This window comes from Pseudomonas sp. OIL-1 (genome assembly GCF_010669185.1).
Classification (GTDB): Bacteria; Pseudomonadota; Gammaproteobacteria; order Pseudomonadales; family Pseudomonadaceae; genus Halopseudomonas; species Halopseudomonas profundi.
The window spans coordinates 3501811-3963183 of record NZ_CP048629.1 but is presented as its reverse complement, the minus strand read 5'-3'; the positions used below and the strand labels follow the sequence as shown (position 1 = coordinate 3963183).

Sequence of the window (461373 nt, the reverse complement as noted above, 5' to 3'; positions counted from 1 at the left end):
GGTTGGGAGCTGGGCTGGCAAACACGCACAGGACATAACTTATTGATTTATAAGGTTTATACGAACTTGGCACGCAGTCTGCTTTGTTAACAGTACAACAAAAATAAAAATCGCAAACATACTAATAAAAACAAGATTCAGCTCCACACATAAAAAGAACAAAACGTGCGAGTGCAGCAAACTGATTTTTTTGGAGAATGGGGAGATTTCTTCCTGCGCGTCCAAAGCAATCCGCTTGCTTTAAGCAACCCGGGATGGGTTTCACGGGGTGGCAATGCCGCCCAGCCCAAAAGAACAAGAAACAGCTCGAGAACAACAAGAACAACCAAAGGGGAGCGAAAGCTCCCCTTTGAGCTTTCTGCAGTCGGAAAAATCCCTTCTCTGTCCACCGGTGCTGTATTGGCCGATCTGAATAGCTCTTCGAGTATCCGTCAACTAGCGCCAACAACGCAGCGAAACGTTCATCTGACCCCGGTTTTAATCAGCTAACTTTACTCGGCTATAGCTATGAAGAGGACGCGGTGGTTCTGTATCTCCTCGTCCTCGGGGCGCATGAGAATTTCTACCGCGACGTGAGAAGAGGTGGTTAACGGATGCTCGTGTTCATCTGGTTTATTCTCATCTGGCTCAGAGGTCCGCATTTATTCCTGATGAACCACTCCGAAACGTTCATCTGACCCCAATTTCTCCCACAATTTTTCCACGGAGAAGCGTTCATCTGCCTTAGTTTTGCGGGATTGCTGTACTGGCAAGGAAGTAGTAACGTAGCTACATATACTAGGGCGAGCGAGGTTAGGGCATGACTACTATTACCACGGTATCAAGCCGGGAGTTCAACCAGGCGGCCAGCGAAATAAAACGGGCCGCAAATAATGGCCCGGTCTTTATCACTGATCGTGGCCGACCGGCGCATGTACTGTTAAGTATTGAGCTGTGGCAGCGTTTGACCGCAAGCCACACAAAAATAGCCGATTTGCTGGCGATGCCTGGGATTGATGACGCGGAGCTGGAAATTTCGCGTTCGCGTGAATCGGCACGACCTGCGGACTTTTCCTGATGTTTCTGCTCGATACCAATGTCATCTCGGAGCTGAGAAAAGTGAGATCAGGTCGAGCCGATACTAACGTGGCACAGTGGGCCGACAGTGTGGATGCCGTGGATTTGTATGTATCTGCAATCACGGTACAGGAACTGGAAATGGGTATCCTGTTGGCCGAGCGCCGTGATCCTCCGCAAGGCGCTATTTTTCGGACCTGGTTCGACAGCCACGTTTTGCCTGCTTTTGCGGGGCGCATCCTGCCGGTGGACACAGCGGTGGCGCAACGTTGCGCTGCGCTTCATGTCCCCGATCCGCAGCCGGCGATGGATAGCCTTATCGCGGCTACCGCTCTGGTGCATGGTATGACGCTGGTAACGCGAAACGTCGCGGACTTTCAGTCATCTGGCGTGGCGCTGCTGAATCCTTGGGAGCCCTGCTAAAGCACCGCTCGGCAGGTAGGACCTGAATTTTTAGAGCACATGCTCGGTTGGCGGCAGAAACATTCATCTGACCCCAATTTTCCCGCTGACTTTACTCGGCTATAGCTATGAAGAGGGCGCGGTGGTTTTGTATCTCCTCGCCCTCGGGGCGCTTGAGAATTTCTACCGCGACGTGAAAGAGGTGGTTAACGCGGGCTCGTGTGCATCTGGTTTATTCTCATCTGGCCCGGACGTCCACATTTACTCCTGATGGACCATTCCGAAACGTTCATCTGACCCCAATTTCTCGTAAAGCTTTCCCCGTCCTGCCCGATAACCTCCATGTTGGCGGCAGCTGCTTTCTGGCCTGTCAACCCGGCCAAGAACGTTTTTCTGAAAAAGATTAAAGCTCCTGGCCAGTACGCCGATAAAGGGATTGAACGCGAACATTATGGGTGTCTGGGCGAGTCCTGACCCATGAGTCGCTAGCTCAGACAAACATTGATTTGGTCAAACGGAGATTTACCCATGGCCCTTACAGTAAACACTAACGTAGCTTCACTGAACGCCCAGCGTAACCTGGGTACTTCTTCCAGCAACCTGCAGACTTCCCTTGAGCGTCTGTCGTCTGGTTCGCAGATCAACAGCGCCAAGGACGACGCCGCCGGCCTGCAGATATCCAACCGCCTGACCAGCCAGATCAATGGTCTGGGTGTGGCAGTCAAGAACGCCAACGATGGTATCTCTCTGGCTCAGACCGCTGAAGGCGCCCTGCAGGAATCAACCAACATCCTGCAGCGTATGCGTGACCTGGCTCTGCAGTCGGCCAACGGCGGTAATGGCGACTCCGAGCGGAAAGCTTTGAACGATGAAGTGGTTCAGCTGAAGAATGAATTGGATCGTATTTCGACCCAAACCAAGTTTGGTAGCAAGTCGCTGTTCGACGGAAGTTTCGCCGAAAATATTCAGGTTGGCGCCGAAGCCAATCAAACGATCAGCGTTAAAATCGACAGCTTTCGGACCACGGAGCTGGGTACCAAAGCAAGCCGTGAAGCTACAGCGGCCTCCGTTGTAGCGGCTGGCGCTCCCACAACCTTGACAATCGGTGGCCAAACCCCGGGCACAGCGTCAGTGGTGCGAGGTACCGACAACACCGTTACTGCCGCAGCCGGCACTCTTCAAATTGGGACGCTCGGCGTTACATTGGCTGGCGGCGAAGACGCTGCGGCGGTGGTTCAGAAGATCAACACCGCAGCGCAAGCGGCTGGCGGTGCGGCTGGGGCGATCGAAGCATCCGTTGGCACGGGCGTCGATGCTGGTAAGGTGATTTTGACTGAGAAAGCAATCGACGGAGAATTCTCTGGAGATGCGATCGTCATTACCGATGATGCCATATCTCAGTCGGTGTTCGGTGCCGATACTGGACCAGCTTTGGCAGTCGAAAGCTCGACAGGGAATGGGCCAGGTGCCGCCACTAACAACACGTTCAGCATTGCTTTGACTGGGCAGGACGCTAGTGGGAATCCGCTCGACGTGACCGCGCAGCCGATTACTATCGAGGCTGGTACGTACACGACCGTCGAATCGCTGGCTGATAACATCAACCAACAGATTGCCAAAAACGGGCAATTGAAAGGAGAGGTCCGAGCTACCGTTAACGAAGGTAAGCTAGAACTCGTAACCACTGATAAAGGGTCAACTTCAAGCGTAACATTGACTACTGTCGCTGCAGACACCCTCGCCAACCTGGGATTCACCGGCACGCTGACCGACACCGGGACCGCAAAGGGCGCGACCACTATCGACGCTTCGGTTGAGAAGATCGATATCTCGAGCGTCAAAGGCGCACAAGATGCCATCGCTACTATCGACGCAGCGTTGGCCGAAGTAGACACCACTCGCGCTTCCCTGGGCGCTGTACAGAACCGCTTCGAATCGACGATCAGCAACCTGCAGAACGTATCCGAGAACGCGTCCGCTGCCCGCAGCCGCATAATGGACACTGACTACGCTGCCGAATCTGCCAACATGACCAAGAACCAGATCATGCAGCAGGCCGGTACTGCGATGCTGTCCCAGGCGAACCAGCTGCCGCAGGCTGTACTTAGCCTGCTGGGCTAAGGTAGCAGGCGGTAACGACGCGGGGAGAAGGGTGACCTTCTCTCCGCTTTTTTCTATGCGAGGTGAGTACCATGGATATGGGCACTTTAAAACCGTTGGAAATCAACCGTAGCAGCATCAGTGCTGCGCCGGTCGAAGCGGGCCTCAATAGCCGTACGCACAATCGATCGATGGAAACGGCGCAGCTCAAATCGGCGATGCTGCCGGTAGGGACGCAATCTCCAACTGCCGTTGAGCAATCCGCTGAAATTGATCGCAATGCGCTGGATTCAGCCGTGATCGATATTCAGGATTTCACCCAGTCGGTCAGTCGTGATATCGAGTTCCAGCTCGATGATTCCACTGGCCAGGTCGTCATCAATGTGACCGAGCGCTCAAGTGGCACCGTAATTCGTCAGATCCCTTCTGAAGAAGCGTTGCGCCTGGCTGAGAATATTTCCGAAATCCGCAGCCTGCTGTTCAAGGCGGAAGCCTGATTTGCAAGCCGGTTCAGCTGGCACGTAACTTGCCTTATGACCGGTAACGCTGTTCGGGTTCAATATCCGTCAAAATTTTGGTCGGAAGGATATCAACATGGCTATTACAGGAATCGGTTCGGGCATGGACATTCAGGGCATGGTGAATGCTCTGGTGAATGCCGAGGCTGCACCGAAAAGCGCGCAGCTTAATCGTCTGGAAAAGGCGACCACCGCCAAATTTTCCGGACTCGGGCAATTCCGTAGCGCCATTTCTGATTTCCAATCCGTCGTGAAGGATCTCAACAGTGCTTCGCTGTTCGAGAAACGAACTGCTACTTCCGGCAAAACCGATGTGTTCAGTGTGAAAGCTGACAGCAAGGCGGTTGCTGGAAACTATAGCGTGCAGGTGTTCACTCTGGCGCAAAGCAGTAAGGTGGCGCTGCAGGGTTTTGATGATCCAGCCGCATCCCTTGGTGCTGGCGAGCTGAGCATCAGCTTCGGTGGCGACGAACCGCTGACGATTGATCTTGCTGATGAAGCCAGCAGCCTTACGGACATTCGCGACGCCATCAACAAGGCGGGCAAGGACCAGGGGCTGAGCGCGACTATTGTCAACGACCCGAACGGTGAGAGCGGGGCGCGACTGGTGCTGAGCTCCACCAAAGCCGGTGACGGAAATGATATTTCGGTTTCGGTCGCTACAGGTGGGGCCGAGTTGCAGAAACTCGCTTTTACACCGCCTCCTCAGCCTGCGCCTGGAGCAGAGCCGCCGGCGGCGGACCCCAAGGCCGCCAAGGTTATCACCTACGCTCAGGATGCCCGGTTTGCTATCGATGGCATCAACATGAGCAGCGCCACCAATACCATTACAGAAGCAATCGACGGGGTAACCCTGACGCTGCAGTCTGCGCAGTCAAAGGAAGATCTTGAGAAAGCCAACACTATCAGCCTGACCGTTGGCGAAGATCGCGCAGGCGTGAAGTCATCTTTGAAAAAGTTCGTTGATGGTTATAACAAACTGATGAGTACGGTTGGCTCCCTGACCAAAGTGACTGCGGTCGGTGGCGATGGCGGCACGCCCCTTACGGGTGCGCTGGTAGGCGATGCCTCGGTGCGCTCGTTCATGTCAAGCATTCGGGGCGATTTGGGTAACCCGGCTGGCACCAGCGAGGTGAAGATTCTCGCTGATCTGGGCATCTCCACCCAGCGAGACGGCACCTTGAAGATTGATGACGCCCGACTGGATAAAGCGCTTGATGAAAACTTCAGTCAGTTGAGTGGCTTCTTCACTGGTGAGACGGGCTTGATGGCGCGGCTCGAAAATACAGTGAAACCCTACACCCAGACGGGTGGGATTCTCGAGAGCCGCACCAAGGGCTTACAAAACACACTTAGTAGCGTGGACGATCAGCGTGAATCGCTAACTCGCCGTATCGGTAAGCTCGAAGCACGCCTGCTGAGCCAGTTCAACAAAATGGATTCGCTGCTTGGGCAGATGAACCAGACCAGCAGCTTCCTGGTGGGAGCGCTCTCCAACCTGCCCGGTGTTGTGAAAAAGGATAACTAAGTGACCAGCCCCATCGACACCTACAAGCAAGTCAACATCGCCCAGGAAGTCTCCCAATACCGCGCCGTGCAGCTATTGCTCAACGGCGCCATCGAGCGGATCAAGCTCGCCCGCCATGCCCAGGCGACGGGTAATCCTGAGCGCCGCGGCACGGCGGTAAGCAGCACTATCAGCATCATCGGTGCGTTGCAGGGGGCGCTGGACAAGGATCTGGGTGGCGAAATAGCCGAGAACCTGGATTCCCTATACGACTACATGACCCGCAAGCTGGCTGGCGTGGCGCTGAATGATACGCCCCGATCGCTGGATGAAGTGCAGGGGTTGCTGGAGGAGATCAAGGAAGGTTGGGACTGGATTGAGCCAAAGTAGGGCTTTGTGTGCTGCTGAAATGACGAACCCCGGTTTATAGACCGGGGTTTGTTGTTTCTGAACGGCAGTTTTTTGTTTGGTGATTTTGGCCGCGTTCGGACGCGCCGACGGAGTTTGAGGTGATTTGCAAGCTTGGCGTAGCGCGGGCGCACTACACCCCCAGGGGTGGTTTCCTGCGGCGAGTTGTACCGGTGGGCTGATTGTCGATGGGGGCAGGTTAACGCCGATGTGCCGGAGGGAAGCTGGGTTTGCCTGGGGTTGTAGAGCGCCTGCTCTACGACAGGGTTTTGTCGGGCGGATGGATTGTTGGCGTAGCGCATGCGCACTACATACCCAGGAGCGACGTCCCGTTGGGTTTAATGAACATTCAAATTACTCTTCAAGTTTTCCCCGTTCTGCCGATATATCAAGCATGTGCAATACACTCCAGGATATTTCGTGATGAACGCTTACTCAGCCATGAAGCAGTACCAGACCGTTAACGTGAACGCCCAGGTGACTGAGGCCGACCCGCATCGTTTGATACAGATGCTGTTCGAGGGCGGGCTGCAGCGGATTGCTCAGGCGAAGGGTGCTATGCAGTATGGCAACGTTGCATTGAAGGGTGAGCTGATCGGTAAGTCGATCGGTATCGTCAGCGGACTGCGGGAGTCGCTTGATACCAAAAAAGGCGGTGAGATGGCGGCTAACCTGGATAATCTCTATGCTTTCATGATCCAGCGCTTGAGCCAGGCCAACCTGAAGAATGATCCGGCCGTGCTCGATGAAGTAGCTAATCTGTTGCGCGAAATCAAAGAAGGCTGGGACACCATCCAGGCCTGAGGAGACGGACATGGCTGTTGCAGTCAAGCAATTGGAAGAGGCACACGTGGCGTTGATCGCCGCGGTGCAGGGTGGTGACTGGGAGCAGGTCGGCGAACTGGACGCGCTGTGCCGGCTGCTGGTCGGTCAGGCAATGGAGCAGCCGGACCGCAACGAGCAAGCCCTGGCCGAGGTGTTAACCTCTCTCTCCGAAACCTATAAGGAAGTCATCGCGCTATGTCAGGCGGTGCAGGGCAAACTGGCCGACGAACTGCACGGCCTACAACGTAGCAAGCAGAGCGCCAAGGTCTATCAGATGTTCAGCTGAAATGCCCGCTGTAGAGCTGATGCAGGCAGTTTGCCGGCATAGCAGTTTTGGTGCGCCAAGTATTTGACTCCCATCACAAATATGTCTATCTTTGACTCATCTTACAAAGGCATGGCATTGCGCCATCACGCCAATGGTCGGCTGCCTGTGAACAGGACTCGTGCATTCCCTTATGTTGCCAAATAATCACATTTTGTTGATCGAAGACTGCCCAGAAAGCCGGCGTGACCTGCAGGTCATTCTCGAGTTTCTAGGCGAAGACGCGGTTATCACCTGTTCGGAGACGTGGCAGGCGGATGTTGAGGCAGTGCTCGACAGCCCGGCTGCGGCGCGCTGTGTCATTCTCGGCCGCTGCGATCATCCGCAAGGCGCGCAGGGATTGCTGACCCAGCTCGATAAGTGGGATGCGAATCTACCGATCATTCTGTTCGATGGGCACCAGTCCACGCCATGGCCTGAGCATTTGCGTCAACGTCTGCTTGCCGTATTGGCTCCCCCCGTTGAGCTACAACCAATTGCTGGATTCGCTGCACCGCGCGCAGGTGTATCGCGAGGTAGTGGACACTCGTAACAAACGTGGCAGCCAGAGAGAACCCAACCTGTTCCGCAGCCTGGTCGGTACCAGCCGCAGCATTCAGTCTGTGCGACTGATGATGCAGCAGGTGGCAAACACTGAGGCAACCGTACTTATTCTGGGTGAGTCAGGGACGGGCAAGGAAGTCGTTGCGCGCAACCTGCATTACCATTCTTCCCGCCGCGAAGCGCCTTTTGTGCCGGTCAACTGCGGCGCGATTCCGGCAGAGCTGCTGGAAAGCGAGCTGTTCGGGCATGAGAAGGGCGCCTTTACGGGTGCGATTACCACGCGCGCTGGGCGGTTCGAGTTAGCGCAGGGCGGCACGCTGTTCCTCGATGAAATCGGCGATATGCCGCTGCCGATGCAGGTCAAGCTGCTGCGTGTGCTGCAGGAACGCACCTTCGAGCGCGTAGGCAGCAACAAGGTGCAGACGGCTGATGTGCGCGTCATTGCCGCCACGCACAAGAACCTGGAAGACATGATCGAGCAGGGCACTTTCCGGGAAGATCTGTTCTACCGCCTTAATGTGTTCCCCATCGAAATGCCGGCGATGCGTGAGCGGGTTGAGGATCTGCCGTTGTTGCTAAACGAGCTGATCACGCGCCTGGAACGCGAAAAGCGCGGTTCGATTCGCTTCAGCACCTCGGCCATTCTGTCGCTCTGTCAGCACGACTGGCCGGGTAACGTTCGTGAGCTCGCAAACCTGGTCGAGCGCATGGCGATCATGCATCCCCATGGCGTCATCGGTGTGAACGAATTGCCGCGTAAATTCCGTTACGTCGAAGATGATCACGGCGATCTGCGCAGCCAGCATGAAGAGAGCGAAGATGACGAGCGCGGTGAAGCCTTCAACGGATTGGTCGGATTGGATAGTCCCGCCTTCCTGCCGCCCGAAGGGCTGGACCTCAAGGAATACCTTGGTGGTCTGGAGCAGACTCTGATCCAGCAGGCGCTGGATGAATGCTCCGGTGTGGTAGCGCGTGCCGCCGAGCGCTTGCGTATTCGCCGTACCACGCTGGTTGAGAAGATGCGCAAATACGGCCTGAACCGCGGCGCTGAAGTCGTTGAAGAATGACAGAAGGCTGACGCTGCTTTGCGTAATTCCATATAGGTCATTGATTTATAAGGGTTTGATTTTAATGGCATAGGCCTTGCTATATTCCCTGTTGAAGAGCGTTTTCGTCATCAGGGGATTTTCATGGCCGTACCTGCTCAGCATTTGCCTCAAGACAATGGATTGCCCGCCGGCAGCGCAGAGGCTGAAACGCGGGATGCTGCCTCTCTTGAGCAGGCTTACCAGCAGTTCAGTAATCTTTCTGGTCAGCTTTCTGAATCCTATGCGCTGCTTGAACAGCAGGTCGCAACGCTGAAATCCCAGTTAGCCGAAGTCAGCCAGCAGCGCACCCGCGAGTTGGCTGAAAAAGCGCGCCTGGCCGGTCGGCTGCAAAATCTGCTCGATCTGTTGCCCGGCGGGGTAGTAGTGCTTGATGGGCGTGGCGTTGTGCGTGAAGTGAATCCCGCTGCGCGCGAGCTGCTGGGAGAACCCATCGAAGGCATGCTCTGGCGCGACCTCATTCGCGAACGTTTTGCGCCGCGTGAGGATGATTACCACGAAGTGTCGCTGCGCAGCGGCCGTCGCGTCTCCATGGCGACGCGTTCACTGATGGGTGAACCGGGCCAGCTGATCCTGATTACCGATCTCACCGAAACCCGGGCATTGCAGACCCAGCTGGCGCGGCATGAACGGCTGTCGGCTCTGGGCCGCATGGTCGCCTCGCTGGCCCATCAGATCCGTACACCGCTTTCTGCGGCGCTCCTATATGCCAGTCACCTCACCGATCCTGCGCTCGCGGACACCCATCGCCTGCGCTTCAGCGAGCGCCTGAAAGGCCGGCTGGAAAGCATTGAGCACCAGGTGCGCGACATGCTGTTGTTCGCCAAGGGTGACCTGCCGCTGGATGACCGGCTCAGTGTGAATGAATTGTTCGCAGCGTTACGCCAGCAGGCCGAGCCGCTTGTTGAGCAGGGCGGTGCGGTGTGCCGGTGGGATAACCGTTGCCCCGACTATCTGCAGCTGCGCTGTAACCGCGAAACGCTGGTCGGTGCGGTAATCAATCTCATCGAAAACGCCATACAGGCCGGTTCGCCCGCCGTGCGGCTGAAGGTGTGTGCGCGTCTGATCGAGGGTCAGCTGAGCCTCAGCGTGGTGGACGCCGGCGCAGGCATGACTGAAGCCCAGCTGGCTCGCATCGGAGAGCCCTTTCATACCACGCGCGAGCAGGGCACCGGACTCGGTGTTTCGGTGGTCAAGTCGGTGGCTAAAGCGCATGGCGGTGCGTTCTATATGCGCAGCAAGGCCGGTTGGGGTACCTGCGCCGAGATACTGCTGCCCTTTGCCCGGGAAATGCAGGGCGTTGCGCTGCTTGAGGAGCACATCTGATGCCGACGCGGATATTGCTGGTCGAAGACGACCGCGGCCTGCGTGAGGCGCTGGCCGATACGCTGCTGCTGGGCGGCTATGAATATTTTGAAGCGGAGAATGCCGAAACTGCATTGAAGCTGCTGGAGCGCGAAACCGTTTCGATGGTGGTCAGTGACGTGAACATGCCGGGCATGGATGGACACGATCTGCTGCGTATTCTGAATCAGCGGTATCCGCAACTGCCGGTTCTGCTCATGACCGCTTACGGCACCGTGCAGCAGGCGGTAACCGCCATGCGCGACGGCGCCGTGGATTATCTGGTCAAACCCTTTGAGCCCAAGGCGCTGCTGGATCTGATTGCCCAGCACAGCCAGGGCCGTTTGCAGCCGCTGGATGACAACGGGCCGGTGGCGGTTGAACCTGTCAGTCAGCAATTGCTGCGGCTGGCCGCGCGGGTAGCCGCCAGCGATTCCACCGTGCTGATTTCCGGTGAGTCCGGAACCGGCAAGGAAGTGCTTGCTCGTTATATTCACCAGCACTCACCCCGTGCCGACCAGCCCTTCATTGCAATCAACTGCGCAGCGATTCCCGAGAATATGCTTGAGGCGACGCTGTTCGGCCATGAGAAAGGCTCCTTCACAGGCGCCATTGCCGCTGCGCCGGGCAAGTTCGAGCAGGCCAATGGCGGTAGCCTGTTGCTCGACGAGATCTCGGAAATGCCCCTGGCCCTGCAGGCCAAGCTGTTGCGGGTATTGCAGGAGCGCGAGGTTGAGCGAGTCGGCGGGCGCAAGCTGATCAAGCTGGATATCCGCGTCGTCGCTACGACCAACCGCGACATGCTCGCTGAGGTGGCAGCAGGGCGTTTCCGGGAGGATCTGTACTATCGGCTCGGCGTGTTCCCGCTGCAGTGGGAGCCGCTACGCAACCGCCCCGGCGATATCTTGCCGATAGCCGAGCGGTTGCTTAACAAGCACATGCGCAAGATGAACCAGTCCCGCGTGCAGTTTGCCGATGATGCGCGCCAGGCATTGCGACAACATCCCTGGCCGGGGAACGTGCGCGAGCTGGATAACGCCGTGCAGCGTGCAATGATCCTGCAGCAGGGCGGTGTGATTCGGGCCCAGGATTTGTGTCTGGGCATGCTGCCGGGTGCGGCGATTCCCGCTCAAGCGCCTGTGCAGACTCCGGTTGTGCCGGCCTCGCCCGCAACCGCTGCGCCCCCTGTCGCGGGTGATCTTGAGTCGGGTGTGAAGGAACATGAGTATCAGATGATTCTGGATGTGCTGCGTGCGGAACGGGGCCGCCGGAAGGAAGCCGCCGAGCGCCTTGGTATCAGTCCACGGACCTTGCGGTACAAGCTGGCGAAAATGCGGGATGCGGGGTTTGTGGTTGAGGGCGGTGGGGTTTAGTTGAGCTGGTGTTGGTTTGGCTGATGGATGTTGCGTCCAGATCTGGTTTTTTTGTTGCTGTGAGTTACATCGCCGCGAGTCGCGCCTTGTATGGTTTTCCTACAGGTCCAAAACCAAAATGGACCTGTCAGGGTGGAGGGGCAAACGCGCCTTCCGGCCTTTCGGCACGGACTGTGGGAGATTCAGCCCCACCCTCACCACAACGCCAATAGAGAATCCATCGGCAGAGCGTCGCCCGCTTTGACCGACGATATGTTGCAAGCCAGCGTCTGGTGAGCCCTGACAAGTCAAAGATTACTTTAGCTTGGAGGACGTACCATGGCAAAGGCAGTCGAACCCGTTCTGACCGGTGTCGATGTCAGCAAAGCTGAGCTCGTGATAGCTCGCAGCGATTCGTCCGGGGTGGAGACCATTAGCAACGCCGTGGGCCCGACTAGACGGTGGCTGAAGTCTTTGCCACCTGGATCGAAGATTGCCCTGGAGGCGACCGGTATCTATCACCGCCAGCTTGCCAGGTTGGCGCACGAAGCAGGCTTTGAGCTCTATCTGCTGGACGGATACAAGCTCAACCATTACCGCAGTGGCGTCGGCACCCGGGCAAAGACTGATGCGTCAGATGCCAAGCTCATTCTCCGCTATCTCACCAAGGAAATGGACAGCCTTAAACCGTGGATACCTGCACATGATGCCTTCTATCGCGTCCAAGGGCTGATGCGCCGCCGGGCGTCGCTGGTTCATACCAGAGTAGCCCTGAGTCAAAGTCTGCAGGACATACCGGAGTTGAAACAGGCCGCCAAACAGCTAGATGCGCATATTCGCCGAGTAGAGCTGCTAATCGTTCAGCGATTAAAACAAGCTATGGCAGATGTCGGCTGGTGGCTCGTTGCCAAGCGCTGCAAGGCCATCGAAGGCATCGGCGACCTGACGGCCATGGCGCTGGCCAACACCTTCCATCGCGGCCCCTTCAAAACCAGTGACGCCTTCATTGCGTTCCTGGGCATGGATGTCAGAGTCAGAGACTCGGGCAAACAAATAGGTCGACGCAAGCTCACCAAGAAAGGCGATCCTGAGCTGCGCCGACTGCTCTACAACGCCGCGATGGCAGCGCGAAAAACACAGGCCTGGAAAAGCCTCTATGAAACCTATATTGCACAAGGACTCAAGCCGACCCAGGCGTTGGTCAAGCTGGCCAGGAAACTGGCCCGCATCGCTTTTGCCTTGATGCAGAACCAAACCACCTATCAACCAAAAACAGCCTGAAAGGGGTTGTGGTGAACCATAGAATCTCCCACAGTTGAGGTAGGTGGATCAGTTGAGAAGCGGGGTTACGTATAGGCCCCCATGTCAATCCAAAGCACCAATTTGCAATCGGCACGGCCCCAATTTGTAGGAGGCGCGACCCGCGGCGATTGGGACTGGCAGCCAGGCACCTGGCCAGAACCTGACTCGGAGCCAGGCAGCACCCCGATGCGAATAGTTTCTCCCGGCTTCGTAGCTCAATACAAATATTCTGGTGGCAGGCGTGATCGGTTCGCCACATTCGCGGCGATCAGGACTCTCAGCCAGCACTAAGCTAATGCCTAACTCAAAGCCATACAGCATCCCAATGCGGATAATCTCCCACAGATTCCACCAGTCCAGCACGAAGCGGATTGGCAATGATGTATCTGGCCATGGCCTTGAGGTTTTCTTCACTCCTGACAGCACGATCATGAAACCCATCCTGCCAGACACGCCTGCCAAGCTGAGCGGAGGTCAGGCGTTTGATTCGTTGCACTGCCTTTGAAAGGCTTTCGCCTTGCAATTGCATGAGCCAGTGGAAGTGGTCTGGCATGACTACATATGCCCTGGTTTGCGCCTGATTCCTTAGAGAGGCCTCACGGAGGATGTTGATAAGCACCCTGGCGGACTGGAGGTCCTTGAACAGAGGTTGGCGATCAAGGGTGACTGCGGTGATGAGGTAGAACTGGCCGGGCTCGGATCGTCGGCCTTTGCGTAGGGATTGGGAGTGGGGGATGGGTTTCATGGTCGTAGCGGGTCAAGGGTGGGGTCTTATTGAAGCAGGGGATGGCTTTGGTAGCAGGGTGTTTTGGCTCGGATTTGTGATGTGATATTGAGCCGTGTTGCTGTGGTTGTGAAAGTCGTGAAGAGGTTCGGCTTTTTTAGGGCTGCAGATTTGATCGCCGCGGGTCGCGCCTCCTACAAATCAGCCTTGGCGCGCCTGCTGCCTCTGTATACAGACATGCTTCTCGCACGCGACAACGCGACGCTGGCGACACCCGTCACCATCTGGCACCAATATTGCTTCATTAGTCTCAAAGCGGAAAGCGCCGTCAAAATTCTTACGGCATGGAGATTGAGATGACCCAGGGTGTCGAGATGAATCGTCTGATGTTGCAGATGCGCAGCATGCAGCTGGAAGCGATGGGCAAGCCCCAGGCGCCGCAGCAGGTCGAGAAGAATGTCGACACCCCGGCCTTTGACGACATGCTGAAGATGGCATTCAACAAGGTTAGCGAGCTCCAGAAGACCACCGGCGATTTGCAGAGCGGCTATGAGCGCGGCGTGCCGGGCATTGATTTGACCGAGGTGATGATCGCTTCGCAGAAATCCAGCGTCGCGTTTCAGGCGATGACGCAGGTGCGCAACAAGATGATCAGCGCCTACGAAGACATCATGAAGATGCCTATCTAACTCCATTCCTGTCACCGCCTGCCTTGATTGACCGAGGAAAGTTTTCATGGACGCAACGCCTAATACACCCGCCACGCGCAACGCTCCGGAGCCTGCTCCCGAACGTAAGCCACTGTTGGGTATGGCTTTTCTGGACAGTCTGGCGCAGCTCCCGATGCTCCGGCAGTTTGGCCTGCTGGTCGGTCTGGCGGCGAGTGTGGCGGTCGGTTTCGCGGTGGTGTTGTGGTCCCAGGAGCCGGATTATCGTCCGCTGTACGGCAGCATGGACAACTATGATTCGGCCCAGGTGCTTGAGGTGCTGCAGCAAAGCCGCATCGATTACAAGGTCGAGCCCAACAGCGGCGCCTTGCTGGTACGCAGTGAGGATCATGCCGACGCGCGTATGCGTCTGGCCAGCTCCGGTGTGACACCGGTCGACCGTAATCTCGGCTTCGAAATCATGGACCGCGAGCAGGGCCTGGGCTCAAGCCAGTTCATGGAGACCACCCGCTATCGCCGTGGCCTTGAGGGCGAGATGGCGCGGACCATTTCCAGTCTGTACAACGTCAAGGCGGCGCGGGTGCATATCGCCATGCCGCGTTCCACGGTATTTGTGCGCGACGACCGCAAACCCAGCGCGTCAGTACTGCTCGAAATGTATTCAGGCCGCAGCCTTGAGCCGGCCCAGGTCATGGCCATCGTCAATCTGGTCGCGACCAGTATCCCCGAGCTGAGCAAGGACCAGGTCACGGTCGTCGACCAGAACGGTAATCTGCTGTCGGACCAGGCCGAGCTTAACGAGTTGACCATGGCTGGCCGCCAGTTCGATCACGCGCGGCGGCTGGAAGATACCTACACCCGCCGTGTACACAATATTCTGCAGCCGGTGCTGGGCGATGGTCGCTATAAGGCCGAGGTGTCAGCGGACGTCGACTTCAGCGCGGTGGAATCCACCTCTGAGAGCTTCAATCCGGAAGCGTCCATACGCAGCGAACAGATTCTTAATGAGCAGCGCGCCAGCGGCGCTTCCGGCCCACAGGGTATTCCCGGTGCACTGAGTAACCAGCCGCCCGGCGCGGTATCTGTGCCCGAGCAGGTGTTTGATCCGGAAACCGGTGAGCCGATCATTGCCGCGCCGCCAAAGGATATTCGCGAGCAATCGACGCGCAACTATGAACTCGACCGCCAGATCAGCTACACCCGTCAGCAGCAGGGCAGGTTGCGCCGGCTTTCCGTCGCGGTGGTGGTGGATGACACCCTGCAGGTGGATCCACAGACGGGCGAGTCTGTGCGTGTTCCGCTTGCCGAGGCAGAAATCCAGCAGCTGACCCGTCTGGTCAAGGATGCCGTGGGCTTTGATGAGGCGCGTGGCGACAGTGTCAGCGTGATCAACAGCCGGTTCGTGCCGCTGGGTGCGCCGGAGGCCGTCGCCGAGCCGCCATTCTGGACCGAGCCCTGGGTGTGGGACATGGCCAAACAGTTCCTCGGCATTCTGTTTGTACTGATTCTGGTGTTCGGTGTGTTGCGACCGGTGCTCAAGAACCTGACTGCCAACAACCGCAACCCGGCTACTGACGATAATTACCCCGCGACGCTAGACGAGCTGGGCGGCATGGATGATGATCTGCGCGATGACCGGGTCAGCCTGACGGGTTCAAGCTCACCGGCACCGGCCTTGTTGCCCCCGCCGGGTGCCGGTTATGAACAGCAGCTGAATGCAATCAAGGGCCTGCTGGCGGAAGACCCCGGCCGCGTGGCTCAGGTAGTCAAAGAGTGGATTAACGACGATGAGTGATGATGCCAAGCGCCCACAAAAACTGACCAAGCTCGACAAGGCGGCCATATTCCTGCTGAGTCTGGGCGAATCCGACGCGGCGGCGATACTCAAGCATATGGGGCCCAAGGAGGTGCAGCGCGTCGGCACCGCCATGGCAGGCCTGCGCACGGTACAGCGCGAGCAGGTTCAGCAGGTGATGGGCGACTTCATTAGCGTGGTCGGCGAGCAGACCGGGCTTGGCGTTGGCGCGGATAATTACATTCGTACCATGCTCACCCAGGCGTTGGGCGAAGATAAAGCCAATAATCTGGTCGACCGGATCCTGCTTGGCGGCAGCACTTCGGGCCTGGATAGTTTGAAATGGATGGAGCCGCGTGCCGTGGCGGATGTCATCCGCTACGAGCATCCGCAGATCCAGGCCATTGTGGTGGCCTATCTTGATCCCGATATGGCAGCTGAAGTGATTGGCTACTTCGACCATAAGGTCCGCCTGGATGTGTTGCTGCGGGTCGCCTCATTGAACACCGTGCAGCCTTCAGCCCTGAAAGAGCTGAACGAGATTCTGGAAAAGCAATTTGCCGGCAACTCGAACACCATCCGCGCCAACATGGGTGGCGTGAAGCGCACGGCAGATATCATGAACTTCCTCGAAACCACCACTGAATCGCAGTTGATCGATGCGATCCGCGATATCGACCAGGACCTCTCGACCAAGATCGAAGACCTGATGTTTGTCTTCGACAACCTCGCGGATGTCGACGACCGCGGTATCCAGACCTTGCTTCGCGAAGTCTCGTCGGAAATTCTCATCGTGGCACTCAAGGGCGCCGACGAAGCGATCAAGGACAAGATCCTGCGCAACATGTCCAAGCGTGCTTCGGAGCTGCTGATGGACGATCTGGAAGCCAAAGGGCCGGTCCGCATCAGTGAGGTTGAAGCGGCGCAGAAGGAAATACTGACCATCGCCCGGCGCATGGCCGATGCCGGCGAGATCGTGCTGGGCACCAAGGGCGGCGAGGAAATGATTTGACGCCGGCGCGTGGCGGCCTGACTGTGCTCCGGGTTGGCGACAGTTACTTGTGCAGAGGCTTGGAATGAAAAGCAAACAAGACAGCGATCTGATTCGGGGCAGCAAGCCGGAGGCGTTCAGCCTGTGGAACTTGCCGAGCTTTGATGAAGAGCCGGACCAGGTGTCGCTGGAGCCTGAGGAACCGGAGGAGCCCGAGCTGGATGAGCCGGCGTTGACGGTTGAGCCCGAGGAAGAGGTTGAACACGCTAAGCCTTTTACCGTTGAAGAGCTCGAGCAGATCCGCGAAGAGGCCTACAACGAGGGCTTCTCGACCGGCGAGAAAGATGGCTTTCATTCCGGCCAGCTCAAGGCGCAGCAGGAAGCGCGCAGCAAAACTGATGCGAGATTGCTCGAGCTGGAAGCGCTGATGGCTCAACTGATGGAGCCGATGAAGGATCAGGACGAGCAGATCGAGGACATGCTCCTGAGCCTGGTAGAAACCATGGTTCGGCAGGTGATCCAGCGTGAGCTCAAGACCGATTCCAGCCAGATTCTTCAGGTGCTGCGCGGTGCGCTCAAGGCATTGCCGATGGGCGCGGGCAATATCCGCATCTACCTCAATCCCGCCGATTTCGATGCGGTCAAGGCGCTGCGCGAGCGTCACGAGGAAAGCTGGCGCCTGCTAGAAGATGACGTGTTGCTGCCCGGTGGCTGCCGGATCGAAACGGAGCACAGCCAGGTCGACGCCTCGCTGGAAACCCGCCTGAAGCTCATCGTGGAACAGCTCTTCGATGCGCGACTGGAGCAGCGCGCGCACCCGCCCGAAGCTGATCTGCAGATTCCTGTCGCGCTGGACGGAAGCAAGCCGGATGTCTGAACGCATCAGTTTTGCCCGCCGTCTGGGCCGTTATCAACCGCTGCTGAAACTGTCGTCCGAGCCCGTCGTTGAGGGTCGGTTGATCCGCATGGTCGGCCTGACGCTGGAAGCCGAAGGCTGCAAGGCGCCGGTCGGAGGGCGCTGCATGGTCATCAGCGAAACGCCTGAGGGCAGTTCGCAGATCGAGGCCGAGGTGATGGGCTTTTCGGGCAGCAAAATCTATCTGATGCCGGTCGATAACATGCAGGGCCTTCAACCGGGCGCGCGCGTGGTGCCGTCCGCGGGTGGCGGCAAACTGCCAATGGGCTTTGGCATGCTCGGTCGCGTAGTGGACGGCATAGGTCGGCCGCTGGATGGCAAGGGCATGTTCAAGGCGGACGATTGGGTCGACCTGAATGGTCCGGTCATCAATCCGCTGAAGCGGCATCCCATTGAAAACACCCTCGACGTGGGTATCCGTTCGATCAACAGTTTATTGACGGTCGGCCGTGGCCAGCGCCTTGGCCTGTTCGCCGGTAGCGGCGTGGGCAAAAGTATGTTGCTGGGCATGATGACGCGCTTCACTGACGCCGATATCACCATTGTCGGGCTGGTCGGCGAGCGGGGTCGGGAGGTCAAGGAATTCATCGAACAGATCCTCGGGGAGGGGGGCATGGCGCGTTCGGTGGTGGTCGCCTCGCCGGCGGATGACGCGCCCCTGATGCGCCTGCGCGCCGCGATGTACTGCACGCGCATTGCCGAATATTTTCGCGATCAGGGCAAGAACGTATTGCTGCTGATGGACTCTCTGACCCGCTTTGCCCAGGCCCAGCGTGAGATTGCCCTGGCCATCGGCGAGCCGCCCGCCACCAAGGGGTATCCGCCGTCCGTTTTCGCCAAGCTGCCGCAGCTGGTGGAGCGCGCCGGTAATGCCGAAGAAGGGGGCGGGTCGATTACCGCGTTTTACACGGTGTTATCCGAAGGCGATGACCAGCAGGATCCGATTGCCGATGCCTCGCGCGCGATCCTCGACGGGCATATTGTGTTGTCGCGCCGTCTCGCCGAAGAAGGCCACTACCCGGCGATTGATATAGAGGCTTCGATCAGCCGGGCAATGCCGCAGATCGTGAGCCGCGATTACCTGCAGCGCGCTCAGCTGTTCAAGCAGATGTATGCACGCTATCAACAGAGCCGCGATCTGATCAGTGTGGGCGCCTATTCCGCCGGTTCCGATCCCCTGACTGATACGGCCATCGCCAGGATGCCTCAGATGCAGGGGTTTCTGCGCCAGGCGCTGCATGAAAGCGTTAGCCTCCCGGATAGCCAGGCCGGACTCGAGAAACTGGTGAGCCATGAGTGACAGCCGGGTACGTCGGTTGGCACCGGTGTTGGATATGGCGCTGGAAGATGAACGCAAGGCAGCGAAACAGCTGGGCGATGCCCAGAAACAGCTCGATGCCGCCAGCACGCGCCTGCAGGATCTGGAGTTTTACTGCAGCGAATACGAAAAAGGCTGGACGCAGCGCGGCGAACAGGGTGTAGGCCGCGACTGGCTGTTGAATTATCAGCGCTTCATGGCCCAGATGCAGACGGCTATTGACCAGCAAAAGAACACTGTGAGCTGGCACGCCAGGGCGCTGGATAAATCCCGGGAGCAGTGGCGACAGCGTTACCAACGACTGGAAGCCATGCGTAAATTGATCGAACGCTATCAGCTGGAAGCCCGCGCCAAGGCCGACAAGCAAGAGCAAAAGCTGCTGGATGAACTGTCCCAGCGAGCAATCGGCATGCGCCGCGACGTTAGCTGATACCAGGCTCTGTTGCTAAGCTTGTTGTTACCTGTAAATAGCGAGGAGCTCAGCATGGCGATTCAGGCGAGCCATTCCACCGATGGTCAGGTGTTAACGATTCGTGTCAGCGGGCGCTTCGATTTCAGCGTCCATCAGCAATTTCGCGAGTCCTACGAGCGTAGCGGGCTCACGCCTCAGCGGTACGTGGTTGATCTGCAGGACACCGATTACATTGATAGCTCCGCGTTGGGCATGCTGTTGTTGCTGCGTGATCATGCCGGCGGCGACGAGGCGCTCATCCAGATTGTCCATTGCAACCCCGACGTGCGGAAAGTCTTCAGTATTTCCAACTTCGAACAACTCTTCAGCATCGAGTAACCCGTGTCGCTATCTCTCCAGCCCCGGCAGTCCGCCGAACTGACGGTACTGGTGGCCGACGACAATCCCGCTGACCGCATGATTCTGGGTCGTCTGGTGAGCCGGCTGGGACACAAGGTGATCAGCGTGGAAAATGGTCTGCTGGCGGTCGAGCAATTCTCGGCGCAGCACCCTGATCTGGTCTTGCTCGATGCGTTGATGCCGGTCATGGATGGTTTTGACGCAGCGCGGCGTATCAAGGAACTGGCCGGCGAAGATCTGGTGCCGATTATCTTCCTGACCAGCCTGAGTGAATCCGATGCGCTGGTGAAATGCCTCCAGGCCGGCGGCGATGATTTCCTCTCCAAACCCTATAACCCGGTGGTACTGCAGGCCAAGATCGATGCCTTCGGCCGCATGCATGAAATGCACAATACCTTGCGCGCGCAGCGCGACCTGATCACCAGCCAGCACCAGCGGCTGATCCGGGACCAGGAACTGGCGAAAACGGTATTTGACCGCGTTGCACATGCAGGCTGTCTTTCAGCGAGCAATCTGCGCTATCTGCAATCGGCCTTTGCCATGTTCAACGGTGACATTCTGCTGGCGGCCTATAAGCCCTCCGGCGGCATGCACATTCTGCTGGGGGATTTTACCGGCCATGGTCTGTCGGCAGCCATCGGCGCGATGCCGCTTGCTGAAGTGTTCTATGCGATGAGTGCACGGGGGTTCAACCTGCGTGACATCATCGTCGAGCTGAACGGCAAGCTGGCGCAGATTCTACCGGTGGGCATTTTCTGTTGCGCGGTGCTGATCGAGGTCAATCCTGCCAAAGGACTGGTGGAGATCTGGAACGGCGGCCTGCCGGAGGTCCTCATTATTGGTCATCAGGCCGAGCTGCTGCATCGGATCCCCTCTACGCATCTGCCGCTGGGTGTCGCCAAAGCCGAGCGTTTCAACCCCAATCCGGTCGTGCTGGCCATGCAGCCGGGTGATCGTTTGCTGTGCTGGACTGACGGCGTGATAGAGAGCCGCAACCAGCAGGGCGAGCCTTTCGGCGAGCAACGCGTGCTGCGTTTGCTTGGGAATTATCCGGGCAGGCCGCAGCTGTTCTTCGACGGGTTGCTGCAAGCAATCGAAGCCTTTCACGGCGCCCCGCAGGACGACATCAGCCTGCTGGAGCTGGTAATGCAAGAGGCCGCTCAGCAGCGCCCAACGCGCACGGGCACCGCTGGCCAGGCGCAGTCCGCCCAGGATTGGCAGCTGGCCTATACCTTCCGCGCCGCCTCGGTACGGCATTATAATCCGTTGCCTTTCTTGCTTGAGGCGCTGATGGATATCCCGGGCCTGCGCCCGCATATCGGCAGCATTTTTGTCATCCTCAGCGAGCTGTACAGTAACGCGCTGGAGCACGGACTGTTGAGCCTCGATTCAAAGCTGAAGCGCGACTCTGAAGGGTTTGCCCAATACTATGCCCAGCGCAGCCAGCAGCTCTCGGCCCTGCGCGATGGCTGGATTCAGGTGGTGCTTGATCATTCACCCACCGAGCGAGGCGGTGTACTGCGCATCGAAGTAAGTGATAGTGGCGAAGGTTTCGCGCCGGTGATGACATTCCCTAATAATGAGTATGCCGGAAGAGGGCTCGCATTGGTTGCCGCGCTGGCCGACGAGATCAAATACAATGCGCAGGGCAACCGGGCCAGAGCTGTTTTTAGTTGGGTTACCGGACCTTAGGGGCAGTTGACCCTTTCCAAACCATTATCAAGGATCGACCATCCATGCTGGAGAGTCCGCTGGATCTGGACCCATCCGTTCAGGCATCACTCAGAGAGTTGATGCTGGATGAGTATGACGTACTGCTGGAAACCTTCATCAGCGACACCGAGATGCGCCTCGGGCTTTTGCGTAGTCATCTGCTGACGGAAAACTGGCAGGCCTACCGCCAGACTGCGCACAGTTTACGCGGCAGCTGCGGAAATATCGGCGCCCCCGCTTTGCATGAGGCGGCGGAAGAGGCGGAGCACGCAGGCGCTGCACAGGACCGGCAGGCCGCAATCGCTGCCTTCGAGCGTCTCGTGTATTTGTTTGAGCGGGTCAAGCCGCAACTTTTGCTGATTATCCCCAAATAAACTTCCTGTTATCTCCATCTGGCCCGTTGTTTGCTTGTAACAGGCAACAGAGCAATTGCTCGCACGCCATGGAGATCATCAATGTCAGTTAGCCAAGCCCAGCTGGCGTTATCCACACCCGAAGTCCGCACTGCCGGCAACAGCCGCGGAGCTTCGTCATCCGGCACGGGCGACACAGAGCAAGTGGATTTCGCCAACCTGCTGGCCGAGCAGCAGCCAGAACGTCTGAATGCCATGCTGAAACGCCTCGAGCAGAGCGGGCTGACGGCAATCGAGGACCTGGCGCTTGCCGGGGATGGCAAATCGTTGCCGGACTCCGTTCAGGAGTGGCTCGGTCAGTTGGCTGATCTTGGCGAGACGCAGGAGGATTTGTCATCGGCGGGACCGGCGGAAATATCTGACGAATCCTTGACGGAAATATCCGAGCGCTGGATGAAGTGGCTGAACGAATCCCGCGGAGCCTTGACGCCTTCCGAATCAAAGCAGCTGGTCGACAGCAAGGCGTCCCTGGCTTCTCTTGCAACAAAATCCGAGACCCCGATGACTGCGACGCAGATGGAAGCACTGCGTCAGCCCACCGAGGCGTCGATGCCCATGCAGCGCAACGCTTTGATGTCGCCATCTGCCGAACAGGTGGCCTTCGCCGGGAAGCTCGCGGAGCAGATTGATGCCAAGGCGCTGGGTAACGACACCTTGGCTGCCGACTCTGAGAGCGAGGACGGGCTCAGTCCGTCGGCGGTCGCGGCGCAGTCGAGCGCGTCCCAGGCTGCGCTTACCGCTCGACCAGTAAACGCAGCAGCACAGGCGCTCGGCGTGCCCTTCGGTCAGCAGACCTGGAGCGAGGCTGCCGTGGAAAAAGTCATGTGGATGTCCAGCCAGAATCTGCGCAGCGTCGAGATCATGCTGGACCCGGCCGAACTGGGACCGCTGGAGATCCATATCCAGAACCGCGGTCAGGAGCACCAGGTCCAGTTTGTCAGTCAGAACCCGTCGGTGCGTGAAGCGCTCGAAGCGCAGATGTTCCGGTTGCGGGAAATGTTCAGTCAACAGGGGATGGACCAGGTCAACGTCTCGGTGTCGGACGGCTCGGCGGGCCAGCAATCCGGTCGCGAAGCACAGGCTGGCGCGTCAGGCCAGGGCTCCCGGCAAGGGCAGGGCGGGAATGCAGAGTTGATCGGCCAGTCTGATTCGCTGCTGACCACGGCTGAAGCGGCCCGGGTCTCGGCGGAGCGTCTGGTTGACTACTACGCCTGATGTAGCTGTGTAAGCCGGCGTCGAGCCCGAGCGCGGCTCGTGCCGCTCAACATTCCCAAAAACTACCATTGGCTTGAGACGCAACCTGGGGCTGTAGCGCGCCCGCGCTACGGCAAGCTCCCCGCAGCCACTGACCTGGCAATCCCACACAAAACCCCACCCGCGATCCCGAACACCGCCCGAGCCGCTAGACACCCCCAGTAAAACGGACTGATCGGTATCGCCCTGGGGCTGTAGCGCGCCCGCGCTACGGCAAGCTATCAGCGGACACCAACTCGCAAACCCACCCGGCGCTGAATCGAACGCGACCGGGGCCGCTCTCCCTGCTGGCCAGTGACAATCAAAGACATTGCCTCCGCTTGGCTTTATCCTATGCTCCTTGCAGACGAGGCGCGCCGCGCCCCGTCGTCAGCCTTTGCGGGACTGAATCGCCCCGGCGTCGCCCCTGATTGGCATGCTCAATGCAAGCAGTATCCGAAACAGTTGATTTCACGCATTAGTGACGGAATATTGGCATGGCCCGACAACAGCCCGAACCCGCCCAGCCGGCGACGCCTGATAGCCCATCGGCAAGCCGTAAGAAACTTTTTCTCCTCATTGGCGCAGGCCTGTTCGCCTTGTTGTTGTCTATCGGCGCGGCAGCCTTCTTCCTGTTTGCCGGGGAAGACGAAGCGATGGTCGAGACGCCCGTGGTAGAGGCCGGTAAGCCCATGGCCATCTACCAGTCCCTGGATCCTGCGTTCGTCGTCAATTATGCGCACAAGGGCCGGCAGCGCTATATGCAGGTCAATGTGGTGCTGATGGGGCGCGATCCTCAGCTGATGACTCAATTGGGCTCCCATCTGCCGTTGATCCGCAACGATCTGGTCATGCTGTTCAGCAGTGAAGAATTTGACGCGTTATTCAGCCCTGAGGGCAAAGAAGCCCTGCGCGAGCGGGCCTCGCTTGCGGTCAAGGCGCTGATGGAAAAAGAACTCGGCAACCCGGTCATCGAGTCCGCGTTGTTCACCAATATCGTTCTGCAATAGGAAACACCATGGCCGTCCAGGATCTGCTGTCACAAGACGAAATCGACGCGCTGTTACACGGCGTCGATGACGGCGCGATTGATATGGAGGAGGATGCCGAGCCCGGCTCGGTCAAAAGCTACGATCTGACCAGCCAGGACCGCATTGTGCGCGGTCGCATGCCGACACTGGAAATGATCAACGAGCGTTTTGCGCGCTATACCCGCATCAGCATGTTCAATCTGCTGCGCCGTTCGGCAGATGTGGCGGTGGGCGGCGTGCAGGTGATGAAGTTCGGCGAGTACGTGCATTCGCTCTATGTGCCGACCAGTCTGAACCTGGTAAAGATGAAGCCGCTGCGTGGCACCGCGCTTTTTATTCTCGACGCGCGCCTGGTATTCAAGCTGGTGGACAACTTCTTCGGCGGTGACGGTCGTCACGCCAAGATCGAGGGCCGCGAGTTCACCCCGACTGAACTGCGCGTGGTGCGCATGGTGTTGGATCAGGCCTTCGCCGACATGAAGGAAGCCTGGCAAGCGGTTCAGGACGTCACCTTCGAGTATGTCAATTCCGAGGTCAATCCGGCGCTGGCCAATATCGTCAGCCCCAGCGAGGTGGTCGTTGTTTCGACCTTCCATATCGAGCTGGATGGCGGTGGCGGCGATCTGCACGTTACCTTCCCGTATTCGATGATCGAGCCGTTGCGCGAAGTGCTGGACTCCGGCGTGCAGTCCGATGTGGACGAGCATGACGAGCGCTGGGTGCGTGCGCTGCGTGAAGAGATTACCTGCGCCAAGGTGCCGCTGAGCGCGACGGTGGTTCGGCGTGAGCTCAAGCTGAAGGACCTGTTGAGCATGCAGGCCGGCGACGTGATCCCGGTGGAATTGCCGGATTACATGGTGCTGTGCGCCAACGGGGTTCCCACCTTCAAAGCCAAGCTGGGTTCCGTGAAGGGCAACCTGGGCTTGCAGATTCTTGGTCCGATCGCCCGGCCACGATAACCGAACGAATACGTAACGCTAATCTAGAGGAACGGCACGATGTCTGATGACAGAAACTCCAGCGAAATCAGTCCTGAAGAGCAGGCGCTGGCGGATGAGTGGGCTGCCGCGATGGAGGAGGCCGGCGATTCCAGTCAGGCTGATATCGATGCCATGCTTGCTGACAATAGCGGTTCCAAAGCCATGGCCATGGAAGAGTTTCCCAAGCCGGCCAAAATGTCTGATGATTTTTTCCAGGGTGCTGATGGCCCGAACCTGGATGTCATTCTGGATATCCCGGTAACCATCTCCATGGAGGTCGGTAATACCGAGATCACCATTCGCAATCTGCTGCAGCTCAATCAGGGCTCGGTGGTTGAGCTTGACCGCCTGGCTGGCGAGCCGCTGGACGTGAAGGTCAACGGCACACTGATCGCCCACGGTGAAGTGGTGGTGGTGAACGAGAAGTTCGGTATCCGCCTGACCGACGTGATCAGCCCATCCGAACGCATCAAGAAGCTGCGCTGATATGCGAGCAATTCTGGTCGTATTACTGGCTGCTCTGCCGGCGGGCTTGTTCGCCGCGGAGCCCGTCGCAGCCGCAACCACCAGTGCCGCGCAGACCTCGCTGACCGGGCAGCTTGCCCAGCTCGGGCTGGGTCTGGTGCTGGTGGTGGGGCTGATTTTCCTCATGGGCTATCTGATGCGCCGCGTTGGTCCGCTAGCGGCCCAGGGTGGCCAACACATCCGGATCGTCAGCAATCTGCCGCTGGGACCCCGTGATCGTCTGATTCTGGTCGATGTCGGCGGCAAACAGATGCTGCTGGGCGCATCCCCCGGGCGCATCAGCACGCTGCATGTGTTCGAAGAGCCCGTTGCGGAGATTCCGGCGGAAGGCGACGACGGCGATTTTGCGCGCAAGCTGCAAGCGCTGCTCAAGCGGGAGAATCGCCCGTGATGCGCTGGTTGTTGCTGGTTCTGGTGTTGCTTGCCCCGGCTGCGCTGGCACAGACCGCCGCTGATCCGCTGAGCCTGCCGGCGGTCACCCTGAGCACCGATGCCGATGGAGAGCAGACCTACTCGGTGAGTCTGCAGATCCTGCTGCTGATGAGCGCGCTGACGTTCATTCCGGCGTTCGTCATGATGATGACCAGCTTCACCCGCATCATCATCGTGTTCTCGATTTTGCGCCAGGCACTGGGTCTGCAGCAGACGCCGTCGAGCCAGATTCTTATCGGCCTGGCGCTGTTTCTGACGATTTTCATCATGGCGCCGATATTCGAGCGGATCAACGAAACCGCGCTGCAACCCTATCTGGCCGAAGAGCTGGCGCCACAGCAGGCGCTGGAGCAGGCAAGCATTCCGCTGCGCGAGTTCATGCTGGCGCAAACCCGGGAAACCGACCTCGAGCTGTTCGTGCGGTTGGCGCGGCGTACCGATATCGCGACACCGGAGGACGTCCCGTTCCACATCATGGTGCCGGCCTTTGTGACCTCCGAACTGAAGACCGCATTCCAGATCGGTTTCATGATCTTCATTCCCTTCCTGATCATTGATCTGGTGGTCGCCAGCGTGCTGATGGCGATGGGTATGATGATGCTGTCACCGCTGATCATTTCGTTGCCGTTCAAGATCATGCTGTTCGTGCTGGTGGACGGTTGGGCGCTGATTATCGGTACCCTCGCCGCCAGTTTCGCCGTAACTTAGGGTCTGTTGCCGTTTCATCGCGGCCGCGACGGAGGCCCGTTTAGTGCAGAACAAGGCGCGAGGAGTGTAATTTGGTTGTTCCAAATGAGCGACGAGTAACGCAGTGCTGCGCTAAACGGGCCCTGTCCCTTCGGGTGGGGCCGCCTAGGTTGCGCGTCAAATGACGCCATGCGGCGTTGCAGGACTTGGCAAGGGAACAACCATTACCTGCCTCCCGCGCCTTGCGGAACGCCGCCCGGCCTGGCGTCATTTGACACAGCAACGCGGCTCGCGATGAAACGGCAACAGACCCTAACCCAGGAAAAAACATGACACCAGAAGTAGCGGTAGATCTGTTTCGCCAGGCCCTGTGGCTGACCACTGTCATGGTCGCGGTCATCGTATTGCCGAGCCTTATGGTCGGTCTTGTTGTAGCGATGTTTCAGGCGGCAACCCAGATCAACGAGCAGACACTGAGCTTCCTGCCGCGTCTGCTGTTTACCTTTATCACCCTGATCGTGCTCGGCCCCTGGCTGGTCACGCAGGTGATCGACTTTACCGACAACCTCTACCGGGCGATTCCCGGACTGATCGGCTGAATGTTCGAGTTCGCAGCAGCCGAGGTCAGCCGCTGGGTTGCCAGTTACATGTGGGTGCTCTTTCGGGTGGCCAGTGTGCTGATGACCATGCCGGTGTTCGGCACGCAAATGCTGCCGGTACGCATCCGCCTGTACCTCGCGTTGATGATTGCCATGCTGATTACGCCCCAGATTCCGCCAGTGCCGGCAATCGAGGCGTTCTCATTGGCGACCTGGGTGATCATCGGCGAGCAGATCCTGATTGGTGCGGCGATGGGCTTCATGCTGCAGCTGCTGTTCCAGATTCACGTGCTGGCGGGCCAGATCGTCGCGATGCAGATGGGTCTGGGCTTCGCCTCGATGAACGATCCGACCATGGGCATTTCTGTGGCGGTGGTGGCGCAGGTTTTTACCATGCTGGTGACCTTGTTGTTCCTGTCGATGGACGGTCATCTGGTGGTGATCGAGGTATTGGCAGAAAGCTTCACCACCTTGCCAATTGGCGAGGGCTTGCTGGCCACAGATTTCCATACCCTGGTCTTGCGGTTTAGCTGGGTGATGGCCGCTGCGCTGTTGATCGGGCTGCCTGCGATTACCGCGCTGCTGATCGTCAATCTGTCGTTCGGCGTAATGATGCGCGCCGCACCCCAGCTGAATATCTTCTCCATCGGTTTTCCACTGACCCTCGTGTTTGGCCTGTTCATTCTCTGGGTGGTGCTGGGCGATGTCGGTGCCCAATACCATTCCCTGGCGACCGAAACCCTGGAGTGGTTGCGTGAAATGGTGCGGGTGCGCTGATGGCAGAGCAACCGGACAGCGGTCAGGAAAAAACCGAAGAGCCCACGGAGAAACGCCTCAAGGAGTCCCGTGATAAAGGCCAGATCGCTCGCTCAAAGGAGCTGAATACGCTTGCTGTCGTAATGGTCTCGGCAGTCGGGCTGCTCATGGTCGGCCCGGCGATGGTCGGCAAGCTGATGAACCTGATGGTATTCAACTTCAGCCTGGACCGCGAAGTGCTGTACTCAACCGATACCATGGCGCTGCACCTGCTGGCGTCGGTGGAGCAGGGGTTCAGTGTGCTCGGCCCGTTGTTTTTCATGGTGCTGGTTGCCGCGCTGGTAGGGCCGCTGCTGCTGGGCGGCTGGCTGTTCAGTGCCAAGTCCCTCGCGCCCAAATTCGAACGAATGAACCCGCTTGCCGGCCTGAAACGGATGTTTTCAGCCAAGGCGCTGGTTGAACTGCTCAAGGCGCTGGCCAAATTCCTGGTGGTTCTCGCCGTGGCGCTACTGGTGCTCCACATGCGTCAGGACGACCTGCTTTCCCTTTCCCGTGAGCCTTTACCAGACGCGATTGCCCACAGCGCCTGGGTACTGGGGAGCTCATTGCTGATTCTTGCATGCTCGCTGATTCTGATCGCTACTGTGGATGTGCCTTTTCAGCTATGGGACAACAAGAAAAAGTTGAAGATGACCAAGCAGGAAGTCCGCGACGAATACAAGGATTCCGAAGGCAAGCCTGAAGTAAAATCGCGGATTCGCCAGCTGCAACGCGAAATGGCCCAGCGTCGGATGATGGAAGAGGTGCCCAATGCCGACGTGGTCATCACCAACCCGACGCATTACGCCGTTGCACTGAAGTACGACCCGGTCAATTCCGGCGCGCCTGTCGTGGTCGCCAAGGGCGGCGACCTGATGGCGCAAAAGATCCGGGAAATAGCCGGCGAGCATGACGTGGTCATTCTCGAGGCGCCGCCGCTGGCGCGTGCCGTGTACTACAGCACCGAACTCAATCAGCAGATTCCGGCCGGTCTTTACCTGGCCGTGGCACAGGTATTGGCCTACGTGTTCCAGCTGCGTCAGTATCGTGCCGGAGAAGGCAAGCGCCCTGGGCCTGTGCCGGATGTGCCTATTCCGGATGATTTGCGGCGGGATGAGTAAAAGCAAAAGCAAATAGCGAAACGCAAATCCCCCCTAGCCCCCCTTTTTCAAAGAGGGGAACTGGTTCTGCGCTGTTGGTTGTGTCGGTGCGAGTCTGGTGACCATGACTGCGCCGCAACTCAAGAGCACACGTCAGACGCTTACACAAGCAGTGACTCGGACGATCCCCCCTTTGACAAAAGGGGTTAGGGGAGTGATTTCATTACTGCCCCGTAGATCAGATGCCGATTTTCCCGCCGCCAACTCGAAGCTCTATGGCGACAGCTCACTCCGACATATAGCTCAGCCAAGCAACCGCACCAGGCCGAGTCCAGCCACCAAGCTGGCGGAATGGCACGGAACGATCCCCCCTTTGACAAAAGGGGTTAGGGGGGTGATTTCGAGATTACTGCCCCGCAGATCAGATACCGATTTTTCCGCCGCCAACTCGAAGCTCTATGGCGACAGCTCACTCCGGCATAGCTCAGCCAAGCAACCGCACCAGGCCGAGTCCAGCCACCAAGCTGGCGGAATGGCACGGAACCATTCCCCTTTGGCAACGGGGGCTAGGGGGATTCGATTTCGAGATTGCTGACCCGCAGATCAAATATTGAATTTTCCCTCCGCCAACTCAAATCTACATAACGAAGCGAGCCGACAGGGCCGTGCTGACCGTGCGATGACATGGATGTCATCGACGAGTTTACAGGGACGTACTTGCAGCGTGTCAGCGCGGCCATGTCGGTTCGCGATGGCTAACTCCGGGACATCAGCCTCCGTCTATCGCTGCTTGCAGGGCAGCGATGTAACTCGTGCCGGACTCATCCCAGCAACCGCTGCCTGGCCTCAAGATAATCACGCCTGAGCCCGGCAATCACCTCCGCCGTAGAGGTCACCTCGCCAATCCCGCCAACGCCCTGACCGGCGCCCCAGATATCCCGCCACGCCTTGCTCTTGTCACTACCGAATGACATCGCGCTCTTGTCGGCTTCCGGCAGATTGTCGGGATCCAGCCCGGCCCGGGCGATGCTGCCGCGCAGATAGTTGCCGTGCACACCGGTAAACAGGCTGGAATAGATGACGTCGGTGGCGGAGCTGTCGACGATCATCTCTTTATAGGCTTCGTCGGCGTTGGCTTCATGGGTGGCGATGAAGCGGGTGCCCATGTAGGCGAAATCTGCTCCCATGGCTTCGGCAGCCAGGATCTGCTTGCCCTGGGTGATGGAACCAGACAGCGCAATCGGGCCGTCGTAGAACTTTCGAATCTCGGAAACCAGCGCGAAGGGGCTGAGCGTGCCTGCGTGGCCGCCAGCACCGGCGCAGACCAGGATCAGTCCGTCGACGCCGGCTTCGATCGCCTTCTCGGCGTGGCGTACGCTGATGACATCATGGAATACCTTGCCGCCATAACTGTGCGCCACTTTTACTGCATCATGCGGGGCGCGCAGGCTGGTGATCATGATGGGAACTTCAAATCGGGCACATACCTCCAGGTCGTGCTCAAGCCGGTCGTTGGAATGATGCACGATCTGGTTTACCGCGAAGGGCGCGACCTTCTTGTCAGGGTTGGCCGCCTTGTATTCGGCGAGTTCCGTGGTCAGCTGCTCAAGCCATTGTTCCAGTACCTCGGCCGGGCGCGCATTCAGCGCGGGAAAAGAGCCGACAATGCCGTTCTTGCACTGCTCGGCCACCAGGCGCGGGTTAGAGATGATGAACATGGGGGATGCAATGACGGGTATCTCGAGCTGTGCCTTGAGTTCCTCAGCGAACGACATCGTGCCTTCCTCGGTTTGATCAACAGGGCATTCAGTCTAATCGCAACAGACTCGGTGCGACCAGCGACGGGGGCGGGTATCAGGCTGTGCAATGTTCGGCCATCAGCGGTCAGGGCACTGCAACGCGGCGCGCGGTCGCTTTGAAAAGTCTCGGCGTTGTACACTTACGCCCATTCAAGTCATCGCTTACAAGTAGAACCACCTCCAATGCAAAAGACTCGCGTACTTACCGGCATTACCACGACCGGCACACCGCACCTCGGCAACTATGTCGGCGCCATCAAGCCAGCTATTGCAGCCAGCCAGGACCCCAGCGTTCAGTCCTATTACTTTCTCGCCGACCTGCACGCGTTGATCAAATGCCAGGACCCCAGGCGAATTCAGGAATCACGATTGGAAATCGCCGCGACCTGGCTCGCGCTGGGGCTGGATACAGACAACGCGGTGTTCTATCGGCAGTCGGATATTCCGGAGATCACCGAGCTGACCTGGATGTTGTCGTGCGTATGCGCCAAGGGGCTGATGAATCGCGCACACGCGTACAAGGCGTCGGTCGCCGACAACGAGGCTGCCGGTCAGGCCGACCCTGATAAAGGCGTGACCATGGGGTTGTTCAGCTACCCGGTGCTGATGGCGGCGGACATTCTCATGTTCAACGCCAACAAGGTGCCGGTCGGTCGGGACCAGATCCAGCATATTGAGATGGCCCGCGATATTGGCGGACGCTTTAATCATCTGTTCAAGGGCCAGTATTTCACCATGCCCGAAGCGGTTGTGGACCAGGGTGTGGAAGTGCTGCGCGGTCTGGATGGTCGCAAGATGTCCAAGAGCTATGACAACACCATCCCGCTGTTCACTCCGGAAAAGAAGCTGCTCAAGCTGGTGCGCAAGATCAAGACCAATTCGCTGGAGCCGGGCGAGCCGAAGGATCCGGACACCTGTACCTTGTTTCAGATCTATTCTGCCTTCGCTACAGCCGAAGAGACCCAGGCCATGCGCGCGCGTTACCTCGAGGGGATCGGCTGGGGCGAGGCGAAGGACGCGCTGTTCGAATACCTGAACCAGTATCTGCGCGAGCCACGCGAGCGTTATCAGGCGCTGCTTGAAGACCCGGCGTATATTGAGAGCGTCCTGCAGAAAGGGGCCGAGCGCGCCCGCGACGAAGCGGGTTCGTTGATGGCCAGGGTGCGACAGGCGTCAGGGCTGGGTTCCTTCATATAAGCATCGCGCGCTGTCCGGTACGGGATAGCAGTGAATGCAGAGCCAGAAATTCAATAAGAATAAACTCTGGAGACAGTAAGCATGAGCAAGCCGATAGTCACCGCCATTACAGGCCTTCTGGCAGCGTTGATCGTTGCGGCAGCGCTGGTGCTGATGGCCATGAGTCTCAAGAGTGGTCTGTTGCAGTTTGGTGGCGCGGACCGTGTGGTAAGCGTCAAGGGCCTGGCTGAACGTAACGTCGAGGCTGACCTGGCGCTGTGGCCGGTCAGTTTTTCGGTCGCGGATGACAGCCTCGACAGCCTGCAGGGCAAGATCGAGGAGCAGCAGGATCTGGTGCGCTCGTTCCTGCTGCTGCGCGGGTTCGTAGAGGACGATATCCAGCTGTCCATGCCGAAGATTACCGATCAGCACGCGAACACCTATGGCAACACGCTGCCGCCGGAACGCTATCGCGCCGAGGTGACGGTGCTGGTGCGCACCCGGGATATCGAAAGCGTGCAGAGCGGTATGCAGACGGTCGGCGAGCTGGTCAAATCCGGCGTTGCGCTGACGCAGAATTATGATAGCCAGCCGCGCTTTCTGTTTACCCGGCTGGAACTCATCAAAGCTGACATGATTGCTGATGCCACCCGTGACGCCCGTGCAGCCGCCGACCAGTTCGCCCGCGATGCCGAGGCTGAAGTCGGCAGCATACGCCGCGCGTCGCAGGGCTATTTTTCGATTGAGGATGTCGATCCTTACACGCCGCAGGTCAAGCGCGTCAGGGTCGTGACAAGCATCGATTACAGCCTGCGCTGACAGACCGCCGTGCAGGTACTGGACCTGCCGGATTCACTTTTCGGGGAACCTTTATGACGTTGTTGCCCTGGGCACACCAAACAAGTGCCGGGTTCACACTGCGCGGCTGGCATACCGCGCCCAGTGACAAACCCTTGCTGCAGTTCCTTCATGGTAACGGCTTCTGCGGCCGCACTTACGAGCCTTTTCTGGAACATCTTTCCGCGCATTTCGATCTGTGGTTGTGCGACCTGCAAGGGCAGGGCGACAGCGATCACGGTGGCGCTTTCCTCGGCTGGAATCGCAATGCGGAGCTGGCTCTCGAAGCCTTAATTGCAGGCAGAGGACAATTCGGCGAGGTGCCGTTATACGCCAGCGGCCATAGCTTCGGCGGGGTGCTTACCAGTCTGATGCTGGCTCGCCACCCGGGTTTGTTTGAGAAAGCCGTGCTGCTCGATCCCGTATTGTTTCCTCAGGCGCAATTGCTGATGCGTACGGCGCTGGGCTTGATCGGCCAGCGCGGCAATGCGTTATCGAAAAAAACCCGCACCCGACGCGATCAGTGGCCTGACCGCGAAACTGCATACAAAGCCCTGCACAATCGCGGCATGTTTCGTGGGTGGGAGGAGAGCGCCTTTACTGCGCATATCGAGCACGGGCTGCAACAAGCTGAAAACGGCAGCGTAACGCTGAAGTGTCAGCCCAGCCGTGAAGCGGAGGTGTTCGAGAGCTGGCCAAGCCGGCTGTGGTCCGGGCTACGCAAAATACAAACGCCCACGTTGTTGATGCACGGTGATGCGACCTATCCCTTTGTGAAACAGTCAGCTCAGCGGCTGGCGCGGACCAATCCCTGCGTTACTGAGCGCGAATTGCCGGGTGGGCATTGTTTTATGTTGGAGGATTCGAAGCGGGCGGCGGGAGAGGTGGTGAGGTTTCTCGCTGCAGCTGTTTGATGGCGGTTGTTGCATATCGGATGGGGCCGGGCTCGATCACGGGCTTTGATGTCGCTGCAGGAATTGGCGTAGCGCAGGCGCGCTACACCCCCAGGATGCAGGCGCCGCTGGGGTTTTTCTGGGGTTGGTGAGCGCCTGCTCGCCGACAGGGTGGACCGCGTTCGGACTCGCCGGCGGGGTTGGTTTCGGAGAGCGGTGTTATCGCACGGCTTTGGCGTAGCGCTGGCGCGCTACACCCCCAGGATGGCGCAGCGGGGGGGGGGGGGCTGGGGTTGGTGAGCGCCTGCTCGCCGACAGCGTGGACCGCGTTCGGACTCGCCGGCGGGGTTGGTTCGGAGGGCGGTGTTATCGCACGGCTTTGGCGTAGCGCAGGCGCGCTACACCCCCGGGATGGCGCAGCGGGGGGATTCCTGGGGTTGGCGTGCGCCTGCGCGCCGACGGGGTGGACCGCGCACGGACTCGCCGGCGGGGTTGGTTTCGGAGGGCGATGTTATCGCACGGCTTTGGCGTAGCGCAGGCGCACTGCACCCCCAGGATGCAGGCGCCGCTGGGGTTTTTCTGGGGTTGGCGTGCGCCTGCGCGCCGACGGGGTTTGGTGCCGCGGCCTCTGGCATAGCGCAGGGCGTTACAATTTCAGCTTGAATGGCAGACATAGAAAAGCCCGGCATATGCCGGGCTTTTTTGCGGATCGTATCAGGCAGCGACTATAACGTCCCCGTGATTCTCCGGCTCGATCAGCGCCTTGTGCAGCGCGTCGACTGCAGCGTCGTAATCATCTTCATTGATGACGCACTGCATCTCGACCTGGCGAATCGACTGGTGAATCGCCTGGATGCTGATGCCGGCACTAGCCAATGCGGCGACGGTCTTGGCGAGTATGCCCTTGACCTTGAGATCCGAGCCGATCGCCGAGACGATGGCGATATTGTGCACCCGTACTTCAGCCATGGGATAACGCTCCTCGATCAGCCGTGAGGCACGGTTGATGAGCTTGCGCGAGCCCGATGCGTAGTAGGTGATGCTGTTGGCGTCAGAGTCCTTGTTGACGACATAGAGCTTCAGCTGCTTGAGCAGCTTGGTGATCTCGATATCGTAGGCCACATCGCCGAGCATCTCCTGGTCGAAGACCTCGAGGCCGAATACATCCTTGCGGCCGGCGATGATCTCGACGCAGGGCTTCTCACTGCAATAGTCCTGGCTGATCAGTGTGCCGCCGTGATCCGGCTCGAAGGCATTCTTGATGCGCAACTGGATGCCGGCACGACGCAGCGTGCGTGCTGCCTTGGGATGGATGGCTTCCATACCCAGGTTGGACAACTGATCGGCCACGTCGTAATTGGTGCGGCCAATGGTCACGACCTTGTCGACGCCAACCAGATTCGGATCAGCGCTGGAGAGGTGATATTCCTTGTGGATGATGGCCTCGTGCGCACCCGTGGTCGCGGCGATCTGAGCGAAAGTGATTTCGCTGTAGCCACGGTCAAAGGTGTTCATCAGTCCTTCGGAGCAATGGGTATAACCGGTCGCGACAACCAGTTCCTTGTTCAGGTCGATGCCGGCGAAGCTGTCCTTGATCATCTGCTGGAACTGCTTCGGCTCGCTCTGGTTCCAGCCGGTAAGGTCGACCAGACGGGCGTTCACACCGCGCTTTTTCAGCGCAAGCACGGTATTGAACGCGCTGTGTGCTTCGCCCAATGCGGCGAGCATTTCGCGCACCTTCATCAGATGCTCGGTCAGCTGGAAGTGACCATAGGTGCACAGCTGCTGCAGGCTGACCATGCAATCCCGAACGTCGCTGATGCGGCCTTCGATAAAGCGGTCAGCGGCCTGACGCTCATACTCGCTGGAGAACAGGTCGGCATTTTTCTGCTTCATGTTGCTCAGCACAGCGTCCAGCGCGTCCAGCCAGGCATCCTCATTCTGCGCATCGGCAAAACGCTCGTAGACGCCCGGCTCACCGGTTTTCTTGTGCTCAAGCAGCATGTTTGTCATGCCTGAATAGGCGGAGACGACAAATACCCGGTGGTAAAGCTCGGCTTTTTCACGGTCGCCAATGAAAATGGTGTTCAGTACTTCATCAAAGCGGCTCATTGAAGTGCCGCCGATTTTTTCTACTGTATGCATAATCCTGGTTTCTTTTCTTGGTGAATGTCGTCTCTACCCATCGGGGAGAGGCGAGGGCTCCTGCCCTCAGTCATACTGCTGCGGAGCTATCTGCAGCGGCTCGACTTGTCCGCGTTCAGCTACAAAGTCCGGTCGCGGTGGCACCTTGCCAAAAGGTTCAACCGGCAGGTTGTCTACATGGTTGTAAACAAAGAACAGGTTGCTGCGCGGGCTGGGCGTGATGTTGCTATTGGACCCATGCAAGGTGTTGCAGTCGAACAGTACAACCGAGCCGGCCGGCCCGGTGGCCATATCTACGCCCTTGCTCTGAAACAGTTCCTGGAGGCTGCCTTCGTCCGGTACGCCCAGTTCCTGTTTGCGCAGTGATCTCTGATAGTGATTTTCCGGCGTCTTGCCTACACAACTGATGTATTGCTTGTGCGAGCCGGGAATCAGCATCAACGGTCCGTTGAACGGATGGTTATCGGTCAGCAGGATCGAGAAGCTGACTGTACGCATCCGCGGCAAGCCGTCTTCGACGTGCCATGTTTCAAAATCGGAGTGCCAGAAAAACTCCTTGCCCTTGAATCCCGGTTTGAGATTCAGTCGCGACTGGTGAACATAGATGTCACCGCCGAGTATGAAGCGGGCAATACCAGCAATCCGCTCGTCCTGCGCTACCCGGGAAAACAACGGATTGCTCCGGTGGATCGCGAACAGCGAGCGCAGTGCGCCGCTGTCCGGTTCCTGTATGGCTGCAGGCGAATCAAGGACTTCCTGTGTCTGACTGATCCGGTACAGCTCCCGCTTGAATACTTCAACTTCACGGGCGCTGAATACTTCCGGTAATACCAAATAACCATCGCGCTCAAAGCTGGCCATCTGTTCGGCACTGATCGGCGCATTGTGTAGGTCGCGCCGGTAGAGTACCGGGTCTAGCCGTTCGTGCCAGCTGGGTTGATCGTGCTCACGTGATGGATACAAATCAGCGAACATTGGTCCTCCTATTCGATTTTTAAGGGGCGTTTTCCTCTATGTCGGCCGGGTAAACGCCGTTCTCGTCATGTACTTCCTTGCCACTTAGCGGCGGGTTGAACACGCAGGCCATTTTCATGTCCTCGGTGCCGCCTCGTAGCATGTGCTCATCGTGCTGGTCCAGGATGTAAAGCGTACCTGGCTCGATGGGGTAGACCTTGCCATCGGACAAAGTTTCAATCTCGCCGTTTCCGCTCATGCAGTACACCGACTCAAGATGGTTCTGATACCAGATATGAGTCTCGGTGTTGGCATAGATGGTGGTGATGTTGAAAGAGAAACCCATCTTGTCTTCCTTGAGAATCATCCGGGTGCTGTCCCAGGTCTCGGTGACGACCTTGCGCTCGGAATTCTCACAATCTTTCAGCTGACGTACGATCATTCGGTGTTTCCTCAGGATGCTTGAGTTTCAACTTGTTCGCTGAATACGGTAGCGAATGCCGCATCCAGAATAGTCATGGCCTTGTCGATCTGCTCTTCGGTGATGACCAGCGGGCACAGGCACTTGACGACCTGGCTATGATTACCACTGGTTTCGATCACCAGACCGTGCTCAAAGGCTTCACGGCATACCGCTGCAGCGGTTTCACCGTCGGGGCAGCTGATGCCGAGCATCATGCCGCGACCCTTGACGAACAGTGAGTCGGGGCCATGCTTGCGCACGATCTTCTGCATGCGCTCCTTGATGATCTTGCCCTTGGCCTGAACGCTCTTGGCAAATTCATCGGTGGTCCAGAAATGCTCGAAGGCAGCGGCAGCAGTGACGAAGGCGTGGTTGTTGCCGCGGAACGTGCCGTTGTGCTCGCCCGGCTCCCACTGGTCCAGCTCACGACGCATGACGACTACTGCGAAGGGCAGGCCGTAACCGCTGAGTGACTTGGACAGCGTAATAATGTCCGGCTTGATACCCATCTCTTCAAAGCTGAAGAAGGTACCGGTGCGGCCGCAACCCGCCTGGATGTCATCAACGATCAGCAGCATTTCGTGTTTGCGGCACAGCTTCTCGAGCTTGCGCATCCACTCGGCGGAAGCAGCGTTCAGACCGCCTTCGCCCTGGACGACTTCGACTATCACTGCAGCAGGCTTGTCGACGCCGCTGCTCGGGTCGCTCAACAGCTTGTCCATCATGGAAACGGTGTTGACCTTGTCGCCAAAATAGTTGGCATACGGCATGCGGCTGACATCGGTCAGCGGTACGCCGGCGGCGCCCCGGTGGTGACCATTACCAGTGGCAGCCAGGGCACCGATGGTGCAGCCATGGAAACCATTGGTGAAGCTGATGACGTTTTTGCGGCCAGTGACCTTGCGCGCCAGTTTCAGGGCGGCTTCAACCGAGTTGGAACCGGTAGGGCCGCTGAACTGCACAACGAAATCGCCCATGCCGCGCGGCTCAAGGATGACGCGGTGGAAGGTTTCGAGGAAACGTTCCTTGGCTTCGGTATACATATCCAGACCGTGGGTCAGGCCGTCAGCTTCCAGATATTCGATGAGTGCTTTCTTCAATACGGGGTTGTTGTGCCCGTAATTGAGGGTACCTGCGCCGGCGAGGAAGTCGATGTAGGCCTTGCCGTCACGGGTGAAGAGCTCTGCGCCCCGTGCCTGATTGAATACGACGGGGAATGAACGGCAGTAGCTGCGGATTCCGGACTCATGTTTTTCGAACTGTTCGAAGTTTTTCATGTTGGCTCCTGGAGCTTTTTAGGCAATTTGAAAGTTGAACGGGCCGGCGCGATAAAGCACTTCGTCATCATGCAGGCCATTGAAATGGGTGGCGCGGCTGAAGACCACGCGGGTGCTGTATTCGACGCCGAGCTGTCTGAACGCCTTCTTGAAGAGTGCTTCCGAGGCGTCGTTGCCAGGCGAGATGGTGGTTTCCAGCCAGTGCACGCCTTCGGGGGCGACGCGTTCGATCAAGCCCATCAGCATTTTCAGTGCAAGGCCCTGTCCCCGTGTGCTGCTGTCTACAGCGACCTGCCAGATAAACAGGGTGTCGGGGCGGGACGGGGGGCGATAACCGGAGATGAAACCGACCAGCTCTCCCTGTGCATTCTCGGCGGCGATGGACGTGTCGGCGAAATCGCTGCACTGGAGGAGGTTGCAATAGACAGAGTTAGTGTCCAGTGGCTTGCAACGTTCTACTAGGCTGTTAACTGCAAAACCGTCCGTATCGTCCGGGCGGCGAAGCGTAAAGGGTGTCGGGGTCAAAGGCTTGCCTTTATTTACGATTGAATTCTTTTTCTATAAAAACACATCGAAAAATTTATCTCAACCCAACATTCGCGCCACTTACAGGCCTGATACATCGAATTTGAATATTTATAGCTGTTAAATATTTATGTCATCCGACTGTGCTTGAAACGGCTGCGTCCGAGTAAATTAGCGGTGTTTAGAGCGATAAGGGGTGAGCCGGTTCCCCGGGTTCAGACCGTTGGCCCAAGCGCGGGATGTGGAGGTGGAAAAAAGATTGGTCAGGAGATCTGGGGGCTGTTCTAGCGGCGCAGCTATGACGCATTTGCTTTATCCTATGCGCAGATTTCCCAACTTGTAGAGGTATGCTCGATGGTTTCACAGCGGCGTTCACGTAAAGAAGATGCATCGGCCTGGACGGTGGGCGATAGCCGGAGCGTCTACGGAATACGTCACTGGGGTGCGGGCTACTTCAACGCCAACGAGCAGGGGCATGTTGAAGTCATGCCGCGCGGGCCCGAGGGCCATTCGATTGATCTGCATGAACTGGTAGCGCAGCTGCGCGACAGCGGGCTGGATCTGCCCTTGTTGATCCGTTTCCCGGATATCCTGCAAGACCGTGTGCGCCAGCTGACCGGCGCATTTGATCGGCACATCGCCGAGTTGGAGTACAGCAGCAGCTATACCGCGTTGTATCCGATCAAGGTGAATCAGCAGGAGGCGGTAGTTGAAAACATTATCGCCACTGAAAATGTGTCCATTGGTCTGGAAGCCGGATCCAAGCCTGAGCTGATGGCAGTCCTGGCCCTGGCACCCAAGGGCGGCACCATCGTCTGTAATGGCTACAAGGATCGTGAGTTCATCAATCTGGCACTGATCGGCCAGAAGCTCGGACACAATGTGTTCATCGTGATCGAGAAAGAGTCCGAGGTGCGTCTGGTCATAGAAGAGGCCGAGGCGCTGGGCGTGATCCCGCAGGTGGGTCTGCGGGTGCGCTTGTCGTCCCTGGCATCCAGCAAGTGGGCCGATACCGGTGGCGAAAAGTCGAAGTTCGGCTTGTCTGCGGCGCAGCTGTTACGTGTGGTGGACCGGTTCCGTGAGGCCGGTCTGCAGGATGGCGTGCGTTTGCTGCATTTCCATATGGGCTCGCAAATCGCCAACCTTGCTGATTACCAGCATGGTTTCCGCGAAGCGATACGCTACTTTGGCGAGCTGCGCGCACTGGGTCTGCCGGTCGACCATATCGATGTGGGCGGCGGTCTGGGCGTGGACTACGACGGTACCCATTCGCGCAACGCCAGCTCGATCAACTATGACGTCGGCGAGTACGCGCATACCGTGGTATCGATGCTCAAGGATTTCTGCGATGAGCAGGGCCTGCCGCATCCGCATATCTTTTCCGAAAGCGGACGCGCTATGAGCGCGCACCATGCGGTCCTGGTGGTGCAGGTCACCGATGTGGAGCGGCACAACGATACCGTCCCGCCAATCGAGAACCCGGAGGAGCTGCCCCAGGTGATCCGCAACCTGGTCGGCTTGCTCGGGCAGAATGACATTGAAATGGTCACCGAAACCTACTGGCGCGCCACCCATTACATCGCTGATGTGGCGGCGCAATATGCCGAAGGCCGCATCGGGCTGGCCCAGAAAGCGCTCGCCGAACAGTGTTACTACGCGCTGTGCACGCGCCTGCATACCCTGCTCAAGGCGCGCCAGCGCTCGCATCGCCAGGTGCTGGACGAGCTCAACGACAAGATGTCAGACAAGTACATCTGCAATTTCTCGGTATTCCAGAGCCTGCCGGACACCTGGGCAATCGATCAGGTACTGCCGATCATGCCACTCAACCGGCTGGAGGAAGAGCCCCTGCGGCGGGCGGTGCTGCAGGATCTCACCTGTGACTCCGACGGCAAGATCCGCCACTACGTGGACGAGCAGAGCATCGAAAACAGCCTGCCGGTGCATGATCTGCGTGAGGGTGAGGATTACCTGCTGGGCATTTTCATGGTCGGTGCGTACCAGGAAATCCTCGGCGACATGCACAACCTGTTCGGGGATACCGATTCGGTGAACGTCTATCTGCGCCCTGACGGCAAGGTGGTGCACGGCGGGATCGAAACCCATGACACTATCGAAGACATGCTCAAATACGTGCATTTCGAGCCTGACGAGCTGGTCACCAAATACCGGGACAAGGTGTCAGGAGCACGCCTGAGCGCTGTCGAGCGGGCCCGCTTTATCGATGCGCTGCGGCTGGGGCTGACCCGCTCGTCTTACCTGACTGCTGAATAGCCGGCTGAAACCCGTCAATGCCGGCATCTGCCAGGCGCTCGACGAGGCCTGCGTTATGTAGATGGGCTGTGAATTCGACGAGCTGGCGGGCGCGGGTCGGACCGATTCCGCGCTGCGCTTGCCACTCGGTCGAGCTCATGCGCTGCAGGGCGTTCCAATTGTCAGGAAGCTGGGCGCTGCCACTGGCAGGTAGCGATAACGCCCTCAGCCATGTGCTGAAGCGACGCTGTCGGGCCGGCGCAAGCTTGGCTGCTATCTTTGCGTCACACGCTTGTGCCGTCGCCTCAGGCAGTGCCAGCCAGTCAAGCAATCCGGATACGGCGCCTGTGTCGATCAGACATTCCCAGGTGCCGGGTCCGACTCCTTGCAAATCCAGCCCGTTTTCACCCCCAAGCCAGCTCAGCCGGGCCAGAAACTGGCCGCGGCAGCCTTCACTGGCGTGCCAGCAACTCAGTGCGTGGTAGTCGGCCTGAGGTGGCGCGGCAAGTGCGGTAGGTTGGGAGGCTTTGGTTATCAGATGCTCTACCTGCGGAATCGTCTGGCCGGCCAGGCGTATGGAGATCAGGTCGCCGGGGCCAATGTCCAGTTCTCGCCAGCGTTGCAGCGAGCCGGCACTGACCCGGCGAATGATGCGGTCGTCAAGCGGTGTGGGCTCCAGCTCCAGCACCGGCGTGATGCGCCCTGTGCGGCCAATTCGAAACTCGACATCGATAACCTGCGCCAGGGCACGCTGCGGCGGATACTTCCACGCAGCAGCCCAGCCGGGTGGTTCGGCTTGCCAGCTGGATGGTTCGGGCCGTGCATTCTGGCGCAGCACTACGCCGTCGGTTGCGAAGGGCAGGGGCTGATTGAACCAACGCTGCCGCCATTCGATGGCCTGTGCGGCTGACTCAATCGGATGACTATATTCGGCGGTATCCAGTCCTGCGGAGGTCATTATCCGCAGCCGCTCGGACATGGCTTCAGGCCCGTCCGGCCAGTCCCAGACAAACAGACCGATGCCGGCACGCTGAGCCTCGTCGAGCTGCTTGCGCTGGAGTAATCCGGCTACCGTACTGCGGGCGTTCACACCGCCGTTGCGCGATTGAACATGGTCTTCGAGTCGCCAGTAGAGTTCGCCCTGCAGCACCAGATGCTGTCGTTGCGGCCAGTGCGCTGGAACGGCCGGCAGCGAGCGCACGGCGTCTGTCCAGTCCTGGCCCTGCCAACCGTCGCCGCGGCTGATTGCCTGACTCAGTTGGCCGTCCCGATATACCAGTGTAACGGCTACACCATCGACTTTGGGTTGGACCCACAGGCTGCTGCGCGGCGCGACCCACAGCTTCAGTTGTTCCTCATCGGCGAGTTTGGCCAGCCCCGTCTGGGCTACCGGATGTGCGACCTTGCCGGCGCGCAGGCGATAGGTCTGGGTCGTTGGAGTGTGAGGAAAGCAGTTTTGCCAGCGCGCCAGTCGATCGAGTGCCTGATCGTAGAGCTCATCGGCAATCAGCGAGACCCCGCGCTCACGATAGGCCTGATCCCAGACGTGAATCTGGCGGCCCAGTTGCTGGATTTCCGCGGCAGCGCGGGGTGCAGCCCAGTCAGGGCAATCTGCGGCGATAGCGGAACGGACGACGAGTGCGCAGGCGCACAGCGTGAACAGAAATCGGGACATGACGCAGCATCCTTGCTGTTGATCGCCATAGTCTAGCAATGCGCCAATAGCCTGTTTGTGGCCTGGCTGGCATTGCGTTCACGCCGTGGCGGGCTTGTTTCCTGCGATCATGCGCATGATGCCTTTGAGCAGCAAACCGTAGAGCGGCACGAACAGCACCAGGCTGACGAGCAGCTTGATCACGTAGTCCACGGTGGCGATTTCCAGCCAGTGTTCAGCCATGAAGGCGTTGCTGCTCTGCCAGAAAGCGACCGAGAAGAACGCATAGGTGTCCAGCAAGTTGCCGAATACTGTAGACAGGCTCGGCGCGACCCACCATTGCGGCAAGCGACGCAGCCTGTCGAAGACCTGGATATCCAGGAACTGGCCCAGGACGTAGGCAACGAAGCTGGCGAGCGAGATGCGCAGCACGAATTCATTGAACTCGGTCAGAGATCCCAGGCCGCGGAAAGCACCCTCCTGGAACAGCACCGATACCACGTAGGAAGCCACCAGCGCTGGAAGCATGACGCGGGAGATGACCTGACGCGCCGGCGTCTTGCCGAGTAAGCGAACGGTCAAATCAGTCGCCAGGAAAATGAACGGGAAGCTGAATGCACCCCAGGTGGTTTGCCAGCCGAAAATACTCATCGGCAACTGCACCAGATAGTTACTGGCGATGATGATGAGAATGTGGAACGCGATAAGAATGGCGAGAACGCCGCGACGACGCGGCAACGACAGGTTGTGCATGCAGAGACCTTTTTAGTTGATGGGGTTAGGGAACCCATGCTGCCGGGATTGGCAGCGGCGCGTACTTTACAGCCTGGACGCGCCGCTGGCCAGCCCGCGCAGCGGCATTGCAGCTGCCGTCAGGCGGAAAAATACTTCTGCAGGAAGCTGAGCAACAGTTGGTTTACCGGTTCGGGTTTCTCCGCCTGGATCCAGTGACCGCAGTCGGGAACGACATGTTGCTCCACCTTCGGCACAACGGACGGCATTCGCTTGATGGTGTGCGCTTCGAGCTGCCCGACCTGATCGCGGTCGCCGATGAGGAACAGCGTGGGTTGATCCACCGTCTTGCCTGCCAGATGTTCGGTGCGTTCCCAGCTGGGTTCGAAGTTGCGATACCAGTTGAGTGGGCCGTGGAATCCGCTGCGCTGGTAACTGTCCAGATAGACCGCGAAAGCGTCCGGCGGGCACCAGGCTGGCGGCTCACCCGGATCCTGCAGGCCTTCGAGCCAGCCGGAGCCGGCCGGCTTGTTCTGTATCAGCCCTTCACCAGGTGCTGTGGTGTTGCTGGACAGACCGTGCATGACCAGGCGCAGCGTGCGGGCAATATCCGCCTCCAGCTCCCGTTCAGCCGGCCCGATTTCCTGAAAGTAGACGATGTAATGGAAGCGGTCCGCGAAAAGTTCACGCATCTTGTGAATGGCCGGCATTCTGGGTCGGCCAGCGAAGGGCACCGACATACAGCACAGCGCCTGGATCCGTGTGGGTTCAAGCAGCGCGAGATGCCAGGCCACCAGGGCGCCCCAGTCGTGCCCGACCATGGCTACCTTATCCTGCCCAAGTAGATCCATCGCAGCCTGGATGTCACCGCACAGGGTGATGATGTCATATTGCTCCGGTGCGTCGGGGGCGCTGCTGCGACCATATCCGCGCATCTCCGGCGCATGAACGCGGTAACCCTCTGCAGCCAACATGTCGATCTGATGCCGCCAGGAATACCAGCACTCAGGGAAACCATGCAGCAGCCACACCGGCTGGCCGTCCGCCGGCCCGGCGATATGGACACTGAGTTCAATGCCGTTAACCTCGAGGATACGTTGTTCGATGTTGGCCATGCCTGCTCCGTTCGGTAATCACCAATCTGTGGCAAGTACTATGGCAAAGCCTGGGATTGGGTGCTGCTGTCATTCACCAGATGATGATCGGCGCATCAGTTATCGCTGAATGGCTCAGACCTTGGCAATGACGTAGGCGAGATTGGCCAGGCTGACGCACAACGCGAGCAGGCTGATGCCCATCGCCATGCGATCACGGCGAAGCCTGGCGGCATCGTCGGCTGTCGCGGGTGTTGGATGCTGGCGGGGCGAATCAGTGTCGCGGGCGGGCAGGGAGGGTGCGGCAGCAGGCTCGTTCATCGTGGGGTCTGCCAGTCCCTGCATCAGCTCCAATACGCGCTCGACAAGAAAGTGATCAAAGCGATAGGGATCGAATTGCTCGAATCCATGCTCGGTCAGCAGGGCTTGCATGTAATTATCATCGGGTACGAATTTCATCGGCCATTCGGGAAAAGCCAGACGGTCAACGGGCTCGCTGACCAGAAGCTTGAGATCCCGATGGCGACGGTCTTTCAGTAATCTGCGGTACAGCTTGTGAACCTTGCGCCGCTCGCCTTCGATGCACTGGATGAAACACCCGTCACGGCAATACAGCATCCCCACCACGCCGTCGCGCAGGTTGGCGGCGCGTGACGTCCGCAGAATCTCTGCAACATGGCCGTCGAGCGCGATCGCGTCTGCGGCGACGCTGCCAGACCCGTCTTTTTCAGGCCTGACCGCGTCAGAGCTGGCCGTGAAGGTGGCACGGCTGACATAGACGATGCGGGCGAGGTCGTTCATAGCTAACCTGGTGCGATTTCAGAACCAGTAGCTTAGGCCGTTAGCGGGGAGAATTGGACCTCGCATGTATTTCAAGAGACGTCAGCGGCGCTGCGCGCTCTTCAATCTGCGGCCAGATGAAACTGACCACCCTCGGGTTCCAGTGGTGCCAGTACCTGCTCGCAATAGCGAAGCTCAGCCGAAAGTGCGGGGATGTCGGCACCGGGCAATTCACGCGGTCGATTGCGTTGCAGGTGTCCAGTCAGAGCTTCGATGCTGGTCATGCCCGCTGTGACGGGGCTCCAGCTCATGTCTTCGAGACCGTAAGGGAGTCCGGTGAGCGGATCGGGCTCGACGCGTGCCGGGGCCTGGCCATCGAGCAGCTCAGCCGCCTCGCGGAATTCCAGCGCGGTGACGTCGACGAACTGGCTGAGCGGGATCACTCCAAGGCTTTTGCACAGAGCATCCAGACGCGTCAGTTGGGCACAGACCTGCGTCAGTTCCTGCTCGTGGAGCTGGAACTGGCTATCGTTCAGCGTCGCCAGGCGCAGGGTGGTTGCCACTATTGCTCCTCCGGAAAATCAAGGCGCGTAGCTTACCGCTCCCTCCGACCAACCGCCACCCAGCGCGCGGTACAGATCTACGGTTGCCTGCAGCCAGCCAGAGCGCTGTTGGACCAGATTGTCCTGGCTCTGGTACCAGGTGCGCTGTGTGTCCAGCAAGGTTTGCAGCGTGATGGCCCCGGCGCGGTAGCGCGTTTCGGCCAGATTGAACGCCAGCTCGGCCTCATCGTTTGCCTGTTGCAGGTAGCTGTGGCGGATGCGTGCCTGCTGAACCGCGCCCAGAGCGGTATCCACGTCGCCCAGCGCGGAGAGCAAGGTGCGCCGGTAATCGATCAGCAGTTCTTCCTGCCGCGCTTCGCTCAGATCGACCTGCGCGCGCAAACGTCCGCCCTGAAAAATCGGCTGGGTAAGTCCGGCGGCCAGGCTCCAGGCGCTTGCCGGGTTGCTCAGCAGGCCGGATAGCGCCAGGCTCTGCGCGCCAAACTGGCCGGTTAACTGGATGCCCGGCAGCAGGGCGGCCCGCGCGGCGGTCAGATCCGCGTTGGCAGCGACCAGACGCGCTTCGCTGGCGCGGATGTCGGGACGTCTGGTCAACAATTCAATGGGCAAACCTGCGCCAATTTCTGGCGGTTCAATCTGTTCCAGAGAGCCGGGCGTCGGCAATGCTGCGTTCGGGCTGGCTCCGAGCAGCAGAGCGAGGCTGTTACTCAGTTGCAGGCCGGACTGTTCCAGACCCGGTAGTGAGGCCTGAAGCTGGGCGACCAGCGTACGCTGCTGGCTGACTTCCAGGCTGTCCGCTGCGCCATAGCGATACCGTGCCTCGACCAGTTCCAATACATGTTCTGCGATGTCCAGGCTGTCACGCGCCAGCATCAGACGACGTTGATTTTCCAGCAACTGAAACCAGGTGCTGGCTACGCTGGCGTCGATACTCAACGCGAGGGTGTCCCTGTCAAAACGGCTGGCCTGCAGACTGGCCTGGGCGGAGTCGACCAGGGCGCGGTTGCGTCCCCAAAAGTCGATTTCATAGCTGGCATTCAGCGTGGCGCTATACAAGTCGCGGCCGGTGTCGCCATTCTCGTCGCTGCGCAGGGTGTCGCTGCGGTTGGCTGAGAGCCCGGCGCCCAGCTGTGGAAGCAGGGCGGCGCCGCTCTGGCGCAGTTGTGCATCGGCCTGTAACAAGCGGCTGGCAGCGCTGGCAAGATCCAGATTGCCGGCACGGGCACGTTGCATCAGTTGTTCAAGTGGCGCGGACTCGTAACGCTGCCACCAGTCATCAGCCGGCCAGGTGCTGTGGGAGGGGGCGCTGTTCCATCCCGACGGAACCGAGACCTCGGCTTCCGGGATCGGCGTGTTGAGACTGCAGCCGGCGAGCGCCGCCGACAGAATAATCGGAGCGAAAAATCTAGTCTGCACTGAGGGCCACCACTGGATCGAGATGCGCGGCTTTGTGCGCGGGCATGTAACCGAAAATCAGGCCGGTGGCGAAGGCGCAGGCGAAGGCCAGTACCACCGGGCCGGTGGTGAACTGTATGGCCGTTCCCAGCGCCTGCAGCCCTGCGGCGAAAGCCAGCCCGCCGATCACACCCAGCGCGCCACCGATCGCCGATACCACCAGCGCCTCGACGATAAACTGCTGCAGGATGTGCCGCGTGCGCGCACCGGTGGCCATGCGGATGCCGATCTCCCGGGTGCGCTCGGTAACGTTCACCAGCATGATATTCATCACCCCGATACCGCCCACCAACAGCGATACCGCAGCAATAGAGCCGAGCAGGATGGTGAAGGTATTCTGCGTTTCGGCGACGTTCTCCAGCAACGACGCCATGTTGCGGATCTGGAAATCCTCTACTTCGCCGTGGGCCTGCAAAATGACCTGGCGGGCCGCTTCCTGGGTCAGTTCGGCCTGGGCCAGATCATCCATCATGATGGTGATCGAATTGAGGTGGCGCTGGCCGATCAGCCTCAGGCTGCCGGTATTCAGCGGTACGAAAACCACATCATCCTGATCCGCGCCCCACGGCGCGGCGCCACGTTCTGCCATTACACCAATGACCTGGAACGGCACGTTGTTGATCAGGATGTATTCGCCGATGGGATCGCCGTCGGCGCCGAACAGGTTGGTTACGACGGTCTTGCCGAGCACGGCGACGGCGGCGTAACGCTGGTTGTCTTCTTCGTTGATGAACACGCCGCTGCTCACGCCCCAATCCCGCGCCATGGGCAGATCCGGACTGGTGGCGGTTATCTGCGTCTGATAGTCATTGTTGCCCGCGCGCACCGTGGCGCGGCCATTCATTTCAGGCACCGCGACCACAACGTTATCCAGCTGCGCTGTCAGTTCAGCATCGGCAGGCATCAGCGTGCTGGTCTGACCGTCCGCCGAGCGGCGAGTGTTGGGCGCGCCGGGGCGCACCAGCAGCAGATTGGTTCCCATTGAGCTGATGCGATCGAGCACTTCCTGGCGCGCGCCGTTACCGACGGCCAGCATCACCACGACCGAAGCTACGCCAATGACGATCCCCAGCAAGGTCAGCACAGTACGAAACAGGTTGGCCTGCAATGCACGCAACGCCATGCGCACCGCCTCGCCAGTATCGGCCAGCGCAGCGCGGCGGGTGGTATCGACGTCATCGTCAGTTGCAACAGACTCGGCTGTCCCGCTCGGTGATTGCCCGGTATCAGCCTTGCCGCTGTCGCTCAGGATATGGCCGTCGCGAATCTCTATGAGCCGGTCGGCATGGCTGGCTACTTCGCGGTCGTGGGTGATCACGATCACCGTCTTGCCGCGTTCATGCAGCTGTTTGAGCAGCGCCAGTACGTCCTTGCCACTCTGGCTATCCAGCGCGCCGGTGGGCTCGTCAGCCAGGATGACCCGAGCGTCGTTCATCAGGGCGCGGGCAATCGACACCCGTTGTTGCTGCCCGCCTGAAAGCTGATTGGGTCGGTTGCCGAGGCGCTCGCCCAAACCCAGTTCGGCCAGCAGCTGTTCGGCGCGGGCATGGCGCACGTCGCGCGGCATGCCGGCATAGATCGCTGGCACCTCCACGTTCTCGGTCGCCGTGGCCGAGGCAATCAGGTGATAGCTCTGAAATATGAAACCGAAGGTCTTACGCCGCAGGCTGGCCAGCGCGTCGCGATCAAGCTGTGCAATGTCTTCGCCGGCGAACAGGTAGCGTCCGCTGGTGGGTTTGTCGAGGCAACCCAGCAAATGCATCAGCGTGGACTTGCCGGAACCCGACGCGCCCATGATGGCGACAAACTCGCCTTCTTCGATATCCAGCGAAACGCCGTGCAACACGGTGGTCGCCAACTCGCCGTTGCGGTAGGTTCTGGTCAGCTGTTCCAGGCGAATCAAGGGGTCGGTCATCAGCGGAACCGTCCGCCACGTGGCTGACTGGTTTCAGGCACGGGCTGCAGGCCGCCGGTAACGACCTCATCGCCTACTGCCAGCCCATCCAGCACCTGCGCCATGACGCGGTTGCGAATGCCCACACGGATATTGCGCGGCTGCGGTCGGCCCTGTGCGTCAACGACCTTCACCTCATAGGGTCGCCCGGGTGCGCCTGGGTTGCCCGTGTCGGAGCTGGTTTGCCGCAGCGCAGAGACCGGCAGGGTCAACACATCCTCGGCCGAGGCGCGTACGAAATACACCTGCGCACTCATCTGCGGCAGCAACTCGCGGTCGGGGTTGGGTACGTCGAACAGGGCGTTGAACAGCACCACGTTATTGATTACTTCAGGGGTTGGCAGGATTTGCCGTAGCGTGCCTTCCCAGCGCCGGTCTGGCTGGCCCAGTGTTGAAAAATACGCATGCATACCGACTTCAAGCTTGCTGATGTCCGCTTCGGATACCTGGGTACGCACGGTCATGGTATCCAGGTCGGCAATCTGGACCACGATCGGGGCGGTCTGGTTGGCGTTGAGCGTTTGCCCCTGATTGGCCAGCTGCTGAACCACGGTGCCTGCCATAGGTGCATAGATGCGCGTGTAATTGAGGTCGGCCTGATCACCCTTGAGTGCGGACTCGGTCTGGCGTATCTGCGCCTTGATCGCCTCAATTTGAGCGCTTGCCGATCGCAACTCGGCTTCGGCGACTTCCAGTGATTCCTTGCTGGTGGCGTCAACTTTCATCAAGTTGCGCTGGCGCTCGGCCTGCAGTCGGGCGAGGGTTTGCTGCGATTCCCGGTCCGCCAGTTGTGCGCGCAGGTTGGCCAGCTGCGCTTCGCTGGCTTCCACTCGGGCGAGATATACCGTCGGGTCGATTTCGGCGAGTAGCTGACCTTCCTCGACCTGGTCGCCAAGCTCCACGTGCAATTCCAGTAGCTGGCCGGACACCTGGGTGCCGACATCAACATAATTGAGCGGCTCGAGGGTGCCCAAGGCAGTGATGCTGTCTTCGATATTTCCGCGGCCAACTGTTGTGCTGGTGAACTCAGGGGTACGGTTATCCGGTGCGAACCAGAAAAACCAGGCGAGGGCGGCGGCTATCAACAGGGCGACGATGATCATCCATGGTTGGCGGCTCGAACGGCGAGTGGGGCCAGCTTTCATGCGAAGGGTTCCGGGGTTGGGCAGATGCTGCAGAGTGTACAGAGGCGTTCGTCAAGCAGAACGCCGGCAAGGTAAAGACTTTGTAAAGCCGGCAACAGGCTCTGGTCACTCCAGCCAGCGGTAGAGGGTACGCCGCGTGATGCCGAGTATGTCGGCAGCCTTGCGTTTATTGCCCTGGGTGGCGTTGAGCACCTGATGAATATATTGGCGCTGCACGGTCTCCAGGTCTGGTAAGCCTTCTGCATTGTCTGATGAAGGCATCGGTGCGGCGGCGAGCTCGGCGCTGGCGGTGCTTTGTGGCGACTGTGGTTGCTCACGGATGCGCTGCGGCAGATGCCGGGGTTCGATCAGCGGGCTGTCACAGAAGGTCGCGGCGCGCTCGACGGCGTTCTGCAGTTCCCGAACATTGCCGGGAAAGCTGTAGCGCGTGAGTATCGCCAGGGATTCATCGCTGAATCCCTGAATGCTGCGCTGTTGGCGCGCATTGAAGCGCGCCAGGAAGTACTCGGCCAGTTGCTGGATGTCATCGCCCCGCGCGCGCAACGGAGGAATCTGTATGCCGAAGGTTTCCAGCCGGTAAAACAGGTCCTCACGAAAGCTGCCGTCAGCGACCAGATCAGTCAGATTGCGATTCGTCGCGCCGATCACCCGCACATCCAGCTGAATCTCATGGTCGCTGCCAACCGGTCGGACGCGGCCGTCCTGCAATGCACGAAGCAGTTTGGCCTGTAATGCCAACGGCATTTCGCCCAGCTCGTCGAGCAGCAGGGTGCCGCCCTCGGCCTGCTGGAACAGCCCGGCGCGCTGGCTTTTGGCACCAGTAAAGGCACCGGCAGCGTGGCCGAAGAATTCGCTTTCCATCAGTTCGGCGGGAATGCCACCACAGTTGACCACCATATACGGCTTGCCCTTGCGCGGGCTGAGCTCATGCAAGGCACGCGCGACCAGCTCCTTGCCGGTGCCGCTCTCACCCTGAATCAGCACCGGGCCATCGGCGCTGGCGATCTGGCGAATCTGGTGGAACAGCTGCTGCATGGCCGGGCTCTGGCCGATGATGCCGTTGAGCTGCTCCACGGCCATGAGCGAGCGATAGCGGTGCAGCTCGCTGCGCAGGCGGCGGTTCTCCAGCAACCGTGAAACACTGAGCAGAAAGTGGTCCATCTCCAGTGGTTTGGTGAGGAAGTCATCCGCCCCGGCCTTCAGTGACTCAACCGCCTGCTGGACCGAGCCGAAGGCGGTGATGATCAGCACCGTGGGCCTGGGGGTCAGTTCGCTGATCGCGGGTAAAAGGCTCAGACCATCGGCACCGGGTAACCGGAGGTCGCTGATCAGCATGTCGGGGACTTGTTCGCGCAGGACGAGCAGGCCACTTTCCGCGTCGGCGCAGGCAGTGACGGCGTAACCCTCGGCTTCCAGTTCTTCCTGCAACAGCTCGCGCAGCCCGCCGTCGTCTTCAACCAGCAGAATGTGTTCGTTATGCGTCATGGATTATGTCCTCTGCGGAGCGCTGAGTGAGCGGCAGCTGCAGAATGGCTACGCAGCCTCCGTTCTGGCCCGGCTCAAGCGATAGCGCGCCGTCGTGTTCGTCTGCGACGGACTGCACAATTGCCAGTCCGAGTCCGGTCCCTTCGCCTGGCGACTTGGTGGTGAAGAAGGGCTCCAGCAGTTTGTCGGTGGGATGATCCGGAAGGCCTGCACCATCGTCCGCGATGCGGATGTCGAGCCGGGCGCCATCGGTTACCAGCGCTATGTCGATATTGTTCCGGGCTGCCTGTAGCGCATTACGTAACAGATTAAGCAGCGCTAACTCCAGCCGACCCGCATCCCCGGTGAGCTCCGGCAGCATGGACGGCATATCAATCCTGAGCCGCTTGCCGGCCGCTTCGATCTCCGGCGCGATGGCTTCAATGACCGTCTGCAGCAGGATCTGTGGTGAAAGCGGGCGGGGTTGCGGGGCGGTGGGACGGCAATAATCCAGCAACTGTTTTACCGTGCGCGTGAGGCGGGCAACCTGGGTGCGGATGGCCGACAGTTGCCGTCGCTGCTGGTCGTCCAGTGCTGCGGAGCGTTCCAGTCGACGCGCGCGGCCATCAATCACACTGAGCGGCGCGCCGAGTTCATGGGCGATACCACGCGCCATACTGCCGATGGCGGCCATTTTCTCGTTGTCCTTCAGTCGCGCAAGCAGTGCGGTTTCTGCCTGACGATGGCTTTCCACCTCGCGGTTGGCCTGCTCGATACTGTCAAGCATCTGGTTGAGACCTTCGGCCAGCGCCGCCACTTCCTTGGGGCCCTCAAGCGCGACCCGATGGGAATGGTCACCGCCGGCCACACGTTGCATATGTTCCAGCAATTTATCCACGTAGCGGCCTACGCCGCCATAGTGACCGAGCAGGACGGCCATCAGAATGGTCAGGCTGAGCAATCCCCATATGGCCCAGGCAATCACGGTGATCTGTTGCAACGCCTGATGGAAATCACTGGCCAGACGGGTGATCTGAATCAGCCCCTGGATCTGGCCGGCGCTGTCGAACAGTGGCAAAAAGTGTGAAAAAAGATTGCGACCGGCGACCCGGCTATAGCCTTCCTGGCCTTCGCCCGTCGCCACGATCTCGGTCGGAATGGTGGTGCCGCTGAGATCGCTCTCGGTGATGCCAGCCGAGGCAAGCCGTACGCCGTTAACGTCGAACACCGAGGCGCCATATACCTCCCCGAGAACGAATACCGAACCCAGCGCCAGCTCGATTGCCTGTTGGTCGCCCTCGCTGAGCGCACCGCCCACCGGAATACTGATTGCGCGGCCGATCAGCTCCAGATCGTTCTTCAGTCGCCGTTCCTGGAACTGGTTGGCCTGTTCCAGCCCGATCCGGATGCCCAGCGCTGTGAGAAGCATCAACGGCAGCACCACGAACAGCAGCAAGGTCTGCTGCAGACCGCTGATGCGGGTCCAGGCGCGCTTCAGGCGCGCCCGGCTTGTACGAGTTGGGTAAGTTTTGCTCATGTATATATTCTATACACAAAGCGTGCCCTGGGAAGCTGGAAACTCAGGTGAGTCGGCAATTCGATGGCACTTCTAAGCGTTATCGGTATCACATTGTTAAGGCGCGTCGTGAGACGCGCTTCATGCTTTCCATCACACAATGAAGGAGATCAATGCATGAACACGATAAAAAGCCTCACCACTGCGGTCGCGTTTGCCACTTTGGGCTTTGCCGCTCCGACCGTTCTGGCTGATGACGATGGCTCATATAACCAGCACGGCGCGCCCACTACACAAGGCACCTCTTCGGGGTCGGCTGCGGGCAGTGCAACGGGCACGACAGGTTCAGGTACAACGGGGACGGGCACAACAGGAACCGGGACGACTGGCACGGGTACATCGAATATGCCTGCCACGCCCGCTACTCCTGCCACCCCGGGGGACGAGACCACTCCGCATCGCGGCGTCAATGGCGCTCAGGAAAGCACCCCTCACCGTGGCCTGAACGGCTCTCCCAGCACGAATCCCGGCGAGGGTAGAACCAATATGGGCGGCGCAAGCGGTACCGCCGAAGGCAGCACAGGGGGTTCGACCGACGGTACTACAGGCGGCGGGACCACCGGCGGAGCGACGGGCTCCGGCACAGGCATGGGTGGCGGCACAGGTAGCGGCACGGGTGGTACTGCTCAGTAGGTCGCTTCCCCAGACCGGCCAAGCACCTGAAAGCTTTAACCTGTCCCTGGCCTTTCGTTCCGCTTGATTGCGGTGCGATTAATGAACCCACGGGACTTGGAAACATATTTTCAGCCGTACTGGTCCAGCGCCTGGTCGTTATTCAGGCTGCAGATCACGGACTGCACGGACTCATATAGTCGAGTCGCAAGTGAGGCCAGCAAGGCTGACAACCCAGGAGAGACAAGAATGAATGCACTCAAACAACTCACCACGGCAGTCGCTTTCGCGTCACTAAGCTTTGTTGGCACCGCAGCGTTGGCCCAGAGCCCGGCTGCACAGGGCACCGATCCGGGTCCTGACACCAATCTCGGCACCGAAGGGCATAGCATGACCGGTAAGGGCGCGACCGGCGATACCGGTCAGGCGACCGGACAAGGCAATACCATGCAGCACGGTGCAACCGGCCGTGAGGCCGAAGGTGGCCATGGCATGGATTACGAGAGAACAGAAAAGCGCGTTGAGGGCGAAGAAAAAAGCTCAGGTAGTAGTGACGATGACAAGTCACGCGATAACAGCAGCTCCGCTGGTCAGGGCAGCACTGGTAGCAACGCCGATAACAGCAATCGCAACTCGGATACCCTGGGCGCGCCTGGCCATAGCGCGAAGGACCAGGGCGGCATGTCGGATCCTGCAGGCACTGCTGATCGCCCCGGTGTTACCGGTGCGCCAAACGAGATCGAACGCAGCCAGCGGGACATCGACGACAGTAACTGATCTGGCTTGCGGACCGGAAAAGCCGGTCACAAGACAAAGGGGCCGTAAGGTCCCTTTTTTGGTTGCGCGGTGTCTAATGAAGCTGGAGCCTTGATCGCGCATCTATATACGCCTGAAGCACCAAGACCATTCGAAAACGCAAATCGATCCCCTTGGAAGGGAGGCGAGGGGGGACTGCTCGTTTCAATCCGCTCGGCCGGACTGAAGCCAATCGCCCGCCGGCTATCAGGACTCCGCAAGACGCCGTGAACCCATCCCTGTTTTTAACACTTGCTCCACCCTGACAGCCGGCGGGCTTGGTCGGGCATCGGTGTGGCGAAGAGATTAAACCGCTCCGGCTTTGACTCTCCGGCAACTCGGCCCTTATACGCAGCGAGACGACAGGGTTGAGCCGACCGTGCGATGACAGGGATGTCATCGACGAGCTTACAGGGATGTACTTGCAGCGTGTCGGCGCGGCCCTGCCGGCTCGCGGCAGCTGACTGCGGAACACCACCAGAGTAAGTGTGTATTGTTTGATCTGTCGTTGGATCACGTGAATGTCGCTGCCGATATGGTCGGAGCAGATCGCCCGTCGTCTGTCAGGATTACGCAAGACGCCGTGAACCCATCCATGGGGGCTTGGTGAAAACATCCCTGTTTTCAACACTTGCTCCACCCCGACAGTCGGCGGGCTTGAACGGGTGTCCAGGTGAGGCGGAGATTGAAAAAGGTGTTTGGGTTTTGCTATCACGCAGCTCTCGTGTTCATACGCAGCCCTGCCGCCTCTCGGCAGCTGACCTCGGATACGAGCCAAAAGGGCCCCTTGGTACGATTGCACCCGGCGGCAATTGTCAGTCTGGTCATCTACGCCGTTGTATTCATTCTGAACGGATCTATATTACCCATGTGTAATAAATATACGTTTATAGTTGGTTTCATGGGCTTTCCGGGCCGCGTCGTTCGGCACCTGGTTTATATAAATATCTATATAAAACATATGGTTAAGTTTATATTGTCTGTCCTGGCACGTTAGTTGTAACAACACAGATAACTAACCAACCAGGAGATTCATATATGAATACATTGAAAACACTTACCGCAGCTGTCGCTCTTGCCGCTCTCGGCGCTACTGCTCCGGCAGCATTTGCCCAAGCCACTGGCGGCACGCCTCAGGGCGCCACCCAGGGTGCTCAGCAAGGCGCTCAGCAAGGCGCGCCTGCAGGCCAGATGGGCGGTGCACAAACAGAGATTTCCGAGGAAGATCTGCAGAAGTTTGCAGAAGCTGATTCCGCTGTTGGCGAAATCCGTGATGATTTCTCCCAGCGCTTGAGCCAGGCAGAAAACCAGGAAGAAGCCCAGTCGCTGCAAATGGAAGCTCAGGAAAAGATGGTTGAAGCTGTCCAGAGCGAAGGATTGGAAATTCCGAAGTACAACGAGATCGCCACTCGCATGCAGAGCGATCCCGAGCTGCAGCAGCGCGTTCAGAGCATGAACTGATCGTTGCACGGTAGTATCAAAAAGGGGCCCTCGCGGCCCCTTTTTTGTGTCTGGAATTGGGGTGGCGTCGAGATGAACAGGACCGCTGCGGTCGATACCCGGGCGAGTCTGGTAAAGGTCCGGCGGGCAATCCTGGCTGTTGATGGGGTATCCTTGTCTGCATCGATGTTTTGTTCGATTCACCGCTGAACTGGAGTAACACCATGATCAAATCACGCGCAGCCGTGGCGTTCGCCGCAGGCAAGCCTCTGGAAATTGTTGAAGTCGACGTCGCACCGCCAAAGGCAGGCGAAGTATTGGTCCGTATTGTTGCCAGCGGAGTGTGCCACACGGATGCGTTTACCTTGTCGGGTGATGACCCGGAGGGCGTGTTTCCGGCGATTCTTGGCCATGAAGGCGGCGGTATCGTTGAAGCGGTGGGCGAAGGGGTGACTTCGCTGGAGGTCGGCGACCATGTGATTCCGCTGTATACGGCCGAGTGTCGCGAGTGCAAGTTCTGCCGCTCGGGCAAGACCAACCTCTGTTCCGCCGTCCGTACGACCCAGGGCAAGGGCTTGATGCCAGACGGTACATCGCGCTTCTCCTACAAGGGCGAGCCGATCTATCACTACATGGGCACCTCGACCTTTTCCGAGTACACGGTATTGCCGGAAATCTCCCTGGCCAAGATCCCCAAGGAAGCACCGCTGGAAAAGGTCTGTTTGCTGGGTTGCGGTGTCACGACCGGCATTGGTGCGGTATTGAATACGGCCAAGGTAGAAGAGGGCGCCACGGTGGCCATCTTCGGTCTGGGCGGCATCGGTCTGGCTGCCATTATTGGCGCCGCGATGGCCAAGGCGAGCCGTATCATTGCTATCGATATCAACCCGTCAAAGTTTGATATCGCCCGTGAACTGGGTGCGACTGATTTCGTCAATCCGAAGGATCATGACAAGCCCATCCAGGAAGTCATCGTCGATATGACCGATGGCGGCGTGGATTACTCCTTCGAATGTGTGGGTAATGTGCAGCTGATGCGCGCGGCACTGGAATGTGCGCATAAAGGCTGGGGCGAATCGGTAATCATCGGTGTAGCCGGTGCGGGGCAGGAGATCAGCACGCGTCCCTTCCAGTTGGTCACCGGGCGGGTCTGGCGTGGCAGTGCCTTTGGCGGCGTAAAAGGGCGGACCGAGCTACCGTCCTACGTAGAGAAGGCGCAAAAGGGCGAGATTCCGCTGGATACCTTTATCACCCACACCATGCCACTCGAAGATATAAACAAGGCATTCGACCTGATGCACGAGGGCAAGAGCATCCGCACGGTCATCAATTTCTGACACCGTAAGGTTTATGGCTTTCTGCTGCGGCTCGTTTCAACCGGGCCGCTATTTTTCCAGGCACAGCTCCCCTCAACCGGATTGGATGATTATGCACACTTCACTTGAGCAGATTTCGGCCACCAAATGCTTTGGCGGCTGGCACAAACGCTACCGGCACCGGTCCAGGGTGCTTGATTGCGATATGGTTTTCGCGGTCTTCCTGCCGCCGCAGGCCGAACAGGACGCATCGTTGCCGGTGCTGTACTGGCTCTCCGGATTGACCTGTACCGATGAGAATTTCATGCAGAAAGCGGGAGCATTGAAGCTCGCCGCCGAGCTGGGGCTGGTGATCGTCGCTCCGGATACCAGTCCGCGTGGCGAGGGCGTTGTGGACGATCCCGACGGCGCCTACGATTTCGGGCTCGGCGCTGGCTTTTATATCAACGCCACCCAGCAGCCCTGGGCGGCCCATTATCGGATGTACGACTATGTAACCGCCGAACTGCCTGCGTTGGTCGAGGCCAATCTGCCGGTTTCAGAGCGGCGCAGCATCAGTGGTCATTCCATGGGCGGGCATGGTGCATTGATATGTGCGTTAAAGAACCCGGGGCGTTATCAGTCGGTCTCGGCCTTTGCGCCGATCGTCAATCCGGTTGATTGTCCGTGGGGGCAGAAAGCCTTCGGTGGCTATTTGGGCAATGATCGCGCGCAGTGGGGGCAGTGGGATACCTGCGAGCTGATTGCTGGTGCACAGGAGCGACTGCCACTACTGATTGATCAGGGCGAAGCAGACAACTTTCTGGACGAGCAATTAAAGCCCCAGGCCTTGGAAGCAGCGGCTGCTGCAGCGGGCCATCCCCTGACGCTGCGACGTCAACCAGGCTATGACCATAGCTATTACTTCATCGCCAGCTTTATTGATGATCACCTGCGTCATCACGCGGCTGCACTGCAAGGCTGAGTTCTGACAGGTGACCCTGCGTCGGGTCGTGCCTTCTAGGCTAAGCCCTCAGGCTGTAAGATCAGCACCTCGATTATTCAGCCGAGAGGTCTGGCATGCGCATTGGTCATGGTTACGACGTTCACCGTTTCGGTGAGGGCAACTTCATCACGCTCGGAGGCGTGCGAATCCCTCACTCGCAGGGACTGCTGGCGCATTCCGACGGGGATGTGGTGTTGCATGCGTTGATGGATGCGCTGCTCGGCGCTGCGGCGCTCGGCGATATCGGTCGGCATTTTCCCGACACTGACCCGCAATACAAGGGTGCGGACAGTCGCAAGCTGCTGCGTCATACCCTGGATCTGATCGGTATAAAAGGCTGGAAGGTGGGCAATATCGACGCCACCATCATCGCCCAGGCACCAAAGATGTCGCCGCATATCGAGGCCATGCGTCAAGCGATTGCCACTGACCTGGCGATCGATCCTGACCAGGTCAATATCAAGGCCACCACAACCGAACGACTCGGTTTTGTCGGGCGCGAGGAAGGTATAGCGGTGCACGCGGTCGCGCTGCTGGTCACCTTGTGAGTGCGTCTGAAGGCGAGCTGCTCGGGCCGCTAACCTGGGGTGGGCCGTTCGGTAGTGCGGTATTGAAAGCCACGCCAGAAGATTTTCGCGTTACCGAAATACTGGACCTGGAGCTGGAAGGGGCCGGCGAGCATCTCTGGTTGTTGATCGAGAAGCGCAACCTGAATACCGAGGAGGTCGCACGGCTATTGGCCCGGGCTGCAGGGTTGAAGCTTAAGGACGTAAGCTACGCGGGACTCAAGGACCGCAAGGCCATCAGCCGGCAGTGGTTCAGTATGCAGTTGCCGGGGCAGGCCGATCCTGATTTCTCAGCGCTGTGGAATGACGACCTTATCTGTATCGAAAGCCGTCGCCATCGCCGCAAGCTGCAACGCGGAGCGCACCGGGCCAATCATTTTGCTATTCGTCTGACAGGGCTACAGGCCGACAGCCGTTTGCTGGATGATTGCCTGCGGAAAATTGCCGAGCGCGGTGTGCCCAATTATTTCGGGCCTCAGCGATTCGGGCGTGATGGCAGTAATCTGTTCGATGCGCGTCGCTGGGCCGAGCGCGGCGGATTACCACCTGCACGCGGAACGCGTTCACGCCTGCTATCGACTGCGCGCAGCCTGCTATTCAATCGCGTGCTTGCACGCCGTGTCACTGACGAAACCTGGGATCGTGTTTTGCCAGGCGATTGTCTGGCATTCACCGATAGCCGTAGTCAGTTTCCGGCAAGCAGACTGGAAGATAATGACCCGCGTCTTGCTGCGCTGGATGTGCATCCTACTGGTCCGTTATGGGGTAAGGGTGAGCCAGCGGTTGAAGGCGCGATATTGGATATGGAAAAAGCGGAGGTCGAGGGTGAGCCGCAGTTGGCAACCTGGTTGATTTCTGCCGATCTTGAGCAATCCAGGCGTATTCTGCGTCTCCCTTTGAAGGCGTTGACGTGGCATTATCCGTCACCGGATTGTCTGGAACTTGAATTCACCCTGCCGACCGGCTGTTTCGCGACCGCGGTAATCCGCGAGCTGGTACGACTGGCCGAAGAGCCGGGCGGCGGACTGGAAAGCGAAACCTGATGCGTATTCTGATTGCCAATGACGATGGCGTGCTGGCACCGGGTCTGACAGCCTTGTACGAAGCGTTGAATGATTATGCCGATTGCGTGGTGGTGGCCCCCCACGAAGACCGCAGCGGGGCCAGCAGTTCGCTGAGCCTGGACAAACCGTTGCGCCCCTTCACCCTCGATAATGGCTTTGTTGGTCTCAACGGAACGCCTACTGATTGTGTGCATCTGGGGATCAATGCGCTATATCAGGGGACGGTCGATATGGTCGTCGCGGGTATCAATCTGGGGGCCAATCTGGGCGATGATGTCCTCTATTCGGGCACCGTGGCTGCGGCGCTGGAAGGGCGCTTCCTGCCGCATACAGCCATGGCGTTTTCGTTGGTGGGTCGCCAGCCGGATAACCTTCCGGCAGCCGCGACCATCGCCAGGCGCATGGTCGAGGCCCACGACAAGCTGGAGTTGCCGCCGCGAACGGTACTCAGCGTGAACATTCCGAATTTGCCGCTTGAGCAGATCAAAGGCATTCGCCTGACCCGGCTGGGTCATCGTTCGCGGGCCGCTACACCGGTCAGATGGGTCGATCCGCGAGGCAAGGAAGGTTACTGGATATCGGTCGCCGGCGATGCCGAGGATGGTGGCGAGGGCACCGATTTCCACGCAGTCATGCAGGGGTATGTATCGGTTACACCCCTGCGCGTCGATAAAACCCACTACGAGGTGTTTGATCACCTTGGGCAGTGGCTGGAGAATCTTGGTTAATGGCAGCGCGCGAAGACATCTACAAACATGGAATTGGCATGACCTCCCAACGCACCCGGGAACGTCTGCTGGAACGGTTATTCGAGGAAGGGATCCAGAACCTGCAGGTGCTCGAGGCGATACGTCGCACGCCCCGGCACCTGTTCGTTGATGAAGCTCTGTCGCACCGAGCTTATGAAGATACTGCGCTGCCCATTGGGCACAACCAGACATTGTCGCAGCCCTACATAGTCGCGCGCATGACTGAGCTGTTGCTGGGTGGCGGACCGCTGGACAAGGTGCTGGAAGTGGGTACCGGCTCGGGTTACCAGACCGCCATTCTGGCTCAGGTTGTGGAACGGATTTTCAGTGTCGAACGCATCATGCCGCTGCAGGAACGCGCCAAGGCGGTACTGCGCGAAATCAACATCCGGAATGTTGTGTTTCGCCATGCCGACGGCAATTGGGGCTGGCCCCAGTACGGCCCCTATGATGCGATTCTGGTGACCGCAGCACCGGCGGAAGTCCCCACCGAGTTGCTCAGTCAGCTGGCTGACGGAGGCCGCATGGTCATTCCGGTCGGCGAAAAGGAACAGCATCTGACCCTGGTTATCCGTGAAGGGGAACAGTTCATCAGACATCAGGTCGAACCGGTACGTTTTGTACCGCTATTGGCAGGAGCTATCACTTCTTGAAGGCATTACCCCTGGGGCTTGTGCAGTACCTATCGGTTTTTTTCAAGGGCATGGCAATGGGTGCCGCGGATGTGGTGCCAGGCGTTTCCGGCGGAACCATCGCCTTTATTACCGGCATCTACGATCGACTCGTCGGCGCGATTGCTGCGTGCAGTCCGACCAAGCTTGGCTGGCTGCTGAAAGGGCGGGTAAGAGAGACCTGGCAATCGGTGGATGGTGGCTTTCTGGTAACGCTGCTTGCGGGAGTACTCACCAGTATCCTCAGCCTGGCAAAGCTGATCAGCTTTTTGCTTGAAGCCTATCCTGTTCATCTGTGGTCGTTCTTCTTCGGCTTGATACTTGTCTCGGTGCTCGTCATCGGTCGCCAGATCCCTCGCTGGAATACTGCCACGTTGTCCGCTGCGCTGGTCGGTGCCGCATTTGCTTACCTGATAACCGTCGCTGTACCACTGCAATTGCCGGTGACCTTGCCCATGGTGTTTATCGCAGCTTCCATTGCGATCTGCGCGATGATACTGCCAGGCATATCCGGAAGTTTCATTCTGTTGCTGCTGGGCCTGTATGCTCCGGTGCTGGATGCGGTGCGGTCGATGGATCTGGTCTTCATCGCCGTGTTCGGATGTGGCTGTCTCGCCGGTTTGCTCAGTTTTTCCAGGCTGTTGCAGTGGCTTCTGAACAACCTGCGTCATGTTACGCTGGCGTTCCTGACCGGGTTGATGGTTGGCTCGCTGAACAAGGTCTGGCCATGGAAGGAAACACTCAGCTGGCGTGAAAACAGCGGCGGCGAGTTGGAGCCTTTACTGCAGAGCAATATCACTCCGGCGCATTATCAGGCGCTGACCGGGGAGCCTTCATACTGGCTGGTAGCGTTGGCGTTAATGCTCCTTGGCATGCTATTAGTGTCGGCACTCGAGTGGTGGGGAGGGCGAACCTGAGCCAGTCGCTTCACCCGTTATTATTTTCACGACTTCTGAGCATGGGGCGAAGTGTGTTCGACAGGCATCTGGTACTAACCAATTTCAAGCGGGCTTTCCTGATACTGGCTGTCAGCCTGCTCACCGCCTGCGCAGGGCCTGCCGGTATGGTGCCTATCGACGATCGTAGTCGCGGCGGTCAGCGTGCCGAGCCAGCGCCGGCGTCCGGGCTGCATACCGTCAGCCGTGGTGAAACTCTCTATCAGATTGCCTTCCGGTACGGCAAGGACTGGAAGTCAGTCGCTGCTGCCAATGGTCTGCGCCAGCCCTTCACTATCTATCCGGGTCAGCGTTTGCGCGTCGGGCCTTCTCAGTCATACGCAGCATCACCCACCAAGCCTCGCACCACCGAAACCATTGGTTTGCGCACCACCGTGCGACCGGCTGGCACCGTAGCCTCCAAGCCAAGCCCGACTCCGCCTGCAACAGCGCCGCGCGCCATTCCTCGCACGGCGCCGCCGGCTGTCACCTCCAGACCCAGTACCCCGGCGGCAAAACCGACCCCCAGCGCCAAGCCCGCTACCCCGGCTCCGGTAGCCAAGGTGCCGGCCAATGTCGATGGCTGGAATTGGCCCTCTGAGGGACCGTTGATCTCACGATTCCAGTCAAACGGGAGTTTGAATAAAGGAATTGATATCGCCGGTGAAATGGGACAGCCTGTCAAAGCAGCCGCTCATGGGGCTGTGGTGTATGCCGGGCGTGGACTGATCGGGTACGGCGACATGATTATCATCAAGCATGATCAGACCTACCTGAGCGCTTATGCCCACAACAGTCGGTTGCTGGTGAAAGAAGGCGATCAGGTCAAGGCCGGGCAGACTATCGCAGAAATGGGCAACAGCGGCACCGACAGGGTCAAGCTGCATTTCGAGATACGACGTCAAGGCAAGCCGGTGGACCCTTTGAGCTATTTGCCCAAGCGTTAGGGAGGTCCGGCTGTAATGTGTTTGTCATGGAGGGTGAGCATTCTGCAAAACAATGGTGCGTGACCGGAACAAGCGGGGGCTTGGCCGGTCAATTACAGTGAGAGATGGGACGGGCGGCCTTGAAGCCATTTTCCATCTATCCGGACGTACTTTGATTGATATGGGGCAGAGAAAATGGCAGTGAATAATAATGAGCCCGTACAAACCCTGACTGACGAACTCGCTCTGCTTGAGCGGGAACCGAAGGACGTGGAGGAGCTCAACATGGACACACCAGCCGAGTTGAACCCGGCAGAACTGAACAGAGCTTCCTCTCCGCGCACGCACCGTCGCGAAAACTCCTTTGAATTCACCAAACAGCTTGATGCCACCCAGCTGTATCTCAACGAGATTGGCTTCTCGCCCCTCCTGACTCCTGAAGAAGAAGTCCATTTTGCGCGCCTGGCGCAGAAAGGCGACGCAGCGGGCCGGAAACGCATGATCGAAAGCAATCTGCGTCTGGTGGTGAAGATTGCCCGTCGCTACGTCAATCGCGGCCTGAGCCTGCTGGATCTGATTGAAGAGGGCAATCTGGGGCTGATACGGGCTGTCGAGAAGTTTGATCCGGAGCGCGGCTTCCGTTTTTCGACCTACGCGACCTGGTGGATCCGCCAGACGATTGAGCGCGCCATCATGAACCAGACGCGGACCATCCGCTTGCCGATTCATGTGGTCAAGGAGCTCAACATCTATCTGCGCGCCGCGCGTGAGCTGACGCAGAAGCTTGATCACGAGCCCTCCCCTGAAGAAATCGCCAATCTGCTCGACAAGCCGGTTGCTGATGTAAAGCGCATGCTCGGGTTGAATGAGCGGGTCGCCTCGGTGGATATGTCACTCGGGCCGGATTCGGACAAAACACTGCTCGATACACTGACCGATGAACAGGCGACCGACCCCTGCGAACTCCTGCAAGGGGACGATCTGAACGCCAGTATCGACCATTGGCTTGGCGAGCTGAGCGAGAAGCAGCGCGAGGTCGTGGCCCGGCGCTTTGGTTTGCGTGGTCACGAGAGCAGCACGCTGGAGGAGGTTGGTCGTGAAATTGGCCTTACCCGCGAGCGGGTGCGCCAGATCCAGGTCGAAGCGCTCAAGCGACTACGCGATATTCTCGAGCAGCACGGTCTGACCGGCGAATCGCTGTTTCAGTAGCTTCTGCTTGAGAAGTCCAAGCCCCGCCCGGTTGGTTCCGCGCGGGGCTTTTTAGTGTTGGCTCTGGGGTTATTTGCCGCGACGTCTTCCGCAGGCCGCCCAAGGTTTTGTGCTGTCTGTGTTGGCTAGCCTGGCGGCCAGCGTCGTGCCGAGGGCGACACTCCTACGGGGTTGGTGCTGCTGACCGGGCTTTTGGGGGAGGGGCGATCTCGTGGCGACGGCTTCCGCAGGTCGCCCAAGGTTTTGTGCTTCCTGTATTGGCTGGCCTGGCGGTCAGCGTCGTGCCGAGGGCGACACTTATATGGACCCGTCCCGTGTTGCAAGCCACATGACATTCGAGAATGAGATTGCACGCTTATATCCGGCCTTGTAGATCGGGGTGTACTGCCCCTGGCCATTATGAGATGTGCATTCACTGTCCTTAATCTCCTACTCGGCTTCCAAGAGCCAGGCGTCGCCTAAGGTTTCAGTGAATCGATCTTATCTGTCGTGTCGTAATGGTCTGCGCAACCTCGGACGAGTAGTAACTCTGTTAACTATCTGCCGCTGTCAGTCTCTCAGGCTTCCAGGCCTCGCATTGGCTGGTAGGGCTGGCCTGTTTTCATGATTGCCCAGACGATACGAGCCAGCTTGTTCGCCAGGGCCACCACAATCTTGTTCACATGTTTGCCTTCCATGCTTTTGCTTTTAACCCAGCGGCCTAGTCGCGAATCATTGTCCGGCTGACTAAGCACCCGGTACGCCGCGCGAGCGCCATGTACCAACTGTTTGCGCACATGCTTGTTCCCTTGCTTGGAAATGCCCAGCATTTTTTCTACACCGCCCGTAGCATGCTGGCGGGGAGTCAGTCCCAAATAGGCGCTGAAATGTCTACTCGACTTGAAGTGCTCGGCGTCACCAGCATGGCTATAAAGCAGCGTCGAATTAATCGGCCCTATACCGGGCAAGCTCTGTATCGCCTCGCAGACTGCACTTTCCTTAGCAATCAGTTTCAACTCACGGTCGTAATCTGCAATCCGTCGCTCGCGCTCCAGCCATTGCTCGCGCAGATCATGGATCAAGTGCCGAGCGCGTACACTCAGTGTTTGTTCAGCATCCTCAAGTATCAACGGCACCGTCTCACGCAGACTCTTGTGCCCTTGGGCAATGGTGATACCCATTTCCAGTAGCAAGCCGCGCAGCTCGTTGCCGATCGCCGTCTTCTCCTTGACCAGACGTTCACGTACCCGGTGCAAGGCCTGGATATCCAGTTGTTCAACTGACTTTACTGCGACCGAAGGCATACTAGGTCGGGCAGCAGCTTCGGCAATCGCCTGAGCATCACGCTGGTCATTCTTGTGCACCTGCACGAAGGGCTTAACGTAGCGCGGGTGAATGATCTTCACCTCATGCCCCAGCGCCTTGATTTGCCGAGCCCAGTAATGCGCTCCACCGCAGGCTTCCATGGCGACCAGACAGGCTGGCTGAGTGGCTAGGAAAGGCAGCAATTGGTCACGCTTGAGCTGCTTGCCGAGTACCTTATGCCCCCGGCTATCGTTGCCGTGAAGCTGAAATACCTGTTTGGCTAGATCGATGCCAATAATGCTAATCTTGCTCATGGATGGACCCTCCTGCTGTGATGCCGACCCCGTGATTGTGGACAAACTCAATCATGGCACAAGGTGGGACGGGTCCATCTCATTTCCTACGGGGTTGGTGCTGCTGGCCGGGCTTTTGTGGTAGGGGCGATGGGGACGCCGAACCGTCGCCGCGATGGCTTCCGCAGGCCGCTCCGATATTTTGTGATAACACCGATTTCCCGGGAAGGTCGATCACCAGCTCGACCATAAGCGCTCACCGACAGGCACATTGACCGAATAAAGCCGCAGTTTATGGAGGGTCGAGTTCCATCTCGACCAATACCACCGCCGACCAGTAAATCTATCAAGTCCGCCACCGGTGTTGTTCTGTGGTAGCCCGGCGTCAGACCGATTTGGGCGCCAACTTCTGCATGGCGGGGCCATGAATTACTTCGCCATTCTTGCCGAAAACCGAGCCGTGACAAGGACAATCCCAGGTTCGGTCAGCGTTATTCCAGGTCACTGTACAGCCCATGTGGGTGCAGGTAGCAGACAGGCCATGCAGGGTGCCGCTGTCGTCACGCCACACAGCAATTTTTTCCTCGCCCCGGGTAATCACGCCGCCTTGGCCAGGCCCAATCGAGTCGAGCTCCTCGACCTGTGACTGGCTATCCGTGCTCTGGTTGTAGTCATCGGGCTTGGGACGGGCCGGGTCGAAGAGCGTGCCCCAGGGCCAGCTACCGGTGGTGATCTGCCGGGCAATACCTAATCCTGCGGCGGTGCCATTGCTGATACCCCAGGCGTTGAAACCGGTTGCGATATACAAGCCGGGGGCTTTCTCCGGGTCTGCTTCGCCGACATAGGCCAGGCGATCCGGGGTGTCGTAGTCTTCATTGCACCAGCGCCATACCGCCTCACCCACGGGCAGCTGATTACGAGCCCAGTCTTCAAGCTCGGAAAAGCGCTGCGCCACGTCGCTATCCTGCCCAGTGTTGAAACGCGGTCCGAGCACCACGACAAGCGGCCCTTCGGCGTCCTGGCCCATGCGAATCGAATGAGTAGGTTCTTCAGTGGCAATGAACATACCCTCAATCGGGGAGGTACCGTCTTTTGGTCGAAAAGCCATGGCGACGTGGCAGCGGGGCTGGGTCGGTGACACCAGATCGACAGGCGTCTCCACGGGCATGTGGGTGGCGATAATCACCTGATCCGCAGTCACTGAACCGCCCTCGAAGCCGATCTGCCAGCGCCCGTCGTGATCGAAACTGGTGGCGCGGGTATGTTCGTGAATACGTCCGCCGCGCTCCTGTACCGCAGCAGCCAGGCCAATGAGATAACGGGCCGGATTGAACTGCGCCTGCCCAGGAAACTCCAGCGCTGCGCTGGTCGCGAAGGGCAGGGGTGCTTCATCTATCACCCGTGCATCAAAGCCCAGGCTGCGCGCGGCATCGGCCTCTCGTTCAATGGCGGGCCGGCCTGCCTCGTCGCAGCTGTAGGCGTAGGCTGAACGTGTTTCGTAATCGCAATCGATACCCAGATCGGTGATCCAGGTTCCGATGCGCTCCATCGCCTCGCGATTGGCATCTGCATAGGCCTGAGCCAGATCCTCGCCAAAAGTGTCGATCAGGTGGCGGTAGATCAGGGCGTGCTGCGCAGTGATCTTGGCCGTGGAGCGTCCGGTCACCTGATGGCCAACTTGCCGCGCCTCCATTACCACGACGGACTTTCCCGCTTCGCACAGCGTCATTGCTGCGGTCAGGCCAACAATGCCGGCGCCGACAATCACTACATCACAATCGGTGCTAGCGGTAAGTTGTGGGAAGTCCCCGGTAGGGGCATCAGCGATCCAGCAGCAACCGGCTGCTCCAGAGAGCTTGGCCATGGACGTCTCCTCAGATGTGTCATGCGTTCTGTTTGTGGTTCTAGTTGTAGAGTGGGCTTTTCCGGGTGGGTTCCAGCCGCATCAGAAGGCAAGACGGTCGGCAGCGGTCGTTAAACGATGAGCCAAATCGATGGGTCTGTCCGTTCGTCTCACTCGTCGGATTAGCCAAAGCCGCTGGGAGTTAATGCCCCGAGTTTCCTGTCACAACCAGGAAGGCGGCGGCGAAACGAGCGGCCGGTATCGGCATGGTCAGTCAACGCTCAGTCAAGGCTGCGGGCAACCGGAGACGAATCTGATGAAGCTTTATTACTATGAACATTGTCCATTCAGCGCCCGGGTGCGGATGCTGTTGAACCTCAAACATATCCAGGCTGAACAGCGGGTGCTGCCAGCCGATGATGAGCAAACGATTACCCAGTTAATTGGCAAGCATCAGATTCCGGTGCTGGTTCGAGATGATGAGGTCCCCATGGCCGACAGCGTGGGGATCGTTAGATATCTCGACTATCTTGACGACAAGCCGATCGTCAGTGAGCCGGACACACAGGCGCTGCATGAGTGGTTAGAGTCGTTTGTGCCGAACATGCAATATCTTGGCTACCCGCGCTGGACCCGGATTGGCCTCGCTGAATTCGCCACGCCTGAGGCTTATGAACATTTTCGTCAGAAAAAGACCCACACCATCGGTGATTTTTCCGAGGCGGTAGCCAATACCCGGGCAAAGGCTGCCGAGATAGAGGAGCAACTCGGCGAATTGCCTGGCCTGGTGAACCTTGATCAGCCTGACACCTGTCCAGTCAGTTGGGACGATTTCACGCTGTTTCCGATGTTGCGTAGCTTGAGCGTGGTCAAGGCCGTCAACTGGCCGCAGGAGGTGAGAGGCTATGCCGATGCGATGGCAAAGCGTACGGAGCTGGACATGTTTTTCAGCAGATCTCTCTGATAGCGATATGACGGTCGCCGGCTGGCGATGCGCGCGCCGCGCTCAGCTATGCAAGCCCGCTGGGGAAGCCAGTGGCCTGGTATTGTAGCGGTGTAGCCAATCCGCCACGGCACAGGCCGGGAGTGGACGGCTGTAATAGTATCCCTGGCCCTCATTGCAGCCCTGGTTGACCACATATATCTGTTGTTCCAGCGTTTCGACGCCTTCGGCAATGACTTGCATATTGAGGCTGCGACCCAGCTGAATGATGGCACGGACGATGGTGGCGTCGTCTTCGTTAAGCAATACGTCCTGCACGAAGCTTTTGTCGATCTTGATCTTGTCCAGCGGCAGCCCGCGTAGATAGCTGAGTGATGAATACCCGGTGCCGAAGTCATCGATAGCGATCAGCACGCCGGCTTTCTTCAGATTATTCAGATGGCCTGCCGCAGCGGCAATATCGTCCATCAGGCCCGTTTCAGTAACTTCCAGTTCCAGACTCAGCGGCGGCAGCTCATAGCGTTGCATCAGATCGGCAACCTTGCCGGCCAGCTCGCTATGATGCAGTTGCACGGTCGAAAGGTTTACCGCCATTCGCAAATCAGTGAAGCCTGCAAGGTGCCATTCGTGCAGCTGCTGGCAGGCCTGCTCGAGCACCCATTCGCCAATAGCGTTGATCGAACCGTTTTGCTCAGCCAGAGGTATGAACAGGTCTGGCGGCACAAGGCCCCGATCGGGATGCTGCCAGCGCAGCAAGGCCTCAACACCCACCGCTCGACGGTGGTCGAAACTGACCTGGGGCTGATAGACAAGATGAAACTCCTGCCGTTCAAGCGCGCCGCGCAGATCCTTCTCCAGCTCACGGCGCACGCGCATTTCGGCGTCGAGGCTGGCGATATAGAACTGGTAACGGCTACGTGAGCGGGCCTTGGCGAGCATCATGGTCTGCTCGGCCTTTTGCAATATCGTCTCGGCATCGGCACCATCATCCGGGAAGAGGGAAATGCCGATCGTTGCCCGGAGGCGGACAGTATGGTTACCGAGCACGAACGGTCGGCTGAGATCGTCGAGGATAGTTTGCGCCAGCTCGGCTGCTTCATAGGGTTCGCTGATACCGGTCTGCACCATTGCAAACTGGTCGCCGCCGAGTCTGGCGAGGCTACCCAGCCGGCTACTGTTGGCACGAAGCCGGTCGGCTACCGCCACCAGAAGCGTATCCCCGGATTGATAGGTAAATTGCTCGTTGATTTCCTTGAAGTCATCCAGCCCGCAGCACAGGACCGCAACACCTTTTTGCAGGCGTCCGGCATCGGCCAGCATTCTGGTGAGCTGATCCTGCAGCATGCTGCGGTTGGGCAGGCCGGTCAGGTTGTCGTGATTGGCCATGTGTAGCAGGTTGGCTTCTGCTTCCTGCCGTTGGTTGCTGTTGCGCTCTATGGACTCAAGCAATTGATTGGCTTTGTTTATCCAGAGTCCGAGTTCATTCTTTTCATGGCCGGGGAGCACAGGGATCAGCATCCGCCCGGGCTGATCGGGATTGATATGGGAAATATTGCGGAGAATGCGTGACAGGGGGCGGGTCAGCAAAATGTGATACAGCAGATACAGGACTAACGCCATGGTCAGCGCGCGCAGTATTCCCGAGATAAAGACAATCAGCGAACGTTGCAGGAAGTCCTGTCCATACGGGGCGGTGTCCAGGGTCAACCGCAGTTCGCCGTAATATTCCTGCGCAGGCTGGCGCCCCCTGAGTTCGATCACATATTGCCGGTCAGTGCCCAGCAGCCGGTCTGTAAGTCCCCGGTAGGGCAGGTCGGCGAGGGGTTCTTCGCGAGTGGCCAGAAAATCTTCTCTGGGATCGCCAATCGATACAAAGCGCACGGCCTTATGCTCGAAGAGGCCTTCGACGACCTGGGACGCCATAGCACGATCGAAGCTGTACACCGCCTGCGTCGCGGGGTCACGCGACATGGCGAGAATCTGTTCAGCGGTATGGTCGATGAAGCGGCGTTCGAGTCGCAGGTCATGAACAATCTGAGCGCCGCTCAGAAGGATCCCTACGATAAGCGCCCACAACAGGACTTGCTGAAATAGCTTGACGGAGAGGCTGTTTCGTCGCTCCAGTTTCACTGTTTTCATCCATGATTGACTACGGGCGAAGCGTATCAGCCTGAGACAGTCGCGACTGGCTGGGCTGGTCAGGACTCAAGTATTGGCAATTGAATGGCTGGTGTCAAAGTAAAGTCATATTACGATGTCATAAAACCGACGAACCCCGCCAGAAGCGGGGTTCGTTCAGTGCTAAACCGAAATCAGCCAGCGAAGTTCTTCGCGACAAAATCCCAGTTCACGATGTTCCAGAACGCTTCGACAAATTTCGGACGGGCGTTACGGTAATCGATGTAGTAGGCGTGTTCCCAGACGTCGCATGTCAGCAACGGCGTAGCGCCTTCTGTCATGGGGTTGTTGGCGTTACTGGTGCTTACGATCGCCAGCGAACCATCGGCTTTCTTCACCAGCCAGCCCCAGCCGGAACCGAAAGTGGTGACCGATGCCTTGCTGAATTCTTCCTTGAACTTGTCGAAGGAACCGAACGCCTTGTTGATGGCTTCGGCCAGTTCGCCGGTAGGCTCGCCGCCGCCGTTCGGGCTCAAGCAGTTCCAGAAGAAGGTGTGGTTCCAGACCTGGGCAGCGTTGTTGAAGATGCCGCCGCTGGACGTCTTGATGATGGTTTCCAGGTCCTTGCCTTCAAACTCTGTGCCCGGAACCAGGTTGTTCAGGTTGGTTACGTAGGTGTTGTGGTGCTTGTCGTGGTGAAATTCCAGGGTCTCGGCCGACATGTGCGGCTCGAGAGCGTTCTTTTCGTAGGGTAGCGGTGGTAATTCAAAAGCCATGGTTTCTCTCCATCTTCAGGTTCAGGTTCGGAACGGAATCTTTCGATACAGCAGGCTGCTGGACAGATCTGCAGTCTGCTTCGAGCACCTCTTTTTAAACTGGGCGCTGCCCGTCATGTCAATCGGCAAGGCAAGATCATAGCAGTTGGGGCCTGGCCTATCTACGTAACAAGCGTGTGGTTATAGCACGCCTATGGCGCTGAGCTGGCAAGTGACCAGGCGACGGCCAACATCATGGCGGCCACGCCTGCGTCGATAAAGCGCCAGGTCGCTGGGCGGGATAGTACCGGTGCCAACCGTGCCGCACCGAGAGCCAGGCCACTGAACCACAGCACAGAGGCACTGACCGCGCCCAGTACAAACAGTTCGGGTATGCTTTGCTGAGCACCAATAGAGCCGATCAACACCAGCGTATCGATATAGACATGCGGATTGAGCAAAGTTACCGCCAACGTTGCCACCACGACGGCGCGGCGCGAGCGCGGTGCCTGCTCGGCCGCATCCAGCGTCTGCACGCTGCAGGCACGTTTGAGGGCGAGCAGCGCATAACAGACCAGGAACAGAACCCCGCCCCAGCGGGTGAGCTCCAGCAGTAAAAGGTGGCGATCCAGCAGCGAGGCGAGGCCGAAGGTTCCTGCCGTGATCAGTAGCGCATCACACAGCATGCATACCAGTGCAGCGCCGAGATGGTGCTCGCGGCGCAGCGCCTGGCCCAGTACGAACGCGTTTTGCGCGCCAATCGCCATGATCAGGCCTGCGGCAGTGAAGAGCCCATTGATGAAATTGCTCAGATAAAACATCGGATATCAGTCTGCACGGGTGTGAAGCTGACAGCGTGCGTAATCGCAGGGTATAAGTGAAACAGATATTCCTCATAGCCCATAAGGAAAACTGATGCTCGACTACAAGCTGCTCATCGCGCTGGCCGCGGTTGTCGAATGCGGGGGCTTTGAACGTGCAGCGCACGCACTCGGGCTATCGCAGTCGGCGGTGTCACAGCGGATCAAATTGCTGGAGGCGCGGGCTGGCGCGCCGGTGTTGCAGCGGGCGACGCCGCCCCGACCGACGTCAGCGGGCCAGCGCCTGCTCAACCATGTGCAGCAGGTACGCTTGCTTGAACGTGATCTGCAGGAGGATCTTCCTATCGCCGGAACAGACGAATCGCCTGCGCGGTTACGCATTGCGCTGAACGCCGATAGCCTGGCCACATGGTGGTCAGCGGCGGTTGCCGAACTGTGCGCAAGCGAAAGGTTACTGCTCGATCTGTTAGTCGACGATCAGGATGTTGGATTGCGGCGCATGCGTGCCGGTGAGGTGGCAGGTTGCCTGTGCGCATCGGCTGAACCCGTAGCAGGGGCTCGCTCTGTATTGTTGGGGCATATGCGCTATCTGGCGGTAGCCTGTCCTGGCTTTATCAGCCGGCATTTTTCTCGGGGGCTGGATGCTGAATCAGTAGCGACAGCGCCGGCGATTGTGTTCGGTCAGGATGACCAGTTGCAGCACCGGTTTGTCAGCGAGCAAGGGTTGGCGGGGGAGTTTCCCTATCACCTATGCCCCTCTTCGGAGGGCTTTGTAAGAATGCTCGTTTCGGGCCTTGGCTGGGGCATGGTGCCCGCACTGCAGATCAGCCAGGAGCTGGACGATGGTGTGTTGCGGGAGCTGGCGCCAGGGGAGGCAGTAGACGTGCCCTTGTACTGGCATCATTGGCGCCACGGTGGGCGCCTGCTGGAATCACTGACCAACCAGCTGGTGCGCGAGGCCCCCCGCTGGCTGGCGGCAGTTGACCCTAGCTGATTTCGATCGTGCCAGAACCCGGCAGCTGTTCTACACAGCGCTCGCCCAGCAGCCGCGCAGGCGTGTAGTAGCCGGGGATAATGTCTTTGCCAGCGAGCATATGACGCACTGCGAGCAATGTTCCATGTACTGTCACCTCATAGCCGTTGGCAGTCCGGACGCGCGCCACCACCTTTTTCCCCGCAGGGTTTTGCGCCTCGCCCCAGACGTATGTCGGCGCATCACGGCGCTGGTCAGAGTCCGGCCCACTTATTCGCCTGCCGGCCAGATACTTGAGCAAGGCTTGTACCGGAGGCAGCGCCAGCAGCGGCCGTAGCCAGTCGAGCCGGCGAAGACGCAGGGCGGCACTAGGAGCCATGGGGACGAAGATTTCAATGTTATCGATGCCAGTGGTGAACCAGGCCGTTGCCACGTCGCCCCAGGGAATGGTTACCGCATACTTGGTGCCGTTACCGAAATCTATTTCCCGGCTCTGGTAAACCAGCGGGACCGTTCGTATCTCATCATCAATCCGTACCTTGCCGCCATGCTTGAGCCCTTCGACTGACGTTTTGGCGGTGCCGGGGGAGAATCCGCTGCGTGAGTCAAACCCCAATGCCAGGCGATCGGCATCAGGCAGCGCTTCCTTGAGGCAGGCAGCAAGGCAATCGGTGGGAATCACATCAAACCCGACACCAGGGCACAATACGATGCCGGCAGCCTGGGCTTCGGCATTGCGTGCATGCGCCGCGACGAAAACATCGATCTCGCCAGTGATGTCCAGGTAGTGTGTCTGGCTGGCCAGACAGGCCTCGATCATGGGGCGACTGGTTGCAGAAAACGGGCCTGCGCAGTGGGCGACTACGGCTATATCTCTGAGCGCTTCCTGAGCAGCTGCACTATCGTCCAGTCTGAATATGCGATGCTTGAGCCCCAGCTCAGTGGCAAGCGTTTCAATCTCTCGGCGTTTGCGTCCGGCGAGTATCGGTTGCAGGCCCTGTTGTACAGCCTCCCTGGCTAGCAGGCGTCCGGCATAGCCATTGGCACCATAAATCATCCACTGATGCATCGCTGACCCTCTTGAAGTATTTGCGTCAGAGTACTGCCTGGCCGGCCGGGCCACCAGCGCCAGGACGAGATCGCAAAGAAGTCAGACCCTGGGGCGCCTTGTCCCGCACCAGACGGACTTCCGTCGCGGCCTTGATGAAACGGCAACAGACCCTAGTCATGCACTGGCGGAGCACGCACAATACGCAGGATCTATTGCATGGGCATGACGATGCGCTTCGGTTACGAGGATCGAGATGAGAAAACAAGATATGCCTGATGATTTCACGGACGATCAGTCCGATGAGCTATCAGGTATTCGCGCGACCGAGGATGAGCGTGCATACATTTCCCCATCCCGGCATGACGATATGCCCGAGGCAGGCGTACGGGCGCCGGTACGCCCTGAGCCAGCCCAGCGTGGGACCGGTGGGCTATGGGCTCTGTGCGCCGCGTTGGCGTTGTCGCTTATCGGTTTCGGATACTGGAGCCATCAGCAACAGACGCGTTTGCAGCAACAACTGGTGGCCACGCAGAACAGCTTTGCGCGTATCAGCGAAGATGCAGCCGGACAGATCGAGGACATTACCGGCAAGGTCACCGCGACCGAGTCCAGCCTGAGTGAGCTGGACGCGCTGGATCGACGAATCGATCAATTATCCGAAGTGGTGGGAAGCCAGGGCCAATTGCTGGAGCAGGTAGAGCAGGGCGGGACCACGCTCAAGGAGCACGGCTCAAAGCAGCAGCAACGCCTTGACGAGGTAATCAATCAGACCGCAGCCTTGACTGGCCGTCTGGATGCCTACGATGAGAATGCCAGCGCGCTGGCCGGTCAGTTGAGCTTGCTCAATGCTCAGGTCATGGCACTGAGCGAAGGATTGGAACAGCTCGCTCCGCTTGAAGCGCAACTTGATCAGCAGGCGCAGCAGCTTGCCACGCAGCAACGGACGCTGGCCACATTGAACGAGCAGGTATCGACGCTGGATGTGGATGCTGAAATCGCGGCATTGCGCAGGCAGCTGGAAGAGCGCATGTCGTTGGTGGCCGAAGAGATCCAGTCGATCGATAGCTTCCGATTGCAGACCAATCGCGCGCTGACCCGTCTGCAGACTCAGCTGCGAGCGATGAACGAGAGTGCCGGACAGCCCTGATGAATTTTCTGGCGCACCTGTTCCTCGGCCCGCAACAGCCACAGCTGGCGCTGGGCAGTCTGCTTGGCGACTTCGTCAAAGGCCCACTGGTTTCGATGCAGCTGCCTGAACAGGTAAAACAGGGCGTCTGGTTGCATCGGCGTATCGATAGTTTCACCGATGCGCACCCGATGGTGATCCGGAGCAAACAACGTGTCAGCGCAACGCGGCGGCGCTTTGCCGGGATCATGGTCGACATGTTCTATGATCATCTGCTCGCTGCGCACTGGCATCGCTACAGCGATCGCTCCATAGAACATTTCACCCAGGACATGTATGCCGTGCTGCTCGCTCAGCGCGCGGCGATTCCTCAGTCGGCCTGGCCAATCATCCAGCGCATGGCGCAGCAGGATTGGCTGACCAGCTATGCCGAGCTGGCCAGCCTGCATCAGGCGGTGAACAACATCTCCCGGCGATTCACCCGAGCAACAACCTTGCCCGGCGGCGTAGCCGAGCTGGAAGCCGAATACAGCGCTTTCGAGGAAGATTTCCTCTCGTTCATGCCAGAAGTCATCGAATTTGCCCGCGCGGAGGCGACATTCCTTGGTAGCTCCCGTTGATTCAGATCAGCACGCTCTTTCCCGCTTTGCTCTATAACGAATGCCGCCGCCACGGTGACACCTGAGGATTCTCCGTGTGCAGCGCGTATTCAACTGGAGAAAGGGAATGCTATGGCCAGAGTGTTGTTCGACAATGGACCCCATAAGGTTTTGTGCTTCGATCAATTGGTGACAGGGGATGGCGTGCAGTCCAACCAGTTTCTGATTATTGATCACGACCAGCATGCGCTGCTCGACCCCGGTGGCGATCTGACCTATATGCCGCTGGCCCTGGCCGTGAGCGAGCACATCGCCATTGCCGATCTGACCTATGTCTTCGCCTCCCATCAGGACCCAGACATCATCGCCTCGTTGGACAAGTGGTTCCTGCATACCGGTTGCAAGGTTGTCTGCTCAAAACTGTGGGCGCGTTTTCTGCCACATCTCTCTGCTGCCTATCTGAGCAAGAGCCAGGGAATGAGCACTACCGAACGGATGATTGCGGTGCCTGATCGGGGGCAGACCATCCCGCTCGGCAAAACCGGGATCAAGGCATTGCCGGCGCACTTCCTGCACTCGGTGGGCAACCTGCAGTTCTTTGATCCGGTCAGCAGGATTGTAATGACCCAGCGGAATTTGCACACTCAAGCCGCTAATTGTTGGTAAATCGTACTGGGTGTTTTCATCCCCAGTGCCTGATGAGGGCGCTGCTCGTTGTAGTACTTGAACCACGCCCTCAAGGTTTGCCTGGCTTCATCCAGTGTCTGGAAGTTATGAAGCCAGAGACACTGCTCTTTCACAGTTCGGATCAGTCGCTCAACCATCCCGTTCTGCTGCGGGGTGTGGGGACGGATGAACTCCTGTTTCAGACCGTATTGGTACACCGTCCGAGTGTAATGCCGAGAGGTAAATACCAGGCCGTTGTCACTACGCAGCGTGATCGGATCCTGAGCCCTGCCCAGCGTGCCGTACCGGGTAATGAGCGCCTCCTCCAGTGCTGCTTCAGCTGCCTTGGCGTTGCCGCTGGGGCTCAACCGCCAGCCAAGTGCCTCTCGGGTATGGCAGTCCATAACGATGGTCAGGGCGCACCAGCGGTGAACCGGACCACACCAGACACGTGCAATGTCTGTTGCCCAGCGCTCATTCGGGCGCGAGGCCACCGAAGGTAATGCCTGCACCCGGGGGCGGGCTCCACTGCGGCGCTTGCGCACCTGCCAGCCCTTGATCTGGAACAGGCGCTGGATGGTGTTCTTGTTCTCACCCAACAGCCAGGCAACGGTACGGTAGCCAGCATACGGCAGATCGTTGATCACCCGCTTTACCCGCGCCGCCAAGTGCTCATTGACCCTGGGTTTGGCTTTGGTAGGCCGATAGTAATAACTGCGGCGGGACACACCGGCCCAGCGGCAGGCCTGCACCACCGTCACGACATAGCCTTGGGTAGCCATCTCGGCCATGACCTGATCGATCAATCGTCGGTCGAGTCGAGATGGCGCTGCAACTTTTTTCGGAACTTGAGCTCCAGCATGGCCTCGCCATAGGCTTCCCGGAGTTCGCGCAGCTGGGTTTCATACTGCTCGGCGATATCCTTGGGATTGGCCTTAAGGGCGTTTTCCATCCCGGCTTCGGCATCGTCCATCCACTTCTCGACCTCCTGCTGGGTGAGATCGTAGTGGCGCGCAGCCTCGGGCACTGTAGTCTGCCCTCGGTAGATCTGCTTGATCAGCTCCGCTTTGCGTTTGGCTGTCCAGCGCTTGATGTCGGGTTCTTGCGTCATGCTTCACTCCAATTTCTGAAGCGACTTTAGCATGTGCAGGTTTTCACTGGGTCATTACAGGATACTCTTCTCTGGCGACATGGGCGCTTCTATGCTGGATGACGCCGAGCCGGTGAGCGACTTCCTCGCGCATGTGTCGAGTATGGAAGGCTTCCATCGACGTTATATGGCTGGCAACAAGGCGTGCCGTTTGTGGGCCAACATGATCCGCTCGCTACAGCCTGAAATGATCGTTCCGCAGCACGGCCGACCCTTTGTCGGACCTGCTATGATCAAGGCGTTTCTTGATTGGATCAGCCAGCTGCAATGCGGTCTGGATCTGCTCGATCAGGAGGACTATCGCATTCCGTAACGGCCAAGGGAGCACCATGCCCGCACCGATTTACCCATGGAGGCAAAATAACCAGTTCGAGTTGCTGATAGATGGCGAGGTGTTTTTTCCACGCATCATTGAAGCTATGCAGCTCGCTCGCCACGCCATTGATATCGAGCTGTATCTGGTCAGTTCCGGTGAAAGTAGCAGCCGCGTTACCGAGACTCTGATCGATGCAGTAGCGCGCGGCGTTAAAGTGCGTTGTCTGCTCGATGGTCTGGGCAGCCATGGCATGCATGACGAGGACCGTGAACGGTTGCTGGCCGGTGGTGTTGCGCTGCGCTTCTATAACCCGATCAGTCTGTTCGGCGGCAAGGGCAACTTTCACCGCGATCATCGCAAGCTGCTGATTATCGATGAGCAGCAGCTATTCATCGGGGGCACCGGATTTACCGATGAATTCTGTCAGCCTGGCGAAAAGGGCTACTCCCAATGGCATGAGCAGATGTTGATAGTGCGAGGCCCGGTGGTTGCCGATTGCCTCGATCTGTTCGAGCGTCAATGGACCGCGTCAGCCAAGCGGTTAAGACTGTTGCCGCCACGCCGTCAGCGGGTATCGGTGCCCCCATCGCCAGCATCGGGTGATGGCTATGCCAGACTGTCCTACACCGATTCGCAGGAACATCGCGAGACGGTTCAGGCGTTATTCGCGACCATTTCCCGTTCGCGCAGGCTTGTCTGGCTGGCTACGCCTTATTTTCTTCCGAGTTGGCGAGTCCGTCGGGCGCTGATGCGAGCAGCGCGGCGGGGAGTTGACGTACGCTTGTTATTGGGTGGCGGTATGCACGATCATCCTGCGATCCGTTATGCTGGGCAGCGGTTTTACCAGAAGCTACTCAAATCCGGCATTCGCATCTACGAATATCAACCGCGGTTTCTGCATCTTAAAACCGTGCTGGTGGATGACTGGGCCAGCCTCGGCTCATGTAATTTTGATCACTGGACGCTGCACTGGAATCTGGAGGCTAACCTGAATCTGGTCGATTCAGGGCTGAACCGCGCGATCACTCAAAGCTTCGAGACGGATTTTGCCATGAGCCGGGAATGGACGCGGGAGGAATGGCGCGATCTGCCGCGGTTGCACAGGATGAAGATCTTTCTCTGGGGATCGATCAACCGCGCGATCATGCTCTGGTTCAGCATCAAAGGTTGAGCAAGGCAGCCCGTCGTAGCGGGCTGCAGGGGATGCCAGACTAGGCGACCGGGTAGGTCGGCTTGCGCTTCTCGAGAAAGGCCGACAAGGCTTCCCGGGCTTCGGGCCCCTGGAGCAGGCTGGCGAAATGCTCGCCTTCCTTGTCCATGATTTCACAGGCAGTTTCCCTGATACCCTGCTTGAGCAGCTGTTTCGTCAGGCGCACTGATCCTGGCGGCAAATCGGCGATGCGCAGTGCGGCGGTGCGGGCTGCGTCCAGTACATCAGCACCGGTGCCAAACGCATAGTTAGCCAATCCCATATCAGCAGCACGCTGGCCAGTGATCGCCTGCCCGAGCAATAGCATTTCCGCAGCGCGCAGGTGCCCGATCAGGCGGGGAAGGAGAAAGCTCGAGGCCGCTTCAGGACAGAGCCCCAGATTAACGAAGGGCATCGTCAGCATCGCGTCGTCAGCAACGTATACCATATCGCAATGCAGCAGCATGGTCGTGCCAATGCCGACGGCGGGGCCGTTCACCGCAGCGATCAGGGGTTTATCCGCATTGCAGATGGTCTTGAGAAAGTCATATACCGGGCTGCCTTTGCCTCCCGGTGCTACGTTCACAAAGTCGCTGATGTCATTGCCACTGGTGAAGCATTCTTCGCTGCCCTGAATGATCACGGCGCGCAAGCTGCTGTCATCCTGTGCCTCGCGAATGGCCTCGGCCATACCGGCGTACATTTCACGACTGAGTGCGTTCTTTTTTTCGGGGCGGTTCATGGTGATGGTCAGTACCGCATCACTATGGTCGATGAGCAGCTGGTCAGTCACGTTGGCTCCTTGGCGTGTTATTGAGGGCGACTGTGAAAGGCTTCATCGAGCACTTGGCGCCCGGGCAAACCGGCAAAAAACAGCGGTTTACGTAGCTGCTCGACAAAACCTGGGTCGCCGCAGATTAGCGCCATGGTCCTGCGCGAGGCAATACGCAGCTGCCTGATGTCGTCGGCCATGGTGGCTCGACGCTGGAGTCTGATGGTCAATAAGGGGTGCCGGTCGGCAAGTTCTTCAAGGCGTTTGGCGATATAACAGTCGCCTGTTGACCAGTGCCATAATTCGATTGGCGCTGCATGTCCCCGCTCCAGAGCATGCCGCAGAATCGCCTGAAGCGGTGCCAGCCCGGTGCCTGCAGCCAACAACAGAAGCGGTCGATCCTGCCAGTCTGCATCGTATTGCAATGTGCCCGTCGCGGCGCCGAGGAACAGCCTGTCGTCAACCTTGAGGTCCGCTGCGGCGCGGCTGAATGTACCCGATGCATGCAGGCGGATATGAAACTCCAGCCAGGGTTCGCCCGGCAGGCTGGCAATCGAATAGGGTCGGCCGAGCTGAGAATTGAGCCACAGGGCAAGATGTTGCCCCGGCAGAAACCGCAAAGGTCGTTCAGGTGCGATGCGGAGAATCAGGACGTTATCAACATGCATGACGGAGACGACGTCGGCGCCAAGATCATCGCATGTCGGATCGTGCAACCGCAGGTCCATATCCTGCACAACCGGACACTGGCAGCTAAGCAGCCATCCAGCCTCGCGTTGTTCTGCTGTGAGCGTATGGCACGCTTCAGCTGGCGCCTGACCTGGTTGGGCCTGAACCAGACAGGTATGGCAATACCCGCCGCGGCATGACCAGGGAACGGTCTGGCCTTCGGCAAGCAGCTTGTCGAGCAGGTTTTCGCCATGCCCGGCATGCAGGGTCAGGTTGCCCAGCCTTAGTTCAGGCATGAGCCGGGTCGAAGACTTCGCACCGGTTGCGGCCGGTATTTTTGGCGTGGTACAGCGCCTGGTCTGCCTCGCTTATACAGGCATCCAGCTCATCGCCGGGGTGTATCAGGGTCAAACCGGCCGATAGCGTGCAGAAGGTACCTTCGGGCAAGCAGGGGAACTCGGTTCGGGAAAAGGCATTACGGATGCGGTCCAGACAGTGCTGCAAACTGACCATGTCGCTGTTATTCAGAAGCAGAACGAACTCCTCGCCACCGAATCGGGCAACCAGATCACCACCACGCAGGTTCTCCGCAGCTACCCGGGCAAATCCCAGGAGCACTTCATCGCCAGCAGCATGGCCATAGTTGTCGTTGATGCGCTTGAAATGATCCAGGTCCACCAAAGCAATCCCCAGCGTTTTGCCGGGTCCCAGCAACTGGATGCGTCGGCGGGACTCGTCGATGAAATGGCGCCGGTTGGCCAGGCCGGTCAGGCTGTCAGTGGCGGCCAGGTCTTGAAGTTGACCCATCATTCCCTTCAGAGTTTCCTGATGGAGCCTTAGTGTACTGTGGCGATGTTGCAACTGCTCTTTGAGCTTACGAACGTATCCTGCGAATACACAAAGCCAGCCAAGGAAGCATGCGAGCGCCGCCCACTCGATCAACTGGAGTGTCAGATCGCGTTCGGATAGATGGAAATGGAATTCCACTCCAATCACTGCAGCGTAGCAACAGAGGGCGAAAATGGAATGCAGAAGATAGGCGCGTGGGCTCAGTTGGAAGATGCCGAATATCAGGCCCATCGGGTATAGCATGAGCATGCTGCCGCGCAAGTCGCCGAGAAAGATCATCAAGTAAGTCACCAGCACCGTGCCAGTGACTATCTGGATACCCGCCAGGCTCGGGTCCTTAAAGTGCTTGTTGAAACCGCTTCTTAGAAGGAACAAAAAGCAGGCCTGAATAGCAATGGCGACCACGAAATGGCTGACGAATGTCACGCTGTTACCGGTGTACTCACCGGAAAGCCAGGCGACGACAACCAGTACGTAAGCGATGAGATAGTTGGTCTGCGCCAGATAGAAGCGCTGTAGACGCAGCGCTTGGGCTTTGGCTTCTCTGTCTGCGGAATCCGTTCCGGTCACGGCAAGCCTGTCCTTTTTTATGTGATGGCCTATTGGCGCCAATTTAGCGCTCCAGGTTGGCTTTGCATAGCCTTTTGTCTCATTCCCGGGGCAACCATTACAAGACCTCTGCCGCGGGTGCGCTGCTCAGGTATACTGCGTGCCTCTTTTCAGGCAAGGGCCTTTCGCCCCCGCCGCCGCTTTGTCCGAGAATCTGGCAGTCCTGCCCTCTCCGTAGGTCAGCGCCGAGCCAGCAGCCAATAGAGGAGCCTGTCCGAGCATGGCCGTAATCAAGCAAGATGATCTGATTCAAAGCGTGGCTGACGCGCTGCAATATATCTCCTACTACCACCCCGTGGATTTCATCCAGGCCGTGCATGAGGCCTACTTGCGGGAGGAGTCCCCGGCCGCGCGTGATGCCATGGCCCAGATCCTGATCAACTCCCGTATGTGCGCCACAGGCCATCGTCCGATCTGTCAGGACACCGGCATCGTCACGGTCTTCGTCAAGATCGGCATGAATGTACGTTGGGACGGTGCCACCATGAGCCTCGATGACATGATCAACGAGGGCGTGCGTCAGGCCTACAATCTGCCCGAGAACGTGCTGCGTGCATCGATTCTGGCTGATCCCGCCGGCAAGCGCACCAACACCCGGGATAACACACCTGCGGTGATCCATTACCAGATGGTGCCCGGCGACACAGTTGAGTTCCACGTTGCGGCCAAGGGCGGCGGCTCGGAAAACAAGTCGAAGATGGTCATGCTCAACCCGTCCGATTCGATCGTCGACTGGGTAGTTAAAACCGTACCCACCATGGGCGCAGGCTGGTGTCCGCCGGGCATGCTCGGGATCGGTATTGGCGGTACCGCAGAAAAGGCTGCGGTGATGGCCAAGGAATCCCTGATGGATCCCATCGATATCCATGAGCTACGCGCACGCGGACCGCAGAATCGGGTCGAGGAGCTGCGCCTGGAGATCATGGACAAGGTCAACGCACTGGGCATTGGTGCACAGGGCCTCGGCGGTCTGACCACGGTTCTCGATATCAAGATCATGGATTATCCGACCCACGCAGCCAGCCTGCCGGTGTGTATGATTCCGAACTGTGCAGCGACCCGTCACGCACACTTTGTGCTGGATGGCAGCGGTGCGGCCGAGCTGACTCCGCCTCCGATGGATGCGTATCCGGACATCACCTGGGAAGTCGGCACCGGCGTGCGCCGGGTCAATCTGGATACCCTGACGCCGGAAGACGTGCTGACCTGGAAAACCGGCGAGACTGTGCTGCTGTCCGGCAAGATGCTTACCGGCCGCGATGCTGCTCACAAACGTATGGTCGAGATGCTCAATAACGGTGAACAGCTGCCGGTCGATCTGAAAGGGCGCTTCATCTATTACGTCGGACCGGTGGATCCTGTGCGTGAAGAAGTCGTCGGACCGGCCGGCCCGACTACCGCTACACGCATGGACAAGTTCACCCGTCAGATCCTGGAGCAGACTGGTTTGCTGGGCATGATCGGTAAATCCGAGCGTGGTCCGATTGCGATCGAGGCTATCAAGGATCACAAGGCGGTGTATCTGATGGCGGTCGGCGGCGCGGCTTACCTGGTTGCCCAGGCGATCAAAAAAGCTGAAGTCCTGGCTTTCCCGGAAATGGGTATGGAGGCGATCTACGAGTTCGAAGTCAAGGACATGCCGGTGACAGTAGCAGTCGATACCAACGGTGAGTCAGTACACATCACCGGTCCGGCGATCTGGCAGAAGAAGATCGCTGACAGCCTGGCGGTAGAGATCTAAGTCCCGGTTTGTTTGCTGTACTGAAAGCCCCGAGCGCGCCAGCGTCTCGGGGTTTTTTGTTTGGCTTGCTTGTCAGGGCATTAGCGGCCGGGTTATCAGAAACGCGCGGCTCGCAGCAGCCATGTACTCAAATACGCACAGATCAGACGCAGCACAAATCCATCCCCCTCTTTGAAAAAGGGAGGCTAGGGGGGATTTGTTTTTTGTTTCCAACTAGCGGAGCAAGGAATGATTCCCCCGGCGGGGATTTGCCGGAGCAGCGCCCGCCAGCTATCAGGCTTGCGCAAGACGCCGTGAACCCGTCCCTGGGGGCTTGACGAAAACATCCCTGTTTTCGACACTTGCGCCGCCCTGATAGCCGGCGGGCTCGGTCGAGCATCGGCGTGATGCGGAGTGCAAACCTGTTTTGGGGTGTGCTTTCAGGTAACACAAATCTTCATGCGAAGCGGGGCGACAGGGTTGAGCCGACCGTGCGATGACAGGGATGTCATCGACGAGCTTACAGGGACGTACTTGCAGCGTGTCGGCGCAGCGCTGCCGCCTCGCGACAGCTGACTCCGGAAGCCAGCCCAACGAACTGCTTGAGATGGTTTTGCGAGCGAGTGGTTGCTACGGTCGACATGACCGGAGCCGGTCGCCCACCGGCTATCAGGCTTGCGCAAGACGCCGTGAACCCATCCCTGGGGGCTTGACGAAAACATCCCTGTTTTCGACACTTGCGCCAGCCTGACAGCCGGCGGGCTTGATCGCGCATCGGTGTGATGCAGAGATTAAAACCGGGGCCGGCGTATCCTATCAGGCAACTCCAATATTTATGCGAAGCGAGGCGACAGGGCTGAGCCGACCGTGCGATGACATGGATGTCATCGACGAGCTTACAGGGACGTACTTGCAGCGTGTCGGCGCAGCCCTGTCGGCTCGCGGCAGCTGATCCCAATCGCATCCCAATGGACGCTTGGTCAGATCACAGGGTTCTGATTGCGTCCAACTGACTTAATTATGGAACCAGCCAAATCGTGGCGTAGCGCAGGCGCGCTACACCCCCAGGCTGGGTTGGCTCGGGCATTCAGGCCCGCTGCGTTATACCAATGACTCTCCAACATGCAGTAGCTTCAACGAATTGGTGCCGCCCTTCGAGTTATAGACGTCGCCTTTGGTCAGTATCACCCAGTCGCCCTGTTGGACATGCCCGAGGGACAGTAGCTTGTCGACGGCGGCCTGGTTTACTTCCCGTGAGTCCATGGATAGCGGGTTGAATTCGATGCTCTGCACGCCGCGGAACATGGCGACCTTGCCCAGCGTTTGGGCGTTAGGCGACAGCGCGAAGATCGGCAGATGCGAGCGGATACGCGACATGATCAGTGGTGTGTGGCCACTCTCGGTCAGGCTGATGATGGCGGTGACGCCAGGGAAGTGGTTGCCCGCATACATCGCAGCCAGCGCAATGGTCTCGTCACAGCGTTCGAAGCTCTGGTGCAGGCGGTGACTGGATGACTGGCTGGTGGGGTGCTTTTCGGCGCCGACGCATACCCTTGCCATAGCCTGAACGGCTTCGATCGGAAAGCTGCCGGCAGCGGACTCGGCGGAGAGCATCACGGCGTCGGTGTAGTCGAGGGCAGCGTTGGCTACGTCGGACACCTCTGCACGTGTCGGCAGCGGGCTGCTGATCATCGATTCCATCATCTGGGTCGCAGTGATCACCACCTTGTTCTGGCGGCGGGCGCGACTGATGATGGTTTTCTGAATGCCGACCAGTTCGGCATCGCCGATTTCTACACCCAGATCGCCGCGTGCAACCATCACGCCGTCACTGGCTTCGATCAAGCCATCCAATGCTGCTTCATCGGCTACCGCTTCGGCGCGCTCGATCTTGGCGATCAGCCAGGCAGAAGAGCCTGCCTCCTTCAGCAGGCGGCGCGCCAGATGCATATCGGCGGCGTCGCGTGGGAAGGATACCGCCACGTATTCCATTTCCAGTTCGGACGCGATGAGGATGTCGTTGCGGTCCTTGTCGGTCAGGGCTGCAGCCGATAAACCGCCCCCGCGTCGATTGATACCCTTGTGGTTGGAGAGCGGGCCGCCAGCGGTGACTGTACAGCGGACCTCGTCTGTCGTTACCTGGTCCACATGCAATACCACGCGACCATCATCCAGCAGTAGCTCATCGCCTGTGCGACAGTCTTCAACCAGCTGTGGGTAGTCAATGCCGACGACCTCGGACGTACCATCGTCCAGTGGATGCGAGGTGCTCAGGCGGAATTTATCGCCTATGGCGAGGTGGATCTTGCCATCGACGAAGCGCGCGATGCGGATTTTCGGGCCCTGCAGGTCGCCCATCAGCGCAACGTGCAGGCCTTTCTGGGCAGCCATCTCCCGTACCAGACGCGCTCGCTGGCGATGCTCATCTGCAGTGCCGTGGGAGAAGTTCATGCGTGCGACATTCATTCCCGCGTCAATTAACGCAGCGATGCACTCAGCTGTGCTACTGGCAGGACCCAGGGTTGCGACGATCTTGGTACGGCGAATACTCATGTTTGGTTTCCTATGAAGATATGGAGGCGCTTTATGGGCCGTTACCCGACAGGCAGTGTTGTAATCGGATTTGAGGAGTAAAGCATCATGATGTGGCATTCATGCGTTTCACCCCGGATGAATTATCACTGGCCCGCTGCCCGGAGGCTTACAATGGCGGTAAATTGGCGAACTAATCGAAGCTATAGTCTAGTCAGTGTGCGCGGTCCAGAGCGTTATAGAGCGCTATGATACTAAAGAAGCGCACTGCGAAGGGGAGGGCAGATGCACCCACGTGTTATCGAAGTGACCGAGCGCCTGCGCGAACGCAGCCGGCAATCGCGCCAGGGCTATCTGCAGCAGATGGCTGATGCAGCCGCATTGCCGCGCGGCCGGCGGCACCTGTCGTGTGGCAATCTGGCCCATGGTATGGCTGCCTGTTCCTCTTCCGACAAGGACCGGTTGCGGATGATGGACGAGGTCAATGTTGGCATCGTTACCGCCTATAACGACATGCTGTCGGCGCACCAGCCCTATGAGACCTATCCGTCATTGTTGCGTGAGGCATTGCGCGCCTTTGGTGCGACCGGTCAGGTTGCCGGCGGTGTGCCGGCGATGTGTGATGGCGTTACCCAGGGCGAGCCCGGGATGGAGCTGTCGCTGCACAGCCGGGATGTGATTGCCATGGCGACGACCGTCGCGCTGTCACACAACATGTTCGACGGCGGCTTGTGTCTGGGCATCTGCGACAAGATCGTTCCTGGTCTATTGATGGGGGCGCTGCGCTTTGGGCATTTGCCGATTCTGTTCGTTCCGGCCGGCCCTATGCCCTCCGGGCTGCCCAACAAGGAAAAGGCCGCGGTGCGTCAGCGCTACGCCGAAGGGCTGATCGGCCGGGAAGAGCTGCTGGAAGCCGAAACGCAGTCTTACCATTCGCCGGGCACCTGTACCTTTTACGGCACTGCCAATACCAATCAGATGTTGCTGGAAGCGATGGGGCTGCAATTGCCTGGCGCCTCCTTTGTTAATCCGGGCACGCCTTTGCGCGACGCGCTCACTGTGTATGCAGCAGAACAGGCCGCGCGCCTGGCGCGCAGCGGGGAAGGGGCGCTGGCTTCCATTGTTGACGAACGTGCGTTGATCAATGCTGTGGTGATGCTGCTGGCCACAGGCGGATCAACCAACCTGACCTTGCATCTGGTTGCGATCGGTCAGGCGGCGGGGCTCAAGCTTAATTGGGACGATATGGCCAGCTTGTCCGAAGTGGTGCCCGGGCTGGCAAAGATCTACCCGAATGGCCAGGCTGATATCAACCATTTCCAGGCTGCCGGTGGCACGGCTTTCCTGTTCAGCCAGCTGATCGGCGCGGGACTATTGCACACCGATGTGCAGACCGTGGCGGGACCGGGACTCGAACGTTATACCCAGGAGCCTGCGCTGCTCGACGGCAAACTGACCTGGCGGGCCGGACCAGCCGATAGTCTGGACCAGAGTATTCTGCGTGGCTGGCGCGAGCCGTTTTCCAGGGATGGAGGCCTGCGGTTGGTACAAGGGAGGCTTGGTCGCGGTGTTATCAAGGTCTCTGCGGTCGCCGAGGAGCATTGGTATGTGAGTGCGCCCTGTCGCATCTTCGAAAGCCAGGAAGCTTTTGTCGCCGCTTTTCAGGCCAATGAGCTCGAGCACGACCTTGTCGCTGTGTTGCGTTTTCAGGGTCCGGCGGCGAATGGTATGCCCGAGCTGCACAAGCTCACGCCCTATCTGGGCGTATTGCAGGATCGGGGCTTCAAGGTGGCGTTGGTGACTGACGGCCGCATGTCTGGTGCGTCGGGCAAGGTCCCCGCGGTTATTCATGTGTGTCCCGAAGCGCGCGACGGTGGCCCATTGGCTCTATTGCGCGACGGAGATCAGGTCACCCTTGACGCAGGCGCGGGCACGCTGGACGTTGTAGTAGATGAGGCTGTCTGGGCCGGCCGCCAACCCGTTAGTCAGGCCGAGCCGATTCGCCGCGGCTGGGGGCGGGAAATGTTTGCATTCATGCGCCATGCTGTCAGTTCGGCGGAGGAGGGCGGCAGCAGTTTCACCGCAAGCCTGCGTGAAGCGGACGAGGAGAGGAGTCTATGACACTGCAACAATTGGCACCGCAACGTGGCCTGGGTCTGGATGAAGCGCAGTCGATCGACGAGCATGCAGAGCGCTTGGCGACGCGTATCGCCACAGCTTTAAGCGAGGCAATCGAGCGCAACGGGCGGGCGGTGCTGGCATTATCCGGCGGGCGAAGCCCTGAACCGGTGCTGGCTTGCCTCAACCGGATGGAACTGGACTGGCAAAAAGTCATCATAACGCTCGCCGATGAGCGCTGGGTTCCGCAAGACCACCCGGACAGCAATGGCGGGATGGTTTGCCGCTGTCTGAAAGACGCAATGCAGTTGGCGCGCTGGGAGCCGATGTATCGCGGGCAAAGTCCGGAACAGGACGCCGCTGAGTTCGACACGCTCCTGCAGTCACTGTTGCCGCTTGATGTATTGGTTCTGGGTATGGGCACTGACGGACATACCGCCTCGCTGTTTCCCGGCATCGATGGCCTGGAGACGAGCGTGTCCGAGGAGGCTCCGGTATTCTGTCGCGCCATACCGGGCAACGAGGAGCGTCTGCCGCGGATTACCATGACGGGCAAGGCGTTGAACCAGGCAACGATTCGCCTGCTTCAAATCAACGGACCGCAGAAGCGTCAAGCACTGACCGAAGCCTTTTCCGCATCCCCCGCGGAGCGACCGATTGCGGCGTTTCTAGAACCGCCTATGGACATTTATTACAGCCCCGAGGGCTGACAGGACATTTATGAGCCTTGCCGAGAATACTCGCGAAGTGGATCGCCTATTTGCCTCCGTGCGAGTGTTGCCTGTATTGAGCATCCGCAGGGAAGTTGACATTCTCCCGCTCGCTGACGCCTTGCTGGCGGGGGGGATCACCACGCTGGAAATCACCCTGCGTACTGCGCATGGGTTAGCTGCCATTGCGATTCTGCAACGTGAGCGGCCTGAATTGTGTGTAGGGGCAGGGACAGTGCTGGATGGCCGGCAGTTTCAGTCCGCTCTGGATGCTGGCGCGAGGTTCATCGTTACACCGGGCTGTACTGATGAGTTACTGACACTGGGGCTCGACAGTCCGGTTCCTCTGCTGCCAGGCATAGCCACTGCGTCAGAGTTGATGATGGGTTATCGGCTTGGCTATCGGCGCTTCAAGCTGTTTCCGGCTGAGGTGTGTGGGGGGGGCGCTGCCTTGCGGTCGTTTTCCGGCCCATTCCCCGGCGTGCGGTTTTGCCCCACAGGTGGCATCACTCAGGCAAAAGTTGCCGACTATATCGATCTGGATAATGTCATGGCGGTGGGCGGCAGCTGGATGGCGCCTCGTGAAGCCGTCGAGGCGGGCGACTGGTCGACTATCAGCGAGCTCAGCCGCCAGTCGCTCGTGGGTTAAGCGTGCCTGCCGCCTTTTTGCGGCAGCGATACAATCAGCAGGTGATCAGGACGCAGGTTTGCTGGGATCGACAAACTCGTCAGGTTTAACTACCAGCACATCACAGGGCACCTCATCGAGCAGGCGTTCGGCGGTGTGTCCGATCAAGGCAGCATCCAGACGCGAGCGTGATACCGCGCCCATCACCAGCAGATTGATTGTCTGCTTTTCGATGAACTCGGGAATCGCTTCCTCCGGATACCCTTGCAGCAATTGCCTATGTGTCGCCGGGATGCTGGCTGTATCCGCGAGCTTGCTGAACGCAGCCTGATGCCGTTCCCGGACCTCGCCGGCATAGGCGTCATAGTCGCCGATGATGCTCGCATCGAATACCAGAGTGCGGGGCAGAGGATTGAAGCAGTGGGCGATATACATCTGCGCGCGCATCGCTTTGGCCAGACTGTCCGAATTGGCGATCAACTTGTAGTCCAGGGCGGCGGGCTTATCTGCTTCATGCAATGGATCGACGCTGGCGCAAATCGAGCCGATCAACGTGTCGGCCTGTTTGACCAGCCACAAGGGCGCCTCGCAGTGGCGGATCAGTTGCCAGTCGGTATTGGTCAGCAGGAGCTTCTTGATCGGGTTGTGGTGGTGGGTGGTCTTGATGACCAGATCCGCATCGGATTGCTGGACCGCCTGCAGGATGTTGCGATCAAGCCGCTTGCCCCATACTGCGCGGGTGTCCACGCGGGACGTTTTTTCACGTAGCGGCTTGGCGAGCTTGTCGAGAAACACCTCGTGTTGCTTGAGTAACGAGGCGCGCGCCTTTTCCAGCCCTGGCGTGGCAAACAGCAGGCCGCCGTCCAGTGCCGAGTTGTAGTCACAGAGGAACAGCGTAAAGGTGGCGTCGGGATAAAAACCCGCCAGCTGTTCGGCGCGGCGCAGAGAAGGCTGGTCTGATTCGCTGGTCGGATCAATCACCACCAGCACATTACGGAATTCCATCAATATTGCCTCCTGATTCGGGGAAGTGTGATTGAGTGTAAGACAAGATGGGGCTTTTGGAAGTGACCTGCATCAAGATGGGCGGTCGGTCGTTGAGCTACTAAAAATAATAGAATGCACCCGACCATCGCTTCCTTAATGCTTGGCCAGCGCGAACTGCTGCATTATTCTCGAACATTCAGGATGTTAGCGGACCAGGACGGACCACATGCTTAGATGGGTAATAATGGTTTTACTGGCTTGGCTGCCACTGCCAGGGATGGCCGAGATATACCGATGGGTTGATGCCGAAGGGCGTGTACAGTTCGGCGAGCGGCCAGCGGCGAATGCCGAGCTCCTGGATATTCGACCGCAGGTAATCGAGCGAGATGAGCAGGTCCTGCAGAGAGAAAAAAATATCCAGAAAATCATCGATGTACGCGCCGAGGAACGTGAAGTTGAAACGGCCCGTTCCGTGGCGCGGCGTAAACAAGCTAAGGCACAATGTGATGGCATGCGTCGCCATCTGGCCAAGTTTGAAGGTCGAAGACTCTGGTATGAAGAAGATGCTGATGGCAAAAAGGTGGAGGTCCACCCGAGTCGCATCAAGGCACGCAAACACGAACTCGAAACCCTGTTACAGGAGCGCTGTTAATGCCGTCTCTGCCTCTGTCCGGCAGCATGGGTACGCCCGGATTTATTGAGCAGCGTCACATCGCCCGCCATCAGCTGGCAGCGTATCTTTGCGTCTACAACGCCCGCACGGACAAGCCGATGGGGCAGATCGGCAACGTTTCAGGTAATGGACTGATGCTGATCAGCGTATTGCCGGTGATGGTCGACGAGATATACGAGATGCGTTTGAAGCTTCCAGCCGGTGAGGGTGGTCTGGACATCATCGACTTCAAGGCGTTGAGCCATTGGTGTCGATCGGATGTGTCTCCTGGCTATTTCGATACGGGTTTCAGTATTGTATCGAGCTCGCATTCCATCAGCGAACTTGCCCATCTTCTGGAGCGATTCTTCACCTTTTGATAGTGCGCTGATGCCTGCCCACTCCGCTTCGGTTAACCTGCATTATTTGAGCGGCGGGAAGTGACATGGGCAAGAGCATCTTCTGGTACGATTTCGAATCGACAGGTATTGATCCACGCAGGGATCGGCCATTGCAAGTTGCGGGTATTCGCACCGACGAGAACCTTGAGGAAATTGGCGAACCCCTCTGTATCGATTGTCGGCTGTCAGACGATACGCTCCCCCATCCGATGGCCTGCCTGGTAACCGGTATCGGCCCCGCGCGCGCTACAGCCGGGCTCGCGGAAGCTGAATTCATCGAGCAATTGCATCGCCAGATGGCCGAGCCGGGTACTTGTACCGCTGGTTACAACAGTCTGCGGTTCGATGACGAGATGACGCGCTTTACGCTGTATCGCAATTTCTACGATCCCTATGCGCGGGAATGGCAGGGCGGTAACAGTCGCTGGGACCTGCTTGATGCACTGCGCACAGCTCAGGCGCTACGGCCCGAGGGAATTGTATGGCCCGAGCAGGATGGCCTTCCCAGTCTGCGACTCGAACTGCTGACCCGAGCCAACGGCATTGACCACGGCCAGGCGCATGATGCACTGGCGGACGTGCGCGCTACTATCGCCATGGCGCGCTTGCTCCGGCAAGCCCAGCCACGTTTATACCAGTACCTCTATGATTTGCGTAGCAAACATAAAGTTTGCGAATTAATCGACTTGCAACGTGTGCGCCCGCTCGTGCATGTATCGGGACGCTTCGGTCGGGAGCGTAGCGGGTTGGCAGTCGTCCTGCCCCTTGCCTGGCACCCGGTCAATCGCAATGCGTTGATTGTGTATGACCTGGCGGCTGACCCCGATCTGCTGATTGATCTGGACGCAGAAACGCTCCGTGAATTGATGTATACCCGCACAGCCGATCTGACTGAAGGCCAGCAGCGACCAGGCCTGAAGTTGGTGCATATCAATAAATGCCCGGTATTGGCTGATATCAAAGTACTTCGCGAAGAAGATATCCAACGCCTGTCACTGAATATGACAGAGTTTCGTTATCGCGCAGAGACTTTGGCAGCGTGGCGGGCAGACGGTCAGAAGAAGTTACACAGCCTGTTTAACGATCAAGGAAGGATCGATAATGCTGGCCATGATGACTGCGAATTGCAGTTATACGGCGGCTTTATGAGTGACGCCGACCGGGCTCAGCTGGACATGATCCGCCAGGCGGGTGGAGAACAACTTGACGCTGCGCTATGGCCGTTGGGGGATCAACGGCTGGTAGATATGCTGCCGCGTTACCGTGCGCGGAATTTTCCGCAAAGTCTGAGCGAGGCTGCTCACAAGGACTGGTCTGGATTCTGTAAGGGTCGGCTTGAAGGCATTATCCCCGGGGCCTCAATAACACTGCCCGAGTTTTTGCGTACCATCGATGAGCTGCTCCCTACCCAGACGGGAACACAAAAGGCTCTGCTACTGGCCTGGCAAGAGTACGCTAAAGCCTTGGGCGCGCGGCTGCGGGTCAGTACGGTGTAATATCGATTCGACGTCGATGTTCAGTATCAAGCGGAAATAAAAAACCCGCCGGGAGTGGCGGGTTTTGCGGACGCCTGGCTATTAGCCGAGGATAGTCATCCAGGATTCAACAGTGTCTGAGCCGTACTGTTCTTTCCAGGCTTTCAACGTCTTGTGATTGCCGCCCTTTGTCTCGATGGTTTCACCGTTGTGCGGGTTTTTGTACTGCTTAACTTTGCGAGCGCGCTTGACGGGCGCCGAGGACCTTGCGTTTTTGGTTTGAGCTGAGCCCTTGTTATCAGGATCGAGAAGGGCGACTACTTGCTTGGGCGTCTTGCCGTGCTGATCCATCAATGCACGAAGTTTTTCTTCGAATTCGAGTTCTTTCTTCAGTTTGTCGTCGTTGGACAGTGACTGCAGGCGCTCGGAAAGTTCACGGATGGTCTCTTCGAGCTGGCGATATTCTTGAAGCATGGACATAAGTTGTACCTTATAACGGTAGAAGATGTATTCGACCCCGAAATAGTAAGTTAAGAACTCTGGCCATACAACAACTTGATGATCGCAATATGTAAATAATCACGTTTCTTTTTGCCGTCTGTCTCTGATCCGGCTGCAATCGGAGAACGCAGCGGGTAGAATGCCCCACTTTAGCCGCTGCTTCTGCCAGCAGTATTGGAGATCAATGAATGCGTACTTTTCGTCTGGTTATAGCCTGTCCTGATCGTGTGGGTATAGTCGCCAAAGTCAGTAATGTCCTGGCGACTTATAATGGCTGGATAACAGAAGCCAACCACCATTCGGATAATCTCTCCAATTGGTTCTTCATGCGTCACGAAATACGGGCCGATTCGCTACCTTTTGATGTCGATGGCCTGCGTACCGTGTTTGCGCCAATTGCTGCCGAGTATTCAATGGACTGGCGGGTGAGTGACTCTGCGCAGCGCAAAAAGGTCGTGCTGATGGCGAGCAGGCAATCGCACTGCCTGTTCGATCTGTTGCACCGCTGGCACAGTGGCGAACTCGATTGCGATATAACCAGCGTTATTTCCAATCACGATGATCTGCGCAGTATGGTCGAATGGCATGGCATACCCTTTCATCATGTTCCGGTAAAACCGGATCATAAAGCCGAAGCGTTTGCCGAAGTGACGCGTTTGATCGACGAGCAGCAGGCTGATTGTATTGTGTTGGCGCGCTACATGCAGATATTGCCGCCTGAGCTATGTAGCCGGTACGCCAACAAGGTCATCAACATACACCACAGTTTTCTGCCTTCATTTGTCGGTGCCCGGCCCTATCACCAGGCTGCCCAGCGGGGCGTCAAGCTGATCGGGGCGACATGTCATTATGTTACCGAGGAGCTCGATGCGGGTCCGATCATCGAGCAGGATGTGGTGCGAATCAGTCATCGCTTGAATGCCGAAGACATGGTTCGTCTCGGGAAAGACGTCGAAAAGATGGTACTTTCGCGAGGTTTGCGCTATCACTTGGAGGACCGGGTTCTGGTCCATGATAATAAGACCGTCGTTTTCAACTAAGGTGTGTCTTTGTATGGTCCAGCCCACCGTCAGTGAAGGAAGATGCCGTGCTCAAAATAGTCAAAGTCCGCGACTATATGTCCACCGACCTGATCTGTCTTTCGCCTCATACAGATCTGGCCAAGGCAATCAATATATTGCTGTCGAACAGGATTTCAGGTGCACCGGTAGTTGATGGATCAAGGCGCCTGGTCGGTATGTTGTCGGAGGCGGATTGCCTGAAAGGAATTTTCACCGGCAGTTATTTTGAAGAAGAGAGCGGGACTGTGGAATCGGTGATGTCGCAGGCCGACACCATCGACGCCGACGAAGACATCGTCAAGGCTGCCGAATACTTCATCAGGCAGGGCAGGCGTCGGCTACCGGTATTGGAAGATGGCGTTCTGGTAGGGCAGATCAGCCGGCGCGATATTTTGCGGGCAGTCCAGCACTTCAATGACCACGGCTCGCCAAAATGAGCGAACCTGTAGCGCAGCATGACAACGAGGACGATCCTGGCCCCCTTGCGCGCGGCGCAGCGTCCTTGCCGCCCGTGATCGGGGAAGGCTGTCTGGCGCGTTTCGATCCGGAGAGTCTGAACGAGGAGTCAGGAACTGACTTCTCCGCAGCCGTTTCATTGCGCTGCGAACCAATCGAGCCGCTGGATCCTGTCTGACCCGATAACCGGGCGTTATTGGCAAAAGCTCAGCAGGCAGGGTCTCCCTTGCCTGGTTAGCCGGTCGTATCTCCTTTCTTGACGCCAACCGTTCGTCAGTGAACGCCAAATGTTTCCTCCTCGTTGCCGATAGCCCAAGTATCTGGCACCACCCATAGTGCGCAGTCCCGCCTTCTGCCAAAGCGCAGTTGAATTGTTCACTACTCAGGCGTACCCATACATGAATTTGAGAAACTTGCCCATCGCTGCCAGGCTCGCCGGCGCGTTTGGGGCCATTGCGGTGATTGTCCTGCTGCTCGGATTGCTCGGCATGAAAAGCATGGACGATATGCGTAAAGAGGCATCGGAGGTGGAGCATGTCTGGATGCCGGGTCTGCAGCAGCTCGGCGCTTTCAGCCAGGATTTTCTGCGCTTCCGGGTATTTACTCTGCGGATACTGCTGGCTGAGGACCGGGCGGAGCTTCAGCAGCTGCACAGCGAGATGGATCAGCTTGGAACGAGCCTCAGGGAGTCTGAGCAGGCCTATGCAGCGTTGATCACCGAGCCAGCGTTACAGCAGGCATTCGACGATTATCTGGCGCAGCGCCGAGTCTACATGCGCCAGCACGAACAGACGATGAAACTCATAGCGCAGGGGCAGAAAGATCAGGCAATCCAAATGGTTCGCGACAGCCTCAACGATCTGGCTAGCTTGGCAACGAAGGAGCTGATTGATCTGGAGCAACTGCTTCTCCAGGGTGCAGGGAAGGCGGCCGAGGCATCCCTGGAAACCTACGAACAAAGCTTCCGTCAGGTCATGATCTTCATAGCCGCTGCTGCTGCGTTGACCCTGTTGCTGGCATGGTTGACCGCGCGCAGTATCGTCTCGCCTATTCGTCAGGCGGTGCAAATCAGCGAAGTCATCGCCACCGGTAACCTGACCCATAATTTCAAGGTTGAAGGCAAGGACGAGCCGGCACGATTGCTGATGGCACTATCTGCGATGCAGTCGCAGCTGCGCGATACCATCCGGGGTATTGCCAACTCGTCGACCCAGTTGGCTTCTGCGGCTGAAGAGCTGAATGCCGTAACCGAGGACTCCACTCGCGGTCTGCAGCGGCAAAACGATGAGATCCAGCAGGCAGCTACCGCTGTCAATGAGATGAGCGCCGCCGTGGATGAGGTCGCAGGTAATGCTGTTTCGACTTCGGAGCAGTCCCAGGCAACCGCGACCGTCGCCTCGGAAGGGCAGCAGCAGGTGATATACACTGTCACCAGCATCGACAAACTCTCCGGTTCCATTCGGACCACCTCCAAGGAAGTGCAGGAGCTGGCCGAAAAGGCGCAGAACATCAGCCGTGTGCTGGAGGTGATTCGCGCCGTGGCGGAACAGACCAACCTTCTGGCGTTGAATGCTGCCATCGAGGCCGCGCGCGCAGGTGAACATGGGCGTGGGTTTGCCGTGGTGGCTGATGAGGTGCGGGCTCTGGCGCACCGCACGCAACAGTCCACGGCGGAGATCGAAGATATGATAGGCACTATTCAGCAGGGCACTGAACGTGCGGTTGAAGCGATGCAGATCAGCAATACCATGGCTACCAATACCTTGGGCCAGGCAGAATCAGCTGGCGAGGCGCTTAATCGAATCACCGCCGCCATCAACGAAATCAACGAGCGCAACCTGGTGATTGCCAGCGCAGCGGAGGAGCAGGCGCAAGTGGCGCGTGAGGTGGATCGTAACCTGGAGAATATCCGCGACCTTTCAACACAATCAGCCGCGGGTGCCGAACAGACCAGCTGTTCCAGTCGGGAGCTTTCCCGCCTGGCCGTGGAGCTGAATGATCTGGTAACGCGTTTTACCATCTAGCTTCGGGCTCGTTTCGTACCCAGCCGTTGCCTTCTTTGATCGCAACGGCTTTTTTTTTGAACTCGCGCAGCTATTTACCCCTCTATTGCACTCAGTACTCAAACGAGCGTTTTATTCACCGTAACTCGAGCGGAGCACGAATGCCCCCACCGACTGGATCATGTTTTTCCTGTCTGTTCTGGCTGACCCTGTCAGTACCTTTACTTGGAGCCGTTTCTGGCTGTGCGGGGGAAGAAGAGCCCGCTCCGGAGCCGCCGCGCATTGCACTGGTGGAGCGCCTGCAAGCGGCGGAGCCCTTGCCGGAAGCCCTGCGTTTTCCCGGTGTGGTGGAGAGCGTTACCACGACTCAGATCGCGTTTCAGGTGCCTGGCCGAATTGAACAGATACTGGTTGACGAGGGCGCCCGGGTAACCCGGGGTCAGCCGTTGGCGAAGCTGGATGCTACGGATTACGAGCTGCAATTGCGCGAGGCCGAAGCGCAACACCGGCAACTACAGGCGGACCTGACGCGCAAGCGCAGCCTGCTCGCCGAAGGTATTTTGTCCCCTGCGGCGATCGAGCCGCTGGAGGCCGAACTGATCTCGGCCCAGGTTGCACGTGACAGCGCGCTGCGAAATATCGCCCACAGCACACTCAACGCGCCCTTTGACGGTGTGGTCGCCGAACGCATGGCGGAGCCGGATATGGTCGTGAGTAATGGCACGCCGATCCTGCAGATTCAGGATAATCAGTATGTGGAGGTGGGTGTCGATCTGCCCGAGCGGGCGGCGCTCAGCCTTCCCCTGGGGCCTGATCTGCAGGCGCAGGGCCAGCTGGTGATCGCTGACGTGAGTCTGCCCCTGAAATACAAGGAACACAGCACCCAGCCACGCGAGGGGGCCCGTACCTACCGGCTGACCCTGCGCGGGGCGCCCCCCGAAGATTTCAACTTGCTGCCTGGCATGGCCATGCGCGTGGCCATAGAGTTACCGGCGCCCATTGCCGATGTCACTTCCAGCGGCTTCCGCATACCCTTGTCCGCCTTGCAGACGACGCCTGAAAACGAGCATTTCGTGTGGCTGGCGGTCGACGGCCAGACGGTGCGCAAAGATCTGACCTTGCAGCGTATCGATGGCAGTCATGCGCTGGTGGCCGGTGACTTCGAAGCGGGTAGCCAGATAATAGTCGCCGGGGGCAGCAAGCTGTTCGAAGGTCAGACGATCAAAGCGCAGCAGCGGGATTGAACTGATGGATTTTGCCCGTTACGCCATTTTCAAACCTGTGAATACCTGGTTGCTGCTACTGATTTTGCTGGTCGGTGGGACCATCGCTTTCTTCGAAATCGGTCGCCTGGAAGATCCTGAATTCACCATCAAGCAGGCCATCGTCAATGTGCAGTATCCCGGCGCCACGGCGCTGGAAGTCGAGCAGGAAGTCACCGAACCGCTGGAAAGCGCGATCCAGCAGATGACCCAGATAAAGGAAATTCGCTCGCGCTCGATGGCGAACCAGGCAGAGATTCGCGTCGATATTGAGGACCGCTTTACCGGTGATGCCCTGCAGCAGGTCTGGAACGAGTTGCGCAACAAGATCAACGATGCCCAGGGCGACCTGCCACCGGACGCCCAGCCGCCAGTGGTAAATGATGATTTCGGTGATGTGTATGGAATCTTCTATGCGCTGACCGGCGAAGGCATGACGCTGAAGGAGCTTCACGAGCTGGCCAAGGAGCTGCGGCGAAAGTTGGTTAGCGCAGAGGGTGTCGGCAAGGTCGAGATATCAGGCGTTCAGGAGGAACGGATACTGGTCGAGGTCGATCAGGCGCGTCTGGCTGCCCTGCGGCTGTCGCCGGAGGAGATCATGGCGGCCCTGAGCGATGCCGATGCGGTGGTCGACGCGGGTGGCGTGCACAGCGGCGAGCTGTTTGTGCGTATTCGCCCGACCGGCGCCTTCGATTCCGTCGAGACATTGCGCGCGATACCGGTCGGGCAGGGCACGCAGAGCCTGCCCCTGGGATCGGTCGCCGAGGTTCGCCGCGATTACCAGGATCGCCCCACACAGATCATTCGTCACAATGGGCAGCCTGCGCTGACGCTGGGCGTCAGCGGGGTTTCGGGGAGCAATATCGTCGAGGTAGGCGAATCCGTCGAAAGCGCACTAGCGGATGTGAGGCATTTGATGCCGCTGGGCGCCGAGCTTCATCCACTCTACGAGCAGCACCAGATAGTCAATGAGTCGGTCAATAGCTTCGCGCTGAACGTGTTCATGTCCGTTGCCATCGTCGTGGCGGTGTTGTGTATCGCGATGGGACTGCGCGCCGGGGCGATCATCGGCATTGTGTTGTTTTTGACAGTGCTGGGTACGCTGCTGCTGATGTGGCTGGCGGGTATCGAGCTGGAGCGGATCTCCCTGGGCGCGCTGATCATCGCCATGGGTATGCTGGTCGACAACGCCGTGGTGGTCTGTGACGGAATGCTGATCCAGCAGCGCCGTGGCTTGAGCATTCTCGAAGCGGCGCAGAAAACGCTGCGGCAAACTCAGTGGTCGCTGCTCGGGGCCACCATTATCGGAATTCTGGCCTTTGCCGGCATCGGTCTGTCGCAGGACGTGACCGGTGAGTTTCTGTTCTCGCTGTTCTTTGTCATCGCCGTGTCGTTGCTGTTGAGCTGGCTGCTGGCATTGCTGGCGGTACCGCTGTTTGGTCATTATCTGCTTGAGAGCAAGGCGGCCCGGGCGGGCAAGGACGAGCAGCAGGGCGAACAGAACACTGACGAACCCTATTCGGGCCCGGTCTATGAGCGCTTTCGCAAGATTGTTGGCCGCGTGCTGTTGCACCCCTGGATCACCGTAAGCGTGCTGGTAGTGCTCACGGTGGCCAGTGTGCTGGGCTTCAGCCGGGTGGAGCAGAGTTTCTTTCCGGCATCCAGTACACCGTTATTCTACGTCAATATCTTCCTGCCGCAGGGCACGCATATTCAGGATACCAGCCGCCACGCTGAGGATGTTTCCGGTTATCTTGCGCAGCGTGACGGGGTTACGGACGTGTCGACCTATGTCGGCGCTGGCGCCTCGCGCTTCATGCTGACCTACATGCCAGAGCAGCCCAATCCGTCATTCATGCATTTTCTGGTGCGCACCGAAGATGCGGAGCTGATCGATGGCCTGGTTCGGGAGATAAACCAGGAATTGCCGACCCGCTATCCGGATGCTGACGTGCATGCGGCGCGCTTTCTGTTTGGCCCCAATGCCGAGGCCAAGCTCGAGGCGCGCATCAGCGGCCCGGACATCAGCGTGTTGCGAGCATTGTCTGCCGAGGGGCAACGGCGCCTGCAGCAAGAGGGACATGTATTCAATATTCGGGATGACTGGCGCGCGCCAGTGGTGGTGTTGCAGCCGCAACTGGCGCTGGATCGCCTGGCCGATGCGGGGCTCACTCAGCAGGCCGTTGCGCGGTCCCTGGCCGCTGCCAGTGAAGGTGCTCAGGTCGGTGTTTTCCGCGAAAGGGATGAGCTGATTCCGATCCTGCTGCGTGCTACCGAAGAGGACCAGGTCAGTGCTGACGACCTGTTGCAGCGCTTGATCTGGAGTCCGGCGATCAACACCTACGTGCCGCTGGCGCAGGTTGCCGACGGCGTCACGGTGAACAGTCTGGATACCGTGATCCGCCGCTTCGACAGAGAGCGCACCATCGCCATACGTGCCGAGCCCCGCGATGGGGAAAACACCAACGCAGCCCATAGCCGCATCCGACCGCTCATCGAGTCCATGGAGCTGCCGCTGAATTATTCCATGGAGTGGGGCGGCGATTATGAACAGTCCTCCGATTCCCAGGAGGCCCTGGCCAGTACACTGGCCTTGCCCTACCTGGCAATGATGCTGGTAACGGTGGTGTTGTTCGCCAGGGTGCGTCAGCCGCTGATGATCTGGCTGGTGGTGCCGATGGCGATCTGTGGCGTGACCTTCGGCTTGCTGATTACTGGCCGACCCTTCGATTTCATGGCCTTGCTCGGGCTGCTCAGCTTGACCGGTATGCTGATCAAGAATGCTGTGGTGCTGGTCGATGAGATCGACCGCCAGGTGCGGCAAGAGATACCACGCCTCACGGCGATTATCGAGGCATCGGCTTCGCGTCTGCGCCCGGTCACCATGGCGGCGGGTACCACCGTCGCGGGCATGGTGCCGCTGCTGTTCGATCCCTTCTTCACCAACATGGCAGTGACCATCATGGGTGGGCTCGCCTTTGCGACCCTGCTTATCCTGTTGGCCGTGCCGTGTCTGTACTTGCTGTTCATGCGAGTCAGGCAGGAGGAGGTGCAATGACCGGCGCTCCGTTCAAGTGCTCCCTTGCCCTGTTCGCGGTAATGCTCGGCGGCTGTTCCAGCGTGCCGGAGCACCCCGCGCCGCAGGTGCCTGACAGCTGGTTCGGTACGTCCCAGGCGCAGCCGGCCGATGCCCAGACACTGGCGCTGTGGTGGCAGGCATTCGATGATCCGATGTTGACGGACCTGGTGCACCGGGCGATGCAGCAGAGCCATGACGTGCGCCTCGCCATGTTGCGCGTCAACGGCGCGCGCAGCCAATTGAGGTTGTCCCGGGCGGAGCTGTTCCCCAGTATTGATCTGCCTGGATCGGCCAGCCGTCAATGGGTTGGTAACGAACAGGAGTCGGACAGCCCGCTGGCGGAGTACGGCCTGGACGACACCATTCGCTTCGATATGTGGGAGCTGGCGGTGGAGGCCAGTTGGGAGGTTGATCTGTTCGGTGCCACCCGCGCCCGCACCGAGGGCGCGCGGCAGATGGTGCGTTCGGCGCAGGCCGAGGCCATCGCAGCGCGCATTGCCGTCGCATCGAACGCTGCGCAGGGTTATGTCCAGATCCGCGCACTGCAAGCGCAGCAAGGGCTGCTGCGTGAAGGTATAGAAGTGGCACAGGAACTTGAACGCATCGCTGGACTGCTGTTCGAGGCAGGGGAGGTCAACCGCCTGGACGTGGAAAGCGCCGCCGCCGAACGTGCCGCCTTGCAGGCCGACCTGGGTGAGCTGGACATCAACCTGGCCGAAGCATTGCTGGCGCTGGATACGTTGCTGGCTGAGCCGCCCGGTTCCACCGGGCGTGAGCTGGATACCGTAGCCGTCACGGCCGTTCCGCTGGCCGGCGATGCCATTGCGCCGGGCCAGCCGGTGGACCTGTTACGCCGCCGGCCTGACATCGTGGCTGCCGCGGCGCAACTGGATAGCGCTGCGCTGCAGTCGCTGGCCGCCCGCCGTGATCTGTTTCCCACCCTGACGTTGCAGGCCGCGATGGGCCGTTCCGGTCTGGCGCTGAATAATGATTTTTCATCGGCGTCGAATTTTGCCCGCCTCGGCGCAATGTTCGGCCTGCCGCTGTTGGATTTTGGTCGCCGTGGCGCGGCTATTGACCTGGCGGACATCGAGGGCGAGACAGCCTATGTCGGCTTTGAACAGGCACTGACGCAAGCCCTGGAAGATGTAGAACGTAGTCTGGCGGCGATTGAGGGCCAAGAGCGCCGGCACGCCGCGCTGGAACGTGCCCGTGATCATTCTGAGCGTGCCTATCAGCTGGCACGCACCAGCTATCGCCTTGGTGAGGCCAATCTCTTTGAGGTGCTGGAGGCCCAGCGGGGCGCGCTGCAAGCCAGGCAACAGTATCTGCACGGGCGTACCGCACTGGCGACCGCGCAGGTTGCATTGTTTGTCGCGCTGGGTGGCGGCTGGGAGTCTGGAGAGGAGGACATAGCTCAGCACTGAGCATCAACCAAAAAAAACCGCGCCTGGAAGGGCGCGGCTTTTACTGCACGAGCTGTTTCTATCAGGCAGTTTCTGCCTCGGCATGGGCCTTGGCTGCCTGGACCGCAGCCGGAGCCGGGGTGCGGATCAGGTGGTCGAATGCACCCAGTGCGGCGGTGGAGCCTGCACCCATGGCGATGATGATCTGCTTGAAGGGGACAGTAGTGACGTCCCCTGCAGCAAACACACCCGGCATGGAGGTAGCGCCGCGGGCATCGATCTCGATCTCGCCGTGCTTGCTCAGCTTCAGGTCGCTGCCCTTGAGCCATTCAGTGTTCGGTACCAGACCGATCTGTACGAAGATGCCGGCTACATCGACCTGCTTGCTTTCGCCAGTGGCACGATCGGTATAGTTCAGGCCGACCACTTTCTTGTCGTCGCCACGTACTTGCGTGGTCTGGGCGTTCATGATGATGTCGACGTTGTTCATCGAGCGTGCCTTGCGCTGCAATACCTCGTCTGCACGCAGAGTGTCGCCGAATTCCAGCACGGTGACGTGCTCGACGATGCCCGCCAGATCGATGGCTGCCTCGATGCCAGAGTTACCGCCACCAATGACCGCGACGCGCTTGCCTTTGAACAGCGGGCCGTCACAGTGCGGGCAGTACGCTACGCCCTTGCCACGGTATTCCTGCTCGCCAGGTACGTTCATTTCTCTCCAGCGTGCACCCGTTGCCAGGATGACTGAACGGCTGGACAGTGTCGCGCCGCTTTCCAGGGTCAGCTCTACCAGCTCGCCACTGCTCAGTTTGGCAGCTTTCTGCTCGGTCATTACATCGACCTCATAGTCCTTGACGTGCTGCTCAAGGCTGGCAACCAGCTTGGGACCTTCGGTGTAGGGAACCGAAATAAAGTTCTCGATCCCGACGGTGTCCATCACCTGACCGCCGAAACGTTCTGCCACCAGACCGGTGCGGATGCCTTTACGTGCTGCATAAATGGCTGCAGCAGCACCAGCCGGGCCACCGCCGACGATCAATACGTCGTAGGGCGCTTTTTCATTCAGCTCGGCGGCCTTGCGATGCGCAGCGCCGCTATCAACCTTGTTGACGATTTCCGCGAGGGTCATGCGGCCCTGGCCAAAGTGTTGACCGTTCAGGTAGACCGAAGGAACAGCCATGACCTGACGTTCCTCGACTTCGTCCTGGAACAACGCGCCGTCGATCATCACGTGGGTGATGTTCGGGTTCAGCGTCGCCATCAGGTTCAGTGCCTGTACCACGTCAGGGCAGTTCTGGCATGACAGCGAGATGTAGGTCTCGAAGTGGAACTCGCCTTCAAGGTTGCGTACCTGCTCAAGCAGAGCAGGATCGGCCTTGGAGGGATGGCCGCCGGCCTGCAGCAGCGCGAGAACCAGCGAGGTGAATTCGTGGCCCATCGGGATGCCTGCGAAGCGTACGCGAGGCTCTTGTCCAGCCGGGGCAATGGCCATGCTCGGGGAACGCTTGTCGCTGACTTCAGCCATGCTGATCTTGCTGGAGAGCGCGGCGATTTCAGTCGCGAGCTCCTTCAATTCTTTAGCCTTGGGGCTGTCATTGACGGACACGCTGACTTCTATCGGGTTAACGATATTCTGCAGATACGTGTCCAATTGCTGCTTCAGATTCGCGTCCAACATATGCGTGTCCTTTGTCAAATTGGGGAATTCGGGGCGTAAAAAACCCGGCCCGCCAACCGGATGCGTGGTGCATCGCGGCGGGCCGGGTGCTTGGCAGTACTTAGATCTTACCTACCAGGTCCAGCGAAGGAGCCAGAGTAGCGCCGCCTTCTTCCCACTTGGCAGGGCAGACTTCGCCCGGGTGGGCAGCAACGTACTGGGCAGCCTTGACCTTGCGCAGCAGGTCAGCAGCGTTACGGCCGATGCCTTCTGCAGTGACTTCAACGGCCTGAATGATGCCTTCAGGATCGACGATGAAGGTACCGCGGTCAGCCAGACCCATGTCTTCGCGCATGTTGTCGAAGTTACGGGTGATGGTGCCGGTCGGGTCACCGATCATGGTGTACTGGATCTTGCCGATGGTTTCGGAGCTGTCGTGCCATGCCTTGTGAGTGAAGTGGGTGTCTGTCGAAACAGAGTAGATCTCAACGCCCATCTTCTGGAACTCGTCGTAATAGTCGGCAACGTCGCCCAGCTCGGTCGGGCAAACGAAGGTGAAGTCAGCGGGATAGAAGAAGAATACAGCCCACTTGCCCTTCAGGTTCTCTTCGGTTACTTCGATGAATTCGCCCTGCTTGAATGCCTGGGCCTTGAACGGTTTGATTTGCGTATTGATAACGGACATCGTGTAACTCCTTGATGAGTCGGGTTGGTTAGAAGACATGGCTAATCTTAGGGGCTAGTCCCGGTTGCTTGAAATTGATTTCGCCTAACCAGCGGATAGCTTTTGCCTATGTGAAACGCCATGTTGATAAACCGGCTAATGATGGCCGCTTTGCCGCCAGGAAATCAATCCCTTCCGGTAAAGCGCCCGCTGAGCCTGGTCGAAGCATAGGGCATATGGGTGTCAGATGCGTGACGCAGCCGGAGGTTCCTGCTCCGCCAGTTGCCACGCGATAATCCGGACAAGGAGGGTGTGTGCCCGGGCTCATTTGGTTAAAGTGATGACTCCCGTTTGCGCTAAAGGACAACAGATGCTTTCCCACCTTGATGCCCAAGGGCAGGCCAATATGGTTGACGTCACTGCCAAGAGTATTACCGCCCGGGAGGCGGTAGCCGAAAGTCTGGTTCGCATGCGTGCCGAAACGTTGCAGTTGATTCAGTCGGGGGGACACCCGAAGGGCGATGTCTTCGCCGTAGCGCGGATTGCCGGCATTCAGGCGGCAAAGCGTACCCACGAGCTTATCCCCTTGTGTCACCCCTTGTTATTGACGGGCATCAAGGTCGAGCTCATTGCCGAGGAGCCGGATGCAGTGCGTATCCGCGCCCGTTGCAAACTGGCCGGGCAAACCGGTGTGGAAATGGAAGCGCTGACCGCCGCCAGCATTGCGGCCCTGACTCTGTATGACATGTGCAAGGCGGTTGACCGTGGAATGGTCATCGAATCCACCCGCTTGCTGGAAAAGCTTGGTGGCAAGAGCGGGCACTATCAGGTTGGAGATTAATAGTGATCACCGTACAGTTTTTTGCGCGTTATCGAGAAACGCTGGGCACTGATCAGGAGCAGCTACCCTGGGACGACGGGTTGGATAGCCTTGAAGCACTGCGTACCCGATTGGTGGCGCGCGGGGAGGGCTGGAGTGTGCTGGCCGAGCGGCGGCTTATGTGCGCGCGTAATCAGGACATGTGCGACCTGCAGGAGCCGCTCCGTGATGGCGACGAGGTGGCGTTTTTTCCTCCCGTGACCGGAGGTTGATGTGACGATTCAGGTCCAGACCGGGACGTTCGACCCGGGCCAGATGCTCAACGCGCTTCACGGTCGGCACGCAGGCGTAGGTGCAAGTGTCGCTTTCGTTGGCTACGTGAGGGATTTCAATGACGGCGAGGAGGTGGCGGGTATGCTGCTCGAGCATTATCCCGGCATGACCGAAAAAGCGCTGCAGAAAATAGCCGACGAGGCCTCCCGTCGCTGGCCCCTGATTCGTCTGGATATTTTGCACCGCGTTGGCCGCCTTGAGCCCGGCGAGCCAATCGTGTTCGTCGGGGTTACCTCGGCGCACCGTGACGCGGCTTTCGAGGCAAGCCACTATGTCATCGACTACCTCAAGACCCGGGCCCCGTTCTGGAAGAAAGAGGACACCGGTGCAGGCCCGCGCTGGGTCGAAGCCCGCGACAGTGACAACGCGGCTCTGGACAAGTGGAGCGCAGCACAGTGAGGCTGTGGAACAAGCCCGAAGCCGGGGCATCCAAGAGTTATCCGATCACACTTAACGAGCCGGGCAGTCCGGGAGTGGCTGACTGCTTGAGCGGGGAATCAATCTATGGCTGATACACAGATGCAGGACGGGTTGGGCCGGCATATTGAATACCTACGGATGTCGGTCACTGATCGCTGCGATTTCCGCTGTGTGTACTGCATGGCCGAAGACATGACCTTCCTGCCCCGCCAGCAGATACTGACCCTCGAAGAACAGCTTCGACTGGCGCGTCTGTTTGTAAGTCAGGGCGTACGCAAGATTCGTCTTACTGGCGGTGAGCCGCTGGTGCGCAAGGGTGTGCTCTGGTTGTGTGAAGAGATCGCAGCGCTACCAGGGCTCAAAGAGCTGGTGATGACCACCAATGGCTCGCAGTTGGTCAGCATGGCCGAGCCGCTAGCCAGAGCCGGCGTCAAGCGGCTGAATATCAGCCTCGATAGCCTGGATGAAGAGAAGTTTCACGCCATCACCCGTACCGGCCATTTGCACCGGGTGCTGGACGGCATCGAGGCGGCGCGCGCAGCCGGTTTCGAGCGTCTGAAGCTGAACACGGTGGTGATGAAGGGCCGCAACGCCGACGAGGTTCCGGCTCTGGTGGAATACGCATTGGATCGCGGTATGGATATCACCTTCATCGAGGAGATGCCGCTGGGCGATGTGGGGCGGTCACGTGGCGAAGCCTTTTGCGCCAGTGATGAAGTTCGGGGAATGATCGAACAGCGTCACCGTTTGATTGACAGTGCGGAAACCAGCGGCGGACCGGCGCGTTATGCGCGAGTCGAAGGTTTCCCTGACAGTCGCATAGGTTTCATATCGCCGCATTCGAACAACTTCTGCGCCACCTGCAACCGCGTGCGCATGACCGCTGAAGGCCGGTTATTGCTATGTCTCGGGCATGAGGACTCGATTGATCTGCGGGCACTGGTGCGTCGTTACCCCGAAGCGGACGAACCGGTACTGCGAGCTGTCAGCAATGCCCTCAAACACAAGCCTGAGAAGCATGAGTTTGATGTGAATGAAGTCCAGTTGGTGCGTTTCATGAACGCGACGGGGGGCTAGAAATCCGGCGAGTACGGCAGTAGCGCAGGCACTGCATGTGACTTGATAGCGCGTTAACAGTGGGCCGGTCCCTCGGCCCGTTGTTGTATTACGCCATCCTCTTTGCTTACCAGTTCTTGTACTCGGTCTCGTAGCCTGGGCCACAGAATTCACAGCTTGGATCGACAAACATGCTGCGGCGCTCGGTCTCGCCGGCCAGGTGCCAGCGCAGCCAGGCCACAATCAGCGGCAAGCCGTCCCGCGCTGCACTGGTGTGGCTGGAATCGTCGATTACGGTGAACCACACAGGAACCCGGGTGGCCTGGTAATCTCTTTCACAGTTTGGCGTAGCAAGCGTGTCATCCTCACCACAGATATACGCCGCAGGCTTGCGCAGGTTGCTTGAACCACGGCCGTCGAACGAGCCACCCGCAACGTGAATGGTGGTTGTCAGACGTGGATCGTCACCGATGGCGAACGTGCCCACCGAACCGCGCGAGTGGCCACCGGCAGCAATCCGGCCAGTATCGAGCATTTCATAATAATCACTGCGTGAGCTTTCGTTCTGTTCGATCAACCAGTCCATCGCATCGGTCATCTCGTCGCCCGAACTGCTGGAGACCTCGGAATACACAACAAAACCGTGGGATGCGATACGGCGCAGGTGGTCCTCATAGCTGCTTGGCGTGGAGCCGGCTCCGGGTCCCCAGATGAAGATCGGATGCTGCACGCCGTTCTCGCCAAGCGTAGCCGGACGCGCTACCCAGCCCTGACGTGAAGGACCGGTATTCTTGTCGATGGTGACGCGATACGGGCCGTCAGTCTCTACGCTGGACACAGGCGGTAGCGGGGTGCCGGTCGATGGTGGTGGGTCAGTCGGATCCGTTGGATCAGTTGGTGGGTTGGTCGGCGGGTTGAAAGCAGCGGCATGCAAAGGCAACAAACCAATGCACAGGCCCATCATCAGGGCTCTCTTCATTGTGATTCGTACGGACATTGATGTCCTCCTTATTAGATAAAAGCAATCGGGATGGCCTCGCCTCCAAGGCTGCAGCGGTAGCCTGAACTGTGTCACCTGGCATCCGCGGGGTTCTCGGCGGCTCGAAGAACCAATATCACCAATGTTTCTGGCAGTAGCCTGAGAAGGTGACTTTGCAACTATAGGTGTATCAGAGTGGGATATTGGTGGATTTTGTATATTTGTGGAACGAGTCAATATATTGCTCGTTACTGAGGCAGATTGCGTCACAATAGGGCGTTTGCGAGTGAACTTGCGCGATCGCCAATGTCGCACGGCGCACGCCTGTACCGAGGTGCCGCGATCAAGTGATATGGCCCCCGGAAATAGGCGATCCAGCCGCCGCCGCAGCAGCTCAGTCCAGTAGCGAAACAGCCTTTATCAGTGCGTAGATCAGGGTTCCTGGCGTCAGCCCGAGCTCCTGACAGGACCAGCCGCTTATCTCGGACAGCAGCAGTTGCCCGTCAGGGAGACGACCTTCGACAACAACCCGGCCGTCACAGGGAGGGCGGATGGTCTGAATGCGCATAGGCAGGTGGTTGAGAATGCTAATGCGTGTTGGTGGGTCCAGCGCCAGGCTGACATCGCGGGCGCGAATGCGCAGTCTGGCAAGGGGCGCTGGGCCCCCGGTGGCAGGCAATCGCAGCGTTAGCGATCCGCTCTGGAAACACGCCAAACCGGTACTGTCGGTTGAACGGAGTTCACCATGCAGGACGGTAGCCGGGCCCTCGTCATTAAACAGGGGTGAGTCAGGCCGGGCGAGCGCCTGTTCGAGGGTTTCGACGGCGTCGATCTTTCCGTCCCGCATGAACGCCACATGATCGGCCAGGCGCTCGATCTCACCGGCCGCATGGCTTACATACACAACCGGTACATCGAAGTTGCCCGCCAATTGCTCGATATAAGGCAGGATGTCACGTTTGCTGGGCGCGTCGAGTGCGGATAAGGGCTCGTCCAGCAGCAGTAGTTGCGGACTGCTCAGCAAGGCCCGTCCAAGCGCAATGCGCTGGCGCTCGCCGCCGGACAACTGGTCTATGTTGCGCTGCAGTAGCGGCTCCAGCCCCAGTTGCGCAATGGCTTTATCCGGTTCCAGCCGGCGCAGGTGTTGTGGCGTGCGCTGATAGCCGTAAAGCAGATTATCGCGTACGCCGAGATGCGGCAGTAATGACGCTTCCTGAAATACCAAGCCGATGCGCCGGCGCTCCAGCGGAACGAACTTCCGACCGCTTTGCCAGACGTCATCTCCAAAGCGAACCTGTGCATCGGCACTGCGCTCAATCCCGGCGATAATCCGCAGCAGGCTGGTCTTGCCGCAGCCTGAGCGACCGAATACAGCCGTTACCCCCTGGGTCGGCAGAGCCGTGTCTATGTCCAGGGCGAAACCTGGATGCTGCAATCGGGCACTCACCTTCAACGTCATGGTTGCACCACCGGGGAGCGCCGGCCATTCGCCAGATACACCACAAAAAGCACGGCAAAAGCGGCGCCAATCAGCAACAGGGATAGTCGGTGCGCGGCGGCGTAATTCATGGCTTCGGCGTGGGCGAAAATCGTCGTCGACAGCACGTGAGTTTCCCCCGGAATACTGCCGCCAATCATGAGGATGACGCCGAACTCACCCAGGGTGTGGGCAAATGTCAGTGTCGCGGCGATCACAAAACCGCTTCGAGCGAGCGGTAGCGTTATGCTGAAAAAGCGATCCATTGGACCTGCCCCCAGTGAGGCTGCCACCTCCAGAGGGCGCCGACCGGCCTGACGAAATGCCTGCTGCAATGGTTGAACAGTGAACGGCAGAGAATAGATAACCGAGCCGATCAGTATGCCGCTAAAGGTAAATGCCAGATGGTCGAAACCCAGTTGTTGCAGCGTGCCGCCAACCCATCCCTGCGGCCCAAGCGTCAATAGCAGGTAGAAGCCCAGCACCGTGGGAGGCAGCACCAGCGGTAAAGCCACCAGGGCCTGAACCACAGAACGTAGGCGGCTGTTCCCCGCCGCCAGCCATAACGCGATCGGCGTGCCAATACCCAGCAGGATCAGCGTAGTAAACAGGCAAAGCCGCAGGGTCACGCCTATGGCGGTCCAGTCTTCAGGGCTGAGTGTCAGCATGGTAGCCAGCGTGAGGAATATTCATCGACTCATGATAGCCGCTCGGCTTAGGGCGCGGGTAGATCAAGACTTTCAGGCGGAGCGGCAAAGCCGTATTTCTGCAGGATCAGCTGCGCTTCAGGGGCGAGGATGAACTGTGCCAGCCGATGCGCACTGCGGTTGTCGCGCGCGCGACGCGTCACCACCATCGCTTGTAGCAATAGGGAATGCAGGCTGTCGTCGATCAGCCGGTAATGCCCTTGACGCTGCATGTCCGGATGCAAGGCGAGGGAGAGGGCGATGATCGCTGCGTCCGCAGCGCCGGATTCTGCCATTTGCGCGGTACCGGAAATGTTCTCACCGTAAACCAGGGTCGGTTCCACCGTGGCCCACACTCCGCTTGCCAGCAGGGCTTCCTGGGCTCTCGCCCCATACGGGGCATGCGAGGGTCGTGCAATCGCCAAACGTTTGGGGCGTGTAACTGCCAGCTCCCCAAGGCCTGCTTCGGCCAGTTGGCGATCGCGGCTCCACAACACGATCCGGCCAATGGCATAGGGTTGCGGCGGCTCTGCAGTGAAGCCGTCCTGGTGCAATGCCACGGCATACTCGGCATCGGCTGACATGTACAGATCAAAAGGGGCGCCCTGGCGGATCTGGGTGGCGAAGCGACCCGAGGAGCCGTAAATCACCCGCACGTTTTCCTGCGGATGCTGCGCGTCCCATTCGTGGATGATCTCTTCCAGAGCGAAACGCAGGTCCGAAGCGGCTGCGAGGGTAAGGGGGCCTCCGGCGGTCACGACAAGTGGGCAGCTCAGGCTCCAGATCAGCGCAATGCAGGCAAGCAAGCGTGAGAGCCTCATTCAGCCTGCCCGAGCACAAGAAGGGCTGACAATAATTCTGCAAGGTAAACCAGCTTCAAACGCATCAGATTCCTTTTCCGGTAGCCCTTCTGGCAAGGCAGTGTACTGAAATAATGCCAGAGCCTGGGGGCCGGGACGAACCGGGCCCTGCGCGATGCCCCGGACCATTCCCCGGAACGCGCGATTGAACCTCAAATTCGATACCGGTTTGCGGTATCCTGACGCTTTGCCCGTTGACGGACCTGCCATGACCTACCTCGCGATCAAGACGTTGCATCTGCTCGCTGCCGCCACATTCATCGGTAGCCTGTTCTTCCAGATATTCGTTCTATGGCCCGCCAGTAGACAACTTCCTGCGCAAAGCCTCAGTGAACTGGACCAGTCTGTGCGTCGGCGGTTCATGCTGGTGATCCATCTGGTAGCACTGGTGCTGTACGGGGCAGGGTTCGGGCTGTTGACTAATTACTGGAAGCATTTGCAAACACCGTTCTCCAGCAATTTCTCGATGCTGCTCAGTCTGAAGCTGATTCTCGCCACCTCGATCATTGTGCATTACCTGGCGTTGGCAGCGACCCGCCGCCGTGCGCCGGTCGGCCCGGTGGGCATGCGCTGGATCAATATCAGCCTGCTGTTGCACGCCGCGCTGATAGTCGTATGTGCCAAGGCGATGTTCATGCTCTGACCAGCGGTACGGGGAAAGTTGGGCTGTGTTGATATGCGTCAACATGACGCCCCGAGCCAGCGTTTAACCTGCGCGACATCAGTATTCGTAGCCGGAGAACGCCATGTTCAACCCCATTCGCTGGGACGCGGAGCTCATTCGCCGTTATGACAAGGCAGGCCCGCGCTATACCTCATACCCCACAGCGCTGCAATTTCACCAAGACATGTCACCACTGGTGCTGGAGTATGCTCTGGCTGCGAGCAAGGCAGCCGGCCGGGACCTTTCTCTGTACCTGCACGTGCCGTTCTGTGCGAACAGCTGTTACTACTGCGCCTGCAACAAGGTCATCACCAAGGATCGCAGTCGTTCCCAGCCCTACTTGCGGGCGCTCTATCGTGAAATTGAATTGGTCAGCCAGTCTATCGGCCGGCATCAGATGGTCGAGCAGCTACATCTCGGCGGGGGAACGCCAACCTTTTTCAGCCATGCTGAAATGCGCGGACTGATGGCCAAGCTCCGCGCGCACTTTTCCCTGCATGAAGACGATATCGGCGACTACAGCATCGAAATCGATCCGCGTGAAGCGGACTGGTCGACTATCGGCATGCTGCGTGAGTTGGGTTTCAACCGGCTCAGCCTGGGCGTTCAGGATCTCGACCCGCAGGTACAGCGTGCCGTCAACAGGCTGCAAAGTATTGAGCAAACCCAGGCTGTGATGGATGCGGGGCGAACCCTGGCCTACCGGTCGATCAATATTGACTTGATCTACGGCTTGCCAAAACAGACCCCGGACAGCTTCGCCAGAACCCTCGAGACCATTATCGAACTCAGGCCGGATCGGTTGTCGGTTTTCAGTTACGCCCATCTGCCTGATCGTTTTGCTCCCCAGCGGCACATCAATGAAGCAGACCTGCCGTCAGCCGAAGCCCGGCTGGCGATGCTCGAGGGCTGCGTGCATCAGCTCACCAGCGCCGGCTATCGGTACATTGGCATGGATCACTTCGCCCTGCCGGATGACAGTCTCACCAACGCGCAGGAAACCGGGCTGCTGCAGCGAAACTTCCAGGGATATACCACCCACGGCCGTTGTGATCTGATTGGCATGGGCGCGTCGGCAATCAGCCAGATCGGTGACCTGTATAGCCAGAACGACAACGACGTCCGGGGCTATCAGGACAGCCTTGAAAACGGCCAGCTTGCTACGCATCGTGGGCTGGTCTGCAATGCAGATGACCGGCTGCGCCGCGCCGTGATTTCCCAGCTTATCTGCCATTTTGAACTCGAATTCGCCGATATCGAGCAGCGTTTCGAGATCGTGTTTCGTGAGTACTTCGCCGATTGCTGGCCGGTGCTTGAGCAGATGCACCGGGATCGACTGCTGAGTCTGGAGGAGGGCAGTCTGACCGTGATGCCTGCAGGAAGACTGCTGGTACGCTCGATCTGCATGGTCTTTGACGCTTATCAGGCGTCGGGTGAGACGACCAGATATTCGCGGGTTATTTAAGCCTCAGACACAACGATCGTTCCTGACGGCAAAGGTAAGTTATTACCGATGGCGCCAGCTCGGTTTCCGCTTTTCGACGAACGCCTGCATGCCTTCCTTCTGGTCTTCACTGGCGAAGCTGGCATGGATCAACCGGCGTTCGAACTGAATGCCTTCGGCCAGTGTGGTCTCGAAGGCCCGATTCACCGCCTCCTTGTTGAGCATGGCCGCCATCCCGGAACTGGCGCTGATTGCAGACGCGGCGCTTAACGCTTCCTCAAGTAGCTTGTCGGTCGGCACGATGCGGCTGACCAGTCCACTGCGCTCGGCTTCCTGGGCGTCCATGGTGCGCCCGGTCAGGCACATGTCCATGGCCTTTGCCTTGCCCACTGCCCGGGCCAGTCGCTGCGTCCCGCCGGCGCCCGGCAGTGTGCCGACCTTGACCTCAGGTTGTCCGAAACGGGCATTGTCGGCAGCGATAATGAAATCGCACATCATCGCCAGTTCACATCCTCCACCCAGTGCCAGCCCTGCAACGGCAGCGATGACCGGTTTGCGGCAATGGGCAGCCTGTTCCCAATTGGCGGTTACGAAGTTGCTCAGGTAGGCATCGGAAAACGACATGCTGCGGATTTCCGATATGTCCGCACCCGCGGCGAAGGCTTTTTCACTCCCGGTGATGACCATTGCGCGGATGTCCGCATTCTGCTCGAAGGCACGTAAAGCGTCTCCCAGCTCATCCATCAAGGCGTTATTCAGCGCGTTGTATACGGCGGGGCGATGCAGCCGAATCAGGCCGATCGCATCGTGGGTTTCCACCAGAATGTTGCTGTAACTCATCTGTTTTCCTTCTTGTTTGAGTGAACAGGCACGCCCTAACCGAGCGGTGACGGGCTTGACAGCTCAGAGTTTAGGCGCGAAAAAATATAAAGACAACATGTTGACATATAGCGCGACCAGTCTTAATGTTTTGAACAACAGGCAGCACGTATTGAGTGCCAGGACCTGCACATAAAAGAACCGCCACTCTCTCGGGAGATAGTGATGAAAATAACAACAGATGGCTTTACTGAACGTCGTGCCGGAATGATCCGTAGTGGTGCGTGGAATGACATGATCATTACTGACTATCTTGACGAAATCGTCGCCCAGACACCTGGCGCAGTGGCCGTGGTCGGCTATCGAGTCGCCAGCGATGAGCGCAGGGAGCTCACCTACGGTCAGCTTGATAGCATTGTCACCCGCATGGCCGCAGGCCTGGCGGCGCTCGGTGTAGGGAAGGGTGAAGTGGTGTCCTGTCAGTTGCCTAACTGGTGGGAAATGATTGCTTTGAACCTGGCCTGTGTGCGCATCGGTGCGGTGCTCAATCCTCTAATGCCGATTTTCCGCGAACGCGAGCTGCGCTTCATGCTGGCCCACGCCGAAACGCGCGTACTGGTCGTGCCGCAATCTTTCCGTAACTTTAACTATGCGGAAATGGCCGCCAATATTCGTGCCGACCTGCCAAACCTCAAACAGGTTCTGGTGATTGACGGCCAGGGTGAAGACAGTTTCGAGAAGGTGCTGCTGGAGCGCGCCTGGGAAGAGGAGGCCGACACCGCGGCGCTCTTCGCCGAGCGCAAGCCGTCGGCAGACGATGTCATCCAGCTTCTGTTTACCTCCGGCACTACCGGTGAGCCCAAGGGCGTTCTGCATACCTCCAATACCCTGTTCAGCAATGTGCGGCCCTATGCCGAGCGCCTGCATCTGAATGCTGATGATGTGGTCATGATGTCCTCGCCAATGGCGCACCAGACAGGCTTTCTGTATGGCGTGCTGATGCCTGTCTATTTGAAAGCGCGCGTGGTGCTGCAGGATATCTGGGATGCGAAAGCTTTTGGCCGCATCGCATCGGCCGAGAAGCCCACCTTTACCATGGCCTCCACGCCGTTCCTGGCCGACCTGATCGACACCGCTCCGACGGCTACCGGCAATCTCGATTCCCTGCGCATCTTCGTTTCCGCCGGAGCGCCCATTCCCGGCGCACTGGTCGAGCGTGCCGCTGGCGTGCTGCCTGCCAGGATCATTTCCGCCTGGGGCATGACCGAGAACGGTGCCGTGACTATGACCCGTCCGGAGGATGACGCCTCGCGTTGGAGCACTACCGATGGCGTGGCGTTGCCTTTCACGGAGGTCAAGATTGAAAACGACCAGCACGAGCAGATGGGCGCAGGGCAGGAAGGCAATCTCCTGGTCCGCGGCGCAAGCCTGTTTGTGGGTTACCTCAAGCGGCCAGAGCTGTACAGCGTGGACGACGAGGGTTGGTTCGCCACCGGGGATCTGGCGACCATCGATGCGGATGGATACATCCGTATCACCGGCCGCACCAAGGACGTGATCATCCGCGGTGGCGAGAACATTCCGGTGGTCGAGATCGAGAACCTGCTTTACAAGCACCCCGGCATTTCCGCGGTCGCCCTGGTGGGCTGTCCGGATTCGCGCCTTGGCGAGCGGATGTGCGCCTACGTGACCCTGCATAACGGATATACCGACCTCACGCTCGACGAAGTGGCTGCCTTCCTTTCCAAGCAGGGCGTATCACGCAATTACCTGCCGGAGTATCTGGAGGTGCTGCAGGAATTGCCCCGCACGCCATCGGGAAAAATCCAGAAATTCAAGCTGCGCGAGCTGGCGCAGAACGTTCAAATCGCACCGGCCAAACGGGCCTGAGCGCTCAATCCAAGCTGCAGAGAGGTTTGCTATGAAAGGTCTTAATGGGAAAACGGTCATCATCACCGGCGGCGGTGGCGGAATCGGTCGCGCAGTCTGTGCTCGCTTTGGCGAGGAAGGGTGCAATGTCGCAGTGCTTGATCGCGACCAGGCAGCGGCCCAGGCCACTGTAGATCTGATTATTGAGAACGGTGGCAAGGCCAAGGCCTACGCAGCGGATATCACCGATTACGCAGCGATCGAAACCACCGTCGCGGCAATCGAAGCGGACTTCGGCGTGCCGACAGTGCTGGTCAATAACGCTGGTTTTGATCGCTTCATGCCGTTCCTCAAGACCGAGCCGCAGATGTGGGAGCAGCTCATCGCCATCAACCTGACCGGTGCGCTGAATATGCACCACGTGGTGCTGCCGAAAATGCTCGAGGCGGGCGGCGGCAAGGTCGTCAATATTGCGTCCGACGCAGCGCGCGTCGGCTCCTCCGGTGAAGCAGTTTACGCCGCATGCAAGGCGGGTCTGGTGGGTCTGAGCAAGACCCTGGCGCGCGAGCTGGCCACCAAGAACGTCACCGTGAACGTGGTGTGCCCCGGCCCGACGGACACCGCGTTACTCAAGGGCGTCGCGGACACTGCGAACAACCCCGAGAAGCTGCTCGAAGCATTCAAGAACGCTGTGCCGATGCGTCGCCTCGGTCAGCCAGAAGACTTCCCCGGCATCATTGCTTTGCTGTCCAGCGACGATGCGAATTTCATTACAGGCCAGGTGATCAGTGTGTCCGGCGGCCTGACCATGGCCGGCTAACAGGAGAAAAACAACATGAACTACGAAGATATCCTCTACGAAGAAAAAGACGGCGTCGCGACCATCACGCTCAACCGCCCGGAGCGCTACAACGCTTTCCGCGGCCAGACCTGCATGGAGCTGCTGGATGCTTTCAATCGCGCTGGCTGGGACAAGAGCATCGGTGTCATCGTGCTCACCGGTGCCGGTGACAAGGCTTTCTGTACCGGTGGTGATCAGGGCGCGCACGACGGTCAGTACGACGGTCGTGGCATCATCGGTTTACCGGTGGAAGAGCTGCAGACACTGATCCGCCAGGTGCCCAAGCCGGTCATCGCCCGCGTTAACGGCTTCGCGATCGGCGGCGGCCATGTGCTGCACGTGGTATGCGATCTGACCATCGCCTCGGATAACGCCATCTTCGGTCAGGCGGGTCCCAAGGTCGGTTCGGTGGATCCGGGCTTCGGTACCGCCTATCTGTCCCGCGTGATTGGCGAAAAACGCGCCCGGGAGATCTGGTACCTGTGCCGCAAGTACACCGCGCAGCAGGCAATGGAATGGGGCCTGGTCAACGCGGTTGTGCCCCAGTCCGAGCTCGATGCCGAAGTGCAGAAGTGGTGCGACGAGATTCTCGAGAAGAGCCCAACAGCACTGTCCATCGCCAAGCGCTCGTTCAATGCCGATAGCGAGAACATCGCCGGTATAGGTGCCCTGGGTATGCAGGCGCTGAGTCTGTACTACGACACTGACGAGTCGAAGGAAGGCGGCAAAGCGTTCCTCGAAAAGCGCAAGCCTGACTTCCGCAAATTCTATAAATAACAGCGTGATGCCGGTGGTTCGCCGCCGGCAAACATTAGAGTCTGTTGACCTTTCTCCGCGTTTCGCTGTGAAAGGTCAACAGAGTCTGGCAGCCGGGTTTGGAGATACGATATGAACTTTGCATTCAGTGACGAACAGAACGCCATCCGCGAAAGTGTTGCGCGCTTCAGCGCCGACGTGCTCGCCCCAGGGTATCGCCGGCGGGACAAGGAAGGCCGGATCGAGCGCGAAACCATCCAGCAGATGGGCGAGATGGGTTTTCTGGGTGGTGAGTTGTCATCGGAATTCGGCGGCAGCGATCTGGACTGCATGACCAGCGGTGTCATCATCGAAGAGATTTCCAAGGGTGATTTCAACGTCGGCTACATCCCGCTGCTAGCGTCACTTAATGGCCAGATCATCGCCAGCCACGCTGCGCCGGAGCTGGCGCGTGAGTGGTTGGCTGAGATTACCGCAGGCCGCAAGGTGGTCTGCATTGCGCTGACCGAACCGCATGGCGGATCTGACGCTGCCAACCTTCGGCTCAAGGCCGAACGGCGCGGTGATGCCTTTGTACTCAACGGTGAAAAGACCTCCATTTCCATGGCTGATCAGGCTGACGTAGCGGTTGTCTTTGCCCGTACCGGCACCGTCGAGCAGCGCGCCAATGGTATCAGCGCCTTCCTGGTGCCGATGAATCTGCCGGGTATTACCACGACGCGGTTCGAGGACGCCGGGCAGCGCGCTATTGGCCGCGGTTCGATCTTCTTTGATAATGTCGAAGTGCCGGCGGCGAATATGCTCGGCGATGAAGGCAAAGGCTTCAAGCAGGTGATGCAGGGCTTCGATTACAGCCGCGCCCTGATCGGCCTGCAGTGTCTGGCCCTGGCCCAGGTATCGCTGGACGAAACCTGGCAATGGCTGACCCAGCGTCAGGCCTTTGGTCAGCCATTGGCAGGTTTCCAGGGATTGACTCATCCGCTGGCCGAATACCAGACGTTCGTGCATGCTGCCCGATTGCAGTGTTTTAATGCGTTGTGGCTGAAAGACAGCGGGCTGCCGCACAGCACCGAAGCGGCAATGAACAAGTGGTGGGGGCCAAAGTTATCCTTTGACGTGATCAATCAGTGCCTGCTGGCGCACGGTCATACCGGTTACGGTGAAGACCTGCCCTTCGGTCAGCGACTGCGCGACGTACAGGGCTTGCAGATCGGCGATGGCACGGCACAGATCATGAAGAACATCATCGCCCGCGAAACATTGAAAAAATGAAGCTCCGCTATTGCGGTATGCGGAGCTGGCCGAATTGACCGGATACCGGAGCAACGGAACCTATGCAACACGATGAACGAGACGGAATAGCGAATAGGCTGTTTTTCCGCCTGTTCCAGACGGGGAACACGCTGCAGCGTCAGGTTCAGAATGAAATGGGCATCAGTACCGTGCAATGGGCGGTGCTCGGAGCGCTCTCACGGCAGGGATACGAAGAAGGTATTTCATTCAACAAGTTGACAGAATATCTCGTCGTCAGCCGGCAGAGCCTGGACGGGGTGCTCAAGCGCATGGAGCGCGACAAGCACGTATTGCGCATACCGCATCCGGATGATGGGCGGGCCCGGCTGGTAGTAATGACCGAGCACGGGCGTCTGTACTGGGAACAGCTACAGGAACGAATCTACGAGTTTTATGCGCAGGGCCTGAAAAGCCTGCCTTTCGACGATTCCGTGAGTCTTTTGCATTACCTGAATCGGGTTCAGACAGACCTGTCGGAAGTCTCCCTTGAAAGCGCCCGGCCAGAGGTCGAACAGCTGATAAAGGAATAGTGACTGTGCGGCTGTGATTGCACTAAAGCATTGAAAGAATTCCCTTCTGACCGGCCTTTCTTGCCGGTCTTTTTTTGCCTTTAATTAAATTAAGGTAATGATGTTGACATTAATCAATGCCCGTCATAATCTGGATTTGCGTTCCGGGTCAGCTTGTATCGCGGCGCTCGGTTCCTGATTTCAGGGCTCGGGTAATGACGTTGGCAGATTTGTTGCCAGTGCATGCGAGTCGACTTTCTACGGCCATATCCCCTGGGCGTAGTGCTCGGTTGAATAAAAACAACTATCACCCAGCAGAGAGTTAATCAGAAATGAGCGACCTCATACTCGAGACCAAGGGTCTCACCAAAATATTCAGTGGCTTCACCGCCGTGGACCATGTCGACCTCCAGGTGGAGAAGGGCCACATCCATGCGTTGATCGGCCCTAATGGTGCCGGCAAGACCACCTTCTTCAACTTGCTGACCAAGTTCCTGGTCCCGACCTCCGGCACCATTCTGTATGAGGGTCGCGAGATCACCTCGCTCAAGTCCAATCAGATCGCGCGTCAGGGTCTGGTGCGTTCCTTCCAGATCTCGGCTGTATTCGGCCATATGACTGTGCTGGAAAATGTGCGTGTTGCGTTGCAGCGGGTCGAAGGCAATTCCTTTCACTTCTGGGTGCCGGAAAATCGTCTGGACAAGCTGAACGATCGGGCCATGGCCTTACTGGAAGAAGTGGGGTTGAAAAGCTACGCCACGACGCTGGCCGTTGAGTTGCCCTATGGCCGTAAACGCGCCCTTGAGCTGGCCACGACCCTGGCGCTTGAGCCAACGGTGATGCTGCTCGATGAGCCGACTCAGGGCATGGGCGCCGAGGACGTGGATGCAGTGGTTGAGCTGATACGGCGTGCGGCGGTGGGCCGGACCATCCTCATGGTCGAGCATAACCTCAGCGTCGTGAGCCGCCTGTGTGACCGCCTGACCGTACTGGCTCGTGGCGCTGTGTTGGCCGAAGGCGATTACGACACCGTTTCGGCTAATCCGCTGGTTCGCGAAGCCTATATGGGCAAAGAAACCGAGGAGGAGCCCGCATGAGTCGTCCTGAAGCACAACTGCTGATCAACAATCTGCACGCCTTCTACGGCGAGTCGCACATCCTGCACGGTATCAATCTGGAGGTGAATCGCGGCGAACTGGTAACACTGCTCGGGCGCAACGGATCAGGCCGCAGCACGACACTGAAAGCCATTATGAATATGGTCGATCGGCGTACCGGCTCGATCATGATCGATGGACGCGAAACCCTGAATGTCGCAGCGCATCGGATTGCCCGTCTGGGCGTCGGATTTTGCCCAGAGGAGCGGGGCATCTTCGCCAGTCTGTCGGTAGAGGAAAATCTCTTGTTGCCGCCCACTGTGGCGAGCGGCGGTATGTCATTGGATGAGCTCTTCGAGATGTTCCCCAACCTGTATGAAAGGCGCAAGAGCCAGGGTACGCGCCTGTCCGGCGGTGAGCAGCAGATGCTGGCCATGGCTCGCATTCTACGAACCGGCGCCAAGCTGCTGTTGCTGGACGAGATTACCGAAGGTCTGGCGCCAGTGATTGTCGAGCGTCTAGGCGAGGTACTGCTGGAGCTCAAGCGCCGCGGCATGACCATCGTCCTGGTTGAACAGAACTTCCGCTTTGCTGCGCCCCTGGCTGATCGACATTACCTGATAGAGCACGGCCAGGTAATCGATAACTTCAGCGCAGCCGAGCTTGCAGGAAAACGAGATCAACTGAACGCCATGCTCGGCGTTTAAACCGCACCATCCATGTATAAAAACAATAGCTCCCCATGTTGGAGCAATGGAGAATCACATGTCAGCAACTCAATCCCTCCGGGCTTCCCGTCTGGCCAAAGCGATCGCCATCGGTCTGTTTGCTGGACTGGCTGCGACCTCTGCCCAGGCCAATGTCAGCGATAACGAAGTACGCATTGGTTATCTGGACGACCTGAGCGGTCCCTACAGCGATCTCGCCGGCCCGGGCGGCTATGAAGCGATTCGCATGGCGGTCGAGGACTTCGACAACAAGGTAGGCGACAAGAAGATCGTGTTGTTTCAGGCCGATCACAAGAACAACGCGGATCTGGGTGCCAACACGGCCCGGGAATGGATCGATCGGCGCGGGGTGGATTTGATTGCCGGTCTGAATGCGTCCCCCGTCGCGATCGCGGTAAGCCGGTTGGTTGAAGAGAAAAACCGTTTCGCCATCGTCTCCACTGCAGCGGCGGCCAGCCTGACCAACGAATACTGCACACCCAACCATATCCACTACGTATACGACACTTACTCAGTATCGAACGGTGCGGCCAAGGCGATTGTCGCCAATGGTGGCAAGACCTGGTACCTGTTGAGTGCCGACTACGCCTTCGGCCATGCCATGGAAGAGCAGGTGTCCAAGGCCGTCGCGGAGAATGGCGGGCAGGTTCTGGGTAAGGCACGGCATCCATTCCCCACCAGCGATTTCTCATCCTACGTACTCCAGGCTCAGGCCTCGGGCGCGCAGATCGTGGGTCTGGCCAGTGCCGGCTCCGACCTGGTTAATGCCATTTCTACCGCTCAGCAGTTCGGTCTGATGGACGCCGGTCAGACCATGGCCAGCCTTATGGTGTTCATCACTGATATCAAGTCGATCGGCCTGGAAACCGCACAGGGCACGCAGTTTGTGTCCGGCTGGTACTGGGACATGAACGATGACTCGCGTGCCTGGGCAAAGCGCTACCACGAACGCACCGGAAATATGCCGACCATGGTGCAGGCCGGTATGTACTCCAGTACCACGCAATACCTCAAGGCAGTGGAAGCCACCGGATCGGATGATCCCAAGGCGGTTCGTGAGCACATGATCAAGACCCCCATCAACGACATGTTTGCCAAGGACGGGCGTGTGCGCGAAGACGGCCGCATGGTGCACGACATGTATCTGATGCAGGTAAAAGCGCCTGGCGATTCGACGTCCGAATGGGATTTGTTCGAGACCAAAAGCGTGATTCCAGGCGACGAAGCCTTCCTGCCGCTCTCCGAGAGCAAATGCAAGCTCGTCAATAACTGAACTGCCGGGCCGGGCCTTGAGCCCGGCTTCCCGAGGGGAGACGACTGATAATGACAACAATACTCGGTGTGCCTTTGGTTGCGTTGTTTGGCCAGCTGCTGCTAGGCCTGATCAATGGCGCTTTTTACGCGCTGTTGAGTCTGGGCCTGGCGGTTATCTTTGGCCTGTTACGCATCATCAACTTTGCGCACGGCGCTCAGTACATGCTCGGTGCATTCGGCGCCCTGCTGTTTCTGCAATACCTGAACATCGACTACTGGGTGGCGCTGGCTCTGGTGCCACTGACGGTTGGTGCCATCGGTATCCTCATCGAGCGCTTTCTGCTACGCCGTATCGCCCACCTTGATCACCTCTACGGACTCTTGCTGACCTTCGGGCTGGCGATGATCATCGAGGGCAGCTTCGTCAACTTCTTCGGGGTGTCCGGCGCCAATTATCCAATTCCCGCTGCGCTGCAGGGTGGGTTCAAACTGGACTTCATGTTCCTGCCGACCTATCGCGCCTGGGTGCTGGTGGCGGGTCTGGGCATGTGTCTGTTCACCTGGTTCATGATCGAGAAGACGCGTCTCGGGGCCTATCTGCGCGCCGGCACGGAGAAGCCACAGTTGATGCAGGCATTCGGCGTCAACATGCCGCTGCTCACGACGCTTACTTATGGCTTCGGCGTAGCCCTGGCCGGTTTTGCCGGAGTGCTCGCGGCGCCTATCTATTCAGTCTCTCCGGGCATGGGCTCGAATCTGCTGATCGTGGTGTTCGCCGTCGTGGTCATTGGCGGGATGGGCTCGATCATGGGCGCCATTCTCACCGGTCTGGCGATGGGGGTGATCGAGGGGCTGACCAAGGTGTTCTGGCCGGAGTCGGCCAGTACGGTGATCTTTTTCGTGATGGTTCTGGTTCTGCTGGTCCGTCCCAACGGCTTGTTCGGCAAAGAGGCATAAACCATGAACGCAAAGACACTCGACCTCAACCTTACCGAACAGCGCCAGGTGCGTCAGCGTCGCCGGGTCGGCTATCTCTATCTGGCTCTGATCGCGATCGGGCTGGTTGCACCCTGGGTCGCCTATCCGGTGTTTCTGATGAAGCTGCTGTGCTTCGGCTTGTTTGCTTGCTCCTTCAACCTGCTGCTCGGCTATACCGGTCTGCTTTCTTTTGGTCATGCCGCCTTTCTGGCCATGGGCGGGTATTGCACGGGCTATCTGATGAGTGAGCATTCAGGAATCGGTCCAGAGCTGGCCATCTTGGCAGGAACACTGGCGGCGGCGGCAGTGGGTGCGGTGTTCGGCGCTATCGCCATCCGGCGGCAGGGCATCTATTTCGCGATGATTACCCTGGCGCTGTCGCAGATGCTGTACTTCCTGTTCCTCAAATCGCCCTTTACCGGCGGTGAGGACGGTTTGCATGGCATCAGTCGCGGCAAGCTGCTGGGCGTGATTGATCTGTCTGACAACCTCGCCATGTACTACTTCGTGCTGGCGATCACAGTGGCGGGCTTCGCACTGGTACTCAGAGTCGTGCATTCGCCTTTTGGGCAGATCCTCAAGGCGATACGTGAGAACGAGCCGCGCGCCACCTCACTTGGTTACGACGTGAATCGCTACAAGTGGTTGGCCTTTGTTATCTCCTCAGCCATCGCAGGTCTGGCCGGCTCGACCAAGGCCATTGTGTTCCAGCTTGCGACGCTGACGGACGCCCACTGGCATATGTCCGGTGAGGTCGTGCTTATGACCCTATTGGGCGGGGTCGGCACGCTGCTCGGTCCCTTCGCTGGTGCCGGGATCGTGGTGTCGCTGCAGCACGTCCTGTCGCAATCGCCGCTGGGTACATGGGGCGCGCCGATTCTCGGCTGCATCTTCGTGATCTGCGTGCTGTGTTTCCGTTCAGGAGTCGTGGGCTGGCTGAAGCTGTTGGTAACAAGGAACTTCCGCTAATGAATATTCAAACAAGATTCCCGGAGATCGAGATGAAGACTTCTGCTGTCTGGACGCCCACTGCTGACATGATCCAGAAAACCCGGCTGCACCAGTGGATGCAGGCAGAGGGCGAGACGGATTACGAACGCTTTCTCGAGCGCTCCACGAATGACCCCAAATGGTTTGCCCAGGCGCTGGAGCAACGTCTCGGCATCGTATGGGATAAGCCCTACGACACGGCGTTGAACGATGCCGGCGGTATCAAACACCCTGAGTGGTATGCCGGCGGACGACTGAATATTTTGCGTAGCACACTGGAGCGCTGGGCAGATGACCCTCAACAGGCTGGCTGCCAGGCGCTGATCTGGGAAGGCGAAGACGGCGAGGTTCGCGAGATCAGCTACGGCGAATTGGCCCAACAGGTTAACAACGTTGCCCAGGGTTTGAGTGAGCTGGGCGTGAAGACCGGCGACCGTGTAGCCGTATATATGCCGATGCTGGTGGAGACAGTCGTTGCACTGCTCGCGATCATCAAGCTGGGTGCAATCTTTACCCCGGCGTTCTCCGGTTACGGCGCCGAAGCGCTGGCGGCGCGGATCAATGCCAGCGGCGCCAAGGCGCTTATCACTGCTGATGGCTTCCTGCGCCGTGGCAAGGTTATTCGCATGAAGGAGGAAGCCGACCGGGCGGCGGATCTGTGTCCGGGACTGGAACAAATGGTGGTGGTACGCCGACTGGGTCGTGAGGTGCAGTGGAACCCGCGGGATGTCGATTTCGCCAGCGTGCAGGCATGCGACGGTAGCCAGTGTCAGACCGCGGTGGTCGATAGCCAGTCGCCGATGATGATCATCTACACCTCCGGCACCACCGGCAAACCCAAGGGCGCGGTCCATACGCACGCCGGTTTCCCGCTCAAGGCAGCGCTGGATGTCGGCCTGTGCATGGATGTCGGACAGAACGACCGGCTGTTCTGGATCTCGGATATGGGTTGGCTGACCGGCCCGGTGGTGGTGTTCGGCGGTCTGATCAATGGCGCCTGCGCCGTACTGTATGAAGGCTCGCCGGATTACCCGCAGGCAGACCGCGTTTGGCAGATCGGAGCGCGCCATCAGGCCACGCATATCGGCGTGTCGCCAACACTGGTTCGCTCACTGATGCAGCACGGCGATGCGGTTGCACAAAATCATGATTTAAGCGCACTGAAAGCCTTCGCTTCGACCGGCGAGCCCTGGAACCCCGAGCCCTGGATGTGGTTGTTCGATGTGGTAGGCCAGGGTCGCTATCCGATCATCAACTATGCCGGCGGCACAGAAATCGGCGGCGGTATCCTCAGCAACGTGTTGCTCAAACCTATCTCCCCGATCACATTCAACAGTCGCATGCCGGGCATGGCCGCGGAAATCCGCGACACCGAAGGGAACCCGGTGGAGCAGGTGCTCGGCGAGCTGGCTCTGGCTAAGCCCTGGATCGGCATGACACGCAGCTTCTGGCAGGAACCCGAGCGTTACGAGAACTCCTATTTCGACCGCTTCCCTGATACCTGGGTACACGGCGACTGGGCCATTCGGGATGAGGAGGGTTTCTGGACCATCACCGGCCGTTCCGACGACACCCTCAATGTAGCCGGCAAGCGCATCGGCCCGGCGGAGATGGAGTCCATTCTGGTCAGCCATCCGCAGGTGCTGGAGGCAGGTGCTATTGGCGTGCCGGATGAAATCAAAGGCGAGGCGCCGGTGTGTTTTGTGGTGCTGCACCCGGGCACGCAGCAATCTCCGGATCTGGAAGCTGAGCTCTTCGAGCTGCTCGGCAGCCGGCTTGGCAAGGCCATGCGCCCCAAACGTCTGCATTACGTCAGTGAATTACCGAAAACCAAAAACGGCAAGGTTATGCGCCGGGTCATTCGTTCGGCTTACCTGGGGCTTGAGGCCGGCGATCTGTCGTCGATGGATAATCCCAGCGCACTGTCTGATATCCGCGCCTGCAAAAAATCGGCGGCCTGAGGAATTCGACCATGACCAAGACTAATCGCACGGTAGTGGTGACAGGCGCGGCGCAGGGTATCGGTCTCGCCATCGCGCGGGCGTTTGCCGCGCAGGGCGCCTATGTCGCGCTCTGTGATATCAATCTCGAAGCGGCGCAGCGGGCCGCCAGCGAGCTGCCTAACGCTGGAGCCTTTGCCGTCGACGTGACCAGCGAGGAGCAGATTACGGCCTTTTATCAGCAACTACTGTCGGAGCGTCCGGCCGTGGACGTGCTGGTCAACAATGCCGGTCTGCAGCACATCTCGCCGGTGCAGGATTTCCCGCTGGAGAAGTGGGATTTGCTGCTGGGTGTGATGCTTACCGGCCCGTTTCTGATGTGCAAGCATGCGCTGCCCGGCATGCTGGCGCAGCAGAGCGGTCGCATCATCAATATCTCCTCGGTCCATGGCAAGTTGGCGTCGCCTTATAAAAGCGCCTATATCGCTGCCAAGCATGGCCTGATCGGCCTGACGCGAACCCTTACCCTGGAAACCGCCAATCAGGGTATTACCGTCAACGCCATCCTGCCCGGTGCAGTGCGTACCACTCTGGTCGAGCGGCAGCTGCCGCAGCTGGCTGCCCAGGATGGCATCACCGAAGATGAGGCGCTGCAAAGGCATATTCTCGCGCGGCAGCCGTTGAAGCGTCTGCTTGAGCCCAGCGAAATAGCGGACTGCGCCGTGTTTCTGGCCTCTAGCGCTGCAGCCGGGATCACCGGCGAATCGCTCAGCGTTTCCGGTGGCTGGTAGTCATGGCGGATCTGCAGCGGCTGAGGGACTACCGGTTTCCTGAGCTGAGCTGGTCCTTTTCCGTGGAGCGGGCCGAACAGTTGGCGCAGGCCCTTGGTGCATCTGCGTCCAGCGACGGTCTGCCTCCAACCCTGGCGTTCAGTGCTGAGTTGGATCATGGGCTGGTTGATCAGTTGTTTGCGCTGACAGGCCTGCAGGCCCATCAGCTGCTGCACGGTGAACAGCATTTTATGTATCGCCGACCGCTCCAGCCGGGAGTGCTTTACACCACCACATCGACCCTCAGCGAGGTAATCGAGAAACCGCGCTTTGATTTGCTGCATAAGCACACCGCTCTGTACGAGCCGGACGGTGCGCTGGTGTGCGAGATGCGCAGTATTTATGTCGCCATTGAACAGCCCGTTGCTCGGGGTGCCGCTGTGGTTGCCGATGACGCCGCCGAGTTGCCGCCGATAGTCACGACAGTGAGCCGCCAGCAGATTCAGGCGTTTGCCGATGCTTCGGGGGACCATAACGCCGTGCATCTGGATCCGGTGGTTGCGAGGCGAGCGGGGCATGTGGATGTATTTGCCCAGGGCATGTTGGGCATGGGCCTCATAGGCAGCCAGTTACCCGCTGGCGAGCTCAGAAAGTTCGGCGCGCGATTCGTGTCGCCGATCCCCCTCGGTGACAGGCTGCGGATTGAGCAGCGTGGCCGTCCCGGCGAATGGTGGCTGCTGGGCAGCCAGGGACAAGTCCGGATAAGGGCGCGTGCCGAGATAGGTTGAGAAGTCTCTGGAATACCACAAGAGTGAGGAGTCGTCAGTGCATATTGAAACAGCGATACGAACCCGCAAGTCAGTCCGCCGGTTTACCCAGCGGCCGGTCGCCAGGGAGACTGTTGAGCGCATTCTGGAGTTGGCTGCCTGCGCACCCAGCGGCAACAATATCCAGCCATGGCAGGTGCATGCGGTTGCCGGGGCGGAAAAGATGGCACTGAGCAATGACATCATGGCCGCCGCTCAGGATCCGGATGCAGGAATGGACCCGGAGTATGCTTATTACCCGGACCAATGGTTTGAGCCTTATCTGGGCCGGAGGCGTGCGTCGGGTTTCGGCTTGTACGAGAAGCTGGGGATTGATCGCCAGGACTTCGATGCACGAAAGCAGCAGGAGCTTCGCAACTATTCATTCTTCGACGCGCCAGTTGGCATCTTTGTCAGCCTGGACAGGCGATTGAACACGGGCAGCTACATGGATCTGGGTATGTTTGTGCAAAACCTAATGTTAGCTGCCCGCGGCGAGGGGCTGCATACCTGTCCGCAGGCTGCGTTTGCCTGGTATCACCCAATAGTAAGGCAGCATTTGCCGCTAGCTGATGAACATCTCCTCGTTTGTGGCATATCGCTCGGCTACGAGGATGAGACCGCCCCCGAGAACTCCCTGCGAACGCTTCGCGCACCGGTGGAATCCTTCAGTTCGTTTCATGGCTTTGAATCGCAGAGCCAGGCAACGAACGTTAGCACCAACCGGACAACTTCTGTGTCCAGCTAGTTTGCCTGAGGCGCGGGCGACTGCGCCGTTGACGAGTTTGTCTGGACCGCTCCGTGCAATGGCTGCGTGAGACCGGTCGGCCGACTGTTGCCGGTTCAAACGCTCAAGCTGCTCAGCGAGCAACAATAACTGCTAAATATATATGTAATGATCTTGATATTAAATAAGGCTGGATCTGACGTTTAGCTGTTTTGCGAGAGATAAAAAATATAGGTTATGGCTTTATTTTCAGCGCGTTAATCTGGATCGTTCTGTCATTCCTTGATGTGTTTCTACAATAATAAGAGGTAAACATCATGTCATTACTGTCGTGCTTTAAGCGCACCGCTTTTGTCGTTGTGCCCGTTACATCAGCGCTGCTTTCGACTGGCGCCCATGCTGAATTCATCGAAGACAGCACGCTGAAATTGCAACTCAGAAATTTTTATATGAACCGTGATTTCAGAGATAACCCGAGCGGCCAGAGCAAGGCTGAAGATTGGGGGCAGGGCTTCATGCTGCGCCTGAATTCAGGGTTTACCGAGGGTACCGTGGGGTTTGGTGTCGATGCGCTCGGCCTGGCCGGGTTCAAGCTTGATTCAGGGGATGGAAGCAGTGGTACTGGCGCCTTGCAGCGGAACTCAGCCGGTCAGCCGTCCGACAACTTCAGCGCGCTGGGCTTGACCGCCAAGGCGCGGGTTTCTAAATCGCTGGTTACGCTGGGTACCCATGAGCCGCTGTTGCCGATTGCCTACCGCAATGACACCCGCTTATTGCCGCAGACCTTTGAGGGTGCACAGCTGGCGTTCAACGAGATTGATGACCTGAGTCTGCTCGCGGGTCAATTCCGCAGCACCCGCCTGCGTGATTCCTCCAGCCGCGACGATATGGTGATGTTTGCCGACGGCTCAAGCGGTGGCGTGGCGAGCGACCGCTTCAACTATACCGGGGCAACCTGGCAAGCAAGCCCGACGCTCACCGGCACCTGGTTCTACGCCAAGATGGAGGACAATTACAGCCAGCACTACGCCAACATCCTGCATGATTGGAAGCTGACCGACTCCCTCACATTGCGCTCGGATATTCGTTACTTCGACAGCCGTGACCAGGGCAACACAAATGTCGATAACCAGAACCTGGCGGGTATGTTTACTCTGATTCACGGCGGACATGCGCTTGGTCTGGCCTGGCAGGAACAGGATGGTGACACCGGTATGCCTTTCATTTCCGGGGGCACTGATCCCTGGGCATTGAACACTCTGACCTACCATCACTTCCTACGGGCCGAGGAGGATTCCTGGCAGGTGCGCTACAGCTATGATTTTGCAGCCGCGGGCATTCCTGGTCTCAAGTTGATGGCGCGTTATGTGCGGGGCGACAACTTTGAAATCGGTGGGGTGGATGCGAAGGAATGGGAGCGCGACGTGGATATTGGCTACACCGTACAGAGCGGGAGCCTGAAGGGTGTCAGCCTGCTGTGGCGCAATGTGGCATATCGCGGCAGCCATACGACCGATATCGACGAAAACCGGGTGATTCTCGGGTATACCTTCAATATCTGGTAGGTAGAGGTTAGCGGGCTGGCCTATCGGCCAGCGTCGTGCCGAGGTCGACACTTATATGGACCCGTCCCGTGTTGCAAGCCACATGACATTCGAGAATGAGATTGCACGCTTATATCCGGCCTTGTAGATCGGGGTGTACTGCCCCTGGCCATTATGAGATGTGCATTCACTGTCCTTAATCTCCTACTCGGCTTCCAAGAGCCAGGCGTCGCCTAAGGTTTCAGTGAATCGATCTTATCTGTCGTGTCGTAATGGTCTGCGCAACCTCGGACGAGTAGTAACTCTGTTAACTATCTGCCGCTGTCAGTCTCTCAGGCTTCCAGGCCTCGCATTGGCTGGTAGGGCTGGCCTGTTTTCATGATTGCCCAGACGATACGAGCCAGCTTGTTCGCCAGGGCCACCACAATCTTGTTCACATGTTTGCCTTCCATGCTTTTGCTTTTAACCCAGCGGCCTAGTCGCGAATCATTGTCCGGCTGACTAAGCACCCGGTACGCCGCGCGAGCGCCATGTACCAACTGTTTGCGCACATGCTTGTTCCCTTGCTTGGAAATGCCCAGCATTTTTTCTACACCGCCCGTAGCATGCTGGCGGGGAGTCAGTCCCAAATAGGCGCTGAAATGTCTACTCGACTTGAAGTGCTCGGCGTCACCAGCATGGCTATAAAGCAGCGTCGAATTAATCGGCCCTATACCGGGCAAGCTCTGTATCGCCTCGCAGACTGCACTTTCCTTAGCAATCAGTTTCAACTCACGGTCGTAATCTGCAATCCGTCGCTCGCGCTCCAGCCATTGCTCGCGCAGATCATGGATCAAGTGCCGAGCGCGTACACTCAGTGTTTGTTCAGCATCCTCAAGTATCAACGGCACCGTCTCACGCAGACTCTTGTGCCCTTGGGCAATGGTGATACCCATTTCCAGTAGCAAGCCGCGCAGCTCGTTGCCGATCGCCGTCTTCTCCTTGACCAGACGTTCACGTACCCGGTGCAAGGCCTGGATATCCAGTTGTTCAACTGACTTTACTGCGACCGAAGGCATACTAGGTCGGGCAGCAGCTTCGGCAATCGCCTGAGCATCACGCTGGTCATTCTTGTGCACCTGCACGAAGGGCTTAACGTAGCGCGGGTGAATGATCTTCACCTCATGCCCCAGCGCCTTGATTTGCCGAGCCCAGTAATGCGCTCCACCGCAGGCTTCCATGGCGACCAGACAGGCTGGCTGAGTGGCTAGGAAAGGCAGCAATTGGTCACGCTTGAGCTGCTTGCCGAGTACCTTATGCCCCCGGCTATCGTTGCCGTGAAGCTGAAATACCTGTTTGGCTAGATCGATGCCAATAATGCTAATCTTGCTCATGGATGGACCCTCCTGCTGTGATGCCGACCCCGTGATTGTGGACAAACTCAATCATGGCACAAGGTGGGACGGGTCCATCTCATTTCCTACGGGAATGTGCGGTACGCTGTTCTCCGTGGTATTGGCGAAGCAGGATAATCGTGGCACTAATGTTCGCTTGGTGGGCGTCATACCCCCAGTCTTTTTCGCAACCGTGAGAAATTCCCCCGGTCCATTCCCAGCTCCCGCGCAGCCCGCGCCTGATTGTTATCGTAACGTTCCAATGCGTCTCTGATCAGCTCGGTCTGAAACTGGTCGGTTGCCTGGCGCAGCGTCATGCCTGGCTCTGCGATGGCGGTTGCGCCAGGCATTGCCTGCGGTGATTGAGAGCCTGCAGAGGTGCGTGGGGCGCTCAGGTCCAGCAAATCTGCAGTAATGCTCAACAAGCGCCGGGCGCCGTCCTGTCCAGCCTGGACCTTGAGAACAGCCCGGCTGATCAGATGCTCGAGTTCGCGTACGTTGCCTGGCCAGGTGTAGGCGAGTAGCGCATCCCGCGCCGACGGGTCTAGCCTGAGACCCCGCAGCCCGATGCGTCGCCTGTTCTGTTCCAGAAAGTGCCCGGCAAGCAGCAGTACGTCCTTGTGCCTGCCGCGCAAGCTCGGCACCTCGATCGGGTAGACGCTGAGCCGGTGGTACAGATCGGCGCGAAAACGTCCCTCAGCAACTTCTCTATGCAGATCCCGATTGGTGGCGGCGATGATCCGTACGTCCGCCTGCAAATGGCTGTCGCTACCGACTCGCTGGATCTCTCCGCTCTGCAGGGCGCGCAACAGTTTGGGTTGCACTGTAAGCGGCATCTCGCCGATCTCATCCAGGAACAGCGTGCCGCCATGCGCAAGCTCGAACTTGCCCACCCGACTCTGCACTGCACCCGAAAACGCGCCCTTGGTGTGCCCAAACAGTTCGCTCTCGACCAGGTTCTCCGGCAGTGCAGCGCAGTTTACGTAGATCAGTGGCGCGTTCGCGCGTGTAGAACGTGCATGCAGGCGCCGGGCGACCAGCTCCTTGCCGACGCCGGTTTCGCCGGTAATCAGCACGGCCAGGTCCGATTGGGCGACCATCTCGATTTCCTGCTCCAGCTGCTGCATCGCCTTGCTGCGGCCAATCAGCTCCTGCGGACCATGCTCGGAAACCAGTGCCTGGGTCATCAGTAGATGGTGCTCGGCGCGACTCTCCAGCTGACCGGTGAGCTCCGCAACATGGATCACGACTTCGGCCAGTCGCGCTAGGAAACGCAGCTCGTCGGGCTCTACCTGGTCAAAGGCGTCAGGGCTCAATGCATCCAGTGTGAGCACACCCCAGGGCGTATGGTTCAAGCACAGCGAGACACCCAGGCAATCGTGTACGTGAAGATCGCCCGTCACCTCGCTTAGCAATCCGTCATAGGGATCGGGTAGCGGCGAGTCCGAGAGAAATCTGACCGGTTCATGGCTGAGTAGGATCCTCGCCAGGCGCGGATGAGAGTCCACTACAAAATGCCGGCCAAGGGTGTCTGTGCTTAGGCCGTCGACCGCCAGAGGAATAAGCTCGGTGCCTCGCAACTGCAATAACGCTGCGGCGTTGCAGGGCAGCGTCTGCCGAATCGCTTGAAGCAATCGCTGAAACCGCTGCACGGGCGGGTGATCCTGGGCCAGCTCGACGATAATCCGGAGCAGGGGATCAGACACTGTTGTGGTCATAAAAACTCGACATGTTGTTTATTTAACATCAACCCTTAGTTGTCGTTTGGACAGCGTAACCCGCCAGGCGTGCAATTCCGCACCCCTATCGTGTGGCACGCTAACTGCAGCTTGCCTTTCTCTGATAAAGGGAGCCTTGAGCGGCTTGGCGCCTTGCGTGCGAGATCCCGCGTCATCTCGCCCCGCGCATGAGCCTTCAGGTTCCTACCTATATTCAAGCCAAGAGAGAAACCATGCTGTCACAACAAAGCAAAGATATTATCGTCGCAACCTTGCCCGCCGTGCAGGAGCACGCAACGACCATTACCTCGGTTTTCTACCCGCTCATGTTCGAGCGCTACCCGTCGGTAAAGGATTATTTCAATGAAGCGCACCAGCGTCAGGGCACTCAGGCCCAGGCTCTAGCCAACGCCGTGATTGCCTATGCAGCCAACCTCGATCGGCTGGAAGCGCTGGGCGACGCCGTATCGTTGATCGTGCAAAAGCATGTCTCGCTGAACATCCAGCCGGAACATTACCCGATTGTCGGTGAATGCCTGTTGGCGGCTATCAAGGAAGTACTGGGCGACGCCGCCACCGACGAGGTGCTGGGCGCATGGGGTGAAGCCTATGGCCAACTGGCGGACATTTTCATCGGTGCCGAAGAGCAGCGCTACCAGCAGAACGAAGAGAAAGCAGGTGGATGGCGTGGCGAGCGAAGCTTCAGAGTCGAGCGCAGGGAAAAGGAGAGCGACGTGATCACCTCCTTCTATCTGGTGCCTGCCGACGGCGGCGCGCTGATGGACTTTATCCCCGGTCAGTTCACCTGCGTGGTAGTGGACATCGACGGACGAAGCAGGCGCCGCAATTACTCCCTGTCAGACCGTCCCGGTGTCGGCCATTATCGGATCAGCGTCAAGCGCGAGGCCGACGGCCACGTATCGAAGTATTTGCATGAGCAGGTACAGGTCGGCGACGAGATCAGGCTGACTGCGCCGAGCGGCGACTTTGTACTCAATCAGCAAAAGCGACCATTGGTGTTGCTGACGGGTGGGGTGGGCATCACGCCGGCAATCAGCATGCTGCAGCCTGCGCTTGAAAGTGGTCGGGACGTGCATTTCCTGCATGGCGCGATGAACAGTCGCCACCACGCGTTTCGCGAGCATGTGAACGCGCTAGCTGAGCAGCACGACAACCTCAGCATTCGTTACGTCTACAGTGATCCGTTGCCCGAGGACGAGGCGCATGGCACTGGCTTCTTCGATCGCGACAAGCTTCGCGAAATGTTGCCAGGCGGCCCGGACGTTGACGTTTATTTCCTCGGTCCCAAGCCCTTTATGCAGAACTGTCGCAAGCTGCTGAACGAATTGGGCGTTCCTGAAGCGAACCAGCGTTACGAGTTCTTCGGTCCGCTGGAAGAGTTACCCGCCTGAAGGCCGGGGCTGAACGCAGGCCTCGGTTGATGTCTGGCCCGGTCATGTTGTCATGACCGGGCCAGACATACCTCAAGGATTATTCGATGGGTTGCTTGACTTCCACCACCAGCAACCGATACCCGCCGCAATAGCTGGGGATGGATAGCACCTGACCTGGTTCGGCACAGAGTAGAACCGAGCCGATCGGCGAAAATATCGATATGCGGTTCTCCCGTGCCTCGCTTTCGCCATGCCCGGTCAGCTTTATCTCCAGAAAGCTGTCATTCTCCATATCCAGCAGTTTCAGCTCACTGCCGATCCGCGCTTTGCGTGCCAGGCCGCGTAGCCCGTCATGGTCCAGCTGGTCGAGCTTGCCGACGACCATGGCCAGCTCTTTCGGGCCGATCATCGACCAGCGAATGTTGTGGTCAAACGATGCCTGGGATGATTCGGAGGCGTACTTATGCAACGTCATATGAACTCCTGGACGCAACAATATCGCGGCTGAACAGGCCGCATTCAAACATGAGGATTAGCGCCGGGTACGGCTGAACCGCCCCGGCTTAGACCAGGAAGGTGAAGGGTGCTTTGAAAATGGCGTGATAACCGTTTCGCATTGGAACTCCATGGTGCAGATGGCGCAGGACGCAACCATAAGCCATTGCGGAATAAAAGCAACCACGGCCCGGCGGACGGTGTAAAAGGAGAGTGCGCGCTGCAGCTCTCGAACCCAGCGAGCCGTGCGTTGCTATTGATCCTGCCCTACGCTGGCTTGTACGGGTCCGTCAGCCGGTTCTGTAAACACGCTTTCAAACAAGGGAATCAGACGACTCCCACCCCGCTCATTCAGATGATCATCGTCATAATAAAGTGGCAAGCCGTCTTCATCGCCATAACAGGCGAGCTCATCGCAGAGAAAGGGTGTGGGATCAAGGACATGGGCGCCACATTCCTTGACTGCCAGATCCAGAGTATCCAACGCATACTGATGCCTTTGCAGATAATCCTGTGTCGTGATGCTTACTCGCATGGGCTTGCCTAGCTGAGCGGCTCTGCCCATTGTTTTTGGCACGTCCAATATCAGTTCCGGGGTGGGACCGAGAATAAACACCTTCCTGGTCTTGCTGAACTCACATACTGTCTGGACGAAGCTCTCTTTCATTTCGTCTCTATAGGTTTCATCCCGGGCGACTCGAAGTTCTGATACGTATTTATTCGGCGGTTGTATAGCGGTGCCAGCCACTTCGTTCTGGCCCAGTAGCAGTCCCGAAAGCCTGTTTACGATGATCAGCGGGATGTGCGGCTCAATATTGGCGTTCAGCAATAGCGCCTGCTCGATAAACGGCCCGCAGGGAAAGTCGGGATCGTTAGCCTTCTTTATTCCCCGTATCGTCTGGCAGGTGTTGAGCGTCCAGTCCAGTACGTGCAATTGCTCGGAGGGCAGGGCCTTCTCGACCGAGCGAACGACGGAAGCGGCATGGCTATCGCCGATGACAATTGCTCCCAGCGTCTCTCCTCCGTAGGTGCAGCCGGGGACGTTCCGTCCGTCTACGGCATGACACTCTTCCATGCGCGGATTCCTGTTCTGGGCTTCGGCGAATATGCCCTCGACCTCGGCGGATAGACGACCGGGTACGCCGTTCTGCAGATAAATACCGACGCCCGGCGCGGCTGCGAGCACCGTCACGCATGCCAGTACGCTCATGGTTACCGGCATGGGCATCTTCAACCTTGACCGGGTGGGACCTTCCACGAACCTGAATGACAGCCAGCCGCACAGGAGCGTGAGGATAAGGCTGCAGATGATAGCGGTGGTATCGCCCTGCAAGCCGAGATAAACGAGCGCGACAGCCAGGGGCCAATGCCACAGATACAGTGAATAGGACCAGTCTCCTATCCTCTGAATCAATGCGTGGCCGGATAACAACGCCTTCTGTCTTGCTGCGACCAACACCATCGCGGTACCGAGTACAGGTACCAGTGCTTTCCAACCTGGCCAGACTGTCGTCGAATCGAAAGCCGCAATCGACAGCGCGATGAGCGCGAAGCCCGCGCCGTATAGCCATTGACGGGATCGTTCGGCGAGCGTCAGCCGGTCTGCCAGCAGAAATACCAGTCCTCCAGCCAGCATTTCCCAGGCACGGGTGTGGAGCAGGTAAAAGGCAGCGCCTGGACTGGATCTCGAAATGAAGACGGATAGTGCCAACGAAATGACAAAGACCGCGAATGCCGCGAGGGTGGCTGCCTTCCTGCCCGGAGCAAGCTTCCAGACCAGCATAAGGATGAGCGGCAATACCAGGTAGAACTGCCATTCAACCGACAGTGACCAGGTATGCAGTAGCCATTTTTCATGCGAGGCCGTATCGAAATACCCTGCTTCCGCCCAGAATTTGAAGTTGGATAGAAACCCAAGCGCGGAGGTTGAATGGACGCCGAGGGATCTGTATTCAATGGTTGGCAGAAAAAACCAGCCGATAGCGAGGAGCGTCAGACAGAGAACCAGCAAAGCCGGGATGATCCTGACGCCTCTGGCCAGATAAAAACCGATCAATGAAAAGGCGTAACTGCCCTCTGAGCGCGGTTTCTCCAGTCCCCGGATGATGATTCCGGTCATCAGAAAGCCCGAAATCACGAAGAAGATATCAACCCCCACGAAGCCGCCCGCAAATCCCGGTACGTGGAAGTGGAACAGGATGACCGAGACGACCGCCCATGCGCGCAGACCGTTGATGTCATCCCTGAATGTTTTGGTCGGCGTCATGTGTAGCCCCGGTTCCCTGATGTAGGAAGGGATGCTACCTGAGGGATTTCTCGGCAACTGAGAACTGGTTCCGCAAAATCGCTTGAAGGGACGCGTGGGAAGGGCGTTAATGCGTGGCGGCTTGCTGGGCTATATCACCTTGCTGCCTAAGAGCGCCGGCGCAGCATCAATAGCGGCAATCCCACCAGCAACACCAGCAACCCCACCAGCGCACCGGGACCGGCATACAGCGTGCTGGACCACAGTAGCCCCAGGCAGGTCGCAGCAAACAGCAAGGGCAGCACCGGATAGAGCGGCACCTTGAAGGGTCGAACCCGGTCTGGATCACGTCGGCGCAGGCTAATCACGGACAGCGCCGTCATGAGCATAAACAGCCAGAACACCGGGGCGGTATAAGCCACCATGGTGCTGATGCCATCCTTGCTCAGCGCGCCAAAAACGATCAGACCCAGGGTGATCAAGCCCTGCAACATAAGCGCCCGGACGGGCGTGGAGCCCTTGTCATTCCAGGCCCCAAGTACCGACAGGCCAGGTACGTCTCCCCCCAGGGCATAGTAGACGCGCGCACCCGTCATGATACTGGCGTTGATGGTACTCAGGGCCGCCAGGCAGACCATCACGCTAAGCAAGGCAGCCGCCATGGGGCCGGCGATGATGCGCATCAGTTCTGCGCCTACCGCCTCGACGCCACGCAGTTCCTCCAACCCGAAAATGTTCAGATAGGCCAGGTTCGCCAACACATAGACCAGGCTCACCACCGCCACGCCGATCAACAACACACGACGCACATTGCGCTGCGGATCGCGCAGTTCACCGGAAAGATAAGCCGCTTCGTTCCAACCACCGTAGGTCAGCAGCACGAATACCATGCCCATACCCAAGGCGCCGGCGAGATTGCCAACCTGGGGTCCCGATGCCGCGGTCTCAGCGGGTTCAACCAACCCCGCATCGCCAAGCGCTGGCTCGACCATCAGCAGTCCGGCACCGATCACAGCTGCCAACACCGCTACGGTCAGACTGGTGAAAAGGAACTGCAAACGCTTGGACTCACGGGTACCGTGCATATTCAGCGCAGTGAGGGCTACGACTGCGAGGGCTGCATGCCACGCGGCACCCCAATCTCCGAGTGGAAGGAGCTGCTGGGCATATTCGCCAAATATGAATGCCACAGCAGCGATGGAACCGGTCTGAATCACGGTGCCACGCGCCCACGCGAACATCAGCCCAACCCCGGAGCCCCAGGCGCGCTGCAGATAATGGTATTCGCCACCGGCATGTGGGTAGGCCGAACCGAGTTCCGCATAACAGAGCGCGCCCACCAGCATGATCAGGCCACCGAATACCCACATGCCCATGTAAAGCGCAGGGCTGGCTGCCTGCTGCGCCACCAGCGGTGGGAAACCAAAAATGCCGATGCCGATGACCACGCCGACCAGAACCGCCACGCCATCCAGAACGGAAAGGGTGCTGCGGGGTACGCCCAACGCTATATCCGATGTGTCCTCAGAGGCGCTCGGCATGCCAGGTCTCTGCGTCGGATCCATCTGCTGGCACGATGCGGTCTCCTTCCACCTTGCCCACGTACTCATGACGATCTATGAAAAAGCGAATCTCATCACCCTTGAGCGACGCATCGGTAATGGCGATATCACTCCCGTCCGGATCTACACTGGCATGCAGTTGCTGATAGTTCTGTTGCAGCATAAGCGTTGCCTGCTCACCGCCAGCCGTCGTCAGCTGCCAGCGGCCACCTACCTGCGCCGGCACAATCCACAGGTAGACGCTGGCGCCATTCACCGTTTCGAACTCATCAGGATCCCAGGGGCCCATGTCAAAAGCATGGGAAACGATCCGGGTTCCCGGCGCCATGGTCTCGAGGATAACCGGCCGTAGCCGGGCATTCACGGTACTGAGCAGATACATGCTCAGCACCGTCGCATCTGATAGATCCTTGTCGAACAGGTCGCCTTGCTCAAAGGTGGTGCGGTCGGCAACGCCCTCTCGCTCAGCGTGGGCGCGTGCTTCGGCCACCCTCTCGGGGTCCAGATCGATACCCCGGGCGTTTTGCACTCCAAAATCACGGACAGCTGCGATCACGATACGACCATCGCCCGAGCCCAGATCAATCAGATGATCGTCGGGTTGAACATCGGCCATTTCCAGCATGCGATGAACGACGTCAGGCGGCGTGGGAACATAAGGCACATCCAGTCGCGGTGCAGCAGTCAGGCTACTGGCAGAAAACAACAGGGAAAGTACCAAGATGATGCTGGCGAGACGGCCGCGCTTGGCGCGTGGGGTTTGAGCAGAGGGAATCATGAAGATCTCCAACAGTCAGGTGGCTGGCAGGATCCGTTCGATACCGCAAACACGAGAACATGCGCGCCGCAGTATCGAAATGAGCCGAAGTGAGCCGCAGAAAAGCACGCCCATCTCTACAGGCGCCTACGCATCCCCGCTGACTTTTCGATACCCCACGCCTTGCTCAGTTCCCCCGGGTTATATCCCGGATGGTTTCAGGTGCTTTGTATAGTGAAACTGTCTTGCGGAGTGCTATACACGAGGCCATACAAGAAGCTCTCGGTTGAGCCTGACGCGGGCAAGCTCGAACAGCGAAACAGCCTGAAAGGTACCGCCTGGATGGGTTGGCGAACGTATCGGGACACTGCTGGGGAGGGAGTGGAGCGGGTGAAGGGAATCGAACCCTCGTCGTAAGCTTGGGAAGCTTCTGCTCTACCATTGAGCTACACCCGCGTGCTGCGCATTCTAAGCAGTTGTGCGGGTGTGGGCAAACACCTTCGGAAGTTATTTTTGCCCCGAGCTGCTGCCGTTTCTCAATCGGTTCGTTTGATCTGACTGATGATGAATCGGCTCTGGGGAATTGCAGGCATGCGGGACATGTCGATGGACAGATCCTGAGGCACGACCTCATAGCTCATACCCTTTGTCAGAAGTCTGGTTGCGGACTTCATGAGTTCCACAGTCATCCATTCCCCGGCGCAGCGATGCCCGGGAAAAAACTCGCCGCCCCCCTGGGGTAGAAAGTTGTAAGGGCTCTGATTCCACTGCTCGAAGCGTTCAGGCTGGAAACGGGTGGGTTGGTCCCAGATGCGCGGATCATGATTGGTGCCGTAAATATCCAGAACGACCCAGCTACCTTTGCTGAAGTGCTCGCCGCGCCAGTCGAAAGCCTCCGTGGCGTTGCCAGCGATCAACGGAAAGAACGGGTAGAACCGCCGCACTTCCTGGACGAAGGGCTCCAGCCAGCGAGCTTCATCCTGCAGCAGCTTATCGCGGTAATCAGGATGGCGATGCAAAGCCAGCGCTATAAACGTCACGAAGCGTGCGACCGCTAATGTTGGACGGAGCAGATTCAGCAACTCGATGGCGGCAGTCTTTGTGCTCAGCAACTCGCCATTGGGCTCCCGATGCCGGGCAAGGATTTCGATGGGTCGCTCAGGCCCCGTGGAGGAGGGCACTGCGCGCACCTGATCGACCAGATCACGCGCCCAGTGTTCGGTGCGCGCGCGTAGGGCCAGGCCCTTCCAGTTGCGTGGACCAACCGCCCCGGCTCCTGCAATCATTGCTGAGAGTTCGCGCGTTCGGTCGCGAACCTCAGCATCTTGCAGGGCTATGCCCGCCCACTCACAGACTGTCCGGCAGAGCAATTCTTCGACCTCATGATGCAGCGTGATGCCGGGTTGCTGCTCCCATACTGACAAGCGATCGCGCCAGTTCCGTTCGAAAATCGACACAATTTCACCGAGGCTATCCGGGCCCATCAATGACATGAACATTTTCTTGCGATGCTCATGGGCTGCGCCGTCCAAGGTCATCACGCTGCCGACGTCCTGCAGCGACATCAGCGTCATAGGCGGCATGGACATCTTGCGCGTGAAGCGCCCAGGCTCGTAGAACATGCGGGCTGCGTCTTCGCCCATGACGCAGGTGACTGGTCGGAGCATGATGCGCGTGCGGAAGGCATCGGTGTTGTAGTGGGCGCAGCGCCTTGAGATAAACCGGTAACCGTCCTTCAGCAGCGCCAGAGAAACGTCAAAGGTGTCGTCGCGTGGAATGGATTGCATCAGATACCCCTGTCAGCGCTGTCGATAGGGATATGGATAGGGCGCCGACCGGAAAGTTCGGCACCGATACCTTACCTGGTTGAGGCTATTTTCATCAGGCGCTGGTAGCTGTCGCGTCGCAGCGTCTGGTCATATATTGCGCTGGCAACGATGAACTCGTCTACCTGTGTGCGCTCCAGCAGTTCGTCAAGCTGCTGACCTACGGTGGCTTCGTCACCGACCAGGGTGCCAGCGAGCGTAGCGAGCACGCTGTGTTTTTCATGGGGTTGCCAGAGCGCTTCCATATCCTCTACCGGTGGCGGCAACGGGCCGGGGCGACCACGAATCAGATTCAGAAAGGATTGCTGATGAGAGGTCGAAAGCATCTGCGCCTGCTCTTTGCTGGACGCAACATAGGCATTGATGCCCAGCATCAGGTGCGGCTTGTCCAGGGTTTCTGACGGCTCGAAGTGCTCGTGGTAGGTGCGGAACGCGGCGTACATGTAATCCGGTGAGAATTGTCCGGCGAAGGCAAAGGGTAATCCCAGCTGTGCTGCCAGCTGCGCGCTGAAGGTGCTGGAACCCAGTAGCCAGATCGGAACCTTGAGTCCCGCGCCCGGCACTGCGCGCAGGCGTTGGCCGGGCTCGGGTTCGGCGAACAGATGGCGTAGCTGGTCCAGCATTTCGGGAAAGTCGCTGCCGTCACCACGACCGCGTCGCAGCGCCTGGGCTGCTACCTGGTCGCTGCCCGGCGCGCGTCCCAGTCCGAGATCGATCCTGCCGGGGTAGAGTGACTCAAGGGTGCCAAACTGTTCGGCAATCTGCAGCGGAGCGTGATTGGGCAGCATGATGCCGCCGGATCCAATGCGTATACGTTCGGTGCCTGCTGCCAGATAGCCCATGACCACCGATGTCGCAGCACTGGCGATTCCGGTCATGTTGTGGTGTTCGGCAACCCAGAAACGGTTGTAGCCTTGCTGTTCTGCGTGTCTGGCCAGCGCCAGGCTGTTATGAAGCGCCTGCCTGGGGCCGGCGCCTTCAGGAACAGGGCACAGATCCAGGATCGACAACGGCACGACGGGGGAAGGCATAGACTACTCCGGCATCTCAGTGGCGCCCAGCATAGGACTGCCGGACGCTGCTATCAATGCTTGGATCCTTGTGCGGCCGAAGCTAGACCAGCTCCACCTCGGTGATCAATACGCCGGCGGGCATCCCGATATAGGCGCCCTGTGCATAGTCGATTCCCAGCGCCTGGACCTGCTCCAGAACCTCGGGGCTGTGTACGTATTCCGCCACAGTATGGACCCCCATTTCCCTTGCCGATTGAACGATCCCTCGAGTGAGGGTAAGGGCGTCTTCGCTGTCGTCGAGACGGCTGATCAGGCTGCCGTCGATCTTGATCAGATCGATATTCAGCCGCAGCAGGTGCTCGAAGTTGGAGTAACCGGTGCCAAAATCATCGATCGCGATGCGCGCACCCATGGCTTTTACCTTGTCGATGAATTCGCGTACCTGGCTGTAGTTCTCGATGCCCTGGGATTCCAGAATCTCGAAGATGACCCGGTTAGCCAGTTCGTTGCCATCCAGTTGCTCGAGGATGAAGGAGGTGAGTTCGGCATCGAGCAGATCTTCGCAGCACAGATTGACCGAGAAGTCGTACCGGCTGTTGGCAAAGCGCTGGAAGCATTGTTCAACCATTGCACGCGTGATGAATCGGTACAGACGAATCTTCTTGGCGATCGGCAGGAATTGTTCAGGGCTGACTGGGTGCCCGTTGAGGTCGATCATGCGGGCGAGACACTCGAATTTCTCGATACGCCCGGTGCGAACATCAAGGATCGGCTGGAAGAACGGGACGATGCGACCCTCGTCCAGAGCGTTCTTGAGGCGGTTGGCCCAGATCAGATTCTGTTCATATCCTTCGCGTACCCGGTTAGCTGGATCATAAACGAAGTGGCTGACGCGGCTCAGTCGGGCCAGTTTGAGTGCCATGCTCGCGGACGGTAGCAATTGTTCGCCGTTCAGTCGCGAGTTGTCAGGCTGTACCGTACTGGCGGCGCCAATAGTGGCGTTCAGCGGAATATCATGGCCCTGCCAGGTAATATCCATCAGGGTGATAAACTTGGCGACCTCTTCCAGGCGTGGCGGCAGAGAGGCCGGGGCATGGTGCCCTGGAATCACGATCGCCATTTCATCGCCTGGCATGCTGTACAGATGGCAATTGCGCCATGCTGCCCGACTGGTCATGAAGCGCCGCAGGGCTTCAGCCAGCTTGATGATCACATGGTCGCCGCATTCATGCCCATAGAAGTCGTTGACCTGCTTGAAGGCATCAAGATTGAGTAGCAGCAGAGCAGCCGAATCGGTCTTGCGCAGGTCCTCCAGCAATTTTTCCCGATTCGGCATCCTGGTCAGCGAATCGGTATAGAGGTTGCTCAACTGGCGCAGCGTGCCTGCGATGATATAGAGCACCAGCCCAGCGAGTATCAGGAAAATGATGCCGATGATCGCGGCTATACGCAGGTTGCGCTCGCGCATTGGCGTCATGGCGGCATCGATCTCTGCTTTGGGCACGCCAATACCGAACACCATCCCGGCTACGGTTTCCGAGAAAAACAGGGCGTACTGTTCATCGTTGACCGTCAGCGCCATACGCTGCATAGGGGAGGCTATCAATGGGCTGGAAAGGATATCCGGCGGCTGGATCTTGTTGGTCTGTTTGTGCAGTTCGCTGCGTGAAATCGCATCCATCAACCGTTGTGCGCGCCGTACATCATCAGCGCGGGCCAGGCTGGACAGGTTGCGATTGTCAGAGTCGATCAGGAAGGAGAAGGTGCCCGGGGTTACCTCGACGCGGCTGACCATGCGGATGATCTCATCTGCTCTCCAATCCGTGGACGCCAGGCCAATCACCTGTTGCTGTTCGTTGCGGATGGGCGTGCTGAGGCTGACGACAACCTTGTCGGTGCTGGAATGGTAATAGGCAGGGCTCCAGTAGAAACGCGTCCCCAAGTCCCATATGCGCCCGCTGGGCGGTTCAATCCGGGCATACCAGTCGCGTTCGGCGTAGTTGACGTCGTCGCTGACCACTTCAAGCTGATTTCCGATTTTAAAACCGTAAACGGCGAAGGGTCCCGGTTGGTAAGCGTCAGGATCAAACCAGATTCCACCACCGCTTACGCCTTCTACATCGCTCAGCGTCTGCACCAGCGCTTCCTCCAGCTCCTGCTTGTTATGCCGGCCAGTCAGTAACTGCTGTCTTTCGAAAAGCTGCCCCATGCGCGCCAGTTCGCGTGTGTTCTGCTCCATCAGCCGATGATGAGCATTGATGCGATCCAGGTTGGCATGGAAGGTATCGGCGATCTGGCGTTGGCGCAGCTCTGACATGGTCTTCTGGGCAAAATCCAGGTTGAGACTGGACATGAGCCACATGCCGATGATGAAAAGTCCGACCAGTAGCGAAAGTACTACCATGATCGACCGCTTGACCGGAGTCATTCCTTCGACTCTCACGAACGTCTGCCTCGCATGTCCGATTGGACGCGTTGTTGTCCTAGCTGGCGTTGTTCCGGAGTCAGGGAACTGGCGATCCGCTCAAGGTGGGAGCGAGCGCGGGTTTCGCCATTGAGCAGGGCCTTGCTGAGCCAGACGTACGCCTCAAGCGCTTCCTGACTGTCAGGCGTGCCCTGGGCGTAACTCAAGCCGAGATTGTATTGTGCCTCTGCAGATTGTTGGGCAGCCGCTCGCTTGAGCCACTCCCTCGATTTGCTGGTATTGGGTTGTGCTCCAGAGATGTACTGTTCTGCCAGGGCCAACTGGGCTGGCAGATGATCCTGTGCCGCGGCCTGCTCCAAGTGCTGCAGTGCCCTGGCTGGATCAGGCTCCGTTCCCTTGCCTTGCAGGTAGGCCTGGCCGGCACGGAAGCGTGCCTCGGCCAGCCCCTGCTGGGCGGCCTGTTCGACCAGCTCAAGTGCACGTGCCTCGTCGCGCACTGTGCCTTCACCCTTGGTATACAGATCGGCGAGGAGCAGCTGGCCAGGACCATAGCCCTGTTCTGCGGACAGTTTTGACCAGTGGATGGCGGCATCGGCTTCGTTGCTGACCCGTGCCAGCGAGGCAATATGATGCTGCGACTTGGCATCGCCGGCACGCGCTGCGGACAGGCAAGCGCCGTGGGCTTCCTGGTAGTTGCGGATGGCGAACAGCAGGTAGCAGTTGTTGGCGTGCTTGCGGCTGTCCTGGTCGAGCGTTTTTGTTTTGGTATCAGGGCCTGGTGTCGGCGCGGAGTCTGAAGCGGAAGCCGTGGTGCTGGCTGGTGCTGGCTTGGGCTGAGCGGCAGCCGCAACCTGCGACCGGGATGCAGTGGGTTCAGCTGTGGCCTTGCGTTCCGTTGCTGGTGTGGCGGGTGGCGACGCCTCGGCACGCGCTACGGTTTCAGATGTGGCTGCCGGGGCAGTACGTGTTTCGGCAATGGGCGCGGGCTCCGCGGCAGATTTGTCGGATGTTCCGGCGGCCGGCTGGGTGGCTTTGCTGACCTGAATGCCAGCCTCCTTGACTGGCGGCTTCGCTGGCGCTCGAGTGGCCGAACCGGCCCTGGCGTCAGGCTGTTTCGTTTCTGGCTGTGGATCCGTGACACTGGATATCGCCGAAACGAGACCGACCATGAACGGCGGGAAGGGGCTATAGGATTGCGCCGGGCTGTACCTGGCCAGGGCTTTGTCGACGCGCCGTTCGAAATCATTGACCTGGGCGTAGCAGGAATGACTGTAGTTGTCTTTCAGCTGGGCCAGGTTTTCGGCTGTGGGAGCCATATCGGCATAGCGTTCACCGACCGCGTCACAACGCTCGTCTCGCTCACGGGCGACGCGCTGACGGTGCGGAATGTATCGAAGATCGATGGGACGTTCCGCCAGATAATCGGTAAGCGGATCGATCCTTGGCTGAGCCAGCAGCTTGTCTACTTCCCCGGTACGAGCCTCTTCCGAGGCGTTCATCCCGTCAATGAAGTCCGTCAGGTTCTGTTTCTGTTCTGCAATAACTTCGGCCGGCTTGGACAATGGCGTCTGTTGCCCGGGCGTGGTTGCACAGCCTGCAACGCTCAGCGTTACGCAGGCCAATAGGGTTTTTGGTATTAAGCGCATCTACCTTCTCTGTTCCAGTCGGCGTATGCCGTTTTGGTCGCTACCTTGCCGAGAATGTGATTTTGATGTCATGAGCCAACATTATCACTGCTAGGACGCGGTTTTAGTCGGTTGGTTCATATTCCGTAATGTCGACGCGGTTCTCAACTGGAACGCTTCTTGCGTAAGGGTCTGCCACACACTCTTTCAGCGTCAATTAATTGTTCAGGAAGCGTCAACGCATGGCAGTGGATCGTTCCCAAATGATGAGCAACATGCGAACCGGCCTGGCTGGCTTGCGCCACGGCAGCCTCGGCGTGCCGATTCTGTTGCTGGTCATGCTCGGCATGATGATGCTGCCCGTGCCGCCGTTCCTTCTGGACGTGTTTTTCACCTTTAACATCGCGCTGTCCCTGGTGGTGCTGCTGGTGTGCGCCTACGCGCTGCGGCCGCTGGATTTTGCGGTGTTTCCTACGATTTTGCTGGTGTCGACGCTGTTGCGCCTGGCGTTGAATGTGGCGTCCACCCGTGTGGTGCTGCTTTATGGACATGAGGGCGGCGACGCTGCGGGCAAGGTAATCCAGGCGTTCGGGGAAGTAGTGATCGGCGGCAACTACGTAGTCGGTCTGGTGGTGTTCGCCATCCTGATGATTATCAACTTCGTGGTTGTCACCAAAGGCGCCGGGCGTATCTCCGAAGTAAGTGCCCGCTTTACCCTGGATGCCATGCCAGGCAAGCAGATGGCTATCGATGCCGACCTGAACGCCGGGATCATCGATCAGGAGCAGGCCAAGCTGCGTCGCAGTGAAGTGGCCCAGGAGGCTGATTTTTACGGCTCCATGGACGGTGCCAGCAAGTTCGTACGAGGCGATGCGGTCGCCGGCTTGATGATCCTGTTCATCAACGTGATCGGCGGGTTGGCGATCGGCATGGCTCAGCACGGTCTTTCCTTCGGTGACGCTGGTCGCATCTACGTGCTGCTGACTATCGGTGACGGTCTGGTGGCGCAGATTCCGTCGCTGCTGCTGTCCACTGCTGCAGCGATCATGGTTACCCGGGTCTCCACTTCAGAAGACATGGGCGCCCAGGTGCAGCGTCAAATGTTCGCCTCGCCCAAGGCGCTCGGCATCGCTGCGGCGATCCTGGTTCTGATGGGCCTGATCCCGGGCATGCCGCATGTGTCCTTTCTCGGCCTTGGCGCCCTGGCCGCCGCCGGTGCCTACTGGATTGCACAGAAACAGAAAGCCAAGCTTGAAGAGGCTGCCGAGACAGAACGCAAGGAATCCCAGGTGCCGGCGGTACAGCGGCCAGAGACCCGCGAACTCGGCTGGGAAGACGTGACACCGGTGGATATGGTCGGTCTGGAAGTGGGTTACCGGCTTATCCCGTTGGTTGACCGTAACCAGGGCGGACAGCTGCTCGCACGCATCAAGGGCGTACGCAAAAAGCTCTCCCAGGACCTCGGTTTTCTCATGCCATCGGTACACATTCGCGACAACCTGGATCTCGCGCCGAACGCCTACCGCGTGACGCTGATGGGCGTTGGTGTCGCGGAGGCCGAGGTGTATCCGGACAAGGAACTGGCTATCAATCCGGGTCAGGTATTTGGCGAGATCAAAGGGATAGCGGGCAAGGACCCGGCGTTTGGTCTGGAGGCTGTCTGGATCGAAGTGATGCAACGCGATCAGGCCCAGTCGCTGGGTTACACAGTGGTTGACGCCAGTACAGTTGTCGCCACGCACCTTAACCAGATCCTGCATAAGCATGCCCACGAAATGATCGGGCATGAAGAAGTCCAGCAGCTGTTGCAGGTGCTGGCCAAGGCTTCACCGAAGCTGGCGGAAGAGCTGGTGCCCGGAATGATCTCGCTGTCTGGTCTGCTCAAGGTGCTGCAGGGTTTGCTGGAAGAACAGGTGCCGGTACGCGACATCCGCACCATTGCCGAAGCCATCGCCAACCAGTCTGGCCGGAGTCAAGATACTGGCGCCTTGATTGGGGCAGTGCGCGTCGCATTGTCCCGCTCCATCGTGCAAAGCATTGTAGGGCTTGACTCGGAGCTGCCTGTGATCACGCTGGAACCCAGGTTGGAACAGATATTGCTACAGAGTGTTCAGAAGGCCGGACAAGGCGCAGAAGATGGCGTCATGCTCGAGCCGGGCATGGCCGAGAAGCTGCAGCGGTCACTGGCAGATGCGGTACAGCGGCAGGAGGTCCAGGGTAAGCCAGCCATCGTACTGGTAGCCGGACCGATCCGCGGGATGATGGCCAAGTTTGTTCGTTATGCGGCGCCCGCGGCCAATGTACTGTCCTACCAGGAAATACCGGACAGCAAGCAGGTCACCATCGTTGCGACGGTGGGCCAACAATGAATAGTCAGTACCAGGACAGGTGAGGTCAGCCATGAAAGTCAAACGTTTCTTTGCCGCTGATATGCGTCAGGCGATGAAGTTGGTCCGCGACGAAATGGGCGCGGACGCCTCCATTATCGCCAACCGCCGGGTCGCTGGGGGCGTGGAGCTGACAGCGGCGCTGGACTATGAAGCGCCTCGCGTGACCCCACCCACACCTGGGCTTGATCAGGAGCTGAAGAAAACCCAGGAGCGCATCGTCAAGGCGCGCGCTCAGCTGGGCGAAGGCGGGCAGCCGGCAGACGGGCCGCAGGTCAACCGCCAGTTGTTCGGCGAAACCATGCGCCAGGCCGTCGAGCAGGGCTCGCCCGTTGCTCAGCAATTGCTGGCACGGCTACAGAACGAGCACGCTACAGAAACCAGACCTGAAACCCGCGCCGCAGCTCCGCAACCGGATACTGCGGATACCGGTATCGGTGCAATGCGCGCCGAACTCGCAGGGCTGCGTGAAATGCTCGAGACCCAGCTGGGCAACATGGCCTGGGGCCAGATCAACCAACAGCGACCGCATCAGGCCAGTCTTTGGCGCCGGCTGACTCAGTTGGGTCTGCCGGCAGAGCTGAGCAAACAATTGATGGCTAAGGTGGCAGACGTGACAGATATCCGTCAGGCCTGGCGCATGCTGCTGGCGCACCTGGCACACAGTATTCCGGTTATCCGTGACGAACTTGTCGAACAGAACGGCGTAATCGCGTTGGTTGGCCCAACCGGAGCCGGCAAGACCACCAGCCTCGGCAAACTGGCAGCACGCTACGTGCTCAAGCATGGCAGTCAGCATGTTGCGCTGGTCACCATGGACACCTTCCGGATTGGCGCCCACGAACAGTTGCGCACGCTTGGACGTATCCTCAATGTGCCGGTGCGGGTGGTCGATGAACAGAACAGCCTGAGCGATGTGCTCAAGGAGTTTTCTGGCAAACGCATGGTGTTAGTCGATACAGCTGGCATGCAGGGCCAGGATCCGCAGCTGCGTAGTCAGCTGAGTGAACTGGCGGCGCAGGGGCAACGGGTTCGTACGTTGTTGGTGCTGGCCGCCACAAGTCAGTACCAGGTGCTGAAGTCTGCCTATCATCATTACAAATCCTGCGGACTGTCCGGTTGTATTCTGACCAAGATCGACGAGGCAGCCACGCTGGGCGAGTCACTGGGTCTGGCTATGGAACAAGCTTTGCCGGTAGCCTATATGGCAGATGGCCAGCGTATTCCGGATGATATTTGCCAGGCGGTAGGCCACAAGCTGGTCAGTCGTGCGGTGAGCATGGCCAGTAATGCTGGCGAAGCGCCTGCCGATGAGGCAATGGGCAATGTCTTTGCAGGTATACTGCACGCAGGTTGAAGAGGCGGGGATCAGCTGCATTTCGCCTCAAAGGTGCGATCCAGCAAGCGAACCGCAAGAGCGTGCTGTCGACGAATGCACTGCAGCATGGGCGGCGCGGTTTTTACAGATTTGCGAGGGTCTGTTGCCGTTTCATCGCGGCCGCGACGGAGGCCCGTTTGGTGCAGAACAAGGCGCGAGGAATGAAGTTTGTTCAACACATCCATGTGTTTCACCCCTTCAGGGCTTACGCGCAAAAGCGCTCCAGGCGTTTTTGTGGTTGTTCCAAATGAGTGACGAGTAACGCAGTGCTGCGGCAAACGGGTCCCGTCCCTTCGGGTGGGGCCGCCTAGGTTGCGCGTCAAATGACGCCATGCGGCGTTGCGGGACTTGGCAAGGGAACAACCATTACCTGCGTCCCGCGCCTTGCGGATCGCCGCCCGGCCTTGCGCCATTTGACAAGCAACGCGGCTCGCGATGAAACGGCAACAGACCCTAAAACGAATTCTTATTACAAGGTAATCCACACAGATGGGCAGCAATCATCCGGTTCAGGTTATCGCGGTCACCGGCGGCAAGGGCGGGATCGGCAAAACCAACGTATCCGTCAACCTCAGCATGGCGCTGGCGGCGTTGGGGCGTCGGGTCGTACTGCTCGACGCCGACCTTGGCCTCGCCAACGTGGACGTGCTGTTGGGTATCAAGCCCAAGGCTACGCTCGCGGACGTGCTTGATGGCAAATGCGACTTGCGAGACGTGCTGATCGACGGCCCCGGTGGCATCCGCATTGTCCCCGCTGCCTCGGGTGCAGCGCGTATGGTCAACCTGAACCAGCAGCAGCACGCCGGCCTTATCCAGGCGTTCAGCGACATTGGCGACAATATCGATGTGTTGATTGTCGACACCGCCGCCGGGATAGGCGACTCGGTCGTGAGCTTCGTGCGTGCTGCCCAGGAAGTTCTTGTCGTGGTATGCGACGAACCTACCTCGATCACCGACGCCTACGCCTTGATCAAGTTGCTCAATCGCGATCACGGCATGACCCGCTTCCGCGTGCTGGCTAACATGGTCAATACGCCGCAGGAAGGCCGCACCGTTTTTGCCAAACTGACCAAGGTCACGGACCGTTTCCTGGATGTGGCGCTGCAATACGTCGGCGCGGTGCCCTACGACGAATCGGTGCGCAAAGCGGTGCAGAAACAGCGCGCGGTTTTTGACGCCTTTCCGCGTAGCAAGGCCTCGCTGGCCATTCGCGGCATTGCGCAGAAAATTGATTCCTGGCCGCTGCCGGTCAATCCTCGGGGCCATCTCGAATTCTTTGTTGAGCGCCTGGTCCAGCATTCGGGGGCAGAGTCATGATCGCGTCCGCCAGTGGAGCCTATATGTACAACCGTACCCAACTTGCAGCGGGTCAGCAGGATCTGTTGGTCGAGCAGTTTGCTCCCCTGGTCAAGCGCATTGCCTATCACCTGCTCGGGCGCTTGCCGTCCAGCGTCCAGGTGGAAGATCTGATGCAGGCCGGCATGATCGGTCTGCTCGAGGCCTCGCGCAAATTCGATCATTCCAAGGGTGCCAGCTTTGAAACCTACGCCGGTATCCGCATTCGTGGTGCCATGCTGGATGAGGTTCGCAAGGGCGACTGGGCGCCTCGGTCGGTCCACCGCAATACGCGTATGGTCAGTGATGCCATTCGCGCGGTGGAAGCCAGGCTTGGTCGCGACGCTAAAGATCAGGAGGTTGCGGCCGAACTAGAGATGAGCCTTGAGGATTACTACGCGATTCTGGGCGACACGGCCGGCAGCAAACTGTTCAGCTTCGAGGATCTGCTCGAGTCCGGCGCGGCGGCGGATGTCCACGCTGAAGGTGAACCTCAGGGCGAGCTGCTGGATGAGCGGTTTCGTGGCGCGCTGGTCGAGGCCATCGAAGGCCTTCCTGAGCGTGAGCGACTGGTGCTTTCCCTGTATTACGACGAAGAGCTGAACCTCAAGGAGATCGGCGCGGTGCTGGGTGTGAGCGAGTCGAGGGTGAGCCAGCTGCACACGCAGTGCGCAGCCCGGCTGCGGGCACGTCTGGTTGCCTGGAAGAACGAATATTGATAGTCGGATCTCTGGTCCGGCTATATAGCGACGGTGCCTGAGTTGCCCGCTGGCTGAGCAGCTTCGGTACACTGCGCGCGTTTTACTTGCTGAGTCATTCTGGCTCGGAGACATGAATTTAGCAGAGTGCGAACCTGCACTTTTATCTGGTTTGTACGGAGGTCTACTTGGACAAGAATATGAAAATTCTGATCGTCGACGATTTCTCGACGATGAGGCGCATCATCAAGAACCTACTGCGTGACCTCGGGTTCACCAATACCGCGGAGGCCGACGATGGCAACACCGCGTTGCCGATGTTGCAGAGCGGTAATTTCGACTTTCTGGTCACTGACTGGAATATGCCGGGTATGAGTGGAATTGATCTGCTCAGAGCTGTCCGGGCCGACGACCGTCTGAAGCATCTTCCGGTGTTGATGGTCACTGCTGAAGCCAAGCGCGATCAGATTATCGAGGCCGCGCAAGCAGGCGTGAGTGGCTACGTGGTGAAGCCTTTCACCGCCCAGGCGCTCAAAGAAAAAATCGAAAAGATTTTCGAACGCGTCCAGCCGAAATAATCAACCGGGGTATCAGAAGATGGCTTTAAGCAAGGATCCCGGCCAGGCGACTGCTCAGCAATTTGAACATTCCCTCAAGGAGCATGCTCTGCAGCTCGTTGATCACCTTGAGAGTGGTAACTTCAGCGAAGCAGTACTGGTGGTGCACTCAATCAATCAGGCCCGTGACCGCGGGCTCTACCACGAGGTCGGGCAGCTTACCCGGGCGTTACACAACGCTATCGTGAATTTCCAGATCGATACATCCCACGCGCTCGGCGATGGCGGCGAAGCCTCGAAGATTTCCGACGCCTCGGACCGTCTTGATTATGTCGTGCAGCTCACCGACAAGGCCGCCAATCGCACCATGGACCTGGTGGAAAGCAGTACGCCCTTCGTTGCCGAAATCGGTGAAGAAGCTGCCGCGCTGCGCCTCGAATGGGCGCGTCTGCAGCGCAGGGAAATGGCTGCCGATGAGTTCCGTGACCTGTCCCGACGCATTGGAGAATTTCTGACCAAGACCGAGCAGTCCGCGACAACAGTTTCGACACATCTGAACGACATCATGATCGCTCAGGATTATCAGGACCTGACTGGTCAGGTCATCAAGCGTGTGACCACGCTGGTTCACGATGTCGAGGAAAGTCTGGTGAGTCTGGTGCGCATGGCAGGGCAGGTCGATCGCCTTGCTGGCATCGAGCATGGCGACGGCGTGAAGCCGAAAAAAGCACCAGAAAAAGGTGAAGGTCCGCAGATTCATGCCGATATAAGGGAAGACGTAGTGTCTGGACAAGACGAAGTTGATGATCTTCTGTCCAGTCTTGGTTTTTAAGGGAGTACATGCATGAGTTTCGACGCGGATGAGGAAATCCTTCAGGACTTTCTGGTGGAAGCCGGAGAGATCCTGGAGCAGTTGTCCGAGCAGTTGGTAGAACTGGAAAACCGTCCGGACGACGCCGATTTGCTCAACGCGATCTTTCGCGGCTTTCACACGGTAAAAGGCGGGGCGGGTTTCCTCCAGCTGGACGCGCTGGTTGGCTGCTGCCATATCGCAGAGAACGTTTTCGATATCCTGCGCAAGGGCGAACGTTCGGTTACCTCCGAATTGATGGACGTCGTCCTGCAGGCGCTCGATTCAGTCAACAGCATGTTTGCCGAGGTGCGTGAAGGCGAGGCGCCCACGCCGGCCGAGCCGGCGTTGCTTGAGGCGCTGGCCTTGTTGGCGAAACCCGCTGCGGCGAGCCCGAGCCCTGATCCTGTCACGTCGAATCAGGCTGTTGAAGCGACTGCCGTGAATGTCCCGGAAGCGGCGGGCGGCGAAGGCGACATCACCGACGACGAGTTCGAGAAACTTCTGGATGCGTTACAGGCAGAGCCCTCTGCTGAGGCCGTTGAATCCGCTTTGCCCGTGTCTGCCGGCAATGCGGATACAGGCAGTAGCGATAGCGATAGCGATGAGATAACGGACGAAGAGTTTGAAGCGTTGCTTGATCAACTGCACGGCGCCGGTAAACCGCCCGTTGCGGCCGTAGCGGCCGCTGCAAGCGCATCGACACCGGACACCGGCGCGTCTGACGACGCCATTACCGACGACGAATTTGAAGCCTTGCTGGATCAACTGCACGGCACCGGCAAAGGGCCGGGCGCGACAGACGCGGCGCAAGCTGGCTCCGAAGCCGAACCCGCTGCGGACTCGGTGGGTTCCGAGCATATTACCGATGACGAATTCGAAGCCCTGCTGGATCAACTGCATGGCAACGGCAAAGCGCCGGGCAAGAACGAAGTCGAAACAGTTTCGGATGCCGCAGCTGCGGTCGCTGCCAGGCCCGATTCCCGGCCAGCTCCTGCACCCGCTCCCGCCCCTGCGCCTGCATCAGGCAAGCAGGCCGAGCCCGCTGCAGCAAAGGCGCCGGCCACTGCCGATGCGCACCCTGCAGAAACCACCGTGCGTGTAGATACAGCACGACTCGACGAGATCATGAATCTGGTCGGCGAGCTGGTGCTGGTGCGCAATCGCCTGGTGCGTCTGGGTGCGAGCACCGGCGGCGAAGAGCTGAGCAAGGCCGTGGGTAATCTCGATGTGGTGACGGCCGATCTGCAGTCATCCGTGATGAAGACCCGCATGCAGCCGATCAAGAAGGTGTTTGGCCGCTTCCCGCGCGTGGTGCGCGATCTGGCCCGCACCCTCAAGAAAGAAATTACGCTCGAATTGGTCGGTGAAGATACCGATCTCGACAAGAACCTGGTCGAGGCGCTGGCCGATCCGCTGGTCCACCTGGTACGCAATTCGGTCGACCATGGGGTAGAGATGCCCGACGAGCGCGAAGCCGCTGGCAAATCGCGCGTGGGCAAAGTAGTGCTCGCTGCCGAACAGGAAGGCGATCATATTCTGCTGACCATTACTGACGATGGTCGGGGCATGGATCCGGAAGTGCTGCGGCGCAAGGCGGTCGAGAAGGGCATGATGGAACGCGAAGCCGCCGAGCGGTTGAGCGAAAGTGAATGTTTCGACCTCATCCTGGCGCCGGGCTTTTCGACCAAGACCGAGATCTCCGATGTGTCGGGGCGCGGCGTTGGCATGGATGTGGTCAAGACCAAGATCTCGCAGCTCAACGGCAGCATCACGATCCAGTCGACCAAGGGGCAGGGCACCCGCATCGCCATCAAGGTGCCGTTGACGCTGGCAATCATGCCGACGCTGATGGTCATGTTGGCAAACCAGTCGTTCGCTTTGCCGCTGGTCAGTGTGAATGAAATCTTCAATCTGGATCTGTCACGCACCAACGTGGTGGATGGCCAGGAAGTCATCATCGTCCGCGACAAGGCGCTGCCTCTGTTTTACCTCAAGCGCTGGCTTATGCCTGGCGCTGAAGACACGACCGAGCGCTCAGCTGCCAGCGTAGTGATTGTTTCAGTCGGAACCCAACGCGTCGGTTTTGTTGTGGATCAGCTGGTAGGCCAGGAAGAAGTGGTTATCAAGCCACTTGGTCGCATGTTGCAGGGGACCGCCGGCATGTCCGGCGCAACGATTACCGGTGATGGCCGCATTGCGCTCATTCTCGATATACCCAGCCTGCTCAAGCGTTACGCCCGTCGCGGTTGATAGCTGCGCGGAGCAGGTACTCAGGGAGAGTCAATATGGCGGTGAAAGTACTGGTGGTCGACGATTCGGGGTTCTTCCGTCGCCGGGTTGCTGAAATCCTCGGCGGCGATCCGCAGATACAGGTAGTCGGCACCGCCTGCAACGGTCAGGAAGCAATCGACCAGACCCTCGCGCTGCATCCCGATGTGATCACCATGGACTATGAAATGCCGGTCATGGACGGCATCACTGCGGTCAAGCAGATCATGCAGCGTTGCCCGACAGCTGTCCTGATGTTTTCCTCGCTGACCTATGAAGGGGCGCGGGTGAGCCTGGACGCTCTGGATGCCGGTGCCGCGGATTATCTGCCGAAAAACTTCGAGGATATTTCCCGTAATCCGGACAAGGTGCGTCAACTGCTCTGCGAGCGGGTACATGTTCTGGCGCGTACCAATCGCCGTTCCCTTGGGCTGAGCAGTCCATCGCCCGCCGTGGCCCCGGTTCATTCCCCCGCCGTTCCTCGCACTGAGCCCCGCCAGCCAGTTGCGCCGGCACGTAACACGGCTGCGCCAGCTGCCAGCCCGGCACCGCGCCGTAAAAGCTACCGGCTTGTCACCATCGGCACCTCGACAGGCGGACCGGTTGCGCTGCAGAAAGTGCTCACTCAGTTGCCAGCCAGTTTCCCTGCGCCCTTGTTGCTGGTCCAGCATATGCCGGCGGCGTTCACCAAGGCCTTCGCCGAGCGGCTCGACAAGCTGTGTCGTATCAGCGTACGGGAAGCCCAGGACGGCGACGCGCTGCGCCCCGGCCTGGCACTGCTGGCGCCCGGCGGCAAACAGATGATGGTTGATAGTCGGGGCATGGTGCGCATCCTGCCCGGCGACGAGCGCCTCAATTACAAACCCTGTGTTGATATCACCTTTGGTTCGGCAGCCAAGGCCTTCCAGGACAAGGTACTGGCGGTCGTACTGACCGGCATGGGCGCCGACGGCCGGGAGGGTGCCCGCATGCTCAAGCAGGCTGGCAGTTCGATCTGGGCGCAGGACGAAGCGAGCAGTGTCATCTATGGCATGCCGATGGCAATAGCCAAGGCCGGTCTGGCCGACGGCGTTTATAGCCTGGACGATATCGGGCGTTATCTCGCTGAGATCGGCTGATGGATATTCTCAGCATCATCGGGGTTATTCTGGCCTTCGTTGCCATTCTGGGTGGTAACCATCTTGAGGGTGGCCATGTCGCGGCCCTGCTAAACGGGCCGGCTGCCATGATTGTCATCGGCGGCACCCTGGCTGCCGCATTCATCCAGACGCCGCTGCCTGTATTCAAGCGCTCCCTTGGCATTCTTCGCTGGATATTCGTGCCGCCCCGCAGCCGCCATCGGGAGGGCATCGCGCAGGTAATCAACTGGAGCACTACGGCGCGCAAGGAAGGGCTGCTCGGGCTCGAAGCGATAGCCGAGCTCGAGCCCGACGCGTTCGCCCGCAAAGGACTGCAATTGCTGGCCGATGGTTGTGAACCGGAAACGCTGCGCGCAATTCTCGAGGTGGATCTGCTCACCCGCGAAAACCACGACATGGCCGCCGCCAAGGTGTTCGAAAGCATGGGCGGTTATTCACCCACCATCGGCATCATTGGCGCAGTGATGGGGCTGATCCACGTCATGGGCAATCTGGCCGATCCGTCGCTGCTGGGCAGCGGCATAGCGGTGGCCTTCGTGGCGACAATCTATGGTGTGGCGCTGGCCAACCTGTTTCTGTTACCGGTGGCCAACAAGCTCAAATCCGTCGTGCTCCAGGAATCCAGTTACCGGGAGATGCTGCTGGAGGGGCTTTCTTCAATAGCCGAAGGCGAGAATCCACGTTCGATCGAATTGAAGCTCGAAGGCTTCCTGGACTGATATGCGCCGGCGCAACAAACATGAAAGCGAAAACCACGAGCGTTGGCTGGTCTCCTATTCGGACTTCATTACATTGCTGTTTGCGTTCTTCGTGGTCATGTACTCCATCTCTTCGGTCAACGAAGGGAAATACAAGGTGCTCTCAGACACGCTCGGCGGTGCCTTCAACCAGCCGCAGAAGGTCATCAACCCGATCCAGATTGGTGAGACGACACCACTGAGCCTGAGTCCTATCGATGGTCAGGGTGAGCACGATGGCGGCGGTGAAACAGATAATGACACGCAGCATGACAGCCTCGCAGATATCGCCAAGGCGATGCAGGCAGCCTTTGGCGATCTGATCAGCGCCGGCGATATCGAGGTGAGTGGCAATGAATTATGGATCGAGATCGAACTGAGCTCGGGTCTGTTGTTCCCCAGTGGTGATGCCTTGCCGCTGGACGACGCCTTCCACCTGACCGAGAAGATTGCCGGGATTCTGGCGCCCTATGACAATCCGGTGCACGTGGAGGGCTTTACCGACAACGTGCCGATCAACTCACGCCTGTATCCGACCAACTGGGAGCTGTCGGCGGCACGCGCCGCGAGCGTGGTCAGAATGCTTGCCCACGGCGGGATAGATCCGGGTCGAATGGCAGCAGTGGGCTATGGAGAATTCCGCCCGGTGGCCGATAACACTACGGTAGCGGGACGCCGGGCAAATCGCCGGGTGGTTTTGCTGGTGTCCCGGTATACCGAACAGCCAGACGCTGCGTCGCCGCAGAATCGACACGGCGTTGATGATATGCGCTCTGCGCGCAGTCGCGCCCTGGCTGATTCCGCGTCAGCAAGCCGTTCTGGCACGGGTTCTGCTAACTAACCGGTAATTGAACAATTTCTGTGTTGATGTCATGAAAGACGTCAATTTGTCGTCGTAGCCGGGCCCGAGCGGGTCAGGACCTGGAGGGTGAATGAGAGTCTGGGCCGTAGCCAATCAGAAGGGCGGGGTGGGCAAGACCACGACCGCGGTAGCCTTGGCTGGCTTGCTGGCGGATCAGGGGCAGCGCGTGCTGGTCGTCGATCTCGACCCCCATGGCTCGATGACCAGCTATTTCGGCCATGATCCCGATCGTCTTACCAGCAGCGTATTCAATCTGTTCCAGCACAAGGGACAGGTCCCCGACGGGCTGGCCGAAGCCTTGTTGCTGGATACCACGCATGAAAACATCCGCCTGCTGCCATCCAGTACCGCATTGGCGACGCTGGAGCGTCAGTCCGCAGCGCAGGGTGGATTCGGACTGGTGTTGTCGCGGGCACTGGCACAACTGTGGAATGACTTTGAGTACGTATTGATCGATAGCCCGCCGTTGCTTGGCGTTTCGATGATCAATGCGTTGGCTGCCTGTGAACAGCTGGTTATCCCGGTGCAGACCGAATTCCTCGCTCTCAAGGGGCTGGAGCGCATGGTCAATACGCTGGACATGGTCAATCGATCGCGTAAGCAGGGGTTGCCCTATACCATCGTGCCCACCTTGTTTGATCGGCGTACCCAGGCCTCGTTGAGTACCCTGCGTCTGTTGCGCCGGGATTATCAGGATCACATGTGGCAAGCGTTCATTCCGATCGATACCAAACTGCGCGACGCGAGCGTGGCAGGCGTGGTGCCGTCGCGGCATGATGCCAATTCGCGGGGCGTGCTGGCTTATCGCGCCTTGCTGCGGTACCTGTTGGCACAGTCGGTGACGCGCCGTGAGCAGGTGGCTTAAAGCCTGTCAATACAGAGCGTCTGCCAAGCGTAGGCGCGCTAATTCTCAGGACTGGCCAAGCGGCCGGGGTTGGGATTTCCTGGGGTTGGCGTGCGGCTCGGGCCGCGGTCGGACGCGCCGACTGGGTTTGGTGTCATTGCAAGGCATTGGCGTAGCGCAGGCGCGCTACACCCCCAGGGGCTCGCTGGCCCTGAGGTCAGTCGATTTTTACAAGGTTTATTAATGTTGGTTGTTACGCCGCCGATACACTGGTCATGTCGATGAATAGAAGTACGCCCTTACAGGAATATATCCCCCAGCAGACCATCCAGTGTTACCTGGATGCCTTGCTGCAGGAGGCGGCTGTCGAGTTGGCGCTGGCCGATCAGCCGGAGATTGGGACACCCGCGCAGGCCGAGGTGCCGGTGGCTGTGGTCGAGCCAGAAGTCGCTCCGGTTCAGACGCAGGTCGCAGAACAGGTCGCAGAGCCTGTTCAGCACGTCGCTTCCCAGAGCGTCGACACAGGGTTGTCGGCCGAATGGCAGACAGTCGAACAGGAGCTTGCGCCGCAGGAGTCTGCTCCGGTCCAGCAAGCGGAGTGGCGGGAACGTTCCTTCGAAGCCCTGTTGTTCGATGTGGGTGGTCTGACCCTTGCGGTGCCTCTGGTATCACTTGGGACCATCCACTCTCTGGAGAGTGAAATCACCCCCTTGTTTGGTCAGCCTGACTGGTTCCTCGGCATATTGCCCACACCCGCAGGCAACCTGAAGGTGCTGGACACAGCGCGCTGGGTCATGCCGGAGCGATACTCGCCGGCGCTACAGAACGACCTGCGTTTCGTGATTTCCGTCCAGGGATATGACTGGGGCATGGCCGTGCATGGGGTCAGCCGGTCGATCAAGTTGAGTCCGGATCAGATCAAATGGCGCTCGCAACAGGGCAAGCGACCCTGGCTGGCGGGAACAGTCATCGAACATATGTGTGCATTGCTGGATCTGTCGGCGCTGGCCTCGCTGTTGATCAGTCATGCGCCGGCCAGCAAAGCTGAGGCCAAAACGGGCCAGTTACGCAGCTTGCGATGAAGCGTTAACCTAGAATGAATCATTCGCCCTGCGCAGGGACAACGCGCAGGGCCCTTTTATAGATCGGGAATTGACAGATGAACAACCACACCGCACAAAGCGCCGAAGATCCGATCCTGCAGTGGGTGACCTTCCACCTGGACAGCGAGACCTATGGGATCAATGTCATGCAGGTACAGGAAGTGCTGCGTTATACCGAAATTGCTCCGGTGCCAGGCGCACCTTCATATGTGCTGGGCATCATCAACCTGCGCGGTAACGTGGTGACGGTGATCGATACCCGCCAGCGCTTCGGTCTGAGCCCGGCGCCGATCACTGATGCCACCCGTGTGGTGATCATCGAGGCGGACAAGCAGGTTATCGGCATTCTGGTCGACAGCGTCGCCGAAGTGGTTTACCTGAAGCAGTCCGAGATCGAGACCGCGCCAAATGTGGGTACCGACGAATCGGCCAAGTTCATTCAGGGCGTCTGCAACAAGAATAACGAACTGCTGATCCTGGTCGATCTGGAAAAGATGATGACCGAGGATGAGTGGGCCGAGCTGCAGGGCTTTTGATCTACATGGCCGAGTCAGGGTGGGTGTTATTGCTGGGGTTGGGGCTGGGGCTGCTTATTGCGGCCCTGGCTGCGCTGACCCTTGCGTATCGACGCCTGGCCCGGCGCCTGGATGAGCAGGACGCTGCGCAGCAGCAGCGAGTTGAGCAGCTGCTCAAGGATATCAGCGGTTATCAGCAGGGTACGATCGGCATGGGCGAGGAACTGTTTGCGCTGCGCGATCAGCTCAAACGCATCGAAGACAAGCAGCAACGCTTCGAGCAGCAGGACCCGCAGTCCATGCCCTATAACCAGGCTGCGCGGCTGGTGGGCCTGGGTGCCAGCATCGAGGATGTTACCCAGTCCTGTGGCCTGTCAAAGGCTGAGGCCGAACTGGTGGCCCGGCTGCATGCGGCGCGCCAGGACAAATCCTGAGGCCATTCTGTCTGTTTGAATTCAGGAAAAATCATCTTCTGGCGGGACAAATCCCATCGGCGCCTTGCCTTTCAGGTACCAGGCGAAGGCAATGATCTCCGCAATGGTACGGTAGAGCTCCTCGGGAATTTCATCTCCGAGTTCCATGCGCGCGAGCATCTTCGCCAGGTCGGCGTTTTCATATATCGGCACTTCATATTCCATGGCCAGCTGCACAATCTGCTCGGCCAGATCGCCTTCGCCCTTGGCTGTCAGCGTCGGGGCCTGCTCGCCGTCGTATACCAGCGCAATGGCCTGTTTGGGATCGCTCATCAGGTTATCTCGTCTACCCAGTTCTGTTGTACTGCCTGCCTCGGTGGTGGGGGCGTTCCCTGGTGCCAGCTCAACTCGCCGACCGACAGTCCCTTGGCCAGTAGTCGATCACGCAACCGGCCCAGCTCGCTATCAAGCAGGTTCAGTGTAGCCGGCCGCTCTGCCCAGAATTCACTGCTGACCTTGCCCTTGTAGAGCCGGGCAATCGCCTGCATCGGGCCTAATGGTTCAAGATCAAACGCCAGACGGACTTCCCAGCGGGGTATTGGCTCAAGCGTCTTTTTCGATGGGGCCGCGTCGTCGCGTTGTACCCGCACCTGTACGTGATTGAACTGCTGGCCGTCCCGTAGGGGAATCTCCAGTTGCCATACGGTCTGGCTGCTGCCATCGGCGAAGCTCTGGCTCTGGCCAAGGCTCTGTAGCTGATGGTGCTGGATGCGCGAGAGCAGCGCCGCAGTGAGGCGCAGCAAGCTACCTAGATCCGGCGTTTCGCTCATGTTCTGCAACACGCGCGAAGGCAGCGGGAAGGCGCCGGGCCGGATGCCAGGGATTTTCTGCCAGGGGCCGGGCGGCAATGCGAGCAACGCGCGGCTTTCGGCGGGGATTTGTTGTTGCAGATTCAGTAACAGATTAGTCAGCGAAGCCTTGAGATCTGCACCGGGCAAGGGTTCGACACCCGGTGGCGTGGCCAGTCCGGCCAGCAGTGCAAGTACCTTGTTCAATGGAGGCAGTTGCACGGCTGCCGCTTGCCCGGCAGGCATTTCGGTGCCGCCCGGGCGGGTCTTCAATGCGTTGGCCAGCATGGCCAGATTGTTCTCCAGAAACAGGCCGCTCTGCTTCACCGCCTGGGCCACGCCCGCTTCGGTACTGAGTTGCGCGACGGTCGAAACATGCATGAGCACCTGGCGCATCGCCGGCTGTATTCTCTCCGGGGCAGCGCTTGTGATGCGTTCGAGCTGAGCCATCAGGGGTTCTGCCGAAGCCTGGCGCTGCAGGCTATCGCGCAGGCCCAACGAGACAACTAATTGGCGCAGTTGCTCGCTGGGCGCGGCGACGCGCAACTCGCCCGAGGAGCCAACCGTGGCCTGTAGCAGCGTGCCGGGTTCCACCGGCTTGCTGCTCACCAGTGACAGGGTTGACCCGACCCCCGCGCCCTGTACGATGCGCGCGAGCAGAGCGAATCGCTGCTGAGCGCCGTTCTCAATGACCTGCTGTGTCAATACCCGGGCCTGCAGACTGGCGTCCGCAGGGAACTGGGTCGGATCCAGGCGAGTAAGGGGAGCATTCAGCGGCGCACTGGAGGCGGCCGCCGCCTGAACCGAGGCCAGCATCCGCGTCTGATTGACAGCCTGTACCAGCAGCTGGGTGCCGCTGGGGATCTGTTCGCGGCTGGTGACTTTGACCTCGGCTTGTGGAAATCCATCGGACCGGGCGATTCGCAGGAGCAACTCGAACTGACCGGCACGCGCTGTGCTGCTGATGACCTCGGCTTTGGCTGTTCCGCGGGCATCGAGCATCTGTGCGTCAATAGGCCGCAGTAACTGCAGCGCAATGCTCGCGCTGGTATTGGAGCGGCTGGCAGGCCCGGAAGCAGGCGGGCTGGCGATGGTAGGCAGGCGGAAATCGGATGTCATGGCGCCACAACTTGATATAAATCAGGGCCCTTCACCGAAAGGCTGTATGTATAATGGCCCCCCGTAAAGAATCGGCCAGAAGGCGCCATTCAGGCGCCCTGTCAGTATAGCGGCTGAACGCCTGCGAACATGAATCTGGCTGCGATTCCCGGCTGCGCCAACCTGGAGAGACAGTGAAATCACTGCCTATTGAAATACACAAGTTGACCTGTGAGCGCGACCAGCGGGAGTTGTTTTCCGACCTTTCCTTTTCGCTGCAAGGTGGCCAGGTGCTGCAGGTGGCCGGACCGAATGGCTCAGGCAAAACCAGCCTGTTGCGGATTCTCGCAGGATTGCTGCCGGCTGTCGGCGGCGATGTGCGCTATGGCGACGCCTCCATTTTCGCCGGAGGCGGACGCGAACAGTGGCGGCATTGTCGGCTCTTTATCGGCCACGCGCCGGCGGTCAAGGCGAACCTCACCGCCGAAGAAAATCTCAGTTGGCTATGCGCGCTCAGTGAGCCGGTTGATCGGCAGCGTATCAGCGATGCCCTGGGCGAGGTCGGATTGCGTGGCTTCGAGGATGTTCCCTGTCATACCCTGTCAGCCGGTCAGCAGCGGCGGGTGGCGCTTGCCAGGTTGTATCTCGAAGCGCACCCGGTGTGGATACTCGACGAACCCTTCACGGCAATCGACAAGGCCGGCGTTGCGGCGTTGGAGAAACATGTGCTGGATCATGCAGAGCAGGGCGGCACGGTGATCCTGACCACGCATCATAGCCTCGACCATATTGACGGTCTGCGTCGTCTTGATCTCGGACAGGTGGCCTGATGCGCCAGATCGTCTGGCTCTTGTTCTGCCGCGAATGGCGCCTGGCCTGGCGCCGTCCCGGTGATCTGCTCAATCCTTTGGTGTTTTTCGCGATTGTCGTCAGCCTGTTTCCGCTGGCCGTCGGACCTGAACCGGGCATGCTGCGTACCATGGCGCCGGGGGTGATCTGGGTTGCGGCTCTGCTGGCCACCCTGTTGTCGCTGGACGGAATGTTTCGCAGCGATTATGAAGACGGATCGCTTGAACAGTGGGTGCTCTCGCCGCATCCCTTGTCGCTGATGGTGCTGGTCAAGGTATTGCATCACTGGCTGGTCTGCGGGCTGGCCATGGTGATCCTGGCGCCGCTGTTTGGTTTGATGCTGGCGCTGCCGGTGTCGGTATTGCCGGTGCTATGCCTGAGTCTGTTGCTGGGCACGCCGGTATTGAGCCTGCTTGGTGCTGTTGGTGCGGCATTAACGGTCGGCCTGAAGGGCGGGGGGGTATTGCTCGCGCTTTTGATCCTGCCGCTGTACATTCCGGTGCTTATTCTGGGTACCGGGGCGATAGAGGCGTCGCTACAGGGAATGCCCGTCGCGGGGTACGCGTTGTGGCTGGGTTGTCTGGCGGTGTTGTCTCTGAGTCTGGCACCGGTGGCGATTGCCGCCGGTTTGCGCATCGGGGTGAGCGAATGATTGATGAAATAGGTCAAGCATGAACTGGAGTTTCTTCCATAAGCTGGGTTCGCCCAAGTGGTTCTTCGATATCAGCGGACGCTGGTTGCCCTGGTTTACTGGCGCCGGCGTATTACTGCTGCTGGCGGGGAGCGTATGGGGATTGTTCTTCGCTCCGCAGGATTACCAGCAGGGCAACAGCTTTCGTATCATTTATATACATGTGCCGGCGGCTTTCGTTGCGCAGTCGTGTTACATCATGCTCGCCGTGGCCGGCATCGTCGGACTTGTCTGGCGCATGAAGCTGGCGCATGTAGCACTCAAATGCGCTGCGCCGATTGGCGCCTGGATGACTTTCGTTGCGCTGGTCACCGGGGCTATCTGGGGCAAGCCGACCTGGGGCACCTACTGGGTCTGGGATGCGCGCCTGACCTCCATGCTGATTCTGCTGTTTTTATACTTCGGCATCATTGCACTGGGGCAGGCCATCAGTAACCGTGAGACCTCGGCCAAGGCCACTGCGGTACTGGCGATAGTCGGCGTGGTGAACATTCCGATCATCAAATACTCGGTCGACTGGTGGAACACGCTACACCAGCCAGCCACCTTCAAGATCACCGAGAAGCCGGCGATGCCGGTGGAAATGTGGTTGCCGCTGCTGCTGATGGTGCTGGGCTTTTATGCCCTGTTCACGGTCAGCCTGCTGATGCGCATGCGCGTCGAGATCCTGCGCCGCGAAAACCGTACGCGCTGGGCCCGCGAAGCACTGGAGAAGATGTTGTGAATGCCGTAACCGAATTTCTCGCCATGGGCGGGCATGGAGCCTATGTCTGGTCTTCCTATGCCATCACCCTGGCGGTCTTGTCGCTGAACGTGTTGCAGCCCTGGCTGGCGCGTCGGCGTTTGGTAAATGAAGAGGCGCGTCGTCGGCGCCGGGAGATGACCTGATGCACCCGCAACGCAAGAAACGTCTGAGCCTAATCCTGCTGGCCCTGGTCGGCATCGGGATTGCAGTGGCCCTAGCGCTCAACGCCCTGCAGCAGAACATCAACCTGTTCTATACCCCGTCAGAAATTGCCTCTGGCCACGCGCCGATCGATACGCGGATTCGCGCCGGTGGCATGGTGGTCGACGGCAGCCTGGAACGCTCTCGGGACAGTCTCGACGTACGCTTCAAGGTTGGCGATGGTGCTGAAGTAGTGCTGGTTGCCTATAGCGGCATCCTTCCGGACCTGTTCCGGGAGGGGCAGGGTATCGTCGCGCTGGGTAAACTCGACGAGAACCGCATGCTGGTCGCCGATGAAGTACTGGCCAAGCATGACGAGGAATACATGCCGCCAGAGGTGGCTCAGGCGATGGACAAGGTGAACCAGATGAAACTCGACGCCAGTTCCGCTGATACTTCGGAGGCCAAATGATTCCCGAGCTTGGTCAGATTGCGCTGATTATTGCGCTGTTCCTGTCATTGCTGCAGGCGACGGTGCCGCTATACGGTGCCTGGCGCGGCGACAGTCTGGCGATGAGTTTCGCGCAGCCGGCGGCCATGGCGCAGGGGTTGTTTGTGCTGTTTGCCTTCCTGTGTTTGGTGCAATCGTTCCTGGCCAATGACTTCAGCGTGTCCTACGTTGCGCTCAATTCCAACTCGGCGTTGCCCTGGTATTACCAGGTGAGCGCGGTCTGGGGCGGACATGAAGGTTCGTTATTGTTATGGGCACTGATACTGTCCGGCTGGACCTTTGCTGTAGCGATTTTCTCCCGTGACCTGCCCGAAGAAATGCTCAGCCGTGTGCTGGCGGTGATGGGTATGATCAGCGTCGGCTTCATGCTGTTCATGCTGATGACATCCAACCCCTTCGACCGGCAATTGCCGTTCCATCCGGCGGACGGCAACGACCTGAACCCGCTGCTGCAGGATTTCGGTCTGATTGTGCATCCGCCCATGCTGTATATGGGCTATGTGGGCTTTTCCGTGGCCTTTGCCTTCGCCATCGCCGCATTACTTGGCGGTCGGCTCGATGCGGCCTGGGCACGCTGGTCGCGCCCCTGGACGATTGTCGCCTGGTCCTTCCTGGGTCTCGGCATCATCCTCGGCTCATGGTGGGCCTATTACGAACTCGGCTGGGGTGGCTGGTGGTTCTGGGACCCGGTCGAGAACGCCTCTTTCATGCCCTGGCTGGTCGGCACGGCGCTGATTCATTCGCTGGCGGTCACGGAAAAGCGCGGCGTGTTCAAGAGCTGGACTGTCTTGCTGGCAATCGCGGCCTTCTCACTGAGTCTGCTGGGTACCTTCCTGGTTCGCTCCGGGGTGCTGACATCGGTGCATGCCTTCGCCAACGATCCCGAGCGCGGCGTCTTTGTGCTCGGTTTCCTGATGGTGGTGGTCGGTGGCTCGCTGGGGCTTTACGCACTGCGCGCCCCGGCGGTCAAGAGTCAGATCGGTTTCGCGCTCTGGTCGCGGGAAACCTTCCTGCTGGTCAATAACGTCATTCTCGTGGTTACCGCGCTGATGGTATTGCTCGGCACACTGTATCCACTGGTCCTGGATGGCTTGACCGGCACGCTGGTGTCGGTGGGGCCTCCGTATTTCAACGCCTTGTTCCTGCCATTGATGGGGCTGCTGATGCTCGCCATGGGCGTCGGCATGCTCAGCCGCTGGAAGGATACGCCGGTCAAGTGGCTGTTCGGACAGTTGAAATGGGTGTTGCTGCTGTCAGCGATAGGTGCGATCGGTCTGGCGGTATGGATCGGCGACCATCACCTGGCAGTCGGCAGCATGCTGTTCCTGGTGTTCTGGGTAGTCGGCGTGAGCATCCGTGATGTGCTGCACAAGACCCGCAACAAGGGCCTGGTCAAGGGTATGCGGGCACTGCCACGCAGCTTCTGGGGCATGACCGCGGCACACATTGGCATGGCCGTTTGTGCGGTGGGTATTGTTGGCGCAAGCCTGTTCGACAATCAGCGCGACCTGCGCATGGCAGCGGGCGACTCCCTCGAACTAGGCGGCTATCGGTTTGTTTATCAGGGCGCGTCGCATCTGGAAGGGCCCAACTGGGAATCCGACAGAGCCAATATCGAGGTTTACCGAGGAGACCGTCAGGTCACCGTACTGCACCCCGAGAAGCGACTGTACACGGTACAGAATCAGATGATGACCGAAGCGGCGATTCACGCCGGTTTTACCCGCGATCTGTTTGTGGCCATGGGTGAACCGCTTGATGACGGTGCCTGGGCCATGCGCGTGCATATCAAGCCCTTTGTGCGCTGGATCTGGCTCGGCGGGCTGATGATGTCATTCGGTGGCCTGCTCGCCGCAGCGGACAAGCGTTACCGGTTGCGCGCCAAGCGTCGGGAAACCGCCGCGCAAACTACCGTCCCGGAGACAGTCTGATGCGCAGAATCCTTCTGATCATTCCCTTAGTGTTGTTTTTCGGGCTGGCTGGCTTCTTCCTTAAAACGCTGATGGACAAGCAGCGCGAGAACGAGGAGCTGGCCGCGTCAGGCTTGCAGCCTTCGACTTCGCTGGAATTGCCGTCAGCGTTGATTGGCAAGCCGTTCCCTGATTTCACCCTGCCGAGTGTTGAAGACCCCGCTGACACCATCTCTACAGAGGATCTGATCGGCAGGCCGGCGCTGGTTAACGTATGGGGCACCTGGTGTGTGGCTTGCCGCGTTGAGCACCCGGTACTCAACAAGCTGTCTGCGCAGGGCGTGGTGATCCACGGCATCAATTACAAGGATGACAATGCCTCCGCGCAGAAATGGCTGAAGGAATTTCACGATCCCTATCAGCTGAATATCAGCGATGCGGAGGGTCGTCTCGGCCTTGATCTGGGTGTCTATGGCGCGCCGGAAACCTTCCTTATCGATGCCGACGGGGTGATCCGTTACAAGTTCATCGGCGTGGTTGACGAGCGCGTCTGGGAGCGGGAATTGCAACCGCGTTATCAGGCTCTGGTTGATGGAGGTCAGCCATGATTCGCGGTTTGTGGGTCACGTTGTTGTGGGTATTGATGGTGGGGGTCAGCCAGGCGGCAGTGGATACCTTCGAGTTCGACAGCGAGGAGCAGCGTCAGCGTTTCTATGAGCTGAGCGGTGAGCTGCGTTGCCCGAAATGCCAGAACCAGAACATCGCTGATTCCGACGCGCCAGTCGCCACGGACCTGCGCCGGGAACTCTATCGCCTGCTCGATGAAGGGCAGAGCAACGAAGAGATCATCGGTTTCATGGTCGCCCGTTACGGCGATTTCGTGCGCTACAAGCCCGCCCTGACTGCTCAAACCATCGTGCTCTGGTTCGGTCCAGCCCTGTTTCTGCTGATCGGTCTCGCCACCCTGATAATCATGCTGCGCCGGCGACAGCGCGCTATGCGTGAATCGCAAACGGGACACCTGACTGCTGAAGAACAGCAACGTCTGCACGCCCTGCTGGAGAAAAAGAATTCTGATGACTGATTTATGGATTTTCGGCGCTCTGTTGTTGGCTCTGGGCGTTGTATCGGTACTTTGGCCCGTCTGGCGGCATCGCCGCAGCTCAACAGTTGATCGCACCACGCTGAACGTAGCCTTGTATGAGGAACGTCTGGCTGAGCTGGACGCTCAGGTAGCTGCGGGTGAGATAACGCCTGAACAGCGCGAAGCCACGGCGGAGGAGGCCAGTCGGCTGCTTCTGGAAGACACCGCACGCGCCGATGGTCGCCAGGGCGAGAAACGGCGGGGCAGTCCTGTATTGCTGATTGTCGCCGCCGGCTTGTTGCCGTTGATCGTCACCGGCCTGTACATGAGCTGGGGCAACCCGGCTGGTCTGGCGCTTTACCGCGAACTGCAGGAGAGCCCGGATCCGTCAAGTCTTGAGCAGATGATCGACCGGATGGAGCGTGTCACCGAGGTTCAGCCGGAAAACGGCGAGGCCTGGTTCATGCTCGGCCGTGGTTATATGTCTGCCCAACAGCCTGATCGGGCTATCGGTGCATTCGAGAAGAGTCTCAAGCGCATCGGCGAGCGGCCCGAAGTGCTCGCACAACTGGCGCAGGCGCGGTTTTTTGCCGCCGGCAACCAGTTGGATACAGAAGCCGCAGCAGCGCTGGACAAGGCGCTGGAGCTGAACCCTGACGAGCCAACCGCACTCGGTTTGCTGGGTATCGCCGCCTTCGAAGCCGGCGAATACACCGGCGCCATCGAATACTGGGAACGGCTGCTGGCCGGCATGCCACCCGGCGGGCCTGGCGCGCAAGCGATTCAGGGCGGGATTGATCGCGCACGTGAGCGTCTGGGTTTAGGGCCGAACGAGGCGAACCCCGAGCAAGCCGTCGCGGACGAGTCCGCAGTCATACGCGTGCGGCTCGAGCTCAGCGATGAAGTAACCGCCGAGCTGGACGAAAGCGCCGTGATCTTCCTCTTCGCCCGCGACCCGGAAGGCCCGCCGATGCCCCTGGTTGCACGCCGTTTCACGCTCGACGAGTTGCCTGCCGACGTCATCCTGAGCTCGTCTGACGCCATGTTGCCCGACGTCACACTGAGCGAAGGTCAGACCCTTGAGCTCATCGCCCGCGTCTCACCAGAAGGCGACGCCATGCAGGGTACGCATCAGGAGACACTTGGTGGCGTGAAAGTCGGAGCGGATGATCAGGTGTTACTTCGGGTGGATACAGCTGTTCAGTAAGCTGCGATAAAGGCGTCCTGTGGACGCCGTCGTGCCGGGGTCGACACTCCTACGAGGTCCGAGCATTCTGGGATCTCGGTGGCTGGACACAGCTCCGATTAAGTCATTACCCCAACCTGGCAAGCAGCACTCACCCGTAGGAAATGAGATGGACCCGTCCCACCTTGTGCCATGATTGAGTTTGTCCACAATCACGGGGTCGGCATCACAGCAGGAGGGTCCATCCATGAGCAAGATTAGCATTATTGGCATCGATCTAGCCAAACAGGTATTTCAGCTTCACGGCAACGATAGCCGGGGGCATAAGGTACTCGGCAAGCAGCTCAAGCGTGACCAATTGCTGCCTTTCCTAGCCACTCAGCCAGCCTGTCTGGTCGCCATGGAAGCCTGCGGTGGAGCGCATTACTGGGCTCGGCAAATCAAGGCGCTGGGGCATGAGGTGAAGATCATTCACCCGCGCTACGTTAAGCCCTTCGTGCAGGTGCACAAGAATGACCAGCGTGATGCTCAGGCGATTGCCGAAGCTGCTGCCCGACCTAGTATGCCTTCGGTCGCAGTAAAGTCAGTTGAACAACTGGATATCCAGGCCTTGCACCGGGTACGTGAACGTCTGGTCAAGGAGAAGACGGCGATCGGCAACGAGCTGCGCGGCTTGCTACTGGAAATGGGTATCACCATTGCCCAAGGGCACAAGAGTCTGCGTGAGACGGTGCCGTTGATACTTGAGGATGCTGAACAAACACTGAGTGTACGCGCTCGGCACTTGATCCATGATCTGCGCGAGCAATGGCTGGAGCGCGAGCGACGGATTGCAGATTACGACCGTGAGTTGAAACTGATTGCTAAGGAAAGTGCAGTCTGCGAGGCGATACAGAGCTTGCCCGGTATAGGGCCGATTAATTCGACGCTGCTTTATAGCCATGCTGGTGACGCCGAGCACTTCAAGTCGAGTAGACATTTCAGCGCCTATTTGGGACTGACTCCCCGCCAGCATGCTACGGGCGGTGTAGAAAAAATGCTGGGCATTTCCAAGCAAGGGAACAAGCATGTGCGCAAACAGTTGGTACATGGCGCTCGCGCGGCGTACCGGGTGCTTAGTCAGCCGGACAATGATTCGCGACTAGGCCGCTGGGTTAAAAGCAAAAGCATGGAAGGCAAACATGTGAACAAGATTGTGGTGGCCCTGGCGAACAAGCTGGCTCGTATCGTCTGGGCAATCATGAAAACAGGCCAGCCCTACCAGCCAATGCGAGGCCTGGAAGCCTGAGAGACTGACAGCGGCAGATAGTTAACAGAGTTACTACTCGTCCGAGGTTGCGCAGACCATTACGACACGACAGATAAGATCGATTCACTGAAACCTTAGGCGACGCCTGGCTCTTGGAAGCCGAGTAGGAGATTAAGGACAGTGAATGCACATCTCATAATGGCCAGGGGCAGTACACCCCGATCTACAAGGCCGGATATAAGCGTGCAATCTCATTCTCGAATGTCATGTGGCTTGCAACACGGGACGGGTCCATATAAGTGTCGCCCTCGGCACGACGGCGTGCGAAGAACGCCCAAGTGCTTTCAAGCAAGCACAGTCTGGCCAATCTTAATCACGACTGCAGATAGCGCTGATCTATGGCGCCTCACAACCAAACCGCATCCCAATGCGGATAATTTGCTACCGACTCGACGATGCCAGCTCGCAGCGGGTTGGCGATGATGTAGCGGGCCATGGCCTTCAGATCATCCTCCTTTCGCACCGCTCGATCATGAAAGCCACTTTGCCAGATACTCTGGCCAAGCTGTTTGGCTGTGAGCCCCTTTACCCTACCCACAACCGCCGATAGAGCTTCATGATTCAACTGCATCAGCCAGTGGAAATGATCAGGCATGACCACATAGGCCCAGGTTTGAATCTGATTGCGACTGAGCTCTGAGCGCAATGTATTGATCAACGTGCGCGCACTCGCCAAGTTTGCGAAGACGGGCTCTCTGTTCAAAGTGACGGTGGTGACGAGATAAAGGCGGCCAGGCTCTGAGGTCCGGCCTATGCGCAGATCACTGGCATGGCGTTTCAGGTTGTTCATGTCTCGTCCTGAGTGTTGACAATGGACATTGAACAGCTTGAAGCGTGATTAGCCTGTGAGCTGTATCCAACTTCTAAGCGTTGGATATTCGATGGGCGTCCTGCGGACGCCGTCGTGCCGGGGTCGACACTCCTACGCGACTCGTCTCGCCTGTACTTCCGGTAAGCGGCTTATTCCGGCGGGCGGCCGTCGACACAGAAGCGGCCCAGCGGCACGGACCCGTAGGAAATGAGATGGACCCGTCCCACCTTGTGCCATGATTGAGTTTGTCCACAATCACGGGGTCGGCATCACAGCAGGAGGGTCCATCCATGAGCAAGATTAGCATTATTGGCATCGATCTAGCCAAACAGGTATTTCAGCTTCACGGCAACGATAGCCGGGGGCATAAGGTACTCGGCAAGCAGCTCAAGCGTGACCAATTGCTGCCTTTCCTAGCCACTCAGCCAGCCTGTCTGGTCGCCATGGAAGCCTGCGGTGGAGCGCATTACTGGGCTCGGCAAATCAAGGCGCTGGGGCATGAGGTGAAGATCATTCACCCGCGCTACGTTAAGCCCTTCGTGCAGGTGCACAAGAATGACCAGCGTGATGCTCAGGCGATTGCCGAAGCTGCTGCCCGACCTAGTATGCCTTCGGTCGCAGTAAAGTCAGTTGAACAACTGGATATCCAGGCCTTGCACCGGGTACGTGAACGTCTGGTCAAGGAGAAGACGGCGATCGGCAACGAGCTGCGCGGCTTGCTACTGGAAATGGGTATCACCATTGCCCAAGGGCACAAGAGTCTGCGTGAGACGGTGCCGTTGATACTTGAGGATGCTGAACAAACACTGAGTGTACGCGCTCGGCACTTGATCCATGATCTGCGCGAGCAATGGCTGGAGCGCGAGCGACGGATTGCAGATTACGACCGTGAGTTGAAACTGATTGCTAAGGAAAGTGCAGTCTGCGAGGCGATACAGAGCTTGCCCGGTATAGGGCCGATTAATTCGACGCTGCTTTATAGCCATGCTGGTGACGCCGAGCACTTCAAGTCGAGTAGACATTTCAGCGCCTATTTGGGACTGACTCCCCGCCAGCATGCTACGGGCGGTGTAGAAAAAATGCTGGGCATTTCCAAGCAAGGGAACAAGCATGTGCGCAAACAGTTGGTACATGGCGCTCGCGCGGCGTACCGGGTGCTTAGTCAGCCGGACAATGATTCGCGACTAGGCCGCTGGGTTAAAAGCAAAAGCATGGAAGGCAAACATGTGAACAAGATTGTGGTGGCCCTGGCGAACAAGCTGGCTCGTATCGTCTGGGCAATCATGAAAACAGGCCAGCCCTACCAGCCAATGCGAGGCCTGGAAGCCTGAGAGACTGACAGCGGCAGATAGTTAACAGAGTTACTACTCGTCCGAGGTTGCGCAGACCATTACGACACGACAGATAAGATCGATTCACTGAAACCTTAGGCGACGCCTGGCTCTTGGAAGCCGAGTAGGAGATTAAGGACAGTGAATGCACATCTCATAATGGCCAGGGGCAGTACACCCCGATCTACAAGGCCGGATATAAGCGTGCAATCTCATTCTCGAATGTCATGTGGCTTGCAACACGGGACGGGTCCATATAAGTGTCGCCCTCGGCACGACGCTGGCCGATAGGCCAGCCATTTTCCCGTAGGAGCCAACCAGTGAGTTCAAGCCCACCCCAAAACCAAAACCGCCGTCACAAGGACGGCGGTCAGGGCGTGCTAGAGATTAGCCATCAAACCCCAAACACCCAGCCCATCAGCAAATAGCCAATCACAGTAACAATCACCACGCCCGCCAGGTTGAGGGAAAACCCGGCACGGATCATTTCGCCGATCTTGATGTGGCCGCTACCAAACACGATCGCGTTGGGCGGGGTGGCGACCGGCATCATGAAGGCGCAGCTGGCGGCGATGGCGGCGGGAACGGCGAACAGGATCGGCGACACGCCCTGGCCGACGGCAAGCGCGCCAAGCAGCGGCAGGAAGGCCGCTGCGGTGGCGGTATTGCTGGTCACTTCGGTGAGGAAGATGATCACCGCAGTGATCAGTATGACCATGGCGATGATCGGCAATACGCTCATGATCGACATGCTTTCGGCAATCCAGACTGCGAGGCCCGATGAAGTGATGACCGATGCCAGGGCAAGGCCGCCGCCAAACAGCAGTAATACGCCCCAGGGCATTTTCTGGGCGCTGTCCCAGTCCATCAAAAACACACGTTTTTTGGTATCGACCGGAATCAGAAACATTACCAGGGCCGCAGCGATGGCGATCACAGTGTCGTTGAGCCAGGGGATCAGGGTTTCTGACAATACTGGTTGGAATATCCATGACAGGGCGGTCAGCAGAAATACCACTGCAACGAGCTTTTCTCCCTTGCTCATCGGCCCGAGCTCTGCCAGATGTTCCCTGAGTAACGTCGAGCTGTTGGCGGACTCGTTATCCAGGCCGAAATTCTTGCGGGTCAGCATCCACCACACCACCAGCAGCATGCTGAACGAAACCGGCACACCGATCAGCATCCACTGCGCAAACCCGACCTGGATGTCATGGGTGTCGGCCAGATACGCTGCGAGCAGCGCGTTAGGCGGCGTGCCGATCAAGGTGGCGATCCCGCCGACACTCGCTGCATAGGCGATCGCCAGCAGCAGATTCGATGCGTACCGACGAATTGGCTCGGAGCTTTCATCGCCCATCATGCTGACCACGGACAGGCCGATCGGCAACATCATGATGGTCGTGGCAGTGTTGCTCACCCACATGCTGAGGAAGGCGGTGGCAATCATGAAACCCGCTACCTGACGCTTGGGCTGGCTGCCCACTGCGATCAGCGTGACCAGCGCGATGCGCTTGTGCAAATTCCAGCGCTGCATGGCGAGCCCCAACACGAAGCCGCCCATGAATAGAAAGATGATCGGGTTGGCGTAGGGCGCTGTCGCCTGGCTGACGCTGCCCAGGCCGAGCGCGGGGATCAGACAGATAGGCAGTAACGACGTAGCGGGAATCGCGATCGCCTCGGTCGACCACCATGTTGCCAGAAGCAACATGAGCCCCAGCGCATGCCAGGCTTCAATGCTCATCCCGGCCGGTGCTGGCAGTACCAGTGTCATGACCAGCAGCAGCGGTCCGAGAAACAGACCGATGATGCGCGACAGCGGAAGGCCCTGACTTGGGGTTCCTTGATGAATTTCAGACATATAACGATCCCATCGGGTAAGTAATCAGACTTCAGGCAGCGAGCCGGCCAGCATCGCGCCGACCAGACCTACCATTGAAAGTAGCAGCAGCATACCTGCCGCGCCGACCAGCGCGCTGAGCAGGCCAAACGCGCCGGTTGCCAACAATATGGCGCCGATGACGGTATTGCCTACGGCGACGTAATCCGTGCGGCGATTGCCTTCGGCCATGTCCAGCACATAGGTCTTGCGTCCGACGCGTACGCCGCTGTGCGCTATGCCGAGCACGAAGAACGCCACCGGGAACAACCAGGCGTGCAAAGTCGCGGACAACCCCGCCCAGAAATGCACGGCCAGGACCACGGGCCCCAGCAAGCTTGCGATACAGGCCGAAAGAATGAGCACGCGTCTGCTTGATCGGTCAGCCATGCGGCCCCAGACCATGGCGCTCAGGCTGTTAGCCAGGCCGTTGGCGACCAGAAAGGCGCCGAGCATGCCGATTCCGGATTTGATGTCCTGCCCGAGCAGAACGTAGTAGGGCGCAGACAGGGCGGAGCAGAGTAGCAACGCACGTGTGACAACGAAGCGTCGAAAAGTTGTATCGGTGCGCAGCAGACTCATGCGAGCGAAGGCTTCGCGGATGGCGTTTTCGCCTCCTTCGGTTGCGCCTGGCTGTTCGTCTATATACCGATAGATCCACGCTGCGATGATCCACAACAAGGCGGCAGCACTTATTAAGCCGGCATAAAAGAGCACATCATCTTCGGTTGGCGGCCAAAGCATGCAGTACACGCCAAATGCCAGGGCTGCCCAGCCGGACAGGCTGCCAGCCAGGCCATTGAGCTGACCGCGTCGGGTTTTGGGAACAGTCTTGCCGATTACGTCCTTGCCGGCGACGGAGCAGAGCCCACGGGCCAGGCTGAACAACACCAGGCAGGCGATGATCAGAGCGCCGGCCAGCGCTCCTTCAAACAACCAGGCCACCGCACCCAGTGCCAGCAGTATGCCCGCCTGCAGCAGGCTGCCCAGAATCCAGATGCCACGACGCATGGCGTGGCGGCGGATACGCGCAGCGATGAATAGCTGCGGCAGCATGGATCCGGATTCCCGGATGGGCACCAGCCAGGCAACCAGGGCGACCGGCGCGCCCACCACGCCCATCAGCCAGGCGAGTGTCGTCTTCGGGTTGATCAGTGTGTCGCCCAGGCTGGTCAGGGTATTGGCTGCCACCTGAAGGAAGAAATTCTGCGGCACACCGTTGCAGGCGCTGTCCGGTATATCCTTGCAAACCCGGACATCGTCCTCATTCATCAGCTTGCTGTAGATACTGTCCAGATCCGGCTGCACGGCCATGTCAGTGTCCATAACACAATTCAAGGGCCGCGAATTGTGCCGGAGTGGGCATTTTAAGGCTAGGGTGATCGACGCCGAATTAGCAAGATGCTCATCTATGGAGTCTGGATATTGCCTGTTTGACGCCGTAGCGTTCGGTTTTTGGCGGGCGCTGGGCGCTGGGGCTTCTCTTCCGCTGGTGTAGTGAGTAAAAATGCACCTTTGTTGGAGGCGATGCAGGCGACAACGCATCGCAACTGCTGCGCAAGGACAAGCAACTCAATGCGATTGAAATGCATCAGGCTGGCGGGCTTCAAATCCTTTGTCGATCCCACCACTGTTTACTTCCCGACCAATATGGGCGCTGTTGTTGGCCCGAACGGCTGTGGCAAGTCGAACATCATCGACGCGGTGCGCTGGGTAATGGGCGAAAGTTCGGCCAAGAACCTGCGTGGCGAGTCCATGACCGATGTCATTTTCAATGGCTCCAATAGCCGAAAGCCGGTGGGCCAGGCGTCCATCGAGCTGGTGTTTGATAACAGTGCCGGCACGCTCAAGGGTGAATACGCGGCGTACAACGAGATCTCCATCCGCCGTAAGGTCACCCGCGAAGCACAGAATCAGTACTACCTGAACGGCACCAAGTGCCGCCGCCGCGATATTACCGACATCTTTCTGGGCACGGGGCTGGGCCCGCGCAGTTATTCAATCATCGAACAGGGGATGATTTCCAAGCTGATCGAGGCCAAGCCCGATGAGCTGCGCCTGTTTATCGAAGAGGCTGCCGGCATTTCCAAATACAAGGAACGCCGCCGCGAGACCGAAAACCGCATCCGCCGCACGCATGACAATCTTGCACGCCTGACCGACCTGCGCGAAGAGCTGGAGCGCCAGCTGGGACACCTCCAGCGCCAGGCGCAGTCGGCGGTGAAATACAAGGAGTACAAGGCCAGCGAGCGCCAGCTAAAGGCGCAACTGCAGGCCTTGCGCTGGCAGACGCTCGACGGACTGGTTACAGAGCGCGAGCACCGCGTACGCGAGCTGGAAATCGCGCTGGAGGCGCTGATTGCCGAGCAGCGTAATGCCGATAGCCAGATGGAGAAACAGCGCGACCAGCATCTGGATCTCACCGAATCCTTCAACCGTGTCCAGGCGCGCTACTACAGCGTGGGCGCGGACATCAGTCGCATTGAACAGACGCTGCAATTCAATCGTGACCGGCAGAGCCAGCTGCAGGCAGATATCGATCGTACCGAGCAGGCCTGGCAGGAAGCGCAGAGCCATCTCTCCCAGGATCAGGCGTTACTGGCCGATCTGGAGAGCGAGCTGGCCGAGATCGAGCCGGAGCTGGAAATGTCCGCGGCGGCAGATGAGGAAACGGCCGAGCAGTTGCAACGTGCCGAGCATGCCATGCAGGAATGGCAGGCCGCCTGGGATCAATTCAATCAGCAGTCAGCCTCGCCACGCCAGCAAGCTGAGGTAGAGCAGTCGCGTATTCGTCATCTTGAACAGGCCGCGGAGCGTCTTGCCGAACGTATTCAACGCCTTGAAGAGGAACGATCCACGTTGATTGCGGGGCCGCTCGACGAGGAATTGTCCGCACTGAACGAGCAGCTGGCCGAACTGGAACTGCGCAGCGAAACCGACCAGCAGCAACTGGAAGAGCTTGGAGAGAGGCTGGGCCAGGAACGCGATGCACTGACGGCGCTAACCCAGGAAGCCGACATTCGCCGTGGCGAAATCCAGCGCCAGAATGGCCGCATGGCCTCCCTCGAAGCGTTACAACAAGCGGCACTGGAGCATGGCTCCGGCGTGCGCGATTGGCTGCAGCAGCAGGGCCTTGGGGAGTTGCCGCAACTGGCAGCGCAGCTGCAGGTGGAGGCTGGCTGGGAGGGCGCCGTCGAGACCGTGCTGGGTGAGGACTTACAGGCTCTCAGCCTGGATGACCTCGGTACGGTAGCCGACCTATGCGCCGAATTTGGACAGGGTAGCTTGCGCTTGCTCGATACCAGTCGCTTCGATAGCCGGTCCACATCAGAGACAGATTCATTGCTGGCGAAGGTCAGTTCGCCAGTGAATCTCGCGCCCTGGCTCGCTGGCGTTAAAGTCTGTGACTCACTTGATCAGGCGCTGGGGCAGCGGTCAAAGCTGGCCAGCCACGAGTCCTTGATCACTCCCGGCGGGGAGTGGGTCGGACCGAACTGGCTGCGCCTCAAGCGAGGCAGTGCCAGCGAAACAGGGGTGCTTGCGCGGCAACAGGAACTGGAACACCTGCAAGCCATGGTCGAAGAGCGGCAGGCGTTGTTGGTCGATGGCGAGGAACGCATTGCCTCGCTCCAGGAGCATGTTCGCCAACTGGAGCAGCAGCGCGAAAGCCTGCAGCAGGGCCTGGCTCGCACCTCCCGCGAGCAGGGCGAAATCAAGGCGCAATGTTCCGCACGGCAGGTACGTCTTGAGCAGGTGACTGCGCGGCGTCAGCGTATCGATGAGGATCTGGAAGATATCCGCATGCAACGCAGTGATGAGCTGGAGCAGATCGGCGAAGCACGCATGACCCTCGAAGCGGCGCTCGAGCGCATGGCCAACGACGCGGAGCAGCGCGAAACGCTGTTACAACGCCGTGATCAGGTGCGCGAAGCGCTGGACCAGGCGCGTCAGCAAACGCGTCAGCACAAGGACCGCTCGCACCAGCTGGAGCTGCGGGTGCAATCATTGCGTGCCCAGCGGGAGTCCACGTCACAGGGGCTCGAGCGGCTGAGTATTCAGCTCGAACGTCTGGCTGAACGCAGGGAAGAACTGCGACTGACCTATGAGGAAAACCAGGCGCCGGAGGATGATCAGCGCATCGAGCTGGAGTCACTGCTCGAGCAGCGCCTCCAGGCGGAACAGGACCTGGGCACGGCGCGTCAGGCACTGGAGGAGGTCGATCAGCAGATTCGCGATCAGGATCGCCGTCGCAGTCAGGCCGAACAGCAGGCCCAGGTGGTCCGCGGTCAGCTGGATGAGCAACGTCTGGCTGCGCGCGATCTGCAGACACGTCGGCAAGGGTTGCAGGAGCAGTTGCGCGAGGCAGGCTATGATCTCAATGGCGTGATCGCGACCTTACCCGAGGATGCAACTGAATCCGACTGGGAGCAGCAGCTTGCTCAGCTCGATGCACGTATTCAGAGGCTGGGTCCAATCAACCTGGCGGCGATCGACGAATATGAGCAACAATCCGAGCGTAAACGCTATCTTGATGCGCAGAATGCTGATCTGGAGGAAGCGCTCGATACGCTGGAGCAGGTCATTCGCAAGATCGACCGGGAAACGCGCAGCCGTTTCAAGGAAACCTTCGACAAGGTGAACAACGGGTTGCAGACGTTGTTTCCCAAGGTCTTCGGCGGCGGGAACGCCTACCTTGAGCTGACCGGTGATGATCTACTCGATACCGGGGTGGCGATCATGGCGCGGCCGCCCGGCAAGAAAAACAGCACCATCCATTTGCTGTCCGGTGGTGAGAAAGCCCTGACGGCGATTGCCCTGGTATTCTCAATCTTCCAGCTCAATCCCGCGCCGTTCTGTATGCTGGACGAGGTGGATGCACCCCTTGATGATGCCAACGTCGGCCGCTATGCCCGGATCGTAAAAGAGATGTCAGCGCGCGTGCAGTTCATCTATATCACCCACAACAAGATTGCCATGGAAATGGCTGATCAGTTGCTGGGTGTAACGATGCATGAACCTGGCTGCTCAAGGCTGGTCACAGTGGATGTCGAAGAGGCTGCTGCGCTCGCGGCGGTGTAAAGTTTTGCGGGCTCATGTTAGGGTTTGTCGATAATTTTGTGAGTCTGAATTTTGACTCTTCCGTTGCAGGCACATGACGATTGTCGGTGAGTTGCCGGTCGGTCCGGCAGGGAAAGTTTTTATACCTATCCTACGCTGGGGCACGAGCACGTCGAGGCGCTGAGTGCAGGTGTTTATTCAGAAACCTTTGGCGGGTCGATTGGCAAGATGGCTGAAACCATGTGGTCTGCAATGAATGCTTAACAGGCATCCGGGCTTCGCTTATATTCGGCACGACATTTTTTGGTCGGCCTACATGAAAGAATTGGCATAACAGGAACAGGAATTCATGGATTTCGGTTTACGTGAGTGGCTTATCATAATCGGCGTGCTGGTCATTGCCGGTATCTTGTTTGACGGATGGCGGCGCATGGGCGGCCGCTCGCGTATACGTATCAAGCTGGAACGCAATCTGACTGACGACGCAGACACTCCCCCGGCAGATGACCTGCTCGGGCCGCCGCGCGTCATCGGCCGTAAAGGTCGGTCGGAGCCTTCTGTTGGCCGCGACCTGTCGGAGCTGGACGATCTTGGCGACAATGCATCAGTGCACTCGCCAGAGCAGACCGGGCTGGACCTGGGTGGTTTGAACCTCGACGACATACCAGAGCCGCCCAGCGTGCAGGACACGCGCGGCACCTCACGTCCGCGCAAGGTCACGCCTCGCGCGCCGGATATGCCGCGACGTGAACCGCGCATGGCTGAAAAAGACGAGCAACCTACGCGTACAGAGCCGGAACTCAGCGCCGAGCCCGCCACTGCGAGGGAAGAGCTTCCTCCGGTCGAAGAGGTGTTCGTGATTAATGTCGTCGCACGCGATGAACTAGGCTTTCCTGGCTCGGCGCTGCTGCAGAATATTCTTGAAAGTGGTCTGCGCCACGGTGAAATGAATATCTTCCACCGCCACGAGAGCATGAGCGGTAACGGCGATGTGCTGTTTTCCATGGCCAATGCGCTGAAGCCTGGCGTCTTTGATCTCGATGAGATGGATAGCACCTATGTGCGTGCCGTCAGCTTCTTCATGGGGCTGCCGGGTCCTCGTCATCCCAAGCAGGCGCTTGATCTGATGATCGCTGCGGCACGCAAGCTTTCCCACGAGCTGGGCGGTGACCTCAAGGATGAACAGCGCAGCGTCCTGACCGCGCAAACCATCGAACATTACCGCCAGCGCATCGCCGAATACGAGCGCAAGCGATTCAGTCAGCGCCGGTCGTATTGATCCAGGGTTAGCTCAAACTGCATTGGCTGGCCTGCCGGCCAGCGTCGTGCCGACGGTTCGGCGACCCGAGGCGACACTCCAACGGGTTGCGAGCGGGGTTAACGTTCGGTACTCAGCTTAACTCGGTGCTGCCATCGGCCGTTGATCTATTGTGGGAGGGGCGACCTCGCCGCGAATGGCGACCGCAGGGCGCCCCGGGTTTGTGGCAGTGCGGTAAGGGCTGGCTTGACAGCCAGGTCGTGCCGAGGTCGACACTCCTAAGGTTCTTTGTCGGGGATACTCGATGCATAGCTGAACTGAGTATCACCTCCGGTCGACGTTCTATTTGTGGAAGGGTGACGTCGCCGGGAATAGCGACTGATTACCAACACCCCGACCCGCGCCCCAACACTGCCGTCCCCACCGGGTTCCTTGCTACAATCTCCGCTTGTTCCGCCTCCGATGATTTGACCGACCATGACCGTTACTCCTGATCCGGCGCTGCGCGCGCAGCAACTGCGTGAGCAGATCAATGAGCACAACCACCGCTATTACGTGCTCGACGAGCCTGCCATTCCTGATGCGGAATACGATCGCCTGTTCAACGAGCTCAGAGCGCTGGAAGAGGCGAATCCGGAGCTGATTCTGCCAGACTCGCCTACCCAGCGCGTCGGTGGGGCGCCGTCTGCGGCGTTTGGCACCGTCCAGCATGAAGTCCCCATGCTCAGCCTGGGCAACGCGTTCGAGGAAGGCGATATGCTGGATTTCGACCGCAGCGTACGGCGCGGTCTGGATATGCCAGCAGATGATCTGTTCGGTGCGCAAATCGAGTACTGCTGCGAGCCCAAGCTGGATGGCCTGGCGGTCAGTCTGTTGTATGAGGACGGTTATCTGGTCCGTGGAGCCACCCGGGGCGACGGTAGCAAGGGAGAGGACATCACGACCAACGTGCGGACCATCCGCAATATTCCGCTCAAGTTGCGCGGCGATGATTGGCCCAAGGTGCTGGAGGTGCGTGGCGAAGTCTATATGAGCAAAGCGGGTTTTGAAGCCTTGAATGAGCGCGCCCGCAACGACGGCTCGAAGACCTTCGCCAACCCACGCAATGCCGCTGCGGGTTCGCTACGCCAGCTCGACTCGAGTATTACCGCTCGGCGGCCGCTGGAGTTCTGCTGTTACGGCATTGGCCGGTTTGAGGGTGAGCTGCCGCGCACCCAGACCGGCATTCTCGAAGCGGTAAAATCCTGGGGGTTGGCGATCAGCCCGGAACTGAAGCTGGCCAGCGGCATTCAGGCCTGCCTCGATTATTACCACGACATCGGCGCTCGCCGAAACGACCTGAGTTACGAGATCGACGGCGTGGTATTCAAGGTCAATGATCTGGGCTATCAGCGCGAGTTGGGCTTTCGTGCACGCCAGCCGCGCTGGGCAATAGCGCATAAATTTCCTGCCAGTGAGGAGCTGACCGAGGTACTGGCGGTGGAATTTCAGGTGGGCCGTACCGGCGCGATTACACCTGTCGCGCGGCTCAAGCCGGTGCAGGTGGCAGGCGTTACCGTGTCCAATGCCACCCTGCATAATATGGACGAGGTGGCCCGGCTGGGCGTGATGATTGGCGATACGGTGATCATTCGCCGCGCGGGCGATGTAATTCCGCAGGTCATGCAGGTGGTCAGTGACCGCCGGCCTGCGGACGCTCAACCTATCGCAGTGCCGGAAAGCTGCCCGGTGTGCGGTTCGGCTGTGGAGCGCACCCAACTGGTCAAGCGTAGTCGCGGCCGTGAGACCTATACCGAGGGCTCGGTGTATCGCTGCGTGGGGCGCATGATCTGTCAGGCGCAGTTGAAGCAGGCAATCATCCACTTTGTGTCGCGCCGGGCAATGGATATCGACGGGCTGGGCGAGAAGATCATCGAGCAACTGGTGGACGCCGGCCATGTGGCATCTCCGGCGGACCTCTATGCACTGACCTACGAGCAGGTGATCGAGCTGGAGGGGTTCGCTGAGATATCCACCAAGAACCTGCTGACTGCGATCAACGACAGCAAGCGCCCGGGTCTGGCTCGGTTTGTTTATGCACTGGGCATTCCCGATGTAGGTGAAGAGACTGCCAAACTCCTGGCGCGCGCGCTGGGCAGTCTCGACCGGATTCGTCGTGCCCTGCCAGAGGTGCTGGTATATCTCCCGGATATCGGCAATGAAGTCGCCCACGAGATCCATGCGTTCTTCACCGACGAGCATAACCTCAAGGTACTTGAGCAGCTCCGCGAGCGCGGCGTGGAGCTGCAGGATGAAGGGGATATTTCCCCTGAGTACGCGGCCCATGTCAGTCTCGCCGAGTTTATCGCGCGTCTGGAAATCCCCTATATAGCACGCACAGGATCCGAGCGGCTGGCGGCGACCTTCAATAATATCGAGGAAATTGCCCGGGCTGATTGGCTTGAGCTAAAGCGTGTTGATCGGCTAAATGACAAGGCAATCAACAGTTTGATGGGTTATTTCAAAGTTGAATCTAATCGCGCAAGAGTGCTGGAGATCGAACAGCAACTTCGCGATTTCGGTATGCATTGGGAAAGCCCCAAGGCCAGCGTCGATAACTTGCCATTGGCCGGGCAGACCTGGGTATTGACCGGAACCCTGGAGACCTTCTCCCGTGATGTGGCCAAGGATCATCTGGAAAGCCTCGGTGCCAAGGTGGCGGGCAGCGTTTCAGCCAAGACCCATTGCGTCGTGGCGGGTCCGGGCGCGGGTAGCAAGCTGGCCAAAGCCCAGCAGCTGGGCGTCAAGGTCCTGGACGAACAGGGTCTGCTGGATGTACTGGCGGAGCGGGGCATTCACGCTTGAACGATATGATCATCCTGGCACCCATGGAGGGGCTGGTGGATGCACCCATGCGCGATATTCTGACGCGGATTGGCGGCATCGATCGCTGTGTCAGTGAGTTCATTCGGGTGACGGAAGGGCCACTGAACAAGGGCACCATCCTGCGCATCGTGCCAGAAGCCCTGAGCGGTTGGGCCACGCGGGCCGGTGTACCGGTGCATCCGCAACTGCTTGGGTCCGATCCCCGGTGGCTGGGGTTCAACGCAGCGATGCTGGCGGAGATGGGGGCGCCGGCGGTGGATCTCAATTTTGGCTGCCCGGCCAAGACCGTCAATCGACACGGTGGCGGGGCGGGCTTGCTGCGCGATCCGGAAGTACTTGCCAGAATCGTGACTGCGGTACGTGCTGCTGTGCCTGCAGGGATACCTGTCACCGCCAAGATGCGCCTGGGTTACAGCGACACCAGTCTGGCGCTGGACTGTGCTCAGGCTCTGGCCGATTCAGGCGCCGCGGAAATCGCTGTGCATGCACGCACCAAGGTCGACGGTTACAAGCCACCCGCGCACTGGGAGTGGTTGGCGCGTATACGCGAAGCGGTGAATGTGCCGGTGGTCGCTAACGGTGATGTCTGGACCCATGAAGATTACCAGCGGATCCGCGACGTCAGCGGCTGCGATGCCGTGATGATCGGTCGCGGCCTGGTGGTGTGCCCGGATCTGGCGGCCCAAATTCGCCAACAATTAGCTGGAAAGGACATCGCCCGCATGAGCTGGCACTCTTTACAGCCATGGTTCGCGGATTTCTTCCGCCAGACCCAGGAACGCGTAGCGCCACGGCATGCGCCGGGACGCTTTAAACAATGGCTGGCCATGTTGACGCAACAGTTTCCGGAAGCTCGGGGGCTGTTCGATCAATTGCGTCGCGAGACCAGCGCGGATGTGGTTTCGGCTACCCTTGGCCGCCTTGCAGGTGATGGGCAATACGGTCCTTGACTGCGCGCCGCTTCTCCTTGAGTTCCTGTACCGCATCATCCTCAGCGTTGCCTGCGGAGATGGATTCCCCAGCAAGTACCTGGTTATCAAGGTCGTTGTATTCGTCCAGTAGCTTGTCTAGCTTGCTATCCTGTTCCCGCCGTTTTTGAATGTCTTCTCTGCTGATCTGCAAATCTTCATAGAGGTCGTGGGACGCAACCATGGATATCTCCGTTCGCTCTCGGGTGGATTCAACGAACGCGCAGTGACCATACGGATCGCACGTTCGCCGCATATTGAGCTCTCTGTCGTTGGAGGCATCACCGCAGAAAAAATTCCAATACTTCTATTAATCGAGACGGGCGGGCAGCTCCCATAGCCGTCGCTAATGGGTACGCATCGCCTCTGTTAATGCAAATATTTCGGAATCGACTTCCGCACTGCGAACCTGATAGTCTCCTGATTGGTCTTTTTACCCCTGTGCGGGAGCGCGACGTGCCTCATAACAACAGCTTGTATCCTTCAAGTGGCCGTGCCTGGTTTACCGTCTCTATACTGCTGATGGCTTACGTTCTGTCCTTTGTCGACCGGCAGATTCTGAACTTGCTGGTTGAGCCGATTCGCCGTGATCTGGCGATCAGTGACACGCAGATGAGTCTGCTGATGGGCCTGTCCTTCGCGATTTTTTATACCATCGCCGGTATTCCCCTGGGGCGCGTTGCCGACAGCAAAAGCCGTCGGGGTCTGATTGGCGTGGGTGTGCTGGTCTGGAGTCTGATGACAGCCGCCTGCGGCCTGGCTCAGCAGTATTGGCATTTCATCCTCTGCCGTATCGGCGTGGGGGCTGGCGAAGCCGCCCTGTCGCCTGCGGCCTACTCGCTGATGGCTGACAGCTTCCCGCCGGAAAAGCGTGCTACGGCCATCAGCGTCTATTCGATGGGTATCTATCTTGGTGCCGGTATGGCGTTCTTGCTTGGCGGCATGGTGATCACCTTTGCCAATGCCCAGGGCGACGTCGTGCTGCCGATCATCGGCCTGGTGCGACCCTGGCAGCTTATATTCCTGATGCTCGGTGGCGTTGGCGTCGCTTTCTGCCTGGTGCTGTTCGCAATCAAGGAGCCGACCCGCAAAGGCATCGGCGCTGGTGTGGCTGTGCCGTTGAAAGAGGTTGGCGCCTACCTGGTCAGCATCCGCAAAGCCGTGCTGTGTCATAACATTGGCTTTGCCTGCTTGTCCTTCGCGTCATATGGCGCTTCAGCCTGGATTCCGACCTTCTTCATTCGCAACCACGGCCTGACGGCTGGCGAAGTAGGGATGTATTACGGCTCCATCGTGATGGTCGCAGGCTCTCTGGGTATCGTCTTCGGTGGCCGGCTGGCTGACTATCTGGCACGTCGGGGCTACACTGACTCGAACATGCGGGTCGGTCTGCTGGCGGCAATCCTGACGATTCCATTTAACGTCGTGTACCTGGTCGCTGATCTGAATCTGGTCTGGTTCCTGATGTTCTTCAACGTCTTCACCGTGGCTATGCCTTTTGGTGTCGCGCCTGCAGCGATTCAGGAAGTCATGCCCAACGCGATGCGTGGCCAGGCGTCTGCCATCTATCTGTTCACTATCACCCTGATCGGCCTGGGCATTGGTCCGACCGCTGTCGCCATGTTTACCGATTTCGTTTTCAATGACGACGCGGCCGTCCGTTATTCAATCTTCATTGTTGCAACAGTTATCACCCTGGGTTCAGTGGCGCTGCTCTGGATGGGTTTGAAACCCTATCGTGAGGCCCGGGAAACACTGGCCCGCTGGGGCGAGAGACAGGGGCAGTCGGCCTGATCCCTGCCGGGGTCAGTACGCCCGGCTTACATTATCTAAACAGGAGCTACATCATGACTGACGCAGTTATCGTATCTACGGCCCGTACCGCATTGGGCAAGTCCTACCGCGGTGCCTTGAACAACACTCACAGTGTCGACATGGCCGGTTACGTCATCGAGCACGCAGTCAAGCGCGCCGGTATCGATCCGTCCATCGTTGAAGACGTTATCCTCGGTGCGACCTTCCACGAAGGCGCGCAGGGCAAGAACATGGCGCGTCTGGCGGCTATCCGCGGCGGCCTGCCGGTGACCACAGCCGGTATGTCCATCAACCGTTTCTGCAGCTCCGGTCTGCAGTCCATCGCTATCGCCGCCCAGCGTGTCGTCAGCGAGAAGATTCCGGCAATCGTCGCTGGTGGCGTTGAGTCGATCAGCCTGTGCCAGAACGACAAGCTGAACATGTACAAAGGCGTTAACGAGTGGATCAAGCAGAACAAGCCTGAGCTGTATCTGTCCATGATCGAGACCGCTGACATCGTTGCTGCCCGCTACAACGTCAGCCGTGAATCCCAGGACGAGTACTCGGTGATCAGCCAGCAGCGCACTGCAGCCGGCCAGGAAAGCGGCAAGTTCGCAGACGAAATCGTGCCTTACCAGACCACGATGCTGGTCAAGGACAAGGAAACCGGTGAAGTCAGCGAGAAGCAGGTCAACCTGACCCAGGACGAGTGCAACCGTCCGAACACCACGCTGGAAGGCCTTGCTGGTCTGCAGCCAGTACGCGGTCCTGAGCACTTTGTAACAGCCGGCAACGCCAGCCAGCTGTCTGATGGCGCGTCCGTGTGTGTGGTCATGAACGGTACGGTCGCTGAACAGCAGAACATCGAGCCGATGGGTATCTTCCGTGGCTTCAGTGTTGCCGGTTGCGAGCCTGACGAAATGGGCATTGGTCCGGTTTATGCCATTCCCCAGCTGCTCAAGCGCAATGGCCTGACCATGGACGACATCGGTCTGTGGGAGCTGAACGAAGCCTTTGCTTCGCAGGTTGTTTACTGCCGCGACAAGCTGGGCATCCCGATGGAAAACCTGAACGTCAACGGCGGCTCCATCGCCATCGGCCACCCTTACGGCGTAACCGGTTCGCGTCTGACGGGCCACGCACTGATCGAAGGCAAGCGTCGCGGCGCCAAGTTTGTGGTAGTCACCATGTGTATCGGTGGCGGTCAGGGCGCAGCGGGCCTGTTCGAAGTTATCTAAAGGCAGCGGCACGCTACAAGCGAAACCCGGGCCTGTGCTCGGGTTTTGTTTTGTAGGGCTGCGAAGCCCGTCGCTTGCGGTGAATATAGAGGATTCATTCATGTCCCAGAAAATCATCAATACTGACGATCTGTCCTTCCTGCTCTACGAGCTGCTGGATATTGAACGTCTGACCCAGTTTCCCCGTTATACCGACCACAGCCGTGACACCTTTGAGGCCGCCATTGAGTTGGCGCTGAAAGTTGGCGCTGAAACCTTCGCCCCGCACAACCACCTGTGTGACGCCGATGAGCCGCGCTTTGAAAACGGTAAAGTCGTCATCCGCCCCGAGGTTTCCGAAGCCCTGGCAGTGTTGCGTGAGACCGGGCTGATGGCTGCCTCGCAGGATTACGAGCGCGGCGGCATGCAGTTGCCGGCAGCGGTCGCACAGATCTGTATCGGTTTGATCAAGGGCGCGAACGTCAGCACCCAGGCCTATGCCGGTCTGACCATCGCAGCCGGTAACCTGATCATGGCCCACGGTAGCGAGGAGTATAAGAAACGCTTTGCCGAACCGATGATGGAAGGCCGCTTTTTTGGCACCATGTGCTTGACCGAGCCCCAGGCCGGCTCGTCTCTGGCGGATATCAAGACCCGCGCTGTGCCGGCCGATGACGGCAGCTACCGGATCACCGGCAACAAGATCTTCATTTCAGCTGGCGACCACGAGCTGAGCGAAAACATCGTGCACCTGGTCCTGGCCAAACTGCCCGATGCGCCGCCCGGCGTGAAAGGCATTTCCTTGTTTATCGTGCCCAAGATCCTGGTCAATGAAGATGGCAGCCTGGGTGAGCGTAACGACGTGCAGCTGGCGGGCCTGATCCACAAGATGGGTTATCGCGGCACTACCTCGACCATGCTCAACTTTGGCGAGCAGGGCGGGGCAGTAGGGTATCTGGTGGGCGAGCCGCACCAGGGCCTGGCGCAGATGTTCCATATGATGAACGAGGCGCGAATCGGCGTGGGCCTGGGCTCGGTCATGCTGGGCTACACTGGCTACCTGCATGCACTGGAATACGCCCGCGAACGCCGCCAGGGCCGTCCGCTCAAGGAGCGCGATCCGGAAAGCCCGATGATTCCGCTGATCGAACATGCCGATGTGCGTCGCATGCTGCTCGCGCAAAAAGCCTTTGTTGAAGGCGGGCTGTCGCTGTGCCTGTTCGCCTCGACGTTGGTCGACGAGAAGAAGCATGCCGAAGACGCAGCCAGGCGCGAAGAGGCAGCCGGCCTGCTGGACCTGCTCACGCCTATCGTCAAATCCTGGCCTTCGCAGTTCTGCCTGGAAGCCAACAGTCTGGCGATTCAGGTCCACGGTGGGTATGGCTATACACGCGAGTACCCGGTTGAGCAGTTCTACCGCGATAACCGCCTGAACCCGATTCATGAAGGCGCCCACGGCATTCAGGGACAGGATCTGCTAGGCCGCAAGGTAAACATGAAGGACGGTGAGTACTATCAGGCACTGGTCTCGCGCATGCGCGCCACCATCAGTGAATGTCAGGCAGAAGCCGAGTTGCAGTCCTCTTGCGCCTTGCTTGGCGGCGCGCTGTCTACGCTGGAAGAGATCACCACCGCACTGCGGGCGCTGCGCAAGGACGATCCCGACCGCGCGCTGGCCAATGCGTACCTGTACCTGGAAGCTTTCGGTCATGTCGTGGTGGGCTGGATGTGGTTGCGTCAGGCCCAGGCGGCACTGCGCGGCCTCAAGCAGGGCGGCGAGCGTCCACAGGCGTTCTATCAGGGTAAACTGAACACCTGCGAATACTTCCTGCGCTATGAACTGCCCAAGACCCTGGCACTGGCAGAGGTACTACGCAGTGCAGACCGCACTACTCTGGATATGCCGGGAGAGTGTTTCTAACGGTTGGCTGGACTGCCGGCGTTGCGAGAGCATTCGCAGCGCTGGTCTGTTCCCGGATTCATACGCGTTTTACTCAAGCCAGACGCGTTCTGCTTTTGCCTCAGCGCACCTTTCTGAACGTCAGGTTGTAGCGTACCGAACCCGTGAGTGGATGGTCGGCACGCTTGCCCAGCGGCGCAACGCCGTGGAAGAACAGACGGCTTGGGCCTCCCCACACCAGCACGTCACCATGTTCGATCTTCCACCGCACCGGCTGATGTGAGCGGGTCGGGCCACCAAACATAAAGCTGATGGGCGCACCCAGCGACACCGAGACGATCGGTGCGAAGAGATCCTGCTCGTCCTTGTCCTGATGTAGCGCCATACGTGCGCCGGTTTCATAGCGGTTAATCAGGCAGCTTTGCGGGGCAAAGCCCGGGTATCCCGCGCGCTCGGCTGCACGTGCTGCTAACTGCTTGAATGATTCAGGCAGCGCCGGCCAGGGCTGGTCATCCAGTGGGTCAGTCGGGCTGTAGCGATAGCCATGGCGGTCGGTTACCCAGCCCAGATCGCCACAACTGGTCATGGCTGCCGACATGCTATATCCGCCGGGCGTTACCTGGTGGCGGAAGGGCGCCCTGGCGGCAACCTGTTGCAGGTCGGTTAACAGCTGTTCCGCATCGTCAAGCACGAAGCCGCGCAGGAGCCAGGCACCCTCGGCCAGTGGTTGGGGCGGTTCGGGTTGATGTTCGAACAGATCAAGCGTCCCGGCCATGTCAGATCCCGGCGGCGAGGCGATTCTCGAGTTCGATCAGACTACGCTTGCGCTCAACGCCCCATCGATAACCCGATATTCCGCCGTCGCTACGCAGCACGCGGTGGCAGGGTACAACGATGGCCAGCGGGTTAGCTGCGCAGGCGCCGGCCACGGCGCGCATGGCCGTCGGCCGACCGCAACGCCGCGCGAGCTCGCTGTATGTGATCGTCTCGCCAGTGCCGACCTGGCTGAGCGTCTGCCAAACCTGTTGCTGGAACTGCGTTCCGAAGGGCGCTAACGGACGCGGCAAAGCGGTAAGTGTCGATCCGGGGGTATCGATGTAAGCGAGAAGCACAGCCAGTTCTGATCCGAGGTCGACATCCTGCTGTCGTATCTCGCTTGTTGGAAAGCGTCGCTGGAGATCCTCAACGAGTGTCTGCGGCTCATCGCCCAACAGGATCGCGCAAATACCGCTCTCGCAAATGCCATAAAGCAAAGCGCCGAATTTGCAGCGGCCGGTTGTGTATTGGATGGATAAAAGGGGAGTAACCATGACCAGATCCTGAAATGGAGTGCTGAATTGATATTCGACCTTAATGGCGGTCAATTCAAGGTACCCGGTCGGGTATACGGCGGCAGACATGTTCCTGCGCCACAGGTCCCGCCTGTCGTGCGCCTCCCTGGGGGTGTAGCGCGCCTGCGCTACGCCAGTTTTGCAGCGGATACCAAGCACGCAGGGAGTCCAAACGCAGCCGCATAGCACTAGCCAAACCCGTCGGCGCGTCCGAACGCGGCCCGAGCCTCACGCCAACCCCAGGAAAACCTCGTCGGCGCGTCCGAACGCGGCTCGAGCCCCGCGCCAACCCAAGGAAGCTCGTCGGCGCGTCCGAGCGAGGCCCGAGCCTCACGCCACCCCCAGATGAAATAACGTGCTTAGCCAACGCCTTCCTGGGGGTGTAGTGCGCCTGCGCTACGCCAGATTTCCGGTAACTCCAATCCCGCAGGCAGAACTCCTCGCTACTCGCAAAAACTCAAACCTTCATCCCCGGCAAATTCAGCGATGCGGTATTCCCACCATCCACTGCCAACGCCTGCCCGGTCATGTAGCTGGCATCATCGCTGGCCAGAAAGGCTATAACCGAGGCGATTTCATCCGGGCGGCCGTAGCGGCGCAGTTCGCAGCGGGCGCCGAGTTTGGCTTCTTTGTCATTGGCGCGGGCGTAATCGAACACCGGCTTGGTCATGCCGGTTTCCACCAGGCCCGGACACACCGCGTTGACGCGAATATTCGAGCCACCCAGGTCACAGGCGCCGGTCATGGTGAAATTGATAACGCCAGCCTTGGAGGCGCTGTAGGCATTGCCACCCGCGCCAGAACGAATGCCGGCCACCGAGGCAGTATTCACGATCGCACCCTGGCCCTGCTCAAGCATGTGACGGCTGACGTACTTGGTGAACAGCATGACCCCGTACAGATTCACAGCAATGATTTTTTGCCAGGTTTCCAGGCTCTGATCGGGTGCGGTGCTGTAATCGCCGCCAGCGATGCCGGCGTTATTGCACAGCACGTCAATCCTGCCGAAGTGGGCGAGGGCGTCGGCGACGCACTGTTCAACCTCAGCCTCGAGCGATACGTCGACTTCTTTGGTCAACGCCTCGGCGCCTTCAGGCAGCTCGGCCAGGGTCTGCTGCAATCCTTCAGCGTTGCGGTCCACAAGCATCAGGCGCGCGCCCTCACTTGCCAGTCGCACCGCAGTTGCACGGCCGATCCCGCTACCGGCACCGGTTATCAGGGCAATCTTGTTGTTGTAACGTTGCATTGTTGACTCCTGTAGTAAGGGCGAGCTTTCAAAAGGGGGGTAACGCTTCAGTGGTCGATGCTTGGATCGCTGCCGATGTCGCGCTCCGCCTGCGGCTCGATCCCGAGGCCACGGGCGACGGCATCGTTATCAATCTGCCAGCTGGCGATATCCCGCTCGAAACGCAGCGGCGAAATGGCGATGCGACCGGCGCGCAGCGCACCGACATCAGTATCCAGGCCGGTAATGCGCTCGGTCTGGCGCTGAAAGCCGAGCCAGAAATAGGGCACATCGCGGGTGTCGCGCCGACATTCGATATTGATTCCGCCGATGCTGCCCGCGCGCGCACGGCAGGTGGCGACGCCGGTGACCTGTTCGGGCGGGCAGGCTGGGAAGTTGATATTCATGGCGCAATCGGTCGGCCAGCCCTTCTCCAGCAGCGCACGCACGATGCCGGGGCCGAACTTGCGTGCCGTATCCCAGTGAATGTCACTGCCCTTGTGGTAAGCCTGCGACAAGGCAATGGACGGGATGCCCATCAGTGTCGCAGTCATCGCGCCGCCAATGGTGCCTGAATAGGCTACCGAATCACTGATATTGGCGCCGGCATTCACGCCGGAAAGCACCAGGTCCGGCATCTCGGGCATCAGCTCGCCCACTGCCAGCAGCACGCAGTCACTGGGGGTGCCGCTGATGCTCAGGCGATTGTCGCCCATGTGGTGCACGCGCAGCGGCGAATGCAGAGTGATCGACATGGAGACGCCGCTCTGGTCCAGGTCCGGGGCGATGATCCACACTTCCTCGGCAATTTCTCTGGCGATTTCTTCCATGATGGACATGCCGGGTCCGCGCCAACCGTCATCGTTGGTCAGCAGGACGCGCTTGATTGGTTTGCTCATGGCTGTGTTCGCTCATTGTTCTAATCGACATCTGGCGTAGTGCAGGTGCGCTACGCCCTAATTAGTACGGTTTACTTGCGCTGGGCGATTTCCCAGCCAATGTCAGCCAGTAACCCGGCGCGCTTGCCAACTTCCAGCGCATCGGCGTTACTCGCATTACCCTGCAGCGCGCGGTGGTACACGCCCTGGACGATGGCAGCCAAACGGAACAGGGAGAATGCCAGGAAGAAGTTCCAGTCCGGCACTTCAGTGCGGCCACTGAACTCGCAGTACCAGTCCAGCACCTGCTGCTCTTCGGGAATGTTTCGCGCTTTGAGATCCAGCCCCTGCATGCCACGCATACCTTCGGCGCTGGCGGGCTGATGGTAGGGCAGGCAGCAATAGGCGAGATCGGACAGCGGATGACCCAGCGTCGCCAGCTCCCAGTCCAGAATGGCCACAACCTTCGGCTCGCTCGGGTGCAGAATCAGGTTGCCCATGCGGAAATCGCCATGGGCGATGGTGGTGTGGTCATCCTTGGGCGCGTTTTCCGGCAGCCAGGCCATCAGCGCGTCCATGGACGGCATATCGCCGGTGCGGCTGGCTTCAAACTGGCCACTCCAGCGCTTGATCTGGCGCGGCACATACCCTTCGGCCTTGCCGTAGGATTCCAGCCCCACCGCTTTCCAATCCACGTTGTGCAGCTGGGCCATGGTCTGGATCATTGACCTGTGGATCGGCATGCGCTGCTCGATGGCGACATCCTGCAGCAGCGGCTGCGAGTAAACCCGGCCGTCCACATGGTCCATGACGTAGAACGCGGTGCCGATAACCTCGGGATCTTCGCAAAGCAGACGGGCAGCGGGGACCGGAACGTCGGTCTGGCCCAAGGCATTGATCACCTGAAATTCACGCTCGACCATGTGCGCCGAGGGCAGCAGTTTGCCCGGCGGCTTCTTGCGCAGAACGTAGCGCTTCTCGCCGATTTCCATCAGATAGGTCGGGTTGGACTGGCCACCCTGAAATTGCTGAAGCTTGATGCCGTGCTCTACGTCAGGCAGGCGTCCTTGCAAATAGGCTGCGAGTTTTGCTTCGTCCAGGCGATGCGCCGGTAACACGTCGATCAGGGTTGCTTCGCTCATCTAGCAGGTCCTGTAATATTTTCGGTTATAAGGTCACTTTCAATGCCGAGGCAGATGAAGTGAACAGGCCTAAACGTAACATGCCAGGTCGGGGCCTGGCATGTAGGTGCTATATGGGGAGGATCAGGTAATAGTGTCGCCACCGTCCGCCACAATGGTCTGGCCGGTGACGTAAGCGCCGGCTGCAGAGCCAAGGAATAGTGCAACACCGGCGATATCGACTGGCTCACCAACACGGCGCAGCGGGAGTTTTTCTTCCACACGCTTGAGGCGGTCCGGATCGTCCAGCAGAGCCTGGGCGAAATCGGTGCGGATCAGGCCGGGTGCGATGGAGTTGACGCGAATGTTCTTCGGACCCCATTCCAGCGACAGGTTGCGCGCCAGGCCGGCTTCGGCTGCCTTGGACATCCCGTATACGCCAATATTGGCGCTGGCACGGATGCCGGCGATGCTCGACAGCAGCACGATGGAACCACCGCCCAGTTCGACCATCTGCGGGATAACCATGTTGCACAGCCAGAAAGTGCCCTTGACGTTGGTGCCCATGATCTTGTCGAAGGCTTCGTCGCTGACTTGCGAGGTTGGGCCGTAAACCGGGTTGGTCGCCGCGTTACACACCAGGATGTCGATCTTGCCCCAGGTAGCAATCGTGGTATCAACCAGATTCTGCAGCTGGGCCTTGTCGCCCACGTGGCAAGCAATCGGCAGCGCATCGAAGCCTTGCTCTTTAAGTTCGTTGGCCACCTTGTCACAGGCGTCTGCCTTGCGGCTGGAAATGACCACCTTGGCACCGGCCTTGGCATATTCGTCGGCAATAGCGCGACCGATGCCCTTGGTTGAACCGGTGATGACCGCGACTTTGCCGGTCAGGTCAAATAATTTGCTCATGATTCTTCCTCGATAAAACGGTGCATCAGTAAGGATGGCAGCGCCGGGATGGAAACAACCGGCGCTGCTCGCAGTAGCACTTACTGGTAACGCTTCAGTTCCAGCTTGGCGATAGTGCCCAGGTGAACTTCGTCCGGACCGTCAGCCAGGCGCAGCGTGCGGGCCTTGGCGTAAGCGGACGCCAGGAAGGTATCCTGACAAACGCCCTTGGCACCGAATACCTGGATGGCGCGGTCGATGACGTTGCAGGCCATGGTCGGTGCGACAGCCTTGATCATGGCAATCTGCTGACGGGCAACCTTGTTGCCGAACTGGTCCATGCTGCGTGCGGCCATCAGGGTCAGCAGGCGGGCCTGGTCAATTTCGCAACGCGAGCGGGCGATGTTTTCAGCGGTGCTGCCGTGTTGTGCCAGCGGCTTGCCGAAGGCTACGCGCTCGTTGGCGCGGCGGCACATGGCTTCCAGGGCACGCTCGGCAATACCGATGCTGCGCATGCAATGGTGGATACGGCCTGGCCCGAGACGACCCTGGGCGATTTCAAAACCGCGACCTTCACCCAGCAAAATGTTGGAAGCCGGTACGCGCACGTTCTCGTAACGGATTTCCGCGTGGCCGTGCGGGGCGTGGTCATAGCCGAATACGTGCAGGTCGCGCACGATGGTCACGCCGGGGGTGTCAAGCGGTACCAGAATCATGCTCTGTTGCAGGTGCTTGGGCGCGTTGAAGTCAGTCTTGCCCATGACGATGGCAATCTTGCAGTGCTCGGCCATGGCTCCGGACGACCACCACTTGGTGCCATTGATGACGTACTCGTCGCCTTCGCGGCGGATTTCACACTCGATGTTGGTTGCGTCGGACGAGGCGACATCAGGCTCGGTCATGGAGAAGCAGGAGCGGATTTCGCCTGCCAGCAGCGGCTTGAGCCACTTTTCTTTCTGTTCTTCGTTACCGTAACGCTCGATGGTTTCCATGTTGCCGGTATCTGGCGCGTTACAGTTGAAGACTTCCGGGGCGATGGAAGAGCGGCCCATGATTTCGCACAGGTGGCCGTACTCTTCGTTGGTCAGACCCGCGCCGCGCTCGCTTTCAGGCAAGAACAGGTTCCACAGGCCCTGGCTTTTGGCTTTGGCCTTGAGCTCTTCCTGAATGGCCGGCGCGCCCCAGCGGTTCTCTTCGACTTGCTTGTAGAAAAGGGCTTCGTTGGGGTAGATGTGCTCGTCCATGAAGGCTTCGAGCTGTTGCTTGAGATCCTTAACACGGGGGCTGAGTTCGAACATGGTTGATCCTTGCTAGAAGTAGGGGAGGTCGCTGTACCAGACGGCGTGTGGAGTGACCTTATAGTCAGTTAAACCGGGCGTGAACTATGTGCTACGGATGGAATGGAGCTGCATAAGCAGCCTTGATGATGAAGGCCTTCTATTATTCGAGCGAGTGCGGCGTCAACAACCCGGGCGTCCTGCCGACGCCACCGCGGCGATCCTGGCCGCCAGCCCAGCGCGTTGTTGAATGCGAACCAAAGCCTTGATTTTCTGTCTGCTCAACCATGCCCAGGCCCCACAGGCCACCAAACCCGCGGCTGGCATAGGAATCGTCGCCGCCTACCTGTTAGGCTAGGATCTTCTGATAAGCACCCAGCTGGAATGCACCCATGTCAAAAATGTTAATCGCTGCTGCGGCCATACTCTTCTCGGGCCTGGGTTTTGCCCAGGATAAGGCAATGGCGCCCCCACCACCGGAGTTGTCGTTCGAGCAACGCGACGCCATCCGCCAGGCAGTCGGTAATCCGACACGGCGGATATCCAATGTCATGCGTGACGCCTACCGCAACCCGGAGGCGACGCTGGGCTTCTTTTCGGTGATGCCAGATCACACGGTGGTGGAGATCTGGCCGGGGGAGGGCTGGTATACCGAAATACTCGCCCCCATGTTGCACGAAGAAGGTCGGCTGATCGCTGCACATTTCGATCCGGAGAGTCCTGTCGACTATTTTCGAGAAAGCCGCGCAGAGTTCGAGAAAAGACTGGAGCAGGGCCGCGGCAAGTTCGACAAGGTTGAACTGGCGGTGCTGGATTATGACCCTGAAAACCCCGTTGCCGAGCCTGGGATAGCCGACCGGGTGCTGACCTTTCGCAACGTGCACAACTGGTTAGCGGCGGGCAAGGAGGAGACCCAGGCGGTCTTCAACAAGATGTATGAGGTTCTGAAGCCAGGTGGCTATCTTGGCCTGGTGGAGCACAGCGCGCGACCTGGGACCTCCCTGGAACAAATGATCGAGACCGGCTATGTCAGCGAAGCGCTGGTTATCGAGCTGGCGACCGAGGCCGGTTTCGAGTTGGCCTCGCGCAGCCCGGTCAATCAGAATCCACAAGACACCAAGGATCACCCCGAGGGCGTATGGACCCTGCCGCCCACGCTGCGCCTGGGCTATGACAACAGGGCGCACTATATGGCCATCGGTGAGAGTGATCGCATGACGCTGTTGTTTATCAAACGGGCCGAGTGATACGCGGCTTTGGCGTAGCGCTCGCGAGGCTTGGTGTTCCTGCGCGACATTGGCGTAGCGCAGGCGCGCTACACCCCCAGGGGGCGGGCTCGGAATGCTTTTCTCGCGCCACGATCAGACATGCGGGGTTTTCCCTGGGGTTGGCGTGCGCCTGCGCGCCGACAGAGGTTGGTGTTCCTGCACGACATTGGCGTAGCGCAGGCGCGCTACACCCCCAGGGGGGTGGCAGGCTCGGAATGCGCGCGTCGGGTCACGATCGGATGCGCGGCGGTTTTCCCTGGGGTTGGTGAGCGCCTGCTCGCCGACAGAGGTTGATGTTCTTGCTCGGCTTTGGCGTAGCGCTGGCGCTCTACACCCCCAGGGGCCAGGCACGGATTGCTGTTCTCGCGCCACGATCAGACGTGCGGCGGTTTTCCCTGGGGTTGGTGAGCGTCTCGGGCCGCGATCGGACGCGCCGACAGAGGTTGGTGTTCCTGCACGACATTAGCGTAGTGCAGGCGCGCTACACCCCCAGGTTTATGGCCGTGAGCTCCTGCGCCGCACAGTTAGCAATGAACCCATTATTCGGACGCGACAACTTGGCGCCGGAAGGCGGTTGGGCTCATGTCGGTCCAGCGGCGGAACGCGCGGGTAAAACTGCTCGGGTCGAGGAATCCCAGCTCATAGGCGATGCTGGTCAAAGATAACTCGCCGCCAGTAATCATCCGTACCGCTGCATCCCGCCTGACTTCGTCAACCAGTTGCTCGTAGGATGTCCCCGCCTGGCTCAGTTTGCGCCGCAGATGTCGTGAACTGATATTCATCGGCGCAGCGATGCGTTCAGCCGATACATCGCCCGAGCCGAGCAGCTGCTGAATGCGCCGTTTGACCTGTTCGACCAGGTCGTCGCTCGGCAGGCTTGCCAGCAGATCTTGCATGGCATCGGTAAACCTCGACAGCAGGAATGCATCGGCACTTGCCAGAGGACTGGTGAACAAATGCCCGGCCAGTCTGAATCGATAATCGTCGCCCACGGTCAATTCAGAGCAGCCCAGCAACCTGGCGCAACCGGACAATTCTCCCGGCATGCGGCCAAGCTGGATTGATCGCACCAGCTCTTCATTATTCAGATCCAGCATCCTGAACAGCCGGGCCAGAAAACCCATCAAGCTTTCCATATGTTGGGTATGGGGCTTGCCCAAAGGATGCAGCACAACCTCGGTATCGTCCTCGCTATGACACAATTCGACCGTTACCTGGGTAGTCACGACAGGTAGGAAGCGCGAGATATTCTGAAGGGCGGTGCCGACGGTGGGGCTTGCCTGGGCAATCAGCGCGATAGCATTGAACGAGGTTGGGCAGAACATGCGATACAAACGCATGCCGAACAGATCATCCTCGGTCAGTCGGGTCGCTTCGTCCCATATAAGGGAGCAGGCATCCTGCTCCATGAGTCTGGACGCATCACGGTTTTCTTCCATGAGCGTGTAGGCTGGGCTGGGCTGCTGCAGCGATATGCCGTAGTGATGCAAGGCCTGAGCTACAACTGACGCCCACAACGGGCGTTCGCGCACCCGAGCGTTATAGTTCATTAGCGCTTCCGGCATTTGTCATCCTTGTCGTTCAAAATAACAGAATTCATTTCTGTATCATCGGTTTAGCCTATAGCCGGCGCGGTTAACCGTCAAATATAGGCGATTCGCTACTCGACTAATGCTGCTCCTGTATACCTGCAAGGCTCCACAGAGCTTGGGCTCTCGGAACTGCTCAGTCAGGAAAAGCCCGTTCCAGGCAGCTCCAAGACGCGTACTTTTAGCGACCGGAATATCCGGCGCTCAGTTCACCGTTTCGTTAACGCCGTGCTTGTATCTACTCCAGAGCGACGGTGCGGCGCAAGTCTCAATATCACGCTGATGAGACGAATTCATTGCATGAATGACCGCTTCGGTCAACTAAATTGGCCTTTACGGGCAAGTCTTTTTCGTCGGGCTCATGACAGACTGCCACTGTCCTGAACGTGTCAAAGGATACACAGGTTCATGTCACCCAAACGGAGCAGCACAATGACAAAAAAAATCAAAGCATGGCCCCTAGCGGCCTTGCCACTGGCGATTGGTCTGGCCAGTTTCGCAGGTTCTGCCAACGCAGTCAGCTTCAATATCGGTCCGGTGGATGCACAATTTGACTCGCAGATGTCGATTGGGGCGAGCGTGTCGACTACTGACGCCGATAAGCGGTTTATCCACACGCTCAGCGGTGGCGAGGCTGCAGCACGTACTTCAGATGATGGCCGCCTGAACTACAAGAGCGGTGACTTTTTCTCCAAGATTTTCAAAGGCTCACATGATTTAGAGCTGCGTTACGGTGATTCCGGCGCCTTCTTCCGTGGTAATTACTGGTACGACTTTGAGACCAAGGACGGCAGCCAGCGTTTCTACGATATCGACGATTCCGGTCGTCACCCTCTCCAAAAAGGTTCAGGGGTCCAGCTTCTGGATGCCTTTGTTTACCACAACTACTCAATCGGCAATAACCCTGGCAACGTTCGCCTTGGTCGTCAGGTTGTAAGCTGGGGTGAAGGGCTGTTTATTCAGAACGGCATCAACTCGATTAACCCAATGGATGTATCTGCTTTCCGTCGTCCAGGAGCTGAGTTAAAAGAAGGGTTAATGCCTGTTGAGATGCTTTATTTCTCTCAGGGCTTGACTGATAACCTGAGTATGGAAGCGTTTTACCAGCTCAAGTGGGCTCCGACTGTTCTTGATAACTGCGGAACATTCTTCAGCAGTGACCCTGGCGCAAAAGGTTGTACTGACCGGCTGGTTATATCAGGCGTTGATATGCCACAAGGGCAACAGCCAGAGCTGACGCATATAGCCCGCGCCAAGAAAGACCAGGACGCAAGCGATGATGGTCAATTTGGCATAGCGTTCCGTTGGTTCGCGCCTGCTCTTAACGACACGGAGTTTGGCTTCTATGCGATGAACTATCACAGTCGCGCGCCAGTAGTCTCGAACATTGCGGGCCGGTACGCTGGGCCCGGAGGAGCAATCCAGCAGGGCGCCGACCCAGCCGACTTAGCTCCTTTCATGATTCCTGTTCAAGGTTACAACGGGGACCTCGGACAATCCGGATACTTCCTGGAATATCCTGAAGATATCCGCTTGTATGGGATAAGCTTCGGTACTGATATCGGTGGTATGTCCGTCGCAGGGGAATTGAGTTACCGGCCGAATATGCCGCTCCAGGTCAATACCAGTGACACAAGCCGCACCTCGCTATTGGCTGCAGGCGTACCGGGTATCATTCCAGGACAGGACAATACCCACCGTGGGCTCGGTGCTGACACAGTGGCTGGTGACTATCTCCCAGGCTATGAGCGTAAGGAGTTCTGGCAAGCTACCGTTAGCGCTGTTCACTTTATTGATCGCGTCATGGGTGCAAGCCGCCTCGCCTTGATTGGTGAAGTGGGTGCCAACTACATCGGCGGCATTGATAGTGCCAACGGTACTACCAAATACGGCCGTGATTCCTTGTTCGGCCAAAGTCCATTCGCCGATGGATCATGTAGTTCACAGAGTCCAACTTTCATCCCCGCTGAGCGGTCTCCCAACGCAGACAGCTGGTGCGAAAATGATGGCTTCTACACCGACTTCTCCTGGGGTTATCGTGTACGTGCATCCCTGGATTACAGCAACGTCTTCGCTGGCATCAACCTGAGCCCGAACGTAGCTTTCTCCCATGATGTTGAGGGTTATAGCCCGAACTTCACCGAGAACGCCAAGTCAGTCAGCATTGGCTTGAACGCAGACTATGCGAACAAGTACAACGCCAGCCTGAGCTACACCAACTTCTTTGATGGTAAATACAACACCTTGGTCGACCGCGACTTCGCAGCTGTCAGCTTCGGCGTAAGCTTCTAAGTAACGGAACAGGAGAGATAATAATATGCGTATAGCAACAACTCTTATAGGTGCTGGCGGTCTGGCTCTCAGCCTGTTGGCTACGAGCGTCATGGCGCAAAGTGTTACCCAGGCGGAAATCAACCAGCTGGGTAACGAGCTGACTCCGGTCGGTGCCGAGAAGGCCGGCAACGCCTCCGGTACGATCCCTGAGTGGACTGGTGGTTTGCCAACCGATGCTGGCAAGAAGCTGGAGCGTAACTTCTGGGAAAATCCCTACGAAAACGAGCAGCCCGAGTTTGTCATCACTGCACAGAACTATCAGGAGCACCGCGAGAAACTGACCCCTGGTCAGATCGCCATGTTCGAGCGTTATCCTGATACGTACCAGATGCCGGTATATCAGACTCATCGTAGCGTCGGTTACCCTCAGGAAGTGTACGACCAGGTCAAGGAAAACGCGGGTAAGGCACGGCTGGTCAACAATGGTGACGGTATTGAAAACTTCACCCACGGCAGCTTCGCCTTCCCGATCCCGAAGGTCGGCGCCGACGTGGTCTGGAACTATCTGACCCGTTACCGCAAGAACGTGCAGCGTGAATATGCACAGGCCATGCCGCAAACCAACGGTTCCTATACGCTGATCAAGTTCCAGGAAGACGTTGCCTACCCGCAATACATGCCTGACGTTGATCTTGAAGACGCCGCCAACGTGCTGGTCTACTTCAAGCAGCGTGTTAACGCTCCGTCGCGACTGGCAGGTAACGTACTGCTGGTTCACGACACACTCGACCAGTTGAAAGAGCCGCGCATGGCGTGGGTTTACAACGCTGGTCAGCGCCGTGTTCGCCGTGCACCGCAGGTTGCCTACGACGGTCCGGGCACAGCCTCCGACGGCATGCGTACTACTGACAACTTCTCGATGTTCAGTGGCGCGCCTGACCGGTATGACTGGAAGCTGATTGGTAAAAAGGAAGTCTACGTTCCTTACAACAGCTACAAGATCTCGGATCCGGACCTGGAGTACGACGACATCCTGCAGGCCGGCCACATCAACCCGGAGCATACTCGTTTCGAGCTGCACCGCGTGTGGGAAGTCGAGGGCACCGTCAAACAGGGCCAGCGCCACATCTATGCCAAGCGTAACTTCTTCTTCGATGAAGACTCCTGGCTGTTGGCATTGGCTGACCACTACGACAGCCGCGGAACCCTGTGGCGTGTGGGTGAGGGTCACGTGAGCCACTCGTACAACGAGCAGCTGCCGGGCTTTGGTATCGAGACGTTGTACGACCTGCTTGCAGGCCGCTACATCGCGCTGGGGATGTATAACGAAGAGAACTCCGCGCCTAGCTTCGGTTATTCCCCGTCATACCGTGAGTTCACCCCGGCAGCCCTGCGCTCCTCGGGTGTTCGCTAAGCTGTAGCTTCATCTGGGTGATTTGAAGGGGAGCCATGTGCTCCCCTTTTTTATTTGTGAACCATGCAATGAATGTCCATTCATTTTACTGCTAGTCTGAGTGCGTCCCGTCAAAGAACGGGCTCGGTTGTTGCTCAAGACAAGGATAAAAACAATGGCAATATCATTTGCACCCCGGCCGCTTGCCGCGCTCCCGTTGGCAGTCGGTCTCGCTTTTTCCCCTACGAACTTCGCGGCGACCTTCACGCTGGGTAGTATTGAAGGGCAGTTCGATTCAGAGCTTTCCATTGGCGCAAGCTGGGCGACTGAAGATCCGGAACAGGATTTCATCCATCCGGATAATGGCGGGCGTGCTTCGGCGCGGACCACTGATGACGGGCGCCTGAATTATGAAAAAGGCGACGCCTTCTCCAAGATTTTCAAAGGCTCGCATGATCTTGAACTGCGCGCAGGTAATTCCGGCGCGTTCTTCCGCGGCAAATACTGGTACGACTTTGAAACCAAGGACGGCCACCAGAACTTCTACGACATCAGCGATTCCGGCAGAAACCCGTTGCAGAAGGGTTCTGGCGTCGAGTTGCTGGATGCGTTCATTTACCACAACTATGCGATAGGCACTAATCCCGGCAACGTGCGTCTCGGCCGGCAAGTGGTCAGTTGGGGCGAAAGTCTGTTTATCGGTAATTCCATCAATTCCATCAACCCGATCGATGTGTCTGCTTTCCGGCGTCCGGGTGCTGAAATCAAGGAAGGCCTGATCCCGGTTGAGATGCTGTACATTTCTCAGGGCCTGACTGCCAATCTCACCGCTGAAGCGTTCTATCAGCTTAAGTGGGCGCCCAGCGTGGTCGACAACTGCGGCACTTTCTTCTCGACCAGCGATACCCTGGCCAAAGGCTGTAATGATCGCCTGGTGGTGGCTGGAGTGGATCTGCCCCACGGCGACCCGCTGTTACGCACAGGCGGCCCCGCCGGGTTGGCCATGTATAACACGCGCTACATGAAGGACCGGGAAGCCAGCGATAGCGGCCAGTACGGGGTAGCGATGCGCTGGTTTGTCCCGGCATTGAACGACACCGAGTTCGGCCTGTACGCCATGAACTATCACAGCCGCACGCCTTCATTTTCGGTTGTGCGCGGCTATGACACGGTCGCGCCGGGTGTTCCGGGGATAGACGGCGCGCGGGGCGCTGGCGGTTATTTCCTGGAATATCCGGAAGACATTCGTTTGTATGGCCTCAGCTTCCAGACCAGCGTTGCCGGGGCCACCGTGGCGGGCGAACTCAGCTACCGACCGAACTATAACCTGCAGATCAACACGTCCGATCTGAGCCTCACCGCGCTACCCGGCGCTATTCTCGGCGGCTTTGATTACGGTGCAATCAGCCCGGTGTTCAATAGCGAGAATGACGGGCTGGCGCCTGAAGACGAAATCAATGGCTATCGCCGCAAGGAGCTGTGGCAGGCCCAGGTATCGGCGATTCACTTTATTGATCGGGTGTTGGGTGCGAGTCGCCTGGCGCTGCTCGGCGAAGTCGGTGTGAACTATATCGGAGGGCTCGAAAGTGGTGAGGACGGCAGCACCCGTTACGGCCGTGATCCGTTGTTTGGACAAAGCCCGATCAGCCCGCTAACGGGCGGATTGTGCCTGGCGCATCAGCTTGATAATGCCGAGCGCTGGTGTGATGACGAGGGTTACGTGACCAGCACTTCCTGGGGCTACCGCATTCGCGCCGGACTCGATTACAGCAATGTTTTTGCTGGCATAAACCTGTCGCCGAACATCGCCTGGTCGCACGACGTTTCCGGCTATGGTCCCAACTTTACCGAGGACGCGAAGTCGGTGAGCCTGGGTTTGAATGCTGATTATGCCAACCGGTACACAGCCAGCATCAGCTACACCAATTTCTTCGACGGAAAATACAATACTCTCAAAGATCGGGATTTCGCCGCATTAAGCGTTGGCGTCAGCTTCTAGTTGAATAGATACAGCCATTTACCCGAGTGGCACCTTCATCGTTTGGAGAACGAAACATGCATTTTCGCAAAACAATAATTGGGGTAGGCGGGCTGGCTCTCAGCTTGATTGCAACGGGCGTCATGGCGCTGAGTCAGGACGAAATTGCCCAGCTGGGCAACAGCCTTACCCCGGTTGGTGCCGAAAAGGCCGGTAACGCCGCCGGCACTATCCCCGAGTGGACTGGCGGCCTCAGCCCGGAGGCGGGTGCCGAGCTGGAACGCGGTTTTCGGGCCGATCCGGTCAAGAGCGAGCCGGAGTTCGTGATCACTGCGCAGAATTATAACGAGCACAAGGACCATCTGACCCCTGGCCAGATCGCCATGTTCGAGCGGTACCCGGACACCTTCAAGATGCCTGTTTACCAGAGCCATCGTACGGTCGCTTTCCCTGCGGATGTTTATGAGCAGGTCAAGCAGACCGCCGGCCAGGCCAAGCTGGTCAATAATGGCGACGGTATCGATAACTTCAGCCATGGCAGCTTCGCCTTCCCGATACCGAAAACCGGCGCGGAGGTTGTCTGGAATCACCTGACCCGTTATCGCAAGAACGTGGAGCGCAGTTATGCCCAGGCCATGCCGCAGGTAAACGGCTCTTTTACGCTGATCAAGTTCCGTGAGGAGGCCGCGTATCCGCAGTTCATGCCCGATGTGAATCTGGAGAAGGCCGCCAACACGCTGTTGTACTTCAAACAGCGGGTTGAAGCGCCGCCGCGTCTGGCAGGTAACGTGTTGCTGGTTCACGACACCCTTGATCAGGTCAAAGAACCGCGCATGGCGTGGGTGTATAACGCCGGCCAACGTCGTGTTCGCCGCGCACCGCAGGTGGCCTATGATGGCCCGGGTACTGCCTCCGATGGTATGCGTACGACAGACAACTTCTCGATGTTCAGTGGTGCGCCTGACCGCTATGACTGGAAGCTTGTCGGCAAGAAAGAAATCTACGTGCCCTACAACGCCTATCAGCTATCCAGCCCAGAGCTCAAGTACGACGATATCCTCAAGAAAGGCCACGTCAATCCTGAACATACCCGTTATGAGCTACACCGGGTCTGGGAGGTGGAGGGCACCGTCAAGGATGGACAGCGCCATATCTACGCACAACGTAACTTCTTCGTCGACGAAGATTCCTGGTTGATCACCCTGGCTGATCACTATGACGGCCGTGGTGCGTTGTGGCGGGTGGGTGAAGGTCACATCGCGCACGCCTATCACGAGCAGTTGCCAGGCTATGCCATCGAAACCCTTTATGACCTGCTCTCGGGACGCTACATAGCATTGGGGATGTACAACGAAGAAGACTCAGCGCCCAAGTTTGGCACTACGCCTTCTATGAACGAATTCACTCCAGCAGCCCTCAGGGCGTCCGGCGTGCGATAAAGCTTTGGGGAAAGTGGTCGCGATTCATGCGATCGTTTGGGCATTGGGGCACCCGCGGGTGCCCCTTTTTTACGTGCATTTCCTGGGGGGAGCGCGTTCCTGGGGGTGTAGCGCGCCTGCGCTACGCCAACGCTGTGTAAGGAGCCAAATCGTGAGCGACGAGCCCCACCTGGGGGTGTAGCGCGCCTGCGCTACGCCAAAGCCGTGCGAGGACACCAAACCACGACAATCAACCACGTCGGCGCGTCCGAACGTGGGCCGAGCCTCACGCCAACCCCAGGGAAACCCAGTCCGAAGCCGCTGCGCCACCCTGGGGGTGTAGCGCGCCTGCGCTACGCCAAACTAGCCGATCAAGCCCGTCGCATTGCCCTGCAATTCACTGCGAAAAGCGGTGGGGCTCATGCCTGTCCAGCGGCGAAATGCGCGGGTAAAGCTGCTCGGGTCGAGAAAGCCAAGTTCAAATGCGATGCGACCCAGGTTCAATCGTCCCTCCTGAATGAGTCGCATGGCCAGTTCCATCCTGACCTCATCAAGTAATTTCTCGTAGGTCGTTCGGGTTTCGCTGAGCTTGCGTCTCAGGTGGCGAGGGCTCATGTTGAAAGGCGTGGCGACCAACTCTTCGGACACTTCCCGCTCGGACACCAACACCCGAATACGCTGCTTTACCTGCTCGGCAAAATCCACGTTGGGCAGATCGCTCAGCATGTCTTCCAGCGCAAAATCGAGACGGCGCCGCAGGAAGGCATCTGCACTGGGCAGCGGATTGCTCAGCAAGCGCCGATCCATGCGCACAGACACCCGCTTTGCCCCGAAACGTACACGGCCGCCGATCAACTCCTCGCAACGCCCGCGGTGTTTTTCGTGGTCGGTGGTCAGTCGGGTCTCCAATACCAGGGGGTGCCTTCCGTTCTCCAACACCTTCAAGATTTTGTGGCATTGCGCCGCGACCGATTCGAGATGAAAAGCATGGGGCGTACCGCGCGGCTCGAAATACAAGGTCAGAAAGTGCTCGTCTTCCAGGGAAAACAGCTGCACCTGAGTACTGAAGACCGGCATGTAGCGAACCATGCGCTGGATTGCATCGCCTACGGTCTCGCTACTGCCCGCTGCAAGGGCGAGCAGTTCGATGGTGTGTGAATGATATTGGTTGCCCATCAGCAGCCCGAAGGCGTCATCCTGGGTCAATCTGGCAGCAATGTGCCATAGGCGGTTCATATCGGTCTGGCTGATTTGTGCCAGGCTCAGATCGGTGGGCGCGCAGTGCGCGCGCAGGTCACCCGGCAGGTCTCTGGAGCTTTTACCCAGCTGCTCGAGGGTCTGGCATATTCCCTGGGCCCAGAACGCCCGTTCCTGGAGCCTTTGGCAGGGTAGCGGAGGAAGAGACTGGTTCATTTTGGTTGCCTGTTATTGTTGTTCTAAACAGCAGAATCATCTTGGAAGGATGTAATAAAAAGTAATGTATGGATGGCCATTAGGCAAAAAATAAGAACAAAGTATTCCTGATTTGTGATGCGGGTCATTCCAGCGGTGAATGTCCGCCCTCGTCAAAGAATCGGTCCCATTCGGACAAAACAAGCGAAAATGCCATGACAGACTAACCATCGATGCAGGGACCCATCCCCATCCGTGCATTCATGGTTAAACCTAATGGAGCAGCACAATGACAAAAAAAATGCATGCCTGGACGCTTTCGGCGCTACCGCTGGCGATAAGCTTGGCCAGCCTTTCAGGGACGGCACATGCGGTTAACTTCAATATTGGGCCTATCGACGCACAGTTTGATTCGCAGTTGTCGATAGGGGCGAGTGTGTCTACCGCTGACGCCGACAAGCGTTTCATTCACTTCGATACCTCTGTTGACGGGGTGCCGCAAGGTGGTGAGGCCGTAGCGCGGACCACCGATGATGGTCGTCTCAACTATGAAAGTGGCGACGTTTTTTCCAAGATTTTCAAAGGCTCGCATGACCTGGAGTTGCGTTACGGTGATAGCGGGGCATTCTTCCGCGGCAACTATTGGTACGATTTCGAAACCAAGGACGGCAGCCAGCGCTTTTACGATATAAGCGATTCAGGTAGACACCCACTGCAGCAGGGTTCCGGTGTGCAATTGCTGGACGCCTTTGTCTATCACAACTACTCCATCGGCAATAACCCCGGTAACGTCCGTCTCGGCCGCCAAGTAGTGAGCTGGGGTGAAAGTACGTTCATCCAGAATTCAATCAATTCCATCAACCCTATCGATGTCTCGGCTTTCCGCCGCCCGGGTGCGGAGATCAAGGAAGGGTTGCTGCCGGTCGAGATGCTCTATCTCTCGCAGGGGCTAACAGACAACCTGAGTATGGAGGCCTTTTATCAGCTCAAGTGGGCTCCAACGGTGGTTGATAACTGCGGCACCTTCTTTGGTACGGACACCGCCGGCAGAGGCTGTACTGATCGGCTGGTTGTAGCGGGTCCGGACCGGCCACAAGGCGATCCAACGCTGCAAGACGGCGCGCTGTCCGGGTTGGGGGTGACTGATTACATAGTGCGTCGCAAGGACAAAGAGGCCAGCGACAGCGGTCAGTACGGCCTGGCGTTCCGCTGGTACCTCCCGGCAATGAACGACACGGAGCTCGGTTTTTACGCAATGAACTACCACAGCCGTGCTCCTCTTTATTCCAATATCGCTGGGCGGGCGTTGGGACCGAATGCGCTCGTCGACGCGGAGGAAATACCGGAAGCCGCGCTGGGTCTTCCAGGAGTCATCTCGCCAGTTCAGGGCTACCAGGGAGATTTCGGGCCGGCCGGGTATTTCTTCGAATTTCCTGAAGATATCCGGCTCTATGGTCTGAGTTTCCAGACCTCGCTGGGCGGCACCTCGGTTGGTGGTGAAATCTCTTACCGTCCGAACATGCCGATGCAGATCAGCACCGGCGACATGAGCCGCACGGCCCTGCTGAGCGCGGTGGTACCGCTCGCAGGAGGAATTGCTATACCCGGGAGCGACAACACTCACCGCGGCTTGGCCGGCAATGTTGATGCGGGTGACTACATTCAAGGCTATGACCGCAAAGAATATATCCAGGCTCAGATCACCGCAGTGCATTTTATCGACCGTATTTTTGGCGCTAGCCGCCTGGCCCTGGTCGGCGAAGTAGGTGTCGCGCACATCGGTGGAATCAGCGAATCCCCCGGCAAAACAAAATACGGGCGTGACTCGCTGTTCGGGCAAAGCCCCTTCGCAGACGGTACTTGCTCCTCCGATGATGGAAGCTCTCCACGGGGTGCTAGCTGGTGTGAAACAGATGGTTTCTACACCAGTACTTCGTGGGGTTATCGTATTCGCTCCAGTCTGGAATACAGCAACGTGTTTGCCGGCGTTAACCTCAGCCCGAGCCTGGCATGGTCACATGATGTAGAAGGCTATGGTCCGAGTTTCCAGGAGGACGCCAAGTCTATCAGCGTCGGCCTGAATGCTGATTACGCCAACAAGTACAACGCCAGCCTGAGTTACACCAACTTCTTCGATGGCAAGTACAACACCATGGTTGACCGTGACTTCGCTGCGTTGAGCGTTGGCGTCAGTTTCTAAGAGCGCAACAGGAGAAAATAAAAATGAAGCGTATGCGAAAAACTCTATGCGGTGTCGGTGGTCTGGCTTTAAGTCTTGTTGCATCTGGCGTGATGGCGCAATCATTAACCCAGGATGAGATCGATAAGCTGGGTAATGAACTGACGCCGATCGGCGCAGAAAAGTCAGGTAATGCGGACGGAACCATCCCTGAATGGACGGGCGGTTTGCCCACCGATGCAGGCCAACCTCTGGAAGATAACTTCTACGAGAACCCATTTGCGAATGATCAGCCAGAATTTGTCATTACCGCGCAAAACTATCAGGAGTACCGCGAAAAGCTGACACCCGGACAGGTCGCGATGTTTGAGCGTTACCCTGACACCTTTCAAATGCCGATCTACGAGACCAAGCGGACTGTGGGCTATCCCGAAGAGACCTATGAGCAGGTTAAGCGGACGGCAGGGCAGGCCAAGCTGGTCAACGGCGGCGATGGCATCTCTGATTTCTCCCACGGCAGTTTTGCTTTCCCGATTCCAAAATCGGGCGCGGAGGTGGTCTGGAATCATATGACTCGAGCGCGTAGCAACGTCAAACGCTGGTATATGCAGGCCATGCCGCAGACCAACGGCTCCTACAACCTGATCAAGATGGAAGAAGAGGTTGGCTATCCGCAATACATGGATGATGTGAATGAAGCGGAAGTGCCGAATACCCTGCTTTATTTCAAGCAACGTGTGAATGCCCCGGCGCGTCTGGCGGGTAACGTGCTACTGGTACACGACACGCTCGATCAGCTGAAAGAGCCGCGTATGGCCTGGGTATATAACGCAGGGCAACGTCGGGTTCGCCGGGCTCCTCAGGTTTCCTATGACGGCCCGGGTACTGCTTCGGACGGTATGCGTACTTCCGACAACTTCTCCATGTATAACGGCGCACCCGACCGTTATGACTGGAAGTTGATCGGCAAGAAGGAAATATATGTCCCGTACAACGCATACAAGCTGACCGAGAAAGGCGTCAAGTATGACGACGTGCTCAAGGCTGGTCATATCAACCCCGAGTTCACCCGTTACGAGCTGCATCGAGTGTGGGAAGTACAGGGCGACGTCAAGCAAGGGCAGCGTCATATCTATGCCCAGCGTAACTTCTTTGTCGACGAAGACTCATGGATGATCAACCTGGCTGATCACTACGATGGTCGCGGTACCTTGTGGCGCGTAGGGGAAGGCCATATCGCCTTTGCCTATAAGGAGAAGCTGCCGGGCTACGCCCTCGAGACTCTGTATGACCTCTTGGCTGGCCGTTATATCGCCCTGGGTATGTACACAGAGGAAACGTCAGCGCCGCAGTATGATTTCGATCCATCCTACAACCAGTTCACCCCTGCAGCTTTGAGAGCCTCTGGTGTGCGTTAAGCAGTAAGCTGATCTAATCGTTTGGGATTCAGGGACATCCTCGGATGTCCCTTTTTTATGCGTGCTGTGTGGGAGTGCGTGCGCCTGCGGGCCGCGCTCGGACTCGCCTACGGTTCCTGGGGTTGGCGTGCGCCTCGGTCCGCGTTCGGACGCGCCGAAGGTTTCCTGGGGTTGGCGTGCGCCTGCGCGCCGACGAGGTTGGTTTTCAGAATGGAGTCCTTACACAGCCTTGGCGTAGCGCAGGCGCGCTACACCCCCAGGGAGGGCGCGACTGCTTTGGGCTGGGGCTTCCTGGGGTTGGCGTGCGCCTGCGCGCCGACAGGGTGGACCGCGTTCGGACTCGCCGACGGGGCACGCACCGCCAGTCCATGACCGATGCGCTATCTCATCACCGTCAACGCTTCTACTGTTACACTGTCGCCCATTACCATTCCGACGATTCCAGTAGAGCGAAGCTACCTTGTTTACCGAATTCAATCTGCACGAACGCCTTCTCAAGGGCCTCGAAGCGCTGTCATTTGAAACGCCCACCGATGTCCAGAAAGCGGCGATTCCGGCTGCAATCAACGGCGACGATCTGTATGTCATCGCACAAACCGGAAGCGGCAAGACAGCTGCGTTCGTACTGCCGATTCTGCAGCGCATCCTGAATGAAGAAGGCCAGCCACAAGCCCCGCGCGCATTGATCTTGTCACCGACCCGCGAATTGGCCAGACAGATCCTGCAGGACATTCAGAAGCTGGCGAGTTTCACATACATCAAAGCCGAACTGGTAATTGGTGGCGAAGACTTCAAGGTGCAAGCAGCCAAACTCCGCAAGAATCCCGACATCATCGTTGCTACACCTGGCCGGGCGCTTGAGCAGCTGGGCGCGGGAGTGAACCTGGATTTATCCCAGGTGCAGACCCTGGTAATCGATGAAGCTGACCGCATGCTCGACATGGGCTTCAGCGAAGACGTTATCAAGATCGCCGAGGCCTGCCCGGAAGCGCGGCAGACCCTGATGTTCTCCGCCACCAAGGGCAGTGGCGGATTGCAGCGCTTGGCCAAAAGCGCCATGCGCGAGCCGGTGATTCTGGAACTGGACAGCGTGCGCGACGACACTCCCGCGATAAAACAGCAGGTAATGGCTGCGGACGACGTAACGCACAAGGAAAAGCAGCTGAAATGGCTATTGGCCAATGAAAACCCTGGCAAAGCCATCGTGTTTACCAACACCCGCGTCACTGCAGACCGGCTGAACGGCGTATTGCGTGCGGATGACACCCTGCGCGTTTACGTACTGCATGGTGAGAAAGATCAAAAAGACCGCAAGTTGGCCATCGAGCGTTTCAAGGAAGGCAAAAGCGGTGTGCTGGTAGCCACCGATGTCGCCGCGCGCGGACTGGATATCAGCGAGCTGGATCTGGTGATCAACTTCGACATGCCGCGCAGCGGTGACGACTATCTCCACCGTGTCGGCCGTACCGGCCGGGCAGGGGCGGAGGGCATCGCGATCTCATTGGTGGCGCCGCACGAATGGAATCTGATGTCGAGCATCGAGCGCTATCTGCGGCGCAACTTCGAACGGCGAGTAGTCAAGGAAATCGAAGGTAGCTTCAAAGGCCCCAGGAAGGTCAAAGCCTCCGGCAAACCGGTAGGCGCCAAGAAAAAGAAAGACGACAAGAAGAAAGACAAGCCGAAAAAGCCCAAGTCCAAGAAGCATGCCGGCCGGAGTAAGTCATCTCCGACGCCGGTTGGGCAGGTTGTGACCAGTGCAGATGGTCTGGCACCGCCAAAGCGTCGGGATTGAAGGGCTGGAATCTTCCCTCTCCTGATATATCGGTGATGTTTGGGATAATGGCGTAGCGCAGGCGCACTACAACCCGAGGTTGGCGCAGCGAGTGGGGTTCCCCTGGGGTTGGCGTGCGCCTGCGCGCCGACGGGGTGGTCCGCGCTCGGACTTGCCAATGGCATCGGTTTCGGAGGACGGTATCATCGCACGGCATCGGCGTAGCGCAGGCGCGCTACACCCCCAGGTTGGCGCAGCGAGTGGGGTTCCCCTGGGGTTGGCGTGCGCCTGCGCGCCGATGGGGTGGACCGCGCTCGGACTTGCCAACGAGCCTGGTCGGCGGCTCGGGTGCTGTTCGGACCGCTGACAGGACTAGTGCACCACCACCAATTTCAAAAAATGAGCATCAGCCCGCGTCACTCTCAAACCTCGCTTGCTAACCTCGTCTCTCTTATAAACAGGGAAGACGATCATGCGCTCGAACCGCGAGCCCACCGATACCTCATGGAAAGGCTGGTATTACTCCGGATCTGCCCCACACCGCGATGTCCCGCAATGCATTCAGTTTATTACCTTCCGTTTAGCTGACTCGATTCCCCAGCATGTGCTTCGCGAACTCGAGCGACAATCAAAGACACTTCCCGATTCCGAACGCGGCACTTTCAAGCGCAGTAACATTGAACGTTGGTTGGATAGCGGGCTCGGTTGTTGTGCGTTGCGTAACGACAGAATGGCTGCTGCGGTGGAGGAAGCATTCAAACACAACCATGGACGCCGGTACCGACTGATTGCCTGGTGCATCATGCCGAACCATGTGCATGTGCTGATCGATACCTGGTATTCATTGCCCAAAATCGTTCAAACGTGGAAGTCAGTCACGACGCGGTGGATGTTGCTGAACAATGAAAAGCTGGGTTTGGGAGTGCCCGCACGGAGCTTATGGATGCGGGATTACTGGGATCGTTTTGTTCGGGATGAGCATCATTTCCGGACGGCTGTGAATTATATTCACCAAAATCCTGTTAAGGCCGGGCTTTGCCAATCTGCTGATGAGTGGAGATGGTCTAGTGCATATGCTGGAGATCCGGGGGTTGATCGGGCTTTGGCGTAGCGCAGGCGCACTACACCCCCAGGGCGGCGCAGCGGACTGGATCTGGGGTGCCCTGGGGTTGGTGAGCGCCTGCTCGCCGTCGGGGGTTGGTGAGTGCCTCGGATCGCGCTCGGAATCGCTGGCGGGCTTGGTGTGGCTGGTAGTTTGGCGTAGCGCAGGCGCACTACACCCCCAGGGTGGCGCAGCGGCTTACTGGCTGGGTTTTCCTGGGGTTGGCGTGCGCCTGCGCGCCGACAGGGTCGGGTTCACGTGCGGCTCAAGCCCTCGAAACACCCGGATGAAAGCGCTTTCGGCTCCAGCTGCGCCAAGCCCAGATGAGCCCTAATCCGATCGCAACACCGATGCTATTAGCGTATAGATCATACACATCAGCACTGCGTGTCGGATGGAACGATTGCACCATCTCCACGGCCAGGCCCACCGCAAACATCAAAACAAAACGCACCCACCAGCGCCATCTGGGGTGCCCGAGATAACTTAGTAGAGTACAGGCGCATAATCCGCCGGCGTGATAAAGCACGGCCATGCCGCTGAACGCTACGGGCGGTGGGGTAGGGCGCATGCCGAGGAACATACCGAGGCATACCAGTGCATAAAACATGATGCGAAATGCCGGGCGCCATCGAACCCAACCGTGTATGACCCTAAACCACATATCTGCTCCAGAAACCGGCGCAACCAATGTTTAGCCCGCTTTTATTTCGCGGCTCGGTTATTTAACGAGGTTCCGCCGCTGGTCAGTGTGCTTATCGGCCCAAGCCGCGTGAGAGCCGTCGATATCGATCCCGTCGTGGTCTTTTTACAGCCAGCGAGACACCTCACTTCATAAGCTGGCCAAAACCACGATTGAAACGGTCGGTATTGCGCGTTTCAGTCATGTCGTACAGTTGATAAAAGCGAGACAGACGTGCTCCACCGTCCCGGGTCAATGGATTCCAGGCGATGCTCCCGTATGATTTCGAGGACCGGGCAAAGAATGCGTCGAAGGGAAACGTAAAATAGATCCCTTTATCGAAGCTACCTTCACCAAAGTCTTCTGAGGGCACGTCAGTTCTGGTCGCCCAGGCACCGACGATAATACCGTTATTGAAACGGCGGGAAAGCTCCAGGGTGGCACCATAATCGCCGGCGAGGTAACGGCCTACGCTGCCCCGGGCCAGGACATCATAAATGTCGGTTTGCAAATAACCGGTCATATGTCCCGTCCAGGTGGAATAATCGCGAAAACTGAAGTCCTGGCGGAATCCGCGCTGCCTTACCCAATTGGCGTCTACCCCTATAGCCCAGTCCGAGCCATGCGGACGCAATAACACCTCGCCGCCGACCCCGCCAAACATGCTCTCCAGTACGCCGGCATAGCCCATGGCGTAAAGATCGCTACCAATACGCTGTGTCTGGGTATATTGCAGATGTTCAAGTACGACATCGGAACTGGTCAGGTACTCTCGAACGTTCGTACGAACGCGAGGTAATTTGCTGGGAGCGTCGTATTTGAACTTGTCAAAGTTATTGATCAGGTCTGCGCCTACACTGCCATGCACCCATTGGTTGCGGCTGAAGCGATATTCACTGCTGACCCGTGCAAGGAACTGGTAAAGAATAAAACCATCCGGACCGCCTACGTTCTGGTTGTAACCCAGCGATAGCCCTATATCGAATTTATCCAATGTCTCGCTGTGTACCACATCCTTGCTTACTATGCTTGGCGTCGCCGTGACAGTAGCACGACGCATCTGCTCGAGCGTCAGACGATTTTCTTCGAGAGCGCGTAAACGGTCAGGACGGATACTGTTTTCACTTGTCTCCATGCCACGCGGTTTGTTGACCAGCGTATACCAATCGTAGGTGCCCTTACCGAGACTGTTATCCAGAACCCGCGAGGCACGACCCAGTCCCTTGGCTTCTTCGCGGTACGTGGTCTGATTGCCCGTGACGATGACTTCCCGGTCTTTGATGGCAATCTCTTCCACCGCAAAGCCTGCGTTGTCATGGAGGCGATTGCTAACGTCTTGCCAGTCGACCTGGCTAGCGGTTACGCCCGCGGGGAGAGCTCGTCGCGGCTCGGGAGCCGGGTCAAGTACCTTGGGCGGAAGCGGACCGGACTTGAGATTGGTCGAGAAACTGATGCCGAACATCGCGGTATTGCCACGCTCCCATCCTGCGGTCAGGTCAATCCCATGGCTCAGGCGAAACACCGCAGCCAGGTTGACCGACGAATCCTGATCCTGATTGTTTGCCTGCGGCTCGGACTTGTAGTCGTTACCGTCAAGTTCAGCTTTCAGGCGCAGCCGATCCCAAGGGGTTTGATACTCGACACCGCCGAAAATACCAACTGGCCCGCTAAAGAACGCGCTTGTATTAAATTCTCCGCCCACCTCACCTGTCGAACCGGCGCGTCCCTCATCGCGCAAACCAATCTCAGCCAAGGGATTGCTGACATCTCCACGGTTGCCGATATAGCCCCAAGCCAAACCCAAGCTGAGATCTAAATCATAGAAGCGCTTGTTCGCAACCAAAAACTCACTGGAGAACAGGCCAGTCCCGCCCATATCGCGGAAGCCGAGCGCTACCTGCGGCAGCCAGTAACTTTCTTCCCATAACCGAAACTTGGCATCGATGGCTTTATCTTTGTAGCTTTGATCGCCCGCGATCGCCTCACCGTATTTGCGGTTGGTAATCGCGATATAACGGATATTTGCCTCAAGCCACGGCAAAGGCTGCACAGAAATGCTGTAACGGCTGTAAGGTGAGGTGCGATTGGCATTGAAGCTGAAGCCGCCTTCCGGCGCCATGCGGGCGCTCGGGGTCTGCAATAGCCCTACACCACCAAAGTCGTGCTGGGTGGTCCGATAGCGGTCAGCCAGCCCGACCGCCGGCCAGCCGAGGCCAGTGGAGATCAGCGGAATCAACAACCACCGTCTGAATAAGAAAATACTACTCACCAAAGCGGCCCCCGAGCTGATACTGGGTAGCCAGGAACTCGGCCAGTTCCCTGTTGATGTCTGGTGTTTCGGCTGATAGCCGTCCGGGTTTGACCGGAACATAGAGCACAGCGCCTACCGCAACGTTCGCCTGCTCGGCATTCCAGTGTGCGATACCGTTCAGCATCAATTTGCCGTCCGGCTGAATAACATAAACATAGCTTGGGTCGGCCAAAGTGAGGCGGTTGCAGAGCCGCAGGTAGTCAGCGGGTTGAAACGTGGGGGAAAAGTTCAGCTTGCAGTCTCGCTCCACCGCGCCGGTAACAGTGACATGATCCGGGCGACGTGGATAACGTATCCGGTCCCCGTTTACGAGCGGATCATTGTTCGCCGGGAGCAGCTGTTGCAACGGGTTAAGCTGTGCGACTACCCGCCCCGTGACCGGCATCGATTCGATGGTTATCTTGAGGCGGTCGATCAGAGCTTGTAGGTCTACATTATCTTCAGCCAGTGCATGCACTCGGTTGACTTGCAGGTCGAAGAGTATGCCAGCCTTCAGCCGTACCTGTGGCTCCATAGCCGATTGCCGTAGCAATGCTGCGCCCAGTGGCCAGGCCTGAGTACTCACCTTGCCAGTCGCCGAGGCATCAAGTAGTCGGGCCCCTGGCGCAAACATATAACTGCCAGGGGCGAGAACCGCGCCCTCGATATCAGCAAGTATTCGTTCGTTCGGAGTGGTTACCTGAGCCTGGCTGATCACAGATATGCAGACCCCAGCCAGGAACAACGAAGATTTCACCAGGCGCACCAGCTTCATGGTTGTTTCACTGTCTGGTGCAGCTCAACCAGGTGAAGCGCCGGCAGGTCGGGTGCGAGGTGCTGAGTGCTTGCTACGACTTTGCCAGAAGCCTGGTCCAGCCAATAATGGTTGACGGCCTTGAAGCCGATAGTCGGCATGCTGATGGCCTCGTCTAAACGCAGCAGCTCTCGCTCGACACCCATGATCTGCCGTTTTTCCAAAGGTCCGGTGCGGTACTGGGCGCGCTGGGGCACACCTGTGAGATACCGAGCCGGTAGATCTACCTGGCGAGTAACTTCCAGATCAGTTTCCAATGTGCGCAGATCCCGTAAGAACGGGTCGTCGGGCAGGAGTGGAGCGATCACGTCAGCCTGTTCGGGCAGGCCCGCACTTTGTATCACACGCCCGTTCTGCGTCACTAGCGCCTGGCTCAGTCCGTGCCATTCAGCGATGCCGTCGGTGCCCGAAGCCAGTATCAGCAGCGCTTCCGATTGCTTCAGGCGTGCAGACAGGGCCGGACGATCCAGGCTGTTTACATAGTCAGTGGTAATAACCGAGTCGGGCCCGACGATTGCCAGCCTGATAGTGTCGTAGGAAGTGGCCGCCAACGAGCTGCAACCATTAAGCAACACCGCCACGAACGCGAGCAGCCCCGCGCGCAAAAGGGTATCCAAGTTCACAACCCCTTAGTTGCGGTTCGTCACGTCTTCGTCGATTTCAAGCGTCGTGCGGAAGATGTTGGCGGAGGGGAACAGCTGACTGATAAAGCGGTTCCAGCGCGTGATACCCGCAGCGCCGACAAAGACGACATCCTGAGGCTGCATCTCGAACTGTTCAGCCAGGATGAACGATGCGGGAGACTTGGCATCAAGCTGGAAGACGGTTGCCTTCTCGGTCTCAATATTATCAACGCCTCGAATCACATACACTTCACGCCCGCTGGAGGTTTCCGGCGAAGGGCCGCCTACGGTGGCCAATACTTCGCTCAGCGACATGCGGCTGGTGCGGTAGGGCAGGGCACGGGGCGATTTGACTTCACCCATCACAAACACCTTACGGTTGTCGTTCAGGCCAAGGTGCAGCTTGTCCCCAGCGCGCATGTAGATATTGCCGATCTGGCTGGGCATGCTGGTCAAGCGGTCATAGTCCAGCTCGTAACTGCGACCGTTGCGAGTCAAGCTCAGGCTGGACAAGTCAGCCCGTACCGGGTCGATGCCAGCCAGGCCCACTGCTTGCAAGAGTGTCAGTTGCTGTGCGTTTACCGCTAGATAACCAGGGTTCTGGAATGCACCACTTACGATGATTTTCTGGCTGTTGTATTCCATTACGTTCACATCGACCTGAGGCTGCTCGATAAAACGAGCCAGGCGTGTTGCGATCAGCTCTCGCAGCTCTTCGAGTGTCAGGCCAGCAACCTGTACCTTGCCGATAAAAGGATAGAAGAGGGTGCCGTCGTCGCGAACAATACGAGCGTTGGCAGCGTCGGTCTGCTGGTTGCCACCAGGTACAGTTAGCTCGGGGTGATCCCAAACTGTTATAAAAAGCGCGTCATTCGCTCCAATACGGTAGTTTTCGGGCTGATAATTCAACAACACTTCGGGAATGGCTAAGCGCCGAGCGGCTGTCTGATCTTGGGCAATCAACTTGGGAGTGATCTCTACCAGCTCGACCATGCTGCTTTCGGCAGAGTCCTGACTCGTCAGATTCTGCTTGTCCATATGCATCCCTGGGGAAAACATGCAGGCTTGTAGCAACAGTAAGGAGGCCCCCAGGGCGGCAAGCGGGAATCGGGTCATGAGCTGAGTCTTTGCAAGAATTGAAGTTAAGCCGAAAAAAAGCCACCCGCTGTTCCGGGTGGCTTAGTCAGTCACTGCCAGCCTTTAATTAGTGCCGGCCGTAGTTCCTGTCGTAGTGCCCGTGGTGCCAGTAGAGCCGTTGGAGCTGGAGCCGCCGCTGTTAGAAGCAACAGCCGCTGCGGCGCCGGCAACAGCAACACCAAGACCGATTGTAGTGGCGCTCAGGCCACCAATGGCAGTACCAGTAGCGGCTGCCGAAGTGCCAGCGCCAGCAGTCGTGCCTGCAGCTTCGGTCGCTGCAGCTTCGTCAGTCTGAGCGAAGCTCATGCTGGAGGCCAACAGTAAACCAGTAGCCATTATTGCCAATGCTTGTTTCTTCATTATTCAACTCCCTGTGGTGTGATTGCATTTTGATTATACGCAGTTCCGAATACCGTGGAACCCCTTGCTCCAGAGCGCTTTGCGAGCAGGTAGATTCAGCTGGCGTCGGATTTGTACTCGTATTGGTAGTAACCATAACTGCCGTAAGCCGACGCCTTTTTCTCAATGGCGTTGAAAATAGCGCCCTTGATTTCGATCCCGTTATTGCGGAACCGCTGCAGTGTCATTTCAACCTCTTTGGCCGGGTTCAGGCCGAAGCGGGTAACGATAAGACTGGTGCCAGCGAACCGGCCGACAAGGGCGGCATCGGTTACCGCGAGGATCGGCGGCGTATCGATAATGACCATGTCGTAGGTTTCGCTCAGCTGCTTGATCAGCGATTCGAAATTGGCATGCATCAAGAGCTCAGACGGATTGGGCGGTATCTGTCCTCGGGATATCAGGTGCAAGCCTTCGACTTCCGTCTCGTGTGTCACTTCTGCCAGCGTGTGGGAGTTCACCAGCACGCTCGACAAGCCCTTGTCAGGGTTTGCGCCAAGCAGTTTGTGCACGTATCCCTTGCGCATGTCCCCGTCGACCAACATCACCCTTTGGCCGGTCTGGGCGACAATTGCCGCCAGGTTGGCCGATACAAATGACTTGCCCACTCCCGGGCTCGGGCCGGAAATCATCAGCACGTTGTTCTTCGCTTCCATCATCGCAAAGTGCAAGCTGGTGCGCAGGCTGCGCAGCGCCTCGATGGCAAGATCCGCCGGGTTGGTATTGGCAAGTAGGTGGGAGCTCTGCCGGTGCGAGCTTTTGCCCTTGAAACTGCGTTCCATGACCTCCTGATCTTTACTCAGCGGGACGCTGGCATATACCGGCAAGCCGAGCTGCTCGATAACTTCGGGGCTTTCAATGCCACGGTTCATTGCGTGTTTCAGCAGCGCAATGGCGACGCCCAGCATGCCGCCGAGCAATGTGGCCAGCACCACGATCAGCGCCTTTTTCGGTTTGACCGGCTTGGTGGTGTCGACAGCCGCATCATCAATGATCCTGACGTTACCCACCGTACCTGCACGCATGACGTCGAGCTCCTGGCTCTTGTTAAGCATCTGCGTATAGATTTCGGTGCTTACCTGAACGTCGCGGGCCAGACGTAGCAGCTCCTGCTGGGTATCAGGCAACTCCCCGACGCGGTTGAGAATTCTGTTACGGCGCTCTTCCTGCTGGGCGATCTGGCTCATCAGCGCCTGATAGCTGGGGTGGTCCGCAGTGAAGCGGCGCTGAAGTTCTTCCTGGCGTAGGCGTAGCTCGGAGATAGCTGTTTCCAGCTCCACCACCTGGCTCAGATAGGACTGGGTCTCGATGCTGATATCCACTGAGCCGGCCGAGGCCTGGTAGGCGTTGAGTGCTTCTTCGGCACGCTCCAGATCACGACGAACCTGAGGCAACTGATCCTGCAGAAACTCCAGGCTCTGTTGCGCCTCTGCCGATTTACGCTCGACGTTCTGGCGTACGTACAGACGGCTCACTTCATCAAGGGTGCGCATGGCCTGTTGCGCATCTTCACTTTCCAGGCTCAGAGACAAGATGCCTGAATCGCGACCTTTTTCACTTGCACCGATTGCTTCCTGATAGGCAATCACTGTGCTCAAATGATTGCCTTTCGTGAGCAGAAACTCTGTTCCCGGGCGGGCGACCAGCTCGGCGATTTGCAGTTTGAACCCGTCTGTATTGACAGCCTCACCGACCGAACCGGACAGCAAACGGGCTCCGGTATCATCAAGCAGAGTGAAGCCGCCGTTGCCGTTTGCCTGCAGTGTTAGTGGCTCGCCCACGTAGTGCTGCGGCACTTCCAGTTGAAATACATCGATTTGCTCGCCACCCCAGGCGTAGCTGTCCAAACCAAACAGCGGTTCAGCTACGGCTGCATCAGGGCTGGGATTGAAGCGGCGCTGGACGAAGGCGCCAATGACCGGGAACAGCTTCGGCTCAGCCACGACGGTCAGCTTGAGATTATCCACTGCCTGACCGATAACGCTACGTGATTTGAGTAGTTCTATTTCGGTAACGGCGGGCGATGTGCTTGAAAGAAGATCGCTTTCACCGAGCAGGCTGCCTATGCCAGACGATTTTTCTTCGATCTGGATAACCGCATTGGCGACATACACGGGGGTAGTGAGCAGAGCATAGGCGATGCCGACAACAGCAAACAGTCCTGTACACGCCACAATAATCCATTTGTGATCTATCAGAGCCCCAAGTAGGGCCAACAGATCGATTTCCCCGTTTGATTGCTCCGGGGAAGCGACAGCGTTTTGCATCAGCTTTTTCTTCAGTAGGTAAGAGAATTCACTTCAGATAAGGCAGCCAGGCATCGGCTGCCTTATCAAGAATCTTGTACACGTGTACAAAGGCGGGGCGGGACTGACGGTATGGATCAGGGGCTTCGCAATTGTTCAGCCAGCGGCCAAACAGAAAGGTTTTGCCGCGCGCTTCGGGAGCGAGCTTGTGAACCGATTGTATATGTCGGTTTTCCATAACCAGAATCAGGTCTGCTTCGCGAATCATACGCGGGCTGATCTGCCGTGCCCTGTGCATCGGTAGGGAGAGTCCCGCTTCAGCCATAATAGCAGCAGCATTGGGCTCGACCGGCTTACCGACCAGCGCGCCGAGGCCGGCGGAGCTTACCTTGATGTCCCGCTCTCCGAGCTTGCTTTTCAGCAGCGCTTCGGCTGTTGGGCTGCGGCATATATTGCCAACGCAGACGATCAGTATTGAATCAAACATTCAGGTAGAGCCATCCGAGGTTAGCGCGAGGGTGGGCAGATACGGCCGCAACTCTAAGTACATACCTCGCTTGGGTCAATACTGTTTTGCAAGACTTTAGCAGTGTAGTCAAAGGATTGGCGGATAAGAAGGTCGGGCCATAAAGTTGTCAGCCTGAACAGGCATACGGCTCGTCTGGCTTAGCACCAATGGGACGTGATATTTAACCCCGAAAAACCGTCCGTCAGACAAATAACAGGCGATGTTCTGCTGACTCCCGGCTTCGGCTTGGGTCTTTCGTCGAGCGTCGAGCGTCGCGCTCGCGCGATGGCTTCGACTCTGGTCTTCGTAGGAACGTAGCCCTCGGCGCGACGGCTTCGGCTTTGGTCTTTCGTAGGAGCGTAGCCCTCGGCGCGACGGCGACCGCAGGGCGCCCCGGGGTCAGTGCTGCTTCAAATGGCTGGCTTCCAGCCAGCGTCGCGCCGAGGGCGAAGCTTATATGGACCCGTCCCGTGTTGCAAGCCACATGACATTCGAGAATGAGATTGCACGCTTATATCCGGCCTTGTAGATCGGGGTGTACTGCCCCTGGCCATTATGAGATGTGCATTCACTGTCCTTAATCTCCTACTCGGCTTCCAAGAGCCAGGCGTCGCCTAAGGTTTCAGTGAATCGATCTTATCTGTCGTGTCGTAATGGTCTGCGCAACCTCGGACGAGTAGTAACTCTGTTAACTATCTGCCGCTGTCAGTCTCTCAGGCTTCCAGGCCTCGCATTGGCTGGTAGGGCTGGCCTGTTTTCATGATTGCCCAGACGATACGAGCCAGCTTGTTCGCCAGGGCCACCACAATCTTGTTCACATGTTTGCCTTCCATGCTTTTGCTTTTAACCCAGCGGCCTAGTCGCGAATCATTGTCCGGCTGACTAAGCACCCGGTACGCCGCGCGAGCGCCATGTACCAACTGTTTGCGCACATGCTTGTTCCCTTGCTTGGAAATGCCCAGCATTTTTTCTACACCGCCCGTAGCATGCTGGCGGGGAGTCAGTCCCAAATAGGCGCTGAAATGTCTACTCGACTTGAAGTGCTCGGCGTCACCAGCATGGCTATAAAGCAGCGTCGAATTAATCGGCCCTATACCGGGCAAGCTCTGTATCGCCTCGCAGACTGCACTTTCCTTAGCAATCAGTTTCAACTCACGGTCGTAATCTGCAATCCGTCGCTCGCGCTCCAGCCATTGCTCGCGCAGATCATGGATCAAGTGCCGAGCGCGTACACTCAGTGTTTGTTCAGCATCCTCAAGTATCAACGGCACCGTCTCACGCAGACTCTTGTGCCCTTGGGCAATGGTGATACCCATTTCCAGTAGCAAGCCGCGCAGCTCGTTGCCGATCGCCGTCTTCTCCTTGACCAGACGTTCACGTACCCGGTGCAAGGCCTGGATATCCAGTTGTTCAACTGACTTTACTGCGACCGAAGGCATACTAGGTCGGGCAGCAGCTTCGGCAATCGCCTGAGCATCACGCTGGTCATTCTTGTGCACCTGCACGAAGGGCTTAACGTAGCGCGGGTGAATGATCTTCACCTCATGCCCCAGCGCCTTGATTTGCCGAGCCCAGTAATGCGCTCCACCGCAGGCTTCCATGGCGACCAGACAGGCTGGCTGAGTGGCTAGGAAAGGCAGCAATTGGTCACGCTTGAGCTGCTTGCCGAGTACCTTATGCCCCCGGCTATCGTTGCCGTGAAGCTGAAATACCTGTTTGGCTAGATCGATGCCAATAATGCTAATCTTGCTCATGGATGGACCCTCCTGCTGTGATGCCGACCCCGTGATTGTGGACAAACTCAATCATGGCACAAGGTGGGACGGGTCCATCTCATTTCCTACCGGTACGTGTTTTCGCGAGGCCGATACTATCGTTCCGGCTTTGCGGGAAGCGCGCTTGCACGCGAGATGCCATGCCTGGGAACGCCACCTTGGGGTGTAGCGCGCCTGCGCTACGCCAAGTCTGGCTGACTGCTATTTTTTGCAGAGATAATCGATTATTATCCGATTATCCATGTGAAAAACGTCAAAGGCGCACGTTTGAACAAGCAGATTCGATCTCTGGGCAGTATCCCCTTCAATCATGGAACCTTGCTTTCCTATCTGGGGGGATACCGCAGACCCAACGACAAAATTGCCCGCATGCTGGCAAACGGTGATCTGATCCAGCTCAAAAAAGGCCAGTATGTATTGGGCGACGAGCATCGTGTCACGCCGGTCTCACTACCCCTGGTCGCAAACCTGCTATATGGCCCGTCATATGTTTCTCTGGACTTCGCTTTGTCCTGGCATGGCTTAATCCCGGAAGGCGTATTTGAAGTCAGTTCGGTCACGACGCGTCGTGCTCGCCGATACGATACGCCGCTGGGCAGGTTCTCCTATACACGTACCTTCGCTGACCTGTACGGCGTCGGCATAATGATGGAGCGTAATCCGGACGGCAGTCACTTTCTGATCGCCAGCCCGGAAAAAGCCTTGTGCGACAAAGTGCTCTTCACTCGGAATCTGCACGCTACAACAACCCGAACGATGCACGTTTTTCTGGAGGACGACTTGAGGATTGATTTTGATGTGCTGAGTGAGTTGAACCTTGAGCCGGTCCGCCAATGTGTGGCCACAGGGCACAAACCACGTCAGCTGCGGGCCCTGTGCAAGGTATTGGAGGGCTTGCAATGAACGTCGTTGAGCAGATGTTGCAGCGCTACCCCCAGGACAGTAACGAGGCTCGCGCTCATGCGCTGCGTGAGGTGATGCAGGAAATCGCGCTTGCCGGGTTGTATCGTGGCGGCTTTTTTGACGTGGCTGCATTCTACGGCGGCACATGTCTGCGCATTTTTCATGCGCTACCGCGGTTTTCGGAAGACCTGGATTTCTCCCTACTGCAGCCAAACGCTGGCTTTGCTCTTGAACCTTATTTCGATGCAATGCAGGAAGAGTTTGCCGCCTTTGGCTTTGAAGTGGAGATTTCGGCGAAGCCGAAGGCTGCCACCTCTGATATCGCTTCGGCCTTTCTAAAGAAAACTGCCAGCGTGTATGACCTGCGCATCGCCGGAACGAAACTCATCAAGATCAAGTTCGAAGTGGACACTGACCCACCGCTGGGCTTCGTCCATGAGGAACAGCTGCTTTTGCAGCCGTACTCGTTTTACGTTAAGTGCTTCGCCTTACCAGATCTCTTTGCCGGAAAGATGCATGCACTGTTGTTTCGTCGGTGGAAAAACCGGGTTAAAGGCCGGGATTGGTTCGATTTTGAGTGGTATGTGCGTAGAGGCTGCCCATTGAACCTGGAGCACTTTACCGAAAGGGCCAGGCAGAGCGGTGATTTGGATGGTGCTGTCCTTTCAGAAGAAGCTTTTCTGGGAATGCTTGAAGCACGCATCCGCTCACTTGACGTTGATTCAGCGAGGCAGGATGTAGCGCGCTTCATCAAGACACAGGCGCAGCTGGATATCTGGTCGCAGGATTATTTTTTGCAACTTGCCCGGATGATCCGGTTTCAATAGGTGATCTTTCCTCACCTTCGGCCTCGGTTCTGCTGTTTTCGTATACGGGGCGCCCCCGGCGCGACGGCGTCCGCAGGGCGCCCCGGTTTTTGGTGTGGTCTTGATTGGCTGGCTTTCAGCCAGCGTCGCTCCGGGGGCGAAGCTCCTACGGGTTAGTGTTTCGCCAGAACCTGTACTTTGGTTCCGGTTCTGGTGTCTCCACGAATAACGGAATTGCTGCGGGAGAAGCGATTTCTTGAGACGTTCGAGCACTAGCTCGTACCCTGGGGGTGTAGCGCGCCTGCGCTACGCCAAATCCCGCAGCCACACCAAACCCCGTCGGCGCGCAGGCGCACGCCAACCCCAGGAAAACCGTCGGCGAGTCCGAGCACGGCCCAGCCTGGGGGTGTAGCGCGCCTGCGCTACGCCAAATCCCGCAGCCACACCAAACCCCGTCGGCGAGCAGGCGCTCACCAACCCCAGGAAAACCCGTCGCGCCTCCGGGAACGGCCCTCCTGGGAGTGTAGCGCGCCTGCGCTACGCCAAGTTCAACAGCCACACCCGTCCCCGTCGGCGAGCAGCCGCTCACCAACCCCAGGAAAACCGTCGGTGAGTCCGAGCACTGCCCACCCTGGGGGTGTAGTGCGCCTGCGCTACGCCGAATCTCCAGCTACACTCCAAACTCCCCAAGCAAAAGGACTTTGCTCAAATGCCAACCGAATACCCCTACATCCAACACCACGGTGCCGTAAAAGGCGTCACCGGCTCCTGCCATCAACTATGGCTATCCCCAACCGCCAGCCTCCTCATCGATTGCGGCCTGTTCCAGGGCGCTGAAACCTCTGGCAACGGTGCAGACGCCAATAACCTCAACGTCGAATTCAGCCTCGACACCGTCAAAGCCCTGATCGCCACCCACGTACACATTGACCACATCGGTCGATTGCCCTGGCTGATCGCCGCCGGCTTCAAAGGCCCGATCCACTGCACCGAACCCTCCGCATTACTAATGCCTACCGTGCTGGAAGACGCTTTCATGGTCGGCATCAAGCGCGATGCCACATTAGCTGAGCGATTCGTCACCCTGGTAGAGCAACGGCTACAAGGCCACTCCTACAAAACATGGATAACGGTAATAGACGAACCAGAGCTAACCTGCCGAATCCGCTTCCAAAGAGCAGGGCACATACTCGGCTCGGCTTATGTTGAATGCGACGTCCGCTACCCAGCCACCGGCCTCAAGCGACGCATCGTCTTCTCCGGTGACCTGGGCGCACCGCACGCCCCCATGCTGCCAGCACCCAAACCGCCATGCCGCGCCGACGTGGTCGTACTGGAAAGCACATACGGCAACCGCAACCATGAAGACCGGCGCACCCGTCAAGCACGGTTCAAGGCCGTACTTGAGCAAGCCCTGTCCGACGGCGGCACCGTATTGATTCCCGCCTTCAGCATCGGCAGAACACAAGAGCTGCTCTATGAGCTGGAAGACATTCTCACCAGCCTATCCAAGCCAACCCTGCCGGTAATACTCGACGCGCCCTTGGCCACCAAATTCACCGCTCTATACCGCGAACTGAAACCCTACTGGAATGACGAAGCCCTCAAACGCGTCAGCCAGGGCCGTAAGCCCTTAACTTTCGACCAACTACTCACCACAGAAAGCCACGCCCAACACCTGGCCATGGTCAACCGCCTGGCGCATACCTTTCAGCCAGCGATCGTCATTACCGGCAGCGGTATGTGCAATGCCGGGCGCATTATCAACTACCTCAAGGCCATGCTCGGCGACCCCAGGCATAACGTGCTCTTTGTCGGCTACCAGGCAAAGGGCACACCCGGCCACGCTATTCAGCAATACGGCCCCAGGGGCGGCTATGTTGATCTGGATGGCGAGCGCTTCGATATAAAGGCGGGCGTGCACACCATCGGCGGCTACTCCGCCCATGCCGACCAAAACGGGTTGGTGAACTTTATTACCGGCATGCACCACTTGCCTGAAGAGGTGCGCCTGGTCCACGGGGAAACAGACGCCAAGCAAGCCCTTGCCGAAAAACTGGCCCAGCAAGCCAAGCAAAAAGCCCATCCGATGAAAATAATCATTCCGTCTGGCTAAGCGTCCCCTACAATGCCGCCAGCCAATTCATTGGCCTCCCGAGCGGTCGCGTTTAACATAAGCGCAACCGCTCATCAAAAGGGAACTTTCACATCTTGTAACTGTCGCTTCGCCAAATTATGATGCCCGCCTGTTGCACAGCATCGTTGCCATGCTCGCTCTAGAGCGGTTAGTTCATGGCTGAAGTCACTGTGCAGGTTATGAACGAATGCGCAGTCACCGGCTGACGCCGGAAGCAGGACAGGATGCCCACCACACCCACAAGCAATCCGCAGTGGTATGTCGTGCAATGCAAAGCCAGGCAGGACGCCCGCGCTGAAGACAACCTACGCAACCAGCACATCCCTTGCTATCGCCCCGTACGTACAGTGGAGGCGATTCGTCATGGCAAACGCGTGCTCATAGAAGAAGCGCTCTTCCCCGGTTATGTGTTCGTTCATCTCTGCCGCCTGACCGATAGCTGGCACACCATCCGCTCGACCCGCGGCGTACTGCGCCTGGTTGCCTTCGCGGACACGCCTGTACCTGTAGCTCCCGGATTGATCGAAGCGATCAAACGGCGACTGGCCGCCACAACAGACCAACCCCTGTTCGAGCCCGGTAGCCCCGTCACGCTGACCGAAGGCCCGTTCAAAGACCTGGATGCCATTTTCAGCAAGGCCGACGGCGAAGAACGGGTGATCATCCTGCTCAACGTGCTGCAGCGCCAACAGACCCTCAGCGTCCCGTTAAAGAGCATCAGGCCAGCAGGCTAAACCGAACACTGATACATAGGCGGGCTAGCACCCCGTCCGGCTCCGCCGTTGCCTGATGCATCCACCCAGGCCCGCAGAGTCAGAAAAAACCAACAAGGACTGTTCTCAAGAATTCAACAACAAATCTTGTGGCGGTAGCGTGTCTGGAGAGCAATAAGCTGCAAACGCACCGACTCGCTCTAACGCGCCCTGCTTTTTGTAGGAGGGCCGACCCGGCCCGACGGCGTCCGAAGGACGCCCCAAAATAAGCATGTAGCACCGGTTCTCGTAGGAGCGTAGCCCCCGGCGCGACGGCGTCCGCAGGACGCCCCAAGGTTTCTCTCTGTAAATAGAAACCAGCACCACCAGCACCACCCAAAACAGCCACACCAAGCAATTAAAAACAAATCAGGACACCCCGACCCCCATGTGCGGAATTGTAGGCGCAGTCGCCAAACGCAACATCACCCCCATCCTGCTGGAAGGCCTGCATCGCCTCGAATACCGCGGCTACGACTCCGCCGGACTGGCTGTACTGGCGGAGGGCAATGGCCTGCTCCGCGTACGCGCCAACGGCAAGGTCGCTGAGCTGGAAGCGGCACTGCAAGCCACCCCAGCCATTGGTCAGCTGGGCATTGCCCACACCCGTTGGGCCACGCATGGCAAACCCGCCGAACGCAATGCACACCCGCATCTGTCCGACCGGCTAGCCGTCGTCCACAACGGCATCATCGAAAACCACGCACAACTGCGCAAAGAGCTGATCGAAGCCGGCTACACCTTTACCTCGGACACCGATACCGAAGTGGTTGCCCACCTGGTGGCATTCCATTACAGCCGCAAACCCGATCTGCTGTGCGCCTTCCGCGCTACCCTCAATCAGTTACACGGCGCCTACGCGCTGGGTCTGATCCATGAGGATGAACCCGATACCCTGTATTGCGCCCGCATGGGCAGCCCGCTCGTTATTGGGGAGGGCAGTGAAGAACACTTTATCGCCTCCGACCCGCTGGCCCTGCTGCAGGTAACGGATCAGTTCATCTATCTGGAAGAGGGCGACTACGCACGCCTGACATTAACCAGCCGTGACGTATGGAGCCGCCAGAACCAGCCACGGAACTACCCGGTCACACGCTACGAGCATGCAGCTCACAGCCTGGACAAGGGCGAGTACCGCCACTACATGCTCAAGGAAATGTATGAGCAGCCCGCAGCCATAGCCGACACCCTGAGCGGCATTCTCGGTGAAGACAGCGTACTCACCGCCGGCCTGGGCCCGGATGCCGAAGCACGCCTGAAAGACGTGCAAGCCATCCATATCGTTGCCTGCGGCACCAGTTACCATGCCGGCCTGGTTGCCCGTTACTGGATTGAAGAACAAGCCGGCCTGCCATGTCAGGTGGAAGTGGCCAGCGAGTTCCGCTATCGCAGGGTATCCGTCCCGGCCAATACCTTATTGATCACCATTTCCCAGTCCGGTGAAACAGCCGACACCCTGGCCGCACTGCGTCATGCCAAGCAGCAGGGCTACCTCGCCAGTCTGGCCATCTGCAACGTAGCCGGCAGCTCTCTGGTACGCGAAGCCGACTGGCGCCTGCTGACCCACGCCGGCCCGGAAATTGGCGTAGCATCCACCAAAGCCTTTACCACTCAACTGGTTGCTCTGCTTTGGCTGACCACAGCCCTGGCCCAGGCCAACAGCCGCGCCCCGGAAATGATCAGCGCCAACGTGCGCGCACTGCGCGGCCTGCCAGCGCTCATCCAGCAAGCACTAGCGCTGGATAGCGAAATCGAAACACTGGCCGCCACCTTCGCGAACAAGCACCACGCACTCTTTCTTGGCCGGGGCACCCATTACCCCATCGCCATGGAAGGGGCACTCAAGCTCAAGGAAATCTCCTACATCCACGCCGAAGCTTACGCCGCCGGTGAACTCAAACACGGCCCCCTGGCTTTGGTGGATGAAGACATGCCCGTCGTCAGCGTCGCCCCCAGCGACAGCCTGCTGGAAAAACTCAAATCCAACCTGCAAGAAGTCCGCGCACGCGGCGGCCAGCTGATCAACTTCGCCTGCGAAAGGGCAGACCTGGACAACGGCGAAGGCATCACCCACATCAAGATGCCCTGGGTATACGAAAGCGTATCCCCGATCGTCTACACCATCCCGCTACAACTGCTCAGCTATCACGTAGCGCTGGTAAAAGGCACAGACGTAGACAAGCCCAGAAACCTGGCCAAATCCGTCACAGTGGAATAATTCGCAATACCAGCGCCCAACCGCACTGAACCACCCCGCCATTTTCAGAATCAATGAGCCCCTCAGGTATCGATATGACAGTTAACACGCAGCAAGCAGCGATTGAGAAGTTCAAACAGAAGGAAGCCCTAATCGGCGTAGTAGGCCTGGGTTATGTAGGTCTGCCTCTGATGCTGCGTTACAACTCGATCGGTTTCCGGGTGCTCGGTATCGATATCGACGATGCAAAAGTCAACAAGCTGAACGCCGGTCAAAGCTACATTGAGCACATCCCCGCAGACAAAATTGCAGCGGCACGCCAAAGCGGTTTCCAGGCCACTACGGATTTCACTCGGGTCAGTGAATGTGACGCGCTGATTCTCTGCGTGCCCACTCCGCTGAACAAATATCGCGAACCCGATATGAGCTTCGTCATCAATACAACTGACGCGCTCAAACCTTATCTGCGGGAAGGCCAGGTTGTATCGCTGGAAAGTACAACCTACCCAGGCACAACAGAAGAAGAGCTGCTCCCTCGCGTACAGGAAGGCGGCTTGGTTGTGGGTGAGAACATATTCCTGGTTTATTCGCCAGAACGTGAAGACCCAGGCAATCCAGACTTCGAAACCCGCACCATACCCAAGGTCATCGGTGGCCATACTCCGGCTTGTCTGGAGGTGGGTATCGCGTTGTATGAGCAAGCTATTGATCGGGTGGTAGCGGTCAGCTCTACCAAAGCAGCTGAAATGACCAAGTTGCTCGAGAACATCCACCGGGCGGTCAACATCGGCCTGGTCAATGAAATGAAGGTCGTCGCCGACCGAATGGGCATCGACATCTTCGAAGTGGTCGATGCAGCCGCTACCAAACCTTTCGGCTTCACCGCCTATTACCCAGGCCCGGGCCTGGGCGGTCACTGCATACCGATTGACCCCTTCTACCTGACATGGAAGGCGCGAGAATACGGTGTTCACACGCGTTTTATCGAACTGTCTGGCGAGGTCAATCAGGCCATGCCCGAATACGTGCTTTCCAAGCTGATGGATGGTCTCAACGATTCAGGCAAGGCGCTCAAGGGCAGCCGTATTCTGGTCCTGGGTATCGCATACAAGAAGAACGTCGACGACATGCGTGAGTCTCCCTCTGTAGAGATCATGGAGCTGATCGAAGCGAAGGGCGGCATCGTTGCTTATAGCGATCCGCATGTGCCGGTATTCCCTGAAATGCGTGAACACCACTTTACGCTAAGGAGTGAAGCGCTGAGCGCGGAAAATCTGGCTAGCTTCGATGCAGTAGTGCTTGCAACAGACCACGACAAGTTCGATTACGAGCTGATCAAGTCTGCGGCGAAGCTGATTATTGACACCCGCGGCAAGTACCGCGCTCCGGCAGGTCACGTGATCAAAGCTTGATTCAGCTTCGTAGTCATTTTAGGAATAAATATGAAGAATTTTGCACTGATTGGCGCTGCAGGTTACATCGCGCCACGTCATTTAAAAGCCATTAAAGAAACGGGTAACAACCTGGTCGTGGCAATGGACGTGAACGACTCCGTGGGTATTATGGATAGCCATTTTCCTGAGGCCGAGTTCTTCACTGAGTTTGAAGAGTTTTCCGGTTTCGTTGAAGACCTGAAGCAAAAGGGTCAGAAGCTTGATTACATAGCAATCTGCTCTCCGAACTATTTGCACTTGCCGCATATGAAATTTGCATTGCAAAACGGCATTGATGTGATATGCGAAAAACCCCTCGTGCTGAATACGGCCGATCTGGATACGCTGAACCGGTATGAGAAAGAGTACGGGGCTAAGGTCAATTCCATTCTGCAGCTGCGCCTACACCTCTCCATCATTGCCCTGCGGGACAAGGTTCAGGCAGCCCCCGCTGGCAAGGTGTTCGATGTAGACCTTACGTACCTTACGTCACGCGGGAAGTGGTATCTGAAATCCTGGAAGGGCTTTGACGAGAAATCCGGCGGGGTAGCAACCAACATCGGTGTGCATTTTTACGACATGCTGCATTTCATCTTCGGCAAGATCACCCATAACGAAGTGCATTATCGTGATGAGAAAACCTCGTCCGGTTTCCTGAAGTACGAGCGCGCCAACGTGCGCTGGTTTCTATCCATCGATGCGAAGCACCTACCCGAGAATGCTGTGCAGGGCGAAAAGCTCACCTATCGGAGTATCGATATCGAAGGCGAGGAGCTGGAATTTTCCGGCGGATTTACGGATCTACATACCCAAAGTTATCAACGCATTCTTGCGGGCCAGGGGTATGGCGTAGAAGACAACCGCGCGGCGATCGAAACCGTTGACGTCATGCGCAAAGCTGAGCTGGTGCAGAATCCGGAAAATCCCCACCCATTGCTCAAAAAGGTGCTGCATGGCTGACTACTACCAACACCCCAGCGCCATCGTGGACGATGGCGCACAGATAGGTGGAGGCTCCCGTGTATGGCATTTTGTCCACGTATGCGGTGGTGCCCGTATCGGCAAAGGCGTATCACTGGGCCAGAACGTATTCGTTGGCAACCAGGTTGTCATTGGGGACCACTGCAAGGTGCAGAACAACGTGTCGGTCTACGACAACGTAACGCTCGAAGAGGGCGTGTTCTGCGGCCCCAGCATGGTATTCACCAACGTCTATAACCCACGCTCGCTGATCGAACGCAAAGATCAATACCGCGACACCTTAGTGAAGAAGGGCGCAACCCTGGGCGCAAATTGCACCATCGTGTGTGGTGTGACCCTGGGTGAGTACGCCTTTATTGGCGCCGGTGCAGTCATCAATAAGAATGTACCGGCTTATGCGCTGATGGTTGGCGTACCCGGAAGACAGATAGGCTGGATGAGCGAGTACGGTGAGCAGTTGAACCTGCCGGTAACAGGCGAGGCGGAAACAACCTGCCAACACACCCGTGCCCGATACGTACTCAAGCAGAACACGCTGACGAAAATCGACGTTTGATGCTGGCCGACTTCGATAGGAAAGAGGTTGTATATGCAGTTTATTGATTTGGCGGCACAGCAGGCGAGAATCAAGGACAAAATTGACGCAGGTATTCAGCGGGTGCTGAGCCACGGCCAATACATCCTAGGTCCGGAAGTAGCCGAGCTGGAAGCAAAGCTGGCGGATTTCGTTGGAGCCAAGCATTGCATTACCGTTGCCAATGGGACCGACGCGTTGCAAATCGCCCAGATGGCCTTTGGCATCGGCCCAGGGGACGAGGTGATTACCCCCGGCTTTACCTACATTGCCACGGCTGAAACCGTCGCATTGCTAGGTGCCAAGCCCGTCTATGTCGATATCCGCCCCAAAACCTACAATCTCGACCCGACCAAGCTGGAATCAGCCATCACGCCCCGTACCAAGGCAATCATCCCGGTCAGTCTCTATGGGCAATGTGCCGACTTCGATGCGATCAACGCGATCGCGAAAAAACACTGCATCCCGGTTATAGAAGATGCCGCGCAAAGCTTCGGTGCGACCTATAAAGGTAAAAAGTCCTGCAACCTGACTACGGTTGCCTGCACCAGCTTCTTCCCCAGCAAACCCCTGGGGTGCTATGGCGACGGCGGCGCGATCTTTACCAATGACGATGAGCTGGCCAAAGTCATGCGCCAGATCGCCCGGCACGGGCAGGACCGGCGTTATCACCATATCCGGGTGGGCGTAAACAGCCGCCTGGATACGTTACAAGCCGCCATTCTTCTGCCGAAGCTGGAGATTTTTGCGGAAGAAGTCCAGCTGCGCAATCAAGTCGCAGAAGGTTACACCCGTCTCCTAAACGACGCAGGCATCACCACCACGCCTTATGTCGAGGCACACAACCTTTCTGCCTGGGCGCAATATACTATCCGCGTCGAAAACCGCGATGCGGTGCAGAAAAAGCTCCAGATAGCCGGCATTCCCACAGCTGTCCACTACCCCATCCCCTTGAATAAACAGCCCGCCGTAGCCAATGCCGCCGCACAGCTGCCAGTGGGGGATGAAGTCGCTGAACAAGTCATGAGCCTGCCGATGCATCCTTATCTAACTCAAGAACAGCAGCAGCAAATTGTTCGAGCTTTGATTGCGTGAGCGCATTACTTACTATTCAGAACGCCTTACAGAACAGTAGTACCCACCCTTGAACCAACTTCTTTCACCTATAAAAAAGCTTTTGCCAAAAAGCGCTTTCGCCCGTGGTGTCGGCGTACTGGTAGGCGGAACGGCAGGTGCCCAGGTGTTAATGGTACTGGCTGCGCCACTGCTGACCCGCTTGTACAGTCCGGAAGATTTTGGTCTTTTAGCTGTCTATGTCGGTCTTCTGTCACTCTTTACTGTGATAGCCAGCCTACGCTATGAGCTGGCAATCCCGTTGCCGAAGAGCCATACAGAAGCGGCTAATGTGCTGGTGCTCAGTCTACTGATGGTGCTACTGATGACCTGCATCGCCGGCCTGATGGTCATGCTTGCCGGGAACCAGTTAGCGCTGGCATTGGATGCTCCCGGCTTGGCCAGTTATTTTTGGTTGCTGCCTATAGGCGTACTGCTCACAGGAATTTATAACGTATTCAACTACTGGGCAATTCGTACAAAGGCCTTCCCAGATATTGCAAAAACCCGTATCAGTCAAACGCTGGCAACTTTGGCAGTGCAATTGCTTGGCTATAAGCTGGGCGGTATTGCGCTGCTGTATGGCCAGGCCGGCGGGCAGGGTGTGGGTAGTTTTCGTTTGGCACGCAGTGCCTTAAAGCACGAAGAGTTCAGAAGCTGGTGTTGGTCTGGCGTTTGGCAAGCAGCCAAGCGTTATAAGCAATTTCCCATGTTTTCCACCTGGTCCGGCTTGTTCAACACCGCGGGCACTCAACTTCCGCCGTTGATGTTCGCTGCTTTCTTCAGTGCTGGAGCGGCTGGTCTTTACGCCCTTGCGCACCGGGTGCTGGCTATGCCCATGTCTGTTCTGGGAGATGCCATTGGCAAAGTGTTTTTTTCTAACGCAGCCGAAGCCTACCGGGAAGGGCGTCTGGCACCACTGGTTGAAAAGGTTCATCGAAAACTGGCTGAAATTGCGATGCCAGCCACACTCTTGCTGGTTATCGGTGCGCCAGAATTGTTTTTCTTTGTGTTCGGGGAAAGCTGGCGTCAAGCCGGTGAGTTTGCCCGCTGGATGGCGCCCTGGCTGTATATGGTGTTTATTACCTCGCCGCTTTCCACGCTGTTTTCTATCATGGAGCGGGAGCGGCAGGGTTTGCTCTTTCAGGCCGGGCTTTTGTCAGTGAGAGTACTGGCGGTTTTTATCGGCGCCAGTCTTTTTGACGATTTGATGCTCACCGTTATGCTGTTCGCAGCGGTCAGCGCCTTGTTCTGGATCGGGTTCCTGCTGTGGGTATGCCTGGCTTCCGGTAATCCCCTAAGCGCCGTCCTTCGCCCGACCTTAACCGCATGTACGCAGGCGATCCTATGCCTGCTTCCCCTTGGGCTTGCACTTCATCTGGCGCCCACAGAGCTATCCTGGCTGATGGCCGGTATCGGCTTCAGCAGTATTCTCTTGGGCGCGTATTACCTGAACATCTTCCGCAAGGCACATACATCGTGACCATCAAACTGCATCTGCCATCGCCGCTGTGGCAAAACAAGCTGGATGGGGCTATTCAACAACGAGGCACGTGCTGGCAGCCGCTGAATAGCCTGCTTGAAGCCAAAACTCCGGAACAAGTCGGCCAAGCCTTGCAAGCGCAAAATGGGTTCTACGCCCTTGTCTGGCAACAGCAGAATAGAACCTACGCAGCCGTGGATCATATACGTTCCATTCCTTTGTTCTACGCACTGAAAGACCAAACCTTTTTTCTTTCTGACGAGGCGGAGTGGGTACGCGAGCAGGTAGGCAATACAAAGATGGACCCACTCGCTAGGGATGAATTCCAGCTTGCCGGCTATGTGACCGGGCAAGATACGCTTTTCCCGGATGTGAAGCAGTTACAGGCCGGCGAGCTGCTATTGGTGGATGAAAAAAACGGCCTACCAGAACTGGCTACCGAGCGCTATTACCGCTTTTTGCATACCGAGCCAGAAAGCTACAACGAAGCCGACCTATACCAGCAACTTGATAAAGCCGCCTTGGCATCTATCGATAACCTGATCCGTTATGCGAATGGTCGGCAAATTGTGATCCCGCTCAGTGGTGGCTATGACTCACGTTTGATTGCCGTACTGCTTAAAGAGGCCAATTATGACAATATCCTGACCTTTACCTATGGTGCCAAAGGTAATAAAGAGGCGGCATACAGCAAAATTGTTGCCGACAACCTCGGCCTTGAATGGCGCTTTGTTGAGTACACAGAAGCACTTTGGCAAGCTGCATGGCAAACAGACGAGCGTAAGCGCTATCAGCTTGAAGGCTCAAACTGGACAAGCTTGGCACATTTGCAAGATTGGCTGGCGGTAAAAATCATGAAAGAGCAAGGTATTGTGGAGAACAATGCTGTGTTTGCGCCTGGGCATAGTGGCGACATGGTTGCTGGCTCGCATATACCCAATTTTATACACGCAGATTTATCTGCGGAATATACCAAGGATGATCTGGTAGAACATTTATTTAATAAGCATTACTGCCTTACTCAACATGAAAATGCTCAGTCTTCAGTGAGTATGTTTAAAGAGAAAATTGAAAAGTCAATCGTTTTGCAAGCTACTTATACTGCACAACAGTTTGCAAATGAATGTGAGAAGCATAACTGGAAAAATCGGCAGTCGAAGTTTATTTTTAACTCAGCACGCGTCTATGAGTTTTTTGATTACGACTGGTGGATTCCATTATGGGATAAAGAGTTTGTTAGATTCTTTGAAGACTTACCTTTATCTTTGAGGAATCATGAGTGGTATACCGAATATGTGCAAAATAAATACCTCGCATACAGTAAAAATATTGCTGAGGCGAATGTAAGTAATGCCTCAGATGCTGGTTTTGCTAAAAGAGTTTCGCAGCTAAATATTATTAAAAAGCTGGGTATCCGGCCTTTGTTGGCAAAGGGTTATAAATTGATAGTAAAACCTAAGTCACTTTTATTGCTTGAATCTGCATATAATAAAAAAGATGTAGAGGAGCTAGAAAGAAAAGGTTATTGCTCAAATGGACGAGTGGCATATTTCTTCCTGAAAGATTTTGGTAGCTAGGTTTTTTAATAATGAAAAAAATATTACGTTTGCCAGTAGTTGCTGCTAGACAAGCTGCTCTTATTTTTCGTGACTTGAAAATGTCTCTTAGACTACCCGCAGTGCAAAGTGAAACTGAAAATGGCATAACCTACCGTGGTATGCACCGTTCAGAATTAACTTCAATTAATAATCTGTATGTATTAATGAATGGCGGCTCAAATATAGCGTTAGCCCGACGCTTCGTCTATTGGCTTGTAGGTAATAAAATAGTTATCGTTGTTAGCAAGAAAGAGCAAGGCGAAGAGAAAATAATCGGCTTAAATATGTTTTATTTTAATAAGAAAGATGTAAGGCAAAATACTATACATGATGGGTTTGTTGGTATAGAACATAGTTTCCAAGGGCTAGGTATTGGCTCTAGGTTAAGGCGTAAAGGTGTTGTGAATTTTGGTGGTACTTATTTAAGTGGTATTTCTTCAAGAATTGATGTTGATAATAAAGCTTCTTTAGCTGTGACATTAAAAGTGGGTGCTGAGCCGGTAGAGCAATACACCGACCCTGTTACTGGTGCGGAAAGGTACTATTTAATTAATTGGTTCGATAAGTAATTTGATTAGTTTATTTTATAGGGCGTGGCATTGAGAGCAATATGGTTAGGGTTATAAGAATGAGAAAGCTAAAGTCAAATAACTTGTTGCTGAATTAAGGATCCATTTTGTTTTGTCAAGGCATAAGGGGTTAGTTATGAATAAGATTTTAAACACCATCTTTGATGACACTAAAATTAATCAAATAGAATATTTTGATGGGCAGTCTGATTTGAGTTCACAGAATGTCTCAAATGCTACTGCTAATTTATTAGAGAAGGTTGTTTCGCATCCATGTGGCCGTCAGCAAGGTGTTTGTATTTTAATGGAGCGAGGCTCGCATTATATTGCTGTAATGATGGCTGCATGGGCAGCTGGTTTTTATGTTGCTCCGCTCAATACAGCTTGGCCGTTACAGAAAACTCTAGATATTATTTCTAGAATTAAGCCTGCTGCAATTATCACCGACAATAAAAATAGCGAAGAGCTAGATACTCGATTTAAAATTATAAATAGTGTGGAGCTGTTCAATCAAAGTGATAGCGTTAATGAGTTCGCAGCTAAGGCACGACCTTTGCGTCCTGCTGACATTGCATATATTATTTTTACTTCGGGTTCGACGGGTGAACCTAAAGGCGTTGTAATATCAGCTGCTTCTTTTCGTTCTTATATTGATTGGACTCGGCGTTATTTCTCTGAATACTCTGCATCTAAGCGTTTATTACTCACATCAGAACTGACGTTTGATATCACCATGGGTGATATTGCTTTTGCTCTAGCCTTTGGTACTAGCATTGGTGTAGCGCGTCATAACACGAATATTCCAAGTGTTTTGGCGATGATTATGAAGTATAAAATTGATGTGCTTTATTCTGTGCCTACAACGCATTTAGCCCTGACAGCGTTTGCGAAACAAAAACGCGGGGCTGATCTTTCCTCTATTAATTTATTGTTATCAGGCGGCGATCGTTTTCCGTGGCAGTTAGTCAACGATTATAAAACTCTTACAGGTGATGCGCATTTTTATAATGTATACGGACCGACTGAAGTCACGATCAATTGTTTTTCTGTGCGGTTAGATAATAAGGAACAGCTTGCGTTAGCGGATAAGCCTGTACCTATAGGTAAGTGCTTTGATTCTTTGGATTTTGTATTACTCAATGATGAGAATCAACCTTGTTCTGAAGGTGAGTTGTGTGTTTCAGGGCCTCAGTTGATGATGGGATACCATGGTGATAGCGAGCTGACTAAATCAGCTTTTACCAATGATCCAAGCCTGTCTTTTATTGATCGTCCTCTATATAAAACAGGTGATCTGGCTTATGTGGATGATGGCTTGGTTTACCTAAAGGGGCGTATCGATGGCTTGGTTAAAATTCGCGGCTATCGTGTACACCCTGATGAGGTGTCTAAAATTATAGATGGTATCAATGGTGTTGATGTCAGTGCTGTTGTTGCTTTCGGTGATCAGTCAGAAGCATCGCTGATTGCTTTTGTTCGTTTAAATAAATGCTCCGAGTTAATAGAAAAAGATATAGACTCGCATGTGCAAAATTTAGTACCGCACTATATGGTGCCAACTCGTTATGTATTTGTTACGGATTTCCCATTAAATCAAAGCGGGAAAATTGATAAAAAAGCGTTAGTAAGGAGTCTTTCAGCGTGAGTGTACAAACCAAGGTTTTAGAGATAATAGCAACAGTGATTAAGCAGCCATTGAATGCTTTAAATGCGGATTCAGGCTTGAGCGTGACTGATAATTGGGATTCTTTGAATCACACGCTCATCGTTTTAGAACTAGAAGAAGCCTTTGATATTGGTTTTGATTTTGATGAGCTAGAAAAGATTATCACTGTCAGTGCAATTGTTAAGTCACTGGAAAGCAAAGGTGTAACTGCATGAGACGTTTTTTCAGACATGCGTTAGCAGTACCAAGCTATTTGGCTGCACGTATTTCTGCATACATGCATCAGCGTTACTGGACATCACCAGAAGTTCAAACGCCATCGAGCGTTACCCTTGAGGAAATACAGAGTTTTCTTGAGAGCTCTGGAATACAGCCCGGCGATACAGTCATGCTGCATTCTGCTTGGGAAGCATTAAATAGCGGCAGTTTTACAGCAGCTGAACTGATTGAAACTATAGTGAGTTACTTAGGCGAGCAGGGGACTTTGGCAATGCCTGCTTTTCCTGATTATAAAAATCAAGTAGAAGGTGCTGTATTTAATGTTAAAAGAACACCTTCAGCAGGCGGAATGCTAACTGAGATATTTCGGCGTTATCCTCATGTTTTGCGTAGCATTAATCTTAATCACTCTGTGTGTGCGTTAGGTGCTAATGCGGAGTATCTAACTAGTGAGCATCATAAAAGTAAAACTTCATGGGATGAATACTCACCGTACTATCGCTTGCGTAATCTTCATAATGCTTGGGTTGTTGGTTTTGGTGTTGGGCATCGACTTAAAATTGCAACTGCCGTCCATTGTGTAGAAAGTGCATTGTGTGAGGACAATGCATATTTTAAAAAATTATTTAAAGATACCGTTTGTTACAGCTATAGAGATGCATCGGGTGTGATAGGTGAGCATTGCTACAAAAAAAGAACAGGCCAGATTTATACGCCAAAGCTTGCTAAGTTTTTTAGTAATGATGAGTTAATTGAGGATGCTAAGGGTGGTTTAGAGCTTTACGCTATTCGTGCAAACACACTCATAGATCGATCAATTGAATTGGGGAAGAAAGGTAAAACAATGTATGTGTGGCCGATACCTTGGCCATGGTTGTTTAAAAAGAAATAAATCCCATGCAAACCCCCGAAACCTACCTCGGTTACCCCGTTTTCTCTGGGAAGGTGCCATCACTCTCGTTTCCATCTTACTGGCTGGTTTACTCATCGCTTTTGTCACCACCTTTTACCTCAAGAAAAAAGACGAGCGCACGCGGGTAACAGGGGTGATTTTGGAAAAGCGGGTTGATGCTCAGCAAGAGTTTTTGCGGTTATGGAAAGCAATACGCAGAAGTTCGGGATGCGCCAACTACAAGCGGCCATGTTACGCGAGATCATCTTAAGCCATGGTATGGCCTTTCCCATGCCCCGAATATTCAATACGCGGACATTTTTTCACCGGTTGAAAAGTTGCGTTTTTTCTTTCATCGCACGGAAAAAACGCTAGAAAAACACAAGCTGTGGCTTGACCTTAAAGTGCGTCACCATACTCCGCGGATGCAGGCTTACTTTGCCACGATTAACGCCTTGCTGGTGTCATTCAACCGCGTCCCGCTGCCTGATGGGGTTGAGCTAAGTGAAGAGGATTTTACCAAGTTGGGTGATCAGTTATTGCCCATACTCGGCGCGGTACTGGATGAAGAGTTCAATTGTTTAGGACTTAGAAGTGTTGATGGTTGGCTCGATTTATAAGCGTGATTTAAGCCGGCCCAAGCACGGACTGTTCGCCAAAAGAAATGCCAGTAAAGAAGTGAAGCGCGTCGAGAAGTTTTTGTATCAGGAATCACTGCTGGTCAGATATATTCGCATCATGCCCATCCTGACCGTCCAGCTGCTGCAGGCGTACAAGCGCATAGACATCAGCGTAGTCACTGCAATGGATACTACATGGGTGTTGCCAGTACTTCAGTGGCTGACAAGGCGCGGAGTTTTGTGTGAGTGGGTTAGTGAGCCATGTAACCAACTAAAAAACAATAAAGTAAGATTTCTTTTCGTGGTTTTATTAGTAGCTGACAGTCCCCATCAAAGGTTTTAATTTCATGCATCAATTTTCTACCTCTGCTCTTTTTTGGCTTACATCTATCTTAGACGAACGCTTCGGCCACGCCTTTACCCTGGCTCAAGAAGCCGAGGCCCTGGTGCTCACCCTACAGAGCAGTGAAGGCAGTATTCGCTTCGACCGATTACAAGCGGTGTTTCACCAATCACGCTCCGTTTTTCCGTGTCACCAATGGGATGCTCCAGCAGAAGGTTACACCGCTCCCATAGACGATTGGCTGCCAGCACCGTCCGAAACAGGTTTGCCCAGCCCGCTGATTGAAATAAGTGATAACGGAGCAGTAATCCATTACGACATCCTGGGCTTGGCCTACTGGATGCTGACCCGTCTTGAGGAAGTAGGGCGCTCGGACTTGGACGACCACCAGCGCTTTCCTGCCATATCATCACACGCGTTCAAGCATGATTATCTCGAGCGTCCCATAGTAGATGAATGGCTGCATATACTCGGGCAAGTCATACAGCGCCAATGGCCAGGGCTCACGTTAAAACAGCACCAGTTCTCCATGAAAGTCTCCCACGACGTAGATGGCCCGAGCCGTTATGGATTCTGTAGCGCCAAAAGCCTGGTCCGAGGAATGGCTGGAGATGTGCTGAAACGAGGCGACTTCAAAAGCGCAGCGCTGGCCCCATGGATCAGAATCAACAGCCGGCACAGATTACACCCAGCCGATCCCGCGAACACCTTCGACTGGATCATGGACCAATCCGAAAAACATGGCCTGACCAGCGCCTTCTACTTCATCTGCGGACGAACCGACCCCAGCAGAGACGCAGACTACGAACCAGAACACCCAGCCATACGAGAGCTGATGCGCCGCATCCACCAGCGCGGTCATGAAATAGGATTGCATCCCAGCTACAACACCTACCAAAACCCGCAAGCCATAGTCACCGAAGCAAATCGCCTTAGAAAAGCGATGAGCGAAGAAGGCATAAAGCAACAGGATTTTGGTGGCCGTATGCACTATCTACGCTGGGAACACCCAACCACCATGCTCGGGTGGGAGCTTGCTGGGATGACATATGACAGCACCCTGAGCTACGCCGACCGTCCGGGGTTTCGTTGCGGTACATGTTTCGAGTACCCGGCTTTCGATCCTGCCGAAGGCGAAACATTAAGACTGCGAATCAGGCCTTTGATTGCTATGGAGTGCACAGTGATGGCGGAGCGGTATTTGGGGCTAGGAGCAGGTGAAGTAGCTTTCGAGAAATTTGAACTGTTGAAGCAGCGGTGCCGCGCTGTGCAAGGGTGTTTTACGCTGTTGTGGCATAACTCGCAGTTTAATGACAAGCCTGAAAGAGCGCTGTATCAGCGTATTTTTGGTTAAGTACAGGCGCTGTCTCCTGAGTATTCCTGTTCTCCCATCTGGCGGCCTAGCACAGAATTCCCCGTGTTGCCCGCACGCTTTAATAGGTTTTGTCAGTGCAAAAAAAAATCTTTAGTTACTTCGCTTTGGTTGATCGCGCCAGGTCGCCTGGTGTGGCAAGAAAAATCGATAATACCGTCCTGGCAGCAGCGCATCTGGGTCTCGTTTCTAAAGGAAATGTCTTTCCAACAAGCAGGTCCGGTGTGATTAAATTCATTGTTTCGCTGATAAAAGAAGACGCAGACATTATCATGATCCGTTTTTCGGACCTGGTTTTCCCAGTTCTATTTTTGGTTATGGTCACCCATAGAGTTCGGGGGCATGTAGTTATTATAGACGTTCCGACACCTAGAATTATTGGATTAAAAGAAATCGACGCTACGACCAAAAACAAGATGAAAGGCCTTTTCAGAAAAATTTGGAGCTACTGTTCAGGCGGCTGGGTGCTTTACCCTGCAAGCCTGGTTATCCAGTATGCAGCGGAAGGGGCATGGTTTTCGTTAGGGGTTTCAGGTAAAACCTTAAAAATTGGAAACGGAATTGCTATTGATGACAATATTCCTTTAGTGAAAAACGTCTGGCCTGACGATAATCTGCGGCTTATCGGCGTGGCCCAACTTGCTAGCTGGCATGGTTATGACAGATTAATCAATGCGCTTGCTGTATTGAAAGAAAAATACGGTTTCGACAGTGTCCAGTTAACCCTTGTGGGCGATGGTGACGAGCTACAGAAGTTAAAAAGGTTGGTGGAAAATCTTGGCTTGCGTGACCAAGTCTCATTCACTGGAATGTTAAGAGGAGATGAGCTTGATCGTGCATTTTGCGGTGCTCATATAGGCATTTCCAGTCTTGGGCTCTATAGAAAAGGTTTGAATGAGGCCTCTGACCTGAAAACGCGCGAATATATCGCCAGAGGGCTACCGGTAATCGGTGTCGGTAAGGACCCGGATTTCGAAGAAAATTCACCTTTTAGATTTGTCGTGTCGAATGATGATAGCGTCGAAAGCTTGGTTGAGCTGCTTTACAGTCTCAAAGGACGCGAGTTGCCATGCAAGGAATCAGTAAGACGGTTTGCGGAAGAAAACCTTTCCCTCGTAGGAAAGCTGTCGATGATCCTCGGGTTAAGGTAAATATAAAGTGCTAGATAGTGTTTTCATACTATTTTCTATTTTGATTCTTTTTGGCGTGGCGCTGCCCTATGCTAAGGGGACAATAATATCAGCGAGCGAAGGATACTCTAGTATCTGGTCGTTTATTTTCTATAAGGAAGTGGCGCTGATATTTATGCCGCTTGTCCTTCTCTCGATTTACCCTGTCAGCAGCTTCTCCGGTTTGATGATGGTGGAGCAGGGTTTGGTGTTTCAAATCTCGCTTTGGGTGATTTACTCTTTCGCCGTTTACTTCGTTCTGCTTATATTCCTTTTACGCTATTTGTTCAAAAGAGCAGCGCTGGAGGTGGCTGGCAGTGACATGGTTAGTTCGGCTGGCCGAAGTAAGATTTCCCTATTCTCGATTTCATCTATAGTTGCTGGGGCTTCGTTGTTGCTCGTAGCCATTTCGTTTCTTGGGTACGAGCATGCTTTTTTTGTATCTCTGATTACAGGAAAGAACCTGTTGCATGTAAGATTAGAGAATACTTATGCCAGCTCTCTGCCTAGCCAAATAAGCTATGTGGTGGGGTTTTCATGCTGGGTTTCAGCAATATTTGCAGCATATCTACTTTTTTTAAGAAATAAACTTGGCTGCCTTGTTGTTTTCGTCGTGGGCTTCGTTTTGGCGACCGCTGGGGGAGCTAAAGGACCGGCGATTAATTATGTGATCCTGTTTGTAATGGCATACATGTTTTTCTTTCGACCCAAAGTATCGGTTGTTAAATTTTCAATTATGTTTCCGATATATGCAGCCTTGATCAGTAGTCTCATGTTTTATGTGGTTTCCCTGCAAGTACCGGATCTTGATCTTCAACGCTTCTGGCAATACTTGGTTAGCAGGCTTGGTGTAGGGCAGATGGCTGGGGTCTATGAAACGCTCTCTATTGAATTTCAAAATCCTGAATACGCTTGGCACACGATCCCGTTCGCGAGCTTTTTTGTTGACTACCCGATTTTTTCCAAAGAACTCATGTTGTTTACCGAAGGGAGGGATTATTCGGCAACGGGCGTTAAGAACTCATTATTCATTGCAGAGGCGTTTGGTATAGGTGGGTATTTATTGATGGCGATTTCTCCGTTTATAATGGCGTTCGCTTATCTGATAAGAAGTTTTATACTTTTTTATGCTCTTCGATGGTTTTTTGGGGATATTGTCGCGAAGATATACGTTCTTCCGATATTGTTTTTGTCAACGACATTGACAGGAGACTTTTCATCTTTTGTTTTTCAGAAGGGAACTATATTGCTTTTTCTCGCGTTAGGGCTCGTTTTTGTTACCAAAATATTAATCAGTCCTTTCGTTAAATTCTTTCGTTTCGCTTAACTGTATGAAACGGCTGCGAGCTGGGGGTTACGGCGGCGAATATACATCGGTGGTAGCGGAGTTTTGTTCGGTAGATACCGCGAACAGGTTTTTACGTGTATCCCGCTTGAAAACTTGTGGGGCAGAATAAGGAAGGTCTTCGGTTCGGACGCAATACATGACGTCTATTGTTGTCCTGAAATACACTTTTAACTACTGATGAGCGGTTCGCGTTGACGCCGATGCGGCATTTAAGATCGAGTCCCCATTTAAATCGGTCGCCAGCTGTACCGGCGCCCCACCATCCTCAGTCGCGAGCTGGGATTCCATGGTGCGTTTTTTCGCAAACTGACCAATCCTTTCCATCGCTTCCATGCTTCTCTGCTCGATTCCATTCTAGCGCAGAAATAGTTGGTGTCTTACTGACAAAAATAGTTTTTTGGGCCCGGTGCACGGGAGCAGGCCGACCAGCAGATTGTTTTAGAAAATTTTACGAGCCGCATCGGCTGTTTTCGAGATGACGGTGTCTTGATATAGGGTTTAGCATGAAAATTGTGTATGTAGTTACTCGCTCCGACGAAATAGGCGGGGCGAGCGTTCACGTTCTAGATCTTGCAGACGGCATGCGCAGAAAAGGACATGATGTTTGGATATTAGCTGGAGGTTCCGGGGTCGTCAGTGAGATAGCTGCCAAGCGCGGGGTTGACTATATAAGCTTGAATTGCATGAAAAGGGATGTCGATCCGGTTAAGGACGTTCGTGGTATTTTTGAATTGCGGAAAATGATAGTCAAGATTGCTCCGGATATCGTTCATCTCCATTCTTCAAAAGCGGGTGTGCTAGGACGACTGTCCTGTATTGGGCTACCAGTGGGAGTTGTATTTACGGCGCATGGCTGGGCTTTCACGGAGGGGGTTTCTGCAAGAAGGCGCTGGTTTTACACGGAAGTTGAACGATTTATGGCTCGCTTCACGAATAGAATAATCACCGTATCAAACTACGATATGGACTTGGCGCTTAAGCTGAAGGTTTGCGATGCGTCCTTGGTATCTAGCGTACACAACGGAATACCTGACCTGCAAATCAATACGGAAATTTCCGAAGCGAATAATGATGTTAGGCTCATCATGGTCGCGCGCTTCGCTGAGCAAAAAAACCAGCGGGCATTATTGCAAGCGCTGTCGCACTTAAATGAGCTGAACTGGACGCTTGAACTAGTGGGGGATGGCCCATTACTACAAGATGTTCAGGATCTGGCTCGCGAGTTAGGATTGTCAGAAAAGGTTTATTTTGCCGGTGCGTGCTCCGATGTACACAATCGTTTGCTCGCGTCTGATGTTTTTCTTCTGGTTTCTGACTGGGAAGGGCTTCCTCTTGTTATTCTGGAGGCGATGAGGGCAGGTCTGCCTGTTATCGCGTCCAGGGTAGGGGGAGTTCCTGAAGCGATTGACCATGGGGAAACTGGTTTTGTAGTGGATCGTAATGATCAGCAAGGCCTAGTCCGTGTTCTGCGGAGAATGTTGGAATCCCCGGAGTTGAGGCAGCAGATGGGGTTGAAAGGGAGAGAAAAGTTTAATAGGGAGTTCGTTTTCGAAGATATGCTAGAAAGGACGATGTTAGTTTATTCGGCTGTGCTAGCTCAAGAATGATAGGTATATTGGTTTTTGAATAATTTTGTCGACAAAATTAACAATAGCGCTCATGCACGAGTGAATGCTGTTCAGCTGCATCGCAGCGTCTCGTGATTAACACGCTATCGTGTTTGGTGCAAATTGAAAGGTTTTTGTCTTTTGTCGACAAGTTGGTTCTGGATTCCAGCGACAAACTAATGCAATACGCAAATTAAGGATGTATTTGTGGATATTCTATTACAAAGACGACATTCACGTTGGTATGAAAGGGTCATTTTCAGTGGCGCTTTTCAGGCGCTGGTTGGTTTAATCCTGGTTTCTCTAGTTCCGCTCTGGTTTCTTCGAGATGAATGGCTTAACTCGCGTCCGCAGGATCTGATACTAGATACCTGGATTGCATGTTCAGCCGTTTTCTGCTTGCTGTGGATTGGGCTCAGACGCATGCAGCGGTACGCATCTCGTCAAACTCGGGCCGACATTGTTGCGACGATCGCTCTGAGCTATGCGCTATTGTTCGTTCTGCTTATTGCTCTAGAGCAAGAGCGAGCTGTACAGCTTGTTGCTGGCTCCTTTTTCGTGGCTGCAGCCTGGGGGCTGGGTCGGCATGCGCTTCGAGCGCGTTTCAGAAAACCAAAGTACGCGATTGTACCCTTTGGACGGGCGTTGGGGTTGGACGGTGGTAAGGGCGTCAGCAAGACGCTATTGACCATGCCGGACTTAACTGGCAGGCGCTACGATGGAGTAGTGGCTGACCTGCATGCGCCGGATTTGCCCCCAGTGTGGGAGCGGTTTTTAGCGCACTGCACGATGGCCCGTATTCCTGTTTACCATTACAAACAGGTTGATGAATCCCTTACTGGCCGGGTAAAGATCGATCACCTGGCGGAGAATGAGTTTGGGGCTCTTCTTCCTTCGCCGGGCTATGAGGTGGTAAAGCGACTAATAGATGTGAGCGTCGTCTTGATCACTTCGCCAGTGTGGCTGCCTGTCATGCTTGTGACAGGGTTAATCGTCAAGCTGGAGAGTGACGGGCCTATGTTCTTCATCCAGGACAGGGTGGGGCAGGGCAATCGTAATTTCAGAGTGTATAAGCTGCGTAGCATGTGCGCGGATTCAGAGAAAAACGGCGCGCAATTTGCCCAGGCTAATGACATGCGTATCACCGGGTTTGGAAGGTTTATCCGGAAGACCCGGTTGGATGAGCTACCGCAGTTTCTCAATGTGCTCAGGGGTGACATGAGCCTGATAGGCCCGCGCCCTGAACAACGGTTCTTCGTAAATCAGTTTGAGGAACACATACCCTTTTATACGTATCGCCACGTGGTTAAACCTGGCATTACTGGCTGGGCCCAGGTTGTCCATGGCTATGCTGCGGACGCTGAAGACACTCAGATCAAGATCGAGCATGATTTTTATTACATCAAGCATTTCTCTATTTGGCTTGATGTGCTCATAGTGTACAAGACGATCCGAACGGTGCTAACAGGCTTTGGTGCTCGCTGATACGTCTTATGCGTTTTCGCTTCTTGCTCCTGGAATAAGCGGCATCGCTATTTACATTGGGGATTCGTGGGCGGGCCCCGCCCCGTCCTCAACAACATGAAGCTCAGAAGTTGAGGATGCAAGGCGGAACCGGCGGTATCTGCGGTTTCGGTGTTTATCGGACTGTTGATCGCCGTCTGCTTGCATTGATTGCGGTTTCTGAACACGAGACCTGAGAGGGTCGAGCACTAGGTCGTGTCAAGATCACCTGGATGCCTGTTCTCACTATTGCAGCGCGGGGGCGGGCTGGGTTGGCTTGAGGCTTTGAACCCGGATAGATAGTATTGGCTGTCCTTCGGCCAGCGTCGCGCCGGGGGCGGCCCTCCTACGGGGTTGGCGTAGTTCTGCAGGTATTGTGGGTTGGATTAATGATCATCTGCCCCTGTTCTTGCAACCATGGGATTGGGCTCCATTTGACGGGATTTTAATCTCCGGTGGGCCAGGGGGCTTGCTCGGGAGCGATCAGTTCGCCATCCCACCCGACTACGGGAACCGTTGCCGCAGCAGGATGAGCGCGTATCTGTTTAATGACTTCGGTCAGGTTTGGGGGCCGATAGGGTGTAGGGGGTATTGGCCTGCGCTCCGGGGCGTCATGTTCGACGTGTTTCAGTTGCCAGCGCTGCAAAGCAGAGATATGCAAACGTTCATTGACGGTTTGCTCGCCTTCCTTGGGTATGTTGCGGCGGCTATGTAGCGGGTTGACGTTATTTCGGATCAACCCGTCTATTTTGCCGGTTGCTGGGGTAAGGACATTGCAGATGGTTCGCAGATACGGAAAGGTATTGCTGAGCATTGCGCGATACAGCAGGGTTCTGCTTTCGATGCCTTTACCCTTTATACAGTCCTCTATCGTTCGGCTGGCGGGGTCAAGAACTACATCGGCAAGTTCCAGGTTCGTATGTGCCCTCAGGCGTTTGATCATCCAGTCCAGGGTAATATCCGAAAGTCGGCTGTCTGCATAGGATCCGCCTATATTCGAGTGGACACCGGGAAACCAGACTTGCTCGACCACCTGCCCAGGCGGGAGCGGTTCGTTTATGGGTTTTTCCCATAGGGTCGGTGGGAAGGCGGCACGTTTTTCGTCGATGGCCAGGGCGTGCAGGGCTACCTGAACATGCGGCCCCAGATGCACGTCATGGAAGTACCAGCGGGAAGAAAAGGACTTGTGTCTTGCCCAGTCTCCTGGGATGCCCAATGACCCAACGGTGTCCCATACGCCAATGCATTTGATGCTTACCTGTTCATGCCTTTGGATGGCTGGAATCCGGGCAATACCGTTTCGCTTGTGCTCTGCTTCTGTATCCGAACGGCGAATGTCCAATAGCTGGTCGAGCTGTCTGCCAAGGCAGGACGGGTGTAATACGCCAGCAAGATCGACCAGCCCTGCCAGGCTACGGGCGGTATAGGCGCCTCTGGAGAATCCAAAGATATAGATTTCGTCGCCGGGCTGGTAGTTGTTACCGAGAAAGCGGTATCCGTCGATGACGTTTGCATCCAGCCCGGCACCGCTGAAGCCGCCGACAATCTTTTCACCCCGGCTGGTGCCGACCCCACGGTCGTAGTAGACGATCTGGCTGATGCCGTCGGATGAGACGGCGGGAATAGAGCGCAGTAGCTTGACGACGTTGGTTATCGTGTCGCTCTTGTCGTTGGAGTTCCAGGTGCCATCCAGGCACAAAACGAGTCGGCGTTTCATCATGACCTGCTCCTTGGTGTCGATGCCACAATCAAGATGCCTATCGGTGGCGGTAGTGACAACATTGGGTGGCAGGTTTGAGAACGGTGTCGTGTTGGGAGAGGTATGCATTCACAAACCTTGGCGTAGCGCAGGCGCGCTACGCCTCCGGACGCGCTAAGCACTCGGGGTTCTGGGAAGTTCGAGCACCAGCTCGTACCAAGGTTTTTCTTAAGGCTCAGAACTTGCCGGCGGGTTGGCTGCATCGAGCTGGTGCTCGACGTTCCCAGGGGGGCTCTGATTCGGTGGTGCAACGGTATCGTGAGCTAGTGCGGGCGCGCTCTTTATCTCCAGGAAGAGAGCGACGTTGGTAATCTCTCTCCACAGAAGCGTGGGTTTTCTGGGTTGGTGAGCGCCTCGGGCCGCGTTCGGACTCGCCGACAGGCTCTTCTAAACTATAAACCCTCCTGTAGTGCAGGTGCGCTGCTGGTGGCAGCCGTTCTCTAATTTCCATTTCCCTCGCGTCACATGTGATCCGTCTGGCGAACGAAGCTATCGCTGGACGGTGCGCAGACCATCGTCACATTCTCCTAGCGAGGAGCCGCTTCGAAAATCGCGGCTTAGTCGATTCGCTGTCATCAACTCCTCTGGCCCCGACGTTTGATAACCTGCTGGCACGATCCTTGTGCCCCATGGAACTGCAAAGTACTATGCGCGTCAAATTGTTCATCGCGATTTGCCCGACTGGTTCGGCAAGGTAGCTGCGATATGGATCTACTAGCAGTCAAACGCATGGTTAAACCGGGGCAGGATGTTAGAAGAAATCACACCTGGGCAAAGCTTTACCATGCGCTATAGATCCGAGTGGACCGCAATTTTGACGAGAATCACGGCAGAAGTCCGTGTCATCGTCTCGTGACGGCCGGGATGCCTATCCGATGGGTGAAGCATCCGCCGAGACCACGCTGTTCCTTGGCTGCCCTGTTGTTCATCTTCGCAGTATCGTTAGATCAGCCGACTAGTAACTGACACCCGGGGTAGGGACCGACTATTATTCTCTACCCCTTGGCCGCGCCGTGGTTGGAGCGGTCGGCTTACACAATTTAATAATCTGTTCTCAAGAAACCGACAGCAAATCTTGGGGCGGTAGCGTGTTTAGCGCTACGAAAAATTATTCAAGGTGGACGCGGCAAGAGTAAACACAAACGGTTAGGTAGCTGAACACGGCGGCGATATTGTTTGACCGAGCTGCCACGGCTTCTCTCTTTTCGGACTGATCGGCGTTGAGCTTGCCGGCTACTGCTTCTCACTAAAAATACGTGTCTGGCGAGGGGCTACGCTCTCGCAGTAGCTGTGCTTCTCCCCGCGCCAAGCGGTTGACAATCGCCTTCTCTGGGAGCAACCCAGGGTGGTCTCATTTATTGCTGGAGCCAAGTTTGCTATCTGCTAAAGATTTAAAATACAACATTTCGCGCTTGCTGGGACTCACGTAAGATGAATTCATCAACGTTTTTTGGGAAGTTATTATTATATGTTCCGGTAAAGCTGGTTCCTGCGTTTCTGGGTATTTATTTTATTTTTCTGCTGTATTCGTTATTCCCTGAAGGTGGGTATGTAAATTACTCTGTTGGTGTAGTGTCTGCCTTGATCGCTGCGCAGCTGAGCAGCGCCTGGATAGGGAATTCTTATATTTATTACGCCGCTGGGGCAAAGAGTCAGCCGGATTTATTCTATAGTTGCCTGTGGACACTGATTGCTATAGCCCCGATAGCGGCTTCGATTGCTGGCTTGGTATCTATCTTCTTCGTGGAGAGAGAAGCTTTTATTAGTGTCTCGATTCTGTGTTTTAGCCAGATTTTATTCTTTTTTCTTTCGGCGGTGTTCCAGGCAGGGTTTCTTGTCAAACATCAATTGGTCGCTGTGGTCATTCAGGCGACGGGCCAAGTAGTTGTAATGCTTGTTTTATTCGAATACGTAGCGGTTAGCTACAAGTTGGCTCTTGCTTCATTATCGGTAGGGTATTTCGGTGCGGTATTGTTCCTTCTCTTTGTCAAGATAAAAGAATATGGTCCAAGAGAATTCATGGTCCGTAAGGATGTATACATAACTAATTTACGCACCATTTACCGATATGGGGCTGCATTGTCGCCCTGGATGCTCGGGATGCTGGTTATGGCCGCGGCTGACCGATTCGCAATAGGCTACTACAATCTCGAAGGCGGCGATGAGTATCTTTCGCTTAAAGACCTGTTTGTAGGGGGGGCGGGGCTCCTGAGTATGCCGCTCCTGATGATGGTCCACTCGCTGTTGATTAATCGCTTCAGGGAAGGCCATTTCGCCATGGACATTGTCCAAGCCTCGGTGTCTTTTTTGGTTATTTCATTTACTGCTTTCTGGGTTTTCTTGCACTTTTTGGGTCTGGAGATTTTCGCTCTGATCACCGAAAAACCGGTGGGCATAACACGCGGAACGGTATTTCTTGCCTTTGTTGCAATCTTTCTCGCCTCTGTTTCTGTTTATATACAAAAGCGACTTGAGGTTCATCGTAAGATAGGGCGCCTCGCCTTGCTTTCCTTAGGGTGTGCAGTGGTTTCTATCGCGTTTGCGTTCGCCGCAGGAGCAATGGGGGGGGTTTTCGGGGTTGCTGTTGCAGCTGTGTTGGCGCAATTTTTGTATTTAGCTGCGTTAATAACCAGTCTTAAAAAAATAAGCTTATTGTCGTTTTACAAACCAGTTTTATGGGCGTTCCTTTTATTAGGGAGTGGTGAGGTGTTGAGCTACTTCCTGGCAGATTTCAGAAATGCTCTCGGATATTGGCAGGCAAGTTTGATATGGTTTGCAGTTTTTTCTTCATTAATCTTGTTGGCGCTCTGGAAGGGCGTCAGTTGGAACGCATTCACGCAGGGGCCTCACCCTGCGGGGATGGTAAAGAGAAGTCGCGTTTGACTCGCTTTTGAAGTCCGGAGGGTTCGTTGTTACTGGTATTGACTGTTTCGATAAAGCTGTGGTTGAGGGTAATAGTGAAGGCTTTCTTGGGTGATTGCAGATCAATATCGGTAGCTGGGCTTGTGACTTTTCTTCGTTAACTCGCACCGCGTCGACAGATGGTCGTATTAGTAATCGGTGCCGGAGCATAGCGCCAAAAGTTCTCCCAAATATGCGAGTGGTGGGCTAGTGAGCCGCTTTAATATGAGGTACTCTAGCGGTCGGATCGCAGCCCCCTCTCGAGGTGTGATTGCCTTGCGGTGTTGTGTGTGTTCGGCGCTCAAGAGAGACTATGGTGTTCTGCCTATGGGCCTGCATTGCCACGATTGTATATCTAAGAAGGGTTAGAATGTCCGTTACCGCTAAGTTGCACTCCATAAGCACTGATAGCGGAATTCTCGTTCCTGCTATTGCCGCTGCGATGTCTCTTCCTATAGTGATGTTTTCATTAATGGGATACGATATTAACCCTGTGTTCTTGCTTGCTCCGCTTATAGGTGTTGCATTCCTGAAGGACTCAGGGCCCGCTGGTATTGCGTATTTGATTTCGATGGTGTTTGGTCTTGTTTCAATATTCGTGGCCAACAAAATGTCGCCTGATGGGGAGCTAGTTAAGCACATTTTTTCGATGATGTTGATCATGTTTGCGCCCTCGTTCCTTTTCCTAGGCAAGCGCGTAGCGAAGAATAATGAAATAAGAAAAGTTTTCTACTGGTTTTCGTTATTCTCTTCGTTGTTTTTGATTGCCGTCGCTTTTCGTATATTTTACTTAGACCAAGATGTCCGTATCTATATTGGGCCTTTGGGTCTCGCTGCAATGAACGCAGAATTTATCGGCTTGCCAGTCTTTGCAACGTTTGGTGTTCTGAGTCTTGCCCATCTGGTGTGCTTGCAAGCAATGATCATCTGCGGAACGCTTATTAGTGGTAAAATTAGCCAAGCCATGTCTATGGCGATGTGGGTGGCTCTGTTTTGTGCTTCGTTCTTGATAATTGGAAGTGACTCGCGCAGCGCGCAGGTTATGCTTATCTGGATTCTTGGATCGATAGTTCTTTACGCTCTCCGTAACAGCGAGGCGCGTCGCAATGCCGCCGTCGCCATCCTCGCAGTCGTAATGGCGGTTGTTGTAGCTTATGCAAGAGGCATGGACGAAAGTCGGATGCTGTCTTCTATCGAAGCTATTAATGAGCCGTCGGTACTGCGAGGTGACGCTTTGATAGACAGGACGTGGGAGGAAAAGGCTGATCAGTTTGCGACCGGTCGCGTTGAGCTGGCGATTGAAGGTGTGAAAGAAGCCATGGCGAGCCCATTCATTGGTAACGGTTTCTCCGGCTATGGTCGTTATACCTCCAAGGGCATGTCCCTAGGGTTGATTGCAAACACCTCCACTCACATCTATTACCTGACGTTATGGTGGAAGGGCGGCTTGATATTTTTTATTCCATTTGTGGCAATGATCCTGATAAATCTGAAGTTGGCCATAACTGGCACTAAGATGACTGAGAAATCACCTGAAAAATTCTTCGCATGGGCGGCTGTTCTGATGGCTTTCGGCCCAATGGCAATGGCTTGGGATATCTTGATAGTGCCGAGCGCCGGCGCGGTTGCGTTCTTCCTTTTCGGATTGCTGGGCGGGCTGAAAGATCGCGCGGCGGCTGCTTAATATCGGTGAGGCGCTTGAGTGTCTGGTCAGCCGAGAATCAGAGAGAGCTCGAACTGATTGGCTTGACCAGTGTGGGCCGGTAATTCCGTACGGTACTTGACGCTCGTATGGCTATGCTCTGGGCGGATGGGGATTGCTTGCTCGCGCTGGTCATGGGGTCCGGTGTACCTTGGCCTGCCATTCGGTTCTAAGCGACACGGTCGGGTCGCCTGGCAAGGCGCTTGTTGTACGATCCTGGTATTGCTTGGTCTATGCTTGTCCTTCTAGCGTATACTTTTGCCCAAATTCTGTTTGCTCGTCTGCGTTTAGGTCGTGACTGTGATGAAAGTTGAGAGATTATGAAAGTCTTGTTGGTAGGGTTCTGTGTTAACGCTGAGTATTTTGAGAAGTACACTGCCGACGATGCACTTCCGCAGGTTGCGGCTTTCAAGTTGGAGTCTCGTTTCTTACGAGCGTTACGCTTAGGCGGGGCGGCGGTACGGTCCATCTCCACCGTGGCTGTATCGACCTATCCCCGTAATCCGCACGTGCTGTTGCCTAGTCATGCTTTGGTATCTTCTGAGGGAAATATAGGGCAAATCATTCCTCTCATCAACCTACCGGTTTTAAAACTGGCGTCGCGTTTCATCGGAACCTTATGCGCTCTAATCTTACAGACAAGAGCAGAGAATTCGATCGTGTGCCTCTATTCGGCGCACACCCCTAACTTGCTTGCTGCTTATCTACACTCAGTTCTCACCTCCAGCCCTTTTTTTGTGTATGTTCCCGACCTCCCAGTCTACATGGACATGGGTGTAAAGCGATCGTTTGCTCTGAAGTGGATGAAAAAAATTGATGTCAAGATAATCGATTTTCTGTTGGCGAAGGCGGCCGGAATTATAGTCGCTAGCGAACACATGGCCAGAGATAGTGTTGCCTGGAAACATGTCCCCTTCTTAGTGATTGAGGGTATCTCTGATGACACTGCTGCAGCGCAAGATGATTATCCTAATACGCTACCTGACTGTTCGGGAAAAAAAATCATATTTTATGCGGGCAGTGTTAATAAAGCTTATGGAATCGTAGAGCTGGTAGAGGGTTTTAAAAAATCCGGCTCATCTTATGAGCTCTGGTTATGTGGTCGCGGTGATTTGGAGGAATATCTCGAAATGGAGTCAACAAGTTGCTCAACGATTCGGTATTTGGGGTTTCTGCCTCCAAGGCATGCCCATGCCATTCAGCGACGTGCAGCCCTCCTAGCGTTGACTCGTGATCCGGCGGAGAAATACACTCGATATTCCTTTCCATCCAAGATTCTTGAGTATCTGTCGAGCGGTGTGCCAGTCATGTCTACCAAGTTAGATGGAATACCGTCGGAGTACTACCAGTATCTGAATGTTGTAGAAGAATTTTCTGTCGATGGTATAGCTCGAACCATAGAAAGTTTGGATCGCGCTGACTGCGATACACTATTTAACAAAGCTAGCGGTGCCCGTGAATGGCTTTTGAATGAAAAGACCAGCGGTGCAGTTGGCCAAAGAATCGTCAGTTTTATGGAGACTCATTGTGACTAAGTTTGAAGGTAAAACGCTCTTGATTACGGGTGGCACGGGCTCTTTTGGCAACGCTGTGCTGAAAAGGTTTCTTCAGTCGGAATTGGCCGAGATTCGGATTTTTAGCCGTGACGAGAAGAAGCAAGATGACATGCGCAAGATGTATGGCGACCCGAAGTTGAAATTTTATATTGGTGATGTGCGGGATTACCAGAGTGTCTTGAATGCTAGCCGAGGTGTTGATTACATTTTTCATGCAGCCGCGCTGAAGCAGGTGCCTTCGTGCGAATTCCATCCTATGGAGGCTGTGAAGACCAACGTGCTGGGTACAGAAAATGTGCTCGAAGCCGCCATTCAGAATCAGGTAAAGCGCGTCGTATGTCTGAGTACGGACAAAGCCGTATACCCGATCAACGCCATGGGCATCTCCAAGGCGATGATGGAAAAAGTTATGGTAGCCAAGTCACGACATGCTAATGAAGATCAGACTGTCATCTGCGGCACGCGCTATGGCAACGTGATGGCCTCCCGTGGCTCTGTGATTCCGCTGTTTATAGAACAGATTCGGGCAGGCAAAGCACTTACGCTAACCGATCCGAATATGACGCGCTTCATGATGACGCTTTCTGACGCGGTTGATCTGGTCTTGCATGCATTTGAGCACGGCAATAATGGCGACATTTTCGTACAGAAAGCGCCTGCAGCTACAGTTGATACCCTGGCTCGAGCCTTGACTGGCCTTTTGAATAAGCCGGAGCATCCAATTGAGGTGATGGGTACACGCCATGGAGAGAAGCTGTACGAAGCCCTGCTGAGCCGTGAAGAGATGGCATGTGCCGAGGATATGGGCCAGTACTATCGGATTCCGCCGGACCTGCGTGATCTGAATTATGCGAAGTTCGTAGAGCAGGGTGAGGAAAAGATCTCCCGCAGCGAGGACTACAATTCTCATAACACAGAGCGGTTGGATGTTGACGGGATGCGTAATTTGTTGCTCAAGCTTGAATTTATGCAGGCAATCCAGCGTGGCGAGTACGCAGTTGCGGAGGAGTGATTGATGAAAGTGCTTGTCACTGGAGCCAATGGCTTCGTCGGCCGAAATCTGCTCGCCCATCTCGCTGAACGTAATGATGTCGAGATACGGGTGTTTACTAGGGATGATGCAGCTGAAAGCCTCCCTGCATTGGTAGCGGATGTGGACTTCATCTTCCACCTGGCCGGGGTCAACCGTCCGCAGGACCCGAATGAATTCGTTAGCGGCAACGCTGATCTTACCAAGTCGCTCTGCGATGCGGTTGCTGCCAGCGGACGTGCGATTCCCATAATTTATACTTCGTCGATTCAAGCCGAACGCGATAACCCTTACGGTGCCAGCAAGAAGGCAGCAGAGCAGGCTTTGTTAGAGCTGGGTTCCGCCCATGGAGCGCCTGTACACGTCTTCCGCTTGCCCAACGTATTCGGAAAATGGGCTCGGCCTGATTACAACTCGGCAGTGGCTACGTTTTGCCACAATATCGTGCGTGGGTTACCGATACAGATCAGTGATCCCCACGCTCCTATCAGCCTGGTCTACATAGATGACGTGATTGAATGCTTCGTCGCGCTCATGGATGGCAAGCTCGAAGGCCAGTCCTTCATGGACGTTGCGCCGCAATACAGCATTACGGTCGGAGAATTGGCGACACAGCTTGAGCGCTTCCGTGACAGCCGCCAAACCCTGACGACAGATGCGGTCGGCACCGGTTTAACCAGAGCCCTTTATTCGACCTACCTGAGCTACCTGCCACCAGAGAGCTTTACCTATACGGTTCCTAAGCATGGTGACGAGCGCGGTGTGTTTGTCGAAATGCTCAAGACGAAGGACTCGGGTCAATTCTCTTTTTTCACTGCACATCCCGGCATTACCCGTGGCGGGCATTATCACCACTCCAAAACAGAAAAATTCTTGGTGATCAAAGGCGACGCTTGTTTCCGCTTCCGGCATATCGTTACCGGCGAGTTTCACGAGCTTTTCACGTCGGGTGATGAGCCGGTCATTGTCGAAACCGTGCCTGGCTGGACCCATGACATCACCAATGTGGGAAATGACGAGATGGTAGTGATGCTATGGGCAAACGAGATCTTCGACCGAGAGCGGCCGGACACCTACGCTAGACCCGTTGGCACTGAAGCCTAAGTGCTACAAGGAATTGAAATGAAAAAGCTTAAAGTAGTAACGGTAGTGGGCACCCGCCCCGAGATTATTCGTCTATCCCGGGTTATGTCTAAGCTGGATGAGCATTGTGATCACGTGCTGGTTCATACCGGACAAAATTATGACTACGAATTGAATGAGATCTTTTTCCAGGATCTCGGGATTCGAAAGCCTGATCATTTCCTAAATGCGGCTGGGGCTAGCGGGGCGGAGACGATTGGCAACGTGATCATCGCCGTTGACCGCGTGCTGGCCGAGGTGCAGCCGGAAGCGCTACTGGTACTGGGCGATACCAACAGTTGCATGGCTGTCATTCCTGCCAAACGCCGCAAGATCCCGACATTCCATATGGAAGCAGGCAATCGCTGCTTCGATATGCGGGTGCCTGAGGAAATCAATCGCCGGATTGTTGATCACACAGCTGATATCAATCTGACGTATAGCACGATCGCGCGGGATTACCTGTTGCGGGAAGGGTTGTCGCCGGACATGGTAATCAAGACGGGAAGCCCGATGTTTGAGGTTCTCAATTACTACCGGCCCGGCATTGAAGAATCTGATGTTCTCAGCCGCCTAAAGCTCGAAGAGCACAAGTTCTTTGTCGTCAGCGCGCACCGAGAAGAAAATATCGACTCGGAGAAAAACTTCCAGAATTTGATTGAAGTCCTGAACACTGTTGCTGAGCGCTTCGACTACCCGGTCATCGTCTCGACCCATCCACGCACCCAGAAGCGGGTGGATGCGCTGGGTGTTAAGTTTCACCAGAACGTTCGTCTCCTTAAGCCGCTTGGGTTCAAGGATTACAACAAACTTCAGCTCACTGCCAAGGCTGTGTTGTCCGATAGCGGGACGATCAATGAAGAATCCTCCATACTTAATTTCCCTGCGTTGAATATCCGGGATGCGCATGAGCGTCCTGAGGGCATGGAAGAAGCGGCTGCTATGATGGTCGGACTGAATCCAGTCCGAGTGATGCAAGCGCTTGAAATTCTAGAGAGCCAACGTCGGGGTGCGGATCGAACTCTGCGCCAGGTTGGGGATTACAGCATGCCCAACGTCGCAGAGAAGGTAGTTCGCATCATTCACAGCTACCGCGATTACGTCATGCGTACGGTGTGGAAACAGTACTGAGGACCATGTGTGAGCCGAAAGAAAACCGACCTTGCGATTGTTAATCGCAGTTTTTGGCCTGATAGTCAGGTGATTGGGGAGGGACTACTTCAATTTGCGGAGAAGGTGGCGCTTGCCCACTCGGTTTGCGTGATTACCCAAGCTGATGGTGATTTAGCACGTGTTCTTGCTGACGCAGGCAGAGGGGAAGAGGTGCAGATACGAGCCTGTAAATCTTACACAACCTCTGGGAGCGGGCTGGTGAAACGTATGGCGGAGTCGCTCTTTTTTATGGTCTGGACTTTTTTCAGCCTAATTCGTGCAAAACCCGCCAATGTTTATGTAGCCACTAATCCTCCTGTGGTCGTGCCGTTCATTGTAGCAATTTATTGCCGGATTTTTCGCGCGAGTTACGTGTACCACTTGCAGGATATCCACCCCGAAGCCGCAAATATCGTGGTTCCGTTGAATCAGTTGGTAATTGGTCTGTTGAAGAGCATGGATAACTTTACGGTAAGGCATGCTAAGGCGATCATAACGCTATCCGAGGATATGCGAGATTATATTCTCGCTCGCTCTGGAACTAAGCGACCCGTGTATCTTTTAGATAATCCATCTTTTGAAATAGTCTCCACCCAAGCAGGAGAGCGAAAGAAAGATATTGTATTTTGCGGAAATGCTGGCAGGTTGCAGCGTATTCCTCTGATTATCGAGGCTATTCGCGAATATCTGGATAAAGGCGGCAAGCTTGGGTTTACTTTTGCTGGGGGAGGGGTGTATTTGCCCCATATCGAAGCCTTAGCGGGTGCCTATGAGCAGGTGTGCTACATGGGAGTTATTCCGGCGGCCGACGCAGCAGAGTTGGTGGGTCAGCATCGATGGGCGTTGCTGCCTATAGATGATGAAGTAACCCGCTACGCTTTCCCTAGTAAATCGTCCGGTTACGCTTTGTCCGGTGCGGGTGTGCTGGCCGTGTGTGGTGAGGAAACGAGTGTTGCGCGCTGGGTGAGGAATCTTAAGCTAGGCGTCGTTTGTGACCCAGAGCATGATGCGTTGGTAGCATGCTTTTCGTCGTTGGAGCGAGATAGTAGGGATGTGGCAGTGAGCGATACTGTACTACGACGGTTAAAAATTCCCTATTTTGCACAACAACTTCGAGATATCGTCTTTTCTGATCACGCCAAATAGGTCGCTAATTTTGAAAAGAATGATTGATTTTATGGCGGCTGCGTTTGCCCTTTTATTGTTGGCTCCTGTTATCGCGATTGTGGGATGGCAGGTGAAACGGCAGCTTGGCTCTCCTCTATTGTTTCGTCAGGTTCGTCCAGGACTGGGCGGTAAGCCTTTCGAGATGATTAAATTCCGCACCATGAAAAATGCCGTTGACTCAGAGGGCTGTCCATTACCAGATTCGGAACGACTGACCACGTTCGGACAATTTCTGCGCTCATCCAGTCTCGACGAGCTACCTGGATTATGGAATGTGCTCAAAGGCGACATGAGTCTTGTTGGCCCACGTCCATTGTTAATAGAATATTTGCCATTGTATTCTGCTGAGCAAGCTCGCAGGCATGAGGTGCGACCTGGCATCACCGGTTGGGCTCAGGTAAATGGTCGGAACGCGCTAGGCTGGGAAGAAAGATTCAAGCTGGACGTCTGGTATGTTGACAACCAGTCACTTTGGCTGGATATGAAGATTCTCTTTCTTACGGTCAGGAAAGTATTAGTGCGCGACGGTATTAATGCTGAAGGTGAGGCGACCATGTCCAAGTTTACGGGTAATGATTCGTGAGGCGGCTGGCGATCCTGGGTGCTAGTGGCCATGGAAAGGTTGTGGCTGATTGCGCAGAGATGTGCGGTTGGCAGGCGGTCGAGTTTTTTGATGATGCGTGGCCTAACAAGCAAAGCAATAGCCGCTGGTCGATCCTTGGTAATACTGCTGTATTGTTAGAGCGTATCAAAGAGTTCGACGGAGTACTGGTTGCCGTTGGTAATAACTCGGTCAGGGCTGACAAGTTACGTGAATTGTCCAGAGCTGGCGCTATCCTTCCGGTGTTGCTCCATCCTTCGGCCGTTGTGAGCCGTTACACCACCGTGGGCGCGGGTTCGGTTGTGCTCGCCGGTGCGGTGATAAATGTAGACTGTTCGATTGGCATAGGTGCGATCATCAACACCAGTGCGACTGTCGATCATGATTGTTTTTTGGGAGAGGCCGTGCATGTCAGTCCGGGGGTACATCTCGCTGGAGGAGTGACGGTCGGTGATCAGAGCTGGCTTGGTATTGGCAGCTCTGTGCGGCAGCTTGTGCAGATAGGCGTTGGCGTTACGGTTGGAGCGGGTGCTGCAGTTGTGGCGAATATTCCGGATGCCTGTACTGTTGCTGGTGTGCCGGCGCGGCTGTTGTAGCGCCTTTATGCGTTAACAGATTAATCAAGGCCGGAACATCCGGCCTTTTTATATTCAAAGGTCCTTTCATGCTTAACATCCCCTTTTCTCCTTGGCCGTCCTTTACCGAGGAGGAAGCCAATGCTGCACGTGATGTTTTACTCTCCAATAAAGTCAATTACTGGACTGGCCAGGAAGGTCGTGAATTCGAAAAGGAATTTGCTGCTTGGGCCGATTCTGGCTATGCCATTGCTTTGACCAACGGTACGGTCGCGCTGGATCTTGCTTTAAAAGCGCTAGAGATTGGCCCAGGTGATGAAGTTATTGTCACTTCTCGTACCTTCCTCGCATCGGCTTCCAGCATTGTGACGGCTGGCGCGGTGCCGGTGTTCGCAGATGTGGATGCCGACTCGCAGAACATCACAGCAGAAACGGTACGTGCGGTACTGACTGAGCGCACCAAGGCGGTCATCTGTGTGCATCTGGCTGGTTGGCCATGTGATATGGATTCGATTACGGCATTGGCACAGGAGCGCAGGCTATATGTAATCGAGGATTGCGCGCAGGCGCATGGCGCGCGCTATAAAGGGCGTTCGGTTGGGTCAATTGGTCATATCAGTGCTTGGTCTTTCTGTCAGGATAAAATCATGACCACTGGAGGGGAGGGTGGCATGGTCACAACCAATGACCGTGAGCTGTGGAAACGCATGTGGGCGTACAAAGATCACGGAAAGTCCTGGGATGCTGTGTATGAGCGTGAGCATCCGCCGGGTTTTCGCTGGCTGCATGAGAGTTTTGGTACTAACTGGCGTATGACTGAGATGCAAGCCGTCATTGGGCGCATTCAGCTCAAGCGTATGCCTGAATGGACTGCAGCTCGTACGCATAATGCCGAGCGTATTTGGAAGACCTGTCGGAGTTTTGATGTGGTACGGGTGCCTGCGTTTGATAAGGCCAACGGCAATGTGCATGCTCATTACAAGTGTTATGTGCAGGTGCGTCTTGAGAATTTGGGTCCAGGATGGGATCGGGATCGTATCGTTAATGAAGTAGCGAGCCGAGGTGTGCCTTGTTTCCAGGGATCCTGTTCAGAGGTGTATCTGGAGAAGGCGTTTGATAACACCGGCTGGCGGCCTGCTGAGCGATTGCCAATTGCGCGGGAGTTGGGTGATACGAGTTTGATGTTTCTGGTTCATCCGACGTTGACTGAGGCGGAGATGGATAAGACTTGTTCTGTGATTAGTGAGGTGCTGGCGGAGGCGGGGCGGGATTGATTGCCTAGACGGAGATTGGTGCTATACCCAGCTTGCAAATCCAGGAGAAAGCAATGAGCGGTCAGGGCATCCGATGGGTGCAGCGTTTGGCTAACTTCAAGCGGGCGCGCTTTAGGTTGGCGAGCGCTGTCGAATTGGCGCGCACGTATGATCTCAGCGCTCTTGAAAAGCTGGGGCTGATTAAGTCGTTTGAGTTTGTGTTTGAGTTGGCCTGGAATGTGATGAAAGATTACTTTCTATATCAAGGCAATCCAGCCGTTACAGGGTCTCGCGACGCCATCCGCCAAGGATTCAAGTATGGATTGATTGCGGACGGCGTAGGGTGGATGGAAATGATCAAAAGCCGCAACCAGTCTGCTCATACTTATAACGAATCGGTTGCGAACGAAATAACCGACAAGATCGTCAATAGTTACCATCCTTTATTTGCCCAGTTTGAAGGCGACATGCAGGCTCGGGCCGAGGAGGTATGAGCTTGGCTCAGTATGGGCTGCCTGCAGAGGCGATTGAGCACCTCTGCGGAGTGTTCAGGCGATGGCCAAAGATTGATGCGGTGTTGCTTTATGGGTCTCGTGCTAAAGGTAATTATCGCTCTGGTTCAGATATTGATCTCGTGATAAAGGGGAAGAGTCTGACGTTTTCCGATCTTCTTGCGATTGAGAACGAGATCGATGATTTGCTTCTTCCCTGGTCGGTGGATCTTTCTTTGATGGAGGACATCGATACCCCTTCGTTGGTTGAGCATATTGAGCGGGTTGGGGTGTTGTTTTATGAGCGCGGGGATGGGGGGTTGGCTGGTTAGGGTTGGGGGCAGAGGGTCCCAGTCTCGGGGCGGCCTGCGGCCGCCGTCGTGCTGGGGGGGACACTCCTACCTTGTGATGTGTGAGGTATGAAGCTTTGGGGCGTCCTGCGGACGCCATCGCGGCGAGTGGCCCCTCCTACGATATAGCTTTTGCGTTGTTCCTTAGCAGCGGGACTGGCGGTGGTCGTGTTGGCTGGCGTTTGCTTCGTTATGATTTGGTTTCTGTGGGAACTTAAGACCTAAAAAACGTTCCACACAACAGGCAGGTTGGCGTTCCTTTCATGGCTGGCTTGCGCCCCGCAGGCTTATGGCATGCATGGACTACTGACATCGATTTTCAATACATGGAGTTTCCGTGAAGGTTACTAAAGCCGTTCTCCCCGTCGCAGGTCTTGGTACTCGTTTTCTACCCGCAAGCAAAGCTATTCCCAAAGAAATGGTCACCGTCGTAGACAAGCCGGTGATTCAGTATGTGGTTGAGGAAGCGCTCGCCGCTGGTATCAACGAAATCGTGCTGGTGACACATTCCAGCAAGCGCGCGATTGAAGACCATTTCGACAAGAACTATGAGCTCGAAGCTGAGCTCGAACGCCGCGGCAAGCATGAACTGCTCGAGGTGCTGAAGGAAACCGCGCCCGCTGGATTGAAAGTCTCGGTCGTGCGTCAGGGTTCAGCCCTGGGTCTGGGCCATGCAATCAATTGTGCCCGTGCAATCATTGGCGATGCGCCCTTTGCCGTCATGCTGCCCGATGTGCTGGTTCAGCAGGCAGGCACGCGGACTGACCTTGGCGTCATGGCTGAGCACTTCCATGAAACCGGCAATGCTCAGATCATGGTTGAGCCGGTCCCCTATGACCAGGTCAGCTCTTATGGCGTGGTGGATATCAGCGGCGTCGAGCTCGAAGCCGGTGACGGCGCGCCGATGCATCGTGTGGTGGAGAAGCCACCGCGTGATGAAGCACCATCCAACCTGTCTATTGTCGGCCGTTACATCCTGCCCGCACGTATTTTCGATCTGCTGGACAATACGCCTCCAGGCGCTGGTGGCGAGATTCAGTTGACCGATGCCATCGCTACGCTGATGGAAGAGCAGGGCGTAGATGCTTTCCGCATCCGTGGTCGCTCCTTCGACTGCGGCAGCAAACTCGGCTACCTCGAAGCCACTCTGGCTTATGGCCTCAAACACCCCAAACTCGGTAGCGACTTCCGGGACCTGTTAAAGCAGTACCAGTGAGGATTTAAGCGCAATGTATATCGATGTGTATGGAGACACGCTGTGCGCGCTCGTTAGTGCTGCCGGCCTGGCATCCACAGGTCACAACGTGTGTTTGCACGTGCCGGAAGGACCCGCAGCAACGACCCTGGCCAATGGCGGCTGCCCCTATCGTGAGCCGGGCCTGCCTGAACTGGTTACCGAACAAACCATCGCTGGTCGTTTCAAGCTGGCGGCCGGTGATGTGCCGCCAGACGAGCGTGCCGCGATCATCTGGCTGGCGCTATCGCCCACCGATGTGGATCTCGCCTTTGAAATCATCAGCAAACTTCCGACTGAAAGCGGCCGTAGCTGGGTGGTAGTGAATCAGTCAACTTTCCCCGTAGGTACTACCGAAGCACTGGAACGCGCCCTCGGCGAGCTACCCGGTAGTGAGTCCACGCAGCGCGTCGCGGCAAGCCTGCCGGATCTGTTAATTGAGGGCGCTGCGGTGAAGAGCTTCACTGCAGCGAACCATTGGCTGCTGGGCTGTGACTCGGCCTGGGGCCGCCGCATGGTTGCCGAGGCGTTGCGCCCATATAACCGCCGCCGCGACAACATCATGATGATGCGTCCGCGTGAAGCGGAATTCACCAAACTCGCTATCACCGGCATGCTCGCGACCCGCCTGAGCTTCATGAACGACATGGCCAATCTGGCGGACATGCTGGATGTGGATATCGAGCGTGTGCGGCAGGGCGTCGGCAAGGATCAGCGTATTGGGGATAGCTACCTGTATCCGGGTTGCGGTTTTGGTGGCCTGAGCTTTTCGCAGGACGTGATGAATCTGGCGTCGACGCTGAAGCACAGCGGCATCCAGGCACAGCTGCTGGACCAGGTGATGCGCATCAACGAACGTCAGAAGGAATCGCTGTTCCGCAAATTGTGGCGCTATTACAGCACCGATCTGCAGGGCAGGAAGGTCGCGATCTGGGGCGTGGCGTTCAAGCCTGAATCAGCACGTATCGATAATGCGCCTGCGCTCAAATTGATCGAGGCGCTGTGGGCGCAAGGCGTGCAGGTGCATGTGCACGATCCGCGCGCGCTACCCGCTTTGGCCGAATGGGCCGGCAATCGCCGTGACCTGGTTCTGCACAAGGATCCTTACGCGGCGCTTGTGGATGTCGACGCGCTGATGCTGGTGACCGAATGGGATGCATACATGAGTCCTGACCTGTCTCATATGAAGGCCACCATGAAGCAGCCGTTGCTGCTCGACGGTCGCAATATCTGGGACCCGGACTTCATGAAGCAGAACGGGTTTGAATATTTTGGGATTGGACGACGCTGAGTGACGCTGATGACTGAAGCCAGAGACAAGCAATGGGACGAGCTGATCACTCACGGTAAATCGGTGGAGAAACAGCATCTTGCCGATTTCTTTGCCGAGGATAGCGAGCGATTCAACAAGATGCATCGGCAGTTCGGCCCGCTGATGTACGACTTTTCCAAACAACGCATGACCACCCAGACCCTGCGCCATCTGATTGATCTGGCCGACGCGCACGATCTGCAGGGTTGGATCGACAAGCTGTTCAGCGGCGAGCAGGTCAACTGCAGTGAAGGGCGTGCAGCCATGCATTGGGCGCTGCGTTTGCCGGCGGATGCCAAATGCCAGGTAGGTGAAGACAACGTAACCGCCCAGGTGCATGGCCAGTTGCAGCAGATGGAGCGGATTGTTGATCAGATCCATGCTGGGCAGTGGCGCGGCGCCACCGGCGAAGTGATTACTGACGTGATCAACATCGGCGTTGGCGGCTCTGATCTTGGCCCCTTGATGGTCACCGAGGCGCTGAATGACTTCACTTGCCCGACCAAGCACCGGTTGAACGTGCATTTTGCGTCGACTATCGATGGCAGCCAGCTGTCGCAGCTCTTGCGAGACAAGAAGCCACAGTCGACCCTGTTTGTTATTTCATCGAAATCCTTTACCACCATCGACACGCTGACCAATGCGGCAACGGCTCTGCAGTGGTTGCAACGGTCCTTTGGCAAGCGCGCCAGTTCCAGCATTTTGCATTGCCACTTTATCGGTGTTTCGGCATCGCCAAACAAGATGACCGAGTGGGGCATTGCCGAAGAGAACCAGCTGGACTTCTGGGGTTGGGTCGGCGGGCGTTACTCGTTGTGGTCGGCGATTGGTCTGCCGATTGCGTTGAAGATCGGCATGTACGGCTTCCGGCAGTTGCTCTCTGGCGCTCATGATATGGACGAGCATTTCAAGTCCGCGCCCTGGCAGGACAATTTGCCAGTGCTGATGGGCATGATTGGCGTGTGGAATACCAATATTCTGGATATCAACGCGCTGTCTATCCTGCCCTATGACGGTCGACTCAAGCAGCTGCCACTGTATCTCGAGCAGCTCGAGATGGAATCCAACGGTAAGAGTGTCAGCCGTGAAGGCGAGCCGGTGGCTCGCTCCACCTGTCCGATTATCTGGGGTGATGTCGGCCCGAATGCTCAGCACGCTTTCTATCAGCTGTTGCATCAGGGCACTGAGGCGGTCACCTGCGATTTCATCGTACCGGTACGCCGTTACCACGAAGCCGAGCATCATGAAGCGGCGGAGGAGCTGGCGGCGCAGCATCAGTTATCGCTGGCTAACTGCCTGGCTCAGTCACGCCTGTTGGCACTCGGCGATGCTGCATTGAAAAATGCTGAAGAGCTGCCACTGCACATGCGCTATCGCGGCAACCAGTCCAGTTCCACGGTCCTGCTCGACGAGCTCAACCCCTACAGTCTGGGCGCATTGATTGCCCTGTATGAGCACAAGGTGTTCGTGCAGTCGGTGATCTGGGGGATCAACCCCTTCGACCAGTGGGGCGTGGAAATGGGCAAGAAGATCGCCATGAGCACCCTGGCGAAGATTCGTGGCGAAGACTCAAGCCTGGATGACACCGATGTGTCCACCGCCGGACTGTTGCGGCGGATCAAGGCAGAATGGAAATCATAGGAAACTGACATGACACAGCTTACGTGCTTCAAGGCATATGACATTCGCGGCCAGCTCGGGACCGAACTGAACGAAGACATCACTTACCGCATTGCCCGCGCTTTCGCCAAGTGGCTGAAACCCAAGCGGATCGTGCTGGGTGGAGACGTGCGCGAAACCTCTCCGCAGCTCAAAGCCGCATTGGCCAATGGCCTGCGTGATGAAGGCGTCAATGTATTGGATCTTGGGTTGGCCGGCACCGAAGAAGTTTACTTTGCGACCTTCCACCTGGGCGTGGACGGCGGCATCGAAGTAACCGCATCGCATAACCCGATCGATTACAACGGCCTGAAGCTGGTGCGCGAGGGCAGTCGGCCGATTTCAGCTGATACCGGTCTGAAAGACATCCGCGAAATGGCCGAAGCCAGCCACTTTGAGCTGGTTGATGGTCGTGATCCGTCGGTACCGGATGACCAGCGTGGCAGCTATGAGCTCGTCGATACCCGTGCGGACTTCGTTGAGCACCTGATGGGCTATATCGAGCCTGAGGCATTTACACCGCTCAAGCTGGTGGTCAATGCCGGCAACGGCGCAGCGGGCCCGGCTATCGATGCCATCGAAGCAGCCTTCAAGGAAAAGAATATTCCCGTCACCTTCGTGAAAATCTGCCACGAACCCGACGGCACCTTCCCGAATGGCATTCCCAACCCGATTCTGACTGAAAACCGCGCCATCACCAGTGAAGCCGTGCTCAAACATGGCGCGGATATGGGCATCGCCTGGGATGGCGACTTCGATCGCTGCTTCCTGTTCGACGAACAGGGTCGTTTCATCGAGGGGTACTACATCGTCGGTTTGCTGGCCGAAGCCTTCCTCAAGAAGGAGCCAGGCGCAGCCATCATTCACGATCCGCGTCTGGTGTGGAATACCATCGAACAGGTTGAGCAGAACGGCGGCCGTGCGGTGCAGACCAAAGCAGGCCACGCGTTCATCAAGGAACGCATGCGCAAGGAAGATGCAGCCTACGGCGGCGAAATGAGCGCTCACCACTACTTCCGCAACTTCGCCTATTGCGATAGCGGCATGATTCCCTGGTTGCTGGTAGCCGAGCTGCTGTGCCGCAAGGGCAAGCCGATGTCGACGCTGGTCGATGAGCGTATCGCGGCGTATCCGTCCTCAGGCGAGATCAACCTGACGGTCAACGACGCGCCCGCGGTTCTCAAAGCCATCGAAGGTCAATATGCCAAGGATGCGCTGGATGTTGATTACACCGATGGCGTCAGCATCCGTTTCGATCAGTGGCGCTTCAATCTGCGCGCCTCCAATACTGAACCGGTGATTCGCCTGAATGTGGAAAGCCGTGGCGATGCCGCGTTGATGGAGCGTGAGACGCAGAAGCTGCTCGATAGTATTCGCGCATTGTGACGTAGCTGCGAGGCGTGTGGAGCTATTGGTCGCACGCCTCATTGAATTCTCAGTCTGTCTGATATACTGCCCTCACTTTTTTGGGTGAGGGCAGCGCTGCGGATGAGCAAAACCATTCTAGTGACCGGTGGCGCCGGTTATATCGGTTCGCATACCTGTATCAAGTTGCTTGATGCCGGGTTTCAGGTGCTGGTGCTGGATAACTACAGTAACAGCAGCCCCGAGGCCACGCGCCGGGTACAGCAAATCGCCGGCAAAACGGTGGCTGCGATCCGGGGTGATATCAACGACGCCCCTCTGCTTGATAGCATTTTCTCGTCTAACGATATCCACGCGGTGATTCACTTCGCGGGCCTCAAAGCCGTGGGTGAGTCCGTCGCTCAACCCCTGCGCTATTACCATAACAACGTAAGTGGTACCGTAGTGCTCTGCGACGCGATGCAACGCGCCGGGGTCAAGAACCTGGTGTTCAGCTCCTCCGCTACGGTGTACGGGGACCCAGCCAGTCTGCCCATTAACGAAGCCTTTCCTACCAGCGCGACCAACCCCTATGGTCGTTCCAAGCTCATGATTGAAGAGCTGCTTGGCGATCTACATGCGTCTGATCCGGATTGGAATATTGCACTCTTGCGTTATTTCAATCCGGTCGGTGCCCATCCGTCCGGCCTTATCGGTGAGGACCCAGCCGATATCCCCAATAACCTCATGCCCTACATAGCTCAGGTAGCCGTTGGCCGTCGTGAACGGCTGAATGTGTTCGGTGGCGACTATCCAACGCATGACGGAACCGGCGTTCGCGACTACATTCATGTAATGGATCTGGCCGAGGGTCACGTGCGCGCGCTTGAATGGCTTGGAAAGCAGGCAGGCATCAGGGCCTTCAATCTGGGTACGGGTATCGGGTACTCAGTGCTCGATATGCTCAAGGCGTTCGAAAAAGCCTGCGGCAAAACACTGGAATATGTGATTTCCGATCGCCGCCCAGGCGATGTGGCCAGCTGTTACGCTGATCCGCAGCGTGCAGCATCCGAGCTGGACTGGTCAGCCAGGTTAGGGCTTGAAGCCATGTGTGCTGATGCCTGGCGGTGGCAGGAACGTAATCCGCAGGGATACAAGTAATTTTCCGTGTAATGGAATACTCCGAGAACGAAACAAGGTCGCTATGATCAAGGAAAAACTGATTGGCCTGAGCTACGGCCAGAAACGTAGTCTTCAGATTGTGGCTGATGTGCTGTTGATGTGGGCCGCTTTATGGCTGGCCTTTGTTATCAGGTTGGGCCCGGAAGGCTGGCTCCTGCCGACGTCAGCGCAGGCCTGGCTGTTTCTATTGGCTCCGCTCGTTTCTCTCCCCGTCTACATCAGAATGGGCATGTACCGTGCCGTTATGCGGTACTTTGGAAATGATGCTCTCAGATGCATTTTTCGAGCGGTAACTACAGCCTCTGTTGGGCTGGTCGTGGTTGTCGTTGCGCTGCGTATGGCTGGTGTCGATGTGTTTCGCTCACGCTCTATTTTGTTCATGTATTGGTGTCTTAGCCTTGGCATGCTCGGCGGACTCCGTCTGGTCGCACGTGAGTATTTTACCGGCAACTGGTTTACAGCCGGTAAAGAGCTTGCGCATGATCTGATGCAAAAAGAGCAAGCCGGCAAGCCTATCGCGATATACGGCGCCGGGGAGGCGGGCAATCAATTGTTGGCCTCCATTAAAGTTGGTCGCTTATATAAGCCGGTGGCGTTTGTGGATGATAACCCGGCCCTGGCGAGGCGGACTGTGTCCGGTTTACCAGTATTCAGTGCTACCGATATCGACCGGCTGATCGACTCGACAGGGGCAGAAGAACTATTTCTGGCGATCCCCTCGGCAACCCGCGCCCATCGCAAACAGGTATTGGCGAACCTGCAGCAGTTCCCCTTACACGTGCGGACCATCCCGGGCCTATGCGACATCGCCAGTGGCAAGGTCAAGGTAGATGACTTGCAGGAAGTGGATATCGCCGACTTGCTAGGGCGGGATGCGGTGCCGCCGGAAGCTTCCTTGTTTGAGGGGTGTATCAAGGGCAAGGCGGTGATGGTGACCGGGGCAGGTGGTTCGATCGGCAGCGAGCTGTGCCGCCAGATCATCACCTCCAGGCCAACCACTCTGGTGCTCTTTGAGCACAGCGAGTTCGCGTTATATGCAATACATAGCGAGCTCGATAACTTTCTGAAGACCTGTGATTTCGAAGTTACCCTGGTGCCGATACTGGGTTCCATCCGTAACAGCACACGGCTTCGCCACGTGATCAGCGCGTGGAACATCAAGACGATCTACCACGCTGCGGCCTACAAACACGTGCCCCTGGTTGAGCACAATGTTGCCGAAGGGATCATGAACAATGTGTTCGGTACATTGAACGTCGCTCAAGCTGCGATCCGGTGTCAGGTTGAGAACTTTGTGCTGATTTCGACAGACAAGGCGGTGCGGCCGACTAACGTAATGGGCTCGACCAAACGCATGGCCGAACTGGTTTTGCAGGGTTTGAGTGCTGAGCAGGCGCCCAACCTGTGGAACGCAGACCCGTCGGTAAAGCACTTGAACCGCACGCGCTTCAGCATGGTGCGTTTCGGTAACGTGTTGGGGTCCTCCGGTTCGGTGATACCGCTGTTTCGTAACCAGATCCGCCTCGGTGGCCCGATCACGGTGACCCACGAGAAAATCACGCGTTACTTCATGACCATTCCTGAAGCGGCGCAATTGGTGATTCAGGCGGGTGCCATGGGTGAGGGTGGAGACGTGTTCGTGCTGGATATGGGCGAGCCGGTGAATATTGTCGATTTGGCCAAGAAGATGATTCAGCTGTCGGGGTTGTCTGTGAAGGATGAACAGAACCCGAATGGCGATATCGAAATCGCTTTCACTGGCCTGCGTCCAGGCGAAAAACTCTACGAGGAGCTGCTGATCGGGGACAACCCGCAGGAAACGGCGCATCCGAAGATCCGCAAGGCCAATGAGGCGTTGCTGCCGTGGAGTGAATTGTTGCCTATCCTCAACACTATTCGCCAGGCAGTGCGCGACGATGATTACGACACCATTCGCGAGCTGCTGCTCCACACGGTGCAGGGCTACACGCCGAGCAATGGCATCGTCGATCTGCTGTACGAGCATCACCGGCGTGCCGTTGACTAGAATTTTCCTCGCTGTATCCCCACAAGGCGTCTTGAAATAATCAGACGCCGTCCCCATCAAGTGTTCATCTCGCCGCTCCGGGCTACAGCCCGGGGCAGGCTCCAGCCATAGATGAACCTGATGGAGATCAAGCAACATGACCGTGGAAGCCCATAAGGAAACGCTCGGATTTCAGACAGAGGTGAAGCAGCTGCTGCACCTCATGATCCACTCGATGTATTCGAACAAGGAAATCTTTCTTCGCGAACTGGTTTCCAACGCGTCGGATGCCTCCGACAAACTGCGTTTCGAAGCCATTGCCAACCCTGAACTGCTGGAAAACCAGCCCGATCTGCGCATCCGCATCAGCGGTGACGAAGAAGCCAGGACGCTGACCATCGAAGATAATGGTATTGGCATGTCCCGCGACGAGGTGATCTCGAACCTGGGTACTATCGCCAAGTCCGGCACCGCCGCCTTCATGCAGCAACTGACCGGTGACCAGAAGAAAGATGCGAGCCTGATCGGCCAGTTCGGTGTGGGCTTCTACAGTGCCTTTATTGTTGCGGACAAGGTTGAGGTGTTTACCCGTCGTGCGGGACTGGATGCCGCTGAAGGTGTGCGTTGGGAATCGGCCGGCGAAGGCGACTTCACCATCGAGACCATCGAGAAGCCCGAGCGCGGTAGCCGCATCGTATTGCATCTCAAATCCGACGAAGGTGAGTTTGCTGATGGCTGGCGCCTGCGCAACGTGATCAAGAAATACTCCGATCACATCTCCCTGCCCATCGAGCTGCCCAAGCAAAACCAGGGCGAGGAAAAAGACCAGCCCACCGAAGTTGAATGGGAAACCGTCAACCGCGCCAGTGCCCTCTGGACCCGTCCTCGTACCGACATCAAGGATGAGGAATACCAAGAGTTCTACAAGCACGTTGCCCACGACTTCGAGAATCCGTTGACCTGGAGCCACAACAAGGTCGAGGGCAAGCTGGAATATACTTCCTTGCTATATGTGCCTGGTCGTGCACCCTTTGATCTGTACCAGCGTGAAGCGCCCCGCGGCCTCAAGCTGTACGTGCAGCGCGTATTCATCATGGACGACGCCGAGCAGTTCCTGCCGTTGTACCTGCGCTTCATCAAGGGCGTGGTGGACTCGAACGATCTGTCGCTGAACGTCTCCCGTGAGATCTTGCAGAAAGATCCGGCCATCGACAGCATGAAGTCCGCGCTGACCAAGCGTGTGCTGGATATGCTGGAGAAGCTGGCGAAGAAACAGCCTGAGCAGTACGCGACCTTCTGGAAAGGTTTTGGCAGCGTGATCAAGGAGGGTCCGGCGGAAGATTTTGCCAACCGCGAGAAGATCGCCGGCCTGTTGCGCTTTGCTTCGACTCAGCAGAGTGACGACAGCGAAGTGGTGGGTCTCGATACTTACATCGAGCGTATGCAGGAAGGTCAGGACAAGATCTACTATCTGACCGGCGAGCGTTACAGCCAGGTCAAGAACAGCCCGCACCTGGAAATCTTCCGCAAGAAGGGTATCGAAGTACTGCTGCTGACTGACCGTATCGACGAGTGGCTGATGAGCCATCTGACCGAATACAAGGACAAGCAGTTCGTCGACATCGCCCGTGGCGATCTGGATCTCGGCAAGCTGGAAGGCGAAGAAGATAAGCAGGCGCAGGAAGAAGCGGCCAAGGCCAAGGCGGATTTGGTGCAGCGCATCAAGGAGGTGCTCAAGGAGAATGTCGAGGACGTGAAGGTGTCACACCGTCTGACCGATTCGCCGGCGGTGCTGGTGGTGGTCGAGGATGGCATGGGCCTACAGATGCGCAAGATTCTGGAAGCGACGGGCCAGCAAGCGCCTGAAAGCAAGCCGATCCTGGAGATCAATCCGGCACATCCGCTGCTGGAGAAACTCGACAGCGAGCAGGATGAAGAACGGTTTGGTGATCTGACGCATATTCTGTTTGATCAGGCGGCGTTGGCTGCGGGTGAGAGCCTGCAGGACCCCGGCACTTATGTTCGTCGTTTGAATGCGTTGTTGGTGGAACTTAGCAAGTAAGGTATCGCTCTGGTGGTATCGAGGCCCGGACATGAGAGTGTTCGGGCTTTTTTGTGGGTGGTTGGTTTTGGGGTTGTTTGTGAGGTTGGGTGTGGCGGATGGATTGCCGTAGCGCAGGCGCGCTACAGCCCCAGGGGGTGCCGCTCGGTGCTTCCTGGGGGTGTCGAGCGTCTCGGGCCGCGTTCGGACTCGACGCCGGGTTTGGCGCGGAGTCGTATGTTCGCTCGCTGGCGCGGGTGGTGCTTACGGAGTGGTGTGTGGCGGATGGTTTGCCGTAGCGCAGGCGCGCTACAGCCCCAGGAGGTGCCGCTCGGGGTTCCCTGGGGGTGTCGAGCGCCTCGGGCCGCGTTCGGACTCGGCGCCGGGGTTGGTGTGGATCGACGGATTGGCACATTGATGGGTGATGCCAGCGGTTTGTGTGTCGGACGGTTTGCCGTAGCGCGGGCGCGCTACAGCCCCAGGGGGTGCCGTGTTTGCTGGGAGGGTGTGCTGTCGCGGAGCATGACATGTGTGGAGTCGTTGATGAGAGTACGGCGCCATTTTGTGGGAGGGGCGACCCGCCGCGATCTGGCCGATAGGCCAGTTGTTTTATTGTCTGAAACAAAACCCCAAGGCGTCTTTCAGACACCATCGCGGCGGGGGCGCCCCTCCCACCAAATGAGCCGAATAGGCACTCAACAGTCCCGGGCTATGCAGCTTATATGCGGGTGAAATCATGCCCACCAAACCCTTTACGCATAGCAGCGAGGAGTTTGTCGCTGTAGGAATCGGATTCGCGTGAGCGCAGGCGTTCGAGTAGCGCCAGGGTTATGACGGGTGCCGATACGTCCAGCGCGATCGCTTCGGCTGCTGCCCAGCGGCCTTCGCCGGAGTCGCTGACATAGGGTGCTATGCCGGCCAGTGTCGGGTTTGCTTCGAGTGCTGAGGCGGTCAGATCGAGCAGCCAGGAGCGTACGACGCTGCCGTCGCGCCAGAGATCGGCGATCTGGTGCAGGTCCAGATCGAACTCGGTCTTCTTGTCGAGCATGGCGAAGCCTTCGGCATAGGCCTGCATCATGCCGTATTCGATGCCGTTATGAATCATCTTGGTGAAGTGTCCGGCGCCGGCCGGTCCGACATGCGCCCAGCCACGGTCGGGGGAGGGCGCGAGTGCCTGGAATACCGGCGTCAACTGTTCAACCGTTGGCCGCTCGCCGCCGATCATCAGGCAGAATCCTTCGGTCAGCCCCCAGATCCCGCCGCTGGTCCCGCAGTCCAGGTAATTGAGCTGATGCTGTGCGTATTGCTGGGCGCGGCGGACGCTGTCCTGATAAAAGGAATTACCGCCGTCCACCAGCGTATCGCCCGGCTCGAGTAACGGCAGCAGTTCATCAATCATGGCCTGGGTGACGATGCCGGCCGGTAGCATCATCCATAACACGCGCGGCGTCGGCAGTTGTTCCAGCAAAGCCGCTAACGAATCCACGCTCTGGCCGCCTTGCTGCTCGAACGCCTGGCGCGGTGCCAGCTGCGCATCCAGGCCGACCACCTCGTGCCCACCCTGCATCAGGCGCTGCGCCATATTCGCGCCCATGCGTCCCAGACCAATCATGCCGAGCTTCATCAGTATCTCCTGAATGTGACAGACGAATGGATGGCTGGGATCAGGTTCCGCTTTTGAGCAGCATGAGCTTGATGCGGCCAATCGCAGCCATCGGGTTAAGCCCCTTGGGGCAGACATCTGTGCAGTTGCCAATGACGCGGCAGCGAAACACGCTGAACGGGTCGTCCAGTTCCTTGAGTCGTTCTTCCGTGGCGGTGTCGCGGCTGTCGATCAGGAACCGGTAGGCATTCAGCAAGCCGGCCGGGCCAATGTAACGCTCCGGATTCCACCAGTAGGACGGGCATGCGGACGAACAGCAGGCGCACAGAATGCATTCATAAAGTCCATCCAGTTTGGCACGGTCTTCCGGGCTCTGCAGGCGTTCTATCCCTGTGGTAGGCGTATCGTTGATCAGGTAGGGCTGAATCTTCTGGTATTGCTTGAAGAATTGCGTCTGGTCCACGACCAGATCGCGGATCACCGGCATGCCGGTGAGAGGACGCAGGGTCAAGGTGCCGTTCGAGTCGATCACGTCGGCTACCCGGGTGATACATGCCAGGCGGTTGCGACCGTTGATGTTCATGCCGTCGGAGCCACAAACGCCTTCACGGCAGGAGCGGCGGAAGCTGAGGCTGTCATCCTGATTCTTCAGGTGCATGAGCACATCCAGCACCATGCCTTCGCGCATCGCGTCGTCGACAGCGTACTGCTGCATGGCCGGTGCGTTGTCATGCTCGGGATGGTAGCGATAGATGGAAACCTGCATGTCATTATCCTTGTGGCCGCGAACAGTCGATGCGAATGTCACGTCAGTATGGATTCTCGAAAGAGGTCATGCATGGATCAAAAGCGGTACCTCCAGAGCCACGAAAATAACGACTGGCTGCATCAGCCGATCCCTAAGCTATGCTTCTGAGTGTTACAAACCCCAGATAAAGGACTGCACCATGCGCAAAACACTTTCCACGCTGCTGATGGCGACCGCCGGCCTGGCTCAGGCCGAGATGGTATCCAAGCCGGTTTCCTACGATATCGACGGCGAGCCCTATGAAGGGTTGTTGGTCTACGACGATGCTACCAGCGAGCCGCGGCCCGGGTTGTTGATGGTGCCGAACTGGATGGGGGTGACCGAGAATTCGGCGAAGAAGGCCTTCCGCGCTGGCGGTTCCGATTATGTGGTGTTTGTGGCCGATATGTATGGCAAGGACAAACAGCCAGCCAATGCCGAGGAGGCCGGTAAACTGGCCGGCGCACTGCGCAAGGACCGCGATCTGATGCGCAAACGGGTCAATACGGCTCTGAACGTCTTCAAATCGCAGAGTGAGAAGGTGGGCCTGGACACCGGTCGGATAGGCGCCATCGGCTTCTGTTTTGGCGGTGGGGCCGTGCTGGAGTTGGCACGCTCGGGTACTGACATAGGTGGAGTAGTGTCATTTCACGGCAACCTGGATACGCCGAATCCGAAGGACGCCGAATCGATCAAGACGCCAGTGCTGGTATTGCATGGTGATGAAGACCCTTCGGTACCGCAGGAGCAGGTTGAAGCGTTCAAACAGGAAATGCGTGCAGCCGATGTGGATTGGCAGCTGGTGATCTACGGCGGCGCGGTGCACTCCTTTACCAACCCTGCAGCCAACGTTCCGGGCAAGAACGAATACCATCCTGTGGTCGCTGAGCGCGCCTTTACAGCAATGCGCCAGTTTTTCAGCGAAACGCTAGAGGATTAAAGCCAGGAACCGTTTGTCGAGCGAGCGTTCATCGAGGCCGGTCACGGCCCATGGCGTTCGACGCTCCCAGGGGCACCTCCCCAAAGGTTCGAGCACCAGCTCGTACCCGGCTGCACGGTAGTTCAACGACCGGGACTGATCGACAAGCTTCGTTGTGCCGATAAACCTGGCGTAGCGCAGGCGCACTACACCCCCAGGAGAAACGTACGTTCAATCTGGTCTCGGCGTTGGTCAGCGGCGAGCCTGAAGCTTCGTTGTGGCGATAAACCTGGCGTAGCGCAGGCGCACTACACCCCCAGGAAAGGCGTGCCACGCGTCGAGATTGTGACGAAAGGTGATCGGACTCTATTTCCCTTGCTATGATGACCGCGCACAAGGCAGTGACGGGCGTGGACAATGACCGGCACGTGAGCCGTTTCGTTCACGAGTATTGGGATGGTGGGATGTCGAAACCGATTGGAGCCTGGAAACAGTTATTTCTACTGATCGCCTGCAGCCTGAGTTTACCGCTGCTGGCACAGCAGGAACCCCTGGCGGTTGCAGTGGCGGAGGTGCGGCAATGGGAGATGGCCAACCAGATCGAAGCCCTCGGTACCCTGCGTGCCAGCGAAACGGCGGATATCACCGCTGACATCACCGAGACCGTTTCGGCTATCCATTTCGATGATGGCCAGCGGGTCGATAAAGGCGAGCTGCTGGTTTCTCTGACCAACAGTGAACAACAAGCTCAGCTGAACGAAGCCCGCGCCACTCTGGCTGATGCCGAGCGTCAGCTCGAGCGCACCCGTGGATTGGTCGAGCGCCGCGTTCTGCCGCAACAGGAACTGGAAAACTGGACCCGCGACCGTGATATTGCCCGCGCGCAACTGCAGGCGGTTGAAGCCAGGCTCGCGGACCGGCAGATTCGCGCGCCGTTCGATAGTGTGGTGGGGCTTCGCCAGATCAGCGTCGGCACACTGCTGACCCCCGGCACGCTGGTGGCCAGACTGCACGACGATAGCCAGATGAAGCTGGACTTCAGCATCCCCGAAATCAAACTCTCCCAGGTTGCCCCAGGCCGCACAGTCATTGCGACGACGCGGGCATTTCCTGATGCCAGCTTCCGCGGGGAGGTTACGGCGCTCGATAATGAAGTCGACCCGGCGACGCGGTCGGTCGAGGTGCGTGCCAGCTTGCCGAATCCGGAAGGCGTGCTGCGACCCGGTATGTTGATGTCGGTCCGGCTGCGCGGTGCTACGCGCGAGGCGCTGGTGATACCCGAAGAGGCGCTGTTGCCGCTTGGCAGCAGACAGTTCGTGATGCTGGTAAACGAAAAGGACGGGCAGCTCATTACTGAACGCCGCGAAGTAGTGATCGGTACCCGCGAGCCGGGCATCGTGGAGGTAGAAGAAGGGCTAGAAGCTGGGCAGCGAGTCGTCACGCATGGCAATTTCCGCGTGCAGTCTGGTCAGCCGATTCGCATCATCGCCGAACAGCAACCCGGTGAATCGACCGAATCGGTGCTGTCTGACGATGCGCCATAAGCCAGCGGGAGCGAACTGCCCATGATTCTCTCTGATACCGCTGTCGTACGGCCGGTCTTCGCTACAGTCGTGGCGATGTTGTTGGTCATCTTCGGGCTGGTGGCCTACAGCGCCTTGCCACTGCGTGAATACCCCGATATCGACCCGCCCATCGTTACCATCGAAACCCAATATATTGGCGCTGCCGCAAGCGTTGTGGATTCGCAGATTACCCAGGTGATTGAAGAAAGCGTTGCCGGGATTGAAGGCATCGAGTTCATCGAATCGAGCAGCGAGGACGGCCAGTCCGAGATCACCATACGGTTCAGCATCAGCCGGGGTGTGGATGAGGCGGCGAACGATGTCCGCGACCGCGTCTCCAGCGTTGCCGACAGGCTTCCCGTCGAGGCGGACCCGTCGGAGGTCGAGAAGCTGGATGCCAACCAGGATGTGATCATCTGGTGGAACCTGACCAGCGACCGGCTCACCTTGCCCGAGCTCACCGATTACGCTGAACGTTATCTGGTTGACCGGTTTTCAACCCTGTCGGGCGTGGCCCGAGTGCGCGTCGGCGGCGATCAGGCCTATGCCATGCGGGTCTGGCTGGACCGTGAAGCACTGGCTGCGCGTGATCTGACCGTCGCCGATGTTGAACAGGCCCTACGCGCCGAGAACGTCGAGCTACCCGCCGGCACCATCGAATCCATAGACCGGCAATTCACCGTACGCGTCGCCCGCAGTTTCACCGAGGCGGATGAATTCGCCCGTTTGGTGGTGGCTCGGGGTGATAACGGCTATCTGGTGCGTCTGCGCGACGTCTCGCGCGTGGAACGGGGCACCGAGGAAGACCGGAACCTGTTCCGCGGTAATACCGTGCCCATGGTCGGGCTCGGCCTGGCGCGGCAATCGACTGCCAATACCCTGGATATTTCCCGGGCCTCCCGCGAGCTGGTCGACAAGATCAACCCCACCTTGCCCGAAGGCATGAACATTCAGTCGAGCTTTGACAGTTCGGTGTTCATCGAAGGTGCGGTCGAGGAAGTGTTCTCTACACTGGTGGTCGCGCTGATCCTGGTGGTGCTGACGATCTTCCTGTTTCTTGGCAGCCCGCGCGCCATTCTGGTTCCGGCTGTGACACTACCGGTTTCCATTACCGCGACCTTCATCGGCCTGATGCTGTTCGGCTTCACGGTCAATCTGCTGACGTTGCTGGCGCTGGTATTGGCGATCGGTCTGGTGGTGGACGACGCCATCATCGTGCTGGAAAACGTGCGCCGCCGGATCGATGAAGAAGGCGAAACGCCATTGGTGGCGGCGTTCTACGGTGCACGGCAGGTGGCCTTCGCTGTGGTGTCCACGACGCTGGTGCTGATCGCCGTCTTCGTGCCTATCGCGTTTCTGCAGGGCGATGTCGGGCGCTTGTTCTCCGAATTTGCGCTGACCATGGCAGCGGCGGTGGTGCTGTCGAGCTTCGTGGCGCTGACCCTGTCGCCGATGCTGGCTTCCAAACTGCTTAAAGCCCATGAGAAAGAAAACTGGCTGACGCGCTGGGTTGAGCTTGGTTTGCGATCGAGCCGGGCTTTCTATGCCAGCATACTGGTTCGGGTTCTGCGTCACCGCGTGTTGGCTCTGCTGGTCTTCGCGGGCATGTTTGGCGGCAGTGCCTGGCTGTTCAGCCAATTGCCGAGCGAGTACACGCCGCGTGAAGACCGCGGTGCCTTCATGATTATCGTCAACGGTCCGGAAGGCGCGACCTATGAATACATGCGCGAGTACATGGACGAGATCGAGTCGCGGATGATGGAGTTCGTCGAAGCGGGTGAGGTCAGCCGGTTGCTGATTCGCGCGCCACGTTCCTTTGGCGCCTCCACCAGTTTCAACAGCGGCATGGCCATCGTGGTACTGGAGAAATGGGGCGAACGCAGGCCGGCCAGCGAGGTCATGGCCGACGTGCAGAAACGCATGGCGGACCTCCCTGGGGTCAGAGCATTCCCGGTGATGCGCCAGGGCTTTGGCAGCTCGCAGGATCAGCCATTCCGCCTGGTCCTGGGCGGCGCCAGTAGCTATGAAGAGCTGGCGCAATGGCGCGACATCCTGCTGGAGAAGATCCGCGAGGACAACCCGGGCCTGAGCAATATCGACTCCGATTACAAGGAAACCCAGCCGCAGCTTGAGGTAAGCGTCGATTATGATCGCGCCGCCACGCTGGGGGTGAATGTCAGCCATATCGGACGCACGCTCGAGACCATGCTTGGCTCGCGCCGGGTCACCACCTATATCGATCGGGGTGAGGAATACGATGTCATCCTCGAAGCCGAGCGCGATGACAAGCGCAGCGCGGATTCACTCGAGAATATCTACGTGCGTTCGGATACCACGGGTGAGCTGATTCCGCTGTCTAACCTGGTGACGCTGGAAGAGTTTGCCGGCTCCACAACCTTGAATCGCTACAACCGCAACCGCGCTATCACCATCGAAGCCTCGCTGGATGATGGCGTCGCCCTGGGTGATGCGCTGGATCATGTTGAGCAGCTGGCGCGGGGCAATCTTCCGGAAACCCTGGTTATCGACTTCAAAGGACAGTCCCGCGACCTGCGTGAGGCGGGCGGATCCTTGATGTTTGTCTTCGGGCTGGGCCTGGTGGTGGTCTTCCTGGTATTGGCCGCCCAGTTTGAGAGCTTCGTGCATCCGCTGATCATCATGTTGGGCGTGCCCCTGGCGATTGGCGGCGCGATACTCGGGCTATGGCTCACAGGCAACAGCCTCAACCTGTATAGCCAGATCGGCATGGTCATGTTGATCGGGTTGGCGGCGAAGAACGGGATCCTGATCGTCGAGTTCGCCAATCAGTTGCGCGACGCCGGCAAGGGCTTCGATGATGCGCTGCTGGAGGCTGCCACACTGCGTTTGCGCCCCATCCTGATGACCGGGGTAACCACCGTTGCCGGTGCGCTGCCGCTGGTGTTCGCAGTGGGCGCGGGCGCCGAGACGCGCGCGGTCATTGGCATCGTCGTGGTCTTCGGGGTCAGCATCTCGACGCTGCTGACGCTGTTCGTTATTCCGGTGCTTTACAGCCTGCTGGCGCGCAAGACCGGTTCGCCCGGCGACGTGCGCCATAAACTGGAACAGGAAGACAGGGCTTCGGAGGTACGCTGATATTCATATCGGTGATGCGCCGGAGCCAAGGGCTTCGTTGTAGGGCGGTTTGGCATAATATGAACCAGGCCGCCTGTTACCCATACACTTTTGCGGACAAAGCGGCATAATGCTATCCGTCTGGGACAGAAATGGAATATGTCCGGCCGACAAGAATAATATAAAGCCCAGGAGTTCATGATGTCGCAACCCGAATTGCCCGGCTGGCGCTGGGGTCCCTTTACCTTCCGCTTGCCCTTCTATCACACCCGTTTCTATTGGCAGGAGGCCTTGCAGGGTCTGTTCATTGCTGCGGCGACGGGCCTGTCGCTGATCCCGTTGATGACGATGTTCTTCGGCCTCAGCTTCGAAGAGGCGGTCGCAGTCTCGATGATTCATTCGATACTGATTGGCTCTGCACTGATCGTGTTCGGAGAGCCCTACGCGCCTGGCTGGATCACTCCGGCGCTGCCACTGGTGCTGGCCTTCGTGCTGGGCAATTACGAAGATCCGACCATGCGCTTCCAGGCCATGACTGCGGTGTCGCTGAACTTCGCGCTGCTGTTGTTTGTGCTCGGGATAACCGGGCTGGGCAAGAAATTCGTGTTCTGGTTACCGGATACGCTCAAGGCGGGGATCATCCTCGGTGCGGCGATCGCTGCGTTGAAGCGCGTATTCATCGATGATGCCGAGCGCTTCCTGCTGCAACAGCCGATCGCAACAACACTGGCTTGTGCGGTGTGTCTGGTGTTTGCTTTCTCTCTGCCGATGCAGAAGCTCAAGGAAAACTACCGCTTTTTCGCATTGCTCGGTGCGCTCGGATTGCTACCCGGTTTTATCCTCGCGGCCGTGATTGGGCCAATGGTTGGCGAGGTGTCCTACGATATTCAGTGGGGCTTCATGGTCCCGCCAGTGGTCGAGACCTGGGCCAAGGTGTCGCCATTCATGATCGGCTGGCCGAGCATGGATATGTTCATCCAGAGCATGCCGCTGGCGTTGATCACCTACGTGATTTTCTTTGGCGACCTGGTTACCGGCAACGAGATCATTCGTGAAGGGCTGCAGACGCGCAAGGACGAACACATCGACATCAATCCCACCCGCTCGCATCTGTCGATGGCCATTCGTAATGCGCTGATGGGCGTTGCTGCCCCGTTCTTCCCAACGCAGGGCTCAATGTGGGTTGGCGTGCATGTGATCGTCATGCAGCGCTGGAAGTCCGGCAAATCGGCAATGAACAGCCTGCATAGCGGCTTGGCGTCTTACTATGCGATGGGTATTCCGCTTCTGTTCTTCGTGTTGCCGCTGCTCACAGGGCTTCGCCCGCTGCTGGGTATCGCGCTCTCGCTCACGCTGGTACTGACCGGTTTTGCCTGCGCCTATATCGCCATGGCGATTCCGCGTAATAACGCCTCGCGTGGTGCAGTGCTGCTGATTGGCGCAGGGCTGGCGTTCTTCGAGCCCTGGATCGGCCTGTTGTTTGGTATTGCAACGACCCTGCTGCTAGTGGGCTGGGATCGCAACGTGGAGCCGATTCCGCAGGAGGAGTGAGGGGTAATGTGGGCTTTGGTTGGCTTCGGCGTACAAACAGTCGAATCCCCCCTAACCCCCCTTTTCCAAAGTGGGGGACTGGTTTTGTGCTGCTGATGGGCTTGGTGTCAGTCTGATGGTTTGTGGTTTGTGGTTGTGGCTTTAACCATCACCGCACCTCAAAAGCACCAGCCAGACGCCAACATCATCAGCAGCTCGATCAATCCCCCCTTTGGCAAAGGGGGCTAGGGGGATTTGGTTTCGCCCGATGATTAATACCCAGTTCTGGCTCTGCGTCTGGGTCTAAGTCTGGTTCTGAGTTCAACCCGCACACCGCAACTCAGAAGCACCAGCCAGACGCCAACATCATCAGCAGCTCGAACACTCCCCCTTTGGCAAAGGGGGCTAGGGGGATTCGGGGTTTGCCGTGTACGGCTGCAACATCAATGCAAGCGACGTCTGCACCAGGACCAGCATTCCCAAAGCACCTGGCCCTATACTGTGCGTTTTCCGCAGTAACAGGAATCCCGCGTGCGCCCAAGCAGTGACAGTCAATACGCCGGTGGTCCGGTCAACTGGAGCATCATCTCCAGCCTTGCTCCCTATCTGAAAGAATTCCGTGGCCGCGTTGCGGTCGCCATGGGCTTTCTACTGATCGCCAAGCTGGCCGGGGTGGCGGTGCCATGGGCGCTGAAGCTCATCGTCGAGCACTTCGAATCGGCAGCAGACGCGCTGGTGCTGGTCCCGGTAGCCTTGCTGGCGGCATACGGACTGCTGCGCTTTTCCTCTGTTTTCTTTTCCGAGTTGCGCGATGCGGTGTTCGCCAGGGTGGCCGAGCGCGCGATGCGGCGTATATCGCTGCGCGTATTTGAACACCTGCACCGGCTCGACCTGGGCTTCCACCTGTCCCGCCGTACCGGTGGGCTGGCGCGTGACATTGAGCGCGGGACCAGCGGTATCAGCTTCCTGTTGCGCTTCATGGTATTCAACATCCTGCCGACGCTGGTCGAGATCGGCTTGATTGCGGTCATTCTGCTGATCAATTTCAGTCCGATGTACGCGGCGACCGTACTCGGCGCGGTGTTGATCTATGGCGGCTTCTCAATCTGGTGTACCGAGTGGCGCAACCGCTTTGTGCGCGAGAGCAACAAGATGGATAACCGCTCCAATACGCGGGCGGTGGATAGCCTGCTGAACTACGAGACGGTGAAGTACTTCGGCAACGAGGCGTTCGAGGCGCAGGAATATGACCGCCACCTTGAGGGGTGGGAGGCTGCGCGGATGAAGAACCGCCTGTCGCTGGCGGCGCTCAATTCCGGGCAGGCGTTTATTATCGCTGGATCGGTCACCCTGATGATGTTCATGGCGGCCGGGCAGGTTGCTAATGGAGACATGTCGCTGGGCGAGCTGGTGATGATCAACGCCTACATGATCCAGCTGTTCATCCCACTGAATTTTCTGGGGTTCATCTATCGCGAGATCCGCGAGGCGTTGACCAATATCGAGCGCCTGTTTGGTTTACTGGGCACACCGGTCAAGGTAGGCGACGCACCGGATGCTGCGCCGCTTGAACTACGAGGCGGGGCAGTTAAGTTCGAGGGAGTCAGCCATGCCTACAACGAGGAGCGGCTGATCCTGGATAACCTGTCCTTCGAGATTCCCGCCGGGCAAACGCTCGCTATCGTCGGCCCCAGCGGTGCCGGCAAGTCCACCCTGGCACGCCTGCTGTTCCGTTTTTATGACGTTAGCCAGGGTGCCATTCGTATAGATGGCCAGGATATTCGTTCGGTCACGCAAGACAGTTTACGCCGCGCTATCGGCGTGGTGCCGCAGGACACAGTGCTGTTCAACGACACCATCGGCTACAACATCGCCTACGGCTGCCCCGGTGCTAGTGAGGATGAAATCTGGCGCGTGCTGCGTATGGCGCAACTGGAAGATTTCGTCAGTCGGTTGCCGCAGGGACTGGATACTCAGGTGGGCGAGCGTGGGCTGAAACTGTCCGGCGGGGAGAAGCAGCGCATTTCCATTGCCCGGGTGTTGCTCAAGGATCCGGCCATCCTGATTCTGGATGAGGCGACCTCGTCGCTCGATACCCATGCCGAGCGGCTGATTCTGGATTCACTGAACCAGATATCGCGCCGGCGCACGACCTTGGCGATCGCGCACAGGCTTTCCACTATCGTGCACGCGGACAATATTCTGGTGCTCGAGCAGGGGCGGGTGGTGGAGCAGGGTAATCATGCGCGTCTGCTGGAAGCGAATGGGGCCTATGCACAGCTGTGGGCTAATCAGCAGTGGGAGGCTGGTGGTTGATTGTTTTATCAAAATCTTAATCCCCCCTAGCCCCCCTTTTTCAAAGTGGGGGACTTGTCCGCGTCGCGGCTGGTTTTTATTCCAGGTACAGGCCCATTTATCAGAACGACATGGATATCCGAGCGTGCACGCACGATCCCCCACTTTGAAAAAGGGGGGCTAGGGGGGATTCGGGCTTCGCCCTGGACACCTGCTGAAACCCAGTCGATATTTCACTGATCCCGCTAGAACAGAACACATATCCTGTCAGAACGACATTGAGGATCCAGCATGCACAAACGGTCCCCCACTTTGAAAAAGGGGGGCTAGGGGGGATTCGGGTTTCGTCGAGGCTACATGCTGAGATCCACTCGCCATTCCACCAATCCCGCCGGAACAGAATGATCATTCACTTCGTCGAACCCGCGAATGACTCACCAATCAACTGAGGACGACGAAGCTATGAATGACACGGATAGATCGCGTTTCCCGACATATTCTGCAGCTGGACGCATTCGGCGGGGTGTTGTCGGACTGGCGTTGGCATGTACCGCTCCCTATGCAGTCTCGGATGTGCTGTATCAGGAACATTTCACTGGCGGCAGCGCGGGCTTCAGCAGCGAGGGTCGCGTTACGGTGAACAATGGCTATGCGCGGCTGCATGGCAGTTTTTCCGCTACTTCATCCATTACCTCCGAGGTTATCCGCACCAAGGGTGCTAGCGGCCTCTCGTTGACCTACAGCCGGGAAACCTCTGGTCTGGAGGCGGGCGAATCCTTGATTGCTGAAGTCTCGGTCGATGGCGGCGCCTTCACCGTTCTGGAATTCTCGCGCGATGCGTCCGGCAGCACGACACTTTCTCTTCCGCCGGCTGAAAGCGAGCTCAGACTGCGTTTCAGCCTTGACGCCAATACCTATTTCGACCGGGCAGAATTGCGCAGTATTGTGCTCAATGGCGAAGTGGGCGAGGGCAACGATGATTGCGGGGGCGCGCCCTGTGAAGAGCCGCCAACCGGCGAACGCACGACCATCGTTCCGGATAGCAGCTGGGACTGCGGTATGCCCGATGGGATTCCGGACCCCAGCAGTGGCGAGCTGCTGTTTACTGCGCTGTTGCCCACAGGCAGCGTGAAAGATCTGGGGCAGACGCCTTATGGTCAGCGTAGCGTGGTAACGGTCAATGGCGGGCGGCTCAATGACACCAGCAGTGACCTGAATGGCAGCATCCAATCCGGCGCGCTTGATTTCAATCTGGCACTGCCGAGCGGGGCGGTTGAGCATGAGAGTCGCTATACCATCCGTACGGCTGACGGCACCCAGGTGTACATGCGCAACTGTGGTGTGGCCGATGGCGATAACGTTCGTTTCGTGGCGGATTTCGAAGCGCCGAATAACAGTTCCTTGAACTGGTTGCATCAGGGCACTTACGTAGGCGTCAGAGAGCAGACGGATGCGGGCGTGCGCCTGAGCCTGTATCAGAATCCACAGCCAGGCGGTAATGATCAGGTCGTAACGACGCCCAGTGATAACGGACTGCGCCAACAATCCTGGGACTGCCCAGCGCTTCCGGCTGGAGCGGATAGTGGTAACCAGATACTCCAAGCCAGAGTTGGGATTGGCGGGTTCCAGAGCATAGGGGATTCGAAATACGGCTCGCGGCGCATTATTCCCATCACAGGGGGCAGTTTTTCGGGCGATTTTGCCGGAGAGGTCAATCCGGGCGGCGCGGATTATCAGTTAACGGTTGATGGGGATCTGAGCCTGGAGGCGCGTTATACCTTGCAGACCAGCGATGGCGAAACCATCGTGGTGCGAAACTGTGGAGATTATGGCAACTCCTCGCTGACGCGCCCGCTGTTCGAAGCGAGCACCTCAGGCAAATACGCCTGGCTGAACGATAAAGGGTTTGTAGGGACCATCACCCCGGGGCTTTCGTCCGTCACCATCACGGTATTCGACAGGCAGTAAGCGAGGAGCGGAGCGTAGCTTGCGCCGGCATTGCTTGGATGGGCGAATGGGTATGTCTGGACCTATATCGGGACGCTAGCAAAAAAGCTGAATCCCCCCTAACCCCCCTTTTTCAAAGTGGGGGACTTGTCCGGGCAGCGGCAGACTATGGCTCCAGGCACTGGCGCTTGCATGTGGCTGGGTATTTCAAAAATGTGAAACTGGTTAGCGGCGGCCGGTGTTTTATTCCGGTATGAGCCTATCTCTCAGAACGACATGGATCTCCAGGCCTGCACGCACGGTCCCCACTTTGAAAAAGGGGGGTTAGGGGGGATTCCGGTTTGATTTGGCAATCCATATGCACAAGACACTGGCCAACCCCGGTGAGGTTCGCGACACTGTTCCGAGGCGCCAGCTGCAGAGCGGCGCGCGAATTCTCATCCATCGGCGCTATCAGGCGCTGTGAAGAAAAGGTTGCGCCATGATCGATTTCGAAAACAAGGGTTTCTTCAAGCTTAAACAGAACAAGGAATACGCCGACAGGGTCGCCGAGCTGCTGATGGAGGGCGAGCAAGTCATCGACTCATACAAGTCCATGCGTGATGGCGTTGTATTTACCAACAAGCGAATCATCGCGGTAAACGTGCAGGGCCTTACTGGCAGCAAGAAGGATTTCACCTCTTTGCCATATAAGGAGATCGTGGCGTATTCAATCGAAACGTCCGGCACCTTCGATATTGATTCCGAGCTGCAAATATACTTCTCTTCACTGGGCAAAGTGCAGTTCGAATTCACCGGCAGAACAGCAATCGTGGAGATATCGAAACATATATCCCGGCATGCGCTATAAGCTGCGTCAAGGTATTGCATTGAGGGCGTAGACAAACGCGTCCACCTGTTCGCCGCTATCCAGCGTGATGGCGGCCAGGGTACGCTGGTACTCTTCGCCTTCGAATTGATCGAGCGCGTCCCAGTGGTTATGCAGGTACGGGTCTGCTCAATCGAGCCCAAACCTAACGTACGATCATCACCGACCGTTTCGACTGCTGGACCACGCGCAGGGCATTAGTCCCCAGCACGTAGTCTTCGAGGCGTTTGCGTTTGTGCGACGACATGACGATCAGATCGACTTCCTGCTTTTTGGCGACACGCAGTATTGCTTCATAGGGTTTGCCATCCGCCACGACGCGTTGCACTTTCACGTCCTTGGGGATCATCTCCTTGACGAATTCGCGCAGGTTGTCGCTGAAGGCCTTCTTCGCCTTGGCGGCAAAGTCCTTGGGAAAGAAGCCCCCAACCAGCGGCAGGCCGAAATCCGGCAATACGGTGACGATGAACAGCGATGCCTCATGGGCCCGGCACAGTTCCAGCGCGACTGGCAGCGCTTTTTGCCAGGATGCCTTATGGTTCAGATCGATGGCCAGCAGGATCTTGTTATACACGGGCAGTCGCCTCCACACGCGGCTTGTCGGTGGGCTTGCGGCGCGACCACTGCAGCCCGACGATCATGGCGAACAGTAACAGGCCTGGTATCCACATCCATTCCTTGGCGATGCGGTCCACGGGAGCCAGCACTTCGAGGATTTCCTGGTCGAAGTCGAACCCCAGGTCGGCGGCGAGACTGCCATAGGTAACCATATCCACCAGGGTACGCTCGCCATCCTGCATCAGCATCAAGCCCAGTTCGTCCATTCGTTCCTCTCCGGTTGCGCCGTCAGGCACGGGGACCAGCAAATGGAAGGTGCGCGGATCTCCGAGCTTGTCCAGGCCTGCGATCTGCATCCGTAGGTGGCTGCCTTCATCGACGCGCTCCAGGGCCTGGGTCAGCTCGGCGGGCGGGATCGACTCGTAGGGGTCATGGATGATGTCCATCCAGAAGCCCGGACGGAACAGAGTGAAGGCGACCAGTAACAGCAGAATATTTTCGTACCAGCGGTTGCGTACCACCAGCCATCCCTGCGTGGCAGCGGCAAATATCAGCATGGCTATGGTCGCCACGATAAATATCACGATGCCGTGCCACAGGCCGACGTCGATCAGCAGCAAGTCGGTATTGAAGATGAACAGGAACGGCAGGGCAGCGGTGCGCAGGCTGTAATAGAACGCCTGGAAACCAGTGCGGATCGGATCACCGCCGGATACCGCCGCGGCCGCGAAGGAAGCCAGGCCGACCGGGGGCGTGACGTCCGCCATGATGCCGAAGAAGAACACGAACAGGTGCACTGCGATCAACGGGACGATCAACCCGTTCTGCTGACCGAGGGTTACTACCACCGGGGCAAGCAATGCCGATACCACGATATAGTTGGCGGTTGTTGGCAACCCCATGCCCAGAATAAGGCTGAGCACGGCTGTCAGGATAAGCATCAGCATCAGGTTGCCCATCGACAGCAGCTCCACCAGATCCGCCAGAACCAGACCCACCCCGGTCTGTGATACCGCACCGACGATAATGCCGGCTGTGGCTGTCGCGATGCCGATGCCGATCATGTTGCGCGCGCCTGCTACCAGGCCCTGCCACAGGTCGCTCAACCCGTGCATGAGGTCATCGCCCAGCGCGCTCTGGCCGCGGAACAGGGCGATCAGCGGACGCTGGGTGAGGATGATGATGATCATGAACACAGTGGCCCAGAATGCCGACAGGCCGGGCGATAGCCGCTCAACCATCAAGCACCAGATCAACACGATCACCGGCAGGATGTAGTGCAGGCCGGACATGACCGTGGGGCGGGTCTGCGGGAGTTTCAAGACTGGCGAATCAGGGTCGTCCAGTTCCAGTACAGGATATTGGGAACCCAGTTTCAGCAGTCCGACGTAGACCGCCATCAGAATCGCGGATATCACCCAGAACGCGCTGTCACCGAGGATCGGTTTGAGCCAACCGAGGCCGTAATAGACCGCTAGTGATAGCGCCATCAACAACAGGAGCCCGGTCAGAAAGCCGATCACCTTGCGCACAAATGGGCGGGGCGGGTTGCTCGATTCCAGACCTTGCATGCCGGCCTTCATGGCTTCCAGATGCACGATATAGACCAGCGCAATATAGGAAATCAACGCCGGCAGGAAGGCGTGCTTGATGACTTCGACGTAGGAAATACCGACGTACTCGACCATGAGAAACGCCGCGGCGCCCATCACCGGCGGCATGATCTGGCCGTTCACCGATGAGGCGACTTCCACCGCGCCGGCCTTTTCGGAGGAGAAGCCCACGCGTTTCATCATCGGGATAGTGAAGGTCCCGGTGGTTACCACGTTGGCAATGGAGGAGCCGGAAATCAGACCGGTCATGCCGGACGCGACCACGGCGGCTTTGGCCGGGCCACCTCGATAATGGCCGAGCAATGAGAAGGCGACCTTGATGAAATAGTTGCCGGCGCCCGCCTTGTCCAGCAGCGCACCGAACAGTACGAACAGGAACACGAAACTGGTCGATACGCCGAGCGCAATACCGAACACGCCCTGGCTGGTCAGCCACTGGTGGTTGGTCAGGGATTCAAGGCTGACGCCCCGGTGGGCCAGGATGCCCGGCATATGAGGGCCGGCCAGGGAATAGATAATGAATATCGAGGCGACGATCATCAGCGGCGGACCCAGCGCACGGCGGGTTGCCTCAAGCAGCATGATCAGGCCGGTTACACCTACCACAACGTCGGTCGTCGTGGGGCTCCCGGGCCGGCTGGCCAGCTCGGAATAGAATATGAAGAGATAGGCTGCACAGAAGGAGGCGACCAGGGCGAGAACCCAGTCAAGGATCGGCACGTAGTTGCGTGGGGAGCGCTTGAGCGCAGGGAAGGCCATGAAGCCGAGGAATACGGCGAACGCCAGGTGGATTGAACGCGCCTCGGCACTGTTAAACACACCGAAGCCAACCATATAAGGCAATGGCGAGGCGATCCACAGCTGAAATAATGACCAGGCGGCAGCGACACACACCAGCAGTTTGCCGGTTGCACCGCCGGGCTTACGGGCACCGGTATCGGAGGAGGCGACCATATCCTCCAGTTCGGTATCCGTATCGTCGCGTTGGAGATTCTGTTCGCTCATGGCAGACCCTGCGTCAGCTGTTCCAGAAGGTAAACGGGCCGCTGTAAGCGGCCCGGTACAGGGTTACATCCAGCCTCGTTCCTTGTAATAGCGCACTGCGCCATCGTGCAGCGGAACGGAGAGACCTTCCTTGATCATTTCTTCCTCAGTCAGCGTCGCGAAAGCCGGATGCAGGCGCTTGAACCGGTCGAAGTTCTCGAATACGGCCTTGACGGTCTGGTACACGGTTTCTTCCGGAGTGTCAGCCGAGGTCACCAGCGTGGCGCGCACGCCAAAGGTTTCCACGTCCTCGTCATTGCCACGATACAGTCCGCCTGGAATGGTTGCTTTGGCGTAGTAAGGGCGTTCTTCGATCAGTTCGTCTATTTCCTCACCGGATACCGACACCAATACCGAATCAACGGTGGTGGTTGCTTCCTGGATCGAACCGTTCGGGTGGCCGGCCACATACACCATGGCGTCGACGTTGTTGTCACCCAGTGCCGCGGCCTGCTCGGCTGCGTCCAGCTCGGATGCCAGCGCGAAGTCGGAACGCGTCCAGCCGAGCGCGTCCATGACTACATCCATGGTGTCGCGCTGACCCGAGCCGGGGTTGCCGATATTGACGCGCTTGCCCTTCAGATCCTTGACCGTTTCAATGTTCGCATCGCGGCGGGCAACGACGGTAAGGGGCTCGCCGTGCAGCGCGAAAATCGCACGGAGTTTTTCGAAGGCTCCGGCATCTTCAAAGTTCTCGATACCCTTGTAGGCTTTGAACTGTACATCGGACTGGACGACGCCCATGTCCATTTCTCCGCCACGGATGGCGTTTACGTTGGCTACCGAACCACCGCTCGACGGAGCATTACAACGAATACCGTGTTCGTTGCTGTTGCGGTTGATCAACCGGCACACTGACTGACCGACAACGTAATACACGCCGGTTTGTCCGCCAGTACCGATGGTGACGAAGTTTTCCTGGGCGACTGCCGGGGTGGCAGTGATGCCAGCGCACGCGATCGCGGCGGAAAAAAGTACGGCAAGTGAAGTGCGTTTCATCTGGAATGACTCCTTTTTCTGATCGAGGCCGACGTGCATGTTGCATCGTCTGTCTCCATCCAATTATTAGCTGTTGCCGGAATAACAACTGAAGTGTAGCGGAAGATTGGTGCCATCTCTGAAAATAGCCGCCGCTGACCATTCCTGCAAGTTACCGAGCCGGCCTTTTGTTATGGGGAAAAAGAATAAGAGCTGGGCAGGCTGATGTTGCGAAATACGCCTGCAGCATCCAGGGACAGCGGTTGCGGCTGTTCACCTGGATGCCCAAGGGGCATTGCGAATAGAGCTCAGACCGGGGGCCAGCCGCCCATTTCCCGCCAGCGGTTAACGATGGCGCAGAACAGATCTGCCGTCTTCTCGGTGTCATAGCGCGCCGAATGGGCCTCGCGACCATCGAAGTCTATGCCGGCCGCAGCGCAGGCCTTGGCGAGCACGGTCTGTCCGTAGGCCAGGCCGCCGAGGGTGGCGGTGTCAAAGCAGGAAAAAGGGTGAAAAGGGTTACGCTTGATCTGGGTGCGCTCGACGGCTGCGTTGACGAAGCCCAGATCGAAGAAGGCGTTGTGCCCGACCAGCACCGCGCGCTTGCAGCCGGCGGACTTTACGGCCTTGCGAATGTGCTTGAAGATCTCGGTCAGGGCATGGTGTTCGTCGACAGCCATGCGCAACGGATGGTCCAGCTTGATGCCGGTGAACTCCAGCGCTGCCGGTTCGACGTTTGCGCCCTCGAAGGGCTCCACGCGGAAGAAATGCGTGTGGTCCGGGTAGACCATGCCGTCCTCATCCATGCTGATGGTGGTGGCGGCTATTTCCAGCAACGCATCGGTAGCGGCATTGAAGCCGCCGGTCTCGACATCCACTACAACCGGCAGAAAACCGCGGAAGCGGTAGGCCATGGGCGGCTTGGGTCCCGATGGCTGGGTTGCATTATCAATGTTGTCGTCGAATTCAAACTCGCTCACTGGCGATCCTTAGCTTGCAGGCGATTGAACTACTCGCCAGTTGATTGTTTCGCCGGCACGCAACGGGACCACAGACTGGCCTCCGAACGGCAGCGTGTGCGGAGCATTCCAGCTCTCGCGAACCAGGGTAATACGATCGGTATTGCGCGGCAGGCCGTAGAAGTCCGGCCCGTTGAAACTGGCGAAGGCCTCGAGCTTGTCCAGCACGCCAAGCGAGTCGAATGCTTCGGCGTACAGCTCGATGGCTGCATACGCGGTATAGCACCCGGCACATCCGCAGGCGGCTTCCTTGGCATGGCCGGCATGCGGTGCCGAATCGGTACCCAGAAAGAACTTGCGCGAGCCGGTCGCGACCGCATCGCCCAGCGCCTGCTGGTGACGTTGGCGCTTGAGGATCGGCAGACAATAGAAGTGCGGGCGGACCCCGCCTGCCAGCAGGTGGTTGCGGTTATACAGCAGGTGATGCGCAGTGATGGTGGCTGCAACGCGATCGGACGCGCTCTGTACAAACTCCACAGCGTCGGCGGTCGTGATGTGCTCGAACACTACCTTTAGCGTGGGAAAACGCTCGACCAGGCCAACCAGCTGCTGGTCAATGAAGCTTTTCTCGCGATCAAAGATATCGACATCGGCGTGGGTAACTTCGCCGTGCACCAGTAGAAGCATGCCGACCTCAGCCATCGCTTCCAGCGCCGGGTAGATCTTGTCCAGGGCGGTGACACCCGAATCGGAGTTGGTGGTGGCCCCGGCGGGGTACAGCTTTGCCGCGATGGCCTGCTTGTTGTGCCAGGCCTGACGGATGATCTCCGGAGTGGTCTGGTCTGTCAGATACAACACCATCAATGGCTCGAACACGGTACCACTCGGGCGAGCGGCCTGAATTCGAGCCTTGTAAGCCGCCGCCTGCTGACCGTCACGTACTGGCGGCACGAGGTTAGGCATGATGATCGCCCGACCGAATACGCGTGAGGCGTCTGCGACCGTATCGGAGAGCACATCGCCATCACGCAGGTGAATGTGCCAGTCGTCCGGCCGGATGATGGAAAGGGTGTCGGTCATCGCGATGTTCCAGGCTGTTGCAATGGCGCCATGCTACCGGAATTGCCTCGATTTTACACTGAGGGTCGTGACAGGTTTTGTCCTGTACGCGACCCCTGTCCCGCGCTGGACGATGCACTGCTGGCATAGTCGCAGCCGCCGTCGACGACTTTTCCGGTCCGCGCCTTGGGTAAAGTTTCAGGCGGCGCGGCCGATGTAAGGCGCAATGGAAAGCTTATCGCCCGGAGATCTACGTGGTTCGATTGTATCTGGCTGTACCCCTGCTTGGACTGGCTTTGCCTGCTCTGGCGACCACTTACGAGACGCGCATGGAAGACGTCGAGTGGGCAGTGGCGGGCGACCAGTTTGAATGCCGGTTGAGCCAGGCTGTCACCGGCTACGGCGAAGCGGTATTCGTGCGCCGCGCGGGGGAGCAGCCAACGTTTCAGCTCAGGGCATGGGACAACCTGATGCGGGCGGGCTCGGCGTCTCTGTATAACGCTGCTCCACCCTGGCGCCCTGGGAGTGCCGAGCGTTATCTGGGTGAGGCCGTGGTGCAGCAGGGTGCGGTGATGTCCGTGCCGTACCAGCAGGCTGGTCAGATGCTGGCAGGCCTGGCCGGTGGTTTTCATCCGACTATCCAGCGTAGCGGTTGGGCCGGCTCGGAGGCTTCGGTGCGTGTGGTGGTATCCAGTGTCGGCTATCAACAGGCGTGGGTCGATTTCCAGGAATGTATTGGTGGCCTGTTGCCGATGAATCTCGAGCAGATAGCGGCTACCCCGATACGTTTCGCGAGCGGGGCGCGAACGCTGGACCAGGAGGCCCGTGCTTTTCTCGATGTGGTGCTTGCCTATCTGGAAGCAGATCCGGATATCGATCGCATCGAGATAAACGGCCACTCCGACAATTATGGCGACCGGCTTTCCAATCATGAGCTTTCCAGGCAACGTGCATTGGTGGTGCAGGCGTATCTGGCCGAGCACGGTGTTGATCGGGATATCATCAGCGTGCGCTTTCATGGCGGCCGTTATCCGATTGCGGATAATCGGACGGAAGCAGGCAGGGCGGCGAACCGGCGGGTATTGGTGTCGCTGGGGAAGGGCTAAGACGGTTCAGATTTTTGTTCTGCGCTGTGTCTGGGCGAAACCCTGGCGTAGCGCAGGCGCGCTACACCCCCAGGATGCGTCGCCTGGTCGCGTCATATTTCACCGGGATCCGCCGTGGCAGCGCCGGGCTGGGTATGTCCCTGGGGTTGGCGTGCGCCTGCGCGCCGACAGGGTCTGATATTGCGGTGAACCCTGGCGTAGCGCAGGCGCGCTACACCCCCAGGATGCGTCGCCTGGTCGCGTCATATTTCACCGGGATCCGCCGTGGCCGCGCCGGGCTGGGTGTGTCCCTGGGGTTGGCGTGCGCCTGCGCGCCGACAGGGTTTGATATTGCGGTGAACCCTGGCGTAGCGCAGGCGCGCTACACCCCCAGGATGCGTCGCCTGGTCGCGTCATATTTCACCGGATCCGCCGTGGCAGCGCCGGGCTGGGTGTGTCCCTGGGGTTGGCGTGCGCCTGCGCGCCGACAGAGTCTGATATTGCTTTGAACCCTGGCGTAGCGCAGGCGCGCTACACCCCCAGGATGTGTTGGCTGGTCGCGTCACATTTCACCGGGATCCGCCGTGGCAGCGCCGGGCTGGGTATGTCCCTGGGGTTGGCGTGCGCCTGCGCGCCGACAGAGTCTGATATTGCTTTGAACCCTGGCGTAGCGCAGGCGCGCTACACCCCCAGGATGTGTTGGCTGGTCGCGTCACATTTCACCGGGATCCGCCGTGGCAGCGCCGGGCTGGGTGTGTCCCTGGGGTTGGCGTGCGCCTGCGCGCCGACAGGGTCTGATATTGCTGTGAACCCTGGTGTAGCGCAGGCGCGCTACACCCCCAGGATGCGTCGCCTGGTCGCGTCATATTTCACCGGATCCGCCGTGGCAGCGCCGGGCTGGGTGTGTCCCTGGGGTTGGCGTGCGCCTGCGCGCCGACAGGGTTTGATATTGCTGTGAACCCTGGCGTAGCGCAGGCGCGCTACACCCCCAGGATGCGTCGCCTGGTCGCGTCATATTTCACCGGGATCCGCTGTGGCAGCGCCGGGCTGGGTGTGTCCCTGGGGTTGGCGTGCGCCTGCGCGCCGACAGGGTTTGATATTGCGGTGAACCCTGGCGTAGCGCAGGCGCGCTACACCCCCCAGGGGGTACAGATTCACACCTTGAAGCGTCCCACCAATAGATCAATCCGCTGGCCGATATCAGCCAGGTGCTGACTGGCCTGGGCGGTTTCGCTGGCGCCGTCGGTTGCTTCGCGCGCCAGGGTGGCGGCTTCGATAACGTTGCGATTGACCTCTTCCACGACGGTCGACTGCTGCGTTGTGGCGCTGGCGATCGAGGCGTTCAGGGCAACCATCTGCTCCATGGATCTGGAGATCTGCGCCAGTGCTTCGCCGGCATGGTTGACCTGCTCAACACTCAGAGCGGAATAGCGGCTACTGCTGTTGATCACCTCGACCACGGTTTGCGTGTTGTTCTGCAGTCGGGAGATCATGTTGTTGATCTCTTCAGTCGACTTCTGGGTGCGCTGCGCCAGATTGCGTACCTCATCCGCGACTACCGCAAACCCGCGTCCAGATTCCCCGGCGCGTGCCGCTTCGATGGCCGCGTTAAGCGCCAATAGATTGGTCTGCTCGGCAATATTGCGGATCACGTCCAGCACAGCGGTAATCTCCCGGGCATCGTTGGACAGCGTCTGCATATGCTGCACGGCAGTGGCGACGCTCTCGGAGAGGTGATCTATCTGCTCGATGGTTTTATTGACCTGCAGCTGACCGTTGCTGGCACCTTCGCTGGCGCTTTCGACTTCCTGCGCAGCGGAGCTGGCGTTCTGCGCAATATCATGCACGCCGTAGGTAATTTCATTAATCGCTGTCGCCATCAACTCCATGCGCTCGGATTGCCGGGTCATGCCGTCGAGGCTGCTGCCGCTGATACGGTCGAGTTGCTGGCCGGCGCTGCTGAGTTGTCGCGAGTTGTCGCCCAGCTGGGTCACAATGTCCCGAAGGTTAGCGGTGAAGGCATTGAAATGGCGGGCAATCATGCCGATTTCGTCCCGCGCATCTTCTTCCAGGCGCCGGGTCAGGTCGGCTTCCCCGCTGGCAACGTCGCGCATGGCCCGCACGACCTGATCAAGTGGCTTGGCAATGCTGCGACCGATGACATACAGAATGCCCGCCATCAGTGCGGTGATGATCAGAACCAGAATCAGTAATTGCTTCATCTTGGAGATGAATCGCGCTTCCATGTCGGCAACAAATACGCCTGTTCCAACCATGTAATCCCATGGTTTGAAGTGTTTGAACGCGGCGATCTTGCCCAGACCCTTGTCTTCCCCCGGCACGCCCCCGGGGCGAACCCAGGTGTATTCGTGATAGGCCGAGCCCTGGTCGCGCACCTTGTTGGTCATCTCGACGATGACGTTGGGTTCGCCGTTGGGGCTGACCATGCTGGTCAGATCTATCCCCTCAGTCTGCGGCGCCATCGGATGCATGATCATGACGTTGTTCAGGTCATTCACCCAGAAATATTCCTGCCCGGCGTAGCGTAATCCGCGCAGGGCCTCGATCGCTTCCTTGCGTGCAGCCTGTTCGCTCAGCTCGCCACGCAGCTGCTTGCCATGGTAGTGGGCGAGCAGGTCATGTGCGGTGTCGACCAGATGGGTGGCCTTGGTGATCTCCGCCTGGCGCAGTTCCTCCTTGATGCTGAACAGGGTGCTCAGCGAAAGAAGGGCCAGGCTGATAAGCGCAACAATGAGGATCAGCCAGATCCGCTGGTTAATCCTGAGTGTTCGCATCATTTTCATTATTCTGCTCCATGCAGTTGGCTGGGTCTGTTGCCGTTTCTCGCGCCTTGTTCTGCACCAAACGGGCCTCCGTCGCGGCCGCGATGAAGCGGCAACAGACCCTAGTTCTTGGCGGCAAAGCGTGCCCGCTACGCAGGGCTTGTCCGTCTTATCGGCTGCGGCTGACAGTTCTGGAGGCATTTCGTCGCAGATATCACAGATTTTTTGACGTCAAGGGTTCGTTGGCCACGGACAAAGCAGGGCTGAGCTATGGTGCTCAGGTTCGGCAGCGTTAACGCTTTGTCTGGTTGATTCGCAGTATTCAGAAATAATATAGAATCGCCGCCGTTGGGACTTTTGAAACGATTCTTCTGTCTACCTCCTCTGTCGCCATTCCTCAGGACTCTTTATGCGGTTATCAACCAAACAGTATTCCGTTGCTGCGTGTCTCGCGGCCACATTGGCGCTGGCCGGTCCGGCTCATGCTGAACCCGAAGTGATGGAAAACGATGCCAAAAGCGGCGCCAAACCCGAGCAGCTCGGTGGCCAGGTAGTGGTGGGCTGGATCGAAAAGGCGCAGATCCTGCCGGAACTGGCGGCCGTGAAACTCAAGGTGGATTCCGGCGCGCTGACCTCGTCAATGCATGCGGTCAACATCGAAACCTTCACCCGTAAAGGCAAGGAATGGGTGCGCTATGACGTGCCGGTGAAGGACGCCGATACCGACGAACTGGTACGGATGGAGTTCGAGCGTCCGGTATATCGCCGGGTGCTGGTGCGTGGTGCTGGCGGTAAGGAGCGGCGTCCGGTGGTCAAGATGTCGATCTGCCTGGGTGATCAGGTATATGAAGAGCAGTTTTCGTTGCGTGATCGCGGTGACATGACCTACCCGGTATTGATCGGCCGTCGCACCATCGAAAACATCGGTCTGATCGACGTTTCTCAGACCTTCCTGCTCCCGCTGGAATGTCCGGCCGAAGCAGGCGAGGAGGAACGCAGCAAGCAGAAGCGCATGAAGCGTGATGAATCGCTGGTCGATGACAGCAAAATGAAAGAGCCGGAGGAAACCGAGGACGAAGACGAGGATTGATTCGTCTGAAGGTTTTGTCTGCCTGAATTGATTGCGGCGTGCAAACAGCACGCCGCAGATCCTTTGTTAATACCGAATGACCAGCGCGGTTACCACATCAGATCATCTGGCACCTTGAACGCCGCGTAAGGGTCGTCTTCGGCCGGCGTGTCGTCTTCAACCCTGGCGATCACCACTGGCCAATGGGGCGCGCGCTCCATGACCTTCTGCGCAACGTCCACCGGAATAAGCTCGAACTTGCCTGATAGCCGCACGATGCCCAGCTTGCCACGGCTCAGCTGGTTGAACTGCTCATCGGTAACGTGGATCTTCTTGATCTTGTTCTTGCTGGCAAACTGATAGGGCGTCTCGCCGCCGCTCCGATCAATTTTCGCCTGTTCAATGATCTGCTTGACCTGCGCTTCGCTTTCCTTGCGAGCACTCTCCAACTTGCGCTGCTCATTCAGCTGCCGATCACGCTCAGCCTTCTCGGCGCGCGCTTTCTCGACCGCTGAAGCGGTGTCGTGCACTTTATCCGGCTCGTTTTTGGCGGCTTTCTTCTTGGCGCGCTGGGCCTGTTTCAACTTTTTCTCGTCGACCAGACCGGCCTTGAGCAATTGGGCTTGTAGGGAGTTGACCATGCTGTAGGGCTACCTGCTTGAGACTGAAGATGGGCCATTCTAGCGTTAATCGCGGCTCTTTTCGCGTGCTTCCTGCGCTTCCATTTCTGCCTTGCGCGCCTGGACGCGCTTCATCGTTTCGGGATCGATGGGCATCTTGTTGGCGGTCTTGCGCAGCATATACAGGGTGCCAAGCAGGGTGGCCACGGCGATGGCGATGAAAATCCAGCCGATGGTAGGCATGCGCGCGCTCCTATTGCGAATTTACAACTATGATGACTGAAAAGAGCCCCAGGCGAGGATATAAAAATCATCGGCGCCCGGTCATTTTTTCAGAGGTTCCATGACAGAAGATAGCAAGCAAGCGCCGTTCTCGCTCCCGCCCGGTCTTCTGCACCGGTTGCAATCAATGCAGCCAGTGCTGTGGGTGAACCCGGGACGCCGCAACCAGGCGGACCCGATCAACCCGCACGATGTTGACGCGGCTGCGCAACGCTTCAGCAAGGCCGGGCCGTTGCTGGTGCGACGTATTGCCGAGCTGGAGCATCCGGAAGGCCTGATTGAATCGCCCCTGGTACCGGCGGACACATTGCGCAACGCACTGGATGGTTCGGGCCGCTGGCTGCTCAAGGCGGACCACCAACTGCCCTTGGCCGGCTCGGTCAAGGCGCGTGGCGGCTTCCATGAGGTGCTTGAGTTTGCCGACCGCACAGCGAGGCAGTTGGGGTGGGATGGCCAGTCATTCACCGAGTTGGGCAATTCCGCATGGCGCGAGCGATTCGGGCAGTACCGCCTGGTAGTGGGCAGCACGGGCAACCTGGGTATCAGCGTCGGGTTGTTATCCCGCGCGCTGGGGTTTTGCGCCGAAGTGCACATGTCCAGCGATGCCAGCGAATGGAAGAAGCAGTTGCTGCGCGAGCGCGGCGTTGACGTGGTCGAGCATGATGGCGATTACGCCAGCGCGGTGAAGGCAGGGCGCGCCATAGCAGAAGCCGATGACCATTCGCATTTTGTCGATGAGGAACGTTCGGCTTCGCTGTTTACCGGCTATGCAGTGGCAGGCAGGCGCCTCGCCGCGCAGCTGGAAAGACAGAACATCGAGGTCTCCCACGAGCATCCATTGATCGTGTATTTCCCCTGCGGCGTCGGCGGTGCGCCGGGTGGAATCGCCTATGGTTTGAAGCTGATATTCGGCGACAGGGTGCATTGCTGGTTCGCCGAGCCGGTGAATTCACCGAGCGTGCTGGTGCAACTTGCTTCAGGCCTTGAGTCGCCACTGTCGGTGTATGACATCGGGCTGGATAACAGGACCCTGGCCGACGGGTTGGCAGTAGGGCAGGCTTCGTTGCTGGCGACGGCCTGCATGCAGGATCGCCTGGCCGGCGTGTTTACAGTGAGGGATGACGCGTTGCGGGAGTACCTGGCTCTCGCCGGCAAGCTGCTTGGCGAAAAGCTTGAACCCTCCGCCACGGCCGGTTTTGCCGGGCCGGGGTGGCTGTCCGACTCGACCGCCGGACGCGAATGGTGCGCAGCGCATAAGGTCGATCCGGCAAGCGCCACGCACGTGCTATGGAGCACTGGCGGTGGGCTGGTACCTGAGTCTGTGTATCAACGCTGGCTGGCGGATTAATCCGCCAGCTTTCACTGATTCTGCTCAATCACGCCTTGCTGTTTGAGACTCGCCAGCTGTTCGGCTGTCAGGTGCAGGTGCTCGCGTAATACGTCGTCGGTATCCTGCCCCAGCAGCGGCGCGGGGCGGTGATACTCGACCGGCGAGCCCGACAGTTTTAACGGGCTGCCGACCATGGTGAAGTCCGGATTGAGGGGATGCGGGATATTAACGAGCATATCGCGCGCCTTGATCTGCGGTTCGTCCAGCGCCTGGGCGATATTGTTGATGGCCCCGACCGGAACCTTGACCGGGTGGATCTTGCTCACCCATTCATCTGCTGTGCCTGTAAGGAAGTGCGCGGAAAGGATCTCGACAATTTCGCTGCGGTGTTTGACCCGGTCAGCATTGCGCGCAAAACGCGGGTCGCCGGGCAGCTCAGGCAGCCCGATGGCGTTGCACATTGCGATGAACTGGCTGTCGTTGCCGCAGGCAATGATGAAGTCGCGATCTGCCGCGCGGAACACCTGATAGGGCACGATATTGGCGTGGGCATTACCAAAGCGATCTGGCACCTTGCCCGAAGCCAGATAGTTCATGCTCTGGTTGGCCAGGGTGGCTACCTGAACATCCAGCAGCGCCATGTCGCAATGCTGACCGAGGCCGGTTTTCTCCCGGTTGATCAGCGCCGCCTGAATCGCGATGGTGGAATACAGGCCGGTGGTCAGGTCGGCAAAGGCCACGCCAGTTTTCTGCGGGCCGCCGCCGGGCAGGTCGTCACGCTCGCCAGTGATGCTCATCAGGCCACCCATGCCCTGGATGATGAAGTCATAACCCGGCTCTTCGGCGCGGGGCCCGGTCTGGCCAAATCCGGTGATCGAGCAATACACCAGCCGCGGGTTGATTTCCGAGAGCGTCTGATAATCCAGACCGTACTTGCCCAGCGAGCCGGCCTTGTAGTTCTCGATCAGCACGTCGCAGTCGGTCACCAATGCGCGTACCAGCTCCTGACCTGCGGAGCTGGCCAGATCTATCGCGATCGAGCGCTTGCCACGGTTGGCTGACTGGTAGTACGAGGCTTCTGCGGTCCATTCGCCCTGGGGATCCTTCATCCATGGCGGTCCCCAGCCGCGTGTGTCGTCGCCACTGCGGGGCCGCTCGACTTTGATCACTTCGGCGCCAAGGTCAGCCAGGATCTGGCCACACCAAGGTCCTGCCAATACCCGGCTCAGGTCCAATACTCGTATACCTGTCAGCGCACCCATATCTTTTCCCGTCGTTAACGGCCGGCAGCAGCCGACCTCTGTGTCTCGGAACAGCGCAGATCGCACCTGTTGCCACACTAAGGCGTCATGCTGAGTTGCGATAGCGTAAGCATTGTTCCACTGTGCAGTACTAGGTACTGAAAAATGTGAAGCCGATCATAGTTTCCAGTGGGGCCTGAGTAAAGGCTCGCTCGACCTGACGGGGGAATCAGCTGAGCCGGCCTCTTTGGAGGTGTCTGCATTGCGGAACAGATATCCAAGCGTCTCGACAGTTAGTTCCACTGTGCAGTACTCTGTTTTGTTTTGTTGAAATAGAATGAAAACTGGCGCTACCATGCGCCCCTGCCGGAGTGAGCGACAGCCATGAGCGAAGCCGATAACACCATCCGATCCATCAGCGCTGACAACCATCTGCTGGATCCAATGAGCACTGCAGAGGACGAAGTCAAGGATCGTCATCTGGTCACTGCGCTGGCCAGAGGCGTGGAGATCCTGCGCTGTTTCAATCCTCGTGAAACGCTGTTGGGTAACCAGGATCTGGTGAACAAGACCGGCTTGCCGAAGGCTACGGTCACGCGTCTGACCCATACGCTGACCCGCCTCGGTTGCCTCAAGCGACAAGCGCAGACCGGGAAGTATCAGTTGGATGTGGGTGTGATGGGGTTTGGCTACGCGCTGTTGTCGAATCTGTCGGTTCGCGCCACGGCGCATCCGCTGATGGAGGAGATGGCTGCCTATTCGGAAGCATCCGTGGCAATGGCCGCCCGCGACCGGTTGCAGATGGTGTATCTGGATGTCGCCTACGGAAAGGCAAACATGAGTACACGGCGTCATATCGGCACCTATCTGCCGATCTGCCTGACGTCGGTGGGCAGGGCAACGCTGGCCGCCATGCCAGAGGCAGAGCGCGATTACATGATGGACCACCTGCGCGGGACCATGGGGGAACAGTGGCCGTCGACGCGTCGATCACTGGAGCGCTCCTTCCGTGATTACGCCGATTTCGGTTATTGCCTGTCGATCGGCGAGTGGCATCGGGATATCAACGCAGTGGCTGTCCCGATGCTGCACGCCGAGCACGGTCTGCTGGCATTCAACTGCGGTGGACCGGGGTTCCATCTGCCGCAGGACAAGCTTGAGGACGACATCGGACCGCGTCTGGTGAACATGGTAAGCAACATAGGATCCGCTACCCGCTGACCACGGTCCGGGTTACGCAGTGTGGATAATCAGCCTGCACGCAGGCCAATGAGGAGAAACATATGATTCGTGATCCGGAAACGCTGAGCATTCTGCTCGATTCCATTAATCAGTTTGTTACCCAGGAACTGATTCCGCGTGAGAACGAGGTAGCGGAAACCGATCAGATCCCCGCAGATATAGTCGAGCAGATGAAGGCCATGGGCCTGTTCGGCCTGACCATCCCCGAAGAGTTCGGTGGGCTGGGCGTGACCATGGAAGAAGAGGTCAGCATCGCTTTTGAGCTGGGCCGCACATCCCCTGCGTTTCGTTCGTATATCGGCACCAACAACGGTATCGGCTCGATCGGCATCCTGCTGGATGGCACCGACGAGCAGAAGGCGCACTATCTGCCCAAGCTGGCTGCAGGTGTATATCTCAGCTCGTTCTGTCTGACCGAGCCGGATTCCGGCTCCGATGCTGCGTCGCTGAAAACCACTGCGGTGCGGGATGGCGATTGCTACGTGCTCAACGGCACCAAGCGCTTCATTACCAATGCGCCTCATGCAGGTATTTTCACCGTGATGGCGCGTACCAACCCGGAGATCAAGGGCGCTGGTGGTATCAGCTCGTTCATCGTCGAGCGCGGCACGCCCGGCCTGACCATCGGCAAGCCCGATCAGAAGATGGGACAGAAGGGCGCGCACACGGCTGATGTGATCTTCGACAACGTTCGTGTTCCCGCCGGCAACCTGATCGGCGGCAAGGAAGGCGTTGGTTTCAAAACGGCCATGAAGGTGCTGGACAAGGGGCGCCTGCATATCGCCGCGCTGTCGGTCGGTGCTGCCGAGCGCATGCTGGATGACTCCCTGCGTTATGCCGTCGAGCGCAAGCAGTTCGGCCAGCGTATCGCTGATTTTCAGTTGATCCAGGGCATGCTTGCCGACAGCAAGGCGGATATCTACGCCGCGCGCTGCATGGTGCTGGATGCGGCGCGCAAGCGTGACGAGGGGCTGAACATCAGTACAGAAGCCTCCTGCGCCAAGATGTTCGCTACCGAGATGTGTGGCCGGGTGGCCGACCGTGGGGTTCAGATCCATGGCGGCGCCGGTTATATCAGCGAGTACGCCATCGAGCGCTTCTACCGCGACGTTCGCTTGTTCCGCCTGTACGAAGGGACCACCCAGATCCAGCAGGTGATCATCGCCCGCAACATGATCCGCGACGTTCAGGGTTAAGCAAGACCGCGGGGTTTGTTGACGCTTGGTTTTCTGCTGTAACGACGCGTCAGCAAATCCCGCACACCATCAGAAAAGAGGGCTGGCCCCTCGCTCACCGGGTAAGTTTATGCATTCTACCGCTCAGGCCGCCGCCGTTGCTGCGCCGGCCAAGAACAACATCTGGATCATTGTTTTTATCTTCTGCTTCCTGGGTCTGCTGATCGATGGCGCAGATCTCATGTTGCTGTCATACAGCCTGACCAGCCTGAAGCAGGAATTCGGTCTGACCAACATGCAGGCAGGCAGCCTCGGCAGCTTTACGCTCGCCGGTATGGCCATTGGCGGTATCTATGGCGGCTGGGCCTGCGACCGCTTTGGCCGGGTCAAGACAGTGGTGTGGACCATCGTGCTGTTTTCCATCGGCACCTGCGCGCTGGGTCTTACGCAGAACTATTGGCAGTTTGCGGTGTTCCGTTTCATATCGTCCCTCGGGCTCGGCGCTCTCTATGTCGCCTGTAATACGCTGATGGCCGAATATGTGCCGACCCGGTTTCGCACGACTGTGCTGGGCACGTTGCAGGCCGGCTGGTCAGTGGGCTATATCGTCGCCACCTTGTTGGCCGGATGGCTTCTGCCCACCTACGGCTGGCGCTACCTGTTCTATGTCGCCATCATCCCGGTGACGCTGGCTATAGTGATGCAGCGCCTGGTTCCAGAGCCGCCGGCCTGGGTCAAGGCCAAGGCTGAGCGCGCCAGCAAGGCCGCCGCTGATCTGCGCGATAACATCAAACAGCCGGAAAAACGCGAAAGCGCCTACAAGATGATCTTCGGTGATCCGCGCGCGCGCAGCATGTTCATCTTCTGGTGTCTCACCGCAGGCTTCCTGCAGTTTGGCTACTACGGTGTGAACAACTGGTTGCCGGCCTATCTGGAAACCGAACTGTCAATGAACTTCAAGTCCATGACGGCCTATCTGGTCGGGACCTATACGGCGATGATCCTGGGCAAGATCCTGGCCGGTATCGCTGCTGACCGTTTCGGTCGCCGGGTGGTCTACGCGTTCGGCGCGCTGGGTACGGCGCTGTTCCTGCCGCTGATTGTGCTCTATCACAGCCCGGAACATATCCTGTGGATGCTGGTGGTATTCGGCTTCCTGTACGGCATTCCCTACGGCGTTAACGCGACCTATATGACCGAGAGCTTCGCCGCTCAGTACCGTGGCACCGCGGTCGGCGGCGCCTATAATATCGGCCGTATCGGCGCGGCGATCGCCCCGGCAGCCATCGGCTTCCTGGCGACCCAGTATTCGATTGGTCTGGGTTTCCTGGTCATGGGCGCGGCGTATTTCATCTGCGGCGTAATCCCGTCACTGTTCATCAAGGACAAGCAGTACGATCCGCAGAGCCAGTGATCGGGCGAGCATCAATGAGCTTGGCGTAGCGCAGGCGCGCTACACCCCCAGGGAGGCGCTGCGTATCGCCTTCCTGGGGTTAGTGAGCGGCTCGGGCCGCGTTCGGACTCGCCGACGGGGTTTGCTTAGCGCATCGGCCAGTTCGGGTTTGCAAGTGCGGATGCGGTGTGGCTGTGGGATTGGCGTAGCGCAGGCGCGCTACACCCCCAGGAAGGCGCTGCGTAGCGCTCGTTTTCTTGGGGTTGGTTTTCCTGGGGTTGGTGAGCGGCTCGAGCCGCGTTCGGACTCGCCGACGGGGTTTGCTTAGCGCATCGGCCAGTTCGGATTTGCAAGTGCGGATGCGGTGTGGCTGTGGGCTTGGCGTAGCGCAGGCGCGCTACACCCCCAGGGAGGCGCTGCGTATCGCCTTCCTGGGGGTGGTTTTGCTGGGGTGGGTGAGCGGCTCGGGCCGCGTTCGGACTCGCCGACGGGGTTTGCTTAGCGCATCGGCCAGTTCGGATTTGCAAGTGCGGATGCGGTGTGGCTGCGGGATTGGCGTAGCGCAGGCGCGCTATACCCCCAGGAAGGCGCTGCGTATCGTCTGCCTGGGGTTGGTTTCTCTGAGTGTGCGGCTCGGGCCGTTCGGGCGCACCGAGAGAGCTTGCTCAGCGCGGTACTGTGCTGCGTTGGACCGAGTTGTGACAAATCCTGATAAGACCGGAGCCAGGCTCCGGTTTTTTATGTGCGCTACAGACTGCTCGAAGCCCAGCCGTTAGAATCGCTGCGCCGTGAGAGCTGCCTGGGGGTGTAGTGCGCCTGCGCTACGCCAGATTTTCGCAGCGTTCCAAACTTATCGTTGAGCCCACACGTGGCGGCGAGCGTTATCCATCACTCAAAAAACTGAGCTATGAACCTATTCAAATGGCTGTCCCTGGTTGCGGTAATTTTGGTTGTGGCGGGTTGTACCACGGCGCCTGCTCCCTCAGGCAGCCAGGGGGACTGGGTCGGATACAAACAATCCGGTCAGGCCTCGTTCTACGGAGACAAATTTCAGAACCGCAAGACTGCCAACGGTGAACGGTACAAGCACGGCCTGAGCACGGCTGCGCACCGCAAGCTGCCTTTTGGGTCGAAGGTTAAGGTCACCAACACCGTTAACGGCAAGAGCGTTATCGTCAGGATCAATGACCGCGGTCCCTTCGTCAGGGGCCGCGTTATTGATCTTTCGAAATCCGCGTTCGCCAGCATTGGCAACCCGTCGGCGGGCCTGTTGAAGGTAAGGATTGAAGTGCTGCGCTGACGGCGGCAAGCGTAGCACGCACGTCGCTTCGGTGCCGTGCCACGCTCACCGCAATCGATACCCCGCTCCGGCGTCAGACCGGTCAGGCGCTCAGCTTGCTGGCTATCTTCGCTACCAGCTCACCCTGATAACCCGCGATCGACAGTTCCGCAGCGGTCGGCTGGCGCGAGCCGTCACCACCGGCCAGCGTTGCTGCGCCGTAGGGCCCGCCACCGCGAACTTCCGATATATCGAACAGCTCCGGTGCACCGTAACCAAGCGGCACGATGATCATCCCGTGATGGGCGAGGGTGGTCCAGGTGCTGGTGAGCGTCATCTCTTCGCCGCCACCCGTGCCGGTGGAGGTGAAAACACTGGCGACCTTGCCGTGCAGCGCGCCGCTGACCCAGTGGCCGCCGGTCTGGTCCAGAAAGGTACGCATCTGTCCGCTCATGTTGCCGAAGCGGGTGGGGGTGCCGAAGATAATCGCATCATAATCGGCCAGCTCCGCGATGGTCGCCTCCGGCGCGGCCTGATTGACCTTGCCGCCAGCATTCTTGAATGCATCCTCGGGCATGGTTTCCGGCACGCGCTTGATGCTGACCTCAGTGCCGCTGACCTTGCGCGCACCTTCGGCCACCGCGTTTGCCATGGTTTCAACGTGCCCGTACATCGAGTAGTACAACACCAGTACCTTTGCCATTGGGATCTTCCTCCTGCTAGTGGCTTAAAACGTGTTCAGCCAGTGTAGAAGGCAGCCCGGCAGCGCGCCGGGCTGGATGCATTTATTTTATGGCGGGTAGCGCTAGTGCGGATTTGGCTGCACGCGGGCCTTGGCGTCAAGGACGCTCGGCGGCTCGTGTCGCTGGCTTGGCCAGGCCCGGGAACAGGCGCCAGTAGTTCACCGGCGAGAGGCGCTCAATCCATGACAGGATACGCGCGTCGTTGCCGACCAGAACCCGCGCCTTGTTGCGCTCGATACCGCGTACGATGATCTCCGCGGCACGTTCAGGGGGCATACGCAGCAGCTTCTGCGTCTGCTTCAGATTTTTCGCGGCGGTCTCCTTGGGAATATCAGACGCCAGCCGTGCGCTGGACGCGATGGCGGTTGCCACGCCGCCTGGGTGCACCACGGTTACCCCAACGTTGCTGCCCTGCAATTCCAGCCGCAGCGCGTTGGAGAAGCCGCGCACGGCGAATTTGCTGGCGCAGTAGGCGGTCTGCCCAGCGGGTGTGACCAGGCCGAACAGGCTCGAAACGTTGACGATGCGCGCTTCGGCTCGTTGTTGCAGATGGGGAAGGAAGGCCCGGGTAAGGCGCACTACTGCTTCGAAGTTGATAGCCATCAGCCAGTCGAAGTCTTCCTCGGATACCTGCTGAAAATGCCCACCCAGGGCCACGCCGGCATTGTTGATCAGAATATTGACCTGGCCGTGCTCGGCCAGCACGGCCTGGGGCAGGGCGGCGATATGGTCCCGGTTGGCGACATCAAGGCAATGCTCGCTGACGCGTACGCCCTGGGCGCGCGCCAGACGGGCGGTTTCAGCAAGACCTTCAGGATTGATATCGACCAGTGCCACATGACAACGCCGGCTCGCCAGTGATTGCGCAACTGCCCGGCCAATTCCGCTGCCAGCGCCGGTGAGTACCGCGACCGAATCATTGATTTGCATAGGTTTCGTCCCTGTTATTGAAACTGCATGACGCCGTCGTTGATACGGCCATATTGAATGGTGAGCTTGTCCTGGGTGTAGTTCTGATAGACCTGCCAGGGTCTGCGGTCGCCTTGCCTGGGCAGCAAACCGGCCGCGCGCTGCACATAGCCTGAAGTGAAATCCAGGAACGGGGCCTCCAGCACCTGCGGATCGCGCCGCGGTACAGCGATGCGGTAGCCCTTGCGGTCCATGTAGCGCAGCAGGCGGCAGGTGTAGTTGGCGGTGAGCTCGGCTTTCAGCGTCCAGGATGAATTGGTATAGCCGAAGGTGAGTATGAAGTTGGGTATGTCGCTGAGCATCATGCCCTTGTAGGCCATGCTCTGGCCGGCTTCGACGGTTTTGCCGTCGACCGTGACGGTCATGTCGCCCAGCGCGTTCAGCTTGAGGCCGGTGGCGGTGACAATAATGTCCGCCTGGATTTCCTCGCCGGAGGCCAGGCGGATGCCGGTCGCGGTGAACTGGTCGATGGTGTCGGTGACGACGGATGCGCGGCCTTCACGAATATCATGGAACAGATCGCCGTCGGGTACAGCGCACACGCGCTGATCCCAGGGATTGTAGCTCGGCGTGAAATGCCTGATGTCGATCGACGGACCGAGTTCATCCCGGGCCATCTGCAGGATCCGCTGCTTGAACATCTCCGGTTTGTTGCGCGCGATGCGGTAGAAAAAGCTGCCGACCAGTACGTTCTTCCAGCGGGTCAGGGCATGCGCGGCGGGCATTGGCAGCCATTTTTGCAGGCCCTGCGCAATATTATCCTGCAACGGGCGGGACACCACGTAGCTGGGCGAGCGCTGGAGCATGGTCACATGCGCGGCGGTTTTGGCCATGGCGGGTACCAGCGTGACGGCGGTAGCGCCACTGCCGATCACTACGACGCGCTTGTCTGCGTAATCCAGATCCTGCGGCCAGAATTGCGGGTGAATGATCTGGCCCCTGAACGCGGATTCGTTGGCAAAAACCGGCCGATAGGCTTCATCGTAGCTGTAGTAACCCGCGCACAGGGATAACAGGCGCGCGCGCAGAATCTGCTCCTCTGTCTGCCCGTCGGCCTGGGTCACTTGTGCGGTAACGGTCCAGCAGGCGTCTTCGCTGGACCAGGCTGCGTTCGTGACCTTGTGCCCAAAACGAATATGGCGAGTAATGCCAGACTCTTCGGCGGTTTCCTCGATATAACGTTTGATATCCGACCCATCGGCAATGGCCTTGCGGTGCAGCCAGGGCTTGAAACTGTAGCTCAGCGTATACATGTCTGAATCGGAACGGACGCCAGGATAACGGAACAGATCCCAGGTGCCGCCGATGGCGTGTCGCGCCTCCAGAATGGCGTAGTGCTTGTCCGGACACTGACTGGTCAGTGCACGCGCGGCGCCGATTCCGGACAGGCCGGCACCAATGATCAGGACATCATAGGGCGCGGTCGGTAACTGTAATTTTTGTTGGTTCACATTGTTCTGCCGTCAGTAGCGGTAGTGACAATCTAAATTGTCGCTTATGCTTTGACAATACACATTGTCAGATTAGCTTGGATTGGACGGGATTGATGACGACACAGACTTCTTCGCCACGGCGTTACCGGGGCTCCGCCATCGAGGCCCGCCGGGCTCAACGGCGTCAGCAATTGATCGACGCTGCGTGCGAGGTCTATGGCCGCAATGGTTACCGGCATTCCAGCGTCAAGCAGGTGTGTGACGCGGCTGGACTGACGCAGCGGTATTTCTACGAATCCTTTTCCCACAGCGACGAGTTACTCATCGCCTGTTACGAACAAGCTGCAACGGCGTTACGTGAGGAAATCACTGGCGCAGCAGAACGGGCGAGTGTGGACCGGGCAGAACGGGGCAGAGCGATGCTGCTGGCGTATTTTCAGGCGCTGAAGGCGCGCCCGTTGATTGCCAACCTGCTGCTGGTAGAGATTCGCGGCATCAGCCCGGCGGTGGACAAGGCGATCTTCCGCGCTCTCCAGGCCATGAACCGAGACCTCACGCGCGTAGTGGTACGCCCCGACCATCAGCCTGACGAACTCCTGCATGCCGGCGTGATGGGCGGCGTCATCCATATTGCGCTGCACTGGATGGCGAGCGGTTACAGACAGCCGACCGATGTGGTGGCCAATACCGCATTCAAGCTGAGCGCTGCCATGCACGGCTGAGCGGCCTACTGCAGAATGTCCTCAGCGTCACGGTCTCGCGTTGGCCTGATCTCCGGCATCTGAGTGCGTTTCAGCGCAGTCACCCTCGCTGTTGCGGCCTGGTCAGCTTCCTCAGAATGCTCGATCAGGGCGGGGTCCATTTCGTAGGGATCGAGCAGGTAAATCAGCCGCCCGTCTTCGTCCACTTCGGCAGTCCAGTAACCCAGGATCAGTTGCGGCCCGTCGGGAACAGCCAGTTCATAGGTCTGTCCGCGGTCCAGCAGTTGCTGAACACGTTGCTGCTGTGCCTTGCCCATTTCCGCAACGAGTCTGTCGGCGAGCGCGCTGGCCGATTGCACCCTCACACAGCCAGAGCTGAGCGTGCGTGCCGCCCGGCTGAATAGATGCTGGCTCGGCGTGTCATGCAGATAAACCGAAAAAGGATTGGGGAAGCGAAATACCATGCGCCCAAGCGGATTGTCCGGGCCGGGCGCCATCCGCAGCATGATGCCGCGGGGATTGTCCCAGTCGATATCCATCGGATCCAGATGGCGTCCAGAGTAATCCAGTACCTGCAGCGCGTGGGTTTGCAGGTACTCCGGATCCTTGCGGATCTGTGGCAGCTTGTCTTCGCGCAATATGGTCGGCGGGATGGTCCAGCTCGGGTTCAATGTCAGCCGATTGATGCGTGAGACCAATAGCGGCGTTTGCCTGGACCTGGTGCCGACCTGGACCCGTGAGGCCCATAGCCGCTCATGGCCACGATACAGGCGAATATCGCCGCCGGCGGAGTTCACCAGAACGACATAATCTTCCCTCAGTGCGCTCAGCCAGCGCAGCCGCTCAAGGTTGATACGTACCTGCTGGCGGCGTTCGGAGGCGGTGATATTGAGTGCTGCCAGCGTCTGTCTGCCGACCAGCCCGTCCACTTCCAGCGCATGATCCGCCTGGAATGCCCGCACTGCCTGTTCCAGCGTCTCGTCATAGAGTAGCGGCTGGGCATTGATACGCTGCCAGGGCTGCTCCTTCAGGTATCCGTGAGCGATCAGGCGTTGCGCCAGTTGCGGCAGGCGCGGGTCGTTTTTATCGGGCTCGATGGTCGGCCCGGCGGGCAGAGCCAGGAAGTCGACCGGCTGCGCAGGCAGGTCGGCATAGGCGGCGCGCAATTGCCGATAGAGCGGCATGGCCGGGCGGGCGCGTTTGAACGCCTCTGCAGGCTCGTAAACTGATTCGGCGGCGAGTTCGATCAGACCCGGCGTGAGGCTCGGTGGTTGACCGGGCGCGAACCATACCGGCTCGTGGGAATTCTGTACGAATCGACCGAGACGCAGGTGCTCCAGCGCCAACAGATATTCGCTGCTGATCCGCAGGTCATCACATAGATCCTTCGCAGCGGGGGCGTGCAGCGCATAGGCGTAATCAGCGGGCATCAGGCCGTCCTTCGACAGGTCCGTCAGTTCCTTGCGCAGCGCATCCATTCGTCGGGAATTTTTCCAGATCGGCCGGTAATCGCTGTGCTTGTAGAGTGTGCCGAGTGCGCTATTGATCTCCAGCGTGCGCAGCGCTGCAAGGCCCGTGCAGCCTTCGGCAAAGTGGCGAACAGGGATCTCGATGGCGTTGCGGACAGCGTCGGCGGGGGGTGAATCTGCCTGGAGAGGACCGGCCAGGCCAAGCAGGGATGTCAGGCAAAATACTGTACATTTCTTGAACAACAGGTAACCTCCCGGCATCGATTGCAGTGCGAACCGGCGGGCCCGGGCGTCGTTCCTGCAAAACAGCCATGCCACAACGTTAGGCTATTCAGAGGCTGGTTGGTTCATTTGGAAGGCGGTCGATTGTTTCCTGTTGTTGACCGCCTGTTGTGTTTTACCGCCTTGATTGGCCTCGTCTTTCGAGGCCTGGGGGATCTTTTCGATGCTGAGTTTCTGGCGCCGCACTGGCGCATTGGCCGCGTTATGTATCGGCCTTGGCGCTGGCTACAGCCATGCGGCCACACCCGCTATCAACACACCCGGCTTGCTGGTTAACCAGCTCAACCAGGTCGCTCCACAGCTCAACCGGCAAGTGCTGAAGAAAGCCGTTACCGCCATGGAGTGTGCCATCACTCACGGCGCGGCACCCGCCAGCCGCCTGGCTGTTGTCGACTTTTCATTGCCTTCCTCCGACCGCCGTTTGTGGATCTTCGATCTCGATACCCGTGAATTGCTGCTGGAAGATCTCGTCGCCCACGGGCAGGGGTCAGGTGACAACTACGCCGAAGCCTTCTCGAATATCGAAGGCAGCCATCAGTCGAGCATCGGGTTGTTCCGCACGCAAGAAAGCTATTTCGGCAAGCATGGTTACTCGTTGCGCATGGATGGGCTTGAATCCGGAATAAATGATCTGGCGCGTCAGCGTGCCATCGTCATCCATCCCGCCGATTATGTGGATCCCGACTGGATTACCCGGCAGGGTCGGATTGGTCGAAGCCAGGGCTGCCCGGCTGTGAGGCCTGAGATTGCCAACATGGTGGTCGATAGCCTGAAGGGTGGGCAATTCATGTTTTCCTATTACCCCGATGAGCATTGGTTGGCGACCTCCGAATACCTCAACTGCCCACCGCGCAAGGATGGTGGCCTGATCGCCAGCGCCGACTGATCCATCAGCCGCGCAGAGAATGGCCGAGCATGTCGATGGTGTAACCGATCAGGCGCTCGGTCTCGGGTAGCTCAACCGAGCGGCGTTCTGCATGGCGAACCTCCATGATGACGCCATGTAACGCGCCGCGGAGAAAATAGGCGGTCTGCAGCGGGTCGTTTACCCGCTCCGGGCTGATACTGCCGTCGGCCAGCCCGGCCGTGAGGGCATCTACCATCAGTTGCATGATGTCTGCGCCGCAATCATGCAGCGCCTGGTTCTCCTCATTGTTCTCAGCCAGATGCACGAAGGTGCTTGACTGGGTGAGCACATCGAAATAATGGGTGTCTTGCTGGCTGAAATCGTAGTAGGCCCGAGCGATACTGGCGATCTGGTCGATGCCCTGTTGCCGGCCTTGCACCGCTAACGCGAAGCGCTCACGCAGTCGGCACGCCGAGCGCAACACAATGGCTTGCAACATCGCTGCCTTATCCTTGAAATAGACGTAAAGCAGGGCTCGGCTGAGTTCAGCGGTGCGGGCGATGTCGTCCATCGAGCAGCGCTCGTATCCCTTGTTGAAAAACACTTGCTCCGCTGCATCCAGAATGCTTTCTCTGCGCTCGTTCTTCTCTTTTTCCCGACGCGAATTCAGGCTCATGGTGGCTCCTAGACGGCTTTTCACACAGGGGTCGCCATGGAGTGTGCTCTGCATATTGACAAAGTGTCAATGAGTGACAGTATGTCAATAAATATCAGTGCACTGCTCGGAGCCCGACATGAACACCTCATCGCAGGTATTGCCACGCCTGATTCGCATACTATTACCCGGCCTCGCTGTGCTGAGCCTTTCGGGATGCGGTAATGACGGCGGCGTCGCTGCGGCCGAGCAGAGCAGCCCGGTGCCCGTGCGCGTTGCCGAGGTGGTTAAACCGCAAGCGACGGAGCCGCTGCACTTTGCCGGAGCGGTACGCGCTCGCCAGCGCGCCAGTCTCACTTTTCAGGTCGGCGGCGTTCTGAGTGAGCGTACAGCGGAGCTCGGTCAGGCCGTGGAGGCGGGGCAGGTGCTTGCCAGTCTGTACAACCCCGAGCTGGAACCGGCGCGCGACGCTGCTCTTGCGCGCATACGCGAACTTGAAGCCCAGGCCTCACAGGCCCGTCGCGACTTGCAGCGCACCGAACAGCTGTACGAAAAAGGCGTGGTCTCCGCCAACGAGCGGGAACAACAGCGGGCGAGGCTGGAAGCGCTGCGTGCCGGCGTCAGCAATGCCAAAGCTGCCGCCGCCCGCACTGAACGACTACAAGAGGAAAGCCAGCTTCGGGCACCCTTCGCCGGCCAGATTGAGGCCGTGCTGGTGGAGCCCGGTGAGTTCGTTGCACCGGGCCAGCCGACCTTCAGGTTGGCTGCCGCCGGTGGAATGGAAGTTGAAGTGCGCGTACCTGCCTCACTGTTACGTGAAATGCAGGTCGGACAGACGCTGCCTGTTCGCAATGCACTGACCGGCGCGCAACTGGCCGGGCATGTCGTTGAAATCGGTCGCAGCGCATCCGGAGCCAGCGCCCTGTATCCCTTGGTCATCAGCCTCGACCATGCTGACCTGCAAAGCGGAGATGCCGTCGAAGTGGGCCTGCAGCGCCCCGGGGGCGAGGCGCTGGCAGTACCGCTGGCGGCGATCATGCGCTCGGCCGATGGCCTGGCGGTTTTCCGGGTGAATGACGGTCAGGTGCGGCGCGTTCCGGTTGAAGTGGAATCGGTGCGCGGCGAGCTGGCGATGCTCGGCAGTGACACGCTCGCGGCGGGTGATCAGGTGGTTTATGCCGGCTTGACGCGACTGGCGGATAACGACCGGGTGGAGCTGCTGCCATGAGTGTCGGCATCCTCGCACGGCCGCGACTGATTGGTCTGGTGGTAGTCATGCTGTGCCTGCTTGGTGTGGCGTCCTATCTGACCATGGCACGCCAGGAGGATCCGAGCTTTCCTTACCGGGCGGGCCTGATCACCGTTGTCTATCCCGGTTCAATGGCCGAATCGGTCGAGCGTCTGGTGCTCGAGCCGTTGTCCGACGAGCTTTCTCAGGTCGAAGAAATCGATTACTTCACCGCCACCGTGCGCACGGGCGTCGCGCTGGTATCGATCAATCTGGCCGATGCCATCTATGACACCGACTCGGCCTGGGATCGCGTGCGTCAGGCGATGGAACGGGCGCGGCTGGAGTTTCCCGACGGTGTGCAGCAGATGTCGCTCGATGACCGATTGATCGACATCCCGGCTGTGGTCCTGGCGGTACGGGGCGACGATTCGCTTGTGCGCCTGAGTCGCCAGGCGGAGCAGCTCAAGCGTGCGCTGGCGGATGTGCCAGGTTTGTCGCGTATCGAGCTCAATGGCGAGGCTGACGAGCAGATCACCATCGCCCTGCGCGATTCGGAAATGCAGCGATTGGGCATTTCCCATGGTTATCTCGCCGAGCTGTTGGCGGGGCGCAATCAGGTTATACCGGGCGGCTTTGTGGTGTCGGCGGGTAAGCGCCTTGGCGTACTGCCGAACAGTGAATTCACCAGTGTCGACGCGCTGGTTTCAACGCAGATTCCCTTGCCCGATGGTGGCAGCGTTCCGCTCGCTGCGATTGCCGATGTATGGCGCGGTCCGCTCGAACCGGCGCAGCCGCAAGCCTGGTTTGACGGCGAGCAAGCGGTGCTGGTCAGTCTGATTGCCCAGCGCGGCCAGACTGATGCCATCCGCTTTGGCGAGCAGATTCGTCAAAGGCTCGAGGTGCTGCGCCCCGACTTCGCACCATTGCAGATCGACGAAATGTTCTTTCAGCCTGACCAGGTCAAACAGCGTTTGGACGGCCTGGAATGGAATCTGCTGGGCAGCGTGCTGATTATCGTGCTGGTGGTATTTCTCGGCATGGGCTGGCGCATGGGGTTGTTGGTGGCAAGCATGCTGCCGCTGGTCGCGGCGATCAGCCTGGGCATCTATAACCTGGGCGGCGGAATCCTGCACCAGATTGCCGTCATCGGCACGGTCATCTCGCTGGGCATCCTGATCGACAACGCGATAGTCATGGTGGAAAACATCCAGGACCGGTTGAACCGGGGCGAATCGCGCCAGCAATCGATGCTTGATAGCGTGCGCGAATTGGCGGGTCCTTTGGGCGCTTCAACCGCCACAACGCTGGCGGCTTTTACACCGTTGCTGCTATCCAAGGGCGGTACGGCGGACTTCACCCGCGGTATTCCGATCATGATCATGCTCACGCTGACCGTCAGTTATCTGCTGGCTATCAGTGTGGCGCCCATGCTTGCTGGCCGGTTACTGAAAGCTACGGCAGGTCATGGCAGCGCCATGATGGAACGGCTAGGCGGTCGTCTTGCTTGGCTAAGTACCCGCTATCCAGTCTGGATCATCGGCCTGGGTGCGGTAATGGTGATCGCCAGTCTGGCGCTGACGCCCTTCATGCAGATGCAATTCTTTCCCAAGGCTGATCGCCCGCAAGTGGTGGTCGAGCTGTATATGCCAGAGGGGACCGACCAGCAGCGCACCGAGACCGTGGCGGCAGAGCTGGAGCGGCAATTGCGGCAGCGCCCGCACGTGCAGAGCGTGCATCGTTTTGTCGGCTCCGCCGGGCCAAGCTTCTACTACAACCTGCTGCGCGCACCTCAGGCCCCCAACCGCGCAAGACTGGTCGTCAATACAACGGATCTGGCTTCGGCCGACGGGTTGATTCGCTGGGTACGTGAACAGGTAGCGAGCCACATGCCTGAACTTGAAGTGGTTGCCAGCACCTTGGGGCAGGGGCCACCGACCGCAGCGCCAGTGGAAATACGGCTTTACCACCATGATGATCAGGTGCGCATTGCCGCCGCCGAGCAGGTGTTCAGCATCATCAAGTCGGCTGCGGGTGCGGTGGACGTGCGGCACGATATCGATCTCGGCGTGCCGGTGCTGGAGGTCAATGTCGATGATGCCCTGGCCCAGCGTTACGGACTGGATCGCAGCGACGTGGCGCAGGCGCTGTTTACCCACAGCCTGGGGCTGACGGCTGAGCAGTACCGCCAGGAGCTTGATCCGCTGCCGATTGTGCTGCGCTCGCACGAAGGAACGCGCCAGTCCGTCGAACGCCTGCTTTCAGCGAGCGTGTTTAATGAAAATGGCGAGACGGTGCCGTTGACGGCAGTGGCGAGCATTGGCGCCAGCTGGCAGCCGGCGGGCATACGCCAGCGCGATGGTGTTCGGCTGTATACCGTGACCGCCGGGCTGGAGCAGGGGTACAGCTTCAATCAGGTGCTGGATGAATTGCATCGTCAGCTGGAATCAACGCCGCTCCCGGCAGGCGTGCGCATGGAGCTAGGTGGTGACAGTGAAGGCTCGGGTGATGCCAACCGGGCACTGGCTACTACCGCGCCGATCGGGCTGCTTTTGCTGCTGTTCTTTTTGCTGCTGCAGTTCAACTCGTTCCGCCGTCTGGGCATCATTTTGCTTACTGTACCGCTGGCTGCCGTGGGCGTGTTTCCGGGGCTGGTGCTATCCAGCTCGCCCTTCGGCTTTCAGTCAACGCTGGGCATCATTGCGCTGGTGGGTATCGTGGTGAACAACGCCATCGTGTTGTTGGATGTAATCGATCAGCGACTCGATACCGGCGTGCCGGTCCGCCAGGCGGTTGCCGATGCAGTGGCGCGTCGCACGCGGCCGATTCTGCTGACCACTGCGACAACCATTGCCGGTCTGCTGCCGCTGGCATTTTCGTCTTCGACGCTATGGCCACCGATGGCCTGGGCGATCATTTCCGGGCTGCTGGCGTCTACAGTGCTGACCTTGCTGGTGGTGCCGGCGGTGTCCTGTCTTGTGCTCAGGCCGGCGGCTGACGCCGAAGTGGAGCCGGTGATGTAACCCCGGCGCGGAGCAGGGGCGATGCATCCGTGGTGTGTCCGGCCTATGGGGTGATTTGGTGGTCCGCTGGCCGGGATGGGATCCGGCCCTCCATGGAGAGCTGAATCATGGCGTGTCGGGTTCCATTTCGACTTCAGCGGCGGTCTGGCATCGCGGTAAGAAACGGGGCTTCAATAGTAGCCTCGACTGCCCGCTAACTTTTTCTAGGAAAGCGCTTCTAACTGCTTGACGAACCTACAGGAAAGTTTACAATGCGCGCCTGTTCAGACAGACGGATGGGGAGTCAGACTCTCTTGTCGTACCGGTCTCCGGTGGTCTTGATGACAGATGCGCAGCGGTAGTTCAGTTGGTTAGAATACCGGCCTGTCACGCCGGGGGTCGCGGGTTCGAGTCCCGTCCGCTGCGCCATATTACGAGAAGCCCTTGAGTCCAAAGATTCAGGGGCTTTTTGCTGTCTGGGTGGTGTGGGTGTGTTTGACAGTGCGAGCTGCTGCGGGATTGGCGTAGCGCAGGCGCGCTACACCCCCAGGGTGGTCTGGGCTCGGCGTTCCGCTGATTGGCTCCCTGGAGTTGGCGTGCGGCTCGGGCCGCGTTCGGACGCGCCGACAGGGTTTGGTGTTGCTGCGGAGTTTGGCGTAGCGCAGGCGCGCTACACCCCCAGGGTGGTCTGGGCTCGGCGTTCCGCGGATTGGCTCCCTAGGGGTGGCGTGCGGCTCGGGCCGCGTTCGGACGCGCCGACAGGGTTTGGTGTTGCTGAGGGCTTTGGCGTAGCGCAGGCGCGCTACACCCCCAGGGTGGTCCGGGCTCGGCGTTCCGCTGATTGGCTCCCTGGGGTTGGCGTGCGGCTCGGGCCGCGTTCGGACGCGCCGACAGGATTTGGTGTTGCTGCGGAGTTGGCGTAGCGCGGGCGCGCTACACCCCAGGTGTGCGTCAGTTATCCGTTGGCTTGCCGGTGAACTCGGTGATTGGTTTGTCGGGCTCTTTGCCCATTCGGTCGGCGAAGACTTTCACTGCCTCCAGGATCGGTTCGAGCGACGCCCACAGCTTGTCGTCCTGCAGCATCTTGTAGGTGCCGCTGATACCGGGCGCGTCGCCTTTTTCGCCGGCCTGGGTGTGGCGATTGAGCTCTTCGAGCGCGTCCTTCATGCCGAATACCACCTTGTAGAACTGCTCAGGCGGAATGCGCGACAGCGCCATGCCGAGGATGGAGAGGTTCTGTATCGCATTCAAGGTGCCGTCTTTGCTGAGACCACCGACCAACACATGCGCCAGATCGGTCTTGGAGCACACCAGATCGTTGGCGAAGCGCAACACGCCGTGTTCATGCATGCTTTGCAGCAGGCGGTCCAGTTCCTGGTGCGCGTCAGGCCCGATCGGCGTGGGCTTGACGTTGTAGTTGAGACGTTCGGCCATCAGAGTTTCTCCGGATTGGATTGTTCAGCGGGCGGGACGATGTACTCCGGCTGGGCCCATTTGACCTCAACGGGTACGCCCTGGTTGGGCGTACGGTTTCCATAGCGGAAGTTGTTGGGCGGCAGCGGAGGCTCGCCGGCAGGCTGGGGCATAACTTCAAGCTTGACTGCTGTTTCCTTGTAAGCCGGTGTGTTGACGTCTGGATCGTGGTGCTCACCGGTCAGCAGGTTGAGGCCCGGCTTGCCCTGGTGGATCGACATGAACAGCACGTTGCCATGCACGCGGTCCGTCACGACCGCCCGCAGTTCCAGCGAGCCGCGCCGGGAACTGACCCGCACCCAGCTGCCGTCCTGGATATCGTGCTGCTTCGCCAGCTCCGGACTGACCTCCACGAACCAGTTAGGCAGTTGATCATCGATCCCCGGTGAACGGCCGGTCTGGTTGGTGCCCTGGAAATGCTCGAGCATACGGCCGTTATCCAGCATCAGATCGTATTGCTCGTCGGCTTGCTCGTCCGGCTCCTTCCATTCCAGCGGATAGAGCACCGCCTTGCCGTCGTCGGTGTGGAAGCCGTCGGTGTACAGCAACGGCGTATCGGTACCATCTTCATTGACCGGCCAGCACTGGGATTTCCAGCCCTCGAGGCGCTCGTAACTGACGCCTTTGAATATGTCGGCGATACCTGCCACCTCGTCCATGATTTGCGAGGGGTGGTCGTAGCTCCAGTCATGGCCCATGCGTTTTGCCAGCTCGGTCAGGATTTTCCAGTCGGGTCTGCTATCACCGAATGGCGGCATGACTTCGTAGAAGCGCTGGATACGTCGTTCGGTATTCACGAAAGTGCCGTCCTTTTCGACGCTGGGGCAGGCGGGCAGGACGACATCGGCAAACTCGGCGGTGCGGCTGAGGAACATGTCCTGCACTACCATGAAATCCAGGCTTTCAAAGGCGCTGTGCACGTTCTGGCTGTGGGCGTCCGAGAAGGCCGTCTCTTCGCCGATGATGTACATGGCGCGAATCTTGTTCTCTTCGGCTTCCTTGACCATGAGGAAGTTATCCGAACCGATATCAGGTGATAACTGCTCTGGGGGGACGCCCCAGGCCTTTGCCCATTTCTCGCGGACCTGGTCATTGGTGACCTTTTCATAACCTGGGTACATGTTTTTCAGGCACCCGAAATCACTCGCGCCCTGCACGTTGTTATGCCCGCGCATCGGATAGCCGCCCGTGCCGGGCCGGCCGTAGTTGCCGGTGACGACCAGCAGGTTGGACAGGGCTGTACTGGTATCGGCGCCGTGACTGTGTTGAGTGATACCCATGGCCCACAACAGACATACCGATTTGGCCTGGCCAATCATCTCGGCTGCGGCAATCAATTCTTCCTCGGGGATATCTGTCATCTGCGCGGCGTATTGCATGGTGAAGGGCTCTAGCGAGCGGCGGTATTCCTCGACCTGATTGACCTGGTTATCCAGGAAATCCTGATCGGCGTAGCCGTGCTCGAACATGTAGCGTGACATGGCCGACGCCCAGATCATGTCGGTACTTAACTTCGGCCGTAGAAAGATGTCAGCGCGCTCGGCCATCTCGTGTTTGCGCGGATCGACCACGATCAGCTTCTGTCCGCGTAGCTTCTTCGCTGCCTTCACCTTGGAGGCAATCACCGGATGGTTCTCTGCCAGATTGCTGCCGACCAGTACGACCAGATCCGCCTTCTCGATATCTTCTATAGACCCGGCGTCCCCACCGTAACCCACGGTACGGAACAGGCCTTTGGTTGCCGGGTTCTGGCAATAGCGTGAGGAGTTGTCGACGTTATTGGTGCCAATGATCAGCCGCGCGATCTTCTGCGTGAGGTATGCCTCCTCGTTACTGGCTTTACTCGAGCCGATAAAGCCAATGGCCTCGGGTCCGTAGCGATCACGGTCTCTCATCAATCGGCTGGCGACCAGATCCAGCGCCTCGTCCCAGCTGGCTTCGCGGAACTGGCCGTTCTCGCGGATCAGGGGTGTGGTCAGGCGCTTGTCGCTATTGACGAAATCCCAGGCAAACTTGCCTTTGACGCAGGTGGAAATGCCGTTCGCCGGTGCATCGACCACTGGCTGCACCTTGAGAATATGCCGGTCACGGGTCCACATCTCGAATGAGCAACCCACGCCGCAATAGGTGCAGACGGTTTTGGTGCGCTTGATTTCAGGTTGCCGCCAATACATGTCCATATTGGACACAGCGGTAATGGGCGGCGCGCCTATGGTGTTTTCGAGCTTCTTGACGATGTCGATCAGCGGCCGTTTGAGTGTTTCAGGCAAGGCAGTGAAAGGGCCGGCGTCGGGCTGCATGGATTTTTCCAGCAGTGCATTGCACGGGCAGACCGTGACGCAATGCCCGCAGCTGACGCAGCTGGAATGATCGATGGACTGACCGCCGTCCCAGAGCACGCGCGGGTTCTCCATGTTGTAATCGATGCTCAGCGTCTCGTTGACCTCGACGTTCTGGCAGGCCTCGACGCAACGCCCACAGAGAATGCACTGGTCCGGATCGTAGGTATAGAAGGGGTTGGATTCATCCTTCTCGTAGGGTTTGCGCGTGAACTCGTAGCGCTGGACCGGCATTTTCATGTCAGCGAAGGTGTTGTGCAGCGTGCAGTCGCCGGTGTTGTGTTCACACAGCGTGCAATACAGCTCATGCTTGCCGAGCAGTCGATCCATTCCTTCATGCCGCGCGGCATCGGCCCGCTCGGTCTCGCTGTTGATAATCAGGCCGTCTTTCGACGCCACCGCGCAGCCTCGCTGCAGCTCGCCGTCTATCTCGACCCAGCACACGTCGCAGGTCTGCAGTGCACCCAGCGAGCGGTGGTAACAGACGTGGGGAAGATCGACACCATGACCGGCGAGGAAATCGACTAGTGGTTGGTCGGCCTTGCCGGTCAGTGGCTTGCCGTCGAAGAAAATGGTGCAGTCTGCAACCTTGTTCATCAGGACACCTTTGTTATGGAGGCCTGGATTCGCTCGGCAACTGCGCTTCCTGGATCGCGCTGAACTGCGCGCAGCGGGCAGAACGGCGATTGCCCTCGGTCAGTGCGTCCTTGTCATGCAGATGACCAACCACAGCCAGGCGAGCGAGCCCTTGGCCTGCTATGTCATATCGACGCGCTGGTAGCGCTTAAATTTCGGACTGGCGTCGTCTGGAATCGTTCAGGGGAAGGGACCAACGCGCGATGGGGTACACTCACCAACTTCGCTTTGATTGCAGGAGCTTCAGTGCAGCGACAGTGTCTGTCCAGTGGGTGCATGTTTCTGCTCATGCTGGGGTGGAGCCTGCTGCCCGGCCCAATGCAGGGCTGGATCATGCTGCCGCTCTGGATTGTCTGTACGGTGCTGATCTTTACCGGCAGCTTCGAGGCCGCGCGGTTGCGTCGACGGGTCTGGCTGAATCAATACCTGCGCGTCGCATCGCCCTGGCATCGATTGTTGCGCGGTGGTGCGTTCATGGCTGCCTGGCATTTGCTGGTCGGCGCGCTGCTGAGCCTGTTCATGCTGATCAAGCTGCAAAACCTGAATGCTGCGCTGTGGGCCGTTCTGGCGCTGGGCCTGCCGTTGCTTGCCTGGCTATCGCGGGGGTTGAACAGGCGTATGCGTGAACATGTTGTGTCGCAGGCTTTACCGGCGCTGGTTCGGCGCTTCAGCGTGCCGCTGGCGGTAGGCGTTTTGACTGCAATCTATCTTGTCGTGACGCTGAACCTGGGCCAGCCGGACTTGCGCGGCTTGAGTTGGGGGTCGGCCATGGCGCAACACATGCAGCCGTCCACCAGCGATCTGACAGTCCTGCGGGTTCTGGAACGGTCATACATAATGCTGGATCTGACGCTGCAATGGGCGTTGCAGAATGGTCTCGGCGGAGCGGAGCGCAATGGCTGGCTGGCCCTCGCCGGCTGGTCCCTGTTGTTCTTGACCGGTAGCGCCTTCATCTGGGCTTACGTGCGCCTGCTGGTGGGTGTGGATGCGTTAGTTGATCAGCGGCGGGAGCCATCATGAAAACAGACACCATCATGAAGAACAGGCGTCCTCGGCGCTTCGTTCTGCTGGGTATGGCCGCAGCCGCTGTCTGTGTAGTGCTGCTGGTGTTGAGCGTCGGTTACCAGCTGCTTGGCCAGAAGTTGGCTGACAACCAGGTATTCGCCGTGTTGGTGGATGACCAGACGTTAATGCTCGACGGTAAGACCCTCGACGCGTTCAATATCGATCTCCAGCGTCTGGGCATGCAGCATCAACAGGCTCTGGAGCAACAGATGAATGCCTGGGTCGGTCAGTGGCTGAATGACACCTTTGCCTTGGCCCTCGATGCCGTGCCCGGCTATATGGACTGGTATTACTCCATGCCGGGCTCCTATACCCGGCTGTACTACGCCGTCAGTGGCGATCTTGATGTTGCGTTAGGCGAACGACTGGAAAACCAGTTGCTGGTCCAGAGTGGTTTCGAACAGCAGCTGGCTGAGTTCGATCGCGCCCTGACCGAACAGCTACACGGTCTCATCGGGGAGCAGAGCAGGGCGCTTCGGGAGGGCCTTGTTCAGCGCTACGCCGACCGGCAGGTTAGGGCGGCCGCACCCAGGATCGATAGCGAACGGGTAATTGATGTAAACAGCGCGCTGGATCGAGCCTTTGGCGCTGGCGCCGGGGATATCCAGCGCTGGAAGATCAGTAGCCAGGCTTCGGTTGTTGCCGGTGTGGGCTCATTTGCACTGCTGGCGCGGCATGCGATTCTACCGAGGCTGATGCGGCTTGGCAGTGTTCAGGCGGCGCGGCAGGTGATAGCGGGCTTTGCTGCGCGTTTGGCGCCGCGCATGGCGGGTGCGATTACCATTGGCGGTAGTGCTGCGGCGGTCGCTGCGCCCTCGGGCCCCGGTGCGCTGGTGGCAGGCGGCATTGCCTTTGCCACCGCCGCCGGCACTATTGTGATTACCGATTTTGCCCTGTTGAAGGCGGAGGAAGCGGTTCTGCGTGACGAGCAGGAGCGCCAGTTGCGCGATGAACTGGAGGTCTTCAGGGAGTCCACCCGCGCTCAGCTTCAGGAGCAACTGCACGCTGCGTTTGGGATGGCAACGCAATCATACCGGGAGGGCGTGGGCGCGCTGGATGATCCAACCCGCTCGAAACGACCGTTTCATATCCTAGATCAGTGGCGCTTCTGGGGCGCCCATCTGGACGTGCGCTAAAAAAGAACCCCTCCCGATCGTGATCGGGTCGCTAGGGTTTGCAACCTCGCCTGAACTTTTCGTAAGCGCCTTCATCTCACTGTAATGCAAGGATATTAAGTTGGAATCCGAAGCATATAAAAATAGAGATAAACGAGATAGAGGCGAATATATGAACGACTACTACGAAGAGCTGATCGAGCAGCACGCCCAGGAATGGGACCAGGAAGTAGAAGACGCCGAAGAGATGTAAGGCCGGCGTCTTTCCTGAGTATTCCCGCTACGCAATGATTTCTCCGCCCGCGCTATGAATGTCCAAGCTGTTCGTCCGTATTCTCCGCCGCCAACGTCTGTCGATACTGGCGACGGAAGGCCCCGGGCGGTTGTCCCGTCCATTTCCTGAACCCCCTCTGAAATGCCCCCTGGGAGGAAAACCCCAGCAGGAAGGCGATCTCACCCAGCGCCAGATCCGTATCCCGAATATAAGTAATCGCCAGGTCCCGCCGCGTCTCGTTGACGATATCCTGAAAGCGCGTGTTGGCTTCGGTATGCAACCGTCTGCGCAGGGTCCAGGTTGGCAGTCCCAACTGCTCAGCTACTTCAGAAAGTGTCGGAAGTCGGCGGTGCAGTTCCGGCGAAACTATCTCCTCGACCTTTTCACGGATATGCCGGTGTCGGTCAAGCTGTTCCAGTTCGCGCTCGCACAGCTGCGTCAGTTGCGCATAGGTGGCGGGTGCGCTTTGTACCAGGGGCAGTTCCAGACTGGCAGGATCCCATAACAGCTGGTTTGCGGACTGGCCAAAGAGTACGGGGCACTGGAAACAGTTTTCATATTCCTCCGCGTAGGCCGGTGCAGGGAACTCGATGTGGACTTCGCGCAGTCTGGCCTGTCCCGCGGTCAGTTGCTGGCCGAGTTGGGCGCGTGCGGCCAGCGCGGAATCGACCACAAACAGATTGAAGTTGTTGTAGGGGCTGATCGAGTAAAACTGCAAAGCAGGCGGCGCCAGGCTCGAGTGCCCGCGGTAGTTCTGGCTGGTCAGCCGCTCATAACGCACCAGCGTGGCAAAGGCATCCAGCAGTGACGACGCACACTGCGCAGCCATGCCAGCCAGCCCGAAATGGCTGATCTGTACCTGTTGACCCATCAATAGACCGATTGCCGGCGTATCGCTTTCGCGGATGGCGGCATGGCCGAGCCGCATGAAGCGCGGAATACTGATGCGCGCCTGGGGGTGGGCCAGCAATTCAGGCCTCACGCCGTAGCGCTCGAACAAGGGTTTGGGATCCTGACCAAGGTCGATCAATGCCGCTTGCAGGCTGTACAGGTGTCCGACTGCCAGGTCGCCCAGTTTCATATTCATTTCATCCCGAAAAAACGGATTGTAAGAAACGGTGATGAATATGTCACTTGCGGTAATTGAGCCCGGGCGAACGCCGGCCTATCGTCTCGTCATTCGACCTGGCGGCACGGACCCCGGGCAAACCTGATGATGGAGCAATCATGACCGAGCACGCCCCCCACCCCCATAAAGAGTCCCCCCACAAAGAGTACCCCCACCTGCTGGCACCCCTTGACCTTGGTTTTACCACCCTGCGCAACCGCACCCTTATGGGTTCCATGCACACCGGCCTGGAAGAACGCCCGCAGGGCTTTGAGCGCATGGCTGTGTATTTTGCCGAGCGTGCCCGTGGCGGTGTGGGTCTGATTGTGACCGGAGGGATTGGTCCGAATGAGGAGGGCAGCGTAGGCAAGGGCGCCGCCAAGCTGACGACTCCGGAAGAAGCGGAACAGCACAAGGTGGTTACCCAGGCGGTACATGAGGCCGGTGGCAAAATATGCCTGCAGATCCTGCATGCAGGGCGTTACGCCTATAACCCCAACGGGGTTTCCGCCAGTGCGGTGCAGGCACCAATCAACCCGTTTACGCCCAGGGAGCTGGACGAGGCTGGCATCGAAAAGCAGATAAGCGACTTCGTCAATTGCGCGCGACTGGCCCAGAACGCCGGTTATGACGGCGTCGAAATAATGGGTTCGGAAGGCTACTTCATCAATCAGTTCCTGGTCAGCCATGTCAACCAGCGTACTGATCGCTGGGGCGGCAGTTACGAGAACCGCATGCGTCTGGCGGTTGAGATCGTGCGTCGGGTGCGTGAAGCGGTCGGTCGCGAGTTCATCATTATCTACCGTTTGTCGATGCTGGATCTGATTGAAAACGGCAGCACCTGGGACGAAGTGGTACTGCTGGCGAAGGCAGTCGAGCAGGCTGGCGCGACATTGATCAACACCGGCATCGGCTGGCATGAAGCGCGGGTACCCACCATTGCCACCAAGGTACCCCGCGCGGCTTTCACCCAGGTAACGGCGCGTCTCAAGGGCGAGGTCAATATTCCGCTTATCACTACCAATCGGATCAATACGCCCGAGGTTGCCGAGCAGGTGCTGGCGGGTGGCGATGCGGATATGGTGTCCATGGCGCGACCCTTTCTGGCGGACCCGGACTTCGTTAACAAGGCGGCTGCAGGGCGGGCCGATCAGATCAACACCTGTATTGGCTGCAACCAGGCCTGCCTGGATCATACCTTTGGCGGCAAGCTAACCAGTTGCCTGGTCAACCCGCGCGCCTGCCATGAGACCGAGCTGAACTATATTTCCACGGCTGCTGTGAGAAATATTGCAGTCGTCGGTGCCGGACCGGCAGGCCTGTCGGCGGCAACCGTCGCAGCGCAGCGCGGTCACCAGGTCACGCTATTTGACGCAGCAGACGAGATCGGCGGCCAGTTCAATATCGCCAAGCGTATCCCGGGCAAGGAAGAGTTCTACGAAACACTGCGCTATTTCGGCCGGATGATCGAGCTCAACGGCGTCAAGCTTGAGCTCAATCGCCGGGTCTGCGCAGACGATCTGCGCGGGTTCGACGAGGTAATTCTCGCCACGGGTATCAAGCCGCGCACGCCGGAAATTCCCGGTATCGGTCACCCCGTGGTGCTTGGCTATCTGGATGTGATCACCGGGCGCAAGCCGGTGGGTCAGCGTGTGGCAGTCATGGGTGCGGGCGGTATCGGTTTCGATGTGGCGGAATTCCTCACGCACCAGGGCGGTTCACCCAGTCAGGACATTGAGCTGTTCTGGAAGGAGTGGGGCATTGACCCGAAGCTGGAAGCGCGCGGTGGTATCGCTGGCATCACGGCTCAACCGCAGCCGCCAGCCCGGGAAGTGTTCCTGCTGCAGCGCAAGTCGAGCAAGGTGGGCAAGGGGCTTGGCAAGACAACCGGCTGGATCCACCGTGCCGGGCTGAAGAGCAAGCAGGTAAAGATGCTCAACAGCGTGGAGTATCTGAAAATTGATGACGAAGGTCTGCATATTCGTATCGGTGAAACGGGCGAGCCGCAGGTTCTGCCGGTTGATAACATTGTTGTCTGTGCCGGGCAGGAGCCGCTGCGTGAACTCGAGCAGGGGCTGAAGGCTCTGGGTGTGAAGGTGCACCTGATAGGGGGTGCCGATGTTGCCGCGGAGCTGGACGCCAAGCGTGCCATTGATCAGGGATCGCGTCTGGCCGCAGCGATCTGAGTCAGCCGTACGTCGCAGATCCCTGCCAACCTGATCACATACAGCCGTCGGTCACGTCATTTAAACTGTGACCGGCGGAGGCATTCAGTAACCCCACAAGACAAAGTTGGGCGATACTGGGTTGCATCTGAAGACTGCATGCGGGAATGCATATTTGCTGAAGGGATCCGGCGGAGAGCGATTGATGAGCACAGCACCAAAGTCATTACTGACAGAAGCGGTAATGTTTTTTTCGGAGCGTGGCGTATGCAAGGAAGTGCTTTATACCGAGTTCGAGGCGCTGCTTGATGGGCTGGTAGCCACGCCGGAATTCGCTGACGAAACAATCGAAGCCGTGTTTCTGCAGATCAATAACCGTCTGCAGGTTCGCGCAGCGGTGTTCTTCACCATGGATTTTGACATGGACGGTTACGTCAACCGTCTATGGAATATGCCACTACGCCAGCTGGCCGAAAAGGCCGGTCGCGGCCCTGATATGGGCGGCGGGCCGATTCGGCTGGCTTGCCTTGGTTTTACCACATCGCCGGAGTACCGTGAAAACATGTGGAAGCCCGGCCAGCGTAACGGCCGCGCAGATCTCGCTCTGATCAAGGAAGCTGTCAACCGCAACGCCCTGGGCATCATCGGCGACGATGAAGAGGCTTACACCCCGATACCGGCCGAGCGCTTGCGCGTTGCAGCCGAAGACGCCTGGTACGATGACTCCCGCGGTATCAGCGAATCCGAAACAGAACCCCGAGGCGAATCAGCGTCGCAGCCAGTTGCGGCAGCGCAGACCATTGAAGATCAGGCGCAACGTGAGCGCGATGAGCATCTGAACAAGATCGCACTCTACACGCGCCAGATATTGACGCTTCAGGAACGCCTGAAACAGGCAGAAAACCGCCGTCTGGCTGACCTGGATCAGCTCCGTCAGGATCACACTGATCACCTCAATCTGATTCGCGGCGAGATGATCGATATCAAGAATGAGCTGGCAAGCCAGCAGAAGATCAACGCGTCGTTACGCCGCGAACTCGCCAAGGCGCAGAACCGCACCTCGATCGACTGATTCGGTCAGGTCGGGCCAGGATTAGCCCAGGTCGGGCCAGCTATCCGGCATACAGATGAGCCGCTGAGCGCTCATGGCTCGATATTTCACTACGTCATCACAGCGCACCAGCATCAACGCCCGGTTCGGATGCCATTGCTGCGTCTCCAGCATCTCCAGGATTTCCTCGCCCGTTCTGATCCGCTCGCGCCCGGCGGGTGGCGGCATCAGCCATTGCTTATGCGGCATAACCAGCCAATGCTTGCCTTGGATATTCCGCAGCCCTGATTGTCTGCACCACTGGTGTTTCGCCGCGGCCGGGTAACTGTCGACAGCAGGGATAGCGGTGTCGTGCGGCCCGAACAATACGCCCTGGAGCCAGGCGCCAGACAGATCGGGACGTGGCAGGGGAGTGGCGGCCAGATGCAGATAGTCGGTGAGTTTGAGTTGATGATCACGTAGCCGGCTGACTTTGTCATGCAAGGTGTCGCGCGGATCGGGGCCTCGCCATGTGCAGTGCGGGCTGGAGCAGGCAACGGTTGCTCGCTCAACTGAATCCGGGGGTTTCAGCCCTGAAAGTTGCTCCGGCATGCCAAGATAGAACTTGACCGCGAGTTCCAGATGAACAACCGCTCCGGCTGGATCTTCTATCAATAGATCCAGCTCGCCAAGAGTGTGCCCGTTGTCCCGCAGCGCAACATTGTGCGCCAGTATCCGGACGTCCGGTGCCAGATGCAGGAGCGCCTGCCAGAGCCGCTCGTAATAATTCCCCAGACGCAAGTCACGCGATACCGGAATCAGCTGCTGCAAGGGAACCGGGTCCGCGTCGAGTTGTTTAAGCCTGTAGAGTAGCAATTCCGGATCGTGTCGCCAGGCTGACCCGGCCAGAGGGTCGCGTAGCGGCAAGATGCCCGGCTCGAGCAGTGATCCCGAGCAGGCAACCCAGGCAAGATCACGTACCTGGGGATGGGAAAAGAGGTCAGGCATCAGTCGTCTCGTTAGTCGTCTCGTTTGCCAGCGTCGAGCCGGCTGCGGATAATCCAGGGGTACCGGGCAGTGTCAGCCACGCCCGCTAATCCTACAAGTTGATATAGAGAGAGTGGCATGGAGCAATTCCGCAATATCGGGTTGATCGGACGTCTCGGCAGCGGTCGGGTCGTGGATACCCTCAAACGTCTCAAGCGGTTTCTGCTCGATAGCGGCCATAGCGTGATCCTCGAAGATGCCGTGGCGGACCTGTTGCCGGGTCACCAGCTGCAGGTCTGTTCCCGCAAGATGATGGGCGAGATCTGTGATCTGGTTATCGTAGTGGGTGGCGACGGCAGCCTGTTGGGCGCCGCGCGCGCACTCTGCCGCTATAACGTGCCGGTACTCGGGGTTAATCGCGGCGGTCTGGGCTTCCTCACCGATATCTCGCCTGACGAACTCGAAAGCCGCGTGGGTGAAGTGCTGGCCGGGCGTTATATGGTCGAGAATCGCTTCCTGCTCGATGCCTTTGTGCGCCGCGGGGATGAACAGCTGGGCACCAGCGAGGCGTTGAATGACGTGGTGCTGCATCCCGGGAAATCCGCCCGGATGATCGAATTCGAACTGTATATCGATGGCCAGTTCGTCTACAGCCAGAAGTCCGATGGTCTTATCGTCGCCACGCCGACCGGCTCCACCGCCTACGCGCTGTCGGCCGGGGGGCCGATCATGCATCCCAAGCTGGACGCGGTCGTGTTGGTGCCGATGTTCCCGCACACGCTGTCCAGCCGCCCCATCGTGGTGGACGGCAACAGCGAGCTTAAAATCATCATCTCGTCGCAAAACGGAATCTATCCGCAGGTCAGCTGCGATGGTCAGGTGCAAATTGCCTGTGCGCCGGGGGACACCATTTATATCCGCAAGAAGCCGCAGAAACTGCGATTGATTCACCCGCTGGATCATAACTTCTACGCCATCTGCCGGGAGAAGCTGGGCTGGTCGAGCCGGCTGACGGAGCGATGAGCATGCACGCACCGGCCGAGCATTCGGGCTACGACATCATCGGGGATATTCACGGCTGTGCCCGAACGCTGGCGCGGTTGCTGGAGCAAATGGGCTACAAGCTGCAACAGGGTGTCTGGCGCCATCCACGCCGGCAGGCCTTGTTTCTGGGCGATATCATCGATCGTGGCCCCCGTATCCGTGAAGCGCTGCACCTGGTCCACGATATGGTCCAGGCGGGCAGTGCGCGCTGCATCATGGGCAATCACGAATTCAATGCACTGGGCTGGACGACCCCCGCAGCGCCCGGTAGCGGCAAGCGTTACGTGCGCGAGCACACCGACCGCCAGCTGCGGCAGATCCAGGATACGCTGGAGCAGTTCGCGGCCTACCCGGATGAGTGGCGCTATTTCCTGGACTGGTTCTTCCGCCTGCCGCTGTTTCTGGATATGGGTGCATTCCGCATGGTTCATGCATGCTGGGATCAGGGACTGATTGATACCTTTGAGGCGCAGTATCCGGGCGGCTGCCTGGATCGGGAATTCCTGCAGGCATCGGTAGACCCGGGCACATTCGCATGCCAGGTACAGGACCGGCTGCTGCGCGGTACGGGCATGCCGCTACCGCACGGGCTGACCATGACCGGTAAGGACGGCTTTACCCGGCAGTTCTTCCGCACCAAGTTCTGGGAAGAGAATCCGCAGACCTACGGTGACGTGCAGTTTCAGCCGGACCCCCTGCCCGAGCACATTGCTGCGCGCCCACTCACGCCGGACCAGAAGGCCGAGCTACTGGTGTATGGCAAGGACGAGCCCATCCTCTTCGTTGGACATTATTGGCAACAAGGAAAGCCCCATCCGATCAGGCCAAATCTGGCCTGCCTCGACTACAGCGCAGTCAAATTCGGTAAACTGGTCGCCTATCGATGGGACGGTGAAGAACGTCTCGAGCGGGATAAATTTGTCTGGGTCGATGTGCCGCGACTGGCATGAGGTCAACCCGACCGGCGAGAGGTCAAGATGTATCGAGCAATGAATCGTCCGCTTGATGAGGACCTGAGCAAGCTGGCCCGTTTTCTCCGCAGTCGTGGCGTGGTGCATCGCATCACCGAGGAGGGCGGCCGCCAGGTCGTCTGGACGCTAGATGAGAGCGACGGCCAGGTAGTGCAGAGGTTATATCAGGAAGGCGTGCCGGATATTGTTGAAGGCGAGCCTGCGGCGAAACAGGCGCCGGGTTGGCAGGCCCGTGCGCGGTTGATCCCGGTGACGCTGGCCGTGCTGATTCTCACAGGTATGGTTGCCTTGCTCACCGGGCTGGGTAGCCGACCCGAAGCGATCGTGCATTTCACCTTCACACCGCTGGCGCCCGATGGTTATCTGGCGACCGAAATCGACATGAGCCAGTGGTGGCGGTTGGTTACGCCGGCGTTGCTACACTTCAGCATCATGCATCTGGCGTTCAATGCGCTGTGGTTCTGGGAACTCGGCCGGCGCATCGAGATTCGCTCCGGCGGCTTGTGGTTGTTCGGGCTGAGCGTATTGTTTGCGCTGACCTCGAACTTTGCCCAGTGGATGACAAGCGGTAATGCGTTGTTCGGCGGCATGTCCGGTGTTGTGTACGGTTTGCTCGGTTACTGCTGGCTGCATCAGTTGATCGCACCGAGCGTCCATTTCGATCTGCCCCGGGGCGTGGTAGTGCTGATGCTGGCATGGCTGGCGCTGGGGGTTTCCGGCTTGATCAGCATGCTGGGCTTCGGTGCTATCGCCAATGCAGCCCATGTCGGCGGTCTGGTCACCGGCTGCCTGGTTGGCGCGGTTGTCGGAGCGCTGCAGCGATTCCGCTGAACAGCGTACAATACGCCCTTTGAATCATTGACCCATTGAAACCCATACGGCAACCCATAGGGCGTTGACACTGGCAGATCGGCTCCTTTACCCCTGGTAAACGGTCATGTCGCCCCTTTTGTCTTGCCGGATCTGCCGGTTTCGTGGGTCCGGAAATCTGTCCCGCGGAGGCAAAATGAACGACTTCCTTGAAATGTTGCGCACGGTTACGCCGGACGTCTACGCCAGCCTCAAGCTGGCAGTGGAAATCGGCAAGTGGCCGGATGGCCGCAAGCTGACCCAGGAGCAGAAAGAGTTGTGCATGCAGGCGATGATTGCCTGGGAGCAGGAGAACCTGCCTGAAGAGGAACGCACCGGTTACATGGCTCAAACCTGCAAATCGCAGAAAACCGAGCCGAAAACAGTACCTGAGTCGATGTTCGTGAATGCCTCGGACACCCTGCACTGATGTCCTTTTTGTCAGCCGCAGGTTCAGTCAGAAAACTGCTGGGCGCACTCGATGATAGCCGCAGCGCGACAGTCGACTATCAGCTGCCCATCGGCGAACAAAGCCTGCCGCTTAACGAGCTGCTGGGTAAATCGATTCGGCTTCAGGCGCTGGGCGATATTCATTGCCTGCACTGCGCCCGCCGAACCAAAAAAAGCTACAGCCAGGGTTATTGCTACCCCTGCTTTACCAAGCTGCCGCAATGCGATCTGTGCATCATGAGTCCCGAGCGGTGCCATTACGAGCTGGGCACCTGTCGCGACCCGGCGTGGGGCGAGCAGTTCTGCATGACCGATCACATCGTGTACCTGGCCAATTCGTCCGGTGCCAAGGTGGGCATTACGCGCGCGACGCAGTTACCGACGCGCTGGATCGATCAGGGCGCTAGCCAGGGTTTGCCCATCATGCGCGTATCGGCCCGGCAGTATTCGGGGCTGCTTGAAGATCTATTGCGCAAGCAGGTCGCTGATAAGACCAACTGGCGCAAACTGCTGCGTGGCGAGCCGGAGCCGATGAACCTCAGGACGCTGCGTGACACCTTGCTCGAAGGCGCAAGGGAGGGCATCGACGCGTTGCATTCGCGCTATGGACTGCAGGCATTTCAGCCGCTGGATGACGCGCAGGAGCTGGAAATCCGCTATCCAGTGCTCGAGTACGTAGAAAAGCCCAAGTCGGCTAATCTCGACAAGGAGCCGGTACTGGAAGGGACGCTGTTGGGTATCAAGGGACAGTATCTTTTGCTCGATACCGCGGTCATCAATATTCGCAAATACACCAGCTACAATATGGCCTTCTCGGTTCATTGAGGACAGACGCATGCGCACCGAACAACCGAAGACAATCTATCTCAAGGATTATCAACAGCCCGACTACTGGATAGATGAAACCCATCTGACCTTCGAGCTGTTCGATGATCATGCGTTGGTTCACAGCCGCCTGGCGATGCGCGTTAACGACGGCAAGCAATCGGCAACCCTGCCGCAGCTGGTGCTGGACGGTCAGGAGCTTGAGCTGGTTTCCGTCGCGATCGATGATCAGCAGCTGACCGCAGAGGCGTACCAGCTGAGCGCGGACAATCTGACGCTGCAACCTGCCCATGCACAGTTCGAGCTGGCCATCACCACGCGTATTCACCCGCGGGAGAACACCGCGCTGGAAGGGCTCTATCAGTCCGGCGATATGTTCTGCACCCAGTGTGAGGCGGAGGGCTTTCGCAAGATCACCTATTACCTGGACCGTCCGGATGTCATGAGCCGGTTCACCACCACGGTGATTGCTGACCGCGGCGGATTTCCGGTATTGCTGTCCAACGGCAACCCCATCGCCTCGGGGGAACACGATGGTGGACGCCACTGGATCACCTGGGAAGATCCATTCCCCAAGCCTGCCTATCTGTTTGCGCTGGTGGCAGGCGATCTGTGCCTGATCCGCGACAGCTTCACCGCCATGAGCGGCCGCGAAATAGATCTGCGTATCTACGTTGAAGCGGAAAACCGCGACCAGTGTGACCATGCCATGGACAGCCTCAAGCGCTCCATGCGCTGGGACGAGCAGGCCTATGGCCGTGAATACGATCTTGATATCTTCATGATCGTGGCGGTGAACGACTTCAATATGGGCGCGATGGAAAACAAGGGCTTGAATATCTTCAATTCCAGCTGCGTCCTGGCCCATGCTGATACCGCGACCGATATGGCGTTCCAGCGCGTGGAAGCCGTCGTCGCGCACGAGTATTTCCATAACTGGTCAGGCAATCGGGTGACCTGCCGGGACTGGTTCCAGCTGTCACTCAAAGAGGGTTTCACTGTCTTCCGCGACGCGCAGTTCTCGGCTGACATGAACTCGGCCACGGTCAAGCGTATCGAGGACGTGACCTTCCTGCGCGCCAATCAGTTTGCCGAAGATGCCGGCCCCATGGCGCACCCGGTACGCCCGGATTCGTTCATCGAGATTTCCAATTTCTATACCCTGACCGTGTACGAAAAGGGTGCCGAAGTCGTGCGCATGTTGCATACGCTGCTGGGCGATGAGGGCTTCCGCAAGGGCACCGACCTGTATTTCGAGCGGCATGACGGCCAGGCCGTTACCTGCGATGACTTCGTCAAGGCGTTGGAAGACGCCAACAAGGTAGACCTCACGCAGTTCAAGCGCTGGTACAGCCAGGGCGGGACGCCACGTCTGGCAGTCAGGAGCGCGTACGACAGCGCAGCGGGCACATTCACTCTGACCTTCAGTCAGAGCTGTCCGCCCACCCCGGGGCAACCAGACAAGGCGCCTTTTGTTATCCCGGTGCGCATGGCGCTGCTGGACGCGCAGGGTAACGAGCTGACGTTGAAGCTTGCTGGGGAACAGGATCCATGTGGCACCGAGACGGTGCTGTCAGTAACCGAGCCGGAACAGACCTTTGTCTTCGAAGGGCTGACGGGCGAACCGCTGCCCTCGCTGCTGCGCAATTTCTCTGCACCGGTGAAGATGCATTATCCCTACAGCCGCGATGACCGGGTGTTCCTGGCCAAACATGATCCGGACGGCTTCAACCGTTGGGAAGCCGCCCAGAGCCTTGCGGTTGATGTGTTGCAGGGCCTGGTTGAAATCCACCAGGCGGGTCGGCCGCTCCTGCTGGACCAGCGTCTGCTGGATGTCTATCGCAGCGTGCTTACCAACGAAGCGCTGGATCCGGCGATGGTGGCGGAGATTATCCGCCTGCCGACCGAGTCCTATCTCGTGGAGCTGGCAGAGGTAGCGGATATCGACGCGATTCACCATGTTCGTGAATGGGTCCGTTTCGAGCTGGCCAACGCTTTGAACGAGGAAATCTGGTTGGTATTCAAGCGTTTGGATGATCGCGCGCCCTACAGTCCGGGTGCCGCGTCGGTGGCGCGCCGCAGTCTGAAAAACACACTGCTGGGCTACCTCATGCAAAAAGGCTCTGCCGAGGCGCTTTCAGCATGTGTTCGGCAATTTGTTGAAGCCAATAACATGACTGATCGCCAGGCAGCCTTGTCAGCCCTAGTGAACTCTCACCACCAGGAACAGAAAGCAGCAGCCCTGGCCGAGTTTGCCGAGCGCTGGAGCGGTTATCCGCTGGTGATGGATCAGTGGTTTGGTGTGCAGGCAGCAAGCACCTTGCCCGGCGGGTTGGAGCGCGTGCAGGGGTTGATGGAGCATCCGGCCTTTACCCTGCGTAACCCGAACAAGGTGCGCGCCCTTATTGGCAGTTTCGCGGCGCAGAACCTGGTTAATTTTCATCGCCAGGACGGGGCGGGGTATCGCTTCCTGGCTGACCAGATCATTGTTCTCAACGAACTGAATCCGCAGATTGCCTCGCGACTGCTGACGCCTTTGACGCGGTGGCGCAAGTACGATTCAACGCGCCAGGAATTGATGAAAACCGAGCTGTCGCGGATTCTCGCCCAGCCGGATCTGTCGCCCGATGTCTATGAAGTTGTCAGCAAATCCCTTGCCTGAAGCCAGCCCGTTCGCCTCTTCGGAGGCGGGCGTGCAATCTAGTGTTCTGCCTTGTTGTGAGACGGACCCTATCATTGTGATGATTAACAAAAGATAACGGAGGGGCCGTTGTTACCGCTTGTTATTCCCCGTTAGTATTGGGTCTCCTGCCATCTGGGTAGGGGTTCCTATAAGAATAAGGGGGAGTGATGTATGCGTAAGCCCATCAAGCGGCGCGCTTCATCCTGTCGTCCGGCCGGTTTTCCCGGTCAGCTCGCTCAGGGTGGCAAACAATCATTAACACGTCAGGTATTGGCCGCTTTGGGCCTCTCCGTCGTGCTTGCCAGTATTTCGGCTCCAGTTGCTGTAGCGCAGGAAGCGCAGGAACCTGCAACCAGTGCAGCAGTCATGACACCCAAGGCCAGCTCCGCGCTGCTCCTGGACGTTGATCGCGCGGGCGATCGCCTGGTGGCGGTTGGCTCCCGTGGCCACATTCTTTATTCCGACGATAAAGGCGAAAGCTGGCAGCAGGCTCCGGTTCCTACCCGGCAGTTGCTTACAGCTGTCGATTTTGTCGACGAAACCCATGGCTGGGCAGTGGGCCATGACTCGCTGATCCTGCATACCAGTGATGCAGGCGAAAGCTGGACCATCCAGTACCGTGACCCGGAGCTGGAGCACGAGGTCGATCCTGATGGCCCGGGCCTGCTGGAAAAACCGCTGATGGATGTCTGGTTCCGGGATACCCGCACGGGGTTTGCTGCAGGTGCCTATGGTCTGTTCCTGCGTACTGATGATGGCGGACAGACCTGGGATGACCTGACCTACGAAATCGATAACGAAGACGGCTTTCATTACAACGCCATCGCTGAGATTCCCGAGACAGGCCTGTTCATGGTGGGCGAGCTCGGCATGATGTTCCGCTCTGCGGACTACGGAGATACCTGGGAAGCCATTGAAGACTTGCCCTATGACGGGTCACTGTTTGGCGTCTCGGGTACTGGCGAGCCGAACGTAGTGCTGGCCTGGGGGCTGCGGGGCAACATGTTCCGTTCCGAGGATTTCGGCGATACCTGGGAGGAGGTCACACTGATGACTCCGCACAATGGTCCGCTGGAAGCCACATTGTCTGGTGGCGATTATTCCGAGGATGGCAAGGTCGTCGTGGTGGGTGCTGGGGGCTTCGTTGTAACCAGTGACGACCAAGGCCGCACTTTCACTGTAGCAAGCCGTCCCGACCGGGCTGCTCTGGCAACAGCCACGGTACTGGATAACGGCAATCTGTTGCTGCTTGGCCAACGTGGCGCAGTGAAGGGTGATTCGACCGGGATGCCGCAGAACGGTTCTGCAGCTGACAGAATTCCTGCGGCCGGTACGCCCGCGGTCCAATAATAATTACACGCCAGGAGAAACTGGATGTCCAAACATCATCAGGAAACCGCTCCGTTTATCGAGCGGTTGATCTTCAATAACCGGCTGGTCGTAATGCTGTTCTTCTTACTGGTTACCCTCTTTCTGGGGTATCAGGCAGCGCAGGTCAAGCCGGACACAAGCTTCGAGAAGATGATTCCTCTCGAGCATCCCTACATCGTCAACATGATTGAGCACCAGGACGAGATGGCCAACCTGGGCAACTCGATCCGTATCGCGGTTGCCATCGAGGACGGCGATATCTTCTCTACCGAGTACATGGAGACGCTCAAGCGTATCAATGACGAGGTATTCTTCCTGCCCGGTGTTGATCGTTCCAGCATGCGCTCGCTGTGGACGCCCAATGTACGCTGGACGGAAGTAACCGAGTACGGTTTCGATGGCGGTCCGGTTGCTAACCGACCAGCCTATCTGACCGAAGATGACCTCAACGAACTGCGAACCAACATCCTCAAGTCGGGCGAGATCGGCCGCCTGGTAGCGAACAACTTCAAGTCGACGATCATTGAAGTACCGCTACAGGAAACCTATCCGAACCCTGAAGACCAGAGCGAGCAGATCCGCCTGGACTACGGTGAATTCTCGCGCCTGCTGGAAGAGAAGATCCGTACCGAGTTCCAGGAAGAAAACCCGAACATCAGCGTTCACATCGTTGGTTTCGCGAAGAAGGTCGGTGACCTGATCGAAGGCATCATCAAGGTGCTGATGTTCTTCGGCGCAGCCTTGGCCATTACCTTCGTGTTGCTGTTGATGTTTACCCGCTGTGTAAAAAGCTCGCTCACGGCACTGATCTGTTCGGTCATCGCGGTCGTCTGGCAGCTGGGCCTGTTGCGTACGCTGGGCTATGGTCTGGATCCGTATTCGATCCTGGTCCCGTTCCTGGTATTTGCCATCGGTATTTCCCACGGTGTGCAGATCATCAACGGGATGGCCATCGAATATGCCACGGCCGAAGATGCTCCGACCGCAGCGCGCCGTGCTTTCCGGTCGCTGTACATCCCGGGTATCGTTGCGCTGCTGTCTGACGGTGTAGGCTTCCTGACACTGCTGTTGATCCAGATCGAAGTTATTCGCGAACTGGGTATTGCTGCGTCGATCGGTGTGGCGGTTATCATTCTGACCAACCTGATCCTGCTGCCGGTGCTCATGTCCTATATCGGCATCAGCAAGCGCGCCGTGGAACGCAACCGCAATATGGCATCGCGCCCGCAGAAACTCTGGCTGACCGTCGCCAAGTTTGCGCACCCGACCGTTGCGCCGATTTCCGTGGTGCTGGCAATCCTGGCCTTCGGTTTCGGTATTTATCATGGTCAGAAGGTCGAGATCGGTGACCTTGATCCGGGTGCACCGGAGTTGCGTGCGGACTCGCGCTATAACCTGGATAACGATTTCATCATCAGCAACTATTCCACGAGTTCGGACGTGTTGGTCGTCATGGTCAGCACTCCGCCGGAAATGTGCTCGACCTACGAGACCATGGACGCGATCGACCAGCTGGAATGGCGCATGGTGAATCTGCCAGGTGTGCAGTCTGCCGTGTCGATGGTGAGCGTTGCCAAGCAGGTGATCATGGGTAACAACGAGGGCAGCCTGAAATGGCAAACGCTGTCGCGTAACCAGGACAACCTGAACAATGCGATCAGCCGTGCGCCGTCGGGCATGTTCAATTCCTCCTGTTCTCTGGTTCCGGTCATGCTGTTCCTCAACGACCACAAGGCCGATACGCTTGAGCGTGTCACCGCGGAAGTGGAAGCCTTCGCCGAGGAATACAATACTGACCAGCTGGAATTCAAACTGGCAGCGGGTAACGCAGGTATCGAAGCAGCCACCAACGAGGTTATCGAGAAGTCACAAACCAAGATGCTGATCACGGTCTACGTGGTCGTTATCCTGATGTGTCTGATCACCTTCCGCTCGATCCGTGCGGTGCTGTGTATCATCATCCCGCTGGCGCTGACATCGGTGCTGGCCAACGCGTTGATGGCTTTCCTGGGAATAGGCGTGAAGGTAGCAACCCTGCCGGTAATCGCCCTGGGTGTGGGTATTGGTGTCGATTACGGCATCTATATCTACAGCCGACTGGAGACCTATCTGCGTCAGGGACTGCCGTTGCAGGAAGCCTACTATGAGACGCTGAAAACCACTGGTAAGGCGGTGACCTTTACCGGCTTCACCCTGGCCATCGGTGTAGCAACCTGGATCTTCTCTGCGATCAAGTTCCAGGCTGATATGGGCATTCTGTTGACCTTCATGTTCCTGTGGAATATGTTCGGCGCCCTGTGGCTGTTGCCAGCGCTGGCACGTTTCCTGATTCGTCCGGAGAAGCTGCGCGGTAAGTAATTGACTGTGTCGTAAAAAAGCCGCTCCCTAAGAGCGGCTTTTTTATGTCTGCGCTAAACGCATCGGGCGTTTGGCACAGGGCAGGGCACTAATGATGGCGTTGACGGCTTTTCCTTACCCCAGCAGCCAGCGTAACAGCGGCTGCGGCCACCGCTGTCAACAGCAGGGGATGACGTGAAGCGTAGGCGTAAAAGCTCCATTTGTGCACTCGACCCGGATAGTCCCCGCTGGCCTGTCCATCCGTCACCTTGCCTACGTCGGCGTTGTGCAAGCTGCCCTGGCGATGACGGTCGCGCCTGCCACTGTGCAGCACATCGTAAATGATGTTGGCGTTCATCATGTCTGTCAGCCTGGGCGCGAGTTGCGCCATGCGGGTGAACATCTTCGAGTTGCCGATATAGATATCCCGACGGGGATGTTCGCAGGCGTGCAAGATGCTGCGCGCTACCACCTCGGGGGAATACACAGGCGGTGGAAAGGTTGGTGCACTGCCCAGATAACTTTTCGCGTGATCATTGAACAGCGTGTTGATCGCCGGAGGCCTGACCAGCGTAACCGATACTGGCGAGCCGGACCGGGCCAGCTCCACGCGCAAGGAGTCGGTCATGGCCTTTACTGCGTGTTTGCTCGCGCTATACGCCGCGTGCAATGGCAGGGGCGCTGCGGATTCGAGGCTACCGATATTGATCAAGGCGCCGCCCTTGTTGCGCAGATGCCGCACGGCAATGTTCGAGCCGTAATGGGTGCCCCAAAAGTTGGTCTGCATGACCCGATGGACGTCTTCGTCCTTGACCTCGTCCATGCGTCCCCAGACAGAACTGCCGGCGTTGTTGATCCAGGTGTCAAAGCCGCCGAAGCGATTAACCGTCTCACTGGCGACGCGTTCAAGGTCTTCGCGCTTGCCGACGTCAGCGACCACGTGCATGACCTTGTCGCCAGCTGCCAGTTCACGCTCGACTTCAGCCAGCACCTGCTCATTGCGCGCCACTAGCGTCAGCCTTGCGCCGGCCTTTGCCGCTGCTCGGGCAGTGGCCAGGCCGATGCCGCTGGAAGCACCGGTCAGCACGATTACCTGTTCATTCAAGGGTTTGAGCTTGATTTTCATTAATCCTCCTGAGTGCGCCTTGATACTGGCGCCACATGGGCTTCACCTATAGAAGCCCTAACAGAAAGGCGGTTCCCGGCGGGGGACGAGTGGCTAAACGTCCGGGTAAAGCGAACCAAGTGGATCAGCCGGTGCTTCGGCTGCGCGCTGGCGGCTCTGGATGGTCATGCGAACAGCGCGCCAGAGTGGCTTGCCGCGCCACGGGCTTTCGGTCTGGCCGAACAGGGAGGCGTTGAGTTCATCCAGCGCATCGGCAAGCTCCTGATTATGCTGGGTCAGGGCTATCAGGCCTTCGCTGTGCTGTTGCCGCGCCCAGGCCTCAAGCGCCTTGCGGGCTTCTGCGGGGTGGTTGGCGCGACAGGCGATCTGCAGATCCCCGAGGGGATTACCCTGATGTTCCTCGCCAAGGATCTCTTCTTCTTCGATTATGTCGCTCTCATGCAGGGCCCGCCGCGCGCGGTAGAGCAGCAACAGGCATACGCTCAAGGCGATGCTGAGCAGCAGACTGGCAAGCTGCCAGGGCCAGATCGTGGGGCCCGCCACGCCGCTTGTGTCTGCAATACCCGGCTCGCTGATCGACGGGCCGACATTGTCCAGCCCGCTGACATTCAGGGTGACGCTGTCGAGCCGCTCGGTACGCAGCCGGTCTTGTGTCGTGTCCCACCAATACAGTTGCAGCTCAGGCACCTGGAACACGCCTTCGGCCTGAGCCACCAGCGCAGCGCTGTCCTGGCGGACGCCGCGGATACCGTTGTCGCGGGTGTGGTTTTCCAGCTTGGGCTGGTCCGTATATTGACGCAGATGTTTCTCCGTGCCTGGCACCAGGCTGTGGAGAATGGGCAACTGGCTGGCGCTCAGGCCCTGGGCTTCCACGGTCAGGGTGCGGGTAAGGGGTTCGCCGGTGATCAGGTCGGTACCCGGGTCAGGCTGCCAGTGCTGGGTGAGGGTGAGCTCGCTGGCCGGTATCCATGACGCTCCGGACGGATAGTCGTCCGGCACGGGCCGCACATTCAACAAAATGCTTGGCGAGCGCACCTGCACCAGCCGACCGGTGCGCGCCGAGAATCGGGCGGAGGGATCCACGGGTTGCAAGGTAGTGGCGCTGAATAGCTGCGAGGGGATCTCCAGCGTGCCGCTTTGCTGCGGATAGATTGCGTAACGGACTTCAATGACGCCGTGGCGCACACCATTGATCAATTGTTCCGACTGCTGTGCCGGGCCGAGCGTCTCCACCCGTGCATCGGGAATTTCCAGTCCGCTCAGGGTCGAGTCATCGTATAGCGACACCGAATGGTAAACCCTGAGCGTCAGTAACACCTGCGCCTGCACATAGGGGTTCTCTACATCGACTTCGCTGTCGATGAATATGGGTGCCAGCTGCGCAACTGAGTCCTGTGCGGCCTGAGGGGCAGTAAGCACCTGCAGCCCGATCGGTTCACTTTTCGAGTCGCCCAGGCTGAGTGGCGGTATCGCGACGTAACCGGTGCGCCTGGGCGTCAGGGTAACCACCCAGCGGGTAGTGCGCTGAGCCGTGCCATTGGCCTGGCTGACCAGGTTGAGCTGCCGGGTGCTCTGAATGCGGAAATGTTCCTCCAGCGGGCTGAAGTCCGGCCGCGTCGACCGGCTGGCCTGTGGCGTTTCGAGCGTCAGCTCCAGGGTGTCGCCCTCGATCAGCCGGGTGCGGTCGACACTGGCCAGCAACGAGGCACATGCCCAGGTGGGCAGCGTTAACAGAGCAAGTAATAACAGTAGCGATTTCATGGCTGCGCTTCCTTACCCTGCTGATATTGATACAGAAACTTGCGCCGTAGCAATTCGGCCGGCTCGTCGGGGATCGCTTCGAGCCACTGACCAAGCGCCTGCTGTTGTTCATTGTGGATCCTGTCCGGGGAGGTCGCAGAGGCATTGGTTTCGCCAGGCGCTCCATTGTCACTTTGATTGCCCTGCGGCGCACTGCTCGAATCGCCCTGCTGAGCATCAAACGTCGTGCCTGCGTCATTTCCAGTGCCGGCCGATGGTGCGGACTGGCCATTTCGCACGTCTTCATCGCCGCGGGTATCCGCAGGCGGAGGTTGTGGAATTTCGCTGGACTGAGCCTGGTTGGGGGCTGGCTCGGCGGGATCGCCAGGGTTTTCCTTTCCGGCCTCGCTGTCATTCTCCTGCTCCGCCTGTTGGCGCTGTTGTTCTTCGAGCAGGGCTTCGATTCTATCGCGATTATGACGAGCAGGATGATGCTCAGGAACCCGGGTCAACGCCTGTTCAAAGGCCTCGAGCGCCTCGGGATAGCGCCCGCTCATGGCCAGGGCAGTACCGTAATTGAAGTGACTGTCGGCATCCTCGGGTTGCCTGTTCAGCTGTTCGGCGTAGGCCTCGGTTGCCTGCGGATAGTCACCTGCCTGATACCACGCCCAGGCACGCCAGGCGGGATCTTCAAATTGCTCCGCTGCAGCTTCCGGTTGTTGCTGTTCAAGCAAGGCGGCGCCCTGTTGATCGGGACGCTGCCAATAATCTGCCCAGTCAGCCTCGGCTGGCGCCGGTAGCAGAGCAACGCAGAGCAGTAGACCCAACCAGCCGCGCCGGGCACCGAGTGCGGCCAGCGGTAGCAACAACAGCGCCAGCCAGGCACCGTAGTCCTGGATCGATCTGCCCGGTTCGCCATTGCCGGCCTCGCTGGAAGGACGCGCCGCAGATAACAGACGCTGCAGGTCGCGGTTGTCCAGGGTCATCCCCTGATAGCTAGCGCCATGCCGGCGGACCGTACTGGCCAACTCGCGGGCATTAAGCCGGGGCAACACTATACGGCCCTGGTCATCACGCATGAATCCGCCTTGCTCCAGCGCAACGGGCGCGCCCTCAAGGGTGCCTGCGCCCAGCACCGCGAGTTGTTCGCCCAGGGCTTCGGCATGTTGGTCGAGGGCGGCCAGTTCCGTGTCGCTGGCCCCGCTGGTGAGCAGCAGCACGCGGGTCGTGCGTGGCAGCTCGCTGATGCTGTCGCGCGCCAGTTGCAGCGCCTGATCCAGGTCGCGCCCGGACGACGGCATGATTGCGGGCTCCAGCGCCTGTAGCAGACTGGTGAGGGTTGCGGGGTCGTTACTCAAGGGTGTGACGCGGTGTGCGCTTCCGGCATAGGCGATCAGGCCTACCTGATAGTCATCAGGCAGAGCCAGGATGTCACGTATCTTGCGCTTGGCACGGGTCAGCCGGGTAGGCCGCAGGTCATCTGAAAGCATGTTGTGCGACACGTCGAGCACGATCAGTACGCTCGGTTGAGCCTGGGGCACCGATGGCGTCGTTATTTCGCGCGACGGGCCCGCCAATGCGAGTATCGCCATCACCCAGCAGCATGCCAGCAACAGAAAACGCCTGCGATTGGCCCCACCGGGTGAACGTCGCAATAGCCAGCGCTGCAGATGCACAGGCAGCACGGATTCCCATCCCGAGCCCCGATATGCGTGCTGAAAGGCCAGCCAGCACAGCGCCAGCGCCGGTAGCAGCGCAAGCAGCCAGACAGGCCGCGAAAAACTGAAACCGGTCAAAGACTCAAGCCACATTTGACCTCCGATACCAACCGGTCAACGCCATGCTCAGGATCAATGCGAAGCCCAATGGCCAGGGGTACAGCGGCAGGTTCTGGCGCTGGGTTCGCCCTTCGTGCAATGCCGGCTCCAACCGGTCCAGCTCCTGATTGATCGCTTCAAAGCTTTCGCTGTCGCGGGCACGGAAATACTCGCCGCCGGTCAGCAGGGCGATTTCCTTGAGCGTGCCTTCGTCCAGCTCGACAGACGGGTCGCGCTCGGAGATGAGCAACGCGCTGGTATCGGCTGGCTGGTGCTGAGTCTCGGCTCCGATGCCTATGGTAAATATGCGGATCTGCCGTTCGGCTGCTAGCCTGGCAGCCTGAACGGCGCTGATGCGGCCCGCGTTGTTGGCGCCATCGGTTATCAGCAATAACACGCGGCGTTCGGCAGGCTGCTGCTCCAGTCGCTTGATGGCCAGGCCGATGGCATCACCGATCGCTGTCTGGCGGCCGGCTAGCCCGATAAAAGACTCCTTGAGCCATTTCCGGACGCTGTCGCGATCATGCGTTAGCGGCGCCTGCACATACGCCTGGGACCCGAACAGGATCAGGCCCATACGGTCTCCGTGACGGCGTTGGATAAACTGCCCCACCACCTGCTTTACCAGGCTCAGCCGGTCCGCCTCTTCGCCATCAATCTGCATATCACGAAATTCCATACTGCCTGACAGGTCGATTGCCAGCATCATGTCGCGGCCGGTGACCTCCATGGGTAGCGGGTCGCCGAGGAGCTGGGGCCGGGCTGCTGCGCTCAATAACAACAGCCATATCAGTAAAAACGGCCAGGGGGTGCGTCGCACGCCGGGCTCGGCTGTTTCTGGCTGAACGGCCTGCAATCTGGACATGAACGCCACCTGCAGCGCAGCCGGACGATTTTGCGCAGGCGGGGCGAAGCGCCGCACCAGCCAGGGCAGCGGTAGCAGCAGGAATACCAGGGGCCAGCCGAATTCAAACATGGTTATGTCGCAGCCAGCGTTTGAGCTCATGTTCCAGGTCTCGACGCTGGCCGGCTGACAACGTCATGTCCGGGCGGTAGAGATCGGCGGCCAGGGGCGCGAGCACGCTGCGGTTGGGCTTGGGGTACGAGGCGCACAGGTAATCGAGCCAGGCGTCACCGAACAGGCGGGTTGCATGGTCATTGCCCTGGCGCTTGAGCACGCGCTTTAGGGTCTTATTGGCCGCCGCCAACCATTCCCGATCAGCCAGCGTGTCGGATAATCCATGCAGGGCCTGGGTGACCCGTGTCCGCTCGAGCCGACGTCGCTGAACGCTGCGGAGTATGCGCGGCAGGATGAGAAGGAGCAGCAGCGACAACCCCAGCAATAGCCACCAGCCGGGGGCGGGCGGCCACCACGGAACCGGTGGGGGCGGCGCTGGGTGAATCAGCGCGTCTGTCAATGTGCTACTCATCGGCGGTGGGCACGCCCGGCATGGCTACCAAGCATGGTGCTCAATTGGTCGACCGCCGGCAGCGAGCTGTCGAGCATGCTCAGACCGCAGCGCAGGCGTCTGGCCAGCCGCTGCCAGGCGTGCTGTTGATCAGCAAACTGCTGTTGCCAGGCGCTACGCACCGCAGCGTTTTCGGTATCCAGGCTGAAGCGTTGCTGGCCCTGGATGAAGTCCAGAATGCCGGCTATGGGCAGCTCGGCATCCAGCGGGTCGAACAACGGCAACAGGACGATATCGTTATGCGCAGCGAGGGGCGCCAACAAGGACTGGTTCATATTGTCGATGGCGCTGTGATCACACAGCAGATAAAGAATGCTGCCCGGCCGAATGATTTCCCGACTGTGGCGCAGCGCCATATCCAGCGGTTCGGCGATTGCTTCGCTGTGCATGTCGGGCGCTTCTGGTATGCGCTGGTTGGCCTGCAGCAACAGACGGAAGAGCTGCAGGATGGCCTGGCGACTGCGCCGTGGGCGGACTTCATGGCAGGCATCGTCCGCGAAGACCATGCCGCCCACCCGGTCATTGTGCGATAGGGCGGTCCAGGCAATCAGCGCGCAGGCATCGGCGCCCAGTACGGACTTGAGACAATGCCGGCTGCCGAAGTACAGGCGGCTGCTTTGTTCACAAATGATAAAGACCGGCCGCTCCCGCTCTTCGTTGAAGACCTTGGTATGCACCTTCTGCGTCCGTGCGGTAACCCGCCAGTCAATGGTGCGGATATCATCGCCGGGCTGATACGCCCGCACCTGATCGAAATCCATGCCCCGACCACGCAACCGCGAGTACTGGCGGCCAGTCTGGCGGCTGGTACGCATCGGCCGGCTGAACAGCGGCAGCTCCTGGCAATGCCGTCGGGCATCCAGCAACGATTGCAGCGTCACCTTGACCAGCGCGTCCGCACCTTCGCTATCCATGCTCAGACGACTGCAACGGATTCTAGGAGCAGCGCGATGACCCGGTCAGCATCAATGCCTTCGGCTTCAGCTTCGAAACTGAGAATCAGGCGATGGCGCAGTACCGGGTGAATGACCGCCTGCACGTCCTCAGGGCTGACAAAATCACGTCCGGCAAGCCAGGCATGAGCCCGGGCACAGCGGTCCAGCGCGATGGTGCCGCGGGGGCTGGCCCCCAGCTGCAGCCAGTCGGCGAGTTGCGGGCTGTACATTTCCGGCCGCCGGGTCGCCATGATCAGCTGAATCAGGTATTCCTCCACCGCGTCAGCCATGAACAACTCGAGTACTTCCTGGCGGGCGGCCAGGATAGTTTCCTGGCTGATACGGCGGGCTATTTGTGGTTCTTCGCCGCGCGCTTCGCCGCGCGCCAGTTGCAGAATCTGTCGCTCCAGAGCGGCGTCTGGAAAACCGATGCGCACGTGCATCAGGAAGCGATCAAGCTGGGCTTCGGGAAGAGGATAGGTACCTTCCTGTTCGATCGGATTCTGCGTTGCCATGACCATGAACAGTTCCGGCAGCGGATAGGTCTGCCTGCCGATACTTACCTGCTGTTCGGCCATCGCTTCGAGTAACGCAGACTGCACCTTCGCCGGGGCGCGGTTGATCTCATCAGCCAGCACCAGGTGGTGGAATATGGGCCCCTGCTGGAAACTGAAGCTGGCTGTCTCGGGCCGGTACACCTCGGTGCCGGTTATATCCGCTGGCAGCAGATCGGGGGTGAACTGAACCCGGTGAAAATCGGCCTCGATGCCTTCTGAAAGCACCTTGATTGCGCGGGTCTTGGCCAGGCCTGGTGCGCCTTCCACCAGCACATGCCCGGCGGCGAGCAAGCAAATCAGCATGCGCTCGATGAGCTGTTCCTGCCCGAAAATCTGCTGGCCCATGAAGGCCTTCAGCTCAAGCAGGGAGTTACGGTGCGTCATGACGTGTTTCCATGGATTAAGGCTCCTGCTGGCAGTCACTGCCAGGACATCCTTTTGGTCTAGACTGGGGCTGTTGACGCTGCGTTCTCCGCGCCGACACCGAAGTCGGCCCAGACGCTGTATGTTAACCCAGCTATGCCTCGAAGGTCTGTTGCAGGCCTGTCCCAATCACTGCCGGAGGAAACATGGCATTAATAATGGCCAGTAGTAAAGATGAATTGCTTGCTTTGCTCGGCGATCGCTTGCAAGCGCTCGTTGAGCCGGGTGATGCGGAGAACGTGGCGCGTTTCAGCCAACAATTCTTTGGCATCGCTCCGCTGGAGGAGCTGCGGGGCCGGCACGATTCTGATCTGCTTGGTTGCACGCTGTCTTCCTGGCGATTCTTCCAGCAGTTTGACGGTCACGAACAGAAAATACGGGTCTTCAACCCCGACACCCAACAGCATGGTTGGCAGACCACACACTCGGTAGTTGAAATACTGCATCGGGACGCGCCCTTTCTGGTTGATTCGGTGCGCATGGAGCTCAAACGCCAGGGCTACCTTGTGCATACCATGCAGAACAGCGTGATGCGGGTGGAACGGGATGAACAGGGGCAGTTGCTGCACCTGTATGGTCGCAACGATCCGGGCGCGCAGGGGCACCCCGAGTCGGTGATGTTTATCGAGATCGATCGCTGCGCGAGCACGCAGGAGCTGCGTGCCGTGCAGACGGGCGTAGTGGATGCGCTGAGCCATGTGCGCGCCGCGGTGTCGGATTTCGAGCCGATGCAGCATCGCATGAACGAACTGGTCGAAATGCTCAATACTGAAGGCGCAGCACAATTTCCGGCCGAAGAGCGCGCCGAGGCGGTCGAATTCCTCCGCTGGTTGCTGGCAGATCATTTCACCTTTCTCGGCTATGAGCGTTTTCATATTCATGAAGGTTTGCCCAAGGGACGGCTGGGTATCGAAGACAAATACAGCCTGGGCGTGGCGGTTCGCGATCCACTGGATGATGTGACTTCGGATCTGCCGGAGGAGGTGCTGGATTATCTTCGCTCGCCCTTGCTGTTGTCCTTTGCCAAGGCGTCGCGGCTGAGCCGCGTGCATCGACCGGCCTATCCGGATTATGTGTCCGTGCGGGAGATTGACGAGAATGGCAAGGTGCTGGTCGAACACCGCTTCTCCGGCCTGTATACCTCGCGGGTGTATACCGAGAACGTTTCGAGAATTCCCCATTTGCGCCGCAAGGTTGAAGTCGTCAAGCAGGAGGCCGGACTGGAGCCGCGCAGTCATCTCGGCAAGGATCTGGAGCGGGTACTGCAGGTCTTGCCGCGGGATGATCTGTTCCAGATGTCCAAGGACCAGCTGCGCGACACCGCATTGAGTATCGTGCAAATCCAGGAACGCGCGCGCATCCGCATCTTTCTGCGGCGTGGCAATTATGGCCGTTTCTACTATTGCCTGGCCTACGTACCGCGGGATCTGTACTCCACCGATATCCGCATGCGAATCCAGGCGGTACTGATGGATCGGCTCAAATCCAGTGAATGTGAATTCTGGACGTATTTCTCCGAATCGATACTGACGCGCACCCAGTTCATTCTGCGCGTTGACCCCAAACACGGCCAGGAAGTAGATCACGTGAAAATTGAGCAGGACGTTATCCAGGCATGTCGCAGCTGGCACGATGATTTCAGTGACCGCTTACACGAAACCCTGGGTGAGGCCGATGCCACCGAGGCCTGGGATAACTTCTCCGAGAGTTTCCCCGCTGGATACAGCGAGCGGTTCACCACAGCTTCCGCCGTAGTCGATCTAAAGCACCTGCTGAACCTGAGCGAGGAGAATCCGCTCGGGATGAGTTTCTATCAGCCGTTGCGGCAGAAACAGGGTGTGCTGCATTGCAAGCTGTATCACTTGCATGAGCCGCTGCCCCTGTCTGACGTGATGCCGATTCTGGAGAACCTCGGGCTACGGGTCATGGGTGAGTTTCCCTTCCGGATCGCCGGTGCTAACGGGCCGGTGTACTGGATACACGATTTTGAATTTACCTATGCCCTGGACAGCGCGCAGGACATTCAGGAGGTCAACGAGCTGTTCCGCGATGCTTTCATCAATATCTGGCGAGGCCATGCGGAGAACGACGGGTTCAACCGCCTGGTGTTGCTGGCGAGCATGTCCTGGCGTGATGTAGCGCTGCTGCGTACCTATGGCCGCTATATCAAGCAGATCCGCATGGGCTTTGAGCTGCCCTATCTGGCGAACACCCTGGTCGCGCATTCGACCATCGCCAGGGAGCTGGTGCGGCTATTCAAGACGCGCTTCTATCTGGCGCGCAAATCCTCGGCGGCCGAGCTGGAGGAGCGTCTCGAACAGGCGATCATCAATGCGCTGGACGGCGTGGCAGTGTTGAACGAGGACCGCATACTGCGCCGTTATCTGGACCTGATCAAAGCCACACTGCGTACCAACTTCTATCAGGGTGACGAGAACGGCGATCCAAAGGATTACATCAGTATCAAGCTCGATCCCCAGCGTGTTCCGGAGCTACCGCTGCCCCGGCCAATGTTTGAAATTTACGTCTACTCGCCGCGCTTCGAAGGCGTTCATCTACGGGGCGGGAAGGTGGCCCGTGGTGGTTTGCGCTGGTCGGATCGCGAAGAGGATTACCGCACCGAGGTGCTGGGCCTGGTCAAGGCGCAGCAGGTCAAGAACGCGGTCATCGTACCGGTCGGGGCGAAGGGCGGATTTGTACCGCGACGCTTGCCGGCTGGCGGATCGCGAGACGAAATCCAACAGGAAGCTATCGCCTGTTACCGACTATTTATCAAAGGCTTACTCGATATTACTGATAATTACGTTGAAGGCGAAGTAGTGCCGCCGGAGCAGGTTGTTCGCCACGACGGCGATGATCCCTACCTGGTGGTCGCGGCGGACAAGGGCACTGCGAGTTTTTCTGACATCGCCAATTTCATCGCCGCGCAATACAACTTCTGGCTGGGGGATGCGTTCGCTTCCGGCGGCTCGGCCGGCTATGACCACAAGGCCATGGGCATCACTGCACGGGGCGCATGGGTTTCGGTGCAGCGGCATTTCCGCGAGCTCGGGGTCAACGTCCAGGAGGAGTCTGTAACGGTCGTCGGCATCGGCGACATGGCGGGCGACGTGTTCGGCAACGGCATGCTGTTGTCGCGCAAGTTAAAGGTCGTTGCGGCGTTCAACCATATGCACATTTTCATTGATCCGGACCCTGATCCGGAGGCCAGCTTTGTCGAGCGCGAGCGGCTGTTCAACATGCCCCGTTCCAGCTGGAGCGATTATGACAGCAGCCTGATTTCCGAAGGCGGTGGCATATTCGAGCGCAGTCTCAAGCAAATTCAGCTCACGCCACAAATGAAGGCGTTGTTTGACATCAGCGAGGACAAACTCACGCCCAGCGAGCTGATCAATCGCCTGCTCAAGGCGCCGGTTGATCTGATCTGGAACGGCGGCATTGGCACCTACGTAAAAAGCGCTGCGGAAAGTCATGCCGACGTGGGCGACAAGGCCAATGACGGAGTACGGGTCGATGGCGCGGAGCTGCGTTGCAAGGTGGTGGGAGAGGGCGGCAACCTGGGTATGACGCAGCGTGGCCGCATTGAATACAGCCTCAATGGTGGTCATTGTAATACCGACTTCATCGATAATGCCGGGGGCGTCGACTGCTCGGACCATGAGGTCAATATCAAGATTCTGCTTAACGAAGTGGTTGCCACCCAGGAGATGACCGGCAAGCAGCGTAACCGCCTGCTGGCCAGCATGACCGATGAGGTTGCTGGCCTGGTGTTGGCCAACAACTACAAGCAGACCCAGGCGATCAGTCTGGCTGAACGCCAGGCGCGCCTGGCCATGGGCGAATATCGCCGGCTGATCAGTGCGCTGGAGGCATCCGGCAAACTGAGCCGTTCGCTGGAATTTATTCCCGAGGACGAGCATCTGGCCGAGCGCTCGGCACGCGGCGAGGGGCTGACACGGGCGGAGCTGGCGATTCTTATTTCCTACTCCAAGGCCGATCTCAAGGAGACGCTGGCCGCCTCCGATGTGCCGGACGACGAATACCTTGGTGAGGAACTGAATACCGCCTTCCCGGCGACCCTGGTGGAGCAGCATGAGGACGCGCTGGCCGGACACCGCTTGCGTCGCGAAATTATCGCTACCCAGTTGGCCAACGACATGGTTAACCACATGGGGGTCACCTTCCAGCGGCGCCTGGAACAATCGACCGGCGCATCAGTAGGTGAAATCGCCAGAGCCTATGTGGTGGCACGCGATGTGTTCCGTCTGAACTATCATTTCGCGACCATCGAAGCACTCGATTACCAGGTACCGGCGCAGGTTCAGTTTGATCTGATGGACGACCTGATGCGTCTCGGACGCCGGGCCACGCGATGGTTCATCCGCAACCGTCGGCTGGATTTGCGTGCCGGGGATGAGGTGGCCCATTTCGCACCGCGCATTGTCGCGCTCGCCGAACAGTTTGATGGCCTTTTCGAAGGGCCGAAACGGGGCGTATGGGAAACGCGTTACAACAGCTATCTCGCGGCCGGGGTGCCGGAGCAGGTCGCCCGCATGATCGCCGGGACCGGTCTGTTCTATTCGATGCTCGGCATCATCGAAGCGGCGGACGCCACCGGGCAGCCAACAGAGCGGGTGGCACGGGTGTCCTTCGTGCTGGGCAGCGAGTTGCAGATTCCCTGGTTCGGCCAACTGGTGTCCAATCTGCAGGTGGACAACCACTGGCAGGCACTGGCGCGGGAGAGCTATCGGGATGATCTGGACGGCCTGTTGCGGACCATGACTGTCTCGGCATTGCAATCCTCGAGTGAGGACACCGACGTCGATGCCGTGGTTGATAACTGGATGACGCGTAATGAGCAACTGCTGGTGCGCTGGCGCAATATGCTCACAGATCTCAAGAGTGCGACCACCGGGGACTATCCCATGATCTCGGTGGCTATGCGAGAATTGCTGGATCTGGCACAAGGCGCCAACAACCACACGGGTTGAGGCGTATCTGACAGGCCTAGGGTCTGTTGCCGTTTCATCGCGGCCGCGACGGAGGCCCGTTTGGTGCAGAACAAGGCGCGAGAAACGAAGTTTGGTTGTTCCAAATGAGTGACGAGTAACGCAGTGCTGCGTTAAGCGGACCCCGTCCCTTCGGGTTGCGTGGCAAATGACGCCATGCGGCGTTGCGAGATTTGGCAAGGGAACAACCATTACCTGCGTCCCGCGCCTTGCCTGGCGCCATTTGACACGGCAACGCGGCTCGCGATGAAACGGCAACAGACCCTAGCAAGGAGAGCCATGCAGCAGTTGATTTTTGATCTGTCGTTGCCCGCCGAGCGTTTTCTCGAATGGTATCGGGGAACCGCCAGGCGGGTCACGATGCTCAGCCGGGACGGTCGGCGCATCAGCCTGCCGGCCCATCACCTACGGCGGTTTCTGACGCACGAGGGCATTTACGGCAGCTTCCGAATGACCTTTACCGCAGACGGGCAATTGCTGTCGCTTGAGCGCATAGCTCCCTGAGCCGGTATACTCTCGCACCGACATTTTCCACCAAGGCCTGACTTCATGTATCCCACGTTGCGCTCCCTGCTGTTTCGCCTGCCCGCCGAAACCTCCCATGAACTTGCCCTGGACATGATCGGTGCCGCCGGGCGGCTTGGACTGGAGAAGCATCTGGCGCAGCCGGTAGGCCGGCAGCCAGTGGAAGTCATGGGGCGGATTTTTGATAACCCCGTCGGGCTGGCAGCAGGGCTGGACAAGAACGGTGTCGCTGTTGACGGTCTGGCAGGTCTGGGCTTCGGGTTCATCGAAGTAGGGACGGTGACGCCTCTGCCACAACCCGGCAACCCGCGGCCACGGCTGTTTCGCTTGCCGGAACGTAACGCGATCATCAACCGCATGGGCTTCAATAACAACGGGGTTGATGCCTTGCTCGAACGGCTTGCCAGGGTGCGCTACCAGGGCGTGCTGGGTATCAATATCGGCAAGAACGTGTTCACGCCGGTTGAGCGTGCGGTAGATGATTACCTGTTGTGTCTGCGCAAGGTATACAGCCGTGCGGGCTATGTAACAGTGAACCTGTCCTCACCCAATACGCCCGGTCTGCGTACCCTGCAATTCGGCGACACGCTCAAGGTACTGCTGGAACAGATCAAAACCTGCCAGCTGCAGTTGAGCCAGCAACACGGGCGTTACGTGCCGGTGGCGATCAAGATTGCCCCGGACATGAACCCTGAAGAGCTGGCGATGGTCGGGCAAACGCTGGTGGACCAGGGCATGGACGCGGTCATCGCTACCAACACCACGCTCGAACGTGGCGCCGTGGAAGGTCTGAAACATGCCGAGGAAGCGGGCGGTCTGTCCGGTGGTCCCTTGACCGAAGCATCAACGGAAGTCATCCGGGTGCTGGCCTCTACGCTCAGCGGACGCCTGCCGATCATCGGCGCCGGGGGGATCCTGTGTGGGGCGGATGCAGCGGACAAGATCAAGGCGGGTGCCAGCCTGGTGCAGCTTTACAGTGGGTTTATTTATCGCGGACCCGAGCTGATTCGCGAATGCGCTGACGCGATTGCAGCTATCCGAACCTGATCAGTTGATAACGGGTACGAGTGGCTAAACAGGGGAAGGTTGCCGTCTGGTTGGCCCCCGCACTGCAGGGGCCGGTTGGGCCTTCAAGGCCCGGCGCTTGGGGAGAGCGCCTCTGGAGAAATCGCACTTACTTCAGGAAATTAACCTACGGCGCGCATTTCATTCAGGCGATGCACGCCGGATATGCCCGTAAAGCCGGCCCAGTGATCGGCACGGCCCTCCCGCCAACCGTTAATCCAGTTCTGGCGTGCGGCGACGCTATTGAAGGGGCATGAATCTTGGGACTTGCCATGAACACCATTCTGGTACCCGCGGAGGAATGCTCTTTCCACGGGATCACGCTTCAGTCTTCTCATAAGGTAGAACCCTCACTTGATATGACATACCCGCCTCGCAACCAGCGAGGCGGGCGGTTGGTACCAGGGAAAATGCCCCGGTACCCATGCGCCGCCGCCTGTCAGGCCCGGCTGCATGTTCTGCAGCTTGCAACACATAAGCGATTGCTCTGTTGTACCCTAACCAGAGCGGCCTGTCCAAATATCAAAATGGCATGAATATATTGTTACTTAGGCGTGATAATCCTGCGACATCGCGCTCAATCGAAACACGATCTGGAAATCAATTAGATGCGTTCCACTGTTGAATTTTTTGTTACCTGTCCGAAGGGCCTCGAAGGCCTGCTTCTGGACGAACTGCTGGCGATGGGCGCCGGGAATCCCAAGGAGACCGTAGCGGGTGTCAGTGTCAGCGGTGATTTAACGCTGGGCTACCGCATCTGCCTGTGGTCGCGTCTGGCGAACCGGGTATTGCTGGTCCTCGACCGCTTTGCTGTCAGCGATGTACAGGACCTCTACGACGGCGTGGCGCGCATCGACTGGGCCAGTCATATGCGTGCCGACGACAGTCTGGCGGTCGACTTCACGGGTATTCTGCCGGGGGTGGACAACACCCACTTTGGGTCGTTGAAGGTCAAGGATGCGGTGGTTGATGTGCTGCGTCAGGCGGATGGGACCCGGCCATCGGTGGACAAGATCAACCCTGATCTTCGCATCAATGTGTTCTGCCGCAGCAACGAAGCCCAATTGGCGATCGATCTGTCCGGACAGAGCCTGCATCAGCGCGGCTACCGCCTGCAGCAGGGCGCAGCGCCACTCAAGGAAAACCTGGCTGCGGCGATTCTGCTGCGCGCTGGCTGGCCGGCACTGGCAGCCGAAGGCGCCGCGCTGGCCGACCCGATGTGTGGCTCAGGTACCTTCCTGATCGAGGCGGCGCTGATGGCCGCTGATGTTGCGCCGAACCTTCAACGCAAGCAGTGGGGGTTCAGTAACTGGCTGCAGCACGAGCCCGAGCAATGGCAACCGGTGCTTGAGCAGGCACAGCAGCGAGCAACGGTCGGGCTGGCTCAACCGCCACTCTGGATTCGGGGTTACGAGGCCGACCCGCGTATGCTGCAACCGCTGCGCAACAACATTCAGCGCGCCGGATTGAGCGAATGGGTAAAGGTCTATCAGGGTGAGCTGGCCACCTTTGCGCCAGCACCGGATCGTGGCCAAAAAGGTTTGGTGGTGTGCAATCCGCCCTACGGCGAGCGTCTGGGCGAGGCGGCGAGCCTGGTGTATCTGTACCAGAAACTCGGCGAGGTGCTGCGTCAGCAGTGTCCGGGCTGGCAGGCTGCGATCTTTACCGGCAACCCTGACCTAGGCAAACGGATGGGCATCCGCAGCCATAAGCAGTACTCGCTGCTGAACGGGGCGATCCCCTGCAAGCTCTTGCTGATGGATCTGGTTCCGGAGCGCTTTGTCACGGGCGATAGCCCGGTCCGTAGTAATGACAGGGCCGAGCAGAGACAGGCAGTCGCGGCTCCGCAACCGGCATCAACGGGTGCCCGGACAGATACTCCGGCAGCGCCTTCATCTTCTGCGCCGGTAGCGGCGCGGCTCAGCGAATCGGCGCAAATGTTTGCCAATCGCCTGAAGAAGAATCTCAAGGTCCTCGGCAAATGGGCACGCCAGCAGGATATTTCCTGCTATCGCGTGTACGACGCTGATATGCCCGAATTCGCTGTTGCGATTGACCTCTACGACGGCTGGGCACATGTGCAGGAATATGCAGCGCCGGCGAGCATCAGCGAAGCGAAGGCTCAGGCCCGCTTGCAGGATGTGTTGGTCGCGCTGCCAGATACCCTCGGCATTCCCGCGGACCGGGTGGTGCTCAAGCAGCGCCTGAAACAGGCGGGTAAACAACAGTATCAGCGCATGGATCGGCGCGGCGAGTTCATGACGGTGCGAGAAGGGCAGGTCAAACTTTTGGTCAATCTGACCGATTATCTGGATACCGGACTGTTTCTGGACCACCGGCCGCTGCGTTTGCGGCTCGCGCAGGAGGCACAGGGCAAGCGCTTCCTTAACCTGTTCTGCTATACCGCCAGTGCCACAGTGCATGCGGCAGTCGCTGGCGCGCGCAAGACCACCAGCGTTGACCTTTCGCGGACCTATCTGGACTGGGCCAGACGCAATCTGTCGCTGAACGGGCTGTCGGACCTGCATGAACTGGTCCAGGCCGATGTGATGGAATGGCTGGAGGCAGCCGAGGGCGAATATGATCTGATCTTTGTTGACCCGCCGACCTTCTCCAATTCCAAGCGGATGGAGGATGTTTTCGATATCCAGCGCGACCACGTGCACCTGATCGACATGGCCATGGCCCGGCTAGCGCCCGGCGGTACGCTGTATTTCTCGAACAACTTCCGACGCTTCCGCATGGCGCCCTCATTGGAGGCCAGCTACAAGGTGGAAGATATCTCGGCGGCAACGCTTGATCGGGATTTTCAGCGCAATACCCGCATTCACCGGACCTGGCGCATCACCCGCTGAACGAGCCCTGAACGAACTGGATCGGGGCGGGTTAGCCCCGATCATTGAATCACTGGCTGGCAGCGATATCGGTTGGTGCGCGGCGGTGAACATCCTGTAGCACCAGATCAAGCGCCTGGCGGCTGGCGCCGGCGGTGGCGTGGTTGACGAAGGCAGTGACTGCCCAACTCTGTCCATTGGCGTCCCGGGTGATCCCGGCGATTGCGCGCACGCTGTTCAACGCGCCCGTTTTGATATGCGCCTGGCCAGCAACCGGCGTGTTGCGCAAACGCTTGCGCATGGTCCCGTCCATGGCTGCCAGTGGCATCGAGGCGATGAATTCTGCGGCATAGGGGCTTTTCCACGCTTGCTCCAGAAGCTGCGCCATATCCCGAGCGCTCATGCGTTCAATCCGCGACAGCCCCGATCCGTTATCCAGAACCAGCCCGTTGGGCTCGATATTCTTCTCGGCCAGCCAGGACATGATAGTGCGATTGGCCGCCTGGAAGTCATCCACATCGTTAGCGCTGCGGTTTTCCCGGCCGATGGTCAGAAACAGCTGGCGCGCCATGGTGTTGTTGCTGAACTTGTTGATGTCACGCACTACCGAGACCAGATCGGGTGAGACACTTGTGGCCAGACGGCGAGCCTTGGGCGGCACTTCGCCGAGCCGGGTCGTGCCATGGATCTGGCCACCCATTTCCTGCCAAAGGGTTCGCACCAGGCTTCCGGTATAGGTCTGTGCATTCAGTGCAGAGAGATAACGCTGTGTCGAGCAGCCCTCGTGCAGTGCGCCGGTGAGCGTAACGTGCGCCTGTCTGCCATTGTCCTTCACTGAATAGGCAACGTTGGGCCAGGGGCAGGACTTCACTGCAGGGAGCGTTTTGACCTGATTATCTATTTTCACTTCTGGTAGCGCGGGATCCAGATGCACACGTGTCTTGTCGCCTTCGGCAAAGGTACTCAGCGTAAACAGTTTGAGGTTGGTCAGTAGCGGATCAGGTTCAACCAGAAACGGCCGGCTGGGGTCATTGCCGTCGTCAACAAAAGGTGCAGCGCCCAGTGGCAGCAACAGATCGCCGGGTTTGAGCACCAGGTCACCCTTGATCTCGCGCACGCCCTTGGCGCGCAATTCACGCAACATCACCCATACGCGATCCATGGTCAGCTTGGGATCGCCATCGGTATCAAACACCAGATCACCATGCAGAATGCCGTCGCGTACCTGACCCGTTCCATACAGGCCGGCACGCCACTGGTAGGTCGGACCAAGAATTTCAAGCGCAGCGTAGGTGGTGACCAGCTTCATGGTCGAGGCAGGATTGAATGCCTGATCTGCGTTGACGAACTGGGACATGCCCTGGCCTTCAAGGGGAATCACCGCCAGCGAAAACGCGCTGGCAGGAACGCGGGCTGACGCGAGGGCTGAGCTGACTTTGGCGGGTAGCTTGCCGACGTCTTCGGCGCTGATCGGCGCAGCCACCATTGCCAGTGCAAGGGCTGGGATCAGACTACGAAATGTGAACTGGAAAAAGGGTGACATGACCGGAGAACTCCGCTTACGGCCTGAATGCAGGTTGAGCCTGAACAGGCTCGTGTAAGTTCCCATCATTGCTTGGATTTTCAGCTACGCCAAGGTCTGTGCGACTAGCGGTAGCGGTACTAGTGAGGGATCGAGCCAGGCGGCAGATTGAAAAAGATTCGGGCGGTAGCGCAGGTATGTTCGCTGAGGGTTTCAAGGCTTTCTTCACGACACTGCGCAACCATGTCGGCTACCCACGGCAAATAGGCTGGCTCGTTGCGTCGATTTTTCGGCCTGGGCGACAAGGTTCGAGGCAGGAGCCAGGGCGCGTCGGTTTCCAGCATCAGTCTTCCGGCCGGAATGTCCTGCATCAACGGACGCAGATGGGTGCCGCGTCGCTCATCACAGATCCAGCCGGTGATACCGATATGCAGGTCCATGTCCAGATAGCGATACAGCGCCTGTTTATCGGCCGCGAAGCAATGCACCACCGCGGCGGGCAAACGGTCGCGATAGTCGGCGAGCAGTTCTATCAAGGTCTGGCTGGCATCGCGTTCATGCAGAAATACCGGATAGCCCAGTTCGGCTGCCAGACTTAATTGATCTTCCAGTGCTTTGAGCTGGAGCGGTCGGGGGGAGAAGTCGCGGTTGAAATCCAGGCCACATTCGCCGATCGCCTTGACGCTTTCGGCCGCGGCCAGCGAACGAAGATCGGATGCCTGGGCGGTATGCCAGTGGCGGGCTTCATGGGGATGAACGCCGGCGGTGCAGAACAGTTGACCAGGAGCCTGGGCGCAAAGCGCCTGGGTAGCCGGACAGCTATCCAGCGAAGTGGACGTCAGCACCATCTGGCTGACGCCTGCTTCACAGGCCCGGTCCAGCACTGCCTCACGGTCCTTATCAAAAGCGGCGTCAGTGAGATTGACGCCGATATCGATCCATTCCATGGGCAAGGCTATCAGGCGCTACGTGGCGGCCGAGGCGCGCGGGGCTTGCTGGGGAAGTCCTTGCGCGGAGGGCGGCTGCTACGTGGCGGCCGGTCAGTTTCACCGGGCGGGAGCGGCCAGGCGCGGATTTGCAGCGCAACGCCGTTGATCTCGACGTTCGCGAGCTTGGCCAGTGTTGCGTCATCCAGCGGCGGCAGATACACACCGGTGTGCTCGGTAAACATCTTGATGTGGCCAATCTGCCCACGCTGCAGGCGCGCATGGCGAACCAGAGCGTCGACCAGCGGCTTGGGCATCAGACCGTTGGAGCGACCGCCTTGTACCTTGTAGCGGATCAGACCGCTATCACGATCATCGCTGCTTTCGCGGCGCGGCGGCGCTGCGGGGAGGTCAGCGACGGGCTCAACCAGCGTTTTTGCGCTAGGCAGAATCGCCAGCAGGCTGGCAGCCAGTTCCTGCGGTTCCATGTTGGTCAGCTCAAGCAGGTCATTGACCAGCTGTTGCTGCAACGCGCCGGTGTTTTCACGCGCAACGTTCAAACGCCCGGCGAGCTTGCTCAGGCGACCGGTACGCACAGCATCGGCACTTGGCAGCTGCTGCGGCTCGATCTTCTGACCGGTAGCCTTTTCCAGCAGGTGCAGCAAGCGACGCTCACGCGGGGTGGCGAAGAGGATTGCTGTCCCGGTACGACCTGCACGGCCGGTGCGACCGATACGGTGAACGTAGGATTCGCTGTCGTGGGGCAGATCGTAGTTGAGAACGTGGGTGATGCGGTCAACGTCCAGACCACGCGCGGCAACATCAGTCGCAACAACGATGTCGAGCAAACCACGCTTGAGACGGTCAACAACCTGCTCGCGGAGCTGCTGGCTCAGATCGCCATTCAGCGCGGCTGCGGCAAATCCACGTGCTTCCAGCCGCTCGGCCAATTCCATGCTGGCGGTCTTGGTGCGCACGAAGACGATCATGGCTTCGACCGGCTCGACTTCGAGCAGGCGGGTCATGGCGTCCAGTTTGTGATGATTGGACACTTCCCAGACTTTCTGGGTGATGGTGTCCAGGCTGCTGCTCTTGCCACTATGCAGGCGAATTTCCTTGGGCTCGCGCATGTGTTTGCGCGCAACGGTGCGTACACCAGCCGGCATGGTGGCGGAGAACAAGGCCTTCTGCGTCGTCGCAGGGACTTTCTCGAAGACGGCGTCCAGATCGTCGGCGAAGCCCATCTTGAGCATTTCGTCGGCTTCGTCGAGAACCAGAAAGCGCATGTTGTCGAACTTGATGCTGCCGCGACGCATGTGGTCGGTCAGACGACCAGGTGTGGCAACGACGACGTGAACACCGCGCTCCAGAGCCTTGAACTGGGGAGCAAAGGCGGATCCGCCATACAACGCCAGAACCGAGAATCCACGCATGTTCTGCGCGTACCGTTGCAGTGCTTCAGCGACCTGCAAGGCCAGCTCGCGGGTTGGTGTAAGCACCAGTGCCTGAGTCGCACGCATGCTGACGTCTATACCGGCCAGTACCGGCAGCGCGAAAGCTGCGGTCTTGCCGGTACCAGTCTGGGCCAGACCCAGCAGGTCATCGCCTGCCAGAAGGGTAGGAATGGCCTCGGCTTGGATCGGTGAGGGTGTTTCATAACCGAGGCTGGCAAGAGCCTCAAGGAGCGGTGCAGGCAAGCCAAGATCGGCGAACTGCGGTGCCGCCGGAGCGGTATCGGACATACTTGAAGTGAACCTTGGGGAATAATTAGATCGAATAGTATACGCGCACTGCAGGGTTTTTGCCGCAACGTTTTTTCGAAACTGGTCATCGCGCCTGGCAGCTGTCAGGCTGGAAAGCCGCACGACAGACAGGAGGATGGGATATGGGGCGCCTCGTGGAGGGTACCTGGCACGATGAGTGGTATGACACCAAGAGCACCGGCGGAGCCTTTGTACGTGAGGACGCAGGGTTCCGCAACAGCGTCGAGACGGGCGGTCGGTTTGCACCTGAGTCGGGGCGTTATCACCTGTACGTTTCGCTGGCGTGCCCGTGGGCGCATCGCACCCTGATCATGCGCAAACTGAAGGGTCTGGAGCCGCATATCGATCTCACCTGGGTCGAGCCGCCCATGCTCGAGCAGGGCTGGACCTACGATCCGCCGGAACCGTTGTATGGTTTCACCCGTCATTACCAGCTGTATACGCGAGCGAAATCCGACTATACGGGGCGGGTCACGGTGCCGGTGCTGTGGGATAAGCGCGAAGAGACCATCGTGAATAACGAGTCGGCGGAGATCATTCGCATCTTCAATAGTGCTTTCAACGAGCTGACCGGCAATACCGATGACTACTACCCCGAATCGCTGCGAAGCGAAATCGATGCGATCAACCAGCGGGTCTACGACAATATCAACAACGGCGTTTACAAAGCCGGGTTCGCCACCAGCCAGGACGTGTACGCGCGGGAATGCACCGAGCTGTTCGAGGCGCTGGACTGGGTCGAGAATCTACTCAGCGAGCGGCGGTATCTTGCTGGCGATCAGCTCACAGAAGCAGACTGGCGGCTGTTTACCACGCTGGTACGCTTCGATCCGGTGTACCACGGCCATTTCAAATGCAACATCCGGCGCATTGAAGACTATCCGAACATCACAGGCTTCGTTCGAGAGCTTTACCAGATGCCCGGCATCGCGGACACGGTGAATCTGGTACATATCAAGCAGCATTACTACTACAGTCACGCAACGATCAATCCGACCCGTATCGTCCCGCTGGGGGACGGGCTGGATCTGACGGCTCCGCACGGGCGGGGTTGACGAAGCTGCTGGCTTAAAGCTGGAAGGGTGAGGCTAGAGGCTGGAAGGGCGAGGACGGTGTTGTTGCTTCGCTATTTTGTGCTTGTTTGGGCGACGAAAGGGCAGGATCTCAGTACTCCGGCCCTCATTGCGCCCATGTTTGATGCACAGCAGTGCGCCGCGCTCGGGTGGTGGATCGCCCCGGAGCTAACCCTGGGGGTGTAGCGCGCCTGCGCTACGCCAAATTCGCAGCAACGCCAAACTCCGTCGAACTGGATGAGAATTCCATCGCAGCTCATGCCGCAGGCAAGCGCGTTGGGAAAACGCTATTGCGTGTTGCCGGCTAGCTTTGGTACGAGCTGGTGCTCGAACCTCCCAGGGAGTCCCGCTACTCGACAGATGCTGCGTTTCGTCGTCCGAACAAGCGCAAAGAAACCAACCAACAACCCCAACCTCACCCTTCCAGCTTCCAGCCTTAGGCGTCCAACCCCGGATATTCAATGGCGATGATGTAGTAGCTGCGTTCGCCGGAGGGGGCGCGCACTACTACTTCATCGTCCAGGGTCTTGCCTAACAGCGCCCGGGCCATGGGGCTGTCGATGCTGATGTGCTGCAGTCTGGGTTCGATTTCGTCGGGCCCGACGATACGCACGGTCTGCGCTTCACCATCCTCATCCTCCAGCTCAACCGTCGCGCCGAAAAACACCTTGTTGCGGTCAGCTGGCGGTTGGTCGACGACTTTGAGGTTTTCCAATCGGCGCCGCAGGAAGCGCACGCGGCTGTCGATCTGCCGCAGCATCTTTTTCCCGTACGTATACTCTGCGTTCTCGGAACGATCACCCTGGGCCGCTGCCTCGCTGACGGATTGGGTAACAGCCGGGCGCTGGACGTGCCATAGCTCATGCAATTCGTCACGCAGACGCTGGGCACCGGCAGCGGTGATCAGTGGCGTTCCGGCGGAGCGTGGTGGGCGATAACGGCTCATGTTCAGCTTCCCTGATTGATCAGACGCATGGGACTTTGATTGACCACTGCTCGGGTACCGAGAGCGCCGGCCATGCCGATCAATAGTGCACCGGCCAACGGAACCAATAGCCACAGTAGCCAGTGGGGGCGCCATTCCAGATCCAGCGCAAAGCGGTACAGCAGCAGGGTGATGAACTCGGCTGCGGCAATCGCCAGTAACCCGGACAAGGCTCCGAGCAGGGCGAATTCCAGACGGTTGGCCTGCCGCAGCAATGATTTGCGGGCGCCCAGTGTGCGCAACAGCGCCCCTTCATACAGTCGCGTATCCAGCGTTGCCTGCAAGGACGCAAAGAGCACGGTAAAGCCGGCCAGCAATACGAATATCAACACATATTCCACCGCCAGCGTGACCTGCGAAAGGATGTCGCGGATCTGCTGCAGGATGGCTTCGACCTCAAGCAATGTCATCGCCGGAAATGCTCGCACCAGTTCGCGCAGGTCTTCGCGGCGCTCGGTGGGCAGGCTGAAACTGGTCAGTAGCGTGGCGGGTGCATCGTCGAGCGTGCCGGGGGAAAAGATCATGAAGAAGTTCGGCGTGAAATTATCCCACTCGACTTCACGGATGCTGGTAACCGGCGTCTCGATGACCATGCCTGCGATGACAAAGGTCAACACATCACCGAGGCCAACGCCAAGATTGTCCGCCAGTTCCGCCTCGATCGAGACTCTGGGCGTGCCGTCCTGCGGCAGCTGATTCCACCACTGTCCCTCACGCAGGTCGTTGTCCGTCGGTAATTCTGCCGACCAGGTCAAACTCAGATCACGATTGATTGCGCGCTCGGCCTGGGTTTCCTTGGTGACCCGCTGGCGAACCGGCTCCCCGTTGATCTCGGTCAGCCGCCCCGGGGTGATGGGGTATAGCGGGGCGGCAACCGCGCCGATTTCATCCAGCTTCGCGCGGAAGCCCTGTTCTTCGTCGGGCAGGATATTCATGGCGAAATGATTGGGCGCATCATCAGGCAACTGAGCCTGCCAGGCATCAAGCAGTTCGGTACGCAGAATGAGGATGACCACCATGGACATCATGATCAGGCCGAACGCCAGAACCTGCCCGGCAGCAACCGTGGGCTGCTTGAGCAGTTGGCCGGTGCCCAGGCGCCACGCCAGGCTGGCGTGGCGTAGCCGCTGGCCGATCAGGCGCAGCAGTAGCCAGGCGAGCAGGCCGAGCAGCAGTGCCGCGACAGCACCACCGAAAACCACCGCGAGGGTAATCTGCAGATTGCCGGTGAATTGCCACATCAGAATGGTCAGCGCGCCAAATGCCAGGCCGTAAATCAGCCAGGCACTGCTGGGCAAGGGCGCGAGATCGCGTCGCAGAACGCGCAACGGGGCAACCTGGCCGAGGCGTAGCAGGGGCGGCAAAGCAAAGCCAGCCAGGCCAATCAGGCCAGTGGCTGCGCCAACCATCAGGGGCTTCAGGCCCACGCCAGGCAGGTTGGGCGGTAACAGATCACGCAGTACCAGCACCAATCCCCATTGCATCAGCCAACCCAGCGCCAAGCCGATCAGCGTGGCGAACAGACCGATAACGGCCAGCTGGATGGTGAAGATAGTCATGACGCGGCGCCGGCTCGCACCCATGGAGCGGAGCAGGGCGCTGGTGTCGAAATGTCGGGTGGCGAAACGGCTGGCCGACAAGGCGACTGCTACGCCGGCGAGGACCACGGCGGCTATGCTGGCGATGCCAAGGAACTGACTGGCACGGTCCAGCGCATTACCGATGCGCCGGTTATCGTCGCCGACCGTGGTCAGTCGTTGATTGGCCTCCAGGCGCGGCGTTACCCATTGGCGGTAGGCAGACTGCGCTGCTTCGCTCCCGCTGAGTAACAAACGGTAGCGCTCCCGACTGCCCGGCTGGATGACCCGCGTGGCCTCCAGGTCCTCGAGGTTCATCAGTACGCGCGGGTTGAGGCTGTAAAAATCACCCGCGCGATCCGGTTCATGGGTCAGTAACGCGCCGATACGCAGATCGCTGTAGCCGACCTCCAGCGTGTCGCCCGGCTCCAGGCCGAGGATGGTCAGCAGGCGTGCTTCTATCCATACCTCACCGGGTGTTGGAATGCCGTCAGGCACGCGTTCAGCACCAAACAGCTCATCGCTGATGCGCACCTGCCCGCGCAACGGGTAGCCGGGGCCGACCGCCTTGATGCTGGACAGCTGCATCTCGTTCTCGCTCGCCGTGACGCTGGCGAACTCGACGATGTCAATGTGCTCAAGGCCAAGCTGCTGCGCCTGCTGGAGGAAAGCGTCGGGCAAGGGCGCGCGTGAGGACACTACCATGTCCGCCCCAAGGAACTCCGCGGCGCGACTGACCATGCCGCGTTGCAGTCGGTCGGTAAAAAAGCTGATCGCCGTGCTTACCAGTACCGCTATGACCAGTGCCAGAATCAGCACGCGCAATTCGCCAGCTCGCCATTCGCGGGCGAGCAAGCGGGTTGCCAGCGGGATGCTGTGGCCGTTCATGCCACCGGCTCCAGCAGACGGCCGGCCTCCAGTTGCAGTGCCGATTCGCAGCGTTCTGCCAGGCGCTGGTCGTGGGTGACCATCACCAGCGTCGCGCCCTGTTCGTGGTTAAGCTGAAAAAGGAGATCCGTAATACGCTGACCGGTACCGGCATCGAGGTTGCCGGTCGGCTCGTCCGCAAACAGGATGTCGGGCTCGCTGGCGAATGCCCGGGCTATCGCCACCCGTTGTTGTTCGCCACCGGACAGCTGGTTTGGGTAATGTGTGGTCCGCTGACCCAGACCTACCCGGTCGAGCAGTTGAGCAGCGCGCTCGCGTGCGTCCTTGCGACCATGCAGTTCCAGCGGCAGCATGACGTTCTCCAGGGCGGTCAGGCTGGCCAGCAGCTGGAAGGACTGGAATACAAAACCGACATGTTGCGCGCGCAGCGCGGCCCGTTGGTCTTCATCGAGGGAGCCCAGCGCCTGGCCGGCCAGCGTCACCTCGCCCGTCGTTGGCAGATCCAGTCCGGCGAGGAGGCTGAGGAGGGTGGATTTGCCCGAGCCGGAGGCACCGACAATCGCCACACTGCTGCCGCGTTCAATACTCAAGCTGAGGTCGTCGAGAATGGTCAGCTCTGCTTCCGAGCTACGGACGACTTTGCTAAGGTGACGGGCGATTATCACGCTTTCGGACATGGTGGATGCCTTATGAAGTTTCTGAAGAGATGCCTGGCTACCTGCCTGTTTTGTCTGCTTGCATTCCCTGCAGCGGCGGCCCAGAACATACTGATTGTCGGCGATAGTATCAGTGCCGCTTTCGGTCTGGAAATCGAGCAAGGCTGGGTCGCGCTCCTGCAGGAGCGCCTCCGCGAGCAAGGCTATCCGCATCAGGTGGTCAATGCCTCGGTCAGCGGTGACACCACGGCCGGCGGTCACGCCCGTTTACCGGCGCTGCTCGATAAACATCAGCCCGAGCTGGTGGTGATTGAGCTGGGCGGCAACGATGGTCTGCGTGGATTGCCACCCACGCAAATGAAACAGAACCTTTCCGCAATGGTGAGCAAGGCGCGCGATGCAGGTGCGGACGTGGTGCTGCTCGGTATGCGCATCCCACCCAACTACGGCGTACGCTACACCCGTGCCTTCGAGCAGGTGTTTGCTGACATACAGGGCGAGCAGAATATCCCGCTGATGCCATTTTTCCTGGCTGACGTCGCCGAGGTAGCGGATCTGATGCAATCGGATAGAATTCACCCGACTGCCAAGGCGCAGCCGACATTGCTGGAGAATGCCTGGCCATTGATCAAGGCCTGGCTGGACCAGCAGTAGCATACGGCGGTAAACAAGGACGACGTTGATCGTTGTCCTGTCGAGATCGAATCCCTAATCAGTACGGCGCACGGCACGAGGAGAGCAGTTTGGTGATGTGGAATGGACAGCAGGCAAGGCAATGTGGCGTATCGCCGGAAGGGTCCTCTGGCCTGTGCTCTGTGCTGTCTGCATGGCGGATCTGCCAATGATTGCGCGGGGCGGAGTGTCGCTGTCGTGGATGGCCAGACGCTGGTGCGTGGTTGAGCAGGACGAGCAACGCGACCTGTTTGTGAGTGATCCCTGGCATCAGCATCTGGTAGATATCAATATGCGCCTGGACGTGCCACGTGAACGCACCCTGTGCGGTGATCTGCTACCGTCGCGGCCGGCCTACCGGGAGTTGAGCAGGACATTGCTGAAAGGCTTGTGCCCTGATTGCGTGGCGCTGGCGCACAGCATGCGTGGCGGCAAGCGCCCTTCGGCCGCACGCAAGCCCAGCGGACCGTTCGAGACCGGCCAGTTCGAACTCTACGCGGCGTCTGGAGCCTGAAGCGATGGGAGCGTCCTCCAGAATATTAGCTTGCGCCACGCTGATCGCCTGTCTGGGCAACAGCGGTGCGCAAGCCGCCGAATATCCGCTTACGGCACCGGAGCAGACATTGATCGGGTCGGTGTATGAGGTGGCTACGCGCTACGAAGATACCTTCGCTGCGCTGGGCGACGAGCACGGGTTCGGTCAGCTTGAACTGATAGCGGCTAATCCGGGCATTGATCCCTGGCTACCCGGCGAAGGACAGGATGTGATCATGCCTGGCCTGCACGTGCTTCCCGCTGCGCCGCGGGAAGGCATCGTCGTTAACCTGCCCGAGTACAGACTGTATTTTTATCCTCCTGAGGGTGGAAAAGTCGTGACCTACCCGGTGGGCATCGGTCGCGAAGGCTGGTCGTCGCCGATAGGCGAAACCCGTGTCGCGCGCAAACAGGCCAACCCGTCATGGTACCCGCCCAAATCGATCCGGGAGGAACACGCCGCCGAGGGGGACTTTCTACCGGAGGTGGTGCCGCCAGGGCCGGACAATCCAATGGGTCCGTTCAAGATGAATCTGGCGATGAGCGGTTATGTCATTCATGGTACCAACAAGAACTACGGCATAGGCATGCGCGTCAGTCATGGTTGCTTCCGGATGCGCAACGAAGATATCACTCAGTTGTTCCCCCAGGTTGCGCTGAACACCGAGGTCCGCATCATCAACCAGCCGTTCAAGCTGGGTGAGCGAGACGGAGAGTTGCTGCTTGAAGTCCATACGCCGCTCGACGAGCACGGTCTGCCGTCGGCACTGGACCGTCAAGGTGCGATTCAGGGCCTGCTTGATGAACGTGCTGAGATGGTGCGCAACTACCGGCTGGACTGGACCGCCATCCGGGATGCCGTGTACGCAGAGGAAGGTATTCCGAGGGTGATCGGAACGGCGTTGAATTAGCCAGGCAGTGGCAGTGGCAGGTCCGGACCGGGCCTGCCACCGAAGCGCTGACGCTTACTTGCGGCTGGTACGATCAAGCATCCGCAGCGCGCGTTCGTTCGCTTCGTCTGCTGTCTGCTGGGCACGTTGGGCAGCGGTCAGAGCTTCTTCGGCCTTGGCATAGGCTTCATCGGCGCGTGCCTGGGCACGGTTCACCGAGCTTTCGTTCTGGGACAGGCGCGAAGAGGTTTCTTCGTACTGTTTGTTGTTGCTGGCGCAACCGGTTGCCAGCAGGGCGGACAATGCTACGGCGGAGATGGTGAGTACTGATTTCATATTTTTACCCTCGTTTGAGTTGGTTCCTTACTTCGCCAGTGATTCTAGCAGATCACAGCTAAGTTCCATTGATCCAGAGCATTAGGGTCTGTTCCCGCTTCATCGCGGCCGCGACGGAGGCCCGTTTGGTGCAGAGCAAGGCGCGAAGAGCGAAGTTTGGTTGTTCCAAATGAGCGACGAGTAACGCAGTGCTGCGCTAAACGGGCCCTGTCCCTTCGGGTTGCGTTTCAAATGACGCCATGCGGCGTTGCGAGACTTGGCAAGGGAGCAACCATTGCCTGCGTCCCGCGCCTGGCCTGGCGTCATTTGAAACAGCAACGCGGCTCGCGATGAAACGGGAGCAGACCCTAGGCACTTATAACTGCAGTTCAGCCGCGTGAATAATCAGTGTTCCGTATCGTGATGCCGGTTATCGTGGCGGCCAGAATAATACAACCAAGGAATGTTCATGCTGGGTAATTTCGGTCTTCTCCTCGGTCTGGGCCTGTTGATTTTCATGGCACTGCGCGGCGTCAATATCTTTATCGCATCGATTGTCTGTTCGCTGGTCGTTGCCGTGACCAATGGCATGCTGATCCCCAGGACCCTTCTGGAGCATTATCCCGCCGGACAGCTCGGGGCCTTCACTTTTGCCGGGCGGTTCTTTCTGCTGTTCCTCTGCGGCGCCATCTTCGGCAAGGCGATGGCGACCAGCCAGGCGGCCAAGAGCATTGCGCTGGCCATCACCCGCAGCCTGGGCACCAGGCACACCTTACTGGTGGGGATGATTGTCTGTGCGCTGCTGACCTACGGCGGCGTGGTGGTATTCGTCGTGGTGTTCACCATGTACCCGCTGGGTATCACGCTGATGCGTGAAGCCAATCTGCCAAAACGCCTCTGGGCTGCAGCTACCTCTGTTGGTGCGGGCACCTTCACCATGACGGCGCTGCCGGGTACTCCGTCGATCCACAATGTCATTTCCGCCAGTTCGCTGGGCACGGACCTGTTTGCCGGCGGCTGGATCGGTATTTTTGCTGCGCTGATCATGGCTGGATTGGGTATGTGGTATGTCGAGCGCGGCTGGAAGGTTGCCCGCGCCAATGGAGAGGGCTTCGTGGAGAACGCTCAGGATCGCCGTATGGAGCAGCTGATCGGCGATCCGAATGATGCGCCGCCGTGGCACCTGGCGCTGGTGCCGATGGTCGTTGTGCTGGGTGTCATCATGCTGCCGCGCCTGTTGATCGGCATGGCAGACTGGTCGGAGAGTGAAAGCTGGTTTGCCGAAGCCCTGCGCTTCAGCCAGGCCCAGCCCATCATCTGGCCAAGTATGGCGTTGATCATTGGTTCGCTGGTGTGCATCGTGCTGTTCCCGAGCATGCGTCGCAAGATCGCTCAAGTCTTCGGCCAGGGCGCTGAGGACTCGATCATGCCGCTGTTCAACACTGCAGCGGTGATCGGTTTCGGTGGAGTAGTTACCCAGACTGCGGGTTTCGGTGAGTTCGCCCAGTGGATTCTTGGCGCGGACCTTCCGCCACTGCTGTCCGTGTTTGCCTCTGCCAGCGTGGTCTCCGGCATCGTCGGCTCGTCCACTGGCGGGTTGCAGATATTCATGCAGACGCTGGCGCCGCACTATCTGGAAATGGGCATTCAGCCTGAGATACTGCATCGTATCGCTGCGATTGCATCCGGTGGCTTCGACTCGCTGCCACATTGTGGAGCGGTGATTGCCACTTTTGTCATCATGGGGTTGTCACACAAGGAAGCCTACAAGGATATGTTTGTCGTGACCGTAGCGATCCCGGTAATAGCCTGCCTGTCGGCGATCGGCTTACTGATGCTGCTTGGAATGGGGTAGGGCATGTTAAAACAGGTGGTTGCTCCGAGACGTCTAAACCGGTACTTTTGACGTCAAAATGGCGTTTCGGATGAATTTTTCCGTCAGTAAAATGTCATTTGTTATTCGCGGCTGTACGTCCACCCGCCAGGAGACCAATAATAATGAGCACTGACAACCGCATCGTGCACGACCCGGAGCGCCAGCAGTTCTACACCATCGTCAACGGCGCGCGTGCCTATCTGGCGTACATGGATCTGGGCAAGCAAACGCTGGATATCTATCGTACGTTCGTGCCCGATTCCCTGCGCGGGCAGGGCGTCGCCGCGCAACTGACCGAGCATGCTCTACAGTACGCACGTATACGCGGTTACGAGGTGATCCCTTCATGCTCCTATGTTGAACGCTATATGGAGCGCCAGGCGGTCGGAAAATCGGATACTGGCTGATGCGTATGCTGTCATAAAAAACCCGCCTTGCCGGCGGGTTTTTTTGTTTCTTCAGTGCGCTGGATGTTTCAGGCCCCTGGCCCGTCAGAGCTTAGCCACGCTGGCGTTCAGGCAGAACATCCTTCAGCTTGTGGTGCATGTTGCGAATGCTTTTGACCGTGGTATCCCAGTCAATACAGGCATCGGTGACCGACACGCCGTACTTCAGGTCTGCCAGATCGGGCGGAATCGACTGGTTACCCCAGTTGATATGGCTCTCCACCATCAGCCCGATAATCGAATTGTTGCCTTCAAGGATCTGGTTGGCGACGTTCTCCATTACCAGCGGCTGCAGTCCCGGATCCTTGTTCGAGTTGGCATGGCTGCAATCGATCATGATGTTGGTCGGGACACCGGCTTTCTCCAGTTCCTGCTCGCACAGCGCCACGCTGACCGAATCGTAGTTGGGTTTGCCATTGCCGCCACGCAGCACGACATGACCGTACTGGTTGCCCTTGGTCGTAACGATCGAGCATTCCCCGGCCTGATTGATGCCCAGGAAGCGGTGCGGGCTGGATACCGATTGCAATGCATTAATGGCAACAGCCAGGCCACCATCGGTACCGTTCTTGAAGCCGACGGCACAGGACAGGCCAGAGGACATTTCCCGGTGGGTCTGGGACTCGGTGGTGCGCGCGCCAATAGCTGACCAGGAAATCAGATCCTGAAGGTACTGGGGAGAAATCGGGTCGAGTGCTTCGGTAGCGGTAGGCAGGCCCATCTCGGTGAGGTCGCGCAACAGCTGCCGGCCGATGTGCAAACCATCCTCGATCTTGAAGCTGTCGTCGAGGTAGGGGTCGTTGATCAGGCCTTTCCAGCCAACAGTGGTGCGTGGCTTCTCGAAATAGACGCGCATGACCAGATACAGGGTGTCGCCGACTTCCTCTGCCAATTCCTTCAGGCGTCGGGCATAGTCCTTCGCGGCGTCGACATCATGAATCGAGCAGGGCCCGATGACGATGAACAGTCTATGGTCCTTGCCGTCGAGGATGTCACGGATCACCTGGCGGCTTTCCACAACGGTTTTCTGCGCGGCTTCGGTCAAGGGGATCTTGGCCTTGAGGTCGGCAGGCGTGATCAGTACTTCGTTCGAAGCAACGTATAAGTCATCAATAGGTAAGTCGGCCATCTTCCTTCCTGAACATGTCATAGAGACTGTCAACCGGACAGCCTTGCAAAGAATGTGCGTCAGCTTAATCAACGTAGCCTTTGCCGGCTACCCCGCGTCGTTGCATCGCTTCGATAAAGGGTGTCAATCAGCTACGGCGCCTATGATAAACCTTTTCCGACGGACCTTTGTCGCCCGCATGACTGTTTTCCGCGGTCGGTGCCCCTATCATGGTCATCTCGGATATGCTTACCAACCCCAGACAGTGGAGCTCAGAGGATTCTTATGCAGAACAAACCGCGTATCGGCATCATCGGCACCGGAGCGATTGGAGGCTTTTATGGCTTGATGCTCGCCAGGGGCGGTCATGACGTGCATTTTCTGCTGCGCAGTGAGTACCAGGCGGTCGTCGAGAAGGGCATTACTGTACACAGCATGGTTCACGGTGACATGACGCTTGATCCGGTTCAGGCGTATCGCGACGTTGCCGAGATGCCCGCCTGCGATTGGCTGTTGATCGGCGCCAAGGCCACGGCAAATGAAGAGCTTGCGCCGATTATCGCGCAGGCCGCGGCTGACGGCGCCAAGGTCATCCTGCTGCAGAATGGCTTGAACAACGAAAGCCTGCTGCGCCCCATGCTGCCCGACAATATCCATCTCATCGGCGGCATGTGCTACGTGTGCCTGTTCCGCGAAGAGCCGGGCGTGATCAACCATCAATTCAATGGCCAGATTGACCTCGGCTACCATTCCGGCCCCGCCGATGAGGCCGCGGCCGCAGCGATAATCAGCGAAGCCGCCGAGCTGTTCAAAAGCTCCGGCGTAAAATCACGCGAGATGGAAAACGTGGATGCGGCGCGCTGGCACAAGCTGGTCTGGAACCTGCCATTCAACGGAATGCACGTGGTGCTGAATGCCGGGACCCGTGATCTGCTAGGGAATCCATCCAGCCACAAGCTGATACGCGACATGATGTCCGAGGTTGTCGCGGTGGCTGGCGCCTGCGGCTGCGAAATCCCCGGGGATTTCCCTGACAAGCTGCTTTACGGAACATCCAAGATGCCCGATTACCACGCCAGCATGTACCATGACTGGCTGCACAAGCGCCCCATGGAGCTCGACCTCATGTACGGTGAGCCTCTGCGCATAGCGGCCGAAGTGGGTATCAGCATGCCTAGGACTGAAGCCCTGCTGGCCATGCTTGAATTCATCCAGGCTGGCTATCTTGAAGACTGACACAACCGGAACGAACTGATGGCGGCCCTGCTCGGCGACAAATTGGTGATAGCGATTTCCTCTCGGGCTTTGTTCGATCTGGATGAGAGTCACCGGGTCTACGAGCAGGAAGGCCTGGAAGCCTATCGGCAATACCAGATTGCCCGGGAGGATACTCCGCTGGAACGGGGGGAGGCCTTTGGTCTGGTCGAGAAGCTGCTACGCATCAATACCTTGCTGGAAGGCGATACCCGGGTCGAAGTCGTCTTGCTGTCACGCAACAGCGCTGATACGGGGTTGCGCATCTTTAACTCCATCCAGCATTACCAGCTGGATATCACCCGGGCCGCCTTTGCCGGCGGACGCAGCCCCTACACCTATATTCCGGCTTTTGGCTGTCACCTGTTTCTTTCCACCCATGCCGAGGATGTGCGCAGCACGCTGGAAGCAGGTTTCGCCGCTGCAACCATTCTGCCCTCTGGTATTCGCCGTGAAACCGGTAATGAATTGCGCATCGCCTTTGACGGTGATGCGGTGCTGTTCTCTGATGAATCCGAGCAGGTATTTCAACGTGAAGGCCTGGCTGCGTTTCAGGCCAGCGAGCTCGCGGCTGCGCGCCAGCCACTCGGTGGCGGGCCGTTCAAGCCCTTTCTGGCAGCGCTGAATCGCATTCAGACCGAATTTGCTACTACAGATTGCCCGATCCGCACTGCGTTATTCACCGCACGCAGTGCGCCGGCCCACGAGCGGGTGATCCGCACGCTGCGCGAATGGGATATCCGTCTGGACGAATCATTATTTCTGGGTGGTCTGGACAAGACGCATTTTCTGCGTGCCTTTGGTGCCGATCTGTTCTTTGATGACCAGGAAGGCCATTGCCGCAAGGCGGTCAGTTCTGTTCTGACAGGCCATGTACCCCACGGGATAAGCAATCCGAAGCGCTGAACCCCGACCAACGGTGTCTCCGTTCGTCCCGACTTGCCGAACCTGTCAGCAACATATGGTCTAACCTGAGATCAAAACCCGCTAAGATGGTTATAAAGCTGCGGCGGTGCGGCGCGTAACGGGACAGGGGATACCATGAAACTGCAACAATTGCGTTACATCTGGGAAGTGGCTCACCACGACCTCAATGTTTCCGCAACGGCTCAGAGTCTTTACACCTCGCAGCCAGGCATCAGCAAGCAGATACGTCTGCTCGAGGATGAGCTTGGCGTGGAAGTGTTTTCCCGCAGCGGCAAGCATCTCACCCGCGTCACGCCCGCAGGCGAGCGTATCATCGCCACGGCCGGAGAAATACTGCGCAAATGCGACAGCATCAAGCAGATTGCCCAGGAGTTCAGTAACGAGCGCAAGGGCACCTTGACCCTCGCCACCACCCACACCCAGGCGCGTTATGCCTTGCCGCCGGTGATCAGCGGCTTCATCAAGCGTTATCCCGATGTCGCCTTGCATATGAACCAGGGCACGCCGGTGCAGATCTGCGAGATGACAGTCAATGGTACGGCTGACTTTGCCATTGCCACCGAGGCACTCGAACTGTTCTCGGATATGGTGATGATGCCCTGCTATCGCTGGAACCGCTGCGTCATTGTCCCCAAGGGTCATCCACTGGCAGATATCGGAGAGCTGACCCTGGAAGCGCTGGCCGAGTATCCGCTGGTCACTTACGTGTTTGGCTTTACCGGGCGCTCCAAGCTGGACGAGGCGTTCAGTAACAAGGGGCTGGAGGCGAAGGTCATCTTCACCGCGGCCGATGCCGATGTGATCAAGACCTATGTCAGGCTTGGATTGGGGGTGGGTATCCTGGCTGGTATGGCGGTGGATACCGAGCAGGACGCGGATCTGGTGCGCATTGATGCGAGCAAGTTGTTCGAATCCAGCGTAACCAAAATAGGCTTCCGCAAGGGGACGTTCCTGCGCGGCTTCATGTACGACTTCATTGAAGCCTTCGCCCCGCACCTGACCCGCGAGCGCGTGGAGCAGGCCCTGGAGTGTTCCAACAAGGCCGAGGTTGAGCAGTTATTTCAGGATGTTGAATTGCCGGTGCGCTAAGACAAGCTGGAAGCTTAAGGCTGGAGGCCAGAAGGGTGAGGCCGGAGTTGTTGGTTGGTTTTTCTGTGTTCGTTCGTGCGGCGAAGGAGCAATATCTGGGAGAGCTCCTCCCACCTACGACGCGTGGCATGGGGTGCTGGGAGGTTCGAGCACCAGCTCGTACCAAGCCAGCCGGCCATGCGGAGCTGCGGCGAACCCTATATGAGGTAACAGCGATGTGGAGTTGCTGCGAATCTGGCGTAGCGCAGGCGCGCTACACCCCCAGGGATGGTTAGCTCCGGTGGAAACCTACCATCAACCCCAATCTCACCCTTCCAGCTTCCAGCTTCCAGCTTCCAGCTGCTATGACGAAATCAGCCCTTGGCAATCAGATTCCCACCATGCAACCCGCATTCCTTTTGCGTGGCTTCTTCCCACCACCAGCGGCCTTCGCGCTCATGCTGGTTCGGCAATACTGGCCGGGTGCAGGGCTCGCAGCCGATGCTGACAAAGCCGCGTTCGTGCAGGCTGTTGTAAGGGATTTCCAGCATGCGGATGTAATTCCAGACGTCTTCGCTGCTGTAATTTGCCAGCGGATTGAATTTGACCAGCGAGCGCCCCGGTCCGCTGAAGCCGGTGTCTGCTTCGATAACCGGTACGTTAGTACGTGTCGGGCTCTGATCCTTGCGCTGACCGGTAATCCAGGCGTCAACACCGGCAAGTTTACGGCGCAGCGGTTCAATCTTGCGGATACCACAGCACTCTTGATGACCACTTTCGTAGAAATCGAACAGGCCTTTCTCACGCACGTAAGCGTCCAGCTTGTCCCGGTCAGGGGAGAGCACCTCAAGCTGAATGCCGTAATGCTTGCGGACCTGCTCAAGGAACCGGTAGGTCTCGGCATGCAGACGGCCAGTGTCCAGCGTGAAGACCTTGATGTCAGGGTTGATCTTCCAGGCCATATCCAGCACGACAATGTCATCCGCGCCGCTGAATGACAGCCACAGATCATCAAAGCTATCGATAGCCAGTTTCAGTATCTGCTGTGGTGACTTGCCGGCGTACTCGTCTGCCAGCGCAATGGGGTCGAAGGTTTCGTTTAGCATCAGGCTCTCCAGGCTCGGCATTGGCGATCTGCCGTTTCGCGGAAGTCTAACAAAGCCCGCTTAGATCATCGCCTTGTATTTGGTTATATTTTTAACGCTATACGGTTATAAGCGTAAGCGACCCAGGCTGCTTCGGCATTGCGCAGGGGCACGCTTGGCGGTAGATTGTGGCGCCAATTCAACTACCCAACGTCCCAGGAGTGCTGTGTGGAAATCGCTTGCCTTGATCTCGAGGGTGTTCTAGTCCCGGAAATATGGATCGCCTTTGCTGAAAAAACCGGTATCGCCGAGCTCAGGGCGACCACACGGGATATTCCCGACTACGACGTGCTCATGAAGCAGCGGCTGCGAATTCTGGACGAACACGGACTGAAACTGTCCGACATCCAGGAAGTGATCGCAACGCTCCAGCCGCTCGAAGGGGCTGCCGAGTTCGTTGACTGGCTGCGCGAACGCTTCCAGGTCGTGATCCTCTCGGACACCTTTTATGAGTTTTCGCAGCCGCTGATGCGTCAGTTGGGCTTCCCGACGCTGCTGTGCCACAAGCTGGTGACAGACGACTCCGGTCGTGTGGTGGATTATCAATTGCGACAGAAGGATCCCAAGCGTCAGTCGGTCATTGCGCTGAAAAGCCTGTATTACCGCATCATAGCTGCCGGCGACTCGTACAATGACACCACCATGCTGGCAGAAGCCCATGCGGGCATTCTCTTCCATGCGCCGGATAATGTGATTGCCGAGTTCCCGCAGTTCCCCGCTGTGCAGACCTTTGAAGACCTGAAAAAGGAATTCATCAAGGCGTCCAATCGTTCGCTGAGTCTTTAATCTCTGATTGGCGGGCCTCTGGGGCCGGGTCCGGACTCGTCTATGGGTTTAGTGTGTTCGAAGCGCTGGCGTAGCGCAGGCGCACTACACCCCCAGATCTGCAAGGCGCGATGGGATTGGTGAGCGTCTGGGGCCGGGTTCGGACTCGTTTACGGATTTAGTGTGTTCGAAGCGCTGGCGTAGCGCAGGCGCGCTACACACCGAGGCTACGCCAGCGCCTCCATCAACACCCGCACCTTGGTCAGCGTCTCCTGATACTCCGCCTCGACTTCGGAATCGGCCACGATGCCGCCGCCGCCCCAGAGATATAGCCTGTCGTCCTGGTGGACCAGGCTGCGGATACTGATATTCAGATCCATCTGACCTTCGCAACCGATGTAGCCGATGCTGCCGCAATACAGGCTGCGTCGAACCGGCTCCAGTTCTTCAATAATCTGCATGGCGCGAATCTTGGGCGCGCCGGTGATGGAGCCGCCGGGGAAGGCACCAGCCAGTAGATCGAGTGCATCGGTTTCAGGCGCGAGTTGGCCGGTCACACTGCTGACCAGGTGATGCACGTTAGGATAGGTTTCCAGACCAAACAGCTCGGGCACCCTGACGCTGCCCACCGCACAGGTGCGGCCGAGGTCGTTGCGCAGCAAATCCACAATCATCAGATTTTCTGCCTGATCCTTGGAAGACATCAACAGTTCTTCAGCCAGGGCTCGATCCTGCTCCGGGGTGGCGCCGCGCTTGCGTGTTCCCTTGATGGGCCTGGTCTCGACCTGGCCGTCCCGGCAACTGAGAAATCGCTCCGGGGAATGACAGAGGATGCTGAAGTCAGGGCTTTCCAGATAGGCGGAAAACGGAGTAGGGCAGGCGTTGCGCAATCGCTGATACGCCGCCAGCGGATCGCCCTGGCAGCTCGCAGAGAAGCGCTGCGCCAGATTCACCTGATAGCAATCACCGGCATGGATGTAATCCTGAATGCGTTCGAATGAGCGCTGGTATTCCTGTCTGCTTTGCTCTGCCTGGAAGGGTGTCGCCAGATGAAAGCCGGTGTGATCTGCAAGGCCTGCGGTGGCCAATCGATCAAGGAGTTCGCCGCGGAGGCTGGACTCGATACATGGGTGGCATGCCAGCCAGCTGCGTTGTTGCTGGTGATCGCTGATCAGGCTCCAGCCATATATACCCAACTGCAGCGCCGGAAGCTGAATGTCCGCCTGAGCATTGGCCGGTAGTCGTTCCAGCAGACGGGCGAAATCGTAACTGATAAATCCCAATGCACCGGCGCCGAACGGCAATTCCTGGCCTTCAGGCCATCGGGCAGCACCCAGGTCATGTAGCGCGCTGCGGACGCGGTCAAGTATCGCTCCCCCCGACTCGTGCTGAGCAGGGCGAATGATGCGGATCGGACCGGCAGACATGATGCTGTAGCGACCTGTCTGCCCCCCGGCTGCGGCTGAGTCCAGCAGAACCGGGTGACCGAGGGAGCGGATCGCGGCGAACCCTGGCAAAGGGTCCGCCGCATAGGGCAGTTCAGTTAATGTGTAATGCACGACAGGGGTTCGTTCAGGAGGATGCCTGTTCGTTGGTTTCAAGCTCTTCGGTTGCGGCCGGGATCGGGCTGCCGAAATGCTTTTGAGAAAACGCCATGCGCTCCTCGGCGCTTTCTACCTTGCCGTCCTTGGCGAGCTCAGCGATGCGCCGTTCCACCGCATGACAGCGATGGGTAAGGCCCGCATCGTTGGCGATCTGGATGTTCAGACCCGGGCGCGCATTGAGTTCCAGAATCAGCGGACCCTGATCCTGGTCAAGCACCAGATCGACGCCGATGTATCCCAGACCCGACAATTCAAAGCAGGAGGTCGCTAGCCGCATGAAGCCGTCCCAGTCGGGTAGCTGGACGCCGTCCACCGCATTGGTAGTGTCCGGATGCTTGCTGATCTTGTTGTTCAGCCAGGTGCCCTTGAGGGTGATACCGGTGGTCAGGTCCACACCGACCCCAATTGCACCCTGGTGCAGGTTGGCCTTGCCGCCGGACTGACGGGTCGGCAAGCGCAACATCGCCATTACCGGATAGCCCATCAGTACGATGATGCGTATATCCGGCACGCCTTCGTAACTGATGCTCTTGAAAATCGGGTCCGGTTTGACGCGGTACTCGATCAGCACCCGGTCCCGGTGGCCCCCGAGCGAGTACAGGCCGGAGAGGATGCTGGAGATGTGATGGCCGATCTCTTCCTCGGTAACAATCTTGCCGCCGACGGTCTTGTAACGGCCCTCGAAGCGATCGCCAATGACCATGATGCCGTCACCGCCGGCGCCCTGCGCCGGCTTGATGACAAAATCCCGGTAGGGGGCGACGATCTTCTCGAAGCGATCGATATCCTTCTCGGTTTCGATCACGCCGTACATCTCAGGAACATGAATGCCTGCGGCAATAGCGCGTTCCTTGGTCAGGATCTTGTCGTCCACAACCGGATACAGGTGGCGCTGGTTGTACTTCAGTACGTAATCCGCGTTGCGTCGGTTAATGCCCATGACGCCATTCGCCTTGAGCGTTTTCCAGGTTTTCCAGAAGAACATGCGTTTCTCCTCAGCCCTGTTTCGTCAGCGCTTTAAAACGCATCAACTCGGTTAGCCGGTAGCCACGATAACGTCCCATGGCAAGCATGAAGCCAACCAGCACCAGCAGTATCGCCGGGAAGGTAAAGACGAAATAGGCCAGTGGCGGCACAGTCATCAGCAGATGCGCGAGCGTCGCAGCGATGATCGTTCCCAGTGCTACCTTGAACGAATGACCACCGCCGCGCTCTTCCCAGTTGATTGACAGGCGCTCAATGGTCATGGTCAGAATCACCATCGGGAACAACGAAACAGACAGGGCGCGTTCAATGCCCAGCTTGTGACTGAACAGACTGATTCCGGCGATGACCAGCACGACGAAAGTCAGAACGATAGACAGTCGCGGCAGCATTTGTAGCTTCAAGTGTTCGAGATAGGAACGCAGCGACAGGCCCAGAGCGGTGATCAGGGTGAACAGCGCAATACCCCAGCCAACCTGGGTTTCACGGAAGGCGAGCGAGATCAATACCGGGGTAAAGGTGCCGAGCGTCTGGATGCCGATCAGGTTGCGCAGAATCAGAATCACCAATACGCCAACCGGAATCATGATCATCACCCGGTAGACTTGCTGAGCGTGCAGCGGCAGGCCGTAGAGGGAATACTCCAGCAGCGCCGAGGTGCCATTGTCCGAGCTCATCTGAGCGAGGCGCAACGCGTTCATTTCGCTGTTGGTGATGGTGACGCTGACGCGACCCTGACGGCCGCCTTCCAGGTTGAACATTGGCGCCTGACCGGTCCACCAGACCATGCGGTTATCCGGAATGCCCTGTTGTCCGGTCTCTGGGTGGAAGTACAGCCAGCGATCGCCGTTGTGGCTGCGCAACCACAGTTCCGGCTCCTGGTTAGGTGTGCTTTCCAGGCGAATGGTGCGCACCAGCTCCAGCGGGATGCGCGCATTGGATAGCAGAATGTCGATCACGCGCGCCTTGTCCAGCACAGTGTCGCCGCTGCCCATCAGGAGTCTGACATTATCGTCGGTGGTGTCATTGACGCGGCGAATGGCCTCGGCAATAAAGGTTTCGATGTCCGCCGAATGCTGGCGGATTGGATCAACCAGCGCGTCTGCAGCGACCTGTTCCGGTCCTTCCAGCACGATGGGTACGCGTGGGGCCGGGGGCGGTGCCTCAACTTCATCCGGGCTGTAGCGCTTGGTCAGCACCAGGCGGTAGTACAAGGTCTGTGGACCGTTTGCCCGCCGCGCAGACCAGGTCACGCGCCGGTTGCCGTCTACCTGACCGATGCTGACGCCGTAGTTATTGGAAATGAAGCTCTCGTTGAGGCTGGTGTAGTCCTGATTGAGAGGCGGGATGAACATCTGCGCCTTGACCGGAACGCCTTGCACTGCCTGAAATTCCAGCCGGGCGTCGAGACTCCAGATATCGTCTGTCTCGTCTTCGGTTACCGGGATCTCCAGAAAATAGATCTGGTAACCGGTAATCAGCAACCCAAGGCTGACAAGTATGGCGATTAGAATTTTTAGATGAAGATTGATCGAATGCATTGGTGTTCCCGGTAAGTTTAGAACAGTGCAGCTCACTCACTACAGGCAGGACGGGCGGCGGCAAGCAGGACCGCATCTTAGCACGCCTGTGGACGCTTCCTAGTGGGGCGGCTAAACAGGCGTTTGAGACAATATTTATGCGTCAAACTGCGGATTGTTGACAATCCATGTGCCTGGCTGCAGTATTGCTCACATAAAGCGCCCGAAAACGCAGATAAATTTCACAGGTTGTCAACAATTGTCCGAATCATTGAGTGTTTCACCTGCCATGACCCTGTCCGACGGTGCCTTCCAGCGCATCCAGACGGCGATCGTCAAAGGTGAAATCCCACCCGGCACGCGCATCAGCGAACAGTACCTCTCCAATACCTTCGGTATCAGCCGGGGGCCTCTGCGCGAAGCTATACGTCGCCTGGAAGGTCGCCGCCTTGTGGTGCGTGTGCCTCATGCCGGGGTCAGGGTGGTTGCGCTGGAATACGCCGAGCTGATCGAGCTGTATCACGTTCGCGAAGCGCTGGAAGGAATGGCCTGCCGGCTGGCTGCGGAAAACATGACCGAACAGGAAATCGAGGGGCTACGCGAGGTACTTGCCACCCACGAAAAACACAGTGGGCTCAAGGCCAACGAGTCCTACTATCAGCAGGAAGGTGATCTGGATATCCACTACGTGATTATCCAGGGCAGCAAGAACAAAACGCTCAGCGACATGTTATGTGGCGACCTGTATCACCTGGTCCGGATGTACCGCTACAAGTTTTCTTCCACGCCCAAGCGTCCGCAACAGGCATTTGCCGAACACCACAGAATCATTGAAGCCATCGCCGATCGCGATGGTGAACTCGCGGAAATGCTGATGCGCCGTCATATCAGCGCCTCACGCCGCAACATTGAGCGTCGTATGCAACAACAAACGATGCTTTCACTTCCTCAGGAGGGACAGTCTGATGTCTAAAACACCCGGTCAGAAATTCCGCGACGCGGTAGCCGAAGAACATCCGTTACAGGTGGTTGGCGCCATCAATGCCAACCATGCACTGCTGGCGAAACGCGCCGGCTTCAAGGCTATCTATCTGTCGGGTGGTGGTGTTGCCGCCGGCTCGCTGGGTCTGCCGGATCTGGGCATTACCGGACTGGATGATGTGCTGACGGACGTGCGCCGCATCACTGATGTCTGCGACCTGCCGCTACTGGTCGACGTCGACACCGGCTTCGGCTCCAGCGCCTTCAACGTCGCGCGTACGGTCAAGTCGATGATCAAATTCGGCGCGGCGGCGATTCATATTGAAGACCAGGTCGGCGCCAAGCGCTGCGGCCACCGCCCGAACAAGGAAATCGTCACCCAGCAGGAGATGGTTGACCGGATCAAGGCAGCCGTGGATGCGCGTACGGATGACAGCTTTGTGATCATGGCGCGCACCGACGCGCTGGCTGTCGAAGGTCTGGAATCTGCGCTGGAGCGTGCGGCGGCTTGTGTTGAGGCGGGCGCCGATATGGTTTTCCCGGAGGCCATTACCGAGCTGGACATGTACAAACTGTTTGCGTCCAAGGTTAACGCGCCGATTCTGGCTAACATTACCGAGTTCGGCTCGACACCTTTATATACCACTGAAGAACTGGCTTCGGCCGATGTGTCCCTGGTGCTGTATCCACTGTCGGCATTCCGCGCCATGAACAAGGCCGCCGAGAACGTCTACACCACACTGCGCCGCGAAGGCACGCAGAAGAATGTCATCGATACCATGCAAACTCGCATGGAGCTGTACGATCGCATCAACTATCACGAGTTCGAGCAGCACCTCGACGCGCTGTTCGCCGCCGGCAAGAAGTAAATCAAATTTATCTGCCCCGCCTGCGGGGCAGATGCACAAAGACAAGAACGCCCTACAGGGTCAGACGAGGAGATCTCCGCGATGAGCGATACCCCTGAAACCACCGCACCGACTTTCAAGCCAAAAAAATCCGTCGCACTGAGCGGCACCGCCGCTGGTAACACAGCGCTCTGCACCGTGGGCCGCAGCGGCAATGATCTGCACTACCGTGGCTACGACATCCTGGATGTCGCCACCACTTGCGAGTTCGAGGAAATTGCTTACTTGCTGGTACATGGCAAGCTGCCTAACGCCGCCGAACTGACCAGCTACAAGACCAAGCTGAAAGCGTTGCGCGGTCTGCCTGCTGCGGTTAAAACTGCCCTGGAGCAGTTGCCACCTTCTGCTCACCCGATGGATGTGATGCGCACCGGTGTCTCCATCCTCGGCTGTATGGCCCCGGAAAAGGATGACCACAACCATCCGGGCGCGCGTGATATCGCCGACAAGCTGATGGCCTCGCAGGGTTCAATGTTGTTGTACTGGTATCACTTCAGTCACAACGGCAAGCGTATCGATGTGGAAACCGATGATGATTCCATCGGCGGTCACTTCCTGCATTTGCTGCATGGCGAGAAGCCGCGCGAGTCCTGGGTGCGCGCCATGCACACCTCGCTGATTCTGTATGCGGAACATGAATTCAACGCTTCGACCTTTACCGGTCGGGTAATCGCCGGTACCGGTTCGGACATGTTCTCCTGCATTGCCGGCGCCATCGGTGCGCTGCGTGGGCCGAAGCACGGTGGTGCCAACGAGGTTGCCTTTGAGATCCAGAAGCGCTACGACACACCGGACGAGGCTGAGGCCGACATCCGCGCCCGGGTCGAGAAGAAGGAAGTGGTTATCGGCTTTGGTCACCCGGTGTATACCGTGTCCGATCCGCGCAACGACGTGATCAAGGAAGTCGCCCGGGATCTGTCGGCGGAGCAGAGCAATACCAAGATGTTCGACATTGCCGAGCGCCTGGAAAGCGTCATGTGGGAAATCAAGAAGATGTTCCCCAACCTCGACTGGTTCAGCGCCGTCAGCTATCACATGATGGGCGTGCCCACTGCCATGTTCACGCCACTGTTCGTGATCGCGCGCACTTCGGGCTGGTCCAGCCATGTCATTGAGCAACGTATCGACGGGAAAATCATTCGCCCGAGCGCCAACTATGTTGGTCCGGAGGATCTGAAATTCGTCCCGTTGAAGGATCGCACCTAAATGAATACCCAATACCGCAAGCCTTTACCGGGCACTGATCTGGATTATTACGACACCCGCGCGGCCGTCGAAGAAATCCAGCCTGGGTCCTATGACAAATTGCCCTATACCTCCCGGGTGCTGGCTGAACAGCTGGTGCGTCGTTGCGAGCCGTCGATGCTCACCGATGCGCTGAAGCAGCTGATAGAGCGTCGGCGCGACCTGGATTTCCCGTGGTATCCGGCGCGTGTGGTCTGTCACGACATCCTCGGGCAGACAGCGCTGGTGGATCTGGCCGGTCTGCGTGATGCCATCGCCGAAAAGGGCGGAGATCCGTCTCTGGTCAATCCGGTGGTGCCGACTCAGCTGATCGTTGACCACTCGCTGGCGGTGGAGCACGCCGGCTTCGATAAGGATGCCTTCGAGAAGAACAGAACCATCGAAGACCGCCGTAATGAGGACCGTTTCCACTTCATCGAGTGGACCAAGACCGCATTCAAGAATGTCGACGTGATCCCCGCTGGTAACGGCATCATGCACCAGATCAACCTGGAGAAGATGTCGCCGGTGATCCAGTCGCGCGATGGCGTGGCGTTTCCGGACACCTGTGTCGGCACCGATAGCCACACCCCGCATATCGATTCACTGGGCGTGATCGCAGTTGGCGTCGGCGGCCTGGAAGCCGAAACGGTCATGCTGGGCCGTCCCTCCATGATGCGCCTGCCGGATATCACTGGCGTCAAGCTGACCGGCAAGCGTCAGCCAGGCATCACGGCAACGGATATCGTGTTGGCGATTACCGAGTTCCTGCGCCAGGAACGGGTGGTGGGTGCCTACGTGGAGTTCTTCGGTGAAGGTGCCAACAGTCTGACCATCGGCGACCGTGCGACCATCTCGAACATGTGCCCGGAGTACGGTGCGACGGCAGCGATGTTCTATATCGACAAGCAGACCACTGACTATCTGACCCTGACCGGGCGCGAGCCGGAGCAGGTGGCGCTGGTTGAACATTATGCCAAGACCACCGGTCTCTGGGCCGATGCGCTGGTCACCGCTGAATATGAGCGGGTGCTGGAATTTGATCTGTCCACCGTGGTACGCAACCTCGCCGGTCCGTCCAACCCGCACCGCCGCCTGCCCACATCGGCATTGAGCGAACGTGGAGTCGCGGTCGATCTGGACAAGGCCCGCGCCGAGGAGGCCGAAGGGCTGATGCCGGATGGCGCGGTTATCATCGCTGCCATTACCAGCTGTACCAACACCTCCAACCCGCGCAACGTGGTCGCGGCCGGTCTGTTGGCGAAAAAGGCCAACGAGCTTGGGATGGTGCGCAAACCCTGGGTGAAAAGCTCCTTCGCACCAGGCTCCAAGGTAGCCAGGCTGTATCTGGAGGAGGCTGGGCTGCTATCAGAAATGGAGAAGCTCGGATTCGGCATCGTGGCCTACGCCTGTACTACCTGTAACGGCATGTCCGGTGCGCTTGATCCGAAGATCCAGCAGGAAATCATTGATCGCGATCTGTACGCCACTGCGGTTCTGTCGGGCAACCGCAACTTCGACGGGCGTATTCACCCTTATGCCAAACAGGCCTTCCTGGCGTCGCCGCCGCTGGTCGTGGCTTACGCCATTGCCGGTACAGTACGCTTCGATATCGAGCGCGACGTGCTGGGTCAGGACCAGAACGGCAATCCGGTGACGCTGAAGGATTTGTGGCCGAGCGACGAAGAAATTGATTCAATCGTTGCTTCGAGCGTAAAGCCGGAACAGTTCAAGCAGGTCTACATTCCGATGTTCGACCTGGGCACCATCACCGAAGCGGAGAGCCCGCTGTACGAGTGGCGTCCGCAGTCGACCTATATCCGCCGTCCGCCTTATTGGGAAGGTGCGCTGGCGGGCGAACGGTCCCTCAAGGGTATGCGTCCGCTGGCGATCCTGCCGGACAACATCACCACTGACCACTTGTCACCCTCGAATGCGATCATGATGGACAGTGCTGCCGGTGAGTATCTGCACAAGATGGGGTTGCCGGAGGAAGACTTCAATTCCTACGCGACTCACCGCGGTGATCACCTGACGGCACAGCGCGCCACCTTCGCCAATCCCAAGTTGTTCAACGAAATGGTGTTGGATGATCAGGGCAACGTGAAGCAGGGCTCGCTGGCGCGGGTCGAGCCGGAGGGCAAGGTCATGCGCATGTGGGAAGCAATCGAAACCTACATGGAGCGCAAGCAGCCGCTGATCATCGTCGCTGGCGCTGACTACGGGCAGGGCAGCTCACGTGACTGGGCAGCTAAAGGTGTACGCCTGGCCGGGGTTGAGGCGATTGTTGCGGAAGGCTTCGAGCGTATCCATCGCACCAACCTGATTGGTATGGGCGTGTTGCCGTTGGAGTTCAAGCCCGGCACCACGCGCAAGACGCTGGAGCTGGACGGTACCGAAACCTACGACGTGCTCGGTGAATGGACACCTCGTGCCGAACTGACGCTGGTGATCAGTCGTCGTAACGGCGAGCGCGTCGAGGTGCCGGTCACCTGCCGCCTGGACAGCAATGAAGAGGTGCTGATCTACGAGGCCGGTGGCGTGCTGCAGCGTTTCGCTGAGGACTTCCTGGCCGAAACCGTAGACGCGGTTTAAGCGACTACGGCTTAAGGTGTTCTCCTCCCCGCGAGATGGGGAGGAGGATGCTGGCTCGATACCCTTCCAATGTCCGGAGTCTGGATACATGACCCACGTTCCCCAAATCAGAATTCCCGCTACCTATATGCGTGGCGGCACCAGCAAAGGCGTGTTTTTCCGTCTGCAGGATTTACCCGAAGCAGCGCAAAAACCCGGCTCGGCCCGGGACAAACTGTTGATGCGCGTCATTGGCAGTCCTGATCCCTATGCCAAGCAGATAGACGGCATGGGCGGTGCTACGTCCAGTACCAGCAAAACGGTGATTCTGGCCAGGAGCACCCAGCCTGATCACGATGTGGATTACCTGTTCGGTCAGGTATCCATCGACAAGCCGTTCGTTGACTGGAGCGGCAACTGCGGCAACCTGTCTGCGGGGGTAGGCGCCTTTGCCATTGCCAGCGGACTGGTGGACCCCGGCCGCATCCCGCATGACGGTACGGCGGTGGTGCGGATCTGGCAGGCCAATATTGGCAAGAGCATTATTGCGCATGTGCCGATCACCAACGGCGAGGTCCAGGAGACGGGTGACTTCGAGCTGGATGGCGTGACCTTTCCTGCGGCCGAGGTGCAGGTGGAGTTCATGGACCCGGCGGACGGCGAGGGCGCCATGTTCCCCACCGGTAATCTGGTCGATGATCTCGAGGTGCCGGGTCTGGGCACGATCAAGGCAACCATGATCAACTCCGGCATCCCGACGATTTTTGTGAATGCCGAAGATATCGGTTACACCGGGACAGAGCTGCAGGAGGCGATCAACGGCGACGCTGAAGCATTGGCGAAATTTGAGACCATCCGCGCCTTTGGTGCGGTCCGTATGGGATTGATCAAGGATGTTGACGAGGCAGCGAACCGCCAGCATACGCCGAAGGTAGCCTTCGTCGCGAAGCCTGCCGACTACGTGTCATCCAGCGGCAAGCGCGTCTCGGCCAGCGAGATCGACCTGTCGGTTCGTGCACTGTCGATGGGCAAGCTGCACCACGCGATGATGGGTACTGCCGCGGTGGCAATCGGTACCGCCGCAGCGATCCCGGGGACGCTGGTAAACCAGGCAGCCGGTGGCGGCAATCTTACGGCTGTTCGCTTTGGTCATCCCTCAGGCACGTTGCGGGTGGGTGCCGAAGCGACGCAAAACGGAGAAGACTGGACCGTGGTCAAGGCGATCATGAGCCGCAGCGCGCGGGTCCTGATGGAGGGCTGGGTGCGTATTCCCGGGGATACCTTCTGAGCTGAATGGACTGAATAAAGCGGTGCAGGGCCCCTCGCGGGCGTCCTGTCTGGTCGAAGCAACGGCTAATTGCGGTATCGGCTGCAGTGAAATGAACAAAGCCCGGACATCGATCGATGCCCGGGCTTTCAAGTCAACGCTGGTAGCGCTTAATCGTGCAGGTGTTCGCAGGCGTGCAGGGTGTTCTCGAGCAGGCAGGCGCGCGTCATCGGGCCGACACCGCCTGGTACTGGCGTAATCCATGCCGCACGTTCGGCAGCGGGACCGAATTCGACGTCGCCGCACAGTCGACCGTCCTCCATCCGGTTGATACCGACATCAATCACGATCGCGCCGGGCTTGATCCATTCGCCCTTGACCAGACCGGGCTTCCCGGCGGCCACAATCACGAGGTCCGAGCGGCCTACATGCTCGGCCAGATTCCGGGTAAAGCGATGCGTAATGGTCGTTGTGCAACCAGCGAGCAGCAATTCCAGCGCCATCGGACGGCCGACAATGTTCGATGCGCCAATCACGGTGGCATCCAGGCCGTAAGGATCAACACCGGTGCTTTTAAGTAAACGTATGATGCCTAGCGGCGTGCAGGGACGCAGGAGGGGCATACGCTGGGCCAGGCGGCCGATATTGTAGGGGTGGAAGCCATCGACGTCCTTGTCCGGACGGATACGTTCGAGCAACTGGGACGAGTCGAGGTGTGCGGGGAGAGGTAGCTGCACGAGAATCCCATCGATATCCGGGGTCTCGTTCAACGTATCGATCAGGCTGAGCAACTCTTCCTGGCCTGTGCTGGCTGGCAGGTCGTAGGAGCGTGATACGAAGCCTACTTCCTCGCAGTCTTTTCGTTTGTGTGACACGTATACTTGTGAGGCGGGGTCGGTGCCTACCAGAATGACGGCAAGGCCGGGCAGTCTGAGACCCTTGGTCCTGCGTTCGTTGACCTTGGCGGCGATTTCTCGACGGAGGTTGGCAGCGATTTGCTTGCCATCGATGAGCTGGGCGTTCATTGGCTTCCTGACGAAACATAGAATGCTCCGATTGTCGCATGACGCGGCCCTTGGGCAAAAGGGCGAACCATCAGGCAGGCCTAACTTACTCAAATATCTCAAAAAAGATTGCCGCGCCCGTTGACGCAGAGATGGTGGCTGAGTATTATTCGCCCCGCTTCACGAACACGGTGACGTGGTTTTGGAAGGCGATCAGGCTCCATGGTTTTACCGGCTCCGGCTCCGGCTTGTACAGCGAACATTTTCAGATACCCTTTAACGGAATCGATAATGTGAACCAGGCGCCCGTAGCTCAGTTGGATAGAGCATCCGCCTTCTAAGCGGATGGCCGCAGGTTCGAGTCCTGCCGGGCGCACCAGCCGCATTGCACGTGAAGTAGAGCAAGAGTTGTACTTGTGAAGGGTTGTATATGGTGGGCGTAGCTCAGTTGGTAGAGCACAGGATTGTGACTCCTGGTGTCGTGGGTTCGAAACCCATCGTCCACCCCATATTCTGAAGACGCCAGGCTCCAGCCTGGCGTTTTTCATGCAAGACCTCTTTAGCGGATGTGGTGGAATTGGTAGACACACCAGATTTAGGTTCTGGCGCCGCAAGGTGTGGGAGTTCGAGTCTCCCCATCCGCACCATTATTATTGCTTCGTTGTGACCAACGGCACTCTGCCGGTTTATTGGAGTTACCGACGCTAGGTCAGTATCCCGCGTCCGGTTCCTCGCCAGCACTTCCTTTTTCTCGCCTTGATCCTCCGTCTTTGATGGCACCTCTGGTCGCAAACGCGTATCCGGTAGTTGGCACTATGCCATCATGGCACTACACTGCCGTGAAACCCGAAACCCAGGCGATGGAATGCGATTGCGCAGCTTTGATATAAAACGAATCGACGGGCTTACCCTGATAGAGCTTCTGCTTGCGCTGGTAATCATCGGGCTGTTGGCTGCGATTGCGCTGCCAAGCTATCAGCGCTACGTGGAGCAGGCAAAGATCACCTCCGCTATTGCCGATATCGTCACTATCGAAGCCAGTATCGAGCGCTTCTATGCCATCAATCGCAAATTTCCTCTGAGTCTCGCCGAAATCGGTTTGGCGGATATGCGCGACCCCTGGGAAAATCCCTATCAGTTCCTGAATTTTTCGACTCTCAAGGGGAACGGGAAGGGCGGCATGCGCAAGGACAAGAATATGGTGCCGGTCAACACGGATTACGATCTCTACAGCATGGGCAAGGACGGTCGCACCAATCAGACGTTCACCTCCTCTATGGGGCGCGACGATATCGTGCGGGCGAACAACGGTAGTTTCGTCGGGCTGGCGTCAGAGTACTGATCGGTGAGAATCAACTTCCGGACGTTCAACAGCCGCTTCGCTCGTCGCCTTTTCAGCTTTCTTTTCCTTGCCATAACCCTGCCGGTGCTGGTGCTTGCTTCGATCACCCTGCTGCAGGTCTCCGATCAGCTCACAGCTCAGCATCGGGACCAGTTGCACAAAGACGCCAAGCATATCGGCATGAGCTTGTTCGATCGGCTGCAACGGGTGGTCGGCGATATGCAGCTGGCCGTGCTACACCCGGAGCTGACGGTCACTGCCTCCGGTGCGACCTGGTTTCGTCCGGCTTTCGATTCCGACGGGTCCAGTTTGAATCCACTCTGGCTGGAACCGGAAGTACCTGCGCCGTGGATGCTGAGAGAATCGCTGCAGGCGTTGCCCGTCGCTCAGTCGGACGGTGTCTGGGTCCGTATGCTTCAGCGCAGTGGCGAGCCCTCGATTGTTATGGTGGTCGTTCGCTCTCGCGGTGAGACGCTGGTTGCGCGGGTCAGCCAGGACTATCTCTGGGGCGCAGAGCAGTTGGCAGAGAATCAGCTGATTTGCATTATCGATGCGAAGTCTGCCCCGCTATTCTGCAATCAGTCCTCCGGGCAGGTGTCATTGCAAGCCTTGGCCGCGCGCGGCCTGGAGGGCGCGTCGGGGTATTTCACCTGGCGTGATGCAGGGCGCGACATGCGTTCAGTCTATTGGGAAGTGTTTCTTCGCGGTCTGGGTATGAGCGATAACTGGACTGTCGTGCTCAGCGAGCCGCAGCACAGCTTTTTTGCTCCCTCTGGCCGCTTCGGTTTTTCGATGGCTGTCATCATTCTCATCTCGATGCTGGCAGCATTGATGTTCAGTATCAGGCATATTCGCCGTGTACTCAGGCCGCTGGATATGCTGCGGCGTGCGACCGCCAGGGTAGGGGACGGGCGCCTGGACAAGCCGGTGGTGGTAAATAGCGGCGATGAGTTCGAAGAGCTGGCGGACTCGTTCAACGGCATGATGGGTAAGCTGGCGCTTCAGTTTCATCAGCTTGAGGCTCTCGCCGATATCGACCGGCTGATCCTGTCCGCTATGGACCCCGACCTTGTCGTCAGCCAGGTGGCAGAGCGGATAAGGCAGTTGCTTGGTAGCGAATTACTGGTGATCGTCGCGGAGCAACACGCTGAACAGCAATTGATTATTGGCGTGGCCGATTCGCCTGTCGAGGTCGCCGTCATCGATCCGGAGGGCTTCAATCAGGCCATCGAGCAACTCAAGCAGCAGAGTGAAATGCTTGTTCCGCAGCGGCCCGCCTGGCTGTCCTGTTCGTCCTTCGCGCAGGATGTTTCAAGCTGGACGCTGGTGCCGCTTCAGGCGCGCAACGCTAAGGGTCTGGTGGTGCTGGGCAATCGGCAGTCATGCTCCGTTGCAGCGTTGCATTTACCGGCTGCTTTGCAGTCGATCAGACGCATATCCATTGCGCTGACGCGTGCTCATTGGCAAGCCGAACTCTATCAGCAGGCGCATTATGATGAGCTGACAGGCCTGCCCAACCGTTCCGCATTGAAGATCAAATTGACTGAGGCGCTGGCGCGATCCTCACAGGACGGAACGCGCGTGGCGGTCATGTTCATTGATCTGGACCGGTTCAAGCTGATCAATGATGCGCTAGGGCACGCCGCGGGCGATGAGTACCTACGTCAGATTGCTGCGCGCATCCGGCAATGTGCGCCCCCGTCCGATCTGGTCGCTCGGCTTGGCGGAGATGAGTTCACGGTTGCAATGAGTGATATCCCGGGCACTGCCGATGTTTCGGTGATGGTAGAGGGCGTGATCAATCGACTGCTGGAGGTCGTGCCTCAGCCGGTGCTGATAGGTTTGCATGAGCTGCGCAGTACTTTGAGTATCGGCGTGGCAGTTTTTCCTGATGACGGCAAGAGCCTCGACGACCTGATGAAGCAGGCTGATACGGCGATGTATCAATCCAAGCGGCGCGGCGGCAATGGTCATCACTTCTTCGTAAAAGATATGCATGTGGCTGCACAGCAACGCATGGAGCTGGAAAGTGACATGCGGCATGCGTTGGAAACAGACGGTTTCGAGCTTTATTACCAGCCGCAGATGTCCGCCGAAACCGGTGCCATGATAGGCGCTGAGGTGCTGCTACGCTGGCAGCATCCTACCCGCGGCAATATTTCGCCCGGTATATTCATTCCTATTGCCGAGGAGTCCATGCTCATTGCCGAGATCGATCGCTGGGTGCTGGATGCCGCATGTCGGCAGATTCGAATCTGGCTGGACGAAGGGCTCAACCCGGTGCCCTTGTCGATCAATATCTCCGCCGCCCATTTCCAGCAACCGACCTTTGTCGGGCGCGTCCGCAACAGTCTGGCTGATTACCAGTTGGGTCCGCAGCGTATCGAGCTTGAAATTACCGAAGGTGCGCTGATCAGTGATTTGTCCTACGCCCTTCAGTCATTGCAGGGGTTGCATGACGAAGGCGTGAAGCTCGCGATTGATGATTTTGGCACCGGTTATTGCTCGCTTGGTTATCTCAAGGACATGCCCATCGACAAGCTCAAGATTGATCAGTCATTCATACGCGATGTCGATCGTTCGGGGCGTGATGCGGCGATCGTCGAGGTTATTCTGCAGCTATCGCGTCGACTTGGCCTTGAGTGTGTCGCTGAAGGGGTGGAAACCGAGGCAGAGCGCCTCTGGTTGCACGAGAATGGCTGTGATGCCTATCAGGGCTACCTGTTCCACAGGCCCATGGCCTTGAGCGACTTCAGGGTATTGCTGATACGTCACGCCAGCGACCTTGAACTGACAGACTGAACGGCAGGCGCTCGTTCGGGTCCTGAAAGGCTCACCACCGTCCGTGCATCTTGTTTACTGGCAAAGGATGACTTCTGGGTGCTGAGCGCATAGAATGTCGTCCCCTTAGAATTCGTCCAATCACACTGTCTGTACAACGAGGACTCTCCATGCAAGTTTCGGTTGAAACCATCTCCGGCCTCGAGCGCCGTATGACCGTTGGCATTCCTGCCGAGCGCATCGAAAACGAAGTCAACAAGCGCTTGCAGCAAACTGCCAGCCGCGCCCGTGTCGATGGTTTCCGTCCCGGGAAAGTACCGATGAGCGTGATTCGCAAGCGTTTTGGCGGTTCTGCCCGTCAGGAAGTCATCGGCGAAGTGATTCAGTCTTCCTTCTACGAAGCCATCATGCAGGAGAAACTGAATCCGGCTGGTGCGCCGAGCGTTGAGCCCAAAGAACTGAACGAAGGCAAGGATTTCGAGTACATTGCGACCTTTGAAGTGTATCCCGAGCTGACTCTGGGCGACTTCGGTGACATCAGTGTAGAGCGCATCGAGTCCGAAGTGACCGATGCCGATCTGGAAAAAATGCTTGAAATCCTGCGCAAGCAGAACACTGTCTATGAAACAGTGGAGCGTGCAGCGCAGAACGAAGATCAGTTGACTGTCGACTTCACCGGTCGCGTTGATGGTGAGGCCTTCCAGGGCGGTACTGCCAGCAACACTCAGATTGTGCTTGGCTCTGGCCGCATGATCCCAGGTTTCGAAGAAGGTCTGGTCGGTGCCAAGGCCGGCGATTCGTTGACCTTGAACGTGACCTTCCCCGAGGATTATCAGAACCTGGAGCTGGCTGGAAAGGCTGCCGAGTTCGAAGTGGTTGTGCATAGCGTCGCAGCGCCGGTTCTGCCCGAGCTGAACGACGAATTCTTTGCCAAGTTCGGCGTTGAAGAAGGCGGGCTCGAAGGCTTCCGCGCAGAGGTTCGCAAGAACATGGAGCGTGAGCTGCGTCAGGCGATCAAGGGCAAGACCAAGACCCAGGTCATGGATGGTCTGTTAGCTACCAACCAGGTCGAAGTCCCGAAAGCGCTGCTGGGCAGCGAAATCGATCGGCTCCGCGAGCAGGCGGTTCAGCAGTTCGGTGGTGGTAATATCAAGCCCGAGCAGCTGCCCGCTGAATTGTTCGAAGAGCAAGCCAAACGCCGCGTCAGCCTGGGGTTGATCGTTGCCGAAGTCGTCAAGCAAAACGACATCAAGCCTGATAACGATCGGGTCCGCGCGATGGTCGAGGATCTTGCCTCGGCTTACCAGGAGCCTGAACAAGTGGTTAACTGGTACTTCCAGAACGAGCAGCAACTCGCAGAAATACAGTCGGTTGTGCTGGAAGAGCAAGTCGTGGATACTGTGTTGCAGAAGGCTAAGGTGACCGACAAACAGGTCAGCTATGAAGACGCCGTCAAACCCGCCCAGCCAGCTGCGCCAAGCGGTGAGGCGGAAAGCGGCGCTGACGAGTAATTCGTCGCCATATCACGCAACGCATGGAGCCAGCCTTAGGGCTGGCTCCTGTGTTTATGCGACAGGCTAATTCGGAGTAATAGCGATCCATGACCCAACATACATTTAACCAGTTTGCACCTGACGTTCAGGCTGCGGGTGGCTTGGTCCCAATGGTGGTAGAGCAGTCTGCACGCGGCGAGCGTTCGTATGACATCTACTCGCGCCTGCTCAAGGAGCGTGTGATCTTCCTCGTGGGTCAGGTTGAGGATTACATGGCCAACCTGGTAGTCGCTCAGCTGTTGTTCCTTGAGTCGGAGAATCCTGACAAGGACATCCACCTGTACATCAATTCGCCGGGTGGTTCGGTCACTGCGGGCATGGCGATCTATGACACCATGCAGTTTATCAAGCCGAACGTCAGCACCCTGTGTATTGGGCAGGCCGCCAGTATGGGCGCTTTCCTGTTGGCAGGCGGGGCGGAAGGCAAGCGTTTCTCGCTGCCGCATTCGCGCATGATGATTCACCAGCCGCTGGGCGGATTCCAGGGTCAGGCGTCCGATATCGAGATTCATGCCCGGGAGATTCTGTTCATTCGGGAACGCCTGAACCGCATCATGGCGCATCATACCGGCCAGCCGATGGAAGTGATTGAGCGCGATACGGATCGGGATCGGTTCATGAGCGGCACTGAAGCAGTGGAATATGGTCTGATTGACCGTGTGATTGAAAGCCGCGAGATGGCCGGCTAACAGTCGGCAGACTCGGGGGCCGGTCCTGGTGCCGGTTGGAGCGCAGCATTGGGTGCGCTCCTGTAGTACCGCTTTTCTGAATGGATGGGCGGCGTGCGTTGACAGGATCGCGCTTGCAAAGCAGCGTTGATGCCTTCATCTTTGTGATAAGAGTGAACCGTAAGCAGGGGTTTTCGATGACCGATATGACTGGGAAGGGTGACGACAACGGCAAGTTGCTGTATTGCTCTTTCTGCGGCAAGAGCCAGCATGAAGTGCGCAAGCTGATTGCCGGCCCCTCCGTATTTATCTGCGATGAGTGTGTTGACCTGTGCAACGACATCATTCGTGAAGAAGTGCAGGAAAACCAGACTGAGAGCAGCAGCCAGAAGCTCCCGTCGCCGAAGGAAATCAGCGGCATTCTGGATCAATACGTGATCGGCCAATTGCGCGCGAAGAAGATTCTGTCCGTAGCCGTTTACAACCACTACAAGCGACTCAATCAGCGCGAAGGCAAGGATGACGTCGAGCTGGGCAAGAGCAACATTCTGGTCATTGGCCCGACTGGCTCAGGCAAGACGCTGCTGGCTGAAACGCTGGCTCGTCTGCTTAACGTGCCCTTCACCATTGCTGATGCGACGACGCTCACCGAAGCGGGTTATGTCGGTGAGGATGTCGAGAACATCATCCAGAAGCTGTTGCAGAAGTGTGACTACGATGTAGAAAAGGCCCAGATGGGTATCGTCTACATCGACGAGATCGACAAGATTTCGCGCAAGTCCGACAATCCGTCGATCACGCGTGATGTCTCGGGTGAGGGTGTCCAGCAAGCGCTGCTGAAACTGATCGAGGGCACGGTTGCCTCCGTACCGCCTCAGGGTGGCCGCAAGCATCCGCAGCAGGAATTCTTGCAGGTTGATACGCGAAACATCCTGTTCATCTGCGGTGGAGCCTTTGCCGGACTCGAGAAAGTGATTCGTGATCGTTCTGAAAAGAGCGGGATCGGTTTCAGTGCTGCGGTGCGCAGCAAGGATGAAGGCAAGAAGGTCGGTGAGGCGTTGAAGGACGTGGAGCCGGAAGATCTGGTGCGTTTCGGCCTGATCCCTGAATTCGTCGGTCGTTTGCCGGTCGTTGCGACGCTGGACGAGCTGGATGAAGACGCGCTGATCGAAATTCTGACTGAGCCAAAGAACTCGCTGACCAAGCAATACGCGCGTCTGTTCGAGATGGAAGGCGTAGAGCTGGAGTTCCGCACCGATGCGCTGCGGTCTATCGCCAAGCGTGCATTGGAGCGAAAAACGGGTGCTCGGGGCCTGCGTTCGATACTGGAAAATGTCTTGCTGGATACCATGTACGACATCCCTTCCGCCGAGCATGTCAGCAAGGTGGTTATCGACGAGAACGTCATCAACGGGGATGCCAAGCCGCTGATGATTTACGAGTCGGTTGAGCAGTCCAAGGCTCTGCCGGAAGACTGAAAGCACTTGTTTTAACTGTGCCACCGCCCGGTGGCACAGGCTTTTCCTTGTTTTTTCTGCATTTCCTTCATTTTCTTCCTGTAACACATCATGTGAAGCCGCTTGTTTTTTTCGTTTTGTGCCCCCATCTTTGATTCATGGACATTTCATATACGGACGGATCCAGGATCCGCCCCTCTGCTAGCGAGCCTCTGCCATGACGACTCTCAGCGATTTTCCCTTACTGCCACTCCGCGATGTGGTGGTGTATCCACATATGGTGATTCCTCTCTTCGTCGGGCGTGACAAGTCCATCGAGGCGCTTGAGGCAGCAATGGCTGGCGACAAGCAGGTCTTGCTGGTCGCGCAGCGTGAACCCGGTGATGACGACCCGAAACAGGACGCCCTGTACGGCATGGGTACCGTCGCCACGATCCTGCAGTTGCTCAAACTTCCTGATGGCACCGTCAAGGTGCTGGTGGAAGGTGAGCAGCGCGCGCGTATCGATGAGGTTCGGGAGCTCGAGCTCTATCAGGAAGCCAGCGTGGAGCTGTTCGATGAGGTCGCGCTGGATGACCGCGAATCCGAGGTGCTCATTCGCAGTCTGATGAGCCAGTTCGAGCAATTTGTGCAACTGGGCAAGAAAGTCCCCTCCGAGGTGGTGTCTTCGCTTTCCAGTATCGAGGAGCCGAGCCGCCTGGTAGACACGATGGCTGCGCACCTCACGCTCAAGCTGGAGCAGAAACAGAAGATCCTCGAGATTCTGCCGCTGCGTGAGCGGGTCGAGCACGTATTAGGGGTACTGGATGCCGAGATAGACCTGCTCCAGGTCGAGAAGCGCATCCGCGGCCGCGTGAAGAAGCAGATGGAGCGCAGCCAGCGCGAGTACTACCTTAACGAACAGATGAAGGCCATTCAGAAGGAAATGGGTGGGCTCGATGATGGCAACAACGAGCTGGAGGGCATCCAGAAACGAATTGATGACGCCGGCATGACCAAGGAAGCGTACGGGAAGGCTATCGCCGAGCTGAACAAGCTCAAGATGATGTCGCCCATGTCTGCTGAAGCGACGGTGGTGCGGTCCTATATCGATTGGCTGTGTAACGTTCCGTGGAAGAAGGCCAGCAAAGTCAGGCATGACCTCAAGCGCGCGCAGGAAGTGCTGGAGAATGATCATTACGGTCTTGAGGAGGTCAAGGAACGCATCCTTGAATACCTCGCCGTGCAGATGCGCGTGCGCAAGCTCAAAGGACCGGTTCTGTGCCTGGTGGGGCCACCTGGCGTGGGCAAAACCTCCCTGGGTGAATCGCTGGCCCGGGCAACCAACCGGCAGTTCGTGCGCATGGCCCTGGGTGGCGTGCGCGATGAAGCGGAGATCCGCGGTCATCGTCGCACCTATATTGGTTCGCTGCCGGGTAAACTGATTCAGAAGATGACCAAGGCAGGGGTCAGAAATCCGCTATTCCTGCTCGATGAAGTCGACAAGATGGGCCAGGACATGCGTGGCGATCCGTCTTCAGCGCTGCTGGAAGTGCTGGATCCCGAGCAGAATCATGCCTTCAACGACCATTATCTGGAAGTTGACTACGATCTCTCGGATGTAATGTTCATCTGCACATCGAATTCAATGAACATTCCGGCACCGCTGCTCGACCGGATGGAAGTCATCCGTATCCCCGGCTACACCGAGGACGAGAAGATCAATATCGCACAGCGCTATCTGATTCCCAAACAGACCAAAAACAACGGTCTCAAGGATGGCGAATTGACCTTTACTGTCGATTCGTTACGCGACCTCGTCCGGTATTACACTCGCGAAGCAGGCGTGCGCGGGCTGGAACGACAGATCGCCAAGGTCTGCCGCAAGGTTGTGCGGGAGCAGTTGGCCAAGGGCAAAGGGAAATCAAAAGGGAATGAGGTCATTCTCGATAGCGAGCTTGTCGAGCATTACCTTGGGGTCCGCAAATTCAAGTACGGGTTGGCTGAGGAAGCGGACCAGATCGGTCAGGTGACGGGGCTTGCATGGACTCAGGTGGGCGGCGAACTGCTCAGTCTTGAGGCTGTGGTGGTGCCTGGTAAGGGTCGTCAGATCAAGACCGGCTCGCTCGGTGATGTGATGCAGGAATCGATCAGCGCTGCGCTGACCGTTGTCCGTAGCCGCGCTGCAAGTCTCGGAATTGCCTCGGATTTCCATGAAAAGCACGATATTCATATCCACGTCCCGGAAGGCGCTACTCCGAAGGACGGGCCCAGCGCGGGGGTGGGAATGTGCACTGCGCTGGTGTCTGCGCTGAGCAAGATTCCTGTGCGTGCTGACGTGGCGATGACGGGTGAGATCACTCTCCGCGGGCAGGTTCTACCGATCGGCGGATTGAAGGAAAAGCTCCTCGCAGCGCATCGTGGCGGCATCAAAACAGTCATCATCCCCCACGACAACGTGCGCGATCTGAAAGAGATCCCGGATAACATCAAGGAGAATATTGAGGTCAAACCGGTGAAATGGATTGACGAGGTGTTGCAGATTGCGCTGCAATACATGCCGGAGCCCCTGCAGGAAGGGGTTGAAGAGATAGTTGCAAAGGATGACAATCGTGAGGCCGACGCGAAGGAGCGTATCAGTACTCATTGAGTGTGAACGGTCTGCTCGGGCGGGCAGCCTTGCAACGCGGGGCTCCCTGCCGCACACCGTGTTTCTCAAGCATTCCTTGACACGGTTTTTGAGCGCTTGCTATAAAGCGTGCTTCGACCATTGCGGTACGCTGACTGGCTAGAGCTTTGCTAGGACCATAAGCTTACATAACGACTAACTACTCATTGAAATTATATAAGGGGACTTAAGTGAACAAGTCTGAACTGATTGATGCCATCGCAGCATCCGCCGATATTCCGAAAGCTGCTGCCGGTCGTGCTCTGGACGCGGTCATCGAGTCTGTTACTGGTGCTCTGAAAGCCGGTGATCCGGTTGTTCTGGTTGGTTTCGGTACTTTTGCCGTTAAGGAACGCGCTGCCCGTACTGGTCGCAATCCGCAGACTGGTCAACCGATTGAAATCAGCGCTGCCAAAATCCCTGGCTTCAAGGCAGGCAAGGCACTGAAGGACGCAGTCAACTAATCGCGTCCTGACATTGAAGTGCATCCATCAGCTTCGAGCGACAGGATGCAGACGGAACCCCGGCCGGTGTGGAGAGCCCTCAGGGGAGCCAGACGACAGCAAGGTTGTGGTTCCGTAAACTTCCAGAAGGCGCATCACAGACGATGCGCCTTTTTTGTTTTAAGGTTTAGCGTTTCTGGCAAGACCAGCAGCCGCCGGAGTGGGCTGTTGATAATAGGATCTTCGGGGGCACGATGCTGCAAAAAATGAGGGACAATGCGCAAAGCTGGGTCGCAAAGGTGATCGTAGGCGTCATTGTGCTGATATTCGCTTTGACCGGTTGGGAATCGATCAGTCGCTTTACCAGCGACGAGGAGAAAGCGGCAGAAGTGAACGGGACTGTCATAACCAAAACAGAACTGGAACAGGCCGTTTCTCTGCAACGTCAGCAGCTGATCCAACAGCTGCGCCAGATGGGCAACGATAACTTTGACCCCAGTCTGATCGACGATAATCTGCTGCGTGCGTCCGTACTGGACAGCCTGATCGAACGTGCCGTCCTGCTTGATGGCGCTGCTGAGGCAGACTTGAAAGTATCCGAGCAGATGATTGACCAGTTGATTCTCGGGACGCCCGATTTTCAGGTGGATGGACAGTTCAACGCTGACCGTTTCGATATCGTTATCCGTAATATGGGGCTCGCCTCACGCATGGCATTCCGCGATCTGGTTCGCCAGGAATTGCTGATTGCCCAGTTGCGTAACGCGTATCAGGCAACCGCTTTCGCCACACCGGCTGAACGCGAACGCCTGGCACGGCTGGAGAATCAGACCCGTGACTTCGCTGTGATGGAAGTGACTGCCGAACACGAAGCAGTCGATATCAGCGAGGAGGACGTTCAGCAGCATTACGAAGAGAACAAGGAGCAGTTCAAGTCGCCTGAGAAGGTTGTACTGGAAGCCGTGACGCTTTCTCGTCGGGACTTCTTCGACCAGGTAGAGGTCGATGAAGAGGCGATTGAGCAGCTATACCAGCGCGAGGTCGGCAACCTGGTTGAGCAGCGCCGCGCTGCGCATATCCTGGTAGAGATCAATGACGACGAGGACGCTGCGCTAGAACGGGCACAGGAAGCCTATGAGCGCATCGAGGCCGGTGCTGACTTCGCTGAAGTGGCGAAGGAATACTCGGACGATAGCGGCAGTGCCAATCGGGGTGGGGATCTCGGTTTCACTGTGGAAGGCAGCTTCGATCCGGCGTTCGATGAGACGCTTTCTTCGCTGGAAGAAGGCCAGGTATCTGAACCGGTTCGTACCAGCTACGGCTACCATCTGATCAAGTTGACCGATCTGCAGGCACCTGACCTGCCTACGCTCGATGAAATGCGCGACAACCTTGAGCAGGAACTGAAGACGGAATTGGTCGAGCGTCGTTTTGTGGAAGCCTCGCAGGAGCTGGCTGATCTTGCATACGAATCGCCGGATCTGGCCGGACCAGCCGAAAGTCTCGGGCTTGAAATTGAAACCATTGGCCCGGTTGAACAGTCGGGCGGGGAAGGGCTGACCAGCAACCCCAAGGTCATGATGGCTGCCTTTGACGAAGAAGTGTTGGTTGATGGACGCAATAGTCCTCTGCTCGAACTGGATGCCGATACGGTCGTCGTGTTGCGAGTAAAAGAGCACATGCCGCAGGAAACGCTGTCGCTGGATGATGCGCGTGAGGAAATCGTCGACGTGCTGCGCTATCGGCGGGCTACGGAAAAAGCCGAACGTGTCGCGGAAGAAGCGGTGTCTGAGTTGCGTTCTGGCGATGTTCAGGCCGAGCAGTTGGCTGAATCCCTCGAGGCCGGTTGGGAGGAGCACGAGGCGGTTGGTCGTAGCAGCCAGGAAGTGCTTCCTGCCTTGTTGCGCAACGTGTTCGCCATGCCACGCCCGGATGACGGTAGGGATGGCTTCGCACAGTTCCGCAAGCCGGACGGTGGCCGCTGGATCGTTCAGCTGAAGGGCGTCGCCACTCCTGAGGATGCCTTGACCGAAGCCGAGTCGCCGATGTTCGAACGCTTCATTGCCGGCCAGACCGGGGAGCAGGATTTTACCGCCATTCAGCAGAAGCTGAAGGAAGACGCGGAGGTAGAACGCTTCTAGCCTATCGAACGCTTCAGTTGTCGCATTACGAAACCCGGTCCATGGACCGGGTTTTGCGTTTTGGCTCGCTCATTCCGCCGACGTAAAAAAGGAGCACCTGAATCAGGCACGGCCTATGGAGTGTCGAGTTTCACCTCGACCACCGGCGTTGCTGGCGAGTACGTTGGCCGGGATGGAACCCGATGAGATGGTCTCCTCCCTCTCCCTCTACGGCGTCGTGATGCGCCTGAGAATAGATGCTAAACATCTATTGAGAAGCGAACGGAGACAGGAGGAGACCATGAACAAATCTATGACAGTCGGCATCGATCTGGCAAAGGCTATTTTCTTCGTTGTCGTTCTGGACCCGTCGGGTAAACAGGTGCACCGCAAGAAGCTTCGCCGTCAGCAGGTATTGGCTTTTTTGGCGAATTACCCGCAAGCAGTAGTGGCCATGGAAGCCTGTTCCGGATCCCATTACTGGGCACGGGAAATTGAAGCAGCTGGTCATCAAGTGAAGCTATTGCCACCGCAGCACATCAAGGCTTACTTGCGCCGTCAGAAGAACGATTATAACGATGCCGAAGCCATAGCCGAGGCAGCTCAATATGGGCGAGTACGCGCCGTTGCGGTGAAAACGGTTGAGCAGCAGCTGGATCAAAGCCTTCAACGCATGCGGCAGGCTCTGCTTGCCGACCAAATCGGGTTGATCAATCGCACACGCGCCCTGCTGGCAGAGCACGGCATTGTCATGCCCGAAGGCAAGGCGAACTTCCGCAAGACGGTCGTAGCCTTGCTGGAAGATCCTGAGAACGGATTGCCTTGGCGTCTGCGCGAACTGGTCAATCGTCAGTATCAGCAGTACTGCATTTGGGAGCAGGAACTGGAGTGGTACACACAACAGATTGAGATCAGAGCGAATCAGGATGAGGTCTGCCAGAATCTAATGAGCATCCCGGGCTATGGCGAAATCGTCAGCAGTGCCTTCCGCTGCTGGATAGGCGATGGCCACCAATTCAAGAATGGCCGGGATGCCTCCGCCGCTATGGGGCTGGTCCCCAAGCAATACAGTACGGGAGGCAAAATTATCCTGGGCAGGATCTCCAAATGTGGCGACAAACGTATGCGGGCGTTGCTGGTGCATGGTGCCAGGGCATTCGCGCGCGTGGCCAGCAAGCGCAATGACAGACTCAGTCGATGGGTGTGCAACCTGATTGAGCGACGAGGCTACAACAAGGCAGTCATTGCTCTAGCGAACAAGTTGGTACGCATAGGCTGGGCTGTTGTAACCCGCTGTGAACCTTATCGGGCGATCAATATCAGTCAGTAAAAGCTGGGCAAGGCACGGGTTAACAAGAGGAGTTCCCCCCAAGGTTGCGAAGGCAATCAGCAAGCGATGACAACACAGGTTAGGCCGGTGTATCGAAAACCTGCGGAGGGTCAGGGCCATCAAGGCCGTGAACTCGATTAGGACGATACACTTACGGTACTCATCGAGGCCCGCAGCCGCAGGTTGCATACAGAGGCCGGATATACGACAGACAACCTACATGCCATCAAATGCTGGAGGCCTTGCAAAGAGGGAGGGGACCATATACGGCCCTCCATTGAGTGTGCCGCCGTCAGACCCCTAGGGTATGGCGGATGAATTCACTGGCTGGAATGGAATCCATGCTTCCAGAAACAAAAAAGCCGCTCTCTTGAGAGCGGCTTTTTGCTGTGTGCCGGTTGCCCGGCATGCCTGTTACTCTTCGATATTGCCCATGGCCGTGGTATTGAAACCGCCGTCCACGTGCATGACCTCACCGGAAATGCCGGCTGCCAGGTCAGAACAGAGGAAGGCGCCGGCGTTGCCCACTTCCTCGATGGTGACGTTGCGGCGTAGTGGCGTCTGTGCGGCATTGTAGGCCAGCATCTTGCGGAAACTCTTGATACCGGATGCAGCGAGCGTTCGGATGGGGCCGGCAGACACAGCGTTTACACGCGTGCCTTCCGGGCCAAGGCTGCTGGCGAGATATCGCACGCCGGCTTCGAGGCTCGCCTTCGCCATGCCCATGACGTTGTAGTTGGGCATGGTGCGTTCAGCGCCCAGATAGGACAGGGTGAGCAGGCTGCCGTTGCGGCCTTTCATCATCTCCCGACCTGCCTTGGCCAGAGCGACGAAGCTGTAGGCGCTGATGTCGTGGGCGATGCGAAAACCGTCGCGTGTAGTGACTTCGGTAAAGTCGCCATCCAGCTGATCGCCGGGGGCAAAACCCACCGAGTGGACGATGCAGTCGAGCCCGTCCCATTTCTTGCTGAGTTCGGCAAAGACCTGTTCGATCTGAGCGTCGTCCGCTACGTCACAAGGGAAGCACAATTCCGGGCTGGAGCCCCAGTCGGCAGCGAAGCCTTCAACACGACCTTTGAGCTTGTCGTTCTGATAGGTAAACGCCAGCTCGGCGCCTTCGCGGTGCATTGCTGCAGCGATGCCTGAGGCTATGGACAGTTTGCTGGCTACGCCAACGATGAGTACGCGCTTTCCGGTTAGAAATCCCATATGTGCTTCCTGTTTTGATTCCGGACCTGAATGTTCAGGCCATAGTGACTGTTGCCGGTGCGGCGAAGGCCGCTTCGAGCAGCTGACGAGTATACTCGTGCTGCGGTGAAGCGAAGATCTGCCTGGCCGGCCCCTGTTCGACAATCTCACCCTGGCGGACGACCATCAGCTCATGGCTGAGAGCGCGTACAACAGCCAGGTCGTGGCTGATAAACAAATAGCTTAACCCGTATTTGCGCTGCAGTTCGCGAAGCAACTCGACTACCTGGCTCTGTACCGTACGGTCAAGCGCAGAGGTGGGCTCGTCCAGCAGAATGAGCGAGGGCTTGAGCACCAATGCCCGCGCTATTGCAATCCGCTGCCGTTGTCCGCCGGAGAACTCGTGCGGATAACGATGACGGCTCTCCGGATCCAGTCCAACTTCCTGCAGGGCCTGGATGACCATCTGCTCGCGTTCTTCTACCGTGCCCATGCGGTGGATTTCCAGGCCCTCGCTGATTATCTGGGCAACTGACATCCGCGGACTCAAGCTGCCAAACGGGTCCTGGAACACCACCTGAATCTGTCTGCGCAGCGGGCGGAACGCTTCCTGGCTCATGCCGTCGAGCCGTTGACCGTTGCTCTCGATCAGTCCCTTGCTATCGACGAGTTTCAGGATCGCCATGCCCAGCGTGGTCTTGCCGGATCCGCTTTCGCCAACGATACCCAGCGTATGGCCGCTGCGCAGACTGAAGCTGGCATCGGTTACCGCCTTAATATGGTCAACGGTCTTCTTGAATACGCCTTTCTTGATCGGAAACCATACCCGCAACTGCTCTGTGCGCAGAATGACCGGTGCGTTCCGGTCAGCTTCAACCGGGTCTCCCGAGGGATCGGCGGCGAGAAGCTGACGGGTATATTCATGCTGCGGTGCGTCAAAAAGCTCAGCGCATTCGTTTTCTTCGACGACGCGACCCTGGTACATGACACATACGCGATGCGCTATTTTTCGCACCAGGTTCAGGTCGTGACTGATCAGCAGCAGAGCCATGCCGAGTTTTTCCTGCAACGACTTGAGCAATTCCAGGATCTTCAGCTGGACAGTCACATCGAGTGCGGTGGTTGGTTCGTCCGCGATCAGCAGTTCGGGCTCGTTGGCCAGCGCCATGGCGATCATCACGCGCTGCCTCTGGCCACCGGAAAGCTCGTGCGGGTAGGCGGTCAATCGCTTGGCGGGCTCGGGAATGCCGACCAGCTCCAGCAACTCAAGGGTACGCGCGCGCGCGGCTTTTTTGTCCAGGCCCTTATGCAGAAATAGCACTTCGTTAATTTGCCGTTCCACCGTATGTAGCGGATTCAGCGATGACATCGGCTCCTGGAAAATCATCGAGATCCGGTTGCCACGCACCTGCCGCAAGCGCTTGAGCTTGGCAATAAGCAAATCTTCGCCTTTGTACAGAATCACGCCGCTGGGGTGTCTGGCCATCGGATAGGGCAGCAGGCGAAGTATCGAGTGTGCGGTAACGGATTTGCCCGAGCCGCTTTCTCCCACCAGCGCAACGGTCTGGCCCGGATAGATGTCCAGGCTCACGTCGCGCACCGCCATGATTTCCTCTTTTTCACTCTGGAAAGCAACGCTGAGGTTTTGTACGCGGATCAGGGGTTGTTCCGACATCTTATTTCCTTGGGTCGAAGGCATCGCGAAGCGCCTCGCCGATGAACACCAGCAATGAGAGCATGACCGACAACACCACGAAGGCTGTAATGCCCAGCCAGGGTGCCTGCAGGTTGGCCTTGCCCTGCGCAATAAGCTCCCCTAGCGAGGGTGATCCAGCAGGCAGGCCGAAGCCGAGGAAATCCAGGGAGGTCAGAGTGATTACCCCGCCGGTCAGAATGAACGGGAAGAAGGTCAGGGTTGCGACCATGGCGTTGGGCAGGATGTGGCGGAACATGATGATCCGGTTGCTGGCCCCCAATGCCCGTGCGGCGCGAACGTACTCAAGGTTTCGACCGCGGAGAAACTCTGCCCGCACCACGTCGACCAGGGACATCCAGGAAAACAGCAGCATGATACCCAGCAGCCACCAGAAGCTTGGTTGCACGAAACTGGCGAGGATAATCAGCAAATAGAGCACCGGAAGGCCTGACCAGACTTCGATGAACCGCTGGCCAAACAGGTCGATGCGCCCCCCATAGAACCCCTGGATGGCACCGACGATAACCCCGATGATCGAGCTGACAATGGTCAGGGTAAGCGCGAACAACACCGAAATTCGAAAGCCGTAGACTACCCGGGCAAATACATCCCGCGCCTGATCATCGGTGCCTAGCCAGTTGTCCGCAGAGGGCGGAGCCGGGGCCGGTACATCCAGCTCGTAATTGATCGTTGAATAGTAATAGGGGTTCGGCGGCCAGAGCATCCATCCGTCGCCCTTGTCCTCGATCAGTTCTCGTACGTAACTGCTGCGGTAATCCGCTTCGATGGGGAATTCGCCGCCAAATTCCGTCTCGGCATAGCGCTGAAAGATCGGAAAGTACAATTCGTCCTGATGACTCACCAGCAGGGGTTTGTCATTTGACAAAAGTTCTGCGCCGAGACTGAGTACAAAGAGCACCAGGAAGATGTGCAGCGACCACCAGCCACGGCGGTTGGCCTTGAACCGTGCGAAACGGCGACGGTTGAGGGGTGACAGTGTGAAACGCCCGCCCATGCTCAGCCCTCCCTGCTTTCAAAGTCGATGCGTGGATCAACCAGGGTATAGGCAATGTCGCCGATCAGTTTTACCACCAGGCCGAGCAGGGTGAAGATATAAAGGGTGCCGAACATAACCGGATAATCGCGATTGATGGCTGCCTCGAAGCCGAGCAGTCCCAGGCCATCGAGGGAAAAGATCACCTCTATGAGCAGGGCGCCGGTGAAGAACACGCTGATCAGCGCCGATGGAAAGCCGGCAATGATGAGCAGCATCGCGTTGCGGAATACGTGACCGTATAGAACGCGGCGCTCGGACAGGCCCTTGGCTCGGGCGGTGGTAACGTACTGTTTGCCGATCTCGTCGAGAAAGCAGTTCTTGGTGAGCATGGTCAGCGTCGCGAAACTGCCAATCACCATTGCGGTGATCGGCAATACCAGATGCCACAGGTAGTCCTTGATCTTGCCCCAGGTGTCCAGCTCTTCGAAGTTGTTCGAAGTCAGTCCACGTAAGGGAAACCAGTCAAAATAACTGCCGCCTGCGAACAGCACTATCAACAGGATGGCCAGCAGAAAGCCGGGTATGGCGTAGCCAACAATGATCAGCGAGCTGGTCCAGACATCAAACGCCGAGCCGTGGGTGATTGCCTTGCGGATACCCAGCGGAATGGAAATCAGGTAGGTCAGCACGGTCGTCCATAGGCCCAGGGAAATGGATACCGGCATCTTCTCGATAATCAGATCGATCACGCTGGCGTCACGGAAAAAACTGTCGCCGAAGTCAAAGGTCATATACCCCTTGATCATTAGCCAAAACCGCTCATGCGGCGGTTTGTCGAAACCGTACATCCGCTCGATCTCGGCAATGATGTCAGGGTCCAGGCCCTGTGCGCCCCGATAATTGCTGCCGCTCGCTACCTCACCCTGGGCGCTCCCCGAGATACGGCTGGTAGCCCCTTCGAAGCCTTCAAGTTTGGCTACCATCTGTTCTACAGGGCCACCGGGGGCGGCCTGGATGATAAGAAAATTGATTAACAGAATGCCGAACAGGGTTGGGATGATCAGCAGAAGCCGTCGAATAATATACGCAAGCATCTACTCGGTATCCTCGCCCGGGACTGTTTTGGCAGACGGGTCCATGGCGGGGGCAGACGAAGCAGGGGCTTCGTTCTCATCTTCAGGCGCGGCCTGTTGATGTTGCGGTTTTGCCGGGTCGACGGAACCCTCTTCAACAGTTGGTTCAAACGCAGGGCCTGAATCCTCGGCTTCGGTCTCCGGGTCAGTAATCAACAGCGGCTCGCCAATGGTGCCGGGCTTGTCCTTGTCGACCCACCAGGTAAACAGGCCGATGTCGTATTTGGGGGACTGGGCCGGATGGGCAAACTTGTTCCAGTAAGCGACGCGGTACACATCAGTGTGAAAGTTGGGCACCAGGAAGTGGGTGACCCGCAGAACGCGATCCAGCGCGCGGGTGTGGGTAACCAGCGCTTCACGGCTGCCAGCCTGAATCAAGCCTTCTACCAGGCTGTCGACGGCGGGGTCCTTGAGACCCATCAGATTGCGGCTGCCAGGGTTGTCCGCGCTGGAAGAATGCCAGTACTCGCGTTGCTCATTGCCGGGCGAGTTGGATTGGCCGAAGCCGGTGACGATCATGTCGAAATCCCGCGAACGCAGGCGATTGATGTATTGCGACGTATCAATCCGGCGCAGGTTCATGTCGATACCCAACGACGCGAGGTTGCGTTTGAAGGGCAGCAAAACGCGTTCAAAATCGGCTTGCACCAACAGAAATTCAAAACTGAGGGGTTCGCCCTGTTCGTTGACCAGTTGATCGTTCTCGATCCGCCAGCCTGCTTCCTGCAATAGGGCGTAGGCCTTACGCATCTGCTCGCGGATATTGCCGCTGCCATCGGTCTTGGGCGGGATATATGCTGGGCCGAAGGCTTCGGCAGGCAACTGGTCGCGCAGGGGTTCGAGCAGCTTTAGCTCGTCCTCATTGGGCGTTCCCACGGCGGCCAGTTCCGAATTGGCAAAGAAACTGGCGCTACGCGTATAAGCGCCATGGAAAAGCCGCCCGTTGGCCCATTCGAAATCAAACAGCAGGCTTATCGCGTGGCGAACCCGGCGGTCCTGGAAATGCGGGCGGCGCAGGTTGAAGACGAACCCCTGCATGCCCTGAGTATTCTGATTGGGGATTTCTTCCTTGATAATCCGCCCGGCCTGGAGGGCGGGGCTGTCGTAGCCCGTCGCCCAGTTGCGTGCACTGACTTCCTGATTGAAATCAAACTGCCCGGCCTTGAAGGCTTCCAGTGCGACGCCGGTATCGCGATAGTAATCGACTACAACGCGGTCGAAATTGAAGAAGCCCCGCACGGCGGGCAAGTCCGCGCCCCAGTAATCCTCAACGCGCTCGTAGGCGATCGACCGGCCAGGGCGCACGTTTCCGACCCGATAGGGTCCGCTGCCCAGGGGTGGCTCGAGTCCGGTGTGATCGAATTCGCGCTCAGCCCAGTAATGCGCGGGCAGTACCGGCAGCTGTCCCAACACCAGAGGTAGCTCGCGATTCTGCCCGTTGTGGAAATGGAAAGTAACGCTACGCTCGCTGTCAGCGACGACTTCCTTCACATCGCCATAATATGCCCGGTAGAAGGGTGCACCTTTCTCCAACAGCGTATTGAAGGTGAACACTACATCCTCAGCGGTGACCGGCTCGCCATCGTGAAACCGGGCTTCTTCGCGCAGGTGGAAACGCACCCAGGTATTGTCTTCAGGCCGCTCGATGCGCTCGGCCAGCAGGCCGTACTCGGTGAAGGGTTCATCCAGGGAGTGGAAGGTCAGGGTGTCATAAATGAGATTGAGCTGGTCGGCCGCGGCACCGCGGCTGATGAAACCGTTCAGAGAATCAAAGCTGCCAAAGCCTGACAGTCGCAGGGTGCCGCCCTTGGGGGCTTCCGGGTTGACATAGTCGAAGTGGCTGAAACCTTCCGGATATTTGGGCGACTCGCCATAAAGCGTGAGGGCGTGGCTGCCAGCATCTTGCGCCTGGCTGAGTGCGGCCAGGGTCAACAGGATCAGTCCGATTGTGGTTTTCAGCGTGGCAAGCATTTTTGATGACCTTGATTATTGTTCGACCGCTTTATCAATCCACCAGGTGCGGATTGCCAGCGAGTAAGGCGGTGTAGATTCCGAGCGCAACCAGGAACGGTGCGCTATGCGGTGGTAGTTTATATACCAGTTCGGGATTGTATAGTGTTCCCACAGCATCACGCGGTCGAGAGCCCTGGCGGCCGCAACCTGTTGGGCGCGTGTGCCGGCCGACAGCAAATGCTCCAGCATCTTGTCAACGACCGGGTTGGCTATGCCGGCATAGTTGCGGCTGCCCCGTACGCTGCGCTGGCTCGAATGAAAATAGCTGTGCTGCTCCATGCCGGGGGACAGTCCCTGCGGTAGTGTCGCGAGAATCATGTCGTAGTCGAATTGATCCAGCCGAGCCCGGTATTGCGCGCTATCGACGGTACGAATATGCATATCAATGCCCAGGCGCGACAGGTTGTTGCGGTAGGGCTGCAGAATTCGCTCCAGACTCGGGTTGACCAGCAGAATCTCGAAGACCAGCGGCTGGCCATCGGCATTGCGCAGCCGTCCGTCACGCAACGACCAGCCGGCGTCTTCGAATAAATTTACGGCGTCCCGCAGGATTTCGCGTGGTATGCCGCGGCCATCGGTTACCGGCAGGGTAAAGGGCTCGCGGAACAGTGCATTCGGAAGCTGATCACGGTAGGGCTCGAGAAAGAGAAACTCCTGACCGGAAGGCAACGCCTTTGCGGAGAAGGGACTGTTGGGGTAATAGCTTAACGAGCGTTCATAAGCGCCATAGAAGAGAACCCGATTTGACCATTCGAAATCGAAGAGCATGCCTAGCGCCTGCCGAACGCGGCGGTCATCGAAGGGCATGCGCCGGGTGTTGAAAAACATGGCCTGGGTAGGACTGGGGATTTCATGGGGTATGGCGCGCTTGAGAACCTCGCCTCGGTGCACTGCGGGAAATTCATAAGCGTTGGCCCAGTTACTGGCCTTGTGGTCGAAATAGACGTCGAACTCGCCAGCCTTGAAAGCCTCGAAAGCGACATTGTTGTCTCGGTAGAACTCTACTTCCATCCGGTCCACGTTGTACTTGCCGAGGTTGACTGGCAAGTCGCGCCCCCAATAGTTCTTGACCCGCTCGAACACCAGCCGGCGACCGGGACGGACTTCACTAATGCGGTAGGGGCCGCTGTTCAAGCCTGCCTGATAGGTGGTTTCGCCGAAGTCGCGACCTTCCCAGTAATGCTCCGGCAGGACCGGCAGCTCTCCCAGACGAAGAATCAGCAGAGGGTTGTGACTGTGATCAAAAATGAAGCGGATCCGGTGAGAGCCGAGGATGTCGATGCGCTCGACCGCTTCCAGCATGGTTCGGTAGTTTGGATGCCCCTGGTTTTTCAGCAACTGATAAGAAAAGGCAACGTCTGCTGCGGTGACAGGCGTGCCGTCATGGAAACGGGCCTCCTCTCGCAAGTTGAAAACCACCCAGCTACGGTCATCGGAAAATTCGAGGGTCTCCGCGATCAGTCCGTAGGCAGAGTAGGGCTCGTCTGCCGAAGGATCATAGACGCCACTGCCCACCATGAGCGGCTCGTTCAGCTCGCTGATGCCATAGTTGGCGAAGCTGCCGGTACTGATCGGGCTGGTGCCCTTGAGCGTATAGGGATTAAGCGTATCGAAGGTCCCGCTGCCCATCACCCGAAAGGTTCCGCCCTTGGGGGCGTCCGGGTTCACATAGTCAAGGTGCTCGAAGTCATCCGGGTAAGCGGGCTGACCGTAGAGCGCATAGCCGTGCTGTTTATAGACCGCAGCGCCAGCTGTAGCCCAGGGCAATGAAACGATCAATATGGCGAGGATAAAACCAGGGGAAAACGTCATGAGCGGCCGTTCAGTGAAAGCAACTGCAACGCTACCATTGCTGCCTGGTCAACGGAAGAGCCGCCGGGCTTATGCCTGAGATTCAAGACGTTGCACCAGGCAGTCAGCCGGTAAAGGCAACAGCTCGCTCACGGCGGCCTGGAATCGGACATCAAAGCAAATGCAGAGTGAGCTGCTGTCCCGGACGCAGTACCGAGCCCAGCTCATTCCAGTCCCGTATATGATCTATCTGTACTTTGAATTCACGCGCAATGCTGTATAGCGAATCGCCTGGCTTGACCGTATAGACCACCTTTCGGCTACCTGCCGCAGCATCGGTTTCAGCACTTGCCAGCAGCAATTGTTGACCTACGCGCAGTACGGGAGTGCTCAGGCTGTTATCGCGCGTAATCGCATTGACGCTGACCCCGTGGCGTTTGGCGATAGCCCACAGGTTGTCGCCCGGCTTGACCTGATAGGTCAAGGGCTCAGCCATGGCCAGGGTTGTGCCTGCGGTTGGGACTGCCATGCCATCGGCGGTCGCTGGCAGCACCAACGTCTGACCCACACGGATGGTATTGCCGCCCACGATGTCGTTGGCTTGCTTAATGGCGCTGACACTCAACTGATAACGGTCAGCGATCTGTGACAGCGTATCGCCACGGCGAACATTGTAGCGGTGAAAGCCGGCGTATTCGCTAGCCGGCAATTCGGCCAGCCCGGCGATGAACTGGTCTGCGGTAACGATTGGAACCAGCAGCTGATAGGGGCCCTGGGGTGCGGTAATCCGCTGTTTGAACGCTGGATTCAGGCTCAGTAGTTCTTCCGGCGTGATTGAAGCCAGCTCAGCGGCCTTGTGCAGATCGAGCTGCTGCTCGATGGTTACTTCCGCGAAGTAGGGTTCGTCCTTGAGCTTCGGCAGCAACGCGCCGTAGGCGGTTGGGCTCTCGATCACCTGCGCCATCGCCAACAGCTTTGGAACGTAATTCATGGTTTCGCGCGGCAACTGCAGATTCCAGTAATCGGTTGGCAGACCACGTTCCCGATTGTGTTTGATTGCGCGGCCGACACAGCCCGGGCCACAGTTATAGGCTGCCAGAGCGAGGAGCCAGTCTCCGTCAAAGGTATCGTTCAGACTGGTGAGATAATCCAGCGCCGCCTGGGTGGAAGCCGTGACGTCACGGCGTCCGTCATACCACCAGTCCTGGCGCAGGGAAAAGATCTTTCCCGTAGAAGGAATAAACTGCCAAAGGCCCGCAGCATTGGAACTGGAATAGGCCATGGGGTTGTAGGAGCTTTCAACAAACGGCAGAAGCGCCAGCTCCTGGGGCAGGCCTCGAGCATCTATTTGCTCGACTACGTAATGCAGATAGAGCTGGGAGCGGGCAGAAGTGGTTTCGAAGTATCGCGGTTGGCTGGTGAAAACCAGTCTTTGCTGGTCGATCCGAGGGTTATCGATCACCGCTGGATCAAGCATGAAACCTTTACGTATGCGCGACCAGAGGGTCGGGGTTGCTTCAATCTCTGCCAGTGCCTTTCGAATCCGCCCCCGGCTGGGTTCGGTCCCGAGGATGCGATCGGCCTGCTTGAGTGAGATGCGTGGAGCATCCTCCGGGTGGGTCGCGCGGGTTTCTGGAGAGGTCTGACAGCCGGCGATCACCAGCAGCCCCAGCGCCAAAAATCCTTTTTTGAGTGCGTTGGTGGTCATGAACAGCATGAGCAGGTCCCTGAAAGTTTGCCCGATTCTAGGTAGTGACCCTGCGAGGGTCAAGGAACCATGAGGGCAAACGCCAACTGCTATGCGTATTTGACTGGCACAGCCCGTACCAGACGCCGCCACGCGCCTGGCAGACATAACTGTTTCAAAAGTTATCTTTCCACTGGCGTATGGCTGCCAGCGTTTGCTCCCCTGCCTCCAGCTGGTTTCCGGCACGCTGGCTTGCCGCCGCGATCACGTCCGGCTGATCGCAGCGCAGGAAGGGGTTGGTCAGTTTTTCCAGGCCTATGGTGGAAGGCAGAGTGATGCGACCGCCTGCACGCAAATCGTCAACTACTTCCAGGCGCACCTTTATATCCTGGTTCTCTGGTTCCACCGCCTGGGCAAATCGCAGGTTTGATTGGGTATATTCGTGGGCGCAGAACACGCGCGTTTCGTCAGGAAGCGCTGCGAGCCGTTGCAGGGAATGGTGCATCTGTGCTGGTGTGCCTTCGAACAAGCGGCCGCAACCGCCGGCAAACAGGGTGTCGCCACAGAGCAACCATGGATCCTTTTCATCGTTGCAGAACAGGGCGATATGACCACTGGTATGGCCGGGTACCGAAATCACCTGGACAAGCGAACCGAACAATCTGAACTCGTCACCATCATTCAACTGCCGATCGATTCCGGGAATGCTTTCTTCAGCAGGCCCATAAACCTTGCATTCGGTGGCGGCCTTGATGGCGGACAGGCCGCCGGTATGGTCCCGATGGTGATGCGTGATCAGCATGGTCTTGAGACTGTATTCAGGATGGCGGCCCAGCCAGCGAACAACCGGCACCGGGTCGCCGGGATCGACCACTGCGGCCTGACTGGTATGCTCGTCGAGTAGCATCCATATATAGTTATCCTGAAAAGCTGGCAAAGCGATGAACTGTGGCATGGTAACGGCGCCTTTTGGGATATTGTGTTTTTATCTTATAGGAGAAATGGCGCGTCAGGGGCTCTTGCCGTTTCGGCACGGCCGCGACGAAACGGCAAGAGCCCCTAAGCCCACCCGGAGGCGACATGGCAATTCCCGGTATTTCCCGATCGATCAGTCAGGACGACCTGCTCAGACTCCTGGCCGGGGCGCGTGCCTGGCTGGACTCGCCACCCGGTCAGATGCTCATGGCAACCGAGCGCGGCGTCATGCAGCAGCAAATTCAACGTTGTTTCGGCCAGCATCTGGTGCAGTACGGTCTGGCGCCCGATCTGCTGGATACCGATCGCAGCGTCCTGCGCAATCATTGGCAACTGGATCTGCTTGCCGGGCGCGAAGCCATCCCTGCGGAAGAGACCCAATGGCCGTTTTCACCGCAAAGCCTCGATGTAGTGCTGCTGCATCATGGTCTGGATTTCTGTCTGACGCCCCGGGTGCTCCTGCGTGAAGCGAGCCAGGCGGTGCGGGCCGGTGGTCACTTGCTCATCTTCGGCTTCAACCCATGGAGTGCCTGGGGAATCAATCATTTCACCGGCCGGGAGTGGTTCAGCGAAGCCGGTTTCGTGTCGCCGTCGCGGCTCGTGGACTGGCTGGAATTGCTCGGTTTTTCGGTGGAGAAACGCATAGATGGATGCTATCGTCCGCCGCTTATGTCCCAGCGCTGGCTCGAGCGTTTGCGGAGTCTGGAGGAGTTTGGCGGCAAGCACCAATTGCCCGGTGGCGGCTTTTATTTTCTCATGGCTCGCCGGCAAATGCTCGGTGTGACCCCGCGTCGCCAGCGCGGTCGGGTTTTCCCCGCGCTGACCTTGCCGCCGGTAGTGGCCGGGGCGAGGCGAGCGCAAAAACGGAACAAGAAATGACGCATACCATAGAAATTTTCACCGACGGTGCCTGTAAGGGAAATCCGGGGCCGGGCGGCTGGGGCGTGCTCCTGCGCCTCGGGCCCCATGAAAAGACGCTGTACGGCGGCGAGTTGCAAACCACCAATAACCGCATGGAGCTGACCGCTGCGATCCGCGGTCTCGAAGCGCTCAAGCGGCCCGCGCAGGTAGTGCTGACAACCGATTCAGAGTACGTCATGAAGGGTATCCGCGAATGGATGCCGAACTGGAAGAAACGGGGCTGGAAAACGGCCAGCAAACAGCCCGTCAAGAATGCCGATCTCTGGCAGGAGCTGGACCTTCTGGTCAACCAGCACCAGGTCGAATGGCGGTGGGTCAAAGGTCATAGTGGCCATCCGGAAAACGAACTGGCCGATGAGTTAGCCAATCTTGGCGTAGAGAAGGTTCTGGCCGAACGGAGGCTGCACAATGCGTGAGGTGGTACTGGACACGGAAACGACCGGTATCGAGGTCAGAGAAGGCCATCGAATCATCGAAATTGGTTGTGTCGAATTAATGGACAGGCGTCTGACCGGACGCCATTTCCACGTGTATATCAACCCTCAGCGCGAGGTGGAAGAGGGCGCGTTTGCAGTACACGGCATCAGCGACGAGTTCCTCGCTGACAAGCCGCTCTTCGCCGATGTGGTCGACGATTTCATCCAGTTTGTCAGCGGTGCCCGCCTGGTCATTCATAACGCAGCGTTCGATATTGGCTTCCTGGATGCCGAGCTCGGACTGTTGAATGCTGGCCACGGCTTGATGGCTGATCATTGCTCGGTTGTTGACACCTTGTTGATGGCGAGGGGTAAGCATCCGGGTCAGCGCAACAGTCTGGATGCGCTCTGTAAGCGTTACGGTGTTGATAACTCTCAACGCGACCTGCACGGCGCCTTGCTCGATGCCGAGATTCTTGCAGACGTCTATCTGATCATGACGGGTGGTCAGACCGCTCTGACGCTTGCTGGCCAGGGCTCGGATCAGGACGCCGGAGCGGACGGCATCAGTGTCATCCGTCGCCTGGACCCTGGCCGTGCACGTTTGAAGGTGGTTCAGGCCAGCCCCGTCGAACTCGAAGCCCATGCGGAGCGGCTGGCGGCGATCGAGAAGGCCGCCGGTTTCTCGGCGTGGAGTGCTTCGTCGGTTGACTGACCCAGGGGTTTGGGTCGTTGTTGAGTAACCGAACTGGGACGAGAGTCACAAAAGCCGACCTGTAATAACGCCGAAAATAGCCTCGAAACGAGTATTGTCTCCAGCGTGCGATGATCCTGTGCGTTTCGGAGCCGGCCTGGGCATTCAGCCAGTGTTGTTCAATAAATGCTTGGCGGTCTTAAGTACCGAAATCAACTTGTTTTTGAACCGTGTCAGGAGAACTAGCATGCCGGAATACCAGACCCTGCTTGTTGAACAGATCGACAAGATTGTGCATATACGCATCAATCGTCCAGATAAAGCCAACGCGATGAGCAGACCTTTCTGGGATGAGATGGTCCAGGTTTTCGATTGGGTCGATCAGACCGACAGTGTGCGCGTCGTGGTTATTTCTGGCGCCGGCAAGCATTTTTCTGCCGGCATCGATCTGGCTATGCTGGCTGGCGCCAAGGACGAGCTGAGTACTGATATCGGTCGCAACGCCGAAGCGCTGCGCAGGCAGATCCTGCGATTGCAGAATACCTTCAACGCAGTGGATCGTTGTCGAAAGCCGGTGATTGCTGCAGTGCATGGTTATTGTATAGGTGGCGCGATAGATCTTATCTCGGCCTGTGATATGCGTTATTCGACCGACGATGCTCTGTTTTCGATCAAGGAAATCGACATGGGAATGGCGGCGGATGTGGGCACACTGCAAAGATTGCCGCGCATCATAGGGGATGGCATGATGCGGGAACTAGCCTACACCGGACGCATGATCGATGGTGTAGAGGCGGAGCGCATAGGTCTGGTTAACCGGCACTATGCTTCGCCTGAAGCGCTGTTTGAGGGCGTAATGGACATGGCGGGGACTATAGCCGCCAAATCGCCGCTCGCGGTGCGTGGTACCAAGGAGATGATACGCTACAGCCGGGATCATAGTGTCGAGGATGGCCTCAACTATATCGCCAGTTGGAACGCGGCTATGCTGCAGTCTGAGGATCTCAAGGTAGCGGTGGCTGCTCACATGACCAGAAAGACTGCTGAATTTGCCGACTGAGCGCTATCAGTCAGATTGCAGGGACGATGGGGAGACGGAATGCGATGTTAACGGGTGCCACATCACTTGATCTTGTCAGGGATGAGCTCTTTGCCAGCATGGGCGAAGCAGAAGATCTGCTACAGCAATTTCTTGAGGACAGACACAATGGCAGCTTGTTGCAACAGGCTATCGAAAGCCTGCAACAACTGCGCGGTACCTTTGAACTGATCGAACTGAACGGCGCCACCGTTCTGCTGACAGAAATGGTCGCCCTGGCCACCGATGTGCCAGAGCACGACGGCACCGAGCGCAACGCTCCGCTCTCTTCTCTGTGTGATAGCCTTTTCCTGTTGGAACGCTACCTCGAACAGTGCCGCCAGCAGGGATTCGAACGCCCTGAGCTGCTGTTGCCGGCAATCAACGAGCTCCGCAAACATCGTATTGACGCCGGTCCGCTTCCTGAAAGCTTCTTCTATCAATTGGATATTGCCAGCCTCAACCCGAAGCTTCGTCCGGGCTCGGATGAGGGGATCGAGCCGCGTGCCTTCAACCGGCTGCGCCAGATGTATCAGCTCGGGTTGCTGGCGCTTATTCGCGATGATGGCATCGCTGCCGCAACGCCATTGATGAAGCGCGCGCTGCAACGTTGGGAGAGTTATCTGAACAGTCCGGTCGCTACGCTTTGCTGGGTTGCGACAGCCGCGCTGGACGCGGTAGAAGAAACGCCTCTGCACCTGACCAACCCACGCAAGTGCTTGTTCGCGCAGGTCGATCGTGAAGTCAAGAAGCGTAGCGGGGCACACCCATCGGGTGATCTCCAACCTCCGCGCCAGTTGTTGGGCGAGTTGCTGTATCTGGTGGCGCTTGCCGGCGATTGCAGTCCCCGTTGCGCGGAGGTGAAAGCCGCCTTTGCACTGCCCGATCCCGGTTATACCGAGCGGGAGATTCTGCAGGCATTTGATCGTTTGCGTGGTCCCGGGGTGGATGTGATGCGCTCCGTCGCTGAGGCGCTTCGAGAGGAAATTGCCGCCATCAAGGATCTGCTCGACCTGCTCGCGCGCAATGCTGGCGACCCGGAGCAATCTCTTGAAACGCTGAAACTATCGCTTCAACGGCTCTGGAAAACCTTCAGAATGCTTGAGATAGAGGCGATTTCCTCGTATGTCGAGAGCGCATCCGGAAAGTTGGATACATGGCGCATGGGCGATAACGCGCTGCTGGAAGAGGTAGCCGATGCCGTACTTCAGGCTGAGACAGCGGTTGATCGCCTGGACGGTGACGGTGAAGCGGACAGTGCGGCTGGATCCGAAGAGACTGACGAGCCACTCGCGTTGAAGGAAGCACGCATCGTTCTCATAGAAGAGTCGCAGGCCGGGCTGGCGCTGGCCAAGCGGGCGGTAACAGCCTATATGGAATCAGGTCATGACGTCATGCATCTGATGAACGTGCCGGATTCGCTTGAAACAGTCCGCGGCGGGCTTATCTTCCTGGGTATGAGTCGCGCTGCCAATGTGATTCGCCTGGCGGGATGTTTTATCAAGGAAAACATGCTTGACCGGAAACTGCTTCCGCATCCGCAGCAGCTTGAAGTGTTGGCTGATGCGCTGACCGGCATTGAATTTTATCTCGAGTCGGCCGAACGTTGTTCTGTGACCACTGCAGATGTGCTTGCGTTGGCTGAAGACAGTCTCGCCGAGTTGGGCTTCAATATAACCGAGGTGTAATAGCTGTATGCATAGACCAGGCAGTCGTTTTGTTCCGGCCAGCAGTGCCGGGGAGTCGTGCGCTGATGGTCTGGTAATCGTTTATCACCAGCAAAGCTTCGCCATGCTCGACGGCCGGTTATTGCTTGACCCGGATATGGCGCGCTATCTGGGTGATCCTGACCTGGATCTGCTGCTCGGCTTTTATGATGGCAAGCCGTGCCGGTTGCTGCGTCTGGAGCAACCCGTCGAGCTTCCCGGTCTTAGCTGGCATGGCCTGCGCGGGCTGATTGGCCAGGTTGATGACGATACGTTCCGTATGTTGGGGCTGGCGCAACAGTTGGATGCCTGGCATGACACGCACCGTTTCTGCGGTCGCTGTGGGCAGCCGATGCAGGCGCGGGTGGAGGAGCGAGCCATGCAGTGCAGTGCCTGTGGGCTACGGCAGTATCCCAAGCTCGCCCCGTGCATTATTGTTCTGATTACCCGGGGCGACGAAGTGCTGCTGGCCCGGTCGCCGCATTTTCGCGCTGGTTTTTTCAGTACCCTGGCCGGATTTATCGAGCCGGGAGAATCTGCCGAAGAGTGTTTGCACCGAGAGGTGAAGGAAGAGGTCAACCTGGAGGTGGATCAGCTGGAATACCTGGGCAGCCAGAACTGGCCATTCCCCAACTCGCTGATGCTGGGCTTTCATGCATGCTACGCCGGCGGCGAGATCGTACCCCAGCCAGGTGAAATTGAAGAAGCGCACTGGTGGAACGTCGATCAGCTACCAGCGATACCACCACGGGGCACTATTTCTCGCTGGCTTATTGATTGTTATCTGGCACGTCGACAAGGACAACCGTTACCGTCAGTACCAGCGTAAGCAGGACACGGGCACGCAAGGAGTAGCATGCAATATCTGGGATTGGCCGCTTTGCTGGGAAGCGTTGGCCTCGTGTTGTTGACAGTCATGGCGCGCATTGGTTGGCGCCTGGACTGGTTGCTCGAATGGCTTAAGGGCTGTTTTCTTTTGATTCTCCTCGCGCTGTCAGTCGTGCTGGGGCTGGCAGCCTGGGAATTGCAGCAATTCCGACCCATCGAGGAGCAAGGGTCGGTTGCGGTATTGGAGCTCACCGAAGCGGCGCCTCAGCGTTATGACGCCACCCTGGTGGCAAATGGCGTGAAGCGCCAGTTGCAACTGGAGGGTGATACCTGGGAGCTACAGGTTCAGGTGCTGCGTTGGACGGGCCTGGGCAAGGCGCTGGGGCTTTCCGATGGCTATCGTCTGGCTCGTCTGAATGGGCGCTATGTTGCGTTGGAGAAGCAGCGAGGCCGCAATGCAGCAATCGCGGGGCGATTATATGGCACGCCGCAATGGCGCGATCTGTGGCTCTGGCTGGATGGGCTCGACAACCCGCAGTTTGTTGAAGCTGATGCCTTTGTTGTGCGGTATATGCCCATGGCGCATGGGGCGCGGTTTGCTATTGATCTGGGCCCCGGCGGAGTGAAACCGGCGGCGTTGAATCCTGCCGCACTCCATGCGTTGAAGCCCGCCGGTTAACGGAGCCGGGTTTTCACCCGGCCCGCCTCGATCAGGACAGCATGCCGCCGTCTACGTTGATTGCTGTTCCGGTGGTATAGCTTGATGCGTCACTGACCAGGTACAGCACAGTGCCCGCCATTTCGCTCGGGTCGGCTGCGCGGCGCAGCGGGATACGTTGCAGCGCGCCTTTCAGTATCGAATCGTTGGAAGTCAGCGCCGAAGCAAACTTGGTGTCGGTCAGTCCAGGCAATAGGGCGTTGCAGCGGATTCCGAACTGAGCACATTCCTTGGCGAAAACCTTGGTCATATTGATGACGGCGGCTTTGGTGATCGAATAGATTCCCTGCATTTCTCCGGGCACCACGCCATTGACGGAGGCCACATTCAGGATCGCGCCGCCGCCATGGGCGCGCATCAGTTTGCCCGCTTCGACCGACATGAAGAAATAACCACGAATGTTCACATCCACGGTTTTCTGAAAAGCGCCGAGATCGGTATCCAGCACATTGCCGAAGTAAGGGTTGGTCGCTGCATTGTTGACGAGAATATCCAGCTTGCCGAACTGATTGCGGACGGTTTCGATCGTCTCGCTGATTTGCTCCATTTCACCGATATGGCATGCGATGGCGCTGGCCTTGCCGCCCGCCGCCACAATGGCATCGGCAACAGCCTGGCAACCTTCGATTTTACGGCTGGATACGATAACGTGCGCGCCTTGCTGGGCGAGAAGCTTGGCGATTGCTTCGCCGATGCCTCGGCTGGCCCCGGTGACTAACGCGATTTTGCCGTCAAGATCGAATAGCTGAGTCTTCTGCATGAGATGGTCCTTGTGATGAAAGCGGGTGCCTGGCCTGGAGCGCCCTGGCGACAAAGTAATCTAAAGGAGCGCGGGGCGCGCAACAACCTCAAACGCTTGTTTGAAAGGGCTTATCAGTTGGAGTGTTGACGCGCGATTGCTCGTATCAATGAAACGCTGATGAGCTGCTCGCGGGGTTGCGTAAAGCGGGCGGCTGCAAAACAGGCTAAAGCCATACGTGATAAGCAAAAAAACCGGAGCGCCAGGCTCCGGTTTTTTTGTCAGCAATCAGCTTCAGGCGGGGAATAGCTCGCTTAGCTTCAGCGCCAGCATCATGTCGCCTTCGGCGCGCAGCTTGCCAGCCATGAAAGCCTGCATGCCATCGGTTTCGCCGCTGATGACGCCGGACAATGTTTCGCTGTCCATGATCAGGGTCACGTCAGGTGCGGTAGCGTCGCCTTTTTCAGCGTTGTAAGTGCCGTCCTTGACGGTTACAAAGAAGTTGTCGTCGTCCTCGATATTGAACTGGAACACCAGATCAAGGCCCTTCGCGGCGGCCGGGTTGAACTTGGAATCCATGCTGCTGATGATGTCTGAAACAGTAGCCATTAGCCTGTCCTTTCTTGGTTGAAGCGACGGTCCCATGATCGTCGCCGAGGGTTATCTGAAGGTGACCCACTCCGAGCGCTTATGCACGTCAAGATGCGCCTGGCTGTTGAAGGACGCCAGACTCAGTTGATCCTTGCGGTACTGCAGTCGACTGACCGAGGTATTCACTATCTGCCAGTTGAGTTCGAAGGCGCTGGTCGCGGGCATGCTGGTAATCATCTGCAAGGTAGCGGTGATAGTGCCGCCCGAGGTAAATATCGCGATGTTCTGACCACGTCCGGCAGCGGCGAGAACACGCTGCAGGCCACCTTGTACGCGTTCGACAAAATCTGACCAGGGTTCGCAATCGTCGGGGTGGTTGGTGTCGGTAATCCAGTGAGTAATCACCTGGCTGAAGATACGCTGGAACTCTTTGCGATGCTGGCCGGCGTTCTGAACGTAGTGCAGTGCATCGGGCTGGGTTTCCAGTACGCGGGGCAAGTATGTCGCCATGACCCGGTCCGACTGGTACTCGTTGAAAGCCGGCTCGATATCGATCTGCCGGGTCTGCGTGCCAGGCATCTCCTCCAGCGCATGTTTGCCGGTGTCGATCTGGCGGATCATTTCACCGGCGATACAGCGATCAAACGTCACCCCGAGATCGTCCAGGTAGCGTCCCAGCAGCTGCGACTGCTTGATGCCTACAGGTGACAGGACGTCATAGTTTTCAGCGCCGAGGGACGCCTGGCCATGCCTGATCAGATAAATATCGCCCACGTGTAAAAGCCTTTAAGTTGGATGAATCCGAGGTTATGGATAGCTGCGAACGCTGTCAACCAGAATCATACGATCGTTTGAATTCGGCTGCGGACCGTTACGTACCGACGGCTTGGTACATCCTGTATGCTTGGTTGCAACTATTTACGTGCTGGAGTGATGTTTGTGGAATGGCTAGCTGAATACGCCCTGTTTCTGGCGAAAGCCTTCACCATTGTGGTGGCAATCTTTCTGATATTGATGATGCTGGCTGCATTGAAAGGTAAATCACGTCGTGGCGAAGGTGTGCTCACCGTCAACCGACTCAATGAACAGCTGGCCCGGTCTACTGAACGGCTAGGGAGTGCGGTGCTGGACAAGGCCGCGTTCAAGTCAATGCAGAAGGCGCGCAAACTCGCCGAGAAAGGGCGGGCCAAGGGGGATTCCGCTCGCGACAAGGTTTTCGTACTGAATTTCGACGGTGATATCAAGGCGACCGCGCTGGAAAATCTGCGGCATGAGGTAACAGCGGTGCTTGAGCTGGCTACGCCGAAAGATGAGGTTGTGGTCAAGATCGAAAGCGGCGGCGGAATGGTGCATGCCTACGGCCTGGCAGCGTCGCAGCTGGTTCGGGTGCGCGACGCGGGTGTGCCTCTTACCATATGCGTGGACAAGGTGGCGGCAAGCGGTGGTTACATGATGGCCTGTATCGGCGACCGCATACTGGCCGCGCCCTTTGCCATGCTGGGCTCGATTGGCGTGGTCGCACAGATCCCGAATTTCAACAAGTTGCTGCGCAAGCATGACGTTGACTACGAGATGCTCACCGCCGGCGAGTACAAGCGTACGTTGACCATTTTCGGTGAAAACACCGACAAGGGCAGGGAGAAATTTCAGGAGGATCTGGAAAGCATCCACCGTTTATTCAAGGATTTTGTCGGTCGGTATCGACCGATACTCGATATAGAGTCGGTGGCTACCGGTGAGGTCTGGTTCGGGCTCGAAGCCCTGGAGAACGCCCTCGCCGACGAACTGAAAACCAGCGACGAATATATCAGCCAGCGCATTCGCGTCGCTGACGTGTTCGAGGTTCATTATGCGGTGCGCAAACGCATGCAGGATAAACTGGCGTCAGGGCTCGCGGCTTCGTTGGATCGGTTGGTGCTGACCTGGGCGTCGCGCTTTCATAATCAGCGTTTCTGGTAGGAGGCAGTATGTCTGAATTCAAGGCTTTGGTAGTAAGCGAGGAGGGCGGTCGGTATATGTCCCGCGTGCAGTCGCGTCATATTGATGACCTGCCGCAAGGCGAGGTGCTTATTCGCGTCAAGTATTCTTCCCTGAATTACAAGGACGCATTGTCGGCGTCTGGTAACAAGGGCGTGACCCGTCAATATCCGCATACACCGGGTATCGATGCCGCCGGCGTAGTTGAGGCCAGCTCCGCCAGCGAGTTAGCCATCGGCGACGAGGTCATAATTACCGGTTACGACTTGGGCATGGGTACTTCGGGGGGCTTTGGCCAATACATTCGGGTTCCTTCTGCCTGGGTGCTCAAACGTCCCACGGCCCTGAGTCTGCGAGAGAGCATGTTGCTGGGCACCGCCGGTCTCACTGCCGCGCTATGCATCGACAAGCTGGAGCAGGCCGGCGTGCAACCTGGTCAGGGTCCGATCCTGGTCACTGGCGCAACAGGCGGCGTGGGCAGTATCGCAGTGGCGATGCTTGCAAGCCTTGGCTACGAAGTCGCTGCCGCCACCGGGAAAGCGCTGCAGAGCGAGTTTCTCAAGGGGCTGGGCGCGTCGCAGATCATTGACCGCACTGCGCTGGAAGCGGGCGGCGAGAAGCCGATGCTCAAAGAGCAGTGGGCGGGTGCGGTGGATACCGTGGGCGGTGAGATTCTGTTTAATGTGGTCAAGTCGCTGCGCTACGGTGCCAGCGTAGCCTGTTGCGGACTGACAGCGGGTACTGGCTTCAGCGGCAATGTGCTGCCCTTCATCCTGCGTAATGTGAATCTGCTGGGGATCGATTCGGTGGAACAACCGCTGGTCGCCAAGGCTTCGATGTGGGATCGGTTATCCCTGCAGTGGAAAGTTGATCTCGAGACGCTGGCGCAGGAGGTATCGCTGGAGCAACTGCCGGAGCAGATCGAACGTATTTTGGCGGGGCGGATGGTAGGCAGAGTGTTGGTCAATCTGGACTGATCGGATCACGCCCGCCTGTCGATCCCGCGGCGACGCCGCGGGATCGACAGGCCCGAATTTAGCGGCGGCGACGGAACAGCGGCAGCGGTTCGTCGGTGGCAGCCTGATAGGTAACCGAAAAGTCCTTCAGGCTTTCAAGGGCCTCGTAGGGATCGCGGTCAGCGCGTAGGGCAAACGCATCGAAGCCGCAGCGTTTCATGTAGAACAGCTGGTCACGTAGCACGTCGCCAATAGCGCGCACTTCTCCCTGGTACTTATAGCGTTCACGCAACAGGCGGGCGCTGGAATAATGCCGGCCATCGCTGAATACCGGGAAATTCAACGCTACGACCTGAAAGTGCTGCAGGTCATCGGCGATGAGCTCTACCTCTTCGTCAGCCTCCAGCCACACCCCCAGCCCACCGTCGCGGGCTAGCAGGGCGTGAGAATGCTCCTGCCACAGGGGCAGGGGCACTAGCAGGTCATCGGAATTGGACAGGTCCCCGAGCGTTACGTCCTTAGGCAGCAGGTGCCAGGTTTCGTCGATGACCTGGTCGCCCTTAATGATCCGCTGCATAGACTTTCTCCTTGAAAGGGGCCATGCCGATACGCTCGTAGGTGTCGATGAAGCGCTCTTCAGGGGTGCGGTTTTCAATATAGACATCAATCACCTTCTGAATCACGGTGGGCATCTGCTCGGCGGCGAAGGATGGGCCAAGGATCTTGCCGATGGATGCATCGCGACCACTGCGGCCGCCCAGTGAAACCTGATAGAACTCCTGACCTTTCTTGTCTACCCCGAGAATCCCGATATGGCCAACGTGGTGATGGCCGCAGGCGTTCATGCAGCCTGAAATGTTCAGCTCCAGCTCACCGATATCGTGCAGGTAATCCAGATCGTCGAAGGTGCGCTGGATGGCTTCGGCGATCGGGATGGATTTGGCGTTGGCCAGCGAGCAGAAGTCGCCGCCCGGGCAGCAGATAATATCCGTCAGCAAGCCGATGTTCGGCGACGCAAAGCCCAGCTCGCGGCATTTCTGCCAGAGTTCAGGCAGATCGCGCTGCTGCACATAGGGGAGCACCAGATTCTGGTAATGGGTCGAGCGAATCTCGCCCAGGCTATACCGATCCGCCAGATCGGCCGCCGCCTCCAGCTGCTCAGCGGTGATATCTCCAGGCGAAACAGCGGTCGGCTTGAGTGACAGCGTAACGGCAGCGTAGCCGGGCGCTCTATGCGGATGCACGTTGCGCATTGCCCAGTTATCGAACGCCTTGTCAGTCCGGCGCTTCTCCAGATATGACGCATCGTCGCCAGCGAAGGCCTGATATTCAGGCTGCTGGAAATACTGGCTTACGCGATCAACTTCCTCCTGAGTCAAGGTGGCTCCTGAGTCCTTCATGCTGGCCCATTCGGCTTCAACCTTTTCGGCGAAGACTTCAGGCGTGAGCGCCTTGACCAGAATCTTGATACGCGCCTTGAACTTGTTATCGCGACGGCCATAGCGGTTATAGACCCGCAGGATGGATTCGAGATAGGTCAGCAGATGCTGCCAGGGCAGAAAGGAGCGGATGACCGCACCAACCATTGGCGTACGACCGAGACCACCGCCGGCCAGCACTTCGAAGCCGAGCTCGCCGGCTTCGTTACGTATGGCATTGAGGCCGATGTCATGCACGCCAACCGCAGCACGGTCTTCGCGGGCACCGTTGATAGCGATCTTGAACTTGCGCGGCAGGAAAGCGAATTCAGGATGGAAAGTAGACCATTCCCGTACGATTTCACACCAGGGCCGAGGATCGATGACTTCATCGGCGGCAACGCCAGCAAACTGGTCCGTGGTGGTGTTGCGGATGCAATTGCCGCTGGTCTGGATAGCGTGCATCTGGACGGTTGCCAGTTCAGCCAGAATATCTGGCACATCTTCGAGTTCAGGCCAGTTCAGCTGGATATTCTGCCGGGTGGTTATATGCGCATAGCCTTTGTCGTAGCGGCGGGTTACGTAGGCGAGCTTGCGCAAACGTGCCGAGGACAGCACGCCGTACGGAACGGCCAGGCGCAGCATCGGAGCGTACCGCTGAATGTAGAGCCCGTTTTGCAGGCGCAGGGGCAGCATCTCAGCTTCGCTCAGCTCGCCATCGAGGTAGCGGCGGATTTGATCGCGGAACTGCTTTACGCGGTCCTCAACGATCCGTTGATCATATTCGTCGTAAATGTACATGTCACAACCTGTTCGTGGGACGTCTGCACGCCCCTGATCTAAGGATGGCTTCGCCCCTGCAGGGCTCTGAAGCGGGCAGACGATAGCAGTTTTCCGTTATGCACAAAAGGAATGTTTATCTATATGTTTAGATCGAAACCGCATTATCTCCTGCGGTATCTTGTACTTGAGTGCGTGATGGGCTTAACTGCGTAGGGTAAGTAAGGTACATGCCGCGCGCAACAATAATAAGACATTACGGGGACAGCTTATGACCGAACACAAGGATTCATCCGACTCTCATCACGCCGACAGCCATCTTGATGCGTTTGCCGCCGTTGCCCTTATCCTGGTGGCCGTACTCACTGCTGTGTTCTGGGTGAGTCAGCAGTAGATACTACTCTGGCCTGACCGGGTGCACCGCAAATAAGAGGATTCAGACCCCTGCGAAGTGCAGCACCAGGCTCACCACACCGAGGATGACCAGAACAAATACCACCAGGAAAGCAATGCCGAGTCCGATAAAATGACTCGGCTTGCCCTTGGTGAAGTCGCGTTCCCGGGCCTTGCTGCTCTGAACGCCCAATGCACCGAATAGCACACTGCTCAAGGTTTCACGAAAGCGCATTGTTCTGGGTTCATCGTCAGGTTGTTGTTCTTTTTTGGCCATGACTACCTCGTCATCTGATTGCTTCGGCGTGCGCCGTCCTGACATCCATCCTGCCTCATATGCGGATCTCTGCCCAGTGCCGGCGGCGCCACATCACCGCGAAGATGACTGATGTCATCGCTCGGTACAGGCTCTGCATCAGCCATATGGTCAGCAGCCCGCCACCAAGTACCGGGCCGGCAAGGTAGGCGCATGGCAGAAATATCAGCCACTGGCTTCCCAGATTCACCCCCATGACGGTACGACTCGCCCCGGCCCCGAGTAGCGCCTGGGTCAGGACCAGAGCAGTGGCATCCAGCGCCATGCCAAGCCCGGTGATGCGCAGCGGCCACTCGCCCAGCGCCAGCAGATGTGGATCCCGGGTGAAGAGGCCGAGTACCTGTTCCGGCATCACCCAGAACGGCATGCCCATGATAAAGAGTGCGCAAGCTGCTACGCGCACGACGTCCCATCCCCAGCGGTAGGCTTCTTCGGGCTCGCGTTCGCCCAAGCTATGGCTGACCAGCGTAGTGGCTGCCATTCCCATGCCTACGCCCGGAAGGATCAGGAATAACGCCAGGTTGATGAGTATGTGAGCGATCGCCAGTTCGGGCGTTCCCACCTGTCCGATGATCCAGAAGAGAATGGTGATGCCTGTCGCAAAAAAGAACTGCTGAAGCGAATTGGGGATCGACAGTCTGAGCATGGCCCGCAATCCGCGGCCGCGTGGGCGTGTGCGCAGAAAGCCGTGGTCGCGCCCGGATTGCCAGGTAATCAACATGTAGAGCAGGGAGCCAAGGAACATGGCTATGCAGGTTCCGAGCCCTGATCCGGCAGCGCCCATCTCCGGAAGACCGAACTTGCCAAAGATCAGACCGTAGCTGATCACTACGTTGCACAGATGCATCACAACGAGTATCTGCAAATATCGGCCGGACCGCCGGATACCGTTCCAGTAACCACGAAACGCAAAATTGGCCCCCACTGCGATAATCGCCAGGGTGCGCCACTGGAAGTACTCCGTGCCAATATCAATAACGGCGAGGTCTTCAGACAAAAAGCCGATAATCCGGCCCGCGTTGAGCCAACACAACAGCGTCAGCGGCACCGCCAGCAGTGCGGCAATCAACAGCCCTTCGTTGAGCGGGCGTGCAAGGTTGCCGGTGTCGCCTTCGCCGCCACGTCGCGCGACCATCGCCTGAACCCCGGCGCCAAGACCCATGACCAAGGCAATGGACATGAAGGTGGCGTAACTGCCGAGCCCTACGCCGGCCAGCGCTTCACTGCCGAGCGTACCGACCATGGCAGCATCGACCAGATTCAGCAGGCTTTGGCTGAGCATGCCGCCCATGATGGGCAGGCCAATCAAACCAATGCTCTTGAGGCGGTCGGGGCTGGGAAGAATGCGAACTCGGGAATTTCTCAAAATTACGGCGTACCAGTAAACGATGGCTTGTCAGCTGCCCACGCCGAAGACGCTGATGATGGACACATGGCTGTCTGAATATAACAAAGATGCTGCCGCCTCTGCATGGCTGCCGGTTTGGAGCCTTGTAATCGTACGCGTGTCGGGCGCGGGCATGCCCGACAATCAAGCAGTGCTAGCTAACCAGCAGCTGTGCCACCAGCTTGCGGGTTCGCTCCTGTCTGTCTGTCCAGGAGCCGCTGACTTCAACCAGAGGCTGTTGGTGGTGGCGTAGCCAGTCCCTGCAATCCCGATAGAAGGCGTGCCGTTGTGCAAGTTCAGGCTGGCAGCGCTGGCCATCGGCTGTCCAGGGCACTCCCTCTGGCGAGAGCAGCAGGTACTGGTCATAGCGACGTTCCAGCAGCCGTGCCTCCAGCCACTCGGGGCATTCGTTGAACAGCGTCTTGCTCCAGAGCAGATTGCTCAGCAGGTTGGTATCCAGGATGAGTAGTTCAGGCTGCCGTTGGCGTGCCGCATCCTCCTGCACTAGCTGACGACATGCAATAACCGGGACATCGGCATAACAGGTATCGCGCTTTTCGGTGTCTATGAACTCGCGAACATATTCTCCAATCAGTAATCCACCGAACCGACGATGCAGGTCGTTCGCCAGCCAGCTTTTGCCGGTCGACTCCGGACCGGCAAGGACCACTACGCGCATTGTGTGACGACCATCGAAGCGCGCCATTGGCGCCAGCCCATAACAGCCAGCAACACGAATACCACGTAGAGTGCGGTAGTCAGATAGAAGCCCTGATGGAAAAACAACGCTACGTACATCAGGTCCAGGACGATCCACAGGATCCAGCACTGCAGGCGCTTGAGCGCCATCCCCAGCTGCGCTAACAGACTGAACGCGGTCAGCGATGCGTCGAGGCGTGGGAAGACCGCGTCCGTATAGCCGGCCATCAGGGCGCCGAGCGCAAGGCTCGCCACAGCTGCCAGCACAACGCCTATGGCGATTTCAGCTGGCCTGGCCGAGCTAACTTCCAGCCTTGTGTTCGGTTCGCCGCCATGGGTCCACTGCCACCAGCCATACAGCTGCAGCGCTGCATACACAGCATGCAGCAGTACCTGGGAATACAAGCCGGTACTCTGGAAGAACCAGGCGTATAGCACGACCATGCACAGCCCGACCGGCCAGCAGAGTGGGTTCTGTCGAACCGTCAGCCATACCGAGAGCGTGCCGAGCAATGCGGCGGCGATTTCAAGTGGCGTCATGGGGGGCGCTAAGGGCGAGAACGGTGACGCAGCGCAGACGGCTGCGCCACCGTTTCCTTCCGCTGTTATACGTCGTAACCGAGATTCGGCATCAACCAGCGTTCGGTGACTTCGACGTCCTGGCCCTTGCGCTGGCTATAACTCTCGACCTGATCCTTGTCGATCTTGCCGACCGCAAAATACTGCGCTTTGGGGTGGGCAAAGTACCAGCCGCTGACCGCAGCGGTCGGGAACATGGCGAAATGTTCAGTCAGAGTCACGCCGGACTCGCCCTTCGGATCCAGCAGCTCGAACAGCGCTGCCTTTTCGGTGTGATCGGGGCAGGCGGGGTAGCCAGGGGCCGGACGGATACCCTTGTACTGCTCCTTGATCAGCTCCTCATTGCTCAGCTGCTCCTCTGGATCGTAACCCCAATGCTCCCTGCGGACCTGCTGGTGCAACCATTCAGCGCAGGCCTCGGCCAGGCGGTCAGTGAGCGCCTTGACCATGATCGCGTTGTAATCGTCACCAGCGTCCTGATAAGCCTTGGACACTTCCTCGGCACCAATGCCCGCCGTGGTGATGAATCCACCCACATAATCCGTCAGGCCGCTTTCCTTCGGCGCGACAAAGTCCGCGAGCGAGAAGTTGGGCTTGCCATCGGTCTTCTCGATCTGCTGGCGCAGATGATGCAGTCGCTTGATAGGTTGTCCGGCTTCGTCGTACAGCTCGATATCGTCATGGTCGATCTGGTTGGCTGGCCAGAAGCCGAAGACCGCCCGGGCACGAACCAGCTTTTCATCGATGAGCTTGTTGAGAATATTCTGGGCGTCATTGAACAGGGACGTGGCTGCTTCGCCGACGACCTCGTCCTCGAAAATGCGCGGATATTTGCCGGCCAGATCCCAGGAAATGAAGAACGGCGTCCAGTCGATGTAATCAACCAGCACCCTGAGATCAATATCATCCAGAACCCGGGCGCCGGTAAAGGTTGGCTTGACCGGAGCGTAGCTGTCCCAGTCGAATTGCGGAGCGGCGGCAACGGCAGCCTTGTAGGTCAGGCGTTTGGTGCGGGCAGAGCGGTTAGCGGTGCGCTCACGGATGACGGCGTAGTCTTCCCGCGTTTTGGCCGCAAAGCCTGGTTTCAGCTCTTTGGAGAGCAGCGTGGTGGCGACGCCCACTGCGCGCGATGCATCGGTGACGTAAACCACCGCATCGTTCTTGTAGTGCGGATCGATCTTGACGGCGGTGTGCGCCTTGGAGGTGGTGGCACCGCCGATCATCAACGGCAGGGTAAAGCCCTGGCGCTGCATCTCGCGGGCGACATGAACCATTTCATCCAGCGAGGGCGTAATCAGGCCGGACAGGCCGATGATGTCGCATTTTTCCTCGATGGCGGTTTTCAGGATCTTGTCCGCGGGCACCATGACGCCCAGATCCACTACGTCGTAGCCATTGCAACCCAGCACCACGCCGACAATGTTCTTGCCGATGTCGTGCACGTCGCCCTTGACCGTGGCCATCAGGATCTTGCCCTTGGCCTCGGGCTTGTCGCCTTTTTCGGCTTCGATAAAGGGAATCAGATGCGCGACCGCCTGTTTCATCACGCGGGCGGATTTAACCACCTGCGGCAGGAACATCTTGCCCGAGCCGAACAGATCGCCAACCACATTCATGCCGGACATCAGCGGGCCTTCGATCACTTCGATCGGGCGGGCGCACTGCTGGCGAGCTTCTTCGGTATCGGCAACGATATGCGTGGTGATGCCCTTGACCAGCGAGTGCGACAAGCGCTCATTTACGTCCCAGCTACGCCACTCTTCGCTTTCCGCTTCCTTTACGCTGCCGTCACCCTTGTACTCATCGGCGATGTTCAACAGGGCTTCGGTGCCACCCTCGGAGCGATTAAGCACGACGTCCTCGACAATATCCCGCAGCTTGGGAGGAATCTCGTCGTAGATCTCCAGCTGACCGGCATTGACGATACCCATGGTCAGGCCGGCTTTGATCGCGTGGAACAGAAACACCGAGTGAATGGCTTCACGCACCGGGTTGTTGCCCCGGAACGAGAACGACACGTTGGATACGCCGCCGGAGGTGAGGGCGTAGGGGAGGTGGTCCCGGATATAACGACAGGCATCGATGAAATCGACAGCGTAGTTGTTGTGCTCCTCGATACCTGTGGCGATGGCGAAAATATTCGGGTCAAAGATGATGTCTTCAGCCGGGAAGCCGACCTCGTTGACCAGGATGTCGTAGGAGCGCTTGCAGATCTCGCGTTTGCGCTCAGCGGTATCAGCCTGACCTTTTTCGTCGAAGGCCATGACGATCACTGCGGCTCCGTAGCGTTTGCACAACCGAGCATGCTCACGGAACTGCTCTTCGCCTTCCTTCATCGAGATGGAGTTGACGATACCCTTGCCCTGGATGCATTTCAGGCCAGCTTCAATGATGTCCCATTTCGAGGAATCGATCATGATCGGCACGCGGGAGATGTCCGGCTCGCCGGCAATCAGATTGAGGAAGGTCACCATGGCCTTCTTCGAATCCAGCATGCCCTCATCCATATTGATGTCGATAACCTGCGCACCTGCCTCGACCTGCTGCAGGGCAACTTCCAGCGCCTCGGTGTAGTTCTCGTCGCGGATCAGGCGGGCAAACTTGGCCGAGCCGGTTATGTTGGTGCGTTCGCCCACGTTCACGAACAGCGATTCGCGGGTGATGGTAAAGGGCTCCAGGCCAGAGAGGCGGCAGGCCTTCGGAATATCCGGGATCTGGCGCGGCGGATACTTGGCCACGGCCTCGGCAATCGCCTTGATGTGTTCCGGTGTCGTACCGCAGCAACCACCAACGATATTCAGAAAGCCCGCTGCGGCAAATTCTTCGACAATCTCGGCCATCTCGGCGGCCGATTCGTCGTACTCGCCGAACTCGTTGGGTAGACCCGCATTAGGGTGTGCTGAAATGTGTGTGTCAGCCTTGTCGGACAGTTCTTCCAGATAGGGGCGCAGTTCCTTGGCACCCAGCGCACAGTTCAGGCCGACCGACAGTGGGTTGGCGTGGCGTACCGAGTTCCAGAAGGCCTCGGTGGTCTGGCCTGAGAGTGTCCGGCCAGAGGCATCGGTGATGGTGCCGGAAATCATGATCGGCAGTTCCACACCCAGGTCTTCAAAGGTCTGCTGAACGGCGAATATCGCCGCCTTGGCATTCAGCGTGTCGAAAATGGTTTCGATCAGGATCAGGTCAGCGCCACCCTCTACCAACCCGCGCGTGGCTTCGCTGTAATTCTCGACCAGCTCGTCAAAGGTGACGTTGCGGTAGCCGGGGTTGTTGACGTCAGGTGACAGCGAGCAGGTTCGGCTGGTCGGCCCCAGGACCCCGGCGACAAAGCGGGGGCGGTCCGGTGTTTCTGCGGTCTTCGCATCGCAGACGCGGCGAGCCAGTCGTGCGCCTTCCAGGTTAAGCTCGTACGCCAGCTCCTGCATGCCGTAATCGGCCTGGGACACCCGCGTTGAGTTGAAAGTGTTGGTCTCGATGATATCCGCGCCGGCATCGAGATACGCTTTCTCCATCGCGCCAATGGCATCGGGCCGCGTCAGGATCAACAGGTCATTATTGCCCTTGAGGTCGGTCGGCCAATCGGCAAAGCGTTCGCCGCGGAAATCAGCCTCTTCGAGTCGATAGCTCTGGATCATGGTTCCCATGCCACCGTCGAGAATCAGGATGCGCTGGCGCAGCGCCTCATGCAGGGCGGTTAATCGAGCGTTCAGATCAAGCATTGGGACTCCGGGATGACATACTGGAAAGCCGGCTAGTCTAACAGATGCGCCTGCAACACTGTATGGCCGCGGCGGGCGGGCTCATTCGTCATGCCTGGAAATACCCTACCAAAACAGTGGGACTTTATCCGGTCAGCCATCTCCCGTACACTATCGCCATTGAACCCATTGCGTATGAGGCATTTCATGGCAGGCATTACTCTTACCTCCGCAGCTGAAGCCTATCTGGCCGAGCTGCTGGCAAAACAGGATACCGCCGGTATTGGTATCCGGGTATTCATTACCCAGCCGGGTACTCCCTATGCGGAGACCTGCATCGCCTACTGCAAGCCGGGTGAGGAAAAGCCGGAGGATCGCCTGCTCCAGCTCGATTCATTCGGGGTCTGGATCGATACGATCAGTGAGCCCTTCCTGGAAGATGCGGTGGTGGATTACGCCACCGACCGTATGGGTGGGCAGCTGACCATCAAGGCGCCGAATGCCAAGGTGCCCATGGTCAATGACAACAGCCCGCTCAATGATCGCATCAACTATCTGTTGCAGACCGAGATCAATCCGGGTCTGGCCAGTCACGGCGGGGAGGTCAAGCTGGTCGACGTGGTAGAAGGTGGCGTAGCCATTTTGCAGTTTGGTGGCGGTTGTCAGGGCTGCGGGATGGTCGACGTGACGCTCAAGGAGGGTATCGAGAAGACCCTGGTGGCCCGTATTCCAGAGCTGACTGCAGTGCGTGACGTGACGGACCACACTGTCACCGAGAATGCCTACTACTGATCGGTTGATCGTCGACTACTGAAAATGTCGCAGTAACGCGGTATCCTCTGCTGGTGGCGTAGGGCCATAAAGCTGATTGATTTGACGAGGGCAATATGGCCGGAGTGTTGGATACCGTAGACCAGAGGACACGCCTGGTAGGCGAGAATCGTCTGGAGATTCTTCTGTTCAGACTGGCCGGGCCGCAGCTGTTTGCGCTTAACGTGTTCAAGATCCGTGAAGTGCTGCAGTTGCCACGGCTGACTCAGATGCCCAAGCGTCATCCGCATGTGCTCGGTGTTATTCATTTGCGCGGGCAGGCGATTCCGGTGATCGATCTCTCGGCCGCCATTGGTATGCGGGCGCAGACGGTCACCGCCGAAAGCACCATCATTGTCACCGAATACAACCAGTCGGTTCAGGCTTTTCTGGTCGGCTCGGTCGATCGCATCATGAATCTGAACTGGGACACCGTGCTGCCGCCGCCCCGTGGCGCGGGTCGCGCTCATTACCTCACTGCCATTACGCGTCTCGAAAACCAGCGTCTGGTTGAAATCATCGACGTGGAAAAGGTGCTGGCGGAAATCGTACCCTTCAATACGCGCGTCAGCGACGAGCTTCTGGATGACGAGTTGCTCAACAAGGCCCGGGGCCGTGAAGTATTGCTGGTCGATGACTCCCCGACAGGCATGAACCAGTTGCGCGAAACACTTTCCCAGCTGGAGCTGCAGATGCATGTGCAGACTGATGGTTTACGTGCACTCCGCCAGTTGCAGGCCTGGGCCGACGAGGGCGGCAATGTCAATGATCGGCTTCTGATGGTTATCACCGATGCAGAGATGCCGGAAATGGATGGTTATCGCCTGACCGCCGAGATCCGCAAGGATCCGCGCCTCAAGGACCTTTTCGTGGTGCTGCATACGTCGCTTTCCGGAACCTTCAACAAGGCGATGGTTGAAAAGGTCGGTTGTGACGGCTTCCTTTCCAAGTTTCAGCCCGACCAGCTTGTCGAAGTGGTTCGCGAGCGACTGAAACGCCTGCCTGACTGAGGGACTCCTTTCGATATGGCTCGGACGCAGCTTCATATGGGTGCCGAGCCGCCACTCCTGCTATTGGCTCACCGAGCCGGAAAATTGAGCATATGCTCGTCGTTGTTCATGACGGGCTGCTCGATTCCCAGTTTGTCCCCATAAATCACCGCATAGCTCAGCACGCTTTGAACGTACTGGCGCGTCTCGTCGAAGGGAATGTTCTCTATCCAGATGTCCGCCGGCAGCTTGTCGACGCCGCGCGTCCATTGGCGCACGCGGCCGGGGCCGGCGTTGTAGGCCGCTGAAGCCAACACGCGGTTGCCCTGGAACTGCTCATGCAACTGCGCCAGATACGCCGTACCCAGCGCAATATTGCGCTCGGGCATGAGTACATCGTTGGGGTTGTTGAGCGCGATGCCAAAGCGCCGCGCTGTTTCCCTGGCTGTGCCAGGCATTAGCTGCATCAGACCGATCGCGCCAGCATGCGAGCGCGCGTCCTCCATGAAGCCGCTTTCCTGACGGGTTATGGCATACACCCAGGTTGGATTGAGCTGCCGTGCGCGGGCCTGCTGGGTTATTGGTTGCTGGTAGGCAAGGGGGAAGCGGATATCCAGATCGTCCCAGTGCTGCGCCTGACTGATGCCGCGAATAGCCGGGAAGTGCCAGCCCAGATCGCGAGCCATGGCTGCCTGTGCGATGAGTTCTTCACGGCTGAAGGTCCGCCCTGCGTGATACCACTCCCGCCGGGCATTGACTATCTGACCGCGGGCGAGGAATTCGCGCGCACGACGAATACCTGCCGTCTGGCTTACACGAGCATGGGCGCGGGGTTCAACCTCGGCGGGCTTATGATTCAGAGCGTAGGGCTTGCGGCTGCGTTCCGCTGCGATAAACCCGTAGAAATCGCGCTCATCGGCCAGTTCGGCGTACTCGCCAGCCATATCGCGTTCAGGGAATGCCAGCTGGGCGCTGCGGGCGCGCCAGTAGCGCCAACGGTTCTGTTGCTGTAGCGATTCCGGCATCGCCTGGGTAAGGGCGTGCGCCTGGCGCCACTGGCCAGTGCGCAGGGCCAGGCGAATGCGCCATTCGCTGACCTGGTCATCCGCCATCGATGGATCGTTGGCGGCCATGAAAGGTAATGCCTGAGGATCATGCCGCTTGGCCAGGCGCACGCCAATGTCACGGGTAATCGCCAGCCGGTCTTCTTCCGCGAAGGGCAAGTCGCGGTAGAAGGGCCACAACGCCATTGCGGCTGCTGGATCGTCCCTCGCCATGCGGCGCAGGGCTACGGTGACGATGTCCGTCAACCGATTGCTCGGCTGGCCGACGGCTGGCCTGAAGCGCGTAGTATCACTGAGGCGGGCAGGTTTGGTCGCAGCTTCGATAAAACGCTCAGCCAATAATGTCTGGCTGGGAAGATAACGCACCAGATAGCGCGCCAGCGCGTCCTGACGATAAAGCAAAGCCTGCCGCAGGCGCTGCCAGGCAACATCTTCAGTCAAGCCTCCGGCGGCCCGCCACTTTTCGAAGAGCGGGTCGCAGGCGTCTGGCTGCGAATGGCCAACTGTCCACAGTTCAGTAGCTCTCTGTCTGGCGAGCGAGGCATCACCCTCGCGCCACATCTGTAGCGTGAGCTGGCAGTCCAGCTCGGTGCTTTGGCTATCTGTATCGTAGTGCTTGCGCAACAGGTCCCATTTTCCCGTCTTGGCCAGACGCTGCAGCCACTTGTTCTTTATGCCCTGCGCTGCTGGCAGGTCGCCTTGCGTTACCAGAAATGCCTGGACCTCGTGATCCGCCGGCGCATCCTGTTGCTTTATTTCCTCAAGCAAAAGATAGGCATAAAGGGGGTAATCGCGCAGACCTTGTTTGAGCTGCAAATAGCGGCTGTGCTGGCCCTGTTTGAGCGCTTTCATGGCCTGGTCATAACTCTGTCGCTGACTTTCGAGTCGGCTGTCTGCGACGGCTTCGGTAATAAAAAAACCTTGGAAAATCAAAACTAAAGCGGAGAATCTTGTCAGCCTTTGTAGGACGTTACAGCGCATCATGAATCCTGGCCGGAAGGGCAGTCAGAGGAAGTACGAACGGGAAACTACGATGTCTGACAGCTTAGCCTGTTGCTCTGGGTCGGCATAGGGTCGGGCGCGGGAATAAGCGATGCAGCAGACTAGCGGGAAGGGTAGAATGCCCCTCAATACAAGTTAAGGATCCTCTGAAAATACCTGCGCTCTGCCAAGCGGCGCTGGAATCGCTCAAAAACCGCCTGCTGTCCAGCCCTTCCGTTTGGGCGAGTCCGGTCCGCCTGTGTTCGATTTCGCTCCCCTGGCTTCATGTTGCTCGGTTTTCAGCGCTCCGCAAAAGGTGTGATATGGCGCTGCTCTCGTTTACTGATGTATCTCTGGCCTATGGCCTCAACCCCCTCTTGCAAAAGGTCAGCTTTCAGCTGGAGCGCGGCGAGCGCGCCTGCCTGATTGGTCGCAACGGCGCCGGCAAGTCCAGTCTGTTCAAGCTGGTCAACGGTGAACAGTCCGCCGATGAAGGCGAGATCTGGTATGCGCCAGGCCTGAAGATCGGCCAGTTGCCGCAGGAGCTGCCCGAGGCTGGCGAGCTGTTGGTATACGATGTGGTGGCTGCAGGGTTGACGGGTGTCGGCGAACTGCTTGCTGAGTATCATCATCTGGTACATGGCGAGATGGGCGAAGCCGAGCTGGAGCGTCTGGAAAAAGTGCAGGGTCGCCTCGAAGCCAAGGATGGATGGCGGCTGAATCAGCTGGTAGAAACGACCCTCACGCGCCTCGGGCTGCCGGCGGAAAAGCGCATGTCCGAGCTGTCGGGCGGCTGGCGTCGCCGGGTGCTGTTGGCTCAGGCACTGGTGGCGGAGCCGGACGTCCTGTTGCTCGACGAGCCAACCAACCATCTGGATATCCATACCATTGCCTGGCTTGAGCAGGTGTTGCTCGATTTCCGCGGTGCGGTCCTGTTTATTACTCACGATCGGCAGTTTCTCCAGGCGCTGGCGACCCGGATCATGGAGCTGGACCGCGGCCAGTTGATCGATTGGCAGGGCAATTACACCAGCTTTCTCGAACACAAGGAGCAGCAGCTGGCTGCCGAAGCCAGCGCCAATGCGCTGTTTGACAAACGTCTGGCGCAGGAAGAAGTCTGGATTCGCCAGGGCATCAAGGCACGGCGGACCCGTAACGAAGGTCGTGTTCGCGCACTCAAGGCCATGCGTGATGAGCGTGCCCAGCGTGTCGAGCGCCAGGGGCGCGCCAGTTTCCAGCTGGAAACTGCAGACTCGTCAGGCAAGCGTGTTATCGAAGTGGAGAACGTCTCCTTTGCGTATCCGGGACAGCGACCGCTGATCCGCGACCTGAGTACGGTGGTGTTGCGCGGTGACCGTATCGGTCTGATTGGTAACAACGGCTCGGGCAAGAGTACTTTGCTCAGGTTGCTGTTGGGCCAGCTCGAGCCCACCAGCGGCACAGTCAAGCACGGCACTCGTCTGGAGGTGGCTTATTTCGACCAGCTCCGTGGGCAGCTCGATCTTGAGCGTTCGGTTATCGACAATATTTCTGAAGGGCGCGATTTCATCGAGATCAACGGCGAGCGCCGGCACATCATCAGCTATCTGGGCGATTTCCTGTTTTCGCCCGAACGTTCCCGGACCCCCGTCAAAGCGCTGTCCGGTGGTGAGCGAGCGCGGCTGCTGTTGGCACGGCTGTTCAGCAAGCCAGCCAACATGCTGGTGCTTGACGAGCCAACCAATGATCTTGACGTGGAAACGCTTGAGCTTCTCGAAGAAGTGCTTGCCGGGTTCGATGGTACGGTTCTGATCGTGAGCCACGACCGGGTCTTCCTGGACAACGTGGTGACCAGCAGTCTGGTTTTCGAGGGCAAAGGTAAGGTGCGGGAATACGTCGGCGGTTATGCCGATTGGCTACGCCAGGGCGGCAAGATCGAAGCATTGGCCGAGTGGGGCGATGATGCTGCGACCCAAGCAGCCATGGAAGCTGAGCAGGAGTTCGCGCCGGCACCAGTTCAGGCTACTGCGCCAGCGCAAAAACCCAAGCTTAGCTACAAGTTACAGCGAGAACTTGCTGCATTGCCCGAACTGCTTGAGCGCCTGGAAAGCGAGCTGGAAGCGATTCAGCAACAGGTTAATGCCCCTGATTTTTATCAGCAGCCACACGAGCAGACCGCTCCCGTCATCGACGCGCTGGCGGCCAAACAGGCGGAACTGGATGGCGCATTGGAACGCTGGGCTGAGCTGGATGACTTGCAAGGTTGAGGAGTAGCGCAGCTGCCTGGATGTCAGTCAGCTGCGGTCGGTTGGCTGTTTAACCGGTTTTCTTTTTCTTTTCCAGGCGCACCGCGATGACATCGCAGGGTGCGCCATGCAGCACATCATTGGCGGTAGATCCGAGCAGAAGGGCGAGGCCATGTCGGCCGTGGCTACCGACTACAATCAAGTCACACCCCTGTTCGGTGGCGACGCGGTGAATTTCCTGGCGCGGATGGCCGAAGGCAATTTGCAATTGGCTTTCCGGTAGACCGTAATCGCCGGCAAATATCTGCATGCGCTCGCGGGCCTGTTCGAATTGCTGCTGCTGCAACATCGACAGGTCCATGGGCACATCGCCGCCATAGGCCATAGCAAGGGGTTCGACGACGTGTAACAGCGTTAAATCGGCATCCAGCGCCTTGGCGAGTGACATGGCGTGGTCGGCTACCGAGCGACATTCATCAATCAGATCCACTGCCACCAGCACGTGAGAGTAAAGCATGCAGGTTCCTCCTGGCTTTTCGCTGATACTAGCAGCCTTTATACCGCAATCCGCGGAGGATTTATCATTATTCAACAGTTTTGCGCCGGTTTCTGTGTTTGCCTGCTGCGCGGCTTGCTTTGTAGCAAGGGAGTAGGGTCATGAGCTGGATAGCCTTTGGGCTGGTTGCCGCTATATTTATTTCGTCGCTCCACAAGATTCTGCCGCGCGGGCGCCAGCTGCATTTGCATCGACTGCGTGAGCATGCCCGAAAGCTGGGTTTTGTGGTGGAGCGTCAACAGGGGAGTGCCCGCGACGCTGCGCTTGAAGGTTGCGTTGGCTATCGCGTCGCACTGGAAAAGTGTCCGATGGAAGAAGAGTTCAGTTATCGGCGGACCGAGGCGGGCTGGGAGCGTCGCTTCGGGTTGCACAACCAGCCCCATCTTGCCGGTCTGCTCACGGGGTTACCCGCTAATGTGTCAGGGCTGGATCGGTCGAGCTTTTCGCTGACGGTATATTGGGTAGAGCCCGAGGATCCGCAGGCGCTGGACCGGCTTTTTGTCGCCCTGCAACCTCTGCATCGATTACCTGTCGGATGAGGAGGAACGCTGTCCAGACAGTAAAGTAGTTTCCCTGAAACGTGTGTAACCCATTGAATACAATGGACGTGTAGAAGGTAATTGTCCTCGCTGGAGTGCCGTTACAGCGCAACTGGCCAGTAGCTGATTGACAATTACAAGGTTTTCCCCGAAGGTGTGCGCACCCGAATCAAACAAGCGTATGAATTCCTGTGTTTGTATCGCGCAGCCTTCACCGCATCGGGAACGTTCATGGCATCGTCCTGCATCAGGCCCGGCTCGTCAAAACCGGATCGGCCTTCTTGTTGGACGCTGCTTCTCAAGTGCTTTTATAGCGTGGAGATCAGTTGATGATTTACGAAGGTAAAGCCATCACGGTTCAAGCCCTTGAAGACGGCATCGTCGAGCTCAAGTTCGATCTGCAGGGCGAGTCTGTCAACAAGTTCAATCGTGCCACCCTGGCGGAGCTGCAAGCCGCCGTCGAGGCCATTCAATCCGACGCCAGCGTCAAGGGCGTTATTGTCACCAGCGGCAAGGACGTATTCATCGTCGGCGCTGACATCACTGAATTCGTCAATACTTTCCAGTTGCCCGAGGAAGACCTCGTTGCCGGCAACCTGGAAGCCAATCAGATTTTCAATGCATTCGAAGACCTGAGCGTTCCAACAGTTGCTGCCATTAATGGTATGGCGCTGGGCGGCGGGTTTGAAATGTGCCTGGCATGTGACTACCGCATCATGTCCTCGACCGCCAAGGTCGGCCTGCCGGAAACCAAGTTGGGTATCTACCCTGGTTTCGGCGGCACCGTGCGTGCGCCGCGCATCATGGGTATCGACAACGCCATTGAGTGGATCTGTGGCGGCGGCGAGCAGCGTGCTGACAAGGCGCTGAGCCTGCGCGCCGTTGACGCTGTGGTTGCTCCGGCCAAGCTGAAGGAAGGCGCGATCGATCTGTGCAAACGCGCTATTTCCGGTGAGCTGGATTTCCGCGCCAAGCGTCAGCCCAAGCTGGAGAAGGTCAAGCTCAACACCATCGAGCAGATGATGGCGTTCGAGACTGCCAAGGGTTTCGTCGCTGGCCAGGCCGGTCCGCATTACCCGGCCCCGGTTGAAGCCATCAAGACCATTCAGAAGGCTGCCAATGCCGGTCGCGACAAGGCGCTGGAAATTGAAGCTGCCGGGTTCGCCAAGCTGGCCAAGACCTCTGTGGCTGCCAGTCTGGTTGGTCTGTTCCTCAACGATCAGGCGCTCAAGCAGAAGGCCAAGCAATACGACAAGCAAGCTGCTGATGTGAAGCTGGCCGCTGTACTGGGTGCAGGTATCATGGGTGGCGGTATTGCCTTCCAGTCTGCTTCCAAGGGTACGCCTATCCTGATGAAGGATATTCGTGAGGAAGGCATCCAGATGGGTCTGGATGAAGCGTCCAAGCTGCTCGGCAAGCGTGTGGCCAAGGGCCGCATGAAGCCGGAGCAGATGGCTGGCGCTCTGAATGCGATCCGTCCGACCATGTCCTACGGCGATTTCGGAAATGTCGATATCGTGGTCGAGGCCGTCGTCGAGAACCCGAAGGTCAAGCACGCTGTGCTGGCTGAAGTGGAAGGTCACGTGAAGGACGATGCGATCATCGCCTCCAATACTTCCACTATCTCCATCACCTACCTGGCCCAGGCGCTGAAACGTCCGGAAAACTTCTGCGGTATGCACTTCTTTAACCCTGTGCACATGATGCCGCTGGTTGAAGTGATCCGTGGCGAGAAATCCAGTGAAAAAGCCGTTGCTACCACCGTGGCCTATGCCAAGAAGATGGGCAAGACGCCGATCGTGGTTAACGACTGCCCGGGCTTCCTGGTGAACCGCGTCCTGTTCCCGTATTTCGGCGGCTTTGCTCGCCTGATCAATATGGGCGCCGATTTCCAGCGCGTCGACAAGCTGATGGAAAAGTTTGGCTGGCCGATGGGCCCTGCGTACCTGATGGATGTAGTGGGTATGGATACGGGCCACCATGGTCGTGACGTCATGGCCGAAGGTTATCCGGACCGTATGGCTGATACCACTCGGACCGCCGTCGATGTGATGTATGACGAAGGCCGTCTGGGCCAGAAGTCCGGCAAGGGCTTCTATGCCTACGAGCTGGACAAGAAGGGCAAGCAGAAGAAGGTCGTGGATCCCCAGGCTTACGAATTGCTCAAGCCGATCGTGTTGGAGCAGCGTGAGTTCACTGACGAGGAAATCGTCGAGATCATGATGGTTCCGCTGTGCCTCGAGACTGTACGTTGCCTGGAAGACGGCATCGTCGAGTCCGCTGGCGACGCTGACATGGGTCTGATCTACGGTATCGGGTTCCCTCCCTTCCGTGGCGGCGCTCTGCGCTACATCGACACCATTGGCGTGGCCGAGTTTGTTGCCATCGCCGACAAGTACGCCGAGTTCGGCGCCATGTATCACCCGACTGAAAAGTTGCGTGAAATGGCCAAGACCGGCAAGAAATTTTTCGGTTAACGGAACGCACAGAGCGAGAGTGAATTTATGAGCCTGAATCCGAGAGACGTCGTCATTGTCGACTTCGGCCGCACCCCGATGGGCCGTTCCAAGGGCGGCATGTACCGTAACTTCCGTGCCGAGTCCATGTCAGCCAGCCTGATCACCGGCATGCTGGAGCGCAATCCCAAGCTGGATCCGGCGGAAGTTGAAGATGTGATCTGGGGTTGTGTCAACCAGACCCTGGAGCAGGGCTGGAATATCGCCCGCATGGCATCGCTGATGACCCCGATTCCGCACACCAGCTCCGCGCAGACGGTCAGCCGCTTGTGTGGTTCGTCGATGAGCGCGCTGCACACCGCCGCGCAGGCAATCATGACCGGTAACGGTGATGTATTTGTGGTCGGTGGTGTTGAGCACATGGGGCACGTGGGCATGATGCACGGTGTTGACCCGAACCCGGCGCTGTCGCTGTATGCAGCCAAGGCTTCGGGCATGATGGGCCTGACCGCGGAAATGCTTGGCAAGATGCACGGCATTACTCGCGAGCAGCAGGATCAGTTCGGCGCGCGTTCGCACCGTCTGGCTCACCAGGCGACACTGGACGGCAAGTTCGATCGTGAGATCCTGCCGATGGAGGGCCATGACGAGAATGGCTTCCTGAAGATCTTCACCGCCGACGAGACTATCCGTCCGGAAACCACGGTGGAAAGCCTGGCGGCGTTGCGTCCGGCGTTCAACCCGAAGGGGGGTACGGTAACAGCCGGCACCTCTTCGCAGATCACTGACGGTGCATCCTGCATGATCGTTATGTCTGCCGAGCGTGCTCAGGCGCTGGGTATGGAGCCGCTGGCAGTGATTCGCTCCATGGCTGTAGCGGGCGTTGACCCGGCCATCATGGGTTACGGTCCTGTGCCGTCGACTCAGAAGGCTCTCAAGCGTGCCGGCATGACCATGGCCGACATTGAGTATGTCGAGTTGAACGAAGCGTTCGCGGCGCAGGCTCTGCCGGTGTTGAAAGATCTGAAACTGCTCGACAATATGGAAGAGAAGGTCAACCTTCATGGTGGCGCGATTGCTCTGGGCCACCCGTTCGGTTGTTCCGGTACGCGTATCTGTGGCAGCCTGCTCAATGTCATGAAAGAGCAGGGCGGTACCATCGGTATCGCGACCATGTGCATCGGCCTCGGCCAAGGCATCACCACGGTCTTCGAGCGCGTCTGAAGCCAGGTGGGTCAAACAAGCCGGGGCATTGCCCCGGCTTTTTTATTGCAGAAACAGGAGTCTGCAGGATGAAGATCATTCCCGGCCGGTATCGCCACTATAAAGGTAGTGATTATCAGGTCATCGGTCTGGCACAGCATTCCGAGACCGGCGAGCAGCTGGTCGTATATCGCACCTTGTACGGAAATTATGATCTTTGGGTCAGGCCGCTAAGCATGTTTGTCGAGCAGGTTCAGGTTGACGACGTGGCTATCCCACGCTTTACCTTTATCAGCGAAGACGTGTAGGCTCTGGCCGTCCGGCGCTCTGGCATCAGTTTTCAGCCATGCCGGTTATTCTTTGCCCGCAGTGGGCAATTCAGATGATTGAGTTAGGAATACGATTACCCATGGGAAAAGCACTGGTCATTGTGGAGTCTCCGGCCAAGGCCAAGACGATCAACAAGTACCTTGGCAACGACTTCATCGTGAAGTCGAGTATTGGCCATATTCGGGACCTGCCCACCAGTGGCAGCAGCAAGACCGAGAGCAAACCAAAGGGTAAGAAAGCCGCCTCCGCTCCAGAGCTGGACAAAGAAACCAAGGCGCGCATGCAGCTGGTCAAGCGTATGGGCGTTGACCCGGAAAACGGCTGGAAGGCGCACTACGAGATTCTCCCCGGTAAGGAAAAGGTGGTCGATGAGCTCCGCCGTCTGGCCCGGGATGCCGACGCTATCTATCTCGCGACGGATTTGGACCGCGAAGGGGAAGCCATTGCCTGGCACCTGCGCGAATCCATTGGCGGCGATGACGCCCGTTATAAGCGCGTGGTGTTCAACGAGATCACCAAGAAGGCCATCCAGGAAGCCTTCTCCAAGCCCGGTGAGCTGGACATCAATCGCGTCAATGCCCAGCAGGCGCGCCGCTTCCTCGATCGGGTCGTGGGTTATATGGTCTCGCCGCTGCTGTGGCAGAAGATCGCCCGTGGTCTGTCCGCTGGCCGGGTGCAGTCAGTCGCGGTCAAGCTGATCGTCGATCGCGAGCGTGAGATCCGGGCATTCATCCCCGAGGAGTTCTGGGAGATCCATGCTCTGCTGGATTCGCCCAAGGCCGAGGCTGTGCGCTTCGAAGTGGTCCGTGAGAAGGGCGAAGCTTTCCGTCCGCTTAACAAGGAACAGGCCGACACCGCGCTGGGCGAGTTGCAGGGGGCTGATTACCGCGTCGCCAAGCGCGAAGACAAGCCGACCAGCACCCGACCCAACGCGCCTTTTATTACCTCCACGTTGCAGCAGGCTGCCAGTACACGCCTGGGTTTCAGCGTGAAGAAGACCATGATGATGGCGCAGCGGCTCTATGAGGCCGGTTACATCACCTATATGCGTACCGACTCGACGAATCTGTCAGCCGACGCCATCGCCATGGCCCGCGACTTCATACAAAAGAATTACGGCGACAAGTACCTGCCGGAAAAGCCCAATCTGTACAGCAGCAAGGAAGGCGCCCAGGAAGCCCACGAAGCGATCCGTCCCTCTGATGTGAAGACCAAGACGTCTGACCTGAACAGCATGGAACGCGACGCTGAGCGCCTGTACGAGCTGATCTGGCGTCAGTTCGTTGCCTGCCAGATGCCGCCGGCGCGTTATCTCTCTACCAGTATCACGGTCAAGGCCGGTGATTTCGATCTGCGCGCCAAGGGCCGCATTCTTCAATTCGACGGTTACACCCGGGTTATGCCGCCACAGGGCAAGGGCGGCGAAGACGAAGTGCTACCTGATCTTCAGGTGGATAACGCACTCAAGCTGAACAAGCTAGAGCCCAAGCAGCACTTCACCAAGCCGCCGGCGCGCTACGCCGAAGCAAGCCTGGTCAAGGAGCTGGAAAAGCGCGGAATTGGCCGGCCATCGACCTATGCTTCGATCATTTCCACGATCCAGGAGCGCGGTTATGTCGAGCTGAACAGCCGCCGTTTCTATGCCGAGAAAATGGGTGATATCGTCACCGAGCGGTTGAGCGAAAGCTTCCCCAATCTGATGGATTACGGCTTTACCGCGCGCATGGAAGAATCGCTGGATGACGTGGCCCAGGGCGATGTGCCCTGGAAACAGGTTCTCGACGACTTTTATACCGATTTCAGGCAGAAACTCGGCGCAGCAGCAGCGGCTGACGAGGGCAAGGGCATGCGTGCCAATCTGCCCACGCCGACCGACATTGCCTGCACCAACTGTGGTCGGCCGATGATGATTCGTACCGCCTCGACCGGTGTGTTCCTCGGTTGCTCAGGTTACGCCCTGCCGCCGAAGGAGCGTTGCAAGGAGACCGTCAATCTGGTGCCCGGTAACGAAGTCGCTGCTGATGACGAAGAAGGCGAATCGCGGATTCTGCGTGCCAAGCGCCGTTGTCCTATCTGCTCCACCGCGATGGACAGTTATCTGGTCGACGAGACCCGCAAACTTCACGTGTGCGGTAATAACCCCGATTGCACCGGCTTCGAGGTCGAGGAAGGTCACTTCAAGATCAAGGGCTACGATGGCCCGGTTATCGAGTGCGACAAATGCGGCAGTGAAATGCAGCTCAAGACAGGCCGCTTCGGCAAGTATTTCGGCTGTACCAACGCAGACTGCAAGAACACCCGCAAACTGTTGAGAAGCGGCGAAGCGGCTCCGCCGAAGATGGATCCGGTGCCCATGCCGGAGCTGAAATGCGAGAAGGTAGACGACGTTTATATTCTGCGTGACGGCGCTTCCGGACTCTTCCTGGCTGCCAGCAAATTTCCCAAGAACAGGGAAACACGTGCGCCACTGGTCAAGGAATTGCTGCCGCACAAGTCAGAGATCGATCCCAAGTATCACTTCCTGATGGACGCGCCGGTTGCTGACGTTGAAGGCAATCCGACGGTCGTGCGTTACAGCCGCAAGACAAAAGAGCAGTATGTGCAGAGCGAAGTTGACGGAAAGCCCACCGGATGGCGCGCATTCCACGGCGACAAGGGCTGGGTTGTCGAAGACGGACGGACCAAGGCCAAGCGTAAAGAGGCTTGAACATGGCTAACGAAGTCTATACCCGAACCAATCAGGCATTGTTTTTCGCGCGCAAGGCGCTTGATGCGTGGCGTGAAGCGGAAGGCTCACAGGCATTTGACGCCCGGACTCAGGCGCTTTATCACCGAGAGCATGTGCTTTTCCACCTGTATCGCACGGTATTGGCCATGGTCCACGAAGTGGCGGACCGTTACCGTTGGCCGCTGTTGGAGCTGCGCACGGTAGAACAGGCGCTGGATGGGGAGGCGGCAAAGCGTTTCCCTGGCCCGGAGCTGGCCGAGCTAAGCGAGCTGGCCCGTGAACAGGATACCTGGTTGAGTAGGATGCTCGCCGGCTGGCTAGCCCTGCACGCGCCACCGGTGCAGGCTGGCAGCAAGCCAGAGGACGCCTCGTTGATAGCAAGCAGTGCCGTGACCGCTCGCGCCGAGTGGTCGCTGGCTGATGCTGATGACGCGGTGGGCGCGCTTAACGAACTGGTCAGCCGTTACCGTGACGGGATGGTGGAGTATTAATCTCCGCCAGTTGGTCCCGGTTTGTGGGGGCTGCTGACAGGCTCTGACAGGCCTAACGCGGAGCGGGTCTCGCCTGTGGTACACTGCGCGCCAGTAGCCAGGAGACCAGACATGCCTTCACCCTTTCTCGAAATAGTTGAGCTCCCCAACGGCAAGGTCGCGCTGCGACGTTCTGACGAGGACGGTGAGCCTTTGCTGGTCATCGAGTTCTCGCCCGACGCGAAGGATTTTCTGCAGGGTCATTATATCGAAGTTGCCAAGGCCATGATCAGTGCCGGAATGCAGGTGGCGGGGCAGGTTATGGAAGAAGACGATACCATCCCTGAGGATCGGGTCCTGCACTGACTGCTGTTGCCTGACAACGAGCGCGCTTCAGGCAGCTCTGGCTGCGTCGAGCCGCACGTTCAGGCTGCGGCAGTTGCCCTTGTGAGCCGCACCTTCCAGCATATTGGCCTCCCGCGCCCCTGTTGTCAGCCAACTGACCACCGTGTGACTGTTACCCAGCGCCAGAATCTCGCAACAGAAAGTCAGGCAGTCCATGCTGCGCTTCGGGCGGACGATCAGTATCTGGCTCGGGTCCAGCCCCGCTGAACGCAACCAGTTATGGCTCAGGTTCTCCGGCGGGTCGATCAATGTCAGCCAGCGCGGTGTTCTGGTCTGGCTCAAATCGCGCAGAACGGGTGCGAGCCATTGCATGCATTGCCGCGGAGCGCCATTCAGACAGATCTCACTGAATCCCGAATCCTCGTTGCTCTCGGTAGGCGCCGCTACTGGCGGCTGATTTATCAACCCCAGCGGTGCCTTGTAGCAAGACGCGAGCAGGGCGTTCTTGATGAGGTCAGACTGTTCGAGACGCGTTTCCTGGAAGTACGGCATGGTCAGCTCCTGGCGTAAACGGCAAATGGTTAGCGGCGTATGACGCCGACGCTCAAGCCTTCGATAATCAATTCCTGCTCGGCAAGATCGATGTCGATCGGCGCGAAGTCCGGATTTTCGGCAATGAGTGACACCTTGCGTCCTTTCTTCATGAAGCGTTTTACTGTGACTTCATCGTCTATTCGCGCGACTACGACCTGGCCATTGCGCGCTTCAGTGGTTCTATGCACAGCCAGCAGATCGCCATCGAATATGCCGATGTCCTTCATACTCATGCCTTTTACCTTGAGCAGGTAGTCAGCCCTGGGATGGAAAAAGTCAGGGTCCACCCGGCAATGGTCCTCGATATTCTCGACCGCCAGAATCGGGGCGCCAGCCGCAACCTGGCCGATGACCGGTAAGCGATCCTCGGCAGCATTCAGAGTTTCTGCAGGTAAACGAATACCGCGGGATGCACCGGGTATCATCTCGATAGCACCCTTGCGAGCAAGAGCGCGCAAGTGGTCCTCGGCGGCATTCGGCGACTTGAAGCCGATTTCCCGGGCGATATCTGCGCGGGTGGGCGGGTATCCGTGGGCATCCATGTAATCCTTTATAAAGGAAAGGATCTGCTGCTGCCGTGCGGTAAGCTTTTGCATTGGGTTGTGCCTGTTTTTTTATACAGTAGCTGTGATTATATACAGTTGATCTGCTAGTACAAGCTTGCGTGCGCGCAAACGCTTGCATCGAGCGGGCAGGTTGTTTAAAACGTAGCTCGATCAGAGGCTTCTCTTAACTGACGTATCCCGTGATGCTTGACAGTCACGACGTTTGAAACGTATGTTTCAAACACACGTTGGCGTCCTTGGAAACCAGATGGCCCATTCTGATACCGTTCAAAGAATTCTCGATGCTGCTGAGCAGTCTTTTGCTGAAAAGGGCTTTGCCGAAACCTCCTTACGGCTGATCACCAGCAAGGCGGGGGTCAACCTGGCGGCAGTGAATTATCACTTCGGTTCCAAGAAGGCGCTCATACAAGCGGTGTTCGTGCGGTTCCTTGATCCGTTCGTCTCGAGTCTGGAACGGGAGCTGGACCGCCGTCAGGAGGCTGCTGAGGAGGCAGACCCCAGCCTGGAAGAACTGCTGGAGATGCTGGTGCGTCAGGTTCTGACGGTCAAACCCCGCAGCGGTAATGACCTGTCCACATTCATGCGGTTGCTGGGTCTGGCTTTCAGTCAGAGCCAGGGCCATCTGCGCAAGTATCTGGGTGAGGTATACGGCAAGGTATTCCAGCGCTATATGGTGCTGGTATACCGGGCCGCGCCGCAGCTGCCTCCCGATGAGCTGTTCTGGCGGGTGCATTTCATGCTCGGAAGCGCTGCGTTTACCATGTCCAGCATGAAGGCGCTGCGGGCGATCGCTGAAGATGAGTTCGGCGTCCACCATAGCGTGGATCGTGTACTCCGTCTGATGGTCCCGTTTCTCGCCGCCGGTATGCGTGCCGACGGAAGTGCGGCGGCGCGCACAGCCGTGCCCGAGGGTCGCCTGGAAACGGTCTGATGGGCTTACCTCTCATGCTCTGATCCGTTATCGTGTGCACTTTCGCAGGGGCGCGCATGCAACTGGATCTGATCCACATATCGCTTTCTTCTCAGCAGCTGACCGGATATGCATCCGGTCAGCTGCTGTGCACGTTCCCGGTTTCCACCGCAGTCAATGGCGCTGGCGAGCGCGATGGCAGTGGGTGTACGCCGCGTGGTCTGCATCGGGTGCGCGCGCGCATCGGCGGCGCTGAGCCCCAGGGCACCGTGTTTATTGGCAGGCGGCCCACCGGCGAGATCTGGACGCCCGAACTGGCCAGGCAGCATCCCCAGCGGGACTGGATTCTTTCACGGATTCTCTGGCTGTGTGGCG

Annotated in this window: 390 protein-coding genes, 5 tRNA genes and 6 pseudogenes (1 of these 401 only partly in view); 262 read left to right on the top strand and 139 right to left on the bottom strand. The window is 58.0% G+C overall.

Annotated features, from left to right (window positions below):
* Positions 1-491 precede the first annotated feature (491 nt).
* From G3M63_RS19620 to G3M63_RS18160, 14 genes and pseudogenes are all read left to right on the top strand, one after another.
* Positions 492-590, top strand: a pseudogene (locus tag G3M63_RS19620) (type II toxin-antitoxin system RelE/ParE family toxin); the annotation flags it as partial.
* Positions 591-799: 209 nt separating this feature from the next.
* Positions 800-1057 (top strand): type II toxin-antitoxin system Phd/YefM family antitoxin, encoded by a 258-nt coding sequence (locus G3M63_RS18220; protein WP_150299303.1) that lies wholly within the window; start codon positions 800-802, stop codon positions 1055-1057.
* The gene (locus G3M63_RS18215) at positions 1057-1479 is read left to right on the top strand and encodes a type II toxin-antitoxin system VapC family toxin (protein ID WP_163984015.1); all 423 of its coding nucleotides are present in this window, start codon (positions 1057-1059) and stop codon (positions 1477-1479) included. The genes G3M63_RS18220 and G3M63_RS18215 overlap by 1 nt, the downstream gene beginning before the upstream one ends.
* Before the next feature lie 61 nt (positions 1480-1540).
* Positions 1541-1729 carry a type II toxin-antitoxin system RelE/ParE family toxin gene (locus G3M63_RS19815; protein WP_163984330.1) on the top strand — a complete coding sequence of 63 codons (189 nt, stop codon included), beginning with the start codon at positions 1541-1543 and terminating at the stop codon, positions 1727-1729.
* Positions 1730-1986: 257 nt separating this feature from the next.
* On the top strand, positions 1987-3579 hold the full coding sequence (locus G3M63_RS18205) for a flagellin (protein WP_163984014.1): 1593 nt from the start codon (positions 1987-1989) through the stop codon (positions 3577-3579).
* A 71-nt stretch (positions 3580-3650) separates the two neighbouring features.
* Complete coding sequence (locus G3M63_RS18200; protein WP_163984013.1) at positions 3651-4055, top strand: flagellar protein FlaG; 405 nt, start codon at positions 3651-3653, stop codon at positions 4053-4055.
* Positions 4056-4152: 97 nt separating this feature from the next.
* A complete protein-coding gene (gene fliD, locus G3M63_RS18195; RefSeq protein WP_163984012.1) occupies positions 4153-5604 on the top strand; it encodes a flagellar filament capping protein FliD in 1452 nt (483 codons plus the stop codon).
* A complete protein-coding gene (gene fliS / locus G3M63_RS18190; RefSeq protein WP_163984011.1) occupies positions 5605-5973 on the top strand; it encodes a flagellar export chaperone FliS in 369 nt (122 codons plus the stop codon). It begins immediately after the preceding gene.
* A gap of 441 nt (positions 5974-6414) precedes the next feature.
* Positions 6415-6795, top strand: a complete 381-nt coding sequence (gene fliS, locus G3M63_RS18185) for a flagellar export chaperone FliS (RefSeq protein WP_163984010.1) — start codon at positions 6415-6417, stop codon at positions 6793-6795.
* A 10-nt stretch (positions 6796-6805) separates the two neighbouring features.
* Positions 6806-7102: a flagellar protein FliT gene (locus G3M63_RS18180; RefSeq protein WP_163984009.1), complete on the top strand. Its 297-nt coding sequence runs from the start codon at positions 6806-6808 to the stop codon at positions 7100-7102.
* Between the two features lie 172 nt (positions 7103-7274).
* Positions 7275-8751, top strand: a pseudogene (locus tag G3M63_RS18175) (sigma-54 dependent transcriptional regulator).
* Between the two features lie 123 nt (positions 8752-8874).
* Positions 8875-10116: a PAS domain-containing sensor histidine kinase gene (locus tag G3M63_RS18170; RefSeq protein WP_163984008.1), complete on the top strand. Its 1242-nt coding sequence runs from the start codon at positions 8875-8877 to the stop codon at positions 10114-10116.
* Entirely contained in the window at positions 10116-11507 is a 1392-nt protein-coding gene (locus G3M63_RS18165) for a sigma-54 dependent transcriptional regulator (protein WP_163984007.1), read from the top strand. The genes G3M63_RS18170 and G3M63_RS18165 overlap by 1 nt, the downstream gene beginning before the upstream one ends.
* A 318-nt stretch (positions 11508-11825) precedes the next feature.
* Complete coding sequence (locus tag G3M63_RS18160) at positions 11826-12767, top strand: transposase (RefSeq protein ID WP_163984006.1); 942 nt, start codon at positions 11826-11828, stop codon at positions 12765-12767.
* Between the two features lie 325 nt (positions 12768-13092).
* On the opposite strand, the gene G3M63_RS18155 is transcribed toward G3M63_RS18160, so the two are convergent.
* Positions 13093-13533, bottom strand: coding sequence for a transposase (locus G3M63_RS18155; protein ID WP_163984005.1), 441 nt, complete (start codon positions 13531-13533; stop codon positions 13093-13095).
* 81 nt (positions 13534-13614) lie between these two features.
* On the opposite strand from G3M63_RS18155, the gene G3M63_RS18150 reads away from it, so the two are divergent.
* From G3M63_RS18150 to flhB, 19 genes are all read left to right on the top strand, one after another.
* Positions 13615-13872, top strand: coding sequence for a hypothetical protein (locus G3M63_RS18150; RefSeq protein WP_163984004.1), 258 nt, complete (start codon positions 13615-13617; stop codon positions 13870-13872).
* The gene (fliE, locus tag G3M63_RS18145) at positions 13869-14201 is read left to right on the top strand and encodes a flagellar hook-basal body complex protein FliE (protein ID WP_150299292.1); all 333 of its coding nucleotides are present in this window, start codon (positions 13869-13871) and stop codon (positions 14199-14201) included. Before G3M63_RS18150 ends, fliE begins: the two co-directional genes overlap by 4 nt.
* A 46-nt stretch (positions 14202-14247) precedes the next feature.
* On the top strand, positions 14248-15975 hold the full coding sequence (gene fliF / locus G3M63_RS18140; protein WP_163984003.1) for a flagellar basal-body MS-ring/collar protein FliF: 1728 nt from the start codon (positions 14248-14250) through the stop codon (positions 15973-15975).
* Entirely contained in the window at positions 15968-16987 is a 1020-nt protein-coding gene (fliG, locus tag G3M63_RS18135; protein WP_150299290.1) for a flagellar motor switch protein FliG, read from the top strand. The genes fliF and fliG overlap by 8 nt, the downstream gene beginning before the upstream one ends.
* 64 nt (positions 16988-17051) lie before the next feature.
* Positions 17052-17843 carry a flagellar assembly protein FliH gene (gene fliH, locus G3M63_RS18130; RefSeq protein WP_163984002.1) on the top strand — a complete coding sequence of 264 codons (792 nt, stop codon included), beginning with the start codon at positions 17052-17054 and terminating at the stop codon, positions 17841-17843.
* Positions 17836-19182, top strand: a complete 1347-nt coding sequence (gene fliI, locus G3M63_RS18125; RefSeq protein WP_163984001.1) for a flagellar protein export ATPase FliI — start codon at positions 17836-17838, stop codon at positions 19180-19182. Before fliH ends, fliI begins: the two co-directional genes overlap by 8 nt.
* Positions 19175-19630 (top strand): flagellar export protein FliJ, encoded by a 456-nt coding sequence (fliJ, locus tag G3M63_RS18120; protein WP_150299287.1) that lies wholly within the window; start codon positions 19175-19177, stop codon positions 19628-19630. Before fliI ends, fliJ begins: the two co-directional genes overlap by 8 nt.
* 54 nt (positions 19631-19684) lie before the next feature.
* Positions 19685-19990: an STAS domain-containing protein gene (locus tag G3M63_RS18115; RefSeq protein WP_163984000.1), complete on the top strand. Its 306-nt coding sequence runs from the start codon at positions 19685-19687 to the stop codon at positions 19988-19990.
* Between the two features lie 3 nt (positions 19991-19993).
* Positions 19994-21703 carry a fused response regulator/phosphatase gene (locus tag G3M63_RS18110; RefSeq protein ID WP_306110143.1) on the top strand — a complete coding sequence of 570 codons (1710 nt, stop codon included), beginning with the start codon at positions 19994-19996 and terminating at the stop codon, positions 21701-21703.
* A gap of 44 nt (positions 21704-21747) precedes the next feature.
* Positions 21748-22098, top strand: coding sequence for an Hpt domain-containing protein (locus G3M63_RS18105; protein WP_163983999.1), 351 nt, complete (start codon positions 21748-21750; stop codon positions 22096-22098).
* 81 nt (positions 22099-22179) lie between these two features.
* Positions 22180-23352: a flagellar hook-length control protein FliK gene (locus tag G3M63_RS18100; protein ID WP_256669876.1), complete on the top strand. Its 1173-nt coding sequence runs from the start codon at positions 22180-22182 to the stop codon at positions 23350-23352.
* 515 nt (positions 23353-23867) lie between these two features.
* Positions 23868-24380, top strand: coding sequence for a flagellar basal body-associated FliL family protein (locus G3M63_RS18095; protein WP_163983998.1), 513 nt, complete (start codon positions 23868-23870; stop codon positions 24378-24380).
* A gap of 8 nt (positions 24381-24388) precedes the next feature.
* On the top strand, positions 24389-25360 hold the full coding sequence (fliM, locus tag G3M63_RS18090) for a flagellar motor switch protein FliM (protein ID WP_150299282.1): 972 nt from the start codon (positions 24389-24391) through the stop codon (positions 25358-25360).
* Between the two features lie 39 nt (positions 25361-25399).
* Complete coding sequence (gene fliN, locus G3M63_RS18085) at positions 25400-25867, top strand: flagellar motor switch protein FliN (RefSeq protein WP_163983997.1); 468 nt, start codon at positions 25400-25402, stop codon at positions 25865-25867.
* Between the two features lies 1 nt (position 25868).
* Positions 25869-26297: a flagellar biosynthetic protein FliO gene (gene fliO, locus G3M63_RS18080; RefSeq protein ID WP_163983996.1), complete on the top strand. Its 429-nt coding sequence runs from the start codon at positions 25869-25871 to the stop codon at positions 26295-26297.
* Entirely contained in the window at positions 26297-27046 is a 750-nt protein-coding gene (gene fliP / locus G3M63_RS18075) for a flagellar type III secretion system pore protein FliP (protein ID WP_163984327.1), read from the top strand. Before fliO ends, fliP begins: the two co-directional genes overlap by 1 nt.
* A gap of 308 nt (positions 27047-27354) precedes the next feature.
* Complete coding sequence (gene fliQ, locus G3M63_RS18070) at positions 27355-27624, top strand: flagellar biosynthesis protein FliQ (RefSeq protein WP_150299278.1); 270 nt, start codon at positions 27355-27357, stop codon at positions 27622-27624.
* A complete protein-coding gene (fliR, locus tag G3M63_RS18065) occupies positions 27625-28401 on the top strand; it encodes a flagellar biosynthetic protein FliR (protein ID WP_163983995.1) in 777 nt (258 codons plus the stop codon). It begins immediately after the preceding gene.
* Positions 28401-29540, top strand: a complete 1140-nt coding sequence (flhB, locus tag G3M63_RS18060; protein WP_163983994.1) for a flagellar biosynthesis protein FlhB — start codon at positions 28401-28403, stop codon at positions 29538-29540. Before fliR ends, flhB begins: the two co-directional genes overlap by 1 nt.
* An 800-nt stretch (positions 29541-30340) precedes the next feature.
* Here the strand turns inward: flhB and G3M63_RS18055 are convergent.
* Complete coding sequence (locus tag G3M63_RS18055) at positions 30341-31294, bottom strand: nitronate monooxygenase family protein (RefSeq protein ID WP_150299275.1); 954 nt, start codon at positions 31292-31294, stop codon at positions 30341-30343.
* Positions 31295-31501: 207 nt separating this feature from the next.
* Between G3M63_RS18055 and G3M63_RS18050 the strand changes: the two are divergent.
* The 4 genes and pseudogenes from G3M63_RS18050 to G3M63_RS19615 form a co-directional block, all read left to right on the top strand.
* A pseudogene (locus tag G3M63_RS18050) lies at positions 31502-32512 on the top strand (tryptophan--tRNA ligase); the annotation flags it as partial.
* 84 nt (positions 32513-32596) lie between these two features.
* On the top strand, positions 32597-33313 hold the full coding sequence (locus G3M63_RS18045; protein WP_163983992.1) for an SIMPL domain-containing protein: 717 nt from the start codon (positions 32597-32599) through the stop codon (positions 33311-33313).
* Between the two features lie 53 nt (positions 33314-33366).
* Positions 33367-34245: an alpha/beta fold hydrolase gene (locus G3M63_RS18040; protein WP_163983991.1), complete on the top strand. Its 879-nt coding sequence runs from the start codon at positions 33367-33369 to the stop codon at positions 34243-34245.
* Positions 34245-34376, top strand: a complete 132-nt coding sequence (locus G3M63_RS19615) for a hypothetical protein (protein ID WP_256669875.1) — start codon at positions 34245-34247, stop codon at positions 34374-34376. The genes G3M63_RS18040 and G3M63_RS19615 overlap by 1 nt, the downstream gene beginning before the upstream one ends.
* Positions 34377-34938: 562 nt before the next feature.
* Here G3M63_RS19615 and G3M63_RS18035 read toward each other — a convergent pair.
* From G3M63_RS18035 to ectA, 5 genes are all read right to left on the bottom strand, one after another.
* Complete coding sequence (locus G3M63_RS18035) at positions 34939-36369, bottom strand: aspartate kinase (RefSeq protein WP_150299271.1); 1431 nt, start codon at positions 36367-36369, stop codon at positions 34939-34941.
* Between the two features lie 66 nt (positions 36370-36435).
* Complete coding sequence (thpD, locus tag G3M63_RS18030; protein WP_150299270.1) at positions 36436-37344, bottom strand: ectoine hydroxylase; 909 nt, start codon at positions 37342-37344, stop codon at positions 36436-36438.
* A 19-nt stretch (positions 37345-37363) separates the two neighbouring features.
* Positions 37364-37765 (bottom strand): ectoine synthase, encoded by a 402-nt coding sequence (locus G3M63_RS18025; protein ID WP_150299269.1) that lies wholly within the window; start codon positions 37763-37765, stop codon positions 37364-37366.
* 11 nt (positions 37766-37776) lie between these two features.
* On the bottom strand, positions 37777-39063 hold the full coding sequence (gene ectB / locus G3M63_RS18020) for a diaminobutyrate--2-oxoglutarate transaminase (protein ID WP_150299268.1): 1287 nt from the start codon (positions 39061-39063) through the stop codon (positions 37777-37779).
* 18 nt (positions 39064-39081) lie between these two features.
* Positions 39082-39588: a diaminobutyrate acetyltransferase gene (gene ectA / locus G3M63_RS18015; RefSeq protein ID WP_150299267.1), complete on the bottom strand. Its 507-nt coding sequence runs from the start codon at positions 39586-39588 to the stop codon at positions 39082-39084.
* Between the two features lie 354 nt (positions 39589-39942).
* Between ectA and speA the strand changes: the two genes are divergently transcribed.
* Entirely contained in the window at positions 39943-41862 is a 1920-nt protein-coding gene (speA, locus tag G3M63_RS18010; protein ID WP_150299266.1) for an arginine decarboxylase, read from the top strand.
* Between the two features lie 7 nt (positions 41863-41869).
* On the opposite strand, the pseudogene ligB reads toward speA, so the two are convergent.
* The 10 genes and pseudogenes from ligB to G3M63_RS17960 form a co-directional block, all read right to left on the bottom strand.
* Positions 41870-43516: pseudogene (gene ligB / locus G3M63_RS18005) on the bottom strand (NAD-dependent DNA ligase LigB); the annotation flags it as partial.
* Between the two features lie 78 nt (positions 43517-43594).
* On the bottom strand, positions 43595-44248 hold the full coding sequence (locus tag G3M63_RS18000) for a 7-cyano-7-deazaguanine/7-aminomethyl-7-deazaguanine transporter (protein ID WP_150299264.1): 654 nt from the start codon (positions 44246-44248) through the stop codon (positions 43595-43597).
* Between the two features lie 119 nt (positions 44249-44367).
* Entirely contained in the window at positions 44368-45342 is a 975-nt protein-coding gene (locus G3M63_RS17995; RefSeq protein WP_163983989.1) for an alpha/beta fold hydrolase, read from the bottom strand.
* A gap of 114 nt (positions 45343-45456) precedes the next feature.
* A complete protein-coding gene (locus G3M63_RS17990) occupies positions 45457-46122 on the bottom strand; it encodes a BLUF domain-containing protein (RefSeq protein ID WP_163983988.1) in 666 nt (221 codons plus the stop codon).
* Positions 46123-46223: 101 nt separating this feature from the next.
* The gene (locus G3M63_RS17985; protein ID WP_163983987.1) at positions 46224-46664 is read right to left on the bottom strand and encodes a hypothetical protein; all 441 of its coding nucleotides are present in this window, start codon (positions 46662-46664) and stop codon (positions 46224-46226) included.
* 18 nt (positions 46665-46682) lie between these two features.
* Positions 46683-48080: an efflux transporter outer membrane subunit gene (locus G3M63_RS17980; RefSeq protein WP_163983986.1), complete on the bottom strand. Its 1398-nt coding sequence runs from the start codon at positions 48078-48080 to the stop codon at positions 46683-46685.
* Positions 48070-50034: a MacB family efflux pump subunit gene (locus tag G3M63_RS17975; RefSeq protein ID WP_163983985.1), complete on the bottom strand. Its 1965-nt coding sequence runs from the start codon at positions 50032-50034 to the stop codon at positions 48070-48072. The genes G3M63_RS17980 and G3M63_RS17975 overlap by 11 nt, the downstream gene beginning before the upstream one ends.
* Entirely contained in the window at positions 50034-51218 is a 1185-nt protein-coding gene (locus tag G3M63_RS17970) for an efflux RND transporter periplasmic adaptor subunit (protein WP_150299258.1), read from the bottom strand. Before G3M63_RS17970 ends, G3M63_RS17975 begins: the two co-directional genes overlap by 1 nt.
* Positions 51219-51323: 105 nt before the next feature.
* Positions 51324-52703, bottom strand: coding sequence for a sigma-54 dependent transcriptional regulator (locus tag G3M63_RS17965; protein ID WP_150299257.1), 1380 nt, complete (start codon positions 52701-52703; stop codon positions 51324-51326).
* Positions 52693-54219, bottom strand: coding sequence for an ATP-binding protein (locus G3M63_RS17960; protein ID WP_163983984.1), 1527 nt, complete (start codon positions 54217-54219; stop codon positions 52693-52695). Before G3M63_RS17960 ends, G3M63_RS17965 begins: the two co-directional genes overlap by 11 nt.
* A 156-nt stretch (positions 54220-54375) precedes the next feature.
* Between G3M63_RS17960 and G3M63_RS17955 the strand changes: the two genes are divergently transcribed.
* From G3M63_RS17955 to rpoS, 12 genes are all read left to right on the top strand, one after another.
* Positions 54376-54891 (top strand): hypothetical protein, encoded by a 516-nt coding sequence (locus G3M63_RS17955; protein WP_163983983.1) that lies wholly within the window; start codon positions 54376-54378, stop codon positions 54889-54891.
* 228 nt (positions 54892-55119) lie between these two features.
* Positions 55120-55647: a hypothetical protein gene (locus G3M63_RS17950; RefSeq protein WP_163983982.1), complete on the top strand. Its 528-nt coding sequence runs from the start codon at positions 55120-55122 to the stop codon at positions 55645-55647.
* Between the two features lie 1056 nt (positions 55648-56703).
* Entirely contained in the window at positions 56704-57126 is a 423-nt protein-coding gene (locus tag G3M63_RS17945; protein ID WP_150299253.1) for a DUF4168 domain-containing protein, read from the top strand.
* Positions 57127-57329: 203 nt separating this feature from the next.
* Entirely contained in the window at positions 57330-58442 is a 1113-nt protein-coding gene (locus tag G3M63_RS17940) for an S-(hydroxymethyl)glutathione dehydrogenase/class III alcohol dehydrogenase (RefSeq protein ID WP_150299252.1), read from the top strand.
* 91 nt (positions 58443-58533) lie between these two features.
* Positions 58534-59385 (top strand): S-formylglutathione hydrolase, encoded by an 852-nt coding sequence (gene fghA, locus G3M63_RS17935; protein WP_163983981.1) that lies wholly within the window; start codon positions 58534-58536, stop codon positions 59383-59385.
* A gap of 95 nt (positions 59386-59480) precedes the next feature.
* Positions 59481-59954, top strand: coding sequence for a 2-C-methyl-D-erythritol 2,4-cyclodiphosphate synthase (ispF, locus tag G3M63_RS17930; RefSeq protein WP_163983980.1), 474 nt, complete (start codon positions 59481-59483; stop codon positions 59952-59954).
* Positions 59951-61015, top strand: a complete 1065-nt coding sequence (gene truD / locus G3M63_RS17925; protein WP_163983979.1) for a tRNA pseudouridine(13) synthase TruD — start codon at positions 59951-59953, stop codon at positions 61013-61015. Before ispF ends, truD begins: the two co-directional genes overlap by 4 nt.
* The gene (gene surE, locus G3M63_RS17920) at positions 61015-61764 is read left to right on the top strand and encodes a 5'/3'-nucleotidase SurE (RefSeq protein ID WP_150299248.1); all 750 of its coding nucleotides are present in this window, start codon (positions 61015-61017) and stop codon (positions 61762-61764) included. The genes truD and surE (G3M63_RS17920) overlap by 1 nt, the downstream gene beginning before the upstream one ends.
* Before the next feature lie 38 nt (positions 61765-61802).
* Positions 61803-62438 carry a protein-L-isoaspartate(D-aspartate) O-methyltransferase gene (locus G3M63_RS17915; RefSeq protein ID WP_371923482.1) on the top strand — a complete coding sequence of 212 codons (636 nt, stop codon included), beginning with the start codon at positions 61803-61805 and terminating at the stop codon, positions 62436-62438.
* Between the two features lie 50 nt (positions 62439-62488).
* Entirely contained in the window at positions 62489-63373 is an 885-nt protein-coding gene (locus G3M63_RS17910) for a DUF368 domain-containing protein (protein ID WP_163984326.1), read from the top strand.
* A gap of 53 nt (positions 63374-63426) precedes the next feature.
* Positions 63427-64338, top strand: a complete 912-nt coding sequence (locus G3M63_RS17905; RefSeq protein WP_371923481.1) for a peptidoglycan DD-metalloendopeptidase family protein — start codon at positions 63427-63429, stop codon at positions 64336-64338.
* 174 nt (positions 64339-64512) lie between these two features.
* Complete coding sequence (gene rpoS / locus G3M63_RS17900; protein WP_150299245.1) at positions 64513-65526, top strand: RNA polymerase sigma factor RpoS; 1014 nt, start codon at positions 64513-64515, stop codon at positions 65524-65526.
* A 557-nt stretch (positions 65527-66083) separates the two neighbouring features.
* Here the strand turns inward: rpoS and G3M63_RS17895 are convergent.
* Both G3M63_RS17895 and G3M63_RS17890 read right to left on the bottom strand, forming a co-directional pair.
* Entirely contained in the window at positions 66084-67124 is a 1041-nt protein-coding gene (locus G3M63_RS17895) for an IS110 family transposase (RefSeq protein ID WP_163983907.1), read from the bottom strand.
* Between the two features lie 364 nt (positions 67125-67488).
* Positions 67489-68967, bottom strand: a complete 1479-nt coding sequence (locus G3M63_RS17890) for an FAD-dependent oxidoreductase (RefSeq protein ID WP_163983978.1) — start codon at positions 68965-68967, stop codon at positions 67489-67491.
* A gap of 295 nt (positions 68968-69262) precedes the next feature.
* On the opposite strand from G3M63_RS17890, the gene grxB reads away from it, so the two are divergent.
* The gene (gene grxB, locus G3M63_RS17885; protein ID WP_163983977.1) at positions 69263-69910 is read left to right on the top strand and encodes a glutaredoxin 2; all 648 of its coding nucleotides are present in this window, start codon (positions 69263-69265) and stop codon (positions 69908-69910) included.
* Between the two features lie 42 nt (positions 69911-69952).
* Here grxB and G3M63_RS17880 read toward each other — a convergent pair whose 3' ends face one another.
* The 3 genes from G3M63_RS17880 to G3M63_RS17870 all read right to left on the bottom strand — a co-directional run bounded on the left by G3M63_RS17880 (position 69953) and on the right by G3M63_RS17870 (position 73583).
* The gene (locus tag G3M63_RS17880; protein WP_163984325.1) at positions 69953-72019 is read right to left on the bottom strand and encodes a bifunctional diguanylate cyclase/phosphodiesterase; all 2067 of its coding nucleotides are present in this window, start codon (positions 72017-72019) and stop codon (positions 69953-69955) included.
* A gap of 182 nt (positions 72020-72201) precedes the next feature.
* Positions 72202-72783: a superoxide dismutase [Fe] gene (gene sodB / locus G3M63_RS17875; RefSeq protein ID WP_150299242.1), complete on the bottom strand. Its 582-nt coding sequence runs from the start codon at positions 72781-72783 to the stop codon at positions 72202-72204.
* A gap of 191 nt (positions 72784-72974) precedes the next feature.
* Positions 72975-73583, bottom strand: a complete 609-nt coding sequence (locus G3M63_RS17870) for a LysE/ArgO family amino acid transporter (RefSeq protein WP_163983976.1) — start codon at positions 73581-73583, stop codon at positions 72975-72977.
* Between the two features lie 94 nt (positions 73584-73677).
* On the opposite strand from G3M63_RS17870, the gene G3M63_RS17865 reads away from it, so the two are divergent.
* Entirely contained in the window at positions 73678-74577 is a 900-nt protein-coding gene (locus G3M63_RS17865) for a LysR family transcriptional regulator ArgP (RefSeq protein WP_163983975.1), read from the top strand.
* On the opposite strand, the gene G3M63_RS17860 is transcribed toward G3M63_RS17865, so the two are convergent.
* Complete coding sequence (locus tag G3M63_RS17860; protein WP_256669870.1) at positions 74570-75625, bottom strand: trans-acting enoyl reductase family protein; 1056 nt, start codon at positions 75623-75625, stop codon at positions 74570-74572. The genes G3M63_RS17865 and G3M63_RS17860 overlap by 8 nt on opposite strands.
* Before the next feature lie 235 nt (positions 75626-75860).
* On the opposite strand from G3M63_RS17860, the gene G3M63_RS17855 reads away from it, so the two are divergent.
* From G3M63_RS17855 to G3M63_RS17845, 3 genes and pseudogenes are all read left to right on the top strand, one after another.
* A complete protein-coding gene (locus tag G3M63_RS17855) occupies positions 75861-76754 on the top strand; it encodes a hypothetical protein (RefSeq protein ID WP_150299239.1) in 894 nt (297 codons plus the stop codon).
* The gene (locus tag G3M63_RS17850) at positions 76754-77353 is read left to right on the top strand and encodes an ACP phosphodiesterase (protein WP_163983974.1); all 600 of its coding nucleotides are present in this window, start codon (positions 76754-76756) and stop codon (positions 77351-77353) included. The genes G3M63_RS17855 and G3M63_RS17850 overlap by 1 nt, the downstream gene beginning before the upstream one ends.
* Positions 77354-77464: 111 nt before the next feature.
* Positions 77465-77959 (top strand): annotated as a pseudogene (locus tag G3M63_RS17845) (MBL fold metallo-hydrolase); the annotation flags it as partial.
* A gap of 17 nt (positions 77960-77976) precedes the next feature.
* Here G3M63_RS17845 and G3M63_RS17840 read toward each other — a convergent pair.
* Both G3M63_RS17840 and G3M63_RS17835 read right to left on the bottom strand, forming a co-directional pair.
* Positions 77977-78789: an IS3 family transposase gene (locus tag G3M63_RS17840; protein WP_163983972.1), complete on the bottom strand. Its 813-nt coding sequence runs from the start codon at positions 78787-78789 to the stop codon at positions 77977-77979.
* An 11-nt stretch (positions 78790-78800) separates the two neighbouring features.
* Positions 78801-79109, bottom strand: coding sequence for a DUF1153 domain-containing protein (locus G3M63_RS17835; RefSeq protein ID WP_163983971.1), 309 nt, complete (start codon positions 79107-79109; stop codon positions 78801-78803).
* Positions 79110-79140: 31 nt separating this feature from the next.
* On the opposite strand from G3M63_RS17835, the gene G3M63_RS17830 reads away from it, so the two are divergent.
* Both G3M63_RS17830 and G3M63_RS17825 read left to right on the top strand, forming a co-directional pair.
* The gene (locus G3M63_RS17830; RefSeq protein ID WP_371923479.1) at positions 79141-79461 is read left to right on the top strand and encodes a hypothetical protein; all 321 of its coding nucleotides are present in this window, start codon (positions 79141-79143) and stop codon (positions 79459-79461) included.
* A 16-nt stretch (positions 79462-79477) separates the two neighbouring features.
* On the top strand, positions 79478-80635 hold the full coding sequence (locus G3M63_RS17825; protein ID WP_163983970.1) for a phosphatidylserine/phosphatidylglycerophosphate/cardiolipin synthase family protein: 1158 nt from the start codon (positions 79478-79480) through the stop codon (positions 80633-80635).
* Between the two features lie 40 nt (positions 80636-80675).
* Here the strand turns inward: G3M63_RS17825 and G3M63_RS17820 are convergent, their stop codons facing one another.
* From G3M63_RS17820 to G3M63_RS17810, 3 genes are read right to left on the bottom strand one after another with little or no spacing between them, the layout of a single operon-like run.
* A complete protein-coding gene (locus G3M63_RS17820) occupies positions 80676-81446 on the bottom strand; it encodes an enoyl-CoA hydratase (protein ID WP_150299235.1) in 771 nt (256 codons plus the stop codon).
* 17 nt (positions 81447-81463) lie between these two features.
* A complete protein-coding gene (locus G3M63_RS17815; RefSeq protein ID WP_163983969.1) occupies positions 81464-82390 on the bottom strand; it encodes a 2Fe-2S iron-sulfur cluster-binding protein in 927 nt (308 codons plus the stop codon).
* The gene (locus G3M63_RS17810) at positions 82383-83513 is read right to left on the bottom strand and encodes a GGDEF domain-containing protein (protein ID WP_150299233.1); all 1131 of its coding nucleotides are present in this window, start codon (positions 83511-83513) and stop codon (positions 82383-82385) included. The genes G3M63_RS17815 and G3M63_RS17810 overlap by 8 nt, the downstream gene beginning before the upstream one ends.
* Positions 83514-83772: 259 nt before the next feature.
* Between G3M63_RS17810 and G3M63_RS17805 the strand changes: the two genes are divergently transcribed.
* A complete protein-coding gene (locus G3M63_RS17805) occupies positions 83773-85293 on the top strand; it encodes a fumarate hydratase (RefSeq protein ID WP_150299232.1) in 1521 nt (506 codons plus the stop codon).
* A gap of 1080 nt (positions 85294-86373) precedes the next feature.
* Here G3M63_RS17805 and pyk read toward each other — a convergent pair.
* On the bottom strand, positions 86374-87825 hold the full coding sequence (pyk, locus tag G3M63_RS17800) for a pyruvate kinase (RefSeq protein ID WP_163983968.1): 1452 nt from the start codon (positions 87823-87825) through the stop codon (positions 86374-86376).
* A 264-nt stretch (positions 87826-88089) separates the two neighbouring features.
* On the opposite strand from pyk, the gene edd reads away from it, so the two are divergent.
* Genes edd through G3M63_RS17785 form a run of 3 tightly spaced genes read left to right on the top strand, consistent with a single transcriptional unit; the run spans position 88090 to position 91281 of the window.
* A complete protein-coding gene (gene edd, locus G3M63_RS17795; protein ID WP_150299230.1) occupies positions 88090-89925 on the top strand; it encodes a phosphogluconate dehydratase in 1836 nt (611 codons plus the stop codon).
* A complete protein-coding gene (gene pgl, locus G3M63_RS17790; protein ID WP_150299229.1) occupies positions 89922-90632 on the top strand; it encodes a 6-phosphogluconolactonase in 711 nt (236 codons plus the stop codon). Before edd ends, pgl begins: the two co-directional genes overlap by 4 nt.
* Before the next feature lie 10 nt (positions 90633-90642).
* A complete protein-coding gene (locus tag G3M63_RS17785) occupies positions 90643-91281 on the top strand; it encodes a bifunctional 4-hydroxy-2-oxoglutarate aldolase/2-dehydro-3-deoxy-phosphogluconate aldolase (protein ID WP_150299228.1) in 639 nt (212 codons plus the stop codon).
* Between the two features lie 45 nt (positions 91282-91326).
* Here the strand turns inward: G3M63_RS17785 and G3M63_RS17780 are convergent, their stop codons facing one another.
* Positions 91327-92265: a universal stress protein gene (locus tag G3M63_RS17780; protein ID WP_150299227.1), complete on the bottom strand. Its 939-nt coding sequence runs from the start codon at positions 92263-92265 to the stop codon at positions 91327-91329.
* Positions 92266-92473: 208 nt separating this feature from the next.
* Here G3M63_RS17780 and G3M63_RS17775 point away from each other — a divergent pair, with 208 nt between their 5' ends.
* From G3M63_RS17775 to sbcB, 3 genes are all read left to right on the top strand, one after another.
* On the top strand, positions 92474-92899 hold the full coding sequence (locus G3M63_RS17775; protein ID WP_150299226.1) for a DUF4124 domain-containing protein: 426 nt from the start codon (positions 92474-92476) through the stop codon (positions 92897-92899).
* The gene (locus G3M63_RS17770; RefSeq protein ID WP_150299225.1) at positions 92899-93279 is read left to right on the top strand and encodes a PilZ domain-containing protein; all 381 of its coding nucleotides are present in this window, start codon (positions 92899-92901) and stop codon (positions 93277-93279) included. Before G3M63_RS17775 ends, G3M63_RS17770 begins: the two co-directional genes overlap by 1 nt.
* 65 nt (positions 93280-93344) lie before the next feature.
* The gene (sbcB, locus tag G3M63_RS17765) at positions 93345-94796 is read left to right on the top strand and encodes an exodeoxyribonuclease I (protein WP_150299224.1); all 1452 of its coding nucleotides are present in this window, start codon (positions 93345-93347) and stop codon (positions 94794-94796) included.
* An 81-nt stretch (positions 94797-94877) separates the two neighbouring features.
* Here the strand turns inward: sbcB and mvaT are convergent, their stop codons facing one another.
* The gene (gene mvaT, locus G3M63_RS17760) at positions 94878-95255 is read right to left on the bottom strand and encodes a histone-like nucleoid-structuring protein MvaT (RefSeq protein WP_150299223.1); all 378 of its coding nucleotides are present in this window, start codon (positions 95253-95255) and stop codon (positions 94878-94880) included.
* Between the two features lie 209 nt (positions 95256-95464).
* Here mvaT and purU point away from each other — a divergent pair, with 209 nt between their 5' ends.
* From purU to G3M63_RS17725, 7 genes are all read left to right on the top strand, one after another.
* The gene (purU, locus tag G3M63_RS17755) at positions 95465-96316 is read left to right on the top strand and encodes a formyltetrahydrofolate deformylase (RefSeq protein ID WP_150299222.1); all 852 of its coding nucleotides are present in this window, start codon (positions 95465-95467) and stop codon (positions 96314-96316) included.
* 47 nt (positions 96317-96363) lie between these two features.
* Positions 96364-96774 carry a CBS domain-containing protein gene (locus G3M63_RS17750; RefSeq protein ID WP_150299354.1) on the top strand — a complete coding sequence of 137 codons (411 nt, stop codon included), beginning with the start codon at positions 96364-96366 and terminating at the stop codon, positions 96772-96774.
* The gene (locus G3M63_RS17745) at positions 96771-96971 is read left to right on the top strand and encodes a hypothetical protein (protein WP_150299221.1); all 201 of its coding nucleotides are present in this window, start codon (positions 96771-96773) and stop codon (positions 96969-96971) included. Before G3M63_RS17750 ends, G3M63_RS17745 begins: the two co-directional genes overlap by 4 nt.
* 220 nt (positions 96972-97191) lie before the next feature.
* Positions 97192-98817, top strand: a complete 1626-nt coding sequence (locus G3M63_RS17740; RefSeq protein ID WP_150299220.1) for a methyl-accepting chemotaxis protein — start codon at positions 97192-97194, stop codon at positions 98815-98817.
* A gap of 140 nt (positions 98818-98957) precedes the next feature.
* Positions 98958-100040: an efflux RND transporter periplasmic adaptor subunit gene (locus G3M63_RS17735; protein ID WP_150299219.1), complete on the top strand. Its 1083-nt coding sequence runs from the start codon at positions 98958-98960 to the stop codon at positions 100038-100040.
* 4 nt (positions 100041-100044) lie between these two features.
* Positions 100045-103116, top strand: a complete 3072-nt coding sequence (locus tag G3M63_RS17730) for an efflux RND transporter permease subunit (RefSeq protein WP_150299218.1) — start codon at positions 100045-100047, stop codon at positions 103114-103116.
* Entirely contained in the window at positions 103113-104564 is a 1452-nt protein-coding gene (locus G3M63_RS17725) for an efflux transporter outer membrane subunit (RefSeq protein WP_150299217.1), read from the top strand. The genes G3M63_RS17730 and G3M63_RS17725 overlap by 4 nt, the downstream gene beginning before the upstream one ends.
* A gap of 61 nt (positions 104565-104625) precedes the next feature.
* Here G3M63_RS17725 and ahpF read toward each other — a convergent pair whose 3' ends face one another.
* A complete protein-coding gene (gene ahpF / locus G3M63_RS17720; protein ID WP_150299216.1) occupies positions 104626-106221 on the bottom strand; it encodes an alkyl hydroperoxide reductase subunit F in 1596 nt (531 codons plus the stop codon).
* 100 nt (positions 106222-106321) lie between these two features.
* The gene (gene ahpC / locus G3M63_RS17715; RefSeq protein WP_150299215.1) at positions 106322-106885 is read right to left on the bottom strand and encodes an alkyl hydroperoxide reductase subunit C; all 564 of its coding nucleotides are present in this window, start codon (positions 106883-106885) and stop codon (positions 106322-106324) included.
* A gap of 349 nt (positions 106886-107234) precedes the next feature.
* Between ahpC and moaC the strand changes: the two genes are divergently transcribed.
* The 4 genes from moaC to moaA all read left to right on the top strand — a co-directional run bounded on the left by moaC (position 107235) and on the right by moaA (position 109514).
* Positions 107235-107705 carry a cyclic pyranopterin monophosphate synthase MoaC gene (gene moaC, locus G3M63_RS17710; protein ID WP_150299214.1) on the top strand — a complete coding sequence of 157 codons (471 nt, stop codon included), beginning with the start codon at positions 107235-107237 and terminating at the stop codon, positions 107703-107705.
* Positions 107706-107707: 2 nt separating this feature from the next.
* Entirely contained in the window at positions 107708-107956 is a 249-nt protein-coding gene (gene moaD, locus G3M63_RS17705; RefSeq protein WP_150299213.1) for a molybdopterin converting factor subunit 1, read from the top strand.
* Position 107957: 1 nt separating this feature from the next.
* Complete coding sequence (moaE, locus tag G3M63_RS17700; protein ID WP_150299212.1) at positions 107958-108416, top strand: molybdopterin synthase catalytic subunit MoaE; 459 nt, start codon at positions 107958-107960, stop codon at positions 108414-108416.
* A gap of 105 nt (positions 108417-108521) precedes the next feature.
* The gene (gene moaA, locus G3M63_RS17695) at positions 108522-109514 is read left to right on the top strand and encodes a GTP 3',8-cyclase MoaA (RefSeq protein ID WP_223824932.1); all 993 of its coding nucleotides are present in this window, start codon (positions 108522-108524) and stop codon (positions 109512-109514) included.
* Positions 109515-109620: 106 nt separating this feature from the next.
* Here the strand turns inward: moaA and G3M63_RS17690 are convergent, their stop codons facing one another.
* From G3M63_RS17690 to modA, 4 genes are all read right to left on the bottom strand, one after another.
* Entirely contained in the window at positions 109621-110490 is an 870-nt protein-coding gene (locus G3M63_RS17690) for a hypothetical protein (protein WP_150299211.1), read from the bottom strand.
* 376 nt (positions 110491-110866) lie between these two features.
* Complete coding sequence (modC, locus tag G3M63_RS17685; protein WP_150299210.1) at positions 110867-111931, bottom strand: molybdenum ABC transporter ATP-binding protein; 1065 nt, start codon at positions 111929-111931, stop codon at positions 110867-110869.
* Positions 111928-112614 (bottom strand): molybdate ABC transporter permease subunit, encoded by a 687-nt coding sequence (modB, locus tag G3M63_RS17680; protein ID WP_218573704.1) that lies wholly within the window; start codon positions 112612-112614, stop codon positions 111928-111930. The genes modC and modB overlap by 4 nt, the downstream gene beginning before the upstream one ends.
* Before the next feature lie 50 nt (positions 112615-112664).
* Positions 112665-113456, bottom strand: coding sequence for a molybdate ABC transporter substrate-binding protein (gene modA / locus G3M63_RS17675; RefSeq protein ID WP_150299208.1), 792 nt, complete (start codon positions 113454-113456; stop codon positions 112665-112667).
* A 184-nt stretch (positions 113457-113640) separates the two neighbouring features.
* Here modA and G3M63_RS17670 point away from each other — a divergent pair, with 184 nt between their 5' ends.
* Both G3M63_RS17670 and hemN read left to right on the top strand, forming a co-directional pair.
* Positions 113641-114138, top strand: a complete 498-nt coding sequence (locus tag G3M63_RS17670; RefSeq protein ID WP_256669868.1) for a hypothetical protein — start codon at positions 113641-113643, stop codon at positions 114136-114138.
* 103 nt (positions 114139-114241) lie between these two features.
* Complete coding sequence (gene hemN, locus G3M63_RS17665; RefSeq protein WP_150299207.1) at positions 114242-115624, top strand: oxygen-independent coproporphyrinogen III oxidase; 1383 nt, start codon at positions 114242-114244, stop codon at positions 115622-115624.
* A 42-nt stretch (positions 115625-115666) separates the two neighbouring features.
* On the opposite strand, the gene G3M63_RS17660 is transcribed toward hemN, so the two are convergent.
* Positions 115667-116443, bottom strand: a complete 777-nt coding sequence (locus G3M63_RS17660; RefSeq protein ID WP_150299206.1) for an enoyl-CoA hydratase — start codon at positions 116441-116443, stop codon at positions 115667-115669.
* Between the two features lie 204 nt (positions 116444-116647).
* On the opposite strand from G3M63_RS17660, the gene G3M63_RS17655 reads away from it, so the two are divergent.
* The 15 genes from G3M63_RS17655 (at position 116648) to G3M63_RS17585 (ending at position 132545) form a co-directional block, all read left to right on the top strand.
* On the top strand, positions 116648-118312 hold the full coding sequence (locus G3M63_RS17655) for an AMP-binding protein (protein WP_150299205.1): 1665 nt from the start codon (positions 116648-116650) through the stop codon (positions 118310-118312).
* Between the two features lie 31 nt (positions 118313-118343).
* On the top strand, positions 118344-119111 hold the full coding sequence (locus G3M63_RS17650; RefSeq protein ID WP_150299204.1) for an SDR family NAD(P)-dependent oxidoreductase: 768 nt from the start codon (positions 118344-118346) through the stop codon (positions 119109-119111).
* 15 nt (positions 119112-119126) lie between these two features.
* Positions 119127-119909: an enoyl-CoA hydratase-related protein gene (locus G3M63_RS17645; protein WP_150299203.1), complete on the top strand. Its 783-nt coding sequence runs from the start codon at positions 119127-119129 to the stop codon at positions 119907-119909.
* 111 nt (positions 119910-120020) lie between these two features.
* Positions 120021-121160, top strand: a complete 1140-nt coding sequence (gene aliB, locus G3M63_RS17640; RefSeq protein WP_150299202.1) for a cyclohexanecarboxyl-CoA dehydrogenase — start codon at positions 120021-120023, stop codon at positions 121158-121160.
* A gap of 62 nt (positions 121161-121222) precedes the next feature.
* Positions 121223-121711, top strand: a complete 489-nt coding sequence (locus tag G3M63_RS17635) for a MarR family winged helix-turn-helix transcriptional regulator (protein ID WP_150299201.1) — start codon at positions 121223-121225, stop codon at positions 121709-121711.
* Between the two features lie 311 nt (positions 121712-122022).
* Positions 122023-122787: an ABC transporter ATP-binding protein gene (locus G3M63_RS17630; RefSeq protein WP_150299200.1), complete on the top strand. Its 765-nt coding sequence runs from the start codon at positions 122023-122025 to the stop codon at positions 122785-122787.
* On the top strand, positions 122784-123494 hold the full coding sequence (locus G3M63_RS17625) for an ABC transporter ATP-binding protein (protein WP_150299199.1): 711 nt from the start codon (positions 122784-122786) through the stop codon (positions 123492-123494). The genes G3M63_RS17630 and G3M63_RS17625 overlap by 4 nt, the downstream gene beginning before the upstream one ends.
* A 58-nt stretch (positions 123495-123552) precedes the next feature.
* Positions 123553-124788 carry an ABC transporter substrate-binding protein gene (locus G3M63_RS17620; RefSeq protein WP_150299198.1) on the top strand — a complete coding sequence of 412 codons (1236 nt, stop codon included), beginning with the start codon at positions 123553-123555 and terminating at the stop codon, positions 124786-124788.
* Between the two features lie 50 nt (positions 124789-124838).
* Positions 124839-125726: a branched-chain amino acid ABC transporter permease gene (locus G3M63_RS17615; protein WP_150299197.1), complete on the top strand. Its 888-nt coding sequence runs from the start codon at positions 124839-124841 to the stop codon at positions 125724-125726.
* A 3-nt stretch (positions 125727-125729) separates the two neighbouring features.
* Positions 125730-126716 (top strand): branched-chain amino acid ABC transporter permease, encoded by a 987-nt coding sequence (locus G3M63_RS17610; RefSeq protein ID WP_163983967.1) that lies wholly within the window; start codon positions 125730-125732, stop codon positions 126714-126716.
* The gene (locus G3M63_RS17605) at positions 126716-128698 is read left to right on the top strand and encodes an AMP-binding protein (RefSeq protein ID WP_256669867.1); all 1983 of its coding nucleotides are present in this window, start codon (positions 126716-126718) and stop codon (positions 128696-128698) included. Before G3M63_RS17610 ends, G3M63_RS17605 begins: the two co-directional genes overlap by 1 nt.
* 11 nt (positions 128699-128709) lie before the next feature.
* Positions 128710-129468, top strand: a complete 759-nt coding sequence (locus tag G3M63_RS17600; protein WP_163983966.1) for a 3-hydroxybutyrate dehydrogenase — start codon at positions 128710-128712, stop codon at positions 129466-129468.
* Positions 129469-129470: 2 nt separating this feature from the next.
* Positions 129471-130235, top strand: a complete 765-nt coding sequence (locus tag G3M63_RS17595) for a MaoC family dehydratase N-terminal domain-containing protein (RefSeq protein ID WP_163983965.1) — start codon at positions 129471-129473, stop codon at positions 130233-130235.
* Between the two features lie 37 nt (positions 130236-130272).
* Positions 130273-131001 (top strand): nitroreductase, encoded by a 729-nt coding sequence (locus G3M63_RS17590; RefSeq protein ID WP_163983964.1) that lies wholly within the window; start codon positions 130273-130275, stop codon positions 130999-131001.
* Between the two features lie 296 nt (positions 131002-131297).
* On the top strand, positions 131298-132545 hold the full coding sequence (locus tag G3M63_RS17585; protein ID WP_163983963.1) for an OprD family porin: 1248 nt from the start codon (positions 131298-131300) through the stop codon (positions 132543-132545).
* Between the two features lie 311 nt (positions 132546-132856).
* Here the strand turns inward: G3M63_RS17585 and G3M63_RS17580 are convergent, their stop codons facing one another.
* Together G3M63_RS17580 and norR are read right to left on the bottom strand one after the other, a co-directional pair.
* On the bottom strand, positions 132857-133897 hold the full coding sequence (locus G3M63_RS17580) for an IS110 family transposase (protein WP_163983907.1): 1041 nt from the start codon (positions 133895-133897) through the stop codon (positions 132857-132859).
* 167 nt (positions 133898-134064) lie between these two features.
* A complete protein-coding gene (gene norR / locus G3M63_RS17575) occupies positions 134065-135615 on the bottom strand; it encodes a nitric oxide reductase transcriptional regulator NorR (protein ID WP_163983962.1) in 1551 nt (516 codons plus the stop codon).
* 233 nt (positions 135616-135848) lie between these two features.
* On the opposite strand from norR, the gene hmpA reads away from it, so the two are divergent.
* A complete protein-coding gene (hmpA, locus tag G3M63_RS17570) occupies positions 135849-137027 on the top strand; it encodes an NO-inducible flavohemoprotein (protein ID WP_163983961.1) in 1179 nt (392 codons plus the stop codon).
* 79 nt (positions 137028-137106) lie between these two features.
* Here hmpA and G3M63_RS17565 read toward each other — a convergent pair whose 3' ends face one another.
* The 9 genes from G3M63_RS17565 to G3M63_RS17525 form a co-directional block, all read right to left on the bottom strand.
* Positions 137107-137484 (bottom strand): GreA/GreB family elongation factor, encoded by a 378-nt coding sequence (locus tag G3M63_RS17565; protein ID WP_163983960.1) that lies wholly within the window; start codon positions 137482-137484, stop codon positions 137107-137109.
* 273 nt (positions 137485-137757) lie between these two features.
* Positions 137758-139770: an acyltransferase family protein gene (locus G3M63_RS17560; protein WP_163983959.1), complete on the bottom strand. Its 2013-nt coding sequence runs from the start codon at positions 139768-139770 to the stop codon at positions 137758-137760.
* Positions 139771-139916: 146 nt separating this feature from the next.
* A complete protein-coding gene (locus tag G3M63_RS17555) occupies positions 139917-141290 on the bottom strand; it encodes an APC family permease (RefSeq protein ID WP_163983958.1) in 1374 nt (457 codons plus the stop codon).
* Positions 141274-142089: a cyclopropane-fatty-acyl-phospholipid synthase family protein gene (locus tag G3M63_RS17550; protein ID WP_163983957.1), complete on the bottom strand. Its 816-nt coding sequence runs from the start codon at positions 142087-142089 to the stop codon at positions 141274-141276. The genes G3M63_RS17555 and G3M63_RS17550 overlap by 17 nt, the downstream gene beginning before the upstream one ends.
* A gap of 361 nt (positions 142090-142450) precedes the next feature.
* A tRNA-Gly gene (locus G3M63_RS17545) sits at positions 142451-142524 on the bottom strand.
* An 80-nt stretch (positions 142525-142604) separates the two neighbouring features.
* Positions 142605-143855, bottom strand: a complete 1251-nt coding sequence (locus G3M63_RS17540; protein ID WP_163983956.1) for a cytochrome P450 — start codon at positions 143853-143855, stop codon at positions 142605-142607.
* A 71-nt stretch (positions 143856-143926) separates the two neighbouring features.
* Complete coding sequence (locus G3M63_RS17535; protein ID WP_163983955.1) at positions 143927-144925, bottom strand: LLM class flavin-dependent oxidoreductase; 999 nt, start codon at positions 144923-144925, stop codon at positions 143927-143929.
* Positions 144926-145007: 82 nt separating this feature from the next.
* Positions 145008-147350, bottom strand: a complete 2343-nt coding sequence (locus G3M63_RS17530) for an EAL domain-containing protein (protein WP_163983954.1) — start codon at positions 147348-147350, stop codon at positions 145008-145010.
* On the bottom strand, positions 147347-148978 hold the full coding sequence (locus tag G3M63_RS17525) for a tetratricopeptide repeat protein (RefSeq protein WP_163983953.1): 1632 nt from the start codon (positions 148976-148978) through the stop codon (positions 147347-147349). The genes G3M63_RS17530 and G3M63_RS17525 overlap by 4 nt, the downstream gene beginning before the upstream one ends.
* Before the next feature lie 227 nt (positions 148979-149205).
* On the opposite strand from G3M63_RS17525, the gene flhA reads away from it, so the two are divergent.
* From flhA to G3M63_RS17455, 14 genes are all read left to right on the top strand, one after another.
* Entirely contained in the window at positions 149206-151326 is a 2121-nt protein-coding gene (gene flhA, locus G3M63_RS17520) for a flagellar biosynthesis protein FlhA (protein ID WP_150299351.1), read from the top strand.
* A 31-nt stretch (positions 151327-151357) separates the two neighbouring features.
* Positions 151358-152701: a flagellar biosynthesis protein FlhF gene (flhF, locus tag G3M63_RS17515; protein ID WP_163983952.1), complete on the top strand. Its 1344-nt coding sequence runs from the start codon at positions 151358-151360 to the stop codon at positions 152699-152701.
* Positions 152702-153211: 510 nt separating this feature from the next.
* A complete protein-coding gene (gene fleN / locus G3M63_RS17510) occupies positions 153212-154039 on the top strand; it encodes a flagellar synthesis regulator FleN (protein ID WP_163983951.1) in 828 nt (275 codons plus the stop codon).
* Positions 154039-154776 carry an RNA polymerase sigma factor FliA gene (locus G3M63_RS17505; RefSeq protein WP_163984322.1) on the top strand — a complete coding sequence of 246 codons (738 nt, stop codon included), beginning with the start codon at positions 154039-154041 and terminating at the stop codon, positions 154774-154776. The genes fleN and G3M63_RS17505 overlap by 1 nt, the downstream gene beginning before the upstream one ends.
* A gap of 179 nt (positions 154777-154955) precedes the next feature.
* Positions 154956-155333, top strand: coding sequence for a chemotaxis response regulator CheY (locus G3M63_RS17500; RefSeq protein ID WP_178101012.1), 378 nt, complete (start codon positions 154956-154958; stop codon positions 155331-155333).
* 19 nt (positions 155334-155352) lie between these two features.
* Positions 155353-156144: a protein phosphatase CheZ gene (locus G3M63_RS17495; RefSeq protein ID WP_150299176.1), complete on the top strand. Its 792-nt coding sequence runs from the start codon at positions 155353-155355 to the stop codon at positions 156142-156144.
* A 12-nt stretch (positions 156145-156156) separates the two neighbouring features.
* Positions 156157-158415 carry a chemotaxis protein CheA gene (locus tag G3M63_RS17490; RefSeq protein ID WP_163983950.1) on the top strand — a complete coding sequence of 753 codons (2259 nt, stop codon included), beginning with the start codon at positions 156157-156159 and terminating at the stop codon, positions 158413-158415.
* A gap of 35 nt (positions 158416-158450) precedes the next feature.
* Positions 158451-159551 carry a chemotaxis response regulator protein-glutamate methylesterase gene (locus G3M63_RS17485; protein WP_163983949.1) on the top strand — a complete coding sequence of 367 codons (1101 nt, stop codon included), beginning with the start codon at positions 158451-158453 and terminating at the stop codon, positions 159549-159551.
* The gene (locus tag G3M63_RS17480) at positions 159551-160291 is read left to right on the top strand and encodes a flagellar motor protein (protein ID WP_163983948.1); all 741 of its coding nucleotides are present in this window, start codon (positions 159551-159553) and stop codon (positions 160289-160291) included. Before G3M63_RS17485 ends, G3M63_RS17480 begins: the two co-directional genes overlap by 1 nt.
* A gap of 1 nt (position 160292) precedes the next feature.
* Complete coding sequence (gene motD, locus G3M63_RS17475; protein ID WP_163983947.1) at positions 160293-161150, top strand: flagellar motor protein MotD; 858 nt, start codon at positions 160293-160295, stop codon at positions 161148-161150.
* Between the two features lie 91 nt (positions 161151-161241).
* The gene (locus G3M63_RS17470; RefSeq protein WP_150299171.1) at positions 161242-162036 is read left to right on the top strand and encodes a ParA family protein; all 795 of its coding nucleotides are present in this window, start codon (positions 161242-161244) and stop codon (positions 162034-162036) included.
* A 254-nt stretch (positions 162037-162290) separates the two neighbouring features.
* Positions 162291-163097, top strand: a complete 807-nt coding sequence (locus G3M63_RS17465) for a chemotaxis protein CheW (RefSeq protein WP_163983946.1) — start codon at positions 162291-162293, stop codon at positions 163095-163097.
* Positions 163098-163174: 77 nt separating this feature from the next.
* Positions 163175-163654 carry a chemotaxis protein CheW gene (locus G3M63_RS17460; protein ID WP_150299169.1) on the top strand — a complete coding sequence of 160 codons (480 nt, stop codon included), beginning with the start codon at positions 163175-163177 and terminating at the stop codon, positions 163652-163654.
* Positions 163655-163659: 5 nt separating this feature from the next.
* A complete protein-coding gene (locus G3M63_RS17455) occupies positions 163660-164067 on the top strand; it encodes a DUF2802 domain-containing protein (RefSeq protein ID WP_150299168.1) in 408 nt (135 codons plus the stop codon).
* A gap of 21 nt (positions 164068-164088) precedes the next feature.
* On the opposite strand, the gene G3M63_RS17450 is transcribed toward G3M63_RS17455, so the two are convergent.
* A complete protein-coding gene (locus tag G3M63_RS17450; protein WP_163983945.1) occupies positions 164089-164379 on the bottom strand; it encodes an EscU/YscU/HrcU family type III secretion system export apparatus switch protein in 291 nt (96 codons plus the stop codon).
* Positions 164379-166013 (bottom strand): flagellar hook-length control protein FliK, encoded by a 1635-nt coding sequence (locus tag G3M63_RS17445; RefSeq protein WP_163983944.1) that lies wholly within the window; start codon positions 166011-166013, stop codon positions 164379-164381. Before G3M63_RS17445 ends, G3M63_RS17450 begins: the two co-directional genes overlap by 1 nt.
* Positions 166014-166165: 152 nt before the next feature.
* On the opposite strand from G3M63_RS17445, the gene ccmA reads away from it, so the two are divergent.
* The 10 genes from ccmA (at position 166166) to G3M63_RS17395 (ending at position 174397) form a co-directional block, all read left to right on the top strand.
* On the top strand, positions 166166-166822 hold the full coding sequence (gene ccmA / locus G3M63_RS17440; protein ID WP_371923594.1) for a cytochrome c biogenesis heme-transporting ATPase CcmA: 657 nt from the start codon (positions 166166-166168) through the stop codon (positions 166820-166822).
* A complete protein-coding gene (gene ccmB, locus G3M63_RS17435; protein WP_163983942.1) occupies positions 166822-167493 on the top strand; it encodes a heme exporter protein CcmB in 672 nt (223 codons plus the stop codon). The genes ccmA and ccmB overlap by 1 nt, the downstream gene beginning before the upstream one ends.
* 19 nt (positions 167494-167512) lie before the next feature.
* A complete protein-coding gene (locus G3M63_RS17430; RefSeq protein WP_150299163.1) occupies positions 167513-168256 on the top strand; it encodes a heme ABC transporter permease in 744 nt (247 codons plus the stop codon).
* On the top strand, positions 168253-168420 hold the full coding sequence (gene ccmD, locus G3M63_RS17425) for a heme exporter protein CcmD (protein WP_371923476.1): 168 nt from the start codon (positions 168253-168255) through the stop codon (positions 168418-168420). The genes G3M63_RS17430 and ccmD overlap by 4 nt, the downstream gene beginning before the upstream one ends.
* Complete coding sequence (ccmE, locus tag G3M63_RS17420) at positions 168420-168890, top strand: cytochrome c maturation protein CcmE (protein ID WP_163983941.1); 471 nt, start codon at positions 168420-168422, stop codon at positions 168888-168890. Before ccmD ends, ccmE begins: the two co-directional genes overlap by 1 nt.
* On the top strand, positions 168887-170860 hold the full coding sequence (locus G3M63_RS17415; RefSeq protein WP_163983940.1) for a heme lyase CcmF/NrfE family subunit: 1974 nt from the start codon (positions 168887-168889) through the stop codon (positions 170858-170860). The genes ccmE and G3M63_RS17415 overlap by 4 nt, the downstream gene beginning before the upstream one ends.
* On the top strand, positions 170860-171447 hold the full coding sequence (locus tag G3M63_RS17410; RefSeq protein WP_163983939.1) for a DsbE family thiol:disulfide interchange protein: 588 nt from the start codon (positions 170860-170862) through the stop codon (positions 171445-171447). Before G3M63_RS17415 ends, G3M63_RS17410 begins: the two co-directional genes overlap by 1 nt.
* On the top strand, positions 171444-171923 hold the full coding sequence (locus G3M63_RS17405; RefSeq protein WP_150299159.1) for a cytochrome c-type biogenesis protein: 480 nt from the start codon (positions 171444-171446) through the stop codon (positions 171921-171923). Before G3M63_RS17410 ends, G3M63_RS17405 begins: the two co-directional genes overlap by 4 nt.
* On the top strand, positions 171916-173130 hold the full coding sequence (gene ccmI, locus G3M63_RS17400; RefSeq protein ID WP_163983938.1) for a c-type cytochrome biogenesis protein CcmI: 1215 nt from the start codon (positions 171916-171918) through the stop codon (positions 173128-173130). The genes G3M63_RS17405 and ccmI overlap by 8 nt, the downstream gene beginning before the upstream one ends.
* Before the next feature lie 226 nt (positions 173131-173356).
* On the top strand, positions 173357-174397 hold the full coding sequence (locus G3M63_RS17395; protein WP_163983907.1) for an IS110 family transposase: 1041 nt from the start codon (positions 173357-173359) through the stop codon (positions 174395-174397).
* Between the two features lie 367 nt (positions 174398-174764).
* Here G3M63_RS17395 and G3M63_RS17390 read toward each other — a convergent pair whose 3' ends face one another.
* Positions 174765-175208, bottom strand: coding sequence for a transposase (locus tag G3M63_RS17390; RefSeq protein WP_163983937.1), 444 nt, complete (start codon positions 175206-175208; stop codon positions 174765-174767).
* Between the two features lie 311 nt (positions 175209-175519).
* On the opposite strand from G3M63_RS17390, the gene G3M63_RS17385 reads away from it, so the two are divergent.
* Positions 175520-176560 (top strand): IS110 family transposase, encoded by a 1041-nt coding sequence (locus G3M63_RS17385; protein WP_163983907.1) that lies wholly within the window; start codon positions 175520-175522, stop codon positions 176558-176560.
* 394 nt (positions 176561-176954) lie between these two features.
* Here the strand turns inward: G3M63_RS17385 and G3M63_RS17380 are convergent, their stop codons facing one another.
* Positions 176955-178418, bottom strand: coding sequence for a DASS family sodium-coupled anion symporter (locus G3M63_RS17380; protein ID WP_163983936.1), 1464 nt, complete (start codon positions 178416-178418; stop codon positions 176955-176957).
* Positions 178419-178442: 24 nt separating this feature from the next.
* On the bottom strand, positions 178443-179762 hold the full coding sequence (locus G3M63_RS17375) for an MFS transporter (RefSeq protein ID WP_256669866.1): 1320 nt from the start codon (positions 179760-179762) through the stop codon (positions 178443-178445).
* A 249-nt stretch (positions 179763-180011) separates the two neighbouring features.
* Here G3M63_RS17375 and smc point away from each other — a divergent pair, with 249 nt between their 5' ends.
* From smc to G3M63_RS17355, 4 genes are all read left to right on the top strand, one after another.
* Entirely contained in the window at positions 180012-183515 is a 3504-nt protein-coding gene (smc, locus tag G3M63_RS17370) for a chromosome segregation protein SMC (RefSeq protein WP_163983935.1), read from the top strand.
* Between the two features lie 328 nt (positions 183516-183843).
* Positions 183844-184773, top strand: a complete 930-nt coding sequence (gene zipA / locus G3M63_RS17365; protein ID WP_163983934.1) for a cell division protein ZipA — start codon at positions 183844-183846, stop codon at positions 184771-184773.
* Between the two features lie 456 nt (positions 184774-185229).
* Positions 185230-187596, top strand: coding sequence for an NAD-dependent DNA ligase LigA (gene ligA, locus G3M63_RS17360; protein WP_163983933.1), 2367 nt, complete (start codon positions 185230-185232; stop codon positions 187594-187596).
* 5 nt (positions 187597-187601) lie between these two features.
* Complete coding sequence (locus G3M63_RS17355) at positions 187602-188567, top strand: tRNA-dihydrouridine synthase (protein ID WP_178101076.1); 966 nt, start codon at positions 187602-187604, stop codon at positions 188565-188567.
* On the opposite strand, the gene G3M63_RS17350 is transcribed toward G3M63_RS17355, so the two are convergent.
* Positions 188524-188769, bottom strand: a complete 246-nt coding sequence (locus tag G3M63_RS17350; RefSeq protein WP_150299152.1) for a DUF465 domain-containing protein — start codon at positions 188767-188769, stop codon at positions 188524-188526. The genes G3M63_RS17355 and G3M63_RS17350 overlap by 44 nt on opposite strands.
* A gap of 272 nt (positions 188770-189041) precedes the next feature.
* Between G3M63_RS17350 and G3M63_RS17345 the strand changes: the two genes are divergently transcribed.
* From G3M63_RS17345 to G3M63_RS17335, 3 genes are all read left to right on the top strand, one after another.
* The gene (locus G3M63_RS17345) at positions 189042-190379 is read left to right on the top strand and encodes an MFS transporter (RefSeq protein ID WP_150299151.1); all 1338 of its coding nucleotides are present in this window, start codon (positions 189042-189044) and stop codon (positions 190377-190379) included.
* A gap of 53 nt (positions 190380-190432) precedes the next feature.
* The gene (locus G3M63_RS17340) at positions 190433-191617 is read left to right on the top strand and encodes an acetyl-CoA C-acyltransferase (RefSeq protein WP_150299150.1); all 1185 of its coding nucleotides are present in this window, start codon (positions 190433-190435) and stop codon (positions 191615-191617) included.
* A gap of 100 nt (positions 191618-191717) precedes the next feature.
* Positions 191718-193517 carry an acyl-CoA dehydrogenase gene (locus tag G3M63_RS17335; RefSeq protein WP_163983932.1) on the top strand — a complete coding sequence of 600 codons (1800 nt, stop codon included), beginning with the start codon at positions 191718-191720 and terminating at the stop codon, positions 193515-193517.
* A gap of 100 nt (positions 193518-193617) precedes the next feature.
* On the opposite strand, the gene alkB is transcribed toward G3M63_RS17335, so the two are convergent.
* The 7 genes from alkB to G3M63_RS17300 all read right to left on the bottom strand — a co-directional run bounded on the left by alkB (position 193618) and on the right by G3M63_RS17300 (position 200237).
* Positions 193618-194271, bottom strand: coding sequence for a DNA oxidative demethylase AlkB (alkB, locus tag G3M63_RS17330; RefSeq protein ID WP_163983931.1), 654 nt, complete (start codon positions 194269-194271; stop codon positions 193618-193620).
* 1 nt (position 194272) lies between these two features.
* On the bottom strand, positions 194273-194806 hold the full coding sequence (locus tag G3M63_RS17325; RefSeq protein WP_163983930.1) for a methylated-DNA--[protein]-cysteine S-methyltransferase: 534 nt from the start codon (positions 194804-194806) through the stop codon (positions 194273-194275).
* 478 nt (positions 194807-195284) lie between these two features.
* Positions 195285-196073 carry an SDR family NAD(P)-dependent oxidoreductase gene (locus tag G3M63_RS17320; RefSeq protein ID WP_163983929.1) on the bottom strand — a complete coding sequence of 263 codons (789 nt, stop codon included), beginning with the start codon at positions 196071-196073 and terminating at the stop codon, positions 195285-195287.
* A gap of 47 nt (positions 196074-196120) precedes the next feature.
* A complete protein-coding gene (gene surE, locus G3M63_RS17315) occupies positions 196121-196951 on the bottom strand; it encodes a 5'/3'-nucleotidase SurE (protein ID WP_163983928.1) in 831 nt (276 codons plus the stop codon).
* Positions 196952-197022: 71 nt separating this feature from the next.
* On the bottom strand, positions 197023-198072 hold the full coding sequence (locus G3M63_RS17310) for a phosphotransferase (RefSeq protein WP_163983927.1): 1050 nt from the start codon (positions 198070-198072) through the stop codon (positions 197023-197025).
* A 123-nt stretch (positions 198073-198195) separates the two neighbouring features.
* A complete protein-coding gene (locus G3M63_RS17305; protein WP_163984319.1) occupies positions 198196-198963 on the bottom strand; it encodes an SDR family NAD(P)-dependent oxidoreductase in 768 nt (255 codons plus the stop codon).
* 77 nt (positions 198964-199040) lie between these two features.
* Positions 199041-200237, bottom strand: coding sequence for an acyl-CoA dehydrogenase family protein (locus tag G3M63_RS17300; protein ID WP_163983926.1), 1197 nt, complete (start codon positions 200235-200237; stop codon positions 199041-199043).
* Positions 200238-200608: 371 nt separating this feature from the next.
* Between G3M63_RS17300 and G3M63_RS17295 the strand changes: the two genes are divergently transcribed.
* Complete coding sequence (locus tag G3M63_RS17295) at positions 200609-201463, top strand: class I SAM-dependent methyltransferase (RefSeq protein WP_163983925.1); 855 nt, start codon at positions 200609-200611, stop codon at positions 201461-201463.
* 560 nt (positions 201464-202023) lie between these two features.
* On the opposite strand, the gene G3M63_RS17290 is transcribed toward G3M63_RS17295, so the two are convergent.
* Complete coding sequence (locus G3M63_RS17290) at positions 202024-203049, bottom strand: AraC family transcriptional regulator (protein ID WP_163983924.1); 1026 nt, start codon at positions 203047-203049, stop codon at positions 202024-202026.
* Between the two features lie 456 nt (positions 203050-203505).
* On the opposite strand from G3M63_RS17290, the gene G3M63_RS17285 reads away from it, so the two are divergent.
* The 4 genes from G3M63_RS17285 to G3M63_RS17270 all read left to right on the top strand — a co-directional run bounded on the left by G3M63_RS17285 (position 203506) and on the right by G3M63_RS17270 (position 210157).
* The gene (locus tag G3M63_RS17285) at positions 203506-205365 is read left to right on the top strand and encodes a DUF1302 domain-containing protein (protein ID WP_163983923.1); all 1860 of its coding nucleotides are present in this window, start codon (positions 203506-203508) and stop codon (positions 205363-205365) included.
* Between the two features lie 25 nt (positions 205366-205390).
* Positions 205391-206761: a DUF1329 domain-containing protein gene (locus G3M63_RS17280; protein ID WP_163983922.1), complete on the top strand. Its 1371-nt coding sequence runs from the start codon at positions 205391-205393 to the stop codon at positions 206759-206761.
* A gap of 154 nt (positions 206762-206915) precedes the next feature.
* Positions 206916-208739 (top strand): DUF1302 domain-containing protein, encoded by a 1824-nt coding sequence (locus G3M63_RS17275; RefSeq protein WP_163983921.1) that lies wholly within the window; start codon positions 206916-206918, stop codon positions 208737-208739.
* A 56-nt stretch (positions 208740-208795) separates the two neighbouring features.
* On the top strand, positions 208796-210157 hold the full coding sequence (locus G3M63_RS17270; protein ID WP_163983920.1) for a DUF1329 domain-containing protein: 1362 nt from the start codon (positions 208796-208798) through the stop codon (positions 210155-210157).
* A 342-nt stretch (positions 210158-210499) separates the two neighbouring features.
* Here G3M63_RS17270 and G3M63_RS17265 read toward each other — a convergent pair whose 3' ends face one another.
* Positions 210500-211549, bottom strand: a complete 1050-nt coding sequence (locus tag G3M63_RS17265) for an AraC family transcriptional regulator (RefSeq protein WP_163983919.1) — start codon at positions 211547-211549, stop codon at positions 210500-210502.
* Between the two features lie 268 nt (positions 211550-211817).
* On the opposite strand from G3M63_RS17265, the gene G3M63_RS17260 reads away from it, so the two are divergent.
* From G3M63_RS17260 to G3M63_RS17245, 4 genes are all read left to right on the top strand, one after another.
* Positions 211818-213728: a DUF1302 domain-containing protein gene (locus G3M63_RS17260; protein WP_163983918.1), complete on the top strand. Its 1911-nt coding sequence runs from the start codon at positions 211818-211820 to the stop codon at positions 213726-213728.
* 32 nt (positions 213729-213760) lie between these two features.
* Positions 213761-215125: a DUF1329 domain-containing protein gene (locus G3M63_RS17255; protein ID WP_163984318.1), complete on the top strand. Its 1365-nt coding sequence runs from the start codon at positions 213761-213763 to the stop codon at positions 215123-215125.
* A 460-nt stretch (positions 215126-215585) separates the two neighbouring features.
* Positions 215586-216917, top strand: a complete 1332-nt coding sequence (locus tag G3M63_RS17250; protein WP_163983917.1) for a DEAD/DEAH box helicase — start codon at positions 215586-215588, stop codon at positions 216915-216917.
* Between the two features lie 451 nt (positions 216918-217368).
* Positions 217369-218007, top strand: a complete 639-nt coding sequence (locus G3M63_RS17245) for a transposase (RefSeq protein WP_163983916.1) — start codon at positions 217369-217371, stop codon at positions 218005-218007.
* Between the two features lie 256 nt (positions 218008-218263).
* On the opposite strand, the gene G3M63_RS19810 is transcribed toward G3M63_RS17245, so the two are convergent.
* From G3M63_RS19810 to G3M63_RS17200, 9 genes are all read right to left on the bottom strand, one after another.
* Positions 218264-218533 (bottom strand): VanZ family protein, encoded by a 270-nt coding sequence (locus G3M63_RS19810; protein ID WP_371923593.1) that lies wholly within the window; start codon positions 218531-218533, stop codon positions 218264-218266.
* A 292-nt stretch (positions 218534-218825) separates the two neighbouring features.
* Positions 218826-220916, bottom strand: a complete 2091-nt coding sequence (locus tag G3M63_RS17235; RefSeq protein WP_371923592.1) for a YjbH domain-containing protein — start codon at positions 220914-220916, stop codon at positions 218826-218828.
* Positions 220917-220941: 25 nt separating this feature from the next.
* Positions 220942-221745, bottom strand: a complete 804-nt coding sequence (locus tag G3M63_RS17230; protein ID WP_163983913.1) for a capsule biosynthesis GfcC family protein — start codon at positions 221743-221745, stop codon at positions 220942-220944.
* Entirely contained in the window at positions 221742-222401 is a 660-nt protein-coding gene (locus G3M63_RS17225; protein WP_163983912.1) for a YjbF family lipoprotein, read from the bottom strand. The genes G3M63_RS17230 and G3M63_RS17225 overlap by 4 nt, the downstream gene beginning before the upstream one ends.
* A 12-nt stretch (positions 222402-222413) precedes the next feature.
* Entirely contained in the window at positions 222414-223445 is a 1032-nt protein-coding gene (locus G3M63_RS17220; protein ID WP_306110142.1) for a polysaccharide biosynthesis/export family protein, read from the bottom strand.
* A gap of 162 nt (positions 223446-223607) precedes the next feature.
* Positions 223608-223904 (bottom strand): hypothetical protein, encoded by a 297-nt coding sequence (locus G3M63_RS17215; protein ID WP_163983910.1) that lies wholly within the window; start codon positions 223902-223904, stop codon positions 223608-223610.
* Positions 223905-223999: 95 nt separating this feature from the next.
* Positions 224000-226210, bottom strand: a complete 2211-nt coding sequence (locus tag G3M63_RS17210; protein WP_163983909.1) for a polysaccharide biosynthesis tyrosine autokinase — start codon at positions 226208-226210, stop codon at positions 224000-224002.
* 28 nt (positions 226211-226238) lie between these two features.
* Positions 226239-226676, bottom strand: coding sequence for a low molecular weight protein-tyrosine-phosphatase (locus G3M63_RS17205; protein ID WP_163983908.1), 438 nt, complete (start codon positions 226674-226676; stop codon positions 226239-226241).
* A 734-nt stretch (positions 226677-227410) separates the two neighbouring features.
* Positions 227411-228451 (bottom strand): IS110 family transposase, encoded by a 1041-nt coding sequence (locus tag G3M63_RS17200; RefSeq protein WP_163983907.1) that lies wholly within the window; start codon positions 228449-228451, stop codon positions 227411-227413.
* A gap of 288 nt (positions 228452-228739) precedes the next feature.
* Between G3M63_RS17200 and G3M63_RS17195 the strand changes: the two genes are divergently transcribed.
* The 22 genes from G3M63_RS17195 (at position 228740) to G3M63_RS19610 (ending at position 253739) form a co-directional block, all read left to right on the top strand.
* Positions 228740-229375: a hypothetical protein gene (locus G3M63_RS17195; protein ID WP_163983906.1), complete on the top strand. Its 636-nt coding sequence runs from the start codon at positions 228740-228742 to the stop codon at positions 229373-229375.
* Positions 229372-230202 carry a nucleotidyl transferase AbiEii/AbiGii toxin family protein gene (locus tag G3M63_RS17190; protein WP_163983905.1) on the top strand — a complete coding sequence of 277 codons (831 nt, stop codon included), beginning with the start codon at positions 229372-229374 and terminating at the stop codon, positions 230200-230202. Before G3M63_RS17195 ends, G3M63_RS17190 begins: the two co-directional genes overlap by 4 nt.
* 688 nt (positions 230203-230890) lie before the next feature.
* Complete coding sequence (locus tag G3M63_RS17185) at positions 230891-232297, top strand: MBL fold metallo-hydrolase RNA specificity domain-containing protein (protein ID WP_163983904.1); 1407 nt, start codon at positions 230891-230893, stop codon at positions 232295-232297.
* 245 nt (positions 232298-232542) lie between these two features.
* Entirely contained in the window at positions 232543-233052 is a 510-nt protein-coding gene (gene rfaH / locus G3M63_RS17180; RefSeq protein ID WP_163983903.1) for a transcription/translation regulatory transformer protein RfaH, read from the top strand.
* A 406-nt stretch (positions 233053-233458) separates the two neighbouring features.
* Complete coding sequence (gene glmS / locus G3M63_RS17175; protein WP_163983902.1) at positions 233459-235288, top strand: glutamine--fructose-6-phosphate transaminase (isomerizing); 1830 nt, start codon at positions 233459-233461, stop codon at positions 235286-235288.
* 74 nt (positions 235289-235362) lie between these two features.
* Positions 235363-236679 carry a UDP-N-acetyl-D-glucosamine 6-dehydrogenase gene (gene wbpA, locus G3M63_RS17170; RefSeq protein WP_163983901.1) on the top strand — a complete coding sequence of 439 codons (1317 nt, stop codon included), beginning with the start codon at positions 235363-235365 and terminating at the stop codon, positions 236677-236679.
* 30 nt (positions 236680-236709) lie between these two features.
* A complete protein-coding gene (locus G3M63_RS17165; RefSeq protein WP_163983900.1) occupies positions 236710-237660 on the top strand; it encodes a Gfo/Idh/MocA family protein in 951 nt (316 codons plus the stop codon).
* Positions 237653-238237: a UDP-2-acetamido-3-amino-2,3-dideoxy-D-glucuronate N-acetyltransferase gene (gene wbpD / locus G3M63_RS17160; RefSeq protein WP_163983899.1), complete on the top strand. Its 585-nt coding sequence runs from the start codon at positions 237653-237655 to the stop codon at positions 238235-238237. The genes G3M63_RS17165 and wbpD overlap by 8 nt, the downstream gene beginning before the upstream one ends.
* Before the next feature lie 33 nt (positions 238238-238270).
* Positions 238271-239350 (top strand): DegT/DnrJ/EryC1/StrS aminotransferase family protein, encoded by a 1080-nt coding sequence (locus G3M63_RS17155; protein WP_163983898.1) that lies wholly within the window; start codon positions 238271-238273, stop codon positions 239348-239350.
* Between the two features lie 49 nt (positions 239351-239399).
* Positions 239400-240851, top strand: coding sequence for a lipopolysaccharide biosynthesis protein (locus G3M63_RS17150; protein ID WP_163983897.1), 1452 nt, complete (start codon positions 239400-239402; stop codon positions 240849-240851).
* Positions 240848-242428: an asparagine synthetase B family protein gene (locus G3M63_RS17145; protein WP_163983896.1), complete on the top strand. Its 1581-nt coding sequence runs from the start codon at positions 240848-240850 to the stop codon at positions 242426-242428. Before G3M63_RS17150 ends, G3M63_RS17145 begins: the two co-directional genes overlap by 4 nt.
* Before the next feature lie 11 nt (positions 242429-242439).
* A complete protein-coding gene (locus G3M63_RS17140; RefSeq protein ID WP_163983895.1) occupies positions 242440-243018 on the top strand; it encodes a hypothetical protein in 579 nt (192 codons plus the stop codon).
* 136 nt (positions 243019-243154) lie between these two features.
* A complete protein-coding gene (locus G3M63_RS17135) occupies positions 243155-244663 on the top strand; it encodes an AMP-binding protein (RefSeq protein WP_163983894.1) in 1509 nt (502 codons plus the stop codon).
* Positions 244660-244899, top strand: a complete 240-nt coding sequence (locus G3M63_RS17130) for an acyl carrier protein (protein ID WP_163983893.1) — start codon at positions 244660-244662, stop codon at positions 244897-244899. Before G3M63_RS17135 ends, G3M63_RS17130 begins: the two co-directional genes overlap by 4 nt.
* Positions 244896-245795 carry an AAC(3) family N-acetyltransferase gene (locus tag G3M63_RS17125; RefSeq protein WP_163983892.1) on the top strand — a complete coding sequence of 300 codons (900 nt, stop codon included), beginning with the start codon at positions 244896-244898 and terminating at the stop codon, positions 245793-245795. The genes G3M63_RS17130 and G3M63_RS17125 overlap by 4 nt, the downstream gene beginning before the upstream one ends.
* Positions 245796-245971: 176 nt before the next feature.
* Positions 245972-246415 carry a hypothetical protein gene (locus tag G3M63_RS17120; RefSeq protein ID WP_163983891.1) on the top strand — a complete coding sequence of 148 codons (444 nt, stop codon included), beginning with the start codon at positions 245972-245974 and terminating at the stop codon, positions 246413-246415.
* Positions 246390-246758, top strand: a complete 369-nt coding sequence (locus G3M63_RS17115; RefSeq protein WP_163983890.1) for a hypothetical protein — start codon at positions 246390-246392, stop codon at positions 246756-246758. Before G3M63_RS17120 ends, G3M63_RS17115 begins: the two co-directional genes overlap by 26 nt.
* 4 nt (positions 246759-246762) lie before the next feature.
* Positions 246763-248112: a polysaccharide deacetylase family protein gene (locus G3M63_RS17110; protein WP_163983889.1), complete on the top strand. Its 1350-nt coding sequence runs from the start codon at positions 246763-246765 to the stop codon at positions 248110-248112.
* A gap of 95 nt (positions 248113-248207) precedes the next feature.
* Positions 248208-249281, top strand: coding sequence for a glycosyltransferase (locus tag G3M63_RS17105; protein ID WP_163983888.1), 1074 nt, complete (start codon positions 248208-248210; stop codon positions 249279-249281).
* Between the two features lie 7 nt (positions 249282-249288).
* Positions 249289-250626, top strand: a complete 1338-nt coding sequence (locus G3M63_RS17100) for a hypothetical protein (protein ID WP_163983887.1) — start codon at positions 249289-249291, stop codon at positions 250624-250626.
* A gap of 524 nt (positions 250627-251150) precedes the next feature.
* On the top strand, positions 251151-252254 hold the full coding sequence (locus G3M63_RS17095) for a glycosyltransferase family 4 protein (protein ID WP_163983886.1): 1104 nt from the start codon (positions 251151-251153) through the stop codon (positions 252252-252254).
* 207 nt (positions 252255-252461) lie between these two features.
* Positions 252462-253739, top strand: coding sequence for an exopolysaccharide biosynthesis polyprenyl glycosylphosphotransferase (locus G3M63_RS19610; RefSeq protein WP_256669862.1), 1278 nt, complete (start codon positions 252462-252464; stop codon positions 253737-253739).
* A 463-nt stretch (positions 253740-254202) separates the two neighbouring features.
* Here G3M63_RS19610 and G3M63_RS17085 read toward each other — a convergent pair whose 3' ends face one another.
* Positions 254203-255585, bottom strand: coding sequence for a DUF2235 domain-containing protein (locus G3M63_RS17085; RefSeq protein ID WP_218573627.1), 1383 nt, complete (start codon positions 255583-255585; stop codon positions 254203-254205).
* 1362 nt (positions 255586-256947) lie between these two features.
* Between G3M63_RS17085 and G3M63_RS17080 the strand changes: the two genes are divergently transcribed.
* The 19 genes from G3M63_RS17080 to htpG all read left to right on the top strand — a co-directional run bounded on the left by G3M63_RS17080 (position 256948) and on the right by htpG (position 280214).
* Positions 256948-258399 (top strand): sugar transporter, encoded by a 1452-nt coding sequence (locus tag G3M63_RS17080; RefSeq protein WP_163983885.1) that lies wholly within the window; start codon positions 256948-256950, stop codon positions 258397-258399.
* A 388-nt stretch (positions 258400-258787) separates the two neighbouring features.
* Positions 258788-260101: an O-antigen ligase family protein gene (locus G3M63_RS17075; protein WP_163983884.1), complete on the top strand. Its 1314-nt coding sequence runs from the start codon at positions 258788-258790 to the stop codon at positions 260099-260101.
* A 338-nt stretch (positions 260102-260439) separates the two neighbouring features.
* Positions 260440-261654 (top strand): glycosyltransferase, encoded by a 1215-nt coding sequence (locus tag G3M63_RS17070; protein ID WP_163983883.1) that lies wholly within the window; start codon positions 260440-260442, stop codon positions 261652-261654.
* Positions 261647-262687, top strand: a complete 1041-nt coding sequence (locus G3M63_RS17065; RefSeq protein WP_256669861.1) for a polysaccharide biosynthesis protein — start codon at positions 261647-261649, stop codon at positions 262685-262687. The genes G3M63_RS17070 and G3M63_RS17065 overlap by 8 nt, the downstream gene beginning before the upstream one ends.
* A 3-nt stretch (positions 262688-262690) precedes the next feature.
* The gene (locus G3M63_RS17060; protein ID WP_163983881.1) at positions 262691-263809 is read left to right on the top strand and encodes a capsular polysaccharide biosynthesis protein CapF; all 1119 of its coding nucleotides are present in this window, start codon (positions 262691-262693) and stop codon (positions 263807-263809) included.
* 18 nt (positions 263810-263827) lie between these two features.
* Positions 263828-264958, top strand: a complete 1131-nt coding sequence (gene wecB / locus G3M63_RS17055; protein ID WP_163983880.1) for a non-hydrolyzing UDP-N-acetylglucosamine 2-epimerase — start codon at positions 263828-263830, stop codon at positions 264956-264958.
* Positions 264959-264967: 9 nt separating this feature from the next.
* Positions 264968-266125 (top strand): glycosyltransferase, encoded by a 1158-nt coding sequence (locus G3M63_RS17050; RefSeq protein WP_163983879.1) that lies wholly within the window; start codon positions 264968-264970, stop codon positions 266123-266125.
* A gap of 7 nt (positions 266126-266132) precedes the next feature.
* Positions 266133-266729, top strand: coding sequence for a sugar transferase (locus G3M63_RS17045; RefSeq protein ID WP_306110149.1), 597 nt, complete (start codon positions 266133-266135; stop codon positions 266727-266729).
* Positions 266726-267343 (top strand): acetyltransferase, encoded by a 618-nt coding sequence (locus G3M63_RS17040; protein ID WP_163983877.1) that lies wholly within the window; start codon positions 266726-266728, stop codon positions 267341-267343. The genes G3M63_RS17045 and G3M63_RS17040 overlap by 4 nt, the downstream gene beginning before the upstream one ends.
* Positions 267344-267411: 68 nt before the next feature.
* A complete protein-coding gene (locus G3M63_RS17035; protein ID WP_163983876.1) occupies positions 267412-268596 on the top strand; it encodes a DegT/DnrJ/EryC1/StrS aminotransferase family protein in 1185 nt (394 codons plus the stop codon).
* Positions 268597-268649: 53 nt separating this feature from the next.
* Positions 268650-269069 (top strand): nucleotidyltransferase substrate binding protein, encoded by a 420-nt coding sequence (locus G3M63_RS17030; RefSeq protein WP_163983875.1) that lies wholly within the window; start codon positions 268650-268652, stop codon positions 269067-269069.
* On the top strand, positions 269066-269398 hold the full coding sequence (locus G3M63_RS17025; RefSeq protein ID WP_163983874.1) for a nucleotidyltransferase domain-containing protein: 333 nt from the start codon (positions 269066-269068) through the stop codon (positions 269396-269398). Before G3M63_RS17030 ends, G3M63_RS17025 begins: the two co-directional genes overlap by 4 nt.
* Positions 269399-269753: 355 nt before the next feature.
* The gene (gene galU / locus G3M63_RS17020) at positions 269754-270632 is read left to right on the top strand and encodes a UTP--glucose-1-phosphate uridylyltransferase GalU (protein ID WP_218573626.1); all 879 of its coding nucleotides are present in this window, start codon (positions 269754-269756) and stop codon (positions 270630-270632) included.
* A 13-nt stretch (positions 270633-270645) separates the two neighbouring features.
* The gene (locus tag G3M63_RS17015) at positions 270646-271941 is read left to right on the top strand and encodes a UDP-glucose/GDP-mannose dehydrogenase family protein (protein ID WP_163983873.1); all 1296 of its coding nucleotides are present in this window, start codon (positions 270646-270648) and stop codon (positions 271939-271941) included.
* Between the two features lie 9 nt (positions 271942-271950).
* The gene (pgi, locus tag G3M63_RS17010; RefSeq protein ID WP_163983872.1) at positions 271951-273603 is read left to right on the top strand and encodes a glucose-6-phosphate isomerase; all 1653 of its coding nucleotides are present in this window, start codon (positions 271951-271953) and stop codon (positions 273601-273603) included.
* A 9-nt stretch (positions 273604-273612) separates the two neighbouring features.
* Positions 273613-275007 carry a phosphomannomutase CpsG gene (locus G3M63_RS17005; protein WP_163983871.1) on the top strand — a complete coding sequence of 465 codons (1395 nt, stop codon included), beginning with the start codon at positions 273613-273615 and terminating at the stop codon, positions 275005-275007.
* Between the two features lie 102 nt (positions 275008-275109).
* A complete protein-coding gene (galE, locus tag G3M63_RS17000; protein ID WP_163983870.1) occupies positions 275110-276126 on the top strand; it encodes a UDP-glucose 4-epimerase GalE in 1017 nt (338 codons plus the stop codon).
* Positions 276127-276169: 43 nt separating this feature from the next.
* Positions 276170-278173, top strand: coding sequence for a nucleoside-diphosphate sugar epimerase/dehydratase (locus G3M63_RS16995; protein ID WP_163983869.1), 2004 nt, complete (start codon positions 276170-276172; stop codon positions 278171-278173).
* 136 nt (positions 278174-278309) lie between these two features.
* Complete coding sequence (gene htpG / locus G3M63_RS16990) at positions 278310-280214, top strand: molecular chaperone HtpG (RefSeq protein ID WP_163983868.1); 1905 nt, start codon at positions 278310-278312, stop codon at positions 280212-280214.
* A 697-nt stretch (positions 280215-280911) separates the two neighbouring features.
* On the opposite strand, the gene gnd is transcribed toward htpG, so the two are convergent.
* Both gnd and G3M63_RS16980 read right to left on the bottom strand, forming a co-directional pair.
* On the bottom strand, positions 280912-281817 hold the full coding sequence (gene gnd, locus G3M63_RS16985; RefSeq protein ID WP_163983867.1) for a phosphogluconate dehydrogenase (NAD(+)-dependent, decarboxylating): 906 nt from the start codon (positions 281815-281817) through the stop codon (positions 280912-280914).
* A gap of 40 nt (positions 281818-281857) precedes the next feature.
* Positions 281858-282562: a succinate dehydrogenase iron-sulfur subunit gene (locus G3M63_RS16980; protein ID WP_163983866.1), complete on the bottom strand. Its 705-nt coding sequence runs from the start codon at positions 282560-282562 to the stop codon at positions 281858-281860.
* Between the two features lie 181 nt (positions 282563-282743).
* Between G3M63_RS16980 and G3M63_RS16975 the strand changes: the two genes are divergently transcribed.
* The 7 genes from G3M63_RS16975 to G3M63_RS16945 all read left to right on the top strand — a co-directional run bounded on the left by G3M63_RS16975 (position 282744) and on the right by G3M63_RS16945 (position 294782).
* Entirely contained in the window at positions 282744-283523 is a 780-nt protein-coding gene (locus G3M63_RS16975) for a dienelactone hydrolase family protein (protein WP_163983865.1), read from the top strand.
* Positions 283524-283966: 443 nt separating this feature from the next.
* Positions 283967-285046 carry an efflux RND transporter periplasmic adaptor subunit gene (locus G3M63_RS16970; protein WP_163983864.1) on the top strand — a complete coding sequence of 360 codons (1080 nt, stop codon included), beginning with the start codon at positions 283967-283969 and terminating at the stop codon, positions 285044-285046.
* 21 nt (positions 285047-285067) lie between these two features.
* A complete protein-coding gene (locus tag G3M63_RS16965; protein ID WP_163983863.1) occupies positions 285068-288181 on the top strand; it encodes an efflux RND transporter permease subunit in 3114 nt (1037 codons plus the stop codon).
* 180 nt (positions 288182-288361) lie between these two features.
* On the top strand, positions 288362-289711 hold the full coding sequence (locus G3M63_RS16960; RefSeq protein ID WP_218573625.1) for a hypothetical protein: 1350 nt from the start codon (positions 288362-288364) through the stop codon (positions 289709-289711).
* 510 nt (positions 289712-290221) lie between these two features.
* On the top strand, positions 290222-292006 hold the full coding sequence (locus G3M63_RS16955) for an ABC transporter ATP-binding protein/permease (protein WP_163983861.1): 1785 nt from the start codon (positions 290222-290224) through the stop codon (positions 292004-292006).
* A gap of 441 nt (positions 292007-292447) precedes the next feature.
* Positions 292448-293953, top strand: a complete 1506-nt coding sequence (locus G3M63_RS16950) for a DUF3237 family protein (RefSeq protein WP_163983860.1) — start codon at positions 292448-292450, stop codon at positions 293951-293953.
* A 460-nt stretch (positions 293954-294413) separates the two neighbouring features.
* Positions 294414-294782, top strand: a complete 369-nt coding sequence (locus tag G3M63_RS16945) for a PH domain-containing protein (RefSeq protein ID WP_163983859.1) — start codon at positions 294414-294416, stop codon at positions 294780-294782.
* A 6-nt stretch (positions 294783-294788) separates the two neighbouring features.
* Here G3M63_RS16945 and G3M63_RS19805 read toward each other — a convergent pair whose 3' ends face one another.
* The 6 genes from G3M63_RS19805 to pyrC all read right to left on the bottom strand — a co-directional run bounded on the left by G3M63_RS19805 (position 294789) and on the right by pyrC (position 301032).
* Positions 294789-294917 (bottom strand): gamma-glutamylcyclotransferase, encoded by a 129-nt coding sequence (locus G3M63_RS19805; RefSeq protein ID WP_163984315.1) that lies wholly within the window; start codon positions 294915-294917, stop codon positions 294789-294791.
* Positions 294918-294945: 28 nt separating this feature from the next.
* Positions 294946-295374 carry a universal stress protein gene (locus G3M63_RS16935; protein WP_150299096.1) on the bottom strand — a complete coding sequence of 143 codons (429 nt, stop codon included), beginning with the start codon at positions 295372-295374 and terminating at the stop codon, positions 294946-294948.
* The gene (locus G3M63_RS16930) at positions 295367-297976 is read right to left on the bottom strand and encodes a TRAP transporter permease (protein WP_163983858.1); all 2610 of its coding nucleotides are present in this window, start codon (positions 297974-297976) and stop codon (positions 295367-295369) included. Before G3M63_RS16930 ends, G3M63_RS16935 begins: the two co-directional genes overlap by 8 nt.
* 63 nt (positions 297977-298039) lie before the next feature.
* Positions 298040-299014: a TAXI family TRAP transporter solute-binding subunit gene (locus tag G3M63_RS16925; RefSeq protein WP_150299094.1), complete on the bottom strand. Its 975-nt coding sequence runs from the start codon at positions 299012-299014 to the stop codon at positions 298040-298042.
* Between the two features lie 287 nt (positions 299015-299301).
* Positions 299302-299973, bottom strand: coding sequence for a ribonuclease T (gene rnt, locus G3M63_RS16920; protein ID WP_163983857.1), 672 nt, complete (start codon positions 299971-299973; stop codon positions 299302-299304).
* Positions 299974-299982: 9 nt separating this feature from the next.
* A complete protein-coding gene (gene pyrC / locus G3M63_RS16915) occupies positions 299983-301032 on the bottom strand; it encodes a dihydroorotase (RefSeq protein WP_163983856.1) in 1050 nt (349 codons plus the stop codon).
* A 233-nt stretch (positions 301033-301265) separates the two neighbouring features.
* Between pyrC and G3M63_RS16910 the strand changes: the two genes are divergently transcribed.
* From G3M63_RS16910 to G3M63_RS16900, 3 genes are read left to right on the top strand one after another with little or no spacing between them, the layout of a single operon-like run.
* The gene (locus tag G3M63_RS16910; protein ID WP_163983855.1) at positions 301266-302117 is read left to right on the top strand and encodes an OmpA family protein; all 852 of its coding nucleotides are present in this window, start codon (positions 301266-301268) and stop codon (positions 302115-302117) included.
* Positions 302118-302143: 26 nt separating this feature from the next.
* Positions 302144-302605, top strand: coding sequence for a hypothetical protein (locus G3M63_RS16905; RefSeq protein WP_163983854.1), 462 nt, complete (start codon positions 302144-302146; stop codon positions 302603-302605).
* On the top strand, positions 302602-303054 hold the full coding sequence (locus G3M63_RS16900; RefSeq protein WP_163983853.1) for a hypothetical protein: 453 nt from the start codon (positions 302602-302604) through the stop codon (positions 303052-303054). Before G3M63_RS16905 ends, G3M63_RS16900 begins: the two co-directional genes overlap by 4 nt.
* 196 nt (positions 303055-303250) lie before the next feature.
* Here the strand turns inward: G3M63_RS16900 and G3M63_RS19800 are convergent, their stop codons facing one another.
* Both G3M63_RS19800 and G3M63_RS19795 read right to left on the bottom strand, forming a co-directional pair.
* Positions 303251-303976 carry a methyl-accepting chemotaxis protein gene (locus G3M63_RS19800; protein ID WP_371923591.1) on the bottom strand — a complete coding sequence of 242 codons (726 nt, stop codon included), beginning with the start codon at positions 303974-303976 and terminating at the stop codon, positions 303251-303253.
* Positions 303977-304105: 129 nt separating this feature from the next.
* Positions 304106-304891: pseudogene (locus tag G3M63_RS19795) on the bottom strand (cache domain-containing protein); the annotation flags it as partial.
* Between the two features lie 397 nt (positions 304892-305288).
* Between G3M63_RS19795 and G3M63_RS16890 the strand changes: the two are divergent.
* A complete protein-coding gene (locus G3M63_RS16890; RefSeq protein WP_223824925.1) occupies positions 305289-305969 on the top strand; it encodes an ATP-dependent zinc protease in 681 nt (226 codons plus the stop codon).
* An 89-nt stretch (positions 305970-306058) separates the two neighbouring features.
* Here the strand turns inward: G3M63_RS16890 and G3M63_RS16885 are convergent, their stop codons facing one another.
* Together G3M63_RS16885 and G3M63_RS16880 are read right to left on the bottom strand one after the other, a co-directional pair.
* Entirely contained in the window at positions 306059-306589 is a 531-nt protein-coding gene (locus tag G3M63_RS16885) for a DUF2058 domain-containing protein (RefSeq protein ID WP_163983852.1), read from the bottom strand.
* 45 nt (positions 306590-306634) lie between these two features.
* Complete coding sequence (locus G3M63_RS16880) at positions 306635-306811, bottom strand: DUF2897 family protein (protein WP_150299086.1); 177 nt, start codon at positions 306809-306811, stop codon at positions 306635-306637.
* Between the two features lie 100 nt (positions 306812-306911).
* Between G3M63_RS16880 and G3M63_RS16875 the strand changes: the two genes are divergently transcribed.
* Positions 306912-308198, top strand: coding sequence for a D-serine ammonia-lyase (locus G3M63_RS16875; RefSeq protein WP_163983851.1), 1287 nt, complete (start codon positions 306912-306914; stop codon positions 308196-308198).
* Between the two features lie 11 nt (positions 308199-308209).
* Here G3M63_RS16875 and G3M63_RS16870 read toward each other — a convergent pair whose 3' ends face one another.
* A complete protein-coding gene (locus G3M63_RS16870) occupies positions 308210-309442 on the bottom strand; it encodes a CaiB/BaiF CoA-transferase family protein (RefSeq protein ID WP_163983850.1) in 1233 nt (410 codons plus the stop codon).
* A gap of 363 nt (positions 309443-309805) precedes the next feature.
* Between G3M63_RS16870 and G3M63_RS16865 the strand changes: the two genes are divergently transcribed.
* The 4 genes from G3M63_RS16865 (at position 309806) to G3M63_RS19660 (ending at position 314531) form a co-directional block, all read left to right on the top strand.
* Positions 309806-310642, top strand: coding sequence for an IclR family transcriptional regulator (locus tag G3M63_RS16865; protein ID WP_163983849.1), 837 nt, complete (start codon positions 309806-309808; stop codon positions 310640-310642).
* Between the two features lie 62 nt (positions 310643-310704).
* Positions 310705-311859: an acyl-CoA dehydrogenase family protein gene (locus G3M63_RS16860; protein ID WP_163983848.1), complete on the top strand. Its 1155-nt coding sequence runs from the start codon at positions 310705-310707 to the stop codon at positions 311857-311859.
* A 109-nt stretch (positions 311860-311968) separates the two neighbouring features.
* A complete protein-coding gene (locus tag G3M63_RS16855) occupies positions 311969-313252 on the top strand; it encodes an MFS transporter (RefSeq protein ID WP_163983847.1) in 1284 nt (427 codons plus the stop codon).
* Between the two features lie 886 nt (positions 313253-314138).
* Entirely contained in the window at positions 314139-314531 is a 393-nt protein-coding gene (locus G3M63_RS19660) for a septal ring lytic transglycosylase RlpA family protein (RefSeq protein ID WP_163983846.1), read from the top strand.
* A gap of 82 nt (positions 314532-314613) precedes the next feature.
* On the opposite strand, the gene wrbA is transcribed toward G3M63_RS19660, so the two are convergent.
* The 3 genes from wrbA to G3M63_RS16835 form a co-directional block, all read right to left on the bottom strand.
* A complete protein-coding gene (wrbA, locus tag G3M63_RS16845; protein ID WP_150299079.1) occupies positions 314614-315213 on the bottom strand; it encodes an NAD(P)H:quinone oxidoreductase in 600 nt (199 codons plus the stop codon).
* A 136-nt stretch (positions 315214-315349) separates the two neighbouring features.
* Positions 315350-316183 (bottom strand): SDR family oxidoreductase, encoded by an 834-nt coding sequence (locus G3M63_RS16840; protein ID WP_163983845.1) that lies wholly within the window; start codon positions 316181-316183, stop codon positions 315350-315352.
* A 14-nt stretch (positions 316184-316197) separates the two neighbouring features.
* Positions 316198-317673 (bottom strand): NAD(P)/FAD-dependent oxidoreductase, encoded by a 1476-nt coding sequence (locus G3M63_RS16835; protein WP_163983844.1) that lies wholly within the window; start codon positions 317671-317673, stop codon positions 316198-316200.
* A gap of 95 nt (positions 317674-317768) precedes the next feature.
* Between G3M63_RS16835 and G3M63_RS16830 the strand changes: the two genes are divergently transcribed.
* Positions 317769-318377, top strand: coding sequence for a TetR/AcrR family transcriptional regulator (locus tag G3M63_RS16830; protein WP_150299076.1), 609 nt, complete (start codon positions 317769-317771; stop codon positions 318375-318377).
* A gap of 5 nt (positions 318378-318382) precedes the next feature.
* Here the strand turns inward: G3M63_RS16830 and G3M63_RS16825 are convergent, their stop codons facing one another.
* Positions 318383-320068 (bottom strand): murein L,D-transpeptidase, encoded by a 1686-nt coding sequence (locus G3M63_RS16825; protein ID WP_163983843.1) that lies wholly within the window; start codon positions 320066-320068, stop codon positions 318383-318385.
* Between the two features lie 202 nt (positions 320069-320270).
* Between G3M63_RS16825 and G3M63_RS16820 the strand changes: the two genes are divergently transcribed.
* Positions 320271-320993 carry a murein L,D-transpeptidase catalytic domain family protein gene (locus G3M63_RS16820; protein WP_163983842.1) on the top strand — a complete coding sequence of 241 codons (723 nt, stop codon included), beginning with the start codon at positions 320271-320273 and terminating at the stop codon, positions 320991-320993.
* Between the two features lie 4 nt (positions 320994-320997).
* On the opposite strand, the gene G3M63_RS16815 is transcribed toward G3M63_RS16820, so the two are convergent.
* On the bottom strand, positions 320998-321630 hold the full coding sequence (locus tag G3M63_RS16815) for a TetR/AcrR family transcriptional regulator (RefSeq protein WP_163983841.1): 633 nt from the start codon (positions 321628-321630) through the stop codon (positions 320998-321000).
* A 118-nt stretch (positions 321631-321748) separates the two neighbouring features.
* On the opposite strand from G3M63_RS16815, the gene G3M63_RS16810 reads away from it, so the two are divergent.
* From G3M63_RS16810 to G3M63_RS16800, 3 genes are all read left to right on the top strand, one after another.
* Positions 321749-322837 carry an efflux RND transporter periplasmic adaptor subunit gene (locus G3M63_RS16810; protein WP_163983840.1) on the top strand — a complete coding sequence of 363 codons (1089 nt, stop codon included), beginning with the start codon at positions 321749-321751 and terminating at the stop codon, positions 322835-322837.
* On the top strand, positions 322834-325860 hold the full coding sequence (locus tag G3M63_RS16805; protein ID WP_163983839.1) for an efflux RND transporter permease subunit: 3027 nt from the start codon (positions 322834-322836) through the stop codon (positions 325858-325860). The genes G3M63_RS16810 and G3M63_RS16805 overlap by 4 nt, the downstream gene beginning before the upstream one ends.
* A gap of 331 nt (positions 325861-326191) precedes the next feature.
* Positions 326192-326268 (top strand) — tRNA-Asp (locus G3M63_RS16800).
* A 522-nt stretch (positions 326269-326790) separates the two neighbouring features.
* On the opposite strand, the gene G3M63_RS16795 is transcribed toward G3M63_RS16800, so the two are convergent.
* Both G3M63_RS16795 and fdhF read right to left on the bottom strand, forming a co-directional pair.
* Complete coding sequence (locus tag G3M63_RS16795; protein ID WP_150299070.1) at positions 326791-327273, bottom strand: DUF1641 domain-containing protein; 483 nt, start codon at positions 327271-327273, stop codon at positions 326791-326793.
* Positions 327273-330248 carry a formate dehydrogenase subunit alpha gene (gene fdhF / locus G3M63_RS16790; RefSeq protein ID WP_163983838.1) on the bottom strand — a complete coding sequence of 992 codons (2976 nt, stop codon included), beginning with the start codon at positions 330246-330248 and terminating at the stop codon, positions 327273-327275. The genes G3M63_RS16795 and fdhF overlap by 1 nt, the downstream gene beginning before the upstream one ends.
* Before the next feature lie 315 nt (positions 330249-330563).
* Between fdhF and G3M63_RS16785 the strand changes: the two genes are divergently transcribed.
* The 3 genes from G3M63_RS16785 to G3M63_RS19595 all read left to right on the top strand — a co-directional run bounded on the left by G3M63_RS16785 (position 330564) and on the right by G3M63_RS19595 (position 332720).
* A complete protein-coding gene (locus tag G3M63_RS16785) occupies positions 330564-331307 on the top strand; it encodes a hypothetical protein (protein ID WP_218573624.1) in 744 nt (247 codons plus the stop codon).
* Positions 331304-332488, top strand: coding sequence for a hypothetical protein (locus tag G3M63_RS16780; RefSeq protein WP_163983836.1), 1185 nt, complete (start codon positions 331304-331306; stop codon positions 332486-332488). Before G3M63_RS16785 ends, G3M63_RS16780 begins: the two co-directional genes overlap by 4 nt.
* 100 nt (positions 332489-332588) lie before the next feature.
* A complete protein-coding gene (locus G3M63_RS19595) occupies positions 332589-332720 on the top strand; it encodes a hypothetical protein (protein WP_256669860.1) in 132 nt (43 codons plus the stop codon).
* A 52-nt stretch (positions 332721-332772) separates the two neighbouring features.
* On the opposite strand, the gene G3M63_RS16775 is transcribed toward G3M63_RS19595, so the two are convergent.
* Positions 332773-333828 (bottom strand): AraC family transcriptional regulator, encoded by a 1056-nt coding sequence (locus G3M63_RS16775; RefSeq protein WP_306110141.1) that lies wholly within the window; start codon positions 333826-333828, stop codon positions 332773-332775.
* A gap of 140 nt (positions 333829-333968) precedes the next feature.
* Between G3M63_RS16775 and G3M63_RS16770 the strand changes: the two genes are divergently transcribed.
* Positions 333969-336035 (top strand): NADPH-dependent 2,4-dienoyl-CoA reductase, encoded by a 2067-nt coding sequence (locus tag G3M63_RS16770; protein ID WP_163983835.1) that lies wholly within the window; start codon positions 333969-333971, stop codon positions 336033-336035.
* Between the two features lie 184 nt (positions 336036-336219).
* Positions 336220-337086, top strand: coding sequence for a hypothetical protein (locus G3M63_RS16765; protein ID WP_150299065.1), 867 nt, complete (start codon positions 336220-336222; stop codon positions 337084-337086).
* Between the two features lie 21 nt (positions 337087-337107).
* Here G3M63_RS16765 and G3M63_RS16760 read toward each other — a convergent pair whose 3' ends face one another.
* Positions 337108-338052 (bottom strand): DUF1853 family protein, encoded by a 945-nt coding sequence (locus tag G3M63_RS16760; RefSeq protein ID WP_150299064.1) that lies wholly within the window; start codon positions 338050-338052, stop codon positions 337108-337110.
* Positions 338053-338169: 117 nt separating this feature from the next.
* On the opposite strand from G3M63_RS16760, the gene G3M63_RS16755 reads away from it, so the two are divergent.
* The 8 genes from G3M63_RS16755 (at position 338170) to G3M63_RS16720 (ending at position 348582) form a co-directional block, all read left to right on the top strand.
* Positions 338170-339054 (top strand): NAD(+) kinase, encoded by an 885-nt coding sequence (locus G3M63_RS16755; RefSeq protein ID WP_150299063.1) that lies wholly within the window; start codon positions 338170-338172, stop codon positions 339052-339054.
* A 2-nt stretch (positions 339055-339056) separates the two neighbouring features.
* Positions 339057-340025 carry a metallophosphoesterase gene (locus tag G3M63_RS16750; protein ID WP_163983834.1) on the top strand — a complete coding sequence of 323 codons (969 nt, stop codon included), beginning with the start codon at positions 339057-339059 and terminating at the stop codon, positions 340023-340025.
* Positions 340026-340064: 39 nt separating this feature from the next.
* Entirely contained in the window at positions 340065-340877 is an 813-nt protein-coding gene (locus G3M63_RS16745) for a rhomboid family intramembrane serine protease (RefSeq protein ID WP_256669859.1), read from the top strand.
* A gap of 175 nt (positions 340878-341052) precedes the next feature.
* A complete protein-coding gene (locus tag G3M63_RS16740; protein WP_163983832.1) occupies positions 341053-341325 on the top strand; it encodes a YeaC family protein in 273 nt (90 codons plus the stop codon).
* A complete protein-coding gene (locus G3M63_RS16735; protein WP_163983831.1) occupies positions 341325-342170 on the top strand; it encodes a DUF2797 domain-containing protein in 846 nt (281 codons plus the stop codon). Before G3M63_RS16740 ends, G3M63_RS16735 begins: the two co-directional genes overlap by 1 nt.
* Before the next feature lie 10 nt (positions 342171-342180).
* Positions 342181-344832 carry an aminopeptidase N gene (gene pepN, locus G3M63_RS16730; RefSeq protein ID WP_163983830.1) on the top strand — a complete coding sequence of 884 codons (2652 nt, stop codon included), beginning with the start codon at positions 342181-342183 and terminating at the stop codon, positions 344830-344832.
* Positions 344833-345024: 192 nt separating this feature from the next.
* Complete coding sequence (locus G3M63_RS16725; RefSeq protein ID WP_150299057.1) at positions 345025-346203, top strand: YCF48-related protein; 1179 nt, start codon at positions 345025-345027, stop codon at positions 346201-346203.
* A 24-nt stretch (positions 346204-346227) separates the two neighbouring features.
* Positions 346228-348582 (top strand): RND family transporter, encoded by a 2355-nt coding sequence (locus tag G3M63_RS16720; protein ID WP_163983829.1) that lies wholly within the window; start codon positions 346228-346230, stop codon positions 348580-348582.
* 88 nt (positions 348583-348670) lie between these two features.
* Here G3M63_RS16720 and G3M63_RS16715 read toward each other — a convergent pair whose 3' ends face one another.
* The 7 genes from G3M63_RS16715 to G3M63_RS16685 all read right to left on the bottom strand — a co-directional run bounded on the left by G3M63_RS16715 (position 348671) and on the right by G3M63_RS16685 (position 356589).
* Complete coding sequence (locus G3M63_RS16715) at positions 348671-349687, bottom strand: SDR family oxidoreductase (protein WP_163983828.1); 1017 nt, start codon at positions 349685-349687, stop codon at positions 348671-348673.
* Between the two features lie 93 nt (positions 349688-349780).
* On the bottom strand, positions 349781-351448 hold the full coding sequence (locus G3M63_RS16710; RefSeq protein ID WP_163983827.1) for a BatD family protein: 1668 nt from the start codon (positions 351446-351448) through the stop codon (positions 349781-349783).
* Positions 351445-353238, bottom strand: a complete 1794-nt coding sequence (locus tag G3M63_RS16705; protein ID WP_163983826.1) for a VWA domain-containing protein — start codon at positions 353236-353238, stop codon at positions 351445-351447. Before G3M63_RS16705 ends, G3M63_RS16710 begins: the two co-directional genes overlap by 4 nt.
* On the bottom strand, positions 353228-354250 hold the full coding sequence (locus G3M63_RS16700) for a VWA domain-containing protein (RefSeq protein WP_256669858.1): 1023 nt from the start codon (positions 354248-354250) through the stop codon (positions 353228-353230). The genes G3M63_RS16705 and G3M63_RS16700 overlap by 11 nt, the downstream gene beginning before the upstream one ends.
* Positions 354213-354674, bottom strand: coding sequence for a DUF4381 family protein (locus tag G3M63_RS16695; protein WP_163983825.1), 462 nt, complete (start codon positions 354672-354674; stop codon positions 354213-354215). The genes G3M63_RS16700 and G3M63_RS16695 overlap by 38 nt, the downstream gene beginning before the upstream one ends.
* A complete protein-coding gene (locus G3M63_RS16690; RefSeq protein WP_150299051.1) occupies positions 354671-355627 on the bottom strand; it encodes a DUF58 domain-containing protein in 957 nt (318 codons plus the stop codon). Before G3M63_RS16690 ends, G3M63_RS16695 begins: the two co-directional genes overlap by 4 nt.
* Before the next feature lie 2 nt (positions 355628-355629).
* The gene (locus G3M63_RS16685) at positions 355630-356589 is read right to left on the bottom strand and encodes a MoxR family ATPase (RefSeq protein ID WP_150299050.1); all 960 of its coding nucleotides are present in this window, start codon (positions 356587-356589) and stop codon (positions 355630-355632) included.
* A 185-nt stretch (positions 356590-356774) separates the two neighbouring features.
* Between G3M63_RS16685 and G3M63_RS16680 the strand changes: the two genes are divergently transcribed.
* The 3 genes from G3M63_RS16680 (at position 356775) to G3M63_RS16670 (ending at position 363209) form a co-directional block, all read left to right on the top strand.
* Positions 356775-361619 (top strand): NAD-glutamate dehydrogenase, encoded by a 4845-nt coding sequence (locus tag G3M63_RS16680; RefSeq protein WP_163983824.1) that lies wholly within the window; start codon positions 356775-356777, stop codon positions 361617-361619.
* A 297-nt stretch (positions 361620-361916) separates the two neighbouring features.
* Positions 361917-362141, top strand: coding sequence for a DUF2835 domain-containing protein (locus tag G3M63_RS16675; protein ID WP_150299048.1), 225 nt, complete (start codon positions 361917-361919; stop codon positions 362139-362141).
* A gap of 45 nt (positions 362142-362186) precedes the next feature.
* On the top strand, positions 362187-363209 hold the full coding sequence (locus G3M63_RS16670) for a quinone-dependent dihydroorotate dehydrogenase (RefSeq protein ID WP_150299047.1): 1023 nt from the start codon (positions 362187-362189) through the stop codon (positions 363207-363209).
* A gap of 140 nt (positions 363210-363349) precedes the next feature.
* On the opposite strand, the gene rmf is transcribed toward G3M63_RS16670, so the two are convergent.
* Entirely contained in the window at positions 363350-363565 is a 216-nt protein-coding gene (gene rmf, locus G3M63_RS16665) for a ribosome modulation factor (RefSeq protein ID WP_150299046.1), read from the bottom strand.
* A 270-nt stretch (positions 363566-363835) separates the two neighbouring features.
* On the opposite strand from rmf, the gene rlmKL reads away from it, so the two are divergent.
* Positions 363836-366082: a bifunctional 23S rRNA (guanine(2069)-N(7))-methyltransferase RlmK/23S rRNA (guanine(2445)-N(2))-methyltransferase RlmL gene (gene rlmKL, locus G3M63_RS16660; protein ID WP_163983823.1), complete on the top strand. Its 2247-nt coding sequence runs from the start codon at positions 363836-363838 to the stop codon at positions 366080-366082.
* A gap of 49 nt (positions 366083-366131) precedes the next feature.
* Here rlmKL and dacB read toward each other — a convergent pair whose 3' ends face one another.
* From dacB to G3M63_RS16645, 3 genes are all read right to left on the bottom strand, one after another.
* Positions 366132-367604, bottom strand: coding sequence for a D-alanyl-D-alanine carboxypeptidase/D-alanyl-D-alanine-endopeptidase (gene dacB / locus G3M63_RS16655; protein ID WP_163983822.1), 1473 nt, complete (start codon positions 367602-367604; stop codon positions 366132-366134).
* A 119-nt stretch (positions 367605-367723) separates the two neighbouring features.
* Entirely contained in the window at positions 367724-368530 is an 807-nt protein-coding gene (locus G3M63_RS16650; protein ID WP_163983821.1) for a TatD family hydrolase, read from the bottom strand.
* Positions 368531-368541: 11 nt separating this feature from the next.
* Positions 368542-370251 carry a DEAD/DEAH box helicase gene (locus G3M63_RS16645; protein ID WP_150299042.1) on the bottom strand — a complete coding sequence of 570 codons (1710 nt, stop codon included), beginning with the start codon at positions 370249-370251 and terminating at the stop codon, positions 368542-368544.
* Positions 370252-370394: 143 nt separating this feature from the next.
* Between G3M63_RS16645 and G3M63_RS16640 the strand changes: the two genes are divergently transcribed.
* A complete protein-coding gene (locus G3M63_RS16640; RefSeq protein ID WP_163983820.1) occupies positions 370395-371327 on the top strand; it encodes a glutathione S-transferase family protein in 933 nt (310 codons plus the stop codon).
* Positions 371328-371781: 454 nt separating this feature from the next.
* On the opposite strand, the gene greB is transcribed toward G3M63_RS16640, so the two are convergent.
* The 3 genes from greB to G3M63_RS16625 are packed head-to-tail and all read right to left on the bottom strand — an operon-like array spanning position 371782 to position 375472.
* Positions 371782-372291, bottom strand: coding sequence for a transcription elongation factor GreB (greB, locus tag G3M63_RS16635; protein WP_163983819.1), 510 nt, complete (start codon positions 372289-372291; stop codon positions 371782-371784).
* A gap of 2 nt (positions 372292-372293) precedes the next feature.
* Positions 372294-374795, bottom strand: coding sequence for an ABC transporter permease (locus G3M63_RS16630; protein WP_163983818.1), 2502 nt, complete (start codon positions 374793-374795; stop codon positions 372294-372296).
* Positions 374792-375472, bottom strand: coding sequence for an ABC transporter ATP-binding protein (locus G3M63_RS16625; RefSeq protein ID WP_150299038.1), 681 nt, complete (start codon positions 375470-375472; stop codon positions 374792-374794). Before G3M63_RS16625 ends, G3M63_RS16630 begins: the two co-directional genes overlap by 4 nt.
* A gap of 12 nt (positions 375473-375484) precedes the next feature.
* Here G3M63_RS16625 and G3M63_RS16620 point away from each other — a divergent pair, with 12 nt between their 5' ends.
* From G3M63_RS16620 to G3M63_RS16610, 3 genes are all read left to right on the top strand, one after another.
* A complete protein-coding gene (locus G3M63_RS16620) occupies positions 375485-376105 on the top strand; it encodes an arylesterase (RefSeq protein WP_150299037.1) in 621 nt (206 codons plus the stop codon).
* 97 nt (positions 376106-376202) lie between these two features.
* A complete protein-coding gene (locus G3M63_RS16615; RefSeq protein ID WP_150299036.1) occupies positions 376203-376637 on the top strand; it encodes a hypothetical protein in 435 nt (144 codons plus the stop codon).
* 4 nt (positions 376638-376641) lie between these two features.
* Positions 376642-377568 (top strand): L,D-transpeptidase family protein, encoded by a 927-nt coding sequence (locus G3M63_RS16610; protein WP_163983817.1) that lies wholly within the window; start codon positions 376642-376644, stop codon positions 377566-377568.
* 54 nt (positions 377569-377622) lie between these two features.
* On the opposite strand, the gene G3M63_RS16605 is transcribed toward G3M63_RS16610, so the two are convergent.
* Positions 377623-377883: an Lpp/OprI family alanine-zipper lipoprotein gene (locus G3M63_RS16605; protein WP_150299034.1), complete on the bottom strand. Its 261-nt coding sequence runs from the start codon at positions 377881-377883 to the stop codon at positions 377623-377625.
* A gap of 448 nt (positions 377884-378331) precedes the next feature.
* On the opposite strand from G3M63_RS16605, the gene G3M63_RS16600 reads away from it, so the two are divergent.
* Both G3M63_RS16600 and G3M63_RS16595 read left to right on the top strand, forming a co-directional pair.
* Positions 378332-379717 (top strand): GntP family permease, encoded by a 1386-nt coding sequence (locus tag G3M63_RS16600; protein WP_163983816.1) that lies wholly within the window; start codon positions 378332-378334, stop codon positions 379715-379717.
* Between the two features lie 143 nt (positions 379718-379860).
* On the top strand, positions 379861-380145 hold the full coding sequence (locus G3M63_RS16595) for a GNAT family N-acetyltransferase (RefSeq protein WP_150299032.1): 285 nt from the start codon (positions 379861-379863) through the stop codon (positions 380143-380145).
* 91 nt (positions 380146-380236) lie between these two features.
* On the opposite strand, the gene G3M63_RS16590 is transcribed toward G3M63_RS16595, so the two are convergent.
* Complete coding sequence (locus tag G3M63_RS16590) at positions 380237-381313, bottom strand: 3-deoxy-7-phosphoheptulonate synthase (protein ID WP_150299031.1); 1077 nt, start codon at positions 381311-381313, stop codon at positions 380237-380239.
* 264 nt (positions 381314-381577) lie between these two features.
* Here G3M63_RS16590 and G3M63_RS16585 point away from each other — a divergent pair, with 264 nt between their 5' ends.
* The 3 genes from G3M63_RS16585 (at position 381578) to cysB (ending at position 384562) form a co-directional block, all read left to right on the top strand.
* Positions 381578-382528: a putative 2-dehydropantoate 2-reductase gene (locus G3M63_RS16585; RefSeq protein ID WP_163983815.1), complete on the top strand. Its 951-nt coding sequence runs from the start codon at positions 381578-381580 to the stop codon at positions 382526-382528.
* A gap of 18 nt (positions 382529-382546) precedes the next feature.
* Positions 382547-383452: a 5'-nucleotidase gene (locus tag G3M63_RS16580; RefSeq protein ID WP_163983814.1), complete on the top strand. Its 906-nt coding sequence runs from the start codon at positions 382547-382549 to the stop codon at positions 383450-383452.
* Between the two features lie 135 nt (positions 383453-383587).
* A complete protein-coding gene (cysB, locus tag G3M63_RS16575) occupies positions 383588-384562 on the top strand; it encodes an HTH-type transcriptional regulator CysB (RefSeq protein ID WP_150299028.1) in 975 nt (324 codons plus the stop codon).
* A gap of 353 nt (positions 384563-384915) precedes the next feature.
* On the opposite strand, the gene G3M63_RS16570 is transcribed toward cysB, so the two are convergent.
* Positions 384916-385647 carry a phosphoadenylyl-sulfate reductase gene (locus tag G3M63_RS16570; protein ID WP_163983813.1) on the bottom strand — a complete coding sequence of 244 codons (732 nt, stop codon included), beginning with the start codon at positions 385645-385647 and terminating at the stop codon, positions 384916-384918.
* 207 nt (positions 385648-385854) lie between these two features.
* On the opposite strand from G3M63_RS16570, the gene thrH reads away from it, so the two are divergent.
* On the top strand, positions 385855-386472 hold the full coding sequence (gene thrH / locus G3M63_RS16565; protein WP_150299026.1) for a bifunctional phosphoserine phosphatase/homoserine phosphotransferase ThrH: 618 nt from the start codon (positions 385855-385857) through the stop codon (positions 386470-386472).
* A gap of 206 nt (positions 386473-386678) precedes the next feature.
* Here thrH and pabB read toward each other — a convergent pair whose 3' ends face one another.
* From pabB to G3M63_RS16550, 3 genes are read right to left on the bottom strand one after another with little or no spacing between them, the layout of a single operon-like run.
* Positions 386679-388010: an aminodeoxychorismate synthase component I gene (gene pabB, locus G3M63_RS16560; protein WP_163983812.1), complete on the bottom strand. Its 1332-nt coding sequence runs from the start codon at positions 388008-388010 to the stop codon at positions 386679-386681.
* 13 nt (positions 388011-388023) lie between these two features.
* Entirely contained in the window at positions 388024-389040 is a 1017-nt protein-coding gene (locus G3M63_RS16555) for an alpha-L-glutamate ligase-like protein (protein WP_150299024.1), read from the bottom strand.
* A 10-nt stretch (positions 389041-389050) separates the two neighbouring features.
* A complete protein-coding gene (locus G3M63_RS16550; protein ID WP_150299023.1) occupies positions 389051-390580 on the bottom strand; it encodes an inactive transglutaminase family protein in 1530 nt (509 codons plus the stop codon).
* A gap of 268 nt (positions 390581-390848) precedes the next feature.
* Here G3M63_RS16550 and G3M63_RS16545 point away from each other — a divergent pair, with 268 nt between their 5' ends.
* From G3M63_RS16545 to prpF, 5 genes are all read left to right on the top strand, one after another.
* Positions 390849-391532: a GntR family transcriptional regulator gene (locus G3M63_RS16545; protein ID WP_150299338.1), complete on the top strand. Its 684-nt coding sequence runs from the start codon at positions 390849-390851 to the stop codon at positions 391530-391532.
* The gene (gene prpB / locus G3M63_RS16540) at positions 391525-392409 is read left to right on the top strand and encodes a methylisocitrate lyase (protein ID WP_163983811.1); all 885 of its coding nucleotides are present in this window, start codon (positions 391525-391527) and stop codon (positions 392407-392409) included. The genes G3M63_RS16545 and prpB overlap by 8 nt, the downstream gene beginning before the upstream one ends.
* Positions 392410-392490: 81 nt before the next feature.
* Entirely contained in the window at positions 392491-393654 is a 1164-nt protein-coding gene (gene prpC / locus G3M63_RS16535; protein WP_150299021.1) for a 2-methylcitrate synthase, read from the top strand.
* On the top strand, positions 393655-396267 hold the full coding sequence (gene acnD, locus G3M63_RS16530) for a Fe/S-dependent 2-methylisocitrate dehydratase AcnD (RefSeq protein ID WP_163983810.1): 2613 nt from the start codon (positions 393655-393657) through the stop codon (positions 396265-396267).
* Between the two features lie 88 nt (positions 396268-396355).
* Entirely contained in the window at positions 396356-397534 is a 1179-nt protein-coding gene (gene prpF / locus G3M63_RS16525; protein ID WP_163983809.1) for a 2-methylaconitate cis-trans isomerase PrpF, read from the top strand.
* Positions 397535-397683: 149 nt separating this feature from the next.
* Here prpF and folD read toward each other — a convergent pair whose 3' ends face one another.
* A complete protein-coding gene (gene folD, locus G3M63_RS16520; RefSeq protein ID WP_150299018.1) occupies positions 397684-398538 on the bottom strand; it encodes a bifunctional methylenetetrahydrofolate dehydrogenase/methenyltetrahydrofolate cyclohydrolase FolD in 855 nt (284 codons plus the stop codon).
* Positions 398539-398819: 281 nt separating this feature from the next.
* On the opposite strand from folD, the gene G3M63_RS16515 reads away from it, so the two are divergent.
* The 12 genes from G3M63_RS16515 to G3M63_RS16460 all read left to right on the top strand — a co-directional run bounded on the left by G3M63_RS16515 (position 398820) and on the right by G3M63_RS16460 (position 412858).
* Positions 398820-398896 (top strand) — tRNA-Arg (locus G3M63_RS16515).
* A 54-nt stretch (positions 398897-398950) separates the two neighbouring features.
* Positions 398951-399026, top strand: a tRNA-His gene (locus G3M63_RS16510).
* A gap of 53 nt (positions 399027-399079) precedes the next feature.
* A tRNA-Leu gene (locus tag G3M63_RS16505) sits at positions 399080-399164 on the top strand.
* Between the two features lie 218 nt (positions 399165-399382).
* Positions 399383-399859 carry a prepilin-type N-terminal cleavage/methylation domain-containing protein gene (locus G3M63_RS16500; RefSeq protein WP_163983808.1) on the top strand — a complete coding sequence of 159 codons (477 nt, stop codon included), beginning with the start codon at positions 399383-399385 and terminating at the stop codon, positions 399857-399859.
* A 3-nt stretch (positions 399860-399862) separates the two neighbouring features.
* Entirely contained in the window at positions 399863-402661 is a 2799-nt protein-coding gene (locus G3M63_RS16495; protein WP_163983807.1) for a bifunctional diguanylate cyclase/phosphodiesterase, read from the top strand.
* A 149-nt stretch (positions 402662-402810) separates the two neighbouring features.
* Entirely contained in the window at positions 402811-404151 is a 1341-nt protein-coding gene (gene tig, locus G3M63_RS16490) for a trigger factor (RefSeq protein ID WP_163983806.1), read from the top strand.
* 89 nt (positions 404152-404240) lie between these two features.
* Positions 404241-404882 (top strand): ATP-dependent Clp endopeptidase proteolytic subunit ClpP, encoded by a 642-nt coding sequence (gene clpP, locus G3M63_RS16485; protein WP_150299014.1) that lies wholly within the window; start codon positions 404241-404243, stop codon positions 404880-404882.
* A gap of 176 nt (positions 404883-405058) precedes the next feature.
* A complete protein-coding gene (clpX, locus tag G3M63_RS16480) occupies positions 405059-406339 on the top strand; it encodes an ATP-dependent Clp protease ATP-binding subunit ClpX (protein WP_150299013.1) in 1281 nt (426 codons plus the stop codon).
* A gap of 196 nt (positions 406340-406535) precedes the next feature.
* Positions 406536-408947, top strand: a complete 2412-nt coding sequence (gene lon, locus G3M63_RS16475) for an endopeptidase La (RefSeq protein WP_150299012.1) — start codon at positions 406536-406538, stop codon at positions 408945-408947.
* A 209-nt stretch (positions 408948-409156) separates the two neighbouring features.
* Positions 409157-409429 carry a nucleoid-associated protein HU-beta gene (gene hupB, locus G3M63_RS16470; RefSeq protein WP_150299011.1) on the top strand — a complete coding sequence of 91 codons (273 nt, stop codon included), beginning with the start codon at positions 409157-409159 and terminating at the stop codon, positions 409427-409429.
* Between the two features lie 233 nt (positions 409430-409662).
* A complete protein-coding gene (locus tag G3M63_RS16465; protein ID WP_150299010.1) occupies positions 409663-411549 on the top strand; it encodes a SurA N-terminal domain-containing protein in 1887 nt (628 codons plus the stop codon).
* Positions 411550-411829: 280 nt separating this feature from the next.
* Complete coding sequence (locus tag G3M63_RS16460) at positions 411830-412858, top strand: IS110 family transposase (protein WP_150302441.1); 1029 nt, start codon at positions 411830-411832, stop codon at positions 412856-412858.
* 414 nt (positions 412859-413272) lie between these two features.
* On the opposite strand, the gene fabI is transcribed toward G3M63_RS16460, so the two are convergent.
* The 8 genes from fabI to gloB form a co-directional block, all read right to left on the bottom strand.
* Positions 413273-414067 carry an enoyl-ACP reductase FabI gene (fabI, locus tag G3M63_RS16455; protein ID WP_150299009.1) on the bottom strand — a complete coding sequence of 265 codons (795 nt, stop codon included), beginning with the start codon at positions 414065-414067 and terminating at the stop codon, positions 413273-413275.
* A gap of 34 nt (positions 414068-414101) precedes the next feature.
* Positions 414102-415721, bottom strand: coding sequence for an ABC transporter ATP-binding protein (locus G3M63_RS16450; RefSeq protein WP_163983805.1), 1620 nt, complete (start codon positions 415719-415721; stop codon positions 414102-414104).
* Between the two features lies 1 nt (position 415722).
* The gene (locus tag G3M63_RS16445) at positions 415723-416757 is read right to left on the bottom strand and encodes an ABC transporter permease (protein ID WP_163983804.1); all 1035 of its coding nucleotides are present in this window, start codon (positions 416755-416757) and stop codon (positions 415723-415725) included.
* A 2-nt stretch (positions 416758-416759) separates the two neighbouring features.
* Entirely contained in the window at positions 416760-417833 is a 1074-nt protein-coding gene (locus G3M63_RS16440) for a microcin C ABC transporter permease YejB (protein ID WP_163983803.1), read from the bottom strand.
* Positions 417834-419843: an extracellular solute-binding protein gene (locus G3M63_RS16435; RefSeq protein ID WP_163983802.1), complete on the bottom strand. Its 2010-nt coding sequence runs from the start codon at positions 419841-419843 to the stop codon at positions 417834-417836.
* A 15-nt stretch (positions 419844-419858) separates the two neighbouring features.
* Positions 419859-421697 carry an extracellular solute-binding protein gene (locus G3M63_RS16430; RefSeq protein WP_163983801.1) on the bottom strand — a complete coding sequence of 613 codons (1839 nt, stop codon included), beginning with the start codon at positions 421695-421697 and terminating at the stop codon, positions 419859-419861.
* 151 nt (positions 421698-421848) lie between these two features.
* Positions 421849-423393 (bottom strand): LysM peptidoglycan-binding domain-containing protein, encoded by a 1545-nt coding sequence (locus G3M63_RS16425; protein WP_223824922.1) that lies wholly within the window; start codon positions 423391-423393, stop codon positions 421849-421851.
* A 145-nt stretch (positions 423394-423538) separates the two neighbouring features.
* The gene (gene gloB / locus G3M63_RS16420) at positions 423539-424318 is read right to left on the bottom strand and encodes a hydroxyacylglutathione hydrolase (protein WP_163983800.1); all 780 of its coding nucleotides are present in this window, start codon (positions 424316-424318) and stop codon (positions 423539-423541) included.
* 125 nt (positions 424319-424443) lie between these two features.
* Here gloB and G3M63_RS16415 point away from each other — a divergent pair, with 125 nt between their 5' ends.
* The 7 genes from G3M63_RS16415 (at position 424444) to G3M63_RS16385 (ending at position 430660) form a co-directional block, all read left to right on the top strand.
* Positions 424444-425217, top strand: a complete 774-nt coding sequence (locus G3M63_RS16415; protein WP_150299002.1) for a class I SAM-dependent methyltransferase — start codon at positions 424444-424446, stop codon at positions 425215-425217.
* Positions 425214-425675, top strand: a complete 462-nt coding sequence (rnhA, locus tag G3M63_RS16410) for a ribonuclease HI (protein ID WP_150299001.1) — start codon at positions 425214-425216, stop codon at positions 425673-425675. The genes G3M63_RS16415 and rnhA overlap by 4 nt, the downstream gene beginning before the upstream one ends.
* Entirely contained in the window at positions 425668-426390 is a 723-nt protein-coding gene (gene dnaQ / locus G3M63_RS16405; RefSeq protein WP_163983799.1) for a DNA polymerase III subunit epsilon, read from the top strand. Before rnhA ends, dnaQ begins: the two co-directional genes overlap by 8 nt.
* Positions 426391-426616: 226 nt before the next feature.
* On the top strand, positions 426617-427429 hold the full coding sequence (locus tag G3M63_RS16400) for a crotonase/enoyl-CoA hydratase family protein (RefSeq protein ID WP_163983798.1): 813 nt from the start codon (positions 426617-426619) through the stop codon (positions 427427-427429).
* A 44-nt stretch (positions 427430-427473) separates the two neighbouring features.
* Positions 427474-429135, top strand: coding sequence for a ferrous iron transporter B (locus tag G3M63_RS16395; RefSeq protein WP_163983797.1), 1662 nt, complete (start codon positions 427474-427476; stop codon positions 429133-429135).
* A gap of 7 nt (positions 429136-429142) precedes the next feature.
* Entirely contained in the window at positions 429143-429982 is an 840-nt protein-coding gene (gene nudC, locus G3M63_RS16390) for an NAD(+) diphosphatase (protein WP_163983796.1), read from the top strand.
* A gap of 27 nt (positions 429983-430009) precedes the next feature.
* On the top strand, positions 430010-430660 hold the full coding sequence (locus tag G3M63_RS16385; RefSeq protein ID WP_163983795.1) for a hypothetical protein: 651 nt from the start codon (positions 430010-430012) through the stop codon (positions 430658-430660).
* Positions 430661-430691: 31 nt separating this feature from the next.
* Here the strand turns inward: G3M63_RS16385 and G3M63_RS16380 are convergent, their stop codons facing one another.
* The 3 genes from G3M63_RS16380 to G3M63_RS16370 all read right to left on the bottom strand — a co-directional run bounded on the left by G3M63_RS16380 (position 430692) and on the right by G3M63_RS16370 (position 432803).
* Positions 430692-431459 (bottom strand): SDR family oxidoreductase, encoded by a 768-nt coding sequence (locus G3M63_RS16380; RefSeq protein WP_163983794.1) that lies wholly within the window; start codon positions 431457-431459, stop codon positions 430692-430694.
* Between the two features lie 273 nt (positions 431460-431732).
* Positions 431733-432047 carry an SCP2 sterol-binding domain-containing protein gene (locus G3M63_RS16375; protein ID WP_150298994.1) on the bottom strand — a complete coding sequence of 105 codons (315 nt, stop codon included), beginning with the start codon at positions 432045-432047 and terminating at the stop codon, positions 431733-431735.
* A 51-nt stretch (positions 432048-432098) separates the two neighbouring features.
* Positions 432099-432803, bottom strand: coding sequence for a histidine phosphatase family protein (locus tag G3M63_RS16370; RefSeq protein ID WP_163983793.1), 705 nt, complete (start codon positions 432801-432803; stop codon positions 432099-432101).
* A 165-nt stretch (positions 432804-432968) separates the two neighbouring features.
* On the opposite strand from G3M63_RS16370, the gene sohB reads away from it, so the two are divergent.
* Both sohB and G3M63_RS16360 read left to right on the top strand, forming a co-directional pair.
* Positions 432969-433988 (top strand): protease SohB, encoded by a 1020-nt coding sequence (gene sohB / locus G3M63_RS16365; protein WP_163983792.1) that lies wholly within the window; start codon positions 432969-432971, stop codon positions 433986-433988.
* Between the two features lie 8 nt (positions 433989-433996).
* Positions 433997-434983 carry a YhdH/YhfP family quinone oxidoreductase gene (locus G3M63_RS16360; protein WP_163983791.1) on the top strand — a complete coding sequence of 329 codons (987 nt, stop codon included), beginning with the start codon at positions 433997-433999 and terminating at the stop codon, positions 434981-434983.
* Between the two features lie 58 nt (positions 434984-435041).
* On the opposite strand, the gene G3M63_RS16355 is transcribed toward G3M63_RS16360, so the two are convergent.
* Together G3M63_RS16355 and G3M63_RS16350 are read right to left on the bottom strand one after the other, a co-directional pair.
* Positions 435042-435539, bottom strand: a complete 498-nt coding sequence (locus G3M63_RS16355; RefSeq protein WP_150298990.1) for a DUF934 domain-containing protein — start codon at positions 435537-435539, stop codon at positions 435042-435044.
* The gene (locus G3M63_RS16350; protein WP_150298989.1) at positions 435523-437181 is read right to left on the bottom strand and encodes a nitrite/sulfite reductase; all 1659 of its coding nucleotides are present in this window, start codon (positions 437179-437181) and stop codon (positions 435523-435525) included. Before G3M63_RS16350 ends, G3M63_RS16355 begins: the two co-directional genes overlap by 17 nt.
* 250 nt (positions 437182-437431) lie before the next feature.
* Here G3M63_RS16350 and G3M63_RS19590 point away from each other — a divergent pair, with 250 nt between their 5' ends.
* Entirely contained in the window at positions 437432-437554 is a 123-nt protein-coding gene (locus G3M63_RS19590; RefSeq protein WP_256669852.1) for a hypothetical protein, read from the top strand.
* A 42-nt stretch (positions 437555-437596) separates the two neighbouring features.
* Here G3M63_RS19590 and G3M63_RS16345 read toward each other — a convergent pair whose 3' ends face one another.
* The 5 genes from G3M63_RS16345 to metH all read right to left on the bottom strand — a co-directional run bounded on the left by G3M63_RS16345 (position 437597) and on the right by metH (position 444253).
* Positions 437597-437830, bottom strand: coding sequence for a DUF2970 domain-containing protein (locus G3M63_RS16345; RefSeq protein ID WP_150298988.1), 234 nt, complete (start codon positions 437828-437830; stop codon positions 437597-437599).
* Positions 437831-437885: 55 nt separating this feature from the next.
* Entirely contained in the window at positions 437886-439178 is a 1293-nt protein-coding gene (locus G3M63_RS16340; protein ID WP_256669851.1) for an MATE family efflux transporter, read from the bottom strand.
* 232 nt (positions 439179-439410) lie between these two features.
* The gene (locus G3M63_RS16335) at positions 439411-439935 is read right to left on the bottom strand and encodes an AAA family ATPase (protein WP_163983790.1); all 525 of its coding nucleotides are present in this window, start codon (positions 439933-439935) and stop codon (positions 439411-439413) included.
* Positions 439926-440495: a nicotinamide riboside transporter PnuC gene (pnuC, locus tag G3M63_RS16330; RefSeq protein WP_163983789.1), complete on the bottom strand. Its 570-nt coding sequence runs from the start codon at positions 440493-440495 to the stop codon at positions 439926-439928. Before pnuC ends, G3M63_RS16335 begins: the two co-directional genes overlap by 10 nt.
* A gap of 65 nt (positions 440496-440560) precedes the next feature.
* Positions 440561-444253, bottom strand: coding sequence for a methionine synthase (gene metH / locus G3M63_RS16325; protein WP_163983788.1), 3693 nt, complete (start codon positions 444251-444253; stop codon positions 440561-440563).
* Positions 444254-444439: 186 nt separating this feature from the next.
* Here metH and nfuA point away from each other — a divergent pair, with 186 nt between their 5' ends.
* The gene (nfuA, locus tag G3M63_RS16320; RefSeq protein WP_150298984.1) at positions 444440-445024 is read left to right on the top strand and encodes a Fe-S biogenesis protein NfuA; all 585 of its coding nucleotides are present in this window, start codon (positions 444440-444442) and stop codon (positions 445022-445024) included.
* A gap of 95 nt (positions 445025-445119) precedes the next feature.
* On the top strand, positions 445120-446052 hold the full coding sequence (locus G3M63_RS16315; RefSeq protein ID WP_150298983.1) for a chemotaxis protein CheV: 933 nt from the start codon (positions 445120-445122) through the stop codon (positions 446050-446052).
* A 68-nt stretch (positions 446053-446120) separates the two neighbouring features.
* Here G3M63_RS16315 and G3M63_RS16310 read toward each other — a convergent pair whose 3' ends face one another.
* Positions 446121-448076: a transglycosylase SLT domain-containing protein gene (locus G3M63_RS16310; protein WP_163983787.1), complete on the bottom strand. Its 1956-nt coding sequence runs from the start codon at positions 448074-448076 to the stop codon at positions 446121-446123.
* A gap of 323 nt (positions 448077-448399) precedes the next feature.
* On the opposite strand from G3M63_RS16310, the gene G3M63_RS16305 reads away from it, so the two are divergent.
* Complete coding sequence (locus tag G3M63_RS16305) at positions 448400-450322, top strand: ATP-binding cassette domain-containing protein (protein ID WP_163983786.1); 1923 nt, start codon at positions 448400-448402, stop codon at positions 450320-450322.
* Between the two features lie 49 nt (positions 450323-450371).
* Here the strand turns inward: G3M63_RS16305 and G3M63_RS16300 are convergent, their stop codons facing one another.
* On the bottom strand, positions 450372-450818 hold the full coding sequence (locus tag G3M63_RS16300; RefSeq protein WP_150298980.1) for a universal stress protein: 447 nt from the start codon (positions 450816-450818) through the stop codon (positions 450372-450374).
* 140 nt (positions 450819-450958) lie between these two features.
* Between G3M63_RS16300 and G3M63_RS16295 the strand changes: the two genes are divergently transcribed.
* The 7 genes from G3M63_RS16295 (at position 450959) to G3M63_RS16265 (ending at position 458949) form a co-directional block, all read left to right on the top strand.
* On the top strand, positions 450959-451396 hold the full coding sequence (locus tag G3M63_RS16295; RefSeq protein ID WP_163983785.1) for a hypothetical protein: 438 nt from the start codon (positions 450959-450961) through the stop codon (positions 451394-451396).
* Positions 451397-451725: 329 nt separating this feature from the next.
* On the top strand, positions 451726-453873 hold the full coding sequence (gene fadB / locus G3M63_RS16290) for a fatty acid oxidation complex subunit alpha FadB (RefSeq protein WP_163983784.1): 2148 nt from the start codon (positions 451726-451728) through the stop codon (positions 453871-453873).
* 27 nt (positions 453874-453900) lie between these two features.
* Positions 453901-455076: an acetyl-CoA C-acyltransferase FadA gene (fadA, locus tag G3M63_RS16285; RefSeq protein WP_163983783.1), complete on the top strand. Its 1176-nt coding sequence runs from the start codon at positions 453901-453903 to the stop codon at positions 455074-455076.
* Positions 455077-455144: 68 nt separating this feature from the next.
* Positions 455145-455363 carry a DUF1653 domain-containing protein gene (locus G3M63_RS16280; protein ID WP_150298976.1) on the top strand — a complete coding sequence of 73 codons (219 nt, stop codon included), beginning with the start codon at positions 455145-455147 and terminating at the stop codon, positions 455361-455363.
* Positions 455364-455464: 101 nt separating this feature from the next.
* Positions 455465-458092 carry a type I DNA topoisomerase gene (gene topA, locus G3M63_RS16275; protein WP_163983782.1) on the top strand — a complete coding sequence of 876 codons (2628 nt, stop codon included), beginning with the start codon at positions 455465-455467 and terminating at the stop codon, positions 458090-458092.
* 2 nt (positions 458093-458094) lie between these two features.
* Positions 458095-458604, top strand: coding sequence for a DUF6586 family protein (locus tag G3M63_RS16270; protein WP_150298974.1), 510 nt, complete (start codon positions 458095-458097; stop codon positions 458602-458604).
* A gap of 111 nt (positions 458605-458715) precedes the next feature.
* On the top strand, positions 458716-458949 hold the full coding sequence (locus G3M63_RS16265; RefSeq protein ID WP_150298973.1) for a hypothetical protein: 234 nt from the start codon (positions 458716-458718) through the stop codon (positions 458947-458949).
* 27 nt (positions 458950-458976) lie between these two features.
* On the opposite strand, the gene G3M63_RS16260 is transcribed toward G3M63_RS16265, so the two are convergent.
* A complete protein-coding gene (locus G3M63_RS16260; protein WP_150298972.1) occupies positions 458977-459480 on the bottom strand; it encodes a SulA-like leucine-rich domain-containing protein in 504 nt (167 codons plus the stop codon).
* A gap of 29 nt (positions 459481-459509) precedes the next feature.
* Complete coding sequence (gene lexA / locus G3M63_RS16255) at positions 459510-460118, bottom strand: transcriptional repressor LexA (protein ID WP_163983781.1); 609 nt, start codon at positions 460116-460118, stop codon at positions 459510-459512.
* A gap of 217 nt (positions 460119-460335) precedes the next feature.
* Here lexA and G3M63_RS16250 point away from each other — a divergent pair, with 217 nt between their 5' ends.
* Complete coding sequence (locus tag G3M63_RS16250; RefSeq protein WP_150298970.1) at positions 460336-461019, top strand: TetR/AcrR family transcriptional regulator; 684 nt, start codon at positions 460336-460338, stop codon at positions 461017-461019.
* Between the two features lie 56 nt (positions 461020-461075).
* Positions 461076-461373, top strand: partial view of a L,D-transpeptidase gene (locus G3M63_RS16245; RefSeq protein WP_150298969.1) — the 5' portion only. Its footprint extends 188 nt past the window's final position; 298 of the gene's 486 nt are visible here — the first part of the coding sequence; its start codon is at positions 461076-461078; its stop codon lies off the right edge, out of view.

Bases quoted from the DNA above. Each gene is read 5' to 3' on its own strand.
- G3M63_RS17865 (WP_163983975.1), top strand. From the start codon at position 73,678: ATGCTCGACTACAAGCTGCTCATCGCGCTGGCCGCGGTTGTCGAATGC.
- G3M63_RS17245 (WP_163983916.1), top strand. From the start codon at position 217,369: ATGCGCTCGAACCGCGAGCCCACCGATACCTCATGGAAAGGCTGGTAT.
- G3M63_RS16785 (WP_218573624.1), top strand. From the start codon at position 330,564: ATGTTTCTGCTCATGCTGGGGTGGAGCCTGCTGCCCGGCCCAATGCAG.
- G3M63_RS16970 (WP_163983864.1), top strand. From the start codon at position 283,967: ATGTCGAAACCGATTGGAGCCTGGAAACAGTTATTTCTACTGATCGCC.
- G3M63_RS16775 (WP_306110141.1), bottom strand. From the start codon at position 333,828: ATGAATATGAAACTGGGCGACCTGGCAGTCGGACACCTGTACAGCCTG.
- G3M63_RS17465 (WP_163983946.1), top strand. From the start codon at position 162,291: ATGTCGATGAATAGAAGTACGCCCTTACAGGAATATATCCCCCAGCAG.
- G3M63_RS16465 (WP_150299010.1), top strand. From the start codon at position 409,663: ATGCTGCAAAAAATGAGGGACAATGCGCAAAGCTGGGTCGCAAAGGTG.
- G3M63_RS17625 (WP_150299199.1), top strand. From the start codon at position 122,784: ATGAGTCGTCCTGAAGCACAACTGCTGATCAACAATCTGCACGCCTTC.
- gloB (WP_163983800.1), bottom strand. From the start codon at position 424,318: ATGCCACAGTTCATCGCTTTGCCAGCTTTTCAGGATAACTATATATGG.
- G3M63_RS17135 (WP_163983894.1), top strand. From the start codon at position 243,155: ATGAATAAGATTTTAAACACCATCTTTGATGACACTAAAATTAATCAA.
- G3M63_RS16360 (WP_163983791.1), top strand. From the start codon at position 433,997: ATGTCTGAATTCAAGGCTTTGGTAGTAAGCGAGGAGGGCGGTCGGTAT.
- G3M63_RS16385 (WP_163983795.1), top strand. From the start codon at position 430,010: ATGCAATATCTGGGATTGGCCGCTTTGCTGGGAAGCGTTGGCCTCGTG.
- G3M63_RS18040 (WP_163983991.1), top strand. From the start codon at position 33,367: ATGACGTTGTTGCCCTGGGCACACCAAACAAGTGCCGGGTTCACACTG.
- G3M63_RS17280 (WP_163983922.1), top strand. From the start codon at position 205,391: ATGCGTATAGCAACAACTCTTATAGGTGCTGGCGGTCTGGCTCTCAGC.
- prpC (WP_150299021.1), top strand. From the start codon at position 392,491: ATGAGCGATACCCCTGAAACCACCGCACCGACTTTCAAGCCAAAAAAA.
- G3M63_RS16600 (WP_163983816.1), top strand. From the start codon at position 378,332: ATGCTGGGTAATTTCGGTCTTCTCCTCGGTCTGGGCCTGTTGATTTTC.
- fliN (WP_163983997.1), top strand. From the start codon at position 25,400: ATGTCTGATGACAGAAACTCCAGCGAAATCAGTCCTGAAGAGCAGGCG.
- G3M63_RS17540 (WP_163983956.1), bottom strand. From the start codon at position 143,855: ATGCAATCCATTCCACGCGACGACACCTTTGACGTTTCTCTGGCGCTG.
- G3M63_RS17415 (WP_163983940.1), top strand. From the start codon at position 168,887: ATGATTCCCGAGCTTGGTCAGATTGCGCTGATTATTGCGCTGTTCCTG.
- G3M63_RS16740 (WP_163983832.1), top strand. From the start codon at position 341,053: ATGAACGACTTCCTTGAAATGTTGCGCACGGTTACGCCGGACGTCTAC.
- G3M63_RS17485 (WP_163983949.1), top strand. From the start codon at position 158,451: ATGGCGGTGAAAGTACTGGTGGTCGACGATTCGGGGTTCTTCCGTCGC.
- G3M63_RS17620 (WP_150299198.1), top strand. From the start codon at position 123,553: ATGTCAGCAACTCAATCCCTCCGGGCTTCCCGTCTGGCCAAAGCGATC.
- G3M63_RS19615 (WP_256669875.1), top strand. From the start codon at position 34,245: ATGGCGGTTGTTGCATATCGGATGGGGCCGGGCTCGATCACGGGCTTT.
- folD (WP_150299018.1), bottom strand. From the start codon at position 398,538: ATGAACGCCCAGCTCATCGATGGCAAGCAAATCGCTGCCAACCTCCGT.
- G3M63_RS16880 (WP_150299086.1), bottom strand. From the start codon at position 306,811: ATGCCTACCATCGGCTGGATTTTCATCGCCATCGCCGTGGCCACCCTG.
- G3M63_RS17340 (WP_150299150.1), top strand. From the start codon at position 190,433: ATGACTGACGCAGTTATCGTATCTACGGCCCGTACCGCATTGGGCAAG.
- G3M63_RS18160 (WP_163984006.1), top strand. From the start codon at position 11,826: ATGGCAAAGGCAGTCGAACCCGTTCTGACCGGTGTCGATGTCAGCAAA.
- G3M63_RS17355 (WP_178101076.1), top strand. From the start codon at position 187,602: ATGATCATCCTGGCACCCATGGAGGGGCTGGTGGATGCACCCATGCGC.
- G3M63_RS17585 (WP_163983963.1), top strand. From the start codon at position 131,298: ATGTCATTACTGTCGTGCTTTAAGCGCACCGCTTTTGTCGTTGTGCCC.
- G3M63_RS17255 (WP_163984318.1), top strand. From the start codon at position 213,761: ATGCGAAAAACTCTATGCGGTGTCGGTGGTCTGGCTTTAAGTCTTGTT.
- G3M63_RS18115 (WP_163984000.1), top strand. From the start codon at position 19,685: ATGGCGATTCAGGCGAGCCATTCCACCGATGGTCAGGTGTTAACGATT.
- G3M63_RS17395 (WP_163983907.1), top strand. From the start codon at position 173,357: ATGAGCAAGATTAGCATTATTGGCATCGATCTAGCCAAACAGGTATTT.
- G3M63_RS16830 (WP_150299076.1), top strand. From the start codon at position 317,769: ATGACGACACAGACTTCTTCGCCACGGCGTTACCGGGGCTCCGCCATC.
- G3M63_RS16745 (WP_256669859.1), top strand. From the start codon at position 340,065: ATGAATCGTCCGCTTGATGAGGACCTGAGCAAGCTGGCCCGTTTTCTC.
- G3M63_RS16585 (WP_163983815.1), top strand. From the start codon at position 381,578: ATGCAGAACAAACCGCGTATCGGCATCATCGGCACCGGAGCGATTGGA.
- G3M63_RS16620 (WP_150299037.1), top strand. From the start codon at position 375,485: ATGAAGTTTCTGAAGAGATGCCTGGCTACCTGCCTGTTTTGTCTGCTT.
- sbcB (WP_150299224.1), top strand. From the start codon at position 93,345: ATGGGCAAGAGCATCTTCTGGTACGATTTCGAATCGACAGGTATTGAT.
- prpB (WP_163983811.1), top strand. From the start codon at position 391,525: ATGTCTAAAACACCCGGTCAGAAATTCCGCGACGCGGTAGCCGAAGAA.
- ispF (WP_163983980.1), top strand. From the start codon at position 59,481: ATGCGCATTGGTCATGGTTACGACGTTCACCGTTTCGGTGAGGGCAAC.
- G3M63_RS16960 (WP_218573625.1), top strand. From the start codon at position 288,362: ATGTCGCAACCCGAATTGCCCGGCTGGCGCTGGGGTCCCTTTACCTTC.
- G3M63_RS18105 (WP_163983999.1), top strand. From the start codon at position 21,748: ATGCTGGAGAGTCCGCTGGATCTGGACCCATCCGTTCAGGCATCACTC.
- G3M63_RS16995 (WP_163983869.1), top strand. From the start codon at position 276,170: ATGATCAAGGAAAAACTGATTGGCCTGAGCTACGGCCAGAAACGTAGT.
- G3M63_RS16815 (WP_163983841.1), bottom strand. From the start codon at position 321,630: ATGAGCCTGAATTCGCGTCGGGAAAAAGAGAAGAACGAGCGCAGAGAA.
- G3M63_RS16430 (WP_163983801.1), bottom strand. From the start codon at position 421,697: ATGACGTTTTCCCCTGGTTTTATCCTCGCCATATTGATCGTTTCATTG.
- G3M63_RS17165 (WP_163983900.1), top strand. From the start codon at position 236,710: ATGAAGAATTTTGCACTGATTGGCGCTGCAGGTTACATCGCGCCACGT.
- fliJ (WP_150299287.1), top strand. From the start codon at position 19,175: ATGAGTGACAGCCGGGTACGTCGGTTGGCACCGGTGTTGGATATGGCG.
- G3M63_RS16550 (WP_150299023.1), bottom strand. From the start codon at position 390,580: ATGCATTCGATCAATCTTCATCTAAAAATTCTAATCGCCATACTTGTC.
- G3M63_RS17975 (WP_163983985.1), bottom strand. From the start codon at position 50,034: ATGACCGACCCCTTGATTCGCCTGGAACAGCTGACCAGAACCTACCGC.
- G3M63_RS17270 (WP_163983920.1), top strand. From the start codon at position 208,796: ATGCATTTTCGCAAAACAATAATTGGGGTAGGCGGGCTGGCTCTCAGC.
- G3M63_RS17860 (WP_256669870.1), bottom strand. From the start codon at position 75,625: ATGCATCAGTGGATGATTTATGGTGCCAATGGCTATGCCGGACGCCTG.
- G3M63_RS17635 (WP_150299201.1), top strand. From the start codon at position 121,223: ATGCAACACGATGAACGAGACGGAATAGCGAATAGGCTGTTTTTCCGC.
- G3M63_RS17380 (WP_163983936.1), bottom strand. From the start codon at position 178,418: ATGTCTGAAATTCATCAAGGAACCCCAAGTCAGGGCCTTCCGCTGTCG.
- G3M63_RS17910 (WP_163984326.1), top strand. From the start codon at position 62,489: ATGGCAATGGGTGCCGCGGATGTGGTGCCAGGCGTTTCCGGCGGAACC.
- G3M63_RS17945 (WP_150299253.1), top strand. From the start codon at position 56,704: ATGAATACATTGAAAACACTTACCGCAGCTGTCGCTCTTGCCGCTCTC.
- G3M63_RS18095 (WP_163983998.1), top strand. From the start codon at position 23,868: ATGGCCCGACAACAGCCCGAACCCGCCCAGCCGGCGACGCCTGATAGC.
- G3M63_RS17730 (WP_150299218.1), top strand. From the start codon at position 100,045: ATGGATTTTGCCCGTTACGCCATTTTCAAACCTGTGAATACCTGGTTG.
- pyrC (WP_163983856.1), bottom strand. From the start codon at position 301,032: ATGACCGACACCCTTTCCATCATCCGGCCGGACGACTGGCACATTCAC.
- G3M63_RS17390 (WP_163983937.1), bottom strand. From the start codon at position 175,208: ATGAACAACCTGAAACGCCATGCCAGTGATCTGCGCATAGGCCGGACC.
- fliO (WP_163983996.1), top strand. From the start codon at position 25,869: ATGCGAGCAATTCTGGTCGTATTACTGGCTGCTCTGCCGGCGGGCTTG.
- G3M63_RS17075 (WP_163983884.1), top strand. From the start codon at position 258,788: ATGTCCGTTACCGCTAAGTTGCACTCCATAAGCACTGATAGCGGAATT.
- ahpC (WP_150299215.1), bottom strand. From the start codon at position 106,885: ATGTCCGTTATCAATACGCAAATCAAACCGTTCAAGGCCCAGGCATTC.
- G3M63_RS17265 (WP_163983919.1), bottom strand. From the start codon at position 211,549: ATGAACCAGTCTCTTCCTCCGCTACCCTGCCAAAGGCTCCAGGAACGG.
- G3M63_RS17110 (WP_163983889.1), top strand. From the start codon at position 246,763: ATGCATCAATTTTCTACCTCTGCTCTTTTTTGGCTTACATCTATCTTA.
- G3M63_RS16890 (WP_223824925.1), top strand. From the start codon at position 305,289: ATGCGGTTATCAACCAAACAGTATTCCGTTGCTGCGTGTCTCGCGGCC.
- G3M63_RS16870 (WP_163983850.1), bottom strand. From the start codon at position 309,442: ATGGGTGCGCTGACAGGTATACGAGTATTGGACCTGAGCCGGGTATTG.
- G3M63_RS16770 (WP_163983835.1), top strand. From the start codon at position 333,969: ATGACCGAGCACGCCCCCCACCCCCATAAAGAGTCCCCCCACAAAGAG.
- smc (WP_163983935.1), top strand. From the start codon at position 180,012: ATGCGATTGAAATGCATCAGGCTGGCGGGCTTCAAATCCTTTGTCGAT.
- G3M63_RS16355 (WP_150298990.1), bottom strand. From the start codon at position 435,539: ATGCAGCGGATCATTAAGGGCGACCAGGTCATCGACGAAACCTGGCAC.
- fliM (WP_150299282.1), top strand. From the start codon at position 24,389: ATGGCCGTCCAGGATCTGCTGTCACAAGACGAAATCGACGCGCTGTTA.
- G3M63_RS17780 (WP_150299227.1), bottom strand. From the start codon at position 92,265: ATGGAATTCCGTAATGTGCTGGTGGTGATTGATCCGACCAGCGAATCA.
- G3M63_RS17560 (WP_163983959.1), bottom strand. From the start codon at position 139,770: ATGACGCCGACCAAAACATTCAGGGATGACATCAACGGTCTGCGCGCA.
- greB (WP_163983819.1), bottom strand. From the start codon at position 372,291: ATGAGCCGTTATCGCCCACCACGCTCCGCCGGAACGCCACTGATCACC.
- G3M63_RS16570 (WP_163983813.1), bottom strand. From the start codon at position 385,647: ATGCTAAACGAAACCTTCGACCCCATTGCGCTGGCAGACGAGTACGCC.
- G3M63_RS16555 (WP_150299024.1), bottom strand. From the start codon at position 389,040: ATGTTCTTCTGGAAAACCTGGAAAACGCTCAAGGCGAATGGCGTCATG.
- ligA (WP_163983933.1), top strand. From the start codon at position 185,230: ATGACCGTTACTCCTGATCCGGCGCTGCGCGCGCAGCAACTGCGTGAG.
- fghA (WP_163983981.1), top strand. From the start codon at position 58,534: ATGCACACTTCACTTGAGCAGATTTCGGCCACCAAATGCTTTGGCGGC.
- G3M63_RS17375 (WP_256669866.1), bottom strand. From the start codon at position 179,762: ATGGACACTGACATGGCCGTGCAGCCGGATCTGGACAGTATCTACAGC.
- ccmB (WP_163983942.1), top strand. From the start codon at position 166,822: ATGCGCCAGATCGTCTGGCTCTTGTTCTGCCGCGAATGGCGCCTGGCC.
- G3M63_RS17785 (WP_150299228.1), top strand. From the start codon at position 90,643: ATGAGCCTTGCCGAGAATACTCGCGAAGTGGATCGCCTATTTGCCTCC.
- G3M63_RS16270 (WP_150298974.1), top strand. From the start codon at position 458,095: ATGGCTAACGAAGTCTATACCCGAACCAATCAGGCATTGTTTTTCGCG.
- wrbA (WP_150299079.1), bottom strand. From the start codon at position 315,213: ATGGCAAAGGTACTGGTGTTGTACTACTCGATGTACGGGCACGTTGAA.
- G3M63_RS16350 (WP_150298989.1), bottom strand. From the start codon at position 437,181: ATGTACATTTACGACGAATATGATCAACGGATCGTTGAGGACCGCGTA.
- G3M63_RS17650 (WP_150299204.1), top strand. From the start codon at position 118,344: ATGAAAGGTCTTAATGGGAAAACGGTCATCATCACCGGCGGCGGTGGC.
- G3M63_RS17470 (WP_150299171.1), top strand. From the start codon at position 161,242: ATGAGAGTCTGGGCCGTAGCCAATCAGAAGGGCGGGGTGGGCAAGACC.
- G3M63_RS16305 (WP_163983786.1), top strand. From the start codon at position 448,400: ATGGCGCTGCTCTCGTTTACTGATGTATCTCTGGCCTATGGCCTCAAC.
- clpP (WP_150299014.1), top strand. From the start codon at position 404,241: ATGACCCAACATACATTTAACCAGTTTGCACCTGACGTTCAGGCTGCG.
- G3M63_RS16265 (WP_150298973.1), top strand. From the start codon at position 458,716: ATGCCTTCACCCTTTCTCGAAATAGTTGAGCTCCCCAACGGCAAGGTC.
- sodB (WP_150299242.1), bottom strand. From the start codon at position 72,783: ATGGCTTTTGAATTACCACCGCTACCCTACGAAAAGAACGCTCTCGAG.
- G3M63_RS17460 (WP_150299169.1), top strand. From the start codon at position 163,175: ATGAACAACCACACCGCACAAAGCGCCGAAGATCCGATCCTGCAGTGG.
- G3M63_RS17955 (WP_163983983.1), top strand. From the start codon at position 54,376: ATGAACACGATAAAAAGCCTCACCACTGCGGTCGCGTTTGCCACTTTG.
- G3M63_RS17015 (WP_163983873.1), top strand. From the start codon at position 270,646: ATGTATATCGATGTGTATGGAGACACGCTGTGCGCGCTCGTTAGTGCT.
- purU (WP_150299222.1), top strand. From the start codon at position 95,465: ATGCGTACTTTTCGTCTGGTTATAGCCTGTCCTGATCGTGTGGGTATA.
- G3M63_RS17835 (WP_163983971.1), bottom strand. From the start codon at position 79,109: ATGACGCAAGAACCCGACATCAAGCGCTGGACAGCCAAACGCAAAGCG.
- G3M63_RS19800 (WP_371923591.1), bottom strand. From the start codon at position 303,976: ATGGCGACAGCGATTAATGAAATTACCTACGGCGTGCATGATATTGCG.
- G3M63_RS16590 (WP_150299031.1), bottom strand. From the start codon at position 381,313: ATGGCCGACTTACCTATTGATGACTTATACGTTGCTTCGAACGAAGTA.
- G3M63_RS18220 (WP_150299303.1), top strand. From the start codon at position 800: ATGACTACTATTACCACGGTATCAAGCCGGGAGTTCAACCAGGCGGCC.
- G3M63_RS17565 (WP_163983960.1), bottom strand. From the start codon at position 137,484: ATGACGTTGCATAAGTACGCCTCCGAATCATCCCAGGCATCGTTTGAC.
- fadA (WP_163983783.1), top strand. From the start codon at position 453,901: ATGAGCCTGAATCCGAGAGACGTCGTCATTGTCGACTTCGGCCGCACC.
- G3M63_RS17455 (WP_150299168.1), top strand. From the start codon at position 163,660: ATGGCCGAGTCAGGGTGGGTGTTATTGCTGGGGTTGGGGCTGGGGCTG.
- G3M63_RS17480 (WP_163983948.1), top strand. From the start codon at position 159,551: ATGGATATTCTCAGCATCATCGGGGTTATTCTGGCCTTCGTTGCCATT.
- G3M63_RS18035 (WP_150299271.1), bottom strand. From the start codon at position 36,369: ATGCATACAGTAGAAAAAATCGGCGGCACTTCAATGAGCCGCTTTGAT.
- G3M63_RS17805 (WP_150299232.1), top strand. From the start codon at position 83,773: ATGGCCGTAATCAAGCAAGATGATCTGATTCAAAGCGTGGCTGACGCG.
- G3M63_RS17200 (WP_163983907.1), bottom strand. From the start codon at position 228,451: ATGAGCAAGATTAGCATTATTGGCATCGATCTAGCCAAACAGGTATTT.
- ahpF (WP_150299216.1), bottom strand. From the start codon at position 106,221: ATGTTGGACGCGAATCTGAAGCAGCAATTGGACACGTATCTGCAGAAT.
- G3M63_RS17495 (WP_150299176.1), top strand. From the start codon at position 155,353: ATGGCTTTAAGCAAGGATCCCGGCCAGGCGACTGCTCAGCAATTTGAA.
- fliS (WP_163984010.1), top strand. From the start codon at position 6,415: ATGAACGCTTACTCAGCCATGAAGCAGTACCAGACCGTTAACGTGAAC.
- fliG (WP_150299290.1), top strand. From the start codon at position 15,968: ATGAGTGATGATGCCAAGCGCCCACAAAAACTGACCAAGCTCGACAAG.
- wbpD (WP_163983899.1), top strand. From the start codon at position 237,653: ATGGCTGACTACTACCAACACCCCAGCGCCATCGTGGACGATGGCGCA.
- G3M63_RS16735 (WP_163983831.1), top strand. From the start codon at position 341,325: ATGTCCTTTTTGTCAGCCGCAGGTTCAGTCAGAAAACTGCTGGGCGCA.
- tig (WP_163983806.1), top strand. From the start codon at position 402,811: ATGCAAGTTTCGGTTGAAACCATCTCCGGCCTCGAGCGCCGTATGACC.
- G3M63_RS17085 (WP_218573627.1), bottom strand. From the start codon at position 255,585: ATGCATACCTCTCCCAACACGACACCGTTCTCAAACCTGCCACCCAAT.
- G3M63_RS16705 (WP_163983826.1), bottom strand. From the start codon at position 353,238: ATGTGGCTTGAGTCTTTGACCGGTTTCAGTTTTTCGCGGCCTGTCTGG.
- G3M63_RS16345 (WP_150298988.1), bottom strand. From the start codon at position 437,830: ATGGCCAAAAAAGAACAACAACCTGACGATGAACCCAGAACAATGCGC.
- fdhF (WP_163983838.1), bottom strand. From the start codon at position 330,248: ATGAACAAGGTTGCAGACTGCACCATTTTCTTCGACGGCAAGCCACTG.
- topA (WP_163983782.1), top strand. From the start codon at position 455,465: ATGGGAAAAGCACTGGTCATTGTGGAGTCTCCGGCCAAGGCCAAGACG.
- G3M63_RS18100 (WP_256669876.1), top strand. From the start codon at position 22,180: ATGTCAGTTAGCCAAGCCCAGCTGGCGTTATCCACACCCGAAGTCCGC.
- G3M63_RS16415 (WP_150299002.1), top strand. From the start codon at position 424,444: ATGGCAATTCCCGGTATTTCCCGATCGATCAGTCAGGACGACCTGCTC.
- G3M63_RS17325 (WP_163983930.1), bottom strand. From the start codon at position 194,806: ATGGTTACTCCCCTTTTATCCATCCAATACACAACCGGCCGCTGCAAA.
- G3M63_RS16435 (WP_163983802.1), bottom strand. From the start codon at position 419,843: ATGCTTGCCACGCTGAAAACCACAATCGGACTGATCCTGTTGACCCTG.
- G3M63_RS17410 (WP_163983939.1), top strand. From the start codon at position 170,860: ATGCGCAGAATCCTTCTGATCATTCCCTTAGTGTTGTTTTTCGGGCTG.
- G3M63_RS17840 (WP_163983972.1), bottom strand. From the start codon at position 78,789: ATGGCCGAGATGGCTACCCAAGGCTATGTCGTGACGGTGGTGCAGGCC.
- G3M63_RS16710 (WP_163983827.1), bottom strand. From the start codon at position 351,448: ATGAAATCGCTACTGTTATTACTTGCTCTGTTAACGCTGCCCACCTGG.
- G3M63_RS18180 (WP_163984009.1), top strand. From the start codon at position 6,806: ATGGCTGTTGCAGTCAAGCAATTGGAAGAGGCACACGTGGCGTTGATC.
- G3M63_RS17770 (WP_150299225.1), top strand. From the start codon at position 92,899: ATGCCGTCTCTGCCTCTGTCCGGCAGCATGGGTACGCCCGGATTTATT.
- fliH (WP_163984002.1), top strand. From the start codon at position 17,052: ATGAAAAGCAAACAAGACAGCGATCTGATTCGGGGCAGCAAGCCGGAG.
- G3M63_RS17190 (WP_163983905.1), top strand. From the start codon at position 229,372: ATGAACGTCGTTGAGCAGATGTTGCAGCGCTACCCCCAGGACAGTAAC.
- flhF (WP_163983952.1), top strand. From the start codon at position 151,358: ATGAAAGTCAAACGTTTCTTTGCCGCTGATATGCGTCAGGCGATGAAG.
- G3M63_RS16450 (WP_163983805.1), bottom strand. From the start codon at position 415,721: ATGTCGGAACAACCCCTGATCCGCGTACAAAACCTCAGCGTTGCTTTC.
- G3M63_RS17580 (WP_163983907.1), bottom strand. From the start codon at position 133,897: ATGAGCAAGATTAGCATTATTGGCATCGATCTAGCCAAACAGGTATTT.
- edd (WP_150299230.1), top strand. From the start codon at position 88,090: ATGCACCCACGTGTTATCGAAGTGACCGAGCGCCTGCGCGAACGCAGC.
- G3M63_RS16695 (WP_163983825.1), bottom strand. From the start codon at position 354,674: ATGAGTAGCACATTGACAGACGCGCTGATTCACCCAGCGCCGCCCCCA.
- fabI (WP_150299009.1), bottom strand. From the start codon at position 414,067: ATGGGATTTCTAACCGGAAAGCGCGTACTCATCGTTGGCGTAGCCAGC.
- G3M63_RS16750 (WP_163983834.1), top strand. From the start codon at position 339,057: ATGCACGCACCGGCCGAGCATTCGGGCTACGACATCATCGGGGATATT.
- G3M63_RS16280 (WP_150298976.1), top strand. From the start codon at position 455,145: ATGAAGATCATTCCCGGCCGGTATCGCCACTATAAAGGTAGTGATTAT.
- aliB (WP_150299202.1), top strand. From the start codon at position 120,021: ATGAACTTTGCATTCAGTGACGAACAGAACGCCATCCGCGAAAGTGTT.
- fliE (WP_150299292.1), top strand. From the start codon at position 13,869: ATGACCCAGGGTGTCGAGATGAATCGTCTGATGTTGCAGATGCGCAGC.
- G3M63_RS17630 (WP_150299200.1), top strand. From the start codon at position 122,023: ATGAGCGACCTCATACTCGAGACCAAGGGTCTCACCAAAATATTCAGT.
- pyk (WP_163983968.1), bottom strand. From the start codon at position 87,825: ATGAGTATTCGCCGTACCAAGATCGTCGCAACCCTGGGTCCTGCCAGT.
- G3M63_RS16605 (WP_150299034.1), bottom strand. From the start codon at position 377,883: ATGAAATCAGTACTCACCATCTCCGCCGTAGCATTGTCCGCCCTGCTG.
- G3M63_RS17210 (WP_163983909.1), bottom strand. From the start codon at position 226,210: ATGCAAAACGCTGTCGCTTCCCCGGAGCAATCAAACGGGGAAATCGAT.
- G3M63_RS18170 (WP_163984008.1), top strand. From the start codon at position 8,875: ATGGCCGTACCTGCTCAGCATTTGCCTCAAGACAATGGATTGCCCGCC.
- G3M63_RS17095 (WP_163983886.1), top strand. From the start codon at position 251,151: ATGAAAATTGTGTATGTAGTTACTCGCTCCGACGAAATAGGCGGGGCG.
- modA (WP_150299208.1), bottom strand. From the start codon at position 113,456: ATGAGGCTCTCACGCTTGCTTGCCTGCATTGCGCTGATCTGGAGCCTG.
- modC (WP_150299210.1), bottom strand. From the start codon at position 111,931: ATGACGTTGAAGGTGAGTGCCCGATTGCAGCATCCAGGTTTCGCCCTG.
- moaC (WP_150299214.1), top strand. From the start codon at position 107,235: ATGCTTTCCCACCTTGATGCCCAAGGGCAGGCCAATATGGTTGACGTC.
- G3M63_RS17595 (WP_163983965.1), top strand. From the start codon at position 129,471: ATGGCGGATCTGCAGCGGCTGAGGGACTACCGGTTTCCTGAGCTGAGC.
- G3M63_RS16250 (WP_150298970.1), top strand. From the start codon at position 460,336: ATGGCCCATTCTGATACCGTTCAAAGAATTCTCGATGCTGCTGAGCAG.
- hemN (WP_150299207.1), top strand. From the start codon at position 114,242: ATGTTCAACCCCATTCGCTGGGACGCGGAGCTCATTCGCCGTTATGAC.
- clpX (WP_150299013.1), top strand. From the start codon at position 405,059: ATGACCGATATGACTGGGAAGGGTGACGACAACGGCAAGTTGCTGTAT.
- G3M63_RS17550 (WP_163983957.1), bottom strand. From the start codon at position 142,089: ATGATTCCCTCTGCTCAAACCCCACGCGCCAAGCGCGGCCGTCTCGCC.
- G3M63_RS18025 (WP_150299269.1), bottom strand. From the start codon at position 37,765: ATGATCGTACGTCAGCTGAAAGATTGTGAGAATTCCGAGCGCAAGGTC.
- rpoS (WP_150299245.1), top strand. From the start codon at position 64,513: ATGGCAGTGAATAATAATGAGCCCGTACAAACCCTGACTGACGAACTC.
- G3M63_RS16545 (WP_150299338.1), top strand. From the start codon at position 390,849: ATGACCCTGTCCGACGGTGCCTTCCAGCGCATCCAGACGGCGATCGTC.
- G3M63_RS16675 (WP_150299048.1), top strand. From the start codon at position 361,917: ATGCAGCAGTTGATTTTTGATCTGTCGTTGCCCGCCGAGCGTTTTCTC.
- ccmE (WP_163983941.1), top strand. From the start codon at position 168,420: ATGCACCCGCAACGCAAGAAACGTCTGAGCCTAATCCTGCTGGCCCTG.
- G3M63_RS17080 (WP_163983885.1), top strand. From the start codon at position 256,948: ATGAATTCATCAACGTTTTTTGGGAAGTTATTATTATATGTTCCGGTA.
- wbpA (WP_163983901.1), top strand. From the start codon at position 235,363: ATGACAGTTAACACGCAGCAAGCAGCGATTGAGAAGTTCAAACAGAAG.
- G3M63_RS16295 (WP_163983785.1), top strand. From the start codon at position 450,959: ATGAGCTGGATAGCCTTTGGGCTGGTTGCCGCTATATTTATTTCGTCG.
- G3M63_RS16885 (WP_163983852.1), bottom strand. From the start codon at position 306,589: ATGGTCAACTCCCTACAAGCCCAATTGCTCAAGGCCGGTCTGGTCGAC.
- G3M63_RS17645 (WP_150299203.1), top strand. From the start codon at position 119,127: ATGAACTACGAAGATATCCTCTACGAAGAAAAAGACGGCGTCGCGACC.
- G3M63_RS16670 (WP_150299047.1), top strand. From the start codon at position 362,187: ATGTATCCCACGTTGCGCTCCCTGCTGTTTCGCCTGCCCGCCGAAACC.
- motD (WP_163983947.1), top strand. From the start codon at position 160,293: ATGCGCCGGCGCAACAAACATGAAAGCGAAAACCACGAGCGTTGGCTG.
- G3M63_RS16930 (WP_163983858.1), bottom strand. From the start codon at position 297,976: ATGAGCGAACAGAATCTCCAACGCGACGATACGGATACCGAACTGGAG.
- G3M63_RS16765 (WP_150299065.1), top strand. From the start codon at position 336,220: ATGAGCACAGCACCAAAGTCATTACTGACAGAAGCGGTAATGTTTTTT.
- G3M63_RS16460 (WP_150302441.1), top strand. From the start codon at position 411,830: ATGAACAAATCTATGACAGTCGGCATCGATCTGGCAAAGGCTATTTTC.
- G3M63_RS17350 (WP_150299152.1), bottom strand. From the start codon at position 188,769: ATGGTTGCGTCCCACGACCTCTATGAAGATTTGCAGATCAGCAGAGAA.
- G3M63_RS16380 (WP_163983794.1), bottom strand. From the start codon at position 431,459: ATGCAGAAGACTCAGCTATTCGATCTTGACGGCAAAATCGCGTTAGTC.
- G3M63_RS16965 (WP_163983863.1), top strand. From the start codon at position 285,068: ATGATTCTCTCTGATACCGCTGTCGTACGGCCGGTCTTCGCTACAGTC.
- nudC (WP_163983796.1), top strand. From the start codon at position 429,143: ATGCATAGACCAGGCAGTCGTTTTGTTCCGGCCAGCAGTGCCGGGGAG.
- G3M63_RS17490 (WP_163983950.1), top strand. From the start codon at position 156,157: ATGAGTTTCGACGCGGATGAGGAAATCCTTCAGGACTTTCTGGTGGAA.
- lon (WP_150299012.1), top strand. From the start codon at position 406,536: ATGACGACTCTCAGCGATTTTCCCTTACTGCCACTCCGCGATGTGGTG.
- G3M63_RS17300 (WP_163983926.1), bottom strand. From the start codon at position 200,237: ATGTTCGAACTCAGCCCCCGTGTTAAGGATCTCAAGCAACAGCTCGAA.
- fadB (WP_163983784.1), top strand. From the start codon at position 451,726: ATGATTTACGAAGGTAAAGCCATCACGGTTCAAGCCCTTGAAGACGGC.
- G3M63_RS17310 (WP_163983927.1), bottom strand. From the start codon at position 198,072: ATGAGCGAAGCAACCCTGATCGACGTGTTACCGGCGCATCGCCTGGAC.
- thpD (WP_150299270.1), bottom strand. From the start codon at position 37,344: ATGTTCGCTGATTTGTATCCATCACGTGAGCACGATCAACCCAGCTGG.
- G3M63_RS16650 (WP_163983821.1), bottom strand. From the start codon at position 368,530: ATGGAATGGATCGATATCGGCGTCAATCTCACTGACGCCGCTTTTGAT.
- G3M63_RS16865 (WP_163983849.1), top strand. From the start codon at position 309,806: ATGAGCGAAGCCGATAACACCATCCGATCCATCAGCGCTGACAACCAT.
- G3M63_RS16300 (WP_150298980.1), bottom strand. From the start codon at position 450,818: ATGCTTTACTCTCACGTGCTGGTGGCAGTGGATCTGATTGATGAATGT.
- G3M63_RS17890 (WP_163983978.1), bottom strand. From the start codon at position 68,967: ATGGCCAAGCTCTCTGGAGCAGCCGGTTGCTGCTGGATCGCTGATGCC.
- G3M63_RS16805 (WP_163983839.1), top strand. From the start codon at position 322,834: ATGAGTGTCGGCATCCTCGCACGGCCGCGACTGATTGGTCTGGTGGTA.
- acnD (WP_163983810.1), top strand. From the start codon at position 393,655: ATGAATACCCAATACCGCAAGCCTTTACCGGGCACTGATCTGGATTAT.
- galE (WP_163983870.1), top strand. From the start codon at position 275,110: ATGAGCAAAACCATTCTAGTGACCGGTGGCGCCGGTTATATCGGTTCG.
- rfaH (WP_163983903.1), top strand. From the start codon at position 232,543: ATGCCCACCACACCCACAAGCAATCCGCAGTGGTATGTCGTGCAATGC.
- G3M63_RS17950 (WP_163983982.1), top strand. From the start codon at position 55,120: ATGAATGCACTCAAACAACTCACCACGGCAGTCGCTTTCGCGTCACTA.
- mvaT (WP_150299223.1), bottom strand. From the start codon at position 95,255: ATGTCCATGCTTCAAGAATATCGCCAGCTCGAAGAGACCATCCGTGAA.
- G3M63_RS17940 (WP_150299252.1), top strand. From the start codon at position 57,330: ATGATCAAATCACGCGCAGCCGTGGCGTTCGCCGCAGGCAAGCCTCTG.
- G3M63_RS17655 (WP_150299205.1), top strand. From the start codon at position 116,648: ATGAAAATAACAACAGATGGCTTTACTGAACGTCGTGCCGGAATGATC.
- G3M63_RS17535 (WP_163983955.1), bottom strand. From the start codon at position 144,925: ATGCCTTCCCCCGTCGTGCCGTTGTCGATCCTGGATCTGTGCCCTGTT.
- htpG (WP_163983868.1), top strand. From the start codon at position 278,310: ATGACCGTGGAAGCCCATAAGGAAACGCTCGGATTTCAGACAGAGGTG.
- G3M63_RS17070 (WP_163983883.1), top strand. From the start codon at position 260,440: ATGAAAGTCTTGTTGGTAGGGTTCTGTGTTAACGCTGAGTATTTTGAG.
- G3M63_RS17260 (WP_163983918.1), top strand. From the start codon at position 211,818: ATGACAAAAAAAATGCATGCCTGGACGCTTTCGGCGCTACCGCTGGCG.
- G3M63_RS16310 (WP_163983787.1), bottom strand. From the start codon at position 448,076: ATGCGCTGTAACGTCCTACAAAGGCTGACAAGATTCTCCGCTTTAGTT.
- G3M63_RS17035 (WP_163983876.1), top strand. From the start codon at position 267,412: ATGCTTAACATCCCCTTTTCTCCTTGGCCGTCCTTTACCGAGGAGGAA.
- G3M63_RS17870 (WP_163983976.1), bottom strand. From the start codon at position 73,583: ATGTTTTATCTGAGCAATTTCATCAATGGGCTCTTCACTGCCGCAGGC.
- pnuC (WP_163983789.1), bottom strand. From the start codon at position 440,495: ATGACGCCACTTGAAATCGCCGCCGCATTGCTCGGCACGCTCTCGGTA.
- G3M63_RS16950 (WP_163983860.1), top strand. From the start codon at position 292,448: ATGAATGACACGGATAGATCGCGTTTCCCGACATATTCTGCAGCTGGA.
- hmpA (WP_163983961.1), top strand. From the start codon at position 135,849: ATGCTGTCACAACAAAGCAAAGATATTATCGTCGCAACCTTGCCCGCC.
- G3M63_RS16610 (WP_163983817.1), top strand. From the start codon at position 376,642: ATGGGAGCGTCCTCCAGAATATTAGCTTGCGCCACGCTGATCGCCTGT.
- grxB (WP_163983977.1), top strand. From the start codon at position 69,263: ATGAAGCTTTATTACTATGAACATTGTCCATTCAGCGCCCGGGTGCGG.
- G3M63_RS16945 (WP_163983859.1), top strand. From the start codon at position 294,414: ATGATCGATTTCGAAAACAAGGGTTTCTTCAAGCTTAAACAGAACAAG.
- G3M63_RS16680 (WP_163983824.1), top strand. From the start codon at position 356,775: ATGGCATTAATAATGGCCAGTAGTAAAGATGAATTGCTTGCTTTGCTC.
- G3M63_RS17775 (WP_150299226.1), top strand. From the start codon at position 92,474: ATGCTTAGATGGGTAATAATGGTTTTACTGGCTTGGCTGCCACTGCCA.
- G3M63_RS17185 (WP_163983904.1), top strand. From the start codon at position 230,891: ATGCCAACCGAATACCCCTACATCCAACACCACGGTGCCGTAAAAGGC.
- fliI (WP_163984001.1), top strand. From the start codon at position 17,836: ATGTCTGAACGCATCAGTTTTGCCCGCCGTCTGGGCCGTTATCAACCG.
- zipA (WP_163983934.1), top strand. From the start codon at position 183,844: ATGGATTTCGGTTTACGTGAGTGGCTTATCATAATCGGCGTGCTGGTC.
- pgl (WP_150299229.1), top strand. From the start codon at position 89,922: ATGACACTGCAACAATTGGCACCGCAACGTGGCCTGGGTCTGGATGAA.
- G3M63_RS16755 (WP_150299063.1), top strand. From the start codon at position 338,170: ATGGAGCAATTCCGCAATATCGGGTTGATCGGACGTCTCGGCAGCGGT.
- prpF (WP_163983809.1), top strand. From the start codon at position 396,356: ATGACCCACGTTCCCCAAATCAGAATTCCCGCTACCTATATGCGTGGC.
- moaA (WP_223824932.1), top strand. From the start codon at position 108,522: ATGGCTGATACACAGATGCAGGACGGGTTGGGCCGGCATATTGAATAC.
- G3M63_RS16595 (WP_150299032.1), top strand. From the start codon at position 379,861: ATGAGCACTGACAACCGCATCGTGCACGACCCGGAGCGCCAGCAGTTC.
- rlmKL (WP_163983823.1), top strand. From the start codon at position 363,836: ATGCGTTCCACTGTTGAATTTTTTGTTACCTGTCCGAAGGGCCTCGAA.
- G3M63_RS17025 (WP_163983874.1), top strand. From the start codon at position 269,066: ATGAGCTTGGCTCAGTATGGGCTGCCTGCAGAGGCGATTGAGCACCTC.
- G3M63_RS17725 (WP_150299217.1), top strand. From the start codon at position 103,113: ATGACCGGCGCTCCGTTCAAGTGCTCCCTTGCCCTGTTCGCGGTAATG.
- fliF (WP_163984003.1), top strand. From the start codon at position 14,248: ATGGACGCAACGCCTAATACACCCGCCACGCGCAACGCTCCGGAGCCT.
- G3M63_RS18055 (WP_150299275.1), bottom strand. From the start codon at position 31,294: ATGTCGTTCGCTGAGGAACTCAAGGCACAGCTCGAGATACCCGTCATT.
- rnhA (WP_150299001.1), top strand. From the start codon at position 425,214: ATGACGCATACCATAGAAATTTTCACCGACGGTGCCTGTAAGGGAAAT.
- G3M63_RS16685 (WP_150299050.1), bottom strand. From the start codon at position 356,589: ATGACGCACCGTAACTCCCTGCTTGAGCTGAAGGCCTTCATGGGCCAG.
- G3M63_RS17290 (WP_163983924.1), bottom strand. From the start codon at position 203,049: ATGCCGGAAGCGCTAATGAACTATAACGCTCGGGTGCGCGAACGCCCG.
- gnd (WP_163983867.1), bottom strand. From the start codon at position 281,817: ATGAAGCTCGGCATGATTGGTCTGGGACGCATGGGCGCGAATATGGCG.
- G3M63_RS17445 (WP_163983944.1), bottom strand. From the start codon at position 166,013: ATGACATCCGATTTCCGCCTGCCTACCATCGCCAGCCCGCCTGCTTCC.
- G3M63_RS16820 (WP_163983842.1), top strand. From the start codon at position 320,271: ATGCTGAGTTTCTGGCGCCGCACTGGCGCATTGGCCGCGTTATGTATC.
- G3M63_RS18165 (WP_163984007.1), top strand. From the start codon at position 10,116: ATGCCGACGCGGATATTGCTGGTCGAAGACGACCGCGGCCTGCGTGAG.
- G3M63_RS16925 (WP_150299094.1), bottom strand. From the start codon at position 299,014: ATGAAACGCACTTCACTTGCCGTACTTTTTTCCGCCGCGATCGCGTGC.
- G3M63_RS18155 (WP_163984005.1), bottom strand. From the start codon at position 13,533: ATGAAACCCATCCCCCACTCCCAATCCCTACGCAAAGGCCGACGATCC.
- pgi (WP_163983872.1), top strand. From the start codon at position 271,951: ATGACTGAAGCCAGAGACAAGCAATGGGACGAGCTGATCACTCACGGT.
- G3M63_RS16780 (WP_163983836.1), top strand. From the start codon at position 331,304: ATGAAAACAGACACCATCATGAAGAACAGGCGTCCTCGGCGCTTCGTT.
- G3M63_RS16625 (WP_150299038.1), bottom strand. From the start codon at position 375,472: ATGTCCGAAAGCGTGATAATCGCCCGTCACCTTAGCAAAGTCGTCCGT.
- G3M63_RS17140 (WP_163983895.1), top strand. From the start codon at position 242,440: ATGAAAAAAATATTACGTTTGCCAGTAGTTGCTGCTAGACAAGCTGCT.
- G3M63_RS17525 (WP_163983953.1), bottom strand. From the start codon at position 148,978: ATGCGCTTAATACCAAAAACCCTATTGGCCTGCGTAACGCTGAGCGTT.
- cysB (WP_150299028.1), top strand. From the start codon at position 383,588: ATGAAACTGCAACAATTGCGTTACATCTGGGAAGTGGCTCACCACGAC.
- G3M63_RS17825 (WP_163983970.1), top strand. From the start codon at position 79,478: ATGCCCGCACCGATTTACCCATGGAGGCAAAATAACCAGTTCGAGTTG.
- G3M63_RS17965 (WP_150299257.1), bottom strand. From the start codon at position 52,703: ATGACGCATAACGAACACATTCTGCTGGTTGAAGACGACGGCGGGCTG.
- fleN (WP_163983951.1), top strand. From the start codon at position 153,212: ATGGGCAGCAATCATCCGGTTCAGGTTATCGCGGTCACCGGCGGCAAG.
- G3M63_RS17120 (WP_163983891.1), top strand. From the start codon at position 245,972: ATGCTCAGCAAGAGTTTTTGCGGTTATGGAAAGCAATACGCAGAAGTT.
- G3M63_RS18205 (WP_163984014.1), top strand. From the start codon at position 1,987: ATGGCCCTTACAGTAAACACTAACGTAGCTTCACTGAACGCCCAGCGT.
- G3M63_RS18215 (WP_163984015.1), top strand. From the start codon at position 1,057: ATGTTTCTGCTCGATACCAATGTCATCTCGGAGCTGAGAAAAGTGAGA.
- alkB (WP_163983931.1), bottom strand. From the start codon at position 194,271: ATGGCCGGGACGCTTGATCTGTTCGAACATCAACCCGAACCGCCCCAA.
- G3M63_RS17030 (WP_163983875.1), top strand. From the start codon at position 268,650: ATGAGCGGTCAGGGCATCCGATGGGTGCAGCGTTTGGCTAACTTCAAG.
- G3M63_RS19810 (WP_371923593.1), bottom strand. From the start codon at position 218,533: ATGGCCGTGCTTTATCACGCCGGCGGATTATGCGCCTGTACTCTACTA.
- G3M63_RS16630 (WP_163983818.1), bottom strand. From the start codon at position 374,795: ATGAACGGCCACAGCATCCCGCTGGCAACCCGCTTGCTCGCCCGCGAA.
- G3M63_RS16640 (WP_163983820.1), top strand. From the start codon at position 370,395: ATGGGGCGCCTCGTGGAGGGTACCTGGCACGATGAGTGGTATGACACC.
- G3M63_RS18045 (WP_163983992.1), top strand. From the start codon at position 32,597: ATGAGCAAGCCGATAGTCACCGCCATTACAGGCCTTCTGGCAGCGTTG.
- fliR (WP_163983995.1), top strand. From the start codon at position 27,625: ATGTTCGAGTTCGCAGCAGCCGAGGTCAGCCGCTGGGTTGCCAGTTAC.
- G3M63_RS17060 (WP_163983881.1), top strand. From the start codon at position 262,691: ATGAAAGTGCTTGTCACTGGAGCCAATGGCTTCGTCGGCCGAAATCTG.
- G3M63_RS17660 (WP_150299206.1), bottom strand. From the start codon at position 116,443: ATGAGTTACAGCAACATTCTGGTGGAAACCCACGATGCGATCGGCCTG.
- G3M63_RS17895 (WP_163983907.1), bottom strand. From the start codon at position 67,124: ATGAGCAAGATTAGCATTATTGGCATCGATCTAGCCAAACAGGTATTT.
- G3M63_RS16580 (WP_163983814.1), top strand. From the start codon at position 382,547: ATGGCGGCCCTGCTCGGCGACAAATTGGTGATAGCGATTTCCTCTCGG.
- G3M63_RS17220 (WP_306110142.1), bottom strand. From the start codon at position 223,445: ATGGACAAGCAGAATCTGACGAGTCAGGACTCTGCCGAAAGCAGCATG.
- G3M63_RS16855 (WP_163983847.1), top strand. From the start codon at position 311,969: ATGCATTCTACCGCTCAGGCCGCCGCCGTTGCTGCGCCGGCCAAGAAC.
- G3M63_RS17320 (WP_163983929.1), bottom strand. From the start codon at position 196,073: ATGCAACGTTACAACAACAAGATTGCCCTGATAACCGGTGCCGGTAGC.
- G3M63_RS18200 (WP_163984013.1), top strand. From the start codon at position 3,651: ATGGATATGGGCACTTTAAAACCGTTGGAAATCAACCGTAGCAGCATC.
- G3M63_RS17125 (WP_163983892.1), top strand. From the start codon at position 244,896: ATGAGACGTTTTTTCAGACATGCGTTAGCAGTACCAAGCTATTTGGCT.
- G3M63_RS17285 (WP_163983923.1), top strand. From the start codon at position 203,506: ATGACAAAAAAAATCAAAGCATGGCCCCTAGCGGCCTTGCCACTGGCG.
- G3M63_RS16810 (WP_163983840.1), top strand. From the start codon at position 321,749: ATGAACACCTCATCGCAGGTATTGCCACGCCTGATTCGCATACTATTA.
- wecB (WP_163983880.1), top strand. From the start codon at position 263,828: ATGAAAAAGCTTAAAGTAGTAACGGTAGTGGGCACCCGCCCCGAGATT.
- ectB (WP_150299268.1), bottom strand. From the start codon at position 39,063: ATGAAAAACTTCGAACAGTTCGAAAAACATGAGTCCGGAATCCGCAGC.
- G3M63_RS16375 (WP_150298994.1), bottom strand. From the start codon at position 432,047: ATGGCTACTGTTTCAGACATCATCAGCAGCATGGATTCCAAGTTCAAC.
- G3M63_RS16690 (WP_150299051.1), bottom strand. From the start codon at position 355,627: ATGGATAGCGAAGGTGCGGACGCGCTGGTCAAGGTGACGCTGCAATCG.
- G3M63_RS16760 (WP_150299064.1), bottom strand. From the start codon at position 338,052: ATGCCTGACCTCTTTTCCCATCCCCAGGTACGTGATCTTGCCTGGGTT.
- G3M63_RS17990 (WP_163983988.1), bottom strand. From the start codon at position 46,122: ATGAACGACCTCGCCCGCATCGTCTATGTCAGCCGTGCCACCTTCACG.
- G3M63_RS17155 (WP_163983898.1), top strand. From the start codon at position 238,271: ATGCAGTTTATTGATTTGGCGGCACAGCAGGCGAGAATCAAGGACAAA.
- G3M63_RS16840 (WP_163983845.1), bottom strand. From the start codon at position 316,183: ATGCAAATCAATGATTCGGTCGCGGTACTCACCGGCGCTGGCAGCGGA.
- G3M63_RS17405 (WP_150299159.1), top strand. From the start codon at position 171,444: ATGATTCGCGGTTTGTGGGTCACGTTGTTGTGGGTATTGATGGTGGGG.
- surE (WP_150299248.1), top strand. From the start codon at position 61,015: ATGCGTATTCTGATTGCCAATGACGATGGCGTGCTGGCACCGGGTCTG.
- G3M63_RS16725 (WP_150299057.1), top strand. From the start codon at position 345,025: ATGCGTAAGCCCATCAAGCGGCGCGCTTCATCCTGTCGTCCGGCCGGT.
- G3M63_RS17275 (WP_163983921.1), top strand. From the start codon at position 206,916: ATGGCAATATCATTTGCACCCCGGCCGCTTGCCGCGCTCCCGTTGGCA.
- G3M63_RS17690 (WP_150299211.1), bottom strand. From the start codon at position 110,490: ATGTCCGTACGAATCACAATGAAGAGAGCCCTGATGATGGGCCTGTGC.
- G3M63_RS16715 (WP_163983828.1), bottom strand. From the start codon at position 349,687: ATGAAAATCAAGCTCAAACCCTTGAATGAACAGGTAATCGTGCTGACC.
- glmS (WP_163983902.1), top strand. From the start codon at position 233,459: ATGTGCGGAATTGTAGGCGCAGTCGCCAAACGCAACATCACCCCCATC.
- norR (WP_163983962.1), bottom strand. From the start codon at position 135,615: ATGACCACAACAGTGTCTGATCCCCTGCTCCGGATTATCGTCGAGCTG.
- G3M63_RS17335 (WP_163983932.1), top strand. From the start codon at position 191,718: ATGTCCCAGAAAATCATCAATACTGACGATCTGTCCTTCCTGCTCTAC.
- G3M63_RS16975 (WP_163983865.1), top strand. From the start codon at position 282,744: ATGCGCAAAACACTTTCCACGCTGCTGATGGCGACCGCCGGCCTGGCT.
- G3M63_RS16395 (WP_163983797.1), top strand. From the start codon at position 427,474: ATGTTAACGGGTGCCACATCACTTGATCTTGTCAGGGATGAGCTCTTT.
- G3M63_RS17615 (WP_150299197.1), top strand. From the start codon at position 124,839: ATGACAACAATACTCGGTGTGCCTTTGGTTGCGTTGTTTGGCCAGCTG.
- G3M63_RS16875 (WP_163983851.1), top strand. From the start codon at position 306,912: ATGACAGAAGATAGCAAGCAAGCGCCGTTCTCGCTCCCGCCCGGTCTT.
- G3M63_RS17850 (WP_163983974.1), top strand. From the start codon at position 76,754: ATGAATTTTCTGGCGCACCTGTTCCTCGGCCCGCAACAGCCACAGCTG.
- G3M63_RS16260 (WP_150298972.1), bottom strand. From the start codon at position 459,480: ATGCCGTACTTCCAGGAAACGCGTCTCGAACAGTCTGACCTCATCAAG.
- G3M63_RS17500 (WP_178101012.1), top strand. From the start codon at position 154,956: ATGAAAATTCTGATCGTCGACGATTTCTCGACGATGAGGCGCATCATC.
- dnaQ (WP_163983799.1), top strand. From the start codon at position 425,668: ATGCGTGAGGTGGTACTGGACACGGAAACGACCGGTATCGAGGTCAGA.
- G3M63_RS17970 (WP_150299258.1), bottom strand. From the start codon at position 51,218: ATGAAAGCTGGCCCCACTCGCCGTTCGAGCCGCCAACCATGGATGATC.
- G3M63_RS16335 (WP_163983790.1), bottom strand. From the start codon at position 439,935: ATGCGCGTAGTGGTCCTTGCCGGTCCGGAGTCGACCGGCAAAAGCTGG.
- G3M63_RS17430 (WP_150299163.1), top strand. From the start codon at position 167,513: ATGAACTGGAGTTTCTTCCATAAGCTGGGTTCGCCCAAGTGGTTCTTC.
- G3M63_RS17555 (WP_163983958.1), bottom strand. From the start codon at position 141,290: ATGCCGAGCGCCTCTGAGGACACATCGGATATAGCGTTGGGCGTACCC.
- ccmI (WP_163983938.1), top strand. From the start codon at position 171,916: ATGACTGATTTATGGATTTTCGGCGCTCTGTTGTTGGCTCTGGGCGTT.
- nfuA (WP_150298984.1), top strand. From the start codon at position 444,440: ATGGCAGGCATTACTCTTACCTCCGCAGCTGAAGCCTATCTGGCCGAG.
- pepN (WP_163983830.1), top strand. From the start codon at position 342,181: ATGCGCACCGAACAACCGAAGACAATCTATCTCAAGGATTATCAACAG.
- G3M63_RS17605 (WP_256669867.1), top strand. From the start codon at position 126,716: ATGAATATTCAAACAAGATTCCCGGAGATCGAGATGAAGACTTCTGCT.
- fliQ (WP_150299278.1), top strand. From the start codon at position 27,355: ATGACACCAGAAGTAGCGGTAGATCTGTTTCGCCAGGCCCTGTGGCTG.
- G3M63_RS17230 (WP_163983913.1), bottom strand. From the start codon at position 221,745: ATGAAGCTGGTGCGCCTGGTGAAATCTTCGTTGTTCCTGGCTGGGGTC.
- G3M63_RS16860 (WP_163983848.1), top strand. From the start codon at position 310,705: ATGATTCGTGATCCGGAAACGCTGAGCATTCTGCTCGATTCCATTAAT.
- G3M63_RS16400 (WP_163983798.1), top strand. From the start codon at position 426,617: ATGCCGGAATACCAGACCCTGCTTGTTGAACAGATCGACAAGATTGTG.
- G3M63_RS16980 (WP_163983866.1), bottom strand. From the start codon at position 282,562: ATGCAGGTTTCCATCTATCGCTACCATCCCGAGCATGACAACGCACCG.
- surE (WP_163983928.1), bottom strand. From the start codon at position 196,951: ATGAGCAAACCAATCAAGCGCGTCCTGCTGACCAACGATGACGGTTGG.
- G3M63_RS17215 (WP_163983910.1), bottom strand. From the start codon at position 223,904: ATGAAGAAACAAGCATTGGCAATAATGGCTACTGGTTTACTGTTGGCC.
- G3M63_RS17450 (WP_163983945.1), bottom strand. From the start codon at position 164,379: ATGAGCGATCCCAAACAGGCCATTGCGCTGGTATACGACGGCGAGCAG.
- G3M63_RS16440 (WP_163983803.1), bottom strand. From the start codon at position 417,833: ATGCTTGCGTATATTATTCGACGGCTTCTGCTGATCATCCCAACCCTG.
- G3M63_RS17995 (WP_163983989.1), bottom strand. From the start codon at position 45,342: ATGGCCAACATCGAACAACGTATCCTCGAGGTTAACGGCATTGAACTC.
- lexA (WP_163983781.1), bottom strand. From the start codon at position 460,118: ATGCAAAAGCTTACCGCACGGCAGCAGCAGATCCTTTCCTTTATAAAG.
- G3M63_RS16315 (WP_150298983.1), top strand. From the start codon at position 445,120: ATGGCCGGAGTGTTGGATACCGTAGACCAGAGGACACGCCTGGTAGGC.
- G3M63_RS17915 (WP_371923482.1), top strand. From the start codon at position 61,803: ATGACCTCCCAACGCACCCGGGAACGTCTGCTGGAACGGTTATTCGAG.
- G3M63_RS16720 (WP_163983829.1), top strand. From the start codon at position 346,228: ATGTCCAAACATCATCAGGAAACCGCTCCGTTTATCGAGCGGTTGATC.
- dacB (WP_163983822.1), bottom strand. From the start codon at position 367,604: ATGTCACCCTTTTTCCAGTTCACATTTCGTAGTCTGATCCCAGCCCTT.
- G3M63_RS16500 (WP_163983808.1), top strand. From the start codon at position 399,383: ATGCGATTGCGCAGCTTTGATATAAAACGAATCGACGGGCTTACCCTG.
- G3M63_RS16795 (WP_150299070.1), bottom strand. From the start codon at position 327,273: ATGGCCGAACGTCTCAACTACAACGTCAAGCCCACGCCGATCGGGCCT.
- G3M63_RS19660 (WP_163983846.1), top strand. From the start codon at position 314,139: ATGAACCTATTCAAATGGCTGTCCCTGGTTGCGGTAATTTTGGTTGTG.
- G3M63_RS17855 (WP_150299239.1), top strand. From the start codon at position 75,861: ATGAGAAAACAAGATATGCCTGATGATTTCACGGACGATCAGTCCGAT.
- G3M63_RS16700 (WP_256669858.1), bottom strand. From the start codon at position 354,250: ATGAGCTCAAACGCTGGCTGCGACATAACCATGTTTGAATTCGGCTGG.
- G3M63_RS17385 (WP_163983907.1), top strand. From the start codon at position 175,520: ATGAGCAAGATTAGCATTATTGGCATCGATCTAGCCAAACAGGTATTT.
- G3M63_RS17815 (WP_163983969.1), bottom strand. From the start codon at position 82,390: ATGCCTGAACTAAGGCTGGGCAACCTGACCCTGCATGCCGGGCATGGC.
- G3M63_RS17005 (WP_163983871.1), top strand. From the start codon at position 273,613: ATGACACAGCTTACGTGCTTCAAGGCATATGACATTCGCGGCCAGCTC.
- fliD (WP_163984012.1), top strand. From the start codon at position 4,153: ATGGCTATTACAGGAATCGGTTCGGGCATGGACATTCAGGGCATGGTG.
- G3M63_RS16645 (WP_150299042.1), bottom strand. From the start codon at position 370,251: ATGTCCGATACCGCTCCGGCGGCACCGCAGTTCGCCGATCTTGGCTTG.
- G3M63_RS19590 (WP_256669852.1), top strand. From the start codon at position 437,432: ATGACCGAACACAAGGATTCATCCGACTCTCATCACGCCGACAGCCAT.
- flhB (WP_163983994.1), top strand. From the start codon at position 28,401: ATGGCAGAGCAACCGGACAGCGGTCAGGAAAAAACCGAAGAGCCCACG.
- G3M63_RS17830 (WP_371923479.1), top strand. From the start codon at position 79,141: ATGTGCAGGTTTTCACTGGGTCATTACAGGATACTCTTCTCTGGCGAC.
- G3M63_RS18000 (WP_150299264.1), bottom strand. From the start codon at position 44,248: ATGCACAACCTGTCGTTGCCGCGTCGTCGCGGCGTTCTCGCCATTCTT.
- G3M63_RS17735 (WP_150299219.1), top strand. From the start codon at position 98,958: ATGCCCCCACCGACTGGATCATGTTTTTCCTGTCTGTTCTGGCTGACC.
- speA (WP_150299266.1), top strand. From the start codon at position 39,943: ATGGTTTCACAGCGGCGTTCACGTAAAGAAGATGCATCGGCCTGGACG.
- G3M63_RS17960 (WP_163983984.1), bottom strand. From the start codon at position 54,219: ATGAGCAAAACTTACCCAACTCGTACAAGCCGGGCGCGCCTGAAGCGC.
- G3M63_RS17610 (WP_163983967.1), top strand. From the start codon at position 125,730: ATGAACGCAAAGACACTCGACCTCAACCTTACCGAACAGCGCCAGGTG.
- G3M63_RS17205 (WP_163983908.1), bottom strand. From the start codon at position 226,676: ATGTTTGATTCAATACTGATCGTCTGCGTTGGCAATATATGCCGCAGC.
- G3M63_RS17600 (WP_163983966.1), top strand. From the start codon at position 128,710: ATGACCAAGACTAATCGCACGGTAGTGGTGACAGGCGCGGCGCAGGGT.
- metH (WP_163983788.1), bottom strand. From the start codon at position 444,253: ATGCTTGATCTGAACGCTCGATTAACCGCCCTGCATGAGGCGCTGCGC.
- rmf (WP_150299046.1), bottom strand. From the start codon at position 363,565: ATGAGAAGACTGAAGCGTGATCCCGTGGAAAGAGCATTCCTCCGCGGG.
- G3M63_RS16445 (WP_163983804.1), bottom strand. From the start codon at position 416,757: ATGGGCGGGCGTTTCACACTGTCACCCCTCAACCGTCGCCGTTTCGCA.
- G3M63_RS16425 (WP_223824922.1), bottom strand. From the start codon at position 423,393: ATGCTGTTCATGACCACCAACGCACTCAAAAAAGGATTTTTGGCGCTG.
- fliP (WP_163984327.1), top strand. From the start codon at position 26,297: ATGCGCTGGTTGTTGCTGGTTCTGGTGTTGCTTGCCCCGGCTGCGCTG.
- G3M63_RS17740 (WP_150299220.1), top strand. From the start codon at position 97,192: ATGAATTTGAGAAACTTGCCCATCGCTGCCAGGCTCGCCGGCGCGTTT.
- G3M63_RS17745 (WP_150299221.1), top strand. From the start codon at position 96,771: ATGAGCGAACCTGTAGCGCAGCATGACAACGAGGACGATCCTGGCCCC.
- G3M63_RS17295 (WP_163983925.1), top strand. From the start codon at position 200,609: ATGTCAAAAATGTTAATCGCTGCTGCGGCCATACTCTTCTCGGGCCTG.